Origin of the sequence: Streptomyces sp. NBC_01450, assembly GCF_036227505.1 — a bacterium.
Classification (GTDB): domain Bacteria; phylum Actinomycetota; class Actinomycetes; order Streptomycetales; family Streptomycetaceae; genus Streptomyces.
Window position 1 is genome coordinate 8,110,496 of record NZ_CP109480.1, and the last position, 459,589, is coordinate 8,570,084.

At 70.8% G+C, this 459,589-nt stretch carries 405 protein-coding genes, 1 tRNA gene, 3 rRNA genes, 9 pseudogenes and 1 riboswitch (1 of these 419 only partly in view); of the genes and pseudogenes, 251 read left to right on the forward strand and 167 right to left on the reverse strand.

The window, feature by feature from the left end; translation table 11 throughout:
• On the forward strand, window positions 1-1,719 hold the end of the coding sequence (gene dnaE, locus OG568_RS36005) for a DNA polymerase III subunit alpha (protein WP_266414911.1). It extends 1,821 nt beyond the left edge of the window; the window shows 1,719 of its 3,540 coding nt (coding positions 1,822-3,540); its start codon lies off the left edge, out of view; the stop codon is at window positions 1,717-1,719.
• Between the two features lie 90 nt (window positions 1,720-1,809).
• Here dnaE and OG568_RS36010 read toward each other — a convergent pair whose 3' ends face one another.
• The gene (locus OG568_RS36010; RefSeq protein WP_329369241.1) at window positions 1,810-1,986 is read right to left on the reverse strand and encodes a hypothetical protein; all 177 of its coding nucleotides are present in this window, start codon (window positions 1,984-1,986) and stop codon (window positions 1,810-1,812) included.
• A gap of 228 nt (window positions 1,987-2,214) precedes the next feature.
• On the opposite strand from OG568_RS36010, the gene OG568_RS36015 reads away from it, so the two are divergent.
• The 4 genes from OG568_RS36015 to OG568_RS36030 all read left to right on the forward strand — a co-directional run bounded on the left by OG568_RS36015 (window position 2,215) and on the right by OG568_RS36030 (window position 6,312).
• The gene (locus tag OG568_RS36015; RefSeq protein WP_266582026.1) at window positions 2,215-3,432 is read left to right on the forward strand and encodes an NYN domain-containing protein; all 1,218 of its coding nucleotides are present in this window, start codon (window positions 2,215-2,217) and stop codon (window positions 3,430-3,432) included.
• Between the two features lie 208 nt (window positions 3,433-3,640).
• The gene (locus OG568_RS36020) at window positions 3,641-4,663 is read left to right on the forward strand and encodes an ABC transporter ATP-binding protein (protein ID WP_329534562.1); all 1,023 of its coding nucleotides are present in this window, start codon (window positions 3,641-3,643) and stop codon (window positions 4,661-4,663) included.
• Window positions 4,664-4,796: 133 nt separating this feature from the next.
• On the forward strand, window positions 4,797-5,618 hold the full coding sequence (locus tag OG568_RS36025; protein WP_266414920.1) for an ABC transporter permease: 822 nt from the start codon (window positions 4,797-4,799) through the stop codon (window positions 5,616-5,618).
• 34 nt (window positions 5,619-5,652) lie between these two features.
• The gene (locus OG568_RS36030; RefSeq protein WP_329534563.1) at window positions 5,653-6,312 is read left to right on the forward strand and encodes an AAA family ATPase; all 660 of its coding nucleotides are present in this window, start codon (window positions 5,653-5,655) and stop codon (window positions 6,310-6,312) included.
• A gap of 504 nt (window positions 6,313-6,816) precedes the next feature.
• Here OG568_RS36030 and ybaK read toward each other — a convergent pair.
• The 4 genes from ybaK to OG568_RS36050 all read right to left on the reverse strand — a co-directional run bounded on the left by ybaK (window position 6,817) and on the right by OG568_RS36050 (window position 10,851).
• Window positions 6,817-7,317, reverse strand: coding sequence for a Cys-tRNA(Pro) deacylase (gene ybaK, locus OG568_RS36035; RefSeq protein ID WP_266414925.1), 501 nt, complete (start codon window positions 7,315-7,317; stop codon window positions 6,817-6,819).
• Window positions 7,318-7,330: 13 nt separating this feature from the next.
• Window positions 7,331-8,071 (reverse strand): LON peptidase substrate-binding domain-containing protein, encoded by a 741-nt coding sequence (locus OG568_RS36040; RefSeq protein WP_329534564.1) that lies wholly within the window; start codon window positions 8,069-8,071, stop codon window positions 7,331-7,333.
• An 11-nt stretch (window positions 8,072-8,082) separates the two neighbouring features.
• Window positions 8,083-9,102: a hypothetical protein gene (locus OG568_RS36045; protein WP_329369252.1), complete on the reverse strand. Its 1,020-nt coding sequence runs from the start codon at window positions 9,100-9,102 to the stop codon at window positions 8,083-8,085.
• Between the two features lie 171 nt (window positions 9,103-9,273).
• The gene (locus OG568_RS36050; protein ID WP_329534565.1) at window positions 9,274-10,851 is read right to left on the reverse strand and encodes an oxidoreductase; all 1,578 of its coding nucleotides are present in this window, start codon (window positions 10,849-10,851) and stop codon (window positions 9,274-9,276) included.
• Window positions 10,852-11,043: 192 nt separating this feature from the next.
• On the opposite strand from OG568_RS36050, the gene hisD reads away from it, so the two are divergent.
• The 10 genes from hisD to OG568_RS36100 all read left to right on the forward strand — a co-directional run bounded on the left by hisD (window position 11,044) and on the right by OG568_RS36100 (window position 18,743).
• Window positions 11,044-12,366 (forward strand): histidinol dehydrogenase, encoded by a 1,323-nt coding sequence (gene hisD / locus OG568_RS36055; protein WP_329534566.1) that lies wholly within the window; start codon window positions 11,044-11,046, stop codon window positions 12,364-12,366.
• On the forward strand, window positions 12,363-13,469 hold the full coding sequence (locus OG568_RS36060; protein WP_329534567.1) for a histidinol-phosphate transaminase: 1,107 nt from the start codon (window positions 12,363-12,365) through the stop codon (window positions 13,467-13,469). The genes hisD and OG568_RS36060 overlap by 4 nt, the downstream gene beginning before the upstream one ends.
• Window positions 13,466-14,059, forward strand: coding sequence for an imidazoleglycerol-phosphate dehydratase HisB (hisB, locus tag OG568_RS36065; protein WP_054217455.1), 594 nt, complete (start codon window positions 13,466-13,468; stop codon window positions 14,057-14,059). Before OG568_RS36060 ends, hisB begins: the two co-directional genes overlap by 4 nt.
• 4 nt (window positions 14,060-14,063) lie before the next feature.
• Complete coding sequence (locus OG568_RS36070; RefSeq protein WP_266414950.1) at window positions 14,064-14,228, forward strand: hypothetical protein; 165 nt, start codon at window positions 14,064-14,066, stop codon at window positions 14,226-14,228.
• Complete coding sequence (gene hisH, locus OG568_RS36075) at window positions 14,219-14,866, forward strand: imidazole glycerol phosphate synthase subunit HisH (protein WP_266582012.1); 648 nt, start codon at window positions 14,219-14,221, stop codon at window positions 14,864-14,866. The genes OG568_RS36070 and hisH overlap by 10 nt, the downstream gene beginning before the upstream one ends.
• The gene (priA, locus tag OG568_RS36080; protein WP_266651105.1) at window positions 14,863-15,588 is read left to right on the forward strand and encodes a bifunctional 1-(5-phosphoribosyl)-5-((5-phosphoribosylamino)methylideneamino)imidazole-4-carboxamide isomerase/phosphoribosylanthranilate isomerase PriA; all 726 of its coding nucleotides are present in this window, start codon (window positions 14,863-14,865) and stop codon (window positions 15,586-15,588) included. Before hisH ends, priA begins: the two co-directional genes overlap by 4 nt.
• A complete protein-coding gene (locus OG568_RS36085; protein WP_266582008.1) occupies window positions 15,585-15,998 on the forward strand; it encodes a RidA family protein in 414 nt (137 codons plus the stop codon). Before priA ends, OG568_RS36085 begins: the two co-directional genes overlap by 4 nt.
• Window positions 15,995-16,750, forward strand: coding sequence for an imidazole glycerol phosphate synthase subunit HisF (gene hisF / locus OG568_RS36090; protein ID WP_329369267.1), 756 nt, complete (start codon window positions 15,995-15,997; stop codon window positions 16,748-16,750). Before OG568_RS36085 ends, hisF begins: the two co-directional genes overlap by 4 nt.
• A gap of 140 nt (window positions 16,751-16,890) precedes the next feature.
• Window positions 16,891-17,481, forward strand: a complete 591-nt coding sequence (locus OG568_RS36095) for an ArsR/SmtB family transcription factor (protein ID WP_266414960.1) — start codon at window positions 16,891-16,893, stop codon at window positions 17,479-17,481.
• Window positions 17,482-17,495: 14 nt separating this feature from the next.
• Window positions 17,496-18,743 (forward strand): MFS transporter, encoded by a 1,248-nt coding sequence (locus tag OG568_RS36100; RefSeq protein ID WP_329534568.1) that lies wholly within the window; start codon window positions 17,496-17,498, stop codon window positions 18,741-18,743.
• Window positions 18,744-18,752: 9 nt separating this feature from the next.
• On the opposite strand, the gene OG568_RS36105 is transcribed toward OG568_RS36100, so the two are convergent.
• Window positions 18,753-19,388 (reverse strand): TIGR03085 family metal-binding protein, encoded by a 636-nt coding sequence (locus OG568_RS36105; RefSeq protein ID WP_060902101.1) that lies wholly within the window; start codon window positions 19,386-19,388, stop codon window positions 18,753-18,755.
• A gap of 108 nt (window positions 19,389-19,496) precedes the next feature.
• Here OG568_RS36105 and hisI point away from each other — a divergent pair, with 108 nt between their 5' ends.
• The 11 genes from hisI (at window position 19,497) to lgt (ending at window position 28,836) form a co-directional block, all read left to right on the forward strand.
• Window positions 19,497-19,925 carry a phosphoribosyl-AMP cyclohydrolase gene (gene hisI / locus OG568_RS36110; RefSeq protein WP_329534569.1) on the forward strand — a complete coding sequence of 143 codons (429 nt, stop codon included), beginning with the start codon at window positions 19,497-19,499 and terminating at the stop codon, window positions 19,923-19,925.
• Window positions 19,926-19,936: 11 nt separating this feature from the next.
• Complete coding sequence (locus tag OG568_RS36115) at window positions 19,937-21,415, forward strand: anthranilate synthase component I (RefSeq protein ID WP_266581999.1); 1,479 nt, start codon at window positions 19,937-19,939, stop codon at window positions 21,413-21,415.
• Between the two features lie 95 nt (window positions 21,416-21,510).
• Window positions 21,511-22,164 (forward strand): TIGR02234 family membrane protein, encoded by a 654-nt coding sequence (locus tag OG568_RS36120; RefSeq protein WP_266581997.1) that lies wholly within the window; start codon window positions 21,511-21,513, stop codon window positions 22,162-22,164.
• Between the two features lie 170 nt (window positions 22,165-22,334).
• Window positions 22,335-22,586, forward strand: a complete 252-nt coding sequence (locus OG568_RS36125) for an HGxxPAAW family protein (protein ID WP_266414972.1) — start codon at window positions 22,335-22,337, stop codon at window positions 22,584-22,586.
• A gap of 95 nt (window positions 22,587-22,681) precedes the next feature.
• Window positions 22,682-23,134 carry a DUF2752 domain-containing protein gene (locus OG568_RS36130; RefSeq protein WP_329534570.1) on the forward strand — a complete coding sequence of 151 codons (453 nt, stop codon included), beginning with the start codon at window positions 22,682-22,684 and terminating at the stop codon, window positions 23,132-23,134.
• A 167-nt stretch (window positions 23,135-23,301) separates the two neighbouring features.
• The gene (trpC, locus tag OG568_RS36135; RefSeq protein ID WP_266414977.1) at window positions 23,302-24,111 is read left to right on the forward strand and encodes an indole-3-glycerol phosphate synthase TrpC; all 810 of its coding nucleotides are present in this window, start codon (window positions 23,302-23,304) and stop codon (window positions 24,109-24,111) included.
• A gap of 76 nt (window positions 24,112-24,187) precedes the next feature.
• Window positions 24,188-24,397 carry a tryptophan biosynthesis modulator TrpM gene (gene trpM, locus OG568_RS36140; RefSeq protein WP_266421867.1) on the forward strand — a complete coding sequence of 70 codons (210 nt, stop codon included), beginning with the start codon at window positions 24,188-24,190 and terminating at the stop codon, window positions 24,395-24,397.
• A gap of 107 nt (window positions 24,398-24,504) precedes the next feature.
• Window positions 24,505-25,797, forward strand: coding sequence for a tryptophan synthase subunit beta (gene trpB, locus OG568_RS36145; RefSeq protein WP_329534571.1), 1,293 nt, complete (start codon window positions 24,505-24,507; stop codon window positions 25,795-25,797).
• Window positions 25,794-26,609: a tryptophan synthase subunit alpha gene (trpA, locus tag OG568_RS36150; RefSeq protein WP_329369278.1), complete on the forward strand. Its 816-nt coding sequence runs from the start codon at window positions 25,794-25,796 to the stop codon at window positions 26,607-26,609. Before trpB ends, trpA begins: the two co-directional genes overlap by 4 nt.
• A 117-nt stretch (window positions 26,610-26,726) precedes the next feature.
• Window positions 26,727-27,503 carry a DsbA family protein gene (locus OG568_RS36155; protein WP_329534572.1) on the forward strand — a complete coding sequence of 259 codons (777 nt, stop codon included), beginning with the start codon at window positions 26,727-26,729 and terminating at the stop codon, window positions 27,501-27,503.
• 130 nt (window positions 27,504-27,633) lie between these two features.
• Window positions 27,634-28,836: a prolipoprotein diacylglyceryl transferase gene (gene lgt, locus OG568_RS36160; RefSeq protein WP_329534573.1), complete on the forward strand. Its 1,203-nt coding sequence runs from the start codon at window positions 27,634-27,636 to the stop codon at window positions 28,834-28,836.
• Between the two features lie 56 nt (window positions 28,837-28,892).
• Here the strand turns inward: lgt and OG568_RS36165 are convergent, their stop codons facing one another.
• The 7 genes from OG568_RS36165 to OG568_RS36195 are packed head-to-tail and all read right to left on the reverse strand — an operon-like array spanning window position 28,893 to window position 36,802.
• Window positions 28,893-29,729, reverse strand: coding sequence for an HpcH/HpaI aldolase/citrate lyase family protein (locus OG568_RS36165; RefSeq protein ID WP_329534574.1), 837 nt, complete (start codon window positions 29,727-29,729; stop codon window positions 28,893-28,895).
• Window positions 29,726-30,946, reverse strand: coding sequence for a CaiB/BaiF CoA transferase family protein (locus OG568_RS36170; RefSeq protein ID WP_329534575.1), 1,221 nt, complete (start codon window positions 30,944-30,946; stop codon window positions 29,726-29,728). The genes OG568_RS36165 and OG568_RS36170 overlap by 4 nt, the downstream gene beginning before the upstream one ends.
• Window positions 30,943-31,854 carry a ribokinase gene (rbsK, locus tag OG568_RS36175; RefSeq protein WP_329534576.1) on the reverse strand — a complete coding sequence of 304 codons (912 nt, stop codon included), beginning with the start codon at window positions 31,852-31,854 and terminating at the stop codon, window positions 30,943-30,945. Before rbsK ends, OG568_RS36170 begins: the two co-directional genes overlap by 4 nt.
• Window positions 31,851-33,242 (reverse strand): ADP-ribosylglycohydrolase family protein, encoded by a 1,392-nt coding sequence (locus OG568_RS36180; protein ID WP_329534577.1) that lies wholly within the window; start codon window positions 33,240-33,242, stop codon window positions 31,851-31,853. Before OG568_RS36180 ends, rbsK begins: the two co-directional genes overlap by 4 nt.
• Entirely contained in the window at window positions 33,230-34,402 is a 1,173-nt protein-coding gene (locus tag OG568_RS36185) for an ADP-ribosylglycohydrolase family protein (RefSeq protein WP_329534578.1), read from the reverse strand. The genes OG568_RS36180 and OG568_RS36185 overlap by 13 nt, the downstream gene beginning before the upstream one ends.
• 7 nt (window positions 34,403-34,409) lie before the next feature.
• Window positions 34,410-35,705: an ADP-ribosylglycohydrolase family protein gene (locus OG568_RS36190; RefSeq protein ID WP_329534579.1), complete on the reverse strand. Its 1,296-nt coding sequence runs from the start codon at window positions 35,703-35,705 to the stop codon at window positions 34,410-34,412.
• Entirely contained in the window at window positions 35,702-36,802 is a 1,101-nt protein-coding gene (locus OG568_RS36195) for an ADP-ribosylglycohydrolase family protein (RefSeq protein WP_329534580.1), read from the reverse strand. Before OG568_RS36195 ends, OG568_RS36190 begins: the two co-directional genes overlap by 4 nt.
• Window positions 36,803-37,051: 249 nt before the next feature.
• Between OG568_RS36195 and OG568_RS36200 the strand changes: the two genes are divergently transcribed.
• From OG568_RS36200 to OG568_RS36210, 3 genes are all read left to right on the forward strand, one after another.
• Window positions 37,052-37,783 carry a VIT1/CCC1 transporter family protein gene (locus tag OG568_RS36200; RefSeq protein WP_329534581.1) on the forward strand — a complete coding sequence of 244 codons (732 nt, stop codon included), beginning with the start codon at window positions 37,052-37,054 and terminating at the stop codon, window positions 37,781-37,783.
• Between the two features lie 364 nt (window positions 37,784-38,147).
• Window positions 38,148-42,740: a glutamate synthase large subunit gene (gltB, locus tag OG568_RS36205; protein WP_329534582.1), complete on the forward strand. Its 4,593-nt coding sequence runs from the start codon at window positions 38,148-38,150 to the stop codon at window positions 42,738-42,740.
• Window positions 42,733-44,193 (forward strand): glutamate synthase subunit beta, encoded by a 1,461-nt coding sequence (locus OG568_RS36210; protein ID WP_329534583.1) that lies wholly within the window; start codon window positions 42,733-42,735, stop codon window positions 44,191-44,193. Before gltB ends, OG568_RS36210 begins: the two co-directional genes overlap by 8 nt.
• Before the next feature lie 174 nt (window positions 44,194-44,367).
• On the opposite strand, the gene OG568_RS36215 is transcribed toward OG568_RS36210, so the two are convergent.
• The 3 genes from OG568_RS36215 to OG568_RS36225 are packed head-to-tail and all read right to left on the reverse strand — an operon-like array spanning window position 44,368 to window position 51,579.
• Entirely contained in the window at window positions 44,368-45,360 is a 993-nt protein-coding gene (locus OG568_RS36215; protein ID WP_329534584.1) for an ABC transporter ATP-binding protein, read from the reverse strand.
• A complete protein-coding gene (locus OG568_RS36220) occupies window positions 45,357-48,137 on the reverse strand; it encodes an ABC transporter permease (RefSeq protein ID WP_329534585.1) in 2,781 nt (926 codons plus the stop codon). The genes OG568_RS36215 and OG568_RS36220 overlap by 4 nt, the downstream gene beginning before the upstream one ends.
• 1 nt (window position 48,138) lies before the next feature.
• On the reverse strand, window positions 48,139-51,579 hold the full coding sequence (locus OG568_RS36225; RefSeq protein ID WP_329534586.1) for an FtsX-like permease family protein: 3,441 nt from the start codon (window positions 51,577-51,579) through the stop codon (window positions 48,139-48,141).
• Window positions 51,580-51,682: 103 nt separating this feature from the next.
• Between OG568_RS36225 and OG568_RS36230 the strand changes: the two genes are divergently transcribed.
• Entirely contained in the window at window positions 51,683-52,414 is a 732-nt protein-coding gene (locus tag OG568_RS36230; protein WP_266581951.1) for an ABC transporter ATP-binding protein, read from the forward strand.
• 18 nt (window positions 52,415-52,432) lie between these two features.
• Here OG568_RS36230 and OG568_RS36235 read toward each other — a convergent pair whose 3' ends face one another.
• Both OG568_RS36235 and OG568_RS36240 read right to left on the reverse strand, forming a co-directional pair.
• Window positions 52,433-53,266 (reverse strand): chitosanase, encoded by an 834-nt coding sequence (locus OG568_RS36235; protein WP_329534587.1) that lies wholly within the window; start codon window positions 53,264-53,266, stop codon window positions 52,433-52,435.
• A 20-nt stretch (window positions 53,267-53,286) separates the two neighbouring features.
• Complete coding sequence (locus OG568_RS36240) at window positions 53,287-54,243, reverse strand: rhomboid family intramembrane serine protease (RefSeq protein WP_329534588.1); 957 nt, start codon at window positions 54,241-54,243, stop codon at window positions 53,287-53,289.
• Between the two features lie 295 nt (window positions 54,244-54,538).
• Between OG568_RS36240 and OG568_RS36245 the strand changes: the two genes are divergently transcribed.
• The 4 genes from OG568_RS36245 (at window position 54,539) to qcrB (ending at window position 59,460) form a co-directional block, all read left to right on the forward strand.
• Window positions 54,539-56,173, forward strand: coding sequence for a transposase (locus OG568_RS36245; RefSeq protein WP_329534589.1), 1,635 nt, complete (start codon window positions 54,539-54,541; stop codon window positions 56,171-56,173).
• A gap of 61 nt (window positions 56,174-56,234) precedes the next feature.
• Window positions 56,235-56,954, forward strand: a complete 720-nt coding sequence (locus OG568_RS36250) for a vWA domain-containing protein (protein ID WP_329534590.1) — start codon at window positions 56,235-56,237, stop codon at window positions 56,952-56,954.
• Window positions 56,951-57,511, forward strand: a complete 561-nt coding sequence (locus OG568_RS36255) for a HutD/Ves family protein (RefSeq protein WP_329534591.1) — start codon at window positions 56,951-56,953, stop codon at window positions 57,509-57,511. Before OG568_RS36250 ends, OG568_RS36255 begins: the two co-directional genes overlap by 4 nt.
• 287 nt (window positions 57,512-57,798) lie before the next feature.
• Window positions 57,799-59,460, forward strand: coding sequence for a cytochrome bc1 complex cytochrome b subunit (qcrB, locus tag OG568_RS36260; protein WP_329534592.1), 1,662 nt, complete (start codon window positions 57,799-57,801; stop codon window positions 59,458-59,460).
• Here qcrB and OG568_RS36265 read toward each other — a convergent pair.
• Both OG568_RS36265 and OG568_RS36270 read right to left on the reverse strand, forming a co-directional pair.
• On the reverse strand, window positions 59,435-60,403 hold the full coding sequence (locus tag OG568_RS36265) for an acyl-CoA dehydrogenase family protein (RefSeq protein WP_329534593.1): 969 nt from the start codon (window positions 60,401-60,403) through the stop codon (window positions 59,435-59,437). The two genes, qcrB and OG568_RS36265, sit on opposite strands and share 26 nt — an antisense overlap.
• Window positions 60,403-61,548 carry an acyl-CoA dehydrogenase family protein gene (locus OG568_RS36270; RefSeq protein WP_329534594.1) on the reverse strand — a complete coding sequence of 382 codons (1,146 nt, stop codon included), beginning with the start codon at window positions 61,546-61,548 and terminating at the stop codon, window positions 60,403-60,405. Before OG568_RS36270 ends, OG568_RS36265 begins: the two co-directional genes overlap by 1 nt.
• A gap of 46 nt (window positions 61,549-61,594) precedes the next feature.
• Between OG568_RS36270 and OG568_RS36275 the strand changes: the two genes are divergently transcribed.
• From OG568_RS36275 to OG568_RS36285, 3 genes are read left to right on the forward strand one after another with little or no spacing between them, the layout of a single operon-like run.
• Entirely contained in the window at window positions 61,595-62,383 is a 789-nt protein-coding gene (locus OG568_RS36275; RefSeq protein WP_266415032.1) for an SDR family oxidoreductase, read from the forward strand.
• Between the two features lie 39 nt (window positions 62,384-62,422).
• Complete coding sequence (locus OG568_RS36280; RefSeq protein WP_266415034.1) at window positions 62,423-63,034, forward strand: TetR/AcrR family transcriptional regulator; 612 nt, start codon at window positions 62,423-62,425, stop codon at window positions 63,032-63,034.
• A gap of 39 nt (window positions 63,035-63,073) precedes the next feature.
• Window positions 63,074-64,231 carry an acetyl-CoA C-acetyltransferase gene (locus OG568_RS36285; protein ID WP_329534595.1) on the forward strand — a complete coding sequence of 386 codons (1,158 nt, stop codon included), beginning with the start codon at window positions 63,074-63,076 and terminating at the stop codon, window positions 64,229-64,231.
• A gap of 22 nt (window positions 64,232-64,253) precedes the next feature.
• Here OG568_RS36285 and OG568_RS36290 read toward each other — a convergent pair whose 3' ends face one another.
• Genes OG568_RS36290 through OG568_RS36305 form a run of 4 tightly spaced genes read right to left on the reverse strand, consistent with a single transcriptional unit; the run spans window position 64,254 to window position 67,757 of the window.
• Window positions 64,254-65,366, reverse strand: coding sequence for an NAD(P)H-dependent flavin oxidoreductase (locus OG568_RS36290; RefSeq protein WP_329534596.1), 1,113 nt, complete (start codon window positions 65,364-65,366; stop codon window positions 64,254-64,256).
• On the reverse strand, window positions 65,366-66,136 hold the full coding sequence (locus OG568_RS36295; RefSeq protein WP_329534597.1) for a CoA-transferase subunit beta: 771 nt from the start codon (window positions 66,134-66,136) through the stop codon (window positions 65,366-65,368). The genes OG568_RS36290 and OG568_RS36295 overlap by 1 nt, the downstream gene beginning before the upstream one ends.
• The gene (locus tag OG568_RS36300; RefSeq protein WP_329534598.1) at window positions 66,133-66,996 is read right to left on the reverse strand and encodes a CoA transferase subunit A; all 864 of its coding nucleotides are present in this window, start codon (window positions 66,994-66,996) and stop codon (window positions 66,133-66,135) included. The genes OG568_RS36295 and OG568_RS36300 overlap by 4 nt, the downstream gene beginning before the upstream one ends.
• Window positions 66,993-67,757 (reverse strand): enoyl-CoA hydratase family protein, encoded by a 765-nt coding sequence (locus OG568_RS36305; protein WP_329534599.1) that lies wholly within the window; start codon window positions 67,755-67,757, stop codon window positions 66,993-66,995. Before OG568_RS36305 ends, OG568_RS36300 begins: the two co-directional genes overlap by 4 nt.
• A gap of 108 nt (window positions 67,758-67,865) precedes the next feature.
• Here OG568_RS36305 and OG568_RS36310 point away from each other — a divergent pair, with 108 nt between their 5' ends.
• Entirely contained in the window at window positions 67,866-68,624 is a 759-nt protein-coding gene (locus OG568_RS36310; RefSeq protein WP_329536553.1) for an SDR family oxidoreductase, read from the forward strand.
• Between the two features lies 1 nt (window position 68,625).
• Window positions 68,626-69,543 (forward strand): SDR family oxidoreductase, encoded by a 918-nt coding sequence (locus OG568_RS36315; protein WP_329534600.1) that lies wholly within the window; start codon window positions 68,626-68,628, stop codon window positions 69,541-69,543.
• A gap of 30 nt (window positions 69,544-69,573) precedes the next feature.
• On the opposite strand, the gene OG568_RS36320 is transcribed toward OG568_RS36315, so the two are convergent.
• Window positions 69,574-70,617, reverse strand: coding sequence for an ankyrin repeat domain-containing protein (locus tag OG568_RS36320; protein WP_329534601.1), 1,044 nt, complete (start codon window positions 70,615-70,617; stop codon window positions 69,574-69,576).
• A gap of 71 nt (window positions 70,618-70,688) precedes the next feature.
• Complete coding sequence (locus OG568_RS36325) at window positions 70,689-71,585, reverse strand: hypothetical protein (RefSeq protein WP_329534602.1); 897 nt, start codon at window positions 71,583-71,585, stop codon at window positions 70,689-70,691.
• 242 nt (window positions 71,586-71,827) lie between these two features.
• Here OG568_RS36325 and OG568_RS36330 point away from each other — a divergent pair, with 242 nt between their 5' ends.
• Window positions 71,828-72,598 carry a S1 family peptidase gene (locus OG568_RS36330; RefSeq protein WP_329536554.1) on the forward strand — a complete coding sequence of 257 codons (771 nt, stop codon included), beginning with the start codon at window positions 71,828-71,830 and terminating at the stop codon, window positions 72,596-72,598.
• A 501-nt stretch (window positions 72,599-73,099) separates the two neighbouring features.
• Here the strand turns inward: OG568_RS36330 and OG568_RS36335 are convergent.
• Window positions 73,100-74,869, reverse strand: coding sequence for a glycoside hydrolase family 35 protein (locus tag OG568_RS36335; RefSeq protein ID WP_329534603.1), 1,770 nt, complete (start codon window positions 74,867-74,869; stop codon window positions 73,100-73,102).
• 111 nt (window positions 74,870-74,980) lie between these two features.
• Here OG568_RS36335 and OG568_RS36340 point away from each other — a divergent pair, with 111 nt between their 5' ends.
• The 6 genes from OG568_RS36340 (at window position 74,981) to OG568_RS36365 (ending at window position 82,980) form a co-directional block, all read left to right on the forward strand.
• Complete coding sequence (locus OG568_RS36340) at window positions 74,981-75,865, forward strand: helix-turn-helix domain-containing protein (RefSeq protein ID WP_329534604.1); 885 nt, start codon at window positions 74,981-74,983, stop codon at window positions 75,863-75,865.
• Window positions 75,866-75,876: 11 nt separating this feature from the next.
• Window positions 75,877-76,263 carry a chorismate mutase gene (locus OG568_RS36345; protein WP_329534605.1) on the forward strand — a complete coding sequence of 129 codons (387 nt, stop codon included), beginning with the start codon at window positions 75,877-75,879 and terminating at the stop codon, window positions 76,261-76,263.
• 173 nt (window positions 76,264-76,436) lie between these two features.
• Window positions 76,437-76,940: a response regulator gene (locus tag OG568_RS36350; protein WP_266581917.1), complete on the forward strand. Its 504-nt coding sequence runs from the start codon at window positions 76,437-76,439 to the stop codon at window positions 76,938-76,940.
• Between the two features lie 135 nt (window positions 76,941-77,075).
• Window positions 77,076-79,664 (forward strand): aminopeptidase N, encoded by a 2,589-nt coding sequence (pepN, locus tag OG568_RS36355; RefSeq protein ID WP_329534606.1) that lies wholly within the window; start codon window positions 77,076-77,078, stop codon window positions 79,662-79,664.
• A 443-nt stretch (window positions 79,665-80,107) separates the two neighbouring features.
• The gene (locus OG568_RS36360; protein ID WP_329534607.1) at window positions 80,108-81,562 is read left to right on the forward strand and encodes a pyridoxal phosphate-dependent decarboxylase family protein; all 1,455 of its coding nucleotides are present in this window, start codon (window positions 80,108-80,110) and stop codon (window positions 81,560-81,562) included.
• Window positions 81,559-82,980, forward strand: a complete 1,422-nt coding sequence (locus OG568_RS36365) for a lysine N(6)-hydroxylase/L-ornithine N(5)-oxygenase family protein (RefSeq protein ID WP_329534608.1) — start codon at window positions 81,559-81,561, stop codon at window positions 82,978-82,980. The genes OG568_RS36360 and OG568_RS36365 overlap by 4 nt, the downstream gene beginning before the upstream one ends.
• A 61-nt stretch (window positions 82,981-83,041) precedes the next feature.
• Here the strand turns inward: OG568_RS36365 and OG568_RS36370 are convergent, their stop codons facing one another.
• Window positions 83,042-84,856: a bifunctional metallophosphatase/5'-nucleotidase gene (locus OG568_RS36370; RefSeq protein ID WP_266623976.1), complete on the reverse strand. Its 1,815-nt coding sequence runs from the start codon at window positions 84,854-84,856 to the stop codon at window positions 83,042-83,044.
• Between the two features lie 138 nt (window positions 84,857-84,994).
• Here OG568_RS36370 and OG568_RS36375 point away from each other — a divergent pair, with 138 nt between their 5' ends.
• Both OG568_RS36375 and pyk read left to right on the forward strand, forming a co-directional pair.
• Window positions 84,995-85,708, forward strand: coding sequence for an SIMPL domain-containing protein (locus OG568_RS36375; protein ID WP_329534609.1), 714 nt, complete (start codon window positions 84,995-84,997; stop codon window positions 85,706-85,708).
• Between the two features lie 150 nt (window positions 85,709-85,858).
• Window positions 85,859-87,295, forward strand: coding sequence for a pyruvate kinase (pyk, locus tag OG568_RS36380; protein WP_329534610.1), 1,437 nt, complete (start codon window positions 85,859-85,861; stop codon window positions 87,293-87,295).
• 18 nt (window positions 87,296-87,313) lie between these two features.
• On the opposite strand, the gene OG568_RS36385 is transcribed toward pyk, so the two are convergent.
• Together OG568_RS36385 and OG568_RS36390 are read right to left on the reverse strand one after the other, a co-directional pair.
• Window positions 87,314-88,093 (reverse strand): helix-turn-helix domain-containing protein, encoded by a 780-nt coding sequence (locus OG568_RS36385; protein ID WP_329534611.1) that lies wholly within the window; start codon window positions 88,091-88,093, stop codon window positions 87,314-87,316.
• A gap of 106 nt (window positions 88,094-88,199) precedes the next feature.
• A tRNA-Leu gene (locus tag OG568_RS36390) sits at window positions 88,200-88,272 on the reverse strand.
• A 101-nt stretch (window positions 88,273-88,373) separates the two neighbouring features.
• Here OG568_RS36390 and OG568_RS36395 point away from each other — a divergent pair.
• Together OG568_RS36395 and OG568_RS36400 are read left to right on the forward strand one after the other, a co-directional pair.
• Window positions 88,374-89,024 carry an ANTAR domain-containing response regulator gene (locus OG568_RS36395; protein ID WP_266415075.1) on the forward strand — a complete coding sequence of 217 codons (651 nt, stop codon included), beginning with the start codon at window positions 88,374-88,376 and terminating at the stop codon, window positions 89,022-89,024.
• Window positions 89,025-89,139: 115 nt separating this feature from the next.
• Complete coding sequence (locus tag OG568_RS36400) at window positions 89,140-89,523, forward strand: DUF2267 domain-containing protein (RefSeq protein WP_266415078.1); 384 nt, start codon at window positions 89,140-89,142, stop codon at window positions 89,521-89,523.
• A gap of 109 nt (window positions 89,524-89,632) precedes the next feature.
• Here the strand turns inward: OG568_RS36400 and OG568_RS36405 are convergent, their stop codons facing one another.
• The 7 genes from OG568_RS36405 to OG568_RS36435 all read right to left on the reverse strand — a co-directional run bounded on the left by OG568_RS36405 (window position 89,633) and on the right by OG568_RS36435 (window position 99,161).
• Window positions 89,633-90,349 carry an ABC transporter ATP-binding protein gene (locus OG568_RS36405; RefSeq protein ID WP_266415080.1) on the reverse strand — a complete coding sequence of 239 codons (717 nt, stop codon included), beginning with the start codon at window positions 90,347-90,349 and terminating at the stop codon, window positions 89,633-89,635.
• Entirely contained in the window at window positions 90,346-91,410 is a 1,065-nt protein-coding gene (locus OG568_RS36410; protein WP_329534612.1) for an ABC transporter ATP-binding protein, read from the reverse strand. Before OG568_RS36410 ends, OG568_RS36405 begins: the two co-directional genes overlap by 4 nt.
• Window positions 91,407-93,191, reverse strand: a complete 1,785-nt coding sequence (locus OG568_RS36415; protein WP_329536555.1) for a branched-chain amino acid ABC transporter permease — start codon at window positions 93,189-93,191, stop codon at window positions 91,407-91,409. Before OG568_RS36415 ends, OG568_RS36410 begins: the two co-directional genes overlap by 4 nt.
• Before the next feature lie 5 nt (window positions 93,192-93,196).
• Window positions 93,197-94,129: a branched-chain amino acid ABC transporter permease gene (locus tag OG568_RS36420; protein ID WP_266651140.1), complete on the reverse strand. Its 933-nt coding sequence runs from the start codon at window positions 94,127-94,129 to the stop codon at window positions 93,197-93,199.
• Between the two features lie 174 nt (window positions 94,130-94,303).
• Window positions 94,304-95,524, reverse strand: coding sequence for a branched-chain amino acid ABC transporter substrate-binding protein (locus OG568_RS36425; RefSeq protein ID WP_329534613.1), 1,221 nt, complete (start codon window positions 95,522-95,524; stop codon window positions 94,304-94,306).
• A gap of 821 nt (window positions 95,525-96,345) precedes the next feature.
• Window positions 96,346-96,831, reverse strand: coding sequence for a PaaI family thioesterase (locus OG568_RS36430; protein WP_329534614.1), 486 nt, complete (start codon window positions 96,829-96,831; stop codon window positions 96,346-96,348).
• 50 nt (window positions 96,832-96,881) lie between these two features.
• Entirely contained in the window at window positions 96,882-99,161 is a 2,280-nt protein-coding gene (locus tag OG568_RS36435) for an FdhF/YdeP family oxidoreductase (protein ID WP_329534615.1), read from the reverse strand.
• A gap of 122 nt (window positions 99,162-99,283) precedes the next feature.
• Here OG568_RS36435 and polA point away from each other — a divergent pair, with 122 nt between their 5' ends.
• Both polA and OG568_RS36445 read left to right on the forward strand, forming a co-directional pair.
• Window positions 99,284-102,013, forward strand: a complete 2,730-nt coding sequence (gene polA / locus OG568_RS36440; RefSeq protein WP_329534616.1) for a DNA polymerase I — start codon at window positions 99,284-99,286, stop codon at window positions 102,011-102,013.
• A gap of 756 nt (window positions 102,014-102,769) precedes the next feature.
• Window positions 102,770-103,732 (forward strand): serine hydrolase, encoded by a 963-nt coding sequence (locus OG568_RS36445; RefSeq protein WP_266581892.1) that lies wholly within the window; start codon window positions 102,770-102,772, stop codon window positions 103,730-103,732.
• Here the strand turns inward: OG568_RS36445 and OG568_RS36450 are convergent.
• Window positions 103,653-104,507 (reverse strand): DUF4184 family protein, encoded by an 855-nt coding sequence (locus OG568_RS36450; protein WP_329534617.1) that lies wholly within the window; start codon window positions 104,505-104,507, stop codon window positions 103,653-103,655. The two genes, OG568_RS36445 and OG568_RS36450, sit on opposite strands and share 80 nt — an antisense overlap.
• Window positions 104,508-104,763: 256 nt before the next feature.
• On the opposite strand from OG568_RS36450, the gene OG568_RS36455 reads away from it, so the two are divergent.
• The 3 genes from OG568_RS36455 to OG568_RS36465 all read left to right on the forward strand — a co-directional run bounded on the left by OG568_RS36455 (window position 104,764) and on the right by OG568_RS36465 (window position 107,817).
• The gene (locus OG568_RS36455) at window positions 104,764-106,491 is read left to right on the forward strand and encodes a lytic transglycosylase domain-containing protein (protein ID WP_329534618.1); all 1,728 of its coding nucleotides are present in this window, start codon (window positions 104,764-104,766) and stop codon (window positions 106,489-106,491) included.
• Between the two features lie 159 nt (window positions 106,492-106,650).
• Entirely contained in the window at window positions 106,651-106,785 is a 135-nt protein-coding gene (locus OG568_RS36460) for an SPW_0924 family protein (protein WP_329534619.1), read from the forward strand.
• A 39-nt stretch (window positions 106,786-106,824) separates the two neighbouring features.
• On the forward strand, window positions 106,825-107,817 hold the full coding sequence (locus OG568_RS36465; protein ID WP_329534620.1) for a DUF3068 domain-containing protein: 993 nt from the start codon (window positions 106,825-106,827) through the stop codon (window positions 107,815-107,817).
• On the opposite strand, the gene hrpB is transcribed toward OG568_RS36465, so the two are convergent.
• Together hrpB and OG568_RS36475 are read right to left on the reverse strand one after the other, a co-directional pair.
• Window positions 107,807-110,368 (reverse strand): ATP-dependent helicase HrpB, encoded by a 2,562-nt coding sequence (hrpB, locus tag OG568_RS36470; protein WP_329534621.1) that lies wholly within the window; start codon window positions 110,366-110,368, stop codon window positions 107,807-107,809. The two genes, OG568_RS36465 and hrpB, sit on opposite strands and share 11 nt — an antisense overlap.
• Window positions 110,369-110,372: 4 nt before the next feature.
• Entirely contained in the window at window positions 110,373-111,254 is an 882-nt protein-coding gene (locus OG568_RS36475; RefSeq protein ID WP_385077814.1) for a class I SAM-dependent methyltransferase, read from the reverse strand.
• Between the two features lie 336 nt (window positions 111,255-111,590).
• On the opposite strand from OG568_RS36475, the gene rpsA reads away from it, so the two are divergent.
• The 5 genes from rpsA to OG568_RS36500 all read left to right on the forward strand — a co-directional run bounded on the left by rpsA (window position 111,591) and on the right by OG568_RS36500 (window position 117,188).
• Window positions 111,591-113,090: a 30S ribosomal protein S1 gene (gene rpsA, locus OG568_RS36480; RefSeq protein ID WP_266415113.1), complete on the forward strand. Its 1,500-nt coding sequence runs from the start codon at window positions 111,591-111,593 to the stop codon at window positions 113,088-113,090.
• A gap of 340 nt (window positions 113,091-113,430) precedes the next feature.
• Window positions 113,431-114,957: a flavin monoamine oxidase family protein gene (locus tag OG568_RS36485; protein ID WP_329536556.1), complete on the forward strand. Its 1,527-nt coding sequence runs from the start codon at window positions 113,431-113,433 to the stop codon at window positions 114,955-114,957.
• A gap of 165 nt (window positions 114,958-115,122) precedes the next feature.
• A complete protein-coding gene (locus OG568_RS36490) occupies window positions 115,123-116,061 on the forward strand; it encodes a PAC2 family protein (protein ID WP_329534622.1) in 939 nt (312 codons plus the stop codon).
• Between the two features lie 87 nt (window positions 116,062-116,148).
• A complete protein-coding gene (gene coaE / locus OG568_RS36495) occupies window positions 116,149-116,757 on the forward strand; it encodes a dephospho-CoA kinase (RefSeq protein WP_329534623.1) in 609 nt (202 codons plus the stop codon).
• Window positions 116,758-116,807: 50 nt separating this feature from the next.
• Window positions 116,808-117,188, forward strand: a complete 381-nt coding sequence (locus OG568_RS36500; protein WP_329534624.1) for a tetratricopeptide repeat protein — start codon at window positions 116,808-116,810, stop codon at window positions 117,186-117,188.
• A gap of 229 nt (window positions 117,189-117,417) precedes the next feature.
• Here the strand turns inward: OG568_RS36500 and OG568_RS36505 are convergent, their stop codons facing one another.
• The gene (locus OG568_RS36505) at window positions 117,418-117,684 is read right to left on the reverse strand and encodes a DUF6343 family protein (protein ID WP_266415121.1); all 267 of its coding nucleotides are present in this window, start codon (window positions 117,682-117,684) and stop codon (window positions 117,418-117,420) included.
• 208 nt (window positions 117,685-117,892) lie between these two features.
• Here OG568_RS36505 and OG568_RS36510 point away from each other — a divergent pair, with 208 nt between their 5' ends.
• The gene (locus tag OG568_RS36510) at window positions 117,893-118,792 is read left to right on the forward strand and encodes an acyltransferase domain-containing protein (protein ID WP_266591042.1); all 900 of its coding nucleotides are present in this window, start codon (window positions 117,893-117,895) and stop codon (window positions 118,790-118,792) included.
• Between the two features lie 206 nt (window positions 118,793-118,998).
• On the opposite strand, the gene OG568_RS36515 is transcribed toward OG568_RS36510, so the two are convergent.
• Complete coding sequence (locus OG568_RS36515) at window positions 118,999-119,472, reverse strand: RNA-binding S4 domain-containing protein (RefSeq protein ID WP_329534625.1); 474 nt, start codon at window positions 119,470-119,472, stop codon at window positions 118,999-119,001.
• A 147-nt stretch (window positions 119,473-119,619) separates the two neighbouring features.
• Between OG568_RS36515 and OG568_RS36520 the strand changes: the two genes are divergently transcribed.
• The 8 genes from OG568_RS36520 (at window position 119,620) to OG568_RS36555 (ending at window position 128,042) form a co-directional block, all read left to right on the forward strand.
• On the forward strand, window positions 119,620-120,441 hold the full coding sequence (locus OG568_RS36520) for a uracil-DNA glycosylase (protein WP_329534626.1): 822 nt from the start codon (window positions 119,620-119,622) through the stop codon (window positions 120,439-120,441).
• A gap of 9 nt (window positions 120,442-120,450) precedes the next feature.
• Complete coding sequence (gene pip, locus OG568_RS36525; protein ID WP_329534627.1) at window positions 120,451-121,413, forward strand: prolyl aminopeptidase; 963 nt, start codon at window positions 120,451-120,453, stop codon at window positions 121,411-121,413.
• Between the two features lie 122 nt (window positions 121,414-121,535).
• On the forward strand, window positions 121,536-122,342 hold the full coding sequence (locus tag OG568_RS36530) for a nucleotidyltransferase domain-containing protein (RefSeq protein ID WP_329534628.1): 807 nt from the start codon (window positions 121,536-121,538) through the stop codon (window positions 122,340-122,342).
• Between the two features lie 41 nt (window positions 122,343-122,383).
• Window positions 122,384-123,115 (forward strand): DUF7873 family protein, encoded by a 732-nt coding sequence (locus OG568_RS36535; RefSeq protein WP_329534629.1) that lies wholly within the window; start codon window positions 122,384-122,386, stop codon window positions 123,113-123,115.
• A 614-nt stretch (window positions 123,116-123,729) separates the two neighbouring features.
• Entirely contained in the window at window positions 123,730-125,607 is a 1,878-nt protein-coding gene (locus OG568_RS36540) for an FUSC family protein (protein ID WP_329534631.1), read from the forward strand.
• 116 nt (window positions 125,608-125,723) lie between these two features.
• Window positions 125,724-126,896: a cytochrome P450 family protein gene (locus OG568_RS36545; protein WP_329534633.1), complete on the forward strand. Its 1,173-nt coding sequence runs from the start codon at window positions 125,724-125,726 to the stop codon at window positions 126,894-126,896.
• A gap of 85 nt (window positions 126,897-126,981) precedes the next feature.
• On the forward strand, window positions 126,982-127,671 hold the full coding sequence (locus OG568_RS36550) for a DUF899 domain-containing protein (RefSeq protein WP_329534634.1): 690 nt from the start codon (window positions 126,982-126,984) through the stop codon (window positions 127,669-127,671).
• 197 nt (window positions 127,672-127,868) lie between these two features.
• A complete protein-coding gene (locus tag OG568_RS36555; RefSeq protein ID WP_095855250.1) occupies window positions 127,869-128,042 on the forward strand; it encodes a hypothetical protein in 174 nt (57 codons plus the stop codon).
• Window positions 128,043-128,054: 12 nt separating this feature from the next.
• Here OG568_RS36555 and OG568_RS36560 read toward each other — a convergent pair whose 3' ends face one another.
• From OG568_RS36560 to OG568_RS36570, 3 genes are all read right to left on the reverse strand, one after another.
• A complete protein-coding gene (locus tag OG568_RS36560) occupies window positions 128,055-129,965 on the reverse strand; it encodes an ABC transporter ATP-binding protein (RefSeq protein WP_329536557.1) in 1,911 nt (636 codons plus the stop codon).
• A gap of 288 nt (window positions 129,966-130,253) precedes the next feature.
• Window positions 130,254-130,700: a hypothetical protein gene (locus tag OG568_RS36565; protein WP_329534635.1), complete on the reverse strand. Its 447-nt coding sequence runs from the start codon at window positions 130,698-130,700 to the stop codon at window positions 130,254-130,256.
• The gene (locus tag OG568_RS36570) at window positions 130,697-131,395 is read right to left on the reverse strand and encodes an ATP-binding protein (RefSeq protein WP_329534636.1); all 699 of its coding nucleotides are present in this window, start codon (window positions 131,393-131,395) and stop codon (window positions 130,697-130,699) included. Before OG568_RS36570 ends, OG568_RS36565 begins: the two co-directional genes overlap by 4 nt.
• Before the next feature lie 232 nt (window positions 131,396-131,627).
• Here OG568_RS36570 and OG568_RS36575 point away from each other — a divergent pair, with 232 nt between their 5' ends.
• Window positions 131,628-132,488: a helix-turn-helix domain-containing protein gene (locus OG568_RS36575; RefSeq protein ID WP_329534637.1), complete on the forward strand. Its 861-nt coding sequence runs from the start codon at window positions 131,628-131,630 to the stop codon at window positions 132,486-132,488.
• Window positions 132,489-132,752, forward strand: coding sequence for a DUF397 domain-containing protein (locus tag OG568_RS36580; RefSeq protein ID WP_266415142.1), 264 nt, complete (start codon window positions 132,489-132,491; stop codon window positions 132,750-132,752).
• A 238-nt stretch (window positions 132,753-132,990) separates the two neighbouring features.
• Here OG568_RS36580 and pdxR read toward each other — a convergent pair whose 3' ends face one another.
• Window positions 132,991-134,403 carry a MocR-like pyridoxine biosynthesis transcription factor PdxR gene (gene pdxR / locus OG568_RS36585; RefSeq protein ID WP_329534638.1) on the reverse strand — a complete coding sequence of 471 codons (1,413 nt, stop codon included), beginning with the start codon at window positions 134,401-134,403 and terminating at the stop codon, window positions 132,991-132,993.
• A 47-nt stretch (window positions 134,404-134,450) separates the two neighbouring features.
• Between pdxR and OG568_RS36590 the strand changes: the two genes are divergently transcribed.
• A complete protein-coding gene (locus tag OG568_RS36590; protein ID WP_329534639.1) occupies window positions 134,451-134,969 on the forward strand; it encodes a carboxymuconolactone decarboxylase family protein in 519 nt (172 codons plus the stop codon).
• A 47-nt stretch (window positions 134,970-135,016) separates the two neighbouring features.
• Here the strand turns inward: OG568_RS36590 and OG568_RS36595 are convergent, their stop codons facing one another.
• The 3 genes from OG568_RS36595 to OG568_RS36605 form a co-directional block, all read right to left on the reverse strand.
• Complete coding sequence (locus tag OG568_RS36595) at window positions 135,017-136,504, reverse strand: glutamate synthase subunit beta (RefSeq protein WP_329534640.1); 1,488 nt, start codon at window positions 136,502-136,504, stop codon at window positions 135,017-135,019.
• A gap of 167 nt (window positions 136,505-136,671) precedes the next feature.
• Window positions 136,672-137,151, reverse strand: coding sequence for an anthrone oxygenase family protein (locus OG568_RS36600; RefSeq protein WP_266415150.1), 480 nt, complete (start codon window positions 137,149-137,151; stop codon window positions 136,672-136,674).
• 168 nt (window positions 137,152-137,319) lie between these two features.
• Window positions 137,320-138,015: a DUF2293 domain-containing protein gene (locus tag OG568_RS36605; RefSeq protein WP_266581838.1), complete on the reverse strand. Its 696-nt coding sequence runs from the start codon at window positions 138,013-138,015 to the stop codon at window positions 137,320-137,322.
• A gap of 180 nt (window positions 138,016-138,195) precedes the next feature.
• Here OG568_RS36605 and OG568_RS36610 point away from each other — a divergent pair, with 180 nt between their 5' ends.
• Window positions 138,196-138,828 carry a uridine kinase gene (locus OG568_RS36610; protein ID WP_329534641.1) on the forward strand — a complete coding sequence of 211 codons (633 nt, stop codon included), beginning with the start codon at window positions 138,196-138,198 and terminating at the stop codon, window positions 138,826-138,828.
• 128 nt (window positions 138,829-138,956) lie between these two features.
• Window positions 138,957-139,385, forward strand: coding sequence for a CBS domain-containing protein (locus OG568_RS36615; protein WP_101405766.1), 429 nt, complete (start codon window positions 138,957-138,959; stop codon window positions 139,383-139,385).
• Between the two features lie 85 nt (window positions 139,386-139,470).
• Here the strand turns inward: OG568_RS36615 and corA are convergent, their stop codons facing one another.
• Window positions 139,471-140,598 carry a magnesium/cobalt transporter CorA gene (gene corA, locus OG568_RS36620; protein ID WP_329369422.1) on the reverse strand — a complete coding sequence of 376 codons (1,128 nt, stop codon included), beginning with the start codon at window positions 140,596-140,598 and terminating at the stop codon, window positions 139,471-139,473.
• 260 nt (window positions 140,599-140,858) lie between these two features.
• Between corA and OG568_RS36625 the strand changes: the two genes are divergently transcribed.
• On the forward strand, window positions 140,859-141,650 hold the full coding sequence (locus tag OG568_RS36625) for a methyltransferase domain-containing protein (protein WP_329534642.1): 792 nt from the start codon (window positions 140,859-140,861) through the stop codon (window positions 141,648-141,650).
• Between the two features lie 5 nt (window positions 141,651-141,655).
• Here the strand turns inward: OG568_RS36625 and OG568_RS36630 are convergent, their stop codons facing one another.
• Window positions 141,656-142,552 carry a carbohydrate kinase family protein gene (locus tag OG568_RS36630; RefSeq protein ID WP_329536558.1) on the reverse strand — a complete coding sequence of 299 codons (897 nt, stop codon included), beginning with the start codon at window positions 142,550-142,552 and terminating at the stop codon, window positions 141,656-141,658.
• A 110-nt stretch (window positions 142,553-142,662) separates the two neighbouring features.
• On the reverse strand, window positions 142,663-143,568 hold the full coding sequence (locus OG568_RS36635) for a pseudouridine-5'-phosphate glycosidase (RefSeq protein WP_266581830.1): 906 nt from the start codon (window positions 143,566-143,568) through the stop codon (window positions 142,663-142,665).
• 97 nt (window positions 143,569-143,665) lie between these two features.
• Here OG568_RS36635 and OG568_RS36640 point away from each other — a divergent pair, with 97 nt between their 5' ends.
• Together OG568_RS36640 and OG568_RS36645 are read left to right on the forward strand one after the other, a co-directional pair.
• Window positions 143,666-144,094 (forward strand): VOC family protein, encoded by a 429-nt coding sequence (locus tag OG568_RS36640; RefSeq protein WP_329534643.1) that lies wholly within the window; start codon window positions 143,666-143,668, stop codon window positions 144,092-144,094.
• Window positions 144,095-144,142: 48 nt separating this feature from the next.
• Window positions 144,143-144,505, forward strand: coding sequence for a cupin domain-containing protein (locus tag OG568_RS36645; RefSeq protein ID WP_329369429.1), 363 nt, complete (start codon window positions 144,143-144,145; stop codon window positions 144,503-144,505).
• Between the two features lie 32 nt (window positions 144,506-144,537).
• On the opposite strand, the gene OG568_RS36650 is transcribed toward OG568_RS36645, so the two are convergent.
• From OG568_RS36650 to OG568_RS36660, 3 genes are all read right to left on the reverse strand, one after another.
• The gene (locus OG568_RS36650; RefSeq protein WP_329374019.1) at window positions 144,538-145,806 is read right to left on the reverse strand and encodes an MFS transporter; all 1,269 of its coding nucleotides are present in this window, start codon (window positions 145,804-145,806) and stop codon (window positions 144,538-144,540) included.
• A gap of 105 nt (window positions 145,807-145,911) precedes the next feature.
• Window positions 145,912-146,466: a methylated-DNA--[protein]-cysteine S-methyltransferase gene (locus OG568_RS36655; protein WP_329534644.1), complete on the reverse strand. Its 555-nt coding sequence runs from the start codon at window positions 146,464-146,466 to the stop codon at window positions 145,912-145,914.
• A gap of 92 nt (window positions 146,467-146,558) precedes the next feature.
• Window positions 146,559-147,434: a glycerophosphodiester phosphodiesterase gene (locus tag OG568_RS36660; RefSeq protein WP_266415170.1), complete on the reverse strand. Its 876-nt coding sequence runs from the start codon at window positions 147,432-147,434 to the stop codon at window positions 146,559-146,561.
• A 278-nt stretch (window positions 147,435-147,712) separates the two neighbouring features.
• On the opposite strand from OG568_RS36660, the gene OG568_RS36665 reads away from it, so the two are divergent.
• From OG568_RS36665 to OG568_RS36690, 6 genes are all read left to right on the forward strand, one after another.
• The gene (locus OG568_RS36665) at window positions 147,713-148,579 is read left to right on the forward strand and encodes an MHYT domain-containing protein (RefSeq protein ID WP_329534645.1); all 867 of its coding nucleotides are present in this window, start codon (window positions 147,713-147,715) and stop codon (window positions 148,577-148,579) included.
• 40 nt (window positions 148,580-148,619) lie between these two features.
• A complete protein-coding gene (uvrB, locus tag OG568_RS36670) occupies window positions 148,620-150,749 on the forward strand; it encodes an excinuclease ABC subunit UvrB (protein ID WP_329534646.1) in 2,130 nt (709 codons plus the stop codon).
• Window positions 150,750-150,909: 160 nt separating this feature from the next.
• Complete coding sequence (locus OG568_RS36675) at window positions 150,910-151,488, forward strand: TerD family protein (protein ID WP_329534647.1); 579 nt, start codon at window positions 150,910-150,912, stop codon at window positions 151,486-151,488.
• A gap of 45 nt (window positions 151,489-151,533) precedes the next feature.
• Window positions 151,534-153,552 carry a TerD family protein gene (locus OG568_RS36680; RefSeq protein WP_329534648.1) on the forward strand — a complete coding sequence of 673 codons (2,019 nt, stop codon included), beginning with the start codon at window positions 151,534-151,536 and terminating at the stop codon, window positions 153,550-153,552.
• A 283-nt stretch (window positions 153,553-153,835) separates the two neighbouring features.
• Window positions 153,836-154,843 carry a TerC family protein gene (locus OG568_RS36685; RefSeq protein WP_329534649.1) on the forward strand — a complete coding sequence of 336 codons (1,008 nt, stop codon included), beginning with the start codon at window positions 153,836-153,838 and terminating at the stop codon, window positions 154,841-154,843.
• 126 nt (window positions 154,844-154,969) lie between these two features.
• Window positions 154,970-156,070, forward strand: a complete 1,101-nt coding sequence (locus OG568_RS36690) for a calcium:proton antiporter (protein WP_329534650.1) — start codon at window positions 154,970-154,972, stop codon at window positions 156,068-156,070.
• A gap of 91 nt (window positions 156,071-156,161) precedes the next feature.
• Here OG568_RS36690 and OG568_RS36695 read toward each other — a convergent pair whose 3' ends face one another.
• Window positions 156,162-157,430, reverse strand: a complete 1,269-nt coding sequence (locus tag OG568_RS36695; protein WP_329534651.1) for an MFS transporter — start codon at window positions 157,428-157,430, stop codon at window positions 156,162-156,164.
• Window positions 157,431-157,688: 258 nt separating this feature from the next.
• On the opposite strand from OG568_RS36695, the gene aroQ reads away from it, so the two are divergent.
• The gene (gene aroQ / locus OG568_RS36700) at window positions 157,689-158,162 is read left to right on the forward strand and encodes a type II 3-dehydroquinate dehydratase (RefSeq protein WP_266415188.1); all 474 of its coding nucleotides are present in this window, start codon (window positions 157,689-157,691) and stop codon (window positions 158,160-158,162) included.
• Window position 158,163: 1 nt separating this feature from the next.
• Here aroQ and OG568_RS36705 read toward each other — a convergent pair whose 3' ends face one another.
• The 5 genes from OG568_RS36705 to OG568_RS36725 form a co-directional block, all read right to left on the reverse strand.
• Window positions 158,164-158,916, reverse strand: coding sequence for an amino acid ABC transporter ATP-binding protein (locus OG568_RS36705; RefSeq protein ID WP_329534652.1), 753 nt, complete (start codon window positions 158,914-158,916; stop codon window positions 158,164-158,166).
• Entirely contained in the window at window positions 158,913-159,839 is a 927-nt protein-coding gene (locus OG568_RS36710; protein ID WP_329534653.1) for an amino acid ABC transporter permease, read from the reverse strand. The genes OG568_RS36705 and OG568_RS36710 overlap by 4 nt, the downstream gene beginning before the upstream one ends.
• Window positions 159,836-160,720 carry an ABC transporter substrate-binding protein gene (locus OG568_RS36715; protein WP_329534654.1) on the reverse strand — a complete coding sequence of 295 codons (885 nt, stop codon included), beginning with the start codon at window positions 160,718-160,720 and terminating at the stop codon, window positions 159,836-159,838. Before OG568_RS36715 ends, OG568_RS36710 begins: the two co-directional genes overlap by 4 nt.
• Window positions 160,721-161,163: 443 nt before the next feature.
• The gene (locus OG568_RS36720) at window positions 161,164-161,820 is read right to left on the reverse strand and encodes an MBL fold metallo-hydrolase (RefSeq protein WP_329534655.1); all 657 of its coding nucleotides are present in this window, start codon (window positions 161,818-161,820) and stop codon (window positions 161,164-161,166) included.
• 9 nt (window positions 161,821-161,829) lie between these two features.
• Entirely contained in the window at window positions 161,830-162,519 is a 690-nt protein-coding gene (locus OG568_RS36725; RefSeq protein WP_329534656.1) for a maleylpyruvate isomerase family mycothiol-dependent enzyme, read from the reverse strand.
• A gap of 223 nt (window positions 162,520-162,742) precedes the next feature.
• Between OG568_RS36725 and uvrA the strand changes: the two genes are divergently transcribed.
• A complete protein-coding gene (uvrA, locus tag OG568_RS36730; RefSeq protein ID WP_329534657.1) occupies window positions 162,743-165,778 on the forward strand; it encodes an excinuclease ABC subunit UvrA in 3,036 nt (1,011 codons plus the stop codon).
• A gap of 120 nt (window positions 165,779-165,898) precedes the next feature.
• Here uvrA and OG568_RS36735 read toward each other — a convergent pair whose 3' ends face one another.
• Both OG568_RS36735 and OG568_RS36740 read right to left on the reverse strand, forming a co-directional pair.
• On the reverse strand, window positions 165,899-166,810 hold the full coding sequence (locus OG568_RS36735) for a carbohydrate kinase family protein (RefSeq protein ID WP_329534658.1): 912 nt from the start codon (window positions 166,808-166,810) through the stop codon (window positions 165,899-165,901).
• On the reverse strand, window positions 166,807-167,892 hold the full coding sequence (locus OG568_RS36740) for a LacI family DNA-binding transcriptional regulator (protein WP_329534659.1): 1,086 nt from the start codon (window positions 167,890-167,892) through the stop codon (window positions 166,807-166,809). The genes OG568_RS36735 and OG568_RS36740 overlap by 4 nt, the downstream gene beginning before the upstream one ends.
• 224 nt (window positions 167,893-168,116) lie before the next feature.
• Here OG568_RS36740 and OG568_RS36745 point away from each other — a divergent pair, with 224 nt between their 5' ends.
• Window positions 168,117-168,521 (forward strand): Rieske (2Fe-2S) protein, encoded by a 405-nt coding sequence (locus tag OG568_RS36745; protein ID WP_266581797.1) that lies wholly within the window; start codon window positions 168,117-168,119, stop codon window positions 168,519-168,521.
• 39 nt (window positions 168,522-168,560) lie between these two features.
• Here the strand turns inward: OG568_RS36745 and OG568_RS36750 are convergent, their stop codons facing one another.
• Complete coding sequence (locus OG568_RS36750) at window positions 168,561-169,508, reverse strand: hypothetical protein (RefSeq protein WP_329534660.1); 948 nt, start codon at window positions 169,506-169,508, stop codon at window positions 168,561-168,563.
• A 292-nt stretch (window positions 169,509-169,800) separates the two neighbouring features.
• Here OG568_RS36750 and uvrC point away from each other — a divergent pair, with 292 nt between their 5' ends.
• The 13 genes from uvrC to OG568_RS36815 all read left to right on the forward strand — a co-directional run bounded on the left by uvrC (window position 169,801) and on the right by OG568_RS36815 (window position 186,577).
• The gene (gene uvrC, locus OG568_RS36755; protein WP_329534661.1) at window positions 169,801-171,942 is read left to right on the forward strand and encodes an excinuclease ABC subunit UvrC; all 2,142 of its coding nucleotides are present in this window, start codon (window positions 169,801-169,803) and stop codon (window positions 171,940-171,942) included.
• 122 nt (window positions 171,943-172,064) lie between these two features.
• Complete coding sequence (rapZ, locus tag OG568_RS36760; protein WP_075026813.1) at window positions 172,065-172,952, forward strand: RNase adapter RapZ; 888 nt, start codon at window positions 172,065-172,067, stop codon at window positions 172,950-172,952.
• Window positions 172,949-174,019, forward strand: coding sequence for a gluconeogenesis factor YvcK family protein (locus tag OG568_RS36765; protein WP_266415211.1), 1,071 nt, complete (start codon window positions 172,949-172,951; stop codon window positions 174,017-174,019). The genes rapZ and OG568_RS36765 overlap by 4 nt, the downstream gene beginning before the upstream one ends.
• Entirely contained in the window at window positions 174,010-174,999 is a 990-nt protein-coding gene (gene whiA, locus OG568_RS36770; RefSeq protein WP_010987695.1) for a DNA-binding protein WhiA, read from the forward strand. The genes OG568_RS36765 and whiA overlap by 10 nt, the downstream gene beginning before the upstream one ends.
• A 163-nt stretch (window positions 175,000-175,162) precedes the next feature.
• Complete coding sequence (locus OG568_RS36775; protein ID WP_329534662.1) at window positions 175,163-178,120, forward strand: M14 family metallopeptidase; 2,958 nt, start codon at window positions 175,163-175,165, stop codon at window positions 178,118-178,120.
• Window positions 178,121-178,309: 189 nt separating this feature from the next.
• A complete protein-coding gene (gap, locus tag OG568_RS36780; protein ID WP_329534663.1) occupies window positions 178,310-179,320 on the forward strand; it encodes a type I glyceraldehyde-3-phosphate dehydrogenase in 1,011 nt (336 codons plus the stop codon).
• A gap of 129 nt (window positions 179,321-179,449) precedes the next feature.
• The gene (locus OG568_RS36785) at window positions 179,450-180,661 is read left to right on the forward strand and encodes a phosphoglycerate kinase (protein ID WP_266415245.1); all 1,212 of its coding nucleotides are present in this window, start codon (window positions 179,450-179,452) and stop codon (window positions 180,659-180,661) included.
• 6 nt (window positions 180,662-180,667) lie between these two features.
• Entirely contained in the window at window positions 180,668-181,444 is a 777-nt protein-coding gene (gene tpiA / locus OG568_RS36790; RefSeq protein WP_329369463.1) for a triose-phosphate isomerase, read from the forward strand.
• Between the two features lie 125 nt (window positions 181,445-181,569).
• A complete protein-coding gene (gene secG, locus OG568_RS36795; RefSeq protein WP_079054207.1) occupies window positions 181,570-181,806 on the forward strand; it encodes a preprotein translocase subunit SecG in 237 nt (78 codons plus the stop codon).
• Between the two features lie 236 nt (window positions 181,807-182,042).
• Complete coding sequence (locus OG568_RS36800; protein WP_075026247.1) at window positions 182,043-182,378, forward strand: RNA polymerase-binding protein RbpA; 336 nt, start codon at window positions 182,043-182,045, stop codon at window positions 182,376-182,378.
• Between the two features lie 189 nt (window positions 182,379-182,567).
• Entirely contained in the window at window positions 182,568-183,836 is a 1,269-nt protein-coding gene (locus OG568_RS36805; protein ID WP_329534664.1) for an MFS transporter, read from the forward strand.
• 72 nt (window positions 183,837-183,908) lie between these two features.
• On the forward strand, window positions 183,909-185,561 hold the full coding sequence (gene pgi / locus OG568_RS36810; RefSeq protein ID WP_266581784.1) for a glucose-6-phosphate isomerase: 1,653 nt from the start codon (window positions 183,909-183,911) through the stop codon (window positions 185,559-185,561).
• A gap of 101 nt (window positions 185,562-185,662) precedes the next feature.
• A complete protein-coding gene (locus OG568_RS36815) occupies window positions 185,663-186,577 on the forward strand; it encodes a hypothetical protein (protein WP_329534665.1) in 915 nt (304 codons plus the stop codon).
• Between the two features lie 20 nt (window positions 186,578-186,597).
• On the opposite strand, the gene OG568_RS36820 is transcribed toward OG568_RS36815, so the two are convergent.
• From OG568_RS36820 to OG568_RS36830, 3 genes are read right to left on the reverse strand one after another with little or no spacing between them, the layout of a single operon-like run.
• Entirely contained in the window at window positions 186,598-188,889 is a 2,292-nt protein-coding gene (locus OG568_RS36820) for an ABC transporter permease (RefSeq protein ID WP_329534666.1), read from the reverse strand.
• Window positions 188,890-188,894: 5 nt separating this feature from the next.
• Window positions 188,895-189,641 carry an ABC transporter ATP-binding protein gene (locus OG568_RS36825; RefSeq protein WP_329534667.1) on the reverse strand — a complete coding sequence of 249 codons (747 nt, stop codon included), beginning with the start codon at window positions 189,639-189,641 and terminating at the stop codon, window positions 188,895-188,897.
• Window positions 189,638-190,153, reverse strand: a complete 516-nt coding sequence (locus tag OG568_RS36830; RefSeq protein ID WP_266415262.1) for a PadR family transcriptional regulator — start codon at window positions 190,151-190,153, stop codon at window positions 189,638-189,640. Before OG568_RS36830 ends, OG568_RS36825 begins: the two co-directional genes overlap by 4 nt.
• A 177-nt stretch (window positions 190,154-190,330) precedes the next feature.
• Between OG568_RS36830 and OG568_RS36835 the strand changes: the two genes are divergently transcribed.
• The 5 genes from OG568_RS36835 to OG568_RS36855 all read left to right on the forward strand — a co-directional run bounded on the left by OG568_RS36835 (window position 190,331) and on the right by OG568_RS36855 (window position 197,065).
• Window positions 190,331-191,602, forward strand: a complete 1,272-nt coding sequence (locus OG568_RS36835) for an ABC transporter substrate-binding protein (protein ID WP_266581776.1) — start codon at window positions 190,331-190,333, stop codon at window positions 191,600-191,602.
• A gap of 211 nt (window positions 191,603-191,813) precedes the next feature.
• Window positions 191,814-193,451 carry a glycoside hydrolase family 13 protein gene (locus OG568_RS36840; protein ID WP_329534668.1) on the forward strand — a complete coding sequence of 546 codons (1,638 nt, stop codon included), beginning with the start codon at window positions 191,814-191,816 and terminating at the stop codon, window positions 193,449-193,451.
• An 88-nt stretch (window positions 193,452-193,539) separates the two neighbouring features.
• Window positions 193,540-194,865: an ABC transporter substrate-binding protein gene (locus OG568_RS36845; RefSeq protein ID WP_329534669.1), complete on the forward strand. Its 1,326-nt coding sequence runs from the start codon at window positions 193,540-193,542 to the stop codon at window positions 194,863-194,865.
• A 5-nt stretch (window positions 194,866-194,870) separates the two neighbouring features.
• A complete protein-coding gene (locus OG568_RS36850) occupies window positions 194,871-196,229 on the forward strand; it encodes an ABC transporter permease (RefSeq protein WP_329534670.1) in 1,359 nt (452 codons plus the stop codon).
• The gene (locus OG568_RS36855) at window positions 196,226-197,065 is read left to right on the forward strand and encodes a carbohydrate ABC transporter permease (protein WP_266415271.1); all 840 of its coding nucleotides are present in this window, start codon (window positions 196,226-196,228) and stop codon (window positions 197,063-197,065) included. The genes OG568_RS36850 and OG568_RS36855 overlap by 4 nt, the downstream gene beginning before the upstream one ends.
• A gap of 135 nt (window positions 197,066-197,200) precedes the next feature.
• Here OG568_RS36855 and pgl read toward each other — a convergent pair whose 3' ends face one another.
• Genes pgl through tkt form a run of 5 tightly spaced genes read right to left on the reverse strand, consistent with a single transcriptional unit; the run spans window position 197,201 to window position 203,797 of the window.
• Window positions 197,201-197,983, reverse strand: coding sequence for a 6-phosphogluconolactonase (gene pgl / locus OG568_RS36860; RefSeq protein ID WP_329534671.1), 783 nt, complete (start codon window positions 197,981-197,983; stop codon window positions 197,201-197,203).
• A complete protein-coding gene (gene opcA / locus OG568_RS36865; protein WP_329534672.1) occupies window positions 197,980-199,017 on the reverse strand; it encodes a glucose-6-phosphate dehydrogenase assembly protein OpcA in 1,038 nt (345 codons plus the stop codon). The genes pgl and opcA overlap by 4 nt, the downstream gene beginning before the upstream one ends.
• Window positions 199,014-200,537 carry a glucose-6-phosphate dehydrogenase gene (zwf, locus tag OG568_RS36870; protein ID WP_329534673.1) on the reverse strand — a complete coding sequence of 508 codons (1,524 nt, stop codon included), beginning with the start codon at window positions 200,535-200,537 and terminating at the stop codon, window positions 199,014-199,016. Before zwf ends, opcA begins: the two co-directional genes overlap by 4 nt.
• A gap of 4 nt (window positions 200,538-200,541) precedes the next feature.
• Window positions 200,542-201,660 (reverse strand): transaldolase, encoded by a 1,119-nt coding sequence (tal, locus tag OG568_RS36875; RefSeq protein ID WP_329534674.1) that lies wholly within the window; start codon window positions 201,658-201,660, stop codon window positions 200,542-200,544.
• Between the two features lie 34 nt (window positions 201,661-201,694).
• Window positions 201,695-203,797 carry a transketolase gene (tkt, locus tag OG568_RS36880; RefSeq protein ID WP_329534675.1) on the reverse strand — a complete coding sequence of 701 codons (2,103 nt, stop codon included), beginning with the start codon at window positions 203,795-203,797 and terminating at the stop codon, window positions 201,695-201,697.
• A gap of 378 nt (window positions 203,798-204,175) precedes the next feature.
• Here tkt and OG568_RS36885 point away from each other — a divergent pair, with 378 nt between their 5' ends.
• From OG568_RS36885 to OG568_RS36895, 3 genes are all read left to right on the forward strand, one after another.
• On the forward strand, window positions 204,176-205,129 hold the full coding sequence (locus OG568_RS36885; protein ID WP_329536559.1) for a heme o synthase: 954 nt from the start codon (window positions 204,176-204,178) through the stop codon (window positions 205,127-205,129).
• 94 nt (window positions 205,130-205,223) lie between these two features.
• Window positions 205,224-205,580, forward strand: a complete 357-nt coding sequence (locus OG568_RS36890) for a hypothetical protein (protein ID WP_329534676.1) — start codon at window positions 205,224-205,226, stop codon at window positions 205,578-205,580.
• A gap of 210 nt (window positions 205,581-205,790) precedes the next feature.
• Entirely contained in the window at window positions 205,791-206,897 is a 1,107-nt protein-coding gene (locus tag OG568_RS36895; RefSeq protein WP_266415287.1) for an amidohydrolase family protein, read from the forward strand.
• A 28-nt stretch (window positions 206,898-206,925) separates the two neighbouring features.
• Here OG568_RS36895 and OG568_RS36900 read toward each other — a convergent pair whose 3' ends face one another.
• The 4 genes from OG568_RS36900 to OG568_RS36915 form a co-directional block, all read right to left on the reverse strand.
• On the reverse strand, window positions 206,926-207,933 hold the full coding sequence (locus OG568_RS36900; protein WP_329534677.1) for a COX15/CtaA family protein: 1,008 nt from the start codon (window positions 207,931-207,933) through the stop codon (window positions 206,926-206,928).
• Window positions 207,934-208,023: 90 nt separating this feature from the next.
• Entirely contained in the window at window positions 208,024-208,740 is a 717-nt protein-coding gene (locus OG568_RS36905; RefSeq protein ID WP_329536560.1) for an ABC transporter permease, read from the reverse strand.
• Window positions 208,741-208,790: 50 nt separating this feature from the next.
• Window positions 208,791-209,714: an ABC transporter ATP-binding protein gene (locus tag OG568_RS36910; RefSeq protein WP_266581756.1), complete on the reverse strand. Its 924-nt coding sequence runs from the start codon at window positions 209,712-209,714 to the stop codon at window positions 208,791-208,793.
• Between the two features lie 46 nt (window positions 209,715-209,760).
• Window positions 209,761-210,591, reverse strand: coding sequence for an aminoglycoside N(3)-acetyltransferase (locus tag OG568_RS36915; protein WP_329534678.1), 831 nt, complete (start codon window positions 210,589-210,591; stop codon window positions 209,761-209,763).
• 161 nt (window positions 210,592-210,752) lie between these two features.
• On the opposite strand from OG568_RS36915, the gene OG568_RS36920 reads away from it, so the two are divergent.
• From OG568_RS36920 to OG568_RS36955, 8 genes are all read left to right on the forward strand, one after another.
• On the forward strand, window positions 210,753-211,505 hold the full coding sequence (locus OG568_RS36920; protein ID WP_266581754.1) for a helix-turn-helix transcriptional regulator: 753 nt from the start codon (window positions 210,753-210,755) through the stop codon (window positions 211,503-211,505).
• A complete protein-coding gene (gene sufB, locus OG568_RS36925) occupies window positions 211,502-212,926 on the forward strand; it encodes a Fe-S cluster assembly protein SufB (protein ID WP_054235898.1) in 1,425 nt (474 codons plus the stop codon). Before OG568_RS36920 ends, sufB begins: the two co-directional genes overlap by 4 nt.
• A gap of 91 nt (window positions 212,927-213,017) precedes the next feature.
• A complete protein-coding gene (gene sufD, locus OG568_RS36930) occupies window positions 213,018-214,199 on the forward strand; it encodes a Fe-S cluster assembly protein SufD (protein WP_329534679.1) in 1,182 nt (393 codons plus the stop codon).
• A complete protein-coding gene (locus tag OG568_RS36935; RefSeq protein WP_143637369.1) occupies window positions 214,199-214,528 on the forward strand; it encodes a non-heme iron oxygenase ferredoxin subunit in 330 nt (109 codons plus the stop codon). The genes sufD and OG568_RS36935 overlap by 1 nt, the downstream gene beginning before the upstream one ends.
• Before the next feature lie 7 nt (window positions 214,529-214,535).
• Window positions 214,536-215,303: a Fe-S cluster assembly ATPase SufC gene (sufC, locus tag OG568_RS36940; RefSeq protein WP_329534680.1), complete on the forward strand. Its 768-nt coding sequence runs from the start codon at window positions 214,536-214,538 to the stop codon at window positions 215,301-215,303.
• Window positions 215,300-216,556 carry a cysteine desulfurase gene (locus OG568_RS36945; RefSeq protein WP_266415307.1) on the forward strand — a complete coding sequence of 419 codons (1,257 nt, stop codon included), beginning with the start codon at window positions 215,300-215,302 and terminating at the stop codon, window positions 216,554-216,556. The genes sufC and OG568_RS36945 overlap by 4 nt, the downstream gene beginning before the upstream one ends.
• 15 nt (window positions 216,557-216,571) lie before the next feature.
• Window positions 216,572-217,036 (forward strand): Fe-S cluster assembly sulfur transfer protein SufU, encoded by a 465-nt coding sequence (gene sufU / locus OG568_RS36950; protein ID WP_266415309.1) that lies wholly within the window; start codon window positions 216,572-216,574, stop codon window positions 217,034-217,036.
• Entirely contained in the window at window positions 217,033-217,386 is a 354-nt protein-coding gene (locus OG568_RS36955; protein WP_266581750.1) for a metal-sulfur cluster assembly factor, read from the forward strand. The genes sufU and OG568_RS36955 overlap by 4 nt, the downstream gene beginning before the upstream one ends.
• A gap of 81 nt (window positions 217,387-217,467) precedes the next feature.
• Here OG568_RS36955 and OG568_RS36960 read toward each other — a convergent pair whose 3' ends face one another.
• Window positions 217,468-218,442: an AbfB domain-containing protein gene (locus tag OG568_RS36960; protein ID WP_329534681.1), complete on the reverse strand. Its 975-nt coding sequence runs from the start codon at window positions 218,440-218,442 to the stop codon at window positions 217,468-217,470.
• A 323-nt stretch (window positions 218,443-218,765) separates the two neighbouring features.
• Here OG568_RS36960 and OG568_RS61520 point away from each other — a divergent pair.
• The 6 genes and pseudogenes from OG568_RS61520 to OG568_RS36985 form a co-directional block, all read left to right on the forward strand.
• Window positions 218,766-218,813: pseudogene (locus tag OG568_RS61520) on the forward strand (hypothetical protein); the annotation flags it as partial.
• An 80-nt stretch (window positions 218,814-218,893) separates the two neighbouring features.
• The gene (locus OG568_RS36965; protein WP_329534682.1) at window positions 218,894-219,766 is read left to right on the forward strand and encodes a sulfotransferase family protein; all 873 of its coding nucleotides are present in this window, start codon (window positions 218,894-218,896) and stop codon (window positions 219,764-219,766) included.
• Between the two features lie 104 nt (window positions 219,767-219,870).
• Entirely contained in the window at window positions 219,871-220,191 is a 321-nt protein-coding gene (locus tag OG568_RS36970) for a DMT family transporter (protein ID WP_329534683.1), read from the forward strand.
• Window positions 220,191-220,730 carry a TetR/AcrR family transcriptional regulator gene (locus tag OG568_RS36975; protein ID WP_329534684.1) on the forward strand — a complete coding sequence of 180 codons (540 nt, stop codon included), beginning with the start codon at window positions 220,191-220,193 and terminating at the stop codon, window positions 220,728-220,730. Before OG568_RS36970 ends, OG568_RS36975 begins: the two co-directional genes overlap by 1 nt.
• 157 nt (window positions 220,731-220,887) lie before the next feature.
• Window positions 220,888-221,889 carry a 2,3,4,5-tetrahydropyridine-2,6-dicarboxylate N-succinyltransferase gene (dapD, locus tag OG568_RS36980; RefSeq protein WP_329534685.1) on the forward strand — a complete coding sequence of 334 codons (1,002 nt, stop codon included), beginning with the start codon at window positions 220,888-220,890 and terminating at the stop codon, window positions 221,887-221,889.
• 742 nt (window positions 221,890-222,631) lie between these two features.
• Window positions 222,632-222,910 carry a hypothetical protein gene (locus tag OG568_RS36985; RefSeq protein ID WP_327136848.1) on the forward strand — a complete coding sequence of 93 codons (279 nt, stop codon included), beginning with the start codon at window positions 222,632-222,634 and terminating at the stop codon, window positions 222,908-222,910.
• Between the two features lie 52 nt (window positions 222,911-222,962).
• Here OG568_RS36985 and OG568_RS36990 read toward each other — a convergent pair.
• From OG568_RS36990 to OG568_RS37000, 3 genes and pseudogenes are all read right to left on the reverse strand, one after another.
• A pseudogene (locus OG568_RS36990) lies at window positions 222,963-223,388 on the reverse strand (UTRA domain-containing protein); the annotation flags it as partial.
• A 180-nt stretch (window positions 223,389-223,568) separates the two neighbouring features.
• The gene (locus OG568_RS36995) at window positions 223,569-223,916 is read right to left on the reverse strand and encodes a hypothetical protein (RefSeq protein ID WP_329534686.1); all 348 of its coding nucleotides are present in this window, start codon (window positions 223,914-223,916) and stop codon (window positions 223,569-223,571) included.
• 19 nt (window positions 223,917-223,935) lie between these two features.
• Window positions 223,936-224,207, reverse strand: a pseudogene (locus OG568_RS37000) (hypothetical protein); the annotation flags it as partial.
• A gap of 236 nt (window positions 224,208-224,443) precedes the next feature.
• Here OG568_RS37000 and OG568_RS37005 point away from each other — a divergent pair.
• The 3 genes and pseudogenes from OG568_RS37005 to OG568_RS37015 all read left to right on the forward strand — a co-directional run.
• Complete coding sequence (locus OG568_RS37005; protein WP_329534687.1) at window positions 224,444-224,698, forward strand: hypothetical protein; 255 nt, start codon at window positions 224,444-224,446, stop codon at window positions 224,696-224,698.
• 438 nt (window positions 224,699-225,136) lie between these two features.
• Window positions 225,137-226,420 (forward strand): FAD-dependent monooxygenase, encoded by a 1,284-nt coding sequence (locus tag OG568_RS37010; protein ID WP_329534688.1) that lies wholly within the window; start codon window positions 225,137-225,139, stop codon window positions 226,418-226,420.
• A pseudogene (locus OG568_RS37015) lies at window positions 226,393-226,659 on the forward strand (tyrosine-type recombinase/integrase); the annotation flags it as partial. The gene OG568_RS37010 and the pseudogene OG568_RS37015, both read left to right, overlap by 28 nt.
• 125 nt (window positions 226,660-226,784) lie before the next feature.
• Here OG568_RS37015 and helR read toward each other — a convergent pair.
• Entirely contained in the window at window positions 226,785-228,959 is a 2,175-nt protein-coding gene (helR, locus tag OG568_RS37020; RefSeq protein WP_329534689.1) for an RNA polymerase recycling motor ATPase HelR, read from the reverse strand.
• 139 nt (window positions 228,960-229,098) lie between these two features.
• On the reverse strand, window positions 229,099-230,334 hold the full coding sequence (locus OG568_RS37025) for a glycosyltransferase (protein ID WP_329534690.1): 1,236 nt from the start codon (window positions 230,332-230,334) through the stop codon (window positions 229,099-229,101).
• Window positions 230,335-230,623: 289 nt separating this feature from the next.
• On the opposite strand from OG568_RS37025, the gene OG568_RS37030 reads away from it, so the two are divergent.
• On the forward strand, window positions 230,624-231,184 hold the full coding sequence (locus OG568_RS37030; RefSeq protein ID WP_329536561.1) for a SigE family RNA polymerase sigma factor: 561 nt from the start codon (window positions 230,624-230,626) through the stop codon (window positions 231,182-231,184).
• Entirely contained in the window at window positions 231,181-232,383 is a 1,203-nt protein-coding gene (locus OG568_RS37035) for a WD40 repeat domain-containing protein (RefSeq protein ID WP_329534691.1), read from the forward strand. The genes OG568_RS37030 and OG568_RS37035 overlap by 4 nt, the downstream gene beginning before the upstream one ends.
• Here the strand turns inward: OG568_RS37035 and dapA are convergent, their stop codons facing one another.
• Entirely contained in the window at window positions 232,384-233,310 is a 927-nt protein-coding gene (gene dapA / locus OG568_RS37040; protein WP_329534692.1) for a 4-hydroxy-tetrahydrodipicolinate synthase, read from the reverse strand.
• Window positions 233,311-233,477: 167 nt separating this feature from the next.
• Here dapA and OG568_RS37045 point away from each other — a divergent pair, with 167 nt between their 5' ends.
• From OG568_RS37045 to OG568_RS37065, 5 genes and pseudogenes are all read left to right on the forward strand, one after another.
• Window positions 233,478-233,612: a hypothetical protein gene (locus OG568_RS37045; protein ID WP_329534693.1), complete on the forward strand. Its 135-nt coding sequence runs from the start codon at window positions 233,478-233,480 to the stop codon at window positions 233,610-233,612.
• Window positions 233,609-234,277 (forward strand): hypothetical protein, encoded by a 669-nt coding sequence (locus OG568_RS37050; RefSeq protein WP_329534694.1) that lies wholly within the window; start codon window positions 233,609-233,611, stop codon window positions 234,275-234,277. Before OG568_RS37045 ends, OG568_RS37050 begins: the two co-directional genes overlap by 4 nt.
• A 107-nt stretch (window positions 234,278-234,384) precedes the next feature.
• A complete protein-coding gene (locus OG568_RS37055; protein WP_329534695.1) occupies window positions 234,385-235,083 on the forward strand; it encodes an ArsR/SmtB family transcription factor in 699 nt (232 codons plus the stop codon).
• A 20-nt stretch (window positions 235,084-235,103) separates the two neighbouring features.
• Window positions 235,104-235,838 (forward strand): SRPBCC family protein, encoded by a 735-nt coding sequence (locus tag OG568_RS37060; RefSeq protein WP_266415346.1) that lies wholly within the window; start codon window positions 235,104-235,106, stop codon window positions 235,836-235,838.
• A 195-nt stretch (window positions 235,839-236,033) separates the two neighbouring features.
• Window positions 236,034-237,689, forward strand: a pseudogene (locus OG568_RS37065) (IS1182 family transposase); the annotation flags it as partial.
• A gap of 106 nt (window positions 237,690-237,795) precedes the next feature.
• Here the strand turns inward: OG568_RS37065 and OG568_RS37070 are convergent.
• On the reverse strand, window positions 237,796-239,622 hold the full coding sequence (locus tag OG568_RS37070; protein WP_329534696.1) for an endonuclease/exonuclease/phosphatase family protein: 1,827 nt from the start codon (window positions 239,620-239,622) through the stop codon (window positions 237,796-237,798).
• A gap of 744 nt (window positions 239,623-240,366) precedes the next feature.
• On the opposite strand from OG568_RS37070, the gene OG568_RS37075 reads away from it, so the two are divergent.
• The 5 genes from OG568_RS37075 (at window position 240,367) to OG568_RS37095 (ending at window position 247,906) form a co-directional block, all read left to right on the forward strand.
• Window positions 240,367-241,794: a hypothetical protein gene (locus OG568_RS37075; RefSeq protein WP_329534697.1), complete on the forward strand. Its 1,428-nt coding sequence runs from the start codon at window positions 240,367-240,369 to the stop codon at window positions 241,792-241,794.
• Between the two features lie 828 nt (window positions 241,795-242,622).
• A complete protein-coding gene (locus tag OG568_RS37080; protein WP_329534698.1) occupies window positions 242,623-244,074 on the forward strand; it encodes an alkaline phosphatase PhoX in 1,452 nt (483 codons plus the stop codon).
• A gap of 483 nt (window positions 244,075-244,557) precedes the next feature.
• Window positions 244,558-246,141 carry a TROVE domain-containing protein gene (locus tag OG568_RS37085; RefSeq protein WP_329534699.1) on the forward strand — a complete coding sequence of 528 codons (1,584 nt, stop codon included), beginning with the start codon at window positions 244,558-244,560 and terminating at the stop codon, window positions 246,139-246,141.
• 84 nt (window positions 246,142-246,225) lie between these two features.
• Window positions 246,226-246,876, forward strand: coding sequence for a GntR family transcriptional regulator (locus tag OG568_RS37090; RefSeq protein ID WP_329534700.1), 651 nt, complete (start codon window positions 246,226-246,228; stop codon window positions 246,874-246,876).
• Between the two features lie 13 nt (window positions 246,877-246,889).
• The gene (locus tag OG568_RS37095; protein WP_329534701.1) at window positions 246,890-247,906 is read left to right on the forward strand and encodes a 1-aminocyclopropane-1-carboxylate deaminase; all 1,017 of its coding nucleotides are present in this window, start codon (window positions 246,890-246,892) and stop codon (window positions 247,904-247,906) included.
• 13 nt (window positions 247,907-247,919) lie between these two features.
• Here the strand turns inward: OG568_RS37095 and OG568_RS37100 are convergent, their stop codons facing one another.
• A complete protein-coding gene (locus OG568_RS37100; RefSeq protein WP_329534702.1) occupies window positions 247,920-249,362 on the reverse strand; it encodes an MFS transporter in 1,443 nt (480 codons plus the stop codon).
• 137 nt (window positions 249,363-249,499) lie between these two features.
• Between OG568_RS37100 and OG568_RS37105 the strand changes: the two genes are divergently transcribed.
• The gene (locus tag OG568_RS37105; protein WP_329534703.1) at window positions 249,500-250,066 is read left to right on the forward strand and encodes a TetR/AcrR family transcriptional regulator; all 567 of its coding nucleotides are present in this window, start codon (window positions 249,500-249,502) and stop codon (window positions 250,064-250,066) included.
• Window positions 250,067-250,280: 214 nt separating this feature from the next.
• On the opposite strand, the gene OG568_RS37110 is transcribed toward OG568_RS37105, so the two are convergent.
• The 7 genes from OG568_RS37110 to OG568_RS37140 form a co-directional block, all read right to left on the reverse strand.
• Window positions 250,281-251,483, reverse strand: a complete 1,203-nt coding sequence (locus OG568_RS37110; protein WP_266421911.1) for a TerD family protein — start codon at window positions 251,481-251,483, stop codon at window positions 250,281-250,283.
• Between the two features lie 101 nt (window positions 251,484-251,584).
• Complete coding sequence (locus tag OG568_RS37115; protein ID WP_329534704.1) at window positions 251,585-252,574, reverse strand: zinc-dependent alcohol dehydrogenase family protein; 990 nt, start codon at window positions 252,572-252,574, stop codon at window positions 251,585-251,587.
• The gene (locus tag OG568_RS37120; protein WP_329534705.1) at window positions 252,571-253,422 is read right to left on the reverse strand and encodes a carbohydrate ABC transporter permease; all 852 of its coding nucleotides are present in this window, start codon (window positions 253,420-253,422) and stop codon (window positions 252,571-252,573) included. The genes OG568_RS37115 and OG568_RS37120 overlap by 4 nt, the downstream gene beginning before the upstream one ends.
• Entirely contained in the window at window positions 253,419-254,357 is a 939-nt protein-coding gene (locus OG568_RS37125) for a carbohydrate ABC transporter permease (RefSeq protein ID WP_266581700.1), read from the reverse strand. The genes OG568_RS37120 and OG568_RS37125 overlap by 4 nt, the downstream gene beginning before the upstream one ends.
• Entirely contained in the window at window positions 254,354-255,721 is a 1,368-nt protein-coding gene (locus OG568_RS37130) for an ABC transporter substrate-binding protein (RefSeq protein ID WP_329534706.1), read from the reverse strand. Before OG568_RS37130 ends, OG568_RS37125 begins: the two co-directional genes overlap by 4 nt.
• Window positions 255,722-255,799: 78 nt before the next feature.
• Window positions 255,800-256,561 carry a DeoR/GlpR family DNA-binding transcription regulator gene (locus OG568_RS37135; protein ID WP_385069817.1) on the reverse strand — a complete coding sequence of 254 codons (762 nt, stop codon included), beginning with the start codon at window positions 256,559-256,561 and terminating at the stop codon, window positions 255,800-255,802.
• Between the two features lie 292 nt (window positions 256,562-256,853).
• Complete coding sequence (locus OG568_RS37140; protein ID WP_329534707.1) at window positions 256,854-257,678, reverse strand: NAD-dependent epimerase/dehydratase family protein; 825 nt, start codon at window positions 257,676-257,678, stop codon at window positions 256,854-256,856.
• A 252-nt stretch (window positions 257,679-257,930) separates the two neighbouring features.
• Between OG568_RS37140 and OG568_RS37145 the strand changes: the two genes are divergently transcribed.
• Both OG568_RS37145 and OG568_RS37150 read left to right on the forward strand, forming a co-directional pair.
• On the forward strand, window positions 257,931-258,890 hold the full coding sequence (locus OG568_RS37145) for a 5-dehydro-4-deoxyglucarate dehydratase (RefSeq protein WP_329534708.1): 960 nt from the start codon (window positions 257,931-257,933) through the stop codon (window positions 258,888-258,890).
• Window positions 258,887-260,059 carry a hypothetical protein gene (locus OG568_RS37150; protein WP_329534709.1) on the forward strand — a complete coding sequence of 391 codons (1,173 nt, stop codon included), beginning with the start codon at window positions 258,887-258,889 and terminating at the stop codon, window positions 260,057-260,059. Before OG568_RS37145 ends, OG568_RS37150 begins: the two co-directional genes overlap by 4 nt.
• A gap of 5 nt (window positions 260,060-260,064) precedes the next feature.
• On the opposite strand, the pseudogene OG568_RS37155 reads toward OG568_RS37150, so the two are convergent.
• A pseudogene (locus OG568_RS37155) lies at window positions 260,065-260,214 on the reverse strand (MFS transporter); the annotation flags it as partial.
• Window positions 260,215-260,374: 160 nt separating this feature from the next.
• Here OG568_RS37155 and OG568_RS37165 point away from each other — a divergent pair.
• The 15 genes and pseudogenes from OG568_RS37165 to OG568_RS37235 all read left to right on the forward strand — a co-directional run.
• Window positions 260,375-260,479, forward strand: a pseudogene (locus tag OG568_RS37165) (TIGR03086 family metal-binding protein); the annotation flags it as partial.
• Window positions 260,480-260,639: 160 nt separating this feature from the next.
• The gene (locus tag OG568_RS37170; protein WP_266415379.1) at window positions 260,640-261,296 is read left to right on the forward strand and encodes a GntR family transcriptional regulator; all 657 of its coding nucleotides are present in this window, start codon (window positions 260,640-260,642) and stop codon (window positions 261,294-261,296) included.
• Window positions 261,293-262,201 carry a dihydrodipicolinate synthase family protein gene (locus tag OG568_RS37175; protein ID WP_329534710.1) on the forward strand — a complete coding sequence of 303 codons (909 nt, stop codon included), beginning with the start codon at window positions 261,293-261,295 and terminating at the stop codon, window positions 262,199-262,201. Before OG568_RS37170 ends, OG568_RS37175 begins: the two co-directional genes overlap by 4 nt.
• Window positions 262,198-263,952: an L-arabinonate dehydratase gene (gene araD / locus OG568_RS37180; protein ID WP_329534711.1), complete on the forward strand. Its 1,755-nt coding sequence runs from the start codon at window positions 262,198-262,200 to the stop codon at window positions 263,950-263,952. Before OG568_RS37175 ends, araD begins: the two co-directional genes overlap by 4 nt.
• Before the next feature lie 177 nt (window positions 263,953-264,129).
• The gene (locus OG568_RS37185; protein ID WP_329534712.1) at window positions 264,130-265,065 is read left to right on the forward strand and encodes a carbohydrate ABC transporter permease; all 936 of its coding nucleotides are present in this window, start codon (window positions 264,130-264,132) and stop codon (window positions 265,063-265,065) included.
• Window positions 265,062-265,964, forward strand: coding sequence for a carbohydrate ABC transporter permease (locus tag OG568_RS37190; protein ID WP_329534713.1), 903 nt, complete (start codon window positions 265,062-265,064; stop codon window positions 265,962-265,964). Before OG568_RS37185 ends, OG568_RS37190 begins: the two co-directional genes overlap by 4 nt.
• Window positions 265,961-267,202 carry a Gfo/Idh/MocA family protein gene (locus OG568_RS37195; protein WP_329534714.1) on the forward strand — a complete coding sequence of 414 codons (1,242 nt, stop codon included), beginning with the start codon at window positions 265,961-265,963 and terminating at the stop codon, window positions 267,200-267,202. Before OG568_RS37190 ends, OG568_RS37195 begins: the two co-directional genes overlap by 4 nt.
• Entirely contained in the window at window positions 267,199-268,053 is an 855-nt protein-coding gene (locus OG568_RS37200) for a PmoA family protein (protein WP_329534715.1), read from the forward strand. Before OG568_RS37195 ends, OG568_RS37200 begins: the two co-directional genes overlap by 4 nt.
• Window positions 268,053-269,582: a glycoside hydrolase family 43 protein gene (locus OG568_RS37205; protein WP_329534716.1), complete on the forward strand. Its 1,530-nt coding sequence runs from the start codon at window positions 268,053-268,055 to the stop codon at window positions 269,580-269,582. The genes OG568_RS37200 and OG568_RS37205 overlap by 1 nt, the downstream gene beginning before the upstream one ends.
• Before the next feature lie 39 nt (window positions 269,583-269,621).
• Window positions 269,622-270,959 (forward strand): ABC transporter substrate-binding protein, encoded by a 1,338-nt coding sequence (locus tag OG568_RS37210; RefSeq protein WP_266415398.1) that lies wholly within the window; start codon window positions 269,622-269,624, stop codon window positions 270,957-270,959.
• A gap of 169 nt (window positions 270,960-271,128) precedes the next feature.
• Complete coding sequence (locus OG568_RS37215; protein WP_329534717.1) at window positions 271,129-271,923, forward strand: rhamnogalacturonan acetylesterase; 795 nt, start codon at window positions 271,129-271,131, stop codon at window positions 271,921-271,923.
• Window positions 271,924-271,963: 40 nt separating this feature from the next.
• The gene (locus tag OG568_RS37220) at window positions 271,964-273,310 is read left to right on the forward strand and encodes a pectate lyase family protein (RefSeq protein WP_329534718.1); all 1,347 of its coding nucleotides are present in this window, start codon (window positions 271,964-271,966) and stop codon (window positions 273,308-273,310) included.
• A 172-nt stretch (window positions 273,311-273,482) separates the two neighbouring features.
• Window positions 273,483-274,625: a pectinesterase family protein gene (locus OG568_RS37225; protein ID WP_329534719.1), complete on the forward strand. Its 1,143-nt coding sequence runs from the start codon at window positions 273,483-273,485 to the stop codon at window positions 274,623-274,625.
• Between the two features lie 2 nt (window positions 274,626-274,627).
• Entirely contained in the window at window positions 274,628-275,644 is a 1,017-nt protein-coding gene (locus OG568_RS37230) for a pectinesterase family protein (RefSeq protein ID WP_329534720.1), read from the forward strand.
• 62 nt (window positions 275,645-275,706) lie between these two features.
• Window positions 275,707-276,819, forward strand: coding sequence for a right-handed parallel beta-helix repeat-containing protein (locus tag OG568_RS37235; protein ID WP_266415406.1), 1,113 nt, complete (start codon window positions 275,707-275,709; stop codon window positions 276,817-276,819).
• A 214-nt stretch (window positions 276,820-277,033) separates the two neighbouring features.
• Here OG568_RS37235 and OG568_RS37240 read toward each other — a convergent pair whose 3' ends face one another.
• Window positions 277,034-277,681 (reverse strand): hypothetical protein, encoded by a 648-nt coding sequence (locus OG568_RS37240; RefSeq protein WP_329534721.1) that lies wholly within the window; start codon window positions 277,679-277,681, stop codon window positions 277,034-277,036.
• 211 nt (window positions 277,682-277,892) lie between these two features.
• Here OG568_RS37240 and OG568_RS37245 point away from each other — a divergent pair, with 211 nt between their 5' ends.
• Window positions 277,893-278,687, forward strand: coding sequence for an HAD family acid phosphatase (locus OG568_RS37245; protein ID WP_329534722.1), 795 nt, complete (start codon window positions 277,893-277,895; stop codon window positions 278,685-278,687).
• A 3-nt stretch (window positions 278,688-278,690) separates the two neighbouring features.
• On the opposite strand, the gene OG568_RS37250 is transcribed toward OG568_RS37245, so the two are convergent.
• A complete protein-coding gene (locus tag OG568_RS37250; RefSeq protein WP_329534723.1) occupies window positions 278,691-280,910 on the reverse strand; it encodes a family 43 glycosylhydrolase in 2,220 nt (739 codons plus the stop codon).
• 235 nt (window positions 280,911-281,145) lie between these two features.
• Between OG568_RS37250 and OG568_RS37255 the strand changes: the two genes are divergently transcribed.
• A complete protein-coding gene (locus OG568_RS37255; protein ID WP_329534724.1) occupies window positions 281,146-282,303 on the forward strand; it encodes a right-handed parallel beta-helix repeat-containing protein in 1,158 nt (385 codons plus the stop codon).
• A 91-nt stretch (window positions 282,304-282,394) separates the two neighbouring features.
• Here OG568_RS37255 and OG568_RS37260 read toward each other — a convergent pair whose 3' ends face one another.
• The 3 genes from OG568_RS37260 to OG568_RS37270 form a co-directional block, all read right to left on the reverse strand.
• Window positions 282,395-283,225, reverse strand: coding sequence for a pectate lyase (locus OG568_RS37260; RefSeq protein ID WP_329534725.1), 831 nt, complete (start codon window positions 283,223-283,225; stop codon window positions 282,395-282,397).
• Window positions 283,226-283,324: 99 nt separating this feature from the next.
• Window positions 283,325-284,188 (reverse strand): hypothetical protein, encoded by an 864-nt coding sequence (locus OG568_RS37265; RefSeq protein WP_329534726.1) that lies wholly within the window; start codon window positions 284,186-284,188, stop codon window positions 283,325-283,327.
• Complete coding sequence (locus tag OG568_RS37270) at window positions 284,185-284,751, reverse strand: SigE family RNA polymerase sigma factor (RefSeq protein WP_329534727.1); 567 nt, start codon at window positions 284,749-284,751, stop codon at window positions 284,185-284,187. The genes OG568_RS37265 and OG568_RS37270 overlap by 4 nt, the downstream gene beginning before the upstream one ends.
• Window positions 284,752-285,011: 260 nt before the next feature.
• On the opposite strand from OG568_RS37270, the gene OG568_RS37275 reads away from it, so the two are divergent.
• Window positions 285,012-286,463, forward strand: a complete 1,452-nt coding sequence (locus OG568_RS37275; RefSeq protein ID WP_266415421.1) for an NCS2 family permease — start codon at window positions 285,012-285,014, stop codon at window positions 286,461-286,463.
• Between the two features lie 98 nt (window positions 286,464-286,561).
• Here OG568_RS37275 and OG568_RS37280 read toward each other — a convergent pair whose 3' ends face one another.
• The 3 genes from OG568_RS37280 to OG568_RS37290 all read right to left on the reverse strand — a co-directional run bounded on the left by OG568_RS37280 (window position 286,562) and on the right by OG568_RS37290 (window position 289,339).
• The gene (locus OG568_RS37280) at window positions 286,562-288,013 is read right to left on the reverse strand and encodes a peptidoglycan D,D-transpeptidase FtsI family protein (RefSeq protein ID WP_329534728.1); all 1,452 of its coding nucleotides are present in this window, start codon (window positions 288,011-288,013) and stop codon (window positions 286,562-286,564) included.
• Window positions 288,014-288,092: 79 nt separating this feature from the next.
• Window positions 288,093-288,563, reverse strand: a complete 471-nt coding sequence (locus OG568_RS37285) for a GNAT family N-acetyltransferase (RefSeq protein ID WP_266415427.1) — start codon at window positions 288,561-288,563, stop codon at window positions 288,093-288,095.
• 2 nt (window positions 288,564-288,565) lie between these two features.
• A complete protein-coding gene (locus tag OG568_RS37290) occupies window positions 288,566-289,339 on the reverse strand; it encodes an IclR family transcriptional regulator (RefSeq protein WP_329534729.1) in 774 nt (257 codons plus the stop codon).
• A 131-nt stretch (window positions 289,340-289,470) separates the two neighbouring features.
• Here OG568_RS37290 and OG568_RS37295 point away from each other — a divergent pair, with 131 nt between their 5' ends.
• The 5 genes from OG568_RS37295 to OG568_RS37315 all read left to right on the forward strand — a co-directional run bounded on the left by OG568_RS37295 (window position 289,471) and on the right by OG568_RS37315 (window position 294,287).
• A complete protein-coding gene (locus OG568_RS37295) occupies window positions 289,471-291,000 on the forward strand; it encodes an aldehyde dehydrogenase (NADP(+)) (protein WP_329534730.1) in 1,530 nt (509 codons plus the stop codon).
• Between the two features lie 144 nt (window positions 291,001-291,144).
• Entirely contained in the window at window positions 291,145-291,753 is a 609-nt protein-coding gene (locus tag OG568_RS37300; protein WP_266415434.1) for a DUF1349 domain-containing protein, read from the forward strand.
• 63 nt (window positions 291,754-291,816) lie between these two features.
• Entirely contained in the window at window positions 291,817-292,323 is a 507-nt protein-coding gene (locus OG568_RS37305; RefSeq protein WP_329534731.1) for a GNAT family N-acetyltransferase, read from the forward strand.
• 78 nt (window positions 292,324-292,401) lie between these two features.
• The gene (locus OG568_RS37310) at window positions 292,402-293,121 is read left to right on the forward strand and encodes a DsbA family oxidoreductase (protein WP_329534732.1); all 720 of its coding nucleotides are present in this window, start codon (window positions 292,402-292,404) and stop codon (window positions 293,119-293,121) included.
• 116 nt (window positions 293,122-293,237) lie between these two features.
• Window positions 293,238-294,287, forward strand: coding sequence for an aminotransferase class V-fold PLP-dependent enzyme (locus tag OG568_RS37315; protein WP_266581651.1), 1,050 nt, complete (start codon window positions 293,238-293,240; stop codon window positions 294,285-294,287).
• Window positions 294,288-294,333: 46 nt separating this feature from the next.
• Here OG568_RS37315 and thpD read toward each other — a convergent pair whose 3' ends face one another.
• The 5 genes from thpD to OG568_RS37340 form a co-directional block, all read right to left on the reverse strand.
• Window positions 294,334-295,263: an ectoine hydroxylase gene (gene thpD, locus OG568_RS37320; protein ID WP_329534733.1), complete on the reverse strand. Its 930-nt coding sequence runs from the start codon at window positions 295,261-295,263 to the stop codon at window positions 294,334-294,336.
• 6 nt (window positions 295,264-295,269) lie between these two features.
• Window positions 295,270-295,674 carry an ectoine synthase gene (locus OG568_RS37325; RefSeq protein ID WP_329534734.1) on the reverse strand — a complete coding sequence of 135 codons (405 nt, stop codon included), beginning with the start codon at window positions 295,672-295,674 and terminating at the stop codon, window positions 295,270-295,272.
• 29 nt (window positions 295,675-295,703) lie between these two features.
• On the reverse strand, window positions 295,704-296,975 hold the full coding sequence (gene ectB / locus OG568_RS37330) for a diaminobutyrate--2-oxoglutarate transaminase (RefSeq protein WP_329534735.1): 1,272 nt from the start codon (window positions 296,973-296,975) through the stop codon (window positions 295,704-295,706).
• Between the two features lie 116 nt (window positions 296,976-297,091).
• Window positions 297,092-297,631 carry a diaminobutyrate acetyltransferase gene (ectA, locus tag OG568_RS37335; protein WP_329534736.1) on the reverse strand — a complete coding sequence of 180 codons (540 nt, stop codon included), beginning with the start codon at window positions 297,629-297,631 and terminating at the stop codon, window positions 297,092-297,094.
• A gap of 438 nt (window positions 297,632-298,069) precedes the next feature.
• Window positions 298,070-299,170 (reverse strand): pyridoxal-phosphate-dependent aminotransferase family protein, encoded by a 1,101-nt coding sequence (locus OG568_RS37340; RefSeq protein WP_266591024.1) that lies wholly within the window; start codon window positions 299,168-299,170, stop codon window positions 298,070-298,072.
• Window positions 299,171-299,405: 235 nt separating this feature from the next.
• Between OG568_RS37340 and OG568_RS37345 the strand changes: the two genes are divergently transcribed.
• The 5 genes from OG568_RS37345 (at window position 299,406) to OG568_RS37365 (ending at window position 304,205) form a co-directional block, all read left to right on the forward strand.
• Complete coding sequence (locus tag OG568_RS37345; protein WP_329534737.1) at window positions 299,406-300,254, forward strand: transporter substrate-binding domain-containing protein; 849 nt, start codon at window positions 299,406-299,408, stop codon at window positions 300,252-300,254.
• Window positions 300,251-301,084: an amino acid ABC transporter permease gene (locus tag OG568_RS37350; protein WP_266415453.1), complete on the forward strand. Its 834-nt coding sequence runs from the start codon at window positions 300,251-300,253 to the stop codon at window positions 301,082-301,084. The genes OG568_RS37345 and OG568_RS37350 overlap by 4 nt, the downstream gene beginning before the upstream one ends.
• Entirely contained in the window at window positions 301,081-301,881 is an 801-nt protein-coding gene (locus tag OG568_RS37355) for an amino acid ABC transporter ATP-binding protein (RefSeq protein ID WP_329534738.1), read from the forward strand. The genes OG568_RS37350 and OG568_RS37355 overlap by 4 nt, the downstream gene beginning before the upstream one ends.
• 35 nt (window positions 301,882-301,916) lie before the next feature.
• The gene (locus tag OG568_RS37360) at window positions 301,917-303,008 is read left to right on the forward strand and encodes an amidohydrolase family protein (RefSeq protein ID WP_329534739.1); all 1,092 of its coding nucleotides are present in this window, start codon (window positions 301,917-301,919) and stop codon (window positions 303,006-303,008) included.
• A 300-nt stretch (window positions 303,009-303,308) separates the two neighbouring features.
• Window positions 303,309-304,205: an SCO1860 family LAETG-anchored protein gene (locus OG568_RS37365; RefSeq protein ID WP_443077808.1), complete on the forward strand. Its 897-nt coding sequence runs from the start codon at window positions 303,309-303,311 to the stop codon at window positions 304,203-304,205.
• 283 nt (window positions 304,206-304,488) lie between these two features.
• Here OG568_RS37365 and cobC read toward each other — a convergent pair whose 3' ends face one another.
• The 6 genes from cobC to cobM form a co-directional block, all read right to left on the reverse strand.
• Window positions 304,489-305,583 carry an Rv2231c family pyridoxal phosphate-dependent protein CobC gene (cobC, locus tag OG568_RS37370; protein WP_329534741.1) on the reverse strand — a complete coding sequence of 365 codons (1,095 nt, stop codon included), beginning with the start codon at window positions 305,581-305,583 and terminating at the stop codon, window positions 304,489-304,491.
• Complete coding sequence (locus OG568_RS37375) at window positions 305,573-306,508, reverse strand: sirohydrochlorin chelatase (protein ID WP_329534742.1); 936 nt, start codon at window positions 306,506-306,508, stop codon at window positions 305,573-305,575. Before OG568_RS37375 ends, cobC begins: the two co-directional genes overlap by 11 nt.
• Window positions 306,505-307,089, reverse strand: coding sequence for a precorrin-8X methylmutase (locus OG568_RS37380; RefSeq protein WP_329534743.1), 585 nt, complete (start codon window positions 307,087-307,089; stop codon window positions 306,505-306,507). The genes OG568_RS37375 and OG568_RS37380 overlap by 4 nt, the downstream gene beginning before the upstream one ends.
• Before the next feature lie 184 nt (window positions 307,090-307,273).
• Entirely contained in the window at window positions 307,274-308,974 is a 1,701-nt protein-coding gene (gene cobJ, locus OG568_RS37385) for a precorrin-3B C(17)-methyltransferase (RefSeq protein ID WP_329534744.1), read from the reverse strand.
• Window positions 308,971-310,224, reverse strand: a complete 1,254-nt coding sequence (gene cbiE, locus OG568_RS37390; RefSeq protein WP_329534745.1) for a precorrin-6y C5,15-methyltransferase (decarboxylating) subunit CbiE — start codon at window positions 310,222-310,224, stop codon at window positions 308,971-308,973. The genes cobJ and cbiE overlap by 4 nt, the downstream gene beginning before the upstream one ends.
• The gene (cobM, locus tag OG568_RS37395; RefSeq protein WP_266415463.1) at window positions 310,221-311,045 is read right to left on the reverse strand and encodes a precorrin-4 C(11)-methyltransferase; all 825 of its coding nucleotides are present in this window, start codon (window positions 311,043-311,045) and stop codon (window positions 310,221-310,223) included. Before cobM ends, cbiE begins: the two co-directional genes overlap by 4 nt.
• Window positions 311,046-311,164: 119 nt before the next feature.
• On the opposite strand from cobM, the gene OG568_RS37400 reads away from it, so the two are divergent.
• Window positions 311,165-311,899 (forward strand): ZIP family metal transporter, encoded by a 735-nt coding sequence (locus tag OG568_RS37400; RefSeq protein WP_329534746.1) that lies wholly within the window; start codon window positions 311,165-311,167, stop codon window positions 311,897-311,899.
• A gap of 11 nt (window positions 311,900-311,910) precedes the next feature.
• Here OG568_RS37400 and cobI read toward each other — a convergent pair whose 3' ends face one another.
• The 10 genes from cobI to OG568_RS37450 all read right to left on the reverse strand — a co-directional run bounded on the left by cobI (window position 311,911) and on the right by OG568_RS37450 (window position 325,654).
• The gene (gene cobI / locus OG568_RS37405) at window positions 311,911-312,642 is read right to left on the reverse strand and encodes a precorrin-2 C(20)-methyltransferase (protein ID WP_266415466.1); all 732 of its coding nucleotides are present in this window, start codon (window positions 312,640-312,642) and stop codon (window positions 311,911-311,913) included.
• Entirely contained in the window at window positions 312,639-314,105 is a 1,467-nt protein-coding gene (locus OG568_RS37410) for a cobyrinate a,c-diamide synthase (RefSeq protein ID WP_329534747.1), read from the reverse strand. The genes cobI and OG568_RS37410 overlap by 4 nt, the downstream gene beginning before the upstream one ends.
• Window positions 314,105-314,704 carry a cob(I)yrinic acid a,c-diamide adenosyltransferase gene (cobO, locus tag OG568_RS37415; RefSeq protein WP_266415468.1) on the reverse strand — a complete coding sequence of 200 codons (600 nt, stop codon included), beginning with the start codon at window positions 314,702-314,704 and terminating at the stop codon, window positions 314,105-314,107. Before cobO ends, OG568_RS37410 begins: the two co-directional genes overlap by 1 nt.
• Window positions 314,704-316,713 (reverse strand): putative cobaltochelatase, encoded by a 2,010-nt coding sequence (locus tag OG568_RS37420; protein WP_329534748.1) that lies wholly within the window; start codon window positions 316,711-316,713, stop codon window positions 314,704-314,706. Before OG568_RS37420 ends, cobO begins: the two co-directional genes overlap by 1 nt.
• Window positions 316,710-320,363 (reverse strand): cobaltochelatase subunit CobN, encoded by a 3,654-nt coding sequence (gene cobN / locus OG568_RS37425; RefSeq protein WP_329534749.1) that lies wholly within the window; start codon window positions 320,361-320,363, stop codon window positions 316,710-316,712. The genes OG568_RS37420 and cobN overlap by 4 nt, the downstream gene beginning before the upstream one ends.
• Window positions 320,360-321,892, reverse strand: coding sequence for a cobyric acid synthase (locus OG568_RS37430; protein ID WP_329534750.1), 1,533 nt, complete (start codon window positions 321,890-321,892; stop codon window positions 320,360-320,362). Before OG568_RS37430 ends, cobN begins: the two co-directional genes overlap by 4 nt.
• On the reverse strand, window positions 321,889-322,845 hold the full coding sequence (locus OG568_RS37435; RefSeq protein ID WP_329534751.1) for a cobalamin biosynthesis protein: 957 nt from the start codon (window positions 322,843-322,845) through the stop codon (window positions 321,889-321,891). Before OG568_RS37435 ends, OG568_RS37430 begins: the two co-directional genes overlap by 4 nt.
• A 101-nt stretch (window positions 322,846-322,946) precedes the next feature.
• A riboswitch (cobalamin riboswitch) is annotated at window positions 322,947-323,087 on the reverse strand.
• Between the two features lie 111 nt (window positions 323,088-323,198).
• On the reverse strand, window positions 323,199-323,423 hold the full coding sequence (locus OG568_RS37440; protein WP_054232266.1) for a hypothetical protein: 225 nt from the start codon (window positions 323,421-323,423) through the stop codon (window positions 323,199-323,201).
• A gap of 12 nt (window positions 323,424-323,435) precedes the next feature.
• Window positions 323,436-324,689, reverse strand: coding sequence for an inorganic phosphate transporter (locus OG568_RS37445; protein ID WP_329534753.1), 1,254 nt, complete (start codon window positions 324,687-324,689; stop codon window positions 323,436-323,438).
• A 212-nt stretch (window positions 324,690-324,901) separates the two neighbouring features.
• Window positions 324,902-325,654, reverse strand: a complete 753-nt coding sequence (locus OG568_RS37450) for a lysozyme (RefSeq protein ID WP_329534754.1) — start codon at window positions 325,652-325,654, stop codon at window positions 324,902-324,904.
• A gap of 196 nt (window positions 325,655-325,850) precedes the next feature.
• Between OG568_RS37450 and OG568_RS37455 the strand changes: the two genes are divergently transcribed.
• From OG568_RS37455 to OG568_RS37465, 3 genes are all read left to right on the forward strand, one after another.
• Window positions 325,851-326,576 (forward strand): class II aldolase/adducin family protein, encoded by a 726-nt coding sequence (locus OG568_RS37455; RefSeq protein ID WP_329534755.1) that lies wholly within the window; start codon window positions 325,851-325,853, stop codon window positions 326,574-326,576.
• Window positions 326,577-326,661: 85 nt separating this feature from the next.
• Window positions 326,662-327,786 (forward strand): alpha/beta hydrolase family protein, encoded by a 1,125-nt coding sequence (locus tag OG568_RS37460; RefSeq protein ID WP_266581619.1) that lies wholly within the window; start codon window positions 326,662-326,664, stop codon window positions 327,784-327,786.
• Window positions 327,787-328,062: 276 nt separating this feature from the next.
• Window positions 328,063-329,466, forward strand: coding sequence for a hypothetical protein (locus OG568_RS37465; protein WP_266623687.1), 1,404 nt, complete (start codon window positions 328,063-328,065; stop codon window positions 329,464-329,466).
• A gap of 33 nt (window positions 329,467-329,499) precedes the next feature.
• Here the strand turns inward: OG568_RS37465 and OG568_RS37470 are convergent, their stop codons facing one another.
• Window positions 329,500-329,913 carry a VOC family protein gene (locus OG568_RS37470; RefSeq protein ID WP_329534756.1) on the reverse strand — a complete coding sequence of 138 codons (414 nt, stop codon included), beginning with the start codon at window positions 329,911-329,913 and terminating at the stop codon, window positions 329,500-329,502.
• Window positions 329,914-330,058: 145 nt separating this feature from the next.
• Window positions 330,059-330,949, reverse strand: coding sequence for a KPN_02809 family neutral zinc metallopeptidase (ypfJ, locus tag OG568_RS37475; protein WP_329534757.1), 891 nt, complete (start codon window positions 330,947-330,949; stop codon window positions 330,059-330,061).
• 256 nt (window positions 330,950-331,205) lie between these two features.
• On the opposite strand from ypfJ, the gene OG568_RS37480 reads away from it, so the two are divergent.
• From OG568_RS37480 to OG568_RS37495, 4 genes are all read left to right on the forward strand, one after another.
• Window positions 331,206-331,397 carry a hypothetical protein gene (locus OG568_RS37480; RefSeq protein ID WP_329534758.1) on the forward strand — a complete coding sequence of 64 codons (192 nt, stop codon included), beginning with the start codon at window positions 331,206-331,208 and terminating at the stop codon, window positions 331,395-331,397.
• A gap of 92 nt (window positions 331,398-331,489) precedes the next feature.
• Window positions 331,490-333,088, forward strand: coding sequence for an ABC-F family ATP-binding cassette domain-containing protein (locus OG568_RS37485; RefSeq protein ID WP_067364496.1), 1,599 nt, complete (start codon window positions 331,490-331,492; stop codon window positions 333,086-333,088).
• Between the two features lie 387 nt (window positions 333,089-333,475).
• Window positions 333,476-333,697 carry a helix-turn-helix domain-containing protein gene (locus OG568_RS37490; protein WP_006123601.1) on the forward strand — a complete coding sequence of 74 codons (222 nt, stop codon included), beginning with the start codon at window positions 333,476-333,478 and terminating at the stop codon, window positions 333,695-333,697.
• Between the two features lie 146 nt (window positions 333,698-333,843).
• A complete protein-coding gene (locus OG568_RS37495) occupies window positions 333,844-334,647 on the forward strand; it encodes an enoyl-CoA hydratase/isomerase family protein (RefSeq protein WP_266581614.1) in 804 nt (267 codons plus the stop codon).
• Window positions 334,648-334,711: 64 nt separating this feature from the next.
• Here the strand turns inward: OG568_RS37495 and OG568_RS37500 are convergent, their stop codons facing one another.
• On the reverse strand, window positions 334,712-335,440 hold the full coding sequence (locus OG568_RS37500) for a nucleopolyhedrovirus P10 family protein (protein ID WP_329534759.1): 729 nt from the start codon (window positions 335,438-335,440) through the stop codon (window positions 334,712-334,714).
• 86 nt (window positions 335,441-335,526) lie between these two features.
• On the opposite strand from OG568_RS37500, the gene OG568_RS37505 reads away from it, so the two are divergent.
• The 5 genes from OG568_RS37505 (at window position 335,527) to amaP (ending at window position 337,940) form a co-directional block, all read left to right on the forward strand.
• Window positions 335,527-336,015, forward strand: a complete 489-nt coding sequence (locus OG568_RS37505) for an Asp23/Gls24 family envelope stress response protein (RefSeq protein WP_329534760.1) — start codon at window positions 335,527-335,529, stop codon at window positions 336,013-336,015.
• An 86-nt stretch (window positions 336,016-336,101) separates the two neighbouring features.
• Window positions 336,102-336,287, forward strand: coding sequence for a hypothetical protein (locus OG568_RS37510; protein ID WP_054232254.1), 186 nt, complete (start codon window positions 336,102-336,104; stop codon window positions 336,285-336,287).
• On the forward strand, window positions 336,284-336,667 hold the full coding sequence (locus OG568_RS37515) for an Asp23/Gls24 family envelope stress response protein (protein WP_443077809.1): 384 nt from the start codon (window positions 336,284-336,286) through the stop codon (window positions 336,665-336,667). The genes OG568_RS37510 and OG568_RS37515 overlap by 4 nt, the downstream gene beginning before the upstream one ends.
• Window positions 336,664-337,356 (forward strand): DUF6286 domain-containing protein, encoded by a 693-nt coding sequence (locus OG568_RS37520; RefSeq protein WP_329534761.1) that lies wholly within the window; start codon window positions 336,664-336,666, stop codon window positions 337,354-337,356. The genes OG568_RS37515 and OG568_RS37520 overlap by 4 nt, the downstream gene beginning before the upstream one ends.
• Window positions 337,353-337,940 (forward strand): alkaline shock response membrane anchor protein AmaP, encoded by a 588-nt coding sequence (gene amaP / locus OG568_RS37525; RefSeq protein ID WP_266415499.1) that lies wholly within the window; start codon window positions 337,353-337,355, stop codon window positions 337,938-337,940. Before OG568_RS37520 ends, amaP begins: the two co-directional genes overlap by 4 nt.
• 19 nt (window positions 337,941-337,959) lie before the next feature.
• Here amaP and OG568_RS37530 read toward each other — a convergent pair whose 3' ends face one another.
• The 3 genes from OG568_RS37530 to OG568_RS37540 all read right to left on the reverse strand — a co-directional run bounded on the left by OG568_RS37530 (window position 337,960) and on the right by OG568_RS37540 (window position 341,428).
• A complete protein-coding gene (locus OG568_RS37530; protein ID WP_329534762.1) occupies window positions 337,960-338,715 on the reverse strand; it encodes an SDR family oxidoreductase in 756 nt (251 codons plus the stop codon).
• A gap of 14 nt (window positions 338,716-338,729) precedes the next feature.
• Complete coding sequence (locus OG568_RS37535; RefSeq protein ID WP_329534763.1) at window positions 338,730-340,535, reverse strand: glycoside hydrolase family 15 protein; 1,806 nt, start codon at window positions 340,533-340,535, stop codon at window positions 338,730-338,732.
• Between the two features lie 101 nt (window positions 340,536-340,636).
• Entirely contained in the window at window positions 340,637-341,428 is a 792-nt protein-coding gene (locus OG568_RS37540) for an SURF1 family cytochrome oxidase biogenesis protein (protein WP_329534764.1), read from the reverse strand.
• 119 nt (window positions 341,429-341,547) lie between these two features.
• On the opposite strand from OG568_RS37540, the gene OG568_RS37545 reads away from it, so the two are divergent.
• Both OG568_RS37545 and OG568_RS37550 read left to right on the forward strand, forming a co-directional pair.
• Window positions 341,548-341,676, forward strand: a complete 129-nt coding sequence (locus tag OG568_RS37545; RefSeq protein WP_329534765.1) for a hypothetical protein — start codon at window positions 341,548-341,550, stop codon at window positions 341,674-341,676.
• Between the two features lie 105 nt (window positions 341,677-341,781).
• Window positions 341,782-342,039, forward strand: coding sequence for a hypothetical protein (locus OG568_RS37550; protein WP_266415507.1), 258 nt, complete (start codon window positions 341,782-341,784; stop codon window positions 342,037-342,039).
• A gap of 295 nt (window positions 342,040-342,334) precedes the next feature.
• Here the strand turns inward: OG568_RS37550 and OG568_RS37555 are convergent, their stop codons facing one another.
• The gene (locus tag OG568_RS37555; protein ID WP_266415509.1) at window positions 342,335-343,348 is read right to left on the reverse strand and encodes a DEDDh family exonuclease; all 1,014 of its coding nucleotides are present in this window, start codon (window positions 343,346-343,348) and stop codon (window positions 342,335-342,337) included.
• 285 nt (window positions 343,349-343,633) lie between these two features.
• Between OG568_RS37555 and OG568_RS37560 the strand changes: the two genes are divergently transcribed.
• The 8 genes from OG568_RS37560 (at window position 343,634) to OG568_RS37595 (ending at window position 351,407) form a co-directional block, all read left to right on the forward strand.
• Window positions 343,634-344,431 carry an acetoacetate decarboxylase family protein gene (locus OG568_RS37560; protein ID WP_266415511.1) on the forward strand — a complete coding sequence of 266 codons (798 nt, stop codon included), beginning with the start codon at window positions 343,634-343,636 and terminating at the stop codon, window positions 344,429-344,431.
• Window positions 344,431-345,315 carry an SDR family NAD(P)-dependent oxidoreductase gene (locus tag OG568_RS37565; RefSeq protein WP_329534766.1) on the forward strand — a complete coding sequence of 295 codons (885 nt, stop codon included), beginning with the start codon at window positions 344,431-344,433 and terminating at the stop codon, window positions 345,313-345,315. The genes OG568_RS37560 and OG568_RS37565 overlap by 1 nt, the downstream gene beginning before the upstream one ends.
• Window positions 345,316-345,326: 11 nt before the next feature.
• Window positions 345,327-346,610 (forward strand): amidohydrolase family protein, encoded by a 1,284-nt coding sequence (locus tag OG568_RS37570; RefSeq protein WP_329534767.1) that lies wholly within the window; start codon window positions 345,327-345,329, stop codon window positions 346,608-346,610.
• On the forward strand, window positions 346,607-347,857 hold the full coding sequence (locus OG568_RS37575; RefSeq protein ID WP_443077810.1) for an amidohydrolase family protein: 1,251 nt from the start codon (window positions 346,607-346,609) through the stop codon (window positions 347,855-347,857). The genes OG568_RS37570 and OG568_RS37575 overlap by 4 nt, the downstream gene beginning before the upstream one ends.
• A gap of 24 nt (window positions 347,858-347,881) precedes the next feature.
• Window positions 347,882-348,592, forward strand: a complete 711-nt coding sequence (locus tag OG568_RS37580) for a VIT1/CCC1 transporter family protein (RefSeq protein WP_266415517.1) — start codon at window positions 347,882-347,884, stop codon at window positions 348,590-348,592.
• Between the two features lie 147 nt (window positions 348,593-348,739).
• The gene (locus OG568_RS37585; protein ID WP_266415519.1) at window positions 348,740-349,612 is read left to right on the forward strand and encodes a sterol desaturase family protein; all 873 of its coding nucleotides are present in this window, start codon (window positions 348,740-348,742) and stop codon (window positions 349,610-349,612) included.
• Window positions 349,609-350,316 carry a lysoplasmalogenase gene (locus OG568_RS37590; RefSeq protein ID WP_329534768.1) on the forward strand — a complete coding sequence of 236 codons (708 nt, stop codon included), beginning with the start codon at window positions 349,609-349,611 and terminating at the stop codon, window positions 350,314-350,316. The genes OG568_RS37585 and OG568_RS37590 overlap by 4 nt, the downstream gene beginning before the upstream one ends.
• Before the next feature lie 41 nt (window positions 350,317-350,357).
• Window positions 350,358-351,407, forward strand: a complete 1,050-nt coding sequence (locus tag OG568_RS37595; protein WP_329534769.1) for a zinc-dependent alcohol dehydrogenase family protein — start codon at window positions 350,358-350,360, stop codon at window positions 351,405-351,407.
• Here the strand turns inward: OG568_RS37595 and OG568_RS37600 are convergent.
• The 4 genes from OG568_RS37600 to OG568_RS37615 form a co-directional block, all read right to left on the reverse strand.
• Window positions 351,402-352,430, reverse strand: coding sequence for a CopD family protein (locus tag OG568_RS37600; RefSeq protein WP_329534770.1), 1,029 nt, complete (start codon window positions 352,428-352,430; stop codon window positions 351,402-351,404). The two genes, OG568_RS37595 and OG568_RS37600, sit on opposite strands and share 6 nt — an antisense overlap.
• Before the next feature lie 144 nt (window positions 352,431-352,574).
• Window positions 352,575-353,957, reverse strand: coding sequence for a CoA transferase (locus OG568_RS37605; RefSeq protein ID WP_329534771.1), 1,383 nt, complete (start codon window positions 353,955-353,957; stop codon window positions 352,575-352,577).
• Between the two features lie 95 nt (window positions 353,958-354,052).
• Window positions 354,053-355,597, reverse strand: a complete 1,545-nt coding sequence (locus OG568_RS37610; protein ID WP_266581597.1) for a S8 family peptidase — start codon at window positions 355,595-355,597, stop codon at window positions 354,053-354,055.
• A gap of 70 nt (window positions 355,598-355,667) precedes the next feature.
• On the reverse strand, window positions 355,668-357,194 hold the full coding sequence (locus tag OG568_RS37615) for a S8 family serine peptidase (protein WP_329534772.1): 1,527 nt from the start codon (window positions 357,192-357,194) through the stop codon (window positions 355,668-355,670).
• Window positions 357,195-357,608: 414 nt separating this feature from the next.
• Between OG568_RS37615 and OG568_RS37620 the strand changes: the two genes are divergently transcribed.
• The 3 genes from OG568_RS37620 to moaA all read left to right on the forward strand — a co-directional run bounded on the left by OG568_RS37620 (window position 357,609) and on the right by moaA (window position 360,722).
• The gene (locus tag OG568_RS37620) at window positions 357,609-357,965 is read left to right on the forward strand and encodes a DUF485 domain-containing protein (RefSeq protein ID WP_067364553.1); all 357 of its coding nucleotides are present in this window, start codon (window positions 357,609-357,611) and stop codon (window positions 357,963-357,965) included.
• Complete coding sequence (locus OG568_RS37625; RefSeq protein ID WP_329534773.1) at window positions 357,962-359,587, forward strand: solute symporter family protein; 1,626 nt, start codon at window positions 357,962-357,964, stop codon at window positions 359,585-359,587. Before OG568_RS37620 ends, OG568_RS37625 begins: the two co-directional genes overlap by 4 nt.
• 145 nt (window positions 359,588-359,732) lie before the next feature.
• Entirely contained in the window at window positions 359,733-360,722 is a 990-nt protein-coding gene (gene moaA / locus OG568_RS37630) for a GTP 3',8-cyclase MoaA (RefSeq protein ID WP_329534774.1), read from the forward strand.
• Window positions 360,723-360,999: 277 nt separating this feature from the next.
• On the opposite strand, the gene OG568_RS37635 is transcribed toward moaA, so the two are convergent.
• Both OG568_RS37635 and OG568_RS37640 read right to left on the reverse strand, forming a co-directional pair.
• On the reverse strand, window positions 361,000-361,221 hold the full coding sequence (locus OG568_RS37635) for a hypothetical protein (RefSeq protein ID WP_329536564.1): 222 nt from the start codon (window positions 361,219-361,221) through the stop codon (window positions 361,000-361,002).
• 232 nt (window positions 361,222-361,453) lie between these two features.
• Window positions 361,454-361,861 (reverse strand): DUF3099 domain-containing protein, encoded by a 408-nt coding sequence (locus OG568_RS37640; RefSeq protein WP_329534775.1) that lies wholly within the window; start codon window positions 361,859-361,861, stop codon window positions 361,454-361,456.
• A gap of 250 nt (window positions 361,862-362,111) precedes the next feature.
• Between OG568_RS37640 and OG568_RS37645 the strand changes: the two genes are divergently transcribed.
• Window positions 362,112-362,387 carry a GlsB/YeaQ/YmgE family stress response membrane protein gene (locus OG568_RS37645; protein WP_054232233.1) on the forward strand — a complete coding sequence of 92 codons (276 nt, stop codon included), beginning with the start codon at window positions 362,112-362,114 and terminating at the stop codon, window positions 362,385-362,387.
• A 58-nt stretch (window positions 362,388-362,445) separates the two neighbouring features.
• Here the strand turns inward: OG568_RS37645 and tyrS are convergent, their stop codons facing one another.
• From tyrS to OG568_RS37660, 3 genes are read right to left on the reverse strand one after another with little or no spacing between them, the layout of a single operon-like run.
• A complete protein-coding gene (gene tyrS / locus OG568_RS37650) occupies window positions 362,446-363,714 on the reverse strand; it encodes a tyrosine--tRNA ligase (protein ID WP_329534776.1) in 1,269 nt (422 codons plus the stop codon).
• A gap of 44 nt (window positions 363,715-363,758) precedes the next feature.
• Window positions 363,759-365,153 (reverse strand): metallopeptidase TldD-related protein, encoded by a 1,395-nt coding sequence (locus tag OG568_RS37655; protein WP_329534777.1) that lies wholly within the window; start codon window positions 365,151-365,153, stop codon window positions 363,759-363,761.
• Window positions 365,150-366,673 (reverse strand): TldD/PmbA family protein, encoded by a 1,524-nt coding sequence (locus OG568_RS37660; RefSeq protein ID WP_266415547.1) that lies wholly within the window; start codon window positions 366,671-366,673, stop codon window positions 365,150-365,152. The genes OG568_RS37655 and OG568_RS37660 overlap by 4 nt, the downstream gene beginning before the upstream one ends.
• Before the next feature lie 228 nt (window positions 366,674-366,901).
• On the opposite strand from OG568_RS37660, the gene fabG reads away from it, so the two are divergent.
• The 3 genes from fabG to OG568_RS37675 all read left to right on the forward strand — a co-directional run bounded on the left by fabG (window position 366,902) and on the right by OG568_RS37675 (window position 368,891).
• Window positions 366,902-367,621 (forward strand): 3-oxoacyl-[acyl-carrier-protein] reductase, encoded by a 720-nt coding sequence (gene fabG, locus OG568_RS37665; protein WP_266415548.1) that lies wholly within the window; start codon window positions 366,902-366,904, stop codon window positions 367,619-367,621.
• 5 nt (window positions 367,622-367,626) lie between these two features.
• Window positions 367,627-368,394: an enoyl-ACP reductase FabI gene (fabI, locus tag OG568_RS37670; protein ID WP_266415549.1), complete on the forward strand. Its 768-nt coding sequence runs from the start codon at window positions 367,627-367,629 to the stop codon at window positions 368,392-368,394.
• Between the two features lie 152 nt (window positions 368,395-368,546).
• Window positions 368,547-368,891 carry a hypothetical protein gene (locus OG568_RS37675; protein ID WP_266581591.1) on the forward strand — a complete coding sequence of 115 codons (345 nt, stop codon included), beginning with the start codon at window positions 368,547-368,549 and terminating at the stop codon, window positions 368,889-368,891.
• An 18-nt stretch (window positions 368,892-368,909) separates the two neighbouring features.
• Here OG568_RS37675 and OG568_RS37680 read toward each other — a convergent pair whose 3' ends face one another.
• A complete protein-coding gene (locus OG568_RS37680; protein WP_266415554.1) occupies window positions 368,910-369,596 on the reverse strand; it encodes a FadR/GntR family transcriptional regulator in 687 nt (228 codons plus the stop codon).
• A 99-nt stretch (window positions 369,597-369,695) separates the two neighbouring features.
• Between OG568_RS37680 and OG568_RS37685 the strand changes: the two genes are divergently transcribed.
• The 5 genes from OG568_RS37685 (at window position 369,696) to OG568_RS37705 (ending at window position 373,942) form a co-directional block, all read left to right on the forward strand.
• On the forward strand, window positions 369,696-371,012 hold the full coding sequence (locus OG568_RS37685) for a CynX/NimT family MFS transporter (RefSeq protein WP_329534778.1): 1,317 nt from the start codon (window positions 369,696-369,698) through the stop codon (window positions 371,010-371,012).
• Window positions 371,013-371,059: 47 nt separating this feature from the next.
• Window positions 371,060-371,173 carry an SGM_5486 family transporter-associated protein gene (locus OG568_RS37690; RefSeq protein WP_266415559.1) on the forward strand — a complete coding sequence of 38 codons (114 nt, stop codon included), beginning with the start codon at window positions 371,060-371,062 and terminating at the stop codon, window positions 371,171-371,173.
• A gap of 183 nt (window positions 371,174-371,356) precedes the next feature.
• Entirely contained in the window at window positions 371,357-371,572 is a 216-nt protein-coding gene (locus OG568_RS37695; protein ID WP_266634210.1) for a hypothetical protein, read from the forward strand.
• 65 nt (window positions 371,573-371,637) lie between these two features.
• Complete coding sequence (locus OG568_RS37700; RefSeq protein WP_329534779.1) at window positions 371,638-372,156, forward strand: SixA phosphatase family protein; 519 nt, start codon at window positions 371,638-371,640, stop codon at window positions 372,154-372,156.
• 133 nt (window positions 372,157-372,289) lie between these two features.
• Window positions 372,290-373,942, forward strand: a complete 1,653-nt coding sequence (locus OG568_RS37705; RefSeq protein ID WP_329534780.1) for an IS1182 family transposase — start codon at window positions 372,290-372,292, stop codon at window positions 373,940-373,942.
• Between the two features lie 369 nt (window positions 373,943-374,311).
• On the opposite strand, the gene serB is transcribed toward OG568_RS37705, so the two are convergent.
• The gene (gene serB / locus OG568_RS37710) at window positions 374,312-375,523 is read right to left on the reverse strand and encodes a phosphoserine phosphatase SerB (RefSeq protein ID WP_266415563.1); all 1,212 of its coding nucleotides are present in this window, start codon (window positions 375,521-375,523) and stop codon (window positions 374,312-374,314) included.
• A 121-nt stretch (window positions 375,524-375,644) separates the two neighbouring features.
• Window positions 375,645-377,441 (reverse strand): streptophobe family protein, encoded by a 1,797-nt coding sequence (locus OG568_RS37715; RefSeq protein WP_329534781.1) that lies wholly within the window; start codon window positions 377,439-377,441, stop codon window positions 375,645-375,647.
• 242 nt (window positions 377,442-377,683) lie between these two features.
• Between OG568_RS37715 and OG568_RS37720 the strand changes: the two genes are divergently transcribed.
• Entirely contained in the window at window positions 377,684-380,194 is a 2,511-nt protein-coding gene (locus OG568_RS37720) for an ABC transporter ATP-binding protein/permease (RefSeq protein ID WP_329534782.1), read from the forward strand.
• Window positions 380,195-380,276: 82 nt separating this feature from the next.
• Here OG568_RS37720 and OG568_RS37725 read toward each other — a convergent pair whose 3' ends face one another.
• The 3 genes and pseudogenes from OG568_RS37725 to OG568_RS37735 form a co-directional block, all read right to left on the reverse strand.
• On the reverse strand, window positions 380,277-381,053 hold the full coding sequence (locus OG568_RS37725; RefSeq protein ID WP_329534783.1) for a transglycosylase SLT domain-containing protein: 777 nt from the start codon (window positions 381,051-381,053) through the stop codon (window positions 380,277-380,279).
• Window positions 381,054-381,353: 300 nt separating this feature from the next.
• Window positions 381,354-382,440 (reverse strand): annotated as a pseudogene (locus OG568_RS37730) (S-adenosylmethionine:tRNA ribosyltransferase-isomerase).
• Window positions 382,437-383,132, reverse strand: a complete 696-nt coding sequence (locus tag OG568_RS37735) for an SDR family NAD(P)-dependent oxidoreductase (protein WP_329534784.1) — start codon at window positions 383,130-383,132, stop codon at window positions 382,437-382,439. The pseudogene OG568_RS37730 and the gene OG568_RS37735 overlap by 4 nt, the downstream one beginning before the upstream one ends.
• A 187-nt stretch (window positions 383,133-383,319) precedes the next feature.
• Here OG568_RS37735 and OG568_RS37740 point away from each other — a divergent pair, with 187 nt between their 5' ends.
• The 3 genes from OG568_RS37740 to OG568_RS37750 all read left to right on the forward strand — a co-directional run bounded on the left by OG568_RS37740 (window position 383,320) and on the right by OG568_RS37750 (window position 385,513).
• Entirely contained in the window at window positions 383,320-384,474 is a 1,155-nt protein-coding gene (locus OG568_RS37740) for a GAF domain-containing sensor histidine kinase (RefSeq protein WP_329534785.1), read from the forward strand.
• Window positions 384,467-385,108, forward strand: a complete 642-nt coding sequence (locus OG568_RS37745; protein WP_329534786.1) for a response regulator transcription factor — start codon at window positions 384,467-384,469, stop codon at window positions 385,106-385,108. The genes OG568_RS37740 and OG568_RS37745 overlap by 8 nt, the downstream gene beginning before the upstream one ends.
• A gap of 159 nt (window positions 385,109-385,267) precedes the next feature.
• Window positions 385,268-385,513 (forward strand): chaplin, encoded by a 246-nt coding sequence (locus OG568_RS37750; RefSeq protein WP_329534787.1) that lies wholly within the window; start codon window positions 385,268-385,270, stop codon window positions 385,511-385,513.
• Between the two features lie 237 nt (window positions 385,514-385,750).
• On the opposite strand, the gene OG568_RS37755 is transcribed toward OG568_RS37750, so the two are convergent.
• Window positions 385,751-386,539 carry a hypothetical protein gene (locus OG568_RS37755; RefSeq protein ID WP_329534788.1) on the reverse strand — a complete coding sequence of 263 codons (789 nt, stop codon included), beginning with the start codon at window positions 386,537-386,539 and terminating at the stop codon, window positions 385,751-385,753.
• 121 nt (window positions 386,540-386,660) lie between these two features.
• Here OG568_RS37755 and OG568_RS37760 point away from each other — a divergent pair, with 121 nt between their 5' ends.
• The 3 genes from OG568_RS37760 to OG568_RS37770 all read left to right on the forward strand — a co-directional run bounded on the left by OG568_RS37760 (window position 386,661) and on the right by OG568_RS37770 (window position 389,027).
• Window positions 386,661-387,452, forward strand: coding sequence for an ABC transporter ATP-binding protein (locus tag OG568_RS37760; RefSeq protein ID WP_266581582.1), 792 nt, complete (start codon window positions 386,661-386,663; stop codon window positions 387,450-387,452).
• A 73-nt stretch (window positions 387,453-387,525) separates the two neighbouring features.
• Window positions 387,526-387,960, forward strand: a complete 435-nt coding sequence (locus OG568_RS37765; RefSeq protein WP_329534789.1) for an NfeD family protein — start codon at window positions 387,526-387,528, stop codon at window positions 387,958-387,960.
• A gap of 131 nt (window positions 387,961-388,091) precedes the next feature.
• On the forward strand, window positions 388,092-389,027 hold the full coding sequence (locus tag OG568_RS37770) for an SPFH domain-containing protein (protein WP_054230569.1): 936 nt from the start codon (window positions 388,092-388,094) through the stop codon (window positions 389,025-389,027).
• An 80-nt stretch (window positions 389,028-389,107) separates the two neighbouring features.
• On the opposite strand, the gene OG568_RS37775 is transcribed toward OG568_RS37770, so the two are convergent.
• From OG568_RS37775 to OG568_RS37785, 3 genes are all read right to left on the reverse strand, one after another.
• A complete protein-coding gene (locus OG568_RS37775; protein ID WP_067364630.1) occupies window positions 389,108-389,614 on the reverse strand; it encodes an HNH endonuclease in 507 nt (168 codons plus the stop codon).
• 158 nt (window positions 389,615-389,772) lie between these two features.
• Entirely contained in the window at window positions 389,773-390,306 is a 534-nt protein-coding gene (locus OG568_RS37780) for a YbhB/YbcL family Raf kinase inhibitor-like protein (protein WP_329534790.1), read from the reverse strand.
• Window positions 390,307-390,582: 276 nt separating this feature from the next.
• Window positions 390,583-391,368, reverse strand: coding sequence for a sporulation protein (locus OG568_RS37785; protein ID WP_266415594.1), 786 nt, complete (start codon window positions 391,366-391,368; stop codon window positions 390,583-390,585).
• 215 nt (window positions 391,369-391,583) lie between these two features.
• Between OG568_RS37785 and OG568_RS37790 the strand changes: the two genes are divergently transcribed.
• The 6 genes and pseudogenes from OG568_RS37790 to OG568_RS37815 all read left to right on the forward strand — a co-directional run bounded on the left by OG568_RS37790 (window position 391,584) and on the right by OG568_RS37815 (window position 400,413).
• Window positions 391,584-392,225 (forward strand): DNA-3-methyladenine glycosylase, encoded by a 642-nt coding sequence (locus OG568_RS37790; protein WP_329534791.1) that lies wholly within the window; start codon window positions 391,584-391,586, stop codon window positions 392,223-392,225.
• Window positions 392,226-392,865: 640 nt separating this feature from the next.
• Window positions 392,866-394,391: ribosomal RNA gene (locus OG568_RS37795) — 16S ribosomal RNA — on the forward strand.
• Window positions 394,392-394,709: 318 nt separating this feature from the next.
• Window positions 394,710-397,830, forward strand: a 23S ribosomal RNA gene (locus OG568_RS37800).
• Between the two features lie 136 nt (window positions 397,831-397,966).
• Window positions 397,967-398,083: ribosomal RNA gene (gene rrf / locus OG568_RS37805) — 5S ribosomal RNA — on the forward strand.
• Together the 16S, 23S and 5S rRNA genes form the textbook arrangement of a ribosomal RNA operon.
• A gap of 638 nt (window positions 398,084-398,721) precedes the next feature.
• A pseudogene (locus OG568_RS61525) lies at window positions 398,722-399,216 on the forward strand (hypothetical protein); the annotation flags it as partial.
• A gap of 324 nt (window positions 399,217-399,540) precedes the next feature.
• Window positions 399,541-400,413, forward strand: coding sequence for a hypothetical protein (locus tag OG568_RS37815; protein WP_329536565.1), 873 nt, complete (start codon window positions 399,541-399,543; stop codon window positions 400,411-400,413).
• Between the two features lie 112 nt (window positions 400,414-400,525).
• Here OG568_RS37815 and OG568_RS37820 read toward each other — a convergent pair whose 3' ends face one another.
• Window positions 400,526-401,818 (reverse strand): DUF1015 domain-containing protein, encoded by a 1,293-nt coding sequence (locus OG568_RS37820; RefSeq protein WP_266581575.1) that lies wholly within the window; start codon window positions 401,816-401,818, stop codon window positions 400,526-400,528.
• 72 nt (window positions 401,819-401,890) lie between these two features.
• Between OG568_RS37820 and OG568_RS37825 the strand changes: the two genes are divergently transcribed.
• The 4 genes from OG568_RS37825 (at window position 401,891) to OG568_RS37840 (ending at window position 405,983) form a co-directional block, all read left to right on the forward strand.
• Window positions 401,891-402,919 carry an HAD hydrolase-like protein gene (locus OG568_RS37825; RefSeq protein WP_329534792.1) on the forward strand — a complete coding sequence of 343 codons (1,029 nt, stop codon included), beginning with the start codon at window positions 401,891-401,893 and terminating at the stop codon, window positions 402,917-402,919.
• Between the two features lie 87 nt (window positions 402,920-403,006).
• Window positions 403,007-404,050 carry a FecCD family ABC transporter permease gene (locus OG568_RS37830; RefSeq protein ID WP_329534793.1) on the forward strand — a complete coding sequence of 348 codons (1,044 nt, stop codon included), beginning with the start codon at window positions 403,007-403,009 and terminating at the stop codon, window positions 404,048-404,050.
• Window positions 404,047-405,090 carry a FecCD family ABC transporter permease gene (locus OG568_RS37835; protein ID WP_329534794.1) on the forward strand — a complete coding sequence of 348 codons (1,044 nt, stop codon included), beginning with the start codon at window positions 404,047-404,049 and terminating at the stop codon, window positions 405,088-405,090. Before OG568_RS37830 ends, OG568_RS37835 begins: the two co-directional genes overlap by 4 nt.
• Window positions 405,087-405,983, forward strand: a complete 897-nt coding sequence (locus tag OG568_RS37840; protein ID WP_329534795.1) for an ABC transporter ATP-binding protein — start codon at window positions 405,087-405,089, stop codon at window positions 405,981-405,983. Before OG568_RS37835 ends, OG568_RS37840 begins: the two co-directional genes overlap by 4 nt.
• On the opposite strand, the gene OG568_RS37845 is transcribed toward OG568_RS37840, so the two are convergent.
• On the reverse strand, window positions 405,967-406,314 hold the full coding sequence (locus OG568_RS37845; RefSeq protein WP_329534796.1) for an SCP2 sterol-binding domain-containing protein: 348 nt from the start codon (window positions 406,312-406,314) through the stop codon (window positions 405,967-405,969). The two genes, OG568_RS37840 and OG568_RS37845, sit on opposite strands and share 17 nt — an antisense overlap.
• A gap of 42 nt (window positions 406,315-406,356) precedes the next feature.
• Here OG568_RS37845 and OG568_RS37850 point away from each other — a divergent pair, with 42 nt between their 5' ends.
• The 6 genes from OG568_RS37850 (at window position 406,357) to OG568_RS37875 (ending at window position 412,443) form a co-directional block, all read left to right on the forward strand.
• Window positions 406,357-406,671, forward strand: a complete 315-nt coding sequence (locus OG568_RS37850; protein ID WP_329534797.1) for a hypothetical protein — start codon at window positions 406,357-406,359, stop codon at window positions 406,669-406,671.
• 55 nt (window positions 406,672-406,726) lie between these two features.
• Window positions 406,727-407,542, forward strand: coding sequence for a TlyA family RNA methyltransferase (locus tag OG568_RS37855; RefSeq protein ID WP_266415616.1), 816 nt, complete (start codon window positions 406,727-406,729; stop codon window positions 407,540-407,542).
• Window positions 407,539-408,444: an NAD kinase gene (locus OG568_RS37860; RefSeq protein WP_329534798.1), complete on the forward strand. Its 906-nt coding sequence runs from the start codon at window positions 407,539-407,541 to the stop codon at window positions 408,442-408,444. Before OG568_RS37855 ends, OG568_RS37860 begins: the two co-directional genes overlap by 4 nt.
• Before the next feature lie 138 nt (window positions 408,445-408,582).
• Window positions 408,583-410,301: a DNA repair protein RecN gene (recN, locus tag OG568_RS37865; protein WP_329536566.1), complete on the forward strand. Its 1,719-nt coding sequence runs from the start codon at window positions 408,583-408,585 to the stop codon at window positions 410,299-410,301.
• A gap of 29 nt (window positions 410,302-410,330) precedes the next feature.
• Complete coding sequence (locus OG568_RS37870; protein ID WP_329534799.1) at window positions 410,331-411,074, forward strand: hypothetical protein; 744 nt, start codon at window positions 410,331-410,333, stop codon at window positions 411,072-411,074.
• A gap of 232 nt (window positions 411,075-411,306) precedes the next feature.
• Window positions 411,307-412,443 (forward strand): glycosyltransferase family 4 protein, encoded by a 1,137-nt coding sequence (locus tag OG568_RS37875; RefSeq protein WP_329534800.1) that lies wholly within the window; start codon window positions 411,307-411,309, stop codon window positions 412,441-412,443.
• A gap of 18 nt (window positions 412,444-412,461) precedes the next feature.
• Here the strand turns inward: OG568_RS37875 and OG568_RS37880 are convergent, their stop codons facing one another.
• From OG568_RS37880 to OG568_RS37890, 3 genes are all read right to left on the reverse strand, one after another.
• Entirely contained in the window at window positions 412,462-414,102 is a 1,641-nt protein-coding gene (locus OG568_RS37880; protein WP_266581558.1) for a PucR family transcriptional regulator, read from the reverse strand.
• 59 nt (window positions 414,103-414,161) lie between these two features.
• The gene (locus tag OG568_RS37885; RefSeq protein ID WP_329534801.1) at window positions 414,162-415,499 is read right to left on the reverse strand and encodes an FAD-binding oxidoreductase; all 1,338 of its coding nucleotides are present in this window, start codon (window positions 415,497-415,499) and stop codon (window positions 414,162-414,164) included.
• A gap of 142 nt (window positions 415,500-415,641) precedes the next feature.
• Entirely contained in the window at window positions 415,642-417,450 is a 1,809-nt protein-coding gene (locus OG568_RS37890; protein ID WP_266591010.1) for a glycoside hydrolase family 15 protein, read from the reverse strand.
• 510 nt (window positions 417,451-417,960) lie between these two features.
• Here OG568_RS37890 and OG568_RS37895 point away from each other — a divergent pair.
• The 12 genes from OG568_RS37895 (at window position 417,961) to OG568_RS37950 (ending at window position 431,741) form a co-directional block, all read left to right on the forward strand.
• Window positions 417,961-419,610, forward strand: coding sequence for a CTP synthase (locus tag OG568_RS37895; RefSeq protein ID WP_329534802.1), 1,650 nt, complete (start codon window positions 417,961-417,963; stop codon window positions 419,608-419,610).
• A gap of 85 nt (window positions 419,611-419,695) precedes the next feature.
• Complete coding sequence (locus tag OG568_RS37900) at window positions 419,696-420,322, forward strand: NUDIX domain-containing protein (RefSeq protein WP_266581552.1); 627 nt, start codon at window positions 419,696-419,698, stop codon at window positions 420,320-420,322.
• 180 nt (window positions 420,323-420,502) lie between these two features.
• Window positions 420,503-422,602, forward strand: coding sequence for a tetratricopeptide repeat protein (locus OG568_RS37905; RefSeq protein ID WP_266581550.1), 2,100 nt, complete (start codon window positions 420,503-420,505; stop codon window positions 422,600-422,602).
• Between the two features lie 165 nt (window positions 422,603-422,767).
• On the forward strand, window positions 422,768-423,892 hold the full coding sequence (ald, locus tag OG568_RS37910) for an alanine dehydrogenase (RefSeq protein WP_329534803.1): 1,125 nt from the start codon (window positions 422,768-422,770) through the stop codon (window positions 423,890-423,892).
• A 423-nt stretch (window positions 423,893-424,315) separates the two neighbouring features.
• Window positions 424,316-425,443, forward strand: a complete 1,128-nt coding sequence (locus tag OG568_RS37915) for a ParA family protein (RefSeq protein ID WP_329534804.1) — start codon at window positions 424,316-424,318, stop codon at window positions 425,441-425,443.
• Window positions 425,428-425,991 (forward strand): hypothetical protein, encoded by a 564-nt coding sequence (locus OG568_RS37920; RefSeq protein WP_266581546.1) that lies wholly within the window; start codon window positions 425,428-425,430, stop codon window positions 425,989-425,991. The genes OG568_RS37915 and OG568_RS37920 overlap by 16 nt, the downstream gene beginning before the upstream one ends.
• 18 nt (window positions 425,992-426,009) lie before the next feature.
• Complete coding sequence (locus tag OG568_RS37925; protein ID WP_329534805.1) at window positions 426,010-427,092, forward strand: segregation and condensation protein A; 1,083 nt, start codon at window positions 426,010-426,012, stop codon at window positions 427,090-427,092.
• A complete protein-coding gene (scpB, locus tag OG568_RS37930; protein ID WP_266415649.1) occupies window positions 427,089-427,745 on the forward strand; it encodes an SMC-Scp complex subunit ScpB in 657 nt (218 codons plus the stop codon). Before OG568_RS37925 ends, scpB begins: the two co-directional genes overlap by 4 nt.
• A complete protein-coding gene (locus tag OG568_RS37935; RefSeq protein ID WP_329534806.1) occupies window positions 427,745-428,890 on the forward strand; it encodes a pseudouridine synthase in 1,146 nt (381 codons plus the stop codon). Before scpB ends, OG568_RS37935 begins: the two co-directional genes overlap by 1 nt.
• 253 nt (window positions 428,891-429,143) lie before the next feature.
• Window positions 429,144-429,908 (forward strand): NUDIX hydrolase, encoded by a 765-nt coding sequence (locus OG568_RS37940; RefSeq protein ID WP_329534807.1) that lies wholly within the window; start codon window positions 429,144-429,146, stop codon window positions 429,906-429,908.
• A complete protein-coding gene (locus OG568_RS37945) occupies window positions 429,905-430,930 on the forward strand; it encodes an ADP-ribosylglycohydrolase family protein (protein ID WP_266581538.1) in 1,026 nt (341 codons plus the stop codon). The genes OG568_RS37940 and OG568_RS37945 overlap by 4 nt, the downstream gene beginning before the upstream one ends.
• A 28-nt stretch (window positions 430,931-430,958) precedes the next feature.
• A complete protein-coding gene (locus OG568_RS37950) occupies window positions 430,959-431,741 on the forward strand; it encodes a nucleotidyltransferase domain-containing protein (RefSeq protein ID WP_266591008.1) in 783 nt (260 codons plus the stop codon).
• Here OG568_RS37950 and OG568_RS37955 read toward each other — a convergent pair.
• The 4 genes from OG568_RS37955 to OG568_RS37970 form a co-directional block, all read right to left on the reverse strand.
• Window positions 431,637-432,419, reverse strand: coding sequence for a nucleotidyltransferase domain-containing protein (locus OG568_RS37955; protein WP_329534808.1), 783 nt, complete (start codon window positions 432,417-432,419; stop codon window positions 431,637-431,639). The genes OG568_RS37950 and OG568_RS37955 overlap by 105 nt on opposite strands.
• Before the next feature lie 22 nt (window positions 432,420-432,441).
• Window positions 432,442-432,879 carry a Rieske (2Fe-2S) protein gene (locus OG568_RS37960; protein ID WP_329534809.1) on the reverse strand — a complete coding sequence of 146 codons (438 nt, stop codon included), beginning with the start codon at window positions 432,877-432,879 and terminating at the stop codon, window positions 432,442-432,444.
• Entirely contained in the window at window positions 432,876-433,460 is a 585-nt protein-coding gene (locus tag OG568_RS37965) for a DUF6529 family protein (RefSeq protein ID WP_329534810.1), read from the reverse strand. Before OG568_RS37965 ends, OG568_RS37960 begins: the two co-directional genes overlap by 4 nt.
• A gap of 76 nt (window positions 433,461-433,536) precedes the next feature.
• The gene (locus OG568_RS37970) at window positions 433,537-434,226 is read right to left on the reverse strand and encodes a hypothetical protein (RefSeq protein ID WP_329536567.1); all 690 of its coding nucleotides are present in this window, start codon (window positions 434,224-434,226) and stop codon (window positions 433,537-433,539) included.
• Between the two features lie 225 nt (window positions 434,227-434,451).
• Here OG568_RS37970 and OG568_RS37975 point away from each other — a divergent pair, with 225 nt between their 5' ends.
• The 6 genes from OG568_RS37975 to der all read left to right on the forward strand — a co-directional run bounded on the left by OG568_RS37975 (window position 434,452) and on the right by der (window position 439,579).
• Window positions 434,452-434,886, forward strand: a complete 435-nt coding sequence (locus OG568_RS37975) for a YidB family protein (RefSeq protein WP_329534811.1) — start codon at window positions 434,452-434,454, stop codon at window positions 434,884-434,886.
• Between the two features lie 158 nt (window positions 434,887-435,044).
• Window positions 435,045-435,407, forward strand: a complete 363-nt coding sequence (aroH, locus tag OG568_RS37980; RefSeq protein WP_266415663.1) for a chorismate mutase — start codon at window positions 435,045-435,047, stop codon at window positions 435,405-435,407.
• Complete coding sequence (locus OG568_RS37985; RefSeq protein ID WP_329534812.1) at window positions 435,404-436,489, forward strand: prephenate dehydrogenase; 1,086 nt, start codon at window positions 435,404-435,406, stop codon at window positions 436,487-436,489. Before aroH ends, OG568_RS37985 begins: the two co-directional genes overlap by 4 nt.
• A 160-nt stretch (window positions 436,490-436,649) precedes the next feature.
• On the forward strand, window positions 436,650-437,345 hold the full coding sequence (cmk, locus tag OG568_RS37990) for a (d)CMP kinase (protein ID WP_266415667.1): 696 nt from the start codon (window positions 436,650-436,652) through the stop codon (window positions 437,343-437,345).
• A complete protein-coding gene (locus OG568_RS37995) occupies window positions 437,303-438,016 on the forward strand; it encodes a lysophospholipid acyltransferase family protein (protein ID WP_266415669.1) in 714 nt (237 codons plus the stop codon). Before cmk ends, OG568_RS37995 begins: the two co-directional genes overlap by 43 nt.
• Before the next feature lie 78 nt (window positions 438,017-438,094).
• Window positions 438,095-439,579 (forward strand): ribosome biogenesis GTPase Der, encoded by a 1,485-nt coding sequence (der, locus tag OG568_RS38000; RefSeq protein ID WP_266415671.1) that lies wholly within the window; start codon window positions 438,095-438,097, stop codon window positions 439,577-439,579.
• A gap of 63 nt (window positions 439,580-439,642) precedes the next feature.
• Here the strand turns inward: der and OG568_RS38005 are convergent, their stop codons facing one another.
• On the reverse strand, window positions 439,643-440,050 hold the full coding sequence (locus OG568_RS38005) for a hypothetical protein (RefSeq protein WP_266415673.1): 408 nt from the start codon (window positions 440,048-440,050) through the stop codon (window positions 439,643-439,645).
• 224 nt (window positions 440,051-440,274) lie between these two features.
• Window positions 440,275-441,048, reverse strand: coding sequence for a hypothetical protein (locus tag OG568_RS38010; protein ID WP_266415675.1), 774 nt, complete (start codon window positions 441,046-441,048; stop codon window positions 440,275-440,277).
• 539 nt (window positions 441,049-441,587) lie between these two features.
• On the opposite strand from OG568_RS38010, the gene OG568_RS38015 reads away from it, so the two are divergent.
• A complete protein-coding gene (locus tag OG568_RS38015; protein ID WP_329534813.1) occupies window positions 441,588-442,292 on the forward strand; it encodes a transglycosylase family protein in 705 nt (234 codons plus the stop codon).
• 108 nt (window positions 442,293-442,400) lie between these two features.
• The gene (locus OG568_RS38020) at window positions 442,401-442,832 is read left to right on the forward strand and encodes a transglycosylase family protein (protein ID WP_329534814.1); all 432 of its coding nucleotides are present in this window, start codon (window positions 442,401-442,403) and stop codon (window positions 442,830-442,832) included.
• Window positions 442,833-442,892: 60 nt separating this feature from the next.
• Here OG568_RS38020 and OG568_RS38025 read toward each other — a convergent pair whose 3' ends face one another.
• From OG568_RS38025 to OG568_RS38040, 4 genes are all read right to left on the reverse strand, one after another.
• Window positions 442,893-443,786 (reverse strand): IS982 family transposase, encoded by an 894-nt coding sequence (locus OG568_RS38025; protein WP_329530528.1) that lies wholly within the window; start codon window positions 443,784-443,786, stop codon window positions 442,893-442,895.
• A 63-nt stretch (window positions 443,787-443,849) separates the two neighbouring features.
• Window positions 443,850-444,506 (reverse strand): ATP-binding cassette domain-containing protein, encoded by a 657-nt coding sequence (locus tag OG568_RS38030; RefSeq protein WP_329534815.1) that lies wholly within the window; start codon window positions 444,504-444,506, stop codon window positions 443,850-443,852.
• On the reverse strand, window positions 444,503-447,211 hold the full coding sequence (locus OG568_RS38035) for an ABC transporter permease subunit (protein ID WP_329536568.1): 2,709 nt from the start codon (window positions 447,209-447,211) through the stop codon (window positions 444,503-444,505). The genes OG568_RS38030 and OG568_RS38035 overlap by 4 nt, the downstream gene beginning before the upstream one ends.
• Window positions 447,211-447,705 carry a hypothetical protein gene (locus OG568_RS38040; RefSeq protein ID WP_329534816.1) on the reverse strand — a complete coding sequence of 165 codons (495 nt, stop codon included), beginning with the start codon at window positions 447,703-447,705 and terminating at the stop codon, window positions 447,211-447,213. The genes OG568_RS38035 and OG568_RS38040 overlap by 1 nt, the downstream gene beginning before the upstream one ends.
• 131 nt (window positions 447,706-447,836) lie before the next feature.
• On the opposite strand from OG568_RS38040, the gene OG568_RS38045 reads away from it, so the two are divergent.
• The 3 genes from OG568_RS38045 to OG568_RS38055 are packed head-to-tail and all read left to right on the forward strand — an operon-like array spanning window position 447,837 to window position 450,773.
• The gene (locus tag OG568_RS38045) at window positions 447,837-448,370 is read left to right on the forward strand and encodes a hypothetical protein (protein WP_329534817.1); all 534 of its coding nucleotides are present in this window, start codon (window positions 447,837-447,839) and stop codon (window positions 448,368-448,370) included.
• Window positions 448,371-448,418: 48 nt separating this feature from the next.
• Complete coding sequence (locus tag OG568_RS38050) at window positions 448,419-449,681, forward strand: ABC transporter substrate-binding protein (RefSeq protein ID WP_329536569.1); 1,263 nt, start codon at window positions 448,419-448,421, stop codon at window positions 449,679-449,681.
• A gap of 54 nt (window positions 449,682-449,735) precedes the next feature.
• A complete protein-coding gene (locus OG568_RS38055; protein WP_266581515.1) occupies window positions 449,736-450,773 on the forward strand; it encodes a helix-turn-helix transcriptional regulator in 1,038 nt (345 codons plus the stop codon).
• Here OG568_RS38055 and ctaD read toward each other — a convergent pair.
• Entirely contained in the window at window positions 450,655-452,349 is a 1,695-nt protein-coding gene (gene ctaD / locus OG568_RS38060; protein ID WP_329534818.1) for an aa3-type cytochrome oxidase subunit I, read from the reverse strand. The genes OG568_RS38055 and ctaD overlap by 119 nt on opposite strands.
• 414 nt (window positions 452,350-452,763) lie before the next feature.
• Here ctaD and OG568_RS38065 point away from each other — a divergent pair, with 414 nt between their 5' ends.
• On the forward strand, window positions 452,764-452,979 hold the full coding sequence (locus OG568_RS38065) for an I78 family peptidase inhibitor (protein WP_266415689.1): 216 nt from the start codon (window positions 452,764-452,766) through the stop codon (window positions 452,977-452,979).
• Window positions 452,980-453,124: 145 nt separating this feature from the next.
• Here the strand turns inward: OG568_RS38065 and OG568_RS38070 are convergent, their stop codons facing one another.
• Window positions 453,125-454,165, reverse strand: a complete 1,041-nt coding sequence (locus OG568_RS38070) for a phosphatase PAP2 family protein (protein WP_329534819.1) — start codon at window positions 454,163-454,165, stop codon at window positions 453,125-453,127.
• A gap of 238 nt (window positions 454,166-454,403) precedes the next feature.
• Entirely contained in the window at window positions 454,404-455,573 is a 1,170-nt protein-coding gene (locus OG568_RS38075) for a glycosyltransferase family 39 protein (RefSeq protein ID WP_329534820.1), read from the reverse strand.
• Window positions 455,574-455,831: 258 nt separating this feature from the next.
• Here OG568_RS38075 and OG568_RS38080 point away from each other — a divergent pair, with 258 nt between their 5' ends.
• Both OG568_RS38080 and OG568_RS38085 read left to right on the forward strand, forming a co-directional pair.
• On the forward strand, window positions 455,832-457,439 hold the full coding sequence (locus OG568_RS38080; RefSeq protein WP_329534821.1) for an MFS transporter: 1,608 nt from the start codon (window positions 455,832-455,834) through the stop codon (window positions 457,437-457,439).
• A gap of 249 nt (window positions 457,440-457,688) precedes the next feature.
• Window positions 457,689-458,879 (forward strand): acyl-CoA dehydrogenase family protein, encoded by a 1,191-nt coding sequence (locus tag OG568_RS38085; protein WP_329534822.1) that lies wholly within the window; start codon window positions 457,689-457,691, stop codon window positions 458,877-458,879.
• A gap of 40 nt (window positions 458,880-458,919) precedes the next feature.
• On the opposite strand, the gene OG568_RS38090 is transcribed toward OG568_RS38085, so the two are convergent.
• A complete protein-coding gene (locus OG568_RS38090; protein ID WP_266581503.1) occupies window positions 458,920-459,360 on the reverse strand; it encodes a cell division protein SepF in 441 nt (146 codons plus the stop codon).
• Window positions 459,361-459,589: the final 229 nt, after the last annotated feature.

The window sequence follows — 459,589 nt, forward strand, 5'->3', positions numbered from 1 at the left end:
CTGCTGGCCCTCCCGCTCGACGATCCGACGACCTTCGAACTCCTCCAGCGCGGTGAGACCCTCGGCGTCTTCCAGTTCGACGGCGGCCCCATGCGCTCGCTGCTGCGCCTGATGAAGCCCGACAACTTCGAAGACATCTCCGCCGTCTCGGCGCTCTACCGTCCCGGCCCGATGGGCATGGACTCGCACACGAACTACGCGCTGCGTAAGAACGGCCTGCAGGAGATCACGCCGATCCACAAGGAGCTGGAGGAGCCCCTCCAGGAGGTCCTGGCCGTCACCTACGGCCTGATCGTCTACCAGGAGCAGGTGCAGAAGGCCGCCCAGATCATCGCCGGGTACTCGCTCGGCGAGGCCGACATCCTCCGCCGCGTGATGGGCAAGAAGAAGCCCGACGAGCTGGCGAAGAACTTCACCATCTTCCAGGCCGGCGCCCAGAAGAACGGCTACAGCGACGAGGCCATCCAGGCCCTGTGGGACGTCCTGGTGCCCTTCGCCGGCTACGCCTTCAACAAGGCCCACTCGGCCGCGTACGGCCTGGTCTCGTACTGGACCGCCTACCTGAAGGCGAACTACCCGGCCGAGTACATGGCGGGCCTGCTCACCTCGGTCAAGGACGACAAGGACAAGTCCGCGATCTATCTGAACGAGTGCCGGCGCATGGGCATCAAGGTGCTCCCGCCCAACGTCAACGAGTCGGAGCAGAACTTCGCCGCGCAGGGCGACGACGTGATCCTCTTCGGCCTCTCCGCCGTCCGTAACGTCGGTACGAACGTCGTCGAGTCGATCATCAAGAGCCGCAAGGCCAAGGGGAAGTACGCCTCCTTCCCGGACTACCTCGACAAGGTCGAGGCCGTCGCCTGCAACAAGCGCACCACGGAATCGCTGATCAAGGCGGGCGCCTTCGACACGATGGGGCACACCCGCAAGGGCCTCACCGCGCAGTTCGAGCCGATGATCGACAACGTGGTGCAGGTCAAGCGCAAGGAGGCCGAGGGCCAGTTCGACCTCTTCGGCGGGATGGGCGAGGAGGAGACCAGCGAGCCCGGCTTCGGACTCGACGTCGAGTTCACGACCGACGAGTGGGACAAGGCCTATCTGCTCGCCCAGGAGCGGGAGATGCTCGGTCTGTACGTCTCCGACCACCCGCTCTTCGGCCTGGAACACGTCCTCTCCGACAAGGCCGACGCGGGTATCTCCCAGCTCACCGGAGGTGAGCACGCGGACGGCGCGGTCGTCACCATCGGCGGCATCATCTCGGGCCTGCAGCGCAAGATGACCAAGCAGGGCAACGCCTGGGCGATCGCCACGGTGGAGGACCTGGCCGGTTCCATCGAGTGCATGTTCTTCCCGGCGACGTACCAACTGGTGTCGACCCAACTCGTCGAGGACGCCGTCGTCTTCGTCAAGGGACGCCTCGACAAGCGTGAGGACGTGCCGCGGCTGGTCGCGATGGAGCTCCAGGTCCCCGACCTGTCGAACGCGGGCACCAACGCGCCCGTGATCCTCACCATCCCGGCGCTGAAGGTCACCCCGCCGATGGTGAGCCGCCTCGGCGAGATCCTCAGCCACCACAAGGGCGAGAGCGAGGTCCGCATCAGGCTCCAGGGCCCGCGCAAGACCACGGTGCTGCGGCTCGACCGGCACCGGGTGAAGCCGGATCCGGCGCTCTTCGGTGACTTGAAGGTGCTGCTGGGCCCGTCCTGCCTGGCGGGCTGACACGATCAGATGATCTACGCGAGGGGCGCATCCGTTGTCGGATGCGCCCCTCGGTGTATGCCTGGGCTTCAACGGCCCTTACGCGTGGCCTCAGTTGTGGCCGAAGCGCTTCTGGTGCTTGCGGGCGACGTCCGCGGGACTGCCCTGGACCTGCGATATCGGCGTGTGGGCCTCCGTCGAGGACCGCTGCGCCTGCTCCTGCGCACGCTCGGCCTGCGAGGAGCGGTCCTGCTGGCCGCCCTGCTTGCGGTTCTTGTTCTTGGCCATGCTGATTGCCTCCTGTGGGGCCCTAGGGGTCAGGGCCGGATCCAGATTCACATAGCCTGACAAGCAGTGCATTTCGGAGAATTACCGTGTGTGATAAGCCCTGTCGGAGCGTTATCCCCCGATTCGCCACGCCGAAGATCGAGTTCGGGCCGTTAACCTCCGCGCCGTCGGGCAGACTCGAAGCAAGCCCGAAGCAAACCTCCCGGAACCGGAAAGAGGGTGGACCGCGTGGACCGCTGCATCGTCCTGGTGGACGCCGGGTATCTGCTCGGGGCTGCCGCCAGTCTCCTCGCCGGGGAGCCCTCGCGATCCCGGATCACCGTCGACCACGCCGCCCTCATCCAGGGCTTGCGCGAGCGCGCCGAGTCCGACACGGAGCGGCCCCTGCTGCGCATCTACTGGTTCGACGGCGCCCCCGACCGCGTACCGCAACCGGAGCACCGCAGGCTGCGCGTGATGCCACGGGTCACGGTGCGCCTGGGCGCGCTGACCCGTAGCGACGGGCGGTGGGCGCAGAAGGGCGTCGACGCCGCCATGCACGCCGAGCTGACCGAGCTGGCCCGCAACCGCGCCTGCTCCGACGTGGTCCTGGTGACCGGCGACGGGGACCTGCTGCCGGGCATGATGGCCGCCAAGGAACACGGCGTCGCCGTACACCTGTGGGCCGTGCAGGCCGCGGACGGCGACTACAACCAGTCCGAGGACCTGGTCGCCGAGGCCGACGAGCGCCGGGTGCTGGACCGGGCGTGGATCACCAAGGCCGTACGGGCCAAGGATCTCGGCGGGATCTGCGCGCCGCAGCCCGTGCCGCGCCCCGAGATCGCCGCGATCCTCTCCGCGCCGCTGCCCGACTCGTCGCTCGCCGGCGCGGCCGAGCGACCCCCCGAGTCCGCGGAGCACAGCCCCGTGGCCGAGTCGCAGAACGGGGCCGAGGAGCGGGTTCCCACCCCCAAGGGCGTACCCACGCCGAAGGACCTGGCCGCACTGCGCACACCGGGCGTACAGGCCCCCCAGCAGCCCGCGAGCGCGACGCTGCGGTGGTCGTCCGACAAGGGGTGGATCGAGCGGCCCGGGGGCGCCACCGAGTCCGCGGAGGCCGCCGCGCTGCCCACGCTCGCCCAGCTCACCTCCGCCGAGCAGCGGTGGGCCGACCGCGAGGAGGACATCACCACGGTCGGCGGCGATCCGTACGAGGTCGGGCAGGTCTTCGCGCGCCGCTGGATGGGGCGGCTCACCGACCCGGGCCATCTGCAGAAGCTGTCCACGATGTATCCGCGGGTGCCGCACCGCGTGGACGGCGAGCTGCTGCGTTACGCCGCGCGCTTCGGGCTGCTCGCCCACAAGGACGACCAGATCGACGAGCACGACCGGTATGCGATCAGGGCGGGGTTCTGGCGGGAGATCGATGTGCGCACGGCGGCGGAGCACGCCCCTGCCGGGGAGTGAACCGGGGGAGCGGTTGAATCCCGGGTGTGTCTCTCGGGCGCGGGTGGGTGGGGGCTTGTCGCACCCACGCGGCGGAGCCGCACGAGGTCACAGCCCCGCGCCCCTGGCCGGGCGGGGCGCGAGATACGCTCATGAGCGGCTTGTGAGTGGGCCCGGGTGACGGCCCCGGGCGCATAACGGGGCATCGGACCCCGTAGGCTCGTCCTTCGTGAGTACGCGCACGGCACAGGCAGTCCGGAACGGGCACAGGGGCGATGTCGTGTGCTCGGCGCGCGCGCTGACCAAGACCTACCCGGCCGTCCGCGGACGCCGTGGCAGCCCCGGTACGCCCGAGGTGCGGGCCACCGACGGGGTACGGCTGGACATCCGGCGCGGTGAGATCTTCGGGCTGCTCGGGCCGAACGGTGCCGGGAAGTCGACCCTCGTACGCCAGCTGACCGGGCTCATGCGACCCGACAGCGGCAGTGTCGAGATCCTCGGGCACGACATCGTGCGCCACCCCGAGCGGGCGGCGCGGATCCTCGCGTACCTCGGACAGGAGTCCACCGCCCTCGACGAGCTGACCGTGTCGCTGGCCGCGGAGACGACCGGGCGGCTGCGCGGGCTCGAACTGCGCGAGGCGCGGGCCGAGCGGGACGCCGTACTCGACGAGCTGGGGCTCACCCCGATCGCCTCCCGCCCCCTGAAGAAGCTGTCCGGCGGCCAGCGGCGGCTGGCCTGCTTCGCCACCGCGCTGGTCGGGCGGCGGCCGCTGCTCGTCCTCGACGAGCCGACCACCGGCATGGACCCCGTGGCCCGGCGGGCCGTGTGGAGCGCCGTCGACCGGCGCCGGGCCGAACACGGCGCCACGGTGCTGCTGGTCACCCACAACGTCATCGAGGCGGAGACCGTCCTCGACCGGGTCGCCGTCCTCGACCGGGGCCGCGTCATCGCCTGCGACACACCGGCCGGTCTGAAGGAGCGGGTCGCGGGCGAGGTGAGGGTCGAACTCGTCTGGCGCGAGAACGCGCCGCTGGACGTGCCCGAGGTCGCCGCGCTGCGCGCCCGGGCCGTCGAGTCGGGACGCCGCTGGACCCTGCGGCTCGCCCCGGAGGAGGCCCGCGCGGCCGTCGCCACGGTCACCGGTGGCGCCGCGTTCGCCGCGCTCGACGACTTCACGCTGGCCACGCCGAGCCTGGAGGACGTGTACCTCGCGCTCGGCGGCAACGCGCAGGGGTTGGTGAAGGCATGAGCGCGCGGGGTCCGGAATCCGTAGGTGAGTCCGTACGGGCGGGGAGGGGCGTCGTGGGTGTGGGAGACGGCGTGGGAATCGGCGTCGGAAACAGGGACAGGACGGCTGCCGGAGTGAAGAGGAGCAGCTCGACGTGAGTGTCGTACCCGCTGAGGTGCTGTCGGGCAGTGCGCTGTCCGTGACCGAGGGCGCCGGCGACGCCGCCGAACTCGGGCCGCGGGCGCGGCTGTGGCCCTCCCTCGCCGCCATGTACCGGGCCCAGCTCTCCCGCGCGCGCGTGGCGCGGATTCCGCTGCTGTTCGTGGCCACGGTCCAGTCCGTCGGCATCATGGTCATGATGCGTGGCGTGGTCGACGGCGGGGGCGAGGCCCGCTCCATCGTGGCCGGGGCGTCGGTCCTGGTCGTCGCCTTCGTCGGGCTGAACCTGCTGGCGCAGTACTTCGGACAGCTGCGGGCCGGCGGCGGGCTCGACCACTACGCGACCCTGCCCGTGCCGCCGGCCGCCGTCGTGCTGGGCGTGGCCGGCGCGTACGCGTCCTTCACCGTGCCCGGGACCGTGGTCACCGCCCTCGTCGGCTGTGTCCTCTTCGGACTGCCGATGGCGCATCTGTGGGTGCTCGTCGCGGTGATCCCGCTCGCCGGCGCCGCGCTCGCCGGGCTCGGGGCGGCACTCGGACTGCTTGCGCCTCGACCCGAACTCGCCACGCTGCTCGGACAGTTGGGGATGTCGGCGGCACTGCTGCTCGGGGTGCTGCCGGCGGACCGGCTGCCTACGGTGGTGCAGTACGGCCGTGATCTGCTGCCCTCCACCTACGGCGTCGAGGCCTTCGCGCGGAGCTTCGGGGAGCACCCCGACTGGGCCTTCGTCCTCGGTGACCTCGGCGTCTGCGCGGGCGTCGGGGTGGCCTCGCTGGCGGTGGCGACCTGGGCGTACCGCCGGGCGGCCGTCCGGTGACGCGGCTGACAGCCGGGCCTGGCACGATGGCAGGGTGACCGCACCGCTGACTCCGCCTCCGCCGCCGCATCAACCTCCCTCCGACGACGCCCATGCCTGGCAGGCTCCGCCCGCCGGGGGCGTCGCGGGGACCGTCGAGTACGAACAGGACGGGCCCGGGATGAAGACCGAAGTGAAGGAGGCCGCCGTCGTCACGGTGGCGGTGGCGCTCGCGGGAGTACTGCTCGGGGTGCTGTGGTGGTGGCTGGCGCCGCATGTGCCGCTGGTCGCGGACGACAGCGCGGTGTATCTGAAGGACACCGAGGGTGAGCAGGCCGTCGGGGTCGACGGAACGTTCACGCTGCTCGCGTTGGCGTTCGGTGCGGTCAGCGCGGTGGTGGTGTTTCTGGTGCGGCGGCGTGGGGGTGTGCCGCTCGTCGTGGCGCTGGCCGTGGGGGGTGTGCTCGGGTCGCTGCTCGCGTGGCGGATCGGGATCTGGCTCGGGCCGACGCAGAACGTGGTCGCCCATGCCAAGCAGGTGGGCAAGGGGGTGACCTTCTCCGCGCCGTTGAAGCTCGGGGCGAAGGGGGCGTTGCTGGCGTGGTCCCTGGCGGGGCTGGTGGTTCACCTCGGTCTGACCGCGTTGTTCGGTCCCCGGGATCCGGATCCCTATGCGAGCCCGTACGGGGCCCCACCGGCGCCTCCGGCGGTCTGAACGGGGGACACGGCCGGCTTCTCTCGCCCCCGCCGCCCCTACCCGTCCCATCCCCAGGGGCTCCGCCCCTTCGACCCCACTGGGGGCTGCCGCCCCCAGACCCCCGCACCGGCCTGAACGGCCTCGTCCTCAAACGCCGGACGGGCTGGGGGCGCGGGTCTGTGGGGTGGGTGGGGTATCGGCCTGAAGGGCCTCGTCCTCAAGCGTCGGACGGGCTGGGGGTGCGGGTCTGTGGGGTGGGTGGGGTATCGGCCTGAGGGGCCTTGTTCTCAAGCGTCGGACGGGCTGGAGGATGCGGGGCGGAGCCCCGCCCTGGGGGCGCGGGGAACTGCGCGCTCAGCCCCCGCCGGCCGTCGGTCGGACGACTTCGGGGGGCCGGGCGCCCAGGTCATGGAGGTCGGTGGCCGTGGTTCGAGCGGCCCTTCTTCGTGCGCCACTTGCGTTTGCGGGTTCGCTTCGACATGCCTCTCGTGCTTAACGCAGGATGACGCATCCGTCGAGGGGTCACGCACGGGCGACCGGCGCGGCAACCGCTTCCGTGAGTTTCGCCAAGTCGTCGGGGGCGAGCTCCACCTCCAGGCCCCGGCGGCCGGCCGAGACGCAGATCGTGGCGTGGTGGTGGGCCGAGGCGTCCAGGACCGTGCGGAGTTTCTTGCGCTGGCCCAGAGGGGAAATGCCGCCGCGGACGTAGCCCGTGGTGCGCTCGGCGGCCGCCGGGTCGGCCATGGCGGCGCGCTTGCCGCCCACCGCCGTGGCCAGGGCCTTGAGGTCCAGGGAGCCCGCGACGGGGACCACGGCGACCACCAGGGAGCCGTCCACGTCCGCGACCAGGGTCTTGAAGACGCGGTCGGGCGAGACGCCCATCGCCTCGGCGGCCTCCTCGCCGTAGGAGGGGTGCGCGGGGTCGTGCTCGTAGGCGTGGACCGTGTACGCGACGCCCGCCGCGGTCAGGGCCACCGTCGCGGGCGTGCCCCCCGGCTGCTGCTTCTTCGACTTCTTCGCCAAGGTGTCGATGCCTTCAGTTGAGACTTGTCGGGTTGCGCGTCAGTTCCGCCGCGGGCAACGACGGCAGGTTACGGATGATGGCGGTCTCGGCGCGCAGGAGTTTCAGCTCTTCGTGGAGGCGGGTGGCCGTGTCGGGGGCCTGGAGCAGCTGCTGCTTGGCCGGGATGTCGAGCATCACGGCGGCCGCCACGAGGTAGGAGACCACCGCCGGGTCGTCCGGCAGGTCCGCGCCGGTGGACAGTGAGCGTTCGCGGGCGCCCGCCAGCCGCTTCTGGTACTGCCGGAAGGCCCGCAGGACGCCCTCGGCGAGCGCGCCCGCCTCCTCGCCGGGTTCCTCCGGCAGCTCCTCCAGCTCGGCCGTCAGGAAGGGCCCGGAGGCGTCCACCGACAGGAGTCGTACCCGCGTGGTGCCGGTGGCGAGGACCTCGAAGCTGCCGTCGGCGCGCTCCCGGACGGTGGCCGCGTCCGCGACGCAGCCCACCTCGTGGAAGGCCTTCAGCGGGTCGTTGCCGAACCCGGCCGTGGGCCCGCGCTGCGGCAACGCCGTCTGGTCCGGCATGCCGGGTGCGGAGAGCGCGACCTCGTGGCCGTCGCGGATGGCGACGACGGCGAATCGGCGCGATTCGTCCTCGGGGGTCTTCAGCAGTTCGCGCATCATGGCGCGATAGCGCTCCTCGAAGATGTTCAGTGGAAGCACGAGCCCCGGGAACAGAACCGAGTTCAGGGGGAAGAGCGGGAGCCGGACGGTGGTCACGACGCGCAAGCCTAATGGTCGCCGGAGCGGGCACGTCCGCCGTGCTCACTCCGTGGATGGAGGGGGGTGTTCGAGGCGACCTCCAGGCGGACTCCGTCGCGCAGTTCCAGGAACTGGCTCAGTGGGTCGTCGGAGACCCGGTCCCAGGGGAACGAGGTCGCGTACGGGCCGATCAGACGGAGCTGGTCCAGGGCGTCCTGCCAGCGCTCCAGCCTGATCAGGACGTAGGTGAGGAGATTGCGCACCTCCGCGGGCCACGGGTCGGCGGGCGCGTACGCCGCCGAGACCGCGATCGCGAGGTCGGCCGCCGCGTCGAGCCGTTCACGCGGTACGACGGCCCGGCCGCCCTCGGTCAGATAGGCGAAGGCCGCGCGCACCGGCAACGCCTGTACGAGTGAGCCGGGCAGCGCGTCCTGGGCGGCCCGTTCGGCGAAGTCGAAGCACTCGCGGTGCGAGCCGTACCAGGCGGCCGACAGGTACTTCAGTGCGGCCACATGGCAACCATAGTGGTGCGGGGAGCGGCGTACGGCCTCGGTCCACAGCTTCTCGAACTCGGTGTGCCCGGCGTTGGTGCCCCGGGCGTGGTCGAGCGCGATCCGCCAGGGCACCGGGTCGCGCGGGTCGCCCTCGGCGGCGGCGCCGATCAGCGGGCCGGCCTCGCGCAGCAGCTCGGCGCGGGCGGGCGACTCCCACCAGCGGCGCACCGCGAGCTCGGCCTTGACCAGGAGCGCGTCCGGGTCGTGCGGGGACTCGCTCTGCCAGGTCTGGAGCCACTCGTCGCGGGTGCGGGCGAAGGCGGCGAGGCGCATCGCGTAGCGGTCGCGGTTCTCCCACTCGGCGGCCTCGCGGGTGGCGGCGAGCAGTTTGGCCGCGATGTCGTACTCGCCGCGGGCCGCCGCGACGAGGGCGGGGGCGAGCCGCTCGTCCGGGGCGTCCAGCAGTACCTCGTCGTCGGCGGGCAGTCCGGCGGCGAGGCGCGAAGTGTTCTTGACCATCCGGGCCGTACGGATGAACGCGCGCAGCAGTGCCATGGTATCGACCATTGAAAACCGCAGGTCGGAGCTGTACCAGAGGCGTGCGGTGACACTTTCGTAACCCTCGTTTGGTTGTGCGCCGAACAGTCAAGGGTGAGTAAAAAGTGACTGTTGTTCTACTATTGAAGGCCTGTCAACAACACGGCCGGATGCTGCCCCAAGGGCCTCTCAGCTGCGGCGCAGCAGCCGCGTCGCCCCCGCCGCCACCGTCGTCGCCAGGATCCAGCCGAGGAGGATCACCACCGCGGCCAGCCACTGCCAGCCGCCGCGCAGCTGCCAGGTGTCCACCTGGCCGAGGTCGATCACCGGCAGCAGCAGGTCGAGGGCGAACAGCGCGGCGTTCCACGGCGGACGCCCGCCGCCCGTCGGGGTGTGGGTCGCGTGCGAGAAGGCGATCGAGGACGCCGCCCACAGCACCGCCATCCACAGGGCCGCCCGGCCGGGCCGGTACCCGTAGGCGACCGTCCAGTCCTGCGCGTACCCCCACAGCTTGGCCGCGAGCGGCAGGGTCTCGCGGCGGCGGCGCTGCTTGGCGAGCAGCACCTCGCGCGCGTCCTCGTCCTCACCGGAGTCGCGCAGCACGGTGGCCAGTCGCTCGTACGGCTCCGGGCTGTACTCGGCGGTCGCCGCCGCCACCCACTCCAGCCGCCGGATCAGCGGGAACCCGCCCTGCGGTACGAGGTTCTCGTAGCTGAATCCGCCCATGTGGAGGTTGCCAGGGCCCGGCCAGCTGTCCGCCCGGTCGACGAGATTGACGATCCGCGCGCCCGACAGGACGACCTTGCCCCGCTCGGGGCGCTCCCCGAGGAAGCGCAGCTCGGGCGTCTGCACCCGCAGCAGGGACAGCTCCTGGTCGTCGTCGAAGGTGAAAAGGGCCCGCTCGAAGTCGAGGGCGTCCCCGAACCGCCCGTCGTCGAGGCGGATGCCGCCCCGGCACTCGAAGCGCTGCACCAGCGTCCCGCGCGCCGGGGTGGTGCCACTGGTCAGCAGGGGATTGCCGAGGCCCGCGGGGGTCATGTACAGCGTGCGGTTGACGGTCAGCTGGGGGGCGTTCAGGGCGAGCCGTGAGTACGGGTTGTTCAGCCTGCTGCCGCGCAGGCTGAGCGAGACGCCGACGGTGGCGCCGCGCAGACTCAGCTCGCCGTGCGACTCCAGCATCTCGGCCTGAAGGTCCTGTCCCACGGTCATGCCGTCCCCGGTGAGCGAGCGGCCGCGCCGGTCCCGGTAGACCACGGCCTGGTTGAGCAGCAGATCCGTGCCGATGTGCGCGTCGGTCAGCCGTACGCCGTTGTGGAAGCGGCAGCGCGGCAGGTGCAGATCGCCCTCGGTGTGCACCCGGGCCGCCTCCAGGCGCGGCACCGAGCAGTTGACCAGGCGTGCGGTCGTGAAGCGCGCCTCCGGCAGCAGGATCTCCTTCTCGAACCGGCAGCCCTTCAGCTCGACGTACGGCACCACCGTGCCGCCCGCGAGGTCGAGGACGTCGGTGATCCGCACGCCGGTCAGCTTCAGGGAGGCGACCCGCCCCTGGAGGGCCGGCGGCCCGTCGAGCAGCAGCCACGCCACGATCCGGGCCCGGACACTGCGCTCGGGCCCCCAGGGATGGCCGCCGTGCGGATCGTCCACGGTCATGTCCCCGCTGCGCAGGTCGTACACGCTGCCGTTGCGGAAGGCCTGCCACATCCCGGCCTCGGCCGCGGTCAGCTCGTCCGGCAGGTCCCCGGCGCGCGGGCCGGCCCCCTCGGTCACGGTTCTTCCCTTCCTCCCCAACTACTCGCGGGTTTAGTACAACCGTTCATGCCCGCTGTGTGACGGACCGAACGCTATTGGTGACGGAGATCTGCGGGGGGAGCCTGGGACGGCTTGTATCAGCCATTGATACAGGCGTCCGGCGCCTTATCGCCGTCTGAGAGAATTGGCACCGTGCTGCAATCTCTTCGTATGGCCCGAATCGATCTGCGCGGCGACGCCCTCCCCGAGGGCTCCGCCCTGCGCGACCTGCTGCCCCGAGCCGACTTCGACGTACAGGCCGCCCTGGAGAAGGTGCGTCCGATCTGCGAGGCCGTGCATCATCGGGGGGACGCGGCGCTGATCGACTACGCGGAGAAGTTCGACGGGGTGCGGCTGGAATCCGTGCGGGTTCCGGCCCAGGCCCTCGCCGCCGCCCTGGAGCAGCTCGACCCGGCCGTGCGCGCGGCCCTGGAGGAGTCCATCCGCCGCGCCCGCCTGGTCCACCGCGAGCAGCGCCGCGCCGCGCACACCACCCGGGTCGCGCCGGGCGGCTCGGTCACCGAGAAGTGGGTGCCGGTCGGTCGGGTGGGGCTGTACGCGCCCGGCGGCCGCTCCGTCTACCCCTCGTCCGTGATCATGAACGTGGTCCCGGCACAGGAGGCGGGCGTCGAGTCGATCGCCCTCGCCTCCCCCGCGCAGGCCGATTTCGGCGGCCTGCCGCACCCGACGATCCTCGCCGCCTGCGCGCTGCTCGGCGTCGACGAGGTGTACGCGGCCGGTGGCGCGACCGCCGTCGCGATGTTCGCGTACGGCACGGAGTCCTGCCCGCCCGCCGACATGGTCACCGGCCCCGGCAACATCTGGGTCGCCGCCGCCAAGCGCTACTTCACCGGCAAGATCGGCATCGACACCGAGGCCGGTCCCACCGAGATCGCGATCCTCGCGGACGAGACCGCCGACCCGGTGCACGTGGCCGCCGACCTGATCAGCCAGGCCGAGCACGACCCGCTCGCCGCCGCCGTCCTCGTCACGGACTCCGCCGAGCTGGCGGAGGCGGTCGAGAAGGAGCTGGAGCCGCAGGTCGCGGCCACCAAGCACATCGAGGACCGGATCGTCCCGGCGCTCAGCGGCAGGCAGTCGGCGATCGTTCTCGTCGACGGCGTGGACGAGGGCCTGCGGGTCGTCGACGCGTACGGTGCCGAGCACCTGGAGATCCAGACGGCGGACGCGGCCGCCGTCGCCGACCGGGTGAAGAACGCGGGCGCGATCTTCGTCGGCGCCTGGGCGCCGGTGTCGCTGGGCGACTACTGCGCGGGCTCCAACCACGTGCTGCCCACCGGCGGCTGCGCCTGCCACTCCTCGGGGCTGAGCGTCCAGTCCTTCCTGCGCGGCATCCACATCGTGGACTACACGCGCGACGCCCTCGCCGAGGTGGCGCACCACGTGGTGACGCTCGCGGAGGCGGAGGACCTGCCGGCCCACGGGGCGGCGATCAAGGCTCGTTTCGGGTGGAAGGTTCCAGAGAGCAAGTGACCGGTATCGACGATCTTCCCGTACGGGACGAGCTGCGCGGCAAGTCCCCCTACGGTGCGCCCCAACTCGACGTGCCCGTAAGGCTGAACACCAACGAGAACCCGTACCCGCTGCCCGAACCGCTCGTCGAGCGGATCGTCGAGCGGGTCCGCGAGGCCGCCCGCAACCTCAACCGCTACCCCGACCGGGACGCGGTGGAGCTGCGCACCGAGCTGGCCAAGTACCTGACGAGGACCGGCGGGCACCGGGTCGGCGTCGAGAACGTCTGGGCGGCCAACGGCTCGAACGAGGTCATCCAGCAGCTGCTGCAGACCTTCGGAGGACCCGGCCGTACGGCGATCGGCTTCGAGCCCTCGTACTCGATGCACGCGCTCATCGCACGCGGCACCGGCACGGCCTGGATCTCGGGTCCCCGCAACGAGGACTTCACGATCGACCTGGCGGCCGCCACCCGGGCCATCACCGAGAGCCGCCCGGACGTCGTCTTCATCACCACCCCCAACAACCCCACGGGCAACGCGGTGCCGCGTGAGACGGTCCTCGCGCTGTACGAGGCCGCGCAGGCCGCCAGGCCGTCCATGGTCGTGGTCGACGAGGCGTACATCGAGTTCAGCCACGGCGACTCGCTGCTGCCGCTGATCGAGGGGCGGCCGAATCTCGTCGTCTCGCGGACGATGTCGAAGGCGTTCGGCGCGGCCGGACTGCGCCTCGGCTATCTCGCCGCGCACCCCGCGGTCGTGGACGCGGTCCAGCTCGTACGGCTGCCCTACCACCTGTCGGCCGTCGCGCAGGCCACCGCCCTGGCCGCGCTGGAGCACACCGACACGCTGCTCGGGTACGTGGAGCAGCTGAAGGCCGAGCGGGACCGGCTGGTCGCCGAGCTGCGTGCGATCGGGTACGACGTGACCGAGTCCGACGCGAACTTCGTCCAGTTCGGGCGATTCGCGGACTCCCACGAGGCCTGGCAGAAGATCCTCGACCGGGGCGTCCTGGTCCGGGACAACGGCGTACCGGGATGGCTGCGGGTCTCCGCCGGCACCCCGGCCGAAAACGACGCGTTCCTGGACGCGGTCCGTGAGTTGAAGAAGGAGCAGAGCGCATGAGCCGCGTCGGAAGAGTGGAGCGGACGACCAAGGAGACGTCGGTCCTCGTCGAGATAGATCTCGACGGGTCCGGCAAGGTCGAGGTGTCGACGGGCGTGGGCTTCTACGACCACATGCTCGACCAGCTCGGCCGGCACGGTCTGTTCGACCTGACCGTGAAGACCGAGGGCGACCTGCACATCGACTCGCACCACACCATCGAGGACACCGCCCTCGCGCTCGGCGCCGCCTTCAAGCAGGCACTCGGCGACAAGGTCGGGATCTACCGCTTCGGCAACTGCACGGTCCCCCTGGACGAGTCCCTCGCCCAGGTGACGGTCGACCTGTCGGGCCGCCCCTACCTCGTGCACACCGAGCCCGAGAACATGGCGCCGATGATCGGCGAGTACGACACGACGATGACCCGGCACATCCTGGAGTCCTTCGTCGCCCAGGCCCAGATCGCACTGCACGTGCACGTGCCCTACGGTCGCAACGCGCACCACATCGTGGAGTGCCAGTTCAAGGCGCTCGCCCGGGCGCTGCGCTACGCCTCCGAGCGCGACCCGCGCGCCGCCGGCATCCTCCCCTCCACGAAGGGCGCTCTGTAAAGCCATGACAGGTCTCAACTCCATGCTGATCGTCGTCGGGCTCTTCCTCCTGGGCGGCGTCTACTCCTTCGTCAAGCAGAAGATGCCCGCGAGCCTCATCGTGCTGCTCTCCTTCGGCGCCGCGATGTGTCTGGTCGCGGGCGTCATGAGGCTGGAGGTGTGGAATTGACCGCTCCTAAGAAGGTCGTCGTCTTCGACTACGGCTTCGGGAACGTGCGCTCCGCCGAGCGTGCCCTCGCACGCGCGGGTGCCGAGGTCGAGATCACGCGCGACTTCGACAAGGCCATGAACGCGGACGGGCTGCTGGTGCCCGGCGTCGGCGCCTTCGCCGCCTGTATGAAGGGCCTCAAGGACGCCCGCGGCGACTGGATCATCGGCCGCCGCCTGTCCGGCGGCCGCCCGGTGATGGGCATCTGCGTCGGCATGCAGATCCTCTTCGAGCGCGGCATCGAGCACGGCGTGGAGACCGAGGGCCTCGACGAGTGGCCCGGCACGGTCGAACCGCTCCAGGCCGACATTGTGCCCCACATGGGCTGGAACACGGTCGAGGCCCCCGCCGGCTCACAGCTCTTCGCCGGACTCGACGCCGACGCGCGCTTCTACTTCGTGCACTCCTACGCCGTCCACGACTGGTCCCTGGAAGTCGCCAACCCGGCACTGCGCGCACCCCTGGTGACCTGGTCGACGCACGGCAAGCCCTTCGTGGCGGCCGTCGAGAACGGCCCCCTGTGGGCCACGCAGTTCCACCCCGAGAAGTCCGGCGACGCCGGAGCCCAGCTCCTCACCAACTGGATCGGAACACTGTGAGCAAGCTCGAACTCCTCCCCGCCGTCGACGTCCGCGACGGCCAGGCCGTCCGGCTCGTGCACGGCGAGTCCGGGACGGAAACTTCTTACGGCTCCCCCCTCGAGGCCGCCCTCGCCTGGCAGCGCTCGGGCGCCGAGTGGCTGCACCTCGTCGACCTGGACGCCGCGTTCGGCACCGGCGACAACCGCAAGCTGATCGCCGAGGTCGCCGGCGCCATGGACATCAAGGTCGAACTGTCCGGCGGCATCCGCGACGACGACACGCTCGCCGCCGCCCTCGCCACCGGCTGCACCCGGGTGAACCTCGGCACCGCCGCCCTGGAGAGTCCGGAGTGGGTCGCCAAGGTCATCGCCGAGCACGGCGACAAGATCGCGGTCGGTCTCGACGTACGCGGTACGACGCTGCGCGGCCGCGGCTGGACCCGCGACGGCGGCGACCTCTACGAGACGCTGGAGCGCCTCGACTCCGAGGGCTGCGCGCGCTACGTGGTCACGGACATCGCCAAGGACGGCACGCTGCAGGGCCCGAACCTGGAGCTGCTGCGCAATGTGTGCGCCGCGACGGACCGCCCGGTCGTCGCCTCGGGCGGGGTCTCGTCCCTGGACGACCTGCGCGCCATCGCCGAGCTCGTGCCGCTGGGCGTCGAGGGCTCCATCGTCGGCAAGGCCCTCTACGCCAAGGCGTTCACCCTGGAAGAGGCCCTGGAGGCGGTAGCCAAGTGAGCGACGTACGACGCGTCACGACCGGCGCGCCCTGGGAGGACGCCTTCGGCTACTCCCGCGCGGTGGAGCTGCCGAACGGCCTGGTGCTGGTCGCCGGCTGCACGTCGATAGTGGACGGCGAGATCGCCGGGGGCGGCCCGTACGAGCAGGCGATCAACGCGTTCAACGTCGCGTTCGCGGCGCTGGAGCAGCTGGGTCTGGGCCGGGACGACGTGGTACGGACACGCATGTACGTCACCCATGCCCGGGACGTGGACGACGTCGGGCGCGCTCACAAAGAGCTGTTCGACGCCGTCCGGCCCGCCGCATCCATGATCATCGTCTCCGGCTTCGTGGACCCCAGTCTGGTCGTCGAGGTCGAGGTGGAGGCGTTCCGCCCCAGCGGAGAACCGGGAGTGTCCGCAGCATGACCCTCGCCGTACGAGTCATCCCCTGCCTGGACGTGGACAACGGCCGGGTCGTCAAGGGCGTCAACTTCCAGAACCTGCGCGACGCGGGCGACCCCGTCGAGATGGCCAAGGTGTACGACGCCGAGGGCGCCGACGAGCTGACGTTCCTGGACATCACCGCGTCCTCGGGCAACCGGGAGACCACCTACGACGTGGTGCGCCGCACGGCCGAGCAGGTCTTCATCCCGCTCACCGTGGGCGGCGGCGTGCGCACGGCCGAGGACGTCGACAAGCTGCTGCGGGCGGGCGCCGACAAGGTCGGGGTCAACACGGCCGCGATCGCCCGGCCCGAGCTCATCAGGGAGATCGCGGAGCGGTTCGGGCGGCAGGTGCTGGTGCTGTCGGTGGACGCCCGGCGCACTCCTGGGGGGACCTTCGAGGTCACCACCCACGGCGGGCGCAAGGGCACCGGGATCGACGCGGTCGAGTGGGCGCACCAGGCCGCCGAGCTGGGCGCGGGCGAGATCCTGCTCAACTCGATGGACGCGGACGGCACGAAGGACGGCTACGACATCGAGATGATCGAGGCCGTCCGCAGGCACGTCACCGTGCCGCTCATCGCCAGCGGTGGCGCGGGCCGGCTGGCCGACTTCCCGCCCGCCGTCGCGGCGGGCGCCGACGCGGTGCTCGCCGCGTCCGTCTTCCACTTCGGGGACCTGCGGATCGGCCAGGTGAAGGAGACGCTCCGGGCGGCGGGCCGCCCCGTCCGCTGACGCCTGATGCCTGACGCCTGACGGCGCCCGCGCCCCGAGCCCCGGTCACTGAGTGGCCGGGGCTCACTTCGGGGCAGATGTGAAAGATAAGTTGCGCAAAATATATTGTGCAATTTTTCTTTCGTATCTACGGTGAGCTCATGGCAGAGAAGGAGAACCTCCGTCGCATCGCGGACATGGGCACGCTCAAGGCGATAGCCCATCCGCTGCGGATGAAGCTGTACCGGGCCCTGTACGTAGCCAGGACCGCGACCGCGTCCCAGCTGGCCGACCAGGTCGACGAGGCCCCCTCGCTGGTCAGCTACCACCTGCGCAAGCTCGCCGAGCACGGGCTGATCGAGGAGGCCGAGCCCCGCAGCGAGGACGGCCGCGAGCGCTGGTGGCAGCCCGCCTCGGAGGGCGTGAGCATCCACGACGAGGACTTCCGGGACGCGCCCGAGAAGAGGGCCGCGCATCTGGCGGCCACCCGGCTCTTCCACGAGCAGCGCAGCGACATGTACCGGCGCTACCTCGACGAGCGTCCCACCTGGGCCCCCGAGTGGAATACCGCCGCTCCGGACAACGAGTCCCTGCTGCGACTGACGGCGACAGAACTGTCCGAGCTCGGCGCGGAGCTGATGGCTCTCATCAAGAAGTACGAGGAGAAGGGCCGCGCCGATGAGGCGGCCGGTGCCACAGAAGGCCGCGAGAACGTGGCGCTGCATGTGTACGGCTTCCCGTTCCGCCCCTGAGAGGACGTACTTCAGTGACCGCGACCGTCATAGGATCCGCCCCCGCAGAGACCGACCGTCCGGCCCACCGTGACGGCAACGTGCTGCGCTGGCTCGGCGCCTACACCTCGTCGATGATCGGCGACAACGTCTACTACCTCGCGCTGTCCTGGGCCGCCGTCCAGGCCGGAACGCCCTCGCAGGCCGGGCTCGTGATGGCCGTGAGCGCCGTGCCGCGGGCCCTGTTGATGCTGGGCGGGGGAGTGGTCGCCGACCGGTTCGGGCCGCGGAAGGTCGTCATCGGCAGCGACGCCGTGCGCTGCGCGGCCGTCCTCGCGGTGGCCGCACTGCTGTTCGGGGCCGGTCCCGGGCTGTGGCTGCTGGCGTTGCTCGCCGTCGTCTTCGGCACCGTCGACGCCGTCTTCATGCCCGCCGTGGGCGCACTCCCGGTTCGTGTCACCAGCCATGGACAGCTCGCCCGCGTCCAGGGCATGCGGGGCCTCGCGAGCCGCTTCGCCAATGTCGTCGGGGCGCCGCTCGGCGGCCTCGCCGTGGCGCTCGGCGGCTCGGCGACGGCGTTCGGCCTGGCGGGCGTGCTGATCGCCGTGTCCGTGCCGCTGCTGATCTCCGTACGGATGAGGGAACTGCCCACCGACGACAAGGCCGCGGAGCGCCCCGCTCGGCGGGACCTCCGTGACGGCCTCGGCTACATCAGGCGGCACCGCGTCCTCGCCCCGCTCATCGCCGCCATCGCCCTCGGCGACTTCGGCTTCGCCGGGCCGCTCAACGTGGGCCTGACCCTGCTGGCCGACCAGCGCGGTTGGGGCTCCGCCGGGATGGGCTGGGTGGTCGCCGGGTTCGGGACCGGTGCGGGGGCCGCCGCGCTGTTGCTGACCGTGCGCGGGCACCTGCCGCACGCGGGACGTCTGGCCGGGGTGGCGATCCTGGGGGGCTCGGTCGCGATCGGCGCGCTCGCCTATGCGCCGAGTGCCGCCGCGGCTGTCGGTGTCGCCGTGCTCGTGGGGCTGCTCGCGGGGCTCGGCGGAGCCTTGTGCGGCGCCCTGCTGCAGACCCACGCGGACCCCGCCTACCTGGGCCGCGTCACCGCCGTCGCGGGCCTCGTCAGCCTCGGTCTCGCCCCGCTGAGCATGCCGGTGGCCGCCGCCGCGATCGGCTGGTGGGGCACCGGACCGGTCTTCGTGGCCAGCGCCGCGGTCTGCGGCCTCGGCGGGGTCCTCGCGCTGTGCGTCCGCGACCTGCGCCGCGCCGAGCTACCGCGCTGAGCAGGCCGCTCAGAGACCCAGTTGCTTCGTCTCGCTCAGTTTCGCGATCGCGTCCTTGTCGCCCTCCAGCTCCACGTCGGCCGTCTTCTGCCGGCCGAGGGCGAACATCAGCAGCTCCGAGGGCTCGCCGGTCACCGTCACGACCGGGGTGCCCCGGTGGGCGACCGCCGTCTGGCCGTCCGGGCGGCGCAGCACCAGGCCGGTCGGGGCGCCACGGCCGGCGAGGCGGGCGGTGCGCTCCAGACGGGACCACAGGGCGTCCTGGAAGACCGGGTCCAGCGGGCGCGGCGTCCAGTCCGGCTGGGCCCGCCGCACGTCCTCGGTGTGGACGTAGAACTCGACCGTGTTCGACGCCTCGTCGATCTGCTTCAGCGCGAAGGGCGAGAAGCGCGGCGGGCCCGTACGGATCAGCTGGATCAGCTCCTCGTACGGCTTCTCGGCGAACTCCGCCTGCACCCGTTCCAGACGGGGCGCGAGCTGCTTGAGCAGCAGCCCGCCCGCGGCGTCCGCGCGGCGCTCGCGCACCACCACGTGCGCGGCGAGATCACGGGTGTTCCAGCCCTCGCACAGGGTCGGGGCGTCCGGGCCCTCGGCCTCCAACAGGTCGGCGAGGAGAAGTCGTTCACGCTTGGCATGGGTCGACATGCCAGCAAGCCTACGGCCGCCCCAGGAGTCCGCCCACCCGTCGCCGCGCGCGTCCGGCCTGTGGACAACCGGCGAGATGCGTCCCACGGGCGCGGCACAATGGTCGGCATGACCAGCACGCCCCCGCCCAGCAGCCCCAGCAGCCTGGATCCCGAGATCGCCGCGCGCCTCAAGCGCAGCACGGACGGACTCGTCCCGGCCATCGCCCAGCAGTACGACACCGGTGAGGTGCTGATGCTCGGCTGGATGGACGACGAGGCGCTGCATCGCACGCTCACCACGGGCCGCTGCACGTACTGGTCGCGCAGCCGCCGGGAGTACTGGGTGAAGGGCGACACCTCCGGCCACTTCCAGTGGGTGAAGTCCGTGGCCCTCGACTGCGACGCCGACACACTCCTGGTCCAGGTGGATCAGGTGGGCGCCGCCTGCCACACGGGCGCCCGCACCTGCTTCGACGAGGACGTGCTCCTCGAGGAGGCCGCCTCCGCGCACACCCAGGGCGCCGATTCCGGCGTCGTACCGGCACTGGATCAGTAAGGTCAGCCGCCATGGACCTCGAGACGTTCCGCAAGCTGGCCACCGACCGCCGTGTCATTCCCGTCAGCCGCAAGCTCCTCGCCGACGGCGACACGCCGGTCGCGCTCTACCGCAAGCTGGCCGCCGAGCGCCCCGGCACCTTCCTCCTGGAGTCCGCCGAGAACGGCCGCTCCTGGTCCAGATACTCCTTCATCGGCGTCCGCAGCCAGGCCACCCTGACCGAGCGCGACGGGCAGGTCCACTGGCTCGGCACCCCGCCCGTCGGCGTCCCCGTCGACGGCGACCCGCTGGCCGCTCTGAGCGCCACCATCGAGGCCCTGCACACACCGCACGGAGAGGGCCTGCCCCCCTTCACCGGCGGCATGGTCGGCTATCTCGGCTACGACATCGTGCGCCGCCTGGAGAAGATCGGCCCCGGCGAGCGGGACGACCTCAAGCTCCCCGAGCTGACCATGCTGCTCACCAGCGATCTCGCGGTCATGGACCACTGGGACGGCTCGGTCCAGCTGATCGCCAACGCGATCAACCACAACGACCTCGACACGGGCGTCGACGAGGCCTACGCGGACGCGGTCGCCCGCCTCGACGCCATGGAGGCCGACCTCTCCCGCGCGATCTCCCAGCCGCCCGCCGCGCTCCCGCCCTCCGAACTGCCCGAGTACACCGCCCTGTGGGGCGGCCCGGACTTCCAGGACGCCGTCGAGGACATCAAGGAGCGCATCCGGGCGGGCGAGGCCTTCCAGGTCGTCCCCTCCCAGCGCTTCGAAACGCCGTGCACGGCAAGCGCCCTGGACGTCTATCGCGTACTGAGGGCGACCAATCCCTCCCCGTACATGTACCTCTTCCGCTTCGACGGCTTCGACGTCGTCGGCTCGTCTCCCGAGGCCCTGGTCAAGGTTGAGGACGGGCAGGCGATGGTGCACCCCATCGCGGGCACCCGGCCGCGCGGCGCCACCGTCCAGGAGGACCAGGCCCTCGCCGACGAGCTGATCGCCGACCCCAAGGAGCGCGCCGAACACCTGATGCTCGTCGACCTGGGGCGCAACGACCTGGGGCGGGTCTGCGAGCCCGGCTCCGTCGAGGTCGTCGACTTCATGTCCATCGAGCGCTACTCGCACGTGATGCACATCGTGTCCACCGTGACCGGACGCGTCGCGGCGGGCCGTACGGCCTTCGACGTGCTCACCGCCTGCTTCCCGGCCGGCACCCTCTCCGGCGCCCCCAAGCCGCGCGCGATGCAGATCATCGACGAACTCGAACCGTCCAGGCGGGGGCTGTACGGCGGCTGCGTCGGCTACCTCGACTTCGCCGGCGACTCCGACACCGCCATCGCCATCCGTACGGCCCTGCTGCGCGACGGCACCGCGTACGTCCAGGCGGGCGCCGGAATCGTCGCGGACTCGGACCCCGTCGCCGAGGACAACGAGTGCCGCAACAAGGCCGCCGCGGTGCTCCGCGCGGTGCACACGGCCAACCGGCTCGGCCGGTAGGGCCCCGTACGGCCCTGTACGGCCCCACGAGTTCGGGAAATAGGACGAGGCTCACGTGAACCCCGGGTGACGGTTCGCCCGGGGTTCAGGCGATAGTGGAGTACGTGACAGCTGTACCGCACCCCCGATCCGAAGCCGCAGGACCCGCCGGGTCCGGCCGCCGCAGCCTTGCCGTCGCCCTGCTCAGCGGCGCCCTCGGCGCGGCCGTGGCGCTGCTCTCCACCCGGCAGAGCTGGTCGGAGGGCACCGCGACGGTGGCCGGCGGCGCCTTCCCGCTGACCGTCAAGGGCAGCGACGTCACGGGCGTGCCCGCGGCGCTCGCCATAGTGGGCCTCGCCGCGCTCGTCGCCGTCTTCGCCGTCCGCAGCTCCGGGCGCTTCCTCGTCTCCGCCCTGCTCGCGCTCTCCGGCGCGGGTACGGTCGTGGCGGCGGTGCTCGGCGCGAGCGACAGCTCCGCCCTCGACGAGAAGGCCGCGGCCGCCTCCGGCGACACCGCCGCCACCGCGAGCGCCCTCAGCCACACCGCCTGGCCCTACGCGGCCGCGGCGGGCGGCGCGCTCATCCTCCTCGCGGGGCTGCTCGCGCTGCGCTACGGACGACTGTGGCCCGCGATGTCCGGCCGCTACGAGCGCGACGGGACGCCCCGGCCGCGCAAGGCGAGGCCGGTCGACCCCGACCGGCCCGAGGACATCTGGAAGGCGCTCGACCGGGGCGAGGACCCGACGGGGCCCGACCCCGCCGGGACCTAGGTCCGGAAACGGGCGGACCCGACCAGGTCCTTATGGCCCGGGACCTTGGTCGTGACGTGCAGAATGTGACGCGCTAGGCGCCACCCCGCGCTCCCGCCACAAGGGTGCGTACGGGACAATGGACGGTGAGCATCCGACTCACACACGCAAACAGCAACGAGGAGCAAGTCATGGCGGGCAGCAGCCACGGTCACACCCCGGCCGCCTGGACCGGTGTCATCATCGCCTTCATCGGTTTCTGCGTCGCGGGTGCCTTCATGGTGATGGCGAACCCGCTGGGCTTCTGGGCCGGCATGGTCATCGTCGTTCTCGGCGGTGTCGTCGGCATGGCCATGCGCGCGGCGGGCCTCGGCCAGCCGAAAAGGACCGCGCACCCGGCGGTCGCGCACCCGGTCCGTGAGGCCGTCGGCGCCGAGAGCTGACCCCGTAGGGCTTCTCGAGAGGCGGTCCCGGCAACTCCTGCCGGGACCGCCTCTCGCGCGTTCGTGACGAGCGCGCCGCGCCCGGGGCGGGCAGAATGCGACGGGTGAACGCCGAAACCCAGAGGGTGACGCGGCCCCGGCCCGTCGAGCGGTTCGTGCCGCGGCGCCTGGTCGTGCCCGTGGGGGCGCTCGCGGCCGTCGCCGGCGCCTTCGCGTTCGTCGGGGCCGTGGATCCCAACCAGCCCGGGCACTACCCCGTCTGCCCGCTGCTGCGCTACACGGGCGTGTACTGCCCCGGCTGCGGCGGTCTGCGCAGTGCGCACGCCCTCGTGCACGGGGACCTCGCGACGGCGCTCACGGACAACGCGCTCGCCGTCGTGGGCTACTTCGTCTTCGCGGTGGTGTGGACCGTCTGGGCGGTCCGCTCGGCGCGCGGACGGCCGCTGCGGATCGACCTGGGGCCCGTGCACCTGTGGAGCGTCGGCGTGTTGCTCCTGGTCTTCACCGTTGTCCGGAACCTGCCCTTCGGTGGCTGGCTGCACCCTTGATCAAATGGCAAACGTCCAGGTAGTGGGACCGGCGTCAACCGGATGTGAGGCCTAGCCCTTCCTCCGGATACCATCGGAGTGACCCACCATGACCGTCGCGACGGCGGTCCGGGGTCGACAGGCTCAACCGCTTCAACCGTTCACCGTCAGGGAAGGGGGCCGCTCGCGTGAGTGTGCTCGACGAGATCATCGACGGAGTCCGTGCCGACCTCGCGGAGCGGCAGGCGCGCGTCAGCCTCGACGAGCTCAAGGAGCGCGCGGCGAAGGCTCCCGCGGCCAAGGACGGCGTGGCCGCCCTGCGCGGCGACAGTGTCAAGGTCATCTGTGAGGTCAAGCGCTCCAGCCCGTCCAAGGGCGCGCTCGCAGCGATCGCCGACCCCGCGGCGCTGGCCGCGGACTACGAGGCGGGCGGCGCGGCCGTCATCTCGGTCCTGACCGAGCAGCGCCGCTTCGGCGGTTCGCTGGCCGACCTGGAGGCCGTCCGCGCCCGGGTCGACATCCCCGTGCTCCGCAAGGACTTCATCGTCACGTCGTACCAGCTGTGGGAGGCCCGCGCGTACGGCGCCGACCTCGCGCTGCTGATCGTGGCCGCCCTCGACCAGGCCGCCCTGGAGTCCCTCATCGAGCGCGCCGAGTCCATCGGACTCACGCCGCTCGTCGAGGTGCACGACGAGGACGAGGTCGAGCGGGCGGTGGACGCCGGCGCGAAGGTCATCGGTGTCAACGCGCGCAACCTCAAGACCCTCAAGGTGGATCGCACCACCTTCGAGCGGGTCGCCCCCGAGATCCCGGCCGGCCTCGTCAAGGTCGCCGAGTCCGGCGTCCGCGGGCCGCACGACCTCATCGCGTACGCCAACGCCGGCGCCGACGCGGTCCTGGTGGGCGAGTCCCTCGTCACCGGCCGCGACCCGAAGACGGCGGTCGCCGACCTCGTCGCGGCCGGGGCCCACCCCGCGCTGCGCCACGGACGGAGCTGACACCTCGGTGAACAGCGCGCCCCACGCCACCGCCGTCACCCGTCCGGGCCAGTGCCCCGACGGGGGACCGGCGTGCGTGCGGGCGGCTGCCGCCGGGGCGCGCAATCCCTACGCGCGCCTCGCCCGCGGCTGTCGGCCGCGTGGCTGCCGGGCACCGGCCCGTCGCGTCCACGGGCGCCGGGTGCGCTATGTCATCGGTGACGAACCGGGCCAGGTCAACGGCATGCGATGGCCCGCCGGCGCACGCGTACAGGCGCCGCTCCGGGCCCGCCGCACCTCGCGGTGAGCTGACGGCTCCGACTCCGGGTGTCCTCGGGGCGACCTGTGCGTGCGCGACCGACGTGACCCCAGTCCGACCTGTAACCGGGGCTGTCGCCCCTGCGAGGTAACCGCATGCCCAGCGAGTTCTTCATTCCCGACCCCGAGGGTCAAATTCCCACCGCCGAGGGGTACTTCGGCGCGTTCGGCGGCAAGTTCATCCCGGAGGCGCTGGTCGCCGCCGTGGACGAGGTCGCCGTCGAGTACGACAAGGCGAAGGCGGACCCCGAGTTCGCCCGCGAGCTCGACGACCTGCTCGTCCACTACACCGGGCGCCCGAGCTCACTCACCGAGGTGTCCCGCTTCGCCGAACACGCCGGTGGAGCGCGCGTCTTCCTCAAGCGGGAGGACCTCAACCACACCGGGTCCCACAAGATCAACAACGTGCTCGGTCAGGCCCTCCTCACCAAGCGGATGGGCAAGACCCGCGTCATCGCCGAGACCGGCGCAGGTCAGCACGGTGTGGCCACCGCCACCGCCTGCGCTCTCTTCGGCCTCGAGTGCACCATCTACATGGGTGAGATCGACACGCAGCGCCAGGCACTCAACGTGGCCCGCATGCGCATGCTCGGCGCCGAGGTCATCGCCGTGAAGTCCGGCTCCCGCACCCTCAAGGACGCCATCAACGAGGCCTTCCGGGACTGGGTCGCCAACGTCGACCACACCCACTACCTCTTCGGGACCGTCGCGGGGCCGCACCCCTTCCCCGCCATGGTCCGCGACTTCCACCGCGTCATCGGCGTCGAGGCCCGGCGGCAGATCCTGGAGCGCGCCGGACGGCTCCCCGACGCCGCCATCGCCTGCGTCGGCGGCGGCTCCAACGCCATCGGTCTCTTCCACGCCTTCATCCCGGACACGGACGTACGCCTCATCGGCTGCGAGCCCGCCGGGCACGGCGTGGAGACCGGGGAGCACGCCGCGACCCTGACCGCCGGCGAACCCGGCATCCTGCACGGGTCGCGGTCGTACGTCCTCCAGGACGAGGAAGGCCAGATCACCGAGCCCTACTCCATCTCGGCGGGCCTCGACTACCCCGGCATCGGACCCGAGCACTCCTACCTCAAGGACAGTGGTCGCGGCGAGTACCGCGCGGTCACCGACGACGCGGCCATGCAGGCCCTGCGCCTGCTCTCCCGCACCGAGGGCATCATCCCGGCGATCGAGAGCGCGCACGCGCTCGCCGGGGCTCTGGAGGTCGGCAGGGAGCTGGGCAAGGACGGGCTGATCATCGTCAACCTGTCCGGGCGCGGCGACAAGGACATGGACACGGCCGCCCGCTACTTCGGCCTGTACGACACCGCCGCCGACGCCGTCGTCGAGCCGGACGCCGGCAGTGACACCGCCGAGATCGAGGGGGACGCCAAGTGAGCGGCAACATCCAGCTGTTGAGCGACACCCTCGCCGCCGCGAAGGCGGAGGGGCGCTCCGCCCTCATCGCCTATCTGCCGGCCGGCTTCCCGACGGTGGACGGCGGGATCGCGGCCGTCAAGGCCGTCTTCGAGGGCGGCGCGGACATCGTCGAGGTCGGTCTGCCGCACAGTGACCCCGTCCTCGACGGTCCCGTCATCCAGACCGCCGACGACATCGCCCTCAAGGGCGGCGTCAAGATCGCCGACGTCATGCGCACGGTCCGCGAGGCGCACGGGGCCACCGGGAAGCCGGTGCTCGTCATGACGTACTGGAACCCCATCGACCGCTACGGCGTCGAGCGCTTCACCGCCGAGCTGGCGGAGGCGGGCGGAGCGGGCTGCATCCTGCCCGACCTGCCCGTCCAGGAGTCGGCGCTGTGGCGTGAGCACGCGGAGAAGCACGGTCTCGCGACCGTCTTCGTCGTCGCGCCCAGCAGCAAGGACGCCCGGCTCGCCGAGATCACCGCGGCGGGCAGTGGCTTCGTGTACGCGGCCTCGCTGATGGGCGTCACGGGCACACGGGAGTCGGTGGGCGCCCAGGCCCAGGACCTGGTGCGGCGCACCAAGGCCACCACCGAGCTGCCGGTCTGCGTCGGGCTCGGCGTCTCCAACGCCACCCAGGCCGCCGAGGTCGCCGGCTTCGCCGACGGCGTGATCGTCGGCTCGGCCTTCGTCAAGCGGATGCTGGACGCGGCGGACGAGGCGGCGGGTCTCGACGCGGTACGTGCCCTCGCGGGCGATCTGGCGAAGGGCGTGCGCGGCACGGCCTGAGACACCTTCCGTCGCGTACGCGTCCTGTTGCGCGCGTAACGGACAATCCGCTCACTCGAACGGGTGGACCTGGGACCGGGGAGGCGCGCTGCGCCTCCCCGGTTCGTTCTGCCGGTTGTGAGCGAGAAGAACCGTGACGGAAAGCGCACCGCCCGCGAGCGGATGGCGGTCGAGCGAGAGAAGCAGAAGGCCGCGGACAAGCGCCGGCGGGCGCTGATCGTGGGCGCGTCGGTGGTGTGCGTCCTGGTTCTTGCCGGGGTGGTGGGCGTCCTGGCCGCCAACTCGGGCAAGGACAAGAAGAGCGCCACGTCGGGCCCGGCCGTGTCGCCCTCGGGCGCGACCGGCAAGGACGGCCTCGCCATCCCCGTCGGCAAGGACGGCGCCAAGTCGACCCTCACGGTCTGGGAGGACTTCCGCTGCCCGGCCTGCCAGGCCTTCGAGACGGTGTACCGCCCGACGATCCACGAGCTGGTGGACGTCGGAAAGCTCAGGGTCGAATACCACCTGGTCACGCTCATCGACGACGGCAGGGGCGGCAGCGGCTCCCGGCACGCGGCCAACGCCGCGGCCTGTGCCCAGGACGCCGGAAAGTTCACGCAGTACCACGACGTGCTGTACGAGAACCAGCCCAACGAGGCCAACGACGACTTCTCGAACGACGGCAAGCTCATCGAGCTGGCGGGCAAGGTCGACGGGCTGAACACCCCCGCCTTCCAGAAGTGCGTCAAGGACGGCACGCACAACAGCTGGGTCGTGAAGTCGAACGCGGCCTTCCAGAACAGCGGTTTCAGGGGCACGCCGACCGTGCTGCTGGGCGGCAAGAACATCTACGAGGACCAGACGATGACGCCCGCGAAGCTCAAGCAGATGGTGGAGGCGGAGAACAAGGCCTGAGCCCGGTGTCGGCCCTGTGCCCCCGGCCCGGACACGGGCCGGGGGCGGCTCGTCTCGCGGCCCCTGTTATGGACCCGTAGCCGGGCTGCTTGCCGTGGGTCCGGTCCGGCAGGGTAGCGTCGACCCTGCCATGGATATCGCCTACATTCCCAGCCCGTCGCACGGTGTGGTGCACCTCGGCCCCATCCCCCTGCGCGGCTACGCGTTCTGCATCATCATCGGCGTCTTCGTAGCCGTCTGGCTCGGCAACAAACGCTGGATCGCCCGGGGTGGGCGGCCCGGCACGGTGGCCGACATCGCGGTCTGGGCCGTCCCGTTCGGTCTCGTCGGCGGCCGGCTCTATCACGTGATCACGGACTACGAGCTGTACTTCAGCGACGGCCGTGACTGGGTGGACGCCTTCAAGGTGTGGCAGGGCGGCCTCGGCATCTGGGGCGCGATCGCGCTCGGTGCGGTGGGCGCGTGGATCGGCTGCCGCCGACGCGGCATCCCGCTCCCCGCCTGGGCCGACGCCCTCGCCCCCGGCATCGTCTTCGCCCAGGCCATCGGGCGCTGGGGCAACTGGTTCAACCAGGAGCTGTACGGCAAGGCCACGGACGTGCCGTGGGCGCTGCACATCACGTCCGCCACGGACGGGCGCGTGCCGGGGTACTACCACCCGACGTTCCTGTACGAGTCCCTGTGGTGCGTCGGCGTCGGCCTCCTCGTCATCTGGGCGGACCGCCGCTTCACGCTGGGTCACGGGCGGGCGTTCGCTCTGTACGTCGCCGCGTACTGCGTCGGCCGCGGCTGGATCGAGTACATGCGCGTCGACGACGCCCACCACATCCTGGGTCTGCGTCTCAACGACTGGACCGCGATGGTGGTCTTCCTCCTCGCGGTGATCTACATCGTGGTGTCGGCGCGGCTGCGGCCGGGACGCGAGGAGGTCGTCGAGCCGGACGGGGACACCCCCGACGGGGATGGCGTCGCCCTCGACAAGAAGGCCGACGACAAGGCCGACGACAAGGCTGACGACGAGGCCGACGACAAGGCTGACGACGAGGCCGACGACAAGGCTGACGACGAGGCCGACAGCAAGGCTGACGGCGAGGGCGACGAGACGACCGACCCGAAGTCCGACGCCAAGAAGCTCGACGGCAAGAAGCCGGACGCGAAGAAGCTCGACGCGAAGACGGACACCGGGTCCGACGAACCCGCGCAGTCCAAGGAGTCCGTGAAGCCTTCGGAGTCCGTGAAGCCCTCGGGATCCGAGGAGTCCGAGGAATCCGAGGAATCCGAGGAGCCCGTGGGGTCGGCGAAGGGCGAGGCCGAGTCGGCCAAGAAGGTCTGAGTTCCCCCGGTACGTCGAAGGGGGCGCCGCGTCCGAGGACGCGGCGCCCCCTTCACTCATTTCCGGCAGGCCAGCGCCAGCGTGCGGCGGGCGCACGCCACGACCGCCGCGTCCACGAAACGGCCGTCGGGCAGGGCCTGGGCGCCCGGCTCGGTGGCGGCGGCCTTGACGATGAGCTCGGCGGTCTCGACCTCGGCCGGGGTCGGGAGATAGGCGTGTTCGATCACCGGGAGCTGGCGGGGGTGGATGGCCGCGCGGCCGAGGAAGCCCAGGGTGCGCCCGTGGGCGCAGGAGGCGGCCAGCCCTTCGAGGTCCCGGATGTCCGGGTAGATCGACTGCGTGGGCGGCGCGAGGCCGGCGGCCCGGGCGGCGACCACGATCCGGGCGCGGGCCCAGTCCAGGCCCGCGTCCTCCCGTACGCCCAGGTCGGCCCGTAGGTCCGCCTCCCCCAGCCCGATGCCGCGCACCGCCGGGTGGGCCGCGGCGATGGTGAAGGCGTGTTCGACGCCGAGGGCGGTTTCCAGGAGGGCGTACAGGGGGGTCGCGCCTTGCTCGGCGGGCGCGGCGTGTTCGGCGACCCGGACGACATCGGCCGGGGAGGTCACCTTGGGCAGCCGGAGGCCGGAGAGGCCGGGGAGCGGGGCGAGCGTGCTCAGGTCGGCCTCGGCGACGGGACCGTCCAGTGCGTTCACGCGGACATGGACCGGGACCGGGGGAGGGTCCGAGAGCAACTCGGCGGTGGCGGCGCGGGCGTACTTCTTGCGATGCGGGGCGACCGCGTCCTCCAGGTCGATCAGGACGATGTCCGCGCCGGAGACGAGGGCCTTGGCCACCACCTCCGGGCGGTCTCCGGGGGCGTAGAGCCAGGTGAGCGGGAGGGCCGGGACCGTCATAGGGCGCCTTCCGACCTGAGGGTGGTGATCTCGGTGTCGGACAGGCCGAGTTCGGTGAGGACGGCGTCCGTGTCGGCGCCGTGGGGGCGGCCCGCCCAGCGGATCGCGCCGGGGGTGGCGGAGAGCCGGAAGAGGACGTTCTGCATGCGCAGGGGGCCGAGTTCGGGGTCGGCGACGGTGGTGAGCGTGTCCAGGGCCGCGTACTGCGGGTCCTCCATCACGTCCCGTACGTCCTGGATCGGGGCCACCGCCGCCTCCGCCTTCTCGAAGGCGTCCAGGACCTCGGCGCGGCTGTGGCGGGCGATCCAGGTGCCCACCGCCTCGTCCAGGACGTCCGCGTGGCGGGCCCGGTCGGCGCCCGTCGCGAACCACGGTTCCTCGATCAGCTCCGGGCGTCCCACCAGCCGCATCAGCCGCTCGGCGATCGACTGGGCGGAGGTGGAGACGGCTACCCAGGAGCCGTCCGCCGTGCGGTAGGTGTTGCGGGGCGCGTTGTTCGCGGAGCGGTTGCCGGTACGGGGCTGGACGTGGCCCAACTGGTCGTACCAGAGCGGCTGTGGGCCGAGCACGGTGAGGATCGGCTCGATGATCGCCATGTCGATCATCTGGCCGCGGTGCGACGTGTCGCGGGCGCGGAGCGCGGCCAGTACGGCGTAGGCCGTCGCCAGGCCCGCGATCGAGTCGGCCAGGCCGAAGGGCGGAAGGGTCGGCGGGGAGTCGGGTTCGCCGGTGATCGCCGCGAAGCCGCTCATCGCCTCGGCGAGCGTGCCGAAGCCGGGGCGGTGCGCGTACGGGCCGAACTGGCCGAAGGCGGTCACACGGGCGAGGACGAGGCGGGGGTTGGCGGCCGACAGTTCCTTCCAGCCCAGGTCCCACTTCTCCAGGGTGCCGGGACGGAAGTTCTCGATGATCACGTCGGCGGTGGCGGCGAGGCGCAGGAGGGTGGCGCGGCCGCCGGGCCTGGACAGGTCGAGGGTGATGGTGCGTTTGTTGCGGCCGAGGAGCTTCCACCACAGGCCGACGCCGTCCTTCGACGGGCCGTGGCCCCGGGACGGGTCGGGCTTGGCCGGGTGCTCGACCTTGACGACCTCCGCGCCGAAGTCGCCGAGCATGGTGGCGGCGAGCGGCCCGGCGAAGAGGGTGGCGAGGTCGAGGACGCGCAGCCCGCTGAGGGGGCCGCGATCCGTCCCCGCCTCGTGGTCGGTGTGCCCGTTCATGAGGTGTGCCGGGTGTTCGAGGCGGCCTGGGCGTCGATCTCGGAGCGGTAGGGCATCGAGGACGAGGCGCCGGGGCGCTGCACCGACATGGACGCCGCCGTCGACGCCCATGCGAGGGCGGCGCGCATCGGCCGGCCCTCCGCCAGCGCGACCGCGAGGGTGCCGACGAAGGTGTCGCCCGCGCCGGTCGAGTCCACGGCGGTGACCCGGGGCGCGGGCACGGTGAAAGGGTCGGCGCCGCGGGACGCGTACAGACTGCCCGCCGCGCCCAGTGTGACGACGACTTCGGGTACCTGGTCGAGCAGGGCGGTGGCCGCGTCGCGGGGGTCGGTGAGGCCCGTGAGCGCGGCGGCCTCGTGTTCGTTGGGCACCAACAGGTCGATGGAGGCGAGGAGTTCGGGCGGCAGGGACTGTACGGGGGAGGGGGTCAGGATGGTCCGGACGCCGTGGCGGCGCGCGGCCTCGGCGCCCGCGAGGACGGCGGCCAGCGGGATCTCCAGCTGGAGCAGCAGGGCGTCGGCGCTGGTGATGAGCGCCTCGTCGCCGGGGGCGAGGTGGTCGACGGTGCCGTTGGCGCCGGGGATGACGACGATCTCGTTGCCGCCCTCGTCGTCCACGACGATGTGCGCGGTGCCGGACGGGCCCTCGGTGGTGCGCAGGTGGTCGGTGTCCACGCCGGAGTGCTCCAGGGTCGTACGGAGCTGGGAGCCGAAGGCGTCGGCGCCCACCGCGCCGATCATCGAGACGTCGGCGCCCGCGTGGGCCGCGGCCACCGCCTGGTTGGCGCCCTTGCCGCCGGGGATCGTACGGAACTCCCGGCCTGTCACGGTCTCTCCGCGCTGCGGGGCCTTGGCGACGTACGCGACGAGATCCATGTTCGTGCTGCCGAGCACGGCGATATGGGTCATGGGTGACGGGTCTCCCGGTGCGTGAGCTGGTGGGTCAGCCGGTGGGTCAGCTGGGCGAGGGTGTCGAAGCCGATGCCGTCGAAGTCGGCGACGGAGCTGGCGAGGCGGTTCTTGAGGGGGGTGGTCCAGTGGTCGGGGAGCGCGGTGGGGGTGCCGGTGAGCAGGCCCGCGACGCTGCCCGCCGTCGCGCCGTTGGAGTCGGTGTCCCAGCCGCCGGACACCGCGCGGCAGACGGAGCCGGAGAAGTCGCCGTCCGCGTGGGTGAGGGCGGCGGCGATCAGGGCGGTGTTGGGGAGGGCGTGGACCCAGTGGTAGGCGCGGTGGGTGGTGTGCAGTGCGTCGACGACCGTGTCGAAGTCCTCGGTGGTGCGGGCGAGGTGGACGGCGTGGTGGATCGCCCCGGCCAGGCGGGAGGCGGGGGGTACGACGGTGAGGCCGGTGCGCAGGCAGGCGTGGATGTCGGCGTGGCCGGTGGCCGCCTCGGCGATGGTGGCCGCCGTGAACATCGCGGCGTACACGCCGTTCGCGGTGTGGGTGAGGGTGGCGTCCCGGTGGGCGGCCTCCGCGGCGGCGGCCGGATCGCCCGGGTTGGTCCAGCCGTGGACGTCGGCGCGGATCAGGGCGCCGATCCATTCGCGGAAGGGGTTGCGGTGGTGGGCCGTGTGCGGGGGTTCGATGCCGGTGAGGAGGTTGCGGTAGGCGATGCGTTCGGCGGTGAACGTGCGGCCCGCGGGGAGTTCGTCCAGCCAGAGGCGGGCCACGTCGGTGGTCGTGAAGTCCCTGCCGTACCGCTGGAGCAACAGGAGGTTCAGCAGGGGGTAGTTGAGGTCGTCGTCCTCGGGCATGCCGTCGATGTTCTCGGCGAGGGAGGTGGGGGCGGAGCGTCTGTTCCAGGGGTGGGCGCGCAGGAGGTCGTCGGGTACGCCCCGGGCGGTGAACCAGGTGCGCAGGGGCCAGTTTCCGGTGGCCCGGGCCAGCTGTCGGATGCCGTCCAGGGGGAGCTTCTCCACCGGTTTGCCGAGGAGACAGCCGACCGCTCTGCCCAGCCAGGCGGCTTCCAGGCGGGCCGGGGCGGGGGCCGGGGCCGGGGTGGGCACGGACCGGGCGGGCCAGTCGGGGCAGTGGGCCTTGATCCGCCCCAGTTCCGTCGGCTCCGCGTCCGCCAACTTGCTGGGCAGTTCAGCCAGTTCGTCCAAGAGGTCTCTCGCCAGTGCCCGCAGGTACCGCGAGACCGCGGTCGCGGACGCGCCTGCGCGCGGTGGGGCCCCCGGGCCGCCCGCCGCGTGCCAGCGGGCGGCGATCGCGCCCGGTTCTCGGCCGTCCTGGTGTGCTTGGGCGAGTTCGTGGCCGAGGAGGTCCTCCGGTTGGACCCAGGTCAGTCGGAGCATGGCGGGATCCCCGTCAGCTCGGCGTACGCCGACTCGTGGGCACGGCGACGGCTCACGTCACGGGCGAAGATCTCCCGGGTCACCCCGGTGAGGGTGGCCGCCGGGGCGTGCAGGTCGAGGCGGCTGGCCTCGGCGACCGTCTTGGCCCAGTCGTGGGGGACCTCGCGGCCGAGGGCGCCGGCGAGGGCGCCGGACATGGTGGCGATGGAGTCGCAGTCGCGACCGTAGTTCACCGAGCCGAGGACCGCGTGCCGGTAGTCGCCGCCGGACACCACCAACATGCCCAGCGCGACGGGGAGTTCCTCGATCGCGTGGAGGCGGGAGGGGCGGCGGGCGGCGAGGGAGGGGGAGCGGTAGTCGGGGCCGACCGTGTCGTAGGGGGCCACCGCCTCGCGGAGCGGGATCAGCGCCGACTCGAAGTCCGTGTGGCGGGCGGCGACTTCGCAGACCGCCTCGATGGCCGACCGGGTGCCGTCCTTGGCCAGGGACAGGCAGGCCGCGACGACCGAGTCCGGGCTCGCCCCGGGCGCGCACGCCGCCGCCACCCCCGCCGCGAAGACGCCCGCCGCCTCCCGCCCGTACGACGACTGGTGGGCGCCCGCGATGTCGAGCGCCTCGGCGTACGCGCCCGCCGGGTCAGCCGCGTTGACCAGGCCGACCGGTGCCATGTACATCGCGGCGCCGCAGTTGACGATGTTGCCGGTACCGGCCTCCCGGGGTTCCACATGGCCGTAGTGGAGGCGGGCCACCAGCCACTTCTCCGCGAGGAAGATGCGCTGGAGGGGGATGGCCTCGGCCTCCAGCTCCGGGATCCAGCGCGGGCCCGTCATGAGGTCGGGGACCAGGTGCTCGGCGACGGCGTACGCGTCGAGGTGGTCGCGGACGGTGGCGTACACCCGTACCAGCGCGTGGGTCATCAGGGTGTCGTCGGTGACGTGTCCGTCGCCCTTGTGGTACGGGGCGATGGGGCGGGCGGTGCGCCAGGCGTCGCCGTTCCAGGGGCCGACGATGCCGTGGATCCGGCCGCCGTGCCGTTCGACGATCTGCTCGGGGGTGTAGCCCTCGACGGGGCCGCCGAGCGCGTCGCCGACGGCGGCTCCGACGAGGGCTCCGGTGATGCGTTCGCCGAGGGTTCCCGATCCTTCTCCTTTGGGCGTCATGCCCGAATCATCCCTCTGGGGTGGCCAGTTCCGTCGCTTCCAGGAGGTCGGCGAGTCCGATCAGGTCCGTGCCCGTCAGCCGGGGCAGCGCGCAGCCGGACAGGATGCGGCAGGCGTCGCGCCAGGAGGCGGGGATCGCGGCGCCGCCGCCCAGCGCGCCGGTGAGCGCGCCCGCGAGGGCCGGGGCGGAGTCCGCGACCCGGGACAGACAGGCGGCGGCGGGTACCGCCTCCGCGATCCTGCCGCGTGCGGCGGTGGCCAGGGCGAGGGCGACCGGCACGGTTTCCGCCGCCGCGATGCCGTAGCTGTAGACGTGGTCGACGATCTGGTGTTCCAGGAGCGGGACCAGGGCGAAGGTGTCCTCGCTGGCGCGGGCGAGCCGTAGTGCGTGCCGGGCGTTGCGGCCGATCTCCGTGGACTCGGGGAGCTCGGCGAGGGCGGCGTCCGCGCAGGCGTCGACGTCGGCCCCGGCGAGGGCGAGCGCGAGGGCCGCGGCCATCGCACGGGCGCCGTGCACCCCGTCGCCGTCCTGGGTGTAGCGGGCGTCGAACTCGGCGAGTTCGGCGGCGAGTCGGGGGTCGCCCGGGTGCGCCACGGCGAGCACACAGGCCCGTACGCAGGCCGCGTCGTCGAAGTAGTGCGGGTTGTCGTGGCCGGTGGCGGGCGGGCGCAGCCCGGTGGCGAGGTTGCCGAGGCCCGCCCGTACGGAGATCCGGGCGCGCAGGGGGAGCAGCGCGGACTCGACCTCGGGGGCGCGCTCGGCGGCCGCGGCGACCTCGCTGGCGACGGCGTTCCAGGACAGGTCGATGGACGCCCGCATCCGGCGTTCCCGGCTCAGGTCGCCGAGCGCGCTGCGGTCCCCGGCGCGCAGCACGGCCTCCGCCGCGAACGCCGCCCATTCCGCGTCGTCCGACGGACCGAGCCGCAGGGGTTCCGGCGGCTGGTTCAGCGCGATGGGCACGGGCAGGGTGGTCGTCGCGTTCTGCTCCGCGAAGGTGTCCAGCTCGCGGGTCAGCCGCCGGGTCCATTCGGGCATCCGGGCCGCGCGGTGCCGGCCGGCGGGCCAGCCTGCGGCGTCGCCCGCGGCGAGCCCGAGCAGGAGGCCCTCGATCCGACGGGGGCGCGAGGCGGGTACGGCGGCGGCGCCCCGCTCCGTACGGAGGTCCGCATCCGTCGGGAGTGGGTCCCCGATGTCCGGTGCCGAGGGTGGGTCCCCGAGGTCGGACGTCGAGACCGAACCCCCGGGTTCCGGTGCCGAGGCCGATCCCGCGCCCGGTTCGTCGCCGACCAGGCCGGGTCTCATGGCTGCACCTCGTCGTCGTCGGCGGCGAGGATGTAGTCGCTGGTGAGGGCGTACGGGTCGGGTGGCGGCGGCGCCGTGCTCCGCGTCCCCCACTTCCCGTCGCCCCCCGGTGTCAGCAGCTCCGCCACGTCCAGCACGTGGTGGCCAGCCATGGAGGGCAGACAGCTGCCGCGTGCCGGGCCGATGGCCGCCGCCCAGTCCGCCGGGATCGCGGCGGCGCCCCGGGTCGCCCCGGCCAGCGCGCCCGCCACCGCGGCCGTGGTGTCGGCGTCGCGGCCCATGTTGACGGCGGTGAGGACGGACTCGGTGAAGTCGCCGTCGGCGGCGGCGTACGCGCCGAAGGCGAGGGCGACGGCCTCCGGGGCCAGATCCGTCCAGGGGTAGCCGCCGATGACGACCGCCGAGCGCACCGCCCGCTCCCCGCGGTGGGCGACGGCCACCGCCCGGCGCAGGGAGCGGGCCGTCCAGGAGTCGTCCGGGATCACGGCGAGCGCGGAGGCGACCACCGAGATCGTGGCCGCGCCCGCCATCGCCGCCGCGACGCCCGCCGCGACCGCCTGGCCGCCGTAGATGCCCTCCCCGTCGTGGCTCACCGAGCCGTCGATCGCCACCAGGCGGGCCGCCTCCGCCGGGCGGCCCGCCGCGAAGACACCGAAGGGCGCCGCGCGCATCGCCAGACCGTCGCTCCAGGCGTGCCGGTGCTGGGCCGAGATGGGTGCCGCGAGGCCCCGGCGCAGGTTCTCCAGGGTGCCGCGCTCGCTGAAGCCCGCGCCCCGGAACGGCCCCTCGTCGCGGTCGGCGATCCACTGGTGCCAGGCCGCCTCGACATGTGTCACGGTGAGCGCCGAACCGTGCCGGGCGAGGAGCAGCCCCGAGAAGATCGCGTACTCCGTGTCGTCCGTCCCGGCCGGGTGTTCGGCGACGTACCCCGTGATCCGTCCCCACTTCGCGCGGATCTGCGACGGCCTCATGTTCTCGGCGGGCGCGCCCAGCGCGTCTCCGACGGCGAGGCCGAGCAGCGCGCCGCGGGCCCGCTCGCGCAGAGCGGCCGAGTCCCCGGGCGCCGGGACGGAGGGAATGCAGGCGATGGAAGCCATACGGTGCCTCTCCTCTCAGGGCGCAGAGCCCTTTGGGGATGTGTCCCACGGGAGGGGGCGGGGAGAGCCGTCCGCGGCTCCTCATTCACCCGGTCGACATCTGTGCATAATCCATCACGGATGAGCGCGTGAGGGTAAAACCGCAGGTTAGCCCAGCCTTTCCTTGCTGGCGGAGGGGAAATTACAGGCGTACTTTCGTGGTTGTCAAAAAGTAGAAAAAGTCCAAACGAACGATCCTGGGGGACCGGTATGTCCATCATCGAGACCGAAGCGACCCTGCACGAGGCGCACCGCGACAACCACACCCACCGGGACGTGACCGGCGGATGGCTGCGCCCGGCCGTGTTCGGCGCGATGGACGGGCTCGTGTCCAACCTCGCCCTGATGACCGGCGTCGCCGGCGGGTCCGTCTCCCACCGGACGATCGTCATCACCGGGCTCGCGGGCCTGGCCGCCGGCGCCTTCTCCATGGCCGCCGGCGAGTACACCTCCGTCGCCTCGCAGCGCGAACTCGTCGAGGCCGAACTCGACGTCGAGCGCCGGGAGTTGAGAAAGCACCCGCAGGACGAGGAGCGTGAGCTCGCCGCGCTGTACGAGTCGCGTGGCGTGGATTCCGCGCTCGCCCGGGAAGTGGCCAAGCAGCTCTCGCGCGACCCCGAGCAGGCTCTTGAGATACACGCCCGCGAGGAGCTCGGCATCGACCCGGGCGACCTGCCCTCCCCGGCCGTCGCCGCCGTGTCGAGCTTCGGCTCCTTCGCCCTGGGCGCCCTGCTCCCCGTACTGCCGTATCTGCTCGGCGCGACCGTCCTGTGGCCCGCGCTGCTGCTCGCGCTGATCGGGCTCTTCGCGTGCGGTGCGATCGTGGCCCGGGTGACGGCCCGAACCTGGTGGTACAGCGGAATCCGGCAGCTCGCGCTCGGCGGTGCCGCGGCGGGTGTGACGTACGCCCTGGGCAGTCTGTTCGGTACCGCCGTAGGATGATGTCTCGCGCACTTATGCAAGGGACTGCATAAGTAGCCGTTACTCCCTGGTTTCGATTGCTTAACCACTGGGAATGAGCCGTAAGCGCTGCGGGCAATGAGGCCTGCGCCGCGTCAGTGCGGTGGGTGACGTTGCCCGCCGTACCTTGGACCCACGGACACTGATCTGTCCGCTTAGGTCCCCTTAACTCCACCGTCGTGCGCGGTACCCCCACGCCACCCCTCGGTGTCCGCATGTTGGAACGGAGTATCCGGTTCCCGAGAACCATTCCATCATGTAACCTGCACGAAATTTTGCACCCCCAGCAGAGGGCCAACGTCGTCCCTCGGCACATGCATATGCCACGACGACGACGGGAGAGCCGATGCGTTCGCCGCGCCAGCCGTCCCAGCACTCCACGAATGGCCAGAACTGGTCCTTCATGGATGCTCGCCCTGCTGCGCAGGGTATGTACGACCCCCGCAACGAGCACGACGCCTGTGGCGTCGGCTTCGTGGCCACCCTCACCGGTGAGGCGAGCTACGCGCTGGTCGAGCAGGCGCTCACCGTGCTGCGCAACCTGGAGCACCGGGGTGCCACCGGCGCCGAGCCCGACTCGGGCGACGGCGCGGGCATCCTGTCCCAGGTGCCCGACGCGTTCCTCCGTGAGGTGGCCGGATTCGAGCTGCCCGCGGCCGGCGCGTACGCGGTCGGCATCGCCTTCCTGCCCAAGGACGGCACCGAGGACGCTGTCTCACACATCGAGACGATCGCCGTCGAAGAGGGCCTGACCGTCCTCGGCTGGCGCGAGGTCCCGGTCGCCCCCGAGCTGCTCGGCGCCACCGCCCGCTCCACGATGCCCGCCTTCCGCCAGATCTTCGTCACGGACGGCGTCTCGACCGGCATCGAGCTGGACCGCAAGGCGTTCGTGCTGCGCAAGCGCGCCGAGCGCGAGGCCGACGTGTACTTCCCGTCGCTCTCCGCGCGCACCATCGTCTACAAGGGCATGCTGACCACCGGCCAGCTCGAGCCCTTCTTCCCGGACCTGTCCGACCGCCGCTTCGCCTCCGCGATCGCGCTCGTGCACTCCCGGTTCTCCACCAACACCTTCCCGAGCTGGCCGCTCGCCCACCCGTACCGCTTCGTCGCGCACAACGGCGAGATCAACACGGTCAAGGGCAACCGCAACTGGATGAAGGCCCGCGAGTCCCAGCTGGTCTCCGACCTCTTCGGGGACAAGGGCCTGGAGCGCGTCTTCCCGGTCTGCACGCCCGACGCGTCCGACTCCGCCTCCTTCGACGAGGTCCTGGAACTCCTCCACCTCGGCGGCCGCTCGCTTCCGCACTCCGTGCTGATGATGATCCCGGAGGCGTGGGAGAACCACGACTCCATGGACGCGAACCGCCGCGCCTTCTACCAGTTCCACTCCACGATGATGGAGCCCTGGGACGGCCCGGCCTGTGTCACCTTCACCGACGGCACCCAGGTCGGCGCGGTCCTCGACCGCAACGGTCTGCGCCCCGGCCGCTACTGGGTCACCGACGAGGGCCTCGTCGTCCTCGGCTCCGAGGTCGGTGTCCTCGACATCGACCCCGCGAAGGTCGTCCGCAAGGGCCGCCTGCAGCCCGGCAAGATGTTCCTCGTCGACACCGCCGAGCACCGCATCATCGAGGACGACGAGATCAAGGCCGCCCTCGTCGCCGACAAGCCGTACGCGGAGTGGCTGGAAGCCGGCGAGATCGAGCTCTCCGACCTCCCCGAGCGCGAGCACATCGTGCACACCCACGCCTCGGTCACCCGCCGCCAGCAGACCTTCGGCTACACCGAGGAGGAGCTGCGCATCATCCTCGCGCCGATGGCCAACACCGGCGGTGAGCCGCTGGGCTCCATGGGCACGGACTCGCCGATCGCGGCCCTCTCCGCGCGCCCGCGTCTGCTCTTCGACTACTTCACCCAGCTGTTCGCGCAGGTCACCAACCCGCCGCTGGACGCGATCCGCGAGGAGCTCGTCACCTCGCTGCGCTCCTCCCTGGGCCCGCAGGGCAACCTGCTGGAGCCGACCGCCGCGTCCTGTCGTAGCGTCACCCTGCCCTTCCCGGTGATCGACAACGACGAGCTGGCCAAGCTCATCCACATCAACGCCGACGGCGACATGCCGGGCATGAAGGCCGCGACCCTGTCCGGTCTCTACCGGGTCAGCGGTGGCGGCGACTCCCTCGCCGCGCGGATCGACGAGATCTGCGCGGAGGCCGACGCCGCCATAGACAACGGCGCCCGTCTGATCGTCCTGTCGGACCGCCACTCCGACGCCGAGCACGCGCCGATCCCCTCGCTGCTGCTCACCGCGGCCGTCCACCACCACCTCATCCGCACCAAGCAGCGCACCCAGGTGGGCCTGCTGGTCGAGGCGGGCGACGTCCGCGAGGTCCACCACGTGGCCCTCCTCATCGGCTTCGGCGCCGCCGCGGTCAACCCGTACCTGGCGATGGAGTCGGTCGAGGACCTGGTCCGCGCCGGTACCTTCCTGACCGGCATCGAGGCCGAGCAGGCCATCCGCAACCTGATCTACGCGCTCGGCAAGGGCGTCCTCAAGGTCATGTCCAAGATGGGCATCTCGACCGTCGCCTCCTACCGCGGCGCCCAGGTCTTCGAGGCCGTCGGCCTCGACCAGGCCTTCGTCGAGAAGTACTTCAACGGCACGGCTACCAAGATCGGCGGCGCCGGTCTCGACGTCATCGCCAAGGAGGTCGCGGCGCGGCACGCCAAGGCCTACCCGGCCTCCGGCATCGCCCCGGCGCACCGGGCCCTCGACATAGGCGGCGAGTACCAGTGGCGCCGCGAGGGCGAGCCGCACCTGTTCGACCCGGAGACGGTCTTCCGCCTCCAGCACTCGACGCGCTCCGGCAGCTACGACATCTTCAAGAAGTACACCGACCGGGTGAACGAGCAGTCCGAGCGCCTGATGACGCTCCGTGGCCTGTTCGGCTTCAAGTCCGACCGGCAGCCGATCCCGCTCGACGAGGTCGAGCCGGTGAGCGAGATCGTCAAGCGTTTCTCCACCGGCGCCATGTCGTACGGCTCCATCTCCAAGGAGGCGCACGAGACCCTCGCCATCGCCATGAACCAGCTGGGCGGCAAGTCCAACACCGGTGAGGGCGGCGAGGACGCGGACCGGCTCTACGACCCGGCCCGCCGCTCGTCGATCAAGCAGGTCGCCTCCGGCCGCTTCGGCGTGACGTCCGAGTACCTGGTCAACGCCGACGACATCCAGATCAAGATGGCGCAGGGCGCCAAGCCCGGCGAGGGCGGCCAGCTGCCCGGCCACAAGGTCTACCCCTGGGTCGCCAAGACCCGGCACAGCACCCCCGGCGTGGGCCTCATCTCTCCGCCCCCGCACCACGACATCTACTCCATCGAGGACCTGGCCCAGCTGATCCACGACCTCAAGAACGCGAACCCGCAGGCGCGGATTCACGTGAAGCTGGTCTCCGAGGTCGGTGTCGGCACGGTCGCCGCGGGTGTCTCCAAGGCGCACGCGGACGTGGTGCTCATCTCCGGCCACGACGGCGGTACGGGCGCCTCCCCGCTGACCTCTCTGAAGCACGCGGGCGGCCCCTGGGAACTCGGCCTCGCCGAGACCCAGCAGACGCTGCTGCTCAACGGCCTGCGCGACCGTATCGTCGTACAGACCGACGGCCAGCTGAAGACCGGCCGTGACGTCGTCATCGCCGCGCTGCTCGGCGCCGAGGAGTTCGGTTTCGCGACCGCGCCGCTCGTCGTCTCCGGCTGCGTCATGATGCGCGTCTGCCACCTGGACACCTGCCCGGTCGGCATCGCCACCCAGAACCCGGTGCTGCGCGAGCGCTTCGCCGGCAAGGCCGAGTACGTCGTGAACTTCTTCAAGTTCATCGCCGAAGAGGTCCGCGAGATCCTCGCCGAGCTGGGCTTCCGCACCATCGAGGAGGCCGTCGGCCACGCCGAGAACCTCGACGTGGAGCGGGCGATCACCCACTGGAAGGCGCAGGGCCTGGACCTGTCCCCGCTCTTCCACGTGCCCGAGCTGCCCGAGGGCGCGGTGCGCCACCAGGTCGTCGCGCAGGACCACGGCCTGCAGAAGGCGCTCGACAACGAGCTGATCAAGCTCGCCGCCGACGCGCTGGCCGCGAACACCCAGGCCGACGCCCAGCCGGTGCGCGCCCAGGTCGCGATCCGCAACATCAACCGCACGGTCGGCACCATGCTCGGCCACGAGGTGACGAAGAAGTTCGGTGGCGCGGGCCTGCCCGACGACACCATCGACATCACCTTCACCGGCTCCGCGGGCCAGTCCTTCGGCGCCTTCCTGCCGCGCGGTGTCACGCTGCGCCTGGAGGGCGACGCCAACGACTACGTCGGCAAGGGCCTGTCCGGCGGCCGGGTGATCGTCCGTCCCGACCGGGGCGCCGACCACCTCGCCGAGTACTCGACCATCGCGGGCAACACCATCGCGTACGGCGCGACGGGCGGCGAGCTCTTCCTGCGCGGCCGCACCGGCGAGCGCTTCTGCGTCCGCAACTCCGGCGCGACGGTGGTCTCCGAGGGCGTGGGCGACCACGGCTGCGAGTACATGACCGGCGGCCACGCGGTCGTCCTCGGCGAGACGGGCCGCAACTTCGCGGCCGGTATGTCCGGCGGCGTCGCGTACGTCGTCGACCTGAACCGCGACAACGTCAACGCCGGCAACGTGGGCGCCGTCGAGGAGCTCGACGACACCGACAAGCAGTGGCTGCACGACGTGGTGCGCCGCCACCAGGAGGAGACCGGCTCGACCGTCGCCGAGAAGCTCCTGGCGGAGTGGGACACGGCGGTGGACCGCTTCAGCAAGATCATCCCCAGCACGTACAAGGCAGTGCTCGCCGCCAAGGACGCCGCCGAGCGAGCCGGACTCCCCGAGTCCGAGATCACCGAGAAGATGATGGAGGCGGCGACCAATGGCTGATCCCAAGGGCTTTCTGAACCACGGCCGCGAGGTCGCCAGGACCCGTCCCGTCGCGGAGCGCGTCAAGGACTGGAACGAGGTCTACGTTCCGGGCTCGCTGCTCCCGATCATCTCCAAGCAGGCCAGCCGTTGCATGGACTGCGGGATCCCGTTCTGCCACAACGGCTGTCCGCTGGGGAACCTGATCCCCGAGTGGAACGACTACGCCTACCGCGAGGACTGGCAGGCCGCGTCCGAGCGTCTGCACGCCACGAACAACTTCCCGGAGTTCACGGGCCGCCTGTGCCCCGCTCCCTGCGAGTCGGCGTGCGTGCTGGGCATCAACCAGCCCGCCGTGACCATCAAGAACGTCGAGGTCTCGATCATCGACAAGGCGTGGGACACGGGCGACGTCGCCCCGCAGATCCCCGAGCGCCTGTCGGGCAAGACCGTCGCCGTCATCGGCTCGGGCCCGGCGGGCCTGGCCGCCGCCCAGCAGCTCACCCGGGCCGGCCACACGGTCGCCGTGTACGAGCGCGCCGACCGCGTCGGCGGCCTGCTGCGCTACGGCATCCCCGAGTTCAAGATGGAGAAGCGGCACATCAACCGCCGCATCGAGCAGATGCGCGCGGAGGGCACCCGCTTCCGCACCGGCATCGAGATCGGCCGCGACCTCAAGGCGACGGACCTGCGCAAGCGGTACGACGCCGTGGTCATCGCCGCCGGTGCGACGACCGCGCGTGACCTCCCGGTCCCCGGCCGCGAGCTCAAGGGCATCCACCAGGCCATGGAGTACCTGCCGCTGGCCAACAAGGTGCAGGAGGGCGACTACGTGGCGCCCCCGATCACGGCCGAGGGCAAGCACGTCGTGGTCATCGGCGGCGGCGACACGGGCGCGGACTGCGTGGGCACCGCCCACCGCCAGGGCGCGGCCTCGGTCACGCAGCTGGAGATCATGCCGCAGCCCGGCGAGGAGCGGCACCCGGGCCAGCCCTGGCCGACGTTCCCGATGCTCTACAAGGTCACCTCCGCGCACGAGGAGGGCGGCGACCGCGTCTACTCGGTCTCCACCACCCACTTCGAGGGCGACGAGGACGGCAACGTCCAGTGGCTGCACCTCACCGAGGTCGAGTTCGTCGACGGCAAGCTGAACCAGAAGTCGGGCACGGAGCGCAAGATCGCCGCCCAGCTGGTGACGCTGGCCATGGGCTTCACCGGCACCGACGTCGAGAACGGCGTGGTCTCCCAGTTCGGCCTGGAGCTCGACGCGCGCGGCAACATCGCCCGCGACGCCGACTTCGCGACGAACGTGCCCGGCGTGTACGTCGCCGGTGACGCCGGCCGAGGCCAGTCGTTGATCGTGTGGGCCATCGCGGAGGGCCGCTCGGCCGCCCGCGGGGTCGACCGCTTCCTGACCGGTGCCAGCGACCTGCCGGCCCCGATCCGCCCGACGGACCGCTCGCTGATGGTCTGACGCTCCACCCCAACAAACGTCCCGTACAACGGCGTACGGAACTGAACGCGGCGCCTGCCTTGTCCCCGACCGGACGGTGGTGGGCGCCGTGGTGCGTCCTCAGTCGGCCGGCGACAGGGTGTTGTGGGTGGCGGTCTCAGCCGGCCGGGCGGCGGGGTGTCGTGGGTAGCGGTCTCAGTCGGCCGGGCGGCCGGTGTCGTCCGGCCACACCCCGATGTGGTCCTGCTCCAGTTCCAGCATCACCCGGTCCTCCATGCCGAGGGCCGCGGTGTACTCGGCGGGCAGCTGGAGCCGGCCGGCCCGGTCCAGCGTCGCGAACTCCCGTGCCACCAGGGCCTCCTGGCCCTCCGCGTCGACCTCCGTGCGGCGCAGCACCTCCGTCGAGGTCCGGCCGTCACGGATCGCGACCGCGCGGCGGACCTCCCCCGCGACCGCCTGGTCGTGCGTGACGATCACGATCGTCGTGCCCAGCTCCTCGTTGGCCCGGCGGAACGCCGCGAACACCTCCGCGCCGGTAGCCGAGTCCAGCTCGCCGGTCGGCTCGTCGGCGAGCAGCACGGACGGCGAGTTGGCGAGGGCCACGGCGATCGCGACGCGCTGCTGCTGCCCGCCGGACATCTGCTGAGGCCGGCGGTCGCGGCAGTCGGCGACGCCGAGCATCGCGAGCAGCTCCCGCGCCCGCTCGGCCCGTCGCTTCCCGCGGCCCCGGCCGCCCGTCAACTGCATGGGCAGCGCCACGTTCTGAGCTGCCGTCAGATAGGGGAGGAGATTGCGTGCCGTCTGCTGCCAGACGAAACCGACCACCTCGCGGCGGTAGCGCAGCCGGTCCTTCGCGTTCATCGTGAGCAGATCGCGGCCCGCGACCCGCGCGGCGCCCGCCGTGGGCACGTCGAGGCCGGCGAGGATGTTCATCAGGGTCGACTTGCCGCTGCCGGAGGCGCCGACCAGGGCCGTCAACTCGCCCTCCTGGACCAGCAGATCGAGCCCCTGGAGTGCCTGTACCTCCACCCCGGCGGAGCCGCCGTCGGCCCCCCGGCCGGAGAAGATACGGACCAGCCGGTCGCAGGCGATCAGGGCGTCCCGCCCGTACGCGGGCCGGTCGCGGCGCGCCGCCGCCCGTTGCTCCAGCTCCGCCAGGCTCGTCCGCGAGGTCGTGGTACGGCTCATCGCATGCCTCCTGTCCTGAGTTCGGTGATCGACGTACGGCGCCCCGCCCACCAGGCCTGCGCGACGGCCACCGCCCAGGCCAGCAGCACGGTGCCCGCCGCGGGCAGGACCAGCGACCACACGTCGGTACGCAGCGACGCCCCGACCACCGGCGCCCGGCCCGCCGCGGCGGCCAGCGCGAGACGCTCCAGGTCGATACCGGGAGCGAGCAGCCGGACGGTGGCCCAGCCGGCGAGCATTCCGCCCGAGGCCGCGAGCAGCGCCTGGGGCAGCGCGTCCAGACTGAGCAGCCGACGGCCCTGGCGGGGCGTGAGGCCCATGGTGTGCAGCCGGGCCAGCAGCGCGGCCCGCTCCGGCGCGGTCTGCAGCAGGGAGAGCAGCAGGGCGAGCACGGCGTACCCCGCACCGGCCAGGGCGGCCGCGGTGTAGATCCGCTCGGCGCCCGCCTGCAACGGCGCATCGGAGAGCGCCGCCCGTTCCTCGGCGCGCACCGTCACGGTCAGGCCCTTCCCGGCGCCGCGCACGGCCGCCCGCAGCGCCGGTCCGTCGAGCGTGGCACCGGTCGCCAGCAGCGTCGTCGGATCGGATCGCTCGAGGCCCGCGGCGTCGACCAGCAGGAAGTCGGCGCCGGGGGCGGCGGGGGTACGGGAGCGTACGGCGGCGATCCGGACCGTGACCTCACCGGCGGGGGACGTGATCCGACGCGGTGCGCGGCCCAGGCGCTCCGCGAGGCCGGGGGAGGCGACGGCGTCCAGCACACGCCCCGTCCCCGCACCCTTGGTCCCCTTCGGCTTCAACACATCCGCGGGGAAGGCCCCGAGGCCCGTCTGCCGGGCCAGCCGGGCGTACGACTCCGGCTCGACCCCGATCAGCGTCAGGCCGTCCTTCCCCCCTGCCCCGCCGGACGCGAGCTCCGCCGTGTGCTCGGTCCGCACGGCCGTCACCTCCCGTACGCCCGCGACCTTCCGTACCGCCCCTTCCACTCCCGCCGGAAGCTCCGTCGCCTCGCCCGGCCCCGCGATCCGCGCGTCCGCGCCGGTCGCCAGCAGCGCGGCGCGGTCCCGGGCGTCGGACACGCCCGCGAGCACGGAACCTCCGAACGCCGCCGTCGTCAGGGCCAACAACAACGCCAGCAGCGGCAGCGCGACGCCCACCGTCGAGGAGCGGCCCGCGCGCGCCAGCGACAGAAAACCGACGACCCCACGCCCTCGCGCGGCCGGGCGGGCCGCCCACCGCAGGGGCAGTGGATACAGCCGTACGAGCACCAGTGCCGCGATCAGCCCGACCAGGACCGGAGCCGCGCTCACCAGGAAGTCGCCCGTGCTGGACGCGCCGCGCCGCCGCAGCGCCACGACCGAGCCGACGGCCAGCACCAGCACGGTGAGTTCGGCGACCGTGCGGCGCCTGCCGGGCCTGGCCTGGGCGAGATCGTCGCGCTCCGCGTTCGCCCGCGGCCTGCGGTGCGCCACGACCGCCCGCACCGGCAGCACCGCGCAGGCGAGGAGCGCGACGGCGGACGCGCCGAGCACGGCGGGCCCCAGCCGGGCCTCGTCCACCGTCAGCACGGCGAGCAGCAGACCGGCGCCGGCCGCGGGGACCGCCACGACCGCGGTCTCGGCGAGGAGCCGTCCGGCGATCCCGCGCAGCGAGCCGCCCCGCGCGCGCAGCAGGGCGAGTTCGGCGGCGCGGCGGACGGCGATCAGCCCGCCGGCCATGACCAGGACGACGGCGGCGACCGCGCCGATCCCGAACGTGCCGACCGCCACGACGGGTGTGATCGCCGCACGGGTCGTCGTGTAGGAGCCGACGACCGTCTCCAGGTCGGTGCTGACGGCCGCGGTGCTCCCGGCGGCCTCGCGCATCCGCAGCAGCTCGGGCCCGCCTTCAAGGGAGGCGATCCGCGCGACGAGCGCCGGGACGTCCCTAGCGGTGAGCCGTCCGGTGGCGGGGGCGAACCGCCAGTACAGCTCCGGCTGCCCCTGGCTGCCGAGCAGCACCGGGGCGGCGCCGGGCGCCAGCAGCAGGCCCGCCTCCCAGTAGAACTGCGGCGGGCGGGAGGAGGGGTCCGCGGCCACGCCCGGGGTACGCAGGACCGGCTGCGCGGACCAGTAACCGCCCTGCGGCCGCCGGGGTTCCACGATCCCGGTGATCCGCACGGCCAGCGGCGCGCCCCCGAAGCCGTCCACATCGATGACGGAACCGACCCGCAGCCGCAGCGTCCGGGCGGTCGCCTCGGTCACGGCGGCCTCGATCTTCCTGGTGTCCGCCGTCACCTTCCCGGCGGCGGTGGGCAGCCGTCCGCCGCGCACGGTGGAGTGGGCGGCGAGGTCCGACTGCGCGGCCAGCGTGAAATGGGGCGGCGCGTCGATGACCGGCAGCCAGGAGTTCAGCCCGGTGAGGCTCTTGGAGGTCCGCACCCCATAGGCCGACTCCGTGGTGTCCGCCCGCAGCGGTGCGGGCAGCCCGGCCAGCGCCGCGCGCCGGACGGCCGCGAGTGCCGGGGGCCGCACCGCCTTCTCCCGGGTGGACTGCGCGATCTCCAGCCCCGGCTGCGGTGCGCTCAGTTCCACCGAGGTGGCGGCCGGGGGCGCGCTCGCGATCTCCTGCCGCAGCCCTTTCGTCTCGTACGCGTCCAGGGCCCGCGGTAGCGCCGCCGCGAGGAACGCCGTGACCAGCACGAGCACTCCGAACGCGACCGCCGTCCCGGGGGCGGTCCGCAGGCGCGTACGCACCCAGGGCGCCACACCGCGTTCCGTGCGCTGCCTCCACCAGGTCATCTCAGCTCTCCCCCTGGTGTCGGAGCGCGACCGCCGGGTCGGCGCGCCGGACGGCCGTCGCGGCGCTGATCAGCAGGGGCAGGGCCGCGACGCCCACGAGGAGCAGGGCCACCTGGGACACGGGGAGTTCGACCAGGACGCCGGGCACCGGCCGTGCGGCTTCCGGCGTCAGCACGATCAGCGGGACGACGGCCCGGGTCAGGACGGTGCCGAGGCCGAGACCGGCGAGCAGACCGGCCCCGATCAGCAGGCCCTGCTCCACGGCGACCAGCCGGGCCAGTTCCCGGCGGCCCGCGCCCAGGGCCCGCAGCACAGCGAACTCCGCGGACCGCTCACGCCGGGAACCGGCGGTGCCCACCGCGAAGCCGCCCGCGGCGAGCGCCGCCGCGGCCACCGCCACCGCCAGCAGCGCCGCGCGCGGCCCGGCGCCGAGCGGGTCGCCCAGCAGCCGGTCCGCGGCCTCGTCCCGGACGAGCACCTGGTCCGGCTCGATGTCGGGGCGGGCCCGCAGCGCCGCCGCGACCTTCGCGGCCCCGCCGGGGGCGGTGCTCAGCCACCATTCGGCGGGTGCGAGCGGAGCGCGTGCGCGCTGCGCGAACACGGCGTTCACGGCGCGCAGATCCAGCAACAGCGCGCCCCCGTCCGTCGCTCCAGCCCCGCCGTCGTCCGCCGCTCCCGCCGCGCCTCCGTCCGCCGCCGCGTCCGTGGTGGGCCCGGCCCAGGCCGTGCCCGTTCCGGTCGTCGGCAGCTCGCTCACCGACCGCACGATCGTCACCCGCAGTCGCTCCCCGTCCAGCGTCACGTCGACGCTCTCGCCCGGCTCGGTTCCGGCCGCGCGCAGAAAGCCGCGGGTGGCGACGGCCGCGATCCGTGCCGGGGGCGTGGCCCGCGCGGCGTCGAGACGGACGGTGAACTCCGGCGGACCGGAGGCCCACTCGTCGCTCCCGGGCGCGTCGCCCGTCCCGTACGAGACCGTCAGCGGCGCCGTCGGCGACGCGGCCGGACGCAGGGCCGTCGACGGGTACGCCGCTGCGTCCGCCGTCTCGGTCCTGCTGCCCTGCCAGCGCACCCCGGCGGGCACCGCGACCGCGCGGGCGGCCCCGTCGGGGCCCGTGGACAGCATCCGTTCGACGGTGAACCGGTGCTGTTCGGGCCTGTCGGCGGGAACGGTGCCGTCGAGCTGCAGCCCGGTCAGCCGCAGCGGCCCGGCCGGCGCGGCACGGGCGCCCGACGCCGACACGTCCAGGTCGAGGGCGACCCGGTGGAGTCGGCCGTCGACGGGCAGGTTCCCGGCGCTCAGCCGGTACGCGATGCCGTATCCGTCCTCCACGACGACGGTGACCAGCGGCGCGAGCCCGGAAGGCGAACGCCCCGCCTTCGCCCCTTCGCCCGCCTTCGTCCCCTTGTCCGTTGTCGCCGTCTCGTCGGTGAGCCGCAGGTCGAGCGTGAGCCGCCGGGTGCCTTCGGGCAACGACACCGAGGGCCCGGCCGCCTTCTCCCGTGGCGCGAGATCCCCCAGCAGCCGCTCCACCGGCTCGTCGGCGAGATCGCCGCGCATCAGCATCCCCTCCCCGGCGTGCGCCGTGTCCAGAGCGAGCACCGTCGCCCTACGGCCGCCGGAGAGGTCCGTGGTGGCGCGATAGGCGGGAGCGGCATCCCGTACCCCGGGCAGCGCGGCGTACAGACCGGTCTGGCCCGGGCTGCCCGGCCTGCCGTCCAGGACCCGTACGGAAGCACCCGTCCCGAAGTCCGCCTGGTCGCCCTGCGACCGCTGCCACGACGCGCTCTGCCCGATCGCCAGCATCCCGGTCGTCACGGCGAGGACCAGCAGCAGCACCGGTCCCGCCCCACGCAGCGGACGCCGGCTGAACTGCCAGCCCGCCAGCGCCGCGGGAAGACCCCGCCCGCCCGCGGCACGCCGCTCCGCGAGCCGCGCCCCCAGCGGCAGCAGTCGCAGCGTCAGCACCGTGCCGGCCAGCAGCGCCAGCGCGGGCGCCGCGACCAGCAGCGGATCGATGCCCAGACCGCCCGCCCGGTCACGGCTGAGCGCGCCGCCACCGGACGAGCCGGTCTGCCGGTCGAGCTGCCAGTACGCCACCGCCGCGATCAGCAGCAGCCCCACATCGGCGCCGGCGCGCACGGACGCCGCGCCCGCCGCGGCCCGCACCCGCCGCAGCCGCGGCGGCGCACCCGCCGTCGCGGCCAGCGCGGGCGCCACGACCGCCGCCGCGCAGCACAGCGCGACCCCGGCCGCGACCAGCCACACCTGGAGCACCGGAGCGTCCCCGAGCCGCACCCCGGTCCGGTCGAGGGACGACCACCGGGCGAGCAGCCGCACCAGCGGGCCGGACAACAGCGCGGCGGCCACCGCCGTCGGCAGCGCCAGCAGCAGCGCCTCCAGCGCGGCGAGGCCCACGATCCGGCGGCGTGAGGCACCCCGCGCCTTCAGGAGATCGGTCTCGCCCGCCCGCTCGGTGTCGAGCAGCCGGGCCACCAGCAGCAGCGCGTACCCGGCGAGCAGCACCAGCTGGACGGAGACGATCATCAGCGTGGACCGGGACACGAGCAGCGCACGCCCGGTCCGGTCGAGCACGGCGGGCAGCGCCGTCCGCACGGTCGCTCCCGCTCCGAACGCCGGGTTCTTGCCCAGTGCTTCGGGCTCGCGCGCCGAGGCCTCGCGCAGCGCGTCGATGCCGTCGGTGGTCAGGCTCCGGTAGTCGGCCGTCGCCACCCACCCGGTGGTGCCCGAGGAGGTGCGGGAGGCGAGCACGGACGGGTCGGCGAGCAGCGGGCCGTAGGTGGTGAAGTCGACGGTGCGCACCCCGTGACCGCCGAGGGTGTCCAGCTGCCAGTACGGATCCGCGCTGTCGGCGGCCCGGTACACGCCGGTGACCCGGACCGTCAGGGGTGCGCCGCCCAGCCGGTCGGTGAGGGCGATCCGCGCTCCGGGCCGCACCTTCAGCCGGTCGGCGGCGACTTCGGGCAGCGCGACGGGCACGGGAGCGGTGCGCGCCGCGGGGGCCGGACCGGGCAGCGTGCCCGAGACCAGCCTGATCCGCGACCGGTCGAGGGCGGCGAAGTGGGTGAGGTCCGGTTGCCCCGCGCGGGCATCGGCGCTCTGGAGGGAGCGGGGCAGCGCGTACGGCCCCGAGCCGCGCAGCGTGCGTACGGTCACCGGAAGCCCGGCGAAGGTCCGGCGCGCGCCGCGGACCGCCGCGTCCTGGGCCGCCTCCTCGCGGCCTCGGGGCACATCGGCGCTGATGACGAGGGAGGCGGAGGTCGCGGCCGGGCCGCTCAGGTTCTGCCGGAGTGCCGCGTCGCCGACCGAGGCGGAGAACGCGGCGAGGGCGGCGAGCACCGAGGTGGTCAGCAGCACCGCGAGCAGGGCAGCGCCGAGAAGCAGCCGGTGCGCCTGAACGCGCAGCAACAAGAAGCCCGTCACTCGTCCCCCACCCGATTGCCGAGCCACCCCTCGCCAACCCGATATGAATATCATGGGGCTCCCGATTTGGGGCAGGTGAGGGCCATGACCAGGGGGTGCGTCGATGACGGAGAACACCAGCACGCGATCCGGTGCCGCCCTCGTGGGCGAACCCGCCGACGAGCCGATGGTGCGGGTGGAGAACCTGCACCACTCGTACGGCACGGGCGCCGTGGCCGTGCACGCGCTGCGCGGCGCCTCCTTCGAGCTGCGGCGCGGTGAACTGGTCGCCCTCAAGGGCCGGTCGGGCTCCGGCAAGACGACACTGCTCCATCTCATCGGCGGCCTGGACCGTCCGGACCGCGGACGCGTCGTCATCGACGGCACCGACCTGTCCGCACTCGGCGAGAACGAGCTGCTCGAACTGCGCCGCGACCGCGTCGGCTACATCTTCCAGTCCTTCGGGCTGATCCCCATCCTCACCGCGGCCGAGAACGTGGGAGTGCCGCTGCGGCTGCGCAGAGCCGACCCGCGCGAACGTGACGAGCGTGTGGCCCTGCTGCTCGCCCTGGTGGGGCTCGCCGACCACAAGGCCCAGCGCCCGGCGGAGCTGTCCGGCGGACAGCAGCAGCGGGTGTCCATCGCCCGCGCCCTCGCCAACCACCCGGCCCTGTTGCTCGCCGACGAGCCGACCGGACAGCTGGACGCCCAGACCGGCCTGGCGGTGATGGAACTGCTGCGGGCGGTGGTCGCCAGTGAGGGCGTCACGGCCCTGGTCGCCACACACGACCCCCAACTGCTGGGCCTGGCCGACCGGGTACTGGAGCTGAGCGACGGCGAGGTCGTCGAGCACTGACGGCGCAGGGCAATACACCTAGGGCACCTTGTACGTCTCCCCGTACACCTTCCACTCCAGCGGTGTGCGCAGGTCCAGGTTCCCGTCGTACAGGAACTTCCGCTGGGCCGTGTCGATGCGGGTCGTGTCGCGGTGGGCGCTCTCGGCCTTCATGGCCGCGCGGCGGATGTCGAGGAAGATGTCGAGGTAGGCCTTCTCCGAGCCGCCCTCGGCGGGGGTGTCGGCCTGGGCCATGGCACGGGTGCGCAGGTCGTAGAAGCCGCCCGCGCCGGTGCCGGGACCGTGCATGACCATGGCGTCGTAGTAGATGAACTGGCCCAGTGTGCCGAGGCCGTCGAGCTTGGCGCGGCGCACCGCGGGGTCGAAGTAGACGCGGTCCCGCTCGGCGTCCTGAGCTTCACGGAAGGCGGCCACCGAGGCCTCCTTGCGCCAGGCCGCCGCGAAGCCCGGGTCGAGGCCCTTGTGCGAGTCCGTCCCGTCGACCTTGCGCAGGGCGGGGAGGTAGCGGGCGAGGCCGTTGCCCGGGTGGTCCTTCGTGTAGCGCTCGACCAGGACGAGCAGATCGTGGGTGCCGGTGCAGAAGCCGATGAGGCCCGCCGTGTAGCCCTGGCCGTCGCCGATGTCCTCGACGTAGGCGTACGCGCCGCGCCAGTCGAGCGTGGAGTTCTCCGCGCTCGCCACGAGCTTCTGCGCCAGCTCCTTCTTGTCCGGGGCGGCGAGGCCCGCGCCCGCCGGCCGCTCGGCGTCCCGACCGGCGGCTCCGCTCGCGTCCGTGAGTCCCGGGGCGAGGAAGTAGACCGCCGCCGCGACCAGGGGGAGGACCGCGAGCAGGAGGAGCCGGGCACGTTTCATGGGCTCAGCCTAGGGAGCGCTCAGGTCGCTCCGCCCGTCAGCTCGGACACCTTTCCGACGGCCGTGATCACGAGGATGGCCAACAGCACCGCGCACGCGGCCGCTTGGACGAGCGTCCGGCGACGGTCCCGGGGCGCGTACGCGTAGGCGAGGGTGACCACGCCGCCCGCCAGGAGTCCGCCGAGGTGGCCCTGCCAGGAGGTGAGTCCCGCCGAGATGAGCAGCCACAGCAGCAGGCCCGCGATGAAACGGTTGACGGCGTTCATGTCGGCGCCCAGCCGGCGGGCCATGACGTAGTACGCGGCACCCAGCCCGAAGATGGCGCCCGACGCCCCGAGCGTGGGTGTGTCCGGCGCGATCACCAGCACGAGGACCGAGCCGCCGAGCGCCGAGAGCAGGTAGAGCGTGACGAAGCGGATCCGGCCGAGCTGGGCCTCCACCACCCGGCCCAGGTTCCACAGCGAGACCATGTTCATCACGATGTGCAGAATCCCGAACGTGCCCTCGGTGGGCGGCAGATGCAGGAACGCGCCGGTCAGCATCCGGTACCACTCCCCGTCGACCACGCCCTCCGGGTGGAAGTCGTAGGGGTAGTGGGCCTGCCAGACGTAGTGCCCGCCGTCGGGCCCCGCCAGCCCCGCGCCCAGCATCTCGAACCGGTCCACGATCGCCGGACGCACCACCTCGCCCACGTACGCCAGCACGTTGAGCGCGATCAGGACGTACGTCACCAGGGGCACGGTCGAGATCCGGCCGCCGAACGCCGTGCGGGCCTGCCGGATCGTCCGGGAGCCCTCCTTCACGCACTCCACGCACTGGTGACCGACGGCCGCCTCGCGCATGCAGTCCGGGCAGATGTAGCGGTCGCACCGGGTGCAGCGCACATGGGACTCCACCTTGGGATGGCGATAGCAGGTGGTGACGGTGGGTTCGGTGGGTTCGGTGGGTCTGCTGGATTCGGGGGACTCGGATTCCACGACCGGCTCCTCGCGGGTACGGAGATCAAGGGGACGATGAGCCGATGGGGGCGGCGGCGAACAAAATAGCGAACGCCCATGTGGGGGTGGGACGGCAGGGGTTGTGAACTGCTCCCTCTGGGCTGGGTTTGAGTGCGCTCTGGTGAGCGGGAGTGTGTGTCAGCGGTCTGGCTGTGATGGTGCGTGGGGGGCTCTTTCGGGAGGGAACGGAAGTTCTTGTGTCGAATGGGTGACCTCTGTGGGTGGTGCTCGTTGGATACGGCGTCGGGATTTCGGCGTCGCGGGGGGTGACGGGGTGGGCGGGCTGCGGGAGCTGAGGCCGTCGTTCGTGGTGCCGGGTCCTTCGGGGGTGGCGGTGCGGGACCGGCTGCGGGTCTCGGAGGCGGATGCGGCGGTGCTGCGTGAGGTGGGTGTGTTTCTGGGGTCGCTGGCCGCGGGGGATCTCGCGGTCCGTTCCCAGCAGGGGCTGGCGCATGACGCGGCCGGGTGGGCGGCGCGTAAGCGGGAGCTGACCGGTGGCTCGTCCGCGCGGTGGGCGGGGAGTATCACCAAGGCCACGCACGATCAGTGGGCGCTGGCCCGGCGCGGCCAGGCGGCGGAGATGACGTGGCTGCGCGGGCAGATCGGACAGATCCAGGCGCGGCTGGCCCGCCCGCTGGGCGCGAAGGCGAGCAGGCGGGAGGGGCTGGTACGCGGATACGGGTCGCGGTCCGAGTGGCATGCCAAGTCCCGCCGCCTGCACGCGTTGAAAGGCCGGCTGGCGACGGTGGAGGCGGACTGGGCGGCGGGCCGGGTGCGCGTGGTGCGCGGCGGGAAACGGCTCGCGCATCTGCGCCACCACCTCGGCGAGGCCGGGCTGGAGGAGCCGGGGTGGCGGGAGCGGTGGCGGGCAGCGCGGATGTTCCTGTCCGCCGACGGTGAGTCCGGCAAACGCTGCGGTAACGAGACCATCCGCGTCACCACCAGCGGATGGATCTCCCTCCGCCTCCCGGCCGCCCTGGCCCATCTGGCCAACGCCCCGCACGGCCGCTACGTCCTTGACGCGACCGTGGCGTTCAAGCACCGGGGCCAGGAGTGGCTGGACCGGGTCACCGCGAACCGGGCGGTGGCCTACCGCATCCACCACGACCCGCTGCGGGGCCGCTGGTATGTGACGGCGTCCTGGCAGCGCGCCGCCGTCCCGGTCCTGCCCCTTCAGGCGGACCTCGCCAAGGGCGTGGTCGCGGTGGACATGAACGACGACCACCTCGCCGCCTGGCACCTCGACGTGCACGGCAACCCGGTCGGCGAACCCCGGCGCTTCGTCTACGACCTGTCAGGCACCACCGCACACCGGGACGCCCAGATCCGGCACGCCCTGACCCGGCTGCTGCACCACACCCGCCACAGCGGGGCCGCCGCGATCGCCATCGAAGACCTGGACTTCACCGACGGCACATCCAGGGAGAAGCACGGCCGCAACAAGCGTTTCCGCCGTCTCATCTCCCGCTTCCCCACCGCCCGGCTGAAGGCCCGGCTGGTGTCCATGGCCGCCGAGCAGGACCTCGCGATCGTCGCGGTGGACCCGGCCTACACCTCCCGGTGGGGTGCCCAGCACTGGCAGCAGCCCCTCACCACCCCCACCCGTACCACCACCCGCCACGACGCGGCAGCCGTGGCGATCGGACGACGCGCCCTCGGGCATCCGATCCGGCGACGGACACCACCGCCCCCGCACGACCAGAGTGATCGTGCGGGGCATCGGAGTGTCCAGGCCCGACCGGAAACCCGACGGCGTGAGGAAACCCGCCCCCACCTACCCGGACCACGCACCAGATGCGCGCCGCCCGGCAGTGGCACGAAAGCGGGCGACCAGCGTGCCCAACACCGTTCGGGACACGCGGCTGAGCAACAGTCCTGGCAACAGGACTCACTCCCGCTCAGTCTCTAGGAACGGTTACGGGTGGCGTAATCTCGGCGTTTCCGTACCTCTCGCGCGATGGGAGCTCCGCATGGCCGGAATCAGCCTCACCAAGGTGGAGGAGACCGCGCCCGCGCTGGTCAGTCTGTACAAGAGCGCCGGTGTCTCCCTCACCAAGCACGGGCTGAGCGGGCAGCGGGCCGCGGTGTACCTGGTCGTCGACTACTCCGGTTCGATGAAGCCGTACTACAAGGACGGCAGCGTGCAGGCACTGGCGGACCGGGTGCTCGGCCTGTCGGCGCACCTCGACGACGACGGCACCGTCCCGGTCGTCTTCTTCTCCACGGACATCGACGCGGTGACGGACATCGCGCTCGACAACCACCAGGGCCGGGTGGAGAAGATCGTGGCCGGCCTCGGTCACATGGGGAAGACCAGCTACCACCTGGCCATGGACGCGGTCATCGATCACTACCTCGACAGCGGCTGCGAGGATCCCGCGCTGGTCGTCTTCCAGACCGACGGCGGCCCGATCAACAAGCTCGCCGCCGAACGGTACTTGTGCAAGGCGGCGAAACTTCCGCTGTTCTGGCAGTTCATAGGGTTCGGTGACCCGGACAGCAAGCAGTTCGAGTTCCTGCGCAGACTCGACGAGCTGCCGGTGCCGCGGACGCGGGTCGTCGACAACGCCGGTTTCTTCCACGCCGGTTCGGACCCTCGGAAGGTCTCCGACGCCGAGCTGTACGACCGGATCGTGGGCGACTTCCCCCAGTGGCTGACGGCCGCGCGCGAGCGGGGGATCGTCCGGTGACCGTACGTGCGCTGCCGGCCGCCGGGCGGGTCGCCGTGCCGTGGAAGAACGGCGGCGGGGTGACGCGCGAGATCGTCGCCCGGCCCGAGGGCGCGGGCATGGGCGAGTTCGATTGGCGGGTGAGCCTGGCCGACGTCGGCGCCGACGGGCCGTTCTCGGCGTTCGCCGACGTCGACCGGATCCTCACCATGGTCGAGGGCGAGGGGATGGAACTGACCGTCGGCGGCGAACACCGTCGGGTCGACACGCGGTTCGTCCCACAACGCTTCCCCGGCGACCTGCCGACCGGCTGCCGGCTTCTCGGGGGGCCGGTGGTGAACCTCAACGTCATGTGGCACAGGGGCGCCGTCGCGGCCCCCACCGTCACGGTCGCGGCTCCCGGGCGGTCCCTCGCCCTCCCCGCGGGCCCGCCCGTCCTGATCGTCGCCCTCGACGGCACGGCCGAGGTGGCCGGGGTGACGCTCGGGCGTCATGACGCCGTGCTGCTGACGGACGAGGAGGCGACCCTCCACGCGACGGGCCACACCGCCGTGCTCACCCTCCCGCCGAGAGCCTGAGCCCCGCGAGGTTTCTCGCCCCCGCCGCCCCTACCCGTCCCATCCCGACTCGGGGGCTCCGCCCCCGAACCCCCGATCGGCCTGAACGGCCTCGTCCTCAAACGCCGGACAGGCTGAAGATGCGGGGCGAAGCCCCCGCTCCAGGGGCGCGGGGAACTGCGCGACCAGCCCCCAGGTTGGGGATGGGACGGGTAGGGGCGGCGGGGGCGAGAGATCCGGGTGGTGGGTGACGCGCCGTTGGCTTCGCGGAGGTGTCGTGCCACCCTGGTGGGCCGAGGGGGTTGCGTATGGGCGCGGGAGAGATCAACTCCGGTCTAGGGCAAGAGACTTCACGTGCGGGGCGGCGAGATGAGGCACCCAAGGGTGAGCGCCTCGCGGACTGGGCCGACGGACGGCTGGGCCTCTACGCGATGGCCAAGGCCAACATGCGCAAGGTCTTCCCGGACCACTGGTCCTTCATGCTCGGCGAGGTCTGCCTCTACAGCTTCCTGATCCTGATCCTGACCGGCGTCTACCTCACGCTCTTCTTCGAGCCGAGCGCCTCCGAGGTCGTCTACCACGGCCCGTACGAACCGCTCAACGGCGTCCTCATGACCCGCGCCTACGAATCCACCCTCCACATCACCTTCGAGGTGCGCGGCGGACTCCTGGTCCGGCAGATCCACCACTGGGCGGCGATCGTCTTCCTCGCCGGGATGCTCGTGCACATGATGCGCGTCTTCTTCACCGGCGCGTTCCGCAAGCCCCGCGAGGTCAACTGGCTGTTCGGCTGGACCCTGCTGATGCTCGGCCTGATCACCGGCCTGACCGGCTACTCGCTCCCCGACGACCTGCTCTCCGGCACCGGCGTCCGCTTCGCCCAGGGCGCGATCCTGTCGGTCCCGATCGTGGGAACGTACCTCTCCTTCTTCCTCTTCGGAGGCGAGTTCCCGGGCCACGACATCATTCCGCGGTTCTTCCCGATCCACGTCCTCCTGCTGCCGGGCATCATGCTGGGCCTGGTGGTCGCCCATCTGATCCTGGTCTTCTACCACAAGCACACGCAGTACCCGGGGCCCGGACGCGACCAGAAGTCCGTCGTCGGGATGCCGTTCATGCCGGTCTACATGGCCAAGGCGGGCGGGTTCTTCTTCCTCGTCTTCGGGGTGCTGTCGCTGATGGGGGCGATCGCGACGATCAACCCCGTCTGGGCCTTCGGCCCCTACCGGCCTGACCTGGTGACGACCGGCGCACAGCCCGACTGGTACCTCGGCTTCTCCGAGGGGCTGATCCGGGTGATGCCCGGGTGGGAGATCAACGCCTGGGGCCACACCCTGCAACTGGGTGTGTTCATCCCCTTCTCCCTCTTCCCGCTCATCATGACCGCCATCGCCGTCTACCCGTTCATCGAGGCGTGGGTCACCGGGGACAGACGGGAACACCACATCCTGGACCGGCCGCGCAACGTGCCCACCCGCACCGGGCTCGGTGTCGCCTGGCTGACGCTGTACGGAGTGCTCCTGGTCGGCGGCGGCAACGACCTGTGGGCCACCCACTTCCACCTCTCCATCAACGCCATCACCTGGTTCGTACGGGTCTCCTTCTTCGTCGCCCCGGCCCTCGCCTTCGTCGTCACGCGCCGGATCTGCATGGGGCTTCAGCGACGGGACCGCGACAAGGTGCTGCACGGAAGGGAGTCCGGGATCATCCGGATGCTTCCGCACGGCGAGTACGTCGAGGTGCACGAACCGCTCTCACCGGCGCAGCGGTTCACACTCACCCAGCACGAGCAGCCCCCGCCGTACGAGGTGGGACCGCTCGTGGACGCGAACGGCGTCGTCCGACGGGTCGGCCCCGGCCGCAGGCTGCGCGCCCGGCTCGCCCGCGCCATGTACGGGCCCGACACCCAGATCCCGAAGCCGACACCGGAGGAGTACCGGGAACTCACCAGCGGCGAGCACCACCACTGAGGACCTCGGCCCGGCACTCGGCCGGGGTGCCCCACGCGGTGCGCAGGGCACGGGCCTTGGCCAGCCACAGGGACAGGTCGTACTCCGCGGTGTAGCCGATCGCGCCGTGCAGCTGGAGCGCCGTGCGCGCGGTGGCGTACGCGGCCTCGCAGGCCGTGACCTTGGCTGCGGCCACGTCGGCGGGCGCCATCGTCAGGGCCGCGCCGAACAGTAGCGGCCGCGCGAACTCCAGGGCGATCTTCGCGTCCGCGAGGCGATGCTTGACCGCCTGGAACGAGCCGACGGGGACACCGAACTGGGTGCGCTGCCTGACGTAGGCGACGGTCCGGTCGAGGAGTGCGAGGCCGACGCCGAGGGCCTGGGCGGCGGTGGCGAGCCGGGCCCAGGCGAGGGCATGGGCGACGGGAGGCGCGGTGGAGAGCAGTTCACCGTCTGGTGCGAGGGGCGTGAGGCGGCGGGCGGGGTCCAGACAGGTGCGTACCGGGCCGTGGCCGGGCGCCAGACGCAGTCCGTCGGCCGCCAGGGCGAGGCGGGTGGTCGCCGCGTCGCCGTCCAGCGCGTACGCCCCGTCGAGGGCCAGCGTCGCCGACGCCTCGCCCGAGGCCAGCGACGGGAGCAGCCGCGCGGCGGGGAGAGGCTCCGCAAGCTCGGCCAGCAGCGCGGCCGCCGCGACCGTCTCCACCAGCGGGCCGGGCACCGCGTGCCTGCCCAACTCGACGAAAGCCACGGCCAGTTCCACCGGACGCGGACCCATCCCCTCGTACGCCTCCGGCACGGCGAGCGCGAACACACCCACCTTGGCGATACGGGACCACAGCGCGCGGCCGCTGTCGTGGTCGCCGCGGCTCCAGTCCCGTACGACCGACGGGGTGTCCGCGGCCGTCAGCATCGCGTCCAGCGAGTCGGCGAACGCGCGCTGCTCGGCGTCGAGGAGGAAGCGCATCAGCGGCGGCCCTTCGGGAGGCCGAGCAGGCGCTCGGCGATGATGTCGCGCTGGATCTCGTTGGTACCGGCGTAGATCGGACCGGCGAGCGAGAAGACGTACCCCTCGGACCAGTCCGTGTCCGCCGACTCGCCGTCCGGGCCGAGGAGGTCGAGGGCCGTCTCGTGCAGCGCGATGTCGTACTCGGACCAGAAGACCTTGTTCAGGCTGGATTCCGGGCCTACGGTCCCGCCGTCGAGGAAGCGGGAGGCGTTGGCGTACGTGAAGAGCTGGTAGGCGCGGGCGCCGATCACCGCGTCGGCCACCCGGTCGCGCAGCGCCGTGTCCGAGGGGTCGGCGCGGTCGCGCCACAGGGCCGCCAGCCGGTCCGCGCTGGCGAGGAAGCGGCCCGGTGAACGCAGCGTCAGCCCCCGCTCGTTGCCCGCCGTCGACATGGCGACCCGCCAGCCCCCGCCCGGCTCGCCGATCACGTCCTCGTCCGGGACGAAGACCTCGTCGAGGAAGACCTCGGCGAAGGCCGGTCTGCCGTCGAGGCGGCCGATGGGACGCACGGTGACCCCGGGCGCGCGCAGGTCGAACATCAGATAGGTCAGGCCCTGATGAGGCCTCGGCGTGTCCGGTTCACTGCGGAAGAGGCCGAACGCGCGGTCGGCGAAGGCGGCCCGTGACGACCAGGTCTTCTGCCCGCTCAGCAGCCAGCCCCCGTCCGTACGCACCGCACGCGAGGTGAGCGAGGCCAGGTCGGACCCCGCCTCCGGCTCGGACCACGCCTGCGCCCAGACGACTTCCCCGGTAGCCATGGAGGGAAGGACCCGGGCGCGCTGTTCCTCCGAGCCGTGGTCGAAGAGGGTGGGCGCCAGGAGGTTGATGCCGTTCTGGCCGACCCGGCCCGGCGCGCCCGCCGCGTAGTACTCCTCCTCGAACACCAGCCAGCGCACGATGTCCGCGCCCCGGCCCCCGTACACCTCCGGCCAGGACACCACCGACCAGCGGTCCGCCGCCAGTTCGGCCTCCCACACGCGGTGCGCCGCGAAGCCCTCCTCGGTCTCCAGGGACGGGAGGGGCGTTTGCGGCACATGGGCGGCGAGCCAGGTGCGGGCCTCGGCGCGGAAGGCCTCGTCGGCTGGGGAGAGGGTCAGATCCATCGGCAGCACCTTCCCTAACAAGTGTTTGGTAGGTTAGCGTGGTGGTATGAGCGACGTCGAGAGTCCGGCGTACGTCACCGGGCACGGACTGCTGACCGGGCGCACCGCCGTCATCACCGCCGCCGCGGGCGCGGGCATCGGCGGGGCGACGGCGCGCAGGTTCCTGGAGGAGGGCGCGCGCGTCCTGATCAGCGACGCGCACGCGCGGCGGCTCAAGGAGAGCGCGGCGGCCCTGGCCGAGGAGTTCGGCTCCGCGCGGATCGCCTCCCTGCCCTGCGACGTCACCGACGAGGACCAGGTCCAGGCCCTCTTCGACACGGCGACCGGGCTGTACGGCGGCCTGGACGTGGTCGTCAACAACGCGGGCCTCGGCGGCACTTGTGCCCTCGTCGACATGACCGACGAACAGTGGTCGAGGGTGCTGGACGTGACACTGAACGGCACGTTCCGGTGCACCAGGGCGGCGTTGCGGGCCATGAAGGAAACCGGCGCAGGCGTGATCGTCAACAACGCCTCCGTCATCGGCTGGCGCGCCCAGACCGGTCAGGCGCACTACGCCGCCGCCAAGGCGGGGGTCATGGCGCTCACCCGGTGCGCGGCCGTCGAGGCCGCCGAGTACGGGGTGCGCGTCAACGCGGTGTCACCGAGTCTCGCCATGCACCCGCACCTGGTGAAGGTGACCACCCCCGAGCTGCTGGAGGAACTGACGGGCCGCGAGGCCTTCGGCCGGTACGCGCAGCCCTGGGAGGTGGCCAACGTGATCGTGTTCCTGGCGTCCGGCTACTCCTCGTACATGACCGGCGAAGTCGTCTCCGTCAGCAGCCAACATGCGTAGGGCGCCGTCGGCCGGCACCCCTGGGACCACAATGGAACCGTGCCTACCAAGAAGAAGCCCCAGGTGACCGCCACCCCCGAGCGGCGCCGCGAACTCCTCGACACCGCCGCGGAGGTCTTCGCCGAGCAGGGCTACAACGCCACCACCGTACGCAAGATCGCGGACGAGGCCGGGATGCTCGCGGGCAGCCTCTACTACCACTTCGACTCCAAGGAATCGATGCTGGAGGAGATCCTGCGGACCTTCCTCGACGAGCTCTGGCACGGCTACGACGCCGTCCTGGACGCCGAACTCGACCCGCGCCGCACGCTGGAGGCCCTGGTCACCGAGTCCTTCCGGGAGATCGACCGGCACCGCGCCGCCGTCGCCATCTACCAGAAGGAGTCCCGGCACCTCGCCGCCCAGCAGCGCTTCGCCTTCCTCGCCGAGTCACAGCGCAACTTCGAGAAGGCGTGGCTGAGCACGCTGGAGCGCGGCGTCGCCGCCGAGGTCTTCCGGGCCGACCTCGACATCCGGCTCACCTACCGCTTCGTGCGCGACACCGTGTGGGTCGCCGCGTCCTGGTACCGGCCCGGCGGACAGCACAGCCCCGAGGAGATCGCCCGGCAGTACCTGTCGATGGTGCTGGACGGCATCTCCGTACGCGAATAGCCCATCTCTGCGACAGCCCATGTCTGTGAGGGAGTTGTCATGGCCGAGGCCTACATCGTCGAAGCGGTCCGTACGCCCGTCGGGCGGCGCGGGGGAGGCCTGAGCGGTGTCCACCCGGCCGACCTCGGCGCGCATGTCCTCAAGGCGCTCGTCGAGCGGTCCGGAGTGGACCCGGCCGCCGTGGAGGACGTCGTCTTCGGCTGTCTGGACACCGTGGGGCCGCAGGCCGGGGACATCGCCCGCACCTGCTGGCTGGCGGCCGGACTCCCCGAGGAGGTGCCGGGCGTCACCGTCGACCGGCAGTGCGGCTCCTCCCAGCAGGCCGTGCACTTCGCCGCCCAGGCCGTCCTGTCCGGCACCCAGGACCTGGTGGTCGCGGGCGGCGTGCAGAACATGAGCCAGATCCCCATCGCCTTCGCCTCCCGCCAGGCGGCCGAACCCCTCGGCCTCACCGAAGGCCCCTTCGCCGGCAGCGAGGGCTGGCGCGCCCGCTACGGCGACCGGCCCGTCAACCAGTTCCTCGGCGCCGAGATGATCGCCGCCAAGTGGGGCATCAGCCGCCGCGACCAGGAGGAGTTCGCCCTCCGCTCGCACCGGCGGGCGATCCGCGCCGTCGACGAGGGCCGCTTCGCCCGCGAGACCGTGGCCTACGGCGAGGTCACCGTCGACGAGGGCCCGCGCCGGGACACGTCACTGGAGAAGATGGCGGGCCTGAAGCCGGTCGTCGAGGGCGGCACCATCACCGCCGCCTGCTCCTCCCAGGTCTCCGACGGCGCCGCCGCGCTGCTGCTCGCCTCCGAGCGGGCGGTACGGGAGCACGGGCTGACCCCGCGCGCCCGCGTCCACCACCTCTCCGTACGCGGCGAGGACCCCATCCGCATGCTGTCCGCGCCCATCCCGGCCACCGCGTACGCCCTGAAGAAGACCGGCATGTCCCTCGACGCCATCGACCTCGTCGAGATCAACGAGGCCTTCGCCCCGGTCGTCCTCGCCTGGCTCAAGGAGACCGGCGCCGACCCGGAGAAGGTCAACGTCAACGGCGGCGCCATCGCGCTGGGCCATCCATTGGGGGCGACGGGCGTGAAGCTGATGACGACGCTCCTTCACGAACTGGAGCGAACCGGCGGCCGGTTCGGCCTCCAGACCATGTGCGAGGGCGGCGGCCAGGCCAATGTGACGATCATCGAACGGCTCTGAGGCCCAGGGCCTGTCCGGCGGATCAAGTCGGAGGGAAGCGACCGTCTCTCTTAAGCACAGGCAAGCCCCGCGTCTCCGGCACGATCCGCCGGACAGGCCCTAGCGAGCAGAGGGTCTCGTCCGCCTGTGCCATCACCCGCTCCACCAGCTCGGCGCACGAGGGCAGGTCGTCGATCACCCCGGCGACCTGCCCCGACGCCATCACCCCCAGGTCCGTACGCCCGTCCACCATCGACGACTTGAGGAGCATCGGTGTGTTCGCGGCGAGCAGCACCTGGCTCCAGGTCAGGTCCTTGCCGTGCTTCATGGCGAGGCCGTCGCGGACCATCCGTGACCAGGACAGTCCGGAGATCCGCCGGAAGCCCGCGGCCCGGCGGACGGCCTGCGCGAGGGCCCTCGTACGGCCGGACCTCTCCAAGGAGTCGACGAAGTCCGTACGCAGCATGCGATGGGGGAGGCCGTCCACGGCCGTGGTGACCGTGACGTCCCTGACCGTCGCCGCCAGGTACTTCGCCTTCACCGCGGCCGGGACGGTCGAGTCCGAGGTGAGCAGGAAACGGGTGCCCATCGCGATGCCCGCCGCCCCGTACGCCAGCGCCGCGACCAGCCCCCGCCCGTCGTGGAAGCCGCCCGCCGCCACCACCGGGATGTCCACCGCGTCCACCACCTGCGGCAGCAGCACCGTCGTCGCGACCTCGCCGGTGTGGCCGCCGCCCTCGCCGCCCTGCACGATCACCGCGTCCGCGCCCCAGGCGGCCACCTTCTCGGCGTGCCGGCGCGCCCCGATGGACGGGACGACGACCACGCCCGCCTCCTTCAGCTCGGCGATCAGCTCACGGGAGGGCGCGAGGGCGAAGGACGCGACGCGTACCCCCTCGTCGACGATGATCCGCACCCGCTCGCCCGCGTCCCCGGCGTCGGCGCGCAGATTCACCCCGAACGGCGCGTCCGTACGGGACTTGACCTCGCGTATGGCGTCCCTCAGGTGGTCGAGGGTCATCGTCGCGGAGGCCAGGACGCCCAGCGCGCCCGCGTTCGCCGTGGCGGACACCAGGCGGGGTCCGGCCACCCACCCCATACCGGTCTGCACGATGGGGTGACGGACCCCGACGAGGCGGGTGAGCGCGGTCTCCATCAGCTCCTCACCTCCCGGTCCCGGGCGCCGCCCGGATCGATGACCTCGCGGATCAGTCTCAGCTCCCGCGGCGTCGGTTCGCGGGTGAGGGGCACCTCGTCGGGGACCGACAGCCGGAATCCCGTGGCCTCCCGCACCTGTTCCACGGTGACGCCCGGGTGCAGCGAGGCGAGACGCATCGAGTGGTCGGGGGTGGCGAAGTCGAAGACGCCGAGGTCGCTCACCACACGCGGGACGCGGTGGAAGCGGGTGGCGCTCGGGCCCGCGGCGGCGGCACGGTCGTACCCCACCCCGCACACCATGTCGACCCGCTCGACGAAGACGCGCGGCGAGTGCCTGGGGACCCAGTAACTGGTCGGGTTGTTCAGGGTGTTGACCGGTGCGCCGCGCACCCCGAGGAGCTGGCGCGTGGGCCTGGACCAGTCGCCGATGCAGGAGATGTTCTGGTTTCCGAAGCGGTCGAGCTGGCTCGCGCCCATCATCACGTGCCGGCGCCCACCGGTGACCATGGTCAGGTGCTGCCGGTACGGCAGCCAGCCCTCCGGGGTGCCGTCGAGGCCGACGAGCATCGCCTCGCCGTCGGTCAGCAGCAGGTCGGGGGAGAAGGTGCGCTTGGCGAGACGGGCGCCGATGGAGGGGATGGGGCCCATGGGGCTGGCGAGCACCTCGCCGTTGTCCCGCCAGGCCTCGGCGCAGGCGATCACGCAGTACTCGGCCCGGGTGACCGGGGGTGCGGGGGCGCCTGGGGCGGGTACGGACGCTGGGCTCATCGCTGCTCCTCCTGCCAGGCCCGTACGGCGGACTGGTAGGCCTGTTCGTCGCCGGCGAGGAAGCGCGCGGCGAACTCGGCGTACGGCGTGGTGGCGTACAGCTTCTGGAAGGGCTCGTCGCGTCCGTGGTCGGGGGCGCAGGACGTGAAGTGCGCGCCGTTCGGAGTCTCGACGACGCCCGTCACGCTCGACCGCTTGAGCAGCAGTGTCTGCGGGGCGGCCTCCTTGGTGAGCTCCGCCGTGTCGACCACGCGCTCGCACGAGACGTACGCGGCGTCGGCCGCCTCGCAGAACAGGTCGTCGAAGTACGGGTCCGGGCCCAGATACTGGCCGTTGCCCAGGCGGTCGGCGCGGTTCATGTGGACCAGGGCCGCGTCCAGGCGCAGGGCGGGCATGGCGACGAGCTCCTCCCGGATCCCCGAGGAGGCATCGGCGTACGGCGAAGTGACCGTGCGCAGAGTGGGGTTGACCCGCATCACGTCCGAGCCGAGCCCGGCCCGGACGGGGAGGAAGGGCAGACGGTTCGCGGCGGCGTGCAGGCCCCACATGAACATCGCCTCGTCGACCTCCATCAGCTCGAACGCCCCGCGCTCGCGCGCCGCCCGGTAGTGCGGCTCGAGCGGGATCGAGTCGAGGGTGGTGAAGGCGGTGACGAGCCGGCGGATCCGGCCCGCGGCGGCGAGCAGGCCGACGTCCGGGCCGCCGTACGAGACCACGGTGAGATCGGTGATCCCGGTGCGCAGCAGTGCTCTCACCAGGGCCATCGGCTTGCGGCGCGAGCCCCAGCCGCCGATGCCCAGGGTCATTCCGCTGTGCAGACGGGAGACCACCTCGTCGGTGGTCATGGTCTTGTCGCTCACGTGCCGACCCCCTCCTTTCCGAAGGTGTCGCGGACGCGGTCGGCGACCCCGCTGAGGTTCGCCTCGAAGGTGAAGCCCTGCTCGAAGCGGTAGCTGCGGCGCACGTCGACGGGGTCGATGCCGTTGAGCGCGGCCTTCGCGAGCCGGATCAGCTCGCCGTCCTTGGCGGCGATCTCACGCGCCAACTCCAGCGCGGCGCCCGGGAGTTCCTCGCGCGGCACGACCCGCCACACCGAGCCGTGCGCGTGCAGCTCGGCTGCGGTCGCGGTGCGTGAGGTGTAGTACAGCGCGCGCATCAGGTGGCCCGGGACGAGCCGGGCCAGATGCGTGGCCGCGCCGAGGGCGCCGCGGTCCAGCTCGGGCAGGCCGAAGGTGGCGTCCTCGCTCGCCACGATCGCGTCCGCGTTCCCCACCAGCCCGATTCCGCCGCCCAGGCAGAAGCCGTGCACCGCCGCGACGACGGGGACCTCGCACTCGTAGACCGCGGCGAAGGCCTCGAAACAGCCGCGGTTGGCCCCTATCAGCGCGCGATGGCCTCCGCTCTCCCTGGTCTCGCGCTGCATCTCCTTGATGTCCACGCCCGCGTTGAAACCGCGCCCCGCGGCCGTCAGCACGACGCACCGGACGCCGGGGTCGCGGCCCGCCGCACGGAGGGCGTCGGCCAGGTCGAACCAGCCGCGCACCGGCAGCGCGTTCACCGGCGGGAAGTCGACCGTGACGACGGAAATCCCCTTTTCCGGGGACGAGGTGGAGACACCCATGGACGCATCAGCTACCTTTCCACCTCAGGACCAATCCACCAAACGTTTGTTAGGCGCACTCTCGAAGCTAGCAGTGAACGCATCCGGGCGGGAGGCCCTGTGGACAACCTGGATCTCGGGGACAGGACCGTCGTCGTCACGGGGGGCACCCGTGGAGTGGGGGCCGGGATCGCGCGGGCGTTCGTCGAGGCGGGCGCGGACGTGGTGGTCTGTGCCCGCAGACCCCCCGACGTACCGCTGGACGGCACGGAGTTCGTGCCCGTCGACCTCCGCGACCCGGCCGCCGTGCACGCCTTCTTCGCCGCGCTGCCCCGGCTCGACGTGCTGGTGAACAACGCGGGCGGCGCGCCCTACCGTCCACTGACGGAGGCGGACGCCGGGCGCCATGCGCGCGTGATCGAGCTGAACCTCATCGTGCCGCTGACCGCCTCCCTCGCCGCGTACGAGCACCTCAGACGGGCCCGGGGATCGATCGTGATGATCGGCAGCGTGAGCGGGGCGCGGCCCTCGCCCGGGTCGGCGGCGTACGGGGCGGCCAAGGCGGGCCTCGCGAACCTGGCCCGTTCGATGGCCGTCGAGTGGGCTCCCGACGTCCGGGTCAACACCCTCGTCGTCGGGATGGTCCGCACCGAACTCTCCCATCTGCACTACGGAGGCGAGGACGGCATCGCCGCCGTCTCCCGCACCGTCCCGCTGGGCCGCCTCGCCGACCCGTCCGACATCGGCGAGGCCGCGGTCTTCCTCGCCTCGGACGCGGCGAGGTACATCAGCGGGGCCTCGCTGCTCGTCCACGGCGGCGGCGAGCGGCCCGCCTTCCTGGAAGCGGCGACCGCCAACAAGCCCGGCACGTCCGACCTGGGGGACTGAGATGAGTGGACCGCTGCTGTGCGAGGGGCGGGTCGTGATCGTCACGGGCGCCGGGCGCGGACTGGGCCGCGCGCACGCGCTCGCGTACGCCGCCGAGGGCGCGCGGGTGGTGGTGAACGACCTCGGGGTGGGTCTCGACGGCACACCCGGCCCGGGCAGCCCGGCCGTGCGGGTCGTCGAGGAGATCCGGGCGGCGGGCGGACAAGCGGTCGCCCACGGAGGCGACGTCGCCACCACCGAGGGCGCCGCCTCCCTCGTACGCACCGCCCTGGAGGCTTACGGACGCCTGGACACGCTGGTCAACAACGCGGGGTTCCTGCGCGACCGGATGCTCGTCAACCTCGACGAGGACGACTGGGACGCCGTGCTGCGCGTCCACCTCAAGGGCCACTTCCTGCCACTGAAACACGCGGCGGCGCACTGGCGGGCGGAGGCGAAGGACGGCCGCACACCCCGGGCCCGGGTCGTCAACACCAGTAGCGGGGCAGGTCTGTTGGGTTCGCTCGGACAGGGCAACTACAGCGCGGCCAAGGCCGGGATCATCGGGCTGACCCTGGTCGCCGCGGCCGAACTGGGCCGCTACGGCGTCCAGGTCAACGCGATCGCCCCCGCGGCCCGCACCCGGATGACCGAACGCACCTTCGCGGACACCATGGCGGCCCCGGGCGCCGACTCCTTCGACGCGATGACCCCCGAGAACGTCTCCCCCCTGGTCGTCTGGCTCGGCGCGAGCGCGAGCACCGGTGTCACCGGCCGCGTCTTCGAGACCGAGGGCGGCCGGATCACCGTCATGGAGGGCTGGCGTCCGGGCCCCACCGCGGACAAGGGCGCCCGCTGGACCCCGTCCGAGGCCGGTGACACGGCACTGAAGCTCTTGGCGGAGGCGGAGGTTCCGGGGGCGGTGTACGGGGCGGGGTAGGCGGCGCCTCTCGCCCTGAGGGTGCGTGACTCAAGGGCCGGACGGGCCGGGGGAGTCCAGCCGCGCCAGCGCGCTCGTCGCCCGGGTGCGGGTCACGGGGTCACTCCCGCGGGTGAGGGCGCGCAGGACCGGCAGACCGTGGGGGTTGCCCAGGCGGCCCAGTACGTCCGCGCCGAAGGCCTGGCGCAGGGGGTCGGGGTCGGCGCACCACTGGACCGCCGCCCGGAACGTCTCCTCGTCACCGCGCAGGCCCAGTGCCGTCGCCGCCTCGGTCCAGTCGTCGTTGTCGGGGTCGGCGGGGCGCAGGGCACGGGCGGCCAGTTCGGCGACGGGCGCGGCGATGCCGAGGGCGGATTCGAGGAGGGTCGCTATCGCGGCGTGGCCCGTCTGCTGGTCGTTGCCCGCGACGGGGTCCCCGGCCGGGCCCAGGAGTTGGACCTCGACGGTGATGCCGCCGTCCTCCCGATGGCGGTGGGTGACGGAGGGGCGGCCGGGGCCCCAGGTCTCTTCCAGGCCCGCGCGCACTTCGGCCTCCACGTCGAGGGTGAGCCTGCGGTGGGCCTCGGCGAGCGCCGCCGAGCGCGCCCGCGCTCCGCGCCGCAGGAGGGCGCGTACACAGCCGGGCGAGCCGCGGCGGGCGGCCGCGACGAGCGGGGGCTCACCCGTCGGGCCCGGGCGGTCGGGGTCCGCACCGGCCGCGAGGAGCTCCGTCACCACCGCGACCCGCCCCAGCCGCACCGCCCACGTCAGCGCCGTGAACCCGAACTCCTCCACCGTGTCCGGCGCGGCCCCGGCCGCCAGCAGGGCGCGTACGACCTCCGTGTGCCCACCGCACGCCGCCCCGCACAGCGGCGCGTCCGTGCCCTGGCTGAGCCGGTCGGGCGCGGCCCCGGCGGCCAGCAGCAGTCGTACGACGCCGGGCCGATCGCTCACCGCCGCCAGATACAGGGCCGTCTGGCCGTCCTCGTCCACCGCGTCCGGGCTCACACCGGAGCGCAGCAACCGCACCACCGCGTCCTGGTCCCCCTCGTACACAGCCGTGAAGAGGTGTGCCGCGGGGTCGTTCGTGCTCATCCTTCGACCCTCGCTCGCGAAGGACGCGGGAGGCAAAGCCTTTTGGGGTGTCGTCCCTCACCTCCCACGTCTCACGTGTCGCACTCCAGCACCGTCCTGCACAGGGTGCAGCGCGCCCGTACCCGGCCCCGGACCGGTACCCGGATCCGCTGGTGGCAGGTCGGGCAGGGGAAGGAGACGCGCAGGGGGCCGCGGCTGTCGGGGCTGAACGCGTAGGGGACGCCGGCGTGCGGGCCCGGGGTGTGCTGGTCCTGGGCGTGCCGTCGGTCCTTCGCGTAGCGGCGGCGGCCCGCCCAGCCGGCCGCGGTCAGCGGGGGCTGCTGCTCGTCGCGGCGGGCCCGCGCCATGCCCTGCGTGTACGCCGTGTACGCCTGCGGGCTGGTGAACCAGATCGAGGGGTCCTCGCCGAAGACCAGGGAGCGTTTGGCGAGGACGTAGCCGAATTCCTCCGGGGTGAGGTAGCCGAGTTTCTGCGAGGAGGCGGCGTCCTCCCGGTAGGCGTCGAGAAGCAGCCAGCCCGCGCCGAGGTAGGTCGCCGCGGTGTCGGTGAGGATCTCGTTGTCGCGCGTGCCGGGGAAGTAGAGGTCGAGGCGGTGCAGATAGACGTGCATCACCTCGTGGGCGAGGGCCGCGCCGATGTCCCGGCGGTGGGAGCGGAAGCGGTCGTTCAGTTCGACGAAGTACTCCGGGCCCGCGGTGAGTTCGACGTTGGCCGCGTGGGTCATCTCGCGGAAGTCGATGATCAGCCGGGCGTCCGGGAGGTGGTAGTGGCGCACCATCTCGCGGGCCACGCGCTGCGCGCCCAGATGCAGGTCGTCGATGTCGCCGAAGGCCACGTCGGCGGGGGCCACGCTGGTCGCGAAGGTGTGGATGGTGTCGTACGAGAGCCGCTTGTAGAGCGCGGTGATCGATGCCCGCACCGTGTCCAGATGCGGGAAGCCGTGCTCGACGGGTCCGCCGTTCGCCACGTCCGTACCCCCTGAAGACGCCGGCCCTCCTGCACTCCACTCTAAGCGCGGTTCCGGTGGGTGGCGGGGTGCGGCTGGCCGAAACGGGGTCCTTGCCGGGGCGCCCCGGTCTCTAAATAATTCGCAAAGGCTTGGCGGGTGCATGTCACTCGATGTGCGCGGTGAACGTCGCGTCACGCGGCCTCGGTGCGACCCCGCCCGGCTTCCAACCCCCCACGAGAGGAAGCACGTTGAAGTCTCCGATGAAGTTCACGGGCCTCAAGAGAGTCCTCGCCCTCGGCGCCGTCACCCTCGCCACCGTCTCGCTCCAGCCCGTCTCCGCACAGGCCGCGCCCACTCCCGTCGTCGGCGGCACCCGCGCGGCGCAGGGAGAGTTCCCGTTCATGGTCAGGCTCTCCATGGGCTGCGGCGGCGCGCTCTACACCCAGCAGATCGTCCTCACCGCCGCACACTGTGTCAGCGGCTCCGGCAACAACACCTCCATCACCGCCACCGCCGGCGTCGTCGACCTGCAGAGCAGCAGCGCGACCAAGGTCAAGTCGACCAAGGTGCTCCAGGCGCCCGGCTACAACGGCAAGGGCAAGGACTGGGCGCTGATCAAGCTCGCCTCGCCCGTCAACCAGCCCACACTGAAGATCGCCACCACCACCGCGTACAACAACGGCAACTTCACCATCGCCGGGTGGGGCGCCGCACGCGAGGGCGGCGCCCAGCAGCGCTACCTCCTCAAGGCCACCGTTCCCTTCGTGAGCGACGCCACCTGTCAGCAGGCGTACGGCAGCGATCTCGTGCCCGGTGACGAGATCTGCGCCGGGTTCGTCCAGCAGGGCGGGGTCGACACCTGCCAGGGTGACTCCGGCGGCCCGATGTTCCGCAAGGACGACTCCGGGGCGTTCATCCAGGTCGGGATCGTCAGTTGGGGACAGGGCTGTGCGGAGCCGGGGTATCCCGGGGTGTACTCCGAGGTCTCGACCTTCGCCGCCGACATAGCCAGAGCGGCGTCCACCCTGTAGGGGCTGCGCCCCCGCCATCCCCGGTGTGCTCTTCGGCTGCGGGCGGGCGGGGGCCGGTCGCGCAGTTCCCCGCGCCCCTGAGGCCGGGGCTGCGCCCCGGATCCCCTGCCTGCCCGGGTTCGTTCGGCTGCGGGTGGGTGGGGGCTGGTCGCGCAGTTCCCCGCGCCCCTGAGGCCGGGGCTGCGCCCCGGATCCCCTGCCCGCCCGGATTCGATCGGCTGCCGGTCAGTTGGGGCTGAGCGCGCAGTTCCCCGCGCCCCTGGAGGGGTGCTGCGCGCACCCTCCTTGAGGGCGAGGCTGGGGGCCGATGCCCTACCCAACCCGGCCGGCCCGCACCATCAGCCCGTCCGGCGTTTGAGGACGAGGCCGTTCAGGCCGATGCGGGGGTCCAGGGGGCGCAGCGCCCCTGGCGGGGTCGAAGGGGCGGAGCCCCTGGGGATGGGACGGGTAGGGGCGGCGGGGGCGAGGGAAGGTGGCTGCCTCGCGCCGGTCAGCCGAGCGTCACCGGCCCGCCGCAGGCGAAACCGCGTCCGGTACGCGGAGCACCGGCCCTGTCGGGGACGCCTCCTGGAACTCCAGGATCCACACCTCGTTGGAGCCCTCGCGCAACACCGGCCCGGGAACGTACAACGCCCCCTGCGGCCCCACCGACCAGTACCGCCCGATCCCGAACCCATTGATCCACACGAACCCTCGCGTCCAGCCGGGAAGTTCGAGGAAGGCGTCCCCGACGCCACGCACCTCCACGCTGCCCCGGTACAGCCCACGGCCCCCCTCCGCCGGCAACCCCCCGAACGGCACCCGTCCCACACCCCCACCGTCGAACGCGTCGAGCCGCAGCCCCCGCGCCCGCACCCCGTGCAGATACTGCCGCTCGTGCAACATCCCCCCGGTGATGCCCTTCGGCTCCCCCGAGCGCGGCCCGTAGTTGACCCTCCCCAGGGACTCCACCCACGCCTCCACACGCGCGTGCCCCGCGACGGGCTCCTTGAGCACCGGGTCGTCCTCCGTGAGCACACCGGCCGCCACATCGTCGACGTACACCACCGCCAGGTCCCGCAGCCCGCGCAGGAGGAGGGGGTACGGCTGCCGCGGGCCGGGGACGGTCACCTCGTACTTCACCAGGCCCCGGTCGACGTCCAGTTCCTCGAAGGTGGGCGGTACGGGGTATTCGGCGTCCGGGCTGCCCAGCGTCTCCAGCACGGAGTCCAGGGCGGCCCACTCCCGAAGGGTCACGGCCGCCGACGCACCGAGCGGCGCGGGCGTGGCCGGCGGATCCGGCAGGGGCCCGTCCGCGTACGCGGCCAGGATCTCCCTGAAGCGCCAGAACTTCTCGGTGGGGCGCCCGAGTTCGTCGATGGGCGCGTCGTAGTCGTAGGAGGTGACGTCCGGCTCCAAGGGGCCCTCGTGCAGCGCGCCCCCGCCCCGGTTCGCGCCCGCCCAGCCCGCGAAGTTGGTACCCCCGTGCGCCATGTAGAGGTTGACCGAAGCCCCGCACTCCAGGATCTCGAGCAGTGCCTGTGCCGCGTCCTGCGCATCCCGTACGACGTGCTCGCCGCCCCAGTGGTCGAACCAGCCGCACCAGAACTCCATGCACATCAACGGCCCTTCGGGCCGGTGCCGACGCAGTACCTCGAAGGCCGCGCGTGCGCGGGAGCCGAAGTTGACGGTCGCGAGGACACCGGGGATCGAACCGCCGGTGAGCATGTGGTCCTCGGGGCCGTCCGAGGTGAACAGCGGGACACTCACGCCCTCGGCGCGCAGGACGTCCGCCAGGCGCCGCAGATACACCTGGTCGGAGCCGTAACTGCCGTACTCGTTCTCGACCTGTACCATCAGCACCGGCCCGCCGCGGTCGATCTGCCGCGGCACGATCTCGTGCAGCACCTGATGGAACCAGCGCTCCACGTGCCCCACGTACTCCTCGTCCCGGGTGCGGAGACTCCCCGTCAGCCAGTGCGGCAGCCCCCCGTTCTCCCACTCCGCGCAGATGTACGGGCCGGGGCGCACGATCGCCCACAGGCCCGCCTCCCGCACCGCGTCCAGGAACCGGCCCAGTGCCCGGACGTCGCGGTACTCGCCCGGGCGCGGCTCGTGCAGATTCCACGGGACGTACGTCTCCACACAGTTGAGCCCCATCGCCCGCAGCATCCCCAGCCGGTGCCCCCACTGCTCCTCGTGCACCCGGAAGTAGTGCAGCGCCCCGGACAGCAGCCGCACCGGGCGCCCGTCCAGCAGAAAATCCGTGTCCCCCACCGTGAACTCGCTCATGCGCCGACTCTCACCCCTGGCGGCGGCCGCGTCCATGGACAAAGATCAGCTCTGGTTGGACCAAAGAGTGACGCCGGCGGCGAGAACGCGGAGGAGAGGAGGAGCGCCCGGATGTACCACACCTGGATGCGCTACTTCTCTCCCGCTCCCGTCCACCACCGGCTCGGCCTCGCCTGCCTCGGCGTGGGCCTGCAGCACGGCGAACTGCCCACCGTCGGGCCCCGCACCCTCGACCACCACGTGGCCGTCGTCGTCAGCGCGGGCGGCGGCTGGTTCGAGAGCCCCGACGGACGCCACCACACCGTCACTGCGCCCGCCCTGCTCTGGCTCACCCCCGGCGTACCCCACCACTACGGGCCCGACCCCAGCTGGGACGAGTGCTTCGTCGACTTCACCGGTCCCGCCACCGCCACATACACCGAACTCGGCTACATCGAACCCGACCGCCCCGTCGTCCCGCTCTGCGACGCCACCGGCGCCCGCGCCACCGTCGGCCGCATCGCCCGCGCCGCCCGCCGCGACAACCCCCTCCTCGAAGTCGAGACCGGCGCCGCCGTCCACGAACTCCTCGTCGCACTGCGCCGCGCCCGCGCCGACCTCGCCCCCGACGGCGACCCCGTCCTGCACGCCCTCGCCCGTGACGCGTTCCAGCCACTGTCCGTCGCCGAGCACGCGGCCCGGCACGGCATGACCCTCGCCGAACTGCGCGCCGCCGTCCGCCGCGGCGCGGGCCGCAGCCCCAAGGACTACCTCCTCGGCATCCGCCTGAGCCGCGCCAAGGAACTCCTCGCCGCCACCGAACTCCCCGTCGCCGCGGTCGCCCGACGCGTGGGCTACGACGACCCCGCCTACTTCTCCCGCCTGTTCACCCGCCGTGTCGGCATGGCCCCCGTCCGCTTCCGCGAGCAGCAGGGCCGCACCCCCTCCGGCGGCTGGAGCGACCGCATGCCCGACCCCGACGATCCGCCCATGATCGAGCCCCGGAACGCCACGTAGGGTTGGTCCCCATGACCACCAGCAACACCAGCGACACGAACAACACGAACGACACGAGCGACGGGACGGGCGACGAGGTCGACCCCGCCGTGCACGCGGAACTCGCCCGGCTGCGCGACAGCATCGACAACATCGACGCCGCCGTCGTCCACATGCTCGCCGAACGCTTCAAATGCACCCAACAGGTCGGCCACCTCAAGGCCGCCCACCAGCTGCCGCCCGCCGACCCGTCCCGCGAGGCCCACCAGATCGCCCGGCTGCGGCGCCTCGCCGAGAGCGCCAAGCTGGATCCGGCCTTCGCGGAAAAGTTGCTGAATTTCATCATCGCCGAGGTCATCCGCCACCACGAGAGCATCGCGGACGGCACCGGACGCGGCACCGCGGCCACGGGGGAGTGACACCGGGCGCCCCAGCGTGCATCCTGCGTGAGCACTCCCTGTCAGGTGTCAGGCCAATGGCACATGCCGGCCGTCCGTCCGTACGGGCCCCAGGGCGCCCGCCCTCCGTGGCACCCGCCACCCGCCCGTACCGGCCCGGGCAGGCGTGTGGCCGATCGAGGGGACGTCGGGCCATGCCGTCGGATGCCAAGATCCTCATCGTCGACGACCACGAGGACACGCTGTACGCGCTCGAAAGCGCCCTCGCCCCGCTGGGCCACCCCGTGACCCGCGCGACCAACGGCGACGACGCCCTCAAGGAAGTACTGCGCGGCCAGATCGGACTGCTCCTCCTCGACGTGCGCATGCCCGGCGTCAGCGGCCTCGACGTCGTGCGCTACATGCGCCGCGTCGAACAGACCCAGCACATCCCGGTCATCCTGCTCACCGGCTTCGGCCCGGACACCGAGCTGTCCGCCACCGCGTTCACCCTCGGCGTCGCCGACCTCGTCATGAAACCCGTCGACCCCTGGACCCTGCGCACCAAGGTCCGCTACCTGTACGACACCCACCGGCGCCACCACGCCCTGGAGACGGAGCTACGCGAGTTACGCGCCCAGATCAAGAAACGCGCCGCACCGCCCGCCCCGGGCCGCCCCCACCCCGAACACCCCCGAGCACCCCTGAGTGCCCCCTGACCACGCCGCTGCCGCCATGACCACGCCGCTCCCGCCGTGACCACGCCGAACCAACGTCCCACCGACGTAGCACTGACGCCACGCAAAAGCCGCATACGGGGCCACCCCTGTGCCCTGCCCGAGCCATCAGGCAGCATGTCCCCCATGTCCGTACTGACGCGCGACGAAGCGCAGACCCGTGCCCAGCTCCTCGACGTCCACCACTACGGGATCGCACTCGACGTGACCCGCGGGGACGAGACCTTCGACTCCCTGACCGTCATCCGCTTCACCGCCCGCGCCGACGCGGACACCTTCGTCGAGCTGAAGCCCGCAGAGTTGCGCTCCGTCACCCTCGACGGACACCCCCTCGACCCCGAGACCCTCGACGAGAACCGGCTGCCCCTCAAGGGCCTCACCGCGGGCGAGCACGAACTGCGCGTCGACACACGGATGCGCTACTCCCGCACCGGCGAGGGCATGCACCGCTTCACCGACCCCACCGACGGTGAGACCTACCTCTACACCCAGCTGTTCATGGAGGACGTCCAGCGCGTCTTCGCCGCCTTCGACCAGCCCGACCTGAAGGCCGTCTTCGAACTCTCCGTGACCGCCCCCGACGGCTGGACCGTCCTCGCCAACGGCGTCACCGAACACCTCGGCGAGGGCCGCTGGCAGGCCGCCCCCACCCCGCTGATCTCCACCTACCTCGTCGCCGTCGCCGTCGGCCCCTGGCACTCCGTCCGCACCGAGCACCGCGGCCTGCCCTTCGGCATCCACTGCCGCCGCTCGCTCGCCCCCTACCTCGACGCCGACGCCGACGAGATCCTCGACATCACCCGCGCCTGCTTCGACCGCTACCACGAGAAGTTCGACGAGCCCTACCCCTTCGACTCCTACGACCAGGCGTTCGTCCCCGAATTCAACGCCGGCGCCATGGAGAACCCCGGCCTCGTCACCTTCCGCGACGAGTTCGTCTACCGCTCCGCCGTCACCGACACCGAACGCCAGACCCGCGCCATGGTCATCGCCCACGAAATGGCCCACATGTGGTTCGGCGACCTCGTCACCCTGCGCTGGTGGGACGACATCTGGCTGAACGAGTCCTTCGCCGAGTACATGGGCTACCAGACCCTCACCGAAGCCACCCGCTTCACCGACACCTGGACCGACTTCGGCGTCACCCGCAAACCCTGGGGCTACGACGCCGACCAGCGCCCCTCCACCCACCCCGTCGCCCCCGACCCGGACGCCGTCCCCGACACCGCGTCCGCCATGCTCAACTTCGACGGCATCTCCTACGCCAAGGGCGCCTCCGCCCTGCGCCAACTCGTCACCTGGCTCGGCGAGAAGGACTTCCTGGCCGGCATCAACACTCACTTCGCCCGCCACCGGTTCGCCAACGCCACCCTCGCCGACTTCATCGACAACCTCGCCTCCGCCACCGAACGCGACGTCCACGCCTGGGCCGACTCCTGGCTGCGCACCACCGGCGTCGACACCCTCACCCCCGAAGTCCGAACCGAGGACGGGCACTGGCACCTCGACATCCGGCACGAGCCCAGCCCCGGAGTCTGGTCCAAGCCCGACCCCACCAAGAACCGCGACGGCCTCACCCATCTCACCACCCTCGAGTCGCTCGGCGGCAAGCGCCCGCACCGCATCACCATCGGCGTCTACGACCACGACCTCCACGACGCGCGCCTCCTGACCCCGCGCCATCGCCTGGAGGCAGACCTCCCCACCACCGGCAACACCGGCATCAGCGCCGCCGGCCCACGCCCCGCCCTCGTCCTCCTCAACGACGGCGACTTCACCTACGCCAAGATCCGCTTCGACGCCGAGTCCCTCGACGCCGTCCGCGCCCGCCTCTCCGGACTGCCCGAACCCCTCACCCGCGCCGTCGTCTGGAACGCCCTGCGCGACGCCGTCCGCGACGGCGAACTCCCCGCCATGGCCTACGTGGACGCCGTCCGCGCCCACCTCCCGCACGAGACCGACCTCGCCCTCGTCCAAGGCGTCCTGTCCTTCGCGGCCGCCCACGTCGCCGACCGCTACCTCGCCCCCGAGGACCGCCCCACCGCCCTCGCCACCCTCACCGATCTCTGCCGCGACCTCATCCGCCGCACCGAGGACGGCTCCAACCCCGGCCTGCGCCTCACCGCCGTACGCCACTTCATCGACGTCGCCGCCCACCCCGACACCATCAGCGCCTGGTTCTCCGAAGGAACCGTCCCCGGCGGCCCCGAACTCGACCCCGAGCTGCGCTGGCGCATCCTCGGCCGGCTCGCCGTCCTCGGCGCCATCGACGACGCCGTCATCGACGCCGAACTCGTCCAGGACCCCAGCGCCACCGGCCAGGAAGGCGCCGCCCGCTGCCGCGCCGCGCTTCCCGACCCCGAGGCCAAACGCCACGCCTGGGAGGAGATGTTCACCTCCGACCACCTCTCCAACTACCTCTTCACCGCCACCGCCCAGGGCTTCTGGCAGCCCGAACAGACCGACCTCGTCCGGGAGTACGTCGAGCGCTACTGGGCCGACGCCGTCGCCCTCGCCGCGCGCCGGGGCCCCGCCATCGCCGACGCCGCCGGGCGCTACGCGTTCCCCGTCCACGCGGTCACCCCCGAAACCCTCGCCCTCGGCGAAGCCTGCCTCCGCGACGCCGACCCCATCCCCGCCCTCCGCCGCAAACTCGTCGACCAACTCGACGACCTGGCAAGGGCACTGAAGGTACGAACCGCCTGACCACGCCCTCCGCCCCCGGTCCGGCGGGGACCACGCACACAGTTCCCCACGCCCCCACCACCCGTTTCGTCTCGGCTGCGGGTGGGTGGGGGTTGGTCGCGCAGTTCCCCGCGCCCCTGAGGCCGGGGCTTCGCCCCGCATCTTCAGCCCGTCCGGCGTTTGAGGACGAGCCCTTCGGGCGATGCGGGGGTGCGGGGGCGCAGCCCCTGGCGGGGTGCAGGGGCGGAGCCCCTGAGGATGGGACGGGTAGGGGCGGCGGGGGCGAGGAAAACCCGGTCCGGCGTCAGCGCGGCGTCTAGCACCTCCACCCCCCACCCACATTTCCTCCACCCCCCAGTACCCCCTTTCGGGTCGGATCGTTGACCTTTCAGGGCGCGCAGACCCCATCCCCGTACAGGCTGGTAGGCACTACCCCCTGCCGCGCGCCCACCGGAGGACACCTCATGAGCACGCCGCCCCTCGCCTCAGGCCCCGAAGGTCCCGGCGCGCTGCGGCCGCTGCTCGACACCGTCCTCGACGCGCTGCGAGACGGCCGCGAAGTACGCGGAGGCCCCCTGCCCGCCGGCGGACCGGAGAGCGTGGCCCGACGCCTACGGGACGCGGTCGCCGACGTACTGCCCGAACAGGGGACCGAAGACGCCCTACGCGTCCTCATACAGGCCCTCGCGGAGGGCGCCGCGGACCCCGCCGACCCCCTGTGCGTCGCCCACCTGCACTGCCCACCCCTCGCCGTCGCCACCGCCGCCGACCTCGCCGCCTCCGCCCTCAACCCCTCCATGGACTCCTGGGACCAGGCCCCAGCCGCCTCGGAACTGGAAGCACTCGTCACCGAGGCCCTGGCCACCGAGGTCTACAAAAGGGCGAACGAGCCGCACAAGAGCAACAAGCCGCGCAAGAGCAACGAGTCGTACAAGAGCACAGCCCTCGTCACCACCGGCGGCACCGAGTCCAACCAACTCGCCCTCCTCCTCGCCCGGGAGGCCTACGCCGGTGTGCGGCTCATCTGCGGCGCCAACGCCCACCACTCCCTGCTCCGCGCCGCCTGGCTCCTCGGCCTGCCCGACCCCGTCGTCGTCCCCGCCCCCGCCGGCGTCATGGACCTCGCCGCCCTGGACGAAGCCCTCACCGACTGTGGCGAGCAGCGGCTCCGCCGCGAGCAGGGCCCCCGCGGCTCCCGCAGCACCCTCCTCGTAGCCGCCACCGCCGGCACCACCGACGCCGGACTCATCGACCCCCTGCCCGACATCGCCGACCTCTGCGAAGCCCACGGCACCCGCCTCCACATCGACGCCGCCTACGGCGGAGGCCTCCTCTTCAGCGACCACCACCGCGGCAAACTCGACGGACTCGACCGCGCCCACACCGTCACCCTCGACCTGCACAAACTCGGCTGGCAGCCCGTCGCCGCAGGCCTCCTCGCCGTCAAGGACCCCCACGACCTCGACGCCCTGGACCACCGCGCCGACTACCTCAACGCCGACGACGACACCGAAGCAGGCCTCCCCGACCTCCTCGGCCGCTCCCTGCGCACCTCCCGACGCCCCGACATCCTCAAAGTCGCCGTCACCCTCAAAACCCTCGGACGAACCGGACTCGGCGCGCTCGTCGACCAGGTCTGCGCCCGCGCCGTCGAGCTGGCGGACCTCGTCGAAGCACACCCCGGCTTCGAGCTCTACGACCCGCCCACCCTCAGCACCGTCCTGTTCCGGCCCGCCGAGGCCTCCGACGAAGCCGTCGCCACCGTACGCCGCACCCTCCTCCACGAAGGACGCGCCGTCCTCGGCCGAGCCCTGCTCGACGACCGCCTCTGGCTCAAAGCCACCCTCCTCAACCCCCACACCCGGCCGGGCGACCTGGCCGCGCTCCTGAAACTGGTGGAAGGACACACACCCCGATGAGCCCGACGCCCCTCCCCCCACCCCACGAGCCCGACGCGCCCCGCGACCTCGTGGGCATCGGCATCGGCCCGTTCAACCTCTCCCTCGCCGCCCTCGCCCACCCCCTCCCCGAACTCGACACCGTCTTCTACGAACAACGCCCCGGTTTCGACTGGCACCCGGGCCTGCTCATCGACGGCGCCACCCTCCAAGTCCCCTTCCTCGCCGACCTGGTCACCCTCGCCGACCCCGCCAGCCCCTGGTCCTTCCTCAACTACCTCAAGGACCGCGAACGCCTCTTCCCCTTCTACTTCGCCGAGCGCTTCCACATGCAGCGCGCCGAATACGACGCCTACTGCCGCTGGGTCGCGGGCCGCCTCCCCGGACTCCACTTCGGCCACCAGGTCGACGCCGTCCGCTGGAACCCCGAACGCAACCTGTTCGAGGTCGACTTCACCCAACTCGACAACGGGGGAGAAGCAGAGGCCCTCGGCCGGACATGCACCCGCAACATCGTCCTCGGCGTCGGCACCGCACCCCACATCCCCGAACCCCTCAAACCCCTCGTCGAAGCCCCCGGCGTCCCCGTCATCCACGCCGCGGACTACCTCGCCCACCGCGAACAGTTCCTCACCGCAGAACACATCACCGTCATCGGCGCGGGACAGTCAGGCGCCGAGGTCTTCCTCGACCTCCTGCGCAACCGGCCCGCCGGACACGAGCAGATCCACTGGCTCGCCCGCACCGAGGCCTTCGCCCCGATGGAGTACTCCAAGCTCGGCCTCGAACACTTCACCCCCGACTACACCCGCTACTTCCACGCCCTCAGCGAGCCCGTACGCGACCGGCTCGTCGCCGCCCAATGGCAGCTCCACAAGGGCATCGACGCCGACACCATCGCCGCCATCCACGACGAGCTCTACCGCCGCACCCTCCACGGCGGCTGGCCCGACGCCGTCCTCACCCCCGCCGTCACCGTCCGCGCCGCGGGCCGCGTCGCCGCCACCCAGGTCGAACTCCACCTCGAACACGGCCAACAGGGCACCCGCACCCGCCTCATCACCGACGCCGTCGTCCTCGCCACCGGCTACCGTGAACGCCCCCTCGGCCAGATCCTCGCCGGACTCGACCCCTACCTGCGCCGCGACGGCGCCGAACGCCCCCGCATCGACGACCAGTTCCGCCTGGTCCTCGACCCCTGCGTCAACGGCCGCGTCTACGTCCAGAACGCCGAACTCCACACCCACGGCGTCGGCGCCCCCGACCTCGGCCTCGCCGCCTGGCGCAGCGCCACCATCCTCAACTCGCTGACCGGCAAGGACCCCTACCCGCTCCCGCGCCGCACCGCCTTCACCGCCTTCGGACTCGAACCCCAGTCCCAGGTCCCGCCCGCCCGCCACATCGCCCAGACCCTCAGCCCGCTCGTCGACGGACGGTAAGAAGAAGACCCCGGACACACGTCCGGGGTCCAGAAAACAAGCGTGCGAGCAAACGGGCGGCCTAGAAAACCGGCGTGCCGTCCCGCGTGAGCTTCCAGTCCACCGAAGCGAACTCCTTCGGGTCGAGCACACCCTTCGCCGTCACCCACTCGGCGATCCGCGTACGGATCTCCGTCGACTCCGACCAGACCTCCTTCGCGGACGCCACATGCGGGAAGGCACCGCCACCGTTCGCCCGGTAGTTGTTCACCGCGAACACGAACTGCTGCGCGTCGTCCAGCGCCGCACCGTTGTACGTCAGGTTCTTGATCCGCGAACCCTCCGCCTGCGCGATGTCGATGTCGTACCGGAGCCCCGACACATAGTCGTAGTTGTAGTCCGGACGGTTGTTCGCGTTCGTCAGCTTCTCCGTGTCGACCACCGCACCGGCCGCCGTCCGCACGAAGTAGTTCGCCGAGTACTCCAGGTACGCCCGCACCTGCGCCCCCGTCAGCACCTTCGCGACCAGCGTGTTGTCATACACGTACAGGCTCGACAGATCCCGGATCGTCACCTTGCCCGCCGGGATCTCCGAGGTCCGCGAGAACGGCGACGCCTGCGCGATCACCGGCAGCGACGCGTACTCCGTACCCACCAGCGCCGCCTTGACCACGTCCTCCTGCACCTTGGTGATCAAGTCGATGATCGGGGCGTCCTTGTAACGCGCCTCGACCGTCGTCAGCGTGTCCGTGGCCGTGCCGACGACCTGGTTGACATACGCCACCACCAGATCGTGCTCGTCCTTCAGCAGCCGGGTGATCTTCGGGTCGTCGGCGACCGAGTTCGAGTTGCGGACGGACGCCGCCACCGACTCGACCCGCCACTTCCCCTTCTCGAAGACCAGCTCGAAGTCGAACACCGACAGCCGCTCCGCGTACGCCAGCGGCTCCGACAGCACCACCGTCCTGCCGGTCTCGGCGTTGGTGACCTTCAGCTCCGGGATCTCCACATGCGCGTGCCCGACGAGAATCGCGTCGATCCCCGGCACCTGCTGGGCGACGAGCGCCGCCGAGTTCTCGACGTACGGCAGCTGGTCACCGTACGAGGACGTGCCGGACGAACCGGAGTGCGCCGACACCACCACCACGTCCGCACCCATCGACCGCAGCTTCGGCACCCACTTCGCCGCCTGCTCCTCCAGACCCGGGAACGTCAACTTCCCCTGGACGTACGCCTTGTCCCAGATCGCGATACCCGGGTTCGTCAGACCGAGCACCGCCACCTTCACCGACGGGGCACCCGGCACATGGAACGTCTTCATGAAGTACGGAGGGAAGGCGGGCTTCAGCGTCTTCGCGTCCAGCGCGTTCGCACCCAGCAGCGGGAAGCGGCACTGCGACTCGAACTTCCGCAGCGTCTCGATGCCGTAGTTGAACTCGTGGTTGCCCAGCGCCACCGCGTCATAGCCGATCGCGTTCATCGCCTGCGCCATCGGGTGCACCGGACCACCCTTGGCGGTGATCGGGTCCACCTTCGCGTAGTAGTACGTCAGCGGGGTGCCCTGGATCGTGTCGCCCGCGTCCAGAAGGAGCGTGTTGCACCGCCCCTTCTCCTTGCGGATCTCGTTCACCAGCGTCGAGATCCGCGCCAGACCCTGCGCGTTGCCCGCGGTGTCCTTGTACTCCGCGTCCTTGAAGTAGTCCCAGTTGAAGACGTGTCCATGCAGGTCCGTCGTGCCCATGACGGTGAGGGAGTACCGCTTCACAGGCTTCTTCCCACCCCCTGCCGCCGCCGAGGTCGCCGCCTGCGCGGACGGAGCCGCGACCGCACCGGTCAACGCCACCCCCGCACCCGTCACGGCGGACTTCTTCAGGAACTTCCGGCGGTTCAACGGCATGTCTATGGCTCCTTGGGGAATGGTCAACGACGCGCGTAGATTCTGACCCACACATGACACTCCAGAACAGGTCCTGGAGGTTTCCATCTGGTGACCACCGGGCACCACGACCACCCTTCCGGTGACAGAGTGGGGCGTATGACCCCCACCTCAGAGGAACCCCGACCCGCAGTCCCCTACGGAACCCCCGCAGCACCCCGCATCGCCGTCCGCGGCGAAGCCCACCTCGAAGTCGACCCCGAGATCGCCCGCATCGGCATCACCGTCAGCGCCCGCGGCACCGACCGACGCGACGCGCTCGCCGACCTCACCCGCCGCAACGCCACCGCGATGGACCTCGTGAAGTCCTACGGAGACGCCGTCGAACACCTCGAAACCGGCGCCTTCTCCATCAGCCCCGAACTCACCAAACACGGCCGCGGCGAACGCATCCGCGCCTACCACGGCAGCGTCCACCTCACCGCCGAACTCACCGACTTCACCGCACTCGGCGAACTCACGACCCGCCTCGCGGACCTCGACCTCACCAGCGTCGACGGCCCCTGGTGGGCCCTGCGCCCCGACTCGCCCTCCCACCGCCAAGCCCGCCAACAAGCGGTCCGCGAAGCCGTCCAACGCGCCCGCGAATACGCCGACGCCCTCGGCACCACCCTCGCCGCCCTCGTCGAACTCGCCGACATCGGCGCCGAGAACACCCAGCCCTACCCCGCCGCCCCTGGCCGCGCCATGCGCTCCATGTCCTTCGCCGGCGCCGCCCCCGAAGAAGCCGCCCCCCTCGACCTCGAACCCCAACGCCAACACGTCTACGCCCAGGTCAACGCCCGATTCACGATGGCACCGCCGGAACTCTAAAGCGCGGACCGGCCGCCATAAAGCACCGACCCGCTCATCAGAGCACCCCCGCGCACAATTCAACTGTTGTCAATAAGGCTTCACGCAAAGGTTGTTGAGTAGTCACGCTGGACCAATTCTCTACCGACCGGTAAGGCCTAGGCTCAAACCATGCGCCGAGCAAAAATCGTCTGTACATTGGGCCCCGCCACCGACTCGTACGACCAGCTCAAAGCCCTGGTCGACGCCGGAATGGACGTAGCCCGCTTCAACCTCAGCCACGGCACCTACGCCGAACACGAGGAGCGCTACCAGCGCGTGCGAAAGGCCTCCGAGGAGACCGGCCGCAGCGTCGGACTGCTCGCCGACCTTCAAGGCCCGAAGATCCGACTCGGCCGCTTCACCGAAGGCCCCGTACTCCTTGAACGCGGAGACACCTTCACCATCACCGTCGAAGAAGGCGCCGAAGGCGACCGCCTCACCTGCGGCACCACGTACTCGGGCCTCGCGGCCGACGTCACCCCCGGCGAACGCATCCTCGTCGACGACGGCAAGGTCTGCCTCGAGGTCACCGCCGTCGACGGCCCCCGCGTCCACACCACCGTCGTCGAAGGCGGCATGGTCTCCGACCACAAGGGCCTCAACCTCCCCGGCGTCGCCGTCTCCGTCCCCGCCCTCTCCGACAAGGACGAAGCAGACCTCCGCTGGGCCCTGCGCACCGGCTTCGACGTCATCGCCCTCTCCTTCGTCCGCAGCGGCCGCGACATCGAAGACGTCCACCGCATCATGGACGAGGAAGGCCGCCGCCTCCCCGTCATCGCCAAGATCGAGAAGCCCCAGGCGGTCGAAGCGATCGACGACATCGTCGCCGCCTTCGACGGCATCATGGTCGCCCGCGGCGACCTGGGCGTCGAAATGCCCCTCGAACAGGTCCCGATCGTCCAGAAGCGCGCCATCAAACTGGCCAAACGCAACGCCAAGCCGGTCATCGTCGCCACCCAGATGCTCGACTCGATGATCGACAACTCCCGCCCCACACGCGCCGAGGCCTCCGACGTCGCCAACGCCGTCATCGACGGCACGGACGCCGTGATGCTCTCCGGCGAGACGAGCGTCGGCAAATACCCCGTGGAAACCGTCCGGACGATGTCCCGCATCGTCGAGGCCGCCGAGGAGGACATCCTCGCCAAGGGTCTGCCGCCCCTGACCGACCGGAACAAGCCCCGCACCCAGGGCGGTGCGGTCGCCCGCGCGGCGGCGGAGATGGGCGACTTCCTCGGCGCCAAGTTCCTCGTCGCCTTCACCCAGTCCGGCGACACGGTCCGCCGCCTCTCCCGCTACCGCTCCCCGATCCCCCTCCTCGCCTTCACCCCCACCTCGGCGACCCGCTCCCAGCTGAACCTGACCTGGGGCGTAGAAACGTTCCTGGGGCCGCATGTCGGCTCCACCGACGCGATGGTCGACCAGGTGGACGAACTCCTCCTGAGGCACGGCCGCTGCGAAAAGGGCGACATCGTCGTCATCACCGCCGGCTCCCCGCCCGGCGTCTCGGGCACCACGAACCTCGTCCGCGTCCACCACGTCGGAGAGGACGACAGCCCCAAGTAGCACCCAAGTCGGAGGGGATCAGTATTTGGGTCCTACGTGGGCGTCCATGAGAGCGACGGAGGCCTTCTTGGCGACGGAGATGTTGTACGGGTTTCCGTTGCGGGTGCAGTGCGTCCACTGAATGCCGAGCTTGTCCAGTGTCTCGGTGTAGAGCCGGCGGATGTCGTCGGACATATTGGTGAAGAAATACCGGGGATACTCATAACGCTTGCCCACACCGCCGACCGGCCGGGTCGTCCAGTTGATGATCCGGCATCCGTCGGAGTGAATGAGGCCACGGACGAATTCCCAGGGATGAGCGTCGACGATTTCCTGTTGCCAGGGTTCGAGAACGATCGGGCGCTCATGTTTCTTGCCGGGGCCGTGCTGCGGGAACAGGCAGGGCCAGTGCTTGCTGTACGACTTCACCTCGACGCAGCCGGGTTTGTGGCGCTGCCTGACGTTTGGCAGGGACATCACCTTGCGCATGGCCTCTTCGGCAGACGCGATCAGCCCGGTCTGCGTGGCGTTGCAGAAGATGGACAGGTGGTGCTGCTTGCGCTTCGAGATGATGTGGCCGTCGCCGAGGTAGAGGCCGAGTAGGTAGGAGTACGCGACTGTGTTGAAGTCACGGGACGTGCACCGGGGGCAGTCCGTCGGCTGCTCGTAGGTTTCACCGCGAGCACTGCGGTCTTCGCTGCGCCACCAGCCGACGGTCCCGCGCGGGACGTTGAGGCGCTCCGCGACTGCACGGTTGGGGATGCCTTGGCGCATGAGTGCGACTGCTTGGGCGCGAATCGAAGGGCTGTGCTGTTCCATGTGAACACTCTGCGTCACCAATCGTGACCGCATGCAGCAAAAAGCGGATGTTCACGAGAACGTGGGCATCCGCTTCTTAGGGTAGGCCTTCGAATCGAAGGAAAAGTGCCTCGGGTGGGATTCGAACCCACGCTGTCGGTGGTTTGAGCACCGTGTCTCTACCGCTGGACTACCGAGGCTTCCTGTAAAACAAAGGCTGGCGTTCACCCGCCGTGCCCTTACCTTATCGCAGCTAGGTAGGCTCTTGGGAGCAGTACCCGCCCCTGAACGAGGAGCCCCCGTGACCGCCCCCGAGTCGCCCCAGCCCGTCGCCGACGACGACAAGTCGCACGTGCCTCCGCTGACGACCCGTGTCGTCATCGCCGAGGACGAGGCCCTGATCCGCCTCGACCTCAAAGAGATGCTCGAGGAAGAGGGTTACGCCGTCGTGGGCGAGGCGGGGGACGGGGAGCAGGCCGTCGAACTGGCCCGTGAGCACAAGCCCGACCTCGTGATTCTCGACGTCAAAATGCCCAAGCTGGACGGGATCTCGGCGGCCGAGAAGATCGCCGAGGAGAGCATCGCCCCCGTGCTGATGCTCACCGCGTTCTCGCAGCGCGACCTCGTCGAGCGGGCCCGTGACGCGGGCGCGATGGCGTACCTCGTGAAGCCCTTCAGCAAGAGCGACGTCGTACCGGCGATCGAGATGGCCGTCTCGCGGTTCACGGAGTTGAAGCAGCTGGAGCAGGAGGTCGCGGACCTCAGTCAGCGTCTGGAGACGCGGAAGCTGGTGGACCGGGCCAAGTCCGTGCTCCAGACGCAGTACGGGCTGACGGAGCCCGCCGCGTTCCGGTGGATCCAGAAGACCTCCATGGATCGCCGTATGTCGATGCAGCAGGTCGCCGAGGCGGTCATCGCGGACGCCGAGGAGAAGAAGTCCTCCAAGGGGTAAGTGCGGGCGGTGCCGGGGTGCCGTCGCTTGCCCGCGCGAGCCCGGCGACGGCGTGTCAGGCTGGTTTTGGGGCCGTGTGGCCTTCGGACCGGCAGGGCGGCAAAGGAGGCAGCGCGTGGAAGAGAAGGCGTTCGTCCAAGCGGTGTCGGAACGTACGGGCCTGTCCCGGCAGGAGTCGGCCGACCTCACGCGTGCCACGCTGGAGGCGCTCGCGCATCGGCTGAGCTCGGGTGAGGCGCGGAATCTGGCGCTGGAGCTCCCGGAGGGTCTGGCGGAGTCCGTGCGGCGGGGTGCCACCGCCGAGATCGAGCGTTTCGACTACGACGAGCTCGTGCGGCGTGTGGCCCAGCGCAACGTGCTCAAGCCGGACGAGGCCGACAGCGGCGTCCGTGCCGTACTGGTCACGCTCCGTGAGGCGATCAGTGAGACGGAGTTCGGCCACGCGATGTCGCAGCTCGGTGCCGACTTCACCAGGCCGATCGAGAATTTCGCCGGCTGATTCCCCGGGCGAGCGGTATGGGTGAGTGACGAAGAGGCCCGCGCCCCCCGACTGGGGGCGCGGGCCTCTTCGTACAGCGGCCGTACGGTCGTACGGCCGGAGCCTGGTGTCAGTCCTCGCCCAGGTAGGCCTTGCGTACCGACTCGTCGTGCAGCAGGTCCTGGCCGGTGCCGGAGAGGACGATGTTGCCGACCTCCATGACGTGTCCCTGATCGGCGAGGGAGAGCGCCGCCTGGGCGTTCTGCTCGACGAGGAGGATGGTCGTGCCGTCGGACTTGAGTTCGGCGATGGTGGCCATGATCTTCTGCATCATGATCGGCGAGAGGCCCATGGAGGGTTCGTCGAGCATGAGCAGCTTGGGCTGGGACATGAGCGCGCGGCCCATGGCCAGCATCTGCTGCTCGCCGCCGGAGAGGGTTCCCGCGGCCTGCTTGCGGCGTTCACCCAGGATGGGGAAGAGGTCGTAGGCGCGCTGGATGTCCTTCTCGATGCCCGCCTTGTCGGAGCGCAGGAACGCGCCGAGCTGGAGGTTCTCGGTGATCGTCAGCCGGGGGAAGATGTGGCGTCCCTCGGGGGAGTGGGCGAGGCCCAGGGAGACGATCTTGTGGGCGGGGATGTTGCTGAGGGGTTTGCCGTCGAAGGTGATGCGGCCCGAGGTGGGCTTGAGGAGCCCGGAGAGGGTGCGCAGGGTGGTCGTCTTTCCGGCGCCGTTGGTGCCGATGAGGGTGACGATCTGGCCGGCTTCGACGGAGAAGGAGATGCCCTTGACGGCTTCGATCTTGCCGTAGGCGACCTTGAGGTCTTCGACCTCGAGCAGTGCGGTCACTGGGCGTTTCCTTCCTTGCTGGTGGTGCCCTCCGCGGCGGCGTCGCTCTCGGCGGCCTCGGGAGTCTCGGCGGCCTCGGGGGTTTCCTCGGCCTCAGAAGCCTCAGAAGCCTCAGAAGCCTCAGGAGCGTCGGCGGCCTCGGGGGCATCCGTGGGCTCAGGAGTCTCCGTGGCGTCGGGGGTCTCGGCGGCCTCCGGGGTCTCCGCGGCCACCGCCGCCTCGGCGGCTTCGGCGGCTTCGACCTCGGCGACCTCTTCCGCGCCGGGGGCGCCCTCGAAGGGGGTGCCGAGGTAGGCGGCGATGACGCGTTCGTCGCCCTGGACGACGTCCGAGGTGCCCTCGACGAGCTTCTCGCCCTGGACGAGGCAGGCGACGCGGTCGGACAGGTTGAAGATGAAGCGCATGTCGTGCTCGATGACGAGTACGGCGATGCCCCTGTCGCGGATGGCGAAGACGAGGTCTTCGGTCGCGCGCGTCTCCTGGGGGTTCATGCCGGCCGTGGGCTCGTCCAGGAGCAGCAGTCCCGGTTCGCTCGCCATGGCGCGGGCGATTTCGAGCTTGCGCTGTTCGCCGTAGGGGAGGTTGCGGGAGAGGTGGTCGGCCTTGTGGTCGAGGCCGATGAACTCCAGCAGTTCCATGGCGCGTTCGCGGGAGGTGGCTTCTGCTTTGCGGAAGCCGGGGCCGCGCAGGAGGGCCGACCAGAGGCCTTCCTTGGTCCTGGTGTGGCGGCCGACGAGCACGTTTTCCAGGACGGTCATGTTGGCGAAGAGCCGGATGTTCTGGAAGGTGCGGGCGATGCCGGCGCTGGTGACGAGGTGGGGCTTGGGCGGGAGGACGGTGCCCTTGTAGGAGACCTTGCCCTCGGTCGGCACGTACAGGCCGGTGAGGCAGTTGAAGAAGGTGGTCTTGCCCGCGCCGTTGGGGCCGATGAGGCCGACGATCTCGCCGGAGTTGACGGTGAGGTCGACGCTGCGGACGGCGGTGAGGCCGCCGAAGCGCATGGTGACGCCGCTGGCCTCGAGTACGGGGCTGGTGGCCGTGGTGGTGGTCATGTGGGTCACGCCCCTGCCTTGGTGACGCCGACGGTGGAGTCGGGCAGGCCTTGTTCGGGGATGTCGACGCTGTCGTCGGACTCATGGAATTCGAGCTGGCGGCGGCGGTTGGCGATGATGCCTTCGGGGCGGAAGCGCATGAGGATCACGAGCGCGATGCCGAAGGCGAAGAGCTGGTACTCCTTCAGGAAGCCGAGCTTCTCGGGGAGGAGGTAGAGCAGGGTGGCGCCGAGGATGGGGCCGTTGACCGTGCCCATGCCGCCGAGGACGACCGCGGCGAGCAGGAAGGCGGAGTTGGGCGGTACGGAGCCGGCGAACTGGTACGGGGCCGGGTTGACGCTGTAGCCGACGTGGGCGCTGACCGTGCCGGCGAGGCCGGCGAGGGAGGCGCCGAGGGCGAAGGCGATGAGCTTGACGCGGAAGCCGTTGATGCCCATGGCGGTGGCGGCGGTCTCGTCCTCGCGGATGGCGATCCAGGAGCGGCCGATACGGGAGTCGGCGGCGCGGTTGAAGACGATCACGACGATGCCGGTGATGATCAGCATCAGCAGGAAGTAGTTCGCGAAGCGGCCGAGGGTGATCGAGCCGATGTCGTGCGAGTTCCCGAGGTTGAACCCGAAGATGTCGAGGTCCGGGATCATCGAGATGCCGTTGGGGCCGTTGGTCAGGTTCGGTCCGGAGGAGCCGTCGAGGTTGTTGACGGAGATGCGGAAGATCTCTCCGAAGCCGAGGGTGACGATGGCGAGGTAGTCGCCGCGCAGTCGCAGGGTGGGGGCGCCGATGAGGACGCCGAAGACGAGCGATGCGGCCATGCCGGTGAGCATGGCGGCCCAGAAGGGGAACTGGACGCCGGAGAAGCGGGAGAACTCGGAGCCGGAGACGAGGGCCGCGGCGTAGGCGCCGACGCCGAGGAAGGCGACGTATCCGAGGTCGAGGAGTCCGGTGAGGCCGACGACGATGTTGAGGCCGAGGGCGACGGTGGCGACGACGAGGATGTTCACGCCGAGGTTGGCGTTGTGCTCGTTGTTCTCGACGAAGGGGAAGACCGCCGCGGCGAGGAACGCCATGGAGGTGGCGAATCCCTTGTGGCGGACGTTGAGGGTGGCGAACCGGTCGAAGAGTCCGGCGGCTTGGAGTGCCCAGGTGCCGAAGATGACGAGCAGCAGGTAGCCGATGAAGGTCTCGCTGGCCTCGGGGTCGACGCCGATGCCGTAGGTGAAGACGATCAGGGCGACCGCGGTGGCGGCGGTGATGACGAGGCGCTCGGCCCAGCCGGGGAGCTTCTGGGCCGCGGGGATGCGGTCGGGCTTGCTGACCCAGTCCTTGAAGGTGTCGCCGGGGCTCGGGAGAGCGAGGGCGCCGAGGAGGGCGATCAGGGAGCCGATGGCGGTGACGTAGGCGCCGGGGTCGAGGGCGACGAGGCCCTTGAGGTCGACGGCGATGGCGATGGCGCTGAACCAGCTGACGGCGAACGCGGAGGCGGCGGCGAGGACGACGGGCGCGGTGGCGCCTGCCGGGTTGAGCCAGCGCAGGCCGCGGACGCCGAAGAGGGTGAGCGCGAAGAGCAGGGTGATCGCGCCGGCGACGAGGTCGAGGATCTGCAGGCCGGCCGGGGAGCCGTAGTAGGTGAGGTCCCCGGGGAAGTCGGCCGTGTAGGTCCACGACATGAAGGTGCTGGCGATGGTGGCGACGGCGCCGACGGCGATGAGGGCGCGGGCGGTGGTCTGGGGGAGTGCGATCAGGCCGCGTGCGGGGGCGGTGATCTCGGCGGTGTTCTCGGTGGTTGCCATGGTGGTCACGCCCTGTCCGCGACGCGTTCGCCGACCAGGCCCTGTGGCCTGAACAGCAGTACGAGGATGAGGAGGACGAAGGCCCAGACGGAGGACCAGCCGCCGCCGCCGAGCTGCTGCATGCCGGGGATGCCGTCGATGTAGGAGGTGGCCATGGTCTCGGCGAGGCCGAGGACGAGGCCGCCGATCATGGCGCCGTAGATGTTGCCGATGCCGCCGAGGACGGCGGCGGTGAAGGCCTTGAGGCCCATCTGGAAGCCCATGTTGTACTGGATCGAGCCGTAGCGCAGGCCGTAGGAGACGGCGGCGACGGCGGCGAAGAAGCCGCCGATGGCGAAGGCGATCACGATGATCTTGTTGGTGTCGATGCCCATGAGCTGGGCGGTGTCAGGGTCCTGGGCGGTGGCCTGCATGGCGCGGCCGGTGCGGGACATGCTGACGAAGAGGGCGAGGGCCGCCATGCAGAGCGGGGCGGCGACGATGACGAAGAGGGAGCCGCTGCTGATGCTGATGGACCCGATGTGCCAGGGTCCGGCGTCGATCTGGGGGAAGTTGCGGTCCGTCTTGGCGTCCGGGTACCAGTTGAAGACGGCCTGCTGGAGCGCGAGGGAGAGGCCGATGGCGGTGATGAGGGGCGCCAGGCGTGGCGCGCCGCGCAGTGGTCGGTAGGCGAACCGTTCCGCCCCGACGGCGATGAGGACGGCGACGAGTCCGCCGCCGATGAGCATCGCTGGGAGGGCGATCCACATGGATGTGCCGTCGGGCAGGACGTAGAGGTAGACCGTGAGTGCGCCGAAGCCTCCGGTCATGAAGATCTCGCCGTGGGCGAAGTTGATGAGCTGGACGATGCCGTACACCATCGTGTAGCCGATGGCGATCAGCCCGTACATCGAGCCGAGGAACAGCCCGTTGGCCAGCTGCTGCGGCAGGGTGTTCACCGCATGGCCTCCATGTGGGTGGGGAGAGTGAACGGGGGGAGATGGGACGGGCCGCGCGGTGACGTGTGGTCTTGGCCGCGCGGCCCTGGGGTGTAGCTAGCGGCGGATCTCGGATCGGCTGGGATCAGCTGGGGTTAGCTGGAATCGGCTGAGCTCAGCTGGGATCGGATCGGATCAGCCGTTGAACGTGCCGCTCTTGACGGCCTTCCACTTGCCGGCCACGACCTGGTAGACGGTGAGCTGCTTGTTGGTGGTGTCGCCGAACTCGTCGAAGGAGACGGGGCCGGCGATGCCTTCGAACTTCGTCTTCTGGACCTCGTCCACGATCTTGGCGCGGGCGCCGTCGGGGACCTTGCCGTCCTTCACGACGTTGGCGATCGCCTTGATGATGGCGGTCGCGGCGTCGTAGGAGTAGCCACCGTAGGTGCCGTAGTCGCCCTTGAGGCCGGAGGCCTTGTACTTCTTGATGAAGTCCGCGGCGGAGGGCAGGGAGTCGACTGGCTGGCCGACGGAGGTGACCAGGTCACCCTCGGAGGTCTTGCCGGCGGTCGAGATGTAGGTGTCGCTGAACATGCCGTCGCCGCCGAACAGCGGGATCTTGACTCCGCCGTCCTTGAGCTGCTTGGTGAGCTTCTCCGACTCGTCGTACTGGCCGCCGTAGTAGACCAGGTCGGCCTTCGAGTTCTTGATCTTGGTGACGAGGGCGGAGAAGTCGGTGTCGCCGGTGTTGACGTGGTCCTCGCCGGCGACCTTGCCGCCGCCCTTGGTGAAGCCGGCCTTGAACAGCTTGGCCAGGCCCGCGCCGTAGGTCTGCTTGTCGTCGACGACGAAGACGTTCTTCTTCTTGAGCGTGCTGGTCGCGTACTCGGCCGCGAAGCCGCCCTGGAGGGCGTCGGTGGTGGCCGTGCGGAAGTACGTCTTGAACGGGCGCGACTTGGACGTCTGCCAGTTCTTGCCCTGGGTGAGCTCGGGCGCCGTGTTGGAGGGCGAGACCTCGACCAGGTTGGCCTGCGCGAAGACCTGCTGCATCTGCGTGGCCACACCGGAGTTCAGCGGGCCGACGACGCCGAGGACCTTCTCGTTGTTGACGAGGGCGGTGGCGTTCTGCTGGCCGCTGGCCGGGATGGCCTTGTCGTCGAGCGCCTGGACCTTGAAGGTCACGCCGGGGACGGTGTTGTTCTTGTTGGCGTCGTCGACGGCGATCTGCACACCGCCCTGGATGCCGAGGCCGGTTGCGGAGTTCTGACCGGTCAGCGGAGCGTCAACGCCGATGATGATCTCGGTCTTGCTGCTGCTGCTCTTGTCCCCGCTGTCATCACGCGAACCGCAGGCGGTCAGCGTGAGTGCTCCGGTGGTGAGCACGGAGGTGAGTATGACCAAAGAACGCTGTCGCACGTTGAATCCTCTCCCTGGCGCAGCAGCCCTGCTGAGCTGCCGTGTGTCTCGCCGGGCCGTACTGGGTGATACCGAGCCGTGCTGCAGACGCGCCCGGCGGCGCGGTGACTGGCCGTGACTCTAAGCCTGTCTGTGGGCCCGGGCATCTCCGTGGGCTGGCTTGTGACTTTCTTGTTATGACGTGCCGGTTGATGGGCTTCAGGGACGGGTATTCTCAGCCGATTTGGCGGAAATTCTTCTCGTTCCACATGTTGAGAATCCGCACTTCCGGTTGTGCGTGGGCGAAGGTCGCCGTCGGACGCCGCCGCAGGTCGCGTGGAGGAGCCGGGAGAGGTCGCGGGAGTACGGGCCGTCGAAGGATGGAGCCCTGATGCCGTATTGCGTGCGTGTTACGCAGCGTTACGTCGAGAAAAGGGAACTCGGAGTTCGGTCGGCGTGCGCGGTATTAGGGCGCATGAGGTGCGGTCCGGGCGTGCGGTCTCGTGAAGGCGCGTTAAGTCGCCCGAAAGGGTGGTGAGTTGCCGATGGTTTCTGCTAACTCCGGCGTATTGGAGTGCGGTTGCGGCGTGCGGGGGCCGGGGGCGTGCGGAAAGGGTGCGTGGGGGGGCGGGGCCGGGGCGGAGGTATCCGTCCTCGGTCAGGCGCGGAATCGGTCGGTCCAGGAAGGAGCCGGTGTTGACGCGCCAGCCGCTGCGGGCGGACACCTCCGCCCCGTCCCCTGCCCGCCGTACCCGAGTGCCGCGGAGTGGGGGCAGTTGTCTCCTGCCCCCTTGGTCGCCGTACGCGGCTGCCGGTGAGTGGGGGTCGCTCTGGGGGCGGGGTCAGGCCTGACGTACGTGGTCGGCGTCGGTGGGGGTCACGTCGCGCAGGAGGCAGGTGAGGCGGGCGGTGCAGACGCGCTTGTCGTTCTCGTCGGTGATGACGATCTCGTACGTCGCTGTCGTGCGCCCGCGGTGCACGGGAGTGGCCACGCCGGTGACGAGGCCGGAGCGGGCACCGCGGTGGTGGGTGCAGTTCAGGTCGACGCCGACGGCGATCTTGGAGCTGCCGCCGTGGAGCATGGAGCCGACCGAGCCGAGGGTCTCCGCGAGGACGGCGGAGGCGCCGCCGTGCAGAAGGCCGTACGGCTGGGTGTTGCCCTCCACCGGCATGGTGCCGACGACCCGGTCCGCGGAGGCCTCGACGATCTGCACACCCATGCGGGTGCCGAGGTGGCCTGCTGAGAAGAGGGCGGGCAGGTCGACGCCGAGTGCGGCGTACTCGTCGATGACCTCTTGCGGGAACTGCACTTGGCTTTGCTCGCCCATGGGGTCCGGCTCCGATCGTCGTCGGTCTCTCTGACTGGCTGAGCAAACGCTCAGTCGGTGGTCGATTGTTCCAGACGGACCACGACGGACTTGCTGGCCGGGGTGTTGCTGGTGTCCGCGGTGGCGTCGAGCGGGACGAGGACGTTGGTCTCCGGGTAGTACGCGGCGGCGCAGCCGAGGGCGGTCGGATAGTGCACGACGCGGAAGCCGGCGGCGCGCCGCTCGATGCCGTCCTGCCATTCGCTGACGAGGTCGACGTACGAGCCGTCGGTGACGTTCAGCGCGCGGGCGTCCTCGGGGTTGACGAGGACCACTCGGCGGCCGTTCTTTATGCCCCTGTAGCGGTCGTCCAGGCCGTAGATGGTGGTGTTGTACTGGTCGTGCGAGCGGAGGGTCTGGAGGAGGAGGCGGCCTTCGGGGAGCTTCGGGTACTCGACGGGCGCGGCGGTGAAGTTGGCCTTGCCGGTGGCGGTGGGGAAGCGTCGTTCGTCGCGGGGGGCGTGGGGGAGGGCGAAGCCGGCGGGGTCGGCGACGCGTGCGTTGAAGTCGTCGAAGCCGGGGATCACGCGCGCGATGCGGTCGCGGATCGTCGCGTAGTCCTTCTCGAACTCCTCCCAGGGGGTGCGGGAGGCCTCGCCGAGTGCACGGCGGGCGAGGCGGCACACGATGGCGGGCTCGGACAGGAGGTGCTCGCTCGCGGGCTTCAGGCGGCCGCGTGAGGCGTGGACCATGCCCATGGAGTCCTCGACGGTCACGAACTGCTCGCCGCTGTCCTGGAGGTCGCGCTCGGTGCGTCCGAGGGTGGGCAGGATCAGGGCGCGGGCGCCGGTGACGACGTGGGAGCGGTTGAGCTTGGTCGAAACGTGCACGGTGAGGCGGGCGCGGCGCATGGCGGCCTCGGTGACCTCGGTGTCGGGGGAGGCGGAGACGAAGTTGCCGCCCATGGCGAAGAAGACCTTCGCGTCGCCGTCGCGCAGGGCGCGGATGGCCCGTACGACGTCGTAGCCGTGCTCGCGGGGTGGGGCGAAGCCGAACTCCTTCTCCAGGGCGTCCAGGAAGGCCGGGGCGGGGCGTTCGAAGATGCCCATGGTGCGGTCGCCCTGCACGTTCGAGTGGCCGCGGACCGGGCAGACGCCGGCGCCGGGCCGGCCGATGTTGCCGCGCAGCAGCAGGAAGTTGACCACTTCGCGGATCGTGGGCACGGAGTGCTTGTGCTGGGTGAGTCCCATGGCCCAGCAGACGATGGTGCGCCGGGAGGAGAGGACGAGGCGGAGGGTCTCGTCGATCTTCTCGCGGGTGAGGCCGGTGGCGGTGAGGGTCTCGTCCCAGTCGGCGGCGCGGGCGGTGGCCGCGAACTCCTCGTAGCCGTGGGTGTGTTCGGCGATGAAGTCTTCGTCGACCGCGCCGTCGGTCTCCAGGATGAGCTTGTTGAGGAGGCGGAAGAGGGCCTGGTCGCCGCCGAGGCGGATCTGCAGGAACAGGTCGGTGAGGGCGGCGCCCTTGATCATGCCCTGGGGGGTCTGCGGGTTCTTGAAGCGCTCCAGGCCCGCTTCGGGCAGCGGGTTGACGCTGATGATCTTCGCGCCGTTGGCCTTGGCCTTCTCCAGGGCGGAGAGCATGCGCGGGTGGTTGGTGCCGGGGTTCTGCCCGGCGACGATGATCAGGTCCGCCTTGTAGAGGTCCTCGAGCAGGACGCTGCCCTTGCCGATGCCGATGGTCTCGGAGAGCGCGGAGCCCGAGGACTCGTGGCACATGTTCGAGCAGTCCGGCAGGTTGTTCGTGCCGAGTTCGCGGGCGAAGAGCTGGTAGAGGAACGCGGCCTCGTTGCTCGTGCGTCCCGAGGTGTAGAAGAGGGCCTCGTCGGGGGAGCCGAGGGCGGCGAGCTCCTCGGCGACGATGTCGAAGGCGCGCTCCCAGGAGACCGGCTCGTAGTGGTCGGCGCCCTCGGGCAGGTACATGGGGTGGGTGAGGCGGCCCTGCTGGCCGAGCCAGTAGCCGCTGCGGCCGTGCAGGTCGGTTACCGGGTGCGCGGCGAAGAAGTCCGGGGTGACCCGGCGCAGGGTGGCCTCCTCGGCGACCGCCTTCGCGCCGTTCTCGCAGAACTCCGCCGTGTGCCGGTGCTCCGGCTCGGGCCAGGCGCAGCCCGGGCAGTCGAAGCCGTCCTTCTGATTGACGCGCAGGAGGGTCAGCGCGGTGCGCTTCACTCCCATCTGCTGCTGTGCGATGCGCAGGGTGTGTCCGATGGCGGGCAGCCCGGCCGCGGCGCGTTTCGGCTCGGCGACCTGCGGCGTGTCCTGGACCGGATCGCTCTTGGGCGGCTTGCTGGCCATCAGGGGACCCCCTCGCATACACGTGTGAAGTACGTCGGCGATCCTCGCACGTGCCGGTGACGGCGAGGGTGGCCGGTCCCGGGAGGTCCGCACTGTCAGTGGGGCGTGGCAGGATCGGGGGCGTGGCAGAAACAGCATCGAAGAAGACCGAGAAAACCACGGGTGCGGGCCGTCCGCGGCTGATGCTCATGGATGGGCACTCGCTGGCGTACCGCGCGTTCTTCGCGCTGCCCGCGGAGAATTTCACGACCGCGACGGGTCAGCCGACGAACGCGATCTATGGGTTCGCGTCGATGCTGGCGAACACGCTGCGCGACGAGGCGCCCACGCATTTCGCGGTGGCGTTCGATGTCTCACGCAAGACGTGGCGCTCCGAGGAGTTCACCGAGTACAAGGCGAACCGTTCGAAGACCCCGGACGAGTTCAAGGGGCAGGTCGAGCTGATCGGCGAGCTGCTGGACGCGATGCACGCGCAGCGGTTCGCGGTCGACGGCTTCGAGGCCGACGACATCATCGCCACGCTCGCGACGCAGGCCGAGGCCGAGGGCTTCGAGGTCCTGATCGTCACCGGTGACCGTGACTCCTTCCAGCTGGTGTCCGAGCACACGACGGTGTTGTATCCGACGAAGGGCGTCTCGGAGCTGACCCGGTTCACTCCGGAGAAGGTCGTCGAGAAGTACGGGTTGACGCCGGCGCAGTACCCCGACTTCGCGGCGCTGCGCGGCGACCCGTCGGACAACCTGCCGGGCATCCCCGGGGTCGGTGAGAAGACCGCCGCGAAGTGGATCAACCAGTTCGGTTCGTTCGCGGACCTCGTCGAGCGCGTCGACGAGGTGAAGGGCAAGGCCGGGCAGAACCTCCGCGACCACCTGGAGGCGGTGAAGCTCAACCGCCGTCTCACGGAGATGGTGAAGGACGTCGAGCTTCCGAAGACGGTCACCGACCTGGAGCGCGCGGCGTACGACCGTACGGCGGTCGCGATGGTCCTGGACACCCTGGAGATCCGCAACCCCTCCCTGCGTGAGCGGCTCTACGCCGTCGACCCCGGGACGGGGGAGGCCGAGGCGGCCGCTCCGGTCGTCGAGGGTGTCGAGCTGGACGGGGTGGTGCTGGGTGCGGGCGAGCTGAAGCCGTGGCTCGCCGAGCACGACGGGAAGGCGGTCTTGGGCCTGGCCACCGTCGACACCTGGGCGCTGGGTTCCGGCTCGGTCGCCGAGGTCGCGCTCGCCGCGGCGGACGGGGCGGCGGCGTGGTTCGACCCCGCGCAGCTGGACGAGGCGGATGAGAACGCGTTCGCGAAGTGGCTCGCCGACCCGAAGAAGCCCAAGGTGCTGCACAACGCCAAGGGCGCGATGCGGGTCTTCGCCGAGCACGGGTGGACGATCGAGGGCGTGTCCATGGACACCGCGCTCGCCGCGTATTTGGTCAAGCCGGGCCGCCGGTCCTTCGCGCTGGACGCGCTGTCCCTGGAGTACCTGGGGCGGGAGCTGGGGCCCGCCGCCGCGGCCGACGGTCAGCTGGCCTTCGGCGCGGACGACCAGGCCGAGGCCGAGGCGCTGATGGTGCAGGCCCGCACGATCCTCGACCTGGGCGAGGCGTTCGGCGAGAAGCTCGAGGAGGTCGGCGCGGCCGAGCTGCTGCGTGACATGGAGCTGCCCACGTCGGCGCTGCTGGCCCGGCTGGAGCGGCACGGCATCGCGGCGGACCGGGCGCACCTGGAAGCCATGGAGCAGATGTTCGCGGGCGCCGTGCAGCAGGCGGTGAAGGAGGCCCATGCCTCCGTCGGGCACGAGTTCAACCTCGGCTCGCCCAAGCAGCTTCAGGAGGTCTTCTTCGGGGAGCTGGACCTGCCCAAGACGAAGAAGACGAAGACCGGTTTCACGACGGACGCGGACGCGCTGGCGTGGCTGGCCACGCAGACCGACCACGAGCTGCCGGTCATCATGCTGCGCCACCGTGAGCAGGCCAGGCTGCGGGTGACGGTCGAGGGCCTGATCAAGACGATCGCCGCGGACGGCCGCATCCACACCACGTTCAACCAGACGGTGGCCGCGACCGGCCGGCTGTCGTCGGTGGACCCGAACCTGCAGAACATCCCGGTGCGTACGGAGGAGGGCCGCGCGATCCGTCGCGGCTTCGTGGTCGGCGAGGGCTTCGAGTCCCTCATGACGGCCGACTACAGCCAGATCGAACTGCGCGTGATGGCCCATCTGTCCGAGGACGAGGGCCTGTTGGAGGCGTTCGCGTCGGGAGAGGACCTGCACACGACGGTGGCGTCGCAGGTGTTCTCGGTGGAGCGTTCGGCGGTCGACGCGGAGATGCGCCGCAAGATCAAGGCGATGTCGTACGGCCTGGCCTACGGGCTGTCGGCGTTCGGTCTGTCCCAGCAGCTGAACATCGACGCGGGTGAGGCGCGTGCGTTGATGGACACGTACTTCGAGCGTTTCGGAGGCGTACGGGACTATCTGCGCCGGGTCGTGGACGAGGCCCGCGCCACGGGGTACACGGAGACCCTCTTCGGCCGTCGCCGCTACCTTCCCGACCTGAACAGCGACAACCGTCAGCGCCGCGAGATGGCCGAGCGCATGGCGCTGAACGCGCCCATCCAGGGCACGGCGGCGGACATCGTCAAGATCGCGATGCTGAACGTGGACCGGGCGCTGCGGGAGGCGGACCTCAAGTCCCGCATGCTCCTCCAGGTCCATGACGAAATCGTCCTGGAGATCGCCCCCGGGGAGCGCGAGAGGACCGAGGAACTCGTCCGCCGCGAGATGGCGTCCGCCGTCCATCTCCGGGCACCCCTCGACGTGTCCGTCGGGGCGGGCCCCGACTGGGAATCCGCAGCCCACTAGCCCCCGGCGAACGAGGCCCCCGATCCCGCACCCCGGCTCCGGTCCCGGGCCTCGGGCTCCGGCCTCGGGCCTCGGGCTCCGGCTTCTAGCTCCGGCCCCGGCTTCTGGTCTCGGGCCCCGGCCCTGCCCCGGGCCCCGGCCTTGGGCCCCGGCCTCGGGTCCCGGGCCTCTTGGATCCCGGGCCTCTTGGATCCCCGTCCCGGCTTCGGGCCGGTTCGGTTCCGGGTGGGGCGCTTGCGGCTCCGACCGGCCCGGTGGCGGGTGTCCTGCGGGCGGCTTGTGCGGCGGGGTGGACCGACGTCCTGCGCCGCTCGGGGAAGCCCCAGCCCACTGGGCGTCCGCCTCACAGTCGCTTGCGGGGAAAGCCGCCCCGTGGCTCCGCCGTGCGCGCCGCCCGCAGGGAAAGCGGCCCCGTGGCTCGGCGCCGTGGCTCGGCGCCGTGCGTCGGACGTGGGGAAAGTCGGCCCCGCTCTGCCGTGCGCGCCGGCCGCGGGAAAAGCTGGTCCGCGCTTCGTCGTGCGCGCCGCCCGTGGGGAGAGTCGGGCTCTGCCCCGCCTTGCGTCAGGCGGCGCCCGCCCGCCTCGCGAGCCGTCCGCGGGGCGGAGATCTTTTGTCGGGTGGCCGTAGGCGCGAGGTCTCTCCGGTGGGCCGGAGACGCAGGGGGCGGGGGTTCCGCTCGCCCCCCGGAGGGAACCGTTCACTCGCGTGGCCCCCGCAAAGACGCCCCCTGTGCAAGGGGACCGTAAGGATGCGGGCATGGGTATACGCATGCTCAACCGTCGTACAGCCATGGCCACAGCCGTCGTCTCGGCGCTGCTCGCGCCGGTACCCGCAGTCGCCGCGGGCGCGAGCACCGCCCAGGTGCCCGCGGCCTGCCGCTCCACTCAGAACCCGGACCTCGCCGCCCGGATGTCCCGCGACATCAGGGCGGCGCTGTCGTCACGCCGGGGCACCGTCGCCGTGGCGGTGCGCGACGACAACAGCGACCTGACCTGCGCCCTCGCGAGCGAGCGTCGGTACGACGCGGCGAGCGTCGTCAAGGTCACGATCATGGAGGCCGCCCTGCGCCGCGCGGACGAGTTGCAGCGCACCCTCACGGACTGGGAGCTAGCCAACGTACGTCCCATGATCACCGCCTCGGACAACACCGCGGCCCAGCATCTGTGGAACGACCTGGGCCGCACCTGCCTCGGCCGTTTCCTGGACCGCGTCGGAACCCGCCGCACCGAGCTCGGCCCGGCCGGCTACTGGGGCCTGACGCGCACCACGGCCGCCGACCAGATGCGGCTGCTGGGCGTGCTCACAGACGCCGGTTCCTTCCTGAAGAGCCGCACCTTCGGCCTGAAACTGCTCAGCAAGGTCCGCAGCGACCAGCGCTGGGGCGTCCCCGCCGGCATGCCGCGCAGCCTGAAGGCGCACATCAAGAACGGCTGGCTGCCCCGGTCCACCCACGGCTGGCGCGTCCACAGCGTCGGCGTGTTCACCGGCTCCGACCGCACGTACCGCATCGTCGTCCTGTCGCACGACAACCCGACGATGGCGTACGGGGTCCGCACCATCGAGCGCATCGCCCAGGCGGTCCACCGCGGCCTCAACCCCGGACGCGGCGCCGTCCAGGGCGCCACTCCGGAGAACAGGATCAGCGAGGCGTCGGACGCTTCGGCGCCGTACGGGCCGGTGCCGGGCTGGGACGAGCCGGAGCGGGACGCCACACCCTGACCCCGACGGCGTACAGCGCGAGGCCGAGCACGAGACCCGCTCCCGCGCCGAAGCACAGTGCCGGGATCAACTCCCAGGGCTTCGCGCGGGTGCCCCAGTAGGCCCACCAGCGCGAAGCCCGTTGCACGGCGCCCATCAGCTCGCAGCCGCCGATGACGGCGGCCGCCAGCCACCGGTCGGAACGCGACAGCACCGGCACCCCCACCGGTTCGGCCGAGGGCGTCCGGCGCAGCGCGACGACCACGAAGGCCACGATCACCAGGGCCCCCACCAGCGAACTGCCGTACTGCGCGTAGGTGAACACCGGCGTGCCGTCGGCGTCGCGCGACAGGACGGGGATCAGCCGCACCCCCCACCGGTCGTGGTGCGTGAACGCGTCCCACACGACGTGCGTCAGCGCGCCGAGCACCGCGGAGGCGTACCACCACGCTGCCGCCGAGGAACGCGCCTGCCCGCGCGGGCTCCCGCAGCGCAGCAGAACCGCGGGACGGCCCTGACGGGTCCGCGGCAGCAGCGCCACCAAGGGTTCGCGCAGTATCAGCCAGGCACCCACCAACGCCCAGGCGACGAGCACGTCGAAGGTGAAGACACCTGTGAAGGAGTGCGTGAAATCGCCGAACTCCATCGCCCCGGGGACCACACTCGCCGCGTAGTAGGTCATGTCGGGGGCGAAGGAACCGGCCACAAGTGCCGCGGGAACCAGTCGGCCACGGCCGCTTCCGTCGCCGCGCAGGGCGGGCAGTACGGCCGCCGCGTGGCTGAGGGTGAAGGGCAAAGCATCCCCCTGTGGCAGACGTTGGTCGGATATGTCGGCCCCGTTGATCGTCGACGCCCAGTATGAGGGACGCATGAAAATGTCCGCGGGCTCCACCCCGGGGTGCGTGTTCTCTCGGACAATCCCACATGGCCAACCGGTGAAAAACGGGCACGAACGGGTGCCCGGGCGACGGAAGTTGTCGTAGGGTCGCCTGGGTCACAGAGCCAGCGAACGCGCGGAGCGCGGACGGTCGTCCACGGGAGGGGTTCACTCAATGGCGGCGCATTTCGGCAGACTGCGCAAGGGAGCGGCGACCACCGCCGTGGCCGCGGCCGCGGTGGCGGCCCTGTCCGCTTCCCAGGCACCCGGAGTGACCACCGACGACCTCGGCAGACAGGCCGCCGGCGCCCAGCCCTCCGCGGATGCGAGCACCGGCGGCGAAGGCGGCGGCGCGACGGGCGACTCGCCGTACTACACCGACCTTCCGCCGCTGAAGAGCCCCAACCCGAGCCCGTCGTCGAGCCCGACCACAGGCACGTCCGTCTCGGTGGGCGAGGCCGAGGCCGGCATACCCGCGACCGTCCTCGACGCCTACAAGAAGGCCGAGGCGGAGCTGCGCGCCTCCAAGCCGGGCTGCAACCTGCCCTGGCAACTCCTCGCCGCCATCGGCAAGGTCGAGTCCGGTCAGGCCCGCGGCGGCCGGGTCGACGCGAGCGGCACGACGTACTCGCCGATCCTCGGCCCCAAGCTCGACGGCAACGGCTTCGCGCTGATCGCCGACACCGACAACGGCGCGTACGACGGCGACCCCGCGTACGACCGGGCCATCGGTCCCATGCAGTTCATCCCCTCCACCTGGGAGTGGGCGGGCCGCGACGGCAACGGCGACGGCAAGAAGGACCCCAACAACGTCTACGACGCGGCGCTCGCGGCCGGCCACTACCTGTGCCGGTTCGACCGGGATCTGTCCGTGCAGTCGCAGATGAACGCCGCGATCCTGAACTACAACAACTCGACGGCGTACCTCAACACGGTTCTGTCGTGGCTGGAGTACTACCGCAAGGGCACCCACGAGGTCCCGGACGGCACGGGCACGCTGCCCTCGCACAGCAGCGGCAACGACTCCGGGGCGAACCCGAGTCCGTCCACGCCCGCGACCTCGACGCCGAGTGCGCCGAGCACGCCGAGTACCCCGAGCGCGCCGAGCACGTCCAAGCCGGGCACCCCCAAGCCGGGCGGTGGCGGCTCGACGAGCCCCAGCCCGCCGTCGTCCCCGCCGAGTTCACCCACCCCGACGCCTCCCACGCCCACCCAGACGGTCGACCATCTGGAGGACGCGAACACCGGGAAGCTCACGGCGACCGCGGGCGGCGCCTTCGACGCCAAGGTCGCCGTGCGGGCCGAGTCCAAGGCGAACAAGGCCGTGGCGAAGGTCCGGGTACGGTTCACGATCATCGGCGACACGGACGCCACCTTCAGCGGCGGCGAGAGCGTCGCCACGGTCGTCACCAGTAGCACGGGCACGGCCACCGCGCCCGCACTCGTGGCGGGCGAGAAGACCGGTGACTTCACCGTCCGCGCCACCGTCGTGGGCCGCGTCCTGGCCGGCCTCGACTACGCGGCCACCGTCACCCCGCGCCCGGCCGACACCCTCACCCGCACCAGCGACACCGCGCTGACCTGCGTGCCGGGCGGCGAGTTCGCCGACCAGGTCGAGGTGAAGGCCACCTACAAGGGCGCCGTCGCCGGCAAGGTCGCGGCCACCGCGACGCTCATCAAGTCGGCGGACGACGTCACCGAGAACGACAAGGGCCCGTACTTCAAGGACGCGGACGGCAAGGTGATCCGCACCCTCACGGACCTCACGACGGACGCCGACGGCGTGCTCAAGCTCCCCAAGCTGTACGCGGACGACACGGCCGGCACGTTCCTGCTCCGCATCAACACCGCGGGCGGCGCGGCGCTGACGGTCGAGCTGACGGTCGCCGCGGCCGCCTCGTAGGCCGTACGCGCAGACAGACGAGGGCGCCCCTCCGCTTCCCGGCGGAGGGGCGCCCTCGTCTGTGTGCGCAAGGTGTTCTCATCTCGCCCCGCCGTTGCTACGGTGCCGGATCTGACGAGGTATCAGTTCTCGATCCACCGTCCCCCGGGGAGGCCCCGCATGCGCGCCCTCATCGCCGCCGCGACCGGTCTCGCCGTGGCGTTCGCCCTGGTGCTCACCATCACGGCCATGGGCTCACCGGCCGGCAAGACCTCGCCCAAGCCGATGCTGACGACCGTGCCCGCGCACCCCTAGCCCGCAGGGCAGCCGTAACTCTCAGGGAGGGACGCCGAGATGCGTCGCAAGGCCAGCCTGATCCTGCTCGCCTTCGCCGTGTTCTTCGCGGCGCTGTCCCCGCTGCTGCGCTGGTACGCCTTCCCGCGGCTGGCGAAGATCCCCGCCAACCAGTACCAGGACATGGTCCTGGAGGCGAAGGACGCGACCCTGCTCGACTACGGCACCATGCAGGCCAAGAAGGTCCCCAAGGTCACCATCGTGCAGACCCTCAAGGGCAACGTCGAGGCCTCCGACCGCATCGAGAAGACCGCGGGCCGTGACGTCGTCGTCTGGGACAGCCTCTCCTACGTGCAGGGCCCCGACGGGAAGATGGTCTCCAAGCTCCCCGAGCGCTACATCTTCGACGCGCACAGCCAGGACCCCGTCCACGCCACCGGGGAGTCCGTCGACGGCGACCCCGTCACGCGCGAGGGCATCGAGTTCAAGTGGCCCTTCCGCACGGAGAAGCGGGACTACGAGTACTTCGACGCGCAGACCCGTACCTCGGCGCCCATCCACTACAAGGGCACCCAGACCTTCCGCGGCGTCAAGGTGTACTACTTCGAGCAGACCATTCCCTGGACGAAGGTCAAGCTCCCCAAGGTCATGCCCGTCCAGGGCATCACTCCGGAGTCGGTCGCCAAGACGGGCACGACACGCTGGTACACGACCGTCCGCAAGTTCTGGGTGGAACCCGTCACCGGAGCGCCGGTCTACGGCGAGGAGATCCACAAGGAGGAGCTGCGGGGCGGCACGCTCCTCGGGGACCGCGACAAGGTGACCGCCTTCGCCGGGCACGTGAAGATGCGCGAGGACTACATCAAGCACACCGTCGCCCTCGTCAAGTCCAACCGCACCCTGATCCTGCTGCTGACGTCGTACCTCCCCTGGGGCTTCCTGCTCCTGGGCGGGGCCCTGCTGTCCCTCTCCCTCTACCTGGAGGCGCGCAGCCGCCGCCCTGGCGACCCGGCCCCCACGGAGGCGGCGGAACCGGAACCGGTCAACGCCTGAGCCGCGCGTTGGTGTGCCGGGTCGGCTCGGCCATCGCCGGGTCCTCGGGCCACGGATGTCTGGGGTAGCGGCCCCGCAGCTCCGCCCGCACCGCCCTGTACCCGTCCTTCCAGAAGGAGGCGAGGTCGGCGGTGACGGCGGCGGGGCGCCCGGCGGGCGAGAGCAGATGGACGAGCACGGGCACACCCGCGACCGTCGGTGACTCGTGCAGCCCGAACATCTCCTGCAGCTTGACGGCGAGCACCGGCTGCTCGGGGGCGGCGTAGTCGATCCGGATCCTGGACCCGCTGGGCACCTCGATCCGCTCGGGCGCGAGCTCGTCCAGCCGGGCCGCGTCTCCCGTGGCCCAGGGCAGCAGCCGGTTCAGCGCCTGCCCGGCGTCGATCCGCGCCAGATCGGCCCGCCGCCGGGCACGGCCGAGCTCCGGCTCCAGCCACTCGTCCACGCGCGCGTGGAGCGCGTCGTCGGACACGTCGGGCCAGGGTTCACCCAGGTGCAGCCGCAGAAACCCGAGCCGGCGCCGCAGCCCCTCGGCATCCGGGGACCACCGCAACAGCCCGAACCCGTCCTCCCGCAGCCCCTCGAGCAACGCCTCCCGTACGAGCCCGGGGTCGGCGTTCTTCAGCGGACGCACCGCCAGCTCCACGGCCCCGAGCCGTTCGACCCGCCGCGCGACGACGTCGCCGTCGGCCCAGTGGACCTCGTCGCCCTCGCTGTGCAGGGGCGCCGCGGCCCGCCGTGCCGTCTCCTCGTCGGCCACGGCGGCAAGTCGCACGCGCGCGTGCCCGGCCCCGACGGGCCGATCGGCCACGGCGACCGCCAGCCAGGGCGCGCCGCGCAGCGCCGAGCCGTCGCCGATGTCGGCACGGGTGCCGTTGAGCATGAGGCAGGAGCCGCCCTGCGACCGCGCGAGCCGCTCGGGGTACGCCAGGGCAGCCACAAGCCCGACCACGCGATCATCGCCGCCACCGGCGGGCCACGGCCCACCCTCGATCCCGCCACCGCGGGCGCTGTCCAGGGCGGACGGGCTGGAGAGTCCCGTCGACGCCGAGCGCAGGCGTCGGGACTCGGTGCGCCAGCGGGCCGCGTAGGGGTCGCCGCCGCGTCGGGCCAGGCGCCAGGCCCCGGCCAGGTCGTCGCCGTACTCGCGGGGCGGCTCCTCGCTCAGCAGGGCGACCACTTCGGCGGCGCGGTCGGCGCCCACCACGGGGGCCGCGTCCAGCAGCGCGCGGGCCAGCCGGGGGTGCAGACCCAGCCGGGACATGCGGACACCGCGTTCCGTGGCCCGGCCGGCCGCGTCCACGGCACCCACCGCCGACAGGACGGACCGCGCCGCCGCCATCGCCCCGCCCGGCGGCGGGTCCAGCAGTGCCAGCCCCGTCGCCCCAGGATCGCCCCAGCAGGCCGCCTGCAGGGCGAACGCCGTCAGGTCGGCCACTTTGATCTCCGGAGCGGGGAAACGCGGCAGGCGGGCGTCCTCGGCCTCCGTCCAGCAGCGGTACACCCGTCCGGGCGCCTCACGCCCGGCCCGCCCCGCCCGCTGCCGCCCGGCCGCCTGCGAGGCCCGTACCGTCGTCAGTGCGCTCAGCCCGCGCGCGTGGTCCACCCGCGGCTCCCGTGCCAGCCCGGAGTCGACGACCACCCGTACCCCCGGAACCGTCAGCGACGACTCCGCCACGGAGGTCGCCAGGACCACCCGGCGCCGGTCCCCGGTCAACGGTGACAGCACCGCGTCCTGGACGGCGGCGGGCGCCCGCCCGTGCACCTGGAGCACGTCGACCCGGCCGCCCGGATCTCCCAGCAGACCCGCCACCCGCGCGATCTCCCCGACCCCGGGGAGGAAACACAGGACGTCCCCCTCGCACTCCGCCAGCGCGCGCCGCACCACCGACGCGACATGCGTCAGCAGCGCCGGATCGACACGCATGCCGTGCGGCGGCCGTACCGGACGTGCCGGAGGCGCCCACTCCACCTCCACCGGATAGGAGACGCCCTCCGCCGCGACGACGGGCGCGTCGCCGAGCAGCCGCGCCCACCCCGCCGCGTCCGTCGTCGCCGACGCGGCCAGGAGGCGCAGCTCGGGACGGAGCGCGGCCCGTACGTCCAGGAGGAACGCGGCGACGGTGTCGGCGTCCAGATGACGTTCGTGGCACTCGTCGAGCACCACCACGTCGACGCCCGCGAGCTCCTGGTCCCGCTGGAGCCGCTGGAGGAGGACGCCCGTCGTGACGACCTCCACACGCGTGCGTGGCCCCACCACCCGCTCCCCGCGCACGGTGAACCCGACGCTCTCGCCGACCTTCTCGCCGAGCAGCCACGCCATCCGCCGTGCGGCGGCCCGGGCGGCGATCCGACGCGGCTCGGCGACCACGACCCTGCGCCCCGGCCGTGCGCCGTCCAGGAGCCCGGCGAGCGCCAGCGGCACGAGGGTCGTCTTGCCGGTCCCGGGCGGCGCCACGAGCACGGCGCTGCCGCCGCCCTCCAGGGCGTCGTCCAGGGCGGGCAGGGCGCCGCGTACGGGCAGCGCGTCCAGGGCGTCGTAACGGATCACCCGTTCAGTCTCGTACGCACACGAAGATCGCCGTACCGGGGATCAGGTTTCCGCGCAGCGGGGACCAGCCGCCCCACTCCTGGGTGTTCCAGGCGGGCCACTGCGGCTCGACCAGGTCGAGCAGCCGGAAGCCCCCGGCCACCACGTCCCGCACCCGGTCGCCGACCGTCCTGTGGTGCTCGACGTAGACCGCGCGGCCCTCCTCGTCCTGCTCGACGTAGGGAGTGCGGTCGAAGTACGAGGAGGAGACGGACAGCCCCTCGGGGCCGGGCTCGTCCGGGAAGGCCCAGCGGATGGGGTGCGTCACGGAGAAGACGAAGCGGCCGCCGGGGCGCAGCACCCGGTGGACCTCCTTCAGGACGCGCACCGGATCGGCGACGAACGGCAGCGCGCCGTACGCCGAGCACGCGAGGTCGAAGGAGCCGTCCGCGAAGGGCAGGGCGCCCGCGTCGGCCTCCACGAGGGGCACCCGGCCGCCTATGCGCAGCGCGTGCTGGAGCTGGCGGTGGGAGAGGTCCAGGGCGACCGGACGGGCCCCCTGGGCGGCCAGCCAGCGCGAGCACTGGGCCGCGCCGGCGCCGATCTCCAGGACGTCCTTGCCCTTGAGGTCCTCCGGCGGGCCGAGCAGCTCGGCCTCCACCTCGTCGAGGCCCTCGGGGCCCCACACGAAACGGTCGTCCCCGAGGAACGTGCCGTGCTCCGTCTGGTAGTCGTCCGCGTTCCGGTCCCACCAGCCGCGGTTGGCGCGGGAGCTCTCCGTGACGCCCGCGACACGCCGTGTCGCCTCCGGTTCGGCGGAATCCGGCTTCTGGTCCTCGGAGTGGTCCGGTTCTTGGATCTGGGGCTCTTGGATGATCGGCTCCCTCGTATTAGTCTGCGGCTCCAACCGGTCTCGGGAGTGTCACGGCAGGGGCTGCCTATGGCCCGCGTGGCCTCGTGAGACAGGTTTTGTGCCGGGTATGCGGCGATCCGCCCCGGGTGTGCGCCTTCGCGCATTGACCCTGCCCGGCTGCCCCCGTATGCTACAAGTTGCGCTGCGGGCCTGCGCTCCTCAGACGTAGCAGGCTGCGCTCGCATCTGTATGTATGTCCCCTCGGTTTTCGAGGCGCCTCCGGGTCACCGGATCGGCGCTTCCTTGGCTGTCCGGCTTCTACAGGGCGAAACGGGCTCCCGGCGTAAGCAGTACCTACGACTCTCTGTCCGTACCGGAGCCCTTTCCCACATGACGAGCAGCACCGAGACCACCTCTACCACGCCGCAGGTAGCGGTCAACGACATCGGTAACGAGGAAGCCTTCCTCGCCGCGATCGACGAGACGATCAAGTACTTCAACGACGGCGACATCGTCGACGGCGTCATCGTGAAGGTCGACCGGGACGAGGTCCTGCTCGACATCGGTTACAAGACCGAAGGCGTGATCCCGAGCCGCGAACTCTCGATCAAGCACGACGTCGACCCGAACGAGGTCGTCGCCGTCGGCGACGAGATCGAGGCCCTGGTTCTCCAGAAGGAGGACAAGGAAGGCCGCCTGATCCTGTCCAAGAAGCGCGCTCAGTACGAGCGTGCCTGGGGCACGATCGAGAAGATCAAGGAAGAAGACGGCATCGTCACCGGTACCGTCATCGAGGTCGTCAAGGGTGGTCTCATCCTCGACATCGGCCTCCGTGGCTTCCTGCCGGCTTCTCTCGTCGAGATGCGCCGTGTCCGCGACCTCCAGCCCTACGTGGGCAAGGAGCTCGAGGCCAAGATCATCGAGCTGGACAAGAACCGCAACAACGTGGTCCTGTCCCGCCGTGCCTGGCTGGAGCAGACCCAGTCCGAGGTTCGCCAGACGTTCCTCACCACCCTCCAGAAGGGTCAGGTCCGCTCCGGCGTCGTCTCCTCGATCGTCAACTTCGGTGCCTTCGTGGACCTGGGTGGCGTCGACGGTCTCGTGCACGTCTCCGAGCTCTCCTGGAAGCACATCGACCACCCCTCCGAGGTTGTCGAGGTCGGCCAGGAAGTCACCGTCGAGGTCCTCGACGTCGACATGGACCGCGAGCGCGTCTCCCTGTCGCTCAAGGCGACGCAGGAAGACCCGTGGCAGCAGTTCGCCCGTACGCACCAGATCGGTCAGGTCGTCCCGGGTAAGGTCACCAAGCTCGTTCCGTTCGGTGCGTTCGTCCGCGTGGACGAGGGCATCGAGGGTCTGGTCCACATCTCCGAGCTGGCCGAGCGCCACGTGGAGATCCCGGAGCAGGTCGTCCAGGTCAACGACGAGATCTTCGTCAAGGTCATCGACATCGACCTCGAGCGCCGCCGCATCAGCCTCTCGCTGAAGCAGGCCAACGAGTCCTTCGGTGCCGACCCGGCCTCGGTCGAGTTCGACCCGACCCTGTACGGCATGGCCGCGTCCTACGACGACCAGGGCAACTACATCTACCCCGAGGGCTTCGACCCCGAGACCAACGACTGGCTCGAGGGCTACGAGACCCAGCGCGAGGCGTGGGAGCACCAGTACGCCGAGGCGCAGTCGCGCTTCGAGCAGCACCAGGCTCAGGTCATCAAGTCCCGCGAGGCCGACGCTCAGGCCGAGGCCGAGGGTGCCACCTCCACGGGTGCGGCTCCGGCCGCCTCCGGTGGCGGTTCGTACTCCTCGGAGTCGGACGACACCTCCGGCGCCCTGGCGTCGGACGAGGCCCTGGCCGCGCTTCGCGAGAAGCTCGCCGGCGGCCAGAGCTGAACGCAGCTCACCGCTAGGCAGTCGAACGTGACTGCCGGGCAGTAGTGCATGACTGAGGGCCCGCACTCATCTGGGTGCGGGCCCTCAGCGCGTTTCCTCCCCAGTTGTTCCCCGTCGTCCCCTGTCGTCCCCTTGGGCGTCCAGCGGGCTGCACGTGTGCGGTTGCAGAAACGTGCGGGATACACGAGTAACTGACGGGCCGTAACCCGTCGTTGGGAGGCTTCCCCGGTCGTTCAAGATCGAAAGGGGAGCCCCCGTCATGGCACAACCTCAGAGCGGTCCTGGTACGAGTCGGCGTTCCTTCCTGCGCAACGTGGGTCTCACGGGCGGCGCGGGCACCATGCTCGCCACCATGGGAGCCCTCGGCCTCGCGCCCACGGCCGAGGCGGCCCAGCGCGAGCAGCCCTTCCGCGCCCCGCGGCCGGGCGACTTCACCCTCACCGGCCGCGGCGCCGCCAAGGTGGTCATCGTCGGCGGCGGCATCGCCGGCCTGGCCTCCGCGTACGAACTCGGCAAGGCGGGCTACGACTGTACGGTCCTGGAGGCCAGAGGCCGCACCGGTGGCCGCAACTTCACGGTCCGCGGCGGCGACACCACCACCGACCTCCACGGCACCATACAGACGGCCCGCTTCAGCGACGGCCAGTACATGAACTGCGGCCCCGCCCGCATCCCCCAGTGGATGATCACCCTCGACTACTGTCGCGAACTCGGCGTCCCCATCGAGGTGTTCACCAACGTCAACGCGGACGCGTACCTCTTCAACGAGTCCACCGGGATGAAGAAGCCCGTGCGGTACCGCACCGCGAAGGCCGACGTGTACGGCTATGTCTCCGAGTTGCTGGCCAAGGCCACCGACAAGGGCGCCCTGGACAAGGAATTGACCGCCACCGACCAGGAGAAGCTCGTCGAGTTCCTCAAGGACTGGGGGGAACTGGGCGACAAACTGACGTACGAGGGCGGCGAGCGCCGCGGGTACACGACCGTCCCGGCCGCCGCGGGCACCCCCGGAGTGCTCCTCGGCGACGTCCCCTCGGCCTCCGCCGTCCTCGCGTCCGGTGTCGGCCGCTACTTCTCCTTCGAGTTCGGCTTCGACCAGGCGATGCTGATGTTCCAGCCGGTGGGCGGCATGGACCGGATACCGCACGCGCTCACCGAGGCGATAGGCGCCCACCGCATCCGTACAGGGGCCGTGGTCTCCAAAATCACCGACAAGGGGAGCGGAGTTTCGGTCACCTACACCCAGTCGGGCCGTACGAAGGTGATCGACGCCGACTACTGCATAGGAGCCCTCCCGCCCAACATCCTCGCCAGGATCCCGCACAACCTCGGCTCCGGAGTGCAGAGCGCCCTGGAGGCGATCACTCCCTCGTCGGCGGCGAAGATCGGGCTCGAATACCGTTCCCGCTGGTGGGAGCTCGATCACCACATCTACGGCGGTATCACCGAGACCGACCAGGACGTCACGCACATCTGGCACCCCTCGTACGGCTTCCACGGCGCGCGCGGCGTGATGATCGGCTACTACAACTACGGCGACGACGCCGACTCGTACGCCGAGCTCACCCCCAAGGACCGCGAGAAGCGTGCCGTGGCGGCCGGAGTGAAGATCTACGGCGAGAAGTACCGCACGGAACTCGCGTCCTCCTTCTCGCACCACTGGCGTCAGACGCCGCACCTGGAGGCCGCCTGGCACAGCACCCCCGGCGGCCCCGACGACGTCCGCTACAAACCGCTGAACGAGCCCATGGGGCGCGTCTACTTCGCGGGCGACTGGCTCAGCTACACCGACGCCTGGCAGCACGGCGCGTTCACCTCAGCCCGCAAGGCGGTCAGCGCGCTGCACGCACGCGTGCTGTCGGCGTAGAACGAGCATGCTCCCTGTGTGCGAACAGGCTTCTGCTGGTGGCTGAGGGGCCGAGAGGCCGGTAAGCAGCACTTCGGCAAAAAGCACTGGTGATCGAGCGCGGGTGGGGAATGCCCGCGCTCCGCACCATGTTGTGGAGTACGAACACGAGGAGGAGCGGTCACAGTGCTTGATCCGCAGGGTTTGTACGCATGGGAGCCGAAGGGCCTGGCCGTGGTGGACATGGCGCTCGCCCAGGAGTCGGCCGGTCTGGTCATGCTCTACCACTTCGACGGATACATCGACGCGGGCGAAACGGGCGACCAGATCGTCGACCGCCTGCTCGACTCACTGCCCCACCAGGTCGTGGCCCGTTTCGACCACGACCGGCTCGTGGACTACCGGGCGCGCCGCCCGCTGCTGACATTCAAACGCGACCGCTGGACCGACTACGAGGAGCCCACGCTCGACGTGCGGCTCGTCCAGGACGCCACGGGCGCGCCCTTCCTGCTGCTGTCGGGACCCGAGCCGGACGTCGAGTGGGAGCGCTTCGCCGCCGCGGTCCAGCAGATCGTGGAGCGGCTCGGCGTACGGCTGTCCGTGACCTTCCACGGCATCCCCATGGGTGTCCCGCACACCCGCCCCGTGGGCGTCACCCCGCACGGCAACCGCACCGACCTGGTGCCGGGCCACCGCAGCCCCTTCGACGAGGCGCAGGTCCCGGGCAGCGCCGAGGCTCTCGTCGAGTACCGCCTCATGGAGGCCGGGCACGACGTCCTGGGCGTCGCCGCGCACGTCCCGCACTACATCGCCCGCTCTCCGTATCCGGACGCCGCGCTGACCGTCCTGGAGTCCATCACGGGCGCCACCGGCCTGGTGCTCCCCGGCATCGCGCACTCCCTGCGCACCGAGGCGCACCGTACCCAGACGGAGATCGACCGGCAGATCCAGGAGGGCGACGAGGAGCTCGTGGCCCTGGTCCAGGGCCTCGAGCACCAGTACGACGCCGCCGCGGGCGCCGAGACGCGGGGCAACATGCTCGCGGAACCGGTGGACATCCCGTCGGCGGACGAGATCGGGCTGGAGTTCGAGCGCTTCCTGGCGGAGCGCGAGGGCGACTCCTAGGGCGAGCGACGCACGAGGCGAGGGCGAGGCGTGGTCCCTTCGGGGGCCCTGGGGGACTTGTCACCGGCAGGCCCTAAGCTCTCGGTCATGCTGAGGGTTGGCCTGACCGGCGGTATCGGCGCCGGCAAGAGCGAGGTGTCACGGCTGCTGGTGCGGCACGGCGCGGTGCTGATCGACGCGGATCTGATCGCGCGGGAGGTCGTCGCGGCCGGCACTCCCGGGCTCGAGGCTGTCGTGGAGGCCTTCGGGCCGGACGTACTCGCGGCCGACGGGGGCCTGGACCGCCCCAAACTGGGCTCGGTCGTCTTCGCCGACCCCGAGAAGCTCGCCGTCCTGAACTCGATCGTGCACCCCCTGGTGGGTGCCCGCTCCCGCGAGCTCGAGAGCGCCGCGGCCGAGGACGACATCGTGATCCACGACGTCCCGCTGCTCGCCGAGAACGCCCTCGGACCGCTGTACGACCTCGTGGTCGTCGTCGACGTCAGCCCCGAGACCCAGCTCGACCGTCTCGTGAGGCTGCGCGGCATGACGGAGGCGGACGCCCGCGCCCGCATGGCCGCCCAGGCCACCCGCGAGAAGCGACTGAGCATCGCGGACGTCGTCATCGACAACGACGTACCTCTGGAAGAGCTCGAGGGGCGGGTACGGGAGGTTTGGGCGGATCTTGTCCGCCGGGCGCACGCTCGAAAGGAATAGCCGCCCTCGGCGGGCGCGTTGAACCCGTTCAGTGAGGGAAGGACTCTGCCGTGCCCGAGACCAGCGGATCGACCGGACGTACTCCGGAGACGCATGTCATCGACTTCCGCGCCGCCGAGCAACTGCTCGCCGCGCGGGACCCGCGGGGTGCGGTGAAGCTCCTCGATTCAGTGATCGCCGCGCATCCGGAGAACACCGCCGCCCGGCTGCTGCGCGCGCGTGCCTTCTTCGCCGCCGCGCAACTGCGGCCCGCCGAGCTGGAGTTCACGATCGTCCTGGAGCGCGAGCCGGACAACGCGTTCGCGCACTTCGCGCTCGCCCGCACCTATCAGCGCCAGCTCCGCCCCGACCAGGCCAAGCGGCACTTCCGGCTGGCCGCCGCGCTCGACCCCAACCCCGAGTACCTGGAAGCGGCGTGCTTCGACTCGTGACGCGTGGCTAGTGCCGCGGCAGGCAACGTTCGCCCCGTCGCGACGCCCGGCACGCTCCCCCACTGCCTCAAGGGCGTGGGCGGTGCCCCCACTCGCCGCACCGGCCGAAAGCCCAAGTACGTCCAGTACGAGGAGTTCCGGCCGGCACGCCGAGAGCACGCACCGGACGCCGCTCCTTGACGGGCAAACGTTGCCTGCCGCGGCACTAGTCGTGGCCGTCGCCGGCCCGCTACGGGTGACGGTGCTCCGGAGGCCGGTACGGCGGGACGTCGCGGCCCGGCTGGTAGTGCGGCCCCTGATGGATGTGGCGCAGGATCATGGTCATGTCGACGGTGACGACCAGCCACAGCACCCCGCACGCGGCCGCCCAGCCGGGGCGTCCGACCAGCGCGAACGCGGCCGTACCGAAGATCGTCCAGACCAGGCCCCAGACACTCAGCCAGAAGCGCATGCGCAGCGCGCTGCGCGCTGTCGTCGGTTCACTGCCTGTACGCATACGGATCACTACTCCGTGACGCTGATCCGTGACCATCGCTCCTACGGGAAACGTACTCTTCGTCGTGCACGTTGACCAAGGGGCCGCGAGCGGGCAGCGGCCGGACCGACGGGAGGCGCGGGTGCTGCTGGAGGCGCTGCGGGCGGACGCGAGGCTCGCCGAGTGGCTGAGGGACCTGGAGAGCGAGGGCGCTCCCCGGCTGGAGGCGGTGCTCCCGGACGCGGACGAGCTGCCGGACGTCCTGCTCGACCTGACCGTGGCCCACGAGCACATCAACGAACTCGTCGCGCTGCGCGGCCGACTCGTGGCCGACCCGGAGGCGATGACGCTTCTCGCCCGGTGCGTCGGCCGCTTCGTACGGGACATGGGGGAGATCGGCAAGGGCTGGGAGCCGCCCGCCTTCCCCGAGTCGGCGGGGCCGCTCGGACGCTGCTTCCACCTGTACGTCTTCGTCGCGGCGCTCCCCTACGTACGGGCCTACCACCGTGGACGCGGCATCCCCGACGAGGTGTCCCGGCGCACCCTGGCCGACCTCGGACGGCATGTGTCCGTGCACCACAGACGGCTGGGGACGCCGGGGCTGCTGTTCCCCTGGTGGATCGCCCTGCACTTCCACGGAGAGCTGTTCCAGCTGGGCCGGCTGCAGTTCCAGCGGTCGCGGCTCGGCCGGCGCACGGGGCGGGCCGTCGCGGCGGCGGGCCTCGACGCCGGTCCCGGCGACCCCTGTCTGAGCCTGCACATATCCGACTTCCGCGGGCCGCTGGCACCCGCCGCCTGCGAACGGTCGCTCGCGCTGGCCCGGGAGTTCTTCGCCCGGCACTATCCCGACGAGCGCTACGAGATCGCCGTCTGCCACTCCTGGCTGCTCGATCCGCAGCTCGGGCGGTATCTCCCGGCGGACTCGAACATCGTCCGCTTCCAGGAACGCTTCCGGATCGCGTACCAGGAGACGACCCCGGACGACGGGGTGCCGGTCGGCTTCGTCTTCGGCGATCCGGAGCTGCCCACGCGGGCACTGCCGCGGCGGAGCGCGGTGGAGCGTGCGGTGGGGGACCATCTGCGCGGGGGCGGGCACTGGTACGTCGGGCACGGCTGGTTCGCGCTGTAGCCCGTTTCCGGTCCACGGCGATGAGTTCCGAACGCGCCCCCGGTCCACCCCTGCGACAGCAACGCGTACCGCTCTGGTCCGGCGATTGCGGCGGCGGGCATGACCGATGACCGCGCATGACGGCCCTACGGCGTCGAGGGCTCCCCGAGTGACACGGGGAGCCCTCGACGCCGTACGCGACACCCTCGGGCTCGGGGGACCCGGGTTCAGGGGGTCTCGGGGCCGCCGAGGCCCCGCAGGCGTTCCATCTCGCGGCGGTCGCGCTTGGTCGGGCGGCCCGCTCCACGGTCGCGGACGCCGGCCGGGGCGACCGCCTCGCGCGGCGGGGGCGGCGGGCTGTTGTCGACGTAGCACTCGACGGCGGCGGGCGCGCCGACTCGCTTGCGGATCACCCGCTTCACGACGACGACCCGCTCCCGGATCCCCTGGCGCAGGCGCACCTCGTCACCGACCCGCACGGCGTACGCGGGCTTGACACGCTCCCCGTTCACCCGGACGTGTCCGCCCCGGCAGGCGGTCGCGCCCATCGAGCGGGTCTTGACCAGACGTACGGACCAGATCCAGCTGTCGACCCGTACGCTCTCGCCGCCCGCCGGACGGGCGGCCTCGGCGGCCGCCACCGCCCTCTCCTCGTCGATCTTGTCGTCGTCGCGCTCGACGTCCGCACCCTCAGAAGCCATGCCTCGACTCTAGAAGAGTCCCGGCCCGGCATGTCCCGGTGGCTGTACCGCGAATCGGTTGAAGCTGCGACAGAGAGCGTCGGCATCGGGGTGGGAGTCACCGCCTGCACCCTCGGTATGCGGCGTCGAGGCTCGTACGGTGGGGGCATGGACAACAGCTCGGCCGGCAGGAGCGATCCCGGCATCGGCGGGGGCCTGGACGACCCGGGTGCATCCGGTGATCGTGACGACCTGGGTGCGGTGGGCGCACTGAGTGATCTGGACGCACGGATCGTCGGGTGCCGGGCCTGTCCGCGACTGGTCGCCTGGCGCGAGGAGGTCGCCCACACCAAGCGCGCGGCCTTCGCCGACCAGACGTACTGGGGCCGCCCGGTCCCCGGCTACGGACCCGCCGACGCCTCGCTGCTCATCGTCGGGCTCGCACCCGCCGCGCACGGCGCGAACCGCACCGGGCGGATGTTCACGGGGGACCGCTCCGGAGACGTGCTCTACGCGGCGCTGCACGACGTGGGGCTCGCCTCACGCGGGACCTCGGTGAGCGCGGACGACGGACTGGAGCTGTACGGCGTACGCCTCACCTCGCCCGTGCGCTGCGCCCCGCCCGCCAACAAGCCGACACCCGGCGAGCGGGACACCTGCCGACCGTGGCTCGTACGGGAGTTGGAGCTGATGCGGCCCACGCTGCGGGCGGTGATCGTGCTGGGAGCCTTCGGCTGGCAGGCCGCACTGCCGGCCTTCGCCGCGGCGGGGTGGACGGTGCCCCGGCCCAGGCCGGTGTTCGCACACGGGGCGAGGGCCTCTCTGGAGTCGCGGGACGGTCCGGCGTCGGGCTCCCTCGAGCTCTTCGGGTGCTTCCACGTCAGCCAGCGGAACACGTTCACCGGACGGCTGACGCCCGCCATGCTGCGGGACGTGCTGCGTACGGCGGCCGGGGCGGCGGGGCTGACGACACGACCGTACGACGGTTAACCTCGCCCGATGGGCCTGTATCCGGAGATCGAACCGTACGACCACGGCATGCTCGACGTCGGCGACGGCAACCGCGTGTACTGGGAGGTCTGCGGGAACCCCGACGGCAAGCCCGCCGTCATGCTGCACGGCGGCCCGGGGTCCGGCTGCGGCCCTTGGTTCCGGCGCTACTGCGACCCCGCCAAGTACCGGATCGTGCTGCTCGACCAGCGCGGCTGCGGACGCTCCACGCCGCACGCCGCCGTGTACGGGACGGACATGGCCGTCAACACGACGGCGCATGTGATCGGCGACCTGGAGCTGCTGCGACAGCACCTGGGCATCCGGCGGTGGCTGGTGTGGGGCGTGTCGTGGGGGTCGGTGCTGGGGCTGCGGTACGCGCAGACGCATCCGGACGTCGTCTCCGAACTGGTGCTGACCGCGGTGGCCACCGGCTCGAACGCCGAAGCGGCCCTGCTGACCAGGGGACTTGGACACTTCTTCCCCGAGGCCTTCGAGCGGTTCCTCGCCGAACTGCCCGACGGGGAGCGGGACGGGAACCTCGCGGCCGCCTACAACCGGCTGCTCGAATCGCCCGACCCCGAGGTGCGGGCGCGGGCGGCGCGGGCCTGGACCGACTGGGAGACGGCGATCGTCCCGGCGCCGCCGAGGTCGGTGGAGCGCTATGAGAACCCGGAGTTCCGCATGGGCTTCGCGCGGACCGTCACCCACTACTTCGGCAACGACCACTTCCTGGGGGAGGACAACGACGAGGGCGTCGTGATCCGCGAGGCGCCCCTGCTGAAGGGGATCCCCGGCACCCTCGTCCAGGGCAGCCTCGACTTCGGCAACCTGCTGGGCACGGTGTGGCGGCTCCACCACGGCTGGCCCGACAGCGAGTTGGTCGTCGTGGACGACGTGGGGCACACCATGGGGGCGAGTGGTGTGGTGGGCGCGTTGGTGGCGGCGACGGACAAGTACGCCCAGCGCTAGGCGACTTCAGGCTCTGGGAGCCTTTGTTTCGCCGAAGAGGTGCCGCACGGTCGACCGGTAGGTGGACCCCCACCGCGGGATATCGGCTCGACAGACCCGCCATCCCACGGCATCCTCACCCCATGCCCGCACCGACCCGACCGCCGCACATCGACGACGAGAAGTTCCTCGACCAGGTCGCCGACCGCCTGGCCGCCCTCCCCGCCGTCCGGGCCGTCGCCCTCGGTGGCTCCCGCGCGCAAGGTACCCACGGTCCCGGCAGTGACTGGGACGTGGCGATCTATTACCGGGGCGCCTTCGACCCCGACGACCTGCGGGCCGTCGGCTGGCAGGGCGAGGTCTCGGAGATCGGCGGCTGGGGCGGCGGTGTGTTCAACGGCGGGGCCTGGCTGACCGTCGAAGAGCGTCGTGTCGACGTCCACTATCGCGATCTCGACGTGGTGGAAGGGGAGTTGGCGAGGGCGGAGCAGGGACGGTTCCATGTGGAGCCGCTCCTCTTCCATCTCGCCGGCATCCCGAGCTATCTCGTCGTCGCCGAGCTCGCCGTCAACGGTGTCCTGCGCGGCGAACTGCCCCGACCCGCCGCCTACCCGGCGAAACTCCGCGCCTCCGCCACCGCCCACTGGCACGGCACCGCCCACGCCACTCTCGCCTACGCCAAGGCCAACCATGCACCCGCCGGTCGCCTCACCGAGGCCGTGGGAGCACTGGCGACCGCCGCCCTGCAGACCGCTCACGCGGTGCTCGCGGCGCGCGGGGAGTGGGTGACGAACGAGAAGCGGCTGCTGGAGCGGGCCGGGCTGAGAGGGATCGACGAGGTCGTGCGCGGCGGGGTGAACGAGCCGGAAGGGCTGGTGCACATGCTCGGGCGGGCGGAGGAGGTCCTGGACGCCGCGGTCGCCCGGGCCCGGGAATCCGGCGCCGAATAACCCTTCGAAAAGCGCCTGTTGTCACTGCTACCGTCACCGACGTGGCGAAACTCAATCAGATCATCGCAGTGGAGAAGGGCATCAAGTCCAAGTCCCATCAGGACCTGACGGCCGCTCATCACGGGCTGCAGAAGCCCGCATTGCTGGCCGGCATCTCGCGGACCTATCAGCCGAAGGACGAGGAGGGCGAGCAGCTGCCGACCGAGTCGACGCGGGTGCAGGTGCAGGCCGAGGACGTGCTGCGGGAGACCGCGGGGACGCTCACCCGGCTGTTCGACGTGACCGCCACCAAGGACTGGGCGAACTGCACGGCCCGGGCGGACGTGAAGGTGGACGGACGGGTCCTCGTCGCCGACGTGCCCGTCTCGTATCTGCTGTTCCTCGAGAAGCAGCTCACCGATCTCAACACCTTCGTGCGGAAGTTGCCCGTTCTCGACGCCTCCGAGTCATGGGTGCAGGACCCGTCGACGGACGCGTGGAAGACCGAGCCCGTGCGGACGCTGCGGACGAAGAAGGTGCCGCGCAACCACGTCAAGGCCGAGGCCACGGAGAAGCATCCCGCCCAGGTCGAGGTGTACTACGAGGACATTCCCGTCGGGTACTGGACGACCGTGAAGTTCTCCGGCGCCCTGCCCGCGCGGCGTGTGAACGAGCTGCTCGACCGGGTCGAGAAGCTGCAGCAGGCCGTCAAGTTCGCCCGGGAAGAGGCGAACGGCGTGGACGTCGTCGACCAGCGTGTCGGAGACTCCGTGTTCGGCTACCTGTTCGGGTAGCCTCAAGAACTCCCCGGCCACAACGCACCACGGCCGGGGTGCGCGAGGAGCGCAAGCTGAACCTGAAGCTTGTCGTGAATGCACGGTTCCAGTGGAGGTTCGAGTCCTCCCCGCGGCACCACACGGCACTCCACCGAGTGCCCACGCGCCGCGGTAGCCCAATTCGGCAGAGGCAGACCGTGATCAATCTCAGACTCTTGCTCCAGACTCAGCATTCGCCGCCGATCGCCGGATCGACCGGGCCCAGGCCCCAGTACGCCGAAATGCTGGTTCAAGTCCAGTCCGCGCAGCTCGATGCGTGGTGGTCCAAAGGCAGGACGCGGCGACATAACGACTGACCTGGGTTCTCAAGCGTGCCGGCGTGTGACATGGGTGGCATCACAAGGGTCCGGGGGCCGGCTACGCCCTCGGACCCGCTCCCTTTCGTTCCCGGCCGACAGTTCGTTCCCGGCCGACCGGCAGTTGCGTTCATAAAGAACGCGGCATCCCCGTGATGTGTCACCTTCCGGAAATACATACGTTCCATTTCCTCCAGCAACGCGATCTACCGTAGGCAGTACACCGCCCGGCCGACGTCGCCCGAAGGCGCCCCGCCCTCGCCCGACAGGAGCCCCGTGTCCCGCCTCAGTGCCGCCGTACCGCCCTGGCTCGCCCATGCCCTGCGCGCACAGCACGGCCCCGTGCCCTGGAGCGCGGTCGTGCGGGGCGCCCTGGCCGCCGGGCCGCTGCTGCTCGTGGCGGTACTGAGCGGGCGTACGTCCGTCGGTGTCGTCGCCGCTCTGGGCGCCATGCTCGCCGGGATCAACGACCGGCCGGGCAGTCGCAGAGCCGCGGTCAGGCGGCTCGGGGTGCCGGCGCTCGCGGGCGCCGGTGGGCTGCTCGTGGGGTCGTACGCGGGACAGCAGGTCGGCGCGGTGACGCTCACCCTCCTCCTCACCGTGCTCGGGCTGCTCGCCGGAGCCGTCAGCGCCGTCGGGCCCGTCGCGAGCGGCGCGGGTACGCAACTGCTCGTCGCCGCCTCCATCGGGGCCGGGATGCCGCTGCCCGAGCCCGGCTGGCAGCGTGCGCTCCTCTTCGTCGGCGGGGCCGGCTGGCTGCTCGTGCTGCGGCTCGCGCTGCCCACGCCCGGGGCCACCGCCGGGGACTACCGCTTCGACGGGGAGCGGGACGCAGTCGGGGGCGTGTACGACGCCGTCGCCGCGCTGCTCGAAGCGGTCGGGGGGCTGGACGCGCCCGCTCGCCGGGTCGCCCTCACCGCCGCGCTCGACCACGCCCAGGACGCGCTCGGCGGGCCCCGGCTGCGGCGCTACGCCGGCTCCGCGGCCGAGCGGCGGCTGCACGCGCAGTACGCCGCCGCGCTCCCGCTCGCCGAAGCCGCCACCGCGCTCGCCTGGGCGGGCGAGGCGGTGCCCGCGAGGGCCGCCGAAGGGCCGCGGCGGCTCGCCGTCGCCGTACGGACCAGCACGCACACCGGGCCGCTGCCCGCGCCCGCCCGCTCGGCACCGGCCCTGCGAGCCCTGGACGACGCACTCCTGCACGCCGCCGACGCCTTCGACGGGGGTGGCGACGACAACGCGTTGCACACGCGGCGGCGTACCGCCGCGTCCCTCGCCCGCACGGCCCTCGGCTCCGGAGGGCGCGAGTACGGGCTGCGCGTCGCCCTCTGCTTCGGCACCGCCGTGGCCGTGGCGCAGGCCCTGCACCACGCCCGCTGGTACGGCAACCACTCCCACTGGTACTGGCTCCCCGCGACCGCCGTCTTCCTGGTCAAGCCCGACCTCGGGCCGCTCGTCTCGCGCGTGATCTGCCGGGCGGCGGGAACCGTGCTCGGCGCCGTCCTCTTCGCCGGGTTCGCGGCGCTGCTGCCGCGCCCCGCCGGACTGGTCGCCCTGGTCGCGCTGTGCGGCGCCCTGATCCCCGTCGCCACCCGGCACTTCGCGGCGCAGACCGCCGTCGTCACCGTCCTCGTACTCTCCCTCGTCATGGTGGGCGGCGAGCCGGGGGCCTCCTGGAGCCGGATCGGGGAGACGCTGCTGGCCTGCGCGATCGTGCTGCTCGTCGGACACCTGCCGGCGCTCGGGCAGCGCGGGGGAGGGGTACGGGCCCGCCTCACCCGCGCCACCGAGGCCGCGCACACGTACCTCGCCCACGTACTGGACGACGGCACGACCGACGACCGGTCCGGCCGCTGGGCCCTGCGCCGCGAGGCCTACCGCGCGCTCGCCGAGGCCCGCGCCGCGATCGACCTCGCCGCCGCCGAACTCCCCGCACTGGCCCGGCACGCCGAGGGCACGGACGAGGTCGCGGCCACCCTCGAACGCCTCGTCGACACCACGACCGCGTGCGCCGTACAGCTCGACGACAACGGACGGCTCACCCCCCAGCACACCGAACGCATCGCCGAACTCCTCGACGAACTGGCCGAGGCACGTGAACGGGCGGGGCTGGTGGCGAAGGAGGGGCAGGAGCCCACGGTTTCGCTCGCGGGCTGAGCAGCGGGAGGCCGACCTGGGAGCTGGGGGAGCGATCGCCCGCGCTCGTCGACCGGGACCACGACAGACGGATTCAGGAGTACGACACCTGATCCACTCTGCCTAGGGTGGAGGGTATGGACCCCGCAGAAGGCCTCATCGATCACCCGTACGCCGTCTACGACCGCCTGCGCGACACCGCGCCCGTACATCGCGTCGCCGGTACCGACGGCAACCCCGCCTGGCTCGTCACACGGTACGACGACGTCCGCGAGGCGCTCGCGAACCCACTGCTCTCGGTGGACAAGAGGCATGCGCTGCCCGGGAGTTACCAGGGGTTATCGTTGCCGCCCGCTCTCGACGCCAACCTCCTCAACATGGAGGCGCCCGACCACACCCGCATCCGACGCCTGGTGGTCCGCGCCTTCACCTCGCGCCGCGTCGAACAACTGCGCACTCCCGTACGGGAAACCGCCGACCGACTCCTCGACGCGCTCGGACCGCACGGCAACGCCGACCTGATCGCCGCGTACGCCGCGCCCCTGCCGATCACCGTCATCTGCGACCTGCTCGGCATTCCGGTGGAGCACCGCCGCGACTTCCGGGCCTGGACCGACGTGCTCGTCGCACCTGACCCGGCGCGTCCCGGGGCCGCCAAGGAGGCGGTCGTGGCCATGCTCGGGTTCCTCACCCGACTCCTCGCGGAAAAACGGAAGACACCGGCGGACGACCTGCTCTCCGACCTGATCGCGGTGCGCGACGAGGGCGACCGGCTCTCCGAGGACGAGCTGATGTCACTCGCCTTCCTCATCCTCTTCGCGGGCTACGAGAACACCGTGCAGCTCATCGGCAACGCCATCCTGGGGCTGCTCACCCACCCCGACCAGTTGGCCGCCCTGCGCGCGAACCCGGAGCGATTCCCCCACGCGGTCGAGGAGTTCGCACGCCACGAAGGACCCGCGCTGCTCGCCATCCGGCGCTTCCCCGTCGAGGACGTGACGATCGGCGCGGTCACCGTGCCCGTGGGTGAGACCGTCCTGCTGTCCCTGGCCGCGGCCAACCGGGACCCGGCCCGCTTCCCCGACCCCGAGCGCCTCGACCTCGACCGGGACGCCTCCGGCCATCTCGCCCTCGGCCGGGGCATCCACTACTGCGTGGGCGCGCCGCTGGCCCGCCTGGAGACGGAGATCGCCCTGTCCGCGCTCCTGGAACGCCTTCCGGACCTCGCGCTCGACGCCGACCCGGCCGAGCTGCGGTGGCGGCCCTCCCTGCGCGCCCGCGGCCTGCTCGCGCTCCCGGTGACGTACTGAATCCAGGAATTCTCCGCCGGCACCGATGAGTTCCGCTCCCACGCCCGGTCACCACTGCGAAGGCACCGTTGCGTAGGAGGGGCACATGACGCTTCCGCAGATCGTCTCGAGCGAGGAGTGGCGCGCCGCGCGCGCGAAACTGCTGGTCAAGGAGAAGGCGGCGACCCGCGCGCGGGACGCGCTCAACGCGGAGCGGCGCGGGCTGCCGATGGTCGAGATCGACAAGGAGTACGTGTTCGAGGGCGGCGACGGCAAGGCGACGCTGCTCGACCTCTTCGGGGGGCGCCACCAACTCGTCGTCCACCACTTCATGTTCGCGCCGGAGTGGGAGGCGGGCTGCCGCAGCTGCTCGGCCTTCCTCGACCAGATCGGCCACCTCGCCCATCTGCGCGCCCGGGACACGGAGTTCGCCGCCGTGTCCCGGGCGCCGTACACGAAGATCCTGCCCTTCAAGGCCCGGATGGGCTGGACGGTGCCCTGGTACTCGTCGTACGACAGCGACTTCAACCACGACTTCCGGGTGTCCGTCGAGGTCGACGACGAGCCCTACGAGCGGCCGGGCGTGAGCTGCTTCCTGCGGGACCGCGACCGGGTCTTCCACACCTACTCGACGTATGAGCGCGGCCTCGACGGGCTCGGCTCGACGACCACCCTGCTGGATCTCACCGCACTCGGCCGACAGGAGGAGTGGGAGAAGCCGCGGGGGCGCGCCTCGGCACTCGGGGCGCCGGCGGGCAGCGAGCGGATCCGGTATCACGACGAGTACGAGGACTGACAAGAAAATACGGGAAAGGGAAACTCACGAAAACTCACGGAATGAAACGCGCACCGGCCGAGAGTTCCCCCACATCGGGGTAGTGAACGAGTGTTGACTATGTCTCAGTACCGTCACTGACCGAGCCGTTCACCCCGCCTTTGGCGTTTAACTCTATGAGTACGCGTCATGAGTACGGCGCTACATGGAGGTGCAGGGTGAACGGGCGAATGGTGCTGGAGCGCTTTCCCGCCGGTGGGCCGCGCGGTTCGTGGCCCGCCGAGGAGTTCGCGCAGGCGTGCCGCCTTCAGGGGCAGGCCGCCGAGGTCGTCATGGACCTCGCCTCGGACGCGTTCCTGGTGATCGTGCGTGCCGGGGAGCTCGTCGAGTGAGGCCGGCCGAGGTCAGCCCGCCTTCGGAGCGGGCACTTTCGTGGACGCTTCTGTGGGCACATTCGTAGGCGCCTTCGTGGACACCTTCGTCGTGAACTGCTCGGCCTGCAAGGAGTACAGCTCCGCGTAGACGCCGCCCTTGGCCAGCAGTTCGTCCGGACTGCCGGACTCCACCAGGCGGCCCTGATCGAGGACGTGCACCAGATCGGCGTGGCGGACCGAGGCCAGCCGGTGGGTGATGAGGACGACCGTCTGGCCGCTGCCCGCCAGGGCCCTGATCTTGTCGAAGACCTCCAGCTCGGCCCGGGCGTCGAGCGCCGCGGTCGGCTCGTCCACGATCAGGATGCGACCACGGCGGTACGCGGCCCGTGCGATGCCCAGCCGCTGCCACTGTCCGCCCGACAGCTCGTGCCCGCCGCTGAACCCGCGGGCCAGCAGCGTGTCCAGGCCGCGGGGCAGGTCGGCGACCACGTCCTCGGCACCGGCCTCCGCGACCGACGAGTTGACGCGCTCGTCCGTCAGCGGCGCCGAGGCACGGCCGACCGCGATATTGACGCGGGCCGTGAACGGCCAGCGTTTGAAGTCCTGCGCCACCATCGCGATGCGTTCGGCGAGTTGCTGCCGGTCCGCGGCCGCCGCGTCGACGCCGTCCCACAGGATCCGGCCCCGCTCGGGCGCGTACAGGCCCGCGAGCAGCTTCACCAGGGTCGTCTTGCCCGAGCCGTTCTCACCGACGAGCGCCACGATCTTGCCGAGCGGCAGGCGCAGGGTGACGTCCGCGAGCGCCGGCCGGGTCGAGGCGCCCGGATAGGTGAACGTGACGTTCTCGAAGCGGATCTCGCTCGGATCGTCGGGGAGCGGCTCGCCGCCCACCGGGATCGCGCGCTCGGCCGCCTCCACGTACAGGCGCTGCAGATCGCCCACGAACAGGGCTTCCTCGTGCAGGGAGTTGACCTCCAGGACGAGTGTGTCCAGGCTCGCGGAGCCGGTGCGGATCGCGATCACGGCCGTACCGGCGACGGAGAGCGCCATCGCACCGGTGAGCAGCAGCGCGCCGAGCGTCGCGTACGTCGCCACGGTGGCGATGCCGGTCCAGGCCGCCGCGATCAGGCCGGTGCGGGCGGAGAGCCGGGCCAGCCGGGCCTGTTCGGCCTCGGCGGTCTCCGACATCGAGCGGAAGTGGCGCAGCAGGAACGGGCCGACGCCGTGCACGCGGATCTCCGGGGCCGCCGCGGGCTCGGAGAGCAGGTTGCTGATCAGGTGCCCGGCGCGGGCGTGCTGCACCCAGGTGTGGAAGGACTCGTAGCGGCGCCGGGCGATGGTCAGGGAGCTCCAGGCGCTCGGCAGGGTCATCGTCACGAGCAGCGGCAGCAGGGCGGGGTGCAGCACGGTCAGCACGCCCGCGGCCGCGATCAGCGAGATCATCGCGTTCACCACGCGGGTGGCGATCGCGATCATGCGGCGGGCCGAGGAGGCCCCGTACTGCGCGGTGTCCAGCAGTTTGTGGAAGGCGTCGTCCTCGATCGCGGACAGTTCGACGGCCGCCGCGCGCTCCAGATACAGCTCGGTGGCGACGCGCTCCACCTTGGGCTCCAGGCGCCCGGTGGCGTACGTCGAGGCCGCCCTCAGCAGCGCGCCGAGCAGCATGACGGCGGCGACCGTGATCAGCGCCGGGACCGCGCCGCGCAGCCGGTCCGCGACGGGACCGCTCGTCATCAGCCGGCCCAGGACGCTGTTGACGGCCAGCAGGCTCACCGCCTGTGCGGCGCCCCTGGCCAGTTCGGCGGACATCACGATCCGGGCGGCGCGGCGGTCCGCGGTCCAGGCGAGCCGGAAACTGGACGCGAGCAGGGACGGCAGCCGCGTCACCATCGCGCGGAAGTTCAACTCCAGGAACGCTTCGGAGTGCTGCGACCAGCCCATGTCGTAACGCAAGGGGCCGCCGAAGAGCAGGTGTTCGGAGGCGGACGGCGCCGGTTCTTCGTCGTGGCGTTTCTTCTTGCGGGCATTCCCTGTGGCTTTCCCCACCAACGGCCTCCCCGGGAACGGATGAACGGTGCCTTCCCCAGGAACGCGGCGCTCCACTCGTGATGACGGCGGAGGACGGGTGGCTACCGGCGCACTTCGGACACGCCCGCCAGCCCCCCGGGGCCGGAGGATCACGCGCCGATCGTCGACCGGAGGGTCACGCGCTGTCCGCCGACCGGAGGGTCACGCGCTGATCGGACGTGACCAGACGGGTGTCGTACCGGTGACCCGGCACAGGGCCAGATAGAGGGGGATCGGCGGGGTGTAGGGCAGGGTGCCGGCCGGCTTGTGGATGAGTCCGGGGGCGTGCGGGGCGTCCGGTACGACCGCCCCGGCGGCGTAGTGGGCGGGCGCGGGCCAGTCCAGGACGACGTCGGACTCGGAGGGCACGAGCCACCACCAGTGCGCGCCGTCGGCGTACACACAGCCCACCCGGGGGAGCCGTGTCATCAGCAGGGGTCCGAAGCCGGCGGGCACCGCGACCGCGTCGCAGCCCAGCGGTACCGTCATGCCCTCGGGCACGGGGAGACGTCGTGGCGCCCCGGACGCCGTCCGCTCACGCTTCAGGCGGACCAGCGTGTCCAGGCTCAGGACCTGAGCCCCGGGTCGTGTCGCCGACGTACCCGTCACAGCCTCCCCCGGTCCCTGCTCCGCCTGCTCGGAGGGATCCCCATGGTCCGCGTACCCCAGGGTCGTTCCGCTCCCCAGGATCGTTCCGTCTCCTGGGATCGTTCCGTCCCCCAGGATGCTTCCGTCGCGGTGCCCCGGCCGTCGGTCGTCGGCTTCCTCGCGCCCCATCCGAGGTCGGATCGGGCCTCCGAAGCCCCCGTGGCACAGTCCGCCGGGGAGCGCGGGAGATCCGCCCACACCAGCAGCCCCGGCGCGGTGTCCTGGGCACCCCAGGACCGGCACACGGCCGCGACGAGCAGCAGCCCCCTGCCGTGCTCCTCGTCAGGGCGCTGCGGCGAGGGGTGCGGCTCACCGGGAGCGCATCCCTCGTCGCGTACGGCTATCCGCACCAGGTCGTCACCGTCGTGCAGCTCGCACACCACACGCGCGCTCGCGCTGTGCACGATGGCGTTGGTGACCAGCTCGGAGACGACGAGGACCGCCGTGTCGCAGGTGTCGTCGGAGAGGGCCCAGCCGGAGAGCCGGGCGCGCGTCAGGTGCCGGGCCTGAGCCACGGAACCCGGGTGTGCGGCCAGCTCGAAGCGGAACCGGCGCACGGCGGCGGCGCCAGGGCGCACCCCTGCGGCGGCACGCAGACCGGAGCGGTCCTCGGCGGCGTCTGTTCCTAAGGGCGCGGACGGAATCACGCTTGCCACTATCTCCCCGCCGTGAACACTTGGCAAGTGTCACTCTGAAAATTGCAGAGTGCCATGTGACTCCGAGAAGGGCCGTGGCACACTGCTGGCAACAGCACGCCGAGCGGCGCCAGTTGGGATCGTCGAAGGAGACGAAGAGGACCCCGGACGGCGCCGTCCGGTCTGTCAGGACGCAGTACCTGTTCAGAACCGTTCAGAGCGGCGTCTGTTCGGGACTCAGTGGAGGTGGGACGTGAGCGAACCGCGATCCGCGCCGACGGTCGGCCAGGTCGTCCTCGGCCGGCGCCTACTCGACTTGCGTGAACGCGCGGGTCTCAAGCGCGAGGAGGCGGCACGCGTCCTGCGTGTCGCGCCCGCCACGGTCCGCCGGATGGAGATGGCGGAGGTCGCCCTCAAAATCCCGTACCTCCAGCTCCTGTTGAAGTCGTACGGAGTGTCGGACGACGAGGCCGAGGCCTTCGTCCAACTGGCCGAGGAGGCCAACCGGCCCGGCTGGTGGCAGCGCTTCCACGACATCCTGCCGGGCTGGTTCTCGATGTACGTCAGCCTGGAGGGAGCGGCCACCCTCGTCCGTTCGTACGAACCCCACTTCGTGCCCGGAATCCTGCAGACCGAGGAGTACGCCCGTGGTGTCCTGAAGTCGGGCGCCATCGGCCAGACCAGACCCGAGGACATCGAGCGCCATGTGGCGCTGCGCATGCAACGCCAGAATCTGCTCACTCGTGAGGGCGCACCCAGGATCTGGGCCGTGATGGACGAGACGGCCCTGCGCCGCCCCGTCGGCGGTCCCGAGGTGATGCGCGCCCAGATCGACAAGCTGATCGAGGCCACGAAACTCTCCAACGTGACGCTCCAGGTCGTCCCGTTCTCCACGGGGCCGCACTCCGGCACGTACGGGCCTTTCGTGCTGTTTCGCTTTGCCATGCCGGAACTCCCAGACATGGTCTACAGCGAGTACCTGACCGGCGCCGTCTATCTGGACGAGCGTACCGAGGTGGCGACGCACCTCGAGGTCATGGACCGCATGGCGGCTCAGGCCGCTACGGCACATCGCACGAAGGAGATCCTCCGGGATTTCCGCAAGGAGCTGTGAATGGACAACATCAAACAGCGGATACGCCATGAGCGGATCTACAACGGGATGCCCGCCCGCGAACTGGGCAGCGAGGGCTGGCACAAGCCGTGGAGCGGAGGCAACGGCGGCAACTGCCTGGAGGCGATGAAACTCGCGGACGGGCGCATCGCCGTCCGCCAGTCGGCCGACCCGGACGGGCCCGCGCTGATCTACACACCCGGCGAGATGACCGCGTTCATCCAGGGCGCCAAGGAGGGGGTGGCGGACTTCCTCCTCTCCTGACCGACCTGAACCATCGTGACTCTTGAATGCCGTTGAACTGCCTGAACTGCCTGAATCACCTGTGCTACCTGAACGGTCCGAACTCCCTGAACTCCCTGAACTCCCTTAAAAATGGTGCTGATTTGATGACTCTCCGCGACAGAAGACCCTAGGACCACCACAGCACGACTCCCGCACACAGTGCGCGAACACCGGCCCCGACGCCCCGCCGACGCGGGGATTCGGGGCCTCCCGCCGTTCAAGGGCCCGGCGGCAGCGCCCCGCACAACGCCTCCAACGCCGCCCCGTACGCATGCTCCGAGGGCGTCGCGTAGCCCACCACCAGTCCGTCCGGCGCGGACATCGTCGCCTCCGGATGCCGGAACTCGGCGAGCCCGTCGAGCGCCACACCCTGCCAGATCGCGGCCTTGACGGCCGACCGCTCGGCCCCGGGCGGCAGCCGCAGCACCGCGTGCAGCCCGGCCGCGATCCCGGTCACCTCGACATGCGGCGCCCGCTCGGCGAGCGCCGCGACGAGCCGGTCACGCCGACCGCGGTACCGCTGCCGCATCCGGCGCACATGACGGTCGTACGACCCGGAGGCGAGGAAGTCCGCGAGCGTCAGCTGCTCCAGGACGCCGGCCCACGCCTCCCGTTCGCCCTTGACGGAGAGGACGGCGTCGACGTACCGCCCCGGAAGGACCATCCAGCCGAGCCGCAGCGCGGGCGACAGACTCTTGCTGACCGAACCGATGTGAACGACCCGCTCCGGGTCCAGTCCCTGCAAGGCGCCGACGGGCTTGCGGTCGTAGCGGAACTCGCCGTCGTAGTCGTCCTCCAGGATCACGCCCCCACGCGCGCGTGCCCAGTCGACGACGGCGGCCCGCCGCCGCGCGTGCAGCGGGCCACCGGTGGGGAACTGGTGCGCGGGCGTGAGCAGGACCGCCCGCTCCCGGCCCAACTCGCCCACCTGGGCGCCGTCCTCGTCCAGCGGCAGCGGCACGGTCCGCACGGACGCGGCGGCCAGCAGCTCACGGTGGAAACCGAGACCGTAGGACTCCACGGCCAGCGGCCCGCGCAGAACGCCCGGAAAGAGCAGCCGCAGGGCGTGCGCGAAGCCCGAGCAGATCACGATCCGTCCCGGCTCGGTGCGCACGCCACGTGCGCGTGCCAGGTACTCGGCGAGGGCCTCGCGCAGCTCGACACGGCCCGCGGGATCGCCCGGCCCGAAGGCCTCGTTGGGCGCCTGCTGGAGCGCCCGCCGGTACGAGGCGAGCCAGGCGGTCCGCGGGAACGACGACGCGTCCGGTGTGCCCTGCCGCAGATCGTGCCGGGGCCCACGCGCGCGTGGCGGCGCCTTCTTCGGTACGCGCTCGGGGACACCCGGCGGTTCGGCGCGCGCGGCGACCCGGGTGCCCGAGCCCTGCCGGGCGGTCAGCCAGCCCTCGGCGACGAGTTCGGCGTACGCGTCGGCGACCGTGTTGCGTGCCACGCCCAGGTCGGCGGCGAGTGAGCGGTAGGGCGGCAACCGGGTGCCCGGGGCGAGCCTGCCGCCGCGTACGGCCTCGCGCAGTGCCCGGATCAGCGCGGCCCGCCGCCCGCCCGGCCCGGACAGCTCCAGATGCAGGTCGGCGCCGATCCGCTCCGCAGAATTGACCCATGATTCCGCCATGGAAATGCACCCTACAGCCGGTCTTTGGAGCTCGTAGATTCATGGGCATGACGACGAACACGAACACGACGAGCACGGCGAACGCGACGACCACGGTGAACGCGACGAGCACCGTTCCCACCCGCCTCGACTTCGCGAAGTCCGCCCCGAAGGTGTTCCGCGCCCTCGTCGGCTTCGACGCGGCGGCCCGCGACGGACTCGACCCCGCCCTCGTCGAACTGATCCAGATCCGCGCCTCCCACCTCAACCACTGCGCGTACTGCCTCCACATGCACACCAACGACGCCCGCAAGGCCGGCGAGAGCGAGGACCGGCTGCACATGGTCGCGGTGTGGCGCGAGGCCCGGCACTTCTTCACCGAGAAGGAGCGCGCGGCCCTGGCCCTCACGGAGGCGGTCACACGCGTCGCCGACGGAGGCGTGCCCGACGACGTCTACGCGGAGGCCTCCGCCCACTTCGACGACGAGGAACTGGCTCACGTCCTGGCGCTCATCCTCACGATCAACACATGGAACCGGGTCGCGCTGTCCACGGCGAAGGTGGCGGGCACGGACGGGCGCCGCTGACCCGCCCGGCTCCGCCGGCCCGTGCCCCCGCACCGGCCGGCGGAGCCCTACGCGGTCATCGGGCGGTCGTACGGTCCGATCGGCGTCGGCAACTGCGACGTCCCGGCCAGGGCGCGGTCCACCGAGGCCGCCACCGCCCGCCCCTCGGCGATGGCCCACACGATGAGGGACTGCCCGCGCGCCGCGTCCCCGGCGACGTACACCTTGGGCACGTTGGTCGAGAAGTCGATGCCACGGGTGATCGTGCCGCGGGCGTCGAGGGCCAGGCCGAGCTGGTCGATCAGCCCGTCGCGGCGGTCGGGCCCCGAGAAGCCGAGCGCGAGCAGTACGAGGTCGGCGGGGAGCGTCCGCCCGGAACCGGGGACGGGGCGGCGCCGCTCGTCGACCTCGACCAGGTGCAGAGAGCGCACATGCCCCTGCGCGTCCCCGGTGAAGCGGAGCGTGGACGCCGCGAAGAGCCGCGCGTCCGCGTCCGCCGCGGGCGCCGTCTCCAGGTCACGGGCCTCCTCGTGCGCGGCCGAGAGCCGGTAGATCTTGGGGTAGGTCGGCCACGGCTCGACGTCCTCGTCGCGCTCGGCCTCCGGCTGCGCATAGATGTCGAGCTGGGTCACGGACGCGGCGCCCTCGCGCACGGCGGTCCCCAGACAGTCGGCGCCCGTGTCACCACCGCCGACGATGACCACATGCTTCCCGGCCGCGGACAGGGGCGAGACCTCCAGATCCCCCTCGCACACCCGGTCGGCCAGCGGCAGATACTCCATCGCCTGATGAATCCCGGCCAACTCCCGCCCCGGAACGTCCAGTTCCCGCCAGGCCGTGGCGCCCACCGCGAGCACCACCGCGTCGTAGCGCGCCCGCAGCTCGGCCGCCCCGAGGTCCCGGCCGACCGCCGTGGACGTCCGGAACTTCGTGCCCTCCGCCCGCATCTGCTCCAGCCGCCGGTCCAGATGCCGCTTCTCCATCTTGAACGCGGGGATCCCGTACCGCAGCAGCCCACCGATCCGGTCGGCCCGCTCGTACACGGCCACGGTGTGCCCGGCCCGGGTCAGCTGCTGCGCCGCGGCGAGCCCCGCGGGCCCCGACCCGATCACCGCGACCGTCCGGCCGGAGAGCCGGTCCGGTGGGCGTGGTGGCGTGAATCCGTCCTCCCAGGCGCGGTCGGCGATGGCGACCTCGACGTTCTTGATGGTCACCGCGGGCTGGTTGATCGCGAGGACACAGCCCGCCTCGCAGGGCGCGGGGCACAACCGGCCGGTGAACTCGGGGAAGTTGTTCGTCGCGTGCAGCCGGTCGCTCGCCGCCCGCCAGTCCTCGCGTGAGACGAGGTCGTTCCACTCGGGAATCAGATTGCCCAACGGGCAGGCGTCGTGACAGAACGGGATGCCGCAGTCCATACAGCGGTCGGCCTGCCTGCTGATGATCGGCAACAGCGCACCGGGGACGTACACCTCGTTCCAGTCCCGCACCCGTTCCTCGACGGGCCGACGGGGATACTCCTCACGCGGAGTGGTCATGAATCCCTTGGGATCGGCCATGGCCGTCTCCCTCACCTACGCGTACCGGTACGGGACCGCGCGACCATCGAGCCTCTTCGGCCCACGGCCTTCGGCGGCACTCCTTTCCCGCCACGATACGTCGCCTCCTGGGGCCCTGCCGCTCAGCTGAGGGCCTCGAACGCGGGTGACGGCCGGCCTCGGGCGCCTCAGGTGAGGGCCAGCGTGTACGAGAGCGCCGCGGCGGCCGACGCGACCGCGCGGATGTGGTTCCACCTCGTCCACTCGCGCACGTACGAACGCCAGTACACGGCGGCCTCCGGCGTGCCCGGGTCCATCTTCAGCAGCGCGTCGTTGCGCGGGACGTTCGCGACGACCGTCACCCCGAACGTCCCGAACAGATACAGCGCGCTGCCCAGCAACAGCTCCACCGTCCCCTCGTCGGGCAGCAGCACGAAGGTGACCACGGCGAGCACGGCACACAGCCCCGCCGACCCGACGAACACGAGCATGAACGGCGGGCGCACCGCGGCCACGTTGATCGCGTTCATCGCCGCCACGCCCTGCGCGGGCGGCAACTCGGCGAGCCCTCGCATCACGAACGTCGAGAACCCGCAGAACACCCCGGCCACCAGCCCGCAGCCGAGCACCCCCAGGACGGTCAGCACGAAATACGGTCCATCGATCATGACAACTCCCCGTCGCTCCCCGAAGCCAAAGATCCTGCACGGCGCCCACCGTCACCACAAGTGAAATCGCGTACTGCCGCAGTGACCATGGCCGAAGGGCGCGGGGGCATGCGCGCGCGTCCGGAACCGGGTGGTGCGGGGGAGCGGTCGCACCGCTCCACGGCGGGGTCACGCGCCCGCCGTGAGCTCGTCGCGCCACCCCTGGAGCCGCGCCTCGACGGCGGCCGCGATCCGCCGACGCGCCTCGTGCCGCGGCACACCACTCATCAGCAACTGGTCGTACGGAGTGTCCGTGTGCCGTACGGCGGCACGGACCGCCGCCGTCACCGCCGCCTCGGACAGCGCACGGCCCGCGGCGCTGCGCCCCACCCGCCCGCTCCCGCGCACCGAGGCGTGCGCGGCGACCGCGTGCGCCCGGTCGGCGGGACACCCGGGAAACAGCCGGCGTATCTCCCGCGCGAACACCTCCGTGAACCGCAGATCCTCCGCCTCCCGCCGCCGCGCGTCCCGTGCGCGGCGCCGCCGTCGCGCCTCCGCGTCCGCCAGACACCGCTCCTCGGCTCTGGCGAGCGCCGCCTCCTCGACGAGGACGCCCTGCCGCTCGTAGCGGCTCCGCCGTCGGTTGAAGCGCACCACCACCGCAGACAGCGCGCCGCCCTCCCGCGACCGGCGCGTCAGCGCGGTGTCGCCCCGCGGCAGGAACACCAGGTGCCCCAGGTCCGCGCAGTCCAGACACCGCGGCTCCCCCTCCTCCAGCACCAGCAGTGCCAGCGGCCCGCTCCGGCACTCGGCACAGCGCCGCTTCTTGAGCGGCTGGATGACGAGAAGTCCGCTACGAGGCGGGGGAGTTGCGATCGGTGCCATGAGTGGTTCATTCCCCCGCCCGGGGCGGCCTGCTACGCGATGCCGCCCCCTTCTCGATGCCGCCGCCTCCTCGATCCCCCGCCCCCCCGTCCCCGCCCCCCGTGCCGCGCGCGTCTTGCGCACCGCCTCGCCGCCCGCCACGCCCACGGGAACGATTCGTGGTCGCGGCATCATGGGCCTGTGCGACTCGAAGCGATCACCTGGGAACGGCTCGGCGACCTCCTCGCCGAGCGCCTGCTCGACCTGAAGCCGGACGACGGCAGTCCGTGGCCGCGGATCGCCTTCGACGGAGCCCCCGCCGCCCGGCCCGGCGACCTCGCGCGCCGCGTCGGTGAGGCACTGCGCATACGCGGCCGGTCCTCGCTCGTCGTCGGCACGGAGGGCTTCCTGCGCCCCGCGTCGCTCCGGTTCGAATACGGTCACAAGGACGCCGAGGCGTACTACAACGGCTGGGCCGACACCGGCGCCCTGTGGCGCGAGGTCTTCGGTCCGCTCGACCCGGGCGGTGACGGCCGCGTCCTGCCCGACCTCTGGGACCCGGTCACCGACCGCGCCACCCGCAACCCCTATGTCCAGCTCCCGCCCGGCGGGCTGCTGCTGCTCCACGGCCCCTTCCTGCTACGGCACTGGTTCCCGTTCGACCTGAGCGTCCACGTCCTCCTCTCCCCGGGCGCCTTTCGCCGCCGAACTCCGGAACCCGAACACTGGACCCTGCCCGCCTTCGAGCGCTACGAGACCGAAGTCGACCCGGGCGCCACGGCCGACGTCCTGGTCCGCGCCGACGATCCACGCCACCCGGCGTGGAACGGCTGAGCGCCGGCCACGCAAGCACATTCGGGACTTCCGGGTGCGCGTCCCTGGGGACACGGCAAGAATGAAGGGCGCCGGGACTAGCGGTGTGTTCCGCGCCGCGCCGGCCGTCCGGCACCGGGAGGTACTTCATGACCACCGCCGGAGACATCATGCACCGTGGCGCCCAGTGGATCCCCGCCCACGAGACCCTGGACCGCGCCGCCCAGCTGATGCGCGAGCTCAACGTGGGCGCGCTGCCCATCAGCGACGAGAACGAACGGCTCTGCGGCATCCTCACCGACCGCGACATCGTCGTCGGCTGTGTCGCCATGGGCCACGACCCTGCCCGGGTCACCGCGGGCGAGATGGCCCAGGGCACCCCGCGCTGGATCGAGTCGGGTGCCGACGTCGGCGAGGTGCTCCAGGAGATGAAGGGGCACCAGATCCGCCGGCTTCCCGTGATCGAGAACAAGCGCCTCGTCGGCATGATCAGCGAGGCCGACCTGGCCCAACACCTGACGGACGAACAGCTCGCCGCGTGGGTCGAGAGCGTCTACGCGAGGAGCGCGCTGCGCTGACCGCGCGGACTCTCCCGACCGGCAGGACCATGAGCACGCACTCCCGCCCGGCCGGCCGTGCCGGGCGAGGGGCGGCTCACCGCTCTCACAGCCAGCCGTTGCGCCGGAACCCCCGGTACAGGACGAGGCAGGCGAGGGTGATCACGCCGATGACTATGGGGTAGCCGAACCGCCAGTGCAGTTCCGGCATGTGGTCGAAGTTCATGCCATAGACCCCACAGACCATCGTCGGCACGGCGATGACCGCCGCCCATGCCGTGATCTTCCGCATGTCCTCGTTCTGCGCCACCGTCACCTGCGCGAGGTGTGCCTGCAGGATCGAGTTGAGCAGTTCGTCGAACGCGGCGACCTGCTCGGTGACCCGCAGCAGATGGTCGGAGACGTCCCGGAAGTACGCCTGTATCTCCGGGGCGACCACCCGTATCGGCCGGGTGGCGAGCTCCTGGAGGGGGCGGGCGAGCGGCATCACCGCCCGCTTCAGTTCGAGGAGTTCGCGCTTGAGCTGGTAGATGCGGCCCGCGTCCGCCCGCGCGCCGTTCTCGGCGAACACGTCGGCCTCGACATGGTCGATGTCCTCCTGGACCGAGTCCGTGACATGCACGTAGTCGTCGACCACATGGTCCGCGATCGCGTGCAGCACCGCGGCCGGGCCCTTGGCGAGCTGACGGGTGTCGGCCTCCAACTCCTCGCGCAGCGGCCCCAGCGACCCGTGCCGTCCGTGTCGCACGGTGATGACGAAGTCGGACCCGACGAAGACCATGATCTCGCCGGTGTTCACCACCTCGCTGGTCGCCGTCAACTCCTTGTGCTCGACGTAGCAGACCGTTTTGAACACCGCGAACAGTGTGTCGCCGTACCGCTCCAGCTTCGGGCGCTGATGGGCCTCCACCGCGTCCTCGACGGCCAGCGGGTGCAGGTCGAAGAGGTCGGCGATGCCGGCGAACTCCTGGTCCGTCGGCTCGTGCAGCCCGAGCCAGACGAAGCCCTCGTCGCTCTTGCGGATCCGCTCCACGGTCTCGACGAGATCGCGGCCGGCCGGGACCCTGGCGCCGTCCTGGTACGCCACGCAGTTCACCACCGCCGTGCCCAGCGGGGACCGCGCGGGGTGACTCAGGTCGACACGGGTACGCCGCCGGGCCAGCCGCGCCACCTTCCGCAGGCCGCCGACCTTGCCGAGGCTCGTGACCTTCCGCAGATTCCCTGCCATGGACATCCGGATCTCCTTGCGTGGATCTCCCCGCGCCGCGCTTTGCGCCCTGGCGTGCAAGTCTGCCAGTCCTTCGCGGCCGTCGGGAAAGCCTGTGGGAACGGAACGTTCCACTTCGTTTCAGGGGTGCCGGGCGGCATCGGACCGGATCGGGCAGGGTTCCTGTCCGAGTGTCAGAGGCGGGCGGCGCCCGCGGTGACGCACGGGTGGGGAGAACGGGAGCGTCGGCGATTCCGGACAAGCGGGTCAACTGGGATGATCGCTGTATGACGCAAACCGACGGCTATCTCCTCGACAACCGGCAGACCGAGGCGGGAAAGCGCTTCGACGCCTTCGCCACTCTCTTCGACCCCACGACCTTCCGGCACATCGAGCGCTTCGGCATCGGGTCCGGCTGGCGCTGCTGGGAGGTCGGGGCGGGCGGCACATCCGTGGTGTCCTGGCTCGCCAAGAAGGTCGGCCCGACCGGGCGGGTCGTGGCGACCGACATCGACACGTCGTGGGCGGCCTCGGCGGCCCGCCCACCGGTCGAGATCCAGGTGCACGACGTGGCCGCCGAGGAGCCGCCGGGGGAGGGCTTCGACCTCGTGCACGCACGGCTCGTGCTGGTCCATGTGCCGGACCGGGAGCGGGCGTTGCGGTCGATGATCAAGGCGCTGCGGCCCGGCGGGCGGCTGCTCCTCGAGGACGCCGACCCCGCGCTGCAGCCCCTGCTCTGCCCCGACGAGCACGGCCCCGACCAACAGCTCGCGAACCGGCTCAGGCACGGCTTCCGCAAGCTGCTCTCCGAGCGCGGCGCCGACCTCTCCTACGGCCGCAAACTCCCGCGCCTGCTGCGGGAGGCGGGACTGCGCGAGGTTGAGGCCGACGCGTACTTCCCCGTCACCTCGACGGCCTGCGCCGACCTCGAGGCGGCGACGATCCGTCAGATCCGCGACCAGCTCGTCACCGCGGGACTCGCCACCAACGAGGACGTCGACCGCCATCTGGTGAACGTGGCCTCCGGCTCGATGGATCTGGCGACCGCGCCGATGATCTCGGCCTGGGGACGCAAGTAGCGCCGCTACCGGGCCCTCGCCCCCGCGGGCCTGCCCCCGACCCGTTCCACCGCCCTCGCCCCCGCCCGGCACCCTTCCGCCGCCGCTGCCTCGGGCTCGGCGCCCGCGAGAAGAGCGGCGAGGAACGCTCCGGTGAAGGCGTCACCGGCGCCCGTGGTGTCGCGGGGGTTCGCGGGCACCGCCGGGACGTGGGCCCGTACGGCGCCCGAGCGGGCCACCAGGGCCCCGTCGGGGCCCTGCTTCGCGACGACCAGGGGGACGTGGCGGCTCAACTTGGCCGCCGCGTCCGCCGGATCGGGCAGGCCCGTCAGCAGGACCGCCTCGTCGCGACTGGGCAGCAGCAGGTCGACGCCCTCGGCGAGCGCGAGGAAGCGGTCCACGCCGAGTTCCGTGAGGAACCCCGCCGACGCGGGGTCCAGGCTGACGGGTACCCCACGCGCGCGTGCCGACTCCAGAGCCACCGACACCAGCGCCCGGCTCGGATCGGAGAAGAACAGATAGCCCGACAGATGCAGCCGCGCGACACCGTCGAGCAGCGCGGGCGACCAGTCGTCGGGGCCGAGCCGCAGGGAGGCCCCGCTGTCGGTGAGGAACGTCCGCTCGGCCGAGGCGCCCTGGTCCACCAGACAGATCACCGTCCCCGTCGGCGCCTGCGGATCGACGACAAGGAGGGGGCGTACGCCGCAGGCCTCCAGCTCGCGCTCGTGCCAAGCGACGTCGTCCGCTCCCACCCGGCCCAGCAGCCGCACCTCCGCGCATCCCCAATGCGCGGCCCAGCACGCGACGTTGGCGCCGGCCCCGCCCGGCAGGGTCCGGATCGCGGCAGCCGTGTCGGTGCCCGCCGCGAGCGGCCCGCGATGCCGGGCGACGATGTCCGTGACCACGTCACCGACGACGAGCAGCGCTCCCGCCGCGGGGCCCGAGCCTCGCCCGGCGCCGTCCCGGTCCGGACCATCGTCGCGGTCCGCCCGGCTCGGGCCCCGGCCCGGACCACCCTCGCGATCCGTCCCGTTCACGCCCCGGCCCAGGCCGCCGCGATCCGTCCCGCGAGTCGAACGTTGCCGCGTACCGCCGCCAGATTGGCGCTCAGCGACGCGCCGTCGGTGTGCCGCACCAGATAGTCCAGCAGGAACGGCGTCACGGCCTGCCCGCTCACGCCCTCCGCCTCGCACGCCCGCAACGCCTCGGCGAGCACGCGCGCGTGGAGCGCGGGATCGAGCTGCTCCTCTTCGGGGACCGGGTTCGCCACGATGAGCGCCGATTCCGGGCCCTCCAGTGCGTCCTGCGCGCGCATGACGTCCGCCACCTGCCCGGGGGAGTCCAGCGTCCAGTCCACGGGATGTCCCGAGTCGGACAGATAGAAGCCGGGAAAGTGACCGGTGCCGTACCCGGCCACCGCGACGCCCAGCGTCTCCAGGCGCTGCAACGTCGCCGGCACGTCCAGGATCGACTTGACGCCCGCACACACCACCGTGATCCGGGTGCGCGCCAGCAGGCCCAGGTCCGCCGACTCGTCCTGCGTCACCGTCCACTCGCGGTGCACCCCGCCCAGGCCGCCCGTCGCGAACACGCGGACGCCCGCGAGGGCGGCCAGCAGCGCCGTCGCGGACACGGTCGTCGCACCGCTCGCGCCCGCCGCCACCGCGAGCGGCAGATCGCGGTGCCCCAGCTTGCGGATCCCGTCCTCGTTGGCGACCCGCTCGAGCTGCTCCTTGTCCAGCCCGACATGCGGCCGTCCGTCCAGCACGGCGATCGTCGCCGGTACGGCACCCTCCTGCCGTACGACGTCCTCCAGCTCCAGCGCGACCTGCAGATTGCGTGGGCGGGGCAGCCCGTGCGCGATGATCGTCGACTCCAGGGCCACCACCGGCCGGCGCGCGCCGAGCGCCTCCCGCACCTCTTCGGACACCACGATCACGCGCCTGCCTCCTGTCTGTCGCCTCTCCTCATCTCTGGCGGGCGGCGCGCCCGGTCAAACCCTTGCGACCTGCGGCGTACGGCACCAGCCTGGGGGCATGACGGACAACTCGGCACGTCTTGACCATGTCGTTCTCTGGGTGCGCGATCCGGTCGCCTCGGCCGACTTCTACGCGAAGACGGTCGGTCTCGAACCAGTGAGGGTCGGCGAATACGCGCAGGGGAAAGCGCCGTTCCCCTCCGTGCGCCTCAATGAAGAGACCATTTTCGATCTCATGGCCCTCCCCATGACGGCTTACATGAACATGATCCCGGGAGCCGCGGACAGCGCGGGGCACCCGGTCAACCACGTGTGCCTGTCCCTCCAGGAAGCCGATTTCGACGCGCTGCACACACGTCTGGAGGAACGGTCCGTCCCCCTCTCGGGCTTCTCGTACGACTCGTTCGGCGCCCGTGGCATGGCCAAGCGCAGCTTCTACTTCCAGGACCCGGACGGAAACGTCTTCGAGGCACGCCACTACGAGTAGACCGCGCGCGGGAGAAATCGAACGCGAATGCCTTTAAGGTGACCGCTCATGACCCCGAACACGCAGGCCACCCCGTCCTTCGCCGTGCACATCCCCGATGCCGAGCTGGAACCCGAGCCCCTGGACCCGGCCCAGATCGTCTCCGGCGACCCGGTGGTGACCGGCAAGGTGCTGTGGGAGTCGGCCGACGGCAAGCAACTGCGCGGCATCTGGCAGATCACGCCCGGCGTGGTGACGGACACCGAGGCCGACGAACTCTTCGTCGTCGTCAGTGGCCGCGCCACGATCGAGGTCGAGGGCGGTGACGTGATCGAGGTGGGCCCGGGCGACGCGGCCGTGCTGCGCGAGGGCGACCGTACGACGTGGACCGTGCACGAGACGCTCCGCAAGGCCTACCACATCAGTCTCTGAAGCCCCTATCAGCCTCTGAAGCCCCTCGGCTCTCAGCGGCGGCGTCGGCTCCGTGTGAACAGCGCGAGCCCGCCCAGCGGCACCAGCAGGCACGCGGCGAGCAGGTTGAGCCATCCGTAGCTCGCCTGCGCGACGACGAGACCGGCGCTCGCCCCACCGACACCGGCCGCCGTGTTCATGGTCAGGTCGGACACCCCCTGGGCGGCGGCCCGCGCGGCCTGGGGCACCGAGTCCGTCAGAAGCGCCGAGCCGGACACGAGCCCGGACGACCAGCCGAGGCCCAGCACGAAGAGCCCCGCCGCGATCTGCCCGTGGCTGCCGCCCGCCGTGCCCGCCAGGAGCGCCGCGCAGGCCAGCAGGCCCACGGCGAGGGCGATCCCGGAGAGCCGCCCGAACCGGTCCGAGAGACGCCCCATGAGGGGCGAGAACGCGTACATGCCCGCGATGTGGCCACTGATCACCAGTCCGATCAGATCGATACTCGCCCCGTGGTGTCCGAGGTCGACGGGGGTCATCGACATGATCGAGACCATCGCGGTGTGCGAGACGGCCACCGTCACGAGCGCCAGCCGGGCCCGCGGCGAGGCGGCGACGGCGGCGAAACCGGCCCGGATGGAACGCGCCTGGGCCGACTGTTCCTCGACGGGCGCCAGTGCCCGGGCGGTCAGCAGGGGATCAGGACGCAGCAGTACGGCCACCAGCAGCGCGGACAGGAGAAAGACCCCGGCCGCCCACAGGAACGGCCCCGCGGCCGCGGGTATCCCGAGCCCGGAGACGCTGCGTCCGGCGGGCGCGGCGATGTTGGGTCCCAGCACCGCTCCGATCGTGGTCGCCCACACCACGTTCGAGATGGCCCGGGCACGCCGCTGCGGCTCGGCCAGATCGGCGGCCGCGAACCGCGCCTGGAGGTTCGCCGACGAGGCCGCACCGAAGCCCGCCATGCCCAGCAGCAACAGCGGAAAGCTCCCCACGCACGCGGCGACCACGACGACGCCCGCTCCCGACGCGCCGATGAGGTACGCCAGCACCAGGCCCGGTCGGCGTCCTCGCGCGGTCATCAGCGCGGCCAGCGGCACGGAGAGCACCGCCGTTCCGCTGACCGTGGCGGTGGGTGCGAGCCCGGAGAGCGACTCGGTGCCGCTGACCTGCTTGGCCAGCACTGTGGCGAGCGCGATGCCGGTGGCGACACCGAGCCCGCCGAGGATCTGACCGGCGATGAGCACGGCGGTGATACGGCGCCGCAGCGCCGGTATCTGCTCGGCGTCCACGGGCACGGCGAGCCGCCGCTCGACGGAGGTCACGGCGAACACTCGTACGCGCTGGAATCGGCTCGGGTCACCGGCGCAGTTTCCAGCCCGCGCCCCCACCTGGACAAGGGATCAGGGACCCTCGATCGCCCCCGCCCGTCAGAACAACGGCTCCGGGAGCACCCCTTCCAACGCCAGCAGCTTCCGCTTGGTCTCCAGGCCGCCCCCGAACCCCCCGATGCCGCCGTCGCTCTCCACCACCCGGTGGCACGGCACGACGACCGGCAGCGGGTTCGAGCCCATGGCCACGCCCACGGCCTGCGCCGCTCCCGGCTGGCCGACCCGCCGGGCCAGGTCGCCGTAGCCCGCGACCGCCCCGTACGGAACTCCCGCGGCCAGCTCGCGCAGCACCTGACGGTTGAACCCGGAGATCAGCGACCAGTCCAGCGGCAGCTCGAAGTCCCGCCGCTCGCCCGCGAAGTACGCCGCGACCTGACGCATCGACTCGGCCAGGAGCGGGGAGTCGGGCGCCTCGACCGGCTCGGTGCCCAGCCGCGCGGCGAGCCGCTCGAGTGCCTTGTCACGCACCGCCTCCGTGGCGTGGAAGACCACGTTCACCAGGCCGTCCGGTGTCGCCGCCAGCAGCAGCGGACCGATGTCCGTGCCGACGACGGCCCACACGACCCGCCGCTCGTCCTGCCCATCGCTGTTCATGCGACCCACCGTACGATCCGCCACTGACAACGCCCGCGGCACGGGCGCCGCCCGGCGTCCGCACCACGGGCGCGAGGCCCGCCAAGGCCCGTTCAGCTCTGTTGCAGAGCGATCCGCATCACATCGGGCTTGTTCGTGATCACGCCGTCCACGCCGTAGCCCGCCAGGCGCCGTGCGGTGTCGGCGTCGTCGATGGTCCAGGCGAAGACCTCCATCGGCCTGCGGTGCGGTCCCACGAACGTGTGGACCGCGGAGACGTAGCCGGACGACAGGGAGGTGTGGTCCGGGTTGATCAGGTCGGCGAACCGCGCGTACTCGTGCAGGCGCGCGACCGAGGGCTTGCCCAGGAAGGCCGTGGTGATTCCGGGACGCAGCTCGTGGACCGTCCGCACGCTCCGCTCGCTGAAGCTCTGGACGACCAGCCGGTGCCTGAGATGGTCCGGATCGAGCCAGCCTTCGTTGCTCAGGACCTTGAGGGTCTGCCGCTCGATACCCGGATAGAGCTCGGGGTTCTTGATCTCCAGCACGAGCTTCTGGTGATTGTGCGAGACGCGGTTCATGTACTGCTTCAGCGTCGGCACACGTGTGCCCGCGTACCGGGGACCGAACCAGCTCCCCGCGTCCAGGCGCGCGATCTCCGCGGCGGTGAAGTCCTTGACCTTCCATGGCGCGCGGTGGGGGTAGACCCTCTCGACGTCGGTCGTACGCGCCAGGCTCGCGTCGTGGAGCACGACGAGCTCGCCGTCCTTGGTGCGCTGGACGTCGTTCTCGACCCAGCTGAATCCCATCGCGGCGGCCTTGTCGATGGAGGCGAGGGTGTTCTCGGGCGCGTAGGCGGACGCACCGCGGTGCGAGACGACCACCGGAGTCCTGCGCAGGGAGCCGGCCTGTGCGTGGGAGGTGGGCAGTATCAGGACGGTTCCCCCGAGAAACGCGGCGGTCGTGGCGGCGGCAACGCGCGCGTGCATACGTACTCCTCAGGTCGAGCGATCACAGACAGCTCAAGAGTGACAGCAGAGAGTCAACGACGGAGGGGTGCGGATGGACGCGGATCGAATGGGGCTGACCAAGTCCGCTCACTGACATCACACAGGTGCGGCGAGGTCGTGATTCTTTGCCGGAAAATCGTTCGACCATTCAGGTGAGGGTCATACTCTCTGCCTCGACCCTGGCCGTTGTCGCGGCATCAAGGGTGGGGGCATTTCCGGGAATTTCGCGTGTAAAAGGGCGGGAAGGACAGCCGCGCATGCAGGGCACGGTCGACGGCTTCAGTTACGGACTCGTCACACCGCTGGTGGCGTACTTCATGGCCTGCCTGGGCGGAGCGCTCGGCCTGCGCTGCACCACCAGATCGATGCTCGTCGCCCACTCCTGGCGGGCGGGCTGGCTGGCGCTCGGCTCGGTGGCGATCGCCTCGGGCATATGGACCATGCATTTCATCGCCATGATGGGGTTCTCGGTGAGCGAGACCCCGGTCCACTACGACAAGCCGACGACGTTCGCGAGCCTCGGCGTGGCCGTCGTGATGGTCGGCATCGGGATCTTCATCGTGGGTTACCGGGGCGCCACCGGAACGGCGCTGTTCACCGGGGGCACCATCACCGGTCTGGGAATCGCCTCGATGCACTATCTCGGTATGGCCGGCATGCGCCTGAACGGGAACCTCGAGTACAACACCCTCACCGTGTCCGCCTCGGTGGTCATAGCCGTCGTCGCCGCCACCACCGCTCTGTGGGCGGCGGGGCAGGTCCGGGGATTCCTCTGGAGCGTGGGCGCCAGTCTCGTCATGGGGCTCGCCGTCACCGGTATGCACTACACGGGCATGGCGGCCCTCAGCGTCCATCTCCACGGCGCGTCCAGCAGCCCCGGCGGCGACTCGGCCGCCACGCTGCTCGCGCCCATGATGATCGGCCCGCTGGCCTTCCTCTGCCTGGCGGGGGTCGTCGTGATGTTCGACCCGCTGATGGTCATGGGCAAACCCGACTGGACGCCCACGCAGCAGCGGCCCGGCGTCCCGGCCCACTCCACGGCCCCGTACGGCGGCCGCCGCCCCCTGCCGCGCACCGGCCGGGACCGCGGCCACCGCAGCTCCCGCACCCCCCAGAACTGGTGATCAGGGTCGGTTGTCAGTGCGGGGTCGTACGGTGGAACCCATGCGGCCCGTATCAAAGATCGAACGTTCGGTGGCGCCCTTCGAGGTCGTCAGCCCCTACCAGCCGAGCGGTGACCAGCCGGCGGCCATCGCCGACCTGGAAAAGCGCATCCGCGCGGGTGAGAAGGACGTCGTCCTGCTGGGCGCGACCGGCACCGGCAAGTCCGCCACCACCGCGTGGATGATCGAGAAGCTCCAGCGCCCCACGCTCGTGATGGCACCGAACAAGACACTGGCCGCCCAGCTGGCCAACGAGTTCCGCGAGCTGCTGCCGAACAACGCGGTCGAGTACTTCGTCTCGTACTACGACTACTACCAGCCCGAGGCCTACGTCCCGCAGTCGGACACCTACATCGAGAAGGACTCCTCGATCAACGAGGAGGTCGAGCGCCTGCGCCACTCCGCGACCAACTCGCTGCTCACCCGCCGCGACGTCGTGGTGGTCGCCTCGGTCTCCTGCATCTACGGCCTCGGCACGCCGCAGGAGTACGTCGACCGGATGGTCAGCCTCAAGGTCGGCGACGAGATCGACCGCGACGACCTGCTGCGCCGCTTCGTCGACATCCAGTACACGCGCAACGACGTGGCGTTCGCCCGCGGCACCTTCCGCGTCCGCGGCGACACCATCGAGATCTTCCCGGTCTACGAGGAGCTCGCCGTCCGCATCGAGATGTTCGGCGACGAGATCGAGGCACTGTCCACGCTGCACCCGCTCACCGGCGAGGTCATCAGCGACGACAACCAGGTCTACGTCTTCCCGGCGTCCCACTACATCGCGGGTCCCGAGCGCCTGGAGCGCGCCGCCAACGACATCGAGAAGGAGCTGGGGGAGCGCCTCGCCGAACTGGAGAAGCAGAGCAAGCTCCTGGAGGCCCAGCGCCTGCGCATGCGCACCACCTACGACCTCGAGATGCTCCGCCAGATCGGCTCCTGCTCCGGCGTCGAGAACTACTCGATGCACTTCGACGGCCGCGAACCCGGCTCCCCGCCGAACACGCTGATCGACTACTTCCCGGACGACTTCCTGCTCGTCATCGACGAGTCGCACGTCACGGTCCCGCAGATCGGTGCCATGTACGAGGGCGACGCCTCCCGCAAGCGCACCCTCGTCGACCACGGATTCCGACTGCCCTCCGCCCTGGACAACCGCCCCCTGAAGTGGGAGGAGTTCCAGGAGCGCATCGGCCAGACCGTCTATCTGTCGGCGACTCCGGGCAAGTACGAGCTCTCCCGTGGGGACGGCTTCGTCGAGCAGATCATCCGCCCCACCGGCCTGATCGACCCCGAGGTCGTCGTCAAGCCCACCGAGGGCCAGATCGACGACCTGGTGCACGAGATCCGCAAGCGCACCGAGAAGGACGAGCGCGTCCTGGTCACCACGCTCACCAAGAAGATGGCCGAGGACCTCACCGACTACTTCCTGGAACTCGGCATCCAGGTGCGCTATCTGCACAGCGACGTCGACACCCTGCGCCGCGTCGAGCTGCTGCGCGAGCTGCGCGCCGGCGAGTTCGACGTCCTGGTCGGCATCAACCTGCTGCGTGAGGGCCTCGACCTGCCGGAGGTCTCCCTGGTGTCGATCCTCGACGCCGACAAGGAGGGCTTCCTGCGCTCGGGCACCTCGCTGATCCAGACCATCGGCCGCGCGGCGCGCAATGTCTCCGGCCAGGTCCACATGTACGCCGACCGAATTACCCCGGCGATGGAGAAGGCCATCGAGGAGACCAACCGCCGCCGGGAGAAGCAGGTCGCGTACAACGAGGAGAGGGGCATCGACCCGCAGCCCCTCCGCAAGAAGATCAACGACATCGTGGCGCAGATCGCCCGCGAGGACGTCGACACGGAGCAGCTGCTCGGCTCCGGATACCGCAAGGGCAAGGACGGCAAGGGAGCCAAGGCCCCCGTGCCCTCGCTCGGCGGCAAGGCGGCCAGGTCCGCCAAGGGCAAGGCCAAGGAGACGGTGCCGACCGACCGCCCCGCGGCCGAACTCACCGAGCAGATCGAGGAGATGACGGAGCGGATGCGGGCGGCCGCGGCCGACCTCCAGTTCGAGATCGCGGCGCGGCTGCGTGACGAGGTCTCGGAGATGAAGAAGGAGCTGCGCCAGATGAAGGAGGCGGGCCTGGCCTGAGGCCCCCATGGACCATGCCGGACCTCGGCGGATACGCACTGTGTTGCAACACCGACACAAAGCGCGCCCTAGGGTTCGGCACGGTCGGCGGCGCTGCGTAGGGTTCTGGACATCCGCGGATTCCGCGGCAACAGGGGACAGCTCGAGAGGGGAACAGCGCGTGACGGTCAACATGACCAAGGGTCAGGCCATCAGTCTGCAGAAGAAGGACGGGGGCACCCTGACCGCGGTGCGCATGGGGCTCGGCTGGCAGGCGGCTCCCCGGCGCGGGCTGTTCGGCTCGCGCACCCGGGAGATCGACCTCGACGCGTCCGCCGTGCTGTTCGCGGACAAGCAGCCCGTCGACGTGGTGTTCTTCCGTCACCTCGTCAGCGACGACGGCTCCGTACGGCACACCGGTGACAACCTGGTCGGTGGCGTGGGCCAGGGCGGCGACGACGAGGCGATCCTCGTCGACCTGCAGCGCGTCCCGGTCCACATCGACCAGATCATCTTCACCGTGAACTCCTTCACCGGCCAGACGTTCCAGGAAGTACAGAACGCGTTCTGCCGTCTGGTCGACGAGACCAACGGCCAGGAGCTCGCCCGTTACACGCTCGCGGGCGGCGGCCAGTACACGGCGCAGATCATGGCGAAGGTGCACCGCGCGGGCCCCGGCTGGCAGATGACGGCGCTGGGCACACCGGCCAACGGCCGCACCTTCCAGGACCTGATGCCCGCGATCCTGCCGCACCTGTAGGCAGCGCGGCGCCCGGCACACGAAGCGACACGGGGGGACAAGGCGATGACGGCCGAGCTGGTCCGGGGGCAGAACCACCCGCTCTCCCAGGCCCGTCTTGAGGTCCGCGTATCGGCCGGTCGGCCGGTCGTGGCCGGGGCCACGCTCAGCGACGAGCAGGGCAGGGTGCGGGGCGTCGAATGGGTGGCTCACCCCGGCGCACCGACCCTGCCAGGACTCGAGGTCTCCAAGCAGGCGGCGGCCGACCACCGTCTCGCGTTCGACCTGGACGCCCTGCCGGGGACCGTGCACCGCGTCAGCGTGCTGCTCGCACTGCCGACCGGTGTCGGCGGCCCTGTCCGGTTCGGGGCCGTCGCCGCACCCTTCGTCGCCGTCACCGGCCTCGACGGCTCTGAGGTCGCCAGCTACACCATCACCGGCCTGGACACGGAGTCGGCCGTCGTCGCGCTGGAGCTCTACCGCAGACAGGGCGCCTGGAAGGTACGCGCGGTCGGCCAGGGGTACGCGGGCGGCCTCGCCGAACTCCTCACCGACCAGGGCCTGCCCGAGGCCCAGCAGCTCGCGGGCGGCATCAACGAAGCGGTGGCCCAAGGGCTGGCCCGCTCGGTGTCGGCACCCCCGCCGCGGACGGCGGACACGGACCGCTCACGACAGGCGGCCGCCTCGGCCTCGGGACCGGACCAGCCGTACGCCGGAGCGCCGGGCGCCTCCGGGCGCGTACCGCCGCAGTCCCCGTACGACGCGCCGGGTCCGCAAGGAGCGACGGTCCCGCAGACGGGCTACCCGGCGGGCCCCGCGCAGCCCGACCCCTCCGCCGTCACCCAGCCGTCCGCCCCCACGGGCGGCCCGGTCGACTACAGCCACCCCGGCCGGCAGACCGCCGCGCCGCCCCCGCCCCCGCCGACCGCACCTCCGACCGCGCCTGGGCAGCCCGCGCGACCCGTCGCCGGTGACGCGACCGGCTGGTCCATGGAGGAGCGGCTCTACAACCAGGTGTGGGGCATGTTCGAGGACCTGGCGCGCACCACGGCCGCGTATCGCAGCGCCGTCGACTTCGCCGACTCGCGCATGGAGCAGGAGCTCGACAAGGTCCTGTCCGATCCGCGCAGCAGGATCGGCGGGCAGGGCGATGCCGCGCGTGAGGCGGCCCAGGCCAAGCGCGCGGGCCTGGTGGAGCAGGCCCGCGCCGCGCTCGACCGGGACCTCGCCCAGCTCGCCGCCGAGGCCGAGGTGGTCGAGCCCGCGCTGCCCGCGGCGTACGCGGCCTGGGACAACCCGGTCTGGCACGGCTACCGGGTGCCCATGGAGATCCCCATGGGCCTGCGTCTCGGCGATCTCCGGCTGCCCGAGAGCGAGGGCCTGAGCATCCCGATGCTGGTCCGGCTCCCGCTCGAACGCGGCCTGTGGATCGACAGCGGACGGGCCGGCCTCGACGACCCGCTCGCCGACTCCGACGAACTGCGCCGCCTTGCCATGGACACGGCGGTGGCGCATGCCGCCCGGCTGCTCGCCGTCCACCCCGCGGGCGAGTTCTCGGTGCATGTGATCGACCCTGCCGGTTCGGGAGCCTCGTCCCTCGCGCCGCTGGTGCGTTCCGGAGTCCTCGACGGTCCGCCCGCCGCCGGCGCCGCGGGGGTGGGCGAGGTGCTGGCCCGGCTCACCCAGCGGGTCGATCTGGTCCAGATGGCGGTGCGCGGCGGAGTGGCCGACTCGCTGCCGCCGGACCTCGACACCGCCGAACAGCTGCTGATCGTCAACGACTTCCCGCACGGTTTCGACGACCGCGCCGTGACGGGGTTGCGCTATCTCGCGGACGAGGGACCGGCCGTCGGCGTCCATCTGATGATGGTCGCGGACCGGGAGGACGCCGCCGCCTACGGGCCACTGCTCGATCCTCTCTGGCGTTCGCTGTTGCGAATCACCCCGGTGCCCGACGACCATCTCGCCGACCCGTGGGTGGGGCATGCCTGGACGTACGAGCCCGCGCTCGTCCCGCCGGGCAGTCAGGTGCTCCAGCAGGTGCTCTCCCAGGTGGCGGCGGCCCGCCGCTCGTGGAACCGCTGACCCGCGGAGCGCTTTGCCAAGCATCGGTAAAGCCATTTGACCAGGGAGTTTGGCCTTTCTTTTACTAATCGCTTTACCTTCCCTTGGTGTTTCGGGTACTGTTTTCCGCACGGAGGGGAGTACTCCCTACCTATAGCGACGTACCCGTCAATACGGATCCGACCAGATCCCGGGGCGTCGGCCCGCGGACCGCGGACGCATCACGCGTCGCACCGGTCACGGGTGGAAGAGACCTCCAGCAGCGATGACGCTGGTATTTGCCGTTACGACTGCCGGAGGCGCAGTGGATGTTTCCGTGACCCTTTGGGTCCTCACGATCGTGGGCCTCGCCGCCCTCATCGCGGTCGACTTCTTCATCGGCCGCAAGCCGCACGACGTATCGATCAAGGAAGCCGGAATCTGGACGATCGTCTGGATCGCCCTGGCCGGACTGTTCGGCCTGGGACTGCTCGTCTTCTCCGGCGGCCAGCCCGCCGGAGAGTTCTTCGCCGGCTACATCACCGAGAAGTCGCTGAGCGTCGACAACCTCTTCGTCTTCGTCCTGATCATGGCGAAGTTCGCCGTGCCGACGCAGTACCAGCAGCGGGTACTTCTCGTCGGCGTCCTCATAGCGCTCGTCCTGCGCACGATCTTCATCGCCGCGGGCGCCGCGATCATCTCCAACTTCGCCTGGGTCTTCTACATATTCGGCGCGTTCCTCATCTACACGGCCTGGAAGCTGATCCAGGAGGCGCGGGCCGACGAGCCGGAGGAGGAGTTCGAGGAGAACAAGCTGCTCAAGGCCGCCGAGAGGCGCTTCGGCGTGGCCGACCGCTATCACGGCACCAAGCTGTGGATCGAGCAGAACGGCAAGCGCGTCATGACGCCGATGCTGGTCGTGATGCTCGCGATCGGTACCACCGACGTGCTCTTCGCGCTCGACTCCATCCCCGCGATCTTCGGCCTGACCCAGGACCCGTACATCGTCTTCACGGCCAACGCGTTCGCGCTGATGGGTCTGCGCCAGCTGTACTTCCTCATCGGCGGCCTGCTCAGGAAGCTGGTCCACCTCAGCTACGGCCTGTCCGTCATCCTCGGCTTCATCGGCGTCAAGCTGGTGCTGCACGCGCTGCACGAGTCCGGCGTCCACGTTCCCGAGATCTCCATCCCGGTCTCGCTCGGAGTGATCTGCGCGGTCCTGGTCGTCACGACGATCACCAGTCTGATCGCCTCCAAGAAGCAGGCGGCGCTGGAAGCGTCCGAAGGAGCGTCGGAGACCCCGAAGTCTCCGACGAGCAGCATCGACGTCTGATCACGTCGGAGGCGGCAACAACCGCCCCGGGGCGGGGTGCGCGACGCAAGGACGCGCGCCCCGCCCCGTATCCGCTCGGGCGACCATCGGAATGCGGGGCCGGTCCGCGCCTGCGACGATCACTGCATGATCGTTCGGCTCCGGTCGCTCCTGGCACAGTGGACGGCCGTCGTGCCCGTGATCGCGGTGGTCCTGCTGGCCTTCACCTGGGGACGCGACCTGCCCGGCGCGATCGTCGCACTGGTGACCCTGGTCCTGGCCGGGGCGGTGCTGGCCGCGGTCCACCACGCCGAGGTGATCGCCCACCGGGTCGGCGAACCCTTCGGGTCCCTCGTCCTGGCCGTCGCCGTCACGATCATCGAAGTGGCCCTCATCGTCACCCTGATGGCGGACGGCGGTGCCAAGAGCGCCACACTCGCCCGGGACACGGTGTTCGCGGCCGTGATGATCACATGCAACGGCATCGTCGGACTGTGCCTGCTCGTCGCCTCCCTGCGCCACGGGCTCGCCGTCTTCAACGCGGAGGGCACCGGCGCCGCCCTGGCGACCGTCGCGACACTGGCCACGCTCAGCCTGGTCTTCCCGACCTTCACCACCAGCAAGCCGGGCCCGGAGTTCTCCACGGCCCAGCTCACCTTTGCCGCGCTCGCCTCACTCGTCCTGTACGGCCTGTTCGTGACGACCCAGACCGTGCGGCACCGCGACTACTTCCTCCCGATCACCCGTCTGGGCGAGGTGATCGACGTGGACGAGCACGCGGGCACCCCGTCCACCCGTGCCACCGGGATCAGCCTGGGGCTGCTCGCCCTGGCCCTCGTCGGAGTGGTCGGCCTCGCCAAGGGCGTGTCGCCCACCATCGAGTCGGGCGTGGAGGCGGCCGGTATGCCGCAGTCGGTGGTCGGTGTGATCATCGCGCTGCTCGTGCTGCTGCCGGAGACCATCGCGGCGGTCCGGTCGGCCCGCCGCGACCGGGTGCAGACCAGCCTGAACCTCGCCCTCGGCTCCGCGATGGCCAGCATCGGCCTGACGATTCCCGCGGTCGCCCTGGCGTCCGTCTGGCTCTCCGGACCGCTCGTACTCGGCCTGGGCTCCACCCATATGGTGCTGCTCGCGCTCACGGTGGTCGTGAGCTCCCTGACGGTCGTCCCCGGACGCGCGACGCCCCTTCAGGGAGGCGTGCATCTGGTGGTGTTCGCGGCGTACCTGGAGCTGGCGGTCAACCCCTAGCCGACCCCTGGCCGACCTCTGGCCGACCCCTGGCCAACCTCCTGGCCGACGCCGACCGGGGAAAGGGGCTCACTCTCTCCCCGGGCGCCAGTCACTCGGTGGCGGGCGCGACGGCCACCCTGGGCACCGGACGCGTCTCCGGCAGCAGCACGAAGCACCCGAGGCTGAACAGCGCGATCCCCGTCAGATACGCCGCCACACCCCAGGGCACCCGCTCTCCCTCGGCCACCGCCGTCGCCACGATGGGGGTGAGCGCGCCGCCCAGGACCCCGCCCAGGTTGTAGCCCACCGCCGCCCCCGTGCAGCGCACCCGAGGCTCGTACAACTCGGGGAGGTACGCGGCGATCACGGCGAACATCATGATGAACGCGAGCAGCGCCACCAGGAAGCCCAGGAACATCAACAGGGGTTCGCCGGTCGACAGCAGCGCGATCATCGGGAACATCCACAGGGCGATGGCCGTACACCCCGCCAGGCACAGCGGCCGCCGTCCATAGCGGTCGCCCAGGAGGGCCACCAAGGGCGTCAGGGAGCCCTTCACCACCACGGCCGCCATGATGCAGGACAGCATGACGGTACGGCTCACCCCGAGCCGCTCGACGCCGTAGGCGAGCGCCCAGGTCGTCACCGCGTAGAACACGGCGTAGCCGACCGCGAGTCCGCCGGCCGTCAGCAGGACGAGCCGCCAGTGGTCGCGCACCACCTCGGCGAGCGGCACGCGCGCGTGGTCCTCCATTTCCAGGAAGCTGGGGCTCTCCGCGAGCGAGCTGCGCAGCCACAGTCCCGCCGCCGCGAGTACGCCCGCCGCCCAGAACGGCACCCGCCATCCCCATGCCGCGAACTGCGCGTCGGACAGCGTCGCCGACAGCATCAGCATCACGCCGTTGGCCAGCACGAACCCCACGGAGGGGCCGATCTGCGGGAAGCTCGACCACAGGGCGCGCCGCTCGGCGGGCGCGTGCTCCGCGGTCAGCAGCACCGCCCCGCCCCACTCCCCGCCGAGCCCGAGCCCCTGCAGGAAACGCAGCACAAGCAGGAGCAGGGGAGCGGCGATACCGATCGAGTCGTACGTCGGCACGCATCCGACCGCGACGGTCGCGGCGCCGGTCAGCAACAGCGAGGCGACGAGCACCGGCCGTCGTCCGCGCCGGTCCCCGATGTGCCCGAACAGCACCGAGCCGAGCGGGCGGGCGACGAACCCGACGCCGAACGTCGCGAAGGCCGCCAGGGTCCCCGCGAGCGGTGAGAAGGTCGGGAAGAACAACGGTCCCAGGACCAGGGCGGCCGCGGTCCCGTAGACGAAGAAGTCGTAGAACTCGATGGCTGTCCCGGCGAGCGAGGCGGCGGCGAGGCGGAGCATGGAGGGCGTCCTTACGGTGCGTACGTCGTGCATGCCGCGTCAACTACCCACGGTGACCGACGGTTACGGGGGCGCGCGGGAGCAGGGTGCGCGTCGGAGGTCGTTCGTGATGCGCCGGGGCAGCCCGCGGCCTCGTACGGCCCGGAGGGGGCCGCATCACGGAATGGACGGGCCGTCACCGCCGCGCCGGGCCGTGATAGACCGGGTCGCAGCAGCGGTCCTCGACGGGCCGGCAGATCTGGAAGGACCGGAGGAACCGTGCCCCGCACCCTCGCCAACGCCCCGATCATGATCCTCAACGGGCCCAATCTGAACCTTCTCGGGCAGCGTCAGCCGGAGATCTACGGCTCGGACACGCTCGCGGACGTGGCGGCCCTGTGTGCCAAGGCGGCCGCCGCACACGGCGGCACGGTGGACTTCCGCCAGTCCAACCACGAGGGCGAGCTGGTGGACTGGATCCACGAGGCACGCCTGAACCACGCCGGGATCGTGATCAACCCGGCCGCGTACTCGCACACCTCCGTCGCGATCCTGGACGCGCTCAACGCCTGCGACGGCCTTCCGGTGGTGGAGGTCCACATCTCCAACATCCACCAGCGCGAGGAGTTCCGGCACCATTCGTACGTCTCGCGGCGGGCCGACGGGGTCATCGCGGGGTGCGGGGTGCAGGGGTACGCGTTCGCGGTGGAGCGGGTCGCCGCGTTGGCGGGGACGGGGCAGGCGGAAGCCTGACTCAGAGCCGCCCCGCCTCCACGATCCGGCGCAGGAACCGCTGCGTGCGCTCCTGTCGCGGGCTCCCGAAGAGCTCCTGGGCCGTGCCGCGTTCGAGGACCACACCGCCGTCCAGGAAGCACACCTGGTCGGCGACCTCGCGGGCGAAGCCCATCTCGTGCGTGGCCAGCACCATGGTCATGCCCTCGTCCTTCAGGTCCCGGACGACGGACAGGACCTCACCCACGAGCTCCGGGTCGAGGGCGGCGGTGATCTCGTCGAGGAGCAGCAGCCGGGGGCGTACGGCCAAGGCGCGGACGATCGCGGCCCGTTGCTGCTGGCCGCCGCTCAGCCGGTCGGGGTACTCGCCCGCCTTGGCGCCGAGGCCGAGCCGGTCGAGCAGTTCACGCGCGTGTGCCTCGGCCTCCGCGCGGCCCACACCGTGCACGCGGCGCGGGGCCAGTGTGATGTTCTCCAGCACGGTCATGTGCGGGAAGAGGTTGTACGCCTGGAAGACCACGCCGATCCGACGGCGTACGGCATCCTGGTCGGCCCGTGGGTCGGTGATCTCCTCGTCGTCCAGCCAGATCGCGCCGTCGTCGATCTCCTCGAGCAGGTTCGCGCAGCGCAGCAGGGTCGACTTGCCGGAGCCGGAGGCGCCGATCAGGGCGGTCACCGTGTGCGGGGCGACCTCCAGGTCGACGTCCCGCAACACGACCGAGTCGCCGAAGGTCTTGCGGACGGACTCCATCCGCAGCACCGGTGTGCCGGTCATATGGTCCCTCCCTGAGCCCGCTGACGGTCCATCCGGGCCGTGATCCAGTCCGTGAACCGGGTCATCGGGATGGTCAGCGCGACGAACACCAGTCCCGCGACGATGTACGGCGTGTAGTTGAGGCTGCGGCCCACGATGATGTCGGCGGCCCGCACCGCGTCGACCGCGCCGCCGATCGACACGAGCCCGGTGTCCTTCTGGAGGGACACCAGGTCGTTGAGGAGCGGCGGCACCTGACGGCGTACCGCCTGGGGGAGAACGACGTAGCGCAGGGCCTGCTGGTTGGTGAGCCCGAGCGAGCGGGCCGCGGCGCGCTGCGAGGGGTGGATGGACTCGATGCCGGCGCGGAACACCTCGGCGACGTAGGCCGAGTACGTCAGTGTCAGCGCCGTACCGCCCAACAGGACCGGGTCCACGGTGACGCCCTGCAGCCGCAGCGCGGGGACGCCCAGGACCACGATCATCAGGTTGATGATGAGGGGGAGGCCGCGGAAGAAGTCCGTGTACGCGGCGGCCAGCGCCCGCACGGGGAAGAACACCGGGCCGCGCAGGGTGCGGGCGATGGCGATCAGCATGCCCAGGACGAGGACCGCGACGCCGCATATCAGGAGCAGCCGTACGTTCAGCCACAGTCCTTCGAGGACCTTGGGGAACCCCTCGCGCGCGTACTGCCCGTTGAAGAACGTCTCCTTGGTGCGCGACCAGCCGGGCGCGTTGACGACGACGAGGTACAGTACGACGCCGGTGACCAGGGTGGACAGCGCGGCGATCGCCGTCGCGCGGCGGGCGCGGGCGCGCTTGTGGCGCTCCCGTTCGATCCGGCGCCGCGACGGGACGTACGTCTCGGGCATGTCGCCCTCGCCGGAGCCCTTTCCCGGCTCCTCTCCCGGCTCCTCTTCCGACTCCGCCTTGGTGACGGTCACTTGAGCACCGGAGCGTCGACGGCCTCGGACAGCCACTGCTTCTCGATCGAGGCGAGCGTGCCGTCCTGGCGCAGGGCGTCCACGGCCTTCGTCACGCACGGGGTCAGGGCGCTGCCCTTGTCGAGGACGAGTCCGAACTGTTCGGGCGTGCCGCCGGTGTTCTCGAACTGTCCGACGATCCTGGCGTCGGTCACCTCGGCCGCCGTGATGTAGAACGCGGTCGGCAGGTCGACCACGATGGCGTCGATCTGGCCGTTCTTCAGCGCGGACTTGGCCTGGTCGTTCTTCGCGTACGCGGCCGGCTGCTGGGTCGGCTTCACCACGTCGTCGATGTAGTTCAGGCTGGTGGTCCCGACCTGGGCGCCCAGCTTGACGCCCTTGAGGTCCGCGATGCTCTTCGCCTTCGCGGCCTTGGAGCCCTCGAGCGCGATGACGGCCTGGCGGACGTCGTAGTAGCCGGACGAGAAGTCGACCGCTTTCTTGCGCTCGGCGCTGATCGACACCTGGTTGATGTCGAAGTCGAAGGTCTTCGCGCCGGGCGCGAAGGCCTTGTTGAAGGGGACGGTCTGCCAGACGACGTCGCTCTTGTCGTAGCCGAGCCGCTTGGCCACGGCGTACGCGACCGCGGACTCGAAGCCCTTGCCGTTCGCGGGCTTGTCGTCCTTGAACCACGGCTCGTAAGCGGGCTCGTCGGTCGCGATGGTCAGCTTGCCGGACGTCCGGGTGCCCAACGCGCCCTTCGCGCAGGCTTCCCCGGTTGTCCCGGAGCCCTTCGCGGAGGCTTTGTCCTCCGGCTGCGGGGCACAGCCCACGGCGGCGGCGAGCAGGGCGACAGTGGCGGCGGACGCGGCGCGGCGCAGGGTGCGTTGGGCGAGATGCATGGCGGGAGAGTGGCAGTGCGGCATGCCGTTTGTCGAGGTCACAGCGGCGAATATCCGCATAGTGGGAACGTGTGTTGCGATCCCGTGAACGCTCGATGAGAAGCCTGGACGATTGTCTTACCGAAGGCTCTCGTGACGGTCGTACCGAGGAGTCGGCCGATCCCCCCACCGGGGATTTCGCCGGGGCCGCCGGCCGAGGGCGGGATCGACAGGCCGGCGGCCCGTTCCGCGTCAGGAGCCGTCAACCTGAGCGGGGCTGCCTCCAGTGGACTGCGCCACCGCGCGCGCCGGGAGTGCGCGCGGGGCACCGGCGCGTGCGCTTCATTCACACGGGGCGCGTGTTCGCGGAGTTCACGCCCCCGGCCGGGGGCATCACATGGCCCGGACCGGTCGGGGTTCGTCGTGCGACCCGGACCGGTCGGGGTTCGTCATGCGCCCCCGCGTCACCAGCCGCGCGCGTGCCACTCCGGAAGGTGCGGCCGCTCGGCGCCCAGCGTCGTGTCGTTGCCGTGCCCCGGGTAGACCCAGGTCTCGTCCGACAGTACGTCGAAGATCTTCGTCTTGACGTCGTGGATGAGGCTGGCGAACGCCTTCGGGTCCTTACGGGTGTTGCCCACACCGCCGGGGAAGAGACAGTCCCCGGTGAACACGTGCGGGTGCCCGTGCGGGTCGTCGTAGACGAGGGCGATCGAGCCCGGCGTGTGCCCCACGAGATGGCGCGCGGTGAGTTCCACGTGTCCCACCCGAATCGTGTCTCCGTCGCCCACGAGGACGTCGGTCGGCACGGGGATGCCGTCGGCGTCGTCCCGGCCCGCGTAGGTGCGGGCGCCCGTGGCGGCCACGACCTCCGCGAGCGCCTGCCAGTGGTCGCCGTGCTGATGCGTGGTGACGACGGACGCGATGCCGTCGTCACCGATCAGCGTGAGCAGCGTGCCGGCGTCGTTGGCCGCGTCGATCAGCAACTGCTCATCGGTGGCCCGGCACCGCAGCAGATAGGCGTTGTTGTCCATCGGGCCGACCGCGACCTTGGAGATCATCAGGTTCTGCAGCTCGTGCACATCGGCGGGTCCGCCGACCTTCACCGCTCCGCTGTACGTCATGACGGCAGCCTATAGCGGGGGGAGCGCGGGGAGTGGCCCGCCATCGGTGCTCAGTCCCGAGCCGTCGCGTCGGCCGCAGAGCCAGCCGAGCAGCGCCGGTGCGGGACCGGTCACGGTGACCTCGGGGCGGCCCTCGGTGTCGCGTCCCGTGCTCCACGCGCGCGCGGCGTCGGTGATCCGTGTGGACGGCACCTCGGGGTGCCCCGTGAAGCGATCGGCGAGGAACTCGATCTCCCGTTCCACGAACTCCTCCGGAAGATCTTCGAGCTCGTACCCGACCCCGAGGTCCACGTGATGCAGCTCGACCTCGGCCCAGCGCCGGAAGGGCACCCGGGCCGCGGAGTCCGTGACCCCGTTGCGCAGCTCCACCGTGCGCGACCAGTCCGCGGGCGCCTCCCCCGCCTTCTGGAACCGGGCGGTGCTCTCCCGCAGGTCCGCCAGCTGTACGTCCAGGGGGCGCGGCGCGTCCCGCTCGATGTCGGCGTCCCGGGCATCCCCGGAGACGTACATGGGGCGTCCGTCGAGGACGTTCACGAGCGCGTCCGCGTTACGGGCGAGGTGGGCGAGGACATGGCCGCGGCTCCAGCCGGGCAGCCGTGACGGCTCGGCCACGGAAGCGTTGTCCAGTTCGGCGGCTGCGTTGAGCAGTCGTTCGGTCGCGTCGCGTACAGACGCCAGGTCGCGCACATGATCCATCATGCGGCCGACCCTAGCCCCGGCACACGTTCGGGTGAAGGTGGTCGGGCACGCCCGCAAATCGAATGCACGTGCTATACCCTCGAGTATGGCGTCGGGCATGCTGGATGGCCCGGGATTGTTGTGAACCAGGGAAAGCAACCGGCGCTGTCAGTGGCTCCCCCTAGTCTGAGAAAGACGGGGGCCTCGGCCCCTGTCACTTCTCTCAAGAAAGGTGCGGACCGGCGTGGCCGACCGTCTCATCGTCCGTGGAGCGCGCGAGCACAATCTGAAGAATGTCTCGCTCGACCTCCCGCGCGACTCGCTCATCGTCTTCACGGGCCTGTCGGGGTCGGGCAAGTCCTCGCTGGCCTTCGACACGATCTTCGCCGAGGGACAGCGGCGTTATGTGGAGTCACTTTCCTCGTACGCCCGGCAGTTCCTCGGCCAGATGGACAAGCCGGACGTCGACTTCATCGAAGGCCTCTCCCCGGCGGTCTCCATCGACCAGAAGTCGACCTCGCGCAACCCGCGCTCGACGGTCGGCACCATCACCGAGGTCTACGACTACCTGCGTCTGCTCTTCGCGCGCATCGGCAAGCCGCACTGTCCCGAGTGCCACCGCCCCATCACGCGCCAGTCGCCGCAGGCCATTGTCGACAGGGTTCTGGAGCTGCCGGAGGGCAGCCGCTTCCAGGTGCTGTCCCCGCTGGTGCGCGAGCGCAAGGGCGAGTTCGTCGACCTCTTCGCCGATCTCCAGACCAAGGGGTACAGCCGGGCCCGGGTCGACGGTCAGACGATCCAGCTCACCGAGCCGCCCACCCTGAAGAAGCAGGAGAAGCACACCATCGAGGTGGTCGTCGACCGCCTCACGGTGAAGGACTCCGCCAAGCGCCGTCTCACCGACTCCGTGGAGACCGCGCTCGGGCTCTCCGGCGGCATGGTCGTCCTCGACTTCGTCGACCTCCCCGAGGACGACCCCGAGCGCGAGCGCATGTACTCGGAGCACCTGTACTGCCCGTACGACGACCTCTCCTTCGAGGAGCTGGAGCCCCGCTCCTTCTCCTTCAACTCGCCCTTCGGCGCCTGTCCCGAGTGCACCGGTATCGGTACGCGCATGGAGGTCGACCCCGAGCTGATCGTCCCGGACGAGGACAAGTCACTCGACGAGGGCGCCATCCACCCCTGGTCGCACGGGCACACCAAGGACTACTTCGGCCGCCTCGTCGGAGCCCTTGCCGACGCCTTGGGATTCCGGACCGACATCCCCTTCGCCGGTCTCCCGCAGCGCGCCAAGAAGGCCCTGCTCTACGGCCACAAGACACAGATCGAGGTGCGCTACCGCAACCGGTACGGGCGCGAGCGTGTCTACACCACCCCCTTCGAAGGGGCCGTCCCCTTCATCAAGCGGCGGCACAGCGAGTCCGAGAGCGACGCCAGCCGCGAGCGCTTCGAGGGCTATATGCGCGAGGTGCCCTGCCCCACCTGTGAGGGCACCCGCCTCAAGCCGCTCATCCTCGCCGTCACCGTGATGGAGAAGTCGATCGCGGAGGTCTCCGCGATGTCGATCAGCGACTGCGCGGACTTCCTGGGCGAGCTGAGGCTCGACGCGCGGGACAAGAAGATCGCCGAGCGCGTCCTGAAGGAGGTCAACGAACGGCTGCGCTTCCTGGTCGACGTCGGCCTCGACTACCTGTCGCTCAATCGCGCGGCCGGCACGCTCTCCGGCGGCGAGGCCCAGCGCATCCGCCTGGCCACCCAGATCGGCTCCGGACTCGTCGGCGTCCTGTACGTCCTCGACGAGCCGTCCATCGGCCTGCACCAGCGCGACAACCACCGGCTGATCGAGACCCTCGTCCGGCTGCGCGACATGGGCAACACGCTCATCGTCGTGGAGCACGACGAGGACACCATCAAGGTCGCCGACTGGGTCGTCGACATCGGCCCCGGCGCGGGCGAGCACGGCGGCAAGGTCGTGCACAGCGGCCCCTTGAAGGAGCTGCTCGCCAACGCCGAGTCGATGACCGGCCAGTACCTGTCGGGCAAGAGGGAGATCCCGCTCCCGGACATCCGCCGCCCCGCCGACCCGAGCCGCAGGCTCACCGTGCACGGCGCCCGTGAGAACAACCTCCAGGACATCGACGTGTCCTTCCCGCTGGGCGTGCTCACGGCGGTCACGGGTGTCTCGGGCTCCGGCAAGTCGACGCTGGTCAACGACATCCTGTACACGCACCTGGCGCGCGAGCTCAACGGCGCCCGAAACGTTCCCGGGCGGCACACGCGCGTGGACGGCGACGACCTCGTCGACAAGGTCGTACATGTCGACCAGTCGCCCATCGGCCGCACCCCGCGGTCGAACCCGGCGACGTACACCGGAGTCTTCGACCACGTCCGCAAGCTGTTCGCCGAGACCACCGAGGCGAAGGTGCGGGGCTACCTGCCCGGCCGCTTCTCCTTCAACGTCAAGGGCGGCCGCTGCGAGAACTGCTCGGGCGACGGCACCATCAAGATCGAGATGAACTTCCTGCCGGACGTGTACGTCCCCTGCGAGGTCTGCCACGGGGCGCGCTACAACCGGGAGACCCTGGAGGTCCACTACAAGGGCAAGTCCATCTCCGAGGTCCTCGACATGCCGATCGAGGAGGCCCTCGGCTTCTTCGAGGCCGTCCCCGCGATCGCCCGTCACCTGCGCACGCTCAACGACGTCGGTCTCGGCTACGTCCGGCTCGGCCAGTCCGCGCCGACGCTGTCCGGCGGCGAGGCCCAGCGCGTCAAGCTCGCCAGCGAGCTGCAGAAGCGCTCCACGGGCCGCACGGTGTACGTGCTGGACGAGCCGACCACCGGTCTGCACTTCGAGGACATCAGCAAGCTGATCACGGTGCTCTCCGGCCTGGTCGACAAGGGCAACACGGTCATCGTCATCGAGCACAACCTCGACGTCGTCAAGACCGCCGACTGGGTGGTCGACATGGGCCCCGAGGGAGGCAACGGCGGAGGTCTCGTCGTCGCCGAGGGCACGCCCGAGCAGGTCGCCGGGGTTCCGGCCAGCCACACCGGCAAGTTCCTGCGCGAGATCCTGGGCGCTGACCGGATCAGCGACGCCGCCTCCGTACCGGCTCCCCGCAAGACGGCGGCCAAGAAGGCGGTCGCGGCCAAGTCGACGACGAGGAAGACGACCACGAAGGCCGTGAACAACACCGCCACGACGAAGGCGGCCACGAAGACGACGGCCACGAAGAAGGCGACCCCCGCGAAGAAGACCACGCGGGCAAGCAAGGCCTGATCCGGCCGGCCGGCCCAGGCCCGGCAAGTCGCGAAAAGTACGGTGCCCCACGGGAACTCCCCGTGGGGCACCGTCCGTCGCGCAGTCAACCGCCCTGGTTCCAGGGGGGATTCACTTGCCTCAGGGGGCGTCGAGTTCCGCGGCGAACGGAGGTTCCGCGCCCGCTCGTGAGCAGGTGATCGCCGCCGCGCGGGCCGCGAACCGCAGCAGTTCGCTCCAGCCGTCGGGGCCCAGCTCGGCCAGCGCCGCCGGAGACAGGGCGTCGCGTGCGGCCAGGCCGTGCAGCAGGGCCGCGTTCACGGTGTCTCCGGCGCCGATGGTGTCCACGACCTCGACCGGCTCACCGGGCACGGAGTGGACGGAGCCGTCCTGGGTGAACACCGTCAGGCCGTCGCCGCCCTGGGTGATCACGACGGCCGCGGGACCGGATGCCAGCCACTCGCCTGGGGTGCCACCCAGCCACAGCGCGTCCTCCTCGGAGAGCTTGAGGAGGGACACCGACGGCAGCCAGCTCTTGAAGCGGGCCCGGTAGGCGTCCGCGTCGGGGATGAGCCCGGCCCGGATGTTCGGGTCGAGTGTGGTGAACACCCCGCGCGCGGCGGCGGTTCGCATCAGTTGCTCGTAGGCGCTCGCGCCCGGCTCCAGGACGAGTGAGCAGGTTCCGAAGGACACCGCCCGGGTGGCGTCCGGGAGGCCGTCCGGCGCGGCGAACAGGCGGTCCGCCGTGCCCTCGACGTAGAAGGAGTACGCCGCCGAGCCGTCCGGGTCGATGGAGGCGACCGCGAGGGTCGTCGGCTCCGTCCCGCGCTGCACCGACGACACATCGACGCCCGCCTCGCGCAGCCCGTCCAGGAGCGCCTCGCCGAAGCTGTCGTACGAGACCCGGGAGCAGAAGGCGGTGGGGGAGCCGAGGCGGCCCAGCGCCAGCGCCGTGTTGTAGGGGCCGCCGCCGCGTGCGGGCCGCAGGCCGACGAGCGCGCCCGCGCCCTGCGGTACCAGGTCGATCAGGGCCTCACCGGCTACGACGATCACGACGGGGATCCTTTCGCGGGACTCTTCTGACTCGGGTCGGTGCGGGAGGCCCCCGATGCCCCGGGGGGCTCGGAGCAGCCGCACGAGGTGCGGTGGACGAAGGCACAGGGCAGCCGCACGGTGCGGGCGGGGTGGTCCGGCGAGTCCAGCCGTTCCAGGAGCAGCCGGACCGCCTGCGCGCCGATCTCCTTGCTGGGCTGGGAGATCGCGGTCAGCCGGGGCGCGAACAGATCCGCCCAGGCGAAGTCGTCGAAGCAGCACAGCGCCAGGTCGTCCGGCACGGACAGCCCGCGCTCGCGCAGGGCGCGCAGGGCGCCGATGGTCATCGCGTTGTTTCCGGTGACCAGCGCGGTCGGGGGTGCCGCCAGGGACAGGAGTGCGTCGGTGGCACGTTCGCCCGCCGCCGCCTCGGAGTCGCCGTGTGCCACGAGCCGTTCGTCGTACGGGAGCCCGGCGCCCGCGAGGCCGTGGCGGTAGCCGGAGATCCGCTCGTTCGTGGTGCTGAGCCCGGGCAGGCCCGCGACGAGCCCGATGCGCCGGTGACCCCGTTCGGCGAGGTGCCCGACCAGCTGGGCCATCGGCTCGGCGTTCTCGGCGCAGACCTGGTCGAAGCGGAAGGGGAGGTCGGCCGGGGCCTCGACCAGGCGGTCCAGGAACACGGTCGGCACGTCGCGCTGCCCGAGGTAGCGCAGGAGTGCGTCCGGATCGGCCGAGGGCGCGACGATCAGACCGTCGACGCGTCGCTCGTGCAGCAGCTGGACGACCTTCCGCTCATGCTGGGGATCATCGTGCGGATCGGCGAGAAGCAGTCCGTATCCGTGCTCCAGGGCGCCCGCTTCGACGCCCTGGAGGATCTCCGTGAAGTACGGGTTGCTGATCGCCGACACCGCGAGCCCGATGGACCGGGTGCGTGCGGTGACCAGCGAACGGGCCAGGGTGTTGGGTGTGTAGCCGAGCGCGTCGATGGCGTCCAGGACGGCCTGGCGGGTGTGGGGCAGCACGGGGCGTGTGTCGTTGAGCACGTGCGAGACGGTCGCCACGGACACCCCGGCGTGCGCCGCCACGTCGACCATCGTCGCCATTGCCTCACCTCTCCCCGGTCGGCCCTCTCGGGCCCGCTCCGAACTCTGGGCCTGCCCCGAATTCTCGGCTTGCTCCGGCGGGAACGTATCGCATTCGGTACGGGACGTAAACGCTTGCGCAAACGTTTACGTCCGGTCACTCGCACCTGTGCGGACCCCCGCGATGCGGAATGAGACGTACCGGTATCGTCGACACGCACACGGCCCCGACCTGTGGAGACGCCATGCCTGCCCGCCGTACCGTCCTGCGAGGAGCGGCGCTCGCCCCCGTCGCCGGTATCGCCCTCAGCGCCTGCTCCGGCGGCAGCGGTGGCGGGACGCCGGCGACGCCGACCGCGCCGGTCGAGCTGGGCGCGGAGAGCGAGATCGCCAAGGGCGGCGCCCAGCTGTACCGGGAAGCGAACGTCGTGGTCAGCCGTGCCGAGAACGGCTCCCTGAAGGCGTTCAGCACGATCTGCACGCACGCCGGGTGTGCCATCAACAAGCTTCAGGGCACGACGTTGATCTGCCCGTGCCACGGCAGCGAATTCGACGCGGCGACGGGCAAGGTGCTGCAGGCCCCGGCCACCGCGCCGCTGAAGGAGCTGTCCGTGGAGGCCAAGGGCGGCAAGATCGTCGCGGGTCCCTGACGGGGAGTGCGGTGACGCCGCGTCCCCGGCAGGTCGGGGTCACTCCCAGTCCCAGCCGATCCCCACGATGCCCGACCGCACCCGCGGCTCGACGAGATGCACCGAGCGATGGCGCCCGCTGAGCGAGAGCTCCTGGCGGCCGCTGCGCGGCGCCGCCGCCGAGTGCTGGGTGAACCGGTGGCAGCGCACGGGCAGCGTCTCCTCGGCGAACCGCACCTGAAGGGCGTACTGCCCGCCCGGGAAGCCGAACCCGCGCACGTACTCGCTGGACGCGCCGGCCGTGCCGTCCTCGAAGCCGTAGCGGAAGAGGAACGTATCTCCTGCGCGCAGCCGCGTGTCGAAGAGCAGCTCGGCGACCAGCACTCCGGTGTCGTGGTGCCAGCGCACCCGTCCCGTCCGGCAGTTTTCCAGGGCCCGGACCGCCGTGCGTTCCGGGGCGCAGTCCGGATCGCCGTGGTGGACGGCCACATAGCGGTCCACGCCGTCCTTGTAGGCCCGCACGATGTGGTGCGACTCACGCGCGAGCAGTTCGCGGTGCGCGCCTATCCGGACGAGCTCGTGGTGGCCGAGCGTGTGCAGCCCGCCGTCGAGCGGTGACTCCAGTTCGGCCAGGAGCCGCTCCAGGACGCCGGAGGCCTCCACGAGGGAGCGGTACGAGCGGCCGGTGGGACGCTGCGGGTCGCAGCGCTCGTCGGCCTTGGCGAGCAGCCGGATCAGTGACTCGTCCGGGAGCTGGAGGATCTCCTCCAGGGCGCGTACGGCGCGCAGCGACTCGGGGCGCTGCGGGCGCCGGGCGCCCTGTTGCCAGTAACTCAGGCTCGTGACCCCGACCTTGACCCCGTACCGCGACAGATGGTGCTGCACGCGCTGCAGGGGCAGGCCGCGTGCGGTGATCGCGGCGCGCAGCGCGACATGGAAGGGGCCGCCCGCCAAGGCCGTCTCCAGTTCCGCCGTGGCGACGTCCGCGTGCTGTGTGCCGTGCCGCATGCAGGGGCCTTTCTGTGAATGTTCACAACGGCTGGTCAGACCGTTGGATGTGGGTCGTCGGGGGCGCCTGGCCGGCGCGCGGGGCTTGTTCACACGCGCCTGTCGCCGTCCACGACCCCGAGTTCCCCCGCATTGAAGCGTGTTGACCAAGCCCCGACAACACCTGATACGCAACCTACTCAACCCGCCGTACCGCGCTCTGGCCGATCTGCGATCACGGTCCCGGCGGCCGAGTCCACGGGCGGGCCGGGAGGTCGTCGCGGTGTCAGCCCTCGCCAGTAGGGTGTGTGACATGGCCGACCCCTCCAGCTACCGCCCCAAGCCGGGACAGATCCCGGACTCTCCCGGGGTGTACAAATTCCGCGACGAGCACCGCCGGGTGATCTACGTCGGAAAGGCGAAAAGCCTGCGCCAGCGCCTGGCCAGCTACTTCCAGGACCTGGCCGGCCTCCACCCCCGCACCCGCACCATGGTCACCACAGCCGCGTCCGTGGAGTGGACGGTGGTGTCCACGGAGGTCGAGGCGCTCCAGCTGGAGTACTCCTGGATCAAGGAGTACGACCCCCGGTTCAACGTCAAGTACCGCGACGACAAGAGCTATCCCTACCTCGCGGTGACGATGAACGAGGAGTTCCCGCGTGTGCAGGTGATGCGCGGCCACAAGCGCAAGGGCGTGCGCTATTTCGGTCCGTACGGGCACGCGTGGGCGATCCGCGACACCGTGGACCTGCTGCTGCGCGTCTTCCCGGTCCGCACCTGCTCGGCCGGCGTGTTCAAGAACGCCGCCCGCACGGGCCGCCCCTGCCTCCTCGGCTACATCGGCAAGTGCTCCGCCCCCTGCGTCGGCCGGGTCTCGGCCGAGGAACACGGTGAGCTGGCCGAGGAGTTCTGCGACTTCATGGCGGGCCGTACGGGGACGTACATCCGTCGCCTCGAGAAGCGGATGACGGACGCGGCCGAGGAGATGGAGTACGAGCGGGCGGCCCGCCTGCGCGACGACATCGAGGCCCTGAAGAAGGCCATGGAGAAGAGCGCGGTCGTGCTCGCCGACGCGACCGACGCCGACCTGATGGCCGTCGCCGAGGACGAGCTGGAAGCCGCCGTGCAGATCTTCCACGTGCGGGGTGGCCGGGTGCGCGGCCAGCGCGGCTGGGTCACCGACAAGGTGGAGGCCGTCACCACCGGTGACCTGGTCGAGCACGCGCTGCAGCAGCTCTACGGAGAGGAGACGGGCGACTCCGTCCCCAAGGAGGTGCTCGTCCCGGCACTGCCCGACCCCGTGGAGCCCGTCCAGGAGTGGCTGACCGAGCGCCGCGGGTCGCACGTCTCCCTGCGTATCCCGCAGCGCGGCGACAAGAAGGCGCTCATGGAGACCGTGCAGCGCAACGCGCTCCAGGCGCTCGGCCTGCACAAGACCAAGCGCGCCTCCGACCTGACCACCCGCTCGCGCGCCCTGGAGGAGATCGCCGGAGCCCTCGACCTGGACAGTGCTCCGCTCCGGATCGAGTGTTACGACATCTCGCACCTCCAGGGTGACGACGTGGTCGCCTCCATGGTCGTCTTCGAGGACGGACTGCAGCGCAAGAGCGAGTACCGGCGCTTCCAGATCAAGGGCTTCGAGGGTCAGGACGACGTCCGCTCCATGCACGAGGTGATCACCCGCCGCTTCAGGCGCTATCTCGCCGAGAAGGAGCGCACGGGCGAGTGGACGGACGGCGAGAACGCCTCCACCGAAGGCGCCTCCGCCGAAGGAGCCACCCAAGGCAACGCCACGTCGGAGAGCGCCGTCCTGGAGAGCGACACCACGGGGAACGCCTTCGCGGGGAACGCCTTCACCGAGGACGACGGCCGTCCCAAGCGCTTCGCCTACCCCCCGCAGCTCGTCGTCGTCGACGGTGGCCAGCCGCAGGTCGCGGCCGCCAAGAAGGCCCTCGACGAACTGGGCATCGACGACATCGCCGTCTGCGGCCTCGCCAAGCGTCTCGAGGAGGTCTGGCTGCCGGACGAGGACGACCCGGTGGTCCTGCCCCGCACCAGCGAGGGCCTGTACCTGCTCCAGCGGGTCCGTGACGAGGCCCACCGCTTCGCCATCACCTACCAGCGCACCAAGCGGGCCAAGCGATTCAGGGCGAGCCCGCTGGACGAGGTGGCGGGCCTCGGCGAGACCCGCAAGCAGGCGCTGATCAAGCACTTCGGCTCGGTGAAAAAGCTGCGATCCGCGACCATCGACCAGATCTGCGAGGTCCCCGGCATAGGCCGCAAGACGGCCGAGGCGGTCGCCGTGGCCCTCGCCCAGGCGGCTCCGGCCGCACCCGCCGTGAACACGGCGACTGGAGAGATCATGGAAGACGAGGAGCCCGGGACCACCACGGACTCCCCGGAGGAGCCCGTGTCCGCGGGCGCCTCACACGAGCGACGGGGGCAGGAGACATGAGCGACAACGAGCGACAAGAGAACCCACCACAGACCGGACAACCGGCCGGGCAACCGACCGGGCCGCAGACCGGACAGACGGCCGAACCACAGGCCGACGACGAGACCCAGGGGGGTACGACGATGGAGACGCCCGCGGTGCCCGAAGCCGCCATCCCCGAGCTGGTGATCATCTCCGGGATGTCCGGGGCGGGCCGGTCGACGGCCGCCAAGTGTCTGGAGGACCTCGGCTGGTTCGTCGTCGACAACCTGCCGCCCGCGCTGATCCCCACCATGGTGGAGCTCGGCGCCCGCTCCCAGGGCAACGTGGCGAGGATCGCGGTCGTCGTCGACGTACGCGGCCGCCGCTTCTTCGACAACCTCCGCGAGTCCCTCGCCGACCTGGAGGCGAAGAACGTCACCCGCAGGATCGTCTTCCTGGAGTCCTCCGACGAGGCCCTGGTGCGCCGCTTCGAGTCCGTGCGCCGCCCGCACCCCCTCCAGGGCGACGGCCGCATCGTCGACGGCATCGACGCCGAGCGCGAGCTGCTGCGCGAGCTGCGCGGCGACGCCGACCTGGTCATCGACACCTCCAGCCTGAACGTGCACGAGCTGCGCGCCAAGATGGACGCCCAGTTCGCCGGCGAGGAGGAGCCCGAGCTGCGGGCCACCGTCATGTCCTTCGGCTTCAAGTACGGCCTTCCGGTCGACGCCGACCTGGTCGTGGACATGCGTTTCCTGCCCAACCCGCACTGGGTCCCGGAGCTGCGCCCCTTCACCGGCCTGAACGAGGAGGTCTCGGCGTACGTCTTCAACCAGCCCGGCGCCAAGGAGTTCCTCGACCGCTACACCGAGCTGCTCCAGCTCATCGCCGCCGGCTACCGCCGCGAGGGCAAGCGCTATGTGACCATCGCGGTCGGCTGCACCGGCGGCAAGCACCGCTCGGTCGCCACCTCCGAGAAGCTCGCCGCCCGCCTCGCCTCGCAGGGCGTGGAGACCGTGGTCGTTCACCGGGACATGGGGCGCGAGTGACCGGACGTGCCGCACTGCGGCTGAGCAGGCTGCGCCGGGTCGCCTCCGAGGGACGCGGCGACAGGCCCGTCGAGGCGCGCGGTGGGAAGCCGCGCCGCCGCGGCGCCCAGCCCAAGGTCGTCGCCCTCGGCGGCGGCATGGGGCTGTCCGCCTCGCTCGCCGCGCTGCGCCGGATCACCGGCGACCTCACCGCCGTCGTCACCGTGGCCGACGACGGCGGCTCCAGCGGGCGGCTGCGCGACGAGCTGGGCGTGCTGCCGCCCGGCGACCTGCGCAAGGCCCTGGCCGCGCTGTGCGGCGACGACGACTGGGGCCAGACCTGGGCCCGCGTCATCCAGCACCGTTTCCAGTCCCAGGGCGATCTGCACGAGCACGCGGTCGGCAATCTGCTGATCGTGGCCCTGTGGGAACAGCTCGGCGACCACGTCCAGGCCCTGGACCTGGTCGGCAGGCTGCTCGGCGCGCACGGCCGGGTGCTGCCCATGTCCGCCGTACCCCTGGAGCTCCAGGCCCTGGTCAAGGGGCACGACCCGGAGCGGCCCGAGGACGTGGACACGGTACGGGGACAGGCGACCGTGGCCCTCACCCCCGGCGAGGTGCAGTCCGTGCACGTCGTCCCCGCCGACCCGCCCGCCGTCCCCGAGGCCGTGGCGGCGGTCCTCGACGCGGACTGGGTGGTGCTCGGCCCCGGCTCCTGGTTCTCCTCGGTGATTCCGCACCTTCTCGTGCCCGAGCTCCTCGATGCGCTCACCGAGACGAAGGCGCGCCGGGTACTCTCCCTGAACCTCGCCCCGCAGCCCGGAGAAACCGAGGGCTTCTCCCCGCAGCGTCATTTGGAGGTTTTGGGACGACACGCCCCTAAACTCGCCCTGGACGTGGTGCTGGCCGACGAGGCCGCCGTGCCCGATCGCGACTCACTCACCGACGCCGCCAAGCGGTTCGGCGCCGCGGTCGAGCTGGCGCCGGTGGCCCGGACCGACGGATCTCCGCGGCACGACCCGGAGCTGTTGGCCGCCGCGTACGACCGTATTTTTCGGATGCATGGAAGGATCGGCCCATGGCGATGACGGCAGCGGTGAAGGATGAAATTTCCCGGCTCCCCGTCACCCGGACCTGCTGCAGAAAGGCGGAGGTCTCCGCCATTCTGCGGTTCGCCGGCGGCCTCCACCTGGTGAGCGGCCGGATTGTGATCGAGGCGGAGCTGGACACCGCGATGGCGGCGCGCCGGTTGAAGCGGGACATTCTGGAGATCTTCGGCCACAGCTCCGAACTGATCGTGATGGCGCCCGGCGGTCTGCGCCGCGGCTCCCGGTATGTCGTACGCGTCGTCGCGGGCGGCGACCAGCTGGCCCGCCAGACGGGGCTGGTGGACGGCCGTGGGCGCCCGATCCGGGGCCTCCCGCCGCAGGTGGTCTCGGGGGCCACCTGCGACGCCGAGGCGGCCTGGCGCGGGGCCTTCCTCGCGCACGGCTCGCTCACCGAGCCGGGTCGCTCCTCCTCCCTGGAGGTGACCTGCCCGGGTCCGGAGGCCGCGCTCGCCCTCGTCGGCGCCGCCCGTCGGCTGTCGATCGCGGCGAAGGCCCGCGAGGTGCGCGGCGTGGACCGCGTGGTCGTACGCGACGGAGACGCGATCGGCGCGCTGCTCACCCGCCTCGGAGCGCACGAGTCGGTGCTGGCCTGGGAGGAGCGGCGGATGCGCCGCGAGGTCCGCGCCACGGCGAACCGGCTCGCCAACTTCGACGACGCCAACCTGCGCCGCTCGGCCCGCGCCGCCGTCGCCGCGGGGGCGCGTGTGCAGCGCGCCCTGGAGATCCTCGCGGACGAGGTGCCGGAGCACCTCGCGGCCGCCGGACGGCTGCGCATGGAGCACAAGCAGGCCTCCCTGGAGGAGCTGGGCGCGCTCGCCGACCCGCCGCTGACCAAGGACGCCGTCGCCGGCCGGATCCGCCGGCTGCTCGCGATGGCCGACAAGCGGGCCCAGGACCTCGGCATTCCCGGGACGGAGTCGAACCTCACCGAGGAGATGGCGGACAACCTCGCGGGCTGACCTGTCCGATCGATCGTCAGAAGCTCAACACGCCGGTGCCGATGCCCACTTGGGGCATCGGCACCGGCGTTCGTGTTCCTGTGAGGCGCCCTTGACTTGACCATGAAGTGTCATGAGCCTGGCATCTGTTCGCTGCTGTGGCGGACTGACGCAAGGGGGGCTCATGAGTCGAAGAGCGAGAGCGATCCTCGCTACGGGCGCGCTCGTGCTGGGCGGTGCGGGCATGGCACCCATCGCCCAGGCGCAGAACGGCGGTTCACCCAAGCCCGACGCGAACGCCGTCAAGGTGTTCCACGCCGAGATCACGAAGCAGCAGATACCCCTGCTGCTCGCGGCCGGGCAGGACGGCCACGAACTCGGCGACACGACGTGGAAGAACGGCAGAAGCACGGTCGAGGTCTACGTCACCGACCAGCAGGCCAAGAAGCTGGAGAAACAGGGCGTCGAGCTCACCGAGCACACCCTGACGGCCAAGGCCGAGGCGCGGGTGGAGGACGCGGCCCAGGGCGTGTTCCGCCCGTACAGCGGCAAGGGCAATCTCCAGGAGGAGATCGTCAACACCGGCGCCGCCCACCCCGACCTCACCAAGGTCGTCTCCATCGGCAAGACGGTCAACGGCCAGGACATCCTCGCGCTCAAACTGACCAAGGGCGCGAAGAAGACGAAGGACGGCTCGAAGCCCTCCGTGCTGTACATGTCCAACCAGCACGCGCGCGAGTGGATCACGCCCGAGATGACGCGGCGTCTGATGCACTACTACTTGGACAACTACTCCACGAACAAACGCATCAAGAAGATCGTCGACTCCACCGAGCTGTGGTTCGTGCTGTCGGCCAACCCCGACGGCTACGACTACACGTTCAAGGACGCCGACGCCCGCCAGTGGCGCAAGAACCTGCGGGACGTGAACGGCGACGGGGTCATCTCCACCGGTGACGGCGTCGACCTCAACCGCAACTTCGCCTACAAGTGGGGCTACGACGACGAGGGTTCGTCACCCAACCCCACCAGTGAGACCTACCGTGGCACGAGCCCCGGCTCCGAGCCCGAGACCAAGGCGCTCGACGCCTTCGAGAAGCGGATCGGCTTCACGTACGGCATCAACTACCACTCCGCCGCCGAACTGCTCCTCTACGGAGTGGGCTGGCAGGTGGCGACGCCCACCCCGGACGACGTGCTCTACAAGGCGCTCGCCGGAACCCCCGAGAACTCCGCGATCCCGGGCTACCACCCCCAGGTCTCCTCGGAGCTCTACACGACCAACGGCGAGGCGGACGGCCACGCGGGCAACATCAATGGCATGGCGATGTTCACCCCCGAGATGTCGACCTGTCAGACCGCCTCGGACATCGACCCGAACGACGCCTGGAACGCGGCCGACTGCGCCTCGGTCTTCACCTTCCCGGACGACGAGAAGCTGATCGAGCAGGAGTTCGAGAAGAACGTCCCGTTCGCGCTCTCCGTCGCCGAGACCGCGGCCCACCCCGACCGGCCGTCGTCCTCGGTGGGCCTCGACGCCCCCGACTTCACCCCGGCCCCCTTCACGACGTCGTACTCCCGCGGCGCCGACCAGGAGGTCTCCGTCGTCGTCCGCAAGTCCGTACGCGACAAGGAGCTCAAGTACCGCGTCAACGGCGGCCGTACGCTGGACATGGCGCTCAAGGCCTGGAAGGGCGGCGAGACCTACGGCGGCACGGACAACCTCTACTTCGACGAGTACCGCGCCAAGGTGAAGGACGGCGACCCCGGCGACAAGGTCGAGGTGTGGTTCACCGGTGAGACCAAGAGCGGCAAGAAGACATCCAGCACGCACTTCACGTACACCGTGGCCCAGCGGCCCAGTGCCGACACGCTGGTCGTCGCCGAGGAGGGCGCGACCGCCACACAGTCCCAGGCCTACGTCGACGCCCTGAAGGCCAACGGCAAGAAGCCCCTCGTCTGGGACGTGGCGACCCTGGGCGCACCCGACGCGCTCGGCGTGCTCGACCACTTCAGGACGGTCGTCCACTACACCGGCGCCGCCCGGCCGGGCAACGCCACCCAGCTCCAGCTGCGCGCCTTCCTCAACGAGGGCGGCAAGCTGATCGAGGCGGGCGAGCAGGCCGGCGGCAACGTCGACCTCGGCGGCGGCACCCTTTCGAACGACTTCAGCCAGTACTACCTGGGCGCCTACTCCCGCACGTCCACCCCGGGGGCCAACGGATTCACCGGCTCCGGGAAGCTCACCGGCTTCACGGGGGCGCTCGGTGACGCGCCCGGCAACCCGCTGAACACCGCGGGTACCTACGGCGTCACCTCGGACTCGCTGGCCCCCGCGCAGTACCCGCAGTTCGCGTCGAGCGCGGGAGCGGGCCAGTTCGCCGGGACCGTCAACCCGTACGGGCCCTACGCGGGCTCGTACATGGCCGCCGCCGTGCACACCGACGACGCCTACAAGCGCCTCACCCGGACCATCGACCTCACCGGTGTCAGCGCCGCCGACAAGCCGACGTTGCGCACCCAGCTCCTGTGGGACACCGAGCCCGGCTACGACCACGCGGTGCTCGAGGCCCACACCACCGGGGCCGACGACTGGACGACGCTCCCCGAGGCGGGCGGCGCCACCAGCGCCACGGTGCCCGCGGAGTGCGAGGCCGGATTCCTGGTCAGGGAGCACCCCTTCCTCAAGCACTACCTGACCGTGAGCTCCGCCGGCTGCGCCAACACCGGTACCAGCGGGGCGTGGAACAGCTTCACCGGCGCCTCCAGCGGCTGGCAGCAGGTCGGCTTCGACCTCAGCGCGTACGCCGGCAAGTCGGTCGAGGTGTCGCTGAGCTACATCACCGACCCGAACACCGGTGGTCACGGCGTCCTCGCGGACAACGCCTCCCTCGTCGTCGGCGGGGCGGCCACCGACACCGAGGGCTTCGAGTCCTCCCTCGGACCCTGGAGCGCCTCGGGGCCGCCCCCGGGCAGCCCCGCCCTGCTCAAGGACTGGGCGCGCTACGGAGAGTTGTTCAAGACGTACGGCGGTATCACCACCGACGACACGGTGCTGCTGGGCTTCGGCCTCGAGCATGTCACCGCGGCGGCCGACCGTGCGGCCCTCGTCAAGAAGGCGCTCGGGGCGCTGAACGACTAACCCTGTGTGACTATCTCGTCAACATCGAGGGTGTTCCGTACCCCTACTGGTGGGTACGGAACACCCTGCCGTGTATGGGGCATCTCGATGTCACCGCAGACGCTTCAGGGAGGTAGGGTCGTAGGCGGTCGGGGACATCCCATACAACTCGCCGGCACTGAGTCGGCGTACCAACGAGGAGATCGGTTCGTGACGATCCGCGTAGGCATCAACGGCTTTGGCCGCATCGGTCGTAACTACTTCCGCGCGCTGCTGGAGCAGGGTGCTGACATCGAGATCGTGGCTGTCAACGACCTGGGTGACACCGCGACCACTGCTCACCTTCTGAAGTACGACACCATCCTGGGCCGCCTCAAGGCCGAGGTGTCGCACACCGCCGACACGATCACCGTCGACGGCCACACCATCAAGGTGCTCTCCGAGCGCAACCCCGCCGACATCCCGTGGGGTGAGCTGGGCGTCGACATCGTCATCGAGTCGACCGGCATCTTCACCAAGAAGGCCGACGCCGAGAAGCACATCGCCGGCGGCGCCAAGAAGGTCCTGATCTCGGCTCCGGCCAAGGACGAGGACATCACCATCGTGATGGGCGTCAACCAGGACAAGTACGAGCCGGCGAACCACCACGTCATCTCCAACGCCTCCTGCACCACCAACTGTGTGGCGCCGATGGCCAAGGTGCTCGACGAGAACTTCGGCATCGTCAAGGGCCTGATGACGACGGTCCACGCGTACACGAACGACCAGCGCATCCTGGACTTCCCGCACTCGGACCTGCGTCGCGCCCGCGCCGCCGCCGAGAACATCATCCCCACCACGACCGGCGCCGCCAAGGCCACCGCCCTGGTCCTCCCGCAGCTCAAGGGCAAGCTGGACGGCATCGCCATGCGCGTCCCGGTCCCGACCGGTTCGGCCACCGACCTGGTCGTGCAGCTGCAGCGCGAGGTCACCAAGGACGAGGTCAACGCCGCGTTCAAGAAGGCCTCCGACGACGGCGACCTCAAGGGCTACCTGTCGTACACCGAGGACCCGATCGTCTCCTCGGACATCGTCGGCGACCCGGCCTCCTGCACCTTCGACTCCTCCCTGACCATGGTCCAGGAGGGCAACTCGGTGAAGATCCTCGGCTGGTACGACAACGAGTGGGGCTACTCCAACCGCCTCGTCGACCTCACGGTCTTCGTCGGCGGCCAGCTCTAAGTCCCGGAGCAGGCACCTCTGATGTGAGAGCAGGGCTCGGGCAGCGCACAGCCGCGTTGTCCGAGCCCTGCTCTGTGCACGGATCGATCCAGCCCTCCCGGACAACAGAGCCCTCCTAGGAGTCACCTCATGAAGACGATCGACGAACTTCTCGCCGAAGGTGTGGACGGCAAGCGGGTCTTCGTCCGCGCCGACCTCAACGTGCCGCTGGCCGACGGCCTCATCACCGACGACGGCCGTATCCGCGCCGTCCTGCCCACCATCAAGGCGCTGACCGAAGCGGGCGCCAAGGTGGTCGTCGCCTCGCACCTGGGCCGCCCCAAGGGCGCCCCGGACCCGGCGTTCTCCCTGCTGCAGCCCGCCGAGCGCCTCGGTGAACTGCTGGGCGCCCCCGTGGCGTTCGCCCAGGACACCGTCGGCCCCGCCGCCCACGACGCCGTGAACGGCCTCCAGCCGGGCCAGGTCGCCGTGGTCGAGAACCTGCGCTTCAACCCGGGCGAGACGTCCAAGGACGACACCGAGCGCGGCGAGTTCGCCGACCAGCTCGCCGCCCTGGCCGACGTCTACGTAGGCGACGGTTTCGGTGCCGTGCACCGCAAGCACGCCTCCGTCTACGACCTCCCGGCGCGCCTTCCGCACTACGCGGGCTACCTCATCGCCACCGAGGTCAACGTCCTGAAGAAGCTCACCGAGGACGTCAAGCGCCCCTACGTCGTCGCGCTCGGCGGCGCCAAGGTCTCCGACAAGCTCGCCGTCATCGACCAGCTGCTCGGCAAGGCCGACCGTCTGCTCATCGGCGGTGGCATGGCGTACACCTTCCTCAAGGCCAAGGGCTACGAGGTCGGCATCTCCCTCCTCCAGGAGGACCAGGTCCCGGCCGTCAAGGAGTACATGGACCGCGCGGAGAAGAACGGCGTCGAGCTGGTCCTCCCCGTCGACGTCCTGGTCGCCCCGGAGTTCCCGGACCTGAAGACCAAGGCCCCGGCCAACCCCACCACCGTCGCCGCGGACGCCATCCCCGCCGACCAGGAGGGCCTGGACATCGGTCCGGAGACCCGCAAGCTGTACGCCTCGAAGCTCGCCGACGCGGCCACCGTCTTCTGGAACGGTCCGATGGGCGTCTTCGAGCACCCCGACTACGCCGAGGGCACCAAGGCGGTCGCCCAGGCCCTCGTCGAATCCCCGGCCTTCACGGTCGTCGGCGGTGGCGACTCCGCCGCGGCCGTCCGCATCCTGGGCTTCGACGAGAAGGCATTCGGTCACATCTCGACCGGTGGCGGCGCCTCCCTCGAATACCTCGAGGGCAAGACGCTCCCCGGCCTCGCCGCACTGGAGGACTGACCCCGCATGACGACCCGTATGCCGCTCATGGCGGGCAACTGGAAGATGAACCTCAACCACCTCGAGGCCATCGCGCACGTCCAGAAGCTCGCCTTCGCCCTGGCCGACAAGGACTACGAGGCCTGTGAGGTCGCCGTCCTGCCGCCCTTCACCGACCTGCGCTCCGTGCAGACCCTGGTCGACGGCGACAAGCTCAAGATCAAGTACGGCGCGCAGGACCTCTCGGCGCAGGACTCCGGTGCCTACACCGGCGAGATCTCGGGCCCGATGCTGTCCAAGCTGAAGTGCACGTACGTGGCGATCGGCCACTCCGAGCGCCGGCAGTACCACAACGAGACCGACGAGATCGTCAACGCCAAGGTCAAGGCCGCCTTCAAGCACGGCCTGACCCCGATCCTGTGCGTCGGCGAGGAGCTGGACATCCGCGAGGCGGGCAACCACGTCGCGCACACGCTCTCCCAGGTCGACGGGGGTCTCAAGGACGTCCCCGCCGAGCAGGTCGAGTCGATCGTGATCGCGTACGAACCGGTCTGGGCCATCGGCACCGGCAAGGTCTGCGGCTCCGACGACGCCCAGGAGGTCTGCGCGGCGATCCGTGCCCGGCTGGCCGAGCTGTACTCCCAGGAAGTGGCCGACCAGGTCCGCATCCAGTACGGCGGCTCCGTGAAGTCCGGCAATGTCGCCGAGATCATGGCGAAGCCCGACATCGACGGCGCCCTGGTCGGCGGTGCCTCCCTGGACGCCGACGAGTTCGTCAAGATCGTCCGCTTCCGCGACCAGTAAGTATGCGCTAGCGGCGATTCGTCGTACCCTTGCGGGGGTCGTGGCCTTCGGAGTGGGCTCGGTGTGCTCACCCAGTAGGCTTCGGCCCCCGTCGTCCGTTCAGTTCCGAGGAAGTTGGTCCAGCCGTGGTTTTGGGGTTCTCGATCGCCCTGATCGTCTTCAGCCTGCTGCTGATGCTGCTTGTGCTGATGCACAAGGGGAAGGGCGGCGGCCTCTCCGACATGTTCGGTGGCGGCATGCAGTCGTCCGTCGGTGGCTCCTCGGTCGCCGAGCGCAACCTCGACCGCATCACCGTGGTGCTCGGTCTGCTCTGGTTCGCGTGCATTGTCGTGCTCGGCATCCTGATGAAGGTCAACAACTGATCACCGACCGACTTCGGTACGGCAGCACAACTGCACATTAGGCAAGCACATTCCGCACGTAAGGCCCCATGTCCGGTACGCGCCCCCAGGCGCGGCCTATCATGGGGCTTGCGTCTAGGGGCGGGGGTGTAACTCCAATCACTGGACGCGCGTTGGGCCTTACGTAGACTGAGGCGCTCGCAGCGAAGCGTCACGCCGACTCGCTTCGCGGCACCATCACGCAGGGAGTTACGACCGTGGCAAGTGGCAACGCGATCCGAGGAAGCCGGGTCGGGGCGGGGCCGATGGGCGAGGCCGAGCGCGGCGAGTCCGCGCCGCGGCTTCGCATCTCCTTCTGGTGCTCCAACGGGCACGAGACGGTGCCCAGCTTCGCCAGCGACGCGCAGGTTCCCGAGACCTGGGACTGCCCGCGCTGCGGCTTTCCCGCCGGACAGGACCAGGACAACCCGCCGGACCCGCCGCGCACCGAGCCGTACAAGACGCACCTCGCGTACGTACGGGAGCGGCGCAGCGACGCGGACGGCGAGGCGATCCTCGCCGAGGCGCTCGCCAAACTGCGGGGCGAGATCTAGGAATTGAGAACCGGCCGGGCACCGAGGTGCCTGGCCGGATGTATTTCGTACGCCGGGCCGCGCACGGGCGCGCCGCCGGGGCGTACCGCCGTGCCGACCGGCTCGCGGAGTGTCCGCGGCGCCGCCGCGAGGCCGATTGTCAGTGGTGCGCTCTACGGTTCTTGAAGTGGCGGAACCGGAGGGGGCGTTGTGACGACGGTCGAGGCGGCGGGGGTGCGGGCACCCGCGTGGCGCGGGGGGTTCGGGCGGCTGTGGAGCGCGGCGGTGGTGTCGCGTTTCGGGGACGCCCTGCGCACCGCCGCGCTGCCGCTGCTCGCCGTGCGGCTCACGGACGATCCGCTCGTCATCGCCTCCGTCACGGCCTGCGGCTACCTCCCCTGGCTCCTCTTCGGGCTGCTGGGCGGCGCGGTCGCGGACCGGGTGGACCAGCGGCGGGCGATGTGGGCCGTCGACACCGTACGTGGCGGGCTGGTGGCCTGCTTCGCCCTCGCCGTCGGGCTCGGGCACGCCACGATCGGCCTGCTGATCGCGCTCGCCTTCGCCCTGACCACCCTCCAGACGCTGTTCGACAACGCGTCCACGGCCCTGCTGCCCTCCCTGGTGGACAAAGAGACGCTGGGCAGCGCCAATGCCCGGCTGATGACCGGCCAGCAGTTCGCCGGCGGCTTCCTGGCGGGCCCCTTCGTGCCGCTGCTGCTCACTCTCGGGGCCGCCGCGCCGTTCGCCGCCGACGCGGCGACCTATCTGCTGGCCGCGGCCCTCGTGGCCTCCCTGCGGATCCGGGCGCCCGAGCGGGAGCCCCGGCCCGCCGGGAGCACCCTGCGGGCGGAGGTGGCGGAAGGAGTGCGCACCCTGTGGCACGACACGGCGCTGCGCGCGGTCTGCGTGGCCACACTCCTGTGCAACATCGGCATGGGCGCCCTGATCGCCACGCTGGTCCTGCACGTGACCGGCTGGCTGCACGCGGGAAACGCGGGCTTCGCGGCCGCGATGACGGCCTACTCGGCCGGGTCCCTGGCCGGGGGAGTGCCGGCCCAGTGGATCGCGCGCCGGATCGGACGGGTACGGAGCCTGTTCCTGTGCGGATGCGTCCAGACGGCGGCCCTGGTACTCCTCGGCACCGTCCGCCACCTGGGTGCACTCCTCGTGGGCATCGCGCTGCTCGGAGTGATGGGCATGGTGTGGAACGTCAACCAGGTCACGCTGATGCAGCAGCGCAGCCCGGCGGCGATGATGGGCCGCGTCAGCTCCGCGTTCCGCACCGCCTCCACCTCCGGGGCCCCGCTCGGCGCCCTGCTCGGCGGCACCGTGGCGGGGGCCTACGGGCTGAACGCGCCCGCGCTGTTCGCGGCCGTCCTCTTCGCGCTCGCCGCCACCTCGCTGATACCCGCGCGTCTGGCGGACGTATCTGTTGTTGAGCCGGACGACGGCGCTACGACAGCTCACGTCAAGCCCTGATCAATTAGGTTGGGACCGGCAGTGGGGCGAGGCAAGCAGCAGCACACGCAGGAAAGAAGGCGGAAGCCAGAAATGAACGCAGACAGCCGTGCCAGGCTCAACCAGACGCCCGAGTGGACCGCTCTGGCCAAGCACCGCGAGGAGCTCGCCGAGACCCATCTGCGGGACCTGTTCGCAACCGACCCCGGGCGCGGAACGGGGTACACCCTCCAGGTCGGCGATCTGCACGTCGACTACTCCAAGCACTTGGTCACCGACGAGACACTGCGGCTGCTGCGGGAGCTGGCCGCGGCGACCGACGTCTTCGGGCTGCGGGACGCGATGTTCCGTGGCGAGAAGATCAACGTCACCGAGAACCGGGCCGTGCTGCACACCGCGCTGCGGGCCCCGCGCGACGCGGTGATCGAGGTGGACGGGGAGAACGTCGTCCCGGCCGTGCACGCCGTGCTCGACAAGATGGCCGCCTTCTCCGAGCGGGTCCGCTCCGGCGAGTGGACCGGCCACACCGGCAAGCGCATCAAGAACGTCGTGAACATCGGCATCGGCGGCTCCGACCTCGGTCCGGCGATGGCGTACGAGGTGCTGCGCTCGTTCACCGACCGCGACCTCACGGTCCGCTTCGTGTCGAACGTGGACGGCGCCGACCTGCACGAGGCCGTCCGTGACCTGGACCCCGCGCAGACGCTCTTCGTCATCGCCTCGAAGACGTTCACCACGATCGAGACGATCACCAACGCGACCTCCGCGCGCAACTGGCTGCTGACCGAGCTGAAGGCCGGTCAGGAGGCCGTGGCCAAGCACTTCGTGGCGCTGTCGACCAACGCCGAGAAGGTCGCCGACTTCGGCATCGACACGGCCAACATGTTCGAGTTCTGGGACTGGGTCGGCGGACGGTACTCGTACGACTCGGCGATCGGCCTGTCCCTGATGATCGCGATCGGGCCGGACCGCTTCCGGGAGATGCTCGACGGGTTCCACCTCGTCGACGAGCACTTCCGCACCGCGCCCGCCGAGACCAATGTGCCGCTGCTGATGGGCCTGTTGGGCGTCTGGTACGGCAACTTCCACGATGCCCAGTCGCACGCGGTGCTGCCGTACTCGCACTATCTTTCGAAGTTCACGGCGTATCTGCAGCAGCTGGACATGGAGTCCAACGGCAAGTCCGTGGAGCGCGACGGGCACGAGGTGGAGTGGGAGACCGGCCCGGTCGTGTGGGGGACGCCCGGCACCAACGGGCAGCACGCGTACTACCAGCTCATTCACCAGGGCACGAAGCTGATCCCGGCGGACTTCATCGGATTCGCCGAGCCGGTCGCCGATCTGCTGCCGGGCCTGGTCGCCCAGCACGACCTGCTGATGGCGAACTTCTTCGCGCAGACCCAGGCCCTCGCCTTCGGCAAGACGCCGGACGAGGTGCGCGCCGAGGGCGTGCCCGAGGAACTGGTGCCGCACAAGACGTTCAAGGGCAACCACCCGACGACCACCGTCCTCGCCAGGGAGCTGTCGCCGTCGGTGCTCGGCCAGCTGGTCGCCCTCTACGAGCACAAGGTGTTCGTCCAGGGCGCGATCTGGAACATCGACTCCTTCGACCAGTGGGGTGTCGAGCTCGGCAAGGTCCTCGCCAAGCGCGTCGAACCCGCGCTGACCGAGGGGGCTCAGGTGCCGGGCCTGGACGAGTCCACGAAGGCGCTGGTCGCCAAGTACCGGGAGCTGCGCGGCCGCTAGACGCGGGCGCGCGAGGGTCACGGAAAGCGGGCGGCGGGAGTCCGTCCGCTTCCCGTAGACTCCCGGGCGATCACGCAGGAGAAGGCTCGGGGGAGCGGAAGTTGGCTGGTTCGCAAGGAAGTTGGACGGGTGGCACGCTGACGGCGAGGTCGTTTCTGAGGCCGAAGCGGGTGGCGGAGGCGGTGTTCCATCCGGCGTGGATCCCGGAGGCGGTCGATCCGGGGGTGGAGCGGCTCAAGCGGGTTCGGGTGATCGCCGGGGCCGTCGCGGCGGTCGGTGTCTACACCTTCGTGGAAGGCGGGTTCGCCTTCACGGAGATGCTGCAGAACATGCTGACGGCGTCCGCCGTACTGCTGTTCATCACGCCGTTGACCGTCGGGGCGATGCTCTTCGTCTGGCGGCGCACCGGGACGGTTCGCCAGCTGCGGGTGCCGCTCGGCAACTCGTTCAAGCTGCTGCTGGCCTTCGTCGGGTCCATCGTCCTGACGGTGATGATGTGGTGGCTCGCGGCCGGGGCCGGGTGGTTCGCCCTGGTGCTGGGGCTGGTGGCGCTCTGGCTGACCGGGTTCGTCGGCTCGGGTGCGGTGAAGGTGTCCGGCAACTTCTTCGGTACGGCCGCGGTGCATCGCTGTCTGCCGCCGTTGCTCGCCACCGTGACGACGTGGCTGATGGCCATTCCGGACCTCGCCACGGGAGATCTGCACGGGCTCAGTCTTGGGATGGGGTTCGTCTTCATTCTGGGGGCGCCGGTGACGGTCACGGGGATCGCCGCGCTGGAGATGTACCGGTTGCGCAGGCGGCACGGGATACGGCTGAGGGCGCATCCGGCGTCGGTGCCGCCGCCGCGGCCCACGTACGCGCCGGGGGCCGGGTATGTGCCGCCGCGGGGCAACCCGTACGGGCCGGGTCCGGCGTACACGTACAACCAGGACAACCTCTATGCGCCGGGGCCGCGGAACCCGTACCACCAAGGACCGCGGAACCCGTACAACCAACACGACCCGCACGGGTTCTGACGGCGCTCGCAGGCTCGGGCTCAGGCCACCGCGCTCAGGGTGTCCGCGAGGCGGCGTCGGGCGGCGCGGCCCGCGGGGAACGCGGCGAGGGCGGCGGCACCCAGGACCGCGGCCAGACCGAACAGCGACAGCAGGAGGGGGGACGGCCCCCCGGCGATACCGGCGCCGATCCCACTCGACTTCCCCTGGGCGTCGATCAGCCAGTGCGCCAGAGGCAGCCCCAGCGCCGTACCCGCGAGGACCGCTGCCAGCGCGGTACAGGCGGTGCCCGTGACGGTGACCGCCGTGATCTGCCGCGGGGACAGCCCGATGGCCTTGAGCGCCAGCAGGTCCCGCTCGCCCTCGCGCACGGTGCCGCCGATCGCGGTCAGCAGCTCGATGAGCCCGATGAGGGCCAGCACGGCGATCAGCCCGATGACGACGCCACGCAGCGGCGAGAGGCCGTCGGCCGGGTTGGTCACGGCGTGCACGTCCAGGTGCCCGTGCCCGGCCGCGGTCAGCTCGGCGGCGACCTTGCCCGGGTCGGCGCCGGGGCGCAACTGGAGCTGGTAGAGAGTCGGGCGGAGCTCCGGGTCGTTCTCGCGCAGGGTGTCGAGCGAGGTGGAGATGACGCGGCCGCCGTTCTCCGGCTCGATGCTGCGGCCGACGATGTGCAGGATCTGCGGGCGCGCGCCGACGGTCATCCGCACCCAGTCCCCGACGCGCACGTCCAGCAGGTCGAGCAGCCCCTGACCGGCCACCGCCTCGTCGGGCCCGCGGGCCGGGCGGCCCTCGGCCAGCGCGAACGGGTACGGGTCCCGGTGCGTACCGAGTCCGCGCAGTGCGATCGTCGCCGTCTGGCCCGGAACCAGAGCGGCCACCTCGGCGCCCGGGTGCACGGCGGTGACCTGTGCGTTCCGGGCGAGCAGGGCGCGGGCCGCCGGATCGCCGAGACTCTCGTCCGGGTGCGCCGTGAGCGCGGCCGCGAGACCGATCCGCTCGGGTTCGCTGTGGAAGCGGTCGATGGTGGTCCAGGCGCTCAGCGCGACCACGATCAGCAGCAGGGGCAGGGCGAGCCGGGCGACCGTGGCCAGCGAGCGCGGCCGCCGCGGGAACGCCTGGTGCCAGCCCAGCACGAGCGCGGGGGGCAGCCGCAGTCCGAGCGCCCGGCGGGCCACGCCCGACAGGCGGCCGGCCGGCGGTGCCGCGGCCCGCAGCACCGGCACGGGGGGCACCCGGCCCGCCCGCCACGCCGCGATCCCGGTCGTCGCGCCGATGAAGAGCACCGCGGCCACCGGTACCGCCAACAGTGCCGCGGTGTGCCCGGGCAGTCCCTGCCAGACGCCCAAGGCGTCGCCCAGGCGGCCGGGGATCCGGCTCCCCAGCGCCTGGGTGAGCGTGGCGGCGACCAGGGCGCCCAGCGACGCGTACACCACGTGCTGGATCAGGAAGATGCGTACCACCTGGGCGGGCGTGAACCCGATCGCCTTCAGTACCGAGATGTCTCGCAGATGGCCGCGGATACGGGTGCCGATCGCGCCGTACACGGCGAGCGCGGCGGCGAGGAGCGCGCCGAGGCCGAACAGGCCAAGGACCTGTCCCAGCAGCCGGTTGTCGCCCTGGGCCTCGGCGCGGGCCTGCTGCCAGTTCGACACCTGGGTGACCGCGCCGGAGCCGAGCGCCGTCACCGCGCGCTGCACGGCGTAGTCCGTGTCGCCGGGATCGGTCAGACGCAGACCGATGACCTGGCCCGTACGTCCGTCCGCGCCTCGCACCGCGGAGGGCAGTGCCCAGACGACCCCCGACCGCTCGCCGGGGCGGTAGCGGGGCTCGGCGCTGTCGGCCACGCCCAGGACGGTCAGGGTGCGTGCGGTGCCGGGCACGGTGAGTGTGTCCCCGGGCTCGGCCCACAGCGCACGGGCGAGGCTGTCCTCCAGGACGACTCCGTCGGGCCGGTCCTGGTCGAGCCAGTGACCGGAGACGAGCAGCGGCCGACCGGTGGCGGGCGGCTCGACGGCGCCGCGCAGCTCGACATAGGCACGGGTGCCGCGTGACTCGACGGTGGCGGACGCGGTGCGGTACGGACCCGCCACGGACTCGACGCCGTCCAGCCGCGCGAGCTGCCCGGCGTCGGCGGACGCGCCGGTGTGGATCCACACATGGGCGCCGCGCGACTGGGTGAAGACGCGCTGCCAGGGGTTCGTCGCGTATCCGAAGAGTGCCGCGGCGAGCAGCAGCGAGGCGACGATCCCCGCGGTGGCGAGCACGATGAACAGCGCCTCGCCCCGATGCGTGCGCAGATCGGCATGCGCCCAGCGCAGAGTGGCCCGCACGCCGCTCAGTCCCTCAGTTCCAGCACACCGGATATCCCGGCGCCGCGCGACGGCGTGCCGTCGAGTTCCGCGTCGTCGGCGATGCGGCCGTCGAAGAAGCTGATCACGCGGTCCGCGGCGCTGGCGAGCCGGGCGTCGTGGGTGACGAGCACGATGGTCTGACCGCGCTGGTGGAAGCGGGACAGCAGCCGCATCACCTCGCGGGTGCCCTTGCTGTCCAGGCTGCCCGCGGGTTCGTCGGCCAGCAGCAGGGGCGGATGGTTGACCAGCGCCCGGGCCAGGGCGACGCGCTGCTGTTCGCCGCCGGACAGCTCACCCGGCATGCTCCGCCCCTTGCCCTCCAGGCCCAGCTCGGACAGCAGCCGCTCGCGCTCGGCGCGCGCCTGCCGGGGGGAGACCCCGGCGAGCAGGGCGGGCAGCTCCACGTTGTCGGCGACCGACAGATTGGAGACCAGGTTGAAGAACTGGAAGACGATGCCGATGCGCCGTCGCCGTTCCACCGCCCAGCGCGCCTCGCTGTACCCGTCCGTGCATTCGGCGTCCAGCCAGACGCTGCCGGAGTCGGGCCGCTGGAGGCCGCCGAGGAGGTGCAGCAGCGTCGACTTGCCGGCGCCGGACGGGCCGGTGACGGCCACGAACTCGCCCTGGCGCACGGCAAGATCCACTCCGCGTACGGCATACGCAGGGGCGCCCTCGCCGTAGTGGGTCTTGACCAGGCCCTCGGCGCGCAGCAAAGGACCGGTGTGGCTCATTCCAGCTCCTCCAGTTCCTCCTGGCAGCGCTCCAGCCAGTCAAGATCGGCCTGCAGGTGCAGCATGGCGCCCTCGATCAGCAACTGGGAGATGCGGTTGTCCCGGTCCTCGGCCGCGGCGAGCTTCGACAGGTTGCGCATGGTGTTCAGATACTGCCGCCGCTGCCTGTTGATCAGGGCGATCTGGTCGGCCAGGCCGGTCGTCGGGGCGAGTGCGAGTTTCATGAAGAACTCGTCCCGTACCCGGGGCTCGTCCGCCGTCTCCTGGTACCAGGCCTGCAGCGCCTCGCGCCCGGCGTCGGTGAGGTGGTAGATCTTCTTGTTGGGTCGGCTCGACTGTTCGACTTCCTCGCCCTCGATCAGTCCCGTCTTCTCGAGGCGGCCGAGCGTGACGTAGATCTGGCCGACGTTGGGCTGAGGGTACGCGGAGCCCAGCAGTTGCTCAAGGTCCTGCTTGAGCTCGTACCCGTGGGCCGGGCCTCGCGCCAGCAGGGCCAGGAGGGGCAGCCGCACCCGTGCTCTCCTCCCCGCATCCTCGTTATGTGCCGCGCACCGATGTCAGGTCGTCGCCCGGTCGATGTGGCCGGAGACCAATGTGTCGCAGGCCCTAGTATCGCCCATACCTAACAGGTATACATGGCCACTGACGTCGGGCGAAGGTGCCCGACGCCGGTGTACAGGGAGGAACCTATGCGGTGGATACGTGCCGCCGGTAGGGGCCTCCTGGTCACAGCGGTGGTCCTGACCGGTTACGTCGCCTCCGGCACCCCCGCCGACGGGGCGCACGGCGCCGGTCGCGGCCCGCTCACCCTGGCGACCGCGGGCGATCTCACCGGCTATCTGGGGCCACTGCTCGAAGGGTGGAACCGTACCCACCCCGGCGAGAAGGTGACCCTCGTCGAACTCCCGGACTCCGCCGACGAGACGCACGCGCAGATGACGACCGACCTGCGCGGCGGCGGCAGAAGCCGCTTCGACGTCCTCAACATCGACGTCGCCTGGACCTCGGAGTTCGCCGCCGCGGGCTGGATCTCCCCGCTGGACCCCGGCCGCTTCCCGCTCCACAGTTTCCTGCCGCCGGTCGTGGACACGGCGACGTACGACGGAAGGCTGTACGCGGTCCCGTATGTCACCAACGCGGGACTCCTCCTGTACCGCGAGGACGTCCTCGCCAAGGAGGGCGTCGCGCCGCCGCGGACCTGGGCCGAGCTGGAGCGACAGGCGAGAACCATCGCCCCGAAGTACGGACTCGACGGTTACGCCGGCCAGTTCCTGCCCTACGAGGGTCTCACCGTGAACGCGGCGGAGGCGGTCTACTCGGCGGGCGGCACGATCCTCGGCGACGAGGGCGAGCGCGTCACCGTGAACTCCGAGGCGGCCCGAGAGGGCATCGGGTTCCTCGCCGACGGCGTACGTGACGGCTGGATTCCGAAGAAGGCGCTGACGTACAAGGAAGAGGAGTCGAAACAGGCCTTCCAGGACGGCCACCTCCTCTTCCTGCGCAACTGGCCCTACGCCTACGTCGGTGCTTCAGGCAAGGGATCGGCGGTCGCCGGGAAGGTCGGCGCGGTCCCCCTGCCCGGACCCGACGGACCGGGCACGAGCGTGCTGGGCGGCTCCAACCTGGCCGTCAACACGCATGCGCGGCACCCCGATTCGGCCGCGCGCCTGATCGCGTACCTCACGACCGAGCGGGCGCAGCGCCAGGTCCTGACCAAGGGTGCGCTGCCACCCGTACGGGCGGCGCTGTACCAGGACCCGGAGCTGATCCGGGAGTTCCCCTATCTGCCCACGCTGCGCGCCAGCGTCCTCGCGGCCGCCCCGCGCCCCAAGAGCCCGCGTTACGACCAGGTCAGCCTGGTCGTGCAGGCCGTGGTCCACGACGCGATGACGGGGCACGAGACGCCTTCCGCGGCGGTACGGCGGCTGGCGCGCGAGCTGGCGGCCATCTCACGCCGGTAGCGCGCCGGTAGCACCCCGGCGGTGCCCTGGTTGGCCCGCTGATAGTTACTTGTTAGGTAACGGGAGCATCCCATCTCCGGGTTCCGCGCCCGAAAAGTCCGCATATAACTTCCCAACTTCCCGGTTCGTGCTGCCTACTCGTTGACACTCGCGCGACACGCCTACCTAACATGCATGCATAACCACAGGCACGCACAGACAGGTCCAACGGGTGACCCTCAACACGCACCGCTGGTGGCGCGACGCAGTGATCTACCAGGTGTACGTCCGCAGCTTCCTGGACAGCACCGGTGACGGCATCGGCGATCTCGCCGGGGTTCGCGCGGGCATGCCGTACCTCAAGAAGCTCGGTGTCGACGGCATCTGGCTGAGCCCCTTCTACCCCTCGCCGCAGCACGACCACGGCTACGACGTCGCCGACTACTGCGACGTGGACCCGCTCTTCGGCGACCTCGCCGAGTTCGACCTGCTGATGACCGACGCCCGCCGCCTCGGCGTCAAGGTGCTCCTGGACATCGTCCCCAACCACTGCTCCAGTGAGCACCCGTGGTTCCGTACCGCGCTCGCGGCGGAGCCGGGCAGCCCGGCCCGTGCCCGCTTCCACTTCGCCGACGGACGCGGCCCGTATGGCGCCGAGCCGCCCAACAACTGGCACGCCATGTTCGGCGGACCCGCCTGGTCCCGCGTCACCGAGGCGGACGGCAACCCCGGCCAGTGGTACCTGCACATGTTCACGTCCGAGCAGCCCGACCTGAACTGGCGCAACCCCGAGGTCGGCGCGCACTTCGACCACGTGCTGCGGTTCTGGCTCGACCGGGGCGTCGACGGCTTCCGCATCGACGTCGCCGCCGGTCTCTTCAAGCACCCCGGCCTGCCGGACTCGCCCGACCCGGAGGCCGACGCCCGCACCCGCGACTCGGTCAACCCGCTCGCCTGGAACCGGCCCGAGGTGCACGACGTGTGGCGCCACTGGCGGTCCGTCTGCGAGGAGTACACCGGGCGCGACGGCCGCGACCGGCTGCTGGTCGGCGAGGTCTCGGTACCGACGGCCCGCGAACACGCCCAGTACGTACGCCCGGACGAGCTCCACCAGGCCTTCTTCTTCGACCTGCTCAGCGCGCCCTGGGACGCCGACGCCTTCCGCAAGGTCATTTCCGAGGCCATGCAGGACATAGCCGGCACGGGATCGACGGTCACCTGGGTCCTCAACAACCACGACCAGGTCCGCACCGTCACCCGCTACGGCGAGCTCGGCACCGAGGGCAGCGGCCTCGGTACGGTCCGTGCCCGCGCCGCCGCACTGCTGATGCTGGCGCTGCCCGGAGCCGCGTACATCTACCAGGGCGAGGAGCTCGGGCTGCCCGAGGTCGTCGACCTGCCCGACGACGTGCTGACGGACCCGATCTTCCGCCGTACGGGAAGCCGCGCCCGTATCCGCGACGGCTGCCGGGTGCCGCTGCCCTGGTCCGGGCACACCTCGCCGTTCGGCTTCACCTCGGGCGCGGAGAGCGCCAAGCCGTGGCTGCCGCAGCCCGCCTACTTCGCCGAGTACGCCACCGACCGCGCGCTCGCCGACACCCGTTCCTTCTGGCACCTCTACCGCGACGGGCTCCAACTGCGTGCCGGGCTCCCGCAGTTGGGCGAGGGCGCGCTGCGCTGGCTTGAGGCGCCGCCCGGCGTCCTCGCCTTCGTCCGCGGCGACGGCCTGGTGTGCGCGGTCAACTTCGACGCGGCCCCGACGCCCGCACCGGTCTCCGGCACCCCCTTGCTGTCCAGCGGCCCCTGTCCGGCCGGCGTCCTGCCCGGCTCGACGGCCGCCTGGTGGATCAGCGACTGCACGAATCCCTGACCGTCCCCTCCTCTGCTTTCCGTTCCCCCGGTTTCCGTCGATTCCTCTGGTTTCCGTCAATTCCCCTGCCCTGAAAGGGACATCAACGATGATGCGACGACGTACGACCCTGCTCGCGAGCTGCACCGCCCTCGCCCTGGCCCTCGGCGCCACCGCCTGCGGAGGCGGGCCCGTGGCCGCCGGAGGCGGCGGTAAGTCGCTCAGCGGCCAGACGATCACCGTGGCCGGTGTCTGGTCCGGCAGCGAGCAGAAGAACTTCCAGAAGGTCCTGGACGCCTTCACCGCGAAGACGGGCGCCAAGACCCAGTTCGTCTCCACCGGCGACAACGTCTCCACGGTCGTCGGCAGCAAGATCGAGGGCGGCAACGCCCCCGACGTGGTGATGGTCCCGCAGGTCGGCGTCCTCCAGCAGTTCGCGAAGGAGGGCTGGCTCAAGCCGCTCTCCAAGACCACCGAGCAGTCCGTCGACACCAACTACGCGAGCGTCTGGAAGAAGTACGGCAGCGTCGGCGACACCCTGTACGGCCTGTACTTCAAGGCCGCCCACAAGTCGACCGTCTGGTACAGCCCCGCCGCGCTCGACCAGGCGGGTGTCAAGCCGCCGACCACGTACGACGCCATGCTGAAGGCCGGACACACCGTCTCCGACTCGGGTCTCGCCGCCTTCTCCGTCGCCGGACAGGACGGCTGGACCCTCACCGACTGGTTCGAGAACATCTACCTCTCCCAGGCGGGCCCCGAGAAGTACGACGCCCTGGCCGCCCACCGGCTGAAGTGGACCGACCCGACCGTGGTCGAGGCGCTCACCACCCTCGGCGAGCTCTTCAAGGACAAGCAACTGATGGCCGGCGGGCAGAAGGGGGCCCTGAACACGGACTTCCCCGGCTCCGTCGAGAAGGTCTTCGGGCCCAAGCCCGAGGCGGGCATGGTCTACGAGGGCGACTTCGTCGCCGGGGTCGCCAAGGACCAGTTCGGCAAGAAGATCGGCCAGGACGCGAACTTCTTCCCCTTCCCCGCGGTCGACGGCGGCAAGGCGCCGGTGGTCAGCGGCGGCGACGCGGCCGTGGTCCTCAAGGACGGCAAGAACCAGAAGGCCGCCATGACGTTCCTGGAGTACCTGGCGACCCCCGAAGCGGCCGCCGTCTGGGCCGGGGCGGGTGGCTTCCTCTCCCCGAACAAGAAGCTCGACCTCGCCTCCTACAGCGACGACATCGCCCGTGAGACCGCCAAGTCCCTGGTCGCCGCCGGGGATTCGGTCCGCTTCGACATGTCCGACCAGGCCCCCGCCGCGTTCGGCGGCACCAAGGGCGCCGGCGAGTGGAAGATCCTCCAGGACTTCCTCCGTGACCCCTCGGACCCGAAGGCGACCGCGGCCGAACTGGAGAAGGCCGCGGCCAAGGCGTACCAGGGCTGATCGCCATGACCGCCACCCTCGTGAAAGAGGCGAGCCCTCCGGCCGCCGGCATGGCCGACCACAGACGGCGCGCCAGACGCCGCGGCCGGATCGTCGCCCTCGTCTTCGTCCTCCCCGCCCTGCTCCTGCTCGGCGCGCTCGTCGTCTACCCCGTGGTCTTCTCCGTGGGGCGCAGCTTCTTCGACGCCTCCGGCAGCCGGTTCGTGGGCGGCGACAACTACACCGAGATGTTCCGCGACCCGGCCACGCTCAAGGCCGTACGCAACAGCGCCATCTGGGTCGTCGTCGCGCCGACGCTGCTCACCGGACTCGGCCTGGTGCTCGCCGTCCTGGTCGAGAAGATCCGCTGGGCCACCGCGTTCAAGCTGCTGCTGTTCATGCCCATGGCGGTCTCCTTCCTGGCCGCCGGCATCATCTTCCGGCTCGCGTACGACGAGGACCCCGACAAGGGTGTCCTGAACGCCGCCGTGGTCGGCGTCCACGACGCGTTCGAGGGAACCTCGTCCTATCCGACCGCCCGCACCCGCGACGGCCGAGGCCTCACCAAGGGCGCCGACGGCTCGTACCGTACGACCGCCTCCGCCTCGCCCGGCCACACGGTCGGCCTCGGCCTCGTCGGCGTCCTGCCCAAGGACCTGCCGAAGGAGGCGAAGCCCGCCTACACGGCCGCAGGGCAGAAGGCGGCCCGGGACGAGCTGCGCGGTGTCGTCTACCTGGACTTCACACCCGGCGGGGGAGGGAAACAGGGCCGGGTCGACCGCGGGGAGAGCGGACTGCCCGAGATGAAGGTCGAGGCGGCGCGCGACGGGAAGACGGTCGCGAGCACGACCACCGCGGCCGACGGCTCCTTCCGCTTCCCCGGGCTGGACTCCGGCTCGTACACCGTGCGGCTGCCCGCGTCGAACTTCAGCCCGCCGTACGAGGGTGTGTCCTGGCTCGGTCCGGCGCTGGTCACCCCCGCCATCATCGGCGCGTACCTGTGGATCTGGACCGGCTTCGCCATGGTGCTGATCGGCGCCGGACTCGCCGCCCTGCCGCGCGACGCGCTGGAGGCGGCCCGGATGGACGGCGCCAACGAGTGGCAGATCTTCCGCCGGATCACCGTGCCGCTGCTGGCACCCGTGCTCACCGTGGTCTTCGTCACGCTCGTGATCAACGTGATGAAGGTCTTCGACCTCGTCTACATCATCGCGCCCGGCCCCGTGCAGGAGGACGCCACCGTGCTGGCCACCCAGATGTGGCTGGTGTCCTTCGGCGGAGGCAACAACCAGGGCCTGGGCAGCGCACTCGGTGTGCTCCTCCTGCTCCTGGTCGTCCCCGCCATGGTCTTCAACGTCCGCCGCTTTAGAAGGAGTCAACGATGAACGCGCTCAGGCGGGGGCTCGGCAACGGCCTGGTGCAGGCGTTCCTGGTGGTCGTCGGCCTGGTCTGGGTCACCCCGCTCGCAGGGCTCTTCCTCTCCTCGATGCGCTCGGCGCGGGACACCGCCGAAGGAGGCTGGTGGACGGTGCTGACCAGCCCCGGTCAGCTCTCCTTCGACAACTACTCCGCCCTCCTGGGCAATGCGGGGATGACACGGGCGTTCTGGAACACCGTGCTGATCTCCGTGCCGGCCACCGTCCTCGTCGTGGTGATCGCGGCCCTCGCCGGATACGCCTTCGCCTGGCTGGAGTTCCCCTTCCGGGACACGATCTTCCTTGTCGTGGTGGCGTTGTTGGTGGTGCCGGTTCAGATCGGGCTGCTGCCGGTCGCCAAACTCTTCGGCGCGCTGGGGTTGTTCGGCACGATTCCCGGTGTCGTGCTCTTCCACGTCTCCTATGGGCTGCCGTTCGCCATCTTCCTGCTGCGCAACTATTTCGCGGAGATGCCGAAGGAGATGCTGGAGGCCGCCCGGATGGACGGAGGCAGCGAGTGGCGCATCTTCACCCGGCTGGTGCTGCCGGTCGGACGTCCGGCCATCGCGAGCCTGGCCATCTTCCAGTTCCTGTGGGTGTGGAACGACATGCTGGTCGCCCTGCTGTTCGCCGACAGTTCCTCGCAGCCGTTGACGGTCGAACTCCAGTCCCAGATACGGCAGTTCGGCAGCAACATCGATGTACTGGCACCGGGGGCGTTTCTGTCGCTGATCGTTCCGGTGGCGGTGTTCTTCGCCTTCCAGCGGCACTTCGTGCAGGGGGTGATGGCCGGGTCGGTGAAGTGAGGGGCTTTCTCGCCCCGCCGCTCCTGCCCGTCCCGTCCCGTTCCCGGGGGCCGCGCCCCCAGACCCCCGCCAAAAAAGACCGCGCGGTTCCCCGCGCCCCTTTTCAGGGGCGCGGGGAACCGCGCGAACCACGGCTCAGGCCGAAGCCGGGGGATACAGCGAGCGGGGGAGTTGGGAGGCCGCCGCCGAGTCCAGGAGCCACAGGGTGCGGGAGCGGCCGTGGGCGCCGGCCGCCGGGGCCTGCACCTCGCCCGCGCCCGAGAGGGCGATCGCCGCGGCCTGTGCCTTGTCCTCGCCCGCAGCCAGCAGCCAGACCTCGCGGGCGGAGCGGATCGCGGGCAGGGTGAGCGTGACCCGGGTCGGCGGGGGCTTGGGCGCGCCGTGCACGCCCACCACCGTCCGCTCCGTCTCACGGACCGCGGGCAGCTCCGGGAAGAGCGAGGCCACGTGGGTGTCCGGTCCGACACCCAGCATCAGGACGTCGAACGTGGGCACGGAACCGTGGTTCTCGGGCCCCGCGGCCTTCGCGAGCTCGGCCGCGTACGCCTCCGCCGCCGCGTCCACGTCGGTGCCGTACGGACCGTCGGACGCGGGCATCGAGTGGACCCGCGCGGGGTCCACCGGCACCGAGTCCAGCAGCGCCGCACGAGCCTGGGTGTCGTTGCGGTCCGGGTCGCCCTCGGGCAGGAACCGTTCGTCGCCCCACCACAGGTCGATACGACCCCAGTCGACGGCGTCCCGGGCGGGCGCGGTCGCGAGCGCCGCGAGGAGCCCGTTGCCGTTGCGCCCGCCGGTGAGGACCACCGAGGCGTAGCCGCGCGAGGCCTGCGCGTCCACGATCTTGGTGATCAGCCGGGCAGCGGCGGCCTGGGCCATCAGCTCCTTGTCGCGGTGCACGACGAGCTGCGGAGTGTTCACTTGGCGGCCGCCTTCTTCGCAGGCGCCTTCTTCGCGGGCGCCTTGGCGGCGGCGGTCCTGGTGGCCGCGTTCGCCGTGGCCGGCTCCGCCTCGACGGCCTCGGCCGCCGACCCGTTCAGCCGGTCCACCCCGTACCGTAGCGCCGACGCGTAGGTGTCGTCCGGATCGAGCCGGCGCAGCTCCTCCGCGATCAGCTCCGAGGTGTCGCGGCGCTTGAGCGCCACCGCGCGGTCGGGCTGGCCCTCGATGGAGAGGGTCGCCAGGGTGCCGTCGGCGCGGTCCAGCGCGATCGGGCCGCAGCTCGTGTCCAGGCGGACGGCCGTGAGGCCGGGGCCGGCGGACTTGGACCGCTTGACGGGGACGTCGAGCCGGTCCGCGAGCCACATGGCGAGCAGCTCCACGCTCGGGTTGAACTCCTCGCCCTCCACCTCGACCGCGCTCACGTCACAGATGACCTGGTCGAGGGCGGCGGCCAGCATCGAGCGCCAGGGCGTGATGCGGGTCCAGGAGAGGTCGGTGTCCCCGGGGGTGTAGGCGTCGGCACGCGCGTTGAGCTCGCGTACCGGCGCCTCGGCGGCGTAGGTGTCGGTGACGCGGCGCTGGGCCAGCTTTCCGAGCGGGTCGTTGGCCGGGTCGAGCGGCGCGCCCACCGGCCACCAGACGACGACCGGCGCGTCCGGCAGCAGCAGCGGCAGGACGACCGAGTCGGCGTGGTCGGCGACCTCGCCGTACAGCCGCAGTACGACCGTCTCGCCGGTGCCCGCGTCCGCGCCGACCCGCACCTCGGCGTCGATGCGGGACTTCGTGCGGTCGCGGGGCGAGCGGGAGACGCGCTTGATGACCACGAGGGTGCGCGAGGGGTGCTCGCGGGACGCCTCGTTGGCGGCCTTCAGGGCGTCGTAGGCGTTCTCCTCGTCGGTGACGATGACGAGGGTGAGCACCATGCCGACGGCGGGGGTGCCGATGGCGCGGCGGCCCTGCACCAGCGCCTTGTTGATCTTGCTGGCCGTGGTGTCCGTGAGGTCTATCTTCATGGGCGACGCCAGCTCCGTCCGTCTCGCTCGAGCATTTCGTCGGCCTCGACAGGGCCCCACGTGCCCGAGGGGTACTGCGCGGGCTTGCCGTGCTTGTCCCAGTACTGCTCGATCGGGTCGAGGATCTTCCAGGACAGCTCGACCTCCTCCGTGCGCGGGAAGAGGTTCGAGTCGCCCAGCAGGACGTCCAGGATCAGGCGCTCGTACGCCTCCGGGCTCGACTCGGTGAACGACTCGCCGTAGGCGAAGTCCATCGAGACGTCCCGGATCTCCATGGAGGTGCCGGGCACCTTGGAGCCGAAGCGGACCGTGACGCCCTCGTCGGGCTGGACGCGGAAGACGATCGCGTTCTGGCCCAGCTCCTCCGTCGCCGTGTGATCGAACGGGGAGTGCGGGGCGCGCTGGAAGACGACCGCGATCTCGGTGACGCGGCGGCCGAGCCGCTTGCCGGTGCGCAGATAGAAGGGGACGCCCGCCCAGCGGCGGTTGTCCACCTCGACCTTGATGGCCGCGTACGTGTCGGTCTTCGACTTGGGGTCGATGCCGTCTTCCTGGAGGTAGCCGACGGCCTTCTCGCCGCCCTGCCAGCCGGCCGCGTACTGCCCGCGGACGGTGTCGCGGCCCAGGTCCCGGGGGATCCGGACCGCGCCGAGGACCTTGGTCTTCTCGGCGGCGAGGGCGTCCGCGTCGAAGGAGGCGGGCTCCTCCATGGCGGTCAGGGCCATCAGCTGCAGGAGGTGGTTCTGGATGACGTCGCGCGCGGCGCCGATGCCGTCGTAGTAACCGGCCCGGCCGCCGATCCCGATGTCCTCCGCCATGGTGATCTGCACGTGGTCGACGAAGGACCGGTTCCAGATCGGCTCGAACATCGTGTTGGCGAAGCGGAGCGCCAGGATGTTCTGAACGGTCTCCTTGCCCAGGTAGTGGTCGATGCGGAAGACCTGGTCCGAGGAGAAGACCTCGTGCACGATCGCGTTGAGTTCCTCGGCCGACTTCAGGTCGTGACCGAAGGGCTTCTCGATGACCGCGCGCCGCCAGGAGCCGTTCGACTGGTCGGCCAGGTGGTGCTTCTTCAGCTGCTGGATGACCACCGGGAAGGCGGACGGCGGCACGGAGAGGTAGAAGGCGAAGTTGCCGCCCGTGCCCTGCGCCTTGTCCAGCTCGTCGATCGTGGCGCGCAGCCGCTCGAACGAGTCGTCGTCGTCGAAGGTGCCCTGGACGAAGCGCATCCCCTGGATGAGCTGCTGCCAGACCTCCTCGCGGAACTCCGTACGGGCGTGTTCCTTGACGGCGTCGTGGACCACCTGGGCGAAGTCCTCGTTCTTCCACTCGCGGCGGGCGAAGCCGACGAGCGAGAAGCCCGGCGGCAGCAGTCCGCGGTTGGCGAGGTCGTACACGGCGGGCATCAGCTTTTTACGTGACAAATCGCCCGTGACGCCGAAGATGACCAGGCCCGACGGCCCCGCGATACGCGGGAGCCGTCGGTCTGCGGGGTCACGCAGCGGGTTGCTGCTTGACAAGGTTTCAGCCCTCCGAAGGGGCGAGGCGCTTGAGTTCCGCCTCTGTGGACTTGAGCAGGTCGTTCCAGGACGCCGCGAACTTCTCGACGCCCTCGTCCTCCAGGAGCTGGACCACGTCGTCGTACGAGATCCCGAGCTTCTCGACCGCGTCGAGCTCGGCGCGGGACTGCTCGTACGTACCGGCGATGGTGTTGCCGGTGATCTCGCCGTGGTCCTCGGAGGCCTGCAGGGTGGCCTCGGGCATGGTGTTCACCGTGTTCGGCGCCACCAGATCGTCGACGTACAGGGTGTCCTTGTACGCCGGGTCCTTGACGCCGGTCGAGGCCCACAACGGGCGCTGCTTGTTGGCCTGCGCCTTGTCGAGGGCGGCCCAGCGGTCGGAGGAGAAGACCTCCTCGTACGCCTGGTAGGCGAGCCGGGCGTTGGCGAGCGCCGCCTTGCCGCGGGCGGTCTTGGCCTCGGGGGTGCCCAGGGCGTCGAGCCGCTTGTCGATCTCGGTGTCCACGCGGGACACGAAGAAGGACGCCACCGAGTGGATCTTGGAGAGGTCCAGGCCCGCGGCCTTCGCCTTCTCCAGGCCCGCCAGGTAGGCGTCCATGACCTCGCGGTAGCGCTCCAGCGAGAAGATCAGCGTGACGTTGACGCTGATGCCCCTGCCGATGACCTCGGTGATCGCGGGCAGGCCCGCCTTGGTCGCCGGGATCTTGATGAGCGTGTTCGGGCGGTCCACCAGCCAGGCCAGCTGCTTGGCCTCGGCGATGGTCGCGGTGGTGTTGTGGGCCAGGCGCGGGTCGACCTCGATGGAGACCCGGCCGTCCTGGCCCTGCGTCGCGTCGAAGACCGGACGCAGGATGTCGGCGGCGTCACGGACGTCCGCCGTCGTGATCATGCGGATGGCCTCGTCGACGGTGACCTTGCGGGCGGCGAGATCGGCGAGCTGCTGCTCGTAGCCGTCGCCGCTGCTGATCGCCTTCTGGAAGATCGACGGGTTGGTGGTGACGCCCACGACGTGCTGCTGGTCGATCAGTTCGGCGAGATTGCCGGACGTGATCCGCTTGCGCGACAGGTCGTCCAGCCAGATCGCGACGCCTTCCTCGGAGAGGCGCTTGAGTGCGTCTGTCATGGAAATTGCATCTCCTACGTGTCGTATTTCAGCGTCAGCGCTGGGCTGCGGCGATCGATTCCCGGGCGGCATTGGCGACGTTCTCGGCAGTGAAGCCGAATTCACGGAAGAGGACCTTGCCGTCGGCCGAAGCACCGAAGTGCTCCAGCGAAACAATGCGTCCCGCGTCCCCGACGAACCGGTGCCAGGTCAGACCGATACCGGCCTCGACCGAGACGCGCGCCTTCACCGACGGCGGCAGGACGCTGTCCCGGTACGCCTGGTCCTGCTCCTCGAACCACTCCACGCAGGGCATGGACACGACCCGCGTCGGGACGCCCGCGGCCTGGAGCTGCTCGCGCGCCTCGACGGCGACATGCACTTCGGAACCGGTGGCGATGAGGATGACCTCCGGCTCCGCGGTCTGCCCGTCGGGCCCTTCGGCCTCGAAGCGGACGTAACCGCCCTTGACCGTGTTCTCGTCGGCCTCGTACGTCGGCACGCCCTGACGGGTCAGCGCGAGGCCGTGCGGGGCGCCCTTGCCGAAGACCTTCGTGTAGCGCCCCAGGACCTCGCGCCAGGCGATCGCGGTCTCGTTGGCGTCCGCGGGACGGACGACGTTGAGGCCGGGAATGGCGCGCAGCGAGGCCAGGTGCTCGACCGGCTGGTGGGTCGGGCCGTCCTCACCGAGACCGATGGAGTCGTGCGTCCACACGTACGTCACCGGCAGGTGCATCAGAGCGGACAGACGCACGGCGTTGCGCATGTAGTCGGAGAACACCAGGAAGGTGCCGCCGTAGACACGGGTGTTGCCGTGCAGGGTGATGCCGTTCATCTCCGCGGCCATGGAGTGCTCGCGGATGCCGAAGTGGATCGTGCGGCCGTACGGGTTCGCGCCCGGCAGCGGGTTGTCGGCCGGCAGGAACGAGGAGTTCGGGTCGATCGTGGTGTTGTTCGAGCCCGCGAGGTCGGCGGAGCCGCCCCACAGCTCGGGGATGACCGCGCCGAGAGCCTGCAGCACCTTGCCGGACGCGGCACGGGTGGCGACACCCTTGCCCGCCTCGAACGCCGGGAGCTTCTCCTCCCAGCCGGCCGGCAGCTCGCCCGCGGCGATCCGGTCGAACTCGGCGGCGCGCTCGGGCTGAGCGGTGCGCCACTCCTGGAAGCCCTTCTCCCACTCGGCCTTCGCCTCACGGCCGCGGTCGAGGGCCTTGCGGGTGTGCGCGAGGACCTCGGCGGCGACGTCGAAGGACTTCTCGGGGTCGAAGCCGAGGACGCGCTTGGTGGCCGCGACCTCGTCCTCGCCGAGCGCGGAGCCGTGCGCGGCCTCGGTGTTCTGCGCATGCGGGGCGGGCCAGGCGATGATCGAGCGCATCGCGATGAACGACGGCTTGTCCGTCACCTTCTTCGCGGCCTCGATCGCGTTGTAGATGGCGTGCGGGTCGATGTCGCCGTCCGGCTTCGGGGCGACGCGCTGCACGTGCCAGCCGTACGCCTCGTAGCGCTCGACGGTGTTCTCGGAGACCGCCGTCTCGGTGTCGCCCTCGATCGAGATGTGGTTGTCGTCCCACAGCAGGACGAGGTTGCCGAGCTTCTGGTGACCGGCGAGGGAGGACGCCTCGTGGGAGATGCCCTCCTGGAGGCAGCCGTCACCGGCGATCGCGTAGATGAAGTGGTCGAAGGGGGACTCGCCCTGCGCCGTGTCCGGGTCGAACAGACCGCGCTCGTAGCGGGCGGCCATCGCCATGCCCACCGCGTTCGCGACACCCTGCCCGAGCGGGCCGGTCGTGGTCTCCACGCCGGGGGTGTGTCCGTACTCGGGGTGGCCCGGGGTGCGGGAGCCCCACGTCCGGAAGGACTCCAGATCGTCCAGCTCGAGGCCGAACCCGGCCAGGTAGAGCTGCGTGTAGAGGGTCAGGGACGAGTGGCCCGCGGACAGCACGAAGCGGTCGCGTCCGGTCCAGTCGGGATCCGCCGGGTCGTGCCGCATCACCTTCTGGAAGAGGGTGTACGCGGCAGGCGCCAGACTCATGGCCGTACCGGGATGGCCGTTTCCGACCTTCTGTACGGCATCGGCGGCCAGGACGCGGGCGGTGTCGACGGCCCGCTGGTCCAACTCGGTCCACTCGAGGTCTGTGGTGGTCGGCTTGGTGCTCACCCTGGGTCAGGGCTCCTCTCCACATGTCACGCATGTCGTTGCCGGTGCACTGGGCGCCCACCGGCCGTTGTCGAGCCTACCCCCGTAGGTACGTGCGTTTTTTCGAGTCATTCCAGACTGCCGGGACTCTCCGGGATCCGCCTCCCGACTGGTCCGTTCCATGTTCGGCAACTGAATACGGAGCCGCTCGTAAGAGTGCTCAATCGAGCTTCGTCACGCCCGTTGCGCACGCCCCGTCCGCTCCCTGGCGCGGCCGCTGCCAACACGACCCCACCCCCGCGAAGGCCGAGGTATAGGCAACGTCTACAGTGGCGTGGTACGCGCGAGCCTTTACGGGGAGTTCACACCCGGGGGCTTGCTGGGATGTCTCTGTCAGGGGTGTGCGTGACGGCCGTCGAATCCCGTCCAGCGGGGGTGCTCGGGACGAGCAGCCGCCCAAGCCACCGGCCGTTCGGGGCCCGTGTCAAGGCGTTCGTGGCGCTGACCAAGCCGCGAATCATCGAACTGCTGCTGATCACCACCGTTCCGGTGATGTTCCTGGCGCAGCAGGGTGTACCCGACCTCAAGCTGGTCCTGCTCACCTGCCTCGGTGGTTTTCTGTCGGCGGGCGGCGCCAACGCGCTGAACATGTACATCGACCGCGACATCGACGCCCTGATGGAGCGCACCTCGCAGCGCCCGCTGGTCACCGGCATGGTCAGCCCGCGTGAGTGCCTGGCCTTCGGGATCACGCTGGCGGTGGTCTCGACCCTGCTGTTCGGGCTGACCGTCAACTGGCTGTCCGCCTGGCTGTCACTCGGAGCGCTCCTTTTCTACGTCGTCGTTTACACGATGATCCTCAAGCGGCGTACCTCCCAGAACATCGTCTGGGGCGGCATCGCCGGCTGCCTCCCGGTGCTCATCGGGTGGTCGTCCGTCACCGACTCCATGTCGTGGGCGCCGGTCATCCTCTTCCTCGTCATGTTCTTCTGGACGCCGCCGCACTACTGGCCGCTGTCCATGAAGGTGAAGGACGACTACGCGCGCGTGGGCGTGCCGATGCTGCCGGTCGTCGCCTCCAACAAGGTGGTCGCCCGTCAGATCGTCATCTACAGCTGGGTGATGGTCGCGGTCTCGCTGCTGCTCACCCCGCTCGGCTACACGGGCTGGTTCTACACCCTGGTCGCGCTCGGTGCGGGCGGGTTCTGGCTGTGGGAGGCGCACGGTCTGCAAAGCCGCGCCAAGGCGGAGGTGGCCGGCGGGAAGCTCAAGGAGATGCGGCTGTTCCACTGGTCGATCACCTATGTGTCGCTCCTGTTCGTGGCGGTCGCGGTGGACCCCTTCCTGCGCTAGTACGACTCCCTGATCCTTGACGGGCGGGGTACGTGGGCTAAGCCACGTACCCCGCCCGTCGCCGTTTGATCTACCCGTCGGTAGCATTTTGGCCATGGCAGACACGCAGCAGGTTGACGAGACCACCGGCGCCGCCCAGGACGTCAAGGCCGAGCGCAAAGCGGCCAAGCTCGCCCAGCGGATCAACGCCTTCGCCAAGGAGCACGGCGGGACCGAGGGGCACGTCGAGTACATCGGGCAGCGCGGCGCCCGGATCGTCCTTGTCGGCGCGGACGGTGGGTGGGGCGACCTGGTGGCGCCCACCTATGTGATCGCCGAAGAGGCCGTGAAGAAGGCCGGCATCACTGTTCACGAGACGTTCGACGGTGAGTTCGCGGCGAAGGTCAAGACGGGGCCGTACGAGTGGAAGAGGATGGCGGGGATCCAGCTGGGGGCGCCGAGTAACGGCTGACAATATCTGTTATCTGTCGCCTGATAGTTGATATCCGTCATCTGCCATCTGTCATTTGTCATCCGACATCCGTCGGCTGTCATTCGTCAGCTGTCATCTGTCGGCTGTCATCCGTCAGGTGTTGGTACGGCTTGCGCTTCACCAACACCTGACGCCCGCCTCACCCGTTAGGACCTGAAGAACGCAACGGTCCAGTCGCGGGGAGTCCGGATGATCGAAACGCCATCCCTGGTGGACCAGTACTGCCACGGCGTACTGAGGACGGAGCTGGGCCTCGGCACCTTCGAGGCCCACCTCGCCAGAACCGAGGGCCCCCCGGCCCCCGGCACCACCTTCTTCGACACCCAGACCGGCTTCGCGGTACGCCGCTGGTGCCCGCCCCTGCTCGGCCTGGAACCGCACTGTCCGCCCGCCCGCTATCTGGCCCGGCGCCGCGAACTCGGCGTCCTGGAGTCGGGCCGCAGACTCCTGCGCGGCAGCGGCATCACGACGTATCTCGTCGACACGGGGCTGCCCGGGGACCTGACGGGACCGGGTGAGATGGCCTCGACCGGCGCGGCCCACGCCCATGAGATCGTCCGCCTGGAGCTGCTGGCGGAGCAGGTCGCGGACACCTCCGGCACGGTCGAGTCCTTCCTCGCCAACCTCGCCGAGTCCGTCCACGGAGCCGCCGCGAACGCCGTCGCGTTCACGTCGGTCGCGGGTGGACGGCACGGTCTGGCGCTCGCGCCCGAGCCGCCCGGACCGGGAGAGGTACGGGGCGCGGCCGGGCGCTGGCTCGCGGACCGCCGGGTGGGCGGGGCGCTGAGCGACCCGGTCCTGCTGCGCCACCTGCTGTGGATCGCGGTCGCCTCGGGCCTGCCCCTCCAGCTCCACGCCGGTCTGGGCGAACCCGGTCTGCGCATCGACCGCACCGACCCCGTGCTGCTCACCGACTTCGCCCGTGCCACGGCCGGGCTCGGCACGGACCTCGTCCTTCTGCACGGCTACCCGTATCACCGGCACGCGGCGCACCTCGCCGGGGTCTTCCCGCACGTCTACGCCGACCTGGGTGCCGCGCTGGTGCGTACGGGAGCCCGGGCGGCGGCCGTCCTCTCCGAGATCCTGGAGCTGGCCCCCTTCGGCAAGCTCCTGTTCTCCAGCGGGGCACACGGCCTGCCCGAGCTGCACGTCGTCGGCGCGCGTCTGTTCCGCGAGGCGCTCGCCCGGGTGCTGGGTGCCTGGGTCGCCGAGGGAGCCTGGTCGCTGGCGGACGCGCAGCGGGTGGCGGGACTGATCGCGGCGGGGAACGCGCGGCGGGTGTACGGGGTGGAGTGAGCCGGTGCCGGATCCCCTACGAACGGAACTACGCGCGCGTGAGCGCCGATTCCGCGGCCGCCCCCGGCAGTTCCGACGCCGCCTGAGGGCGTTCGCGCAGCGACAGCAGGACCCGCAGGACGCCGATCCACACCAGGCAGGCGCCGAACATGTGGAGGCCGACCAGGGCCTCGGGGAGGTCCGTGAAGTACTGGACGTAGCCGATGACACCCTGGCCGAGCAGGATCAGGAACAGGTCGCGGGTGCGGTCGAGCGGGCCCTTGGGGGCGTCGACGGCCTTGAGGACGAACCACAGGGCGAAGGTCAACGTGACCACGATCCAGGCCAGCACGGCGTGCAGCTTGGTGACGGTCTCCCAGTTGACGGCCATGCGTTCGACCTCGCTGGAGTCGCCCGCGTGCGGACCCGCGCCGGTGACCACCGTGCCCACCGCGATCAGCACGACGGAGGCGACGACCAGGCACCACACGAGCTGCTGCACCGCCTTGCCGACCAGCGGGCGCGGCTCGGCGGAGCCCTCGCGGGTGCGCTGCCACATCACCGTGGCCACCGTGATGAGCGCAGTGGAGAGCAGGAAGTGCGCGGCGACCGTGTACGGGTTGAGGCCGACCAGGACGACGATGCCGCCGAGGATCGCGTTGCCCATGACGATCCAGAACTGCGCCCAGCCGAGCCGGGTGAGGTCGCGCCGCCACGGCTTCTGGGAGCGCGCGGCGATGATCGCCCAGCCGACCGCCGCGCACAGCACATAGGTCAGCATGCGGTTGGTGAACTCGATGACTCCGTGGAAGCCCATCGCGCTCGTCGTGGTGAGCGAGTCGTCGGTGCACTTGGGCCAGGTCGGGCAGCCGAGGCCCGAGCCGGTCAGCCGTACGGCGCCGCCGGTGACCACGATGACCACCGACATGACGAGCGCGGCGAGGGCCGCTCGTCGCACCGTCCGGGCGGTCGGGGTCCAGCGTTCGGCGATGAGGGCGAGCGGGTTGCGCGCGAAGGCTACGGCGTCGGCTCGGGTCACGTTTGGCACGGGCCCCATCGTAGGCCGCCGCTTGTGCACCGCTTCACGAGGCCCCCGCACCTACGCAAATCGCCGCCTCGGCACGCCTCGGGCGGCGTACCCCGGGGGTCACTCCCAGCGGAAGAACTTGGCCGCCGCCCCCAGGCCCACGACCGCCCACACGGCCAGGATCCCGAGGTCGCCCCACGGCATGCCCGCCCCGTGCTGGAGCACGTCCCGCAGCCCGTCCGAGAGCGCCGAGATGGGCAGCAGACCGAGCACGTCCTGGGCGCCCGTCGGGAACTTGTCCATCGGGACGATCACGCCGCCGCCCACGAGGAGCAGCAGGAAGACCAGGTTCGCGGCGGCGAGCGTCGCCTCCGCCTTCAGCGTGCCGGCCATCAGCAGGCCCAGGCCCGAGAAGGCGGCCGTGCCCAGGATCAGCAGGAGCGCGACGGCGAACGGGTTGCCGTGCGGCGACCAGCCCAGCGAGAAGGCGATCACCGTCAGCAGGACGACCTGGAGGACCTCCGTGACCAGCACGGACGCCGTCTTCGCGGTCATCAGGCCCCAGCGGGGCAGGGGGGAGGCGGCGAGCCGCTTCAGGACCCCGTAGCGCCGCTCGAAGCCGGTGGCGATGGCCTGCCCGGTGAACGCCGTCGACATCACGGCGAGCGCCAGGATGCCGGGGGCCAGGAAGTCGACCGCCTCGCCCTTGCCGGTGTCGATGATGTCGACCGAGCTGAACAGGACCAGCAGAAGCGTCGGGATGATCACCGTGAGGAGGAGCTGCTCGCCGTTGCGGAGCAGCATCTTCGTCTCGAGCGCGGCCTGCGCGCCGATCATCCGGGGCAGCGGGGCCGCCCCCGGCTTCGGGGTGTAGGTACCGGCGGTGGTCACGAACGCAGCTCCTTGCCGGTGAGTTCCAAGAACACGTCTTCCAGGGTGTGGCGTTCGACGGAGATCTTCTCCGGCATCACGCCGTGCTGCGCGCACCAGGAGGTGACCGTCGCCAGCAGTTGGGGATCGACCTTGCCGCCCACCCGGTACGAGCCGGGCGTCAGCTCGGCGGCCGTGCAGTCGGCGGGGAGGGCCTTGAGCAGGGAGCCGACGTCGAGTCCTGGACGGCCGGTGAAGCGCAGGGTGTTCTCGGCACCGCCGCGGCACAGCTGCTCGGGGGAGCCCTGTGCGATGACCTTGCCCGCGTCGATGATCGCGACGTCGTCGGCGAGCTGCTCGGCCTCGTCCATGTAGTGCGTGGTGAGGATGACCGAGACGCCGTCGGCGCGCAGATCGCGGACCAGGTCCCAGGTGGCGCGGCGGGCCTGCGGGTCGAGGCCCGCGGTCGGCTCGTCGAGGAAGACCAGTTCGGGGCGGCCGACCACGGCCATCGCGAGCGCGAGGCGCTGCTGCTGGCCGCCCGAGAGCCGCCGGTAGGTCGTGCGGCCGCAGCTGTCGAGGCCGAGCCGTTCGATGAGCGCGTCCACGTCCAGGGGGTGGGCGTGGAGCTTCGCCACATGGCGGAGCATCTCGTCGGCGCGGGCGCCGGAGTAGACCCCGCCGGACTGGAGCATCACGCCGATGCGGGAGTGCAGTGGCCCGGACTGTCTCACCGGGTCGAGGCCCAGGACGCGTACCGTGCCGGAATCCGGCTTCCGGTACCCCTCGCAGGTCTCGACCGTGGTCGTCTTGCCCGCCCCGTTGGGGCCCAGTACGGCGGTGATGCCCGCCTCGGCCACCAGGTCGAGGCCGTCCACCGCGGTCTTCGTGCCGTACCGCTTCACCAGGGCCTGGACCTGGACCACGGGCTCGCTTCGCATGAGGCGCAAGTCTAGGGAGCCGGTCGGGTGATCGGGTGGGCGGGGTTCAGGAGCCGGTCGTGGGGATGACCCATTCCTCTCGGGGTCGGTGCAACTCCAGCCAGCGCTCCGCGTACGCCACCGCGTCGGCCACCGGGAAGAGGCGTACGTCGGCGGCGCCCACCCGGCCCCGCGTGACGGGGCGGTCCCGCTCGAAGTCGGAGCCCAGCACGTCGAAGCGGTCGGAGTCGACGGAGACCTCCGTGACGACCTCCCAGCGGGTCGTCCCCTGCGGGGTGCGCACCGGGCGTCCCACCTCGACGCGCGGGGACGGTATGCGGTATTCGGCCAGGTGGAAGCTGGTGCATGCGTCGTAGCCCGCGCCGAGCAGGAGCACCCGGGCGCCGAGGGCCTCCAGGCGGGCCAGCGGGCTGCGCTCGCCGAGCCGGCAGTCGGGGGCGTGCCCCTCGACGATCTCCGCCGCGCGGGGGCCGAGGGCGGCGAAGGAGGTCTGCGGATGGGTGCTGCGCAGGGCGCCGGGCCAGGTGCGGACGGTCTCCGGGATCACGCCCACCCCGCGGCTGGGCGTCACGAGGGGGTCGTACGCGGGCATTGTCGCCCGAATGGGGGACCACCACTCCTCGGGTACGGGCGGATCGCTCCACAGCGCCGGGTCGGAGAGGTCCCCGGACTGGGTGGGCACCACCAGGGTGCCGTCGGGGCCGAGTGCGTCGAGCAGTCCCTGGACGACGGTGACCGGGCCGCCGTTGACCCAGCCGAGGGAACTCAGGGAGGAGTGCGCGAGAAGCGTTTCTCCGGGTTGGACGCCCAGCTCCAGAAGCTGGGCGGCGAGGGTGTCCCGGGTGACGAGTGGGCCGGTCGGAGGGGGTGTCGACATGGTTCCCGAGTCTTGCGGAGACCCGGTCCCGAGGCCAGTGAATTGATCGATCAAAGATCGTTTCCGCAGGTCATCTTAGGTATACCTAAGTGATGCACGGCACCGTCCACCTGCCGGGGTGCGGCTTGTCAGGCTCTGAGGAATTACGCAACAATGGCGTTGTGAAAAACGTTGGCGAGGCTCGGGAGACCCCCACGGGGGCCCCTCAGGAGGAACTCGCGACCGGTGAGCGTTCGACGCGCAACCGTGTCGCGCGATCCATCCTGGATCACGGCCCGTCGACCGTCGCGGATCTCGCGGGGCGTCTGGGTCTGACCCAGGCCGCCGTACGCCGTCATCTCGACGCGCTGGTCGCCGACGACGTGGTGGAAGCGCGAGAGCAGCGGGTCTACGGAGCGCGTACGCGCGGCCGGCCCGCCAAGGTGTTCGCCCTGACCGACTGCGGCCGGGACGCCTTCGACCAGTCCTACGACAAGCTCGCCGCGGACGCGATGCGCTGGATCGCGGCGCGCGAGGGCGGGGACGAGGCCGTCGTGGCCTTCGCGCGCGCCCGGATGGCCGCGCAGGCCGAGGCCTATCGTCGGGCCGTCGAGGCCGCCGGGCCGGAGGAGCGCACCGAAGCGCTGGCCAAGGCCTTGAGTGTGGACGGGTACGCTGCTACAGCGCGTAGCGCACCGGTCGGCGAGCAGCTCTGCCAGCACCACTGCCCGGTCGCTCATGTCGCCGAGCAGTTCCCGCAGCTGTGCGAGGCGGAGACAGAGTTCTTCTCTCAGCTGCTCGGCACCCATGTGCAGCGGCTGGCCACCATCGCCCACGGCGACGGTGTGTGCACCACGTTCATTCCCAAGATTTCCAAGATGTCCGAATCCACCCATAACGCATCTGCAAGTACCGCCGGGAGGAACCCCGCATGACGCTCCCCATCGAGGAGACTGCCCACCCTGAGCTCGAGGGTCTGGGTACGTACGAATACGGCTGGGCCGACTCCGACGTGGCCGGTGCCTCTGCCAAGCGCGGTATCAACGAGGACGTCGTCCGCGACATCTCCGCGAAGAAGAGCGAGCCGGAGTGGATGACCAAGCTCCGCCTCAAGGGCCTGCGCCTCTTCGAGAAGAAGCCCATGCCCAACTGGGGCTCGGACCTGTCCGGGATCGACTTCGACAACATCAAGTACTTCGTGCGCTCCACGGAGAAGCAGGCGGAGTCCTGGGAGGACCTGCCCGAGGACATCAAGAACACGTACGACAAGCTCGGCATCCCGGAGGCGGAGAAGCAGCGCCTCGTCGCCGGTGTCGCGGCCCAGTACGAGTCCGAGGTCGTCTACCACCAGATCCGCGAGGACCTGGAGGAGCAGGGCGTCATCTTCCTCGACACCGACACCGCCCTCAAGGAGCACCCGGAGCTCTTCAAGGAGTACTTCGGCACCGTCATCCCGGTCGGCGACAACAAGTTCGCGTCGCTGAACACGGCCGTGTGGTCCGGTGGCTCCTTCATCTACGTGCCGAAGGGCGTGCACGTCGAGATCCCGCTCCAGGCCTACTTCCGTATCAACACGGAGAACATGGGCCAGTTCGAGCGGACGCTGATCATCGTCGACGAGGACGCCTACGTCCACTACGTCGAGGGTTGTACGGCGCCGATCTACAAGTCGGACTCCCTGCACTCCGCGGTGGTCGAGATCATCGTGAAGAAGGGCGCCCGCTGCCGCTACACGACCATCCAGAACTGGTCGAACAACGTCTACAACCTGGTCACCAAGCGCGCCGTGGCGTACGAGGGCGCGACCATGGAGTGGATCGACGGCAACATCGGCTCCAAGGTCACCATGAAGTACCCGGCCGTCTACCTGATGGGCGAGCACGCCAAGGGCGAGACCCTCTCCATCGCCTTCGCGGGCGAGGGCCAGCACCAGGACGCCGGCTCCAAGATGGTCCACATGGCGCCCAACACGTCGTCGAACATCGTGTCGAAGTCCGTGGCGCGTGGTGGCGGTCGTACGTCCTACCGCGGTCTGGTCGAGATCGGCGAGGGCGCCCACGGCTCGAAGTCGAACGTGCTGTGCGACGCGCTGCTCGTCGACACGATCTCCCGCTCCGACACGTACCCGTACGTCGACGTCCGTGAGGACGACGTGTCCATGGGCCACGAGGCGACCGTCTCCAAGGTCTCCGAGGACCAGCTCTTCTACCTGATGAGCCGCGGTCTGACGGAGTTCGAGGCGATGGCGATGATCGTGCGCGGCTTCGTCGAGCCGATCGCCAAGGAACTGCCCATGGAATACGCGCTTGAACTCAACCGGCTGATCGAGCTGCAGATGGAAGGCGCGGTCGGCTAAGACCCGCCGCCCGGAAAACAGCTGGTGGCCCGCCCCTTCCGGCGGGCCCGAGGATCTCAACCGACGCAGGAAAGAGAGCAGACCGACAGCCATGGCTGAGGCTCAGAACATCCCGGTGGGTTCCACCACCGCCGGACAGATCGCGGTGGCCGCCGAGTCGACCGTCGCCACGCGCATGAGCGCGCCCCCGTCCTTCGACGTGGCGGACTTCCCGGTCCCCCACGGCCGCGAGGAGGAGTGGCGGTTCACCCCGCTGGAGCGCCTGCGCGGGCTGCACGACGGGACCGCGGTCGCGACCGGCGACGGCCTGAAGGTCGACGTGGAGGCGCCCGCGGGCGTCATCGTGGAGACCGTCGGCCGTGACGACGCGCGCCTCGGCCGGGCGGGCACCCCGGTGGACCGCGTGGCCGCCCAGGCGTACTCCGCGTTCGAGAAGGCCGGTGTGATCACCGTCCCCAAGGAGATGGTCCTCACCGAGCCCGTCCGGATCGCGGTGCACGGCGAGGGCGGGGTCGCCTACGGCCACCAGGTCGTGGAGCTCGGAGCCTTCGCCGAGGCCGTCGTCGTCATCGACCACACCGGTGACGCCGTGCTGGCCGCCAACGTCGACTACATCCTGGGCGACGGCGCCAAGCTCACCGTCGTCTCCGTCCAGGACTGGGACGACAAGGCCGTGCACGTGGGCCAGCACAACGCGCTGATCGGCCGGGACGCCACGTTCAAGTCCTTCGTGGTCACCTTCGGCGGCGACCTCGTGCGCCTGCACCCGCGTGTGGCCTACGCCGGCACCGGCGGTGAGGCCGAGCTGTTTGGTCTGTACTTCACGGACGCGGGCCAGCACCAGGAGCACCGTCTGCTGGTCGACCACAACACCCCGCACTGCAAGTCGAACGTCGCCTACAAGGGCGCGCTCCAGGGCGAGGGCGCGCACGCGGTGTGGATCGGTGACGTCCTCATCGAGGCCAAGGCCGAGGGCACGGACACGTACGAGATGAACCGCAACCTGGTTCTGACCGACGGCGCCCGCGTCGACTCCGTGCCGAACCTGGAGATCGAGACCGGCGAGATCGTCGGCGCCGGCCACGCCTCCGCGACCGGCCGTTTCGACGACGAGCAGCTCTTCTACCTGATGGCCCGCGGCATCCCCGCCGAGGAGGCCCGCCGACTGGTGGTCCGCGGGTTCTTCGCCGCGCTGGTCCAGCAGATCGGTGTCGACGACATCGAAGAGCGGCTCCTCGTGAAGATCGACGAGGAGCTGGAGGCGTCGGTCTGATGACTGCCTCGTCGACGTTCGTACGCGCCTGCGGGCTGAGCGAGCTGGAGGACGACACCCCGAAGCGGGTGGAACTCGACGGCACGCCGGTCTCGGTCGTGAAGACCGAGGGGGAGGTGTTCGCGATCAACGACATCTGCTCGCACGCGAACGTCTCGCTCTCCGAGGGCGAGGTGGAGGACTGCCAGATCGAGTGCTGGCTGCACGGCTCCGCGTTCGACCTCCGCACCGGCAAGCCGTCCGGCCTTCCCGCGACGCGCCCCGTCCCCGTATACCCCGTAAAGATCGAAGGGGACGACGTGCTCGTCTCCCTCACCCAGGAGTCCTGAGGAACCCATGGCAACGCTTGAAATCCACGACCTGCACGTCACCGTCGAGGCCGACAACGCCACGAAGGAGATCCTCAAGGGCGTCGACCTGACCGTGAAGCAGGGCGAGACGCACGCCATCATGGGCCCCAACGGCTCCGGCAAGTCGACCCTCGCCTACTCCCTCGCGGGCCACCCGAAGTACACGATCACCGGCGGCACCGTCACCCTCGACGGCGAGGACGTCCTGGAGATGTCCGTCGACGAGCGCGCCCGCGCGGGCCTGTTCCTGGCGATGCAGTACCCGGTCGAGATCCCCGGTGTCTCGGTCTCCAACTTCCTGCGCACCTCCGCCACGGCCGTCCGCGGCGAGGCCCCCAAGCTGCGCACCTGGGTGAAGGAGGTCAAGGAGACCATGGAGCGCCTCTCCATGGACCCCGCCTTCGCCGAGCGCAACGTGAACGAGGGCTTCTCCGGCGGTGAGAAGAAGCGCCACGAGATCCTCCAGCTGGAACTGCTCAAGCCGAAGATCGCGATCCTCGACGAGACCGACTCCGGCCTGGACGTCGACGCCCTGCGCATCGTCTCCGAGGGCGTCAACCGTGTCCGCGAGACCGGCGAGGTCGGCACCCTGCTGATCACGCACTACACGCGCATCCTGCGCTACATCAAGCCCGACTTCGTCCACGTCTTCTCCGGCGGCAAGATCGTCGAGTCCGGCGGCGCCGAGCTCGCCGACAAGCTGGAGAACGAGGGCTACGAGGCCTACACCACGAAGGGTGGCGTATCCGCGTGACACAGCTGCCGGGCCTCCTCGACACCGAGGCGATCCGCAAGGACTTTCCCATCCTGGACCGTCAGGTCCACGACGGCAGGAAGCTCGTCTACCTGGACAACGCGGCGACTTCGCAGAAGCCGCGCCAGGTGCTCGACGCCCTGAACGAGTACTACGAGCGCTACAACGCCAACGTCCACCGCGGTGTCCATGTGCTCGCCGAGGAGGCCACGGCGCTGTACGAGGGCGCGCGCGACAAGGTCGCCGCGTTCATCAACGCGCCGAGCCGCGACGAGGTGATCTTCACCAAGAACGCCTCCGAGTCGCTCAACCTCGTGGCCAACATGCTCGGCTGGGCCGATGAGCCGTACCGGGTCGACCACGAGACCGAGATCGTCATCACCGAGATGGAGCACCACTCCAACATCGTGCCGTGGCAGCTGCTGGCGCAGCGCACGGGCGCGAAGCTGAAGTGGTTCGGCCTGACCGACGACGGCCGTCTCGACCTGTCGAACATCAACGAGATCATCACCGAGAAGACGAAGATCGTCTCCTTCGTGCTGGTGTCGAACATCCTGGGCACCGTCAACCCGGTCGAGGCGATAGTGCGCCGCGCCCAGGAGGTCGGCGCGCTGGTCTGCATCGACGCCTCGCAGGCCGCTCCGCACATGCCCCTGGACGTTCAGGCCCTCCAGGCCGACTTCGTGGCCTTCACCGGCCACAAGATGTGCGGTCCGACCGGCATCGGCGTCCTGTGGGGCCGCCAGGAGCTGCTGGAGGACCTGCCTCCGTTCCTCGGCGGCGGCGAGATGATCGAGACGGTGTCGATGCACTCGTCGACGTACGCCCCGGCGCCGCACAAGTTCGAGGCGGGCACCCCGCCGATCGCGCAGGCGGTCGGCCTCGGCGCGGCGATCGACTACCTGAACGCGATCGGCATGGACAAGATCCTCGCCCATGAGCACGCGCTCACCGAGTACGCGGTGAAGCGGCTCGGCGAGGTCCCCGACCTGCGGATCATCGGCCCGACCACGGCCGAGGACCGCGGCGCCGCGATCTCGTTCACGCTCGGTGACATCCACCCGCACGACGTGGGCCAGGTCCTGGACGAGCAGGGCATCGCGGTCCGGGTCGGTCACCACTGCGCACGCCCGGTCTGCCTGCGGTACGGAATTCCTGCGACCACGCGAGCGTCTTTCTATCTGTACTCCACGCCGGCCGAGATCGACGCACTGGTGGACGGCCTGGAGCACGTCCGGAACTTCTTCGGCTGAGGGGCTGGCTGAGACGTGAAGCTTGATTCGATGTACCAGGAAGTCATCCTGGACCACTACAAGCACCCCCATGGGCGGGGCTTGCGGGATGGCGATGCCGAGGTGCACCACGTCAACCCGACGTGCGGCGACGAGATCACGCTGCGCGTGAAGTACGACGGCGAGCAGATCGCGGACATCTCGTACGAGGGTCAGGGCTGCTCCATCAGCCAGGCCTCGGCGTCCGTGCTGAACGAGCTCCTCGTCGGCAAGGACGTGTCCGAGGGGCAGAAGATCCAGGAGACCTTCCTGGAGCTGATGCAGTCCAAGGGCAGGATCGAGCCCGACGACGCGATGGAGGAGGTGCTGGAGGACGCGGTCGCGTTCGCCGGTGTCTCCAAGTACCCGGCCCGGGTCAAGTGCGCCCTCCTGAGCTGGATGGCGTGGAAGGACGCGACGGCCCAGGCTCTGGGCGAGAGCGCCGAGAGGAAGACGGCATGAGCGAGAACACTGTGACATCGGAAGAGGGCCTGACGACGAAGCCGGCCTCGGAGGAAGAACTCCGTGAGGCGCTGTACGACGTCGTCGACCCGGAGCTCGGCATCGACGTCGTCAACCTCGGCCTGATCTACGGCATCCACGTCGACGACGCGAACATCGCGACGATCGACATGACCCTGACGTCCGCGGCCTGCCCGCTCACCGACGTCATCGAGGACCAGGCCAAGTCCGCCACGGACGGCCTCGTCAACGAACTGCGCATCAACTGGGTCTGGATGCCGCCGTGGGGCCCGGACAAGATCACGGACGACGGACGTGAGCAGCTTCGGGCGCTCGGCTTCAACGTCTGAGTCCGCGCACAGCTCCGCATACGTCTGTGGCCCCCGGCAGCTCGCCGGGGGCCACAGTTGTTCCTGAAGTTGTTCCTGAGGTCAGGACCAGCCGTTCACCACGCGGAACGCCGAGTCCGCGCGGAAGAGCCGGCTGTTGTCGTCTCTGTCCAGGCGGAGCTGGAAGTTGCGGTGGCGCAGATAGCGGCCCGGGTAGTTGATCGACTCCAGCATGACGGCGCCCGTGTACGGCGACGTCCGGGGACAGAAGGTGGCGTCCTTCCGGAAGAGGTCGGAGCCGTCGTTGCGGTCGGCGCGCAGCATGAAGCTGCGGTGACGCAGATAAGCGCCGTCGGGGGTGGTGAAGGAGTAGCAGTCGGCGTTGCCGAGCCCCTCCACCATCTTGAAACTGGCGTCCCGCTTGGTCGAGCTCGAGCTGCCCGAATCCACCGGGTCGAGTCGTACGAAGCCGTTGCTCAGATGCCAGTAGCGGTCCGGGTAGTTGACCGACTGGAGCGACTTCCGCGAGGAGACCGGCTTGGACTCGGCCGGCTTGCTGGAGGAGGCGGCCTTCGACGGTTCGGTGGGGTCGGGGACGGGCTTGTCGTCGGACCCCTGTTCCGAGGGTTTCGGCGAGGCCGAGTCCGACGCGGTGGAGGTGGTGGTGGAGCCGGCGTGCCGCGGGGAGGACAGGGCGTCCTTGCCGACCGGGGCCGTGGTGCTGCCCGAGGCGGAGAGGCCGGGCATGAACGGGACGTCCGTGTCGGAGGTGGTGTGGTTCGCCCGGTCCTTCGACGCGGCGTCGCTGTTGCTGTCGAGTACGGCGATCGCGGTCGCCGTGGCGATGAGCACCGCGATCGCGAGTCCGCCGGCCATCCACAGCCGTCGGGTTCCGGGCAACCGTCCCTCGTCCGGGAACTCCCCGGACTCCCAGGGGGCCGGCGGTTCGGCGAAGGGGGGCAGTTCCAGCGGATAGGGAGTGCCTTGGGGGGTGGGGCGCCAGGCGGGTTCCTCCGAAGTGGGCGCGGGCTGGTCCGGCCCGGGCTCGGGTTCGGGCTCTGGCGTTGTTTCTGGCATGCGCGTTCCTCCAGCGTCGCCCAAGGCGCACGCGGATTCGTCTACTGGTCTCAGCACAAGAAGGGGGGAGCGCGGACACACGGAACGGCGGTAGCCGTGGAGACCGGGTGCGCGACTGGTGAAACAGTAGTGGACTTGGTGAGTTCTGAGCAGCCGTTTCCCCCACTGATCCTTTGGCCCCACGGGGATTCATGGGGGTTCATGCGAATTCATGGGCGTGGTGGCTTCACATTGCATTCTCAGTGTGATCCAAGTCCGGGCTCATCGGGGTGCGACAGCGTGAGGTCGTGTCTGTTTCTGTACAACTCGCCTCCACGTGACCGGTGTTCGTCCTCGGCTGCCCCCGCTCAGGCACCACGCTGCTGCAGTTGATGCTGCACGCGCATCCACGGATCGCCCTGCCGCCCGAAACACTCCCCCATAGCCTTAAGGGCATGGGGGGACCCCCATCGTGCTCCCCGCCTACGAAGGCCGGCTGGCCTTCGGCGATCTGGTGGAGCGCGGCAACCGGGCCGGGCTCGCGCGCTGGATCACCGGCCGCAAGGAGACCCGCTTCCATGAACTCGGGCTGGACGCCGGACGCGTGGCCGAGCGAATCACCGACGGGCCGCCCACCCTCGGCTCGGTGCTCGGCATCGCGCCCCGTGCCTACGCCGAGGAGCACGGCAAGGCGCGCTGGGGCGACAAGCGGCCCGCGTACGCCCTGCGCGTGGCGGAGATCCTGCGGCTGTTCCCCGACGCGCAGTTCGTCCACCTCGTACGGGACGGCCGGGACTGCGTCGCCTCGCTGCTCGGGATGCCCTGGTGGCACCGCGGGTTCCACGAGGCCGTGGCCACCTGGGCCCAGGTCATGGACGCCACCCGCAAGTACGCGCGTGGGCTGGGACCGGACAGCTGGTACCAACTGCGCTTCGAGGACCTCGTGGCCGATCCCGAGGGTCAACTCCGCGGCGTGTGCGGGTTCCTGGGTGAGGAGTACGCCCCCGGGACGACCGAGCCGTACCGCGTCGCCGGGATGGCCGTACCCGCCCGCAAGACCTGGCACCGGCGGACCCACGGCGCGCTGGACACCTCCCGGGCGGGCGGCTGGACCACAAGATTGACGCCCAATCAGATACGTCTGCGCGAGGCCGCGTTGGGAGAACGACTGATCTCGTACGGCTACGACCTGGCCGGAGCGGTCCGGCCCGACCCCGCGGAGCTGTTGCGCTACCGGCGGGTGGAGATGCTGCGCCGGGCCGCCCACAGCAAGCGGCGGATGCTCGACCGCCTGGCGCGGGTGCGTGAACCCGGGCCGGTGGCCTGTCGGCCGGTCGCGGGGTGAGCCGTGAAGTGAGTGAGGAGAAGGGGGCGGGGCGGGCGGAGTCGCCGGGGTGGGGCCGGGCTCCTTGTGTACGCACGTACGCATCCATGCGTACACTCGTACACATGGGGTACGCACTGCTCGCCGGAGCCATCGCCTCCGAGGTGGCCGCCACGACCGCCATGAAGTACAGCGAGGGCTTCAGCAGGCTCTGGCCCTCGCTGGTGACCGTTCTCGGATACGTCATCGCCTTCGTGCTGCTCGCCCAGTGCCTGAAGACGGTTCAGGTCGGCACCGCCTACGCGATCTGGGCCGGCGTCGGGACCGCCGTCATCGCCGCGATCGGCATGGTGTTCCTCGGCGAGGCGCTCAGCCTCACCAAGGTCGCCGGGATACTGCTGATCATCGGCGGGGTCGTGGTGCTGAACCTCGGCGGGGCCCACTGATGGCGGCGCGCCGCTACGACCCCGAGCGGCGACAGCGGATCATCGACGCGGCGATCCGGGTCGTGGGCGCCAGGGGACTCGCCGGGTTGAGCCATCGCACCGTCGCCGCCGAGGCCGATGTGCCGCTCGGCTCCACCACGTACCACTTCAAGACCCTCGACGAACTCATGGTCGCCGCGCTGCGCCAGGCGAACGAGGGGTTCGCCAAGGTGGTCGCCGCGCGCGGCGCGCTGGAGGACCCCCGGGTCGACCTCGCCGGCGAACTCGCCGGGCTGATGGGCGAGTGGCTCGCGGGCGACCGTACGGGGGTGGAGCTGGAGTACGAGCTCTACCTCGCGGCGCTGCGCCGCCCCGCCCTGCGCCCCGTCGCCGCCGAATGGGTCCAGAACCTCGCCGAGCCCCTGGCCCGCCGCACCGACCCCGTCACCGCGAGGGCACTGGTCGCACTGGTGGACGGGATCTGTCTGCAGGTGTTGCTGACGGGGGCGACGTACGACGAGGGGTATGCGCGGGAGGTGTTGGGCCGGGTGATCGGCTGAGGGGCAGCCGTGGCAGGTACCCGGTAAGCAGGGTGTGCGGGGTGGGAGGGCGGCCTCCTGCCAGGCGGCTCGCCGGGGGGCGTGCGGGGCGCCCGGCACGTGAGACGGCGCGTGTACCGGTTCGCTCGTGCGCCCCGGGCCGCGTTAGGTTTCACCCATGACCGACACGACTGCTACTCGCACCACCGGCGCCGTCGCCGCCGGCCTCGCCACCCTCACGGCCGACGGCACCGTCCTCGACACCTGGTTCCCCGCGCCCGAACTGTCCGCCGCGCATGCCGAGGGCCTCGGCCCGGCCGGCACCGAGCGGCTGTCCGCCGAGCGTGCCGTGGAGCTGCTCGGTGCGGGCGCCGCCAAAGCCATCGGGCCCGACGCCCGCCGGGGCGTCGAAGTGGTCGCGGTCCGTACGGTCATCGCCTCGCTGGACGACAAGCCGATCGACGCGTACGACACCTACCTGCGCCTGCACCTGCTCTCGCACCGCCTGGTGAAGCCGCACGGCCAGAGCCTGGACGGCATCTTCGGTCACCTCGCCAACGTCGCCTGGACCTCGCTCGGCCCGGTCGCCGTGGACGACGTCGAGCAGACACGCCTCAACGCCCGCGCCGAGGGCCTGCACCTCCAGGTGACGTCCATCGACAAGTTCCCGCGCATGACGGACTACGTCGCCCCCAAGGGCGTCCGGATCGCCGACGCCGACCGTGTCCGCCTCGGCGCGCACCTCGCCGAGGGCACCACCGTCATGCACGAGGGCTTCGTGAACTTCAACGCGGGCACGCTCGGCACGTCGATGGTCGAGGGCCGCATCTCGGCCGGCGTCGTGGTCGGCGACGGCTCCGACATCGGCGGCGGCGCCTCCACCATGGGCACCCTGTCCGGCGGCGGCAACGTCCGCATCACCATCGGCGAGCGCTGCCTGATCGGCGCCGAGGCGGGCGTGGGTATCGCACTCGGCGACGAGTGCGTGGTCGAGGCGGGCCTGTACGTCACCGCGGGCACCCGCGTCACCATGCCCGACGGGCAGATCGTCAAGGCCCGTGAGCTGTCCGGGGCGTCGAACATCCTCTTCCGGCGCAACTCGATCACCGGCACGGTCGAGGCGCGGCCGAACAACGCGGTGTGGGGCGGCCTGAACGAGGTTCTGCACGCTCACAACTGATCACCGGCGGCCGTGACCTGCGACCGCCTAATCGATCAACACTCTGACCTGCTGCTGAGCTGTCGGCAGTTGTCGACGTTGGTCACCATCGAGCGCCCTTCCACGGCCCCAGGACGGCCCGGGAGGGCGCCCGTGCGTTGGGGGAGGCAGCCGCTCTGTAAGGGCGGACGTGATCAGCGGCGGGAACGTCCAGGTCGCTCCGGCTCTCGCGCCAGCTCAGTCAGCGGCCCGCCGTTTCCGGGCGCCGAGTTCGGGCGTTCGGCGACTTCGACACGCATTCGACAGACGTGGATACGAACATGCTTTGGCTACGGCCACGCATCCCGGGTGCAGCTGGATGTCAGCGGAACAGCTTTGGCACTGAGCAGGCATCCAAAGCCTCATCCGGTCGGTCGGCCCAGCCCCACCAGACATGCCGACCGGCACACCTCCACAGCGATCGGCAGGCCCGCCGGCCGTCGTCCTCCCGCCTGGACAGTACGAAGCCACCGGACTCCATGGGCTGGCCGCAGTCAGGACAGGCCGGGGCGTCGTTGCTCATGCGGCGCACCCTAGGGGAGTGACCGCTGCATCCCGAAGTAACGTGGTCGGTCGCTCCACCCTGGGCCTGTGTGCCTCCCACCCGCGGTGACGGTCCATGGGCGTGACTGCGGTTGTCCCCTGCTGTGCGTTGGAGTTGTCAGGCAGTCAGGCGCTCACCGACCCACGAGGCGCTGTCGTAGGGCGCGGCTACGTTGCACGCATGACTGACAGGGATCCGCTCGTGCCGGCGCTCACCGGCCTGCTCGTCGATGTCGTGTGGTGGCTGGAGAGCTGCGGAGACGAGGAAGTAGATCCCGATTCCGCGGTGAAGATGATGGAGAGCGTCGGCGGGGAGCTGCTGCGCCTGCCCTCCGGCCAACGCGAGCGGCTCTTGCAGGTGCTCGCGGACTTGGCCGAAGCGGAGCAAGACCCCGCGAGGCGCGACTTCCTGAAGTCGTTCCCCTTCGCCATCGGCATGGTCGAGGACCAGGAGAGTTGAGAGCGCGGCTGGCTGGTAGGCGTCCGTTCAGTTGTCGTCATGCATGCGTCGGCTAGCGGTTGATCGGGATCTCGTAGACGATCTCGCAGTGAGCGGCGGGCACCACGATGTCCGCCGTCTCCACGGGCCGCCCCTGGTCGCTGTAGTACGTCCGTCGGATGTGCGTGACGAGCGCGGCCTTCTGGATGCCGAGTAGCGACGCCTCCTCGGTGCTCGCCTGTCGCGGCTCCGGCTGCTCCACGGCGTGGCTGACGGTGACTCCGATCGTGGCCATGCGGTTCACGACTCCGGCGCCCGCGTGGGGCCCACCTTCCGGGAGTACGACGAGAGTGCCGGCCGTGAGGTCGTACGGCTCCCAACTCGCCGACAGCTGCACCGGTCTGCCGTCCGCCAGGAACTCGTACGTGGTCCGGACGCACGGCTCGCCCTCGGCGATACCGAGCCGCGCGGCGATGTCGGCAGGCGTCGGCACCTTGGCCGGTCCGGAGCGCACTACCTGAGCCATCAGCTTGGGAAGCTTAGGTGGTCCTAGAGCTGTTGCCCTGTTGACCTGGGACGGAACGCTCGCCACTCGTGCCAGTCGCGTGCCAGATCGGGCGGGGAACCACGGGGAACACTGGGGCGTCAGCCGAAGGCCTCACATCTCGGCCTTGGGGAATCACGACGTTGGCTTCACGGCATGGCCCAGGGCGATGAGGCCGATCCCGACTACGACCAACGACGGGTGTTTGAAACCGCCGCACGCCACAAGCGGCGCCCCCGCTCCCCAGAGTCTTGGCTGTCGAACGTGGCGCTGTAGCCATTTGCCCGGCATCCGCCCGAGCAGCAAGCCATGCACGCCGAGAACAGCGCAGGCGAGCCAGAGCGTCCCCACCAACAGCACGAGCGGCAGCAGGAAGATCGCAAACGACGGCGACATGGTCAAATGCTCCAGCAACTTGACGAGTTGGTTCCCGCGCAGCAGTTTCGCACGCTCGTGCGAATGGCTACGTCTGGAACTCTTCATCGCCCTTGCCCTGCTGGCCGCCGGAGAAGCCTCCGCCGCCTCCTCCGCCGCCGCCTCCGTCGTTGCCCTTGCCGCCGAAGACCCGGCTGAGGTCGTTGTAGCCCGTGATCAGGTCTCAGGCGGTGCCGTCCGTGGAGCCGCCGATGTACGGCCGTTCCGAGGCGGGCACCAGTGGACGCGGCCGCCGTCCCACCAGAAGCTGGAGATCGCCAGGGCCACGCCCGCGAGCACCAGGTTCATGATCCGCTTCACGAGCTTCGGTCTGGCCGCGTACGGGTAGGTCGCGGTGACCGTCCGGCTGGTCTACGGGGCCGGCGCCTCAAGGGGCTCGTCCCAGGGCCGGCAGGGCTGTCACGGGGCTGGGCACCGGGCTGGCCTGGGCGGGACGCGGACTCTTATCAAGATCATTTGCGGGTGTCAAGTCACGGTATTCAGTGGCGTGACGACGCATGACCCGTTCGGGCTTACTCGAAACACGACCTCACCGATTCGGAGTGAGGCTCATCCACCGAAAGGAAGGACAGGTCGTGTTTCGATCGAGAAGGAAGATCGCCAAGGTCGCGGCCATCACTGTAGCCGCCGCAGGGGCGCTCCTGGGCGGCGGCGCCGCCGCCCAGGCCGCACCCGCCACGACGCACGCCACCACCGTGGCAAGCGCCAGCAGCTGGGGTCACGACGGAGGCTGGGGTGACGACGGCTGCTGGGGTCACGACGGCGGCTGGGGTGACGACGGCGGCTGGGGTGACGACGGCGGCTGGGGTGGCTGGGGCAGCTGGGGGTAGCCGACCCGGGGCAGGCGGCACCGACGCTGCCCTGACCCCCGCGGCATCCCGAGGCGGCGCTTGACCGGCCACGAGGAGCCCCCGGTCAGATCGCCAAGGCCCGGGCGCGGGTGCGGCAGACACACCTCAGGTGTGAGATCGCCGCACCCGCGCGCCCGGTGCCGGGCACAGGCCCAGCCCCCTTCTGTGCCCTCGGGCGCGCACCGACCCACAGGCACCAAGACCCCACCCACCGAGTCAACCCAGAGACTCAACCCAGAGACTCAACCCAGGGAAGAGGAACCCATGCGACCACTACTCCAAGGCCCCGACCGGCAGGGGACGCCGGCCGGGACCGCCCTTCCGCAGCTGGGCGGCCCTAACCCGACACGGACCGCGCACCAGGGTGCCGCAGCCGCGATGCGGTCGCCCGGCCGTGCAGCCAGAACGGGACACGCCATGAAGATCGTGTGCGCCGGCGGTGGACCGGGCGCGTTGTACTTCGCGATCGCGGCCAAGCGCCGCGATGCCGGCCATGACATCACCGTCATCGAACGCGACCCGCCGGGGGCCACCTACGGCTGGGGCGTGGGGTATGGGGACAACCTGCTCGACCACCTCTACCGCAACGACCCCGACAGCGCCCAGGCGGTGCGTACGGCCTCGGCCCTGTGGCAAGACCAAGAGGTCCGCCGCGGGGAACAGACCGCGTATCTGAGCCGGTACGGCTACAGCATCGCCCGCGCCACCCTGCTCGGCATCCTCACCCGACGCGCAACCGAGCTGGGGGTGGATGTCCAGCACCGCCGCAAGGTCGACGACCTGGCCGAGCTCGCCGACGCCGACTTGATCGTCGCCTGCGACGGGGCCAACAGCCGGGTGCGCCAGTTGCACGGCGACCACTTCGGCACCCGCCTGGAAGTCGGCCGCAACCCCTACATATGGCTGGGCACCGACAAGGTGTTCCCCCGCTTCACCTTCGCCTTCGAACCGACCCCGGCCGGGTGGATCTGGTTTTACGCCTACCCCTCGAGCGCGGAAATCAGCACCTGCGTCGTCGAGTGCGCCCCAGAGACCTGGCGGGGGCTGGGGCTCGATACGCTCGACACCGCCGACGGTGTGCGGTTGTTGGAACAGATCTTCGCCTCCGCTCTGGACGGCCACGCGCTGCTCGGCCAGTCCCGGGGGGAACCGGCACGCTGGCAGCACTTCACCGAGGTACGCAACGCCACCTGGTGCCACGACAACGTGGTGCTGCTGGGGGATGCCGCCCACACCACCCATTACACCCTGGGCTCGGGCACCCGGCTGGCGCTGCTGGATGCGATCGAGCTCGCGCACAGCCTGTATACGGAGGCAGAGCTGCCTGCCGCTTTGCAGGCCTACGACAAGCGCCGCCGGGCCGCGCTCCATCCCGTGCAGGCCGCGGCCCGCACGAGCATGGCCTGGTTCGAGCGTCTCGACCATTACCTTGAGCAGGATCTGGTGGACTTCGCCTACGCGATGTCGGTACGGCAGGGGGCCCAGGCGCCGTGGCACCACCAGCTGCACAGGGCCACCCAGGTCCCGGTGCTGCGCCGGGTACGACGGGAAGCCAACAAGGGCCTGCGGAGGTATCTGGCGCTGCGGCGCGGGGAGACGGTCCTCGGCACGGGCAGCGCCACCAGGAGGGCCACGACCACGGCGGCCCTGGCGGCACCGGCGGGGCGCCAGCAGCCCTCATTTCCGCAGGCGTACCCCTAGGACGCGAGAACGGCATGCACGCCCTCCGCCACTTCTACGCTTCCGTGCTCCTGGACGCGGGAGAGAGCATCAAGGCCCTGAGCGAGTACCTCGGTCACCATGACCCGAGCTTCACGCTCCGCACGTACACGCACCTGATGCCGAACAGCGAGGCTCGCCCCCGGGCCGCCGTGGATCGGGTCTTCCGGAACCCGGGGGACACCGACGACGGCCCCGAGACGGCCCATGAGGCAACATGACCCCGTGGCCTGCGCTTCCCTCGGAACGCTCACAACTGAGGAGTTCGTCCGAGGCCGGTCGAGGTCGCGGGCCGCACGTGGCTGGTCGCGCACCACCCCACGCCTCTGAGGGGCGCGGGGTGGTGTCAGGAGCTCGTGAGGATGACGAGTCGCTGGGTCGCCCGGGTCATCGCGACATAGCGGTCGACCGCTCCTTCGACGCCCCTGCCGAACGCCTCCGGGTCGATGAGGACGACCAGGTCGAACTCGAGCCCCTTCGACAGTTCCGGGGTCAGCGACCGCACGCGGGACGTCGTCCGGAATGCGGGATCACCGATGACGCAGGCGATCCCGTCGGCATGCGCGGCGAGCCAGGTGTCGAGGACCGAGCTCAGGTCCGCGACAGATCCGTGTACGACGGGGACGCCGCCGCTGCGGATGGACGTCGGCACATTGGCGTCCGGGAGCACGGCCCGGATGACCGGCTCGGCTTCCGCCATGACTTCCTCCGGCGTGCGGTAGTTGACGCTCAGGGAGGCCAGGTCGATCCGGTCGAGCCCGACCCGCTCCAGCCGTTCCCGCCACGACTCCGTGAACCCGTGTCTGGCCTGGGCGCGGTCCCCGACGATGGTGAAGCTCCGGGACGGACACCGGAGCAGCAGCATCTGCCACTCCGCGTCGGTCAGTTCCTGGGCCTCGTCCACGACGACATGCGCGAACGGACCGGCGAGCAGGTCGGGTTCGGGGGAGGACAGCGCGCTCTCGTCGACCAGGGTGTCCCGCAGGTCCTGTCCGTGCAGCATCCCCAACGCGCCCTCGCTCTCGTCGATCACGACGTTCTGCAGCAGGCCGTCGATGGCGTCGGCCCTGCGTGCGCGTTCGACGGCGACGGCGGCTTTGTTCCGACGCTCGCGCCGCGCCGCCTCCGGGTCGCCGAGCCGCTGCCGTGCCGCGTCCAGGAGCGGCAGGTCGGACACCGTCCAGGCCTGGGGGTCCTCGCGCTGCAGCCGCGACACGTCGCCGGGGCCGAGCCAGGGAGCGCACATCCGCAGGTAGGCGGGTACCGACCAGAGGTCCGAGACGAGGTCGGCCGCTTCGAGCAGCGGCCACGCGCGGTTGAAGGCCGTGAGCAGCTCCCTGTTCTGCAGCAGTGACCTGCGGAGCAGCTCGGGCGAGACGTCGCCGTCCTGGGCCGAGGCGTCGCCGTCGTGCTTGTCCATCAGGATCGTGAGCAGTTCCTCCCAGACCTGGTCGCGCGCCTCGTTGTGCGGAATGCCGGGTTCCGCCGCTTCGAACGCCACGGCCCAGTCGCCGGCGCTCAGCCGGATGTCGGACCAGTGGGTCGTGACCGTCATCCCCTTGGCGGGCGGCTCCTCGTAGAACCGGACGGCCGTCTCGATCGCCCGCACCAGCTCCGCGGACGACTTCAGACGGGCCACCTCCGGGTCGGCCTCGATCGTCGCCGCAGCCCCTTCGGCGACGAGGTCCCGCAGGGTGCAGGTCTGCACGCCCTCCTCCCCGAGGCTGGGGAGGACGTCGGCGACGTAGGCCAAGTAGGGCCGGTGCGGACCGACGAACAGCACGCCGCCCCGACGGTGGCCGAGGCGGGGGTCGGAGTGGAGGAGGTAGGCGGAGCGGTGCAGGGCGACGACGGTCTTGCCCGTGCCCGGACCGCCGTCGACGACGAGCGCGCCACGGGATCCCGCGCGGATGATGGCGTCCTGGTCCGCCTGGATGGTGCCGAGCACGTCGCGCATCCGGCCCGAACGGTTGCTGCCCAGACTGGCGATGAAGGCGGACTGGTCGTCGAGCGCGGCGTGCCCGGCGAACCCGTCCGGGGTGAACACCTCGTCCCAGTAGTCGCCGATCCGGCCGCGGGTCCAGCGATACCTGCGGCGGCTCGCCAGCCCCATCGGGTTGGCGTGGGTGGCTCCGAAGAACGGCTCGGCCGCGGGGGAGCGCCAGTCGAGCAGCAGCCGACGCCCCGTGCTGTCCGTGAGGCCGAGTCGTCCGACGTACACGGGCTCCGCGCCGTCCGCGCCGACCATGCGTCCCAGGCACAGGTCCAGGCCGAAGCGACGCAGCGCGCGCAGGCGAGCGGTCAGCCGGTGGATCTCGATGTCTCGGTCCATCGCCTGTTGGCCGAGGCCGCCGGGCGTCCTGCGCGCGGCGTCGAGGCGGTCGGTCAGCTCGGCGATCGACTGCTCCAGGCACTCCGCGACGGCCGTGAAGTGCTGCTCGTCGCCGGCGATCAGCGCCGGGTCGGCCTTGGGGGAGAGGCGGTCGGGAAGGTCGAACGCGCTGGTGGTCAGGGGGTTCACGTCGTTGGCTCCGCATGTTTCCGAAGGTGAGGTCGCTCGTGACCCTTGCGCGCGGCAAGGCGTCCGGACCGGCGTGTGCGGGTTCTCGTGGTCGGGGTCCTGGCCGGCGCCGCGACAGGCGACGTCCGCCCCGCGTGGTTCACGCGGACGCGGGCGGCCTTTCCCCGCTGACCGCGTCGAGCAGCAGCTTGGCGGCCACCGTCGTACCGTCGGCGCGGACCGTGGCGGCCACGGCGGTCGCTCGTGCGCGGGTCTCGGGGGCCAGGGCCGTCCTGAGCGCGGACGACAGGGACTCGAAGGTCGGAGTCGGACCGTCGTGTGCGGTGCCGAGGCCCAGGTCGGCCACCCGGCCGGCCCAGTACGGCTGGTCCGTCGCCTGGGGTACCACCACCTGGGGCGCGCCGGCCCGGGCGGCCGTCGTCGTGGTGCCCGCGCCGCCGTGGTGCACGACGGCGGCCACCCGGCCGAACAGTGCCTGCTGATTGACCTCGCCGACGACGAAGCAGTCGTCCCGGTCGTCGATCAGGGCCAGGTCGGCCCAGCCGCGGGCCACGACCGCGCGGCGGCCCTGCGCGCGGATCGCCCCGATCGCCACCCGGGCGACGTCCGTCGAGGTGTGCATGGGCATGCTGCCGAAGCCCACGTACACCGGTGGTGCGCCGGCCTCCAGATACGCCACAAGCTCGTCCGGGAGGGGGCGTTCGTCCGGCAGGATCCACGCGCCGGTCTGCACGACGTCGAGGTCCGCAGGCTCCCGCCACGGATCCAGGACCGGGTCCGTCGCCAGCCACGGCCGGTCGCCGATGACGTAGTCGCGGACGTTGTCCACCGGTGGCAGGCCGATGGACGCGCGGCTCGTGTTGAGCGCCGCGCCGAACAGCGCGTCGATGCTCCGGGCGTCCAGGTCCCACAGCACTCTGTTGTCGGTCACCTCCGGCGGGAACGGCCGGCCCGGATACGCCAGCGGCGGGTGGTGCGGCGACGGCAGGGTGAGCTGTTGGAAGGTCACGGACACGGAGCGGATGCCCAGCTTCTCGGCCACCGACCGCGCGCCGGCCGCGGCCGGCATCACGCCGGTCGCCACCAGCACATCGCATCCCTCGGCCGCCGCGGTGACCACGTCGACCAGGTCGGCGATCAACTCGGCCGCACGCCGGGGCAGGTCGGCCGGCGACGGCGCCGCGGTCGTCAGCGCGCGCGCCGACCGGCCGACCGGCACCAACGGCACGCCGACACCGGCCAGCCGCCGCGCGAAGTCCTCGTCCGGCGGCGCGCACACCCGCACCTCCGCGCCGAGTTCCCGCAACCGCACCGCGAGTCCCGCCAGCGGTTCGACGTCCCCGCGCGACCCATACGTCGACAACAACACACGCACCAGCGACTCCCGATTTCCGCGGATTCCGGCCTAGGCCGGAGATTCTGCGGCACGACCGGGGCCTTGCCGCAAGCCCCCCGGTGCGCTATAAGTTGAGAGTGGCAAGGAGTGGGTGACCTCCTTGCCTTCGTCTTTTTCCGTCCGCTCTGGACGGACAACCTCCCTGAGATTGCTCGAGATTCATCGCGGCCCCGGGGCATAGCGGCGGGCGGGCGCACGCGTCACAAGGGGTACAGGGGCGGGCCGGCAGGGCCGCCGGAGCAGACCCTCGGGGAAGACGAAGGTGACGATGGATGCCGAAGCGCAGAAGAGCTTCCGGGAGTTCGTGGCGAATCGGTCGTCCGCGCTGTTGAAGACGGCCGTGCTGCTCAGCGGCGGGGACCGGCACGCCGCCGAGGACCTGCTGCAGAACGCCCTGATCAAGGCCGCGGGGCGGTGGCACCGGATCGACGAACCCGAGGCGTACGTACGGCAGGTGCTGTACCGGCAGCAGGTGAGCCGCTGGCGGCTGAAGTGGCCCCGACGGGAGCTGAGCGTCGCCGAGCCGCCCGAGGGCGGGCCGCATGACGCGGACGTCTCGTCCGCCGCGGAGCTACGGGTCGTGATGCGGGGGGCGCTGGACCGGCTCACCGCCCGGCAGCGCACCGTGCTCGTCCTGCGCTACTTCGAGGATCTGCCCGAGGCCGACGTGGCCAGGCTCCTCGGCTGCTCCGTCGGGACCGTACGGTCCACCACCCACCGCTCGCTCGCCCGGCTGCGCGCCCTCGCCCCCGAACTGGCCGCACTCGGCCGGGGCGACGACGAGCAGCCGTCGTCCCGTGACTTCTTGCCGCTGGAGGTGCGCCCATGAACGTCGACGACCTCGTCCGAGACTCCTTCCACGAGCAGGTCGCGGATGTCGCCCCGCCGCCCGTGGACTTCGCCGACCGGGTACTGGCCGTCCGACGGCGCCGCCGGATCCGTACGATCGCCTCTGTCGCCGTGGCCACCGCCGCCGCGGTCGCCGTCGCCGTCGCGGTGCCCGTGCTGGACACCGGCAAGGACGACGTACGCCCGGCGAACGTCCTGAACGAGAACGACATCGTCGCCCACCCCGGCCAGACCCCACCGCGCGATCTGATCGCGGCCGGGGGAGTCGCGCTGGCCGCGTACTACACGACCGCGAACGTCAAGCTGTCGGCCACGGACCACGTCGACGTCCGCACGTACTGGCTCCTCGACGCGCGCACCCGCACCTACGAGAAGACGAAGTGGTCGTTCGTGGCGGTCGCTCCCGGCCTGCGGACCGCCGCCGTCCTGGAGCGGAACCTGCCCGCCCGGCGGATCGGTCTGCTCAACCTGCTCACCGGCAAGGTGGAGCGCTGGATTCCGGTCGACCGCACGGTCGGAGCGGTCGCGTTCTCGCCCGACGGCCGCAAGCTCGTCGCGACGACCTACAAGAAGAACCCCGACCTGCATGTCACGCTGTCGGGCAACCGGTCCAGCCGCTGGCCGAACTACCAGGAGCCGGGCCGGACCGGCTTCTACGTAGTCGATGTCGCTTCCGGCACGGTGGCGTCCTGGAGCGAGGTGTCGTCCGGCGACGGCACCGGCCTCAACGACCGCCAGGACTTCGGCTTCAGCCGCGACGGCACGTTGATCTACACCGGGTTCACCACGACACCGGGCCAGCGCTTCTACGACTTCCGGGGCAAGCGGGTCCAGGCACCCGCGAACGAGGCGCACCTGCCCTGGTACGTCGACGCACGGCTGTCCCCGGACGGCAGACTCGCCGCGGGCGACTTCGCGGGCGGGAAGAAGACCACCGCCTCCGAGATCCTGGACCCCGCCACCGGCAAGCGGATCACCACCGTACGTGGGCAGCAACTGCTCTCCTGGATCGACAACAAGCGCCTGATCGCCTGGGACATCACGCCGGGCTCGAACGAGTTCCACAACCGGCTCGTGGTCGTCACCCTGGGCAGCGACAAGGAGGTGCCGCTCAGCGGTTTCCGCGGTGGCGAGGACGGCGCCGCCGGGCGCTGGACACCGGTCTTCGCGGGGCGCTGATCAGGGGGCCGCCAACTCCTCGTACGCCGCCAGCAGTCCGTCGGTCACCTCCCGGCCGGCGGGCCGCAGCGGCGCGCGGACCGGGCCCGCGGGCAGGCCGAGCCGGCCGAGCAGGGCCTTCGCGGTGACCGTGCCGGGCAGTCCCGACGACATCATCGACTCGACGAGCGGGATGGTGCGTTGCTGTCGGCGGGCCGCCTCCGCCGTGTCCCCCGCCTCGAACGCGTCGAGGATCGCGCGGAAGGGGCCCGGGGCCGCGTTCGCCACCGTGCTGATGTAACCGGTCCCTCCGACGGCCCGCAGCGCGAGCACCTGCTCGTCGCAGCCCGCGTAGTACGCCAACTCGGTGCGGGCCAGCACCTTCTGGGTGCCGAGGAGGTCGTACGCGCAGTCCTTGACGGCCACGATCCGGGGGTGCTCGGCGAGCCGGATCAGGGTGTCGGGCTCGATGCGGGTGCCGGTGCGGCCGGGAATGTCGTACAGCGTGAGCGGCAGTCCGGTGGCGTCGGCGATCTCCCGGAAGTGGGCCTCGACGGCGTCCTGCGGAGGCCTGCTGTAGTACGGCGTCACGACCAACAGGCCGTCCGCGCCCGCCTTTTCAGCCGCCAGGGACAGTTCGACGGTGTGGCGTGTGTCGGCGGTGCCGACGCCCGCGACGATCGCGGCCCGGTCGCCGACCGCCTCGCGCACGGCGCGTACGAGCGCGGACTTCTCGGCGTCCGTCGTGGTCGGGGACTCGCCCGTGGTGCCGGACAGGACCAGACCGTCGCAGCCCGCGCGGACCAGCCGGTCGGCGAGCAGCCCCGCCCCGTCGAGGTCGAGCGCGCCCGCCTCGGTGAAGGGCGTGACCATCGCACAGAGCGCGCGACCGAAGGGCGGAGCGGGGGGAGGGGTGGGGAGAGAGGCGGAGGCGGCTGAGGTCTTCATGCGAGTAGTCTCGACACCCGCACTGTGAAGCTCCACTTAATTCTTCTACGAGGTAAAGCGAAGCATTGCTACCAGGTGACCGCTTTCCCGAGGCCCTGATGCCAACCCGGCCCCTCATGGGTCACCATGGCGAGGACGGAAGTCGACGGCAGATCGCGGGAGGCGTCATGAGGCTGGGCAAGGCACTCGCCACCGGAGTCGCGGAAGAGCGGACGCGCACGGACGAAGACAATCTCCAACTTCCCGAGGAAATCGAGGAGTTGGAGGCGTCCGTGCCTGAAGAGGTCCCGGTCGCCCGATGAGGCTGCGGCTCCCCGAGGAACGCCCGACGGAGCCGCCGACCGGATACAAGATCGCCCACCCGGTGCTGTCCCAGGACGGCACCCGGGCCGGGTTCACCGGTGTCTCACTGGGCGGCGCGCTGCCGTACGGAGTGCTGGACGAGGCGCGTTGCGTCTACGGGCTGCGGCACCGGACGCCGCACCGCCGCTGCGACTGCGGCTTCCACTGCGTGCACGACCCGGCCACGGCCGAGGCCATGCTGTGCACCGCCGAGCACCGGGCGGCCGTCCTCCTGGAGGTCTCCGTCCTCGGCGCCTACATCCGCTTCGAGCAGGGCTTCCGGTACGCCCGGCAGCGGGTGCGGACCGCGACGATCGGTCCCTGTGCGTGCGGAGCGGTGGCCGCCGCGCTCGCGGACGCGGGCTGGGGGCGACCCGGCTGGCGCGGTCTCGCGGCGACCTGTGCGGGCTGCGTACGCGGTCGTACGGCCCTGTCGCCGGCGGGGTTCGCGCGACTGGCCGGTGACGGGCTGCGGGTCCGCGCCGGGGGCGGGGTCGCGGCCGGGGATCTGCCCGCCGGGCTCGGGGTGTCCGAACTCGTCGCCGAGGCGGCACTGCTGCAGGCCCGGCTGGACTGGTTCCAGACCCAGCTGGCACGTCTCGACGAGGGTGGTCCGCAGGGCTGACGCGCGGCTGTCGATGAGTCCTCGCGACAGTCAAGGGGCTCCCATGCCTCCTTACCGACAACTCGATCCGTCTGGACAAAAAAAGTGTTCGGTGAGACGGTGGGGTCATGTTGGATGTGACCGTGATCGAGGACGCCGAGGCGGCCGCCGTCTCGCTGGACCCCATACGGGCCCGGCTGCTGGCCGAGCTGGCCGCCGGCCCCGCGTCGGCCGCCATGCTGGCCGGAAAGGTCGGGCTGCCGCGGCAGAAGGTGAACTACCACCTGAAGGCGCTGGAGCGGCACGGCCTGGTCGAGCTCGCGGGCGAGCGCCGCAAGGGGAACGTCACCGAGCGGCTGATGCGCGCGACGGCGGCGTCGTACGTCATCTCGCCGCTCGCCCTCGCCGCCGTACAGCCCGACCCGGACCGCTTCCGGGACCAGCTCTCGGCCCGCTGGCTGCTCGCGCTCGGCGCCCGGCTGGTCCGGGACGTGGGGGCGTTGATCACCGGCGCCGCGAAGGCCCGTAAGCGGCTCGCCACCTACGCGCTCGACGGTGAGGTGACCTTCGCCTCCGCCGCCGACCGCGCCGCGTTCATCGAGGAGCTGACGCAAGGGGTCGGCGCGCTCATCCGCAAGTACCACGACGGGAACGCGGAGGGCGGGCGTGACCACCGGATCGTCGTCGCCGTCCACCCGACGCTCAAACCGGAAGCCACCGTCAAAACGGAAGGCACCGTCGAGCCGGCGGCCGTCGCAGCGCCGGAAGCCGTCGCAGCGCCGGAGTCCGCCCTCGCGGCGGCCCCGACCCCGCCTGCCCAGGACTGAACCCCAGGAGAACCACCACCATGTCCAAGGAATTCGAGATCGCCCGCGAGTTCGAGGTCGACGCCACCCCGGAGCAGATGTGGGAGGCGATCACCACCGGCACCGGCGGCTGGCTGTGGCCGATGGAGTTCGAGCCGCGCCAGGGCGGGAGTGGGCCCTTCGGCTCCACGCTGACCAACTGGGACCCGCCGCACCGCCTCACCAGCCTGGTCGAGGACGTCGAGGGCATCTCCCAGCAGACCCTCAACCAGATCGACGAGACCATCGAACCGCGTGACGACGGCCGCCGGTCGTGGGTGCGGTACGTGCACAGCGGCATCTTCGTCGACGACTGGGACAACCAGTACGACGGCGCGAGCAAGCACACGGACTTCTACCTGCACACCCTGCGTGAGTACGTGACGCACTTCGCGGGCCGCCCGGTCGCCTTCGCCACCTTCGACGGGCCCGGCGCGTCCACGGCGTCCGACGCCTTCGCCGCTGTCGGGCGTGCGCTCGGCCTCGGGGACGACACGGCCGAGGGGGCGCGGGTCCAGGCCCGGGGGCCCGAAGGGCGGCTCCTCGACGCCGTGGTCGACTACCGCAACCCGTACTTCGTCGGACTGCGCACCGACAACGCCCTCATCCGCTTCTTCGGACGCAACCACTGGGGCGCCCCGGTCGGTATGAGCGTCCACGACTTCGCGTCCGACGCCGACGCCAAGCACAACGAGACCGCCTGGCGGGGCTGGCTGAACGAGGTGTTCGCGGCCTGAGGCCGAGCAGCCGACGCCGAGCAGCCGACGCCGGGCAACCGGCCCGGACAGCCGACACCGAGCAACTGGGCAAGGGAAGGGCCCGGCCCCCCGGACGACGGATGCTGTTGGTTAATTCGGGCCTGTGCGTGACGTCGGCCTTCAAGACCCGGTTGTGGTCTTGAAGGCCGACGTTGTCGTATGGGGTGGGTGCGGATGTCGATGCAGCCGAAGGGGTCTGGGGAGATCCCGGCGGAGACGGTGCGGGTGGCGCGGGCCGCGTTCCCAAAAGGGAGCCTGGCGATCCGGGTGCGGGACGAACTGGGGTCGTTGTTCAGCGACGAGCAGTTCGCCGGCCTGTTTCCTGCGCGGGGGAAACCGGCTTGGTCACCGGGGCGACTGGCGATGGTGCTGGTGTTGCAGTTCGTGGAGGCGCTGACCGACCGGCAGGCCGCGGAGGCGGTGAGGGCTCGTATCGACTGGAAGTACGCGCTCGGGCTGGAGTTGGCCGATGCCGGATTCGACTACTCGGTGCTCTCGGAGTTCCGGGACCGGCTCGTCGGAGCCGACGGCGGCCGGGAGATCCTGGACACGGTCCTGGCGGCCGCCCGGCGACAGGGACTGATCACCGCCCGGGGCCGGGCACGGACCGACTCCACCCACGTGCTGTCCGCGGTGCGCGAGCTGAACCAGCTGGAACTGGTCGCGGAAACCCTGCGCTCCGCGCTGAATGCCGTAGCTCTGGCCGAGCCGGGCCGGCTGAGCGCGTGCGCCCGGCCGGAATGGTTCAAGCACTACGCCACCCGGGCCGAGGACTCCCGTTTCCCCAAGGACCGGTCTCGCCGGGACCAGACGTATCGGCGGGTCGGCGACGACGGCATGCACCTGCTGCGGAACGTCTGGGCCCAGGACGCGCCACCGGGCCTGCGGGAACTGCCGGAAGTCGAGGTGCTGCGGCAGGTGTGGGTGCAGTACTTCCACCTGGTTGACGGGGAGGTGGCCCGCCGGGACCCAAAAGACCGGCCACCGGGCCTGATGCGCCTGGTGACCCCCTATGACCTGGAAGTTCGCACCGGCGGAAAGCGCGACATCAACTGGGACGGTTACAAGGTCCACCTCACCGAGACGTGTGAGGACGACACCCCGCATCTGGTCACGGGCGTGGTGACCACCCTGGGCAGTGTCTCTGACGACCGGATGGCCGCCCCGGTCCACGCAGAACTCGCCCGGCGGGATCTGCTGCCGGGCGAGCACTGGGTGGATACCGGCTATGCCAACGGTGGCGCCTTGGTGACGGCCGGCCGTGACCATCGGGTCGACCTGCACGGACCGCTGAAAGCGGTGACCGTGCCGCACGCCCGCGGCGATGCCGCCTTCGGCCAGGACGCGTTCACCATCGACTGGGACAACCAGCACGTGACCTGCCCGAACGGCGTTGTCAGTACGCAATGGGCCCAGCGCAACTCCGAGGAGGGACTGCCGACCATCCGGGTCCGGTTCTCTCCGGCCGACTGCGGCACCTGTCCCCAGCTGCGGGAATGCGTCAACTCCGCCAAGCCTCGGCGGCGGGAGATCAACCTCCGACCCCGCGACGAATATGAAGCACTCCAGCAGGCGCGAAAGCTCCAGGCGACCGACGGGTGGAAGGACCGCTATAAGATCCGTGCCGGCGTTGAAGGCACCATCTCCCAAGCAGTGAACGCCTGCGGCCTGCGCAGAACCCGCTACCGCGGCCTGGCGAAGACCAGTCTCCAGCACCAGCTCACCGGCGCCGCCGTCAACCTCATCCGCATCAATGCCTGGCTCACCGGCACACCAAGAGCCCGCACCCGCACCAGCCCCCCTGACAGCACTCCGCCCCGCCGCATAACGACGGGGCGAAGCAACCAGGCCCGAATTAACCAACAGCATCCCCGGACGACGGGGCCGGGCCCTTCCCCTTTTCAGGGCCGCGGCCTCAACCGCGGCCCCTACAGGCCTACGGCCGGAACCGCAGCACCTGCGGGTCGTGGTCGCTGATCTGGTCGGAGAACTCCGAGTTGATGTGCACGCTGTCGTAGTCGAAGTCGCAGCCCTGGCGAATCGACGGGCTGACAAGGATCTGGTCGAGGACCTGCTGGTTGCCCTGGTAGTCGTACGTGTAACGCTCGCTCTTCGGCAGCGACTTGATCGCCGACCAGAGCTCGCCGTCACCCTCGAGGATCTTGGTGGTGTCCGAGAACTCGAAGTCGTTCATGTCACCGAGGGCGAGCACGTCGGCGTTCTTCTGCGTCTTGAGGATCTCGTTGACGAAGGAGTTCACCGCCGTCGCCTGCAGATGACGCTGGGTCTCCGAGCTGCGGGCCGGGGGCTGGTACTGCGCGGTCAGTCCCTGGTCACCGCCCTTGGAGTTGAGGTGGTTGGCGATCACGAAGACCGTCTTGCCACGGAAGACGAACTCGCCGGCCAGCGGCTTGCGGCTGGACGTCCAGGCCGTGTTGGCCGGGTCTATCCGGCCGGGGGAGGCCGTCAGCTGGGCCTTGCCGTGCACCTTGGTGACACCGACGGCGGTCGTCGAGTCGCCGCCCGCCCGGTCCGTGAAGGAGACCCGCTCCGGGTTGAAGAGGAAGACCTGGCGGATGTTGCCGCCGGGCTCGCCACCGTCCTTGTCGTTGACCGGGTCGATGGAACGCCAGTCGTACTTCGGGCCGCCCGCCGCGACGATCGCGTCGATCAGCTTGTTCACCGTCTGGTCGGCGGCGACCGTGCCGTCGTCCGTCGCGCCGTTGTTGTCCTGGATCTCCTCCAGGGACACGATGTCGGGCGACTGCAGGTTGTTCACGATCGCGGCCGCGTGGGCGGCGAACGTGCCGTCGCCCGGGTCCAGGTTCTCGACGTTGTACGTCGCCACGGCCAGCTCGCCGCGCGACTGCTTCTTCGTCGTCTCGCGCTGCAGGCCGCCCTTCTCCAGGGTGCCCAACTGGCTCGCGACGAGCGTGTAGCCGCCGAACTGGTTGTAGTCGAGCGGGCCCGCGGTGGTGCCGGCGAGCTGGTCGCCGACGTTCGCGACGGGGAAGTCGGTGGTCGAGCCGAGGGACTGGATCTGCAGGCGTCCGGTGTTCTGCGAGGTGTACGCGCCGTAGATCGTGCCGCCGCGGCGGGTGGTGTTCTCGTGCGGCTTCACCGTGACCCACAGCTCGCTGTACGGGTCGGTGGCGGTGACCACGCGGGCGTCGGCGACCTGGACGTTCATGCCCTCGAGGGACTCGTAGTAGTCCAGGGCGTACTTCTTCGGCTGCAGCGTGAGGGCGTTGATCGAGCCGCTCGCGGCCGTGTCACCGGCGGGGGCGTAGGCGGCCGGCACGGAACGGCTGTTGACGACCGTGGCCGCGGGCACCGCGTTGCCGGACGACAGCACCGTGATCGTCGGCTTGGTGATCTCCGTCAGCGACTGGTTGCCGGTCGAGGCGCCGCCCGGCACGTACTCCGAGACGGTGCCGGTGACGGTGACCGAGTCACCGACGGCGACCTTCGGGGTGGAGCTGGTGAAGACGAAGACGCCCTCACTGGTGGCGGGGTTGTCGTCCGGGTTCGGGTCCTGGATCCAGAAACCCCGGGACGAGCCGTAGGTCCGCAGGGCCGTGACGATGCCCGCCACGTCCGTGACCTTCTGGCCCGCGTAGGGGGACGTCCGGGTGGTGCCCTGGATGTCGTGGATGTGGACGGTGTCCGCGTGGGCGGGTGCGGTCAGCACCACGGCGGAGACGGTGGAACAGACCGCGGCTACGGTCAGCGCGCCGATGCGCGCGGTTCTCTTGCTCGGCAAGGGAATCCCTCCGGGGACATACATGAGCGCCGGGACGAGGGTGGAGCGTGTGGGGGTAGCGCGACCTGTGTGCGGGCCGGTGACGCGCGTAGAAGCTGGTGGGACGGGTGCCCCTTTGAACTTCTACGCGCGTCAATCTCGTGTGTGGGAAGGGGAGTTGTCAAGGACGGAGTGATGTACAACTCCTGACAGGGACATGAACCGGGCGGCATGGGTGGAAATCCGTCTAGGCTGAGCCGTCCACACGGGTTTCCGGTGCGGCGTCCGGACCCTCGGGTCCGGTCCGGTCCGGTCCGGTCCGCGGGGCGCGCCGGATGTCCCGCGGGACGATGTCCTCACGGACTCGGTGGGTGTCCCGCCGGGTCGGGTGGACGTGCCGCCGGGCTCGGTGGACGTACTGCCGGGGCAGGTGGATGCGCTGCCGGACCCCGGTGGGCGTTCCGCCGGGTCAGGGCGATGCTCGGCCGGACCCGGGTGGGCGTTCCGCCGGAGCCGGGGGTGTCGTGCCCGGACTCGGGTGGGTGCCCTGCCGGAGCCGGGGGTGTGCCGCCGGAGCCCTGTGGGTGCCTTGCCGGACCCCGGTGAGCGTCACGCTTGTTCCGCTCGTCATGCTTGTTCTGCTTGTTCTGCATTTCCCGCTTGTCATGCTTGGTCGGTCCCGCTGGTCGGGTCGCCCGGTTCCGCTGGTTCGGGCCGTTCGATCCCGCTCTCCGGGTCCTGATTGTTCGGAGGAGAATCCAGCCGATGTCAGAGAGCTCCCCCTTGCCGCCGGTGCGGCTGACTTCCGAAGCGGAGCTGGCGCGGGACGCGCTCGCCACGCCGCTGCTCTCCCGCGCCGCACGGCTGGCCCGCTGGGCCGGCCCGGACACGCGGGTCGGCGCCGGGGGCGAACTCGTCGAGGACCAGCTTCCCGGGGCGGCCGACGTACTCGGCCTCACCGGCGACGACGCGGCGGCCCTCGCCGGCGAGGCCTGGCGGGTGGCCGTGGACACCGGGCTCCTCGAGATCGTGGACGAGGAGGAGGGCACGGTCGCCGCGGGCGCGGACCTCGCGCTGCTCACCTCCGGAGCGCCGCAGGACGTCCTCGGGGTGTGGCTCGCCGCCCTGGAGACCGTACTGGCCGACGCGAGCGTCCCCGACCTCGACGGCCTCGTCGACGCGGTGGAGGGCGACGGGGAGGTCGACCTCTCCTCGCTGGACTGGGACCCCGAGGCCGAGGCCGATTTCCTGGACGGCGTGCTCGGCAATCTGTACCTGCTGACCGTGAGCGAGGGCGGGGCGGGCCAAGGCCCCGTACCGCTGCCGGCCCTCGCTGCGTCGATGATCGTGCCCGACGACATGGGGGAGCCCACCAACGACGTACTGGAGCAGGTGTCGGACGCGATGATGCGGCTCGACGACCAGTTCCGGCTGCTCGAACCCGTCGGCCTCGTCGACTTCCAGCCGGTCGACGAGACGCTGATGGCGGACACCGACGAGGAGCCCTCGGCCGCCGCCGACGACACCGACGTGACGCGGTACGGGATGGTGAGGCTGACACCCCTCGGTCTGTACGGGCTGCGGGCGCGGCTGCTGGAGTCCGGCCTCACCGCCCCCGCGGTGGGCGACCTGGCGGACAAGGGCGCGGACGCGCTGCTGGACGGCACCGCCACCTTCCCGCCGACCGCCGCCCAGGCCGAGACCGAGCAGTGGCTCGCCCGGCGTGAACCCCTCGCCGCCGCCCGGGAGCTGCTCGCCGCTTCGCGCGGGGGCGATGCCGGGGCGCCGCTGCGCCGGCTGCACTGCCAGCAGGCGCTCTCGCTCGTCGGGCTGGAGGCCGAGCCCGCGCTGCGCGAGGTCCTCGACGACGCCGAACTGGGCGGACTCGCCCGGGTCTGGCTCTCCGAACACGGCGCCGCCGACGTGCCCCCGCCGTCCGAGACGATGATCTTCTGGCTCACCATCGACACGATCGCCGCGCAGCTCGCCGCCGAGGGCAACTCCGCCGAGCTGCAGGGCCTGGTCGAGGGCCTGGCCCAGCAGCACGGCGGCTTCTTCGCCGCGGCCTGGCGCGTCGACCACCCGGCCACCCCGGACGTCCTGGAGGCGATGGGCCGCCTCCACCCCGACAAGAAGGTCGCCAAGGAAGCCCGCAAGGCCGCGTTCAAGGCACGCTCGCAGCAAGGGGGTTGAGCGGGCCGGGGCCGGTCGCGGGGGGCTTCCCTCGCCCCGGCCCCGAGGGGGGCGCTCGTTCCTCGGCCCCGGGAGGGCTTCGCCCGTTCCCCGGGTCCGAGGGGGGCGCTTGTTCCTCGGCCCCGGGGGTGGAGCTCGTTCCTCGGCCTTGGTGGGCTTCACCCGTTCTCCAGCCCCGGGAGGGGCGCTTTCCCGGCCTCGGTTGGGCTTCGCCCGTTCCCCGGGTCCGAGGGGGGCGCTCGTTCCTCGGCCTCGGGGGTGGAGCTCGTTCCTCGGCCCCGGTGGGCTTCACCCGTTCTCCAGCCCCGGGAGGGGTGCTTCCCGGGCCTCGGTTGGGCTTCGCCCGTTCCTTGGGTCCGAGGGAGAGCACTCGTTCCTCGGCCTCGGGGGTGGAGCTCGTTCCTCGGCCTCGGTGGGCTTCACCCGTTCTCCAGCCCCGGGAGGGGTGCTTCCTCGGCCCCGGGAGGGCTTCGCCCGTTCCCCGGGTCCGAAGGGGGGGGCGCTTGTTCCTCGGCCCCGGGAGTGGGGCTCGTTCCTCGGCCCCGGTGGGGCTTCGCCCGTTCCCCGGCCTCGGGGGCGCCCGATCCCCAGCCCCGAGCGCCCGTCTCAGCCCCGGGAGGGGCGCTCGTCCCCGGTCCCGGGGGGCTTCCCCCGTTCCCCTGTCCGGAGGACTTTTGGTCCCTGTGGCCGAGTCCTTACGGATTCATGGAAGCGAATGCGGTGAAGTCGCCCCGTGTTCAACCGCCGTTCAGGCGTGGGCGGGACGGTATGGCCGCAATGCCCCCGGCCACCCTCCACGGTCATCCTCCACCGTCACGGGAGACACCCATGTCGCTCACCCGCAGGGACTTCGCGAGCCGATCCGCGCTGACCGGCGCCGGTATCGCCCTGGCCGGCAGTGTCGGCGCCCTCGCCACCGCCCCGAACGCCCTCGCGTCCACCGACACCGAGAGCGTGGGGGAGGACGGCGAGTCGGCGGACCGGCACGGCGGAGTCGGCTACGGACCGCTGGTCCCGGACCCGAAGGGCCTGCTCGCGCTGCCCGCCGGATTCTCCTACCGCGTCATCACCTACAGCGGCCGTACCAAGCTGGACTCGGGTGAGTTCACGCCGTCCAACCACGACGGCACCTCCACCTTCGACGGCCCGCGCGGCGCCACCCTCCTCGTCAACAACCACGAGCTCAAGGGCCCCCGCGCCAGTTGGAAGTACCCCGTGCCGCTCACCGAGGGCCTGGTCTACGACCCGGCCGCGTCCGGCGGCTGCACGGTCGTCGAGGTGCGCCACGACAAGGTCGCCGAGTGGGTCGGCGTCGCCGGCACCTCCACCAACTGCGCGGGCGGCAACACCCCTTGGGGCACCTGGCTCACCTGCGAGGAGACCGAGGACAAGGCCGGCCAGAACGGCATGACCAAGGACCACGGCTACGTCTTCGAGGTCGACCCCCTCGACCGCCGCCGCAACCGGAACCCCAAGCCGATCAAGGCACTCGGCCGGTACGCCCACGAGGCCGTCGTCGTCGACCCCAAGCGCGACCGCCTCTACCTCACCGAGGACGCCTCGGGCCCCAACGGCCTCCTCTACCGCTGGACGCCCCCGCAGGGCTTCGAGCACGGCCACGGACAGCTCGCCACCCTCGCCGACGACGCCGGCGCCCTCCAGGCCTTCAAGTGCTTCGACTCCGGCGGCCGGTTCATCGACGACCTCTCCCGCGCCACGCAGATCGGCACGGTGTACGGCGTGGACTGGGTCGACGTCCCCGACCGCGACGCCAAGACCACCTCCGTGCGCAAGCAGTTCACCGACGGCCAGGTCACCCGCGCCCGCAAGCTCGAAGGCATGTGGTGGGGCGACGGCGGCACGTACATCGTCTCCTCGTACGCCCGCGAGGAGAGCCCCGTCCAGCACGACGGCCAGGTCTGGTTCTACGACCCCAAGCGCCGCACCCTGACCCTGAAGGTCCTCATCGGCGTCAACCCCGACCCGGCCGTCGACGGCGCCTTCGACGGCCCCGACAACATCACCGTCTCCCCCTACGGCGGCCTCGTCATCGCCGAGGACGGCGAGGGCGTCCAGCACCTCTTCGGCGCCACCGACAGCGGCCGTACGTACCCGATCGCCCGCAACGAACTCAACATCGGCACCGAAGCCGAACCGGCCTACAGCGAGTTCACCGGCGTCACCTTCTCGCCCGACGGCAGGACCCTCTTCGCCAACATCCAGGAGCCCGGCATCATGCTCGCCATCACCGGCCCCTGGAAGCGCCAGAAGCGCGGGTAGTTAATTCAATGGCTCGAACCGCGGCCGCCCTCCTAAAGTGGTGCACGTCCAGGTGCGAAGGCAGGACCTACTTCCACTGATAATGGGGCGGCCGCGGGTTCGAGTCCCGCCACCGGTACAACGCGCCGGTGTAGCTCAGGGGTTAGAGCACCTACGTCGGTTCCGCCGGCCTTGAACTCTGGACACCACAACTTCATGCACCTCCCGGTGCGCGTGCTGCGGCTACTTCTCTTTCAAGGAATCCACGCCGCCGCCGACTTGATCTCGGGAGGCGCAGCTCATGGTGGGTGCCCGGTGCGCAGGCAGCGGATACTTCGGGACACGGTATGTTGCGGGTTCGAATCCCGTCATCGACTCCGGGTCGATGTGGCGGAACTGGCAGACGCGCCGGGTGAATAGGAACCGTCGCCGACTCCTGATCTCGGGCCCCCTCCATTTGCTGTGCCTCCCTCCGAAATACTCATGAATTCGGGGGAATTCACCATGGCACGCTTCAACACCCGTGCGGCGAAGGCACAGCCGACCTCACGAGTGACGTCCACCGGCCGCGTGCTGCGCACGCACCAGGGCGGCCGAGGTCAGGAGCGTGACGCGCACTCCGAGCTCTTCCTGTTGGCCATCGCCGACTTCGTCTCGCAGAACACCTTCTACGAGACCGGCGAGGCCCGCGACGACCGGTTCGCCGCCCTCGTGCGCGAGTTCGCCGTCGCCGACCCCGCGTGGACGGCCGGCCTGCTGGGCTGGCTGCGCGGCGAGGGCAACCTGCGGACGGCCTCGCTCGTGGGCGCCGCCGAGTACGTGAAGGCACGCCTCGACGCGGGGGCCACCGACGGCCCCGCCAACCGTCAGGTCATCGCCTCCGTGCTGCGCCGCCCGGACGAGCCCGGCGAGCTGCTCGCCTACTGGACCTCCCGGTACGGCCGCAACGTGCCCAAGCCCGTCAAGCGGGGCATCGCCGACGCCGTACGCCGTCTCTACGGCGAGAAGTCGCTGCTGAAGTACGACACGGCGGCCAAGGGCTACCGCTTCGGCGACATCCTCAACCTGGTGCACGCGGCGCCCGACCCGGCGAAGCCGTGGCAGGGCGACCTGTTCCAGTACGCCCTCGACCGGCGCCACCACCCGGACACCGCGGTGGTGCCCAAGTCGCTGCCCGTCGTGGTGGCCCACCGTGACCTGATGGCGCTGCGGCCCGCCAAGCGGCGCAAGGTCGTCACCGGTGCGCACGGCGCGCGGCGCCTCGCGGACGCGGGGATGACCTGGGAGGCGCTGGCCGGCTGGCTGCAGGGTCCGATGGACAAGGCGGCCTGGGAGGCCGTCATCCCGTCCATGGGCGCGATGGCGCTCGTCCGGAACCTGCGGAACTTCGACGAGGCGGGGGTCAGCGACGAGGTGGCGGCTCAGGTCGCCGCCAGGATCAGCGACCCGGCGGAGGTGGCGCGCTCGCGGCAGTTCCCCTTCCGCTACCTCGCCGCGTACCAGCACGCGCCCTCGCTGCGCTGGTCGTACCCGCTGGAGCAGGCGCTCGGCCACTCGCTGGCCAACGTGCCGGCGCTGCCCGGACGCACCCTCGTGCTCGTCGACCGGTCCGGGTCGATGTTCTACTCGCGGCTGTCGGAGCGCTCGGAGCTCAACCGGGCCGACGCGGCGGCGATCTTCGGAACGGCGCTCGCGCTGCGGGCGGCGGACGCGGATCTCGTCGAGTTCGGCACCAGCAGCAAGCGCGTGAAGTTCAAGAGGGGCGAGTCGGTGCTGAAGGTGCTGGAGCGCTTCGGCGACCTCGGCGGCACCAACACGAGCGAGGCGGTGCGCGCGCACTACAAGAAGCACGACCGGGTGCTCATCGTCACCGACGAGCAGGCCGCCTACAGCCACTACGGCGACCCGACCGAGCAGGTCCCGGCGCACGTCCCGGTCTACACCTGGAACCTGGCCGGCTACCAGGCGGGCCACGGCCCCTCCGGGAAGGCCAACAGGCACACCTTCGGCGGCCTCTCGGACGCGGCTTTCCGGATGGTGCCCCTGCTGGAGTCGGCGCGGGACGCCGACTGGCCGTGGGCCGGATAGCCGATCGTGCGTGAGTGCGGCCCGTACTTCGGTGCGGGCCGCACTCTTGTGCGGAGCGGGAACTGATATCTAACATTTCAGTTCATGGAGGCGATACGACCCGTGCGCCGGACCCTGCTGAGGGAACGCGCGTACGAAGCGATACGGGACGCCATCGTGGCCGGTGAGCTCGCGCCGGGCGCGGTGGTGCGTGACGCGGAGCTCGCCGAGCTGCTCGGGCTGTCGCGGGCGCCGGTGCGCGAGGCCTTCTCCCGGCTGGTCGACGAGGGGCTGCTGGAGTCCAAGCCGCAGAGCTACACGCGGGTGACCCCCCTGGTGGCCGCCGACGTACGGGACGCGGCGGCCGTGGTCGGCGCCATGCACGAGCTCGCCGCGCGCACGGCGGTCCCCCGGCTGGAAGCGCCGCATCTCGAGGTGATGCGCGAGGCCAACGTGCGCTTCGCGGACGCTGTGCGCGCCGGTGACGTGGACGCCGCCCTGATGGCCGACGACGAGTTGCACGACGTACTGATGCGGGTGAGCGGCAATCGTGCCGCCGCCGCCACCGTCGCCCGCTACACCCCGCTGATCCGCCGTCTGGAACGGCGCCGCTTCGGTGAGGGCGGCAACTGCCGTTCGGCGGGCCTGCACGACGAGCTGATCGACGCCTGTGCCGAAGGGGACGCGGCCGCCGCCGTCCGCGTCACGGCGGAGATCTGGGGCGCGCTCGAAGACCTGGCCGATGTCGAACCCTGATACGGGAGGACCCATGTCCCTTTCCTCGTACGAGCGTTACCCCCTCCTCTTCGGGCCCTCGCCCGTGCACCCGCTGGAGCGCCTGACCCAGCACCTCGGCGGTGCCTCCCTGTGGGCCAAGCGGGAGGACTGCAACTCCGGTGTCGCGTACGGCGGGAACAAGACCCGCAAGCTGGAGTACCTCGTCGCCGACGCGCTCGCCCAGGGCTGCGACACCCTTGTCTCGATCGGTGGCGTGCAGTCCAACCACACCCGCCAGGTCGCGGCCGTCGCCGCCCGTGCCGGGCTCAAGTGCGTGCTGGTGCAGGAGAGTTGGGTGGAGTGGCCCGACTCCGTGTACGACAAGGTCGGCAACATCCTCATCAGCCGCCTCGCCGGGGCCGACGTACGGCTCGTGCGGGCCGGGTTCGGGATCGGTTTCAAGGAGAGCTGGGAGCAGGCGCTGCGGGAGGTCGAGGAGGGCGGCGGCAAGCCGTACGCCATTCCGGCGGGGGCCTCCGACCATCCGCTGGGCGGTCTCGGGTTCGCCGGGTGGGCTTATGAGGTGGCCGAGCAGGAGCGGGAGTTGGGGGTCTTCTTCGACACCGTCGTGGTGTGCTCCGTGACCGGGTCGACCCAGGCGGGCATGGTCGCCGGGTTCGCCGCCCTGGAGGAGGCGGGCGGGCGGCCGCGGCGCGTCCTCGGGATCGACGCGTCGGCGGCGCCCGCCCGCACCCGTGAGCAGATCGCGCGGATCGCCCACGGCACGGGGCAGCTCATCGGCGTGCAGAAGGAGTTGACGGAGGCGGACGTCGAGCTGGACGAGCGGTACCACGCGGGCACGTACGGGATTCCGGACGAGGTCACGCTGGAGGCGATGCGGCTCGCCGCACGTACCGAGGGGATGGTCACCGACCCCGTGTACGAGGGGAAGTCGATGGCCGGGATGGTGGATCTGGTGGCGCGGGGGGAGATCGGGCGGGAGTCCACGGTGCTCTATGCCCATCTGGGCGGACAGCCGGCGCTGAACGCGTACAGCGCGCTGTTCTAGGTGGTGGGATTCTTCAGGTGGTGTGCTTCGGCCTGGTGCCGGTGATCACGAACGCCGACACCAGCAGGGCGGTCAGCGCGACCAGTGAGCCGATGCCGAACGCGCGGGCCGCCCCCTCGGTGAGGATGTCGGACGGGGAGCCGTGCGCGTGCCGGGTCGCCGTGCCGAAGACCGTGACCAGGATGGAGAGGCCGAGGGTGCCGCCGAGCCACTGCAGGGTCTGCAGCAGGCCGGAGGCGGCGCCCGCCTCCCGTGGCTCGACACCCGCGAGGATCGTCGCGTTGAGCGGCATGAAACTCAGGCCGACGCCCAGACCCATCAGCACCAGCGGGCCGAACAGGCCGGTGAGGTAGCCGTCGTCGGGCCGCAGCCGCCACAGCCACGCGGTCGCGACGACGAGCAGGGCCATCCCCGTGAGCAGTACCGGCTTGGCGCCGAGCCGCGCGAGCAGCCGGGGCACGAAGCGTACGACCGTGAACATCGCCAGGGTCATGGGCAGGAAGGCGAATCCCGCGCGGAGCGGGCTGTAGCCCAGGACCTGCTGGCAGATCAGGGTGAGGAAGTAGAACGCGCCGAACATGCCCGCGGGCAGCAGCAGTACGCCCGCGTAGCCGCCCGCGCGGTTGCGGTTCGCGAGCAGGCGCAGCGGCATGATCGGCTGGTCCGCGCGGGACTCGATCAGGGTCAAGCCCACCAGCAGGGCCGCCGCCGAGCTGAAGCCCAGCAGCGCCTGGGTGTCGGTCCAGCCCGCCTCCGAGACCCGGATGAACGCGTACACCAGCGATGTCATCCCGGCCGTGCCGGCGAGTGCCCCCGCCGCGTCGAACCGGCCCGCGTGGCGCGGGGTCTCGGTGACGAAGCGGGGCAGGGCGACGGCGACCGCGACGCCGATCGGTACGTTGATCAGCAGGGCCCAGCGCCAGGACGCCCAGGAGGTGAGCATGCCGCCGAGGACCAGGCCGATGGAGGCGCCGATGCCCGCCATCGACGCGTAGATGCCCAGGGCGTGGTGGCGGCGCGGGCCGTCGGGGAAGTTCGTGGTGATCAGGGCGAGGGTGCTGGGGGCGGTGAGGGCGGCGCCGACGCCCTGGAGGGCGCGGGCGGTGAGCAGCCAGGCGCTTTCGGTGGAGAGACCGCCGAGCAGGGAGGATCCGGCGAAGAGCAGGACGCCGATGGTCAGGGTGCGGCGGCGGCCGGCGATGTCGCCGACCCGGCCGCCGAGGAGGAGCAGGCCGCCGAAGGTGAGCGTGTAGGCGTTGAGGACCCAGGAGAGGCCGGTCCTGCTGAAGTCCAGGTCCTTCTGGATGTCGGGTAACGCGACGTTGACGACGGTGGAGTCCACGCCGACCATCAGGTAGGCGGTGACGATGACGAACAGGACGGCGCCGAGCCTGGCGCGTTGGGGTGGTGCGGAGAGAGTGTCGGCGGTGGTGGACGGTGCGGACGAGGTGGACACGGTGTTCTCCCGGTCTGGCGTCCCCGGATGAAGGTGTACACGGGCAGCACGGACTGCCCGCGAGATAAGCGGGGACTGTCTCCGTTTAACCCTCGCTAAGATACGGAGGGGGTCCCCGGTTCGCAAGGAGTATCTGAATGACGCAGGTCAAGCCCATGCGCGCGGACGCTCGGCGCAACTATGAGCGGTTGCTGAAGGTGGCGGCCGAGGCGTTCGCCGAACATGGGGAAGGCGCGTCGCTCGATGACATCGCCAAGCGGGCGGGCGTCGGGTCGGGCACGCTGTACCGGCACTTCCCCACGCGGCAGGCGCTGTTGGAGGCGGCGTACGTCGACCGGATCGAGGCGCTCGGGGCGCGGGCCGACGAGATCGCGAAGGAATTGCCCCCGGGTGAGGCGCTGGCGGAGTGGCTCTACGAGCTGTGCGTCGGCACGATCCAGGTGCGCGGAATGAAGGCCCTGCTGGGCTCGGCCGTCACGGACGGCAGCAGGGCCGCGCTCACGGCCTGCGGCACTTCCATGAAGGGGGCGGCGCAGCGGCTGGTCGAGGCGGCGCAGCGGGAGGGGGCCCTGCGGCAGGACATCGAGCCGATCGAGGTACTGCGGCTGGCTCACGGGGTTTCCACGGCCTCGGAGCTGGCGAACGGCCAGGGCAAGCAGATCCGCCGGTATCTGTCCCTGCTGACGGAGGGGCTGCGGCCGTAGCGACGGTGGGTTCTCCGGCGGTGCGTTGTCCGGCGGTGCGTTGTCCGGTGGTGTGCCTGCCTCCGGTGGGTGGGTCGGGGCCGTGGCGGTGCGTCGAGCCCGTCGCCGCTGGATCAGACGTGGGCCGGGCAAGGGAGCCGCTGCTCGATCCGAACGTAAGCGACGGGCTTGCGACGCACCGCCACGGCCCCTTCGGAGGGTGGGCGGCCGCGGGTCAGAGGGCCTGGGCCGCGGGCTTCACCATGCCGCGGACCGTACGCGACTTCACGAAGTCGCCCATGGCCGTCATCTCCCACTCGCCGGAGAACTGCTTGATCATCTTGGCCATCATCACGCCGGTCTGTGCCTCGGCGCCGGTGAGGTCGAAGCGGACCAGCTCCTCGCCGGTGGCGGCGTCCAGCAGGCGGCAGTAGGCCTTGGCGACCTCGGTGAACTTCTGGCCGGAGAAGGAGTTGACCGTGAAGACCAGGCCGGTCGCCTCCGGGGGGATGCGGCCGAGGTCGACCACGATCACCTCGTCGTCACCGCCGCCCTCGCCCGTGAGGTTGTCGCCGGAGTGCTTGATCGCGCCGTTCAGGATGGACAGCTTGCCGAAGTAGCAGCTGTCGATGTGGTTGCGCTGCGGGCCGTAGGCGATGACCGAGGCGTCCAGGTCGATGTCCTTGCCGCGGAATGCGGGCTCCCAGCCGAGGCCCATCTTGACCTGGGAGAGCAGCGGGCGGCCGCCCTTGACCAGGGAGACCGTCTGGTTCTTCTGGAGGCTGACGCGGCCCTTGTCGAGGTTGATCTTTCCGGCGCCGATCGGCGGTGCGGCGGGCGGGGCGGGCGGGGCGGGAGGGGCCGGAGGGGTCACGGGGGTTTGCATGGGGGGTGCGGGCGGGGTCGCGGGTGCGGCTACGGGCTGGGCCGCCGGGGCGGGTGCGGGTTCCTCCACCGAGACGCCGAAGTCCGTGGCGATGCCCGCCAGGCCGTTCGCGTATCCCTGGCCCACCGCGCGGGCCTTCCACGCGCCGTTACGGAGGTAGACCTCCACGACCACCAGTGCCGTCTCGGTGCCTAGCTGCGGGGGCGTGAACGTGCCCAGGACGCTGTTGTCGTCCGCGTTGCGGATCGTGGCTGTCGGTTCGATGCCCTGGAAGGTCTGGCCCGCGGCGTCGGGGCTCGCGGTGACCACGATCTTCTCGATGCCCGGGGGGATGGCGCCGGTGTCGACGGTGATCGCGTCGGGTGCCGCACCGCCGCCGGAGCGGTACGTCACGCCGGGGCCGGTTGGTTGGTTGTAGAAGATGAAGTCGTCGTCGGAGCGCACCTTGCCGTCGGCGGTGAGCAGCAGGCCCGATACGTCGAGCCGCACCGGGGCGGCGACGTCCACCGTCACGCGCGCGGCGGAGAGAGGGATGTTCGAGCCGGGGGTCATAGCTGTCATGCCGGGTGAACGAGCGAGACTATTTTGCCGTTCCCTTACCAAGCGGCCAATTGGTGGAACCCCGAAACCCCGGCCCGAATCCCTCTGATTTTCTACGGAACCACCACGATCTTCCTGCCCACGCCCGCCGCGAACTGCTCCAACGCCTGCGGATACCGCTCCAGTGCGATCCGGTCGCTGATGAAGACCTCCGGGTCGAGCACGCCGTTCGCGAACAGTTCCGCCGCCCGCTCGAAGCTGTGCAGCACCGCCATCGAACCGGTGATGGTGATCTCCTGGTTGTAGATACGGTACGGGTCGATCGTCACGCGGGTCGCGTAGTCGGCGACCCCGAACTGGAGGAACGTGCCCGCCTTCGCCACCCGGTCCAGGCCGTCCTGGATCGCCGCCGCGTTGCCGGTGGCGTCGACGACGAGGTCCCAGCCCTGCGGCCGGTCCAGCTCGTCCGCGTTCGCCGCCGACCCGGAGACGCCGAGCGTGCGGGCCGTCTCCAGGCGGGCCGGGTTCAGGTCCACGATGTCCACGCTCGCCGCGCCGGTGCGCTTGGCCAGCTCCAGCATCATCAGGCCCATCGTCCCGGAGCCGTAGATCAGGACGTGCGCGCCGAGACGGGAGCGCAGGACGTCGTAGCCGCGCACCGCGCAGGAGAGCGGTTCGATGAGCGCCGCGTCCTGGGTGCGGATGTGGTCCGGAAGTTTGACGCAGTTGGCCACAGGGGCGGTCGCGTACCGGGCGGCGCCCCCGGCCGTCGTCACGCCGATCGCGGCCCAGCGTTCGCAGAGGTTGTTGTGGCCCGAACGGCACTGCCGGCACTCGTAGCAGTACAGGGACGGGTCCACCGCCACCTGGTCGCCGACCGCGAGCTCGGTGACCTGGGCGCCGACCCCGACCACCTCGCCGGCGAACTCGTGGCCCGGCACGATCGGCAGCTTGGGCGCGAACTCGCCCTGGAGAATGTGCAGGTCCGTGCCGCACAGGCCGCAGGCGGCGACCTCGACGACGACCTCACGGGGGCCTGGCGTCGGGTCCGGGACCTCGGTGACGACGGCGCGGCCCACGGACTCGATGACGGCGGCCTTCATTTGACGGCTCCCAAGGACAGGCCCTGGACCAGTTTGTCCTGGGCGGCGAACCCCGCGGCGAGCACCGGCAGGGAGACGACGAGCGACGCGGCGCACACCTTGGCCAGGAACAGGCCCTGGCTGGTGATGAAGCCGGTCAGGAAGACGGGGGCCGTCTCGGCGACCACACCGGTCAGTACGCGGGCGAACAGCAGTTCGTTCCAGCTGAAGATGAAGCAGATCAGGGCCGTGGCCGCGATGCCGGGGAGGGCTATGGGGGCGACGACGCGGGCCAGGATCGTGGGCAGTCTCGCGCCGTCGATCTGGGCCGCCTCGATCACCGCCACCGGTACCTCGGCGAGGAACGACTGCATCATCCACACCGCGATCGGCAGGTTCATGGAGGTGTAGAGGATGACCAGGAGCCAGATGTTGTCCAGCATTCCGGTGTTCTTCGCGAAGAGGTAGATCGGGAGAAGTCCGGCCACGACCGGCAGCATCTTCGTCGACAGGAAGAAGAACAGGACGTCCGTCCACTTGCGCACCGGGCGGATGGAGAGCGCGTACGCCGCGGGGAGGGCCAGCAGGAGGACGCAGAGGGTGGAGACCACCGAGGCCACGGTCGAGTTGAGCAGCGCGGGCCAGGGGCTCGCGCCGCCGCCCGTGCCGAAGAAGTCGCGGTAGCCGTCGAGGGTGAGGGCGGCGCCGAAGGACGGTGGGTTGGTCGCCGCGTCCGACTCGGAGTGGAACGACGTCAGGGCCATCCACGCGATGGGCAGGAAGAACAGCACACCGAGCAGCCAGGCCAGCAGGCCCAGGCCCGTTCCCCGGGCACGCCGGGGTCGTACGCGGATCGTGGTGGCGCTCATGCGCGGGACACCTCCTCGCGGAACAGGGACGAGACCACGCGCAGCGCGAAGGTCGCGATGATGATCGAACCGATGACGACCAGGACGCCCGCGGCGGAGGCGAGGCCGTTCTCGTGGGCCTGGTAGAAGCTCTGGTAGACGGTGTAGGGGAGGTTGGCCGTTCCCAGGCCGCCGGACGTGAGGGTGAAGACCGCGTCGAAGTTCTGGACGATGTAGATCGAGCCCAGCAGGGCGCCGAGTTCGAGGTAGCGGCGCAGGTGGGGGAGGGTGAGGTGGCGGAAGACCTGCCAGTCGCTCGCGCCGTCCACCCGCGCGGCCTCGATCTGCTGGTGGTCGCGGCTCTGCAGGCCGGCCAGGAGGATCAGCATCATGAAGGGCGTCCACTGCCAGACCAGGGAGGCCTCGACCGCCAGCAGCGGGGTGCCCGAGATCCAGTCGGGCTGGGGGCCGCCCACGTAGTGCAGCAGTCCGTTGAGCAGGCCGTACTCCGGGTTGTAGAGCACGTGCTTCCAGAGCAGGGCCGCGGCCACCGGGACCACCAGGAAGGGGGCGATGAGGAGGGTTCTGACGATGCCCCGGCCGCGGAACTTGCGGTCCAGGAGCAGGGCCAGGCCCAGGCCGATGATCAGACTGGCGATGACCACGGCCGCCGTCAGGAGGATCGTCGTCCAGACGGAGTGGCGCAGGTCGGGGTCGGTGAGGACGTCCGAGTAGTTGGAGAGGCCGGTGAAGTGGCGGGCCTTGGGGTAGAGCGCGTTCCAGTCGAAGAAGGAGATCACCAGCGTGGCCACGAAGGGGAGCTGGGTCACGGCGATCATGAAGATCAGGGCGGGGAGCAGCGGGGCGCGGGTGGCCCAGGCGCGCAGCCGGTTGGACGGCTTTTTCAGGGTGCGTACGGGAGTGGCGGCCACGGGGGCCGTTGTCGTGGCGGTCATCGTCCCTCGTACTCCTTGGAGATCTTCTCGGCGAGTTTCTGGGACTTCTTCAGGGCCGAGTCGACGGACTGGCGTCCGGCGACGGCCGCGCTGATCTCCTGCGAGACCTTGGTGCCGAGGTCGGTGAACTCGGGGATGCCGACGAACTGGATGCCGGGCGCGGGGCGCGGCTGCACTCCCGGGTCACGCGGCCGGGCGCCCTCGATGGCCTCGCGGGTCATCTCCTGGAAGGCGGCGGCCTCCTTGGTGTACGCGGCGTTCGTGTACGTGGAGGCGCGCTTGCCGGCCGGCACGTTGGACCAGCCGATCGTGTCCCCGACCAGTTGCTCGTACTGCTTGCTGGAGGCCCAGGAGATGAACTTCCAGGCCTTGTCGGAGTTGTGGGAGGCCTTCTGCAGGCCCCAGGCCCAGGTGTAGAGCCAGCCGGAGGACTTGGTCTTCTCGACGGGCGCGGGTACGTAGCCGATCTTGCCCTTCACCGGTGAGTCGGACGCCTCCAGGGAGCCCGCAGCGGAGGTGGCGTCGTACCACATGGCCGTCTTGCCCTGGGTCATGTTGTTGAGGCACTCGGCGAAGCCCGACTGGGCCGCGCCGGACTCGCCGTGCTCGCGTACGAGGTTCACGTAGAACTTCGTCGCCTTCTCGAACTCGGGGGAGTCGAGGCGGGCCTTCCAGTTCTTGTCGAACCAGGTGCCGCCGAAGGTGTTCACGACGGTGGTGAGGGGTGCCATGAGCTCGCCCCAGCCGGGCAGGCCGCGCAGACAGATGCCCTTCATGCCGGACCGGGCGCCGTCGGCCTCGGCGGCCAGCCGTCCCACCTGATCCCAGGTGGGGTGGTCGGGCATCGTCAGGCCCTTCTCGGCGAAGACGTCCTTGCGGTACATCAGGAAGGACGACTCGCCGTAGAACGGCTGCCCGTAGAGCTTGCCGTCGTCGGCCGTCAGGGACTGCCGCATGGGGGCGAGGATGTCCTGCTCGTCGTAGCCGCTGTCCTGGCGTACGTAGGAGTCCATCTCGTGCAGCCAGCCGTTGCGGGCGTAGATCGGGATCTCGTAGTTGGAGAGCGTGGCGACGTCGTACTGGCCGGCCTGGTTGGCGAAGTCCTGGCTGATCTTGTCGCGGACGTCGTTCTCCGGCAGCACGGTGAAGTTCACCTTGATGCCGGTCTCCTTGGTGAAGTGCGCCTTGGTGAGTTTCTGCAGCTCCACCATCTGCGGGTTGTTGACCATCAGGACGTTGACGGAGTCGCCGCCTGACCCTGACCCGCCCGCTCCGACCCAACAGCCGGAGAGCAGCGGGGCGAGCAGCGTCCCTGCGGCGGCCGCGGCGAGTGCGCGCGACCTCCGTCGGCTCTGGGTTCGCATGGATCGCTCCTGGACGTATAGGGAGATAAAGGGCGCCTTCGGGTGTGAGTGTGCCCTTGTAGTGAGTGAGTTGGGTTTTCAGACTCGGATGACCTGGGGGCCTTGCAAGGAGTACCGGTGCGCCTCCGATGTCGGAAGCAGCGTGCTCGTGACGATCGTTTCCAGGGCGGTGATCTCCGCGAAGCGGCAGAAGCTGACCGCCCCGAACTTGGTGTGCACGCCTGCGAAGACCGTGCGCCGGGAGGCCCTGATCGCCTGGGCCTTGACCTCGCTGACCGCCGGGTCGGGGGTGGTGAGGCCGTGTTCTCGGGAGATGCCGTTGGCGCCGATGTACGCCAGGTCGATGACGAAGCCGGCGAGCATCTTCGTCGTCCAGTGGTCCACGGTCGCGAGTGTGCCGGGGCGGACCCGGCCGCCGAGCAGCAGGACGCTGGTGTGGTCGGCCTCGGCGAGCGCGCCCGCCGTGGCCAGGGAGGCGGTGACCACGGTCAGTGGCCGGTCCTTGGGGAGTGCCTCGGCGATGAGCTGCGGGGTGAAGCCCTCGTCGATGAAGACGGTCTCGGCGTCCCCGAGCAGCTCGGCCGCGGCGCTCGCGATCCGGCGCTTCTCGGGCACATGGCTGGTGGCGCGGAAGGCGAGCGTCGTCTCGAACCCGGCGCTCTCCACGGGGTAGGCGCCGCCGTGGGTGCGGCGGACCAGGCCGTGGTCCTCCAGGGCGCGCAGGTCGCGCCGTACGGTCTCCTTGGCGACGCCCAGCTCGGCGGCGAGCGCGGTGACGTCGACCGCGCCGGTACGGCGGGCGGCCCTGACGATCTCCCGCTGGCGTTCTTCCGCGGTCATGGCCGACACCTGCTCCCTGCGTTCCGTGCGTACTGCCCGTTCGGGCCCGGTGTGGGCCTTGGGGGAAGTTCTACAGCGGGTGCGCGGCACTGACCAGGCCTGTTGCGTGACCGATGGTGCCCGGCTGTGACCGTTTGGCGCGGCGGGTGACCGCGTCGGACCTGGGGCGCAGCGGTGGGCGGGGTGGGATCGGGCAGGGTTCGTGCCCGAACACGGCGGCGGGCGGGCCCGTTCGGTGCCCGCCCGCTCTTTTGCGCTCTTGTCCCGCGGTCGTCTTTTGGCCGTTCGGTCGTCAGTACGGCCAGATCGGCGGGTGCGTCGTGAAGGGGCCGCCGAGGCAGGCGTGGTCCGGGTTGGCCGGGTCGAGCTCGCCCTGCTCGGCGATGAGCTTCTCGGCGTACGGCTCGGAGTCGTCGCGCGGCTCGTAGCCCAGCGCCCGGGCCGTCGAGAGGTCCCACCACAGCCGGGTGTTGGCGGAGGAGCCGTAGACGACCGTGTGCCGTACGTCCTCGGCGGTGAGTGCCGCGTGGAAGAGGCGTGCGCCGTCCTCGGGGCTCATCCAGACGGAGAGCATGCGCACGCTGGTGGGCTCCGCGAAGCAGGAACCGATACGGACCGAGACCGTCTCCAGGCCGTGCTTGTCCCAGTAGAACTGCGCCAGGTCCTCGCCGAAGGACTTGGAGAGGCCGTAGAAGGTGTCGGGGCGGCGCGGGGTGTCGATCGGGATCAGGGCGCTGTCGTCGAAGGGGGCCTCACCCTGGGGGCGCGGGGTGAAGCCGACGGCGTGGTTGGAGGAGGCGAAGACGATGCGTCGTACGCCTTCCTCGCGCGCCGCCTCGTACAGGTTGTACGTACCCTCGATGTTCGCCTTGAGGATCTTGTCGAAGGAGGCTTCCAGGGAGATGCCCGCGAGGTGGATGATCGCGTCGACGCCCCGTACGGCCTCGCGCAGGGCGGCCTTGTCCGCGAGGTCCGCGGTGAGCGCGTCCGGCTCGCCCTCGACGGGCAGCAGGTCGAGGAGGCGCAGCTCATAGCCGTAGTCCGGCAGCAGTCCCCGCATCAGGGTGCCGAGTCCGCCGGCGGCGCCGGTGAGCAGAACGGTGCGGGGAGCGGGCATGCGAGTGTCTCCTCATGGCCACGCGGGCGGCCGTATGTGTGTACAGCATTCACATCCGTGGACACGCTAAAGAGCGCCGACCCTCTCCGTCAAGTGTCACGCGAAGGCGGGGAATTCGCTGCTGTATTGGGGTTTGTGCGCTTGACCGGCCCCGAGGTCGCGCTTTAGCGTGGTCGCGTTCAGAAATATAGACATGGATCAGAAACATGTACCCGCTGTTGTGTGCGTGAGCACCTGCCCCAGGGAGAGTCCGTGACGCCAGCCCCCCTTGTTGCTCGGCTCAGCGTCCCCAGCGGGCCGCTGTTCTTCCCCGTCACGGCGTACGGCCCCGACGGCGCCCTCGACCTCGACACCTACCGCGCCCATGTGCGGCGCGGCGTCGAGAACGGTGCCGCGGCCGTCTTCGCGTGCTGCGGCACCGGGGAGTTCCACGCGCTCGCGCCCGAGGAGTTCCAGGAGTGTGTGCGGGCGGCCGTGGAGGCGACCGCCGGGCGCGTTCCGGTCGTCGCGGGCGCCGGGTACGGGACCGCGCTCGCCGTACGGTTCGCTCGCCTCGCCGAGGAGGCCGGGGCCGACGGACTGCTCGCGATGCCGCCGTACTTGGTGCTGGCGAGCCAGGAGGGACTCCTGCGGCACTATCGGGAACTCGCCGCCGCCACCTCGCTGGACATCGTGGTCTACCAGCGCGACAACGCCGTGTTCACGCCCGAGACCGTGGTCGAACTGGCCCGCACCGAGGGGATCATCGGCTTCAAGGACGGCGTGGGCGATCTCGACCTGATGCAGCGGATCGTGAGCGCGGTGCGCAGCGAGGTCCCCGGTGACTTCCTCTACTTCAACGGGCTGCCGACCGCCGAACTGACCTGCCTCGCGTACCGGGGCATCGGGATCACGCTGTACTCGTCGGCGGTCTTCTGCTTCGTGCCGGAGATCGCGCTGGCGTTCCACGCGGCGCTGCGCGCCGGTGACGACGCGGTGGTCAACCGCTTGCTGGACGGCTTCTACCGTCCCTTCGTCGACCTGCGGGCCCAGGGCCGCGGATACGCGGTCTCCCTGGTCAAGGCGGGGGTACGGCTGCGGGGGCTGGACGTGGGCGAGGTGCGGCCGCCGCTGCACGAGCCGACCGAGGACCATGTGAAGCAGCTCGCGCAGCTGATCGAGCGGGGCTACGCGCTGCTGGAGCCGGCCGGTGCCGCGGGGGAGGGCCGGTGAAGGCGTCCGCTTTCGTCTATCCGTGGGACGTCGTCGGGGATCCGGGGGCGGCCGAGTGGATCGCCGGGCTCGGGGTACGACAGGTGACGCTCGCCTCCGCGTACCACTCCACGCGCGCGCTGACCCCTCGCCACCCCCGGCACCGGATCGTCACGGCCTCGCACGCCGCCGTCCTGTACCCGGTCGACGACGCACGGTGGGAGGGGCGTGCGCTGCGGCCGTACGCCGCCGGGGAGTGGGCGCCCGGGGACGCGTACGGGGAGGCCGCCGGCGCGCTCGCGGAGGCCGGTCTTGACGTCCACACGTGGGTGGTCCTCGCACACAACTCCCGGATGGGCGCCGAACATCCGTCCACCTCCGTCGTCAACGCCTACGGGGACCGGTACGCGTGGGCGCCGTGCATCGCGCAGGCCGACACGCGGGCGTATCTCGTCGACCTCGCGGTGGAGGCGGCGGTGCGGCCCGGGGCGCTGGGTACGGAGCTGGAGTCGCTCGGCTGGTACGGGCTCGCTCATCTGCACGCGCACGACAAGATCGGCGGGGTGGGGCTCGGGGACGCCGGGCAGTACCTGATGTCGCTCTGCTTCTGCGCGGCCTGCCGGGACGGGTACGCCGGGCACGGGCTCGACGCGGATGACCTGGCGGCGGCCGTCCGGGAGGCGCTGGAGCCGGTGTGGCGGGGGGACGTGCCGTCGGACGGCGATCGGCCGGCGATCGAGAAGCTGCTCGGGGAGGAGACGGCGGCCGCCACGCGCGCGTGGCGTGACGGCGTGGCCCGTTCGCTCCAGGAGACGGTGGTCGCGGCGGTGCGGGCGGCCGCGCCGGCCGGCTTCCAGGTGTTGCTGCACGCCGATCCCGTTTCCTACCACTGCGGGGCGAACGCCGGGGTCGATCCCGGGCACATCCTGTCCGTGGCGGACGGAGTGGTCGTGCCGTGCACGGGCGGGGTGGGGCTGCTGGCGCCGTTCGCGGAACAGGGGCGGGACGGGGCTGTACTGGCCGCGAACTTCACGGTCGTGGCGGGGATGGGGGGTGGTCCGGGCACGCTGGCGCAGGACGCGGCTCGGGCGGCTTCGGCGGGCGCGACCGAACTGCGGCTGTACCACGCGGGGTTGGCTTCGGACGGGGATCTGGACGCTGTGCGGACGGTGTTGACGGGGGCGACCTGAGCCCAGATCCGCAGCAGGGCGTACAGCCCAGCCGCGAGGGCGAACGTGACGGTGTCCAGGACGGCCACCCGCACGCCGCCGTACGCCGCGTACAGGCCCGCCCCCGTCGGCGGAGCCAGGAACTTCATGCCCTCGCCCGCCGTCATGCGCAGGCCGCGTGTCGGTTGTGACGCCCAGGTCCTCGCGCCCGGCGTCACGGAAGGCGACGGCCGGCCCGCCCAGATGCCCGAGCATGTTGTGCACCGCGAGCCCGCGGCAGGGCGACGAGCTCGCCGAGGCCTGGCGCGACCCGGCCGCGCGGCCGTGAACTCCGGCCCGGGCGAGGGCGTGTTCGGCCCCGTGGTGCCGGTGTTGGACGACGCACCTCTCCTCGACCGTGTGATCGGCCTCAGCGGCCGCGACCCCGGCTGGAAGCCGTAGCCCGGCACCTTCGCCACGTCGCGGAAGTACATCGACTCGAACTTCTTTTGTCGGAAGCGTTGACGAAACACGGCCGCGCTCCTACCTTCAACGCGTCGTACTTCATACGTCATATATGAGACGCGATACACGAGATCAGATACAGATCCGAGAGGCGCGCATGACCTCTGTGCCCATTCCGATTCCGTCCCGCACCCAGTTCGTGCTGGAGGGGATCAAACACCGCATCCTCACCGGGCAGTTGCCCCCGGGGCAGGCTCTGGTCGAGACCGAGCTCGCCACGCAGTTCGGGGTGTCGAAGACGCCCGTGCGCGAGGCGCTCAAGACCCTGGCCGGCACCGGTCTCGTCGTGATGAGCCAGTACAAGGGCGTCACGGTGCGCATGGTGGACGCGGACATGGCGCGCGAGGTGTACGACGTGCGGCTGCTGCTGGAGCCGGAGGCGCTGCGCCGCACCGTACGGCGCGCGGCGTCGCTCGACGCCGCACGCGACGCGCTGACCCGCGCCGACGACGCCTCCGACACCGCCGAACGCTCGCTCGCCAACCGGGAGTTCCACCGAGCCCTGTATGTGTCCTGCGGCAACCCGCTGCTCGGCCGGATGCTCGACGAAGTGCGTGACCAGGCCGCTCTCGTGTCGGCGGTCGCCTGGGCCGCCGACCCGTCCTGGGAGCGCGAGGCCGGCGAGCACCGGGAGATCCTGCGCCTCGCCCTCGAAGGTGACGCCGACGGCGCGGCCCGCGCGCTGCACGCCCACATCGAGTCGTTCGTGCGACGGGCCTTCCCCGCGGCCCAGGAAGAGGTCGGACAGGAATGACAGCGACGTACGAGACCCAGCGGGCGGCGCTCGCCGAGGTCGTGGCGATCCCCGTGACCCCCTTCGCCGAGGACGGCACGATCGACCGCGACACCCACCGGGCCCTGCTGCGTCGACTGCTCGACGGCGGCGTCCGTACCCTCACCCCCAATGGCAACACCGGCGAGTTCTACGCCCTGACCCCCGTGGAGCGGCGGCTCGTCACCGAGCTGACGATCGACGAGGCGGGCGACCGCGCCACGATCCTGGTCGGGGTCGGGCACGACGTGCCGACCGCCGTCGCCTCCGCCCGGCACGCCCGGGAGCTCGGGGCGCAGATGGTGATGGTCCATCAGCCCGTGCACCCCTACGTCTCGGAGGGCGGCTGGGTCGACTACCACCGGGCCATCGCCGAGGCCGTGCCGGAGCTGGGCGTCGTGCCCTACATCCGCAACCCGGTGCTGCCCGGCGCCCGGCTCGCCGACCTCGCCGACAGCTGCCCGAACGTCATCGGGGTGAAGTACGCCGTCCCGGACGCGGCCCGCTTCGCCGCCTTCGCCCGGGACGCGGGGCTCGACCGGTTCGTGTGGGTCGCGGGGCTCGCCGAGCCGTACGCGCCCTCGTACTTCTCGGCCGGTGCCACGGGCTTCACCTCGGGGCTCGTGAACGTCGCCCCGGCCGTCTCCCTGAACATGATCGAAGCGCTTCGATCCGGTGACTACCCGGCCGCCATGAAGGTCTGGGAGCAGATCCGCCGCTTCGAGGAGCTGCGCGCGGCGAACACCTCCGCCAACAACGTCACCGTGGTCAAGGAGGCCCTCGCCTCGCTCGGCCTGTGCCGCCGCGAGGTGCGCCCGCCGAGCAGGGAACTGCCCGAGTCCGAGCGGGCGGAAGTCGCGGCCATCGCCGCGGGGTGGTCCGTATGAGCCAGGGAGGAAGCCAGGGAGGAAAGGAGCGGGGGCGCCCCGAGGAGCTCCGGAGCCATCAGTGGTACGGCACCGACGGACTGCGCTCCTTCAGCCACCGGGCCCGCACCCGTCAGCTCGGCTACCTTCCCGAGGAGCACCTCGGCAAGCCGGTCATCGCGATCCTGAACACCTGGTCCGACATCAACCCCTGTCACGTCCATCTGCGCGACCGCGCGCAGGCCGTGAAGCGTGGGGTGTGGCAGGCCGGGGGCTTCCCGCTCGAGTTCCCGGTCTCCACCCTCAGCGAGACCTTCCAGAAGCCGACCCCGATGCTCTACCGCAACCTGCTGGCGATGGAGACCGAGGAACTGCTGCGGTCGTATCCCGTCGACGGCGCGGTGCTGATGGGCGGTTGCGACAAGTCCACGCCCGCCCTGCTGATGGGCGCCGCGTCCGTCGACCTGCCGGCCGTCTTCGTGCCCGCGGGGCCCATGCTGCCCGGGCACTGGCGCAGCGAGGTCCTCGGTTCCGGCACCGACATGTGGAAGTACTGGGACGACAAGCGCGCCGGACTCATCGGCGACTGCGAGATGACCGAGCTGGAGAGCGGGCTCGCGCGCTCTCCCGGGCACTGCATGACCATGGGTACGGCGTCCACGCTGACGGCCGCCGCCGAGGCGCTCGGGGTGACCGTGCCCGGCGCGTCCAGCATCCCCGCCGTCGACTCCGGGCACGACCGGATGGCGGCCGCGGCGGGCCTCAGGATCGTCGAACTCGTCCGCCAGGACCGGAAGCTGTCCCACATCCTCACCGCGGACGCGTTCGAGGACGCGGTGACGACCGTCCTCGGACTCGGCGGCTCCACCAACGCCGTGATCCATCTGATCGCCATGGCGGGACGGGCGGGCGTCACCCTCACGCTCGACGACTTCGACCGGATCGCGCGGACCGTTCCGGTGCTCGCCAACGTCCGGCCCGGCGGCCAGAAGTACCTCATGGAGGACTTCCACTTCGCCGGCGGTCTGCCCGGGTTCCTGTCGCGGATCACCGATCTGCTGCACCTGGACCGGCCGACGGTGTCGTACGACAGCATGCGCGAGCAGCTGGCCGGCGCCCAGGTGCACGACGACGACGTCATCCGCACCCGGCACAACCCGGTCGCGGCCGAGGGCGGAGTCGCCGTACTGCGCGGCAACCTCTGCCCCGACGGCGCCGTCATCAAGCACATCGCCGCCGAGCCGCACCTGCTCGAGCACACCGGTCCCGCGGTCGTCTTCGACGACTACAGGACCATGCAGCGGACCATCAACGACCCGTCGCTCGGCATCACGGCGGACAGTGTGCTGGTGCTGCGGGGCTCCGGGCCCAAGGGCGGTCCCGGCATGCCGGAGTACGGGATGCTGCCCATCCCCGACCATCTGCTGAAGCAGGGGGTACGGGACATGGTGCGGATCTCCGACGCCCGGATGAGCGGCACGAGTTACGGCGCCTGTGTGCTGCACGTGGCGCCCGAGTCGCACATCGGCGGACCGCTCGCCCTGGTGCGCACCGGGGACACGATCACCCTCGACGTCGAGGCACGGTCGCTCCGACTCGACGTGGACGACGAGGAGTTGGAGCGGCGCAGGGCGCAGTGGACGGCGCCGCCCGAGCGGTACGAGCGCGGGTACGGGGCGCTCTACAACGAGCAGATCACCCAGGCGGACACCGGATGCGACTTCGCGTTCCTGGCCCGGCCGGGGAAGGTGCCGGACCCGTACGCGGGCTGAGGGTGCCCACGAGGGCCGCCCCTCTTCGAGTCTCACCTGATCGACGTCTCGAACAGCAAGCAGTGACCAGCAAGCAGTGATCAGCGAACAGCAAGCGCTTCACCCATGTGTACGTAGCAAGCGCTTCCTGTCAGCACGGCAAGCGTTCCACGGCACCCGCCAGAACGGAGAACAGTCATGGCCCAAGCCGCAGTCGTGGCGAAACAGCCCGCGCCACCCCGGCGGCGCCGTGGCTCGGCGACGCCCCGCAAGCTCCCGTATCTGCTGATCGCCCCGGCGGGCCTGCTGATGCTGGGCTTCATCGCCTACCCGGTCATCAGCGTCTTCTACTACAGCCTGCAGAACTACAACCCCACCAAACCGTGGCGCAACGGCTTCGCGGGCTTCGACAACTTCACCCACGCCTTCACCAGCGACCCCCAGTTCTGGGACACGCTGACCTTCAGCGCCAAGTGGGTCTTCGTCGAGGTCGGCCTGCAACTGCTCTTCGGGCTCGCGCTCGCGCTGATCGTCAACCAGACCTTCGTGGGACGGGCCGTCGGCCGCGCGCTGGTCTTCTCGCCCTGGGCCGTCTCCGGTGTGCTGACCTCCGCGATCTGGGTGCTGCTCTACAACTCTCAGACCGGCATCACCCGTTACCTGGCCGACGCGGGCATCGGCCAGTACGGCACCAGCTGGCTTTCGGACACCTCCACCGTCTTCCCGGCGGCCGTCGTCGCCGACCTGTGGCGCGGTGTCCCCTTCTTCGCGATCCTGATCCTCGCCGATCTCCAGTCCGTCTCCAAGGACCTGCACGAGGCCGCCGAGGTCGACGGCGCCAGCCGCTTCCGGCAGTTCCTGCACATCACACTGCCGCACCTGAAGGACGCCATCATCCTGTCCACGCTGCTGCGCGCGGTGTGGGAGTTCAACAACGTCGACCTGCTCTACACGTTGACGGGCGGTGGCCCCGCGGGCGAGACGACGACCCTCCCGCTCTACATCGCCAACACCAGCGTCGACGCCCACAACTTCGGCTACGCGTCCGCCCTCACCACGGTCGCGTTCGTGATTCTGCTCTTCTGTTCGGTCGTCTATCTGCGGCTGAGCAAGTTCGGAGGCGGGGACAAGTGATCACCGAGGACGCCACGATCAGCGCCCCCGCGGCGCCCGCCCCGCTCACCGAGGAGCCTCCGCAGCGCCCGGGCGGGAAGCGACGCGCCTGGGACGAGGTCCCGCGCTGGCACATCTACCTCCCGCTCTCCCTCTACCTCCTCTTCACCCTGATCCCCTTCTACTGGATCCTGCTCTTCGCGCTCCGCCCCGCCGGCTCGACCTCGCTCGTGCCGTGGCCCATGACCTTCGACCACTTCGACAAGGTCTGGAACGACCGCAGCTTCGGGACCTACTTCCAGAACAGCGTGCTCATCGCCGTCGCCACCCTGGTGATGACGACCCTCGTCGCCCTCGCCGGCGGGTACGCCCTGGCCCGCTTCGACTTCAGGATCAAGCGCGGCTTCATGCTGGCGCTGCTCTGCTCCCAGTTCGTGCCGGGCGCACTCCTCCTGGTCCCGCTCTTCCAGATCTTCGCCAAGCTCCAGATGATCAACTCGCTGGGCAGCGTCATCATCGCCGAGACGGTCTTCCAGCTGCCGCTGTCGATGATCCTCATCAGCGGGTTCATCAGGAACGTCCCGTACTCGCTCGAAGAGGCCGCCTGGGTCGACGGCTGCGACCGCTTCACCGCCTTCCGGATCGTCGTCCTGCCCCTGCTGCGGCCCGGGCTGATCGCCGTCGGCTCCTTCGCCTTCGTGCACGCCTGGAACCACTTCCTGTTCGCCCTGATGTTCCTCAGCGACCAGAGCAAGCAGACCATCCCCGTAGGCCTCAACACGCTGATGAGCTCCGACAGCGTCGACCTGGGCGCACTCGCCGCGGGCGGCATCATCGCGGCCGTCCCCGTCGTCATCGTCTTCGCCTTCATCCAGAAGTGGCTGATCACCGGGTTCAGCGCGGGGGCGGTGAAGGGATGAGGCCCGCCGAGGAAGTCGCGTCGAGCACGACCACCGGACGACTGCCGCTGCCCGTCGTGCTCGCGGGTGCGCGCGGTCACGGCCGCTGGCACCTGGAGAACATCCGTCGGCTCCAGGACAAGGGGCTCGTACGGCTGGCGGGCATCTGCGAGCTGACCCCGCTCAGCGAAGAGGAGCTGAACGGGCAAGAGGTCGAGCAGTCGGCCGACTTCGGCGCCCTCCTCGACTCCACCGGCGCCGCGATCGCCGTGATCTGCACGCCCATCCCCACCCACACCGACCTGGCGCTGATCGCCGCGGGCAAGGGCGTACACCTGCTGCTGGAGAAGCCGCCCGCGCCGTCGTACGCCGAGTTCCGCCGGATGGCCGACGGGGTCGCCGCGGCCGGGGTCGTCTGCCAGATCGGCTTCCAGTCGCTCGGCTCGCACGCCGTGCCCGCGATCCGGAAGCTGATCGCGCAGGGTGTGATCGGCCAGGTGACCGGGGTCGGCGGGGCGGGTGCCTGGGCGCGCGACGAGGCGTACTACCGGCGGGCGCCCTGGGCGGGCAAACGCCGTCTCAATGGCGTGGACGTGATCGACGGGGCGCTCACCAACCCCCTCGCGCACGCCGTCGCCACCGCCCTCGCGCTGAACGGATCCACGCGCGCCGAGGACGTCACCGCGATCGAGACCGAGCTGCTGCGCGCCAACGACATCGAGTCCGACGACACCTCCTGCGTGCGGATCACCACCGTGCGGGGCCGGGTCACCGTCGCCGCCACGCTCTGCGCCGAGCGGCCCGGCGAACCGTACGTCGTGGTGCACGGCAGCAGCGGCCGGATCACCTTCTGGTACAAGCAGGACCGCGTGCTGGTGCAGCGGTCCGGGCACGGCCCGGAGGAGATCGAGTACGGCCGTACGGACCTGCTGGAGAACCTGGTCGCGCAGCTGACGGAGGGCGCCGAACCGCTGGTCGCGCCGGATGCGACGGGTGCCTTCATGAAAGTGGTGGAAGCGATCCGGCGGGCGCCCGACCCGCTCGCGCTGCCCGCCGACGCCTGGGAGCCGCTCCCCGGGGAGAACCGCAGGGTCGTGCACGGCATCGACGGACTCGTGGCGGCCGCCGCCGACACCCTCGCCCTCTACTCCGAGCTCGGCGCCTCCTGGGCCAGGCCGAACCAGGTCCCGAGCCAGGCTCCGAACCAGCTCCCGAACACGGCCGTGAACCAGGTCCCGAACGAGGTGAGCACCCCATGAACCACGCACAGAGCACCGACTCGCTCGTCCTGCGCGTCGCGGGCCGCCCGGTCGGCCGGTACGTCACCCGGCCCGAACTCGCGCCCCGGTTCTCGCCGCGCCCCTACCTCCACCCGGTGACCACCCTGGCCGGCACGGCCGTCACCGAGCTCAGCCCCGCCGACCACACCCACCACCTCGGCGTCGGTGTCGCCGTTCCCGACGTCGAGGGGCACAACTTCTGGGGCGGGCGCACCTACGTCCGCGACCAGGGCCCCACCGAGCTGGCCAACCACGGCGCCCAGCGGCACTCAGGTTTCCAGCTGCGCGACCCGGACGGCTTCGTGGAGGAACTGCGCTGGGTGGCCGCGGGCGGCGAGCTGCTGCGCGAGCGCCGTACGGTCGCCGTCACCGAACTCACCGACTCCGCCTGGGCGTTGGACTTCACCTTCTCGCTCACCAACACGACCACGCGCCCCCTCTCGATCGGCAGCCCAGCCACCAACGGACGGCCCGGCGCGGCCTACGGCGGCTTCTTCTGGCGGGCCCGCAAGGAAGCGCGGGCGCCCCATGTCTTCACCGCCGACACCGAGGGCGAGGAGGCGGTCCACGGGGCCCGCGCCGACTGGCTCGCCCTCGTGGGCGCGGGCTGGACCCTCGTCTTCGCCGGGGCCACCGCGGCGACCCGCCGCGACCCGTGGTTCGTGCGCACCGCCGAGTACCCGGGCGTCGGATCCTGTCTCGCGCACACCGAACGGCTGCCGGTCCCGGCCGGGGAGACGGTCGTACGCCGGGTCGTCACCGTCGTCGCGGACGGCACCCTCGGCGGCAGCGAGGCCGCGGCGCTGGTACGGAAGGCGGTGAGCCCCTGATGGCGCTGATCTCCGCCGACCTCGGCGACGGCACCTACCGCAACCCCGTCCTCGACGCCGACTGGTCCGACCCCGACCTCCTGTGCGTGGGCGACGACTTCTACCTCACCGCCTCCAGCTTCGGCCGCGTGCCCGGCCTGCCGCTCCTGCACTCCCGCGACCTGGTCAACTGGACGCTCGTCGGACACGCCCTCCAACTCCTCGAACCCGCGAGGGACTTCAGGAAGCCCCGGCACGACTGCGGGGTGTGGGCGCCGTCCCTGCGGCACCACGACGACCGCTTCTGGATCTTCTGGGGCGACCCCGACCACGGCGTCTTCCAGGTCAACGCCCCGGAGATCCGCGGCCCCTGGACCCGGCCGCACCTCGTCAAGGAGGGCAAGGGCCTCATCGACGCCTGCCCGCTGTGGGACGAGGAGACCGGCGAGGCGTATCTGGTGCACGCCTGGGCCAAATCCCGCGCGGGCGTGAAGAACCGGCTCACCGGCCACCGTATGCGCCCCGACGGGACCGGGCTGCTCGACGAGGGCAAGGTGATCATCGACGCGGACCGGATCCCGGGCTGGTTCACCCTCGAAGGTCCCAAGGCCTACCGGCACGACGGCTGGTTCTGGATCTTCGCACCCGCCGGGGGAGTGGAGACCGGCTGGCAGGGCGCCTTCCGCTCGCGCGGCTTCTTCGGCCCGTACGAGGAGCGGGTGGTGCTGGAGCAGGGGGACACCGAGGTCAACGGCCCCCACCAGGGCGGCTGGGTGCGCACGAGGGCCGGCGAGGACTGGTTCGCGCACTTCCAGCAGCGCGGGCCCTACGGGCGTGTCGTCCACCTCCAGCCGATGCGCTGGGGCGCCGACAGCTGGCCGGTGATCGGCGACGAGGGCGCCCCCGTCGCCGTACACAGGAAGCCGCGACTGCCGCCGCAGCCGCCGTCCGCGCCCGCCACCGACGACGACTTCCCCGGCGGCCGGTTCGGACGGCAGTGGCAGTGGACCGCCAACCCGCAGGACGGCTGGGCCACCCAGCACTCCGGGGACGGGCTGCGGCTGAGCTGCGTACGGACGGTCGACGCGCACGACCTGCGCAAACTGCCCAACGTCCTCACCCAGCGGCTGCCCGGCAGCCCCGCCACCGTCGAGGTGGAGCTGCGGCTCGACAGCGAGGAGCCGGGGGCGCGGGCGGGGCTCGCGGTGCTCGGGGACGCGTTCAGCTGGATCGGGCTCCAGCGGGAGCCGGACGGATCGGTGCGGCTCGTACACCGGTTCGCCGAGTCGGTGGCCGACCACGAACGCGACGCCGCACATCCACGAGAGGCGCCCGAGGGACGGGTCCGGCTGTGGATCGAGAGCGGGGCGGGGGCGCGCTGCCGGTTCTCGTACGACGTCGGGGGCGGCCGGCAGCCCTCCGGCCAGGTCTTCGCCGCCACCCCCTGGCGCTGGGTCGGCGCGCTGCTCGGACTTTTCGCGCTCGCGCCCGTCGGCGGGGGACACGCCGGCGCGGCCTCGTTCACGCAGTTCCGCATCACCAGTTCCTGAAGCCAGCTCACCCGTCAGCCAGAAGAAGAGAGCCGATCAATGAAGATCACCATTCACAGAACCGGGCGTGCCGCGACGGTCGTCGCCCTGGGCTCCGTGCTCGCGCTCACCGCCACCGCCTGCGGCGACAACGGCAGCGGCGCGGCGGGCGACAAGGGCACCGAGGGCTCCGGCAAGGGCGAGATCACCTTCTGGGACAACAACGGCGGCGTCCGCACCGACATCTGGAAGCAGATCATCGCGGACTTCGAGAAGAAGTACCCGGACATCAAGGTCAAGTACGTCGGCATCCCGGCGGCGAGCGCCCAGTCGAAGTACGACACCGCCATCCAGGGCGGCGGCCTGCCCGACGTCGGCGGCGTGGGTACCGCGATGCTCGCCGAGGTCGCCGTCCAGGGAGCGCTGGAGCCGCTGGACAGCCGGCTCAAGGGGAGCTCGCTGAACGGCAAGCTGAGCCAGAACCTGCTCGACGTCAGCCGGTCCGCGGGCGGCGGTGACACCCTCTACCAGGTGCCGACCTCCGCCAACAACGGCACGCTGTGGTACCGCACGGATCTGTTCAAGGCGGCGGGCCTGGACGCCCCGACCACCTGGTCGAAGTTCTACGACGCCGCCGACAAGCTCACCGACAAGGGCAAGAACAAGTTCGGCTTCACCATCCGGGGCGGCGAGGGGGCCATCGCGCCGGCGCTCGACGCGGTCTACGGCCAGACCGGTATCACCTCGTTCTGGAACGGCGACAAGACCACCGTCAACGACCCGAAGAACGTCGCCGCCCTCGAGAAGTACATCGCCCTGTACAAGAAGGACACCCCGTCCGCCGACGTCAACAACGACTTCACCAAGATGGTCGCCCAGTGGGACAGCGGCACCATCGGCATGCTCAGCCACAACCTCGGCTCCTACCAGGACCACGTGAAGGCGCTGGGCGCGGAGAAGTTCCGCGGTATCCCGAACCCGACGCTGGACAGCGGCGCGCGCGTGCAGGTGTCCAACCCGGTCGACGGGATGAGCCTGTTCAAGTCCAGCAAGAACAAGGCGGCCGCCTGGAAGTTCATCGAGTTCGCCGTCTCGGCGGCGGAGAACTCCAAGTTCAACGAGTCGGCGGGGCAGGTCCCGGCGAACACCGACGCCGCGAAGGACGCGTGGATCCAGCAGGCCGAGCCCACGAAGCTGGCCGCGGAGGCGCTGAACGGGGCCGGTACCAAGATCGTGCAGCTGCCGTACTACCTGCCGGACTGGAACACGATCTCCAAGTCCGACAACGAGCCGAACTTCCAGAAGCTGCTGCTCGGGAAGATGAGCGCGAAGCAGTTCCTGGACACGGTGGCCGACCAGTTGAACAAGGCGCAGGCGGACTGGAAGGCGAACCACTAGCTCCGCTGGTCGGGCCGGGTGCGGTCGGTTCGTGGTCTTCGAGGTTGTGTGGCGACCGCGGGCCGGGTGTGGCTGGTCGCGCCCACGCGGCGGAGCCGCACATTGATACAGCCCCGCGCCCCTGAAAGACGGGGCGCGGGTCCCCCCTCTGCTTGAAAGGCGCACGTTCGTGTCCCTTACGCGTAGACAGGTCACCTCGGCGGCCCTTGCCGCCGTTCCGGTCGCCCTTGCGGCAACCGGCACCGCACAAGCCGCCCAGCGTCGCCGCACCCTCTACATCGCCGGTGACTCCACCGCCGCCCAGAAGTACGCGGACGCCGCGCCCGAGACCGGGTGGGGCATGGCGCTTCCGTTCTTCCTGCGGGAGCACTTGGGCGTCGCCAACCACGCCGTGAACGGGCGGAGTTCGAAGAGTTTCGTCGACGAGGGACGGCTCGACGTCATCCTCGGGGCGATCCGTCCCGGCGACTTCCTGCTCATCCAGTTCGGGCACAACGACGAGAAGAGCGCCGACCCGACGCGCTACACCGAGCCCTGGACGACGTACCAGGACTACCTGCGGCAGTACGTCGACGGGGCGCGGGCCCGTGGCGCGCGGCCGGTGCTCGCCACCTCCGTGGAGCGCAGAAAGTTCGACGCGGACGGCAACGCCGTGCCGACCCACGGCGACTACCCGGCGGCGGTGCGCGCCCTCGCCGAGGAGGAGTGCGTGGCGCTGCTCGACATCCAGGCCCTGTCGATCGCCCTGTGGCAGGGGCTCGGCGTCGAGGAGACCAAGAAGTACTTCAACTGGACCGCGACCGAGCAGGACAACACCCACTTCAACCCGCCGGGTGCGATCGCCGTGGCCCGGCTCGTCGCGGCCGAGCTGCTGCACCGCCGGGTGCTGGCACACCGGGACGTGCGCCGGCTCGACGAGGAAGTCCCCGAGTCCTGGATCACCTGGCCCGACGCCCCGGCGTAACCCCCTTCCACAGAACCTCCGCCAGAAGGAGAGCCGCACAATGAACACACAGATATGGCATGCGCATGCCACAGGACGTGCCAAAGTGAGACCGGCGGCGACGGCCCTGCTGGTCGGTTGCACCGCTCTGGCTCTCGCCGTCACCGGCACCACCGCCCAGGCCCAGGCCCGGTCGAGCGACCTCGGGCGGGGGACCCTTGCCGCCGGTGACGGCTGGGCCTCGGACGGCACGGGAACCTCCGGCGGCGCGGCGGCCGACGCCGCTCACGTGTACACCGTCACCACCTGGGCCGAGTTCAAGGCCGCGCTCAAGGACGGCGGCACGGCCCCGAAGATCATCCGGGTGAAGGGCACGATCGACGCCAACGCCGAGGGCTGCGAATCCTTCGCCGCGCCGGGCTACGACTTCGACGCCTACCTGCGGAAGTACTCGCCGGAGAACTGGGGATACGGCACCAATCTGGACGCCGAGCCCGACGACAGCCCCGAAGGCCTGCGCCGCGCCTCCGCCGCCAACCAGGACACCGCCATCAAGGCGGAGATCCCCGCCAACACCACCCTCGTCGGCCTCGGCGAGGACGCGGGGTTCAAGGGCGCCAGCCTCCAGATCAAGGCCGTGGACAACGTCATCGTCCGCAACCTCACCTTCGAGAGCCCGCTCGACTGCTTCCCCCAGTGGGACCCGACCGACACCTCCGTCGGCAACTGGAACTCCGAGTACGACAGCGCGGTGGTCTACGGCTCCACGCACATCTGGCTGGACCACAACACCTTCACCGACGGAGACCACCCCGACAGCACGCTGCCCACGTACTTCGGCCGGATCTTCGAGCAGCACGACGGCGAGCTGGACATCGTCAAGGGCGCGGACTACGTGACCGCCTCCTGGAACGTCTTCACCGACCACGACAAGACGATCCTCATCGGCAACAGCGACAGCGCGTCCACCGCGGCGGTCGACCGGGGCCACCTCAAGGTCACCTTCCACCACAACCTGTTCTCGAACCTCGTCGAGCGCGCTCCCCGCGTCCGCTTCGGCCAGGTCGACTCGTACAACAACCACTTCGTCGCGGACGACGGCTACTCCTACAGCTACGGCATCGGCATGGAGTCCCAACTCGTCGCCGAGCACAACGCGTTCACGCTGCCCGCCGGGGTCAGCGCGGCGACCGTCCTGAAGAAGTGGAAGGAGGCGCCGCTCACCGCCGCGGACAACTACGTCAACGGGGTGGCCACCGACCTGATCGCCGTGCACAACGCGGAGATCCCCGCGGAGACGCTGCAGTCCGGGGCCGGATGGACGCCGACCCTGCGGACGAACGTCGACTCACCGAGGGCGGTGCCGCGGATCGTGGACCACGGGGCGGGCGCCGGAAAGATCTGCTGACCCACGTCGGACCTTCGCCGGACCCACGCCTGACCGACCCACCTGCGACCCATCTCCTGGTCAGGCCGGAGCGGCTCCGCACCCGCCCATCACCCAGGGCGCGCCGCTCCGGCCCCTTTCCCCGCGGAGCCCGCGGGGCTCTTGAGCCGCCGTACAGCGAAGGAGCATCGTCATGCTCTCCCGCACCACCCCCAGTCGCAGAACCTTCCTCGCCGCCGGTGCCGGAGCCGCTCTCGCGCTCGGCCTCACGGCCCCCGCGCGGGCCCAGGGGCGCTCCCCCTTCGGGCGCTACGGCTCACCGTCGGCCCGTCTCACCGAGCGGACCCTGTACGTCCACCCCGGCGGCCTCGGCGACCACACCACCGTCCAGGCCGCCGTCAGCGCCGCCGGGGGCACCTCCCAGGCGTCAAGCACCGGGGGAGGGGCGGGATACAACCTGGTCATCGCGCCGGGAACGTACCGCGAGACGGTCGCCGTCAGCGTCGCCCGTACGGAGATGACCTGGATCGGCGCCTCCGGGGACCCGCGTGACGTCGTCGTCGTGTACGACAACGCCAACGGCACCCCGAAACCCGGCGGCGGCACCTACGGGACCACCGGGTCGGCCACCACCACCGTGCAGGCCGACGGGTTCACCGCCCGCTCGGTCACCTTCGCCAACGACTTCCTACGCGCCGACCACCCCGAGATCACCGGCACCCAGGCCGTCGCCATCAAGGTCCAGGGCGACCGCTCGGCCTTCGTGGGGTGCCGGTTCCTGGGCCACCAGGACACGCTGTACGCCGACTCGATCGCGCTCGGCACCTTCGCCCGCCAGTACTACCGCGACTGTTACGTCGAGGGTGACGTGGACTTCGTCTTCGGCCGGGCGACCGCCGTCTTCGAGCGCTGCCACTTCCGCACCCTGGACCGCACCGACCTCGCATCCGCCCCGTACGGCTTCGTCTTCGCCCCCTCCACCGCCCTCGCCAACCCGCGCGGCTACCTGGTCACCCACAGCCGTGTCAGCAGCGCGGCCCCCGACGCGTACTACAAGCTCGCCCGCCCCTGGGTGCCCGGCTCGGACACCACCGCCCGGCCGATGCTGACCGTCCGCGACACCCGCCTCGCCGCCGGGATCGACGCGGTCGCGCCCTACACCGACATGGCGGACACCTACCCCTGGCAGCGCCAGCGCTTCGCCGAGTACCGGAACACGGGTCCGGGGGCCGTGATCACCATCCCCGAGAACCGTCCCCAACTGAGCCCCGACGAGGCCGAGTCGGCGACCCGCGAGGCGTACCTCGGCGAGTGGACGCCGTGGAAGGGGTGCTGAAGATGCGCCGACGCGCCTTCCTCGCCACGGCCGGTGCTCTCACGGTCCTCGGTGCGACTCCCGCCTTCGCGGGCGGACGCCGGGTGCTGCACGTCCGCCCCGGTGACTCGGTCCAGGCCGCCGTCGACGCGGTGACCGGAGCCGGCTGGACGATCGTCGTGCACCCGGGCACGTACCGCGAGGTCGTGAACATCCCCGCCGACAAGGCCGGCCTGACAGTGCGTGGCGCCACCCGCGACCCGCGCGACGCCGTCATCGTCTTCGACCGCGCCAACGGGACCCGGAAGCCGGACGGCTCGGGGACGTACGGCACCGCGGGCTCCGCCACCTTCACCTCGGCGGCGCCGGGGCTCACGGTGCACGGGCTGACGCTCGCCAACGACTGGCTGCGCGCGGACCACCCGGACATCACCGGGACGCAGGCGGTGGCGGCGTACGTCACCGGGGACCGCTCGTCCTTCACCCGCGTCCGTCTGCTGGCACACCAGGACACCCTGTTCGCGGACACGACGGCCCTGACCGCCTTCGACCGCCAGTACTACCGCGACTGCTACATCGAGGGCGACGTCGACTTCGTCTTCGGGCGGGCCACCGCCGTCTTCGAGCGCTGCCACTTCCACACCCTCGACCGGGACGTCGCTTTCAAGCCCGAGGGGATGGTCTTCGCGCCCTCCACGGCCCGCGCCAACCCGCACGGCTTCCTGGCGGTCCGCAGCCGGGTCACCTCCGGCGCGGAGGACGGGGCGTACAAGATCGCGCGGCCGTGGGTGCCGTCGTACGAGACGACGGCCTGGCCGTCCCTGGTCGTACGGGAGACGGAACTCGGCCCCGGCATCGACGCGGTGGCGCCCTACGTCGACATGCGCGCGGCCTACCCCTGGCAGTCCATGCGCTTTCGCGAGTACCGCGATACCGGCCCCGGCGCGGAGATCACCGTCCCGGAGAACCGTCCCCAGCTCACGGACACGGAAGCCGCGTCGCACACGCGTGCGGTGTATCTCGGCGACTGGCGCCCGTGATGTCCCCGCACCGACCACCCCGTTAGCTCCACCCACCCGCATCGACGAAAGGACCGCACTCCATGTCTCGTCGAACCGCTCTCGCTCTGGGCGCCACCCTGGCGCTCGGCGCAGGACTCGCCGTCCTGCCCACCCAGGCCCAGGCGGCGACCGTCGTCGTCAGCACCACGGCCGATCTCACCAGCGCCATCAAGAACGCCACCGCCGGCACCGTCATCCAGGTGCGCGCCGGCACGTACTACCCGACGGCCACCCTCCAGTCGACCGCCAACGGCACCTCGTCGAGCCCCGTCACCCTCCAGGCGTACGGCTCGGAGACGGTGAAGATCGACGGCTCGTCGCTGCCCGCCGGGGACTGGATCTTCAAGCTGACCGCCGACTACTGGAACGTCTCCAACCTCACCTTCCAGAACTCCCCGGACAGCGCGGTCGTCTGCCAGTCCTGCACCGGCACGAACTGGAACAACATCAAGACCATCAACGGCGGCGACTCCGGCTTCACGCTCACGGGTGACGGCACCGTCAACAACACGGTCAAGAACCTCGACTCGTACGGCAACTACGACGCCGCCACCCATGGCGAGAACGCGGACGGCGTCGCGGTGAAGTTCGGCTCGGGCACCGGCAACCTGATCACCGGCGCCCGCCTGTACAACAACTCGGACGACGGCATCGACTTCTGGTCCTTCTCGTCGCCCGTCACCGTCGAGCACACCTGGTCCTTCGGCAACGGCAAGAACCGCTGGGGCGACTCGGCCTTCGCGGGCGACGGCAACGGCTACAAACTGGGCGGCGACGGCGAGGTCGTCGCGCACGTGGTCAACAACTCTGCCGCCTGGGACGACGCGGGCAACGGCTTCACCGAGAACTCCAACACCGGCTCGATCGTGATCAACCGCACCACCGCGTACGCCAACGGCAAGTACGGCTACTACTTCGCCACCAGCTCCGCGAAGCTCGGCAAGAACCTGGCCGTCGGCAACGGCAGCGCGGCCGTCTCCAAGGGCTCCTCGGTCACGTCCTCCGGCAACAACTGGGACTCGGGCATCTCCACCCCGTCCTTCGTCTCCACGGACGCGTCGACGACGTACAACGCCCGTAAGTCCGACGGCTCACTGCCCGCGACGACGTTCCTGACGACGGGCAGCACGACGATCGGCGCCACGATGAACTAGCTCTCGGCAACCGTTCCGTGCGGGAAGCGGCAGGGCCGACCGCTTCCCGTACCTACGCCGACGTCCCCCAGGAAACGGAGATGGTCAGGCGTCGCGAAAAGGGTGGGCGACCCGCCCGGGCGCCCCATCGCCGCCCAGCCCACCCCGCACCAGAGGGCGACCAGGCCACCCAGCAGGAACACGGCGAGGAGGACCGGCGAGGGGCCGTGCGGGTTCACCGGATCGTCACGGAACTCACGACGGGGCCGTCCTCCGTCGCGGAGGCCACGACGGTGAATGCGCGGTCCGGGAATGTCTCGCTCAGGCACCGGCGCCAGGAAACCGCGATCTCCTCCGCGAGAGCGAGGCCGCCGGCCTCGGATTCGCCGTCTTCCGGAATGTCGATGCACTCCCACAGCCGGAATTCGTTCAACGTGGCCTCGATCGATGTGGCGTCACCCTGCAACTGGTCCTGCCCCGGGAGACGCAACGGGCAGTCGACCGTCGCCTCGTCGTCCTGCGGAGACGGGAAGCCGGTGCCCCAGAGGGGGGTACGCCGTTGCCAGGCCAAGTCCCCGGTCGCCGAGACCAGTTCCGTGGGCGTGCCGACCGGGCGGTGGCTGTCCGGTGCGTAGTCCCAGGTGCTGACGCGGCCGTCCGGTGCGGTCCGCTCGGCCAGGGTGAGATAGCCGTCGGCCCGGTAGGCATAGGTGCGGTGCTGGAGATGGTGGTCCGCTACGGTCGCCCCCGACGTCGACGTCAGGGACTGCGTCGTGGTCCAGCTCTGTGCGAGCGTCACGTCCGCGCCGACACGGCGCTCCGTCTCGCGGCCCGCCGCGTCGTGGGAGAAGGTCAAGGTTCCCGTTGCCGCCAGGTCGTTCATGGCCTCGTGGATGCTCGAGTACGAAGGTGGCCGCCGCGCTCTCTGTCTTCCAGTGCATCGGCGAGTAGGCGTCCCCGAACTCGGGAGACGTCACCCGTGAGTGAGGTCTCGATCGGATAAAGCCTCTCGCATGGCATGCGTGATGCGCGTAGACAGTCCCTGACCTGGTCTGGAATGACCTGGTCACCCATCACTCAGATTCGGAGAATCCATGCGGAAATCCCTCAGAGCGGCAGCCATCGCTGCCGCTTGTGCCGTCGCCGGTGGCGCCCTCTACGGCACGGGCGTCGCCACGGCCGGCCAGTCGACGGCCAACTCGACCCACGAGCCCTACAACATCGGGCTCCTAGTCAAGGACATCGACACCTACTACGGCACCACGCTCGACAGCAACGGCGTGTACCAGGCGTCCAAGGACAGCCAGTACGCCAAGGACCTGTCGCGCCTGGAGTCGGACGCCAAGCGTTACCTCGACAAGGCGGCGCACAAGGCGAAGCACCGGGGCCAGAAGCCCGCCGTCGTCTTCGACATCGACGACACGCTGCTGCTCTCCCTCGACTACGAGAAGAAGACCAACTACACGTACAACTCGGCCTCCTGGGCGGCGTACGTGGCGCAGGCCGACCGTCCGGCCGTCTTCGGCACCCCCGAACTCGTCGCGTACGCCAAGTCCAAGGGTGTCGAGGTCTTCTACAACTCGGGCCTGAAGGAGTCGCAGCGCGTCGACGCGGTCACGAACCTGAAGAAGGTCGGCGCCGACATCAACCTCGACGCCGCCCACATGTTCCTCAAGGACGCGGCCAACCCGCCGGCCTACCTGAGCGCCTGCGCCACGGCCGCCGCCTGGAACTGCACCACCGTGCAGTACAAGTCCGGCACCCGTCAGCACATCGAGTCCCTCGGGTACGACATCGTCGCCAACTTCGGCGACCAGTACTCCGACCTCGACGGCGGCTACGCCGACAAGACGTTCAAGGTCCCGAACCCGACGTACTTCGTCAGCTAGTACTCAGTACTCGGTCCGCACGGGGCGGATCGACCCCAGGGTCGGCACTACCGGTTCGATCGATCCGTCGGCCGCGAACTCCATGCGGTCGATGGTGGTCTCCCGGTGCGTGCCGTCCCCGCCCGCCTTCCCGGGGCCGTTCAGGGCGAACCGGTGGTAGACGATGTACCAGTCGTCGGTGCCGGGGACGTTCACCACGGAGTGGTGTCCGGTGCCCTTGATGCCGTACTCCGGGCGCTTGGACAGGATCGTGCCCCGCTTGGTCCACGGACCGAGCGGGGACGGTCCGGTCGCGTAGGCGACGTGGTAGTCCTCACTGCGGGTGTCGTCCTCGGACCACATGAAGTAGTACGTGCCCTGCCGCTTGACGACGAAGGATCCCTCACGGAAGCCGGGCTGCGTGATGTCCCGCACCTTCGAGGCGTCGAACGACACCATGTCGGCGTTCAGCGGCACCACGTACCCGTGGCCGTTGCCCCAGTACAGGTACGACTGACCGTCGTCGTCCGTGAACACCGCCGGGTCGATCATCTGGCCCGTCAACTGTCCCTTGGCGACAAGGGGTTTGCCCAGCGCGTCCTTGAAGGGACCGGCCGGGGAGTCGGCCACCGCCACGCCGATCTGCTGCTCGGCACAGAAGTAGAAGTAGTACTTGCCGTCGCGTTCGGCGATCGCCGGGGCCCAGGCGTTCTTGTCCGCCCAGGACACATCGGGTCCCAGGTCCAGGATCACACCGTGGTCCTTCCAGTGGACCAGGTCCTTCGACGAGTACGCCTTGAAGCTCGTCCCGCTCCAGCCCGCGTAGCCGTCCGTCGTCGGATAGATCCAGTACTGGCCGTCGAGGTAATGGACGTCCGGATCGGCGTTGAGGCCGGGCAGGACCGGGCTGCGGGTGGGTACCGCCTCCACCGTCCAGGTCCGGCTCGTCCCGTCCGGGGCCGTCACGGTGTACGTGCGCGGGGTGCGGAAGTCCCGGTGTGTGCCCGAGGCCGGGCTGATCTTCGCGCCCGCGCCGACCGCGAGGGTGGGGGCGAGGTGCCTGAGGTCCGCGTCCGGCTTCATCGGCAGGACGACCTTCGAGGCCGACTCGGTGACGATCGCGTACCCGTTCTGGCCCTTCGCGGTCGCGTCCACGACCGACGTGCCGGTCACCGGGTAGGCGGCCAGCAGGCGGTCGTACTCCGCCTGGGTCACGGGCATCACCGTGCCGTGCCGGGGGCTGGCCGGCAACTGGTAGTTGGTCGACATGGTCCACTTGCCCGAGTCGAGGTCGGTCGTCTCGAAGGGGACGTAACCGCGGCTGCCGTACTCGTCGATGAACAGGTACCACTTGTTCTCGGTGTTGGACTTGAAGACCGTCGGGCCCTCGCCGCGGTCGATCGAGCCGCTGCCGATGCAGTCCGAGACGAAGTCGTACGTGGTGCTGGTCAGCGAGGTCGACTTCTCGCCGGTGATGAACTTCGAGCAGGGGCTGGAGGAGCTCGGATCGCGCTCGTCCTTGGTGTAGCGGTAGTAACTGCCCTTGTTCTTGATGACCGTCGAGTCGATCACCGAGTAGCCCGGGTCGTCCCAGACCTTCGGTTCGCTGAAGGTGCGGAAGTCCTTCGTGGTGGCGTACAGCATCTTGTTGTACGTCGATCCGGTGTGGTCCGGGTCGTCGTCGGCGTACAGCTTGGACGCCCAGAAGACGACGTACTCACCGAGGGAGTCGTCCCAGTAGGCCTCCGGCGCCCAGGTGTTGCCCGCGTTGTCGGGGGCGACCTTCACCAGGCGCTGGTCGGTCCAGTGCACCAGGTCGGTGGACTCCCAGATCATGATGGATCTGCTGCCGTGCCGCTGCACGTAGTCCCAGCTGCCGCTGGAGTTCTGGTACATCTTCAGGTCGGTGGCGATGAGGAAGAACTTGTCGCCCTTGGGGGAGCGGATCACGAACGGGTCGCGCAGGCCCTTCTCGCCGACGGTGGAGGTCAGGACGGGCCGGCCCGCGTTCAACTCCCGCCAGTGCAGCGGGTCGTTGCCGCGGCTGAGGGCGTAGCGGATCTGCTCGCCGTCGGCGGTGCCCTCGCCGGTGAAGTAGGCGAAGAGATAGCCGGCGTACTTGGGTTCGTTCACGTGCGGTGCTCCCGAAGGTGACGGTGACGCGGGGCTCGGTGGGGCGGCCAGCAGGCCCAGGAGGAGCGCGAGGACGGGGATCAGGAGCGCGCGGGCGGTGCGGCGTCGCATGACACATCCTGTCGGAGTCTGGTGGATTCTGTGGGGGAAGCGCTCTCGGAGTGTTGCCAGTGGGGGACAGCGCGTCAATTGATGAAGGTGGCACGACGGCCAGCGAAAGTTTCGACCTCTTTCGTGAGCCCTCGGCAACTTTTCCCGCCACGGCGGCGACCAGGCAGCAGAAGCGGGCCGAAGCGGCCCCTCCGGCCCGCTTCGTCTCCCGTCCCCCCAGGAAAGGAACGCCCCCGTGCTTGTGAGCACCGGACGCCACCGCAGGACTCGTACGCTCTCGATCGCCGCCGCGGTGGCCGTCGCCGCGGGGGCGGGTGGCGTCTACCTCGGCCTCGCGAACAACGGCTCGGCGCAGGCGGCCGGCACCACGGTCACCGTGTCCACCACCGCGCAGCTCCAGACGGCCGTCGCCGATGCCGCCGCGGGCACGACCATCCAGGTGCGCGGCGGCACGTACTACCCGACGGCCACGCTGAAGTCGACGGCGAACGGCACCGGTTCCGCGCGGATCACGCTCACCGCGTACGGCAGCGAGAAGGTGAGGATCGACGGCTCCAAGCTGCCCGCCGGCTCCTGGCTGGCCGGGATCTACGGCGACTACTGGACCGTCCAGAACATCACCTGGCAGAACTCGCCCGCCCAGGGCTTCGTCGCCACCTCCTCCGTCGGCGGAGTCTTCAAGAACCTCGTCACCGCGAACAACGGCGACTCGGGCTTCACGCTGCGCGGCGACGGCACGACCGGCAACCTCGTGCAGAACCTGGACAGTTACGGCAACTACGACGCCGCCAACCACGGCCAGAACGCCGACGGGATCGCCATCAAGTTCGGCTCAGGCACCGGCAACAAGGTCACCGGCGCGCGCCTCTACAACAACGCGGACGACGGCCTCGACCTCTGGCAGTTCTCCTCGCCGATCACCATCGAGCACTCGTGGTCGTACGGCAACGGCAAGAACCGCTGGAACGACTCCGCCTTCGAGGGCAACGGCAACGGCTTCAAGCTCGGCGGCGGCGGAGCCTCGGTCGCCCATGTCGTGAACAACGACGCCGCCTGGGACAACGCGGGCAACGGCTTCACCGAGAACTCCAACACCGGTGCCATCGTCCTCAACCGCAACACCGCTTACGCCAACACCGACGCGGGCTTCTTCTTCGCGACGGGCAAGGCGCGGCTGGCCAGGAACCTCGCGGTGAGCAACAAGGGGGGCCTGGACAAGCTCGGCTCCGCCACGGTCTCCGCGGCCAACAACTGGGACAGCGGCACCTCGACGCCGTCCTTCAGGTCGACGGACGCGACCACGGCGTACGGGGCCCGCTCGTCGAGCGGTTCGCTGCCGGCGACCACGTTCCTGACGACGGGCTCGACGACCATCGGCTCGACCATGAACTGACGCACGAGGGAAGGAAGACGCCCCCGCCGGTCGTCACCGGCGGGGGCGTTCCTCTGTCTGGCTCCGAGGGGGGCTCAGGCCAGCAGATCCCTTACTTGTACGTGATGTCAGATGACGTGAACCTGCAAAAGGTTCCGTCCGCGCCGGTGCCGATCTCGGTGGGCTCCTTGCCGGTGCTGTTGCCCTTGAAGCGCACGCAGGTCTTGAGCTTCTTCTTCGTGTCACCGGTGACACGGATCTTCGACAGCGTCGCCGTGTCACCGAAGTTGGAGTTGATGCCGACCAGCGCCTTGCCCGGGGCGGTCGCGTCGATGTCGCTGAGCACGATCGTGCGCTTGTACTGCGTCTTGCAGTTGCCGCAGGAGCGCGCCAGCTTGCCGAAGTTCTCCACGTGGAAGCCGCTGATGGAGAGCTTGCCGGCGCCGTTGAACTGGAACACCTTGTCGGAGGCCTTCTGCGCGCCACCGCCGATGACGGTGTACCGCGCGGACGACGACTTGCCCTTGAAGGTGGCCGCGTCCTCGCCGACGTCCAGCCACCACACGTTCTGCAGCGTGCAGCTGCCCAGACAGTGGACGCCGTCGGCGGCCGGGGTGCCGATGATGACGTTCTTGAGGACCGCGCCGTCCTTCAGCTCGAAGACCGGGCCCTGGTTCTCCGACTGGTCGGAGGTGCCGAGAGAGCCGCTGCCGAAGAACTTCGTCAGCTTGCCGTCGTAGGTGCCCGAGACCGAGATCGTCTTCGAGACGGCCTTGCTGCCGCTGGCCGTCGGCCAGACGGAACTCGCGCCCGCCGTGCTCAGCAGCGACGTCGTGACGAGCGCGGCCCCGGTGATGCCGAGGGCGGTGACGCCACCGATCACGGTCCGCCGCCCGGTGAGGCGACGACGGTGCCGGACGCGCTGTTCAACTCGTGCAGTCATGAAGCGGACTTCCTTGCGGGAAGGGGACGTGTTCGTCTCCTGGTCGCCGCGGGTGAGGAAAGGGTTGCCGCCGTCCGCAGGTTTTTTCGAGGGGATTTTCTACGAGTCGCCGTCGGTGCCGCTCGTGGCGGCGAAGTCGCCCGCCACCGACAGTGTGCCGTCGGTGGTCCTCGCGTCCGCCGAGTAGCGGTCGTCCTTGGCGTCCCGGCCGCCGCGGGTGTGGTTGTACTGGCCCGCGAAGACCCACTGGCCGGCCGCGAGGGTGTGACCGTCCTTGAGTACCCAGGTGTAGACGAGGAAGCCGTCCTTCTCGGCGACCGTCGTCGTGAAGTCGCTCTCGGGTGCCGAGCGCCAGGAGCCCGCGTCGCTGACCTCGCCGGTCTGCCTGATCTTCAACTCGACGGTGAGCGAAGTGAGTTTGCCGGCGTTCTTCAGGGTCACGTCGCTCTGCGCCCAGAAGTCGTTGCTGTGCGGATCGACCGAGCCGTCGGACCACAGCGAGCCGTCCTGGTCGCCCGAGGCGGGCGCCTTGGGCGCGGCGGGCGAGGACTTCGCGGCCGAGGGGGTGTCCGAGGGAGAGGCGCTCGCCCTGCCGGACGGCTTCGCGGCGCCCGAGGTGTGCGAGGGGTGCGGCACGACGGGCGCGCGGCTCGTCGCGTCCGGGGAGACGACCGGGGTCGGCGAGACCGCGACCGTCTGCTGCGGCGGGCTGTTCTCCTGCACCGCCGCGGCCACCCAGTAGCCGCCGACCGCGAGGACGCCCGCGACTGCGGCCGTGGCGCCCGCGACCCGCGCCCAGCCGAGCACCGGCCCACGCGCCGCGCGCCGGGGACGACGCTCGGAGGCGCCGGACATCCCGCGCTCGACCCGGGCCAGGATGCGCGCGCGGTCGGGCTCGTGCGCCTCGGCCGCCTCGTGCAGCCTGGCGCGCAGCTCGTCGGGCACGTCCTGCGCCTTCCTCATCGGTCCCTTCCTCCGGCTCCACCCGTGGGCAGCACACCGGCGTGCACCCGCATCGGCGCCTCGTCGGTGCCGAGGAGCCGCTTCAGTTCGGCCATGCCCTTCGACGTCTGGGACTTAACCGTACCCACGGAAACACCGAGGGCGAGCGCCGTGTCCTTCTCCGAGAGGTCGAAGGCGTGCCGAAGCACGACACACGCGCGCTTACGGAACGGCAGCCGGCGCAGCGCCTCCTGGACATCGATCTTCCCCGCTATGTCGGGGTTCTCGGTCTTGTCCTCGCGCTGCGACCAGAACAGTGTGATCCGTCTGCGCTCGCGCACCGCGCCGCGGATCCGGGTGCGGGCCAGGTTCGCGACGACACCGCGGGCGTAGGCCACCGGGTGGTCGGCCGCGCGCACCCGGTCCCAGCGGTGCCACAGCGCGAGCAGCGCGTCGGCCGCCAGGTCGTCGGCGGCGTCCGCCTCGCCGGTCAACAGATGGGCGAAACGGGCGAGTTCGGCGTGGTGCCGCTCGAAGAAGGCGTGGAACTCCACGGAGGCTGCGTCGTCGACGACAGTGCCCACGGGATACCTCTCCTTGCTGCGGCTTTTGAGCGACCCGTGCGGGTGCGTGCGTATACGGCCCCGTGCGCCACCCGTGAAGAAATGGTGCCCCTGTGGGGCGAGATGCGTGAGCGTACCAGCGATCCGTACAGGGCTTCGAACAGCGTATGGCGGGCCGAACTTGATTCCGTAACACGGTGAAAACCTGAAAGCGGTTCAACGCGGGAACAATCCAGCCAGCATCCGCACACCCAGCACGCAGGTCACAAGGAGTATCAGCCATGTCCGAATCGCAGAAGGTGGCCGACCGGCCAAGTGCCGTGCCACCAGCGGCGAACAGCGTCGACCGGTTCTTCAGAATCTCCGAACGGGGCTCCACCTTCGGCCGGGAGATACGTGGCGGATTCGCCACGTTCTTCACCATGGCCTACATCCTTGTCCTGAACCCGATCATCCTCGGGAGCGCCAAGGACAAGTTCGGCCACCAGCTCGACAGCGCCCAACTCGTCACGGCCACCGCCCTGGTGGCCGCGGTGATGACCGTCATCATGGGCGTGGGCGGCAATCTGCCCCTCGCGATCGCCGCGGGCCTCGGCCTGAACGCCGTCGTCGCCTTCCAGATCGCCCCGCTGATGAGCTGGCCCGACGCGATGGGCCTGGTGGTCATCGAAGGCGTGATCATCTGCGTACTGGTGCTCACCGGACTGCGCGAAGCCGTCATGAACGCCATCCCGCAACCGCTGAAGCACGCCATCGGTGTGGGCATTGGACTCTTCATCGCCTTCATCGGCTTCGTGGACGCCGGTTTCGTCAGCCGCATCCCGGATGTCGCGAACACCACCGTGCCGGTGCAGTTGGGCGCGACCGGTTCGCTGACCGGCTGGCCCGTGCTGGTCTTCTGTCTCGGCGTGCTGCTCACCATCGGACTGATGGCACGCAAGGTCAAGGGCGCCATCCTGATCAGCATCGTGACGATGACCGTGGTCGCCGTGATCATCAACTCGGCCGCGGACATCAAGAGTTGGGGCCTGACCACGCCGAAGATCCCCTCCGATGTGGTGGCCACCCCGGACTTCGGCCTCGTCGGTCACTTCAGTCTGTTCGGCGGCTTCGGCGAGACCGGCGCCCTGACCGTCGTCCTGCTGATCTTCACCCTGATCCTGTCGGACTTCTTCGACGCCATGGGCACGATCGTCGGCATCAGCGCCGAGGCCGGACTGCTCGACGAGGAGGGCAAGGTGCCCGGCATCGGCCGGGTGCTGTTCATCGACGGCGCCGCGGCGGTCGCGGGCGGCGCGGCCTCCGCCTCGTCCAACACCGCCTACATCGAGTCCGCCGCCGGCGTCGGCGAGGGTTCGCGCACCGGCTTCTCGAACCTGATCACCGGCGGCATGTTCGCCCTCGCCCTGTTCCTGACCCCGCTGCTCACCATCGTTCCGCTCCAGGCGGCCGCCCCCGCCCTGGTCGCGGTCGGCTTCCTGATGATGACGCAGGTCAAGCACATCGAATGGGACAACTACGAGATCGCGATCCCCGCGTTCCTGACCATCGCGGCGATGCCGTTCACGTACTCGATCACCAACGGCATCGGGGCCGGCTTCGTCGCCTACGTCGTGATCAAGGCGGTGCTCGGCAAGATCCGCGAGGTCCACTGGCTGCTGTGGGCCGTGTCGGCGCTGTTCCTGGTGTACTTCGCGATCGATCCCGTGAGGCAACTGTTCGGCGTGAAGTGACCGTACGGCCGTGGCGTGATCGTACGGCCGTGAAGTGACCGTACGAAGGAAGGGCCGCCCCCAGGGGTGCGGGGCGGCCCTTCGTCGTGCGCGGTGCCTCAGTTCTTCAGCGCCGCCCGCATCATGGCCTTGGCCACCGGCGCCGCCAGGCCGTTGCCGCTGACCTCGGACCTCGCCGCGTCGGACTGCTCGACGATGACCGCCACGGCGACCTCCTTGCCGTTCGAGTCGGACTTCGCGTACGACGTGAACCAGGCGTACGGCGTCTTGCTGTTCTTCTCGCCGTGCTGGGCCGTACCCGTCTTGCCGCCCACGGTCGCACCGGAGATCTTCGCGTTCGTGCCGGTGCCCTCGGTGACGACCGTCTGCATCGCGGACTGGAGCTGCTCGGCGGTCGTCGAGCTGACGATCTCCTTGGTCTCGGTGCTGTCGTCGTAGTTCTTCACGACATCGCCGCTCGCGTCACTGGTCTGCGACACCATGTGCGGCGAGACCAGCTTGCCGCCGTTGGCGATGGCGGCCGACACCATGGCCATCTGCAGCGGGGTCGCCGTGACGTCGTACTGGCCGATGCCGGTCAGCGCCGTGGACGACTCGTCCATGTCCGAGGGGTAGACGCTCGGGTACGCCCGTACCGGCACGTCCTGCGAGTTGTCGTTGAAGCCGAACTTCTCCGCCATCGCCTTGACCTTGTCCTGCCCGAGGTCGACGGCCATCTTCGCGAAGACGTTGTTGCACGAGTACTGCAGCGCCACCCGGATCGAGGCGTTCTTGCAGGGCGCGGAGGCGCTCTCGTTCGACAGGTCGGTCCTCGTGTTCGGCAGCGTGTACGGGTTCGGGCTGTCCGTGCCGGCGTCCACGTCCTTGTACAGCCCGTCCTCCAGCGCCGCCGCGGCGACCACCAGCTTGAACGTCGACCCCGGGGGCAGCGGCTGGCGCAGCGCCCGGTTGGTCATCGGCTTGTCCGCGTCCTTCGTCAGCTTCGTCCAGGCGGCGGAGTCACCGGCGCTCAGCTGCGAGGGGTCGTACGACGGAGTGGAGACGACCGCGAGGATCTTCCCGTTCGTCGGGTCGATCGCGACGGCCCCGCCCTTCTTGCTGCCGAGCGCCGCGTACGCCGCCTTCTGCACGTCCGGGTCGATGGTCGTGACCACGTCACCAGGGCTGGCGCGCTTGTCGGTGATCGTGTCCAGGGGGTTCTTCAGCTGGGTGTCCGTACCGTCGAGCAGATTCTTGTAGACGCCCTCCAGCTGGGTGGCCCCGAACACCTGGGAGCTGTAGCCCGTGACCGCCGCGTACAGACTGCCGTCGGTGTACGTCCGCTTGTACTTGAGGTCGCTGCCCTTCGTCTGCGCGGAGCCGGTGATCGACCGGCCGGCCACGATGATGTTCCCGAGCGGGTTCGCGTACTGCTCGATCGCGTTCCGTCGGTTGTGCTTGTCGTCCGCGAGTGCCTGGCCGTCGTAGAACTGCACCCAGGTCGCCCTGATCAGCAGGGAGAGCACGAGCAGCAGAGTGAAGACGGCGGCACGCCTGATCGTCTTGTTCATCCCGCCCAGAAGGACGGCGGGCGGGAGTGAAACGTTCCCTTCCGCCCGTATTTCTCATACGCCCTTCATGAAGCCCGGCTCAGCCCTGAAGGGTGAGGACGACCTCGTCCGTCTCCTCGCCGCGGGCGTGTGCGTACCCCCGGTCGTTCGCGGTCACCCGGAATCCGCACTTCTCCAGGACCCGCCGCGACCCCGCGTTGTCGCTCGCCGCCCGTGCGTACAGCGGGCGCTCGGGCACCACGGCCAGCAGGTCCCGCAACGCGGCCGTCGCGATGCCCCGGCCCCAGTACGCCCGGTCGATCCAGTAGGTGACCTCGCGCTCGCCGGGCTCCCCGTACACCGCGGCGCTGCCCACGACATCGCCGTCCGCGAGGATCGTGCGCAGGACGGCGGACGAGGCGCGCACACGCTTCCAGTGGGCGTCGAAGGCGTCCCGGTCGGCCGGGTCCTCGGGGGTGAACGCGGCCATCCGGAGGGACTCGGGGTCGTTCATCTGCCGGTAGAAGACCGGCAGGTCGCTGTCGTGGACCGGGCGGAGCGCGATCTCCATGGTCAGAGCCTCCGGGTCGCGAGCGTCAGCCGGTCGCGGGCGTCGAACAGGGCGTCCTTGACCATCTGCTCGTGCGCGGGGGTGAGCCGGGCCACCGGGACCGAGCAGCTGATCGCGTCCCGGGCGGGGGTGCGGTAGGGGATCGCGACGCCGAAGCAGCGCAGCCCCAGCGTGTTCTCCTCGCGGTCCACGGCGAAACCCTGTTCCCGGACCTGGTGCAGCTCCTCGACGAGCTTCTCCCGGTCGGTGATCGTGTGCTCGGTCAGGGCGGGGAGCGTCTCGGGCAGCATCTTGCGGACCTGCTCGTCGGTGTGGGTGGCGAGGAGCGCCTTGCCTAGCGAGGTCGAGTGCGCGGGGAGCCGGCGGCCCACCCGGGTGAAGGGGCGCAGGTAGTGCTGCGACTGGCGGGTGGCCAGGTACACGACGTTCGTGCCGTCCAGACGCGCCAGGTGGATGGTCTCCGTGGTGTCGTCGGAGAGCCGGTCCAGGGTCGGGCGGGCCGCGGCGACCACCTCGTCGCCGTCGATGTAGGAGGTGCCGACCAGCAGGGCCCGCACACCGATGCCGTACCGCGTGCCCGTCGCGTCCGTCTCGACCCAGCCGAGCTCCACAAGGGTGCGCAGCAGCATGTAGAGGCTGGATTTCGGATAACCGACGGCCTCCTGGACCGCCGCCAGGGAGTGCATACCGGGCCGGCCCGCGAAGTACTCGAGCAATTCCACGGTCCGTACCGCGGACTTGACCTGCGCTCCGCCGCCTGTCTCGCCTGCCGACATCGCCCTTGACCCCCTTGTTCGACTGGAAATAGTCTCCGCATCATATTCACCATCAGAGACAGCGTTCAGTATATCGAACACCGCTGGTGAGTGACACGAGAACTACGGCATTACATCTGGAGGGACCCGCGGTGGCAGCAGCACCAGTCTGGAGTGTCGACCCCCGTACCGGGAAGCAGCGCGAGCAGGTTGCGGTGGAGGCTACAGCCCAGGAGGTCGACGAGGCTGTCCGTGCCGCGCACGCCGCCCGGGGATCCCTCGCCGACCGCACCGTGCGCGCCGCCTTCCTGAGGACCGCCGCGGACCTGCTCGAAGCGGCCAAGGAACAGCTCGTCGAGGCCGCCGACGCGGAGACCGCCCTCGGCCCGGTCCGGCTCACCGGCGAACTCGCCCGCACCTGCTACCAGCTGCGGGCCTTCGGCGGCATCGTCGACGAGGGCGCGTTCCTCGACGTCGTCATCAACCACCCCGACGACACGGCGGCCCCGCCGATCCCGGACCTGCGCCGCTACAAGGTGCCGCTGGGTGTCGTCGCCGTCTACTCCGCCTCGAACTTCCCCTTCGCGTTCTCCGTCGCCGGCGGCGACACCGCGAGCGCGCTGGCGGCCGGCTGCCCGGTCGTGGTCAAGGCGCACCCCGACCACCCGGCGCTCTCCGAGCTGGTCGCGGCCGTACTGCGACGCGCCGCCGCCCAGCACGACATCCCGGCCGGTGTCGTCGGCCTCGTGCACGGCTTCGAGGCGGGCGTCGAGCTGGTCAAGCACCCGCTGATCGCGGCGGCCGGGTTCACCGGTTCCGTCCGCGGCGGCCGTGCCCTCTTCGACGCGGCGGCCGCGCGCCCCGCGCCGATCCCCTTCCACGGCGAGCTGGGCTCCCTCAACCCCGTCTTGATCACCGAGGCCGCGGCGGCCGAGCGCGGCGAGGCGATCGGCGCCGGGCTCGCGGGCTCGATGACGCTGGGCGTCGGCCAGTTCTGCGTGAAGCCGGGCCTGGTCCTGGCCCCCGCGGGCGCGGCGGGCGACCGCCTGGTGAAGTCCCTGACCGACGCCGTCAGCGACACCGACGCGGGCGTCCTGCTGGACCACCGCATGCGCGACAACTTCATCGCGGGTGTCGCCGAGCGGGCCGAACTCCCCGACGTGGAGTCGCCGGTGACCCCCGGTGCGGGCGGCGAGCACACGGTGAGCCCCGGCTTCCTGACCGTGCCCGCGCACAAGCTCGCCACCGAGGGCGAGCACGACCTGCTCCTGGAGGAGTGCTTCGGCCCGCTCACGGTCGTCGCCCGCTACGAGGACGAGTCCGAGGCCAGCGCGGTCCTCTCCCGTCTCCCCGGCAACCTCACCGCGACCGTGCAGCTGTCGACGGAGGAGACGGCGGGCGAAGGCCGCGGCGCGGAGATCCTCGCCGAGCTGACGCCCCTCGCCGGGCGCGTCTTGGTCAACGGCTGGCCCACCGGTGTCGCCGTCGCCCCCGCCCAGCACCACGGCGGTCCCTACCCCGCGACGACCTCGACCTCCACGTCGGTCGGCGGTACGGCGATCGAGCGCTGGCTGCGGCCGGTGGCGTACCAGAACACGCCGGAGGCGCTTCTGCCGCCGGAGCTGCGGGACGACAATCCGCTGGGGCTGCCGCGACGTTACGACGGTCACCTGGAGCGGTAGCGCTCCGCGGGCAGCGCCGTTGGGGTTGTGGTTGTTCGCGGGCTGCGGGCTCGCCGTGGTTGATCGCGCCCACGCGGCGAAGCCGCATGTGTCACAGCCCCGCGCCCCTTCGGGGCGCGGGAGCGGACCTGAGAGACTCGGTGAATGGACGTCGAACTTCCCGAACTTCCCTTCCCTCTCCGCACCTACGGGCCTGACGGGCACTGGTCGCACGAGGACGGGATCCTCACCGGCTGGGCCGGCCCCCGCCAGGACCGTTTCGTACCGCCCACCGACGAGGCACTGGACCCCGCCTCCGACGCGCCCCGCCTCCTGGGGGCGCCGGAGGGGGACTTCCAGCTGATCGCCCGCGTCACGGTCGGCTTCGGCGCGGCCTTCGACGCGGGGGTCCTCTACGTCCATGTGGGGGAACGGGCCTGGGCGAAGCTCTGCCTGGAGTACTCCCCGGACGTGCCCACCGTCTGCACGGTGGTCACCCGGGGGCACTCCGACGACGCCAACTCCTTCACCGTGGACGGCAGTTCCGTCTGGCTGCGGATCAGCCGCACGGGGCGGGCGTTCGCCTTCCACGCCTCCCGCGACGGCAAGCGCTGGACCTTCATCCGCCTCTTCACCCTGGGTGACGAGAAGGAGACCTCCGACGCGCTCGTCGGTTTCATGACGCAGTCGCCGATGGGGGAGGGGTGCGTGGTGACGTACGACGGCATCGAGTTCCGCCCGAACTGGCCCCAGGACCTGAGAGACGGCAGCTGACCGCGGGTGGGGGGCCGGCCGCGCGGCGGGAACCGTGGCCACCTCCACCACGTCTTCCGCTGCATGATCAGCACTCCCCACACCGCGGGCCCCCTCGTCATCAGAAGCGCGCTGCCCAGCGAGGCCGCCACCATCACCGACCTGCACGTCCGGGCCCGTTCCACGTACTACCCGGACGGTCTGCCCTTCGGTGACGTCGACTGGGTCGCGGCATGGCGGGGCAGCATCGAGCGTCCCGAGACCCACGTCCTGTGCGCGGTACGCGACGGACACCTGGTGGGCATCGCCTCCTTCCGCACGGACGACGACGCGCCCACCGACACCGTGAAGCTCTTCCAGTTCCACGTCGATCCCGACTGCTGGCGCCAGGGCATCGGCCGGGAACTGCACGCGGCCTGCCTCGAACAGTGGCGGGCCGACGGCAAGCGCACGGCCACCCTCGACGTGCACGTCGACAACGCCCGCGCCCAGGCCTTCTACGCCGGTCAGGGCTGGGTCCCGGACCCGGAGAACCCGCCCGCCGAGGGTGATCACCACCTCTACCTGCGGTACGCCGTCGCCGGGGAATGAAAACGGCCGTTTGAACGTTCACATACTCCTGCCCCTCGGAGGGGCCCGTATCCGTACGACCTGGAGAGAGCCGAAGACATGCGCGTCGAGATCTGGTCGGATATCGCTTGTCCCTGGTGTTACGTCGGAAAGGCGCGCTTCGAGAAGGCGCTGGACGCCTTCCCGCACCGTGACGAGGTCGAGGTCGTGCACCGCTCCTTCGAGCTGGACCCCGGTCGCGCCAAGGGCGACATCCAGCCCGTGATCAAGATGCTGACCAAGAAGTACGGCATGAGTGAGGCGCAGGCGCAGGCCGGCGAGGAGAACCTGGGCACGCAGGCCGCCGCCGAGGGCCTGGACTACCGGACCCGGGACCGCGACCACGGCAACACCTTCGACATGCACCGCCTCCTCCACTTCGCCAAGGAGCGGGGACGTCAGGACGAGCTGATCGGCCTGCTGTACAAGGCGAACTTCGCCGAGGAGCGGACGGTCTTCAACGACGACGAGCGGCTCGTCGAGCTGGCCGTCGCCGCCGGGCTCGACGCCGACGCGGCCCGCGAGGTGCTGGCCGACCCGAAGGCGTACGCCGACGAGGTGCGCGCCGACGAGCGCGAGGCCGCCGAGCTCGGCGCGAACGGTGTGCCGTTCTTCGTCCTGGACCGCAAGTACGGCGTCTCCGGCGCCCAGCCCGCCGAGGTCTTCGCGCAGGCACTGACCCAGGCGTGGGGCGAGCGCCCGCCGGTGAAGCTGATCCCGAGCGGTTCCGCCGACGCGGAGGTCTGCGGCCCGGACGGATGCGCCGTACCGCAGCCGTGAGCGCGTCCGGCACAGCGGTGAAAGCGCAGGTCGGGGCGGACGTATAAGCAGTCCTTGGCGGTACCACGTAGAAGTCCGTAATGGACGAGGGGTGCCCGGGGCCGCAGAGTGGTGCCATGGAGACCTTCGAGAGCCTCGTACGAGCCGAGTTCGCCCCGAAGAACACCTATCTGAACACCGCGAGCTGCGGACTCCTGCCGGCGCGCACGGTCGAGGCCATGCGCGCCGCCGTCGAGTCCGTCGCCGACGGACGGCCGTCCGACATGTTCGACGACGTGGAGGCCGCCCGCGCCGCCTTCGCCCGGCTGGCCGGGGTCCCCGCGGGCCGGGTGGCGGCCGGGGCCTCGGTCGCCGTCTACAGCGGACTGATCGCCGCCTCACTGCCGCCGGGCGCCGAAGTCCTCACCGCGGAGGACGACTTCAGCTCCGTCGTGAACCCCTTCCACGTCCGCGGCGACCTCAAGACGCGCGCCGTCCCGCTGGAACGGATCGCCGAGTCCGTACGCCCCGGCACCGCGCTCGTCGCGGTCAGCGCCGCGCAGTCGGCGGACGGGCGGGTCGCCGATCTGGCGGGCATCGCCCGGGCCGCGCGCGAGCACGGGGCGCGTACGTACATCGACGCGTCCCAGGCGGCCGGCTGGCTGCCGGTGGAGGCCGACACGTACGACTTCGTCTCCTCGGTCGCCTTCAAGTGGCTCGTCTGCCCGCGGGGCGTGGCCTTCCTGGTCGTCCCGGAGGACCTCGGCGGGCTCACTCCGGTGTTCGCCGGCTGGGTCGCGGGTGAGGCGCCCTGGGACAGCTGCTACGGCCCCGTGGAGGAACTCGCCCACTCGGCGCGGCGGTTCGACGAGAGCCCCAGCCTCTTCTCGTACGCGGGCGCCCGGCATTCGCTGGAACTCGTCGAGGAGCTGGGCGTGGCGAACGTACGCGCCCATGACCTCGCCCTCGCCGACCGTTTCCGCGCCGGACTCCAACGGCTCGGCCACGCACCGGTCCCCGCCCCCGCCTCGCCGATCGTGTCCGTGCCCGGACTCGGCCGACGGCAGCCGGAGCTGAGCGAGGCCGGGGTGGAGGTCTCCGACCGCGCGGGCAACCTGCGCGCGGCCTTCCACCTGTACAACACCCCCGCCGACGTCGACCGCCTGCTGGACGTCCTGTCCGGCTGACCCCGGCGGGGGCTCCTTCACGTTCGGGGTTACGCCTTGCCCGCGGCTACTTCACGGACGTGAAATCACGGGCGCCGATGAACTCGGGCCTGCGCACCGGCGCCGCGAACGGCTCCACCGCCGCGTTCTCCACGCTGTTGAACACGATGAAGACGTTGCTGCGCGGGAACGGGGTGATGTTGTCCCCGGAGCCGTGCATGCAGTTGCAGTCGAACCAGGTCGCCGAGCCGGCCCGGCCCGTGAACAGCTTGATGCCGTGCCGGTCGGCGAAGCGGGTGAGCGCCTCGTCGGACGGGGTGCCCGCGTCCTGCATCTGGAGCGACTTCTTGTAGTTGTCCCGCGGGGTGGCCCCCGCACAGCCGAGGAACGTCTTGTGCGACCCCGGCATGATCATGAGGCCGCCGTTGGTGTCGTGGTTCTCGGTCAGCGCGATCGACACGGACACGGTCCGCATGTTCGCCAGCCCGTCCTCGGCGTGCCAGGTCTCGAAGTCCGAGTGCCAGTAGAACCCGCTGGCCCCGAAGCCCGGCTTGACGTTGATCCGCGACTGGTGGACGTAGACGTCCGAGCCGAGGATCTGCCGGGCCCGCCCGACGACCCGTTCGTCGCGTACGAGCGCGGCGAAGACCTCACTGATCCGGTGCACCTCGAAGACGGACCGGATCTCCCGCGTGGCGGGCTCGACGATCGAGCGCTCGTCGGCGCGGATCGCCGGATCGGTGACCAGCCGCTCCAACTCGGCCCGGTAGAGGGCGACGTCGTCCTCGCCGATCAGCTCCTCGACCGCGAGGAAGCCGTCACGCTCGTACGCCTGGAGGTCGGGCACGGAGAACGGCCCCGGCGTGCCGGGCGCGCCCCAGACGACCGGGTCCTGGCGGGGCACGGACACCTCGCCGGCGCCGCGGCTGGGGTAGAGGTCGGTGACGGTGGTCGTGCCGGTCGTCTTGCTCGTGGTGGTCGTGGTGGTCGTGGTCATGGGGCTTCAGACCTCCTCGGGTTCGGTGAGCAGGGGGTAGACGCCGTTCTCGTCGTGGTCCTCCCGTCCGGTGACGGGCGGATTGAAGACGCAGACGCACCGGAAGTCGGTCTTGGGACGCAGGGTGTGGCGCTCGTGGCCGTCGAGCAGGTACATCGTGCCCGGCGTGATCCAGTGCGTCTCACCGGTCTCGTCGTCGGTCAACTCGGCCTCGCCCTCCACACAGAGCACGGCCTCGATGTGGTTCGCGTACCACATCGACGTCTCCGTACCCGCGTACAGGACCGTCTCGTGGAGGGAGAAGCCCACCTTCTCCTTGGCGAGGACGATGCGCTTGCTCTCCCAGGTGCCCGTCGCGGCCTTCACATGCCGGTCGGTGTTCTCGATGTCCTTGAACGAACGGACTATCACGGTGCTGCCGTGCCTTTCTGTCAGATCTGTCAGACGGTTTCGCGTACGGCGCGGGCGAGGGTGCGCAGGCCCTCGTCGAGCTCGTCGGGGGTGATGGTGAGCGCGGGGAGGAGTTTCACGACCTCGCTCTCCGGCCCTGAGGTCTCGATGAGCAGCCCGAGTTCGAAGGCGCGCCCCGCGACGCGCCCCGCACGCTCCTTCTCGTGGAACTCGAGGCCCCAGACGAGCCCGCGCCCCCGGTACTCCTTCACATCGGCGAGGTTCTCCTCGGTGACGGAGATCAGCGCCTGCTCGATCTGCTCGCCGCGAGCACGGGTCTGCTTCTCCATGGCGGACCCGTCGGACCAGTACGTCTCCAGGGCCGCGGCGGCGGTGACGAACGCGGGGTTGTTGCCGCGGAAGGTGCCGTTGTGCTCGCCCGGCCCCCAGATGTCCAGCTCGGGCTTGAACAGGCACAGCGACATGGGCAGCCCGTACCCGCTGATGGACTTGGACACGGTCACGACGTCGGGCACGATCCCCGCCTCCTCGAAGGAGAAGAACGCCCCCGTCCGCCCGCAGCCCATCTGGATGTCGTCGACGATGAGCAGCATGTCGCGCCGCGCACACAGGTCGGCGAGGGCGCGCAGCCACTCGGGCCGGGCGACGTTGATACCGCCCTCGCCCTGCACGGTCTCGACGATGACCGCGGCGGGCTGGTTGAGCCCCGACCCCTGGTCCTCGAGCAGCCGCTCGAACCAGAGGAAGTCCGGCACCTGGCCGTCGAAGTAGTTGTCGAACGGCATCGGTGTCCCGTGGACCAGCGGAATCCCGGCACCGGCCCGCTTGAAGGCGTTCCCGGTCACGGCGAGCGAGCCCAGGGACATCCCGTGGAAGGCGTTGGTGAAGGACACGATCGCCTCCCGCCCCTTCACCTTCCGGGCCAGCTTCAGCGCGGACTCGACGGCGTTGGTGCCCGTCGGCCCCGGGAACATGACTTTGTACGGCAGGTCGCGCGGCCGTAGGACGAGGTTCTGGAAGGCCTCGAGGAAGGCGCGCTTGGCGGTCGTCGACATGTCGAGACCGTGGGTGACGCCGTCGCGCTCCAGGTAGTCGATGAGGGCCCGTTTGAGTACGGGGTTGTTGTGCCCGTAGTTCAGGGACCCCGCACCGGCGAAGAAGTCGAGGTACTCGTGCCCGTCCTCGTCGAACATCCGGCTGCCGCGCGCCCGGTCGAAGACGGTGGGCCAGCTGCGGCAGTAGCTGCGCACCTCCGACTCCAGGGTCTCGAAGACGCTCAGGTCGGGCTGGATGATGGTCACGGCGAATCGCTCCTCGGTGCGTGGGGGAGGGAGGGGGATGTCAGGGGGGATGTCCGGGTCAGCCCGGCCCCGGGCCCGGGCGCGGGATCAGCGGCCCGGGGGTCAGCGGCCCGGGGTCAGCGGGGGAGCGGACCGATCCGGTAGAGCACTTCGGGGTCGTGCGGTCCGTCGGGGAACAGCCCCGCCTGGAACAGCACCTCGCGCTCGACGGTCGCGCCGTGGCGTCGCGCGTACGAGGTGAACAGGCGCTCGGAGGCGGTGTTGCCGGGCGTGATCGTGGTCTCGACGGCGGTGACCGTCCGTTGCCGCGCGACCCGCGCGGTCAGCCCGTCGAGCAGGGCCGCGGCCAGCCCGCGTCCGCGGTGGGCGGCGTCGACGGCCACCTGCCACACGAGCAGGGTGCCCGGGTGCTCGGGCCGGACGTACCCGGTGACGAAGCCGACGGGTGCTCCGTCCGTGTCACGCGCCACCGCTGACGTGCCGGCGAAGTCACGGCACCACAGCAGATAGCTGTACGAGGAGTTCAGGTCGAGGGTTCCGGAGTCCTTGGCGATACGCCAGAGTGCGGCTCCGTCCGCCACCTTCGGGCGGTCGATCCGAAGGCCCTCCGGCATTTCCAGGAATTCCGCTTGCAGGTCTGCTTGTGCGGCGGTCATGCGGATTGAATTTACCGATGGAAATCTTAAATTGCATCGTCGGCCGGGGTTACGTACGACGTGCCGTTGTGTTATCACGCGCCCGTGAGCACCTCGCGCCGCGAGCGGTAAATGACCGCTTTCGACCGGAAAATAAGGGAGGAAGTGGACGCGCTGTGGAGTGCGTCACAGCCACATAATCGCCACGAGATGTGCGCGGATTATGTTGGTTGGCGTTCGCGAAATCTTTGCGTTTAGAGGCAGGGAAAGCGGGAAGAAGAATACGGGAAGCTACCCTGCGAATTTATATAAGAATAAGCGTGGAGAAGGTCTCGTGAATTGATGCGGTGGGTGAGTTCAGGGGCGCGGGGCTGTGTGCATATGCGGCTCCGCCGCGGGGCGCGACCAGCCCCCACCCACCCACCCGCAGCCGACACACTCGCCCGGGGGTCTGGGGGGCTAGGCCCACGCCTCCGTCGCGGCGCGGTGTGCCGCTTCCAGGTCCACCGTGAGGCCGGACTCGGCCATCGCCGCCCCCAGCGCCGCGAGGCAGGAGCGTACGACCCCCGGCGTCGCGTCGGGGCCGTAGTGGTTCACCCGGATCATCTCCTTCGCCAGCGCACCCCCACCCGTGACCAACGGCAACACCGGATCCGCGGCCAACGCCTTCGCGACCAACACCCCCGCATCGACCCCGGCCGGCGCCCGCAGCGTCGTGGCGACCGGCGCCGCGTCCCCCGCCTCGTACACATACGGCTCCAGCCCGCCACCGAGCGCGCCCGCCCCCGCCCGCGTGGCCGCCGCCGCCAGGGCGTGTCGGCGCATCACCGCGTCGAGCCCCTCCGACTCGATCCGCTCGACACACGCCTCCAGCGCCAGCATCTCCAACTGCGCCGGCGCGTGCAGCAGCGCCTTGCGGCCGCCGTCGACCCACCGCTCCTTCCAGTCCAGCAGGGAGAGGTAGGACCGACGCGGCGCCCCGGGATTGGCGGCCATCCGGGCCCACGCCCGCTCGCTCACGGACACGGCCGACACCCCGGCGGGCCCGCCCATCGCCTTCTGTGCCCCGATCACGCACAGGTCGACCCCCCACGCGTCCGGCAGCACCGGCTCCGCGCCGATCGAGGCGACGGCGTCCAGGTAGAACAGCGCGCCGTGCGCACGCACCACCTCGCCGATCTCCGCGACGGGGTTCGTGTTCCCCGTCGCCGCCTCCGCGTGCACCAGCGAGACGAAGTCGATCGACGGATGCTCGGCGAAGGCGTCACGCACCTGCGCGGCCGTGACCGCCGTGTGGAACGGCACCGTGAGGTCGATCACCGTCGCACCGCAGTCCCGCAGCCAGTCCCCGAAGGTCTGCCCGTACGGCCCGGTGATCACGTTGAGCGCGGTGGTGCCGGGCCCGGCCGTGGCGCGAATGGCGCCCTCCAGGGGCAGCAGCGCCTCACCCTGCATGATCACGACGTCCTGCTCGGTGGAGAGCAGCCGCGCCACGCGGTCCTCGATCGCCGCGAAGTGTGCGGCGCTCAGCGGGGCGAGGTCCAGGAAGGGGTGGGTCACGGCGGTGCTCTCTTCGCTCACGGGTTCCAATGCGCAGCCCCGAGCGTATCCGGCGGCCTTGTGGCGCAGCGGCGATCCTCGGTCGTACGGGCGGACACCCCTAGTTCTTACGGCCAGATGGCTCCGCGAGGCATGACTTCCGAGGCCGAACGGCGCAACAGCCATCGGATTGGTTTGAGTGAGTCAAACCTTTCCTTATAATCGGAATCCTCCATTCCCCCCACAGGAGGTCTCCGTGAACTCGGTCCCCGGACGCCGGACGCGCATTCTGGCCGCCACCACCGCCACGGTCGGGCTGCTGCTCGTGGCCGGCTGCTCCTCAGGCAACGGAGGGGGTCAGAGCAGTGCCAAGGGGGTTCCCCTGGTCAAGGCGGGCCAGCTCACCACCTGCACCCACCTCCCGTACCCGCCGTTCCAGTCGGAGATCGACGGCAAGGTGCAGGGCTTCGACGTCTCGCTCATCGACCTGGTCGCGGGGGACCTCGGTGTCAAGCAGACCGTCGTCGACACGCCCTTCGAGAACTTCAAGACGGGCGCGTTCCTCAACTCCGGCCAGTGCGACCTCGCCGCGGCCGGCATGACGATCACCGAGGAGCGCAAGAAGAACGTCGACTTCTCCGACCCGTACTTCGACGCGACCCAGGCCGTCCTGGTCGACAAGAAGAGCGGCATCAACTCCCTCGCCGACGTGAAGTCCAAGGGCAAGAAGCTCGGCGCCCAGGCGCAGACCACGGGCGAGGAGTACGTGACGAAGCAGGGCTTCGACCCGATCTCCTTCGAGTCCTCCGACGCGGTCCTCAACGGCCTGCGCACCGGGCAGGTCCAGGCCGTCGTCATCGACAACCCGGTCGTCCAGGGCTGGCTGAAGGACAAGGCGAACGCCGACGCCTTCAAGGTGGTCGACAACCTCAACACCGGTGAGCAGTACGGATTCACGGTGAAGAAGGGCAACACCAAGCTCCTCGCCGCCGTCAACAAGGCGATCAAGGAAGCGAAGGCCGACGGCACGTACAAGAAGCTCTACGAGAAGTGGATCGGCCCGTACTCCGCGTCCGCGGCCACCGCTTCGCCGTCCGCCTCATGAGCCGTGCCGACGCACAGCTCCAGCCTCGCAGGTCCGGCCTGACCCGGCGCCAGAAGCGCGCCCTCTCGCGCGGCGCGCAGTACGTCGTCTTCGTCGCCGTCGTGATCGCCTTCGCGGTCACGGCGGACTGGGGGCGTCTGAAGAACCAGTTCGCGCAGTGGGACCTGGTCAAGCAGATGTTCCCGGACGTCATCACGCTGGCGCTGAAGAACACCGTGCTCTACACGATGTCCGGGTTCGTCTTCGGCCTCGTGCTCGGCATGGTCATCGCCCTGATGCGACTGTCTCCGGTGGGCCCCTACCGCTGGCTCGCCGGTATCTACATCGAGATCTTCCGGGGCCTGCCCGCCCTGCTGATCTTCGTCTTCGTGGGCGTCGCCGTACCGCTGGCCTTCCCGGGCACACAGATCCCCGGCGGCACCTACGGCAAGGTGGCGCTCGCGCTCGGTCTGGTCTCGGCCGCGTACATGGCCGAGACGATCCGCGCGGGCATCCAGGCGGTGCCCAAGGGACAGATGGAGGCGGCCCGCTCGCTGGGCTTCTCGCACGCCCGGGCCATGGTCTCGATCGTCGTCCCGCAGGCGTTCCGCATCGTGATCCCGCCGCTCACCAACGAGCTCGTCCTTCTCTTCAAGGACTCCTCGCTGGTGCTGTTCCTCGGGGTCACCCTGGAGGAACGCGAGCTCACCAAGTTCGGGCGCGACCTGGCGAGCCAGACCGCCAACTCCACACCGATCCTGGTCGCGGGCCTGTGCTATCTGCTCGTCACCGTGCCGCTGGGATTCGTCGTACGCCGCCTGGAGGCCAAGGCCGGGGAGGCCACCAAGTGACCAGCACCAGCACCAGCACCGGTACTCCGGAGATCCAGGTCCGGGACCTGCACAAGTCCTTCGGCGACAACGACGTCCTGCGCGGTATCGACCTGGAGATCGGACAGGGGGAGGTCGTCTGTGTCATCGGACCCTCCGGCTCCGGCAAGTCCACCCTGCTCCGCTGTGTGAACCTCCTGGAGGAACCCACCAAGGGCCAGGTCTTCGTCGGCGGTACCGAGGTCACGCACCCCGACGTCGACATCGACGCCGTACGCCGCCGGATCGGCATGGTCTTCCAGCAGTTCAACCTCTTCCCGCACCTGTCGGTGACCGAGAACCTCACCCTCCCGCAGCGCCGGGTGCTGAAGCGGGACAAGGAGGCCGCGGCCGCGGTCGCCGCCGAGAACCTGGCACGGGTCGGTCTGTCCGAGAAGGCCGACGCCTACCCCTCCTCCCTCTCCGGCGGCCAGCAGCAGCGCGTCGCGATCGCCCGCGCGCTCGCCATGGGCCCCGAGGTGATGCTCTTCGACGAGCCGACCTCGGCGCTCGACCCGGAGCTCGTCGGCGACGTACTCGCCGTCATGCGCAGGCTCGCCCAGGAGGGCATGACGATGATGGTCGTCACCCACGAGATGAGCTTCGCGCGCGAGGTCGCCGACCGGGTCGTCTTCATGGACGGCGGCGTGATCGTCGAGGAGGGCGCCCCCGCCCAGGTCATCGGCGACCCGAGCCACGAGCGCACCCGCCACTTCCTGTCCCGGCTGCTGGACCCGGCGATGGCGGACGTGGAGGAAGACGGCGAAAAGGGCCCGTAGGCCCTGGCCGTTCGGCACGAATTAAGGTGCGGTGCATGAGCGATCGCGCGGTGCTGCACGTGAAGGGGCGGGTGCTCGTCGGGCCCGACGACGTCCGGGACGAACTGTGGGTCGTCGGCGGGAGGGTCTCCTACGAGCGTCCCGTCGGCGCCCGTGACGTCCGCACCGTCGAGGGCTGGGCCCTCCCCGGTCTCGTCGACGCGCACTGCCACGTCGGCCTCGACGCGCACGGTCCCGTCCCCGACGACGTCTCCGAGAAGCAGGCCCTCACCGACCGCGAGGCCGGCACCCTCCTCATCCGGGACGCGGGCTCGCCCTCCGACACCCGCTGGATCGACGACCGCGCCGACCTCCCGAAGATCATCCGTGCGGGGCGGCACATCGCCCGCACCCGCCGCTACATCCGCAACTACGCACACGAGATCGAGCCGGAGGACCTGGTCGCGTACGTCGCCCAGGAAGCCCGGCGCGGCGACGGCTGGGTGAAACTGGTCGGCGACTGGATCGACCGCGAGACGGGCGACCTCGGCGCCTGCTGGCCGCGCGAGGCGGTTACGGCGGCGATCGCCGAGGCGCACCGCCTCGGCGCACGGGTGACCGCGCACTGCTTCGCGGAGGACTCGCTCAGGGACCTGGTCGAGGCGGGCATCGACTGCGTCGAGCACGCGACCGGTCTGACCGAGGAGACGATCCCGCTCTTCGCCTCCCGCGGGGTCGCGATCGTCCCCACGCTCGTCAACATCGCCACCTTCCCGCAGCTCGCCGCCGGGGGAGAGGCGAAGTTCCCGCGCTGGTCGGCGCACATGCGGGCACTGCACGAACGCCGCTACGACACCGTGCGCGCCGCCTACGACGCCGGAGTCCCGGTCTACGTCGGTACCGACGCGGGCGGTTCGCTGGCCCACGGTCTGGTCGCGGGCGAGGTCGCCGAACTCGTCACCGCGGGCATCCCGCCGGTCGAGGCGCTGTCCGCGACGACCTGGGGTGCCCGGCGGTGGCTCGGGCGCCCGGGGCTCGACGAGGGCGCGCCCGCCGACCTCGTGGTGTACGAGGGGGATCCGCGCGCGGACGTACGGGTGCTGGCCGCTCCACGCCGGGTGGTGCTGAACGGGCGGGTCGTGGGCTAGCGGCGGAGGTGTCGTCCGGTTGACGGAGCGTTACGCGTCCGCCGTTCGCCTCGTTACGCACCACCGCCCGCGCTCCGGAGCGTCGACCGGCGCGTTCGGGGCGGGGCAGGTGAGTGGGTGACGGCGGGGAACACTCGTGCCCAGAGACGCCGCGAGATTCGAACGAACTCCCGGAAACCCCACGTTGGAGTGAAGTCGCGTCAGGTTGCTGACTGTTCACTCTCGGTGCGTAATTCTTGCCGGGTCCCAAGCTGTTCTCTCCTGGGGGTCCCACCCTTGAACGCCAACACCAACTTCCGCATGCCCGCACGCCGTTTCACCGCCACCGCGGCGGCCACCGTCCTCGCCACCGGTCCCGTGGTGCTGGCCGGTGCGGGCTCCGCGCACGCGAGCCCCGACCACGGTCGCGCGAGCGCCGTCGTGCTGCGCACCGGGCTCGACGTGTCGCTGCTCGACAAGACCGTGAACGTCCCGCTGGCGGTCTCCCTCAACGAGGTGCGGGCGCCGGGGAGCGCGGAGCGGACCGCGCTGACGGCGAGGCTGGACGGGGTCGACGGCGGTCAGCCGTTCAGTGTGCTGCGGGCGGATGTCGCCTCCGCGAAGGCGACGGTGACCGCGTCGGGGGCGGAGGCGTCCACGAACCTCACCCACGCGCGGATCCACGTCCCCGGGCTGCCGTTGCTGTCCCTCATCGAGGTCGGGCAGGTGACCTCGAAGGCGACCTGCGAGGCGGGTCGCAAGCCCGTGGCTTCCGCCACCCTCCTGGGCGGGGTGACCGTCCTCGGCAAGAAGGTGACGTTGACGGTGGGCGGTCCGACGGAGGTGAAGGTGCCGGGGGTCGGTGAGGTCCGGATCGACTTCTCCAAGACACTGACCACGTCCCGTACGGCGGCCGCGTCCGCGCTCGAACTCAGGGTTTCCGTCAACCCGTTGAAGCTGAACGTGGCGGATGTGGAAGGCACCCTGAACCTGGGATCCGTCAGCTGCGAGTCCCCGGCCGCGGCGCCTGTCTCCGCCCCTGCCTCTGCCCCTGCCTCAGTTTCCGCCCCCGACATCAAGCCCCAGGGAGCACCCGCGGAGTCGGACCTCGCGGAGACCGGCGGCACGTCGACCACTCCGTTCGTGGTGGGTGCGGCGGTCGTGCTCCTGGCGGCGGGCGGGGCGGCCGTCGCCCTGGGACGCCGCCGCCGCTCCTGACCCCGCCCCGTTCTCGCCCCCGCCGCCCCTACCCGTCCCATCCTCAGTCGGGGGCTCCGCCCCCGAACCCCCGATCGGCCTGAACGGCCTCGTCCTCAAACGCCGGACGGGCTGAAGATGCGGGGCGAAGCCCCCGCTCCAGGGGCGCGGGGAACTGCGCGACCAGCCCCCACGCACCGCACTCGAAGAACCCGCCCCGGGGGTCTGGGGGCGGAGCCCCCAGGTTGAGGATGGGACGGGTAGGGGCGGCGGGGGCGAGGAAGGGCCTTGCCGTGCCCGCGCCTCATCGCCCAGCCACCACCACCGCCCGATCCAACGCCTGCAGGAACCCATTGACGGTGGCCCGGTCGCGCACGGCCAGGCGGAGCCAGTCGTCGCCCAGCCCCGGAAACGTGTCCCCACGCCGCACCGCGAACCCGAGCCCCCGCAACTGACGCCGTACGACCGCCGCCCGAGGAAGCCGGACCAGTACGAACGGCCCGTCCGCGGGCTCCACGACCCGCAACCCGTCAGGCTCGAACTCCCGCAGCCCGGCCACGAGATGGGCCCGGTCGGAGGCGACCCGCCGAGCCGCGTGGGCGGCCTCCGCGAGCGCCCGGGGCGACACACACGCCTCCGCCGCGGCGAGGGCGGGCGTGGAGACGGGCCAGAGCGGCTGCGCACGGGACAGCTCGTGGATCGTGTCGGGCGCGGCGAGGACGTATCCGATCCGCAGCCCCGCCAGCCCCCACGTCTTCGTGAGGCTGCGCAGCACGACAAGCCCGGGGACGTCCGTCCGCCCCGCCAACGCCTCCCGCTCACCCGGCACCGCGTCCATGAACGCCTCGTCGACCACCAGCGTCCGCCCCGGCCGGGCGAGCGCGGCGATCGTGCCGGCCGGGTGCAGCACGGACGTCGGGTTGGTCGGGTTGCCGATCACGACGAGGTCCGCGTCCTCGGGAACGGCCGCGGGGTCCAGCCGGAAGCCGTCCGACTCACGCAGCAGCACCCGGTCGACCGTGTGGCCCGCGTCCCGCAGCGCCGCTTCCGGCTCGGTGAACTGCGGGTGGATCACGACCGGTCGACGGACCTTCAGGGCCCGTGCGATGAGGACGAACGCCTCGGCCGCACCCGCCGTCAGGAGCACCCGCTCCACCGGCACCCCGTGCCGTGCCGCCACCGCGGCCCGCGCGGCCCGCCCGTCCGGGTAGGCCGCGAGCCCGTCCAGCGACGCGGCGATCTGCTCGCGCAACCACGCCGGAGGCGTGTCCGCACGTACGTTCACGGCGAGATCGGTGAGTGCCGAACCGTCGTCCCGCATCTCGGCGTCCCCGTGGTGCCGCAGATCGTGCGGGTCGCCCTCGTGCGCGTCGCCCCCGTGCGCGCCTTCAGTGCGCATGTGCGTGGCCGCCGTGGTGGTGCCCGTGCTGGTGTCCGTCGTGGTGGTGCCCGTCGTCGTCGGGGTGGAAGTGCGGCTGCTGGGGGAGGCCCACCTTGTCCTCGAAGCCGGGCAGCGCGATGCGGTAGACGCAGGAGTCGCAGTTCATCCGCAGGTCGCCCTTGACGGCTTCCCGGTACCGCTCCATGACCAGGTCGAGCAGCTCCGGCTCGGGGCCGATGACGTCGGCGGACCGCACCTCGACATCGGGGTGCGCGGCCGCCCAGCCCTCGGTCTGCTGCCGCACCCGGTCGGGGAGGATGCCCGTGAACAGGAAGTAGGGAAGGACCACGATCCTGCGCGCGCCCAGCTTCACGCAGCGGTCCAGGCCCGACGGGACGTCCGGCGCCGCCAGCGACACGAACGCCGTCTCGACGCCCGCGTACCCGCGCCCCTCCCACAGCAGCCGCGCCGCCTTGTGCACCTCCGCGTTGGCGTCCGGGTCGGTGGAGCCGCGCCCGACGAGCAGCACGGTGACGTCGGCACGGTCCGCGGGTGTACGGACCGAGGAGCCGAGCGCCTCGTCCAGTCGCCGTTCCAGCACCGCCAGCAGCGACGGGTGCGGGCCCAGCGGGCGCCCGTACGTGTACGAGATCCCGGGGTGCCGCTCCTTCTCGCGGGCCAGCGCCGCCGGGATGTCCCCCTTGGCGTGCCCGGCGGACACCAGCATCAGCGGGACGGCGGCGAACCGGCGTACCCCCTGCTCGACCAGTTCGGTCACGGCGTCGCCCAGCGGCGGCGGCGACAGTTCGATGAACCCTCCGGCGACGGGCAGTTCGGGGTGACGGCGGCCGAGCTCCCGTACGAAGTCGCGGAAGGCCTCGGCCCCGGCCTCGTCCCGGGTGCCGTGTCCGGCGATGAGCAGGGCGGGGGGCGGGGTGGTCACGAAAACTCCTTGGTCACGGGGTGGTACAGCAGGGCGTTGAGCGCGGCCGCGGCGACCGCCGAACCGCCCTTCTCGGACACGTTGCTGACGGCGGGCAGCCCGCTCTCGCGCAGCGCGGCCTTGGACTCGGCCGCGCCGACGAAGCCGACGGGCAGCCCGATGACGAGCGCCGGGTCGGCGTCGAGGGTCAGCAACTCCTCCAGCGCGGTCGGCGCGCAGCCGATCACCCAAAGGGCGCCGGGACCGACGTCCTCGTACGCGAGCCGGACGGCGTGCGCCGAACGCGTCAGACCGGGGCCCGACTTGGCGTCCCTGAGGCGGCAGACGGTGTCGCGGCGCGTGATGCCCGCCGCGACCATCTCCACGTCCACCACGACCGGTGCCCCGGCGTGCAGCGCCGCGTGCGCCTTCTCCAGGGCGCTCTCGTCGGTGACGAGGTCGTCCGCGTAGTCGAGGTCGGCCGCGGAGTGGATGACCCGCTCCACGACCGCCCGCGTCAGCGGCGGGAAGTGCGAGGTGTCCAGACGGGCACGCAGCCGCCGGAAGGATTCCAGCTCGATCGGGTGAATCACGCGATTCACTGGGCCTCCCGGTGGTAGCGTCGCCGCGTGCTGAGCGAGAACCAAGCCAGCACAGCAGCCTCCAATCCTTGGGGAAACCGGGCTGGTTCCAACCCGGCTGGTGTTGATCGCGGAAGACTCGATCGCTCGCTGAGCGACCGAGCAGCGTGAGCCAGGAATCCTCCTCGTCCGCGAGGAGGAGGGTTCAATTGGGGTCCTCCTGCCAGCGGTAGCCGCGGGGCGTCACCATGCGCCCCGCGACTTCCCGCGTCGCCGTGTTGCCCACGGTCACGACGGTCATCATGTCGACGATCGCCGGATCCAGGGACCCCAGCGACGTCACCCGGCTCGACTCGTCCGGCCGGGAGGCGTTGCGGACGACCCCGACCGGCGTCGTCGGCTCCCGGTGCTCGGCGAGGATCGCGAGCGCCTTCGGGAGCTGCCAGTCGCGGCCCCGGCTGCGCGGGTTGTAGAAGGTCACGACGATGTCCGCCTCCGCGGCGGCCCGTACCCGGCGCTCGATGACCTCCCACGGTGTGTGCAGGTCGGAGAGGCTGATCGACACGTGGTCGTGGCCCAGCGGCGCGCCCAGGATCGCCCCGGCCGCGAGCGCGGCGGTCACGCCCGGCACCCCGACCACGTCGATGTCGTCGGACGCCTCGGCCAGCGCCGGTGACGCCATCGCGTACACGCCCGCGTCGCCGCTGCCGATCAGCGCGACGGCCTGCCCGCGCCGGGCCTCGGCGACCGCCGTGCGCGCCCGCTCCTCCTCGGCGCCGAGGCCGGACTCCAGGATCCGGGTGCCGGGGCGCAGCAGATCGCGGATCTGGTCGACGTACTGGTCGAGCCCGACGAGCACGGACGCCCGCCGCAGCTCCTCCTTCGCCCGGGGGGTGAGCAGGTCACGGGCGCCGGGCCCCAGCCCGACCACCGCGAGCCGCCCGCGCGCCACGCGGCGCACGACGGCGCAGGTGGCCATCGCCGGCTGCCCGTCCGCACGCGTCGACTTCCGCTTGGGGACGAGCAGTTCACCCCCGTGTACGAGGGCGGCGGCCTCCGCCACGGACGGTGTGCCGACGGCGCTCAGCGGCGCGTCCGAGGGGTTCGGCACGTCCACCGTCGCCAACTCCTCGGCGGTGTACGTCACCACGGGCACCCCGAGGCGCCCGGCGGCCTCGACGATGCCGGGCTCCTCGGCCTTGGCGTCGACGGTGGCCAGCTCCGCGACGGACTTCGGGGACAGACCGGCGTCACGCAGTATGTCCTCGACGAGGCCGAGGACCTCCGCCACCGGAGCGCCCTTGGACGCACCGACCCCCACCACGAGGGAGGGCGGCCGCAGCAGCACTTCGCGCTCGCCGGGGGCCACGGCCCGGTCGGTGACACGAATGCCGTACGCGCCCTCCTCCGCGACCGGCAGAGGTGGCAGCGGCCAGGCCAACTCGGTCCGCAGGGCGACGGGTTCGCCGTCCAGCAGCGCCCGGGTCACGGCCGCGACCTCCCCTTCCAGGGGGAAGCCGAGCGTGTCGAGCCCCGGCACCCCGACGGCGTCCGTCGCTGTCGTCACCACTGGCTCGGCGCCGAGCGACTCGCCCACCTCGCGGGCGAGTTCATTGGCCCCGCCGCCATGTCCGCCGACGAGCGACACGGCGAACCGCCCGGCCTCGTCGACGCACACGACCCCCGGGTCGGACGTCTTGTCGCCCAGCAGCGGCGCGATCAGCCGCACCACCGCGCCCGTGGCGAGGAAGCACACCAGCTGGTCGCACTCCGCGAAGGCCCGCCGCACGGCGTCCCCGACGGACTCGGCGGACCCGTCGTACACCCGGGTACGGGTGGGCCAGGCCGCGGCCAGTCGGTCACGGGCCGCCGCGCCCGCCGCCGTGGCGGAAATCAGGCCGATCACTGGAGGACTCCTTCGGTAGTACGCGCCGGAGGCCGGACGCCCCACAGCAGAAAAACGGGGTTGGTGGCCGCGAGCCGGGTGACGTTCCCCGGCAGCGGCGCGAGCCGGGAGGACTGCAGCAGCACGCCGTCGCAGTCGAAGCCGGCGGCGGTGAGCGCCTCCCGGGCCGCCGGCACCCGGTCGAGCGCGGCCATGGCGACGACGACGGACCGCCGGGCCCGACGCGCGCAGACGGTCACGATGGCGGGCAGCTCGCGGCCCCCGCCGCCGATGAAGACGGCATCCGGATCGTCCAGGTCGGACAGCACGGTGGGCGCGGCCCCGTGCACCACACGGACGTCCACGCCGTGCGCCTCGGCGTTGGCGAGGATCCGGTCGCAGCCGTCCCGCGTCTTCTCGATCGCGGTGACGGCGGCCCCGAACCGCGCGCACTCCACGGCGACGGACCCGGAGCCCGCGCCGACGTCCCAGACCAGTTCGCCCAGGCGCGGCCCGAGCCGGGCCAGCGCCAGCGCCCGCACCTCGAACTTGCTGATCATCGAGTCGCGGTGGGTGAACTCACGCTCGTCCAGAGCCCACCGGTCGGGTCCGGCCGGCGGTCCGGCGACCGTCCGCACGGGGGCGAGGGCGCGCGACTCGTCCAGGCACAGCACGACACTCACCGCCGCGCCCCAGTCGCGGGCCGCGGCCTCGGCCGGGGTGACCCGCTCGACCCGCTCGTGCGCGGGGTCGCCGAGGGCGCTCGCCACGACGAGGACGCGCCCGGCGGAGCGGTGGGCGAGGGCGGCGCCCAGCTCGGCGGGCCCCGAACCGGGTCCCGTCAGCACCGCCACCTTCGGGTGGGAGCGGCAGACCTGGACGGCCGTGCGCAGCGCGCGCCCGTGGGCGCTCACCACCACCGCGTCGTCCCAGGGCAGCCCGAGCCGTGCGAAGGCGGTCGCCACGGACGAGACACCGGGGCGCACGTCCAGCCGCTCGGCCCCGAACCGCTCCGCCAGCGCCCGCACGATCCCGAAGAACCCGGGGTCACCGGAGGCGAGCACGACGACGGGCCGCTCCTTTTCCAGGCATCCCTCGATCGCGTCCAGCGCGGGCGCGAGCGGCCCGAGGACGATCCGCTCCACCGCGTCGGGCAGCCGCGCGGCCGCGAGATGCCGTCGGGCGCCCACCACGAGCCCCGCCTCGGCCAGCGCGTCCGAGGCGTCCGGGGAGAGCGGTGCCCCCGTCCCCGTACCGAAGACGGTGATCACGAAGGACTGCCCTTGCGTGCCGCGCGCAGTTCCGCGCGCGCCTGCGGATCGGCCCTGCGGAAGCCGTGGAAGTGACCGGGGTGGTAGAGGTGCGAGCGGGTGCCGGTGGCGTCGAGGGCGGGGCCGACCAGGAAGAGGGTGTGCTTCCAGAGCTTGTGCTCCTTGACGGTCTCCTCCAGCGTCTCGATGGTGCACTTCACGATCAGCTCCTCCGGCCAGGTCGCCTGGTAGGCGACCACGACCGGCGTGGACGTCGGATAACCGCCCTCCAGCAGCTCCCGTACGAGCTGGCCGCTGCGGGCGGCCGACAGGAACAGCGCCATGGTGGTCCCGTGCCGCGCGAACTCCCGAACCTCCTCGCCGGGCGGCATGGGCGTCTTGCCGCCGCCGAGCCGGGTGAGGATCACGGACTGGGCGACCTCGGGGATCGTCAGTTCGCGCTGGGCGAGCGCGGCCACGGCGGAGAAGGAGGAGACACCGGGAATGATCTCGGTCTCGACGCCGATGCCGGCGCACCGGTCGAGCTGCTCCTGCGTACCGCCCCACAGGGCCGGGTCGCCGGAGTGGATACGGGCCACCTTCAGCCCCTCCGCGGCCGCCCGCTCGTACACGGCCACGACGTCCTCCAGGGACATCGTCGCCGAGTCCAGGATCTCCGCCCCCTCGCGGGCGTGCTCGAGGACCTCGGCCTGCACCAGGCTGGCCGCCCAGATCACGACGTCGGCCTCGGCGATGGCGCGCGCGGCGCGGAACGTCAGCAGGTCGGCGGCGCCGGGCCCTGCCCCGACGATGGTCACCTTGCCGGTGGGGGCATCGGCCATGGGAATCGGTCCTCTCCTACGGATGAATCGGGTGCTGCGAGAAGTCAGTGGGCGCGACAGTGGGCGCGAGGCCGTCGCCGGATGTGCGCGAACGGGGTGCGATCGGATACGAAGGGTTCATGGCGGTCTTCGTCGCGCTCGGCGCGTTCCTGATGACGCTGGCCGGCGGCTGGACGGCACAGCGGGTCACCGACCGTCGCCACCTGGTGCTGGGCCTGGCGGGCGGGCTGATGCTCGGCGTGGTCGGCCTGGACCTGCTGCCGGAGGCGCTGAGCGCGGCGGGCGAAGAGGTGTTCGGCGTACCGGCCGCCCTGCTGCTGTTCGTCGCCGGGTTCCTGTTGGCCCATTTGGTGGAACGGCTGCTGGCCGCCCGGCAGGCCGCGCACGGCGGCGAGGAGCACGACGGACGAGCGCCCGAGGTGGGCCTGACGGCCGCCGCGGCGATGGTCGGCCACAGCGCCATGGACGGTGTGGCGATCGGCGCCGCCTTCCAGGTCGGCGGCGGTATGGGCCTGGCGGTCGCGCTCGCGGTGATCGCCCATGACTTCGCGGACGGCTTCAACACGTACACGATCACGAGCCTGTACGGGAACGCGCGCCGCAAGGCCCTGACGATGCTGTTCGCGGACGCGGCGGCCCCGGTGATCGGCGCCGCCTCGACCCTGTTCCTCACCATCCCGGAGCAAGTGCTCGGCTGCTATCTCGGCCTCTTCGGCGGCGTGCTCCTGTACCTGGCCGCCGCCGAGATCCTCCCCGAGGCGCACCACGAGCACCCGGCCCGTTCGACCCTGCTGTGCACGATCGTGGGAGCGGGGTTCATCTGGCTGGTGGTGGGTCTGGCCGGAAGCGGGTGATGTTCCGGGGCTCACAGCTTCCCGCCGCGTTTGCCGTCGCGCGGGGCGGGCGCGATGAGGGTGGAGAGATACGGCAGCGGCTCGCCGCCGAGGTCGGCCGCGGGCCGGATGGACTCGCCCTCCAGCCCGAGTGCGGACCCCCACACGGCGTCCTCGAGCCGGCCTGTCACCCGCAGCGCCTCCGCGACCTCGTGCGCCTGCCGGCCGAACTTGTACGCGACGACGGTCCCGGGCCCGTTCAGGGCGTCCTTGAGCACGGCGGCCCCGGCGGTCACCGGCACGAGGGTGAGCGGCTCGGTCCCTTCCGTGAGCACGGCCCCGGACCGCGCCGCCAGATCCTGCATGGCGGTGATCCCGGGCACGGTCTCGACGACCGTGCCGGGCACCAGCTCCCCGATGGTCTGCGCGAGATAGGTGAAGGTCGAGTACACGTTCGGATCGCCGATGGTCGCGAACGCGACGGCCGTGTGCCGCCGGAGCAGCTCCGCGACCCGCGCGCCGGCGGCGTCCCAGGCGGCCTCGCGCCGCCCCCGGTCGGTCCGCTCGTTGAGCGCGAACACGACGCGGACGACCTTCTCCTCGGGCACGTAGTGCAGGACGGTGGCCTCCGCCCGCCCACGCTCTCCCGTGTCCATCACCGGTACGACCACGACCTCGGCGGCACGCAGCGCGTTGACGCCCTTGACGGTCACCAGCTCCGGGTCACCGGGTCCGACCCCGATTCCGATCAGCTTGCTGCTCATGACGTCCGGCACCTCTCCACGAACCGACGGGCCACACCGGGCTGTGACGCCCAGTGCGTGTGCAGATAACTCGCGTGCACACCTTGTTGTACGAAACCTTCGACGCGCCGCTGAGGGGCGCGCACCCCCCAGGCGGGAGCCGCCCCTGCGCCCGGCTCCACGACGGTCCGGTGGAACTCGTGGCCGCGCATCCGGGTCCCGGCGGCGGCGAGCACGCTGTCGCTCACGGCCACGGCGTCCCGATATCCCAGGGTGAGCCGCTCGCTCATCCGGGCCGAGACGTCGAGCACCCCGCACATGGGCTGCCCGTCGAGCTCACGCGAGAGATACAGCAGCCCGGCGCACTCGGCGGCGACGGGCGCCCCGCCGGACACCAACTCGGCCACGGCCTTGCGCAGCGGCTCGTTGGCGGACAGCTCGGGCGCGTACACCTCGGGGAAGCCCCCACCGATGACCAACCCGTCGGTACCGTCGGGCAGTTGTTCGTCCCGCAGCGGGTCGAAGGTGACGACTTCGGCTCCCGCGGCGGTCAGCAGCTCGGCATGCTCGGCATAGGAGAAGGTGAAGGCGGCCCCTCCGGCGACAGCGATTCGGGGCGCCGCACGCAGCCCGGTCCCGCGATCCTTCAGCCCGTCCGGCGTTCGAGGACGAGGCCGTTCAGGCCGATGGCGGGGGTCTGGGGGCGCAGCCCCCAGGGTCGGGACGGGAAGGGGCGGCGGGGGCGAGGAAACGACAGCCGCAGCCGCGTCCCAGGCCGCACCCGACAGCGCGGGCGCGCTCCGCGCCAACGCGAGCAGCCCGTCGAGATCGCACCCCTCCCGCACCTGCGAGGCCATGGCGGCAACGGACTCGACCGCTGCCGCGTGCCGCTCGGCAACGGGCACCAGTCCAAGATGCCGCGACGGCGTCCCCACCTGCGTGGCGCGCCGCAGCACCCCGAGCACCGGCACCCCGGATTCGTCCAGAGCCTCCCGCAGCATCTCCTCATGCCGCGACGACCCCACCTTGTTGAGAATCACCCCGGAAACCCGCACCTCGGGATCCCAGGAAGCGAACCCGTGCACCAGCGCGGCCACGGACCGGGACTGCGACGAAGCGTCGACGACCAGCACCACCGGCGCCCGCAGCAACTTCGCCACCTGCGCCGTGGACGCGAGTTCACCCTCCCCGGCGGCCCCGTCGTACAGCCCCATCACACCCTCGACGACCGCGAGATCGCACCCGCGCGCCCCGTGCGCGAACAACGGCGCGATCAACTCCGTACCGCACAGATACGCGTCGAGATTCCGCCCCACGCGCCCGGTGGCGAGCGCGTGGTACCCGGGGTCGATGTAGTCGGGCCCCACCTTGTGCGGGGACACGGCGAGCCCCCTTGAGGCGAAGGCCGCCATCAACCCCGTGGCAACGGTGGTCTTGCCGCTCCCCGACGAGGGCGCGGCGATGACCAGCCGAGGGACGGACATCACCACTCGATGCCCCTCTGGCCCTTCTGGCCGGCGTCCATCGGATGCTTGACCTTGGACATGTCCGTCACGAGATCCGCGAACTCGACGAGCTTCTCGGGAGCGTTGCGCCCGGTGATCACGACATGCTGGGTCCCGGGCCGGTCCCGCAGCACGGCGACGACCTCGTCGACGTCCACCCATCCCCAGTGCATGGGGTAGGCGAACTCGTCCAGCACGTACAGCTTGTACGTCTCGGCGGCGAGGTCCCGCTTGACCTGCTCCCAGCCCTCGCGGGCCTTCTCCTCGTTGTCCAGCTGCTCATCGCGCTGAACCCAGGACCATCCCTCGCCCATCTTGTGCCAGTCGACGGACCCGCCCTCGCCGCTGGCCCCCAGCACCCGCAGCGCGTTCTCCTCCCCGACCTTCCACTTCGCCGACTTGACGAACTGGAACACCCCGATGGGCCACCCCTGGTTCCAGGCGCGCAGCGCCAGCCCGAAGGCGGCGGTGGACTTGCCCTTCCCGATCCCCGTGTGCACCACGACCAGCGGCCGGTTGCGGCGCTGACGCGTCGTCAGCCCGTCCTCCGGTACGACACTCGGCTGCCCCTGCGGCATTACGCGGCCCTCCTCGAAGTCCCCTGCACATCGCGCACGAGCCCGGCGATCGCGTCGGCCCGCAACTCGTCCAACGTCACCGCGGTGCCGCCCAGTTCACCCGCGAGCCGCCCCGCGAGCCCGAGCCGCACGGGCCCCGCCTCGCAGTCGACGACCACGGAGGCGACCTGGTCGGCCGCGAACAGCCGCGCCGCCCGCTCGGCGAGCGCGACGGGTTCAAGGCCGCCGGTGGCTCGGCCGTCCGTCACCACGACGACCAACGGCCGTCGCGCCGGATCGCGCAGCCGCTCGACCCGCAGCACGTCGTGCGCGCGCAGCAGCCCCGCCGCGAGCGGCGTCCGCCCGCCCGTGGGCAGCGACTCGAGACGGGCGGCAGCCGCGTCCACGGAGGAGGTGGGCGGCAACGCCACGTCGGCCGAGGATCCCCGGAAGGTCACCAGCCCCACCTTGTCCCGCCGCTGGTACGCGTCGAGCAGCAGCGACAGCACCGCGCCCTTGACGGCACTCATCCGCTGCCGCGCCGCCATCGACCCGGAGGCGTCCACCACGAACAGCACGAGGTTGCCCTCACGCCCCTCCCGGGTGGCCTGGCGCAGATCGTCCCGCCGTACGACGAGACCGCGCCCCGACCGCCCCCGCGCCCGCTGATGCGGCGCCGCCGCCTGCACGGTCGCCGCCAGGTGCAGCTTGGTGAGCGCCCCCCGGGGCCGCCGCGACCCGGTGGTCCGCCCGTGCTCGGTGCGCGCCCGCGAACGCCGCCCGGCCGCGCCCTCGCCGAGCCCCGGCACGCTCAGCACCTTGGTACGAAAGGGTTCGGCGGCCCGTACGGGGGACTGCTCGCCGGCGCCCTGTGCGGCCGGCGCCCGCCCGTCGTCCGAGGGCTCGCCCTGCGCCGGGACGTCACCGGCGGGGGAGTCGCCGTCCGGCCCGTCCTGAGGCGGCTGCCCGCCCCCACCGGGCCCGTCCGGGTCAGGATCGTCGTCACCGCCGCCGTCCTGCTCCCCGAACTCCTCCAGCGTCTCGTCGAGCTTGTCCTCGTCGAGCCCCGGCGCGTCGAAGGGATTGCGTCGCCGCCGGTGCGGCAGCGCGAGCAGCGCCGCCTGCCGTACGTCCTCCGCGAGCACCTCGGTGCGCCCCGCCCACGCGGCGAGCGCGGTCGCGGTCCGTGCCATGACGATGTCGGCCCGCATGCCGTCCACCTCGAAGGCGGCACAGGTCGCCGCGATCTGCCGCAGCGCCGGGTCCCCGAGCCGCACGGACGGCAACAGCTCCCGTGCCGCCACGATCCGGGCCCGTACGGCGGACTCCTCGTCGGCCCAGCGCGCCGCGAAGCCCGTCGGGTCGTCGTCGTAGGCGAGCCTGCGCCGCACGACCTCCACCCGCTGATCGGGCTCCCGGGAGGCGGCCACCTCGACGGTCAGCCCGAACCGGTCGAGCAACTGCGGCCGCAGCTCGCCCTCCTCGGGGTTCATGGTCCCGACGAGCAGGAAACGGGCCGCGTGCCGTACGGAGACGCCTTCGCGCTCGACGTACGAGGCGCCCATGGCGGCGGCGTCCAGCAGCAGGTCGACCAGGTGGTCGTGGAGGAGGTTGACCTCGTCGACGTACAGGATCCCGCGGTGTGCGTCGGCCAGCAGTCCCGGCTCGAAGGCCTTCACGCCCTCCGCGAGCGCCCGCTCGATGTCGAGCGCGCCCACGAGCCGGTCCTCGGACGCGCCGACGGGCAGCTCGACCATGCGGGCCGGCCGGGTCTCGAAGGCGCCCGGCTCGTGCGGCCCGTCGGGACAGGCCGGGTCGGGCGCGGCCGGATCGCACGAGAACCGGCACCCGGCGACGACGTCCACACCCGGCATGAGCGCCGAGAGGGCGCGTACGGCCGTGGACTTGGCCGTGCCCTTCTCACCGCGGACGAGCACACCGCCCACGGCGGGCGACACGGCGTTCAGCAGCAGCGCGAGCCGCAGATCGTCCTGGCCGACCACGGCCGTGAACGGGAACGGGGTACTCACTGGTCGTCGCCCTCCAAGTCGCCTTCGAGCTCCAGATAGGTGGCGCGCAGCCGCTCCAGCGTGTCCGCGTCCGGCTCGGCCCACAGCCCCCGGTCGGCGGCCTCGAGCAGCCGTTCCGTGATGCCGCGCAGCGCCCATGGGTTGGACTTCTTCATGAAGTCCCGGTTCTCCGCGTCGAAGACGTACTCCGCGCTGAGCTTCTCGTACATCCAGTCGTCCACGACCCCGGCCGTGGCGTCGTACCCGAACAGGTAGTCCACGGTCGCCGCCATCTCGAAGGCGCCCTTGTAGCCGTGCCGCCGCATGGCCGCCATCCAGCGCGGGTTGACGACCCGGGCACGGAAGACACGGTGCGTCTCCTCGCCCAGCGTGCGGGTCTTCACCTGGTCCGGTACGGCCGAGTCGCCGACGTACGCCTCAGGGCTCGCGCCCGTCAGGTGCCGCACCATCGCGACCATGCCGCCGTGGTACTGGAAGTAGTCGTCGGCGTCGACGAGGTCGTGCTCGCGGGTGTCCACGTTCTTCGCGGCGACGGCGATCCGCCGGAACGCGATCTCCATGTCCCCCCGCGCCGCCCGCCCGTCGAGCCCGCGCCCGTAGGCGTAGCCGCCCCACACCGCGTACACCTCGGCGAGGTCGGCGTCCGAGCGCCAGTTGCGGGCGTCGATGAGGGGAAGCAGCCCGGCGCCGTACGCGCCCGGCTTGGAGCCGAAGATGCGGGAGGTGGCGCGGCGCCGGTCGCCGTGCTCGGCGGTGTCCTCGTCGGCGTGCGCGCGGACGTAGTTGCGGTCGGCGGGCTCGTCCAGCTCGGCCACCGCGCGCACCGCGTCGTCGATCAGGCCCACGACGTGCGGGAACGCGTCCCGGAAGAAGCCGGAGATACGGACCGTGACGTCGATGCGGGGCCGGCCCAGCTCCTCCAGACCCACCACCTCGAAACCGGTCACGCGGCGCGAGGCGTCGTCCCAGACTGGGCGGCAGCCGAGCAGCGCGAGGATCTCGGCGATGTCGTCGCCCTGGGTACGCATCGCGGACGTGCCCCAGACCGTCAGACCGACGGACTTCGGGTACTCGCCCGTGTCCTGCAGATACCGCTGCACCAGGGAGTCGGCGAGCGCCTGCCCGACCTCCCAACTCAGCCGGGACGGGATGGCCTTGGGGTCGACCGAGTAGAAGTTACGGCCGGTCGGCAGGACGTTCACCAGCCCGCGGGTCGGTGAGCCCGACGGGCCCGCGGGGACGTAACCGCCGTCCAGGGCGCGCAGGATGTGGGTGATCTCATCCGTCGTCCGGGCCAGGCGCGGCACGACCTCACGGCAGGCGAACTCCAGCACCGCGACGGTGTCGGGGAGTTCGACGCCCAGCACCTCCCGTACGAGAGCGGTGCTCTCGGACGTCACCCAGCCGTTCGCCTCCATGCCCTCCGCCATCCGGCGGCACAGCTGCTCCAGCAGGTCGATCGCGTCGGCCCCGGTCCGCGCCGGGCCCTCGACGAGGTCCGTCAGCTCCACCGGCACCTTCACCGGCGCGCCCGGCTCGGCGAGCAGCTCCTTCTCGACCAGGCCGAAGTACTCGGCGAGGCAGGCCCGCAGTCCCGGCAGCGCGTTCGCGGTGCCGCCCCACACCTGGGAGGCGCGCAGCACGGCCAGCACGAGGTTGACGCGCGGCTCGGCCTCCGGGCCGCCGCCGAGGATGTGCAGTCCGTCGCGGATCTGCACGTCCTTGATCTCGCACAGATAGCCGTCGATGTGCATCACGAACTCGTCGAACGCCGCGTCGTCCGGCTGGTCCTCCACATGCAGGTCGTGGTGGAGTTCGGCCGCCTTGACCAGCGTCCAGATCTGCGCGCGGACCGCCGGTGCCTTCGTCGGGTCCAGGTCGGACACCAGCGCGTACTCGTCGAGCAGCTGCTCCAGCTTCGCGAGGTCGCCGTAGGTGTCCGCGCGGGCCATCGGCGGTACGAGGTGGTCGACGACCGTGGCGTGGCCACGGCGCTTGGCCTGGGTGCCCTCGCCGGGGTCGTTGACGATGAAGGGGTAGATGAGCGGGAGCTCGCCGAGGACGGCGTCCGGCGCGCAGCCGCCGCTGAGCCCGAGGCCCTTGCCCGGCAGCCACTCCATCGTGCCGTGCTTGCCCATGTGCACGACGGCGTCCGCGCCGAAGCTGTTTTCGAGCCAGCGGTATGCCGCCATGTAGTGGTGCGACGGCGGCATGTCCGGGTCGTGGTAGATCGCGATCGGGTTCTCACCGAAGCCGCGCGGCGGCTGGATCATCACGACGACGTTCCCGAACTGGAGGGACGCCAGGACGATGTCGTCGCCGTCCACGTACAGGCTGCCCGGCGGCTCGCCCCACGCCTCCAGCATCCCGCCCCGCAGGTCCGGGTCGAGTTTGTCGAACCACGCCCGGTAGTCGGCGAGCGGCACACGCGCGGGGGCGGCGGCGAGCTGCTCCTCGGTGAGCCATTCGACGTCGTGGCCACCGGCGTTGATGAGCCGGTGGATCAACTCGTCGCCGTTGTCGGGGTGCCCTTCGACGGCGTACCCGGCGTCCCGCAGCGCGTCGAGCACCCGTACCGCCGAGGCGGGTGTGTCCAGGCCGACCGCGTTGCCGACCCGGGAGTGCTTGGTCGGGTAGGCGGTGAAGACGAGCGCGAGCTTCTTGTCGGCGTTCGGCTTGTGCTTCAACCGGGCGTGCCGTACGGCGATTCCGGCGACCCGCGCGGCGCGCTCGGGGTCGGCGACGTAGACCGGGACGTCGTCGGGACCCTGCTCCTTGAAGGAGAAGGGGACGGTGATCAGGCGGCCGTCGAACTCGGGGATCGCGACCTGCATCGCCGCGTCCATGGGGGAGAGGGCGGCGTCCGAGGCGTCCCAGGCACTCCTGGACGAGGTCAGGCAGAGTCCTTGCAGCACGGGGACGTTCAGGTCGGCGAGCGCGCCGATGTCCCAGGCCTCCTCGTCGCCGCCCGCGGAGGCCTCCGAGGCGTGCGTGCCGCCCGCCGCGAGCACGGTGGCGACCAGCGTGTCGGCCTTGCCGAGGATCTCGTACAGGCCCGCGTCGGCGCCGCGCAGCGAACCGCAGTACACGGCCAGCGCGTTGGCGCCGCGCGCCTCGATCGCGTCGCACAGCGTGTCCACGAACGCGGTGTTGCCGGACAGCTGGTGGGCCCGGTAGAAGAGCACGCCGACGGTCGGGCGGCCCTCGACGAACGCGCGCTCGCCGTGGACGCCGTACTCCGGCATCTTCCGGGGCTCCTCGAAGCCCTCACCCGTGAGCAGCACGGTGTCGGAGAGGAACCGGGCCAGTTCGGTGAGGTTGTCCGGGCCGCCCTGGACCAGGTAGCGCAGCGCCTCGGCGACGACACCGGCGGGCACCGACGACTCGGCCATCAGTTCGGCGTCGGGCACGGACTCCCCGCCCAGCAGCACGGTGGGGATGCCCGAGGCCTTCAGCTTCCGCAGCCCCTCCTCCCAGGCGCGCTTGCCGCCGAGGAGTCGTACGACGGCGATGTCCGCGCCCTCGACGAGAGAGGGGAGTTCGCCCTCGACGTCCACCCGGGTCGGGTTGCCGATGCGGTACGCGGCGCCGGAGGCACGTGCCGCCAGCAGATCGGTGTCGGCGGTCGACAACAACAACACTGTGCTCATGCGGGCGCTCCCGGTGGAATGAAAGGCAGTCCTTGCGGCGCGCCCGACTCGATGAGCCGCCACAGCGCGTCCGTGTCCGCGTGTTCCTCGATCAGATCGCCGAGCCGGTCCAGCTGCTCCTCGCGCAGCGCGGCGAACGACGTGTCGGCGGCCGGCACGAATCGGCGGCCCGCGGCGGCCGCCACCTCGCGCAGGAAGGCACGCCGGAAGCCGTCCGACTCCAGCGCCCCGTGCCAGTGCGTGCCCCAGACGGCACCGACCCGGCACCCGTCCAGACCGTGTCCGTCGTCATCGGAGATGAACGCGTCACCGCCCATGACTTCGGCGACACCGTGATGGATCTCGTACCCCTCGACGTGCTCGCCGAGGGCCTCCCCGACGGGCCGGGTCAGGGTCTTCTCGCGTGCGAACCGCACGCGGACGGGGAGGAGTCCGAGCCCGTCGACATGACCGGCGCGTGACTCGACCTCGTCCTGGATGTGCTCGCCGAGGATCTGGAAGCCACCGCAGATGCCCAGTACGGGCCGGCCTTCGGCGGCCGTGCGCACGACGGCGTCCGCGAGTCCACGCTCGCGCAGCCACTCCAGCGCCTTCACCGTCCCCCGGGTTCCGGGGACGACGACGAGGTCGGCGTCGGCCAGCTCCTCGGCCCGGTCCACGAACCGCACGACGACACCCGGTTCGGCGGCCAGCGCGTCCACGTCCGTGAAGTTGGACATGAGCGGGATCGCGCAGACGGCGACGCGCAGCACGTCCTCGCCGACGGGGGAGGTCACCCGGGACTCCCGGACCGCTCCCCGCAACGACACCCGCAGCCCGTCCTCCTCGTCGATGCCGAGGCCGTGCTGGAACGGCAGGACGCCGTACGTACGCCGCCCGGTGAGGCCGTGGAGCATGTCGAGTCCCGGCTCCAGCAGGGAGACCTCCCCTCTGAACTTGTTGACGAGGAACCCGGCGACGAACTCCTGGTCCTCGCGCGACAGCAGCGCGACCGTCCCGAAGAACGAGGCGAACACACCCCCGCGGTCGATGTCGCCGACGACGAGCACGGGCAGCCGCGCATTGCGCGCGATCCCCATGTTCACGATGTCGGTCCGCCGCAGATTGATCTCGGCAGGACTGCCGGCCCCCTCACAGATCACCGCGTCATACGTGCCCCGCAACTCGGCGAGGCAGTCCAGCACCGTGGTGAGAAGGGCTTCCTGCCGCCCGCCGTGGTAGCCACGGGCGGTCATCTCGCCCACGGGCTTTCCCATGAGGACGACCTGACTGCTGCGGTCGCTGCCCGGCTTGAGCAGCACGGGGTTCATGAGCGCGCTCGGCTCCACCCGGGCGGCCTGCGCCTGCATGGCCTGCGCGCGCCCTATCTCGGCGCCCTCGCGCGTCACGAACGAGTTCAGGGACATGTTCTGCGCCTTGAAGGGCGCGACCTTGACGCCCTGCCGCACCAGCCACCGGCAGATCCCGGCGGTCACGACGCTCTTGCCGGCGTCGGAGGTGGTCCCGGCGACGAGCAGCCCGCCGCTCATGACGTACGCCCCTTCCTGAGAAGCCTCTGTACGAGCAGCCGCCCGCCGGCACTCACGCCGAGGGCGAGCCAGCCGACGCGCCGTGACAGCCGTACGGCTCGTTCGATGTCGTCGACGTGCACGGCGCGCCCGGCGCCGTTGAGTTCGGGACGGTGCTCGACGCGCCCGCCGTAGGAGAGGGTGCCGCCCAGGCGCACCCCGAGCGCCCCCGCGAACGAGGCCTCCACGGGCCCGGCGTTGGGGCTCGGATGCTTGACGGCATCGACGCGCCAGGCCCTCGCGGCCCCGCGTGGGCTGTCACCCGCGAGGGCGGCGAGCACGGCGGTGAGACGTGCCCCCGGCCATCCGGCGACATCGTCGAGCCGCGCGGAGGCCCACCCGTACCGCCGGTACCTGGGGGACTTGTGACCGACCATGGCGTCAAGGGTGTTGACGGCCCGAAAGCCCACGAGCCCCGGGACTCCGCCCACGGCCCCCCACACCAGGGCGCCCACGACGGCGTCGGAGGTGTTCTCGGCGACGGACTCGACGACGGCGCGTGCGATGCCGTCGGCGTCCAGGGCCTGGGGATCCCGCCCGCACAGATGCGGCAGCCGCTCCCGGGCCGTCTCGATCTCCCCGTCCGCGAGGGCGTCACCGATGGCCCGGGCCTCCCGCCCGAGCGTGGTGCCCCCGACGACGGCCCAGGTGGCGGCGGCCGTCAGCGCGACGGACGCGGCACGTGAGGGGCGTACGGCACGGGACGCGACGGCGGCGAGTCCGGCGGCACCGCCCACACATACGGCGGTGTGCAGGGCGCCCCACCCACGGTGGTCCCGCCACAGCACCCGCTCCACGGCTCCCGCGGCCCGCCCGAACACGGCGACCGGATGCCCCCGGCGGGGATCGCCGAGCAGCAGATCGCCGAGGAGGCCGGCGGCGGCGCCGTACGCGAAGACGCGATCGGCACGCACGGGGTCAGCCGACCGTCAGGTCGGGTGGAACCGTCGCTCGCAGGGCACTTGGGCAGCCGCGCATGGCGTTATGTCCTCACTCAGGGTGTCCACGCCCTGGTTCGACGAGACCGGCGGGGAGAGTTCCTGGCTCCCGGGGAGTTACTTCCCCGGTCACAGTGGCGGGACCGCGCCGGATTCACACCGGCTTCCTCTTCTGTCGCCGTACTTGGCTCCGGCAGTCCACCACGGGTTGGAAGACCCGTCAACTTGCTGTTGACCTGCACGGGGAGAGTGTGCGAAGGCCCACATACAGGTGGGGTGCGGGACGGTGATCCGTCCCGCACCCCACTCGAAGTGGTGCCCGTTTTGGGTTACTTGCCGACGATCAGGAAGATGCCGTACGCCACCGCCGCGGCGCACGCCGCGAAGCAGACGTACGCGCCGGTGACCGCGAGGGTCGCGGAGCCGCCCTGGGCGGACGCGGACTCGCGCTTGGAGAGGCCGACGATGCCGAGGGTGAAGAGGCCGACGAGGCCGACGGTGGTCACGAGGCTGACTCCGAAGACGGAGCCGAGGGCTGCCCAGTCGATGTGCATGCTGTTCTGTCCTTACACCGTGGCCGGGCGGGTGGGCTCCGCGTCCGGGGACGGGATGGTGGTCTTCAGGTCGCCGGACAGGTCGCCGGTGACGGGGCCCGCGGGCGGCGGGGTGACGGCGGCCATCGCGGTGGTGACGACGCCCGCGGGCTCGGCGGCCCCGTAGTCGATGGCATTGACGTTGTCGACGGTGACCGGCTGGCGGCGGGAGAGCTTCCAGATGGTGCCGGCGCCGGCGACGAGCAGCGCCCCGGTGAGGACGATGCCCCACGTGCCCTGCTTGGTCAGGAACTCGGCGGAGGCACCGGCCAGGCCGGCGGCCGGCAGGGTCAGGCCCCAGGCGACGAACATCCGGGTCGCGGTCGACCAGCGGACCACACCGCCCTTGCGGCCGATGCCCGAGCCCATCACCGCGCCGGAACAGACCTGAGTGGTGGAGAGGGAGAAGCCGATGTGCGAGGAGGCCAGGATGGCCGTCGCGGCGCTGGTCTGGGCGGCGAAGCCCTGCGGCGGCGCGAGGTCCGTGAGGCCCTTGCCCATGGTGCGGATGATGCGCCAGCCGCCCAGGTAGGTACCGAGCGCGATGGCCGTACCGGCCGAGACGATGACCCACAGCGGGGGGTTCGAGCCCGGGGCTATGACGCCGCCGGTGACCAGCGCGAGGGTGATGATGCCCATCGTCTTCTGGGCGTCGTTCGTGCCGTGTGCCAGGGAGACCAGGCCGGCGGAGGCGATCTGGCCGGCGCGGTAGCCCTTGGCGGTCGCCTTCTCGTCGGCGCGGTTGCCGATCCGGTACGTCAGCCGGGTGGCCAGCATCGCGGCGAGTCCGGCCACGATGGGCGCGGCGACCGCGGGGATCAGCACCTTGGTGACGACGGTCGAGCCGTTCACCGACGACCAGCCGGCCGACATGACCGCGGCGCCGATCAGGCCGCCGAACAGTGCGTGGGAGGAGCTGGAGGGCAGACCCAGAAGCCAGGTCAGCAGATTCCAGAGGATGGCGCCGACGAGCGCCGCGAAGATCACCTGGACGCGAATGCCCTCTTCGTTGATGATCCCGCCGGAAATCGTCTTGGCGACCTCCACGGAGAGGAACGCGCCGACGAGGTTCAGCACGGCGGACATGGCCACCGCCGTCTTGGGCTTCAGAGCGCCGGTCGAGATGGTCGTCGCCATCGCGTTGGCAGTGTCGTGGAAACCGTTCGTGAAATCGAACACGAGAGCGGTGACGATCACGATTCCGAGGAGGAGCGTGATGTGTTCCATTTACCCAGGCTTCTGTTTGGCGTCAGTGGCAGGTGGACCGTAGGCAACCTGAGTGAACGGAAGATGAACTGGGGCGGGCGTTGGGGTGTATCAAACGGTGGACCGCCCCTCCGCTTGTAAGGGTCAGTGTGCGGGAGGGGCGGCCCGATGGTTTACCAGATGTTCGAACGGAGGCGGAATTTCGGGTTCCGCCGAGGGGTCTTCGAGGGTGCCTAGCCCTTGGCGAACCGCTTGAGCTGGGTCAGGGATCCGTTGAAGAGATTCTGGTCACCCGGGAGCGTGCCGCTGTTGTCGTACTGCCAGAACGTCCACATCGACCAGCCGGCCGGCAACGCGCCCGTGTCCGCGGAGTCGTAGCGGGCGAGCCACAAGGCGTGGTTCGCGGCGAAGGCGCTGCTGCCGCCGGTGCAGGTGTTCCACCAGTGGGTGGTCGTGTAGATGACCGGACGGCGGCCGGTCTCCTGTTCGAGTTCGTCGCTGAACGCCTGGATCCAGCTCACGATCCCGGCCTTGCTGAGGCCGTAGCACTTGTGCTTCTTGTCGTACGGGTTGTACTCGATGTCGAGCGCGGGCGGCAGCGTCCAGCCGTCCGCGCGCCAGGCGCCGCCGTTGCGCACGAAGTACGCGGCCTGGGTGGCGCCGGACGACTTGTCCGGCACCGCGAAGTGGTAGGCGCCGCGGAGGATCCCCGCGTCGCGCGCCCCGTTGTACTGCCGGCCGAAGTAGGGATTGCGGTACGTGTGGGATTCGGTCGCCTTCACATAGACGAACCGGGCGCCCTTGGCCTTCGCGCCCCGCCAGTCGACGTTCTTCTGGTGCGAGGAGACGTCGTGGCCCTTGGGTTTGGCCGCCGCCGCGACCGGGGCCCCGGCGAGAGCGGTCCCCGCGGCGGTGAGTGCCGCGACGGCTGCCGCCGCCGCGAGGACGCGGGCACGACGAAGGAGTGGTTTGTGATCACGGGCCATATTTCCCCCCGGAATGGCGACGTGCGTGACAAATCCCCCAGAGGCTATTGGAAGATCGTTGAAAGGCCATCGATCGCCAGCCAATCACCCCGAGAGGGTGCTATGTCCCGCTATGTGCCCTTACGGACGTTTGGCTTCCGCCCTAAAGTGCCCTCGCCGACAGCCGGTTGACGCCCGCGCCTGGCAGGATCGCCGCATGGCTGAGCAGCGGCGGGACGCACGGGAAGTGCGGGACGCGAGGCAGAGCGCGCCGGGCGCGCACCAGCGGGAGGTGGCGGCCGCGTGGGACGAGCTCGTCGCGACGGCCCTCCGGACGGTGGCCGACGGACTGGTCGTCGGTACGTCGGGCAACGTCTCCGTCCGCGTCGGCGACATGGTCCTGGTCACGCCGACGGGAGTGCCGTACGACCGGCTGAGACCCGAAGACGCCGTCGGCGTGGACCTCGAGGGCCGGCAGGTCCTCGGTTCGCTCGCCGCGACGAGCGAACTGCCGATGCACCTCGCGATCCACCGCGCCACCGACGCGCGGGCCGTCGTCCACACCCACGCCGCGCACGCGACGGCCGTCTCGACCCTCGTCACCGAGCTCCCCCTCATCCACTACATGACGGGCGCGCTCGGCGGACCGGTCCGAGTTGCCCCCTATGCGACCTACGGGACCCCGGAGTTGGCCGAGAACATGCTCCAGGCCCTCACCGGCCGCACGGCCTGCCTCCTCCAGAACCACGGCACCATCGCCTACGGAGCCTCACTGGCCCAGGCGTTCGACCGCACCGCCCAACTGGAATGGATGTCCCGCGTCTGGCTCCTGGCGTCCTCCGTGCCCGGCCTCTCCCCGACGCTGCTCTCGCCGGAACAGGTGGGCGAGGCGGGGGAGCGGCTGCGGCGCTACGGGCAGGACGGCGGGGCCGGTCCCCGCTGATCCGGCGCGGTGCGGCGACCCGGAGGCGGGAGTCCGTCGCCCGCTCCCGCTGGCCGACCCGGCGCCGCGCCGGGAGACTGAACCCGTGCGTACTGTCAAAGCGACGGCCGCGGCCGTCTCCGTAGCCCTGGCCGCGGGCGCGGCCTCCGTGGCGGCGGGCCGGTTCGCCAGCGACGCCGCGCTGAAGGCGCCGCCCGGCAGGCCGCTGCCGACCGAGCCCCGGCTCACCGTGCACTCCACGGCCGCGGGCCGGATCACGCTCACCCGTGACCTGGCCTCCCTGCGCCCGGGAAGGTACGGCCTCACGGGCGACGGCTCGCACGCGGTCGTCGGCCCCGTCCTGGATGCCGCACCCCACACCGCCGACACGGTCGTACGCCGCCTCGAACGCGTCACCCACGGCACCCTGGAGGCCGGTGACAAGGCGTGGCTCACCCCGAACCTGCACATCGGCAACCCCGGCAGCGCCCTCGGCCTCGACCACGCCGACGTGGACATCCCCGGCGAGCTCGGCCCGCTGCCCGCCTGGTTCGTGCCCGGCACCCGCACCACCTGGGTGATCACGGTGCACGGGCTCGGCACCACCCGCGAGCACCCCATGAACGTGATGGAGTTCCTGCACCGAAACCGGCTCCCCGTGCTCGACCTCGCCTACCGCGGCGACCTCGGCGCACCCCGCTCCCCGGACGGCCTCAGCCACCTCGGCGAGACCGAGTGGCGCGACCTGGACGCCGCCGTGCGCTACGCCGTGCGCTACGGCGCCGACGAGGTCGTCCTGTACGGCTGGTCCATCGGCGCCACCATGGCCCTGCGCACCGCCGCGCACTCCGCCCTGCGCGACCGGATCTCCGGGCTGATCCTGGACTCGCCCGTCCTCGACTGGGGAGCCACGTTGCGCGCCCTCGCCTCGGCCCGCCGCACCCCCAGCGTCCTGCTGCCCCTCGCGGTCCGCGCCGCCCAGGGCCGCACCGGTCTGCACGGCGACCGGATCCGGGAGGCCGCCGACCCCGGCCGGCTCAAGATCCCGACCCTGATCGTGCACGGCCCGGACGACACCATCGCCCCCTGGGGCCCCTCACGCCGCCTAGCCGAGCGCCGTCCGGACCTGGTCACCCTCCACACGGTCCCGCACGCCTCCCACGGCGCCATGTGGAACGCCGCCCCGAACTACGAAGAGGCCCTACGCCGCTTCCTCACCCCCCTGATGTAGCCACCCCCGATGTAGCCACCCCGCTGACGTAGCCACCCCGCTCCACGACGACCTCCGGGCCCAGACCCCGCGAAGGCCCCGCGCACGCCCGCGCGACCATGCCCCGCACCCCCGGCGGAGCTGCCCCCCAAGCCTTCCGGTTGGGATCCGGTCAACTCGTACGAGGCCTCGCTCACACGTGTCGAGCCCCCTCGGAACCCCGTCCATTGGCCACCCCTGTCGCCTGCTGTGACATTCCGTTTGGGTTTTCGGACCGTCAACCGGAAGACTGCACCCGTGACGTCCCGTAACCCGCGCGACTCCAGGCTCCGACTCGTCCGCCCGCGCACCCTGGCTTCCGCCCCCCGAGCGGTGACCCAGCGCAGCTCGCGCCGACCCGCACCCCGGCCCCCCGAGGGCACTCCGCCGCCCGCGGAACTGGCCCGCATGGCCCGCACCGGCCTCGCCGCCGCGGCCCGCGTCGCCCGCTGGGCCGACGCCTCGCTCGGCCCGGGGAGCGACGGCGCGACCCCCGACGGCCAGGGCACCCTCGCCGACGCGACCGCCGAACGGGCCGCCGAGGAGTTGGGCCTGACCCCGGCTCAGGTCCGCGCGGACTGGGACACCGCACGCCTCGCCGGCCTCGTCGAGGTGCACGGCGACATCGCCCGCCCCGGCTGGCGACTGCGCGCCTGGAACCGCGACGACAGCGCCGTTCTGCGCGGCTGGGTCGCCCTCTTCGACGCCTGGTCGCTCGCCCACCCGGAACCGGCCGACCGCGAGGCGTCCGCCGTCGCCGAGGTCGTCTCCGCGATGCCCCAGGTGCTCTCCTTCCTCCAGCTCTCCGCCGGGCCCGTCCCCATGGAGCAGCTCCTCGACCTCCTCGAGCAGCGCGTCATCGAACTGCGCACCGAGCGCTGTGAGATCCCCTACGGTCCCCAGCCGGAGCCCGCCCCGGAGGCCACCGAGATCGCGGACGCCCCCCTCGCGCCCCTCCTCGACTGGGCCCTGCACGCGCTCGCCTCCGTCGGCGCGCTCACCTGCGCCGAAGGACAGGCCACGCTCACCCCGCTCGGCAGCTGGGCGGTCTGGGTCAAGCTGGAGCAGATCTGCGTCGCCGCGCAGAGCCCCGCCGGGAACATCGAGCAGCCCGCCTCGGACATGCTCCGCGGCTGCGCCCAGCTGCGCCCGAACGCGGCCCGCGCCGAGTACCGCGCCTGGCTCGCCGCCCGCCCCGTCGGCAGCGCCGTCACCGAACTCCTCGAAGCCGCCCGCGGCGAGGACGCCCTCACCCGCGGCCTCGCCTTCGAGGCGCTGCGCGTGGTCGGCGCCCCCGCCGAGCCCGACGTACGCGCCGTGGCCGAGGAGTCCTGGCTGCGCCCCTACGCCCTGCTGTGGCTCGCCGAGCACGACGGCCACGATCCGGAGGACGCCCACGAGGTGCTCACCCGCGAAGAGTCCACCTGGCTCTGGGTCGACACCGCCGCCGCCGTCGCCGACCACGGTGAGGCGCCGCTCCTCGTACGGCATCTGGAGTCCGCGGTGCAGCCCACCGTGCCCGCACTCCTCGACGAGGTGCGCGCCGTCGGCCACCCCCGCACCGTCCAGGTCCTGGTCGCGCTCGCCGCCGCCCACCCGGACCCCGCCCTCGCCAAGGCCGTACGCCGCGCCGCCTTCCAGGTCCACACCGGAGGAAGCTAGGACCCGTCTTCTGGATCAGGCCCGGGCCGCGGGTCAGCCCCGTATCTCCGGGGCGTAGGTGCCGAAGCTCCAGATGTTGCCCTCGGTGTCCCGGGCCATGTAGTCCCGTGAGCCGTAGTCCTGGTCGGTCGGGGGCATGAGGATCTCCGCGCCGTGGTCCACGGCGTGCTGATGGTGCGCGTCGACGTCGTCCACGACCACGTACACCCCCGCGGGGCCGGCGTCCTTCATCGCGCTGTCGAAGACACCACCGCGGCCCTTGGAGCCGAGCATCACCGCGCCGTTGCCCTGGACCAGCTCGGCGTGCATCACCGTGCCGTCCTCGCTCTCGTACACCGAGGCCTCCGAGAAGCCGAAGGCCTCCGTCAGCTGCCTGATCGCCGCCTTCGCGTCCGCGTACAGCAGCGTCGGGCAGATGCTCGGGCGCCCGCCGTCCGTACCTGCCATGCCGATCACTCCCACCGGAACTCGTCCTGCCGGGCCGGAATGTCACCCGCTGCCCAGTCTTGCACCGGGCACTGACAACGCCGCGGCGCGCGGAAACCGCCCGCCATGCCTCACGTCCGCGGTCTTCCCGGCCGCGTCCGCGGTCTCAGCGGAAGGTGTTGCACTGCGCCATGTCGCCGGTGCGATAGCCCTGGTAGAACCACTGCTGCCGCTGCGCGGACGAGCCGTGCGTCCATGCCTCCGGGCTCACCCGCCCCTGGAACTCCTGCTGGATCCGGTCGTCGCCGACGGCGGCCGCCGCGTCCAGCCCGTCCCGGATGTCGGCCGCGGTGAGGTTCGTGATCAGCGGCCGGCCCGTCGACGGGTCCTTCGTCGTCGTCGCGTGGTGCGCCCACACCCCGGCGTAGCAGTCCGCCTGCAGCTCGACCTTCACCGAGTTGCTGTTCGCCCCCGTGACACCGCTCTGGGCTTTGCCCAGCGTCCCCATCAGGTCCTGCACGTGATGTCCGTACTCGTGCGCCACCACGTACGCCTGTGCGAACGGCCCGCCGCTGGAGCCGAACTTGGTCCGGAGGTCGTCGAAGAAGCCCAGGTCCAGATAGACCTTGCGGTCACCGGGGCAGTAGAAGGGCCCGACCGCGGAGGTCGCGGTGCCGCACGCGGTGTTCACCCGCCCGGTGAAGAAGACCGTCGGCGAGCGCGTGTACCTACCGCCGCGCCGTGCGAACTCCTGCGCCCAGAAGTCCTGCACGCTGTTGACCACCGCCACCGTCCGGCAGTCCTCCTTGGCGTTCGCGTCCCGCCCCTTCCGGCAGGTCTGCTTGACCTGGTCGAGCGAGGACGTGGTCACCGCGGGCTGGTCGTTCCCGGAGGACAGCCCGAGCTGATCGGGCCCGACCCCGAAGAGCAGCCCGAGGATCAGGGCGATCAGCCCCGCGATGCCGCCGCCGACGGTCGCCCTGCCGCCGGGGATCCTGCTGCCGCGCACATCCTGCACGTCGGAGGTGTCCAGGTCCGCGTCGTCGTCGAACTGCATCGGCACACCACCCTCTGCGTACGGCTTCGCACCTCGACGTACGTCGCTCCGTGGCGCCATCCTCGTACGCCTTCGGGGGTCCGGCGCCGGGCGAAGGGCCGAACGGGCGACCGGCCCCGGCCGCCCGCCGTGTCCAGGCGGGCGTTCCCCCCGCCCCCGCCGGCCCCCCGGCTCCTTCCCCCCGTCGTCCGCCACCGCGTCGCCCGCGCCCTGCTCCCCGCCGCCCTGCTGCTGCTCCTTCGCCCCCGAACGTGCGTTGCGTCACGGCGAGGCGCTCCTGATCGCGCAGCCCCGCGCCCCCGGCGAGGGCTGGACCACCGAGCTCGTCGCCGTCGACGACCTGGGCAGCATCACCCCGCACCGCACGCCGCTGGGCAACGTGGGGCAGGGCGAGCGTCACAGTGCCGGACACGCTCATCCAGGGAAAGTGGTTGCACGGCCCCGTTAGACTTGGGCGCATGGCCATTCTCCTCGCGCATTAGACGGCGGGAACGTCCTCAGCCGTCCACCCCGCCAACCACCCTGCCCTGGAGTCTGTCCGTGATCTCCGCCTCCGGTATCGAGCTGCGCGCCGGCGCCCGCATCCTCATCGAGTCCGCCACCTTCCGCATCACCAAGGGCGACCGTATCGGCCTGGTCGGCCGCAACGGCGCGGGCAAGACGACCCTGACGAAGGTCCTGGCCGGCGAGGGCATCCCGGCCTCCGGCACCGTCGCCCGCTCCGGCGAGGTCGGCTATCTGCCCCAGGACCCCCGCACCGGTGACCTCGACGTCCTCGCCACCGACCGCATCCTCTCCGCGCGCGGCCTGGACACCCTGATCCGCAAGATGCGGGAGAACGAACAGCGCATCGCCAACGGCTCGGGCGCCACCCGCGAGAAGGCCATGCGGCAGTACGAGCGCCAGGAGACCGAGTTCCTCACCAAGGGCGGGTACTCCGCCGAGGCCGAGGCCGCCACCATCGCCGCCGCGCTCAACCTGCCCGACCGTGTGCTCGGCCAGCCCCTGCACACGCTCTCCGGCGGTCAGCGCCGCCGTGTCGAGCTGGCCCGCATCCTGTTCTCCGACGCCGACACGCTCCTGCTCGACGAGCCGACCAACCACCTCGACGCCGACTCGATCGTCTGGCTGCGCGACTACCTGAAGACCTACCGCGGCGGCTTCATCGTGATCTCCCACGACGTCGACCTCGTCGAGACGGTCGTCAACAAGGTCTTCTACCTGGACGCCAACCGCGCCCAGATCGACGTCTACAACATGGGCTGGAAGCTCTACCAGCAGCAGCGCGAGGCCGACGAGAAGCGCCGCAAGCGCGAGCGGCAGAACGCCGAGAAGAAGGCCGCCGCGCTGAACTCGCAGGCGGACAAGATGCGCGCCAAGGCCACCAAGACGGTGGCCGCGCAGAACATGGCCAAGCGCGCCGACAAGCTGCTGGCCGGCCTCGAGGCGGTCCGCGTCTCCGACAAGGTCGCCAAGCTGCGCTTCCCGGAGCCCGCGCCCTGCGGCAAGACCCCGCTGATGGCCGAGGGCCTGTCGAAGTCGTACGGCTCGCTGGAGATCTTCACCGATGTCGACCTGGCCATCGACAAGGGCTCGCGCGTGGTCATCCTGGGCCTCAACGGCGCCGGCAAGACGACCCTGCTGAAGCTGCTCGGCGGCGCCGAGCAGCCCGACACCGGCGAGGTCATCGAGGGCCACGGCCTCAAGCTCGGGTACTACGCGCAGGAGCACGAGACCCTCGACCCCGAGCGCACGGTCCTGGAGAACATGCGTTCCGCCGCGCCCGACCTCGACCTGGTCGAGGTCCGCAAGACGCTCGGCTCGTTCCTGTTCTCCGGCGACGACGTCGACAAGCCGGCCGGTGTTCTCTCCGGTGGCGAGAAGACCCGGCTCGCGCTCGCGACCCTCGTGGTCTCCTCGGCGAACGTCCTCCTCCTCGACGAGCCGACGAACAACCTCGACCCGGCCAGCCGCGAGGAGATCCTCGGCGCGCTGCGCACCTACAAGGGCGCCGTCGTCCTCGTCACCCACGACGAGGGCGCCGTCGAGGCGCTCCAGCCCGAGCGGATCATTCTGCTGCCGGACGGTGTCGAGGACCTGTGGGGCTCCGACTACGCGGACCTCGTCGCCCTCGCCTGAGCCCTCGTACGGCCTCCCGGACAGCTCCGGGGCCGCCGTCAGCGCGCCGTGATCGAATGACTGATCCACTGCGTATGGATCATTCGGCCGATCCGTGATCCACCATCTGTGTGAGATCTCCTCGTACCGAGGTGTGTCCTACATCGATTTCGCGGCCGAGCCCTTTGTTCTCAAGGGCTCGGCCGTCTTGCGTCGCTGACCTGGCACTTCACGGAAGAATCCGTTCGGCCGTACGGACGGAGCAGTGCGGACTCTGTGATTCCACTTGTGAGGACGGGCTCCTGTCGTCAAAACCGTGTCTTACGGACCTTGCCGAATGGGTGGCCATGAAGCCCTTGAGGGGTGATCATGAGAAGTCCAGAGCGCACTTCCCATGAGGAGGCACGGGTGGCCGAGACTCTGAAGAAGGGCAGCCGGGTAACCGGCGCCGCGCGCGACAAGCTCGCGGCAGACCTGAAGAAGAAGTACGACTCCGGTGCGAGCATCCGAGCGCTGGCCGAAGAAACCGGTCGCTCGTATGGCTTCGTGCACCGGATGCTCAGCGAGTCGGGCGTCACGCTGCGAGGGCGTGGCGGAGCGACGAGGGGCAAGAAGGCCGCCTCGGCCTGAGGCCGGGCGTCCCCATCGGCTTCGGTGGTGGCCACCCGGTCGGTCGGGTGATCGACCGGGTGGTTACTGTGCAGTCACTTAGGTGTGTTCCTCGTGTCCTTCGCGAGGTACGCGTCTGATCCGACCGCACCCATCGGAGGCAGCCCATGGCTTCGCTCGACAACGATCTAGACCCCGTACTCGACAAGGACGGCGTACGGCTCACCGTCGACGACGCGATCGCCACGGTGACGCTGACCAATCCAGCCAAGCGCAACGCCCAAAGTCCTGCTCTGTGGCGGGCGTTGACGGAGGCCGGACGGTCGCTGCCGGGCACTGTCCGTGTCGTCGTGTTGCGTGCCGAGGGCCAGTCGTTCTCGGCCGGGCTCGACCGACAGGCGTTCACGCCCGAGGGGTTCGACGGCGAGCCGTCGTTCATCGACCTCGCGCGTGGAGCCGACGCCGAGCTCGACGCGACCATCGCCGAGTACCAGGAGGCGTTCACCTGGTGGCGGCGCAGCGACGTCGTGTCCATTGCCGCTGTGCAGGGACATGCCATCGGTGCGGGTTTCCAGCTGGCGCTCGCCTGTGATCTGCGCGTCGTCGCGGACGACGTGCAGTTCGCCATGCGCGAGACCAGCCTCGGGCTCGTTCCCGATCTGACGGGAACGCATCCACTGGTGAGCCTGGTGGGATACGCCCGTGCGCTGGAAATCTGCGCCACGGGTCGCTTCGTGTCGGCCGAGGAGGCCGAGCGCACGGGGCTCGCCAATCTCGCGGTGCCTGCCGACCAGCTCGACGGCGCCGTGCGGGACCTCGCCGGTGCGGTGCTGGCCGCGCCTCGGGACGCGCTCATCGAGACCAAGGCGTTGCTGCGGGGCGCTCAGGAGCGGACGTACGAGGAGCAGCGGGTCGCCGAGCGGGCGGCTCAGGCCCGGCGGCTGAGGGACCTTGCCGGCTTGGGGGAGTGAGGTCGTCTTTCGGCTGCGGGGCGGTGGGGGCTGGTCGCGTAGTTCCCCGCACCCCTAGGGTGCTCTACTCGACGGACGTCACCAGGGCCGTCACTGACGGGGTGTCCGGCAAGGCCTCCGCGATTGCTGTTCTGACGGCTCTCGCCACGTCCACCGTTCGCTCCGTCGCCGCGACCGCCAGTTCGACGCGGACGTGGCGGCGGGCGAGGGCGGTGTCCTCACGCGGGACGTGCTCGATGTGCACCGGACGCCCCAGGACGTCCGTCAGATGAAGTACCCCCGGCACGGACAGCGCGGCGGTGGCCGCCCGGGCCTCGTCGGGGGCCGTCGGTACGGCCGCCGGACGCGCGGCGGCGTGACGTACGGCGCTCGGCGGCGCGGAGACGTCCCCCAGTCCCGTCACCCTCAGGTCGACCTCCGTCACCGTCAGGCCGAGGGGCTCGGCCGCCTCGGCCAGGGCCGCGCGCAGGCGGGCCGCGGTCGTGGGGAGCGGCTCGACGCCCGGGGCCGTCGGGTCCGCCTCGGCCGTGAACTCCGCGACGACACGCAGCGGACCGGGCGGCAGCGCGCTGGGCGGCGGCGGTACGACGGGGTCGTCCACCAGGTCCAGGTCCGCGAGGGCGATCCGGAGCGCGCCGAGGCGGATACCGGGCACGCCGGCCGCCGCGCGCCGCAGGAACGCGTCGGCCGCCTCCTCGGCGATCCAGGCGCCGTCGCGCGGATGTCCGAGCGGGAGGAGGCGCCCGAGCCCGAGCTGCCGCCGCACTGCCTGCGTCCATCGATCCGCGGTCATTGCTCCAGCCTGCCGCATCCCCGGCGCGCGAGCCCGCGAGCGCACCTACTGTGGGCAAAGAGGACGACCGAAAGGGACGTACGGCGATGACCGACATGACGGAGCAGAACCGGGCGGACAGCTCCGGGAGCGAGAGGGAAGCCCCCCAGAGCCGCAAGCCCGGGGTCACCAAGCGCGGCGGCGGTGATCCCGCCACCCGGGGGCGGACCACGATCGCCGACGGTGTCGTGGAGAAGATCGCCGGGCTCGCCGCCCGGGACGTACTCGGTGTCCATGCGATGGGCAGTGGGCTGAGCCGGACCTTCGGGGCCGTGCGCGACCGCGTGCCGGGTGGGTCGAAATCCGTCTCGCGAGGCGTCAAGGCCGAGGTCGGGGAGGTGCAGACCGCGCTCGACCTGGAGATCGTCGTCGAGTACGGCGTGTCGATCGCGGACGTCGCCCGCGCGGTGCGCGAGAACGTCGTCGCGGCCGTGGAGCGCATGACGGGACTCGAGGTCGTCGAGGTCAACATCGCGGTGAGTGATGTGAAGCTTCCCGAGGAAGAAGATGAGGAGCCGGAGTCGCGGCTCCAGTGACCGGCCCGGCCGCCGAACGGCCCACGACATCCCGGCCACCGAACCGCCGACGACACTCCGGCCGTCGAACCGCTGAGGAGCGCACCATGAGCTTGGCCGTGATCGGCATGATCGCCGGAATGGCGCTGGGCTTCGCCGGGTACTTCGGGGGCTTCGGGGCCTTCCTGCTCGTGGCCGCCCTGGGTGCCGTCGGGTTCGTCGTCGGACGGTTCCTCGAAGGGGACCTGGACCTCGGTGACTTCTTCCGTCCCCGTGACGACCGGCGGCGGTGACGGAAGTGAGCGGCCCGCTCGGTGACACCCGACGGCCCCTGACGGCCGTCGCGGCGGCCGAGCGCGGCGCGACCCGGATCGCCGACCGGGTCGTGGCGAAGATCGCCGCGCAGGCGGCCCGCGAGGCCCTGGGCCCGCTGCCCCCGGACGCCGTACCCCCGCACGCGACGGTCGTCGTGCACCACGACAGCGCCCGCGTCCGCGTCCACCTCGAACTCGACTACCCCTCCGACATCGGCGGCCGCTGCAACGCGGTGCGTCGTCACGTCGCCGAGCGGGTAGAGGCGTTGACGGGGATGGAAGTGCCGGAGGTGGCGGTCCAGGTCGAGCGGCTGCACCTGGTACCGGCAGCCGCCGTGGCACAGGGGAGGACGCGATGAGCGAGCCCCAGGGTTCCGAGAACACCACCCGACGCATGCCCGTCCTGGAGAAGACGGCCGCGGGCGCCCCGGCCGAGGATGAACTCGACCGGTCCGCCTCCACGACCGACCACGACCCGCCGCCCGCCGTCGACGACGCGAGCGGCGGGCGGGGGCGGTTCTGGTCGGCGCGCCGCGTCCCCGCGGGGATCGTCGCGCTGCTGGTCCTGGTGGGTGCCGGCGTCCTGCTGTACGACGTCGCGGCCGTACGCGCCCACCGGCCCGCCCTGCACTGGCGCAGGTCCCTGGCCCGTCAGCTCGCCGAGCGGCCCCTCGACGACACCTGGGTGCTCGTCGGTGCCGGCCTCGCCGCGGCCCTCGGACTCTGGCTGATCGTCCTCGCGGTGACGCCGGGGCTGCGCGACGTCCTGCCGATGCGGCGCACCCATCCCGATGTACGGGCCGGGCTGCACCGGGAGGCCGCCGCGACGGCGTTGCGCGACCGGGCCATGGAGGTTTCCGGGGTCCGGTCGGTCCGGGTACGGATGGGGCGCAGGAAGGTCGATGTGCGGGTGGTCTCGCACTTCCGCGAACTCGACGACGTACGGGCCGACCTGAACGCCACGCTCGCCGACGGCATCCGGGGGCTCGGGCTCGTCCGGCCGCCCGCCCTGTCGGTGCATGTGGTGCGGCCCGGACGGAAGGGGTGAGGGCGGTGCTCAGGATCGTCAACCGTGTCCTGCTGGGAATCGTCGGGCTCGCGCTGCTGCTCCTGGGCGGTTCCGTGCTCGCCGTCGGGCTGGGCGCGCGGCCGCCTTCCTGGTGGATCCACGACGGGCGGCACGACGTGCTGCTGAGCGCCGCCGAACGGACCCGGTGGCGGGACCAGGGCTGGTGGTGGCCGACCGTCATCGCCACTCTCACGGTCGTCGTCCTGCTCAGCCTGTGGTGGCTGTCGGCCGTACTGCGACGGCGCCGGCTCGCGGAGGTGCTCGTCGACACCGGCGACGGCGAGGGGGCGCTGCTGCGCGGGCGGGCCCTGGAGGGCGTACTGGCCGACGAGGCGGGGCGGTTGGACGGTGTCGAACGGGCCCAGGTCCAGCTGACCGGGCGGCGGGACGCTCCCGGGACCCGGGTCCAGCTCCTGCTGGAACCCCATGTGGACCCCGGAGCCGCGCTGCACCTGCTGACCACGGAGGCGCTGGCGCACGCCCGGGACTCCGCGAGCCTGGCAGCGCTCCCCGCGGAGGTCCGCCTCCACGGGGTCAAGCACCGGGCCGAAAGGGTGAGTTAGCCCCCAGGGGGCAGCGGACTCAGAACCCGCTTCGCATGCCGCCGTCCACCGGCACCATGATGCCCGTCAGATACGACGCGGCGGGTGAGAGCAGGAACGCCGCCGTGCGGCCGAACTCCTCCGGGGCGCCGTAGCGGCGCAGCGGGATCCGCGACTCGTTGGCCGCGCGGGTGGCCTCCGGGTCGGCGGAGAGGCCGTCGAGCTCGCGCACGCGGTCGGTGTCGATGCGGGCCGGGAGCAGGCCCAGGACACGGATGCCGCGCGGGCCCAGCTCGTCGGCGAGGGACTTGGCGAAGCCCGCGAGGCCGGGGCGCAGACCGTTGGAGATGGTCAGGCCCGGGATCGGTTCGTGCACCGAGCCGGAGAGCACGAAGCCGATGACGCCGCCCTCGCCGAGCTCCGCGGCGGCCGCGCGGGCCAGCCGGACCGCGCCCAGGAAGACGGACTCGAAGGCGGCCGTCCACTGCTGATCCGTGTTGTCCGCGACGAACCCGGGCGGCGGGCCGCCGACGCTGATCAGGATGCCGTCGAAAGCGCCGAAGTGCTCGCGGGCCGCCGAGATCAGCCGCTCCGGGGTCCCCGGGGCGGAGTTGTCGGCGGCCACCCCGACCGCGTTCGGGCCGAGCGCGGACGCCGCGTCGGCGGCGGTCTTCTCGTCGCGCCCCGTGACGATCACCTTCGCACCGTCGGCGGTGAGCTCGCGCGCGGCGGCGTTGCCCAGGCCACGGGTGGCTCCCGTGACGACGTACACACGGTCCTTCAGTCCAAGATCCATGGCCCCATCCTCCCCTATCGGGTTTTCTCGTTTCCTCCCGGATGCGCGTCACCGAACAGGTTGAAGGCGGTCCCCACCAGGCCGAGGTGGCTGAACGCCTGCGGGAAGTTGCCGAGCTGGCGGCGCGCGACGGGGTCGTACTCCTCGGCGAGCAGCCCCACGTCGTTGGCGAGGCCGATCAGTCGTTCGAACAGCTCGCGGGCCTCCTTCGTGCGGCCCGTCATGTGCAGTGCGTCCGCGAGCCAGAACGAGCAGACGAGGAAGGTGCCCTCGCCGCCCGGCAGCCCGTCGACGTCGGCGCCCTCGTCGCTGTAGCGGCGCAGCAGGAAGCCGTCGCGTTCGAGTTCGGCGCGCACCGCGTCGATGGTGCCGACGACCCTGGGATCGTCGGGCGGCAGGAAACCGACGCGGGGGATGAGCAGCAGGGAGGCGTCCAGTGCGCGTGACCCGTAGGACTGCGTGAAGGTGTTCCGTTCGCTGTCGAAGCCGTGCTCGCACACGTCCTGGTGCACCTCATCGCGCATCGTGCGCCAGCCCTCCAGGTCGCCGACGAGCGCCGGGTCGCTCTCCAGTGCCCGGACGGCGCGGTCGGCCGCCACCCACGCCATCACCTTCGAGTACACGAAGTGCCGGCGCGGGCCGCGCACCTCCCAGATCCCCTCGTCCGGTTGCCGCCAGGAGGTCCGCAGGAACTCCATCAGGGCGCACTGCAGGCGCCACATGTGCGGTTTGGACGGCAGGCCCGAGCGCTGGGCCAGCGTGAGCGAGTCGATGACCTCGCCGTACACGTCCAGTTGGAGCTGTTTCACGGCCTCGTTGCCGATCCGGACCGGGTACGAGCCCGCGAAGCCGGGCAGCCACGGCAGCTCGAACTCGGGCAGTCGGCGTTCACCGGAGAGGCCGTACATGATCTGCAGGTCCGCGGGGTCGCCCGCGACCGCGCGCAGCAGCCAGTCGCGCCAGGCCTCGGCCTCCTCGTGGTACCCGGCCGACAGGAGCGCGCCCAGGGTGAGGGTCGAGTCGCGCAGCCAGCAGTAGCGGTAGTCCCAGTTGCGGACGCCACCGAGTTCCTCCGGGAGCGAGGTGGTGGGGGCGGCGACGATGCCGCCGGTCGGGGCGAAGGTGAGGGCCTTGAGCGTGATCAGGGAGCGCATGACGGCGTCCCGGTGCGCACCGTCGTAACGGCAGCGTGCCGCCCACGCCTGCCAGTCCTCGACGCTGGAGCGCAGTGCCTCGTACGGATCGACGAGCGGCGGGCGCGACTGGTGCGAGGGGTGCCAGGTCAGGACGAAGGCGACCTTCTCGCCCGCCTCCACGGTGAACTCCGAGTGTGTGCGGAAGTCCTTGCCCCAGGTGCGCACCTCGGGTTCGCTGCGCAGCCACACCGAGTCCGGGCCCGCGACCGCCACCCGCTGGCCGTCGGCCCTGCGCACCCACGGCACGACGGAGCCGTAGTCGAAGCGCAGTTGCAGTGTGCTGTGCACCGTCACCCGGCCGCTGAGGCCTTCGACGACGCGGATGAGATCGGGGGCGTGCTCGCGCTGCGGCATGAAGTCGGTCACGCGGACCGCGCCCTCCTCCATCTCCCATTCGGAGTCGAGCACCAGCGTGTCCCGCCGGTAGGCCCGCCGGGTGCAGGGGCCCGCCCCCTTGGGCGAGATCCGCCAGCGGCCGTGGTTCTCGTCGCCGAGGATCGCGGCGAAGCAGGCGGCCGAGTCGAACCGTGGCAGACAGAGCCAGTCGACGGATCCGTCCCGGCCCACCAGCGCGGCGGTCTGTTCGTCCCCGATGAGCGCGTAGTCCTCGATACGTGGGTGCACGTGGGGCGAGTTCCCGGCGGAGGCCGGGGCCAATCGGGTCGAGGGCCGACCGGGTGACACTTGTCGAGGAGATACGGGCGCGCCGCGCGGCGTGCCAGGGGTCAGGCGGCCACCGGGGCCGCTTCCGGCGTGGTCGCGGAGGCGAGCGCCGCGGCCCGGTCTCGGCGCTCGCGGCGGACCAGGATCACCCAGCCCACCGGCACGCCCGCGGAGAAGAGCCACCACTGGATCGCGTACGCCATGTGCGGCCCGATGTCGTTGTGCTCGGGGTCGGGGATCAGCTCGGGGGAGTCGCCCTTGGGCGCGGGCGCAGTCTGCTCGATGTACCCGCCGAGGACCTGCTTGCCGAGGCTCTTCGCCTGCTGCTCGCTGTTGATCAGCATGACCTGGCGGTCGGGCAGGCCCTGGACGTTCTTGATGCCGCTGTCACCGGTCGTCTCGTCGGGCATCAGCCGCCCGGTGACGGTGATCTCGCCCTTCGCGGGCGCCGGGATCTTCGGGAACGCGGTCTGCGAGCCGCCCGAGTCGATCCAGCCCCGGTTGACGATCAGCACCCGGCCGTCGTCCAGGTCGAAGGGGGTCAGGACGTGGTAGCCGACCTCGCCGTCGGCGTTGGTGCGGCGCCGCACGACGACCTCGTGCGCGGTGTCGAAGGTGCCCTTCGCGGTCACCCGGCGGTACAGGTCCGCGTGCTTGATGTGCTGCCCCGGCGCGGTGACCGACTCGGCGGGCACCGGTGTGGCCGTCAGCGACTGCGAGATCACCTTGTTCAGCGCCACCTTGTGCTCATGGCGGTGCAGCTGCCAGAAGCCCAGCTTGATCATCGTGGGGATGAGCAGGAGGGCCACGAGGGTGAGAATCACCCACTGCCGGGACAACAGGAAGCGGTACACCCCACGACCGTACAACTCGGTCGTGGGGCGTGTTCACGGGGGTGCGCGTCGCCCTGACGGCGGCGTGTGCTCTCGGCGTGTCCCGATGTGTTCTCAGACCTGGCGTCGATGGACGCCCCGTGACCGGCACCGACACCATCCACGATTCTTTGACGCGTGAAGAGTGGCTTGAGAAACGGCTGTCCGAAGCGCCGGTCCTGACCGAGGAGCGGGCAGACGAGATCCTGGAACTGATGGAGCTGAAGTGACAGAAGTGCAGAGAGGACGAGCCGCTACGCCGACCAGGTAGAACCTCCGGCCGGCAGAGCGCCGTCAGCTTGCCACCCCCTTCCCTGCCCTTGACCATGCCGCGTATGACACGTTGCGAAGTGTGCGGCAATGACTATGACCTGGCCTTCACCGTGGAGACCCAGGACGGTTCCCGTCACGTATTCGATTCGTTCGCCTGCGCGATCCACCGCATGGCACCCATCTGCGAGCACTGCCGGGTCCAGATCATCGGCCAGGGAGTCGAGGCCGAGGGCCACTGGTACTGCGGCGCGCACTGCGCCCGCGCAGAGGGAAGGGTGGGCATCGTCGACAAGGTGGGAAGTGCGCACCGCTCCGCCTGATGACATACGACTGGGCACTGGCCGACCTGCCCGGTGAGAACGCGGCGTTAGGGAACGGACTGCTCATCCGCCGCAGTCCGATCGACGGCGAGACCGGGGGCACCCCTCCCAGCGCACCGCGCCCTGCGCGTGCACCTCGAAGGTCATGCCGTAGTCGTTGCCGCACACTTCGCATCTCGCCATGCGCCACAAGGCGAGGTGCCGACGCGGCGCGGGCGAGCGGGCGCCGGGCGAGTCGCCCGGCAATCACCCGTACGTCCGTCGGCGACTCCGGCCCCTCCGCAGCCCCCCGGGGTCACTTCTCCGAGGCCGGGGCCACGTCCCGCAGCAGCTGGCCGAACGCCGCCTCGTCGATCACCGGTGTCCCGAACTGCTTGGCCTTGACCACCTTGGACGTATGGGAGTCCGGATCGTTGGTGACGAGCAGGCTGGTCAGCCGGGACAGGCTCGTCGCGACATGCAGGCCGGCCTCGACGGCACGGTCCTCCAGCAGCTCGCGGTCGACGGACGTGTCCCCGGAGAACGCGACCCGCATACCCTGCTTGAGCGGTTTGCCCGCTTCGTAGCGTCCTGGGTTGGGATAGGGGCATGCGGGGCGTTTGCGTGAAGGCCGCCAACTTCCGGACGGGTAGCCACCGGATGACTGGCCGCCCGACGCATAGCCACCGGACTGCCGTCCGATCCGCGGCGCCGCGGGGCTCTCGGACCACTCCTTGAGCGGCCGGCACTCAAGCAGCGGCAGCCGGATCCCGTCCCGCGCTGCGGCCCGCAGGCTCGGCCGGAACGCCTCGGCCAGCACGCGCGCGTCGTCCAGCGCGTGGTGCGCCCGCTGCTGTACGACGCCGAAGTGCGCGGCCAGCGACTCCAGCTTGTGGTTGGGCAGCGGCAGCCCCAGCTCCTTGGAGAGCGCGATGGTGCACAGCCGCTGACGCACCGGCGCCTCACGCTCCGCGCGCGCGTACTCCCGCGCGATCATCGACCAGTCGAAGACCGCGTTGTGCGCCACGAGTACCCGGTCGGCGAGCCGGTCGGCGAACTCCTCGGCGATGTCCCGGAAGAGCGGGGCGCCTTCGAGCACCTCGGTCGTCAGACCGTGGATCCAGACCGGGCCCGGGTCCCGCTCCGGGTTGACCATCGTGTACCAGTGGTCCTCGACCTCGCCGCGTGCGTCCAGCCGGTAGACGGCGGCCGAGATTATCCGGTCGTCGCGGGCAAGGCCGGTGGTCTCCACGTCGACGACCGCGTACCCCTGCGGATACGCGGCCGGCCAGGGGGCTGGGGACGCTGCGGTCGTCAGGTCTTCGAGCATGGTCATTGAGGATACGGGCCCTGACTGACAGTCCGGCGCCCACCTTCCCGGAACCAGCGCCCCTGACCGCCCCCACGGGGGCCACGCGCGCGTGGCCCCCGTAATGCGGCACGGCGGGCCCGGAGTTGACGCGGCCGGCGGGGGCACGGGTGCTTTCTGTGGCGCGGGTCACCGATTGGTTCGGCCCGGCGCAAGCCCCCGGCGCATGGCTATGGACCTTTCACCGGCACGGTGCAAGCGTGCTCCGCGCCCCAGCAGGTAGCGCCTACGAAGGGCGGTACGGACATGGCACGAGTGAGGTACGGCGCACGGACCGAGGCGGAGATCGCCGCCGCGCGCACCGCGAACGCCAAGCTCCCCGACATCTGGTCCACCGGTGTGGTGGCCGTCTGGGAGAGCGATCCGGACGCGGTCGCGGCGGTCCTGCCGCCCCCGCTCAAACCCACCGGACGGCCCCTGGTCCGGGTGAACATCAGCAAGGTCGACCTGCCGGGCTATCCGCTCGGCGCGGGTTCGTTCGCCGTCGCCGCGGCGCACGACGGCGTCGAGGGCTGGTACCCGCTGGTCATGCCGATGACCCACGAGCGGGCGCTCGTCGGCGGCCGCGAGGTCTTCGGGGAGCCCAAGAAGCTCGGCGAGGTGACCGTGGAACGCGACGGCCTCGTCGTACGGGCCGCACTCGCCCGGCACGGCATCGCCTTCGTCGAGGTGCGCGGCGCGGTGAGCGGTGACCTGCCGCTGCCCGAGCCCGCCCAGAAGACCGACTTCTACTTCAAGTTCCTTCCCGCGGTGGACGGTTCGGGCTTCGACGCCGACCCCGTGCTCGTGCACTGCGTGCGCAACGAGAAGGTGCGCAGGCTCGAGCGTGTCACCGGGGACGTCGTACTGCGCGAGTCGATGTACGACCCGGTCGCCGACCTCCCCGTACGGGAGCTGGTCGAGATCACCCTCGGCGAGAAGACCACCGACCAGACGGGCAGGGTCGCCGAACGGGTCAGCGCCCAGGCCCTGTTGCCGTACATCCATCAGCGCTACGACGATCCGCGGCAGATCCTCGACGGGCCGCCGGAAGGGAGCGCCTGATGGAGCTCGGAGCGGGGCAGGTCGCCGTGGTCACCGGCGCGGCGAGCGGCATCGGGCTCGCGATGGCGCGCCGGTTCGCGGCGGACGGTCTGAAGGTGGTCCTCGCGGACGTCGAGGAGGGGGCCCTGGAGAAAGCCGCCGCCACGCTGCGGGAGGACGGGGCAGAGGTGCACGCGCGCGTGGTGGACGTCTCGGAGCGCGAACAGCTCGACGCGCTCGCCGCCGAGACGTACGAGAAGTACGGCGCCGTACACGTCCTGTGCAACAACGCCGGGGTCGGCTCCGGCGCGGAGGGCCGTATGTGGGAGCACGATCCGAACGACTGGAAGTGGGCCTTCGCCGTCAACGTCTGGGGTGTCTTCCACGGCGTCCAGGCCTTCGTGCCGCGCATGATCGCCGGGGGAGAGCCGGGCCATGTCGTCAACACCTCGTCCGGCGACGGCGGGATCGCCCCGCTGCCCACCGCCTCCGTGTACGCCGTCACCAAGGCGGCCGTCGTGACGATGACCGAGTCCCTGTACGCGCATCTGAAGGCGGAGCACGCGCGCGTGGGGGCGTCGGTGCTCTTCCCCGGGCCCCACATGCTCCGTACCGGCCTGTGGGAGTCGCACCGCAACCGGCCCGAGCGCTACGCGAAACAGCGCCCCAGGAAGACCCCGTACCGCAGCCTCGACCAGTGGGAGGCCGCGATGAAGGAGGCGGGGCAGGAGGTGCGGTTCACGCCGGTGGAGGAGGTCGCCGACCTGGTGGCGGACGGCATCAGGGAGGGCCGTTTCTGGCTGCTGCCCGCCAGCGAGCACAGCGACCGGCAGATCCGGGCGAGGTCGCGGTCGATGCTCGACCGGGCCGACCCGTCGTACCTAGAGCACTTCATCCTGGACTGAGGAGGCGGGCGATGACCGACCGGGACCCCTACCTGATCATCTCCTCCGACTGCCACGCCGGGCTCCCCACCGAGGAGTACCGGCCCTACCTGGACTCCCGTTTCCACCGGGACTTCGACGAGTTCCTCGCGGGCCAGGGCCGGCGCCGCGAGGAGATGACCCGGCTCGGCATCCGCAACGAGGCGTTCGCGGACCGGTGGTTCCAGGACAACGAGGAGGGCCTGCGCGGCGGCTGGGACACCGCGCAGCGCCTCAAGGAACTGGACGGCGACGGTGTGGCCGGGGAGGTGGTCTTCCCGGACGCCGACGCCGTGGACAGCCGCACGGCCGCCCCCTTCGGCGTGGGCCTCGGCCTCTCCGGCGACCACGACCCGCGGCTCGGCATGGCGGGCGCGCGGGCCCACAACCGCTGGCTGGCGGAGTTCGTCGGGGAGAACCCCGAACGGCACTGCGGGGTCGCCCTGTTGCCCATCACCGCGCCCCCCGACGCGGTCGTCGCCGAGGTGTACCGGGCCAAGGAGTCGGGACTCGGCGCCCTGATGATCCCCGCCATGTGGGTCGACAAGGAGCCGTACCACGACCGCCGTTACGACCCCGTGTGGGCGGCCGCCGCCGAGTGCGCGATGCCGGTGGTCACGCACTCGGGTGCCGCACCGCGCCACGAGTACGGCGACCACCTGGGGATCTACGTCTCCGAAGTCACCTGGTGGCCCGCGCGCCCCTTGTGGTTCCTGCTCTGGTCGGGCGTCTTCGAACGCCACCCGGGGCTGAGGTTCGGGGTCGCCGAGTCGGGCTGCTGGTGGCTGCCGAACCTCCTCTGGTTCATGGACCGCCTCTACCTGGGCGCGCACGGCGGCAAGAAGCTGTCGCCCTTCGCGGAGCTGAAGCGGCCCCCGCACGAGTACCTCGACCGGCAGCTCTTCATCTGCGCGACGAACACCAAGCGCCGCGAACTCGCCCAGCGCTACGAGATCGGCGTCGACAACATCCTGTGGGGCAGCGACTTCCCGCACCCCGAGGGAACCTGGCCCGACACACGCGCGTGGCTGCGGCGCACCTTCCACGACATCCCGGTTGCCGAGACCCGCCGCATGCTCGGCCTCGCGGCCGCCGAGGTCTTCGGCTTCGACGTCGAGCGGCTGGCCCCGCTCGCCCGGCGTATCGGCCCGACCCCCGCCGACCTCGGCCAGAGCGACGACCAGAGGGCCGTGGAGGCGTCCTGGGCACGCTCACGCGAGGTGGGCCGCCACTGGCTGACCGACCACGACTTCCCGGTCCTGGGGACGACACCGTGAGCGCCCCCACGAACGACCCCGTGACCGACCGGTACACCGTGATCTCGGCGGACTGCCACGCCGGAGCCGACCTGCTGGACTACCGGCCCTACTTGGCGAAGGAACACCACGAGGCGTTCGACGCGTGGGCGGCCGGCTACGTCAACCCGTACGAGGACCTGCTCGCCGACACCGCCGACAAGAACTGGAACTCCGCACGGCGCCTGGCGGAGCTGGAGGAGGACGGCATCGTCGCGGAGGTGGTGTTCCCCAACACCATCCCGCCCTTCTTCCCCTCGGCCGCCCTGATGGCGCCGGCCCCCACCGCCGAGGAGTTCGCACGGCGCTGGGCGGGCCTGCGCGCCCACAACCGCTGGCTCGCGGACTTCTGCGCGGCCGCGCCGGGCCGCCGCGCGGGCGTCTTCCAGATCCTCCTGAACGACGTGGCGGAGGCGGTGAAGGAGATCAGGTGGGCCTCCCGGGCGGGCCTCTCGGGCGGCCTGCTGCTCCCGGGCACCCCACCGGGCTCGGGACTGCCCGAGCTGTACTCGTCTACGTACGACCCGATCTGGGCGGTCTGCGAGGAACTGGGCGTCCCCGTGAACCACCACGCGGGCTCGGCGTCCCCTCCCCTCGGCGACGAACCGGCGGCCCGTGCGGTCTTCATGGTCGAGACGACCTGGTTCTCCCACCGCGCGCTCTGGCACCTCATCTTCGGCGGGGCGTTCCGCCGCCACCCGGGCCTGAGACTGGTGCTGACCGAGCAGGGCTCGGGCTGGATCCCCGGGGTGCTCGACATGCTGGACTACTACCACGGGAGGCTGTCGGCGGCGGCGACGAAGAGGTCGACGGCGGAGTCGAAGTTCGGCGCGGGACTCGCCGAGGCGATGGGCAAGGGCCCTTCGGACGTCTGGCGGGACAACTGCTTCGTCGGCGCGAGCTTCATGCGCCCGCACGAGGTGCCGCTGCGCGCGCGGATCGGCGTCGACAAGATCATGTGGGGCAGCGACTACCCCCACGACGAGGGCACCTACCCCTACTCCCGGGAGGGCCTGCGCTGCGCGTACGCCGGTGTGCCGCGCGCGGAGGTCGCCGCGATGGTCGGCGGGAACGCCGCCCGGGTGTACGGCTTCGACCTCGACGCCCTGGATCCCCTCGCGGCGAAGGTGGGACCGACCGTGGCGGAGCTGGCCGAACCGCTCACGCGGCCCCCGGCGGACGCGACGAGCCCCGTGTTCGCGCGGGGAGCGTCGGTACGGGTCTGGTGACGCCCGGGGTGCGATCCTCCCCGTGTGACGCAACCCACGCACGACGAGGCCCACGCGGGCACCCTCGGCTCCCGCCTGAACTGGTTGCGGGCCGCGGTGCTGGGCGCCAACGACGGCATCGTCTCCACCGCGGGCCTCGTCGTCGGCGTGGCCGGCGCCACCGACGACCGTTCCGCGCTGCTCACGGCGGGCCTCGCGGGGCTGCTGGCCGGGTCCATGTCGATGGCGGCGGGCGAGTACGTCTCGGTCTCCACCCAACTGGACTCCGAGAAGGCCGCCCTGGCGCTGGAGCGACGTGAACTGCGCGAACAGCCGGATGCCGAACTCGAGGAGCTGACCGAACTCCTGGAGCAGCGCGGCCTGACCCGCGAGGTGGCCCACGAGGCGGCGGAACAACTCACGGAACGTGACGCCCTGAGGGCCCACGCACGCGTGGAACTCGGCATCGACCCCGACGACCTCACCAACCCCTGGCACGCGGCCTGGGCGAGCTTCCTCTCCTTCACCGTGGGCGCCCTCCTCCCCCTCCTCGCCATCGTCCTGCCACCGGCAGGCTGGCGGCTGGGCGTCACCGTGGTCTCGGTCCTCGCCGCGCTCGTCCTCACCGGCTGGCTGAGCGCCCGCCTGGGCTCGGCGGACCAGGGCCGCGCGGTACTGCGGAACGTGGGCGGGGGCGCGCTGGCGATGGGGGTCACTTACGCGGCGGGGGCGTTGTTGGGGGCGGCCGGGGCGTGACGAGCACCGAGTGAACACCTGACGGGCATCGGTCCGGACCTGTCGGCGTCCTTGGCGGAGATCACCAAGAAGCAAGCGCGTACCCCCGGTAATACTTGTGGGTAACAACGTCTAGCCGCAGCCCGGCGGCGGTTCTACGGTGCATCCATGCCGAACCTGCCCGATGTCGTGCTGTGGTCGATACCCGCCTTTGTGCTGCTCACCGTGATCGAGGTGGTGAGCGTCAGGATCCATCCGGACGACGATGCCGCGGGCTACGAGGCGAAGGACGCCGCGACGAGCGTCGGCATGGGGCTCGGGAGTCTCGTCTTCGACTTCCTGTGGAAGATCCCGATCGTCGCGATCTATACGGCGATCTACGAACTGACGCCGCTGCGGGTGCCCGTCCTGTGGTGGACCGTTCCGCTGATGCTGCTGGGACAGGACTTCTTCTACTACTGGTCGCACCGCGGGCACCACGTCGTCCGCGTCCTGTGGGCCTGCCACGTGGTCCACCACTCCAGCCGGAAGTTCAACCTCACCACCGCGCTGCGCCAGCCCTGGACCACCTGGACGGTCTGGCCCTTCTACGTCCCGCTGATCGCCCTCGGCGTGCACCCCGCGGCGCTGGCGTTCTGCTCGTCCGCGAACCTCGTCTACCAGTTCTGGATCCACACGGAGCGGATCGACAAGATGCCCCGCTGGTTCGAGTTCGTGTTCAACACGCCCTCCCACCACCGGGTCCATCACGCCTCCCAGGGCGGCTATCTGGACCGCAACTTCGGCGGGATCCTCATCGTCTGGGACCGGCTCTTCGGGTCCTTCGTCCTCGAGACCGAGCGGCCCGTCTACGGACTCACCAAGAACATCGCCACGTACAACCCCCTGCGCGTGGCCACCCACGAGTACGCCGCCATCGCCAGGGACCTGAAGGCTGCGGCCGGCTGGCGCGAGCGGGCGGGACGGGTCTTTCGCGGGCCCGGCTGGCAGCCGACGCCGAAGTCCGCGGGGCGCGAGCCGGTCACGGAGCCCGTCACGTGAGCCCACGGCACGCGCGCGTGCTGCTCCTCTCCTTCGGCGTCGCCGCTGCCGTGGACCTCGTCTCCCTGGCCGCCGGGTTCACCCCGGGGCACCTGGTCGCCAAGCCGCTTCTCATGCCCCTGCTCGCCGCCCACACGGTCGTACGCGGCGGACCTCGGCTCCTGGTGGCCGCCCTGCTCTGCGGCTGGGGCGGCGACGTACTGCTGCTGTCCGACGCCGACCCGGCCTTCCTCGTGGGGATGGCCTCCTTCGCTGCCGGTCATGTCTGCTATCTCCTGCTCTTCGGAAGGTTCTCCAGAAGGCCGGATTCCCCACATCGCCCTCCACACGTGCGTGGGCCCTCGACCTGGCTCGGTGGCGCGTACGTCCTCGCCCTCGTCGTCACCGTCACTCTTCTGTGGCCCGATCTGCCCGCCGGCCTCCGTGTCCCCGTCGCGGGCTACAGCCTGCTGCTGACCGCGATGGCGGCCCGAAGCACCCGGCTCGGACCCGTCGCGGGCGCCGGCGGGGCGCTCTTCCTGTTGTCCGACACCCTCATCGCCACCGGCGTCGCCGACTGGCCGCAGCTCCCGAGGCCGGACTTCTGGATCATGCTGACGTACGCTGCTGCCCAGTTCTTGCTGGTCAGCGGCGTGCTGGGCACCCTCGGTGCGCGGAGCGCGGCGAGGGCGGCGTACGGTGAGATGCGCTCAACCACCCCCTGAGCGCATCTCACCCAGCCGATCAGCCGAGAAGGATCCTCGTCATGCGCGCGACCACCATCCACGCCCCGTTCGACATGCGGGTGGAGGACGTCCCCGAGCCCCTGGTGCAACTGCCCACCGACGCGGTCGTGCGGGTCCTGCGGTCCTGCATCTGCGGCAGCGACCTGTGGGCGTACCGGGGCGAGGCGGCGCGGCAGCCGGGGCAGCGCATCGGGCACGAGTTCCTCGGCATCGTCGAGGAGACCGGCTCCGAGGTGACCGGCGTCCGCCGCGGTGACCTGGTCGTCGCGCCCTTCATGTGGTCCGACGGCGTCTGTGACTACTGCCGCGAGGGCCTCACCACCTCCTGCGAGCACGGCGGCTTCTGGGGCGCGGTCGGCTACGACGGCGGTCAGGGCGAGGCCGTGCGCGTCCCCTTCGCCGACGGCACCCTCGTACAGCTGCCCAAGGAGGCGGCCTCCGACGACCACCTGCTGTCGGCCCTGCTGACGCTCTCCGACGTCATGGGCACGGGTCACCACGCGGCCCTCGGCGCGGGGGCCCGCAAGGGCGCGACCGTCGCCGTGGTCGGGGACGGCGCCGTCGGGCTGTGCGCCGTGCTGGCCGCCAAGCGGCTCGGCGCCGAGCGGATCATCGCGCTCGGACGCCACCAGACACGTACGGACATCGCGCGCGACTTCGGCGCCACGGACGTCGTCGCCGCGCGCGGCGAGGAGGCCGTCGAGGCCGTCCGCGAGCTGACCCGCGGCCAGGGCGCGCACGCCGTCGTGGAGGCGGTCGGCACCGAGCAGTCCATGCGGACGGCCGTGAACATCACCCGCGACGGCGGCGCCATCGGCTTCGTCGGGGTGCCGCACGGCAGCGGCACCGGCCTCGACCTGAGCGTGATGTTCGACCGGAACGTCGCGCTGCGCGGCGGTGTGGCGCCGGTGCGGGCGTACATCCCGGAGCTGCTGCCCGACATCCTGAACGGCACCATCGACCCGTCGCCCGTCTTCGACATGACCGTCGGCCTGGAAGGCGTGCCCGAGGGCTACAAGGCGATGGACGAGCGCACCGCCCTCAAGGTGCTCGTCACCAACGGCTCATGACCATCTGATCGGCAGCGGCAGCGCCGTCAGCAGCCCCGACACCGCCACGACCAGGCCCAGTGCCACCACCTCCGCGCGCGCGGGCACACAGGCGCTGAGCCGGTCGGCGGCCCGGCGCAGCCGCAGCCGCGCGAGCAGCGCCAGCACGGCGACGGCGGCCACCAGTACCAGCTTGGCGAGCAGAGTGCGTCCGTACGACGTCGCCGTCAACTGGTGCAGGACCGTGCCCGGCGGCATCCGGCGCAGCGCGCTCCACACGCCCGTCGCGGTGAGCGCCGCGAACAGGACGGCCGCCACGCGCGCGTAGAGGCCCAGAAGCGCCGCACCGGCCGTCTCCGCCGCCTTCGAAGAGGCGCGCCAGGCGCGCAGCATCCGCAGGATGTGCAGCAGGCCGCCCGTCCACAGCGCCGCGCAGATCACGTGCACGAGCGTCAGACCGGAGCCGACGAGCGGGCCGTGCTCCGGCGCCGGGTGGGCGCGCAGCGCCTCCGCGAGGGCCACCGCGGCCAGCGGCCACACCTGGGCGGCGGGCCGGCGCGAGCGGGCGCAGAGCCCGGCGGCCAGGAACGCGTTGACCTCCAGGAGCGCGAGCTTGCCGTCCCGGGTCTGGTAGAGCCCGCCGACGTCCATGTCGGAGAGGTGGTGCGGCAGCAGATTGCCGGTGGCCACCACCGAGGCGAGCCCCAGCGCGGCGACGAACCCGGCCGCCGCGGCGTGGGGAGCCCAGCTGCGGGGCGCGTACTCCAACGGCGCGCCCGGCACCCGGCGGGCCAGCCGGGCCGCGAACAGTTCGCCCGCCGGGACGCACAGCGCCGCGAACAAGGCCGCGCGCAGCAGGGCGATGCCGCCGACGCCGGGGGCGGCCGCCTCGCCGGTGCCGTCCAGCGCGGGGCGCGGGCCGAGCAGCGGGATGAGGGCGGCGACAGCCACCAGGACGAGCAGGGCGACGGCGCGTCCGGCGGCGGGGCGCCGCGCCGGACCACTCGCGCCCGCTGTCTCGGCTGTCGGTCGCATCAAGGTCACCCCAGGAGCTTCACCAGTCGGCACAGAACCGGGCAAGTGCAGGGAAACAAGCGGTGGTTCGGCATTCCGCCCATAGATACGTTTCCGGCCGACCCCTCGCTCACGCCCGGCGGGCGCGGTCGTCTCCCGAAGTGACCCGCCGGCTCAGGCCCACCGGGCCGGGTCCGTCCCCAGGCGGCCCGGCGGACGTGCCCAGTCGGCCGGGCCGCCGGCGAAGGAGACGGGTGACCGGGCGTACCTGAGCCGGCCCAGGTCGCTGTCGGTCCCGGCGAGCCAATGGGCCGGTTCGTACGAGGCGTCGGCGGGTTCCTCGTCCTGCCGCGCGAGCCCGTTCACGAGCCACTCGGCCGTCCGCGCCAGCGCCAGCCGTACGAACCGGCTGCCGCCGTCGTCCAGTTGTTCCGTCAGGGCCCGCAGTACGGCGGCCGCCAGCAGATACCCCGTGCCGTGATCCAGGGCCTGCGCGGGCAGCGCGCCCGGCCGCTCGGCGGATCCCTCGATCTCCGCGATCCCGGTGGCGACCTGCACCAGACTGTCGAAGCCCCGACGCCCGGACCACGGCCCGTAGTCGCCCCACGCCGACAACTGCGCCACCACCAGACCGGGCCGCCGCTCGGCCAGCGCCCGCGGGCGGAGCCCGAACCGGTCCAGTGCGCCGGGCCGGTACCCGGTGACGACGACATCGGCCCCGGCGAGCAGCTCCTCGAAGGCCGAGCGATCACCGCGCGCCGACAGGTCGAGCGTGGTGGAACGCTTCCCGAAGTCCATGTCGGCGTGCTGGTCGTCGATCTCGGGCAGGCGCGGGCTGTCGATCCGCAGGACGTCCGCGCCGAGGAGCGCGAGCGTGCGGGTGGCCACCGGGCCCGCGATGACCCGGGTGAGGTCCAGCACGCGCAGGCCCGCGGCGGGCAGCAGTGGATCCCCGGCGAGCGGGACGAGCGGTCGCACGGGTGCGGTGTCCAGTCGCTCGCGGGCCACCAGCGGGTGTGCGGCGATCGCCCGCCCCTGTGGATGCGTGGCCCACCGGCCGGGCGTGCGCAGGGCGATCGCGAGACCGCCGGCCGCGTACACGGTCTCCTCCACCTCGACGGCCGATCGCTCGGCCAGCACTTCGGCGAGCACCTCGACGGGGGTGTCCCGGCCCTCCGGCACACCCAGCGCGCCCAGCAGCCGCTCCCGGTGGTGCGGATAGTTCGCGTGGGTGCGGACCCAGCCGTCCGCCGTCCGCCAGAACCGGGACAGCGGGGCGAAGTTGACCGGCTCGCGACCGTCGACGCGCAGGTGCCGTTCACTGTGGAAGGCGGTGGCGACAGCGCCGTCGTCGACCCGCGCTTCGGGCACCTTCCCTCCGGTGCGGGCGGCGGCCAGCTCGGCTCCCGCGAGGGCACAGACCGCGACACACGCCCGGGCCATCGCCCGTACCGGCAGCCGTGCGGGCAGCACCCCCTCCCGTGCGGCGGCCGAGATCCGTGGGACGAGTGAGGGGTCGCCGCCCAGCGCGGCCCACGCGAAGTCTGTAGGAGTCATGGCGGCACTATGCCGGGTGTACCGGATCAACATGGGAAAGGGGGCCGGGGCCACTGCCCGCCGGGGCAACCGCCCGGCCCCCCTCGCTCACACGGTCACTTCGTGACCGCCTTCAACGCGTTCACGGTGCCCCAGCCGTAGAACCCGTTGTGGTTCTTCGTGCCCTCGCACACCGCGTCGACCTTGCCGTCGCCGTCGATGTCGTACGGGTCGGTGCACGGTGTGGCGTCGGCCTCCGCGTACAGCAGCGCCTTCACCAGGGCGGCGGAGGCGTGCGGGTGGGTCGACTTGATGAGGGCGGCGACACCGGCGACGTGCGGGGACGCCATCGACGTGCCGGCCATGTAGCCCCATGTGCCGCCGGGCAGCGGGCCGAGGATCAGGCCGCTGGTGGCGGGCGGGGCGGGGGTCTGGTAGCGCGTCGAGTCGCCGCCGGGCGCGGCGACGTCGATGACGCCCAGGCCGTGGTTGGAGAAGGACGACTTGATGCCCTTGGCGCCCGTCGCGGCCACGGTGACCACACCCGGCAACTGGGTGGGGATGTCGTAGCACTTGGAGGGGTCGATCACCCGGTCCGAGGGTGTGCCGTCGTTCGGGGAGACCGGGTCGGTGATCGAGTCGGCGGCCAGGTCGTAGTTCTCGTTGCCCGCCGCGGCGACGTTGACGGTGCCCTTGCGCTCCGCGTACTGCGAGGCGCGGGTGATCGCGTCGACCAGGGCCTTCTGGTCCGGGTCGTCCTTGCAGTTGAAGTACCAGGGGTCGGTGTAATAGCTGTTGTTGGTCACGTCGACGTGGTGCTCGGCGGCCCACACGAAACCGCAGACGACGGCCTCGGTGTAGAAGTAGCCGGCCGTCGTGGCCACCTTGATGCCGGCGACCTTCACGCCGGGCGCGACGCCGGTGATGCCGACGCCGTTCTTGGCGCCCGCGATCTCGCCCGCGACATGCGTGCCGTGCGGGCTCTCCGCGGCGGTCGGCCGCCAGGCCCCGTCGGTGGTGTCCGGCTTGCCCGTCACACAGTTGACCGAGGCGTCGCGGTCGAAGTTCGGCGCGATGTCGGGGTGCGTGTCGTCGACACCGGTGTCGATCACGGCGACGGTCACCTTGCTGCTGCCGAGGGTCTTCTCGTGCGCCTTGTCCGCCTTGATCGCGGGCAGGTCCCACTGGAGGGACTCGAGCGGGTCCTGCCCGGCGGCGGCCTCGGCGCTCGCGGCCCGCTCCTGCGCGGCGGTGAGCACCTGGGGCGCGCCCATGTCGGTGGTCGACTGCGCGGGCAGCGGCGCGTTGCGCGTGTTGCCGGCCGACTGCACGCCGCGTACGCCGCGGATCGTCTTGGCGAAGTCGGCGTTCGAGGAGTGCACGACGATCACGCCGATCCGGTCGTACGACGTCACGATCGTGCCGCCGGCCTGGGCGATGGCCTTCTTCACGGAGGCGGAAGCGCCGTGCCCGGGGCGGACGTTGACGACATAGCTGAGGGCGGTCGCGTCCGCCGTCGGGGCCGTGGCGGTCTGAGCGGCGGCGCCGTCGGTGTCGGCCGCCGAGGCGCTGACGTTCGGCAGGAAGGCGAGGGCCGTCGCCGTGGCCATCCCGAGCGGGAGGGCTATGGCGCGGCGGGAGCGCTTGCGAGGCGCGGTCATGGATTCTCCAGTTCAATCGCGGTACGAGCGGTACGAGCCGTGCGGAAGCTCATGTGACGTACGGCCGGACCTACTTGATCGCCCGCAGCGCGTTGACGATCCCGGCTCCGTAGAAGCCGTTCACGTGCTTGCCGCCCACGCAGGTGGCGTCCACGACGCCGTCGCCGTCCCCGTCGTACGGGGCGGTCGGGCAACCCGGGTTGTCCGCCTCGGCCTTGAGGAGCGCCTGGAGCTGGGCCGGGGAGGCCCAGGGGTACTTGGACTTCAGCAGCGCGGCCACGCCCGCGACATGCGGCGTCGCCATCGACGTGCCCTGCAGGAAGCCGTACTCGTTGTTCGGCATCGTCGACAGGATGCGGCCGTTCTTCGACGGCGTGTCCGGGATCTGGTACTTGTCGCCGCCCGGCGCGGCGACGTCGATGACGCCCTTGCCGTAACTGGAGAAGTACGACTTGGCACCGGTGACGCCGGTCGAGGCGACCGTGACGACGCCCGGCAGCTGGGTCGGTACGTCGAAGCACTTGTGCGGGTCGACCGTACGGGGCACGGCGGTCGAGTCGTCGGGGCTGGAGGCGTCCTCAAGGGCGTTCGAGTCGAGGTCGTCGTTGGAGTTGCCTGCCGCGGCGACGTTGAGGGTGCCCTTCTTCTGGGCGTACAGCTGGGCCCGGTTGACGGCGTCGACGATCGCCCTCTGGTCGGGGTCGTCGAGGCAGTTGTAGAGCCACGGGTCCACGTAGTAGCTGTTGTTGGTGATCTCCACGCCGTGGTCGGCGGCGAAGACGAAGGCGCAGACGACGCTCTCCGGGTAGAAGAGCTGGCTGGCGTCCGGCTCGGCCACGGTGATGCCCGAGACCTTCACGCCGGGCGCGACGCCCGCGACGCCGATGCCGTTGCGGGCGGCGGCGATCTCCCCCGCGACATGCGTGCCGTGGTAGTGGTCGGCGTCCACGGGGCGCCACGAGCCGTACGTGGTGTCCGGCTTGCCGCCCACGCAGTTCGCGGACTGGGAGGGGGAGAAGTTCGGGGCGATGTCCGGGTGGGTGTCGTCGACGCCGACGTCGATCACGGCGACCGTCACGCTCTTGCTGCCCGGGTTGATCTTCGCGGCCTTGTCGGCGCCGATCGCGCGCAGGTCCCACTGGTCGGCTTCCAGGGGTTCCTCGCCCGCGGCGGCGGTCCTGGAGACCTTGGCGGCCTCGGCGGCGGACAGCATCTGCGCCGCGCCCTCGTCCGTCGTCCCCGCGGCCGTCAGGGGCGCGGTCCGGGTCGCGCCCGCCGACTGCACCCCGCGCACGGCGCGGATCTGCTTGCCGAAGTCCGGGTTGGCCGAATGGACGACGATCACACCGATCTTCTCGTAGGCGATGACGACGGTGCCGCCCGCCGCGGTGATCGCCTTCTCCACCGACGCGATCGTGCGGTGGTCCGTCCTGGTGTTCACCACGTACGCGAGGTTGGGGCCGTCCGCGCTCGGCGTGGCGGACGCGGTCAGCGGGGCCGCCGACGCGGCGCCCGGCAGGAAGCCGAGCGAGGCGGTGAGCGACAGGACGACCGGCACCGCGAGGGCGAGGCGACGTCTGGAACGCAGATGAGCCATGGGATCTCCACATCATCCGGAAACGAAAGCCGCCCGAACACAGGTGGTGCTCGGGCAGGTGCGTGAGGTGCTGAGGCTGGTGCGGGGGGCGCTTCGGCAGGTGCATGACGAGTACTGCAGGCCGAAGCTATCTCCCGTCCCAGCTGGCCAGCAATGACTTCCGGAGATGACTTCCGAAAGAAGTCGGGGGAGTTGAACCGGTCCACGCGTGGCGCCGTGACCTTGAGCAGGGAGCCCGAGGACGATCGAGCCCCCCGTTGGATCACGCAAGGAAGCAATACCGTCGCTCTCGGTCACGTGATCCAGGTCACTGTGAGGTCGCACCACATGTCCGCACCCCAGCCGTCCCCGTCCGCGAGCCCCGACTCGCCCCCGTCCATCGTCGTAACCGCACCCGCAACGCGAGGAGACTTCGTGGCTACCGACGCACCGCCCCCTTCGAAGGCCGATCCCCGGCTGCCCTCGACCGAGCAGTTCGTCGAGGTGCAGGAGAGCGCCGAGTTCGCCGAACTGCGGCGCGCGCACCGCTCCTTCGCCTTCCCGCTGACCGTCGCCTTCATCGCCTGGTACCTGCTGTACGTCCTGCTCTCGAACTACGCGGGCGACTTCATGGGCACCCAGGTGGTCGGCAACATCAACGTCGCCCTGGTTCTCGGGCTCGCGCAGTTCCTCACCACGTTCCTCATCGCCTGGTGGTACTCGCGGTACGCCGCCGCGAAGCTCGACCCCAAGGGCGAGGCGATCAAGTCCCGGCTGGAGGGCGACGCATGAGCCCCGTACAGACGACCGTGCTCGCCGCCGGTGAGGCCAGTCAGCACCGGCCGCTGATCATCACCCTCTTCGCGGTGTTCGTCGCCGCGACCCTCGTCATCACCGTCTGGGCGGGCCGCCAGACCAAGGACGCCGCCGACTTCTACGCGGGCGGACGACAGTTCACCGCCTTCCAGAACGGCCTGGCCGTCTCAGGCGACTACATGTCCGCGGCCTCGTTCCTCGGCATCGCGGGCGCGATCGCCCTCTTCGGGTACGACGGTTTCCTCTACTCCATCGGCTTCCTGGTCGCCTGGCTGGTGGCCCTCCTCCTGGTCGCCGAGCCACTGCGCAACTCCGGCCGCTACACCATGGGCGACGTACTGGCGTACCGCATGCGCCAGCGCCCGGTCCGTACCGCCGCGGGCACCTCCACCATCGTCGTGTCGATCTTCTACCTGCTGGCCCAGATGGCCGGCGCGGGCGTCCTGGTCTCGCTGCTCCTCGGCATCACCAGCGACGGCGGCAAGATCGGCATCGTCGCCCTCGTCGGCGTCCTGATGATCGTGTACGTCACCATCGGCGGCATGAAGGGCACCACCTGGGTCCAGATGGTCAAGGCCGTCCTGCTGATCATCGGCGCCCTGCTGCTCACCTTCCTGGTGCTGCTGAAGTTCAACTTCAACATCTCCGACCTGCTCGGCAAGGCGGCCGACAACAGCGGCAAGGGCGCACCCTTCCTGGAGCCCGGCCTCAAGTACGGCGCCACGTCCACCACCAAGCTGGACTTCATCTCCCTGGGCATGGCACTGGTCCTGGGCACCGCGGGCCTGCCGCACATCCTGATCCGCTTCTACACCGTGCCCACGGCGAAGACCGCGCGGAAGTCGGTGAACTGGGCGATCGGCCTCATCGGCGCCTTCTACCTGATGACCCTCGCCCTCGGCTTCGGCGCCGCCGCGCTGATCAAACCCGACGAGATCATCGCCTCCAACAAGGCGGGCAACACCGCCGCGCCCCTCCTGGCACTGCACCTGGGAGGCGTCGACTCCAACTGGGGCGCCATCCTGCTCGCCTCCATCTCCGCCGTCGCCTTCGCCACCATCCTCGCGGTCGTCGCCGGTCTGACCCTGGCCTCGTCCTCCTCCTTCGCGCACGACATCTACGCGAACGTCATCAAGAGGGGGCAGGCCACGGAGAAACAGGAGATGACCGCCGCCCGCTACGCGACGGTGGGCATCGGTGCCGTCTCCATCCTGCTGGGCGCCCTCGCCCGCGACCTGAACGTCGCCGGTCTGGTCGCGCTCGCCTTCGCGGTCGCCGCCTCCGCCAACCTGCCGACGATCCTCTACAGCCTCTTCTGGAAGCGGTTCACCACCCAGGGCGCGCTGTGGTCGATCTACGGCGGTCTGATCACGGCGGTCGGCCTGGTGCTGTTCTCGCCGGTGGTCTCGGGCAAGCCCACCTCGATGTTCCCCGACGTCGACTTCCACTGGTTCCCGCTGGAGAACCCCGGCCTCATCTCGATCCCGGTCGGCTTCCTGCTGGGCTGGCTCGGCACGCTCCTGTCCAAGGAGGAGCCGGACGTCGGCAAGTACGCCGAGCTGGAGGTGCGGTCCCTGACGGGGACCGGAGCACACTGATCCCCCTCGCCGACGGCCGCGTCGTAGATCTCTACGACGCGGCCGCGCCGCGTCTGGTGGGATCCGGCCGGGGCTGATGTCAGTCGTGTCACGTAGGCTCGATCGTGTCGAGTGGAAGTGATCCGTAACGAGGGAGGGGGCCCACGTGCTCATCGACACCTATGGCCGAGTGGCCACCGACCTGCGCGTCTCACTGACGGACAGGTGCAATCTCCGGTGCACGTACTGCATGCCCGAAGAAGGCCTGCAGTGGCTGGCCAAGCCCGACCTGCTCACGGACGACGAGATCGTCCGTCTCATCGAGATAGCGGTCACCCGCCTCGGCATCACCGAGGTCCGCTTCACCGGCGGCGAGCCTCTGCTGCGCCCCGGCCTGGTGGGCATCGTGGAGCGGGTCGCCACGCTCGAGCCCCGTCCCCAGATGTCCCTGACGACCAACGGCATCGGTCTCAAGCGCACCGCCGGGGCCCTGAAGGCCGCCGGCCTCGACCGGGTGAACGTCTCGCTGGACACCCTGCGCCCCGACGTCTTCAAGAGGCTCACCCGCCGCGACCGCCACCAGGACGTCATCGCGGGCCTCGAAGCCGCCGGCGACGCCGGCCTGACCCCCGTCAAGGTCAACTGCGTTCTGATGCCGGGCCTCAACGACGACGAGGCCCCCGACCTCCTGGCCTGGGCGGTGGAGCACGACTACGAGCTGCGCTTCATCGAGCAGATGCCCCTCGACGCCCAGCACGGCTGGAAGCGCGAGGGCATGGTCACCGCGGGCGACATTCTCGCCTCGCTGCGCACGCGCTTCGTGCTCACTGAGGAAGGCGCCGACGACCGGGGTTCCGCCCCTGCCGAGCGCTGGCTCGTGGACGGCGGCCCGCACCGCGTCGGCGTGATCGCCTCGGTCACCCGCCCCTTCTGCGCGGCCTGCGACCGTACGCGCCTCACTGCCGACGGCCAGATACGCAACTGCCTGTTCGCCACCGAGGAGACCGACCTGCGCACCGCCCTCCGCTCGGACGCCCCCGACGAGGAGATCGCCCGCATCTGGCGCCTCGCGATGTGGGGCAAGAAGGCGGGCTCGGGCCTGGACGACCCGTCGTTCCTCCAGCCGGCCAGACCGATGTCCGCGATCGGCGGCTAGTGCCGCGGCAGGCAACGTTTGCCCGTCAAGGAGCGGCGTCCGGTGCGTGCTCTCGGCGTGCCGGCCGGAAGGCCCCGTCGACGGACCGGACGTACTTGGGCTTTCGGCCGGTGCGGCGAGAGTGCGTGCCGGGCGTCGCGACGGGGCGAACGTTGCCTGCCGCGGCACTAGTGACTCCGTCGAGGTAGGCGTCCCTTTAGGGGCGCGGGGCTGTGACACATGCGGCTCCGCCGCGTGGGCGCGACCAGCCACACACGACCCGCACTTCCAGAACCGCTCAGCCCTCCGGCTCCTGCCAGTCCTCCAGCCGGACCACGTCCTTCAAAAAGCCCCGCACGCCCAGGAACTTGGACAGGTGCTCACGGTGCTCCTCGCACGCGAGCCACGTCTTGCGCCGCTCGGGTGTGTGCAGCTTCGGGTTGTTCCAGGCGAGCACCCACACGGCATCGGTGCGGCAGCCCTTGGCGGAGCACTGCGGAGTGCCGGGGGGCGGGGACATGTCGGGGAGCGGGAAAGTCACGCCTCAACCCTAGACGGCCCCGAAAAGGCGACGCCGAGCAGCCACGGGGGGAGCTGCCCGGCGTCGGTCTGTCGCTCCGACGGGGGATGCGGAGCGCGTACGAAGTATGTCACGGGTGACCGTCCGCCCGGCACCGGAACAACATGATTGATCTGAGCTTTTCTTGAGCTTGGTGCGCGATTGGATTCCGTTTCCGGCGGATCCTCCGTGGTCAGGTGAGGGTCGAGTCGGGCTCGGCCCGCTCGTGCGGCTCGCCTCCCGGACGCGTCCCGGGGTTGGTCACGACGTCCTCCGGGACGGATTCCGCGGAGGCGCTCGGGCGTGGCGGCGCGATCATCGGAGGGCCGGGCACGGTGACGAATGTCGACGGCAGCGACGGCGCGTTCTCCCGTCCGGCGTTGGCGATCACCACGGCGACGTAAGGGAGGACTATCCCGAGCACCAGTGCGACGATTGCGACGTGCCGCTCCACGTTCCACAGGGTCGCGGCGAGGATCACGGCGACCGTGCGGACAGACATCGAGATGACATAGCGGCGCTGTCTGCCGCGCACGTCCTCGTCGAGCCCCTGCCTGGCCCCGGTGATCCGGAAGACCTGGCCGTTGCTCTGCTTCCGCATCACGTTCCACCACCTGCCCTGTGTCGGACGCTCCTTGGCCCGTACCCCGTCCGAACCCGGTCTGGGAAGCAGGCCCGAACATGTCTCACGTTACGCCGCGGCTCCGTCGCCTTCGAGACCGGGGCGGGTCCGGCTTGGGGGGGGGGGCATGATGCGCCGTACCGCGTATGGCCGCGCCCGACATGCGCCGTATGGCGCACACGCCGAGACTGGGCGAAATGCTCACGTAGAGCCGTACTAGGAGGCAGAGATGGGCTGGTTGTGGGCGATCATCGTGGGCTTCGTGCTGGGCCTGCTGGCCAAGGCGATCCTTCCGGGCAAGCAGCACAGCCCACTCTGGCTGACCACCATCTTCGGCATCCTCGGAGCCATCGTCGGCAACGCGATCGCCCGGGCTCTCGGCGTCGCCGAGACGCGGGGCATCGACTGGAGCCGCCACGCCTTCCAGCTCGTGGCCGCGATCATCATCGTGTTCCTCGGCGACATGGCGTACATGGCGCTGCGGGGCAACAAGCAGAAAGCCTGACGCGCGGGTACGACGAAAGGGGCGGCCTCCCGCACGGGAGACCGCCCCTTCCTTGTGTCTAGGCCCCTGTGACCTCTACCGCCGCCAGGTTCTTCTTGCCCCGGCGCAGTACCAGCCAGCGCCCGTGCAGCAGGTCCTCCTTGGCGGGGACCGCGTCCTCGGCGGTGACCTTGACGTTGTTCACGTAGGCACCGCCCTCCTTGACCGTGCGGCGCGCGGCCGACTTGCTGGCCACCAGGCCGACCTCCGCGAAGAGGTCGACCACCGGGCCGAGCTCGGCGACCTGGATGTGCGGCACCTCGAAGAGCGCCGCGGCCAGCGTCCGCTCGTCGAGCCCGGTCAGCTCGCCCTGACCGAAGAGGGCCTTGGACGCGGCGATCACCGCGGCCGTCTGGTCGGCGCCGTGCACCAGCGTCGTCAGTTCCTCGGCGAGCGCGCGCTGGGCGGCGCGGGCCTGGGGGCGCTCTTCGGTCTGCTTCTCCAGCTCCTCGAGTTCCTCGCGGGACCTGAAGGACAGGATGCGCATGTACGTCGAGATGTCCCGGTCGTCCACGTTCAGCCAGAACTGGTAGAACGCGTACGGCGTCGTCATCTCCGGGTCGAGCCATACGGCGCCGCCCTCGGTCTTGCCGAACTTGGTGCCGTCCGCCTTGACCATCAGCGGCGTGGCCAGCGCGTGCACGCTGGCGTGCGGCTCCAGGCGATGGATCAGATCGAGACCCGCGGTGAGGTTGCCCCACTGGTCGCTGCCGCCCTGCTGCAATGTGCAGCCGTAGCGTCGGTACAGCTCCAGGAAGTCCATGCCCTGCAGCAGCTGGTAACTGAACTCCGTGTAGCTGATGCCTTCCTCGGACTCCAGGCGCCGGGCGACCGAGTCCTTCGTCAGCATCTTGTTGACGCGGAAGTGCTTGCCGATGTCCCGCAGGAACTCGATGGCCGACAGGCCGGCCGTCCAGTCGAGGTTGTTCACCATGATCGCGGCGTTCTCGCCCTCGAAGGACAGGAACGGCTCGATCTGTGAGCGCAGCCGGGTCACCCAGTTCGCGACCGTCTCCGGATCGTTCAGCGTGCGCTCGGCCGTCGGGCGCGGGTCACCGATCTGGCCCGTCGCGCCACCGACCAGGGCGAGCGGGCGCAGGCCCGCCAGCTGAAGGCGACGCATGGTGAGGACCTGCACCAGGTGGCCGACGTGCAGACTGGCCGCCGTCGGGTCGAAACCGCAATAGAACGTGACGGGACCGTCCGCGAGCGCCTTGCGCAAAGCGTCCTCGTCAGTGGACAGGGCCCACAGCCCACGCCACTTCAGCTCGTCGACGATGTCCGTCACGGTTCTCGTATCTCCTTGAGTGGTCTCGTGAATCAGGTACGAGGTTATACGCCCTGGCTGACAGAGCTCATGTTGAAGTCGGGCACCCTCAGCGCGGGCATCGCAGCACGAGTGAACCAATCGCTCCATTCGCGCGGCAATGTCTTTTCCGTGCGCCCCGCCTCCGTCGCCCGCGACAGCAGGTCCACCGGCGACTCGTTGAACCGGAAGTTGTTCACCTCGCCGACGACCTGGCCGTTCTCGACGAGGTAGACGCCGTCCCGGGTCAGTCCCGTGAGCAGCAGCGTCGCCGGGTCGACCTCGCGGATGTACCAGAGGCAGGTCAGCAGCAGACCGCGCTCGGTGGCGGCGACCATCTCCTCCAGGGAGCGGTCCTCGCCGCCGTCCAGGATCAGGTTGCCGATGGTCGGGGCGACGGGCAGCCCGGTGAGGCCCGCGCTGTGCCGGGTGGTGGAGAGACGGTTCAGGGTGCCCTCGCGCACCCAGTCCGTCGCGGACAGCGGCAGCCCGTTGTCGAACACGGACGCGTCGTCGCCGGAGGAGTGCGTGAGCACGAAGGGCGCGGACTCCAGTCCCGGCTCGTTCGGGTCGCTGCGCAGGGTCAGCGGCAGCTCGGTGAGCTTCTCGCCGACCCGGGTGCCGCCGCCGGGCTTGCTGAACACGGTCCGGCCCTCGGCCGCGTCCCGGGCCGCCGCCGACCACATCTGGTAGATCAGCAGGTCCGCGACCGCGGTCGGCGGCAGCAGCGTCTCGTAGCGGCCGGCGGGCAGGTCGATGCGCCGCTCGGCCCACCCGAGCCGGGTCGCCAGCTCGGCGTCCAGGGCGGCAGGGTCGACGTCCTTGAAGTCCCGCGTGGACCGCCCCGCCCACGCCGAGCGCGTCCGGTCGGGCGACTTGGCGTTGAGTTCCAGCGTCCCGTTGGGCTGGTCGTGACGCAGGCGCAGCCCCGTCGACGTACCGAGATAGCTGGAGACGAGCTCGTGGTTGGCGAAGCCGTACAGCTCCCGCCCGCCCGCCCGTGCGCGGGCGAAGGACTCGCCGAGTGCCGGGGCGAAGTCGGCGAAGACGGCGGAGGAGGTCTCGGAGGGCGCGTCGGTGAAGTCGGGGGACTCCGGCACGCCGGTGACCAGCGGCTGGGCGTCCTCGGCGGCCCCCGCGCCGCGTGCGGCCGCCTCCGCGGCCCGCACCAGGGGTTCCAGCTCGTCCGCGGTCACGGCCGTGCGTGAGACGACTCCGGAGGCCGTGCCCTCTCGGCCGTCGACGGTCGCGATGACGGTCAGGGTGCGCCCGCGTGTGACCCCGTTCGTGGTCAGCGCGTTGCCGGCCCAGCGCAGGTTGGCGGTCGAGTGCTCGTCGGCGATCACGACGCAGCCGTCGGCGCGGGAGAGTTCGAGGGCGCGCTCGACGACCTCGTGCGGCTTGTTCGTACGGGCGCTCATCGACCGGCCTCCTGCGTCGTGTTGAGGATGTTGACCCCCTGGAAGAGGGCCGACGGGCAGCCGTGAGAGACCGCCGCGACCTGGCCCGGCTGGGCCTTGCCGCAGTTGAAGGCACCGCCCAGGACATACGTTCCCGGACCACCCACCGCGGCCATCGAACCCCAGAAGTCGGTGGTGGTGGCCTGGTAGGCGACATCCCGCAGCTGTCCGGTGATCCGACCGTTCTCGATCTTGAAGAACCGCTGACCGGTGAACTGGAAGTTGTACCGCTGCATGTCGATGGACCAGGACCGGTCACCGACGACGTAGATCCCCCGATCCACACCCCCGATCAGGTCCTCGGTCGAGTGTCCCGCGGGGTCCGGCTGGAGTGAGACGTTGGCCATGCGCTGTACGGGCACGTGCCCGGGGGAGTCGGCGTACGCGCACCCGTTGGACCGGTCGAAGCCGGTCAGTCTCGCGATGCGCCGGTCCAGCTGGTAGCCGACGAGGGTGCCGTCCTTCACGAGGTCCCAGGACTGTCCCTCGACGCCCTCGTCGTCGTAGCCGATGGTCGCGAGGCCGTGCTCGGCGGTGCGGTCACCGGTGACGTTCATCCGCTCGGAGCCGTACCTCAGCTTGCCGAGCTGGTCGAAGGTGGCGAAGGAGGTGCCGGCGTACGCCGCCTCGTAGCCCAGGGCGCGGTCCAGCTCGGTGGCGTGTCCGATGGACTCGTGGATCGTCAGCCACAGGTTGGAGGGGTCGACGACGAGGTCGTACAGCCCCGCCTCGACGCTCGGCGCCCGCATCTTCTCGGCGAGCAGCTCCGGGATCCGCGCGAGCTCGGACTCCCAGTCCCAGCCGGTGCCCGTCAGGTACTCCCAGCCGCGTCCGACCGGCGGCGCGATGGTGCGCATGGAGTCGAACTCGCCGCTGGACTCGTCGACGGCGACGGCGGTGAGCTGCGGGTGCAGCCGTACGCGCTGCTGGGTGGTCACGGTCCCGGCGGTGTCGGCGTAGAACTTGTTCTCGTGGACCGTCATCAGCGAGGCGTCGACGTGGTTGACGCCGTCGGCGGCGAGCAGCCGCGCGCTCCAGTCGGCGAGCAGTCCGGCCTTCTCCTCGTCCGGCACGGAGAAGGGGTCGATGTCGTACGACGAGATCCATGTCTTCTCGGCGTGCACCGGCTCGTCCGCCAGCTCCACCCGCTCGTCGGAACCGGCCGCCCTGATCACCTGTGCCGAGAGCTTCGCCATCGCCACGGCCTGCGACGCGACCTTCGCGGCCGCGTCCATCGTCAGATCCACACCCGACGCGAACCCCCAGGTCCCGCCGTGCACCACCCGCACCGCGTACCCCAGGTCCGTGGTGTCCGACGATCCGGCCGGCTTCGCGTCCCGCAGCCGCCAGGACGCGCTGCGCACCCGCTCGAACCGGAAGTCCGCGTGCTCGGCCCCCAGCGCGCGCGCCCGCGCGAGCGCGGCGTCGGCCAGGGCCCGCAGTGGCAGTGCCGTGAAGGCTTCGTCGATGGAATGAGGCACGGAGGTCTCCCTGCTGTCGTGGCCTGTCGGGTCCGATCATGTCGCGCGGGCGGGTCCGGGGGCCACATCTTTCCGTTCGCTCGGCGAGGCTTTCTGTAGGGATCCGACAGTGAGCACCCCGCGCCACTGTCGGTGCCCGATTCTCCGGGAGGCGTAGGGGACCGATAGGTTTCCAGGGAAGGCGCCTGTCTTGCAGGGGTTTCAGACAGCTATCGAAAGGGTGATCCGTTGAGCCGCTCGGTTCTTGTCACCGGAGGCAACCGGGGCATCGGCCTCGCCATCGCCCGCGCGTTCGCCGATGCCGGCGACAAAGTCGCGATCACATACCGTTCGGGTGAGCCGCCGGCTGCCCTCACCGCATTGGGCTGCCTCGCCGTCAAGTGCGACATCACCGACACCGAGCAGGTGGAGCAGGCCTACAAGGAGATCGAGGCCGAGCACGGCCCCGTCGAGATCCTGGTCGCCAACGCGGGTGTCACCAAGGACCAGCTTCTGATGCGGATGTCCGAGGAGGACTTCACCTCCGTCCTCGACACCAACCTCACCGGCACCTTCCGGGTCGTCAAGCGTGCCAACCGCGGCATGCTCCGGGCCAAGAAGGGGCGGGTCGTCCTCGTTTCGTCGGTCGTGGGGCTGCTCGGCTCCGCGGGGCAGTCGAACTACGCCGCCTCCAAGGCCGCCCTGGTCGGCTTCGCGCGCTCGCTCGCCCGCGAACTCGGCTCGCGCAACATCACCTTCAACGTCGTCGCGCCCGGTTTCGTCGACACCGACATGACCAAGGTGCTCACCGACGAGCAGCGTGCGGGCATCGTCGCCCAGGTGCCGCTCGGCCGGTACGCGCAGCCCGAGGAGATCGCCGCGACGGTGCGGTTCCTCGCCTCGGACGACGCCTCGTACATCACTGGAGCCGTCATTCCGGTTGACGGCGGACTGGGAATGGGTCACTGATCACCATGAGCGGAATCCTCGAGGGCAAGCGCGTCCTGATCTCCGGTGTGCTGATGGAGTCCTCCATCGCCTTCCACGCCGCCAAGCAGGCCCAGGAGCAGGGCGCGGAGATCATCCTGACCGCGTTCCCGCGGCCCACGCTGACCGAGCGCATCGCCAAGAAGCTTCCCAAGCCCACCAAGGTCATCGAGCTCGACGTGACCAACGACGAGCACCTGGCGCGTCTCGCCGACGTCGTCGGTGAGGAGCTGGGCGGCCTGGACGGCGTCGTCCACTCCATCGGCTTCGCGCCGCAGGACGCGCTGGGCGGCAACTTCCTCAACACGCCGTTCGAGTCCGTCGCCACCGCGATGCACGTCTCGGCGTTCTCCCTGAAGTCGCTGACCATGGCTTGTCTGCCGCTGATGCAGAACGGCGGCTCGGTCGTGGGCCTCACCTTCGACGCGTCCTTCGCCTGGCCGCAGTACGACTGGATGGGCCCGGCCAAGGCCGCCCTGGAGGCCACCAGCCGCTACCTCGCCCGCGACCTGGGCAAGCAGAACATCCGCTGCAACCTCATCTCCGCGGGCCCGCTCGGCTCGATGGCCGCCAAGTCCATCCCGGGCTTCGGCGAGCTGGCCTCCGTGTGGGACAACCGCTCTCCCCTGGAGTGGGACCTCAAGGACCCCGAGCCGGCCGGCAAGGGCGTCGTCGCCCTGCTGAGCGACTGGTTCCCGAAGACCACCGGCGAGATCATCCACGTGGACGGCGGTCTGCACGCCATCGGTGCCTGATTTCCCCCGTCCGGCCGACGCCCCGTTTCCCGCAGCGTGCGGGCAGCGGGGCGTCGCCCGTTCGGCCTAGTCGGCCGGGCGCCCCGGGCACCGTACCGCGCACGCTGGAACCACGCACCGCCCCGCAGCCGTACGGCCGAGGAGGTCCCCTTGTGCGCCTGTCCCGCCGTTTTGCCCCGGCGTTCGCCGCTCTCGCGTTCATGATGGTTCTGCCGTACGACGCCGTGCCCCACACGCGCGTGGTGCGCGGAAAACCCCCCGTCCCCCAGCCGTTCGGCGCCGATTGCCGCACCACGGTCGAGGGGTCGCACGTGACCGCGTACTGCCACAACCCCTACCCGGAGACCGACCAGGTCGCCCTGCACATCGAGTGCGACCGCTGGTGGGACATCGACACCGACACCGACCCGGTCGACGCGGGCCCCGCGATGACGGTCCGGCTGACCGGCCGATGCTGGGAGGAGGTCCGGTCGGCGTGGGTCACCCACCAGAAGTGACGGCGTTCGTCAGCCGTCTCAGGCCTGAGGCGTGAGCCGTCCCGGACGGCACTGGAACGGATAGCCCCCGGCCTCCGCGCCCGCCGCCTCCGTGTCCCCCGCGCGGATCGCGTCGACGAGCCGCGCGTGGTCCATGTACGTCTCCGGCGTCAGCTTCCCTCCGACGTCCTCGCGCAGCCAGTCCCTCAGCACCTCGCCCAGGTCCGCGTACATCGCCGTCATGACGTCGTTGTGGGACGCGGCCACCACCGCCAGGTGGAAGGTCGCGTCGGCGGCCACGAAGGCCTCCGCGTCACCCGACTCCCAGGCCTCCTCACGCCGTACGAGCAGCGCGTCGAGCTGCTTCAGATCGCGCTCGGTGCGCCGCTCGGCGGCCAGCTTCGCCGCGCTCGACTCCAGCGTGGCGCGCAGCTCGGCGATGTGCCGCGGCTCGGCGTCGGCGAAGCGCCGGTGCATCACGCCCGCGAGCTCGCTGGTCGCCACGACATAGGTGCCCGAGCCCTGGCGGATGTCGAGCAGACCGTTGTGGGCCAGCGCGCGGACCGCCTCGCGGACGGTGTTGCGGGCGACGCCCAGCTGCTCGACCAGCTCCGGCTCGGTGGGGATGCGGGAGCCGACCGGCCACTCGCCCGAGGTGATCTGGTTCCGCAGCTCGGCGATGACCTGCTCGGACAGCGCCGAACGGCGAGGGTGGCTCAGCGGCATGACGGTCCTTCGTACGGGCCCGGTGTGGTCGTTCGCGCGGGGCCGGAGAATCCGGAGATTAACGCAAGGGGATTGGACAGCCAATCATCCCATGATTCTATGATGGGCGTCATGGTGAGCGAGGAGACCCGGACGATGACGTCCACGCCCATACGTAGTCCGGACGAGAGCAGGGAGCCCCAACCGCATCCCACGCGTGCGTGGACGACGCGGCTCGTGACGGTCGGCATCGTCCTCACGGCCCTCAACCTGCGCCCCGCCATCACCAGCTTCGGCGCTCTCCTCGAAGAGGTGCGCGACGGGCTCGGCATGAGCGGCAGCGTCGCCGGGCTGCTCACCTCCGTACCGCCGCTCTGCTTCGCCGTCTTCGGCGTCATGGCGCCACGCCTCGCCCGCCGCTTCGGGCCCGGAACGGTCGTCTGCGCCGGAATGGCCGCCATCACGGCAGGGCTCGCGATCCGGCCCTACACCGGGAGCGCGGTCGGCTTCCTGGCCGCCAGCGCCCTCGCCCTGATGGGCATCGCCGTCAGCAACGTCCTGATGCCGGTGATCGTCAAGAGCTGGTTCCCGGACCGGGTCGGCTCCATGACCGGCCTCTACTCGATGGCGCTCGCCCTGGGCACCTCGGCCGCGGCGGCGGTGACCGTGCCCATGACCAACGCCCTGGGCGGCAGTTGGCAGTCCGGCCTCGCGGTGTGGGCCGGCCTGGCCGCGGCCGCCGTACTGCCATGGATCGCGCTGGTACGCGCGCGGGGCGCCGATTCCCGCGACGGCGAGCGGCCGCATACGACACCCCCTGCCGCGCGGGAACCCGGCGGACCGCGCATCACCCGCAGCCGGACCGCCTGGGCGCTCGCCGTCTTCTTCGGACTCCAGGCCACCGCCGCGTACATCACGATGGGCTGGATGCCGCAGATCTTCCGCGACGCGGGCGTCTCCGCGGGCACCGCGGGGCTGCTCCTCGCCGTCACCATGGCGATGGGCGTGCCCCTGGCCTTCGTCATCCCGCGCCTCGCCACCCGCATACCCCACCAGGGGCCGATCGTGGTCGCGCTCGGCGCCTGCGGCCTCGCGGGATACGCGGGCCTTTACGTCGCCCCGGCGGGCGGAGCCTGGGCCTGGGCCCTGCTGCTCGGCGTCTCCAACTGCGCCTTCCCCCTGGCCCTCACCATGGTCGGCATGCGGGCCAGGACCGGCGCGGGCGTCGCCCAGCTCTCGGCGTTCGCGCAGAGCACCGGGTATCTGATCTCGATCCCGGGGCCCCTGCTCGTGGGCGTGCTCTACCAGCACAGCGGCGGCTGGGGGCTGCCGATCGCGCTCATGGCCGCCCTGATGGTGCCGCAGATCGCGGTGGGCGTCGTGGCCGGCCGCGACCGTACGGTGGAGGACGAGGCGGCGCGCGGGACCCGCTCCTGAGGCCCCCGACGGCGGAGGTGCGGACGAAGGGTGCGAGACTGGCCCGTATGGCGCTCGACCCGAACCCCCAGAACGGCCAGAAGAAGCTGCTGATCGTGCTCGGCGCGATGCTGGCCATCACCGTGATCATCGGCATCATCGCGTCGATCGCCTCGCCGTGACCACCGCCGCCCGCACCCCCTGAGGACGCCGATGGTGGGGCTAGCCCCCCTGTCCCCTAGGGGGTGAGTGTCAGGGTCAAGTGGGTGGATCACCGGATGGGTTGACGGCCCGGGAATCCGTAACTTCGAGTTGTGGCCGCGACGACGCGGATCACGGAGCACCCGAAGACCCACGGAGGCGGCATGTCGGCCCGTACGCACACCCGGCCCCACCCGGCGACCCCGGGCAGCGTGGACATCCGGCTGCCCTGGTGGGCCCTCGCCCTGCCCGCCCTCGCCTTCGTCGCCCTGCTGCTCCTGATACTGAACCCGGCGGACGCGCACGCCGCGGGCGGCGACCCCGCGATCACCCACATCTTCGAGCGCGTCCAGCAGACGGTGCTGCACCAGACCCCCTGAGCACCCCTGGGGGAGCAGGTCAACTCTCGGCGCCGCATGGCGTGTTTCATGCGAAGCTGGGACCCATGAGCGTCGCAGAATCCCGCAGGATTGTCCTCTTCCGGCATGCGAAAGCCGACTGGCCACAGGTGTCCGACCACGAGCGGCCGCTCGCTGACCGGGGCCGTAAGGACGCAGCCGTCGCCGGACGCAAGCTGGCCGACACCGGCATCCCGTTCGACATGGCCCTGTGCTCCACGGCGACCCGCACCCGGGAAACCTGGAAGCTCGCCGTCCACGAGCTCCCGCACCGGCCGAAAACCGTCTATGAGGAGCGGCTCTACGAGGCCTCGCCCGGCGAGCTGATCGCCGTACTCAACGAGACCCCGGACGACGCGCACAGCGTGGTCCTGATCGGCCACAACCCCGGCATCCAGGGCCTCGCCGACATTCTGGCCGGACAGGCCGAGGGCGACACCCGCGCCCGCATGGCCGCCCACGGCTTCCACACCGGCGCCTTCGCCGTGCTGTCCTTCGAGAGCTCCTGGAAATCCCTGGAGCCCGGGGTGTGCACGCTGACCGACTACTGGGCGCCGACCGAGTAACCCACCCCGACAGGGACGGGGGCCCGGCACCAGTACGGGATGCTGTTGGTTAATTCGGGCCTGTGCGTGACGTCGGCCTTCAAGACCCGGTTGTGGTCTTGAAGGCCGACGTTGTCGTATGGGGTGGGTGCGGATGTCGATGCAGCCGAAGGGGTCTGGGGAGATCCCGGCGGAGACGGTGCGGGTGGCGCGGGCCGCGTTCCCAAAAGGGAGCCTGGCGATCCGGGTGCGGGACGAACTGGGGTCGTTGTTCAGCGACGAGCAGTTCGCCGGCCTGTTTCCTGCGCGGGGGAAACCGGCTTGGTCACCGGGGCGACTGGCGATGGTGCTGGTGTTGCAGTTCGTGGAGGCGCTGACCGACCGGCAGGCCGCGGAGGCGGTGAGGGCTCGTATCGACTGGAAGTACGCGCTCGGGCTGGAGTTGGCCGATGCCGGATTCGACTACTCGGTGCTCTCGGAGTTCCGGGACCGGCTCGTCGGAGCCGACGGCGGCCGGGAGATCCTGGACACGGTCCTGGCGGCCGCCCGGCGACAGGGACTGATCACCGCCCGGGGCCGGGCACGGACCGACTCCACCCACGTGCTGTCCGCGGTGCGCGAGCTGAACCAGCTGGAACTGGTCGCGGAAACCCTGCGCTCCGCGCTGAATGCCGTAGCTCTGGCCGAGCCGGGCCGGCTGAGCGCGTGCGCCCGGCCGGAATGGTTCAAGCACTACGCCACCCGGGCCGAGGACTCCCGTTTCCCCAAGGACCGGTCTCGCCGGGACCAGACGTATCGGCGGGTCGGCGACGACGGCATGCACCTGCTGCGGAACGTCTGGGCCCAGGACGCGCCACCGGGCCTGCGGGAACTGCCGGAAGTCGAGGTGCTGCGGCAGGTGTGGGTGCAGTACTTCCACCTGGTTGACGGGGAGGTGGCCCGCCGGGACCCAAAAGACCGGCCACCGGGCCTGATGCGCCTGGTGACCCCCTATGACCTGGAAGTTCGCACCGGCGGAAAGCGCGACATCAACTGGGACGGTTACAAGGTCCACCTCACCGAGACGTGTGAGGACGACACCCCGCATCTGGTCACGGGCGTGGTGACCACCCTGGGCAGTGTCTCTGACGACCGGATGGCCGCCCCGGTCCACGCAGAACTCGCCCGGCGGGATCTGCTGCCGGGCGAGCACTGGGTGGATACCGGCTATGCCAACGGTGGCGCCTTGGTGACGGCCGGCCGTGACCATCGGGTCGACCTGCACGGACCGCTGAAAGCGGTGACCGTGCCGCACGCCCGCGGCGATGCCGCCTTCGGCCAGGACGCGTTCACCATCGACTGGGACAACCAGCACGTGACCTGCCCGAACGGCGTTGTCAGTACGCAATGGGCCCAGCGCAACTCCGAGGAGGGACTGCCGACCATCCGGGTCCGGTTCTCTCCGGCCGACTGCGGCACCTGTCCCCAGCTGCGGGAATGCGTCAACTCCGCCAAGCCTCGGCGGCGGGAGATCAACCTCCGACCCCGCGACGAATATGAAGCACTCCAGCAGGCGCGAAAGCTCCAGGCGACCGACGGGTGGAAGGACCGCTATAAGATCCGTGCCGGCGTTGAAGGCACCATCTCCCAAGCAGTGAACGCCTGCGGCCTGCGCAGAACCCGCTACCGCGGCCTGGCGAAGACCAGTCTCCAGCACCAGCTCACCGGCGCCGCCGTCAACCTCATCCGCATCAATGCCTGGCTCACCGGCACACCAAGAGCCCGCACCCGCACCAGCCCCCTGACAGCACTCCGCCCCGCCGCATAACGACGGGGCGAAGCAACCAGGCCCGAATTAACCAACAGCATCCAGTACGGTACCGGGCCCCCGTAGACGTATGTCCGGGCCGCAGGGCTTGTCCGGCGGATCTGCCGGAGACGCGGGCCCCTATCGATGTACGTCAGGCCCTAGTGCCGCGACAGGCGACGTTCGCCCCGTCGCGACGCCCGGCACGCTCCCCCACTGCCTCAAGGGCGTGGGCGGTGCCCCCACTCGCCGCACCGGCCGAAAGCCCAAGTACGTCCGGTCCGTCGACGGGGCCTTCCGGCCGGCACTCCCCCAGCCTTCGGCCGGGGGGACCCCCAGAGCACGCACCGGACGCCGCTCCTTGACGGGCAAACGTTGCCTGCCGCGGCACTAGTGGTCGCCGAGGTGCATGTCCGCCGCCTCGACCTCTTCGCGGGTGACACCCAGCAGATACAGCACGGTGTCCAGGAAGGGGAAGTTCACCGCGGTGTGCGCGGCCTGGCGGACGACGGGCTTGGCGTTGAAGGCGACGCCGAGACCGGCCGCGTTCAGCATGTCGAGGTCATTGGCCCCGTCGCCGATCGCCACGGTCTGGGCGAGCGGCACCCCCGCCTCGGCGGCGAACCGGCGCAGCAGCCGCGCCTTGCCCGCGCGGTCCACGATCTCCCCGGTGACCTTGCCCGTCAGCTTCCCGTCGACGATCTCCAGCGTGTTGGCCTGCGCGAAGTCGAGCCCGAGCCGCTCCTTCAGATCGTCCGTGACCTGCGTGAATCCGCCCGAGACGACACCGACTTGGAAGCCGAGCCGCTTCAGCGTACGGATCAGGGTGCGCGCGCCCGGCGTCAGCCGTACCTCCTCGCGCACCTTGGCCACCACCGACGCGTCCAGCCCCTTGAGCAGCGCCACACGCGCGTGCAGCGACTGCTCGAAGTCCAGCTCCCCGCGCATCGCGGCCGCCGTCACCTCGGCGACCTGGTCCTCGCACCCGGCGTGCGCGGCGAAGAGCTCGATCACCTCGTCCTGGATGAGCGTCGAGTCCACATCCATGACGACCAGGCGCTGCGCCCTGCGGTGCAGTCCCGCCGCCACCACCGCGATGTCCACTCCGAGCGCCGCGGCCTCGGTCACCAGCGCGGTGCGCAGCGCCTCGGTCCCCGTACCGGACACGGCGAACTCGACCGCCGTCACCGGGTACTTGGCGAGCCGGAAGATACGGTCGATGTTGCCGCCGGTCTTGGTGATCCGGGCGGCGATCGCGGCCGTCGACTCCGCCGTGAGCGGATGCCCGAGCACGGTGACGAGGGACCGCCCCAGACCGCGCGGCCGGTTGTCGCCGAGGCCGGAGATGATCTCCGCCTGCATCTTCATCGACTCCGCCCAGCTGTGGACGGTGGCCCGCAGATCGCCCTCCAGGCCGACCGACGGCTCGGTCACGAGCGCGCACAGCACGATCCGGCCACGGGTGACGACCTGCTCGATGTCGACCACCTCGACGGAGTAGGCGGCGAGGGTGTCGAAGAGTCCGGCCGTGATACCCGGCCGGTCCTTGCCGAAGATCTTGACGAGGAGAGTGGGGACCTCGGGGGTCTGCGAAGCGCTCATGGTGACTCCACCGTATCCGGCACCCAGTGCCTTCCGCCCCTGAGGTCCGTCCAGCGGACGGGGAACACTGGGTGTCGCAGCGGTGTCGAGCACGTTGCCCGGCAACGACGGTCAGTGACGGTCAGTCCTGCCGCCCCGGCCCGGGCGGCCCGGGATGCCCCTGGTCGGGCGGCGGCTGCGGCGGAGGCGGCACCTCGCGCCCCCGTGGCCGCCGCTTCTGCGGACCGGGCGGCGGCGCCATCGGCCGGACGACCGTCGGCGCGCCGTACACGTCGTCGGGCGGGCGCGGCCGCTCGGCCGGCCGGCCCTCGGCGGGATCCCGCAGCTCGTCGGGCAGCCGCAGATACGGATTGGTGTCGGGGTTCGCCGGCCGGTACGGCGCGCTCGGGTCGTACGGGCCGGGTGTCCCGGGCGGCCCGGGCGGCCGGGGTGTCCCGGGCGGTCGGGGGAGGTCGGGGGCGGGTGCGGCGACCGGAGGACCGGCGTCACCCAGTGCCAGCGGCGCCGCGCGCCGTCCCGCGGCCCCGCTCGCGTACGCCAGCAGCGCCCCCGCCGCCCCCGCGCCCGCACCCCACGCGGCGCCGAGCAGCAGCGCCATGCCCAGCTGCCCGTGCAGTCGGATTCCGGCGCCGAACGCGTCGATGCCGAACACCGACAGCGAGGCGTCCACGGACACGTCCGTCAGCCACGCCAGCAGCGGCAGTGCCAGCGCCGTCACGATGCCGAGCCGAAGAGCGCAGCGCCCGGCGAAACCGAGGGCACCCCGTCCTCGTACATCGGGAGCAGCCGGTGTTCCCACCGAAGCCGCACCCTGCCCCCGTACAAAAGGCGTACGCGAGGCGGCGAGGACGCCCGCGAACAGCATCATCACCGCGGCCGCGACCCCCAACAGCCACACCCGTCCGTCGAGTTCGGCGAGCCGGCCCAGGGTGACGGGCTGATCGGAGTCGACGCTCAGCAACCGGTCCAGGGGGTGGGGGAGCAGCTTGGCGAGTTCGCCGGTGGCCTTGCCGTCCCAGGGCACGAAGAGGCCGATCGGGATGCCGAGCCACACCCCGTTGGGCGCGCCGAGCAGCGCGGCGCCCGCGATCAGCTTGGGATGGGGATCGTCGATCGCCGCGTACGCCGCCGCCGCGAGCCCCGCCAGGACCGCCACCAGGACCACCGTGACCAGCGCGGACGCGGCCGGGCGCACCACCCGGTGCACGCCCTCCCAGCCGCGCGGCAGCGGGGTGCGCCGGGAGGCGAGCAGGGCGATCACCAGGATTCCGGCCGCCCAGGCCGCACCGCCGAGCAGCGTGGGCACCGTGTCGACCGTGAAGCCCACGGCCGCCTGCGCCTTCACCAGGTCGCTGATCTTGCCGGGCAGCAGTCCGCCGAGGTCCCCGAGCCCGCCGGGGAGCTTGTCGGTGATGTTCCCGAGGCCGCCGCCGCCCGTCACCCGGTCGAGGCCGAGCTTGCTCCCGTCGATCGTGATGACGTCGTGCCCGGCCCAGGCGAGCCCGCCCAGCGTCGCCACGAACAGCACGACCACCGAGCCCGCGCGCGCGAGGAGTTCGGACGGCGCGATCACAACTCCCGCCCCGCGCAGGGAGCGCAGGAAGAAGAAGGAGAGCAGGAGCGCGCCCACCAGTCCCACGCCCAGTGGCGTGATCTGTATGGCCGTGTGCGCCTGTGCCCCCTTCAGACCGAAGGCCGACACATCGCCGGACGGTTTGACCGCACCATTGGCCCCAAGGGCCACCACCGCCGCGGTCATCGGCCCGAGCGAGCCCGCCGCGTCCGCTCCGACCAGATGCAGACCGAGCGCGGCCGTGCCCGCCATCCCGATCAACGCCCAGCTCACCGAGGCGATCGCGGACAACAGCACATCCCCCCACGGCAGTCGCCTGCCGTGTCCCACGGTGTCGATGCTCATCGTCAGACCCCCCGATCCGCGCCGCGGCGTCATCACCGCGGATGTCCCCCTCGCGTGGGATTACCACTCTCCGGTCCGGTTTCAACCCCGTCAACGGAAACGGGCAACCCGCCGGTGCGCGCTCGTCACATGGCCCGACTTTCGGTCAGGGGGCTGCTCCTGAAATAGTTCCCCCCGATGTTCGACATCCCTAGACTCCCTGTGATGGGGGAACTTCGGGGGACAACTCAGTGGGGCATGGAGTGCCGGAACTCGTACTGGAATTGAATGGACGGACCTGGACGCTCGATGCGTCCAGGCCATACACCCTCGGACGTGATCCGCAGGGGGACATCGTGCTCGAGGACGCCAGAGTCTCCTGGCGTCACGCCACGATCAGCTGGGACGGCCGGAGTTGGGTCGTCGAGGACCACGGCAGCACCAACGGCACCTTTGTACAGGGGCAGCGGATCCACCGGACGGAGATCGGCCCCGGTTCGGCCCTGCATCTCGGCAACGCGACCGACGGGCCGCGCCTGAACCTCTCCGGTGCCGCGGCCGCTGTCGCAGAGCCTCAGCAGCAGCCCTACGCCGCGCAGGGCGCGAGCCCCGGCTGGGCCCAGCAGGCACCACAGCAGCAGACGCCGGAGCAGAGTCACCAGCAGCCGCAGCCGCAGCAGCCCGCGGCGCGAGTGCCGCAGCAGCAGGGACCCGGTGGTGGCGCGGGGGCGCCGCCGGTCTACGGCGACCGCAGCCCGACCACCTTCTACCAGCTGGACCTCGGCCGGGTGATGCGCATCGGTCGTGCGCTGGAGAACGAGCTGGTCGTCTCCGACCTCCAGGTCTCGCGCCACCACGCGGAGTTCCACGCGACGCCCGACGGCCGCTTCGAGATCCGCGACCTCGGCTCGCACAACGGCACGTACGTCAACGGTATGCCGATCGCCAAGGGCGGCTCGGCGCTGCTCGGCCCGAACGACATCGTCGGCGTCGGACACTCGACGTTCCGCCTGGTCGGCGACCACCTCGAGGAGTTCGTCGACACCGGTGAGGTCTCCTTCTCGGCCCGCCATCTGACGGTGACGGTCGACGGCGGCAAGCAGATCCTCAAGGACGTCTCCTTCGGCGTCCCCGAGAAGTCGCTCATCGCGGTCATCGGCCCCTCGGGCTCCGGCAAGTCGACGCTCCTGAAGGCGCTCACGGGCTACCGCCCCGCCAACCAGGGCGACGTCCTCTACGACAACCGGAACCTGTACAAGCAGTTCGCCGAGCTGCGCCAGCGCATCGGTCTGGTCCCGCAGGACGACATCCTGCACAAGGAACTCACCGTCAAGAAGGCCCTCAAGTACGCGGCCAAGCTGCGCTTCCCCGCCGACACCACGGGCGAGGAGCGCGAGGCGCGCATAAACGAGGTGCTGCGCGAGCTGAAGCTGGACATCCACAAGGAGAAGAAGGTCACCTCCCTCTCCGGCGGCCAGCGCAAGCGCGTCTCGGTGGCCTTGGAGCTGCTGACCAAGCCGTCGCTGATCTTCCTGGACGAGCCGACCTCCGGTCTCGACCCGGGCATGGACCGCGACGTCATGCAGCTGCTGCGGGGCCTCGCCGACGACGGCCGTACGGTCCTCGTCGTCACGCACTCCGTGGCCGAGCTCGCGATCTGCGACAAGCTGCTGGTGATGGCACCGGGCGGATCGGTCGCGTACTTCGGTCCGCCGGAGGAGGCGCTCAACTTCTTCGGCTACGAGACCTGGGCCGACGTCTTCTCCGCCTTCGAGAACTACCGCGACTACGACTGGGCGGGCCGCTGGAAGGGCTCGCAGCACTACCAGATGTATGCCGCGGACATCGACGCCGTCGCCCCGCAGTCGGCCAACGTGACGCCGCCGCAGGCGATGAAGCCGCCGAAGCCGCAGGGCTGGTTCTCCCAGCTCAGCACGCTGGTACGGCGCTATGTGTCGGTGATCGTGTCCGACAGGGGCTTCCTGGCGCTGACGGTGATCCTGCCGGCCGTGCTCGGCGCGGTGAGCCTGCTCATCGACCCGGACAAGACCCTGCTGGTGAACGCGCAGGTGAACCCGAAGACCGGCGCGCACATCCCGAACGGCACGGCCACCACGGTGCTGCTGATCCTCGCGGTCGGCGCGTGCTTCGCGGGCGCCGCGAACTCCGTACGCGAGCTGATCAAGGAACGGGTGATCTACGAGCGGGAGCGCGCGACGGGCCTGTCCCGCTCGGCGTACCTGATGTCCAAGGTGGTCGTGCTCGGTGTGATCACCGTGCTGCAGGGCGCCCTGGTCGGCGCCATCGGGTTCACCAGCCGCACCAAGCCCACCGAGGGCCTGGTCTTCGGCAACTCGGTGCTGCTGGAACTCTCCATTCCGATCATGGCGCTGGGCTTCACCTCGATGATGTTCGGCCTGGTGATCTCCTCACTGGTGAAGACGTCCGAGAAGACCATGCCGCTGCTGGTCATGTTCGCGATCATCCAGGTGGTGTTCACGGGCTGCCTGTTCATCCTGAACGGCAAGATCGGCGTCAACGAGTTCTCGTACCTGATGCCGTCGCGGTGGGCGGTCGGCGCCGCCGGTGCCACGCTGGACTTCAACAACATCAGTCCGAACACGGACGACCCGTCCAGCACGGACCCGCTGTGGAACCACACGGCGTCGGCCTACGGCATGGACATCGTCGCGCTGCTCGTCCTCGCCGTCGTCTGCGGCTTCTTCGTGGCCCGCTTCCTGCGCCGTCACGAGCCCGAGGTCATGCGCAAGTAGTCCCGCGCGTACGCACGCCGAAGGGCGGCACCCCCGCCGGGGTGCCGCCCTTCGGCATACGTGTCAGAGGTCCGCGCAGGCCTCAGTACGCGCTGTTGACGTTGTCCATCGAGCCGTACTTGTCGGCCGCGTAGTTGCAGGCGGCCGTGATGTTGGCGACCGGGTCGTAGATGTTCCACGAGGTGCCGGGCACGTGGTAGGCCTTGAACGTCGGCGGGATCACCTGGAGCAGGCCCTTCGACGGGATGCCGTTGATGGCGTTGATGTCCCAGTCGTTGATGGCCATCGGGTTGCCCGAGGACTCGCGCATGATGTTGCGGTGCAGGCCGTTGTACGAACCCGGGATGCCCTTGCGCTTCATGATGTCGAGCGACTGGCGGATCCAGCCGTCGAGGTTGTTGGCGTACGACTTCGTGGCGACCGTCTTCAGGGCGACCGTCTCGATCGCGGGGCGCTGCACCGAGCGGCTCGCGGCCTGCACCGTGCGCACGTTCTCGGCAGCCTTCCTGGCCACGGCCTTCTTTGCGGCGGCCTCGTCGGCGGCCTTCTTCGCTGCGGCCTCCGCGGCCTTCTGCTCGACGGCGTCGGCGGCCGCCTTCTTCGCCGCGATGGCCTGGGTCTTCAGGCTCGCGCCGGCCAGCTGGTCCGTGAGGCGCGCCTGCACGTTCTTGATCGGGTGCTGGCTGAAGGCGACCGGGGCCGCGGAGATGGCGGCGTCATCCGTGGTGGTCTGCGTGTGGCTCGGCGCCGCCGAGAACGCGAGGGCCGCGGCGCCCAGCGCGCCTACGCCGGCGAACGAGAGCTTGCGGACCTTGGTCAGCTTCGGACTATGGCCAGGAGTGCGGGTGTTCTTGGTCATGGCTGATGGACCTCTTCGAATAGCGCGGAGGTCGCTCTCGGTCCGGTGGGGGACAGAGTGTTTCCGGAACTGGCGCCGAGGGGGTGAAACCCGCGGTGCTGAGCGACGGAGGCAATTCTTAGCGGCCGCAAAATACTGTGGCAAAGGTGTGACGTACGACGGCAGGTAGTAGGGGCAGTAAGGGCAAATCGGGGCAGACTGTCACGTCTTCCCCGCTCACTATGGGCGGCTTTATCTCCTATGCGCCTTCGTACGTGATGCGCGCCCTATGTGCGGGGTCACATCGACCCTACGGAATTGTCACCAGCAGTTGCTGGAGCAACGCTCAGTGTGAGGGCCCTTCCTCTGGAAGGACGAGGTGCACGTCCCCGAACTCGTGCCAGAGGTAGAGCCCGCTCAACGCCGCGGCGTAGCCGCGCTCGATCGCCGCCCGTCCCGCGATCGCCTCCAGCATCAGCAGATGCGACGCCTCCGGCTCATGCAGTCCGGTCAGCAACCCGTCCACCACCCGCACACCCCGCTCTGGGGTCACCACGAGGTCCGTCCAGCCCTTCCGGGCCCGGACCACCCCGCCGTCGTCGACGGCCGACTCCACGGCGCGTACGGCCGTCGTACCGACCGCGAGGATCCGCCCCCCTCCCGCTCGCGCGGCGTTGATCAGCCGGGCCGACGCCTCGGGCACCTCGTACCGCTCCGGGTACGGCGGCTCGTGCGCCTCCGCCGACGCGACACCGGTGTGCAGCGTGATCGGCGCGAACTGCACGCCACGGCTCACCAGCTCCGCCACCAGGCGCGCGGTGAAGGGCCGTGCCGCGCTCGGCATCTCCGCACTGCCGCTGCCGTCGGCCGACGGCAGCGCGAACACCGTCTGATAGACGGACAGCGGCTGGTCCCGCCGCGTATAGGAATAGCGAATGGGCCGCCCGTGCCGCCGCAGCAGCCCGAGCACGTCCGGATCCGACACCCGCCCCCACCACAACCGCGAGCCGCACGGCGTCAGCGGCTCCTCCAGTACGAGGCGTACGTCCCCGGCCAGGCGCACCTCCGTATGCACGGGCCCGCCCGCGCGCGCACGTGTGGTGCCCTTTCCATCGGGATCCCGCAGCTCGACGGCCCACCGTCCGTCATCGCCCCGCGTGGAGAAATGCACCACCACACGCGCGTGCCCGATCCGCCCGTCCACGGCGGCGGCCAGCGTGGGGGATGTGTTGACGATCAGCAGATCCCCCGCCCTCAGCCGCCGCGGCAGCTCGACGAAGGCGTGATGCGACACCTCCATGCCGCACGACACGAGCAGCCGTACGGAGTCCCGGTCCCGCCCGGGCCCACGCTGCTCGGCCGGCACCCGCGCCGACCGCTCCTCCGGAACCCGCACGGTCGTCGTCATCGCACCTCCAGCAGCGCCGGAGCGCCGTACCGGCCACTGGCGGGGCGCTCGTCCAGCAGCCGCAGAAAGGCCGGAACCACGCTGTCCGGCGTCGGCCGCGGACCGTCGTCGTCCGGTACGGCCGCCGCGTACAGGTCCGTGCCCATGTCCCCGGGATCCACGGCCCACACCCGCAGCCCCGGCTCCTCCTCGCCGAGCACGGCCGCCAGATGGTCCAGAGCGGCCTTGGACGCCCCGTACCCGCCCCAGGTCTCGTACGCCTCCGCGGCCGCGTCCGAGCTGACGGCGACGACCGCACCCGTCTCCGCGGCCCGCAGCAGCGGCAGCGCCTCCTGGACCAGGCCCAGCGCCGCGACCACGTTGACCTCCAGGGCGTGGCGCAGCCCGTCCAGGGGCAGGTCCTCCAGGCGCACCAGCGGCTCGGCGCCCAGCGCGCTCGCGTTGTTCACCAGCAGGTCCACGCCGCCGAGCCCCCGGGCCGCCGCCACCAGCTCGGCGCGGTGCCCGGCGTCCCCCACATCCCCGGGCAGCGCCTCCACCCGGGTCCCGTACACGGACAGCGCCTCCGCCGTCTCCTTCAGCACCCCCGTGGTCCTGGCGTCGAGCACCAGATCCCAGCCGCGCTCCGCCAGGGCCGCGGCGAGCGCCCGCCCCAGCCCCTTCGATGCCCCCGTGATGATCGCTACCGGCATGACGTCCGTCCCCTCGTCCCAGCGCCGCCGCTCCCGGCGGACGCCTTCAACGTAGGAACCGAGCCGCCCCGCCGCCTCGTGCGCGGGCCCCAATGACCTGGGGCCCTTCGCCCTAGGCCCAGCGGCCTAGGCAGCCGCCACCACAGGTCGGATACGCACTGTCACACCCCGCCGGTACTTTGGGGACATGAGCCAAGGCCCCCGGTCCGGTCTGTACGCGGTGAGCACCGCGCTGCTGGCCATGAGCAGGCACCTCGAGGTGCGTGACGTCCTCAAGACGATCGTCGCCTCGGCCCGCGAACTGCTCGACGCGCAGTACGCGGCGCTCGGTGTACCCGACGACCACGGAGGCTTCGCCCAGTTCGTGGTCGACGGCGTCAGCGACGCCCAGTGGAAGGCCATCGGCCCGCTTCCGCGCCAGCACGGCATCCTCGCCGCGATGCTGCACGAGGCCCGCCCCGAGCGTCTCGCCGACGTGCGCACGGACCCCCGCTTCGAGGGCTGGCCGGCCGCCCACCCCGACATGTCCGACTTCCTGGGCCTGCCGATCCGCGACGGCGACGAGGTCATCGGCGCCCTGTTCCTGGCGAACAAGAACAAGAAGGACTGCTCCACGCCGGCCGACGGCTGCGGCTTCACCGAGGACGACCAGGAACTCCTGACGATCCTCGCCCAGCACGCGGCGATCGCCCTGACCAACGCCCGCCTCTACGAGCGCAGCCGCGAGCTCACCATCGTCGAGGAGCGCTCCCGGCTCGCCCATGAGCTCCATGACGCCGTCAGCCAGAAGCTCTTCTCCCTGCGCCTGACCGCGCAGGCCGCGGCCGCCCTCGTGGACCGCGACCCCGCCCGCGCCAAGGGCGAACTGCACCAGGTGGCCATGCTCGCCGCGGAGGCCACGGAGGAACTGCGCGCCGCCGTCATCGAGCTGCGCCCCGCCGCCCTCGACGAGGACGGCCTGGTCGCCACCCTGCGCACCCAGATACAGGTCCTCGACCGCGCCCACTCCGCGCGCGTGACCTTCGCCGGCCACGGGGTGCGGGCGCTGCCCGCGGCCCAGGAGGAGGCGGTGCTGCGCGTCGCCCAGGAGGCCCTGCACAACGCACTGCGGCATTCTGGAGCCGGCCGGGTCGACGTCACCCTGGAGAAGCGCGGCACCGGCACCGTCCTGCGCGTCAGTGACGACGGCAGCGGCTTCGAGCCCACGGCGACACGCACCGCGGGACGCCACCTGGGCCTGGTCTCCATGCGCGACCGGTCGAGCGGGGTCGGCGGCACCCTCAGTGTGGAATCGGCGCCCGGAAAGGGCACCACGATCGAGATGGAGGTTCCTGGTGGCTGAGGCAATCAAGGTGCTGCTCGTCGACGACCACCAAGTGGTCCGCCGGGGCCTGCGCACCTTCCTCGAAGTGCAGGACGACATCGAGGTCGTGGGTGAGGCGTCCGACGGCGCCGAAGGGGTCGCCCGCGCCGAGGAGCTGAAGCCCGACGTCGTCCTCATGGATGTCAAGATGCCGGTAATGGACGGCATCGACGCGCTGCGCAAGCTCCGCGAGCTCGCCAACCCCGCGCGCGTGCTGATCGTCACCAGCTTCACCGAACAGCGCACGGTCGTCCCGGCCCTGCGCGCGGGCGCCGCCGGCTATGTCTACAAGGACGTGGACCCCGACGCCCTCGCCGGGGCCATCCGCTCCGTGCACGCCGGGCACATCCTGCTGCAGCCCGAGGTGGCGGCCGCCCTGCTGTCCCAGGAGGAGGCCAACTCGGGCCAGGGGAGAGGCGGTTCACTCACCGAACGGGAGCGCGAAGTGCTCGGCCTGATCGCGGACGGCCGCTCCAACCGGGAAATCGCACGCGCGCTCGTCCTCTCCGAGAAGACCGTCAAGACGCATGTCTCGAACATCCTGATGAAGCTCGACCTCGCCGACCGCACGCAGGCCGCGCTCTGGGCCGTACGCCATGGGGCGGCGGGCTGATCGGCCGCGCGGCGGCGACAACTCGGAGGGTTCCGCTCCGGGCTGAGATTCATACCGTCGTGTGTATGTCACCCGGTTGGCGCATCCTCCGGGGATCTCGGCCGTTCTCCAGTGCGTGCCGCGGCGACTGCCGCGGTGATCGCTAGGGAGGGCTCAGAAGTGAAGAACCTGAAGAAGGCCACGGCTGTCGCGATGGTGGCCGGCGGGCTGGTCGCCGCCGGTGCCGGTATGGCCTCCGCGACGGACGGCTCGTGGGCGGGCGGCAGCGCCCAGGGCTCCCCGGGCGTCGTCTCGGGCAACGTCATCCAGGCCCCGATCCACATCCCCGTGAACGCGGTCGGCAACAGCGTGAACGTCATCGGCGCCCTGAACCCGGCCTTCGGCAACCTGGGCCTCAACCACTGAGACCCACGCCTCACCACCCCCACCGGCCTCCCAGGATTCTCCCGGGAGGCCGACTGCCGGTCCCTCCGGGGGCAGCGGGCTGGGGGGGGCAGGGGCGCAGCCCCGCCCCCAGGGGCGCGGGGAACTGCGCGCCCAGCCCCCACTCACCCGCACCCAAAGAACCCACCCGGGGGTCTGGGGGCGGAGCCCCCAGGGACGGGATGGGACGGGTAGGGGCGGCGGGGGCGGAAACAACCCTCAGCGCACCCCCCGCTCCCGCTCCTCCACGAACGCGTTGTACGCCGCGACCTGCGCCCGCCGAGCCGTCCGCTCGACCGGCCGCAGCGCCACCGCCCGCGCGGACATCTCCGACGCACTCACCGCCCCGCCATGCCCGTTCTCGTACGCGACGGAGATCAGCAACCCCACCCGCTGGGCCAGCTCCAGCACCCGCACCGCACGCGGCGGATACCCGGGCGCCAACACCTCGCGCCCCCGCTCGGCCCGAGCCCGATACGCATCGACCGCCGCCTCGGCAACCGGCCCCGACCCCGCCACGTCGAGTCGCGACAACACCTCCGTGGCCTCCCGCAGCGCCTCCGCGAGCTCCCGCTCGGCCTCCCCGAGCGAGGGCACATCCGCGGGCGGCGCCTCCCGCACGGCGAGGCAGTGCCACACCACCTCGACATGGACATCACCGTCGGGACCGGCCTCGTACACCTCGGGGACGAGCCCGAGCGCCGCCCCGTGGCAGACCACCGCCTCCTCCGCCTCGAGGGCCCGCGCATTGAAGTCCGGCGGGCCGCTCAGCCCGAGCGGATGCCCCGGCGCGGGCAGCGCGACCCGCAGTCCGGTCACCCCGAGCGCGCGCAGCCGGCCGAGGGCGAGCGTGAGCCCGACGGGGCCGGACTCACCCGGCAGCCCCTCGACCCGGTGCACCGCGTCCTCACCGACGATGGCGAGCACCGCGTCATCCGGCGAAATGAATCCGGCCAAAAGGGCATTTCCCCATGCGGCCAAGCGTCCTGAGCGTGGTTCCGAGAGCATGCCTCCACCCTAAGGACCGACCGATGGATGGGAGCGCCCGACCGGTGGCGTAGGTTTTCCCTGGGGGCTGCGTCCACAGACGTAAGCGACGGCCGAGACTGCAATGGGAGACAACGCGCTCATGAGCGATGTACTGGAGCTGGAGGACGTATCCGTGGTCCGAGAGGGCCGGGCTCTGGTGGACCAGGTCTCCTGGTCGGTCAAGGAGGGGGAGCGCTGGGTCATCCTCGGCCCGAACGGCGCCGGAAAGACGACCCTCCTGAACCTCGCCTCCAGCTATCTCTTCCCCAGCTCGGGCACCGCCACCATCCTCGGCGAGACCCTCGGCAAGGTCGACGTCTTCGAGCTGCGCCCGCGCATCGGCGTGGCGGGCATCGCCATGGCCGAGAAGCTCCCCAAGCGCCAGACCGTCCTGCAGACGGTGCTGACGGCCGCCTACGGCATGACCGCGGGCTGGCACGAGGACTACGAGGACATCGACGAACAGCGCGCCCGCGCCTTCCTCGACCGCCTCGGCATGAGCGACTACCTGGACCGCCGGTTCGGCACGCTCTCCGAGGGCGAGCGCAAGCGCACCCTGATCGCCCGCGCCCTGATGACCGACCCCGAGCTGCTCCTGCTCGACGAGCCCGCCGCGGGCCTCGACCTCGGCGGCCGCGAGGACCTGGTCCGCCGTCTCGGCCGCCTCGCCCGCGACCCGATCGCCCCCTCCATGATCATGGTCACGCACCATGTCGAGGAGATCGCTCCCGGCTTCACCCACGTCCTGATGATCCGTCAGGGCAAGGTGCTCGCCGCGGGCCCGCTCGAGCTCGAACTCACCTCGCGCAACCTCTCCCTCTGCTTCGGACTCCCGCTCGTCGTCGAGCAGGTCGGCGACCGCTGGACCGCGCAGGGCCTGCCGCTGTCCTGAACACCCGGTACGAGCCCCTTCTCTGCCGATCTGCGCCCTGTCCGCGCCCGGTCCGCGGACCTACCATGACCACGTGAACGACATCAACGCGTGGGTGTGGTGGCTCGTCGGCGCGGCCGCGCTGGGCATTCCGCTCGTGCTGACCGCGATGCCGGAGTTGGGCATGCTCGCCCTCGGCGCCGCGGCGGCGGCGGCGACAGCGGGCCTCGGCGGCGATGTCGTCCTTCAGGTGGTCGTCTTCGCCGTCGTCTCGTTCGCGCTCATCGCCGTCGTACGTCCCGTCGCGGCCCGACACCGCGCCCAGCGTCCCCAACTCGCCACCGGAGTCGAGGCGTTGAAGGGAAAGCAGGCCATCGTCCTGGAGCGGGTGGACGGTTCGGGCGGTGGCCGGATCAAACTCGGCGGAGAGATCTGGTCGGCGCGCGCCCTCGACATCGGACAGGCCTACGAGGTGGGCCAGGAGGTGGACGTCGTGGATATCGAAGGAGCCACGGCGATTGTGATGTGACCTCGTGCGACGCAAGTGAACCGAACGCCCCACGTGGCAGACGACGGTCTGTCAGACTCGTCGAGCAAGATCTTCAACAACCATAAGATCTTTCGGAATTACCGAGGCGGAGAAGGGTACGGGGAGCATCGATGGCACCAATCATCATCGTCCTGATCATTCTGGTGGTGTTGGTCTTCATTGCCCTGATCAAGACCATCCAGGTCATCCCACAGGCCAGCGCGGCCATCGTCGAGCGTTTCGGCCGCTACACGCGGACCCTGAACGCGGGCCTGAACATCGTGGTCCCGTTCATCGACTCGATCCGCAACCGCATCGACCTGCGTGAACAGGTCGTGCCGTTCCCGCCGCAGCCGGTGATCACCCAGGACAACCTGGTGGTCAACATCGACACGGTCATCTACTACCAGGTGACCGACGCGCGCGCCGCCACCTACGAGGTCGCCAGCTACATCCAGGCGATCGAGCAGCTCACCGTCACCACTCTGCGCAACATCATCGGTGGCATGGACCTGGAGCGGACCCTCACCTCCCGCGAGGAGATCAACGCGGCCCTGCGCGGCGTCCTCGACGAGGCCACCGGCAAGTGGGGCATCCGCGTCAACCGCGTCGAGCTCAAGGCGATCGAACCGCCCACCTCCATCCAGGACTCGATGGAGAAGCAGATGCGCGCCGACCGTGACAAGCGCGCCGCGATCCTCACCGCCGAAGGTATCCGCCAGTCGCAGATCCTCACCGCCGAGGGTGAGAAGCAGTCCGCGATCCTGCGCGCCGAAGGTGAGGCCAAGGCCGCCGCCCTGCGCGCGGAGGGCGAGGCACAGGCCATCCGTACGGTCTTCGAGTCCATCCACGCCGGCGACGCCGACCAGAAACTCCTCGCCTACCAGTACCTCCAGATGCTCCCCAAGATCGCCGAGGGCGACGCCAACAAGCTCTGGATCGTGCCCAGCGAGATCGGCGACGCCCTCAAGGGCCTGAGCGGCGCCATGGGCAACTTCGGCCCCATGGGCGGCGGTTCGGGCAACGCGGGCACCGAGCGCCGCGAGAAGCCGTCCGTCACCGACTGACGCCCTGGTCCCTACGACGATGGGGCCCACCTCCTGCCTTTCGGCGGAGGCGGGCCCCATCGTCGTAGGAACTGCCGGACCTAGGCTGCGGGCTGGGCCAGCCACTCCGGGAGGGCGTCGAGGTCGTCCCGGCCCAGCGCCAGCAGCATCGCGTCCGCGGGCGTCGGCTCGAACGGCTGCCGCAGCAGCGGCATCCCCGCCTGCTCCGGAGTCCGGGCCGCCTTGCGGTGATTGTCCTCCGCGCAGGACGCCACCGTGTTCAGCCAGGAGTCCTGACCGCCCTGCGCACGCGGCACCACGTGGTCGACCGTCGTCGCCCGCCTTCCGCAGTACGCGCACCTGTGCCGGTCGCGTACGAGCACACCGCGCCTCGACCACGGCGCTTGTCTTCGGAAAGGCACCCTCACATACCTGCACAGCCTGATGACCCGGGGCACGGGTATGTCCAGCGCGGCGCCGCGCATACGGAGTTCGGGGTGGGCCTGCTCGACGACAGCCTTGTCCTGCAGCACCAGAACGACGGCTCGGTTCAACGTCACCGTCGACAGCGGCTCAAAGCTTGCGTTCAGAACCAGCGTGTCCCGCATCCAGCCCACCTCCCGTGCGCACCGGCCCACCCCCTGGCGGGCTTGGATCAACTCTGGCCGGGCACGCCGAGATGGACAACGCAATAAAAATGCCCGCCCCTGATCACTTCCAAGACCAGAGGCGGGCAAACGTTCAGTGAACGTGTGTCTTCACCGCTTTACGCGGGAGACGCGTACTCACCCATCAGCTGGGCGCGCGCCAACGTGTGGAACCGCAGATTGAATCCCACGACGGCCGGCGACACCTCCGCGTCGGGACCGAGCTTCTCCTGATCCACGGCGTACACCGTGAACACATACCGGTGCGCAGGATCCCCGGCCGGCGGCGCGGCGCCACCGAAGTCCTTGGAGCCATAGTCGTTGCGCACCTGGACGGCGCCCTCCGGCAGCCCCTCGAACTTGCCGCTGCCCGCACCCGTCGGCAATTCCGTCACCGAAGTGGGAATGTCGAACACCACCCAGTGCCAGAACCCACTCCCCGTCGGGGCGTCCGGGTCGAAGCAGGTCACGGCGAAGCTCTTGGTCTCCTGCGGGAACCCCTCCCAGCTCAGCTGCGGCGAGGTGTTCCCGGCCGCGTAGACCTGAGCGTCCTTCAGTACCCCACCGACCTCGACGTCCTCGCTGGTGACCGTGAAAGCCGGAACGGGCGGATGGAAGTCATGGGGAAGCGGCGGCCTCTTGGGCTCGGTCACGTCAGAACCTCCTGAACGGCGGAATCTATCGACCTGAGCCTAGGTCCTGTCGTCGAATTCCCGTCGTCCGCCCGAAGGGCGGGCCCGGCGGCGTCAGGTGCGTGCTCTCGGTGTGCCGGGCGCAGACCCTCGTACTGGATGTACTGGGGTCTGTGCCCGGTGCGGCGAGTGGGGGTACCTCCCACGCCCTTCAGGCAGTGGGGGAGCGTGCATGGCGTCGCGGGGCTGGGGGCACCTCCCGGCCGAAGGCTGGGGGAGGGAATTTGACGACAGGGCCTAGAACCAGCTGCGCTTGCTGCCGACCTCGGACAGCCACTGGTTCAGGTACGCGGCCCAGTCCGTGCCCTGGTAGTCGTGCAGCCCCACTCGGAAGGAGCGGTACGAGTCGCTGCCCTCACTGAAGAGGCCCGGCTTCTTGTCCATCTCCAGGATGACGTCCATCTCGTGGTCGTCCGCGACGAAGCTCAGCTCGACCTGGTTCAGCCCGCGGTACTGCGAAGGCGGGAAGAACTCGATCTCCTGGTAGAACGGCAGCTTCTGCCGGGTGCCCCGGATGTGACCGCGCTCCATGTCCGCGTTCTTGAAGCGGAAGCCCAGCTGGATGAAGGCGTTCAGGATCGCCTGCTGCGCCGGCAGCGGGTGCACGTTGATCGGGTCCAGGTCACCGGAGTCCACGGCACGCGCGATCGCCAGCTCGGTGGTCACACCGATGTGCATGCCCCGCAGCGGCTGCCCGTCGATCGTGGTGATCGGCGTCTCCCACGGAATCTCGAGCCCGAAGGGAACGGCGTGCACGGAACCGGCCTGCAGCTCGAAGGCCCCACCGAGCCGCAGCTTGGTGAACTCGATGTCCTGCTTGTACTCCTGGTCGTCGTGCCCCTCGACCTCGACCTTGGCCTGGAGCCCGACCGACAGCCCCTCGATGGCCTGGTTCACGGACCCGCCCTGGATCCGCACCTCACCCTGCACGACACCGCCCGGAACGACGTTGACCTCGGTCAGCACTGTCTCGACCGAAGCCCCACCGGCTCCCAGGCTCGCAAGCAGCCGCTTGAACCCCATGTTTCTTCCTCCCCAGGCAACGCCTGTGCTCCGTCGTACATCCGTCTGGATCCTTGATCCCTACAAACGCGATCCGGCCGCGGCCGGTTCCGCGCCCCCACCCTTACAAGGAGGACGCTCCCTGACCACCCGCGGACACGCACTCGTGCATGCCCGTGCGCACGGTCCCTCACCCGGCCACATCCGTCCGGGCGACTGGACTACGCTCATAAGCCATGATTGCGGCCCCTGACCGTACGCCCATCACCCGGGACTTCTTCGACCGCCCCGTACTGGAGGTCGCCCCCGACCTGCTGGGACGCACCCTCGTCCGCACGACACCGGACGGTCCGATCGAGCTGCGTCTCACGGAGGTGGAGGCGTACGACGGCCCGAACGACCCCGGCTCCCATGCCTATCGCGGCCGTACGGCCCGCAACGGCGTGATGTTCGGTCCGCCCGGGCATGTATACGTCTACTTCACCTACGGCATGTGGTTCTGCATGAACCTGGTGTGTGGTCCGGAGGGCAACCCGAGCGGGGTCCTCCTCCGTGCCGGAGAGATCACCGAGGGCGCCGAACTCGCTCGCAAACGTCGACTATCAGCCCGAAATGACAAGGAACTGGCCAAAGGGCCCGCGCGCCTGGCCACGGCACTCGGCGTGGACAGGGCCCTCGACGGCACCGACGCCTGCGCCCCCGAGGGCTCCCCGCTGACCCTGCTGACGGGCACCCCCATCCACTCCGACCAGGTACGCAGCGGTCCGCGCACCGGAGTGGCCGGCGACGGGGGCGTCCACCCCTGGCGCTTCTGGGTCGCCAACGACCCCACCGTGAGCCCTTATAGGGCCCATACGCCACGCCGTCGCTCAACTTGACGCGTCCCTGGGGGGTCCGTAATGTAGCCCGAGCCGCTTGAACCGGGTACGGCGTTCAGCCAGCAGCCGGAAGTGGCCAACCCACTACCTACGACTTCCCCTCAGCGGGGGGTAATTCGGCGTGCCTGCATGCTCGAATTCCAGCCCGCCGAACTCGATTATGAGTTGCCGAGGGAGTCGGCTAGCGTAGTGAATGTCGAAAGGCCGCGAAGCGAAAGCGCTCAAAGCCAGAAGACGGAATCCCTCTCCGACAGGGAATCGGACGCGAAAGAGTCTGATACAGTCGGACCCGCCGGAAAGGGAAACGCGGAAGCGGAAACCTGGAAAGCACCGAGGAAATCGGATCGCGAAACGGTCTGATAGAGTCGGAAACGCAAGACCGAAGGGAAGCGCCCGGAGGAAAGCCCGAGAGGGTGAGTACAAAGGAAGCGTCCGTTCCTTGAGAACTCAACAGCGTGCCAAAAATCAACGCCAGATATGTTGATACCCCGTCTCCGGCCGATCGGCTGGGGCGAGGTTCCTTTGAAAAAGTCCTGCCGGGCACTGCCTGGTAGGCGCACAGCGAGGACGCTGTGAACCGGGAGGATTATTCCTCTTCCTGGTTCCGCTCTCGTGGTGTCGTCCCGATTACGGGAAAACATTCACGGAGAGTTTGATCCTGGCTCAGGACGAACGCTGGCGGCGTGCTTAACACATGCAAGTCGAACGATGAAGCCCTTCGGGGTGGATTAGTGGCGAACGGGTGAGTAACACGTGGGCAATCTGCCCTTCACTCTGGGACAAGCCCTGGAAACGGGGTCTAATACCGGATAATACCTGCCTGGGCATCTGGGTGGGTTAAAAGCTCCGGCGGTGAAGGATGAGCCCGCGGCCTATCAGCTTGTTGGTGAGGTAGTGGCTCACCAAGGCGACGACGGGTAGCCGGCCTGAGAGGGCGACCGGCCACACTGGGACTGAGACACGGCCCAGACTCCTACGGGAGGCAGCAGTGGGGAATATTGCACAATGGGCGAAAGCCTGATGCAGCGACGCCGCGTGAGGGATGACGGCCTTCGGGTTGTAAACCTCTTTCAGCAGGGAAGAAGCGAGAGTGACGGTACCTGCAGAAGAAGCGCCGGCTAACTACGTGCCAGCAGCCGCGGTAATACGTAGGGCGCAAGCGTTGTCCGGAATTATTGGGCGTAAAGAGCTCGTAGGCGGCTTGTCACGTCGGGTGTGAAAGCCCGGGGCTTAACCCCGGGTCTGCATTCGATACGGGCTAGCTAGAGTGTGGTAGGGGAGATCGGAATTCCTGGTGTAGCGGTGAAATGCGCAGATATCAGGAGGAACACCGGTGGCGAAGGCGGATCTCTGGGCCATTACTGACGCTGAGGAGCGAAAGCGTGGGGAGCGAACAGGATTAGATACCCTGGTAGTCCACGCCGTAAACGGTGGGAACTAGGTGTTGGCGACATTCCACGTCGTCGGTGCCGCAGCTAACGCATTAAGTTCCCCGCCTGGGGAGTACGGCCGCAAGGCTAAAACTCAAAGGAATTGACGGGGGCCCGCACAAGCAGCGGAGCATGTGGCTTAATTCGACGCAACGCGAAGAACCTTACCAAGGCTTGACATACACCGGAAACGGCCAGAGATGGTCGCCCCCTTGTGGTCGGTGTACAGGTGGTGCATGGCTGTCGTCAGCTCGTGTCGTGAGATGTTGGGTTAAGTCCCGCAACGAGCGCAACCCTTGTTCTGTGTTGCCAGCATGCCCTTCGGGGTGATGGGGACTCACAGGAGACTGCCGGGGTCAACTCGGAGGAAGGTGGGGACGACGTCAAGTCATCATGCCCCTTATGTCTTGGGCTGCACACGTGCTACAATGGCAGGTACAATGAGCTGCGAAGCCGTGAGGCGGAGCGAATCTCAAAAAGCCTGTCTCAGTTCGGATTGGGGTCTGCAACTCGACCCCATGAAGTCGGAGTTGCTAGTAATCGCAGATCAGCATTGCTGCGGTGAATACGTTCCCGGGCCTTGTACACACCGCCCGTCACGTCACGAAAGTCGGTAACACTCGAAGCCGGTGGCCCAACCCCTTGTGGGAGGGAGCTGTCGAAGGTGGGACTGGCGATTGGGACGAAGTCGTAACAAGGTAGCCGTACCGGAAGGTGCGGCTGGATCACCTCCTTTCTAAGGAGCACTTCTTACCGATCCCTTCGGGGTGAGGTCAGAGGCCAGTACATCAGCGAATGTCTGATGCTGGTTGCTCATGGGTGGAACGTTGATTATTCGGCATTTTCGGTCATCTCAGGCTGTGAGTACTGCTCTTCGGGGCGTGGAAAGCTGATCATGGGTGGCGGGGATGCCGGGCACGCTGTTGGGTGTCTGAAGGTACGGCCGATTGTTGGCTGCCTTCAGTGCCGGCCCCAGTGCACTCGAACCGGAAGGTTCGGGGTGATGGGTGGTTGGTCGTTGTTTGAGAACTGCACAGTGGACGCGAGCATCTGTGGCCAAGTTTTTAAGGGCGCACGGTGGATGCCTTGGCACCAGGAACCGATGAAGGACGTGGGAGGCCACGATAGTCCCCGGGGAGTCGTCAACCAGGCTTTGATCCGGGGGTTTCCGAATGGGGAAACCCGGCAGTCGTCATGGGCTGTCACCCTTGCCTGAACACATAGGGCAAGTGGAGGGAACGCGGGGAAGTGAAACATCTCAGTACCCGCAGGAAGAGAAAACAACCGTGATTCCGGGAGTAGTGGCGAGCGAAACTGGATGAGGCCAAACCATATGCGTGTGAGACCCGGCAGGGGTTGCGTATGTGGGGTTGTGGGATTTCTCTTTCACGGTCTGCCGGCCGTGAGACGAGTCAGAAACCGTTGATGTAGGCGAAGGACATGCGAAAGGTCCGGCGTAGAGGGTAAGACCCCCGTAGTCGAAACGTCAACGGCTCGTTTGAGAAACACCCAAGTAGCACGGGGCCCGAGAAATCCCGTGTGAATCTGGCGGGACCACCCGCTAAGCCTAAATATTCCCTGGTGACCGATAGCGGATAGTACCGTGAGGGAATGGTGAAAAGTACCGCGGGAGCGGAGTGAAATAGTACCTGAAACCGTGTGCCTACAAGCCGTGGGAGCGTCGGGCAAGCACTTGTGCTTGCCTCGTGACTGCGTGCCTTTTGAAGAATGAGCCTGCGAGTTTGCGGTGTGTTGCGAGGTTAACCCGTGTGGGGAAGCCGTAGCGAAAGCGAGTCCGAATAGGGCGGTTTAGTAGCGCGCTCAAGACCCGAAGCGGAGTGATCTAGCCATGGGCAGGTTGAAGCGGCTGTAAGAGGTCGTGGAGGACCGAACCCACCAGGGTTGAAAACCTGGGGGATGACCTGTGGTTAGGGGTGAAAGGCCAATCAAACTCCGTGATAGCTGGTTCTCCCCGAAATGCATTTAGGTGCAGCGTCGTGTGTTTCTTGCCGGAGGTAGAGCACTGGATAGGCGATGGGCCCTACCGGGTTACTGACCTTAGCCAAACTCCGAATGCCGGTAAGTGAGAGCGCGGCAGTGAGACTGTGGGGGATAAGCTCCATGGTCGAGAGGGAAACAGCCCAGAGCATCGACTAAGGCCCCTAAGCGTACGCTAAGTGGGAAAGGATGTGGAGTCGCAGAGACAACCAGGAGGTTGGCTTAGAAGCAGCCACCCTTGAAAGAGTGCGTAATAGCTCACTGGTCTAGTGATTCCGCGCCGACAATGTAGCGGGGCTCAAGCGTACCGCCGAAGTCGTGTCATTGCAGCAATACTCCCAACGGAGGCTGTGATGGGTAGGGGAGCGTCGTGTGCCGGGTGAAGCCGCGCCGGAAGGCAGTGGTGGACGGTTCACGAGTGAGAATGCAGGCATGAGTAGCGATACACACGTGAGAAACGTGTGCGCCGATTGACTAAGGGTTCCTGGGTCAAGCTGATCTGCCCAGGGTAAGTCGGGACCTAAGGCGAGGCCGACAGGCGTAGTCGATGGATAACCGGTTGATATTCCGGTACCCGCTGTGAAGCGTCAAACATCGAACCAGGCGATGCTAAGTCCGTGAAGCCGCCCCGGAGCCTTCGGGCAAAGGGGAGTGGTGGAGCCGACGGACCAGACCTGTAGTAGGTGAGTGATGGGGTGACGCAGGAAGGTAGTCCATCCCGGGCGGTGGTTGTCCCGGGGTAAGGGTGTAGGCCGTGTGATAGGTAAATCCGTCACACATTAAGGCTGAGACCTGATGCCGAGCCGATTGTGGTGAAGTGGATGATCCTATGCTGTCGAGAAAAGCCTCTAGCGAGTTTCATGGCGGCCCGTACCCTAAACCGACTCAGGTGGTCAGGTAGAGAATACCGAGGCGTTCGGGTGAACTATGGTTAAGGAACTCGGCAAAATGCCCCCGTAACTTCGGGAGAAGGGGGGCCATCACCGGTGATCGGATTTACTCCGTGAGCTGGGGGTGGCCGCAGAGACCAGCGAGAAGCGACTGTTTACTAAAAACACAGGTCCGTGCGAAGCCGTAAGGCGATGTATACGGACTGACGCCTGCCCGGTGCTGGAACGTTAAGGGGACCGGTTAGTCACTCTTCGGGGTGGCGAAGCTGAGAACTTAAGCGCCAGTAAACGGCGGTGGTAACTATAACCATCCTAAGGTAGCGAAATTCCTTGTCGGGTAAGTTCCGACCTGCACGAATGGCGTAACGACTTCTCGACTGTCTCAACCATAGGCCCGGTGAAATTGCACTACGAGTAAAGATGCTCGTTTCGCGCAGCAGGACGGAAAGACCCCGGGACCTTTACTACAGTTTGATATTGGTGTTCGGTTCGGCTTGTGTAGGATAGGTGGGAGACTGTGAAGTGCGGGCGCCAGCCCGTGTGGAGTCGTCGTTGAAATACCACTCTGGTCGTGCTGGATGTCTAACCTGGGTCCGTGATCCGGATCAGGGACAGTGTCTGATGGGTAGTTTAACTGGGGCGGTTGCCTCCTAAAGAGTAACGGAGGCGCCCAAAGGTTCCCTCAGCCTGGTTGGTAATCAGGTGTTGAGTGTAAGTGCACAAGGGAGCTTGACTGTGAGACCGACGGGTCGAGCAGGGACGAAAGTCGGGACTAGTGATCCGGCGGTGGCTTGTGGAAGCGCCGTCGCTCAACGGATAAAAGGTACCCCGGGGATAACAGGCTGATCTTCCCCAAGAGTCCATATCGACGGGATGGTTTGGCACCTCGATGTCGGCTCGTCGCATCCTGGGGCTGGAGTCGGTCCCAAGGGTTGGGCTGTTCGCCCATTAAAGCGGTACGCGAGCTGGGTTTAGAACGTCGTGAGACAGTTCGGTCCCTATCCGCTGTGCGCGTAGGAATATTGAGAAGGGCTGTCCCTAGTACGAGAGGACCGGGACGGACGAACCTCTGGTGTGCCAGTTGTCCTGCCAAGGGCATGGCTGGTTGGCTACGTTCGGGAGGGATAACCGCTGAAAGCATCTAAGCGGGAAGCCTGCTTCGAGATGAGTATTCCCACCCCCTTGAGGGGTTAAGGCTCCCAGTAGACGACTGGGTTGATAGGCCGGATCTGGAAGGCGGGTAACCGCTGGAGGTGACCGGTACTAATAGGCCGAGGGCTTGTCCTCAGTTGCTCGCGTCCACTGTGTAGTTCCCAGACAACGAACGGTTGTGCTGGCTGAACAGTTCCACTAATCAATTGAATAGTGTGCTTGTTCGCTGCCCGTTCGAGACCCCGTTTTATCGCGGGGTGTCTGAAAGGGTTTCGGTGGCCATAGCATGAGGGAAACGCCCGGTTACATTCCGAACCCGGAAGCTAAGCCTCATAGCGCCGATGGTACTGCAGGGGGGACCCTGTGGGAGAGTAGGTCGCCGCCGAACAATCTTTGGAGGACCTCTGGTTCCAGCGACTCGCTGGAACCAGAGGTCCTTTTTTGTTTTTCCGAGGCGCGCCGGGTACCCGGCTGCGCGAGAATGACTTGCGGTACCGATGACAGGAGTCACCCATGTCCACCAACTCTCCCGACGAGCGACCGGAGCGCGACCAGCGCCGCCAGGACAGTGGTGACCGCGGCGGCTACCGAGGAGGTCCGCGCCGGGACAACGACCGCCGGGACAACGACCGTGGCGGCTTCGGTCGGCGCGATGACCGTCGTGACGGTGACCGGGGTGGTGACCGGGGTGGTGACCGCGGCGGCTTCCGTCGCGACGACAACCGCCGTGACGACAACCGTGGCGGCGGCGGATTCCGTGGCCGTGACGACCGGCGTGAGGGGGACCGGGGCGGCCGTCCGCCGTTCCGTCGTGACGATCGACCCACCGGCGGTCCGCGTCGTGACGACCGTGGTGGGTTCCGTCGGGAAGGGGACCGTCGGGAGGGGGACCGTCCGGCGTTCCGCCGTGATGACCGTCCCAGCAGTGGTCCGCGTCGCGATGACCGTCCCAGCAGTGGTCCGCGTCGAGACGACGACCGTGGTGGGTTCCGTCGGGACGACAACCGTGGTGGCGGCGGCGGTTTCCGGCGCGACGACCGCAATGACTTCCGCCGTGATGACCGCCGTGACGACCGTCGTGACAGCGGCGACCGTGGTGGTTTCCGTCGGGACGACCGTCGTGACAGCGGCGACCGTGGTGGTTTCCGTCGGGACGACCGTCGTGATGACCGTCGTGACAGCGGCGACCGCGGTGGCTTCCGCCGTGATGATCGCGGTGACTTCCGGCGCGACGATCGTCGGGGCGATGACCGTGGCGGGATCCGTCGGGAGGGGGACCGTCCGGCGTTCCGCCGTGATGACCGTCCCAGCAGTGGTCCGCGCCGTGACGACCGTCCCAGCAGTGCTCCCCGTCGGGACGACCGTCCCAGCAGTGGTCCGCGTCGTGATGACCGTCCCAGCAGTGGTCCGCGCCGTGACGACCGCCCCAGTGGTGGTCCCCGTCGTGACGACGACCGCGGTGGCTTCCGCCGGGACGACCGTCGGGACAGCGGTGACCGTGGTGGTTTCCGTCGGGACGACAACCGTGGTGGTGGCGGCGGTTTCCGGCGCGACGACCGCAATGACTTCCGCCGTGATGACCGGCGCGACGACCGCCGTGATGACCGGCGCGAGGGCGAGCGTCCGGCCTTCCGGCGCGACGACAGGCGGGACGACAGCCGTGGTGGTGGCGGATTCCGCGCCCGTGACGACCGGGGTCGTGACGACCGCGGACGCGGTGGTCCCCGTCGTGACGACCGGGGTGGCCGTCCCGGTGGCTTCCGCGGCCGTGACGACCGTGGAGGCGACGACCGTCGCGGTGGCGGCTTCCGTGGCCGCGACGAGCGCGACCGGGACCGTGAGCCGATCAAGCGGCTGCCGATCCCCGATGACGTCACGGGTGAGGAGATCGACGCGGACGTACGGCAGGAGCTCCTGAGCCTGCCGAAGGGGCTCGCGGAGGACGTCTCCAGGAACCTGGTGATGGTCGCCCGGCTCATCGACGAGGACCCCGAGGGCGCGTACGCGTACTCGAAGATCGCCCTGCGGCTGGCGTCGCGTGTGGCCGCCGTACGCGAGGCGGCCGGGTTCGCCGCGTACGCGAACCAGAAGTACAGCGAGGCGCTCGCCGAGTTCCGGGCGGCGCGCCGTATGACCGGGAACGTGGATCTGTGGCCCGTCATGGCGGACTGCGAGCGCGGTCTGGGCCGGCCCGAGAAGGCGCTGGACATGGCGGGTGCGCCCGAGGTGCACAAGCTGGACAAGGCCGGGCAGGTCGAGATGCGGCTCGTGGCGGCCGGCGCCCGGCGCGACATGGGGCAGCTCGACGCCGCCATCGTGACGCTTCAGAGCCCGGAGCTCGCCTCGAACTCCGTACAGCCCTGGACGGCCCGACTGCGCTACGCCTACGCCGACGCGCTGCTGGCCGCCGGTCGTGAGAACGAGGCGCGCGAGTGGTTCGCGAAGGCCGTCGAGTCCGACAAGGACGGCAGCACGGACGCCTCCGACCGGCTCGCCGAGCTGGACGGCGTCGAGTTCGTCGACGCGCTCGTCGAGGACGAGGACGATGACGAGGTCGTGACCGCGGCGGACGCGAAGGCCGACACCAAGGCCGACACCGAGATCGAGATCGAGGACGACGGTGAGGACGACGTCGTCGAGGCCGAGGCGCCCAAGCCGGTCGTCGAGGACGAAGACGACGAGGACGACGACGAGGACGAGGACGCTCCGCGGGGCTGAGGGTGCTCCTCGGTGCTGACGTAGGGCGGTTGTCGTAGGACAAAGGCGGCGGGATCCCTTCCGGAATCCCGCCGCCTTTGGTGTTTCAGCCCCTGTTTCTTCCTGTGGAGTCTCAGAGGGGCAGCGCCCGCAGCACCAGCCCGGACGCCGGCTTGGGGCCGAACGAGGTGGACTTGCGGGGCATCGTGACGCCCTGGCGGGCGAGGTCGCGTACGACCTCCTCGCGGACCGGGTGCATCAGGACGGCCGTACCGCCGTCGCGCTCCGCCTTTTCCACCGTGGCGGCCGTGTCGTGGATGTACGCGATGTGGGCGGGCGAGTCCTCGGGGATGCCCCAGACGTGGGCCAGGAGCGTGGCATGCAGGACGGTCGCGTCGAGGGTGCGCCAGGCCTCGGGGCGGTCGGCGGGGACCGTACGGGCGAGGAGGTCCGGGGACGGGCGGTCGACCAGGTGGAACGAGCCGTCGCCCGCGAGGAGGAAGGCGTTGCCCTCCGCGGCGGCCACGGCCAGGGCCTCCAGCGCTTCCGGGAGCGGAACGTCGAGGTGACGTACGCGGAACGAGTCCGTGAGGGCGGTCAGCGCCTGAGCGACCGGCAGGCCGTGCAGCAGGCGGTGGATCGCGCGGACCCGGAGGGGGTAGCGCGCGGTGTCCACCAGGAGCACCAGGCCGTAGTCCCAGGGGCTGGGGGAGGGGTGTTCGGCGCGTAGCCGCAGGTAGGTCGCCCAGCGGTGGTGGCCGTCCGCGATGAGGGCCTGGTGGCGGCCGAGATCCGCCTGGATCTCGGCCAGATCGGCCGGGTCGGTGATCGCCCACAGGCGGTGGTTGAAACCGTCCTCCGTGGTCGTCGAGAGCAGCGGCTCGCCTTCCGCGGTGCGCTCGATGACGGCGGCCGTGCCGACCCGGGAGCCGTTGCCGCGGTAGGTCAGCAGGAGCGGTTCGAGGTTGGCGGAGGTGGCGCGCATCAGGGCCGCGCGGTCCGCGATGATGTGCGGCATGACGTCCTCGTGCGGAAGGACGACGCCGGCGGACGGCTCCGACAGGCGCAGGGCGCCGATGATGCCGCGTTGCAGCAGGCCGTCGTCGTGCTGCTCGTAGACGTACAGGCCCGGCACGGGGTCGGCGGCCAGGACGCCCTCGGACACCCAGTCCTGCAGGGTGTCCGCCGCCTGGCGGTTGCGGGCGGTCGGGGTCGTGTCCTGGGGGAGGATCAGCCGCACGATGTTGTGCGGGTCGGCGGACTCGAGGTGGAGCAGACCGTCCGGCCGAACGATGACGTCGTACGGCGGGGATGTCACGGCGGCGAGGCTGCCGACCCGGTCGGGGTCGTAGCGCAGGCCCCGGAACGGGGTCAGTTCGAGGCCGCTGCGCGCCGGGGTTTCCTCCGCGGGACCTGCATAGTTCATTGAGGCATCGTAAGTGTGCCGGCGCTGTGGGGGATGATCGGGGGAAAGAGATCGAACGAGGAGCGATGCGTAATGAGCCAGACCGTCAGGACGCGGCCCGAGGCCAGTGGGCAGGCCCTGAGCGAGGCCTACGACACGGCTCTGCTCGACCTGGACGGCGTGGTGTACGCGGGCGGGAACGCGATCGCGTATGCCGTGGAGTCACTGGGCACCGCCCGCTCGGGAGGGATGCACCTCGCGTATGTCACGAACAATGCGCTGCGTACACCCGAAACGGTGGCGGAGCATCTGAGTGAGCTGGGTATACCGACCGGCGCCGACGATGTCATCACCTCGGCTCAGGCCGTGGCGCGGCTGATCAGTGAGCAGGTGCCCGCCGGTGCGCGCGTGCTGGTCATCGGCGGCGAGGGACTGCGGGTCGCGCTGCGCGAGCGGGGGCTCGAGCCGGTCGAGTCGGCGGACGACGACCCGGCGGCGGTCGTCCAGGGGTTCGGCGGTGCCGACCTGCCCTGGGGGCGCTTCGCGGAGGCGTCCTACGCCGTCGCGCGCGGGGTGCCGTGGTTCGCGTCCAACACCGACCTGACGATCCCCAGTGCGCGCGGGATCGCGCCCGGGAACGGGGCCGCGGTGGAGGTCGTACGCATCGCCACGGGCGCCGAGCCGCAGGTGGCGGGCAAGCCGCTGCCCCCGATGCACCGCGAGACGATCCTGCGGACGGGGGCGAAGCGGCCGCTGGTGGTCGGCGACCGGCTGGACACGGACATCGAGGGCGCGTTCAACGGTGAGGTGGACTCGCTGCTCGTGCTCACCGGGGTGACGGACGGCGCGCAGCTTCTCGCCGCGCCGCCGCAGCACCGGCCGACGTATGTGGACGCCGATCTGCGGGGGCTGCTCACCGGGCAGCCGGAGGTCGTGGAGGAGGGCGACGCGTTTCGCTGCGGCGGGTGGACGGCGCAGGCGGGGAGTGAGCGTCTGGAGCTGGCGGGCGACGGCGAGGCGCTCGACGGGCTGCGGGCGCTGTGCGCGGCGGCGTGGACGGCCGCGGGCGAGGGGACGTGCGAGCTGGACGCGGGGAAGGCGCTGGCGAGGCTGGGGCTCTGACGGCCGAGGGAGGCTCAGGGGCTCCTTGGTGGTGGTGAGTAGTCACCGGGGATCGAAGCGTGAGCGAGGGTAGGCTAACCTAACCACGTGTTGGTCGACAGTCCCCCCGAACAGCGCGCGGAGACCGCCGCCGCGCCCCCGAGCCGTCAGCCGATTCGCGCCGTTGGACTCCTCGCGTCCCTGGCCCTTCTGGTGCTCGTCGCGTTGGCGAGCATCGCGATCGGTGCGAAAGCGCTGCCGCTGGACCAGGTCTGGCACGGCCTGTTCCACGGCACAGGGACGTACTCCGACGTCGTGGTCGACGACCGGATCTCGCGTACCGTCCTCGGACTGCTCGTCGGCGCCGCGCTCGGACTGTCGGGCGCCGTCCTGCAGGCGCTCACCCGCAATCCGCTGGCCGACCCCGGACTGCTCGGCATCAACGCGGGCGCGTCCGCCGCGGTCGTCACCGCCATCACCTACTTCGGTGTCACGAGCCTGAGCGGCTATGTGTGGTTCGCCTTCTTCGGCGCGGCCGCGGTCGGGGCGCTGGTCTGGTTCCTGGGCGGCAGCCGCGGTGCCACCCCGGTGCGGCTCGCGCTCGCCGGCACGGCGATCAGCGCCGCGCTCTACGGCTATCTGCAGGCCGTGATGATCATGGACGACGCGGCGCTCGGCAAGATGCGCTTCTGGACGGTCGGTTCGCTGGCCTCGGCCACCGACTCCACCATCAAGCAGGTGCTGCCCTTCCTCGTGGTCGGCACGGTTGTCGCGCTGGCGCTCGCCCGGCCCCTGAACGCCATGGCCATGGGTGACGACACCGCCCGTGCGCTCGGCGCCAACCTGAACCGCACCCGGGCGCTGTCCATGGCCGCGGCCACCGTGCTGTGCGGCGCCGCGACCGCCGCCTGCGGACCCATCGTCTTCGTCGGGCTCATGGTCCCGCACGTGGTCCGCTCCTTCACCGGGCCCGACCTGCGCTGGATCCTGCCGTACGCGACCGTGCTGTCACCCGTGCTGCTCCTCGGCGCCGATGTCGTGGGGCGGATGGTCGTGCGGCCCGCGGAGCTGCAGGTCGGCATCGTCACCGCGATCCTCGGCGGGCCGGTCTTCATCTATCTCGTACGACGGCGGAGGACGGCGCAGCTGTGACGGACACACGTACCCGAGCCGTGCGGACGCGCGGCGGTCTCTCGGTCCGGCTGGACGTCCGGGCGTTCACCGTCGTCGTGCTGCTGCTGGTGGCCGCGCTCGCCGCGAGCGTGGTGCTGATCGGCACCGGCGACTTCCCGATCCCTGCCGTCGACGTCCTCAAGACGCTCGTCGGCAACGGGAACGCGGGACAGGAGTTCATCGTCAACGACCTGCGGCTGCCACGGGTGCTCGTCGGCCTGCTGGTCGGGGCCTCGCTGGGGCTCGGCGGGGCTCTTTTCCAGTCCATCTCCCGCAACCCGCTGGGCAGCCCGGACGTCCTCGGCCTCGGCCAGGGATCGACGGCCGGGGCGCTTATCATGATCGTGCTGTTCTCGGGCAGTGCGAACCAGGTCGCGCTGGGAGCGCTCGTCGGCGGTCTGGTGACCGGGCTCGCCATCTATCTGCTCGCCTGGAAGCGGGGCGTGCACGGATACCGACTGGTCCTGGTCGGTATCGGAGTCTCCGCGATCGTCACGGCGGTCAACGGCTATCTGCTCACCAAGGCGGACATCGTCGACGCGGCCCGCGCGATCGTCTGGATGACCGGCTCCCTCAACGGCCGCGACTGGGCGCAGGTCTGGCCGCTGCTCGTCCTGTGCGCCGTCCTCGTCCCGCTCGTCCTCGGCAACGCGCGCGGGCTGCGCCTGATGGAGATGGGCGACGACGTGTCGTACGCCCTCGGAGTGCGCGTCGAGCGCGTACGGCTGCTGCTGATGCTGGCCGCGGTGCTGCTCACCGCGGGTGCCACCGCCGCCGCGGGTCCGGTCGGCTTCGTGGCGCTGACCGCGCCGCAGCTCGCCCGGCGGCTGACCCGCTCACCGGGGCCGAACCTGGTGCCGTCGATGTGCATGGGCGCGACCCTGCTGATAGTCGCGGACTGGGCCTCGCAGCGGGCCTTCGGAGCCGATCAGCTGCCCGTCGGCGTCGTGACGGGGGTCCTGGGCGGGCTCTATCTGCTGTGGCTGCTGGTCACCGAGCGCAGGGCGGGCCGGATATGAGCGCCGCGGCGAACAAGAACGCTCAGGCGACCAAGAACGCTCAAAGGAGCACTGTGAACCGCCTGTCCGCCGACAACGTCACCCTCGGCTACGACCAGCGCGTCATCGCGGAGAAGCTGTCGGTGGAGATCCCCGACAACTCCTTCACCGTGATCGTCGGCCCGAACGCCTGCGGCAAGTCCACGCTGCTGCGTGCCCTGTCGCGGATGCTCAAGCCGTCCGAGGGGCGGGTGCTGCTCGACGGGCAGGTCATCCAGTCGATGCCCGCGAAGAAGGTGGCCAGGACGCTCGGGCTGCTGCCGCAGTCGTCGATCGCGCCGGACGGCATCACGGTCGGCGACCTGGTCGGCCGGGGCCGCTATCCGCACCAGGGCCTGCTGCGCCAGTGGTCGACGGAGGACGAACGGGTCGTACAGGAGTCGATGGCCTCGACCGGCGTCGCCGAACTCGCCGATCGCTATGTCGACGAACTGTCCGGCGGCCAGCGCCAGCGCGTGTGGATCGCGATGGCCCTCGCCCAGCAGACCCCGCTGCTGCTGCTCGACGAGCCGACGACCTACCTCGACATCCAGCACCAGATCGACGTGCTCGACCTGTGCGCCGAGCTCCACGAGGAGCAGGGGCGCACCCTGGTCGCGGTCCTGCACGACCTCAATCACGCGGCCCGGTACGCCACCCACCTCATCGCCCTGCGCGAGGGCCGGGTCATCGCCGAGGGCGCGCCGAACGACATCGTCACGGCCGAACTGGTCGAGGAGGTCTTCGGGCTGCGCTGCCAGGTCATCGACGACCCGGAGACCGGGACGCCGCTGGTGGTGCCGGCGGCGCGGAAGGCCCGCGTGCGGGTGGCCGCCGGAGCCGCCGGCGTCGGAGCCGCTACAGAAGCTTCCTGAGGCGGAACAGGTCGAGCAGGGCCGCCTCCAGTCGCACCCGGCCCGAGCCCCAGGCCTTGGCGAAGTTCAGCTCCCCGTCGACCATGGCGACCAGGTCGTCGCCGGACATGGCGAGTCTGATCTGGGCCTTCTCCTGGGGCGGCCCCTGGAGGGTGTCGAGCACGTGGATCCGGCCGTCCGTGAGGCGACCGACGAAGGTGACGTCGAGGTCGGTGATACGGCAGCTGAGCGAGCGGTCCAGGGCCGCCGCCTCGCGTACCTTCCCGTCGGCGCCCACCATGCTGTCCGAGAGCTTGTCGAGTGCGCTGCGGCACTCCTCAATCGTGGCCATCGCGGTCGACGGTACCGCAGCGCTTCGGGGTAGCGTCGGGGCATGAACGAGTCAGTGCCGCAGGCCGGGACTCCGCAGGGCGTGATGCCGGAGCCGGAGGTTCCGATCGAGGTCGAACCCGAACTCGAGTACGACCCCGCCGCCCCGGCCCCACTGGACGTGGACCGCACGCCCACCGGGAACGCCGAGGTCGACGCCCAGCTCGACCGGCTGGGCGACGCCGACCACCTCGCCACGGACGGACATGTCGAGGTGTACGAGGATGTACACAGGGGGCTGCGCGACGCGCTGACCGCGCTCGACGCCCGCCCGGGAGCTCCGGTTCCCACCCGTCACCCGACCACCGCCCCTCAATGAGACCCTTCGGGTCACCCCTATCAATGACCGCACGACCGCAGGAGCTGAACCCAACGTGGCAGGAGTGGCACGCCGCCGCCTCGACGCCGAGCTGGTCCGCCGGAAGCTCGCCCGCTCGCGCGAGCACGCCAGCCAGCTGATCGCCGCCGGCCGGGTGAGCGTCGGCAAGACCCTCGCGACCAAACCCGCCACCCAGGTGGAGACCGCGGCCGCGATCGTGGTCACCCAGGACGACAGCGACCCCGACTACGTCTCGCGCGGCGGGCACAAGCTCGCGGGCGCCCTGGCCGCCTTCGTGCCCCAGGGGCTGAAGGTCGGGGGACGGCGGGCGCTGGACGCCGGAGCGTCCACCGGAGGCTTCACCGACGTACTGCTGCGCGCGGGCGCCTCCCATGTCGTCGCCGTCGACGTCGGTTACGGTCAACTCGCCTGGTCTCTGCAGAGCGATGAACGCGTCACCGTCAAGGACCGTACGAACGTACGCGAGTTGACGTTGGAGGCGATCGATGGGGAGCCCGTGGATCTTGTTGTCGGGGATCTGTCCTTCATCCCGCTCGGCCTGGTGCTGCCCGCCCTCGTGCGGTGCGCGGCGCCCGACGCCGATCTGGTGATGATGGTCAAGCCGCAGTTCGAGGTGGGGAAGGAGCGGCTGGGGAGTGGTGGAGTCGTACGCAGTCCGGAACTGCGCGCCGAGGCGGTGCGCGGTGTGGCCCGACGGGCCGCGGAACTGGGGCTCGGGGTGAAGGGCGTGACCGCGAGTCCGCTGCCCGGACCCTCGGGCAATGTCGAGTACTTTCTGTGGCTGCGTGCCGGGGCACCCGAACTCGACCCGGCCGACGTTGACCGTGCAGTGGCGGAGGGGCCGCGTTGACAGAGACCCGAGCTCGTACTGTTTTCCTGCTCGCCCACACCGGGCGGCCGGCCGCGATCCGCAGCGCCGAACTCGTGGTCCAGGGGCTGCTGCGCTCCGGGATCGGGGTGCGCGTGCTGGAGGCGGAGGCGGCCGATCTGCCGCTGCCGCCCGAGGTGGAGCTGGTGAGGGAAGCCACTCCGCAGTGCCTCGACGGATGCGAACTGCTGATCGTGCTCGGCGGTGACGGCACGCTGCTGCGCGGCGCCGAGTTCGCCCGCGCCTCCGGCGTGCCGATGCTCGGCGTCAACCTCGGTAGCGTCGGCTTCCTCGCGGAGGCCGAGCGGGACGACCTCGACAAGGTGGTCGACCGGGTGGTGACCAAGGCGTACGAGGTCGAGGAACGCATGACCGTCGACGTCGTCGTGCACCAGAACGGCGACATCGTGCACACCGACTGGGCGCTCAACGAGGCCGCCGTGCAGAAGGTCTCCGCCGAGAAGCTCCTCGAGGTCATCCTCGAGATCGACGGGCGGCCGGTCACCGGCTTCGGCTGTGACGGCATCGTCTGCGCGACCCCGACCGGGTCCACGGCGTACGCCTTCTCCGCCGGCGGACCGGTCGTCTGGCCCGAGGTCGAGGCGCTGCTCATGGTGCCGATCAGCGCGCACGCGCTGTTCGCCAAGCCGATGGTGACCTCGCCGAACTCGGTGCTCGCGGTGGAGGTGCTGCCGCACATTCCGCCGGGGGTGCTGTGGTGCGACGGGCGGCGGACGGTGGAGCTGCCGCCGGGGGCCCGGGTGGAGGTACGGCGGGGGGCTGTGCCGGTGCGGCTCGCCCGGCTGCACCACGCCTCGTTCACCGACCGGCTGGTGGCCAAGTTCGCGCTGCCGGTTTCCGGCTGGCGCGGGGCGCCGCACTGACACTCCCGTCAGGTCCACTCCCGTGGGTGACAAGGCACCGTTTGTAGGTGCTTGTCACCTGCGGGTACGTGGCTGCGGGGCGGGGGCCGTCGCACATCCGTGGCTGGACCTCGTAAGGTCGTGTCCGTGTTGGAGGAGATGCGGATACGGTCGCTCGGAGTCATCGACGACGCGGTCGTCGAGCTGTCGCCAGGCTTCACCGCCGTGACCGGTGAGACCGGTGCGGGCAAGACGATGGTGGTCACCAGCCTCGGGCTGCTGCTCGGCGGGCGCGCGGACCCCGCCCTCGTACGGATCGGCGCCAAGAACGCCGTCGTGGAGGGCCGGATCACCGTACCCACGGGCGGCACGGCGATCGTACGGGCCGAGGAGGCGGGCGCCGAGCTCGACGACGGCGCGCTGCTGATCAGCCGTACCGTTTCGGCCGAGGGGCGTTCCCGGGCGCACCTGGGCGGGCGTTCCGTGCCCGTGGGAGTGCTCGCCGAGCTCGCCGACGAGCTGGTGGCCGTGCACGGGCAGACCGACCAGCAGGGGCTGCTCAAACTGTCCCGGCAGCGGCAGGCGCTCGACCGGTACGCCGGGGACGCGGTCGCCGTGCCGCTCGCCAAGTACGCGGGGGCCTACCGGCGGCTGCGGGCCATCTCGGCCGAGCTGGACGAGATCACCACACGCGCGCGTGAGCGGGCCCAGGAAGCCGACCTGCTGCGCTTCGGACTCGACGAGATCGCGGCGGTCGAGCCGCGCGCGGGCGAGGACGCGGAACTTTCGGCGGAGGCGGAGCGGCTCGGGCACGCGGAAGCGCTCGCGTCCGCCGCCACGGCCGCCCATGCCGCCCTCGCGGGCAACCCCGAGGATCCCGAGGGCATCGACGCGGCGACGCTCGTCGCGGGCGCGCACCGAGCCCTGGAGGCCGTACGGTCGCACGACTCCGCGCTCGCCGGGCTGTCCGGGCGGATCGGGGAGATCAACATCCTGCTGCGCGACGTGGCGGGGGAACTGGCCGGATACGCCGACGACCTCGACGCCGATCCGCTGCGGCTCGCGGCGGTGGAGGAGCGCCGGGCCGCGCTCACCCAGCTGACCCGGAAGTACGGCGAGGACATCGACGCCGTACTCGCGTGGGCCGAGCAGGGTGCCGCGCGGCTCCTCGAACTCGACGGCGACGACGAGCGGATCGACGAGCTGACCGGTGAGCGGGACGCGCTGCGCGCCGAACTGGGCGGGCTTGCGCAGGCGCTGACGGACGCCCGGACGGAGGCCGCCGAACGGTTCGCGGCCGCCGTGACCGCGGAGCTGGCCTCGCTCGCCATGCCGCACGCGCGCGTGTCGTTCGAGATCCGGCAGACCGACGATCCCGAGGGTGTGGAGCTCGGCGGGCGTACCGTCGCGTACGGGCCTGCGGGCGTGGACGAGGTCGAACTGCTGCTCGCCCCGCATCCCGGGGCGCCGCCGCGGCCCATCGCCAAGGGAGCCTCCGGTGGTGAGCTCTCGCGCGTGATGCTCGCCGTGGAGGTCGTGTTCGCGGGGACCGACCCTGTGCCGACGTATCTCTTCGACGAGGTCGACGCCGGTGTGGGCGGCAAGGCCGCGGTCGAGATCGGGCGGCGGTTGGCCAAGCTGGCCAAGAGCGCGCAGGTCGTCGTGGTGACTCACCTGCCGCAGGTCGCCGCGTTCGCCGACCGGCAGTTGCTGGTCGAGAAGACCAATGACGGTTCCGTGACGCGGTCCGGGGTGAAGGTGCTCGAGGGCGAGGAGCGGATTCGGGAGCTGTCCCGGATGCTGGCGGGTCAGGAGGACTCGGAGACGGCCCGGGCGCATGCGGAGGAACTGTTGGCCACGGCTCGGGGCGACCGGTAGTTCCGTATGAGGGCCCTTGGAGTCGTCGCATGATCACCAGCTTCGGTACCGCCATCGCCGTCACCCGCGCCGGCATGGCAGGCCTGCGAGCCAAGGCCCCCGGCGGCCCGGAGCGCTGGCAGCGCACGAACTACGCCGGGCGCACCGTGGAGTTGTACGCCGGCCCCGCCACCGCCCTCGGAGCGGCGCTCGCGGCCGCGCGCGTCCACCGCGGCGCCGGAGCCGCGGTCCTGGCCGCCGGGGTGTGCGGCGCGTACGACGACGTGGTCGGGGCGGGTGACCCGCGCCGTGGGTTCAGGGCGCATCTGGGGGCGCTCAGGGACGGCGAGGTGACCAGCGGGGCGGTCAAGCTGTTCGGGATCTCGGCCGCGGGGCTGGTGGCGGGGGCGCTGCTCAAGGAGCGGCCCCTGGACAAGCTGCTCGCGGGGGTCGTGATCGCCGGGAGCGCGCACTTCGTCAACCTCGTGGACGTCCGGCCGGGCAGGGCCGCCGGTGCGGTGCTCGTGCTGGGGGCGCCCGGGGTGCTGCGGGGCGGGCCCGCCGGGCGGCTGTCGGCCGCGGCGGCGGGTGCGGCGGCGGCCGTGTTCCCCGACGACCTCGGCGAGCGCGCGATGATCGGAGACACCGGGGCCCACGCGCTCGGCGCCGCGCTGGGCAGCGCGATCGTCGCGGGCAACGGACGAGCCGGACTGCTCGCCCACGCCGCGGCGCTGGTGGCCGCGACGGTGTACGGGGACAAGGTCAGCGAGGCGGCGGCGCGACCGCTGGGGTGAGGGGCGGGGGACCGGTCGCGAAGACACGCGACTTCTCACTCTTGTGGGTGACAGGTGTCGTCGAGTTGGGCGGTGCGCCGCGAAGCTTGCTCCGATGGCGGTCCCGGAACACCCGTACGGCCTGGCATCCTTGGCGTAGTACGCGGAGCACGACGTGCGGTACATCCCCCTCTGCCTTTCCCTCTGTACGTTCTCCGTGCCCGTCCGACGCCGAACCAGGAGCCCCGGCCACGTGAGCCACGTGAGCAGCCACCCACCGCACGGTCAGTCGCCGCTGCGCACCGTGCAGGTGCTCGGCGGCAAAAGCGCGGGCAGCAGCGCGCATGTGCGGTCCCTGGCCTCGGGTCTTGTCGCCCGGGGCGTGCGGGTCACCGTGTGCGCCCCCGCCGAGGCCGATGTCGCGTACGGGTTCAGTGGCGTGGGCGCTCAGCACGTTCCCGTGCCGCGCAGCAGCGATCCGGCCTCCGTGGCTGCGCTGCGGCTGGCCTGCGCGGACGCCGATCTCGTGCACGCGCACGGGTTGCACGCCGCGCTGCGGGCCGTGGTCGCGCTCAGCGGGCGGCACACCCCGCTCGTCGTCACCTGGCACACGCGTTCGCACGCGGAGGGGGCGCGGGCGCATCTGCTGCGGCTGCTGGAGCGGCGGGTCGCCCGGGCCGCGGCCGTGGTGCTGGGTTCCTCGTCCGACCTCGTGGACCGCGCCCGCAGGCGCGGGGCGCGGGACGCCCGGCTCGCGGCCGTCGCGTCCCCGGCGCCGCGCAAGGCCGTCGAGTACGGGGACCCCGACCGGCTCCGCCACAAGGCACGGGCCGAACTCGGCGCCACCGACCGCCCGTTGCTCATGGCCGTCGGCTCTCTGGAACGGCACCGCGGGTACGACACGCTGCTGGACGCCTCGCGCGCGTGGCGCTCGCTCGACCCCGTGCCGCTCCTGGTGATCGCCGGGGAGGGGCCGTTGCGGCCGGTCCTCCAGCGGCGGATCGAGGACGAGGAGCTGCCGGTGCGGCTCGTCGGGCGGCGCGACGACGTCTCCGAGCTGCTTCTGGCCTCCGATCTCGCGGTGCTGCCGAGTGGTTGGGAGTCCCGTTCCGTGCTCGCCCAGGAGGCCCTGCACGCGCGTGTGCCGCTCGTCGCGACCGCTGTCGGCGGCATCCCCGAACTGGTCGGCGACGCGGCCGAACTCGTCCCGTGCTCGGACGCCGACGCGCTCGCCGGGGCCGTCGTACGGCTGCTCGGGGACGACGAGCGCCGGGAGTTGCTCAAGGAGCGCGGGGTACGGCAGGCCACGACCTGGCCGACCGAGGACGAGACCGTGGCCCAAGTGCTCAGCGTCTACGACGAGTTGACGCAGACCAGGCCCTTCGCTTAGGGAGGCCCGCCTGGTGGCTCAGGGAACGTGACGTCGTGCTCGCAGTGCCAGGCTCAACGCCAGTACCGTCTGCGGCTCGTCGAGGTCCGTGCCCAGCAACTCCCCGATCCGGGCGAGGCGGTTGTAGAGGGTCTGCCGGTTGAGGTGCAGCTCTCGAGCCGTCTCCGCCTTGCGGCCCGCGTGCGCCAAGTACGTCTCCAGGGTGGGCAGCAGCGGTGGCTTGGAGCGGAGGTCGTGGTCGCGGAGGGGGCCGATGGCACGGTCCACGAAGGCCGCCAGGTCCGGATGGTCGCGCAGACGCCACAGGAGCAGGTCGGTGTCGAGGCGGCGGGCGTCGTACCAGGGGCGGTCCGTCAGGCCCTGCGCGGCCGTCGCCGTCTCCGCCGCGTGCCGCAGCCCAGCCGAGGCCGCCGCCCAGCCGCCCGCGACCCCGACCACCACCACGGGCGGCTGCGCCCCGGGCCGCTGCATGCCCGCGCGTTCCACACCCGCTCTGAGGGCCGCCGCGACCCGGTCCGCGACCGCCGCGCGCTCGGACTCCGAACGCAGGCCCAGCAACAGGGGGACGCGGCCCTCGACCGGGCGTACGCCCAGGAGGACCGGTACTCCCACCGAGGCCAGCTCCTCCGCGACCGCGCGCGCCAGGACGGCCCAGCCGCCGCCGGGGGAGGGGCCGTCGGCGAGCCGCATCACGACCGGCAGGAGTGGGCTGTTGCCGGGCTTGAAGCCGAGCACGCGGGCCTGCGCCGGGGCGTCCTCGGCGGCGATACGGCCCTCCGCGAGGTCGGTCAGGAAGTCGCCGCGTCCGCGCGCGGCCAGCTCCTCCTCCTGGCGGGCCTGCATGAGGACGACGGCAAGGATGCCCGCGGCCCGTTCCGCCGCGATCCGGTGCACGGGGGCGACCGGGGCGCTGACGGGGAGCAGGACCAGCCGGGCGCGTACCGAACCGGTGCCGGGGCCGCCGCCCGGCACGTCCACGAGGGTCGTCCCTGCGGGCGGTTCCTCCTTGTGCTGGCCGCGCATCCCCTCCCACACCTGGAGCGGATCGGCGCCCGAGGAGCCGGCGCCCGCGGCGTACAGGAGCTGGCCGTCCGCGGTCTCCAGGAAGACGGGGTTGCCGCTGAAGTCCGCGAGGATGCCGAGGACCTGGGGTATGCCCCCGCCGCCGAGGAGGGCCTCGGTACAGCGCCGGTGTACTTCCTCGGCCTGCTGCAGCAGCGCGTAGTGGCCGTTGACGATCTCGGTGTGGATCTCCTCCGTGACCGCCACGAAGGGCACCTCGCGGTGCAGCTGGACCAGCGGGAGACCGGCGGAGCGGGCCGTCTCCACGAGGGCCGAGGGCAGCCGGGTGAAGCGCGGGCCGAGCTCCACGACGAGCGCCGCGATACCGCGCTCCGCGAGGGTGCGGACGAACGCGCGCTGGTCGGCGGGGCGGGTGCCGAGGCCGTAGCCCGTGGTCAGGAGCAGTTCGCCGCCCTTGAGGAGCGAGGCGATGTTCGGGACCTCGCCCGCGTGCACCCAGCGCACGGTGCGGCCCAGCCGGTCGGCGCCCGCGAGGATCTCCGGCAGCCCGCCGCGCAGCCCGGGCAGCTCCAGCGCCCGCTGCACGGTGATTCCGGCGCCCTGGGTGTCGTATCGGCTGTCCAAACGGCTGTCCATGCAGCGGACGCTACCCGGGGAGGCCTCCCGGAGGCATGTCCGAAGCCTGGGCCGGTTCCCTACAGGGGCGGGATGTTGTGGTTGAAGCGGAAGACGTTGTCCGGGTCGTGGACGGCCTTCACCGCGGCCAGCCGTCGGATGTTCGCGGCGCCGAGGCCGGCCACCACGCGGTCCACGCCCTCGTCGCCGATGAGGTTGAGGCAGACCGCGCCGCTGCTCCACGGCCGGAATGCGGCGCGCACGTCCTCGACCCACTGGACGCAGCGCTCGTCGTCGGCCGGGTCCTCCCACATCCCGAAGGGGTGCACGGTCCACCGGGCGTCCCGGAACGGCACGGGGTACCGGTCCGGGCCGGAGTCGATCGCGCCGCCCTGCGGGAACAGCAGGTGGCGGGTGGCCGTGGGGACGGGCATGGCGTTCCCCAGCTCGCAGAAGACGTCCACGGCCTCGTCGGGCAGGCCGGTCAGGGACTCGGCGGACCAGTGGTTCCTCAGGCCCGGCGGGCTGTCCAGCACGCGCTGGAGTTCGGGGTGCGGGAGAGCGGTGAGGATCTCGGCCACGTGGGGCAGCGCCCGCAGCGGCTGGGCGAGCTCGCGGAGGTCCCGCTCGGGGCCCGTGTACGTCAGGAGCGCGTCGACCAGCTGTTCGCGGATGATGCCGCCGCCGGCCTCGGGAGGGGCGGCCTCCATGATCTCGCGGTACGTGCGTACTACGTCCGGGCCGGCCTCCGGGCGGTACGTCAGCAGGGCGATCGAGAACTCCGGCAGCGGGTGCAGTCTCAGGGTCAGTGCGGTGGCGACGCCGAAGTTCCCGCCGCCGCCGTGCAGGGCCCAGAAGAGCTCCGTGTTCTCGTGGTCGGTGGCCCGGACCCGCGAGCCGTCGGACGTGACCAGCTCGACGCCGAGCAGGTTGTCGACGGCGAGACCGAAGGCGCGGTCGAGCCAGCCGGTACCGCCGCCGAGGACGAAGCCGGCGACGCCGGTGGTCGGGTCCCGGGCGCCGGTGGTGGCCAGGCCGTGGGGCCGGGTGGCGTGATCGAGGTGGCTCATGAGGGCGCCGCCCTCGACCCGTACCGTCCGGGAGCCGGGGTGGACGGTCACCGTGTGCATCCGGCGCAGGTCGATGACCAGGCCGTTGTCGTTGAGCGACATTCCGGCCACGCTGTGGCCGCCGGCTCGGACCGCGATGTGGAGGTCCAGGTCCCGGGCGAAGCGGACGCAATGGACCACGTCCGCCTTGGTCTCGCACTGGGCGATCACCGCGGGGTGGCGGTCGACCAGGCTGTTGAAGACCTTGCGGGCGCTGTCGTAGCCGGGGTCTTCCGGCCTGAAAGCGTCGCCGGTCAGGTCCGCGCGGAGGGCGGCCAGGCGGGTGTGGGCCTTTGAGAAGGGGGACATCGCAGTTGCCCCCTTTTTTCAGGAGGGGACGGGACTGCTTTCAGCCTAGAGGGCTCGTTGTGAGGCTGCCCCGCCCCCGAAAGGGGACAAAAGCAGCGGCCCCGCCCTCGAAAAGAGAGCGCGGGCCGCCGTCCCGCTCGTGTCAGCCGCCGTACGCGCCGCTCGCCGTCAGCCTCAGGGCCGTGTCGATCAGGGGCACGTGGCTGAAGGCCTGGGGGAAGTTGCCCACCTGGCGCTGGAGGCGGGGGTCCCATTCCTCGGCCAGGAGACCCAGGTCGTTGCGGAGGGCCAGGAGCCTTTCGAAGAGCTTGCGGGCCTCGTCGACGCGGCCGATCATCGCCAGGTCGTCCGCCATCCAGAAGGAGCAGGCCAGGAAGGCCCCCTCGTCGCCCTCGAGACCGTCCACGCCCGCGTCCTCGCCGGTGGTCGGGTAGCGCAGGATGAAGCCGTCCGGGGTGGACAGCTCGCGCTGGATCGCCTCGATGGTGCCGATCACGCGCTTGTCGTCCGGGGGGAGGAAGCCCATCTGCGGGATGAGGAGCAGCGAGGCGTCCAGTTCCTTGGAGCCGTACGACTGCGTGAAGGTGTTGCGCTCCTTGTCGTAGCCCTTCTCGCAGACGTCCCGGTGGATGTCGTCGCGCAGTTCGCGCCACTTCTCCAGCGGGCCGTCCGCGTCACCGGACTCGATGAGCTTGATCGTGCGGTCGACGGCGACCCAGGCCATCACCTTGGAGTGCACGAAGTGGCGGCGCGGGCCGCGGACCTCCCAGATGCCCTCGTCCGGCTGGTCCCAGTGGTCCTCCAGGTAGCGGATCAGCTTCAGCTGGAGGAGCGAGGCGTAGTCGTTGCGTGACAGACCGGTCATGTGGGCCAGGTGCAGAGCCTCGGTGACCTCGCCGTACACGTCCAGCTGGAGCTGGTGCGCGGCGCCGTTGCCGACCCGTACGGGGCCCGAATTCTCGTATCCGGGCAGCCAGTCGAGCTCCGCCTCGCCCAACTCGCGCTCGCCCGCGATGCCGTACATGATCTGCAGGTTCTCCGGGTCGCCGGCCACCGCGCGCAGCAGCCATTCGCGCCAGGCGCGGGCCTCCTCGCGGTAGCCGGTGCGCAGGAGGGAGGAGAGGGTGATCGCCGCGTCGCGCAGCCAGGTGTAGCGGTAGTCCCAGTTGCGTACGCCGCCGATCTCCTCCGGGAGGGAGGTGGTGGGCGCGGCGACGATGCCGCCCGTGGGGGCGTACGTCAGGGCCTTGAGGGTGATCAGGGAGCGGACGACGGCCTCGCGGTAGGGCCCGTGGTACGTGCACTGCTCGACCCAGTCGTGCCAGAACTCCTCGGTGGCCTCCAGGGCCTGCTCCGGCTCGGGCAGCGCGGGGGGCTGCTTGTGTGAGGGTTCCCACGAGATGGTGAACGCGATCCGGTCACCGGGTGCCACCGTGAAGTCCGCGTACGTGGTCAGCGCCTTGCCGTAGGTCTCACAGGCGGTGTCGAACCACACCGAGTCGGGCCCGGCGACGGCGACCGTGCGTCCCTCGTGCTTGTGCACCCAGGGCACCACGCGGCCGTACGAGAAACGCATCCGCAACGCGGAGCGCATCGGGACCCGGCCCGTGACGCCCTCCACGATCCGGATCAGCTGGGGCGCGCCGTCACGCGGCGGCATGAAATCGGTCACCCTGACCGTGCCGCGCGGGGTGTCCCACTCGGATTCGAGGATGAGCGAGTCGCCGCGGTACGACCGGCGTGCCGCCGTCGGTGGTTCGGCGTCGGCCGCGTGGGCGGGCCCGAGCCGCCAGAATCCGTGTTCCTCCGTGCCGAGCAGTCCCGCGAAGATGGCATGGGAGTCGAAGCGGGGCAGGCACAGCCAGTCGACTGTGCCGTCCCGGCAGACCAGTGCTGCGGTCTGCATGTCTCCGATGAGTGCGTAGTCCTCGATGCGCCCGGCCACGTGCATCTCCAGTCGAACGGCCACGTCGCCCCCCGAGGGGCGGTCGCTCTGCGGTCAGGGAACAGGAACGTTAAAACGTTAGAAGATTGAACGTTAGAACGTTGGTAAAGCGTCGCTGCGGAACGTCAATTATCGGTGCGATTGTCGTTGCGAAACGAACTGACGAGCTCGCATGGTTCCGGGATACGGGCGGGGATGGTGCCGTGTGCCGGCCGGGCTCGGCAGCGAGTGTCCGAGCAGGATACGACGCACGTGGGTGATCCGCGTGCCGCTCCAGGCAACCCGGCTGGTCCGAACGAGTGAGTCCTGTGTGGTCTGTGCCCATGTGTGTGTGGTCTGTGCCCATGTGCGTGCGGAGCGTGGCCGGAAGCAGCCTCCCCGGGTCGCTGATACCCTGGTAGCCCGTGGACCGGTGGGCAAGAAACCCCCGAACCGCAGCGACGGCACCTCCGGAAATCTTCGGACACCACGCCGGTACGCACACCAGACCGCGACCACGGGAGCCCCCTCTTGGCCATGCCGCCCAAATCCACGACGACCAAGCACATCTTCGTCACCGGGGGTGTCGCCTCCTCCCTCGGCAAGGGTCTGACCGCCTCCAGCCTGGGTGCGCTGCTCAAGGCGCGGGGCCTGCGGGTCACCATGCAGAAGCTCGACCCGTACCTGAACGTCGACCCGGGCACCATGAACCCGTTCCAGCACGGTGAGGTGTTCGTCACCAACGACGGCGCCGAGACCGACCTGGACATCGGCCACTACGAGCGCTTCCTCGACGTCGACCTGGACGGCTCCGCCAACGTCACCACCGGGCAGGTGTACTCGACGGTCATCGCCAAGGAGCGGCGCGGCGAGTACCTGGGCGACACCGTGCAGGTCATCCCGCACATCACCAACGAGATCAAGCACCGCATCCGGCGGATGGCGACCGACGACGTCGACGTCGTCATCACCGAGGTCGGCGGCACGGTCGGCGACATCGAGTCGCTGCCCTTCCTGGAGACCGTCCGCCAGGTCCGGCACGAGGTCGGCCGGGACAACGTCTTCGTGGTGCACATCTCCCTGCTGCCCTACATCGGCCCCTCCGGTGAGCTGAAGACCAAGCCGACCCAGCACTCGGTCGCGGCCCTCAGGAACATCGGTATCCAGCCGGACGCGATCGTGCTGCGCGCCGACCGCGAGGTGCCCACCGCCATCAAGCGCAAGATTTCGCTGATGTGTGACGTCGACGAGGCGGCCGTGGTCGCGGCCATCGACGCCAAGTCGATCTACGACATCCCGAAGGTCCTGCACACCGAGGGCCTGGACGCCTACGTCGTCCGCAAGCTGGACCTGCCCTTCCGCGATGTGGACTGGACGACCTGGGACGACCTGCTCGACCGCGTCCACAACCCGCTCCACGAGATCAACCTCGCGCTCGTCGGCAAGTACATCGACCTGCCCGACGCCTACCTCTCGGTCATCGAGGCGCTGCGCGCCGGCGGCTTCGCCAACAAGGCCCGGGTGAAGATCAAGTGGGTCACCTCGGACGACTGCAAGACCCCGGCGGGCGCCGCCAAGCAGCTCGGTGACGTCGACGCGATCTGCATCCCCGGCGGCTTCGGCGACCGAGGAGTGTCGGGCAAGGTCGGCGCGATCCAGTACGCCCGCGAGAACAAGATCCCGCTGCTCGGCCTCTGTCTCGGCCTGCAGTGCATCGTGATCGAGGCCGCGCGCAACCTGGCCGGCATCCCGGACGCCAACTCCACCGAGTTCGACTCCGCCACCGCCCACCCGGTCATCTCCACCATGGCCGAGCAGCTCGACATCGTGGCGGGCGAGGGTGACATGGGCGGAACGATGCGCCTGGGCATGTACCCGGCCAAGCTCGCCGAGGGCTCCATCGCGCGCGAGGTGTACGACGGCAAGGAGTACGTCGAGGAGCGCCACCGCCACCGCTACGAGGTGAACAACGCCTACCGCGGCGAGCTGGAGAAGAAGGCCGGTCTGCAGTTCTCCGGCACCTCCCCGGACGGCAAGCTCGTGGAGTACGTCGAGTACCCGCGCGAGGTGCACCCCTACCTGGTCGCGACCCAGGCGCACCCCGAGCTGCGCTCCCGCCCGACCCGCCCGCACCCGCTCTTCGCGGGCCTGGTCAAGGCCGCCGTCGAGCGCAAGACGGGCAAGTAGCCAAGGGCTGTACGGTGGCCGGGGTACGCGTCTTTCGGGACGTGTGCCCCGGTTTTCGTTCGGTGCGTAGGAGGAGCAGCGCGACATGACGATCAAGGACACCCCCGAGGAGTGGGAAGTCAGGGCGACCGCGACTCCCTTCGTCGGCAACAAGACGTCCGTCCGCACCGACGACGTGGTCATGCCGGACGGGTCGGTCGCCCGCCGTGACTACCAGGTCCACCCCGGCTCCGTGGCCGTTCTCGCCCTCGACGACCAGGACCGCGCGGTGGTGCTGCGCCAGTACCGGCACCCCGTGCGCCACAAGCTGTGGGAGATCCCGGCCGGACTCCTCGACGTCCCCGGTGAGAACCCGCTGCACGCGGCCCAGCGCGAGCTGTACGAGGAGGCGCACGTCAAGGCCGAGAGCTGGCGTGTGCTGACCGACGTCTACACCACCCCGGGCGGCTGCTCCGAGGCCGTACGGATCTTCCTCGCGCGCGATCTCTCCGAGGCCGAGGGGGAGCGCTTCGAGGTCGAGGACGAAGAGGCCGACATGGAGCTGGCGCGGGTCCCGGTCGACGAACTCGTGCGCGGGGTGCTCGCGGGAGAACTCCACAACAACTGTCTCGTCGTGGGTGTCCTTTCGCTGATCGCCGCCCGCGACGGTGACGGACTCGACGCGCTGCGCCCGGCGGAGGCGCCCTGGCCGGCCCGCCCCTTCGAGTCCTGACGCGCCCCGGAGGTCCTCTCCCACCTTCCGACACCATCAGTCCTACGATCGGCTGATCCGATCGGGGGACGTCTCCGCCGTGCTCCGCCGGGATCGTCGCAGAGCGTGAACTAGGCTCTGGAAACGCCCGAACCGGAGTCCCGGCGGGCTTGCGCGCGCAGTGGGACGGGAGCGTGGCCCGTGGCGGATCAGGCGGTGGACACAGACGGCACGAAGGTGTCGTCGGCAGGGCGGCACCCGGCTGCCGGGTCCGCTCCTACGGAGGGTCAGTTCCTCGGCCGTACACGGGAGTTGAAGGAACTCAGGGTCGACATCGAGCGCGCCGGCCTGGACACCCTGGCGGGCCGCAAGGCACCCCGCGCGCGCGTGCTCCTCATCGCCGGCAGGCCCGGTTCGGGCCGCACCGCGCTCGCCGAGGAGCTCGTACGGCAGGTTGCGGGGAGTTACCCGGACGGGGTGCTGCGCGCCCGGCTCACCGAAGCCGACGGCACCCCCGTGCCCACCGAGCACACCGCGCGGGAGCTGTTGGCGGCCCTGGAGCTGCCCGCGCCGGCCGGGGCCGCCGCCGACGACCTGAGCGAGGCGGTGCGCGAGGCCCTCGCCACCCGCCGCACCCTGCTGCTGCTCGACGACGCGGCCGACGCCGAGCAGGTCGACGCCCTGCTCCCGGACACCCCCGAGTGCCTGGTCGTCGCGGTCTCCGGGGGACCGCTGACCGGTATCGCGGACGTCCGCCCCTGCACCCTGGGCGGCCTGGACACCAAGTCGGCGCTCGAACTGCTGGACCGTTTCACAGGCTCGGTACGCATCACCGTCGACCCGCTCGCCGCCGAGGGGCTGGTCGAGGAGTGCGCCGGCCAGCCCGCCGCCCTGCGCCTCGCGGGAGGCTGGCTCGCCGCCCGCCCCACCTCGGCCGTCGCCGACCTCGCCAAGCAGCTGCGCACCGAGGGTGACGACAGCGGCCCGCTCGCCCGGGTCTTCCGCCTCGTGTACACCGCGCTGCCCGCCACCGCCGCGCGGATACTGCGCCTGCTCTCGCTCGCCCCGGCCGGACTCATCGACCCGCACACCGCGTCCGCGCTGGCCGGCTGCTCGGTGGACACCGCCCGGGACGCCCTGGACGACTTCGTCGGCTTCGGCCTCCTACGGCCCGTCGAGTCGCGGCTGCCGCAGTACGAGGTGCCCGGCTGCCTGCTGCCGCTGCTGCGCTCCCTCGCCGAGAGCCAGGACCGCCCCGCCGAGCTGCAGCTGGCCCGCGCCCGGATGCTGGAGCGGACCGTACGGCTGCTGGTGTCCTGCCGCACCATCACGGAGACCGACAACGCGCCCGCCCGCGAGAAGCTCGCCGCGCTGCCCCGCGAGCTGCGCTTCCCGACCCCCAGGGCGGCCGAGGACTGGCTGCGCATCCGACAGCCCGCGCTGCTGGCCGCGGCCCGGCTCGCGGTCGCGGACGGCGAGCTGGACACCCTGGCCAGGCGGCTGATGGCCGCGCTGGTGCGGGCGATGGTCGCCCACTTCGGCACCCGGGCCGCGGCGCCCGAGCTGTACGGCATCCACCGCCTCGTCCTCGACGTCGCGGAGCGCCGGGGCCTGCCCCGCGAGAAGGCCGCGGCCCTGCTCAACCTCGCCGACCTGGACGCGCAGACCGGCCGTACGGCCGACGCCCTGGCCCGCTACCGGGCCGCCCTGGACGCCGGACGCGAGGCGAACGACCCCTACGCGACCGGCCGCGCGATGGAATCCGTAGGCGGCTCCCACCAGGAGCTCGGGGACTACGACCGGGCCGCCGACTGGTACGGCAGGGCACTCGTCCAACGCCTGGCCCGCGACGAGCGGGTGGACGCCGCCCGGCTGTACGGCCGTATCGCCACCGTGCACACCTACGCGGGCCGCTACGGCGAGGCGCTGCGCAACTGGCGTGCCGCCGTCACCGGGCACCGCAGGAACGGCGATGTGCCCGCTCAGGCAAGGGCGTTGAGCGAGTTGGCGCGCGTGCAGGAGTACGCGGGGCGGCCCGAGGAGTCGCTGCGCACCTGCCACGAGGCGGTCGAGTGGGCGCGCCGCGCCGAGGACCACCGGCTGCAGGCCGCGCTGCAGCTCCGGCTGGCCGACACCCTGGACCGGCTGGGTGACCCCGCCGCGGCGCGACTGCACCGCAAGGCGGCCGAGCGCATGCTGGGTGATGAGCTCCCGGAGAGCGCGACGGCCAAGGAAGACACAGAAGGCACGGGACAAGGCGCCAACGCCTACGAAATCCGCAGTGCATCCGTCGAAGATTGATGCATTGAAAGGCTAGACAGAGAGAACCCCTTCATTAGACTGGCTCCGCCGCGTTCTTTCGTGGTGTCTCCCGGTGCGCCCCGTTGCGTCCGGGTATGACATGCATTGCCCCGGCTTGCATCGCCCCGGCCGTGCATAGCCCCAGAACCCTCTGAGTCAAGGACCGTGATCGACGTGAAGGTCGGCATCCCCCGCGAGGTCAAGAACAACGAGTTCCGGGTGGCCATCACCCCCGCCGGTGTGCACGAGCTGGTGCGCAACGGCCACCAGGTCGTCGTCGAGCGCAACGCCGGTGTCGGCTCCTCGATCACGGACGACGAGTACGTTTCCGCCGGCGCGCGGATCCTGGAGACCGCGGACGAGGTCTGGGCCGCCGCCGACCTGCTGCTGAAGGTCAAGGAGCCCATCGCGGAGGAGTACCACCGCCTCCGCAAGGACCAGACCCTCTTCACCTACCTGCACCTGGCCGCTTCCAAGGAGTGCACGGACGCGCTCCTGGAGTCCGGCACCACGGCGATCGCGTACGAGACGGTCGAACTGCCGAGCCGCGCGCTGCCGCTGCTCGCCCCGATGTCCGAGGTCGCGGGCCGCCTCGCCCCCCAGGTCGGCGCCTACCACCTGATGCGTGCCAACGGCGGCCGCGGTGTGCTGCCCGGCGGTGTCCCGGGTGTGCTGCCCGCCAAGGCGGTCGTCATCGGCGGCGGCGTCTCCGGCTGGAACGCCGCACAGATCGCCATCGGCATGGGCTTCCAGGTGACCCTGCTCGACCGCGACATCAACAAGCTCAAGGAGGCGGACAAGATCTTCGGCACGAAGATCCAGACCGTCGTCTCCAACGCCTTCGAGCTCGAGAAGGCCTGCCTCGAGGCCGACCTCGTCATCGGTGCCGTCCTCATCCCGGGCGCCAAGGCCCCGAAGCTGGTCACCAACGAGCTCGTGTCGCGGATGAAGGCGGGAAGTGTTCTTGTCGACATCGCGATCGACCAGGGCGGCTGCTTCGAGGACTCCCGCCCGACCACGCACGCCGAGCCGACCTTCCCGGTCCACAACTCGGTCTTCTACTGCGTCGCCAACATGCCCGGCGCCGTGCCCAACACCTCGACGTACGCGCTGACCAACGCCACGCTGCCGTACATCGTGGAACTGGCCAACCGCGGCTGGGTCGAGGCGCTGCGCCGCGATCCCGCGCTGGCCAAGGGCCTCAACACGCACGACGGCAAGGTCGTTTACCGGGAGGTCGCGGAGGCGCACGGCCTGGAGCACGTGGAGCTGGAGTCCCTGCTCGGCTGAGACACCGAAGGGTGACCGGACGCGTATCCGGCTGACCCGTCAATCGGCAAAAGGCGATACGTCAACACAGGTCGTCAACGCCCCGCACCCGGCCGGACCTTGTCCAACAAGGTCCGGCCGGGTGTGTGTCGGGTCACTTTGCGACACTCGTTCAACTCGCCACGAACGTAACCCTTCAACCGATTCGCACACCCGTGAAACCTGCTGTGCGACGGCCTTACGCCCTTGACAGAGGGGTGTTCGGTTGCCGACGCATCGGGTCGGGTCCGGCGGATTGTGTTGCTGCGGACCGGTGACACGCCATAGAGTCGCCAACCGTCGGCATGGTGCCACGCTGACCTATCTAGAAGTTTCCTGGTCACCAAGGAGGTAAGACGACTTGTGAATGAGTCGACATTTACTCCCGGGGGTGGTCAACCAGGAATGCCGGCGCGGGGCCAGGGCCCCATGGGGCTCGAGGCTGTCGGCTCCGTCGCTGTCCGAACCTTCGCAGCCCACCAGAGTCCCCGGATGACTCAGACAGCACACCCGAGCATGGATGGCCATCACGTGAACGCCATGGCCGGCAACGGAAGTGGCGAGAACCGCACCCACTTCGCCGACTACGACGAACTGCCCGAGGGGCACTTCTACGACCCCGATGCCGAATACGAGCCGGATCCCGAGTACGCGGCCACGCTCGCGCCCGACGCGGCCCGTCAGCGCCGTGAGCGCGTCGGTCCGACCGGACGCCCGCTGCCGTACTTCCCGATCCCGGGTCCGCTGACCAGTCACGGCCCCGCGACGATCATCGCGATGTGCAACCAGAAGGGCGGCGTCGGCAAGACGACGTCGACCATCAACCTGGGTGCCGCGCTCGCGGAGTACGGACGCCGGGTCCTGCTCGTCGACTTCGACCCGCAGGGCGCGCTCTCCGTGGGTCTCGGCGTCAACCCCATGGAGCTCGACCTCACCGTCTACAACCTGCTCATGGAGCGGGGCATGGCGGCCGACGAGGTGCTCCTGAAGACGGCGGTCCCGAACATGGACCTGCTGCCCAGCAACATCGACCTGTCCGCCGCCGAAGTGCAGTTGGTGTCCGAGGTCGCGCGCGAGTCCACGCTGCAGCGCGCGCTGAAGCCGCTGATGGCCGACTACGACTACATCGTGATCGACTGTCAGCCCTCGCTCGGCCTGCTCACCGTCAACGCCCTCACGGCGGCCCACAAGGTGATCGTGCCGCTCGAGTGCGAGTTCTTCGCCCTGCGCGGTGTCGCGCTGCTCACCGAGACCATCGAGAAGGTCCAGGAGCGGCTCAACCCCGAGCTGGAGCTCGACGGCATCCTCGCCACGATGTACGACTCCCGCACGGTGCACAGCCGCGAGGTGCTCGCGCGCGTGGTCGAGGCGTTCGACGATCACGTCTACCACACGGTGATCGGCCGGACCGTCCGCTTCCCGGAGACCACCGTCGCCGGTGAGCCGATCACCACGTACGCCTCCAACTCCGTCGGTGCCGCCGCCTATCGCCAGCTCGCCAGGGAGGTGCTCGCCCGGTGTCCCGCCGAGTGAGTCTGCCGGGGGCCGACGAACTGTTCCGTACCACCGGGGGCATGGCGCTCCAGTCATCCACCCCCACCCGCCGGACCAACGGCGAGGCCCGGGTGCCGGCTCCGGCCGGTGAGAGCGAGCCGGCCGCCGTCGCGGACGACGCGCCGCAGTCGGTGCCCGTGCGGGGCGGTGACGGCGAGGGCGACGAACACGTCGCCGCCGACGCCGACACGGGGGAGTCCCGCAGCCGGGGTACGGCCCCGGAGCGCTCGGCGCGGCGCCAGGCGACGCAGGAGGGCGCGGCCGGGCAGCAGCCCGCCCGCGGCAAGCGTTCCCGCGCCGCCAACCGGCGGCCCAGCGGGCGGGAGCGGCACGACGAGAAGATCACCGTGTACGTGTCCGCCGAGGAGCTCATGGACCTCGAGCACGCCCGGCTGGTGCTCCGCGGAGAACACGGGCTCGCGGTCGACCGCGGCCGGATCGTCCGCGAGGCGGTCGCCGTCGTACTCGCCGATCTTGAATCCCGCGGGGACGCGAGCATCCTCGTACGAAGGCTTCGCGGGCGGTAGAGGTAGCCTGCGACGGCTATGACCTCGAACGACACCTCTGTCCCCGCCGGCTCCGGCGGCCGTCGCCGTGTCCTGGGCCGGGGCCCCGGCGCGACGCCGGTCCCGACGGAGGGGCGGGGCGGACCGGCCGAGGATCCGGTCGAGGCGCCGGTCGAGCCGGTCATGGGGCGGGTCGAGTCGGCCGAGGGGCCCGTCGAGGCCCCCGCGGAGACGGTGCCCGAGCCTCCGGCGCAGGCCGAGGCCCCCGCGGCTGCCGACGAGGTCGGTGACGGGGTCTTCAAGGTGCGGCTCGCCAACTTCGAGGGGCCGTTCGACCTGCTGCTTCAGTTGATCTCGAAGCACAAGCTTGATGTCACCGAAGTGGCGCTGTCCAAGGTCACCGACGAGTTCATGGCGCACATCAGGGCGATGGGGCCGGACTGGGACCTCGACCAGACGACCGAGTTCCTGGTCGTCGCGGCGACGCTGCTCGATCTGAAGGCCGCCCGGCTGCTGCCCGCCGCCGAGGTCGAGGACGAGGCGGACCTCGCACTCCTGGAGGCGCGGGACCTGCTCTTCGCGCGGCTGCTGCAGTACCGCGCGTACAAACAGATCGCGGACATCTTCAACGCCCGGCTCGAGGAAGAGGCGCGCCGCTACCCCCGTACCGTCGGGCTCGAACCCCACCACGCCGAGCTGCTGCCCGAGGTGGTCATCAGCATCGGGGCGGAAGGATTCGCCAGGCTCGCCGTGAAGGCGATGCAGCCCAAGCCCAAGCCGCAGGTGTACGTCGACCACATCCACGCCCCGCTGGTGAGCGTGCAGGAGCAGGCCGGGATCGTGGTGGCGCGGCTGCGGGAGCACGGGGAGGCCAGTTTCCGCGCCCTCGTCGAGGACACCGAGGACACCCTCACCGTCGTGGCCCGGTTCCTGGCCCTGCTGGAGCTCTACCGGGAGAAGGCCGTGGCCCTCGACCAGGAGGAGGCCCTCGGGGAGCTCATGGTGCGCTGGACGGGCGGGGACGGCGATGCCCAGCCGAGAGTGACGGACGAGTTCGACCGCCCGGCGGAGGCGGCCAAGGACGACAAGATCAAGGACGGCGCCAAGGAGGAGAAGGCGTGAGCGAGGAGACCACCGACGTCCCGGCGGGCCTGCGTACCGTCGCCGACCTCGACCTGAAGCCCGCCCTGGAGGCCGTCCTCATGGTCGTGGACGAGCCCGCGACCGAGGAGCACCTCGCGAAGATCCTGGAGCGGCCCAAACGGCAGATCAAGGACGCGCTGCGGGAGCTGGCCGACGAGTACACCGTCCAGGGCCGCGGTTTCGAGCTGCGGCTCATCGCGGGCGGCTGGCGTTTCTACACCCGGCCCGAGTACGCGGCGGCCGTCGAACGCTTCGTCCTCGACGGGCAGCAGGCCCGGCTCACGCAGGCGGCCCTTGAGACCCTGGCGGTCGTCGCCTACCGTCAGCCGGTCAGCCGATCCCGGGTCTCGGCGGTCCGCGGAGTGAACTGTGACGGGGTGATGCGCACCCTGTTGCAGCGCGGTCTGGTCGAGGAAGCGGGCACGGAACCCGAAACAGGTGCGATCCTGTACGTGACGACGAACTACTTCCTGGAGCGAATGGGCCTGCGCGGTCTGGACGAGCTCCCGGAGCTCGCGCCCTTCCTTCCCGAGGCGGACGCGATCGAGGCCGAGACGCTGGAAGGGGTCCCGTCGTTCGATCCGGATGCACCGGACGCAGATGCAGACGACACGACGACGACGGAACTTTGATGCGAAGCAGTGGCAGTGGCAGTGGCAGGAACAGCGGGCGCGGCAACCCGCGGGGAACCGGCGGGGGCAGCAGCCCGCGGGGGACCGGCGGTGGCGGAAACCCGCGGGGGAGCGGTGGGAGCGGCTCCCAGCCGAGGAGCGCGGGAGGGCGCGACGACAGGCCGAAGCGTCCCAGCAAGCCCCGCCCCGAGGAGCGCCGCTACGACGTAGGCCCCGGGGCCTCGCCGGACGGCCCGAAGTCCGGGCGCGGCAACGCGGCGCGCGGCGGTGCCAAGGGCGGCCCCAAGCAGGGCCAGCAGCGCGGCGGCCGTACGGAGCCCTCGCGCTCCCGCGAGTACGAGACGCGGACCGAGGAGCGCAACCGGGACCGGTACGCGGGCAAGCCCGACGTCAAGCTGCCCAAGACCTTCCCGGGCGCCGAGCAGGAGGGTGAGCGCCTGCAGAAGGTGCTCGCGCGTGCGGGCTACGGCTCCCGGCGCTCCTGCGAGGAGCTGGTCGAGCAGGCCAGGGTCGAGGTCAACGGCGAGATCGTCCTGGAGCAGGGTCTGCGCGTCGACCCGGAGCACGACGAGATCAAGGTCGACGGGCTGACCGTGGCCACGCAGTCGTACCAGTTCTTCTCGCTGAACAAGCCGGCCGGCGTCGTCTCGACGATGGAGGACCCCGAGGGCCGGCAGTGCCTCGGCGACTACGTCACCAACCGGGAGACGCGGCTCTTCCACGTCGGGCGGCTCGACACCGAGACCGAGGGCGTCATCCTGCTCACCAACCACGGCGAGCTGGCCCACCGCCTGACCCACCCCAAGTACGGCGTGAAGAAGACCTACCTCGCGCACATCGTGGGCCCCATCCCGCGCGACCTGGGCAAGCAGCTCAAGGACGGCATCCAGCTGGAGGACGGGTACGCGAAGGCGGACCACTTCCGGGTCGTCGAGCAGACCGGCAAGAACTACCTCGTCGAGGTGACCCTGCACGAGGGCCGCAAGCACATCGTGCGCCGCATGCTCGCCGAGGCCGGCTTCCCGGTCGACAAGCTCGTGCGGGTGTCCTTCGGTCCGATCACCTTGGGCGACCAGAAGTCGGGCTGGCTGCGCCGCCTGTCGAACACCGAGGTCGGGATGCTCATGCAGGAGGTCGATCTCTAGGCCCCGCCCGACGGCCCTGGAGGGCCCTGTGCGCCCTCCGCCCGCCTTCCCCGCCCATCCGGGAGCACGGCGGGCTCCGGTGCGCTCCAGGGGCCGCTGAGGGCTTCTGTCGCGGACAGATGAAACGCGGCAGAGGTCTTGTGGACACGCACCCGCACTTTTTAGAGTCGTCATGACTATTAGTCGCGGTGATCGCGGGTCGTGGTGATCACCGCGGGCAGTGATCACGGGGCGCGGTGGGGAGCGGGGGCGGGTGGGCGTGCACGCACAGGAAGGCCGCTCGCCCGGTGGCGACGCCCCCGAGGGCTACGACAAGTACGCCTTCGAACCCTTCGCCGTCGCCGTCGACCTCGCCGTCCTGACCGTCCGCGCGGGCGAGCTCGAGGTGCTGCTCGTCGAACGGGGACAGGAACCGTACGCCGGCCGCTGGGCGCTGCCCGGCGGCTTCGTGCTGCCGAAGGAGTCCGCGGAGACGGCCGCCCTGCGCGAACTGGCCGAGGAGACCGGTGTCCCGGACCTCTCCTGCCTCCATCTGGAACAACTGCGGACCTACAGCGAACCCGACCGTGACCCGAGAATGCGGGTCGTCTCCGTCGCGTTCGCCGCGCTGCTCCCCGACCCTCCCGAGCCGCACGGCGGCGGGGACGCGGCGCAGGCCCGGTGGGTGCCGTACGGCTCGGTCGGCGCGCTCGTCTTCGACCACGACCGCATCCTCGCCGACGCCCACGAACGCGTCGGCGCCAAGCTCGAGTACACCTGTCTGGCCACGTCCTTCTGCCCGCCCGAGTTCACCCTCGGTGAGCTGCAACGGGTCTACGAGACGGTGTGGGGCGCCGTCCTCGACCGGCCCAACTTCCGGCGCAAGGTCCTCGCCACGCCCGGGTTCGTCGAACCGGTCCCGGGGGCCGCGCGCCTCACCGGAGGCCGCGGCAAACCTGCCGCGCTCTACCGCGCGGGCGGCGCCACCGCCCTGCAGCCACCCCTGCTGCGTCCCCCTTCGGAAGGACGGCCCTCATGACCACCACCTCGACGCTCGCGAAGCACGCCGCCACCGGTTCCCTGCTCGGCCTCGCCCTCGGCGACGCGCTGGGCTTCCCGACCGAGTTCAACGACGTCCCCTCGATCCTGGCCAAGTTCGGCCCCTGGCGGGAGATGAGTCTGCCGCGGCCCGCGATCGTCACGGACGACACACAGATGACGCTGGCGCTGGGGCGGGGACTGCGTACGGCGATGGACCGCGGCCTGCTCACACCGCTGCGGATGGAACGGCCGGTGCGCGAGGAGTTCGTGGACTGGTACCAGTCGCCCGACAACAACCGTGCGCCCGGCCGCACCTGCCTCGTGGCCTGCAACCTCCTGAAGACCGAGGGCCGGCCCTGGCAGGAGGCCAGTCAGATCGGCTCCAAGGGGTGCGGGGCCAACATGCGGGTGGCGCCGGTCGGGCTCGTACGGGGGCTCAGCGACGAACAGCGTTCGGGCGCCGCGCAGTTGCAGGCCGCGCTCACCCACGGCCATCCCACCGCGCTCGCCGCCTCGGACCTCACCGCGCACGCCGTGTGGCTCCTCGCCGGAGGCGCTAAGCCGACCGAACTGATCGGCCTCCTGCGCTCGTACGCCCGGGAGAACCGCGGCCGCTACCTCTCCCGCTGGCTCGGTGACCTGTGGACCCGCAGCCAGGACCCCACACCGGAGCACTTCATCGGACGCGGCTGGGACGAGTGCCTCGAGGTCCTCGACCGCCTTCAGGACGCCGTGCGCACCGCCTCGCCCGAGAGCGACCCGTGCCTGGCCACCGGCGCGGGCTGGATCGCCGAGGAGGCGCTCGCCACCGGACTGCTCTGCTTCCTACAGTTCGTCGACGAGCCCGTCACCGCGCTGCGCCGCGCGGCCTGCACCTCCGGCGACTCCGACTCCATCGCCTGCCTGACGGGCGCGTTCGCCGGCGCCCACCACGGCTCCGACGCCTGGCCGACGGAATGGGCCGACCGTATCGAGTACCAGAGCGACCTCATGTCGCTGGGGGCGCTCTGGGATGCCTGAGAGACGGCTCTGGGATGCTTGGGCGATGATCGACGACGTCCTGGACATCGACCTCGCGGCCGTGGTGGCCGAGCAGCCCGACCCGGTGCTGTTCGCCACCGTCTCCGGGGCGCACCTGTACGGCTTCCCCTCGCGCGACTCGGACGTCGACCTCAGGGGCGTACACCTGCTGTCGGCGGCCGAACTGGTCGGCCTGCGCGAGCCGGACGAGACCCGGTCGCGGATGTGGGACCGGGACGGCGTCGAGATGGACCTCGTCACCCACGACCTGCGCAAGTTCGTACGGTTGATGCTGCGGCGCAACGGCTATGTGCTGGAGCAGCTGCTCTCGCCCCTGGTCGTGCACACCGGGGAGGCGCACCGCGAGCTGGTCTCGCTCGCCCCCGGGGTCCTCACCTCCCACCACGCCCACCACTACCGGGGTTTCGCGGCGACCCAGTGGCGTCTCTTCGAGAAGACCGGTGAACTCAAGCCGCTGCTCTACACGTTCCGGGTGCTGCTCACCGGCATTCATCTGATGCGCAGCGGCGAGGTGCAGGCCGATCTGCCTACGTTGGTCGCCGAGGTCGGGGAGGCGCCCGGGTATCTGTCCGACCTGATCGTGGCGAAGGCGGAGCGGGAGCACGGGGACGCGGACGTCGACCACGCGCGCGTGGCGGCCGACGTGGAGCGGTTGCACGACGTGCTGGACGCGGCGCAGGGCGCCTCAGCGCTGCCGGACGCTCCGTCCGCGTACGACGCCCTGCACGCGTTCGTCGTCCGGGTCCGGCTGGAGAGTCCGGGGGGCTTCGGAGTCCGCGCGGAGGGCTGAGGCGCGGCGGGTGCGCAGGAGGAAGTCCTCGACGCGGGCGTGGTCCGGTTCGGCGGGCAGGGGGCTGCGGGCGGCTGCCTCGTCCGCCTCGGTCGCGAGTCGGGACATCCAGGCCTCGACCTCCGGCCAGGGGACCTCACCGCGCTTCACCGCGAGCAGTTCCTCGCGCCGGGGGCCGACGTCGATCGTCAGCGCGCCGGTGCGCAGCAGGTCACGGGAGCTCATGAGGAGGCGCAGGAGATGCATGGCGTGTTTCCAGCGCGGGGCGCCGTGCTGCCGGACGTCGGCGTCCAGCTTCTTGCGCTGGCCCAGGGCGTAGCGGGCGAACGTGTCGTGCGCCCGGCGGGAGAGGAACGCCTCGCGCAGGGCGAGGAGTTCGCGGCCCGTGTCGTCGACGTACTCGACGAGAGGGGAGTGCAGGCACTCCAGGATGTTCGGGTTGGCGCGCAGCGCGAGGGTGCAGAAGCGTTCGAGTTCCCAGCTGAACTGTTCCTCGGCCGGCCCTTCGACGTGCGTCGGGGGCTTCTCGAAGCGCCAGAAGAGAGGGGTCGGCGCGAGGAACACACCCCGGCGGTCCGTGTCGCTGCCGTCCGTGGCCAGCCCGAAGGCGCGCGAACCCATCACGCAGGAGTAGATCGTGTGGTCGCGCACCAGGGTCACCGGGGCATCGGAATGCATGCCCCGGAGCGTACGCGCCCGCTCACGCCAGGAAGATCGATTTTCCCTTCACCGTGATCTTCTTCGCGGGCAGGGGACGCGTGGCCGGGCCGTGGACCACCGAGGCGTCGGTGATGCGGTACTTGCTGCCGTGGCAGGGGCAGTCGATGGTGCCGTCGGCGACCTTGTTCACCGTGCAGCCCTGGTGGGTGCAGATCGCCGAGAAGGCCTTGAACTCGCCCTTCTTCGGCTGGGTGACCACGACCTTCTCTTCCTTGAAGACCTTGCCGCCGCCGACCGGGATGTCACTCTTCTCGGCGAGTTCCTTTTCCTTGCCTGCTGAGGGCTTGGCGATCGGGGAGGTGGTCGCGGTCGGGGCGGAAGCCGACGAGCTGTTGCTGTCGCCGTACTTGCTGCATCCCGCGAGCAGGAAGACCGCGCCCGTTCCGAGCACCGTGCGCCGCGTCGGGGGGTTCGTCATGTCGTCACTCCGAACGTACGGAAGAACCAGAGAGCCGACGTCAGCCAGATGGCCGTGAGGACGACGAAGACGAGTCCTCCGACCAGGGGCAGCAGCCAGCCGGGCAGTCGCTCCGAGCGGAGCAAGAGCATTTTGGCACTAAATGCACCGAAGAAGAAGCAACCCAGGAGCGAGTGCCACATCACCCTCGGTTCGTACGTCTGATAGCCCAACGCGTACAGGCAGTGCACCGCGACCGGCACCGCCACCAGGAACGCCACCCGTCCCGACCAGCGGTGCAGCGTCGGTGCCCAGCTCGGCCCGGGCAGCTTCCCGTAGACCATGAACGCCGAGACGAGCTGGACCAGCGCGAAGGCGAACGCCGTCGTCGCCAGCCACGACTTCACCGCGCCCGTGCTGCTGAATCCCGCGAGGTTGAAGGCGGTCCCCGCCGGGTGGTGCGTCTTGCCGTAGGCGCCGAGGCCGACCGCGACCGCCGCGGCGACCAGGGCCGGGACGAGATAGCGGGCCGCGCCCGGGCGGCGGTGGGCGGGCGAGGGAGAGGGGAAGCCCTGGGTGGCGGCGTTCGGATCCACGGTCATATCGGTTCCCGATCAGGAAGGGGCCAGGAAAGGGTTCACGAACGGATCTTGGAGTGACGGATCTCGGGGTGACGGGTCATGGAGTGACGGGCGAGGCGGTGAGTGTCTGTCCGTCGACCGTCACGGTGCCGGTCTCCGGGTCGATCGTCGGCGCCGCCGCGGGCTTGCCGTCGCGGTCGAGGATGCCGACCTGCTTACCGCCGGGCAACACGATCCAGCCGCCGTCGAGCTTGGCGCCGCGCACCGTGGCGGTCGCGCGGTAGAGCCCGGACGGCTTGACCGCCTTGTCGGCGGTGAAGGCGTAGCGCTGCCCGCCGAGGTCGACGGTGCCGCGGATGCTCCTGCCGTCCTTGAGCGTGCCGTTCAGCTCGGCGCCCTGCTTGCCGGTGAGCTTCATGGTGCCGTCGTCCTTGACGTCGCCCTTCAGCCACGACTCCTTGCTCCGGCCGTCGCAGAAGTACGCGATCGCCTTGCCGTCCCGCAGGGAGACGGCGACCGCGGAGGAGTCGTCGTCGGTACGGCCCGCGTAGTCGGCGTTCGGCGGCGCGCTCTTCGAGGGAGGCGGCGCGCTCTTCGAGGCGGACGGGGGGCTCGACGAAGGCGGCGTACCGGTGGGCGACGGGCTCGCCTGGGGTGGGGCGCTGGGTGAGGCCTCCGGGGACGACGAGGACGCGTTCTTCGTCCCCGTCGTCGCGTTGAGCGCCAGCATGAACACGGCGAGCAGGAGCCCCGCCAGAAGGGTGAGCAGCGGTCCTGGGCGCTTCATACGGGCCATGTGTGGGCCTCCCCCGAGGCGAGTCTCCTGCCATGAGAGCGGACCGGTGCCCCGGCGTCCAGAGGCGCACAGGTGTGTTCTCACTACAAGTGGCGGGATAGGGCGATTCAGGTGACATTGGCGGAGACCGGCGCCGGGCGGTGACCTGCCCCCGGTCGCACTTCCGAAAGACACTCCCTGGACACTCCCCGAAACCCACTCTCGAAAGGCGTGACCATGGCGGGTAACGATCTCGGCGGCCTGCTCGGCGGTCTCCTCGGCGGAGGCGGACAGGCCGGAACCGGCGGTTCCGGCGCGGGCGACATCCTCGGCGCGCTGCTCGGCGCCCTGGGCGGCGGCGCTGGCCAGGCGGCCGGCGGCAATCCCCTGGGCGGCCTGCTGGAGATGCTCACCAAGTCCGGCCTGATGGACCAGGCGCAGTCGTGGATCGGCACGGGCGAGAACAAGCCCGTCAGCGGTGAGCAGATCGCTCAGGCCCTGCCCGACGACACCCTCCAGGAGGTCGCCGCACAGTCCGGCGTCAGCCCGCAGGAGGCCGCGGACCAGATCGCCCAGCACCTGCCCCGGGCGGTGGACAAGCTGACCCCGAGCGGAGAGCTGCCGCAGCCGGGCGCCTCCCTGGAGGACCTCATCAAGCAGCAGTCGCTCTGAGACGTGCTCCCTGTTTTCGTGCGCGGCGGCCGTCTCGTCAGGCGGGCGCCGCGCACTGGCGCCTCGCGGCCTGACTACGCTGGTGTGACAGGACGAGACACGACGACATACGACGAGATACGACCAGTACGTAGCTCGGCTCAGCGAGGAGTGACACCGTGGCGGTACGAGCGGTCCGGGGCGCCGTCCAACTGGAACGGGACGAGGCCGGCCACATGGACGAGCAGGTCAGCGAGCTGCTCACCGCCATCCTGGAGCGGAACGGTCTCACCACCGACGACCTCATCAGCATCTGGTTCACCGCGACGCCCGATCTGCACAGCGACTTCCCGGCGGCCGCCGCCCGCAAGCTCGGCATCGTCGACGTGCCGCTGATCTGCGCGCAGGAGCTGGACATCGAGGGCGCGATGCCCCGGGTCGTACGGGTCCTCGCGCACATCGAGTCCGACAAGCCCCGCGCCGACATCGCGCACGTCTACCTGGGCGCCGCGGGCGCGCTGCGCAAGGACATCGCCCAGTGAGAACCGCGCTCGTCATCGGAACCGGGCTGATCGGCACGTCGGCGGCCCTCGCGCTCTCCCAGCGGGGCGTCGTCGTCCACCTCACCGACCACGATCCGGAGCAGGCCCGTACGGCGGCCGCGCTCGGCGCCGGCACCGACCAGGCGCCCGGCGGGCCGGTGGACCTCGCGATCGTGGCGGCCCCGCCTGCGCACGTGGCGGCGACGCTCGCGGACGCCATGCGGCGCGGGGTCGCGCGCGGCTACCTCGACGTGGCGAGCGTCAAGGGCGGACCGCGCCGCGAGCTGGAGGCGCTCGGCCTCGACCTCTCCACGTACATTGGTTCGCACCCCATGTCGGGCCGTGAGAAGTCGGGCCCGCTGGCCGCGACCGGCGATCTCTTCGAAGGCCGCCCCTGGGTCCTCACCCCCACCCGGGACACGGACACCGAGGTCCTGAACCTCGCTCTCGAGCTGGTGTCGCACTGCCGTGCCGTCCCCGTCGTCATGGACGCCGACGCCCACGACCGCGCGGTCGCGCTCGTCTCCCACATGCCGCACCTGGTGTCCAGCATGGTCGCCGCGCGCCTGGAGAACGCGGAGGAGGCGGCGGTACGGCTCTGCGGGCAGGGCATCCGTGACGTGACCCGCATCGCGGCCTCCGACCCGCGGATGTGGATCGACATCCTGTCCGCGAACCCGGGCCCGGTCGCCGACCTCCTCGCGGACGTCTCCGCCGACCTCGACGAGACGGTCCAGGCCCTGCGCGCCCTCCAGTCCTCCGACGAGGCCAAGCGGCGCGAGGGCGCCGGCGGCATCGAGGACGTCCTGCGCCGTGGCAACGCGGGCCAGGTCCGCGTCCCCGGCAAGCACGGTGCCGCTCCGCTGACGTACGAGACGGTGGCCGTCCTCATCGACGACCAGCCCGGCCAGCTGGCCCGCATCTTCGCCGACGCGGGGGCCGCCGGAGTCAACATCGAGGACGTACGCATCGAGCACGCGACCGGGCAGCAGGCCGGCCTCGTCCAGCTGATGGTGGAGCCGAAGGCGGCGCCGGTGCTGAGCGCGGCACTGCGGGAGCGGGGCTGGGCACTGCGGCAGTAGGACCGTCGTCCGGCCCGGGGCCGGACGACGCGGCAGTGGCGCAAGGTGACCGACCCCGGGAAGGGTCAGTAATGCGGGGTCCGGGGAGCCAGTAACCTTGTGCGGGGCGCGATCGTGCCCCGCACAGACCTCCACCCCGCACCAGGAAGGTGTTCCCACCGTGGAAAACGGCGCCGCCCGGCCCGCCCCGGCAGTGATTGTCGCCATCGACGGCCCCTCCGGCACGGGCAAGTCGAGCACCTCGAAGGCCGTGGCCACGCAGCTGGGTCTCAGCTACCTGGACACGGGTGCGCAGTACCGGGCGATCACCTGGTGGATGGTGACCAACGGCATCGACATCACGGACCCGTCCGCGATCGCCGCCGTGGCCGGGAAGCCGGAGATCATCTCCGGGACCGACCCGTCCGCGCCGGCCATCACGGTCGACGGGACCGACGTCGCGGGACCGATCCGTACGCAGGAGGTCACCTCCAAGGTGAGCGCGGTCAGCGCGGTGCCCGAGGTGCGCGCCCGGATCACCGAGCTGCAGCGCTCGATCGCGGCCGACGCCGAGCTGGGCATAGTGGTCGAGGGACGCGACATCGGCACCACCGTGCTGCCGGACGCCGATCTGAAGATCTTCCTCACCGCCTCCCCGGAGGCACGTGCCGCCCGGCGCAGCGGTGAGCTGAAGGGCGCGGACATCAAGAGCACCCGCGAGGCCCTGCTCAAGCGGGACGCCGCCGACTCCAGCCGTAAGACCTCCCCGCTCGCCAAGGCGGACGACGCGGTCGAGGTGGACACCTCCGACCTCACCCTCCAGCAGGTCATCGAGTGCGTCGTCACCCTCGTCGAGGAGAAGCGGGCCGCCACGTGACCGCACCCTCCGAGAGAGGCGCCGAGGTAGGGCGCCGTATCGGCGTCGGCCTGATGTACGGGCTGTGGAAGCCGCGCGTGCTCGGCGCCTGGAAGGTCCCCGCGACCGGCCCGGCGATCCTCGCCGTGAACCACTCGCACGCCATCGACGGCCCGATGGTCATGGGCGTGGCGCCCCGCCCCACCCACTTCCTGATCAAGAAGGAAGCCTTCATCGGCCCGCTCGACCCCTTCCTCCTCGCCATCGGCCAGGTGAAGGTGGACCGTGCGACCACCGACCGCACCGCCATCACCGACGCGCTCGGCGTCCTGTCGTCCGGTGGCGTGCTCGGGATCTTCCCGGAGGGCACCCGCGGCGAGGGCGACTTCGCCTCGCTGCGCGCCGGACTCGCGTACTTCGCGGTCCGCAGCGGGGCGCCGATCGTCCCGGTGGCGGTGCTGGGAAGTTCCGAGAAGAGCAGCCGGTTGACAAAGGCGCTGCCCCCGCTGCGCAGCCGGGTCGACGTCGTCTTCGGAGACCCCTTCGAGGCGGGCGACGGCAGCGGACGGCGGACCCGCAAGGCGCTGGACGAGGCGACCGCCCGCATCCAGAAGCAACTGAGCGCCCATCTGGACCACGCCAGGCGTCTGACCGGACGCCCGGAAAACGCCGGGCGCCCCACCGGGCACTAGGCGACACTTGAGTAGTGGATCACCTGATATACGGGCGGTCCACCGATCACCACGAATGAACGACGAGGTACGGACTTCATGAACGACCACATCCAGCCCGACGGCTCGGCCGGCCCGGCCGAGCACGAGCACGGGGCGCTTGGCGATGCCGAGTACGCGGAGTTCATGGAGCTCGCCGCGGAAGAGGGCTTCGACATCGAGGACGTCGAGGGCGCGATCGAGGAGGCGGGCCACGGCCCGCTGCCCGTCCTCGCCGTCGTCGGCCGGCCCAATGTCGGCAAGTCGACCCTGGTGAACCGGATCATCGGCCGCCGCGAGGCGGTCGTGGAGGACAAGCCCGGCGTCACCCGCGACCGCGTCACCTACGAGGCCGAGTGGGCGGGCCGCCGCTTCAAGCTCGTCGACACCGGTGGCTGGGAGCAGGACGTCCTCGGCATCGACGCGTCCGTGGCCGCGCAGGCCGAGTACGCGATCGAGGCGGCCGACGCGGTCGTCTTCGTCGTCGACGCCAAGGTCGGCGCGACCGACACGGACGAGGCGGTCGTCCGCCTGCTGCGCAAGGCCGGCAAGCCCGTCGTGCTGTGCGCCAACAAGGTCGACGGCCCGAGCGGCGAGGCCGACGCCTCCTACCTCTGGTCCCTCGGCCTCGGCGAGCCGCACCCCGTCTCCGCGCTGCACGGCCGTGGCACCGGCGACATGCTGGACGCCGTCCTGGAAGCCCTGCCCGAGGCCCCGGCGCAGACCTTCGGCGTCGCGGTGGGCGGCCCCCGCCGCATCGCTCTCATCGGCCGCCCGAACGTCGGCAAGTCCTCGCTCCTGAACAAGGTGGCGAACGAGGACCGCGTGGTCGTCAACGAGATCGCGGGTACCACCCGTGACCCGGTCGACGAGCTGATCGAACTCGGCGGGGTCACCTGGAAGTTCGTCGACACGGCGGGCATCCGCAAGCGTGTCCACCTCCAGCAGGGCGCGGACTACTACGCCTCGCTGCGTACGGCCGCCGCCGTCGAGAAGGCCGAGGTCGCGGTCATCCTGATCGACGCGTCCGAGACCATCTCCGTACAGGACCAGCGCATCGTGACGATGGCCGTCGAGGCGGGCCGTGCGATCGTCCTCGCCTTCAACAAGTGGGACACCCTCGACGAGGAGCGCCGCTACTACCTGGAGCGGGAGATCGAGACCGAGCTCCTCCAGGTGGCGTGGGCGCCCCGGGTGAACGTCTCGGCGCGCACCGGCCGGCACATGGAGAAGCTCGTCCCGGCGATCGAGACGGCCCTGGACGGCTGGGAGACCCGTGTCCCGACCGGCCGTCTGAACGCCTTCCTCGGCGAGCTCGTCGCCGCCCACCCGCACCCGGTCCGCGGTGGCAAGCAGCCCCGCATCCTCTTCGGTACGCAGGCGGGCACCAAGCCCCCGCGGTTCGTGCTCTTCGCCTCCGGGTTCATCGAGCACGGCTACCGGCGTTTCATCGAGCGCCGGCTGCGTGAGGAGTTCGGCTTCGAGGGGACGCCGATCCACATCTCCGTACGGGTGCGCGAGAAGCGCGGCACCAAGAAGAAGTGACGTAGAGACAGGTAAGGGGCGGTTCCCATGGGAGCCGCCCCTTACCTGTTCCACCGCTTCCGCTCAGAGCCCTCTGCGGGGCGCCGGTGGCAGCGCGGCCGGGATGTGGTGCAGGCCTGTGCTGTCCTGACGTGCCACCGCCTGCCAGACGCCGGTCGTCGACGCGCCGTGACCGAGCTGCGAGCCGCCGTTGCGCGCGGAGTACGCCCCCGCGCTGTACGAGCTGTACGACGAGGGATACGAGGACCCGCCGTACGCGCTCGAACCCTGCGTCAGAGTTCCGAAAGCCGTGAAGCCGAGCTGGTCCTCGCCGTGGCGGTCGCCGGGCAGGGCCTTGAAGGATCTGACCCACTCGGCGTAGAGCGCGTCATAGATCGGCGTGGCCGATGGGCCGCGCGGAGGATCCTGAGCCGCTCGCGCGGCCGGGATCGGCTGGAAGGGCTGGCGGCGGGGGGCGTCGTAGGTGTGCACGTATGTGCCAACGACCCCGCGGCCCAACAGATGCGGTCACACCTTTGCTTGAGCCCGCCCCGTCAGGGGCGCGGGGAACTGCGGGCTCGGCCCCGTACGACCCGCAGCGGACGACGCACACGCAGCCCCCTGTCTTTTGGGGGCGCGAGGAACTGCGCGACCAGCCACGACGGACCCGCACAGGACGACGCACCGCAGTTCCCCGGCTCAACCCAGTGGAACGCTCACGTTCCGGCGAGCGGCATCGCGGCGGCCACCAACTTCCCGTTCGCCGCGGCCTTGTCCAACGCGTCCCGCAGCAGATCCTCCCGCGGCTGCCGCCCGATCGACCCGACCGGCGCCGCGAACAGCAGTACCTGCTGGTGCTTGTTGGCGGCCGCCCGCCAGCTCTCCGTGACCTGGAGCGCCTGGTGCGCCTGCCACCACGCGACCGACGACCCGCCCCCGGTGCCCGGCTGCAGCACGGCGTGCAGCTGCCCCATGGCGAGCAGCACGGACCATCCGTGCAGCACCGGCGGCACCGAACTCAGCTCGGTCACCGGCATGAACCCCTGCTCGATGAGGAGCGGCAGGAAGTCGTCGCCGATGTCCGTCGAGCCGGGCCGCACGATGGGCCCGGTCGGCTCGACGACGAGCGCGGGGTGCAACTCGCCGTTGATCAGGACGAGTCCGCTGGTGACGCCGAGCACGGCCTGCTCGGGCGCGGCCTGGGCGGGCACACTGTCGGGGTGGATCGAGCGGACGGCGCCCTGCAGTTGCTCCTCGGTGACCTGGACGACCTGTGAGGGCAGGCAGGTGGCGTGGGCGAAGGCGAGGACGGCGGTCTCGTCGCCGATGAACAGGACGGTGCTGGTGCGCTCCTGTTCCGAGTCGCCCGGGGTGCGGCAGGACGTGCAGTCGTAACTGCCGGGGGCGTTCTCTCCGGCGAGCAGCCGGTCGGCTTCTTCGTCGCCGATCTCGGCGCGTACGTCGTCGCTGACGTCGAGCATGCGCGGCACGGGTGGCTCCTCGGGATGCGGTGCGTGGCGATGCCGGGTGGCTCCCGGCCCATGAATCCGGGGGTCCCGGCTCATGAAGATGACAACGGGCGATCTGTGGCCGGAGTCACGCCCGGGAGCGAACGGAATCGAACCATCCGACGCACAGGGTGATCCCTTGTGCGGAATCTGTTACTCCGAGCCAACTTCGTGCGTGTTCAAGGAAGTTGGTTCCGTGAAGTGAGTCACAGGTCACTTGAGCGGCTGGTCGACAAATCATGAAATCAGCCTATGAAGTGGGTGGCTGAAAATCGTCGATACCCGCGGTAACTATGAACTGGCCTCGAATGACATGGAGTTGGTTGATATCGGGGCGACCACCTCCATAGATTTCTCGGCCGTGTGCACAGAGCACCGCTCGGGTACGTCCGCCGGCCGAACCGCACGACTGGTTCGCAGCACCACCTCCGGCGGACGGGGCGGAGCACGACGACCGCGTCCTACGCGCAGGAAGTCGCGCCCCGCCTTGGGGGATCCCGGGTGTTTCGAGAGGGAACTACATGTCCGCATGTGCCGATAACACTCGTAAGGTTCGTACGACGCGTACGACGGCGGTCCTCGCCGGGGCGGCTCTGCTCGCCCCGCTCGGACTGCTCGCCGCGACCGGCAACGCCGCCGCGGCCGACAGCGGAGTGTGGGACCGCATCGCCAAGTGCGAGAGCGGCGGGAACTGGCACATCAACACCGGCAACGGCTACTACGGAGGACTGCAGTTCTCCGCCGGCACCTGGCGGGCGTACGGCGGTACGGCCTACGCGTCGACCGCCGACAAGGCCTCCAAGGCCGCCCAGATAGCCGTTGCCACCAAGGTCCAGAACGCACAGGGATGGGGCGCCTGGCCCACCTGTTCGGCACGGGCCGGAGCGTACGGCGGCGCACCCGCTTCCTCGGGCGCCGCGTCGTCCGGAGGGTCGGCGACGACGAAGTCGGCGCCCAAGTCGACGTCGAAGTCGGCCTCCAAGTCGGCTCCCACCGAGTCGAGGGCCAAGTCGGCCCCCGCGAAGGCGTCGGAGGCACCGGCGCACGCATCCGGCCACACGAACCGCGCCGCGTCCCGCGGTGACTACACCGTCCGCGGCGGCGACACCCTGAGCGGCATCGCGGAGCGGCAGGGGACGACCTGGCGGAAGATCTACGCCGCCAACCGGGCGGTCATCGGCGGTGACCCCGACCTGATCATGCCCGGGCAGCGGCTCGACCTCTGAGCCCGGCCGCACCCCGGCTCGACCCCGGGGCCCACTTGGTCCTCCGACCGGGTGGGACACCGGGCGCGGCGGGGCCGACGCGCCCGGTGTGCTGATTAGCGTGACCCGATGCACCTCGAGCCGACGCAGTCGCCCCTGTTGAGCAAGCGCATGCGGTACATGGCCGTGACCTTGGTCGCCGTCATCCTGGCCGTCCTCGTCCCCGCGAGGGCGGCCGTCGCGTCTCCGTCGCCGTTCGCCGGCCCGCGGGCGGGGCGGGTGTCGTACGACTGCGCGCGGGACCGTTGGCCCTGGGACTGCCTCGCCGAGTGCGAGAGCGGCGGGCGCTGGGACGCGAACACCGGAAACCACCACTACGGAGGGCTGCAGTTCGCACAGCGCACCTGGGTGGCGTTCGGTGGCCTGGCGTACGCCCCGCGCGCGGATCTGGCGTCGCGATCGGCGCAGATCAAGGTCGCCAAGCTGGTGGTGGACGTCCAGGGATGGGGCGCCTGGCCGGTCTGCGCCAAGAGGTGCAGACTCCGGGACGTACAGGTGTGATGAACCCGGGTCAGAGGTTCTGGTACCTGTTGCGGCACTAGACGAGTCATTCCGATGTGGTCAGTGGTCATAAGCGATCAAGGATCGTATGACGGGCTGGCCGGTCTTGTGGTTGTGCCAGATCGCGGCGGCCATCGCGAGGATGCGTTGGGCGACGCGGACGGCGACACCTTCGAAGGTCCGTCCACCGTGCCGTTCCAGGTCGAGCTGGCCTTTGAGGGTGTCGTTGACCGACTCGATCAGCTGCCGCACCGACTTCAGGAGGCTCTCGCCCCTGCGCTTCTTCTCGCGCTTGAAAGAAGGACGCAGCAACTCCGCGCCCCGGAAGGCCAGATCGGCCTCGAACTCCTTGGAGGCGAAGCCTTTGTCTGCGATCACCAGCAGGCTCGGCCGGTCCGTGGACAGGTGCGGTTCGCGGTCCAGCATCGCCGACAGCACCTCCCGCTCATCCAGTTTCGGGTTCGCCAGTGCCCACAGGATGGGCATCCCGGTCGGGGTGCATACCAGGAACAGGCGCAGGCCCCAGAAGAACCGGGAGTGCGAGGCGCAGTACCCGTATCCGGCCCAGCCGGCCATGTCCGACCGCTTCACCGTCGGACGCGAGCGGCCGCACTCCACCGGTGTGGAGTCGATGATCCAGTGGTTGTCGAACCAGAAGTCCGTATCGACGGCCAGCAGTCGTATTGCCCTCTTGACCAGTGGCAACGCTGCCCGCAGCCGCTTGTTCCAGCCCGGCTGCCTGGGCACGTACGGGAACATCGCTCCCAGTCGGGAGTCCACGAACCGCAGCCAGCGCGACTCCGAGGTGAAGCCCAGCAGCGCCTGGGCGACGGCAAGGGTGACCAGCTCAGAATCCGTCAGCTGCGGCGGTCGGCCAAGCCATCGGCTACCTCCGATCTCGTCGTCGATCTTCACGTACAGTGCGGTCAGCAGGGCGTCTAGGTTGTTCGTCACACAACGATCTTGGACGCCCTGTCTGCGTTCCCAGACACACCGTCAGCATTCGGAATGACTCGTCTAGGGCGACCGACGGCGCACTTCGGCCGTCTCTCCGCTGAACGCGACCGCGCCCCGGCGCAGTTCATGAACGTACGTCGGGCGGCCCGCCCGTTCGCGCAGACCGGGCGGCAGCCGCTGCTCGGCGATCACCACGCACGCGTCGAGGCCGCCGAGGAGTTCGTACGTGCGGGCCGCGACCGCCGGTGACATGCCCCGCGCGGGCTCGTCGACGAGCACCACACGCGCGCGTGCCAGCAGGGCGCGGGACAGGGCGAGCATGCGCTGCTCGCCACCGGAGAGGGTGCCCGCGCGGCGGGGGAGGAGGGGCTCCAGCTGCGGGTACGCGTCGAGGGCGGGGGCGAAGGCGGGTGCGGCCAGCTCCAGGTGCTCGCGGACCGTGAGCGAGCCGAACACGGCCCGGCGCTCCGGGACCAGGCACAACCCGCGCCGGGCCCGTTCGAAGGCGGGCAGCCGGGTCACGTTCACCCCGTCCCACACGACGGCGCCGTCGGACAGCGGCACGGTTCCCGCGAGGGCGCGCAGGGCGGTCGTACGGCCGGAGCCGTTGCGGCCGAGCAGTACGGTGAGGCCGGGGCCCGGCGCGACCAGGGTCACGCCGTGGAGGGCCTCCAGAGGGCCGTAGCGCACGCGCGCGTGGCGCAGGGAGATGTTCAACCGTGCCCCCCTTGCAGTACGTGGTCGGCGGGGCCGGAGGTGACGACGCGTCCGGCGGTCATGACATGGACGACGTCGGCGAGGTCGGCGACCAGATCGAGGTCGTGCTCCACGACCAGCAGGGCCGTGCCGTCTGCGGCGAGCGCCCGTAGTACCCGGGCCAGCGCGGTCACCTCGGCGGTGTCCAGGCCCGCGGCGGGCTCGTCGAGCAGCAGCACGTGCGGACTTCCCGCGAGGGCCCGCGCCAGCTCGACGCGCCTGAGCGTCCCGGTCGGCAGCCCCGCCGCGCGCCGTGCGCGGACCGGTCCGTCGAGCCCGAACAGCCGCAACGCCCGTTCCGCCGCGGCGGGATCGGCGATCCGGCCCTGCTCCGCTCCCACCTGAACGTTTTCGGCCACCGTCAGCGAGGGGAAAACGGCCAACTGCTGGAAGGTCCGCGCGATGCCGAGCCGGGTCCGGGCGTGCGCGGTCAGCCGGGTGATGTCCCGTTCACCGAACAGCACCCGTCCGTGCGACGGGCGGAGCGTTCCGGCGAGACAGTGGAACAGGGTGCTCTTGCCGGCCCCGTTGGGCCCCACGACAGCGGTGACCCACCCTGGCCGGACCTCGAGATCGACCCCGTCGAGCGCGTGGAAACCGTCGTAGGCCACACGTATGCGACGGGCGATCAGAGATCCGGGCGTCGGCACGGCAGGAGTGTGCGGGGTGCTCGGCCGGCGCGAGGTCGCATCCCGCCCGGGTGTTCCGCCTTCCGGGCCGCGGCCCGCCCTCGTGGGTCCGTCGGGACCCGGGCGGTCACCGACGCCCGGTGGCGCGGCGGCGGACGGCCCGTCGGCGGATGCCGTCTCCACCGACCGCAGTCGTCGCCGCACCCGCGCCCCCAGCGGGGTCGGCGTCACCCGGCGGCGTGGCCGGAGCCGGGACGTCGCCGTGCGCAGGGCCTCGTACGGGCCCCCGGGGAAACGGCCGACGAACACCGCGAGGACCCCGATCAGCGCCGCCGCCATCCCGCCGCGTGCCCCCGCGTCGAGCCCCACCAGCAACGCCGCTGCGGCCATCGCGCCGAGGGCGCTGTCGGCGCCGAGGACCACGACCGCCGCGAACCAGAGCAGCCCGCGCACCGGGTCGTACGCCATCGCGTCGAAGGCGCGCAGCCCCATGCCGAGCATGGCCCCGCCGAGCGCGGCCAGGGCGGCGCCCGCCACGAAGGCCGTCAGCTTCAGCGCAGGGACCCGTACGCCCGCCGCCGAGGCGCCCGACTCGTGGTCGCGCATCGCGGCCAGGGCGCGGCCCGTACGGCCCCGGCGCAGCGCCCCCGTAGCCAGCAACGCGGCCGTCAGCAGCCCCAGTTCGAGCACGTAGTACGCGCGGTCGTCGTCGAAGCCCGTCGGGCGGTCCAGAGACAGCCCCGAGGTCGCGTAGGGCTGGGCGAAGACGAAACGGCTGACGCCCACCCCCACGGCGAACGTCGCCAGCGCCAGTGACAGGCCGTGGCGGCCGATCGCCGGCCAGCCGGTCAGGACGCCGAGCGGGGCGACCAGCGCCACCGCCACCGCCAGCGCCGCCAGTTCGGGCAGGCGGGGCAGGCCGGGGAAGCGGCCGGCGGCCAGCAACGCGGTGAAGAGGGCGCCCAGACCCGCGTACGCCGCCTGCCCGAGGGAGATCTGACCGCCGCGGCCGGTCACCACGACCAGGGACAGGAGCACCACACCCAGCGCGGGTACCTGCACCGACGTGTGCAGGTCCGAGCCCGCGAGGCCGAGCGGCAGCAGGAACAGGACGACCGCGACGATCCACGCGCCCGGGGGCGTCGCCACCCGGGCCGTCACCGTGCGCGGCAGGGCGTCCCGGTCGCCGATCCCCGGCAGGACGAGCGCCGCGACCAACAGGGCCACCACGAACAGGTTCGCGCCCACCGCCTGGAGCAGCGGCTCCGCCCGGCCCGCCGGATGCAGTCGCGTCAGCTGGCTCTGCGCGACCCCGAGTCCCAGCGCCACCACGACGGCCACCGGGAGGCTGCGCATCCGGGCGGCGACGGCCACCGCCATCACCTCCATGACGAGCAACGGCATGCCGTACGGGTCGAGTCGTACGTAGGGCGCCAGGAGCGCGCCCGTCAGACCGGCCGTGAAGGAGCCGAACGCCCAGCCCGCGGCGGCCACCCGGTCCGCGTCGATGCCGCCGAGCACGGCGAGCGAGCGATCGTCGACGACGGCCCGCAGCTGTGTGCCGAAGCGCGTCCAGCGCGTCACACCCCCCACCCCGAGCGCCAGCGCGACGGCGACCCCCAACTGCCCCCACGGGTCCGCCGACACCAGCGTCGGCGCGTCGGCGCGCGCCCCGGTGCCCCACACGAGCGCGGCCCCGCCGACCAGCAGCACGAAGACGCCGAGAGACGCGACCAGCGTGCGCACCGGGTCGCCGCCGAGGACGGACAGGGGGCGGAAGACGAACCGTTCCAGGACCACGCCGATCGCGGGGGCCACCAGCAGCAGCGTCACCGCGGCACCGAGCCAGAGCGGCCAACCCCACTCGACCGTGAACTGCCGCAGCAGATACGCGCACACCATCGCGATCGCGCCGTGCGCGAAGTTCAGCACCCCGGTCGCCCGATGGGTGACGACCAGCCCGATCCCGGTGAGCGCCGCCGCGCCGCCGACCGAGAGCCCGGCCAGCGTGAGGTCGTACGTCAGGGAGCCGCCCATCACCGCTCCGGCGCGGGCGGCCGTTCGACCACGGGCGGCTCGCAGATCGGGCACGGGCCCAACTCCCCGCCCGCCAGCACCCGCGAGTCCACCGGCACGGCGGCCGGCTTCCCGGCGACCAGCGGGCAGTCCGCACGGTGCCACAGCGTGCCGCCGGGGACCATCAGCAGTTCCCCGCTGACGGCGAGGGGCGCCACGGCGGTCTGTCCGGACGCCTCCGCGTCGGCGGGCTCGGCCGCCACCAGCAGCCCGTACAACTCCTCGACGCGCGAGGCCGCCAAGGCGTTCCTGCCGTGTGTGAGCAGCACCGCGCCCGCGACGATCAGCGCGGCCCCGGGCACCGTGCAGGACGCCAGATAGGGCAACTGCCGTTCCGCGTACCGCTCGCCCGAGACGCCGTACCAGCCGATGACGCACAGCACCGCTCCGGCGGCGAGCGCGGCGCACCCGGCCCACAGGACGGGGTGCACGGTCCGCAGTCGAGGTGTCCGCATCCTGGCTCCCAGACGTCGTGTGGCTGTCTGTCTTCCAAGTCCGCCAATGGACTTGCACTATGCCTTCTGGAAGCTGACCCTGAAACCTCCGGGCGCGGTCGGCCCGGACCGACACCCGGTGGTGAGCCAGCATGGTTCTCGGGAGCGACCTCAGGCGGGACAACGGCCGGGGGGTGGCGGCGCTGGTCGTGCTCGTCCTCGCCGGTGCCCTCACGGCGTGCGGCGACAGCAGCGGCGGCGGGAGTTCGAGCCCTCCGCCCACCCCCACCGTGGAGCGGTCCAGCAGCGCGCCGCCCAGCCCGACCGACCCGGCGGCGGCCGAGCGCCAGGTCAGGCAGAACTGGGAGAAGTTCTTCTCCCCGTCCGTCCCCGTCAAGGACAAGCTGAGCTACCTGGAGAACGGCGACAGGATGACCGCGGTCGTCCAGGGCTTCAGCGGCGACAAACGTGGCCAGCAGGTCGCGGCCCACGTCCAGAAGGTCGTGTTCACCTCGCCGGCCGAGGCCGAGGTGACGTACGCGCTGACCCTGAAGGGCGCGACCGCCCTGCCGAACGCCGCCGGGACGGCCGTCTTCGAGAACGGCACCTGGAAGGTCTCCGACAACACTCTCTGCGCCCTGGTCGCGCTGAGCGGCGACGGATCCGCGACCCCGGCCGGCTGCTGACCCGCCGTGCGCCCCAAGGGAGTTCGCGAACGAGTCCTCGCCGCGGGCCTGCCGCTCCTGCTGGGCACGGCGCTCGTCCTGGGCACGGCGGCCTGCGGCAGCCGCCTGCCCGAGAGCGACTTCGAGCACCGGACCGCGCCCGCCCCGCAGAGCACCGCCCCACTGCGCGTCGGCATCGTCACCAGCGCCACCAGCCCCGTCGGCGGCTCCGCCTTCACCGGCCCGCGCGACGGGGCCAAGGCCTACTTCGACCGCCTCAACGCGCGCGGGGGCATCGGGGGCCGCCCGGTCGAGGTGCGCACCTGCGACGACGGCGGCAGCGGCGTGGGCGACAACGAGTGCGTGCACCGGCTCATCGACGAGGACAAGGTCGTCGCGCTCGTCGCCACCACCGCCTTCGACTACGCGGGCGCCTCCCGTGTGTCCGCCGCCGGGGTGCCCGACATCGGCGGACAGCCCATCGGCGCGGCCTACGACACCTATCCGCACCTCTACGGGATCTACGGCAGCCTGGCACCCCGCGAGGGGACACCGGGCTGGGGCGGGAAGCTGTACGGCGGCACCGAGGTCTACCGCTACTTCAAGCGCGTCCAGGGCGCCCGTACCGCCGCCGTCATCTCCTACAACCAGTCCGCGTCGGCCGCCTACGCCCGGCTCGTCACCCGGGGGCTGAAGGCCGAGGGCTACCAGGTGGTCACCGAACAGGTCGACTTCGCGCTGCCCAACTTCCGTGCCGCCGCGGCCGATCTGAAGGACCAGGGCGCCGACCTGGTCTTCGACGCCCTCGACACGCACGGCAACGCCCAGCTGTGCGAGGCGATGGACGACATCGGCGCCAAGGTCATCGCCAAGGTCACCAACGTGCAGAACTGGACCTCCACCGTCCCCGAGGACTACAAGGACGCCCCACGCTGCCGCAACGCCCTGTGGGCGACCGGATCCAGCCGGAACTACGAGGACACCTCCGACGCCGCCGTCCGCGCCTTCCGGGACGCCACCAAGGGCCTGCCGACGCACTCCCAATGGCAGTTGGAGGGCTGGGCGGCCGCCATGTGGTTCACGGACGCCGCGAAGTCCTGCGCGGAAACGGGCGTCACACGCGCGTGTGTCGACCGCTTCATGAACCGCGGCGCCCCGTACACGGCCGACGGCCTGTTGATCCCCGTCTCCTCCGAGCGCCTGCCCACGCCCCCGAAGACCCGTCGCACCTGCGTCTCGGTCGCCCGCTGGGAGGACGGCAAGGGCTGGGTCTCCCAGGGCGACATGAACAGCGACTGCTTCGACGTGCCGCAACTGCCGTACGAACCCTGACGTGATGCGCCTTGCGGACAGCCACGGTCCGCGAGGGCTGGCAGACTCGCCGCCATGTTGGAGACATCGGCACGACTGCTGCGGTTGCTCTCACTGCTGCAGGCCCACCGCGAATGGTCCGGGCCCGATCTGGCAGACCGCCTGGGCGTGACACCCCGCACGATCCGCCGCGACGTGGACCGGCTGCGCGAGCTGGGCTATCCCGTCAACGCCAGCCCGGGCACGGGAGGCGGCTACCAGCTCGGCGCGGGGGCCGAGCTGCCGCCGCTGCTGCTCGACGACGACGAGGCGGTGGCCGTCGCGGTCGGGCTGCGCACGGCCGCCGGGCAGGGCATCGAGGGCATCGGCGAGACCTCCGTAAGCGCCCTCGCCAAGCTCGAACAGGTGCTGCCGAACCGACTGCGTCGCCGCGTGGGCGCCCTGAACGCTTTCACCGTGCCGATGCTGCGCGACCCCCGGCCCTCCGCCGTGGACCCGGGCGTGCTCACGGAACTCGCCAACGCCTGCCGCGACCGCGAGCGGCTGCGCTTCGACTACCGAGACCACGGCGGCTCCCCGACCCGCCGGACCGTCGAACCGCACCGCCTGGTGTGCACCGAGCGCCGCTGGTACCTGGTCGCCTGGGACGTCGACCGCGACGACTGGCGCACGTTCCGCGCCGACCGCATCACCCCCAGGCCTCCGCACGGGCCCCGCTTCACCCCCCGTACGCCACCGGCCGAGGATCTGGCGGCCTATGTCTCCAAAGGGGTCTCCACGCGCGCGTACGCCGCGCACGCGGCCGTCCGGCTCTTCGTGCCCCTCGAAGAGGCGGCCGAACGGATATCCCCCTCGGCGGGGACGCTGGAAGCCTCCGGGGAGAACAGCTGCGTGCTGCGCACCGGCGCCGCGAGCCTCGACGTGATGGTGATTCACGTGATGCTGACGGGCTTCGAGTTCGAGGTCCTGGAGCCGGCCGGACTCACCGAGGCGATCAGGACGTCCCGGGACCGGCTGTCCCGGGCGCTGGAGCGGTCCCCGGAGCGAGCACCCCGTACCGGGGATGGTGCAGGTCGAACGCCGGGCTCTCGGAGCGGACCCGGGGCAGCGTGACGAAGTTGTGCCGGGGCGGCGGACACGAGGTCGCCCACTCCAGGGAGCGGCCGAAGCCCCAGGGGTCGTCCACCTCGACCTTCGTGCCGTACCGGGACGTCTTCCAGACGTTGTAGAGGAACGGCAGCGTCGACATGCCCAGCAGGAACGCACCGATCGTCGACACGGTGTTGAGCGCCGTGAACCCGTCGGCGGCCAGATAGTCCGCGTACCGCCGCGGCATGCCCTCGGCGCCCAGCCAGTGCTGCACCAGGAACGTCGTGTGGAAGCCGACGAAGAGCGTCCAGAAATGGATCTTGCCGAGGCGTTCGTCGAGCATCTTGCCGGTGAACTTGGGCCACCAGAAGTAGAAGCCGCCGAAGGTCGCGAAGACGACGGTGCCGAAGACGACGTAGTGGAAGTGCGCGACCACGAAGTACGAGTCGGTGACCTCGAAGTCCATCGGCGGCGAGGCCAGGATCACCCCGGTCAGACCGCCGAACAGGAACGACACCAGGAAGCCGATGGCCCACAGCATGGGCGTCTCGAAGGAGAGCGAGCCCTTGATCATCGTCCCGCTCCAGTTGAAGAACTTCACCCCCGTGGGCACCGCGATCATGAACGACATGAAGGAGAAGTACGGCAGCAGCACCGCGCCCGTCGCGAACATGTGGTGCGCCCACACCACGATCGACAGACCGGTGATGGCCATCGTCGCGGCGACCAGCGTCAGATAGCCGAAGACCGGCTTCCTGCTGAAGACCGGCAGGATCTCCGTGATGATCCCGAAGAACGGCAACGCGATGATGTAGACCTCGGGATGCCCGAAGAACCAGAACAGGTGCTGCCACAGCAGCGCGCCGCCGTTGGCCGCCTCGAACACCACCGACCCGAAACGCCGGTCCGCCTCCAGGACCAGCAGCGCCGCCGCGAGCACCGGGAACGCGAAGAGGACGAGGATCGAGGTGAAGAGGATGTTCCACGTGAAGATCGGCAGCCGGAACATCGTCATGCCGGGAGCCCGCATCCCGACGATGGTCGTGATGAAGTTCACCGCACCGAGGATGGTGCCGAAGCCGGCCAGCGCCAGGCCCATGATCCACATGTCGGCGCCGATGCCCGGCGAGCGCTCCAGACTGTTGAGCGGGGAGTAGGCGAACCAGCCGAAGGAGGCGGGGCCGTCGGGCACCATGAGCGAGCCGAGGACGATCAGACCGCCGAAGAGGAAGAACCAGTACGACAGCATGTTCAGGCGGGGGAAGGCGACGTCCGGGGAGCCGATCTGCAGCGGCATGATCTCGTTGGCGAACCCGGCGAAGGTCGGGGTGGCGAACAGCAGCAGCATGATCGTGCCGTGCAGGGTGAACAACTGGTTGAACTGGTTGTTGTCCACGATCTGCAGACCGGGCCTGGCGAGTTCGGCGCGCATCACCAAGGCCATCAGACCGCCGGCGAGAAAGAAGGCGAAGGACGTGATCAGGTAGAGGTGGCCGATCTTCTTGTGGTCCGTCGTGGTGAGCCAGTCCACGGCCAGCCGTCCCGGCCGCCGCCCCGTGTGAACGGGTCGCGCCATCGCCTGCGCGGTCTCTGTGCCCATTGCTCGCCCCTTCGCCGTCGCGCCGTGGGCCTGCCCGAAGCTCACGCCATGGTGCTTGCGTCGCTCCGCGCTCCTACAGAGGGCGTGCGGGGGTTCTGTGCTGGAACCGTGCATTTCCTATGCGGTGTCAGCTTCCGCGACATGCCCCGGAATCGGAATGAAAAGGCTTCGCCCCACGGGATCTCGACGGGGGACTCCGCGCTTTTCATTGGGTTATTCGGGACGGCGTCACGTTAGTACCGAATTACGTTCGAAGGCGTGCGGGACACGTACGGAACCCCTCGTACGTGTGACGGAGTTCGGCCGAAACGGGTGTCGTGATCCTGTGACAGAAGCGTGACCGGAGGGGGGTGAGTGACGCATGGTCGCCGTCCGGACTTCCCCCGCCGCGGTCGGCCGCCTAACGTGGCGGTCATGGCACCCATTCCCACCCCGCCCGCAGAGCCCGAGGACAGTCCGCAGGCCTATGTAGGCCTGGAGGCGAGGAACGCCGAGCACCGCGCCCGGGAGCACGGCTGGTCCACGGTGCGCTCGCTGCCGCCCGGCGCGATCATCACCATGGAGTACCGCGCGGGACGGCTGAACTTCGAGGTCACCGACGGCCGGGTGACCCGCTGCTGGAAGGGCTGAGGCCACGGAGGCCGAATCCACGGAGGCGGGGAGACCGGATCCACGGGATGCGCGAAGGCCCCCGGCTCACGAGCCGGGGGCCTTCGCCGTGCGGGGAGGTTGTGCGTACCGGCCCCGCTGTTCTCCATGATCGGGCCGTTCGGCCTCAGCCGCCTGTCAGCGGCCGGGCGGACGACGTCGTGGTGGTGCGCGCCACGCGGTCCGAGTGCGGTGGACGGCGACTGCCGACCGGGGTCACCGGAGTGCGCTCGGAGCGGGCCGTGTGCGGTCCAGGCGCCAGGTAGACCGGCGCCCGGGGCGGGCGGGCGGTGGCCACCGCCCCGCGTGCCGGAACCTCCTCGTCCACCGGGGCGGACTGCTTGACCAGCACGGGCGTACCGACCGGGGAACTGACCGGAGCCTTGGCCGGGACGGGCAGCGCACGGCCGCGGCGGGCGCGCCAGGCGTCGCGCAGGGTGAACAGGCCGGTCTCGGCGTGGGCGATCAGCGGCTCGCACCACGGCAGCGCCAGCAGGATCAGCAGACCGGCGGCCCAGCCCAGCACCACATCGCTCAGCCAGTGCGTACCGAGGTAGACGGTGGTGAGGCCCACGCCGAGCGAGGTCACGGCGGACAGCGCGGACAGCCAGCGCCGCGCCCGTGGGGTGGAGGCCAGATAGGCCAGGATTCCCCAGGTCACGACGGCGTTCGCGGTGTGGCCCGAAGGGAATATATCGCCGCCCAGGCCCATTTCGTTCGAGCCGATCGTGATGGCGTAGTGCGGGCCGAGGCGGCCCATGCCGAGCTTTGCGGCGCCGACCGTGATGTTGAGCAGCAGCAGCGAGGCGCCCAGGGTGAGCAGCGGGCGCAGGGTGTGCTGCCGCCAGGAGCGCCAGCCGAGCCACGCGGCGACCATCACGGCGGTGGGGCCGCGCTGGCCGAGCACCACGTAGTAGTCGAGGAACGCGTGGATCTCCGGCCACTGCTGATAGGGCCGGAAGAACATGACCTGCCAGTCGAACCGGACCAGCCACGACGTGATCGCCACGGCCCACACGATGGCCACGTAGAAGGCCAGGGTGGCTCCGAAGAGCACAACCCTGTGCCTGCTCATCTTCGGCACATCGATGTTCGCCGGCCGTTCCGGCTCACGGTCCAACCGGGCGAAGACCCGGTCCAGACGGGTGAGGTTTCGTTCGGTACGCACTCAATCGACGTTACAGCGAGTGAGCTGCGTTCCAGGCCGTATCACTCGCTTTGTGATGACGATGTGATGTGGGATTCCTCTCAGGGCGATGTTTAATTCCAATGATTCTCTAATCATCGGCGCCCTGATCCTTTAATTCCATTGATCGGCCCGGGTCCCGGTTTTATGCCACTTTTGAATTCGTTCACCGAATCCTGGGATGGAATTATCCGGCCGCTCACCGAGCGTCAAGGGTTGATCATGGCGGACCGGAGCCGTTCAGCCAGAACGCTCCGTAGAGCGCGGAGGCCATCGCCATGCCGCCGAGAATCAGCGCTGACCTGGACGTACGCAGTCGGGCCAGGGCCAGTGCGAGGGGGAGCAAGAGGGGGAAAGCGGGCAGCAGGAGGCGCGGTTTCGAGCCGAAGTAGCTCGACGCGCACAGGGCGAGCGCGACGACGATCCCCGCGTACACCAGCAGGGGCACCGGCTGGCCCTGTCGTACGCACGTCACGTACAGCCAGACGATCAGTGCGACTCCGACGATCAGTCCGACGCCGGCCGGCGCCGACGGAAATGACGTGAACTTGTCGCCCACGAAGCGGGCGAACGCGTACCCGCCGTCGAATCCGTTGCGCCAGCCCGCCTGGACGTCGAGATAGCCGAGCGGGCCCTTGCCCGTGTGGTGGCCGACCCAGAGCACGTACCCGGCGGCGCCGAGCGGCGCGAGGAGCATGCCGAGGGCGCGTCGGAACACGGGCGCGCCGTGCGTGGGGCGCGCGCTCCGATCCCGCACGAACGAGGTGATGGCCGCCACCCACAGGGCCGCGACCACCGCGGCCCCCACCGGGCGGGTCAGGCCGGCGAAGGCGGCGAGCAGGCCCGCCGTCACCCAGCGACCGGTCAGCACCGCGTAGAGCGACCAGGCGGCGAGCGCCGTGAACAGCGACTCGCTGTACGCCATCGACTGCACGATGCCGACCGGCAGCACCGCCCAGACCAGCGCCGCGCAGACGCCCACGCGCGGGCCGTACACATGGCCCGCGATGGCGAAGATCCCCCAGGCCGCGGCGAGGGAGGCCAGCGTGCTGACCAGCAGCCCGGCATCCGCGTACGACAGAGGGGAGACGGCCGAGACGAGCCGCTCCAGCCACGGCAGCAGCGGGAAGAACGCGAGGTTCGAGTGCACGTCGCCGTCTGGCAGCCGCACCTCGTAGCCGTAGCCGAGATCGGCGACGCGGGTGTACCAGAGCGAGTCCCAGCGGGCCGTCAGCAGTTTGTGGGCGCTCTTGCCGTTCGCCGCGCTCCACAGGGCGAGCGTCAGCACGCCCAGCGCCCGTACCGCGGCGTACCCGAGGAGGGCGGGCGCGGCCCGGCGCGGCGCGCTCGCGCCGGGTGGCGTCGCGACAGGCGTTTCAAGATCGGTCACGGGCTCGATTATCGACGGCGGGCGGAACCGGGCGGCCGTCCGGGGCGTGGTGCACCACAGGAGCGTGGCGTACACCACATGCTCGGCAGGGAGAACGTGAGAGGTCCGCCACGTGTATGCGGCAGGAACTCGCGTACGCTGGCCGCTCACTCGCCTTTGATGCGTGCGTCCGGGACTCCGCTCCTCCCGGACCGCAGCCGCAGGGAGTCCCCACCCAGCGGATCGCCGAACGCGAGGGAACATCTGGGAGGTACGTACATGTCCAGGACGACCACGGCCGCCGCGTGTCGCCGTCGGGAGGCCGGGGCCGGTGCCAACCGCTGGGTCGTCCTCGTGGTGCTGTGCGTCAGCCTGCTCCTCGTGGCCCTCGACGCCACCGTGCTGCACGTCGCGGTGCCCGCCGTCACCGAGGACCTCAAGCCCGGCGCGATAGAACTGCTCTGGATCGTCGACATCTACCCGCTCGTCTGCGCCGCGCTGCTGATCCTCTTCGGCACGCTGGGTGACCGGGTGGGCCGCAGGCGTGTGCTCCTCCTCGGATACGGCCTCTTCGGCATCGCCTCCGGGATCGCCGCGCTCGCCGACAACGCCCAGGTCCTCATCGGCGCGCGCGCCCTGCTCGGCGTCGGCGGCGCGATGATCATGCCCGCGACCCTGTCCATCCTGCGCCAGGTCTTTCCCGACCGGCGGGAGCGGGCGCTCGCGATCGGCATCTGGAGCGCGGTCGCCGCGGTGGGTGCGGCGGTCGGCCCGCTGCTCGGCGGGTTCCTCCTCGAACACTTCTGGTGGGGATCGGTCTTCCTCGTCAACATTCCGCTGATGCTGATCAGCCTGCCGATCGGACGGCTGCTGCTGCCCGAGTCCTACGGTGACCGCGATGGCCCCTGGGACGTGGTGGGGGCGCTGATGGCCGCCGCCGGACTCTTCGGGCTGGTGTTCGGGGTGAAGCGGCTCGGTGGCGGTGAGGCGCCGTTCGGTCCGTTGACGCTGGTGCCGCTGCTCGTGGGCGGCGCGCTGATGGTCGCCTTCGTGCGGCGCCAGCGACGCCGTACGCATCCGCTGGTGGACCTGCGGATGTTCTCGCGGCCCGCGTTCAGTACGTCCGTGGGCTGCATCGTCCTGGCCATGCTCGCGCTGGTCGGCCTTGAGCTGATCGCCGCGCAGTACCTGCAACTGGTCCTCGGGCTCTCGCCCCTGCAGACCGGGCTGCGGCTGCTGCCGCTCACCTTCGCGGCGATGGCCGCGGGGCTCGCGGGGGCGCGGATGCTGCGGCGGTTCGGGCCGCGCGCGATGGTCTGTTTCGGGTTCTGCCTCACCGCGGTCGCCGTCGTCACGCTCACCGCGATGGGCGGGGACGACAACACCGGGCTGCTGCTGTTCGGGTTCGTGCTGCTCGGGTTCGGGCTGGAGACGACGCTCTTCGGGGCGTACGAGTCGATGCTGAACGAGGCGCCGCCGGCGCAGGCGGGTGGGGCCGCGGCGATCGGTGAGACCTCGTACCAGTTGGGCGCGGGGATCGGGATCGCGCTCCTGGGGAGTGTGATGAACGCGGCGTACGCGCCCGGACTGGCGTCCGTACCGGGGGTCTCGAAGGGGGACTCCGCTGCGGCGGGGCACTCGCTGGGAGAGGCGTACGACGTCGCCGCGCGGCTGGGCGGGGTGCGTGGTGCGGCCCTGCGTCATGCGGCTCGGGACTCCTTTGTGCACGGGCTGCATGTGACGTTGCTCGTCAGCGCGGGGTTGTTGTTGCTGGGGGCGGTGATGGCGTTGCGGTTGCCTCGGGTCATGGAGTGCGGGGTGCCTGCGGCGGGCCCGGCGGAGATTCCGGCGCCCCGGGGGGTCGCGGAGTCCCGCGTCTCGGCATAGCGGAGGGTTCTCCCGCCCACGCACCACCCGTTTCCACGCTGTCGATACGTGCGGCTCTCCCGTGCGGCTCTCCCGTGGGGGTCGCCCGCCGTCGGCGCCTGCCGGTCCGCTCGGAGAGCGCCCACCCGCCACCGCCGACGGCGCTTCACCCCTGCGGGAGAGGTACTGGACGTGCGGGACGCTGGGTCGTAACGTCGGGGCGAGACCGTAACTAGCGGTGCTAGTTTAAGTGTGCCGGAGGCTGCCCCCATGTCCGCGTCCCCGAAGCTCCCGCCCTTCGACCCCGCCGACCCCCTCGGCCTCGACGACCTCCTGGACCCGGAGGACCTGGCGATCCGGGACACCGTACGGACATGGGCCGCGGACCGGGTGCTGCCGTACGTGGCCGAGTGGTACGAGAAGGGCGAGCTGCCCGGGATCCGGGAGCTGGCGCGCGAGCTGGGCGGGATCGGGGCGCTCGGGATGTCGCTGGAGGGGTACGGGTGCGCGGGGGCCACCGCCGTCCAGTACGGGCTCGCCTGTCTGGAGCTGGAGGCCGCAGACTCGGGCATCCGGTCCCTCGTCTCCGTGCAGGGCTCCCTCGCCATGTACGCCATTCACCGGTTCGGGAGCGAGGAGCAGAAGCAGACGTGGCTGCCGCGCATGGCCGCCGGTGAGGTCATCGGGTGCTTCGGGCTGACCGAGCCCGACCACGGGTCCGACCCGGGCGCCATGCGGACGTACGCCAAGCGCGACGGCGGCGACTGGGTGCTGGGCGGGCGGAAGATGTGGATCACGAACGGATCCGTGGCCGGGGTCGCGGTCGTCTGGGCGCAGAGCGAGGACGGGATTCGCGGGTTCGTCGTGCCCACCGACGCCCCCGGTTTCTCCGCTCCCGAGATCAAGCACAAGTGGTCGCTGCGCGCGAGCGTCACCAGTGAGCTCGTCCTCGATGACGTACGGCTGCCCGCCGACGCCGTACTGCCGGACGTGACCGGGCTCAAGGGGCCGCTCAGCTGTCTGTCACACGCGCGGTACGGGATCGTCTGGGGTTCGATGGGCGCCGCGCGGGCCAGTTTCGAGGCCGCCGTCGAGTACGCGAAGACGCGCGAGCAGTTCGGGCGGCCCATCGGCGGCTTCCAGCTCACCCAGGCGAAGCTCGCCGACATGGCGGTGGAACTGCACAAGGGAATTCTGCTCGCGCACCATCTGGGGCGGCGCATGGACGCGGGACGACTCCGTCCCGAGCAGATCAGTTTCGGCAAGCTCAACAACGTACGGGAGGCCATCGAGATCTGCCGGACCGCCCGTACGATTCTCGGCGCCAACGGGATCTCGCTCGAATACCCCGTGATGCGGCACGCGACCAACCTCGAATCGGTGCTCACCTACGAGGGCACCGTCGAGATGCATCAACTCGTGCTGGGCAAGGCGCTCACCGGACTCGACGCCTTTCGGTGAGTCGAGCACCGGCGAAGCAGGGCCGGTGAGCGGCCCTGCCTCAGCTCTGGTTGAAGAAGCCGTCAGCCTGACGCCCCGCGGGCTCGCCGCTGACGATCTCGGTGTTGGCAGGGGTCAGCAGGAAGACCCGGGTGGCGACCCGCTCGATGGTGCCGCGCAGGCCGAAGGTCAGGCCGGCCGCGAAGTCCACCACGCGCTTGGCGTCGGCGGGCTCCATGGCCGTGAGGTTGATGATGACCGGGACGCCGTCCCGGAAGAGCTCGCCGATGCCGCGTGCGTCCCGGAAGCTGTCCGGGGTGATCGTGCCGATCCGGCGGCCTGTCTCTTCCGCCGTCTCGGACGCGACCTTCACACGCGGGTCCGTGACCCAGGCATCGCCGGAGTCCTGTCCTTCGGCGTAGTTGTCGTCGTCGTAGTAACGCTCGTCATCGTTGTCGTCGACGAGGCCAAGCCAGGCACTCGCCTTGCGCACCGATCCCATGGACGCCTCCTCTCACAGCGGTCTTTCTTGCTTTCCGCATCCCCATGGTCGTCCATGATGCGGATGTCGCGCCAAGTGGATAGACGCCGCGCGGGGGTTTCGTGACGGTACTGGTGCACAGCGAATTCGTCGAGAGCCCGCGTGCCCCAAGGGTCTTGCCGTGTACGGCTGCTGACTGTGAGTGAAATATGATTCTCGACGGCGTTCGGGTGATGAGTAGGGCGTACGG

What these genes read in the sequence shown, in the direction of transcription:
- OG568_RS36010 (WP_329369241.1), bottom strand. Translation starts at nt 1,986, where the DNA reads ATGGCCAAGAACAAGAACCGCAAGCAGGGCGGCCAGCAGGACCGCTCC.
- OG568_RS36045 (WP_329369252.1), bottom strand. Translation starts at nt 9,102, where the DNA reads ATGGCACTGCTGCGCGCGTTCATCCGTACGGCCCGGATGGTCAAGAAC.
- hisD (WP_329534566.1), top strand. Translation starts at nt 11,044, where the DNA reads ATGGCCCGAATCGATCTGCGCGGCGACGCCCTCCCCGAGGGCTCCGCC.
- hisB (WP_054217455.1), top strand. Translation starts at nt 13,466, where the DNA reads ATGAGCCGCGTCGGAAGAGTGGAGCGGACGACCAAGGAGACGTCGGTC.
- OG568_RS36070 (WP_266414950.1), top strand. Translation starts at nt 14,064, where the DNA reads ATGACAGGTCTCAACTCCATGCTGATCGTCGTCGGGCTCTTCCTCCTG.
- hisF (WP_329369267.1), top strand. Translation starts at nt 15,995, where the DNA reads ATGACCCTCGCCGTACGAGTCATCCCCTGCCTGGACGTGGACAACGGC.
- OG568_RS36095 (WP_266414960.1), top strand. Translation starts at nt 16,891, where the DNA reads ATGGCAGAGAAGGAGAACCTCCGTCGCATCGCGGACATGGGCACGCTC.
- OG568_RS36105 (WP_060902101.1), bottom strand. Translation starts at nt 19,388, where the DNA reads ATGTCGACCCATGCCAAGCGTGAACGACTTCTCCTCGCCGACCTGTTG.
- hisI (WP_329534569.1), top strand. Translation starts at nt 19,497, where the DNA reads ATGACCAGCACGCCCCCGCCCAGCAGCCCCAGCAGCCTGGATCCCGAG.
- OG568_RS36115 (WP_266581999.1), top strand. Translation starts at nt 19,937, where the DNA reads ATGGACCTCGAGACGTTCCGCAAGCTGGCCACCGACCGCCGTGTCATT.
- OG568_RS36125 (WP_266414972.1), top strand. Translation starts at nt 22,335, where the DNA reads ATGGCGGGCAGCAGCCACGGTCACACCCCGGCCGCCTGGACCGGTGTC.
- OG568_RS36130 (WP_329534570.1), top strand. Translation starts at nt 22,682, where the DNA reads ATGCGACGGGTGAACGCCGAAACCCAGAGGGTGACGCGGCCCCGGCCC.
- trpB (WP_329534571.1), top strand. Translation starts at nt 24,505, where the DNA reads ATGCCCAGCGAGTTCTTCATTCCCGACCCCGAGGGTCAAATTCCCACC.
- lgt (WP_329534573.1), top strand. Translation starts at nt 27,634, where the DNA reads ATGGATATCGCCTACATTCCCAGCCCGTCGCACGGTGTGGTGCACCTC.
- OG568_RS36165 (WP_329534574.1), bottom strand. Translation starts at nt 29,729, where the DNA reads ATGACGGTCCCGGCCCTCCCGCTCACCTGGCTCTACGCCCCCGGAGAC.
- OG568_RS36170 (WP_329534575.1), bottom strand. Translation starts at nt 30,946, where the DNA reads ATGAACGGGCACACCGACCACGAGGCGGGGACGGATCGCGGCCCCCTC.
- rbsK (WP_329534576.1), bottom strand. Translation starts at nt 31,854, where the DNA reads ATGACCCATATCGCCGTGCTCGGCAGCACGAACATGGATCTCGTCGCG.
- OG568_RS36180 (WP_329534577.1), bottom strand. Translation starts at nt 33,242, where the DNA reads ATGCTCCGACTGACCTGGGTCCAACCGGAGGACCTCCTCGGCCACGAA.
- OG568_RS36185 (WP_329534578.1), bottom strand. Translation starts at nt 34,402, where the DNA reads ATGACGCCCAAAGGAGAAGGATCGGGAACCCTCGGCGAACGCATCACC.
- OG568_RS36190 (WP_329534579.1), bottom strand. Translation starts at nt 35,705, where the DNA reads ATGAGACCCGGCCTGGTCGGCGACGAACCGGGCGCGGGATCGGCCTCG.
- OG568_RS36195 (WP_329534580.1), bottom strand. Translation starts at nt 36,802, where the DNA reads ATGGCTTCCATCGCCTGCATTCCCTCCGTCCCGGCGCCCGGGGACTCG.
- OG568_RS36200 (WP_329534581.1), top strand. Translation starts at nt 37,052, where the DNA reads ATGTCCATCATCGAGACCGAAGCGACCCTGCACGAGGCGCACCGCGAC.
- gltB (WP_329534582.1), top strand. Translation starts at nt 38,148, where the DNA reads ATGCGTTCGCCGCGCCAGCCGTCCCAGCACTCCACGAATGGCCAGAAC.
- OG568_RS36210 (WP_329534583.1), top strand. Translation starts at nt 42,733, where the DNA reads ATGGCTGATCCCAAGGGCTTTCTGAACCACGGCCGCGAGGTCGCCAGG.
- OG568_RS36215 (WP_329534584.1), bottom strand. Translation starts at nt 45,360, where the DNA reads ATGAGCCGTACCACGACCTCGCGGACGAGCCTGGCGGAGCTGGAGCAA.
- OG568_RS36220 (WP_329534585.1), bottom strand. Translation starts at nt 48,137, where the DNA reads ATGACCTGGTGGAGGCAGCGCACGGAACGCGGTGTGGCGCCCTGGGTG.
- OG568_RS36230 (WP_266581951.1), top strand. Translation starts at nt 51,683, where the DNA reads ATGACGGAGAACACCAGCACGCGATCCGGTGCCGCCCTCGTGGGCGAA.
- OG568_RS36235 (WP_329534587.1), bottom strand. Translation starts at nt 53,266, where the DNA reads ATGAAACGTGCCCGGCTCCTCCTGCTCGCGGTCCTCCCCCTGGTCGCG.
- OG568_RS36250 (WP_329534590.1), top strand. Translation starts at nt 56,235, where the DNA reads ATGGCCGGAATCAGCCTCACCAAGGTGGAGGAGACCGCGCCCGCGCTG.
- qcrB (WP_329534592.1), top strand. Translation starts at nt 57,799, where the DNA reads ATGGGCGCGGGAGAGATCAACTCCGGTCTAGGGCAAGAGACTTCACGT.
- OG568_RS36265 (WP_329534593.1), bottom strand. Translation starts at nt 60,403, where the DNA reads ATGCGCTTCCTCCTCGACGCCGAGCAGCGCGCGTTCGCCGACTCGCTG.
- OG568_RS36270 (WP_329534594.1), bottom strand. Translation starts at nt 61,548, where the DNA reads ATGGATCTGACCCTCTCCCCAGCCGACGAGGCCTTCCGCGCCGAGGCC.
- OG568_RS36275 (WP_266415032.1), top strand. Translation starts at nt 61,595, where the DNA reads ATGAGCGACGTCGAGAGTCCGGCGTACGTCACCGGGCACGGACTGCTG.
- OG568_RS36285 (WP_329534595.1), top strand. Translation starts at nt 63,074, where the DNA reads ATGGCCGAGGCCTACATCGTCGAAGCGGTCCGTACGCCCGTCGGGCGG.
- OG568_RS36290 (WP_329534596.1), bottom strand. Translation starts at nt 65,366, where the DNA reads ATGGAGACCGCGCTCACCCGCCTCGTCGGGGTCCGTCACCCCATCGTG.
- OG568_RS36295 (WP_329534597.1), bottom strand. Translation starts at nt 66,136, where the DNA reads ATGAGCCCAGCGTCCGTACCCGCCCCAGGCGCCCCCGCACCCCCGGTC.
- OG568_RS36305 (WP_329534599.1), bottom strand. Translation starts at nt 67,757, where the DNA reads ATGGGTGTCTCCACCTCGTCCCCGGAAAAGGGGATTTCCGTCGTCACG.
- OG568_RS36315 (WP_329534600.1), top strand. Translation starts at nt 68,626, where the DNA reads ATGAGTGGACCGCTGCTGTGCGAGGGGCGGGTCGTGATCGTCACGGGC.
- OG568_RS36320 (WP_329534601.1), bottom strand. Translation starts at nt 70,617, where the DNA reads ATGAGCACGAACGACCCCGCGGCACACCTCTTCACGGCTGTGTACGAG.
- OG568_RS36330 (WP_329536554.1), top strand. Translation starts at nt 71,828, where the DNA reads ATGAAGTTCACGGGCCTCAAGAGAGTCCTCGCCCTCGGCGCCGTCACC.
- OG568_RS36335 (WP_329534603.1), bottom strand. Translation starts at nt 74,869, where the DNA reads ATGAGCGAGTTCACGGTGGGGGACACGGATTTTCTGCTGGACGGGCGC.
- OG568_RS36340 (WP_329534604.1), top strand. Translation starts at nt 74,981, where the DNA reads ATGTACCACACCTGGATGCGCTACTTCTCTCCCGCTCCCGTCCACCAC.
- OG568_RS36345 (WP_329534605.1), top strand. Translation starts at nt 75,877, where the DNA reads ATGACCACCAGCAACACCAGCGACACGAACAACACGAACGACACGAGC.
- OG568_RS36350 (WP_266581917.1), top strand. Translation starts at nt 76,437, where the DNA reads ATGCCGTCGGATGCCAAGATCCTCATCGTCGACGACCACGAGGACACG.
- pepN (WP_329534606.1), top strand. Translation starts at nt 77,076, where the DNA reads ATGTCCCCCATGTCCGTACTGACGCGCGACGAAGCGCAGACCCGTGCC.
- OG568_RS36360 (WP_329534607.1), top strand. Translation starts at nt 80,108, where the DNA reads ATGAGCACGCCGCCCCTCGCCTCAGGCCCCGAAGGTCCCGGCGCGCTG.
- OG568_RS36365 (WP_329534608.1), top strand. Translation starts at nt 81,559, where the DNA reads ATGAGCCCGACGCCCCTCCCCCCACCCCACGAGCCCGACGCGCCCCGC.
- OG568_RS36370 (WP_266623976.1), bottom strand. Translation starts at nt 84,856, where the DNA reads ATGCCGTTGAACCGCCGGAAGTTCCTGAAGAAGTCCGCCGTGACGGGT.
- OG568_RS36375 (WP_329534609.1), top strand. Translation starts at nt 84,995, where the DNA reads ATGACCCCCACCTCAGAGGAACCCCGACCCGCAGTCCCCTACGGAACC.
- pyk (WP_329534610.1), top strand. Translation starts at nt 85,859, where the DNA reads ATGCGCCGAGCAAAAATCGTCTGTACATTGGGCCCCGCCACCGACTCG.
- OG568_RS36385 (WP_329534611.1), bottom strand. Translation starts at nt 88,093, where the DNA reads ATGGAACAGCACAGCCCTTCGATTCGCGCCCAAGCAGTCGCACTCATG.
- OG568_RS36415 (WP_329536555.1), bottom strand. Translation starts at nt 93,191, where the DNA reads ATGGCAACCACCGAGAACACCGCCGAGATCACCGCCCCCGCACGCGGC.
- OG568_RS36430 (WP_329534614.1), bottom strand. Translation starts at nt 96,831, where the DNA reads ATGGGCGAGCAAAGCCAAGTGCAGTTCCCGCAAGAGGTCATCGACGAG.
- OG568_RS36435 (WP_329534615.1), bottom strand. Translation starts at nt 99,161, where the DNA reads ATGGCCAGCAAGCCGCCCAAGAGCGATCCGGTCCAGGACACGCCGCAG.
- OG568_RS36445 (WP_266581892.1), top strand. Translation starts at nt 102,770, where the DNA reads ATGGGTATACGCATGCTCAACCGTCGTACAGCCATGGCCACAGCCGTC.
- OG568_RS36455 (WP_329534618.1), top strand. Translation starts at nt 104,764, where the DNA reads ATGGCGGCGCATTTCGGCAGACTGCGCAAGGGAGCGGCGACCACCGCC.
- OG568_RS36460 (WP_329534619.1), top strand. Translation starts at nt 106,651, where the DNA reads ATGCGCGCCCTCATCGCCGCCGCGACCGGTCTCGCCGTGGCGTTCGCC.
- OG568_RS36465 (WP_329534620.1), top strand. Translation starts at nt 106,825, where the DNA reads ATGCGTCGCAAGGCCAGCCTGATCCTGCTCGCCTTCGCCGTGTTCTTC.
- rpsA (WP_266415113.1), top strand. Translation starts at nt 111,591, where the DNA reads ATGACGAGCAGCACCGAGACCACCTCTACCACGCCGCAGGTAGCGGTC.
- OG568_RS36485 (WP_329536556.1), top strand. Translation starts at nt 113,431, where the DNA reads ATGCTCGCCACCATGGGAGCCCTCGGCCTCGCGCCCACGGCCGAGGCG.
- coaE (WP_329534623.1), top strand. Translation starts at nt 116,149, where the DNA reads ATGCTGAGGGTTGGCCTGACCGGCGGTATCGGCGCCGGCAAGAGCGAG.
- OG568_RS36505 (WP_266415121.1), bottom strand. Translation starts at nt 117,684, where the DNA reads ATGCGTACAGGCAGTGAACCGACGACAGCGCGCAGCGCGCTGCGCATG.
- OG568_RS36515 (WP_329534625.1), bottom strand. Translation starts at nt 119,472, where the DNA reads ATGGCTTCTGAGGGTGCGGACGTCGAGCGCGACGACGACAAGATCGAC.
- OG568_RS36520 (WP_329534626.1), top strand. Translation starts at nt 119,620, where the DNA reads ATGGACAACAGCTCGGCCGGCAGGAGCGATCCCGGCATCGGCGGGGGC.
- pip (WP_329534627.1), top strand. Translation starts at nt 120,451, where the DNA reads ATGGGCCTGTATCCGGAGATCGAACCGTACGACCACGGCATGCTCGAC.
- OG568_RS36530 (WP_329534628.1), top strand. Translation starts at nt 121,536, where the DNA reads ATGCCCGCACCGACCCGACCGCCGCACATCGACGACGAGAAGTTCCTC.
- OG568_RS36545 (WP_329534633.1), top strand. Translation starts at nt 125,724, where the DNA reads ATGGACCCCGCAGAAGGCCTCATCGATCACCCGTACGCCGTCTACGAC.
- OG568_RS36550 (WP_329534634.1), top strand. Translation starts at nt 126,982, where the DNA reads ATGACGCTTCCGCAGATCGTCTCGAGCGAGGAGTGGCGCGCCGCGCGC.
- OG568_RS36560 (WP_329536557.1), bottom strand. Translation starts at nt 129,965, where the DNA reads ATGGGCTGGTCGCAGCACTCCGAAGCGTTCCTGGAGTTGAACTTCCGC.
- OG568_RS36580 (WP_266415142.1), top strand. Translation starts at nt 132,489, where the DNA reads ATGGACAACATCAAACAGCGGATACGCCATGAGCGGATCTACAACGGG.
- pdxR (WP_329534638.1), bottom strand. Translation starts at nt 134,403, where the DNA reads ATGGCGGAATCATGGGTCAATTCTGCGGAGCGGATCGGCGCCGACCTG.
- OG568_RS36590 (WP_329534639.1), top strand. Translation starts at nt 134,451, where the DNA reads ATGACGACGAACACGAACACGACGAGCACGGCGAACGCGACGACCACG.
- OG568_RS36595 (WP_329534640.1), bottom strand. Translation starts at nt 136,504, where the DNA reads ATGGCCGATCCCAAGGGATTCATGACCACTCCGCGTGAGGAGTATCCC.
- OG568_RS36600 (WP_266415150.1), bottom strand. Translation starts at nt 137,151, where the DNA reads ATGATCGATGGACCGTATTTCGTGCTGACCGTCCTGGGGGTGCTCGGC.
- OG568_RS36605 (WP_266581838.1), bottom strand. Translation starts at nt 138,015, where the DNA reads ATGGCACCGATCGCAACTCCCCCGCCTCGTAGCGGACTTCTCGTCATC.
- OG568_RS36615 (WP_101405766.1), top strand. Translation starts at nt 138,957, where the DNA reads ATGACCACCGCCGGAGACATCATGCACCGTGGCGCCCAGTGGATCCCC.
- corA (WP_329369422.1), bottom strand. Translation starts at nt 140,598, where the DNA reads ATGTCCATGGCAGGGAATCTGCGGAAGGTCACGAGCCTCGGCAAGGTC.
- OG568_RS36625 (WP_329534642.1), top strand. Translation starts at nt 140,859, where the DNA reads ATGACGCAAACCGACGGCTATCTCCTCGACAACCGGCAGACCGAGGCG.
- OG568_RS36640 (WP_329534643.1), top strand. Translation starts at nt 143,666, where the DNA reads ATGACGGACAACTCGGCACGTCTTGACCATGTCGTTCTCTGGGTGCGC.
- OG568_RS36645 (WP_329369429.1), top strand. Translation starts at nt 144,143, where the DNA reads ATGACCCCGAACACGCAGGCCACCCCGTCCTTCGCCGTGCACATCCCC.
- OG568_RS36655 (WP_329534644.1), bottom strand. Translation starts at nt 146,466, where the DNA reads ATGAACAGCGATGGGCAGGACGAGCGGCGGGTCGTGTGGGCCGTCGTC.
- OG568_RS36660 (WP_266415170.1), bottom strand. Translation starts at nt 147,434, where the DNA reads ATGCACGCGCGCGTTGCCGCCGCCACGACCGCCGCGTTTCTCGGGGGA.
- OG568_RS36665 (WP_329534645.1), top strand. Translation starts at nt 147,713, where the DNA reads ATGCAGGGCACGGTCGACGGCTTCAGTTACGGACTCGTCACACCGCTG.
- uvrB (WP_329534646.1), top strand. Translation starts at nt 148,620, where the DNA reads ATGCGGCCCGTATCAAAGATCGAACGTTCGGTGGCGCCCTTCGAGGTC.
- OG568_RS36680 (WP_329534648.1), top strand. Translation starts at nt 151,534, where the DNA reads ATGACGGCCGAGCTGGTCCGGGGGCAGAACCACCCGCTCTCCCAGGCC.
- OG568_RS36690 (WP_329534650.1), top strand. Translation starts at nt 154,970, where the DNA reads ATGATCGTTCGGCTCCGGTCGCTCCTGGCACAGTGGACGGCCGTCGTG.
- OG568_RS36695 (WP_329534651.1), bottom strand. Translation starts at nt 157,430, where the DNA reads ATGCTCCGCCTCGCCGCCGCCTCGCTCGCCGGGACAGCCATCGAGTTC.
- OG568_RS36705 (WP_329534652.1), bottom strand. Translation starts at nt 158,916, where the DNA reads ATGACCGGCACACCGGTGCTGCGGATGGAGTCCGTCCGCAAGACCTTC.
- OG568_RS36715 (WP_329534654.1), bottom strand. Translation starts at nt 160,720, where the DNA reads ATGCATCTCGCCCAACGCACCCTGCGCCGCGCCGCGTCCGCCGCCACT.
- OG568_RS36720 (WP_329534655.1), bottom strand. Translation starts at nt 161,820, where the DNA reads ATGACGTACAGCGGAGCGGTGAAGGTCGGCGGACCCGCCGATGTGCAC.
- OG568_RS36725 (WP_329534656.1), bottom strand. Translation starts at nt 162,519, where the DNA reads ATGATGGATCATGTGCGCGACCTGGCGTCTGTACGCGACGCGACCGAA.
- OG568_RS36740 (WP_329534659.1), bottom strand. Translation starts at nt 167,892, where the DNA reads ATGGCGACGATGGTCGACGTGGCGGCGCACGCCGGGGTGTCCGTGGCG.
- OG568_RS36745 (WP_266581797.1), top strand. Translation starts at nt 168,117, where the DNA reads ATGCCTGCCCGCCGTACCGTCCTGCGAGGAGCGGCGCTCGCCCCCGTC.
- OG568_RS36750 (WP_329534660.1), bottom strand. Translation starts at nt 169,508, where the DNA reads ATGCGGCACGGCACACAGCACGCGGACGTCGCCACGGCGGAACTGGAG.
- uvrC (WP_329534661.1), top strand. Translation starts at nt 169,801, where the DNA reads ATGGCCGACCCCTCCAGCTACCGCCCCAAGCCGGGACAGATCCCGGAC.
- rapZ (WP_075026813.1), top strand. Translation starts at nt 172,065, where the DNA reads ATGGAGACGCCCGCGGTGCCCGAAGCCGCCATCCCCGAGCTGGTGATC.
- whiA (WP_010987695.1), top strand. Translation starts at nt 174,010, where the DNA reads ATGGCGATGACGGCAGCGGTGAAGGATGAAATTTCCCGGCTCCCCGTC.
- OG568_RS36775 (WP_329534662.1), top strand. Translation starts at nt 175,163, where the DNA reads ATGAGTCGAAGAGCGAGAGCGATCCTCGCTACGGGCGCGCTCGTGCTG.
- OG568_RS36785 (WP_266415245.1), top strand. Translation starts at nt 179,450, where the DNA reads ATGAAGACGATCGACGAACTTCTCGCCGAAGGTGTGGACGGCAAGCGG.
- tpiA (WP_329369463.1), top strand. Translation starts at nt 180,668, where the DNA reads ATGACGACCCGTATGCCGCTCATGGCGGGCAACTGGAAGATGAACCTC.
- pgi (WP_266581784.1), top strand. Translation starts at nt 183,909, where the DNA reads ATGAACGCAGACAGCCGTGCCAGGCTCAACCAGACGCCCGAGTGGACC.
- OG568_RS36825 (WP_329534667.1), bottom strand. Translation starts at nt 189,641, where the DNA reads ATGAGCCACACCGGTCCTTTGCTGCGCGCCGAGGGCCTGGTCAAGACC.
- OG568_RS36835 (WP_266581776.1), top strand. Translation starts at nt 190,331, where the DNA reads ATGCGGTGGATACGTGCCGCCGGTAGGGGCCTCCTGGTCACAGCGGTG.
- OG568_RS36845 (WP_329534669.1), top strand. Translation starts at nt 193,540, where the DNA reads ATGATGCGACGACGTACGACCCTGCTCGCGAGCTGCACCGCCCTCGCC.
- OG568_RS36850 (WP_329534670.1), top strand. Translation starts at nt 194,871, where the DNA reads ATGACCGCCACCCTCGTGAAAGAGGCGAGCCCTCCGGCCGCCGGCATG.
- OG568_RS36855 (WP_266415271.1), top strand. Translation starts at nt 196,226, where the DNA reads ATGAACGCGCTCAGGCGGGGGCTCGGCAACGGCCTGGTGCAGGCGTTC.
- opcA (WP_329534672.1), bottom strand. Translation starts at nt 199,017, where the DNA reads ATGAAGATAGACCTCACGGACACCACGGCCAGCAAGATCAACAAGGCG.
- tal (WP_329534674.1), bottom strand. Translation starts at nt 201,660, where the DNA reads ATGACAGACGCACTCAAGCGCCTCTCCGAGGAAGGCGTCGCGATCTGG.
- OG568_RS36890 (WP_329534676.1), top strand. Translation starts at nt 205,224, where the DNA reads ATGGCAGACACGCAGCAGGTTGACGAGACCACCGGCGCCGCCCAGGAC.
- OG568_RS36895 (WP_266415287.1), top strand. Translation starts at nt 205,791, where the DNA reads ATGATCGAAACGCCATCCCTGGTGGACCAGTACTGCCACGGCGTACTG.
- OG568_RS36900 (WP_329534677.1), bottom strand. Translation starts at nt 207,933, where the DNA reads ATGGGGCCCGTGCCAAACGTGACCCGAGCCGACGCCGTAGCCTTCGCG.
- OG568_RS36905 (WP_329536560.1), bottom strand. Translation starts at nt 208,740, where the DNA reads ATGATCGGCGCGCAGGCCGCGCTCGAGACGAAGATGCTGCTCCGCAAC.
- OG568_RS36910 (WP_266581756.1), bottom strand. Translation starts at nt 209,714, where the DNA reads ATGCGAAGCGAGCCCGTGGTCCAGGTCCAGGCCCTGGTGAAGCGGTAC.
- OG568_RS36915 (WP_329534678.1), bottom strand. Translation starts at nt 210,591, where the DNA reads ATGTCGACACCCCCTCCGACCGGCCCACTCGTCACCCGGGACACCCTC.
- sufB (WP_054235898.1), top strand. Translation starts at nt 211,502, where the DNA reads ATGACGCTCCCCATCGAGGAGACTGCCCACCCTGAGCTCGAGGGTCTG.
- sufD (WP_329534679.1), top strand. Translation starts at nt 213,018, where the DNA reads ATGGCTGAGGCTCAGAACATCCCGGTGGGTTCCACCACCGCCGGACAG.
- OG568_RS36935 (WP_143637369.1), top strand. Translation starts at nt 214,199, where the DNA reads ATGACTGCCTCGTCGACGTTCGTACGCGCCTGCGGGCTGAGCGAGCTG.
- sufC (WP_329534680.1), top strand. Translation starts at nt 214,536, where the DNA reads ATGGCAACGCTTGAAATCCACGACCTGCACGTCACCGTCGAGGCCGAC.
- OG568_RS36955 (WP_266581750.1), top strand. Translation starts at nt 217,033, where the DNA reads ATGAGCGAGAACACTGTGACATCGGAAGAGGGCCTGACGACGAAGCCG.
- OG568_RS36960 (WP_329534681.1), bottom strand. Translation starts at nt 218,442, where the DNA reads ATGCCAGAAACAACGCCAGAGCCCGAACCCGAGCCCGGGCCGGACCAG.
- OG568_RS36970 (WP_329534683.1), top strand. Translation starts at nt 219,871, where the DNA reads ATGGGGTACGCACTGCTCGCCGGAGCCATCGCCTCCGAGGTGGCCGCC.
- OG568_RS36975 (WP_329534684.1), top strand. Translation starts at nt 220,191, where the DNA reads ATGGCGGCGCGCCGCTACGACCCCGAGCGGCGACAGCGGATCATCGAC.
- dapD (WP_329534685.1), top strand. Translation starts at nt 220,888, where the DNA reads ATGACCGACACGACTGCTACTCGCACCACCGGCGCCGTCGCCGCCGGC.
- OG568_RS36985 (WP_327136848.1), top strand. Translation starts at nt 222,632, where the DNA reads ATGACTGACAGGGATCCGCTCGTGCCGGCGCTCACCGGCCTGCTCGTC.
- OG568_RS36995 (WP_329534686.1), bottom strand. Translation starts at nt 223,916, where the DNA reads ATGAAGAGTTCCAGACGTAGCCATTCGCACGAGCGTGCGAAACTGCTG.
- OG568_RS37010 (WP_329534688.1), top strand. Translation starts at nt 225,137, where the DNA reads ATGAAGATCGTGTGCGCCGGCGGTGGACCGGGCGCGTTGTACTTCGCG.
- OG568_RS37030 (WP_329536561.1), top strand. Translation starts at nt 230,624, where the DNA reads ATGGATGCCGAAGCGCAGAAGAGCTTCCGGGAGTTCGTGGCGAATCGG.
- OG568_RS37035 (WP_329534691.1), top strand. Translation starts at nt 231,181, where the DNA reads ATGAACGTCGACGACCTCGTCCGAGACTCCTTCCACGAGCAGGTCGCG.
- dapA (WP_329534692.1), bottom strand. Translation starts at nt 233,310, where the DNA reads ATGAAGACCTCAGCCGCCTCCGCCTCTCTCCCCACCCCTCCCCCCGCT.
- OG568_RS37045 (WP_329534693.1), top strand. Translation starts at nt 233,478, where the DNA reads ATGAGGCTGGGCAAGGCACTCGCCACCGGAGTCGCGGAAGAGCGGACG.
- OG568_RS37050 (WP_329534694.1), top strand. Translation starts at nt 233,609, where the DNA reads ATGAGGCTGCGGCTCCCCGAGGAACGCCCGACGGAGCCGCCGACCGGA.
- OG568_RS37055 (WP_329534695.1), top strand. Translation starts at nt 234,385, where the DNA reads ATGTTGGATGTGACCGTGATCGAGGACGCCGAGGCGGCCGCCGTCTCG.
- OG568_RS37060 (WP_266415346.1), top strand. Translation starts at nt 235,104, where the DNA reads ATGTCCAAGGAATTCGAGATCGCCCGCGAGTTCGAGGTCGACGCCACC.
- OG568_RS37075 (WP_329534697.1), top strand. Translation starts at nt 240,367, where the DNA reads ATGTCAGAGAGCTCCCCCTTGCCGCCGGTGCGGCTGACTTCCGAAGCG.
- OG568_RS37080 (WP_329534698.1), top strand. Translation starts at nt 242,623, where the DNA reads ATGTCGCTCACCCGCAGGGACTTCGCGAGCCGATCCGCGCTGACCGGC.
- OG568_RS37085 (WP_329534699.1), top strand. Translation starts at nt 244,558, where the DNA reads ATGGCACGCTTCAACACCCGTGCGGCGAAGGCACAGCCGACCTCACGA.
- OG568_RS37090 (WP_329534700.1), top strand. Translation starts at nt 246,226, where the DNA reads ATGGAGGCGATACGACCCGTGCGCCGGACCCTGCTGAGGGAACGCGCG.
- OG568_RS37095 (WP_329534701.1), top strand. Translation starts at nt 246,890, where the DNA reads ATGTCCCTTTCCTCGTACGAGCGTTACCCCCTCCTCTTCGGGCCCTCG.
- OG568_RS37105 (WP_329534703.1), top strand. Translation starts at nt 249,500, where the DNA reads ATGACGCAGGTCAAGCCCATGCGCGCGGACGCTCGGCGCAACTATGAG.
- OG568_RS37110 (WP_266421911.1), bottom strand. Translation starts at nt 251,483, where the DNA reads ATGACCCCCGGCTCGAACATCCCTCTCTCCGCCGCGCGCGTGACGGTG.
- OG568_RS37115 (WP_329534704.1), bottom strand. Translation starts at nt 252,574, where the DNA reads ATGAAGGCCGCCGTCATCGAGTCCGTGGGCCGCGCCGTCGTCACCGAG.
- OG568_RS37120 (WP_329534705.1), bottom strand. Translation starts at nt 253,422, where the DNA reads ATGAGCGCCACCACGATCCGCGTACGACCCCGGCGTGCCCGGGGAACG.
- OG568_RS37125 (WP_266581700.1), bottom strand. Translation starts at nt 254,357, where the DNA reads ATGACCGCCACGACAACGGCCCCCGTGGCCGCCACTCCCGTACGCACC.
- OG568_RS37130 (WP_329534706.1), bottom strand. Translation starts at nt 255,721, where the DNA reads ATGCGAACCCAGAGCCGACGGAGGTCGCGCGCACTCGCCGCGGCCGCC.
- OG568_RS37135 (WP_385069817.1), bottom strand. Translation starts at nt 256,561, where the DNA reads ATGACCGCGGAAGAACGCCAGCGGGAGATCGTCAGGGCCGCCCGCCGT.
- OG568_RS37140 (WP_329534707.1), bottom strand. Translation starts at nt 257,678, where the DNA reads ATGCCCGCTCCCCGCACCGTTCTGCTCACCGGCGCCGCCGGCGGACTC.
- OG568_RS37170 (WP_266415379.1), top strand. Translation starts at nt 260,640, where the DNA reads ATGACCTCTGTGCCCATTCCGATTCCGTCCCGCACCCAGTTCGTGCTG.
- OG568_RS37175 (WP_329534710.1), top strand. Translation starts at nt 261,293, where the DNA reads ATGACAGCGACGTACGAGACCCAGCGGGCGGCGCTCGCCGAGGTCGTG.
- araD (WP_329534711.1), top strand. Translation starts at nt 262,198, where the DNA reads ATGAGCCAGGGAGGAAGCCAGGGAGGAAAGGAGCGGGGGCGCCCCGAG.
- OG568_RS37185 (WP_329534712.1), top strand. Translation starts at nt 264,130, where the DNA reads ATGGCCCAAGCCGCAGTCGTGGCGAAACAGCCCGCGCCACCCCGGCGG.
- OG568_RS37195 (WP_329534714.1), top strand. Translation starts at nt 265,961, where the DNA reads ATGAGGCCCGCCGAGGAAGTCGCGTCGAGCACGACCACCGGACGACTG.
- OG568_RS37200 (WP_329534715.1), top strand. Translation starts at nt 267,199, where the DNA reads ATGAACCACGCACAGAGCACCGACTCGCTCGTCCTGCGCGTCGCGGGC.
- OG568_RS37205 (WP_329534716.1), top strand. Translation starts at nt 268,053, where the DNA reads ATGGCGCTGATCTCCGCCGACCTCGGCGACGGCACCTACCGCAACCCC.
- OG568_RS37210 (WP_266415398.1), top strand. Translation starts at nt 269,622, where the DNA reads ATGAAGATCACCATTCACAGAACCGGGCGTGCCGCGACGGTCGTCGCC.
- OG568_RS37220 (WP_329534718.1), top strand. Translation starts at nt 271,964, where the DNA reads ATGAACACACAGATATGGCATGCGCATGCCACAGGACGTGCCAAAGTG.
- OG568_RS37225 (WP_329534719.1), top strand. Translation starts at nt 273,483, where the DNA reads ATGCTCTCCCGCACCACCCCCAGTCGCAGAACCTTCCTCGCCGCCGGT.
- OG568_RS37230 (WP_329534720.1), top strand. Translation starts at nt 274,628, where the DNA reads ATGCGCCGACGCGCCTTCCTCGCCACGGCCGGTGCTCTCACGGTCCTC.
- OG568_RS37235 (WP_266415406.1), top strand. Translation starts at nt 275,707, where the DNA reads ATGTCTCGTCGAACCGCTCTCGCTCTGGGCGCCACCCTGGCGCTCGGC.
- OG568_RS37240 (WP_329534721.1), bottom strand. Translation starts at nt 277,681, where the DNA reads ATGAACGACCTGGCGGCAACGGGAACCTTGACCTTCTCCCACGACGCG.
- OG568_RS37245 (WP_329534722.1), top strand. Translation starts at nt 277,893, where the DNA reads ATGCGGAAATCCCTCAGAGCGGCAGCCATCGCTGCCGCTTGTGCCGTC.
- OG568_RS37250 (WP_329534723.1), bottom strand. Translation starts at nt 280,910, where the DNA reads ATGCGACGCCGCACCGCCCGCGCGCTCCTGATCCCCGTCCTCGCGCTC.
- OG568_RS37260 (WP_329534725.1), bottom strand. Translation starts at nt 283,225, where the DNA reads ATGACTGCACGAGTTGAACAGCGCGTCCGGCACCGTCGTCGCCTCACC.
- OG568_RS37265 (WP_329534726.1), bottom strand. Translation starts at nt 284,188, where the DNA reads ATGAGGAAGGCGCAGGACGTGCCCGACGAGCTGCGCGCCAGGCTGCAC.
- OG568_RS37275 (WP_266415421.1), top strand. Translation starts at nt 285,012, where the DNA reads ATGTCCGAATCGCAGAAGGTGGCCGACCGGCCAAGTGCCGTGCCACCA.
- OG568_RS37280 (WP_329534728.1), bottom strand. Translation starts at nt 288,013, where the DNA reads ATGAACAAGACGATCAGGCGTGCCGCCGTCTTCACTCTGCTGCTCGTG.
- OG568_RS37285 (WP_266415427.1), bottom strand. Translation starts at nt 288,563, where the DNA reads ATGGAGATCGCGCTCCGCCCGGTCCACGACAGCGACCTGCCGGTCTTC.
- OG568_RS37290 (WP_329534729.1), bottom strand. Translation starts at nt 289,339, where the DNA reads ATGTCGGCAGGCGAGACAGGCGGCGGAGCGCAGGTCAAGTCCGCGGTA.
- OG568_RS37300 (WP_266415434.1), top strand. Translation starts at nt 291,145, where the DNA reads ATGGACGTCGAACTTCCCGAACTTCCCTTCCCTCTCCGCACCTACGGG.
- OG568_RS37305 (WP_329534731.1), top strand. Translation starts at nt 291,817, where the DNA reads ATGATCAGCACTCCCCACACCGCGGGCCCCCTCGTCATCAGAAGCGCG.
- OG568_RS37310 (WP_329534732.1), top strand. Translation starts at nt 292,402, where the DNA reads ATGCGCGTCGAGATCTGGTCGGATATCGCTTGTCCCTGGTGTTACGTC.
- OG568_RS37315 (WP_266581651.1), top strand. Translation starts at nt 293,238, where the DNA reads ATGGAGACCTTCGAGAGCCTCGTACGAGCCGAGTTCGCCCCGAAGAAC.
- thpD (WP_329534733.1), bottom strand. Translation starts at nt 295,263, where the DNA reads ATGACCACGACCACCACGACCACCACGAGCAAGACGACCGGCACGACC.
- ectA (WP_329534736.1), bottom strand. Translation starts at nt 297,631, where the DNA reads ATGACCGCCGCACAAGCAGACCTGCAAGCGGAATTCCTGGAAATGCCG.
- OG568_RS37350 (WP_266415453.1), top strand. Translation starts at nt 300,251, where the DNA reads ATGAGCCGTGCCGACGCACAGCTCCAGCCTCGCAGGTCCGGCCTGACC.
- OG568_RS37360 (WP_329534739.1), top strand. Translation starts at nt 301,917, where the DNA reads ATGAGCGATCGCGCGGTGCTGCACGTGAAGGGGCGGGTGCTCGTCGGG.
- OG568_RS37365 (WP_443077808.1), top strand. Translation starts at nt 303,309, where the DNA reads ATGCCCGCACGCCGTTTCACCGCCACCGCGGCGGCCACCGTCCTCGCC.
- cobC (WP_329534741.1), bottom strand. Translation starts at nt 305,583, where the DNA reads ATGCGCACTGAAGGCGCGCACGGGGGCGACGCGCACGAGGGCGACCCG.
- cobM (WP_266415463.1), bottom strand. Translation starts at nt 311,045, where the DNA reads ATGGCCGATGCCCCCACCGGCAAGGTGACCATCGTCGGGGCAGGGCCC.
- OG568_RS37400 (WP_329534746.1), top strand. Translation starts at nt 311,165, where the DNA reads ATGGCGGTCTTCGTCGCGCTCGGCGCGTTCCTGATGACGCTGGCCGGC.
- cobI (WP_266415466.1), bottom strand. Translation starts at nt 312,642, where the DNA reads ATGAGCAGCAAGCTGATCGGAATCGGGGTCGGACCCGGTGACCCGGAG.
- OG568_RS37410 (WP_329534747.1), bottom strand. Translation starts at nt 314,105, where the DNA reads ATGTCCGTCCCTCGGCTGGTCATCGCCGCGCCCTCGTCGGGGAGCGGC.
- cobO (WP_266415468.1), bottom strand. Translation starts at nt 314,704, where the DNA reads ATGCCGCAGGGGCAGCCGAGTGTCGTACCGGAGGACGGGCTGACGACG.
- cobN (WP_329534749.1), bottom strand. Translation starts at nt 320,363, where the DNA reads ATGAGCACAGTGTTGTTGTTGTCGACCGCCGACACCGATCTGCTGGCG.
- OG568_RS37430 (WP_329534750.1), bottom strand. Translation starts at nt 321,892, where the DNA reads ATGAGCGGCGGGCTGCTCGTCGCCGGGACCACCTCCGACGCCGGCAAG.
- OG568_RS37440 (WP_054232266.1), bottom strand. Translation starts at nt 323,423, where the DNA reads ATGCACATCGACTGGGCAGCCCTCGGCTCCGTCTTCGGAGTCAGCCTC.
- OG568_RS37445 (WP_329534753.1), bottom strand. Translation starts at nt 324,689, where the DNA reads ATGGAACACATCACGCTCCTCCTCGGAATCGTGATCGTCACCGCTCTC.
- OG568_RS37450 (WP_329534754.1), bottom strand. Translation starts at nt 325,654, where the DNA reads ATGGCCCGTGATCACAAACCACTCCTTCGTCGTGCCCGCGTCCTCGCG.
- OG568_RS37455 (WP_329534755.1), top strand. Translation starts at nt 325,851, where the DNA reads ATGGCTGAGCAGCGGCGGGACGCACGGGAAGTGCGGGACGCGAGGCAG.
- OG568_RS37470 (WP_329534756.1), bottom strand. Translation starts at nt 329,913, where the DNA reads ATGGCAGGTACGGACGGCGGGCGCCCGAGCATCTGCCCGACGCTGCTG.
- ypfJ (WP_329534757.1), bottom strand. Translation starts at nt 330,949, where the DNA reads ATGCAGTTCGACGACGACGCGGACCTGGACACCTCCGACGTGCAGGAT.
- OG568_RS37495 (WP_266581614.1), top strand. Translation starts at nt 333,844, where the DNA reads ATGGCTTCGCTCGACAACGATCTAGACCCCGTACTCGACAAGGACGGC.
- OG568_RS37500 (WP_329534759.1), bottom strand. Translation starts at nt 335,440, where the DNA reads ATGACCGCGGATCGATGGACGCAGGCAGTGCGGCGGCAGCTCGGGCTC.
- OG568_RS37505 (WP_329534760.1), top strand. Translation starts at nt 335,527, where the DNA reads ATGACCGACATGACGGAGCAGAACCGGGCGGACAGCTCCGGGAGCGAG.
- OG568_RS37510 (WP_054232254.1), top strand. Translation starts at nt 336,102, where the DNA reads ATGAGCTTGGCCGTGATCGGCATGATCGCCGGAATGGCGCTGGGCTTC.
- OG568_RS37520 (WP_329534761.1), top strand. Translation starts at nt 336,664, where the DNA reads ATGAGCGAGCCCCAGGGTTCCGAGAACACCACCCGACGCATGCCCGTC.
- OG568_RS37530 (WP_329534762.1), bottom strand. Translation starts at nt 338,715, where the DNA reads ATGGATCTTGGACTGAAGGACCGTGTGTACGTCGTCACGGGAGCCACC.
- OG568_RS37550 (WP_266415507.1), top strand. Translation starts at nt 341,782, where the DNA reads ATGACACGTTGCGAAGTGTGCGGCAATGACTATGACCTGGCCTTCACC.
- OG568_RS37555 (WP_266415509.1), bottom strand. Translation starts at nt 343,348, where the DNA reads ATGCTCGAAGACCTGACGACCGCAGCGTCCCCAGCCCCCTGGCCGGCC.
- OG568_RS37560 (WP_266415511.1), top strand. Translation starts at nt 343,634, where the DNA reads ATGGCACGAGTGAGGTACGGCGCACGGACCGAGGCGGAGATCGCCGCC.
- OG568_RS37565 (WP_329534766.1), top strand. Translation starts at nt 344,431, where the DNA reads ATGGAGCTCGGAGCGGGGCAGGTCGCCGTGGTCACCGGCGCGGCGAGC.
- OG568_RS37570 (WP_329534767.1), top strand. Translation starts at nt 345,327, where the DNA reads ATGACCGACCGGGACCCCTACCTGATCATCTCCTCCGACTGCCACGCC.
- OG568_RS37585 (WP_266415519.1), top strand. Translation starts at nt 348,740, where the DNA reads ATGCCGAACCTGCCCGATGTCGTGCTGTGGTCGATACCCGCCTTTGTG.
- OG568_RS37595 (WP_329534769.1), top strand. Translation starts at nt 350,358, where the DNA reads ATGCGCGCGACCACCATCCACGCCCCGTTCGACATGCGGGTGGAGGAC.
- OG568_RS37605 (WP_329534771.1), bottom strand. Translation starts at nt 353,957, where the DNA reads ATGACTCCTACAGACTTCGCGTGGGCCGCGCTGGGCGGCGACCCCTCA.
- OG568_RS37610 (WP_266581597.1), bottom strand. Translation starts at nt 355,597, where the DNA reads ATGACCGCGCCTCGCAAGCGCTCCCGCCGCGCCATAGCCCTCCCGCTC.
- OG568_RS37615 (WP_329534772.1), bottom strand. Translation starts at nt 357,194, where the DNA reads ATGGCTCATCTGCGTTCCAGACGTCGCCTCGCCCTCGCGGTGCCGGTC.
- OG568_RS37625 (WP_329534773.1), top strand. Translation starts at nt 357,962, where the DNA reads ATGAGCCCCGTACAGACGACCGTGCTCGCCGCCGGTGAGGCCAGTCAG.
- OG568_RS37635 (WP_329536564.1), bottom strand. Translation starts at nt 361,221, where the DNA reads ATGTCCCCGCCCCCCGGCACTCCGCAGTGCTCCGCCAAGGGCTGCCGC.
- OG568_RS37640 (WP_329534775.1), bottom strand. Translation starts at nt 361,861, where the DNA reads ATGCGGAAGCAGAGCAACGGCCAGGTCTTCCGGATCACCGGGGCCAGG.
- OG568_RS37645 (WP_054232233.1), top strand. Translation starts at nt 362,112, where the DNA reads ATGGGCTGGTTGTGGGCGATCATCGTGGGCTTCGTGCTGGGCCTGCTG.
- OG568_RS37655 (WP_329534777.1), bottom strand. Translation starts at nt 365,153, where the DNA reads ATGAGCGCCCGTACGAACAAGCCGCACGAGGTCGTCGAGCGCGCCCTC.
- fabI (WP_266415549.1), top strand. Translation starts at nt 367,627, where the DNA reads ATGAGCGGAATCCTCGAGGGCAAGCGCGTCCTGATCTCCGGTGTGCTG.
- OG568_RS37680 (WP_266415554.1), bottom strand. Translation starts at nt 369,596, where the DNA reads ATGCCGCTGAGCCACCCTCGCCGTTCGGCGCTGTCCGAGCAGGTCATC.
- OG568_RS37685 (WP_329534778.1), top strand. Translation starts at nt 369,696, where the DNA reads ATGATGGGCGTCATGGTGAGCGAGGAGACCCGGACGATGACGTCCACG.
- OG568_RS37690 (WP_266415559.1), top strand. Translation starts at nt 371,060, where the DNA reads ATGGCGCTCGACCCGAACCCCCAGAACGGCCAGAAGAAGCTGCTGATC.
- OG568_RS37695 (WP_266634210.1), top strand. Translation starts at nt 371,357, where the DNA reads ATGTCGGCCCGTACGCACACCCGGCCCCACCCGGCGACCCCGGGCAGC.
- OG568_RS37700 (WP_329534779.1), top strand. Translation starts at nt 371,638, where the DNA reads ATGAGCGTCGCAGAATCCCGCAGGATTGTCCTCTTCCGGCATGCGAAA.
- OG568_RS37705 (WP_329534780.1), top strand. Translation starts at nt 372,290, where the DNA reads ATGTCGATGCAGCCGAAGGGGTCTGGGGAGATCCCGGCGGAGACGGTG.
- serB (WP_266415563.1), bottom strand. Translation starts at nt 375,523, where the DNA reads ATGAGCGCTTCGCAGACCCCCGAGGTCCCCACTCTCCTCGTCAAGATC.
- OG568_RS37715 (WP_329534781.1), bottom strand. Translation starts at nt 377,441, where the DNA reads ATGAGCATCGACACCGTGGGACACGGCAGGCGACTGCCGTGGGGGGAT.
- OG568_RS37725 (WP_329534783.1), bottom strand. Translation starts at nt 381,053, where the DNA reads ATGACCAAGAACACCCGCACTCCTGGCCATAGTCCGAAGCTGACCAAG.
- OG568_RS37735 (WP_329534784.1), bottom strand. Translation starts at nt 383,132, where the DNA reads ATGCCGGTAGCGATCATCACGGGGGCATCGAAGGGGCTGGGGCGGGCG.
- OG568_RS37740 (WP_329534785.1), top strand. Translation starts at nt 383,320, where the DNA reads ATGAGCCAAGGCCCCCGGTCCGGTCTGTACGCGGTGAGCACCGCGCTG.
- OG568_RS37755 (WP_329534788.1), bottom strand. Translation starts at nt 386,539, where the DNA reads ATGCTCTCGGAACCACGCTCAGGACGCTTGGCCGCATGGGGAAATGCC.
- OG568_RS37760 (WP_266581582.1), top strand. Translation starts at nt 386,661, where the DNA reads ATGAGCGATGTACTGGAGCTGGAGGACGTATCCGTGGTCCGAGAGGGC.
- OG568_RS37770 (WP_054230569.1), top strand. Translation starts at nt 388,092, where the DNA reads ATGGCACCAATCATCATCGTCCTGATCATTCTGGTGGTGTTGGTCTTC.
- OG568_RS37775 (WP_067364630.1), bottom strand. Translation starts at nt 389,614, where the DNA reads ATGCGGGACACGCTGGTTCTGAACGCAAGCTTTGAGCCGCTGTCGACG.
- OG568_RS37785 (WP_266415594.1), bottom strand. Translation starts at nt 391,368, where the DNA reads ATGGGGTTCAAGCGGCTGCTTGCGAGCCTGGGAGCCGGTGGGGCTTCG.
- OG568_RS37790 (WP_329534791.1), top strand. Translation starts at nt 391,584, where the DNA reads ATGATTGCGGCCCCTGACCGTACGCCCATCACCCGGGACTTCTTCGAC.
- OG568_RS37820 (WP_266581575.1), bottom strand. Translation starts at nt 401,818, where the DNA reads ATGAACTATGCAGGTCCCGCGGAGGAAACCCCGGCGCGCAGCGGCCTC.
- OG568_RS37825 (WP_329534792.1), top strand. Translation starts at nt 401,891, where the DNA reads ATGAGCCAGACCGTCAGGACGCGGCCCGAGGCCAGTGGGCAGGCCCTG.
- OG568_RS37840 (WP_329534795.1), top strand. Translation starts at nt 405,087, where the DNA reads ATGAGCGCCGCGGCGAACAAGAACGCTCAGGCGACCAAGAACGCTCAA.
- OG568_RS37845 (WP_329534796.1), bottom strand. Translation starts at nt 406,314, where the DNA reads ATGGCCACGATTGAGGAGTGCCGCAGCGCACTCGACAAGCTCTCGGAC.
- OG568_RS37850 (WP_329534797.1), top strand. Translation starts at nt 406,357, where the DNA reads ATGAACGAGTCAGTGCCGCAGGCCGGGACTCCGCAGGGCGTGATGCCG.
- recN (WP_329536566.1), top strand. Translation starts at nt 408,583, where the DNA reads ATGCGGATACGGTCGCTCGGAGTCATCGACGACGCGGTCGTCGAGCTG.
- OG568_RS37870 (WP_329534799.1), top strand. Translation starts at nt 410,331, where the DNA reads ATGATCACCAGCTTCGGTACCGCCATCGCCGTCACCCGCGCCGGCATG.
- OG568_RS37880 (WP_266581558.1), bottom strand. Translation starts at nt 414,102, where the DNA reads ATGGACAGCCGTTTGGACAGCCGATACGACACCCAGGGCGCCGGAATC.
- OG568_RS37885 (WP_329534801.1), bottom strand. Translation starts at nt 415,499, where the DNA reads ATGTCCCCCTTCTCAAAGGCCCACACCCGCCTGGCCGCCCTCCGCGCG.
- OG568_RS37890 (WP_266591010.1), bottom strand. Translation starts at nt 417,450, where the DNA reads ATGCACGTGGCCGGGCGCATCGAGGACTACGCACTCATCGGAGACATG.
- OG568_RS37895 (WP_329534802.1), top strand. Translation starts at nt 417,961, where the DNA reads ATGCCGCCCAAATCCACGACGACCAAGCACATCTTCGTCACCGGGGGT.
- OG568_RS37900 (WP_266581552.1), top strand. Translation starts at nt 419,696, where the DNA reads ATGACGATCAAGGACACCCCCGAGGAGTGGGAAGTCAGGGCGACCGCG.
- OG568_RS37915 (WP_329534804.1), top strand. Translation starts at nt 424,316, where the DNA reads ATGCCGGCGCGGGGCCAGGGCCCCATGGGGCTCGAGGCTGTCGGCTCC.
- OG568_RS37925 (WP_329534805.1), top strand. Translation starts at nt 426,010, where the DNA reads ATGACCTCGAACGACACCTCTGTCCCCGCCGGCTCCGGCGGCCGTCGC.
- OG568_RS37935 (WP_329534806.1), top strand. Translation starts at nt 427,745, where the DNA reads ATGCGAAGCAGTGGCAGTGGCAGTGGCAGGAACAGCGGGCGCGGCAAC.
- OG568_RS37945 (WP_266581538.1), top strand. Translation starts at nt 429,905, where the DNA reads ATGACCACCACCTCGACGCTCGCGAAGCACGCCGCCACCGGTTCCCTG.
- OG568_RS37955 (WP_329534808.1), bottom strand. Translation starts at nt 432,419, where the DNA reads ATGCATTCCGATGCCCCGGTGACCCTGGTGCGCGACCACACGATCTAC.
- OG568_RS37960 (WP_329534809.1), bottom strand. Translation starts at nt 432,879, where the DNA reads ATGACGAACCCCCCGACGCGGCGCACGGTGCTCGGAACGGGCGCGGTC.
- OG568_RS37965 (WP_329534810.1), bottom strand. Translation starts at nt 433,460, where the DNA reads ATGACCGTGGATCCGAACGCCGCCACCCAGGGCTTCCCCTCTCCCTCG.
- OG568_RS37970 (WP_329536567.1), bottom strand. Translation starts at nt 434,226, where the DNA reads ATGAAGCGCCCAGGACCGCTGCTCACCCTTCTGGCGGGGCTCCTGCTC.
- OG568_RS37975 (WP_329534811.1), top strand. Translation starts at nt 434,452, where the DNA reads ATGGCGGGTAACGATCTCGGCGGCCTGCTCGGCGGTCTCCTCGGCGGA.
- der (WP_266415671.1), top strand. Translation starts at nt 438,095, where the DNA reads ATGAACGACCACATCCAGCCCGACGGCTCGGCCGGCCCGGCCGAGCAC.
- OG568_RS38015 (WP_329534813.1), top strand. Translation starts at nt 441,588, where the DNA reads ATGTCCGCATGTGCCGATAACACTCGTAAGGTTCGTACGACGCGTACG.
- OG568_RS38020 (WP_329534814.1), top strand. Translation starts at nt 442,401, where the DNA reads ATGCACCTCGAGCCGACGCAGTCGCCCCTGTTGAGCAAGCGCATGCGG.
- OG568_RS38035 (WP_329536568.1), bottom strand. Translation starts at nt 447,211, where the DNA reads ATGGGCGGCTCCCTGACGTACGACCTCACGCTGGCCGGGCTCTCGGTC.
- OG568_RS38040 (WP_329534816.1), bottom strand. Translation starts at nt 447,705, where the DNA reads ATGCGGACACCTCGACTGCGGACCGTGCACCCCGTCCTGTGGGCCGGG.
- OG568_RS38045 (WP_329534817.1), top strand. Translation starts at nt 447,837, where the DNA reads ATGGTTCTCGGGAGCGACCTCAGGCGGGACAACGGCCGGGGGGTGGCG.
- OG568_RS38055 (WP_266581515.1), top strand. Translation starts at nt 449,736, where the DNA reads ATGTTGGAGACATCGGCACGACTGCTGCGGTTGCTCTCACTGCTGCAG.
- ctaD (WP_329534818.1), bottom strand. Translation starts at nt 452,349, where the DNA reads ATGGGCACAGAGACCGCGCAGGCGATGGCGCGACCCGTTCACACGGGG.
- OG568_RS38065 (WP_266415689.1), top strand. Translation starts at nt 452,764, where the DNA reads ATGGCACCCATTCCCACCCCGCCCGCAGAGCCCGAGGACAGTCCGCAG.
- OG568_RS38080 (WP_329534821.1), top strand. Translation starts at nt 455,832, where the DNA reads ATGTCCAGGACGACCACGGCCGCCGCGTGTCGCCGTCGGGAGGCCGGG.
- OG568_RS38085 (WP_329534822.1), top strand. Translation starts at nt 457,689, where the DNA reads ATGTCCGCGTCCCCGAAGCTCCCGCCCTTCGACCCCGCCGACCCCCTC.
- OG568_RS38090 (WP_266581503.1), bottom strand. Translation starts at nt 459,360, where the DNA reads ATGGGATCGGTGCGCAAGGCGAGTGCCTGGCTTGGCCTCGTCGACGAC.